General features: G+C 42.7%; 373 protein-coding genes, 2 tRNA genes, 1 other RNA gene, 15 pseudogenes, 2 riboswitches and 2 other annotated features (2 of these 395 running past the window's edge). Of the genes and pseudogenes, 81 read left to right on the forward strand and 310 right to left on the reverse strand.

The window, feature by feature from the left end; genetic code table 11:
* The 9 genes from rexB to HBA50_RS06665 all read right to left on the reverse strand — a co-directional run.
* A protein-coding gene (gene rexB / locus HBA50_RS06625; RefSeq protein ID WP_045499361.1) for an ATP-dependent nuclease subunit B crosses the window boundary here: on the reverse strand, nucleotides 1–597 show its 5' portion. It extends 2691 nt beyond the left edge of the window; only the first 597 of its 3288 coding nucleotides appear in the window; its start codon is at nucleotides 595–597; its stop codon lies off the left edge, out of view.
* A gap of 139 nt (nucleotides 598–736) precedes the next feature.
* Nucleotides 737–1933, reverse strand: a complete 1197-nt coding sequence (tuf, locus tag HBA50_RS06630) for an elongation factor Tu (protein ID WP_005590656.1) — start codon at nucleotides 1931–1933, stop codon at nucleotides 737–739.
* Between the two features lie 122 nt (nucleotides 1934–2055).
* Complete coding sequence (locus HBA50_RS06635) at nucleotides 2056–3054, reverse strand: anti sigma factor C-terminal domain-containing protein (RefSeq protein WP_045499358.1); 999 nt, start codon at nucleotides 3052–3054, stop codon at nucleotides 2056–2058.
* Nucleotides 3041–3511, reverse strand: coding sequence for an RNA polymerase sigma factor (locus tag HBA50_RS06640; protein WP_179856623.1), 471 nt, complete (start codon nucleotides 3509–3511; stop codon nucleotides 3041–3043). The genes HBA50_RS06635 and HBA50_RS06640 overlap by 14 nt, the downstream gene beginning before the upstream one ends.
* Before the next feature lie 293 nt (nucleotides 3512–3804).
* Nucleotides 3805–4740 (reverse strand): DUF805 domain-containing protein, encoded by a 936-nt coding sequence (locus tag HBA50_RS06645; protein ID WP_045499352.1) that lies wholly within the window; start codon nucleotides 4738–4740, stop codon nucleotides 3805–3807.
* Between the two features lie 106 nt (nucleotides 4741–4846).
* A complete protein-coding gene (locus tag HBA50_RS06650; RefSeq protein ID WP_045499349.1) occupies nucleotides 4847–7087 on the reverse strand; it encodes a DNA internalization-related competence protein ComEC/Rec2 in 2241 nt (746 codons plus the stop codon).
* Complete coding sequence (locus HBA50_RS06655) at nucleotides 7068–7763, reverse strand: helix-hairpin-helix domain-containing protein (protein ID WP_045499346.1); 696 nt, start codon at nucleotides 7761–7763, stop codon at nucleotides 7068–7070. The genes HBA50_RS06650 and HBA50_RS06655 overlap by 20 nt, the downstream gene beginning before the upstream one ends.
* Nucleotides 7764–7912: 149 nt before the next feature.
* The gene (locus tag HBA50_RS06660) at nucleotides 7913–8461 is read right to left on the reverse strand and encodes an HXXEE domain-containing protein (RefSeq protein WP_045499343.1); all 549 of its coding nucleotides are present in this window, start codon (nucleotides 8459–8461) and stop codon (nucleotides 7913–7915) included.
* 78 nt (nucleotides 8462–8539) lie between these two features.
* On the reverse strand, nucleotides 8540–9280 hold the full coding sequence (locus HBA50_RS06665) for a lysophospholipid acyltransferase family protein (RefSeq protein WP_045499340.1): 741 nt from the start codon (nucleotides 9278–9280) through the stop codon (nucleotides 8540–8542).
* 157 nt (nucleotides 9281–9437) lie between these two features.
* Between HBA50_RS06665 and HBA50_RS06670 the strand changes: the two genes are divergently transcribed.
* From HBA50_RS06670 to HBA50_RS06680, 3 genes are all read left to right on the forward strand, one after another.
* Nucleotides 9438–11777, forward strand: a complete 2340-nt coding sequence (locus tag HBA50_RS06670; protein WP_045499337.1) for a cation-translocating P-type ATPase — start codon at nucleotides 9438–9440, stop codon at nucleotides 11775–11777.
* A gap of 92 nt (nucleotides 11778–11869) precedes the next feature.
* Nucleotides 11870–12616, forward strand: coding sequence for a tRNA1(Val) (adenine(37)-N6)-methyltransferase (locus tag HBA50_RS06675; protein WP_045499334.1), 747 nt, complete (start codon nucleotides 11870–11872; stop codon nucleotides 12614–12616).
* Complete coding sequence (locus HBA50_RS06680) at nucleotides 12606–12869, forward strand: GIY-YIG nuclease family protein (RefSeq protein WP_045499331.1); 264 nt, start codon at nucleotides 12606–12608, stop codon at nucleotides 12867–12869. The genes HBA50_RS06675 and HBA50_RS06680 overlap by 11 nt, the downstream gene beginning before the upstream one ends.
* Before the next feature lie 34 nt (nucleotides 12870–12903).
* Here HBA50_RS06680 and lacD read toward each other — a convergent pair whose 3' ends face one another.
* From lacD to cshA, 10 genes are all read right to left on the reverse strand, one after another.
* Nucleotides 12904–13884, reverse strand: a complete 981-nt coding sequence (lacD, locus tag HBA50_RS06685) for a tagatose-bisphosphate aldolase (protein WP_045499329.1) — start codon at nucleotides 13882–13884, stop codon at nucleotides 12904–12906.
* Nucleotide 13885: 1 nt separating this feature from the next.
* Nucleotides 13886–14815, reverse strand: a complete 930-nt coding sequence (locus tag HBA50_RS06690) for a tagatose-6-phosphate kinase (RefSeq protein ID WP_045499327.1) — start codon at nucleotides 14813–14815, stop codon at nucleotides 13886–13888.
* A gap of 10 nt (nucleotides 14816–14825) precedes the next feature.
* On the reverse strand, nucleotides 14826–15341 hold the full coding sequence (gene lacB / locus HBA50_RS06695; protein ID WP_045499324.1) for a galactose-6-phosphate isomerase subunit LacB: 516 nt from the start codon (nucleotides 15339–15341) through the stop codon (nucleotides 14826–14828).
* A gap of 30 nt (nucleotides 15342–15371) precedes the next feature.
* A complete protein-coding gene (lacA, locus tag HBA50_RS06700) occupies nucleotides 15372–15797 on the reverse strand; it encodes a galactose-6-phosphate isomerase subunit LacA (RefSeq protein WP_005590669.1) in 426 nt (141 codons plus the stop codon).
* Between the two features lie 145 nt (nucleotides 15798–15942).
* Nucleotides 15943–16839 carry an aldose 1-epimerase family protein gene (locus HBA50_RS06705; RefSeq protein WP_045499321.1) on the reverse strand — a complete coding sequence of 299 codons (897 nt, stop codon included), beginning with the start codon at nucleotides 16837–16839 and terminating at the stop codon, nucleotides 15943–15945.
* A gap of 164 nt (nucleotides 16840–17003) precedes the next feature.
* Entirely contained in the window at nucleotides 17004–18479 is a 1476-nt protein-coding gene (locus HBA50_RS06710; RefSeq protein ID WP_045499318.1) for a PTS galactitol transporter subunit IIC, read from the reverse strand.
* Between the two features lie 52 nt (nucleotides 18480–18531).
* Nucleotides 18532–18837, reverse strand: coding sequence for a PTS sugar transporter subunit IIB (locus HBA50_RS06715; protein ID WP_005590672.1), 306 nt, complete (start codon nucleotides 18835–18837; stop codon nucleotides 18532–18534).
* A gap of 20 nt (nucleotides 18838–18857) precedes the next feature.
* Nucleotides 18858–19334, reverse strand: coding sequence for a PTS sugar transporter subunit IIA (locus HBA50_RS06720; RefSeq protein ID WP_045499315.1), 477 nt, complete (start codon nucleotides 19332–19334; stop codon nucleotides 18858–18860).
* Between the two features lie 327 nt (nucleotides 19335–19661).
* Nucleotides 19662–20408 (reverse strand): DeoR/GlpR family DNA-binding transcription regulator, encoded by a 747-nt coding sequence (locus HBA50_RS06725; protein WP_005590674.1) that lies wholly within the window; start codon nucleotides 20406–20408, stop codon nucleotides 19662–19664.
* Between the two features lie 286 nt (nucleotides 20409–20694).
* The gene (gene cshA, locus HBA50_RS06730) at nucleotides 20695–22269 is read right to left on the reverse strand and encodes a degradosome RNA helicase CshA (RefSeq protein ID WP_045499312.1); all 1575 of its coding nucleotides are present in this window, start codon (nucleotides 22267–22269) and stop codon (nucleotides 20695–20697) included.
* A gap of 357 nt (nucleotides 22270–22626) precedes the next feature.
* Between cshA and HBA50_RS06740 the strand changes: the two genes are divergently transcribed.
* Nucleotides 22627–23013, forward strand: a complete 387-nt coding sequence (locus HBA50_RS06740) for a hypothetical protein (protein WP_045499309.1) — start codon at nucleotides 22627–22629, stop codon at nucleotides 23011–23013.
* A gap of 252 nt (nucleotides 23014–23265) precedes the next feature.
* Here the strand turns inward: HBA50_RS06740 and pyk are convergent, their stop codons facing one another.
* The 6 genes from pyk to ftsW form a co-directional block, all read right to left on the reverse strand.
* On the reverse strand, nucleotides 23266–24771 hold the full coding sequence (pyk, locus tag HBA50_RS06745) for a pyruvate kinase (protein WP_045499306.1): 1506 nt from the start codon (nucleotides 24769–24771) through the stop codon (nucleotides 23266–23268).
* Nucleotides 24772–24823: 52 nt separating this feature from the next.
* Nucleotides 24824–25834 (reverse strand): 6-phosphofructokinase, encoded by a 1011-nt coding sequence (pfkA, locus tag HBA50_RS06750; protein WP_005590682.1) that lies wholly within the window; start codon nucleotides 25832–25834, stop codon nucleotides 24824–24826.
* Nucleotides 25835–25918: 84 nt separating this feature from the next.
* Nucleotides 25919–29029, reverse strand: a complete 3111-nt coding sequence (locus tag HBA50_RS06755) for a DNA polymerase III subunit alpha (RefSeq protein ID WP_045499303.1) — start codon at nucleotides 29027–29029, stop codon at nucleotides 25919–25921.
* A gap of 322 nt (nucleotides 29030–29351) precedes the next feature.
* The gene (gene ccpA / locus HBA50_RS06760) at nucleotides 29352–30356 is read right to left on the reverse strand and encodes a catabolite control protein A (RefSeq protein ID WP_005590686.1); all 1005 of its coding nucleotides are present in this window, start codon (nucleotides 30354–30356) and stop codon (nucleotides 29352–29354) included.
* Between the two features lie 230 nt (nucleotides 30357–30586).
* Nucleotides 30587–33433 (reverse strand): phosphoenolpyruvate carboxylase, encoded by a 2847-nt coding sequence (ppc, locus tag HBA50_RS06765; RefSeq protein ID WP_045499300.1) that lies wholly within the window; start codon nucleotides 33431–33433, stop codon nucleotides 30587–30589.
* A gap of 47 nt (nucleotides 33434–33480) precedes the next feature.
* Nucleotides 33481–34695, reverse strand: a complete 1215-nt coding sequence (ftsW, locus tag HBA50_RS06770; RefSeq protein ID WP_045499297.1) for a cell division peptidoglycan polymerase FtsW — start codon at nucleotides 34693–34695, stop codon at nucleotides 33481–33483.
* Between the two features lie 227 nt (nucleotides 34696–34922).
* On the opposite strand from ftsW, the pseudogene HBA50_RS06775 reads away from it, so the two are divergent.
* The 5 genes and pseudogenes from HBA50_RS06775 (at nucleotide 34923) to lysS (ending at nucleotide 39477) form a co-directional block, all read left to right on the forward strand.
* Nucleotides 34923–35767, forward strand: a pseudogene (locus HBA50_RS06775) (glycoside hydrolase family 25 protein).
* Nucleotides 35768–35900: 133 nt separating this feature from the next.
* On the forward strand, nucleotides 35901–36743 hold the full coding sequence (locus HBA50_RS06780) for a DUF368 domain-containing protein (RefSeq protein ID WP_045499294.1): 843 nt from the start codon (nucleotides 35901–35903) through the stop codon (nucleotides 36741–36743).
* Entirely contained in the window at nucleotides 36743–37219 is a 477-nt protein-coding gene (locus tag HBA50_RS06785) for an aminoacyl-tRNA deacylase (protein WP_045499290.1), read from the forward strand. The genes HBA50_RS06780 and HBA50_RS06785 overlap by 1 nt, the downstream gene beginning before the upstream one ends.
* Nucleotides 37220–37252: 33 nt before the next feature.
* Nucleotides 37253–37894: a histidine phosphatase family protein gene (locus HBA50_RS06790; RefSeq protein ID WP_045499287.1), complete on the forward strand. Its 642-nt coding sequence runs from the start codon at nucleotides 37253–37255 to the stop codon at nucleotides 37892–37894.
* A 92-nt stretch (nucleotides 37895–37986) separates the two neighbouring features.
* Entirely contained in the window at nucleotides 37987–39477 is a 1491-nt protein-coding gene (gene lysS, locus HBA50_RS06795) for a lysine--tRNA ligase (protein WP_045499284.1), read from the forward strand.
* A gap of 252 nt (nucleotides 39478–39729) precedes the next feature.
* Here the strand turns inward: lysS and HBA50_RS06805 are convergent, their stop codons facing one another.
* The 3 genes from HBA50_RS06805 to HBA50_RS06815 are packed head-to-tail and all read right to left on the reverse strand — an operon-like array spanning nucleotide 39730 to nucleotide 42819.
* On the reverse strand, nucleotides 39730–40986 hold the full coding sequence (locus tag HBA50_RS06805; protein ID WP_045499281.1) for an ABC transporter permease: 1257 nt from the start codon (nucleotides 40984–40986) through the stop codon (nucleotides 39730–39732).
* Complete coding sequence (locus HBA50_RS06810) at nucleotides 40986–41684, reverse strand: ABC transporter ATP-binding protein (RefSeq protein ID WP_045499278.1); 699 nt, start codon at nucleotides 41682–41684, stop codon at nucleotides 40986–40988. Before HBA50_RS06810 ends, HBA50_RS06805 begins: the two co-directional genes overlap by 1 nt.
* Nucleotides 41668–42819 (reverse strand): efflux RND transporter periplasmic adaptor subunit, encoded by a 1152-nt coding sequence (locus HBA50_RS06815; protein WP_045499275.1) that lies wholly within the window; start codon nucleotides 42817–42819, stop codon nucleotides 41668–41670. The genes HBA50_RS06810 and HBA50_RS06815 overlap by 17 nt, the downstream gene beginning before the upstream one ends.
* Before the next feature lie 212 nt (nucleotides 42820–43031).
* Between HBA50_RS06815 and gorA the strand changes: the two genes are divergently transcribed.
* Nucleotides 43032–44381 (forward strand): glutathione-disulfide reductase, encoded by a 1350-nt coding sequence (gene gorA, locus HBA50_RS06820; protein ID WP_045499273.1) that lies wholly within the window; start codon nucleotides 43032–43034, stop codon nucleotides 44379–44381.
* Nucleotides 44382–45021: 640 nt separating this feature from the next.
* Complete coding sequence (locus tag HBA50_RS06825; RefSeq protein ID WP_045499270.1) at nucleotides 45022–45576, forward strand: biotin transporter BioY; 555 nt, start codon at nucleotides 45022–45024, stop codon at nucleotides 45574–45576.
* Nucleotides 45577–45585: 9 nt separating this feature from the next.
* On the opposite strand, the gene HBA50_RS06830 is transcribed toward HBA50_RS06825, so the two are convergent.
* Entirely contained in the window at nucleotides 45586–45801 is a 216-nt protein-coding gene (locus HBA50_RS06830; protein WP_005590703.1) for a YdbC family protein, read from the reverse strand.
* 89 nt (nucleotides 45802–45890) lie between these two features.
* Here HBA50_RS06830 and HBA50_RS06835 point away from each other — a divergent pair, with 89 nt between their 5' ends.
* Nucleotides 45891–46247, forward strand: coding sequence for a hypothetical protein (locus HBA50_RS06835; protein WP_045499267.1), 357 nt, complete (start codon nucleotides 45891–45893; stop codon nucleotides 46245–46247).
* Between the two features lie 145 nt (nucleotides 46248–46392).
* Here the strand turns inward: HBA50_RS06835 and HBA50_RS06840 are convergent, their stop codons facing one another.
* From HBA50_RS06840 to HBA50_RS06925, 19 genes and pseudogenes are all read right to left on the reverse strand, one after another.
* Entirely contained in the window at nucleotides 46393–47679 is a 1287-nt protein-coding gene (locus tag HBA50_RS06840) for a peptidase U32 family protein (protein ID WP_045499264.1), read from the reverse strand.
* A gap of 208 nt (nucleotides 47680–47887) precedes the next feature.
* Nucleotides 47888–49594 (reverse strand): C69 family dipeptidase, encoded by a 1707-nt coding sequence (locus HBA50_RS06845; protein ID WP_045499261.1) that lies wholly within the window; start codon nucleotides 49592–49594, stop codon nucleotides 47888–47890.
* A 324-nt stretch (nucleotides 49595–49918) separates the two neighbouring features.
* On the reverse strand, nucleotides 49919–50782 hold the full coding sequence (tehB, locus tag HBA50_RS06850) for an SAM-dependent methyltransferase TehB (RefSeq protein WP_045499258.1): 864 nt from the start codon (nucleotides 50780–50782) through the stop codon (nucleotides 49919–49921).
* Nucleotides 50783–51095: 313 nt separating this feature from the next.
* Nucleotides 51096–52079 carry a hypothetical protein gene (locus HBA50_RS06855; protein ID WP_235285270.1) on the reverse strand — a complete coding sequence of 328 codons (984 nt, stop codon included), beginning with the start codon at nucleotides 52077–52079 and terminating at the stop codon, nucleotides 51096–51098.
* 152 nt (nucleotides 52080–52231) lie between these two features.
* Entirely contained in the window at nucleotides 52232–52699 is a 468-nt protein-coding gene (smpB, locus tag HBA50_RS06860; protein WP_002894882.1) for an SsrA-binding protein SmpB, read from the reverse strand.
* The gene (gene rnr / locus HBA50_RS06865; RefSeq protein WP_045499253.1) at nucleotides 52662–55010 is read right to left on the reverse strand and encodes a ribonuclease R; all 2349 of its coding nucleotides are present in this window, start codon (nucleotides 55008–55010) and stop codon (nucleotides 52662–52664) included. The genes smpB and rnr overlap by 38 nt, the downstream gene beginning before the upstream one ends.
* Before the next feature lie 83 nt (nucleotides 55011–55093).
* On the reverse strand, nucleotides 55094–55327 hold the full coding sequence (gene secG / locus HBA50_RS06870; RefSeq protein WP_005590722.1) for a preprotein translocase subunit SecG: 234 nt from the start codon (nucleotides 55325–55327) through the stop codon (nucleotides 55094–55096).
* Nucleotides 55328–55368: 41 nt separating this feature from the next.
* Nucleotides 55369–55518: a 50S ribosomal protein L33 gene (gene rpmG, locus HBA50_RS06875; RefSeq protein WP_005590723.1), complete on the reverse strand. Its 150-nt coding sequence runs from the start codon at nucleotides 55516–55518 to the stop codon at nucleotides 55369–55371.
* Complete coding sequence (locus HBA50_RS06880) at nucleotides 55518–56714, reverse strand: multidrug efflux MFS transporter (RefSeq protein WP_376739343.1); 1197 nt, start codon at nucleotides 56712–56714, stop codon at nucleotides 55518–55520. Before HBA50_RS06880 ends, rpmG begins: the two co-directional genes overlap by 1 nt.
* 10 nt (nucleotides 56715–56724) lie before the next feature.
* Nucleotides 56725–57321: a dephospho-CoA kinase gene (gene coaE, locus HBA50_RS06885; RefSeq protein ID WP_045499246.1), complete on the reverse strand. Its 597-nt coding sequence runs from the start codon at nucleotides 57319–57321 to the stop codon at nucleotides 56725–56727.
* 5 nt (nucleotides 57322–57326) lie between these two features.
* Nucleotides 57327–58151 carry a DNA-formamidopyrimidine glycosylase gene (mutM, locus tag HBA50_RS06890; RefSeq protein WP_045499243.1) on the reverse strand — a complete coding sequence of 275 codons (825 nt, stop codon included), beginning with the start codon at nucleotides 58149–58151 and terminating at the stop codon, nucleotides 57327–57329.
* Between the two features lie 7 nt (nucleotides 58152–58158).
* Nucleotides 58159–58602, reverse strand: a complete 444-nt coding sequence (locus HBA50_RS06895) for a GNAT family N-acetyltransferase (protein ID WP_045499784.1) — start codon at nucleotides 58600–58602, stop codon at nucleotides 58159–58161.
* 8 nt (nucleotides 58603–58610) lie between these two features.
* Nucleotides 58611–59135 (reverse strand): DinB family protein, encoded by a 525-nt coding sequence (locus HBA50_RS06900; RefSeq protein ID WP_045499240.1) that lies wholly within the window; start codon nucleotides 59133–59135, stop codon nucleotides 58611–58613.
* Between the two features lie 52 nt (nucleotides 59136–59187).
* Nucleotides 59188–59664: an NUDIX hydrolase gene (locus HBA50_RS06905; RefSeq protein ID WP_045499237.1), complete on the reverse strand. Its 477-nt coding sequence runs from the start codon at nucleotides 59662–59664 to the stop codon at nucleotides 59188–59190.
* 56 nt (nucleotides 59665–59720) lie between these two features.
* Entirely contained in the window at nucleotides 59721–60620 is a 900-nt protein-coding gene (gene era, locus HBA50_RS06910; RefSeq protein WP_045499234.1) for a GTPase Era, read from the reverse strand.
* Nucleotides 60621–60635: 15 nt separating this feature from the next.
* Entirely contained in the window at nucleotides 60636–61040 is a 405-nt protein-coding gene (locus HBA50_RS10390) for a diacylglycerol kinase family protein (protein ID WP_045499229.1), read from the reverse strand.
* Nucleotides 61021–61517, reverse strand: a pseudogene (gene ybeY / locus HBA50_RS06915) (rRNA maturation RNase YbeY). Before ybeY ends, HBA50_RS10390 begins: the two are co-directional and overlap by 20 nt.
* 138 nt (nucleotides 61518–61655) lie before the next feature.
* Nucleotides 61656–61728 (reverse strand) — tRNA-Thr (locus tag HBA50_RS06920).
* Nucleotides 61729–61777: 49 nt separating this feature from the next.
* Nucleotides 61778–62347 (reverse strand): GNAT family N-acetyltransferase, encoded by a 570-nt coding sequence (locus HBA50_RS06925; RefSeq protein ID WP_045499225.1) that lies wholly within the window; start codon nucleotides 62345–62347, stop codon nucleotides 61778–61780.
* Nucleotides 62348–62522: 175 nt separating this feature from the next.
* On the opposite strand from HBA50_RS06925, the gene ald reads away from it, so the two are divergent.
* Nucleotides 62523–63635 (forward strand): alanine dehydrogenase, encoded by a 1113-nt coding sequence (gene ald, locus HBA50_RS06930; protein ID WP_045499222.1) that lies wholly within the window; start codon nucleotides 62523–62525, stop codon nucleotides 63633–63635.
* Between the two features lie 189 nt (nucleotides 63636–63824).
* On the opposite strand, the gene HBA50_RS06935 is transcribed toward ald, so the two are convergent.
* The 16 genes from HBA50_RS06935 to HBA50_RS07015 all read right to left on the reverse strand — a co-directional run bounded on the left by HBA50_RS06935 (nucleotide 63825) and on the right by HBA50_RS07015 (nucleotide 79701).
* Nucleotides 63825–64385 (reverse strand): DUF3267 domain-containing protein, encoded by a 561-nt coding sequence (locus HBA50_RS06935; RefSeq protein ID WP_045499219.1) that lies wholly within the window; start codon nucleotides 64383–64385, stop codon nucleotides 63825–63827.
* Nucleotides 64386–64398: 13 nt separating this feature from the next.
* Nucleotides 64399–65091: an ABC transporter permease gene (locus HBA50_RS06940; protein WP_045499216.1), complete on the reverse strand. Its 693-nt coding sequence runs from the start codon at nucleotides 65089–65091 to the stop codon at nucleotides 64399–64401.
* A complete protein-coding gene (locus HBA50_RS06945) occupies nucleotides 65084–65917 on the reverse strand; it encodes an ABC transporter ATP-binding protein (protein ID WP_045499213.1) in 834 nt (277 codons plus the stop codon). Before HBA50_RS06945 ends, HBA50_RS06940 begins: the two co-directional genes overlap by 8 nt.
* A gap of 209 nt (nucleotides 65918–66126) precedes the next feature.
* A complete protein-coding gene (locus HBA50_RS06955; protein WP_045499210.1) occupies nucleotides 66127–66870 on the reverse strand; it encodes a DUF3169 family protein in 744 nt (247 codons plus the stop codon).
* A 15-nt stretch (nucleotides 66871–66885) separates the two neighbouring features.
* Nucleotides 66886–67239 carry a PspC domain-containing protein gene (locus HBA50_RS06960; protein WP_052687628.1) on the reverse strand — a complete coding sequence of 118 codons (354 nt, stop codon included), beginning with the start codon at nucleotides 67237–67239 and terminating at the stop codon, nucleotides 66886–66888.
* Between the two features lie 170 nt (nucleotides 67240–67409).
* Entirely contained in the window at nucleotides 67410–67616 is a 207-nt protein-coding gene (locus tag HBA50_RS06965; RefSeq protein WP_005590740.1) for a helix-turn-helix transcriptional regulator, read from the reverse strand.
* A gap of 11 nt (nucleotides 67617–67627) precedes the next feature.
* Nucleotides 67628–67822, reverse strand: a complete 195-nt coding sequence (locus HBA50_RS10395) for an aspartyl-tRNA synthetase (protein WP_235285268.1) — start codon at nucleotides 67820–67822, stop codon at nucleotides 67628–67630.
* A 296-nt stretch (nucleotides 67823–68118) separates the two neighbouring features.
* Nucleotides 68119–70737 (reverse strand): alanine--tRNA ligase, encoded by a 2619-nt coding sequence (alaS, locus tag HBA50_RS06975; protein WP_045499202.1) that lies wholly within the window; start codon nucleotides 70735–70737, stop codon nucleotides 68119–68121.
* Between the two features lie 33 nt (nucleotides 70738–70770).
* A complete protein-coding gene (locus HBA50_RS06980; protein ID WP_179856632.1) occupies nucleotides 70771–71349 on the reverse strand; it encodes an LURP-one-related/scramblase family protein in 579 nt (192 codons plus the stop codon).
* A 138-nt stretch (nucleotides 71350–71487) separates the two neighbouring features.
* Nucleotides 71488–72564, reverse strand: a complete 1077-nt coding sequence (gene prsA, locus HBA50_RS06985) for a peptidylprolyl isomerase PrsA (protein ID WP_045499200.1) — start codon at nucleotides 72562–72564, stop codon at nucleotides 71488–71490.
* Nucleotides 72565–72674: 110 nt separating this feature from the next.
* A complete protein-coding gene (locus tag HBA50_RS06990) occupies nucleotides 72675–73358 on the reverse strand; it encodes an O-methyltransferase (RefSeq protein WP_045499198.1) in 684 nt (227 codons plus the stop codon).
* Between the two features lies 1 nt (nucleotide 73359).
* The gene (gene pepF / locus HBA50_RS06995) at nucleotides 73360–75162 is read right to left on the reverse strand and encodes an oligoendopeptidase F (RefSeq protein ID WP_045499196.1); all 1803 of its coding nucleotides are present in this window, start codon (nucleotides 75160–75162) and stop codon (nucleotides 73360–73362) included.
* 20 nt (nucleotides 75163–75182) lie between these two features.
* Nucleotides 75183–76142, reverse strand: coding sequence for a competence protein CoiA (locus tag HBA50_RS07000; RefSeq protein WP_045499194.1), 960 nt, complete (start codon nucleotides 76140–76142; stop codon nucleotides 75183–75185).
* A gap of 157 nt (nucleotides 76143–76299) precedes the next feature.
* Complete coding sequence (locus HBA50_RS07005; RefSeq protein WP_045499776.1) at nucleotides 76300–77466, reverse strand: MFS transporter; 1167 nt, start codon at nucleotides 77464–77466, stop codon at nucleotides 76300–76302.
* A gap of 87 nt (nucleotides 77467–77553) precedes the next feature.
* A complete protein-coding gene (locus tag HBA50_RS07010) occupies nucleotides 77554–78888 on the reverse strand; it encodes a D-alanyl-D-alanine carboxypeptidase (RefSeq protein ID WP_045499191.1) in 1335 nt (444 codons plus the stop codon).
* Nucleotides 78889–78993: 105 nt separating this feature from the next.
* Nucleotides 78994–79701 (reverse strand): glucosamine-6-phosphate deaminase, encoded by a 708-nt coding sequence (locus HBA50_RS07015; RefSeq protein WP_045499188.1) that lies wholly within the window; start codon nucleotides 79699–79701, stop codon nucleotides 78994–78996.
* 317 nt (nucleotides 79702–80018) lie between these two features.
* Between HBA50_RS07015 and queA the strand changes: the two genes are divergently transcribed.
* On the forward strand, nucleotides 80019–81047 hold the full coding sequence (gene queA / locus HBA50_RS07020) for a tRNA preQ1(34) S-adenosylmethionine ribosyltransferase-isomerase QueA (protein ID WP_045499185.1): 1029 nt from the start codon (nucleotides 80019–80021) through the stop codon (nucleotides 81045–81047).
* A 13-nt stretch (nucleotides 81048–81060) separates the two neighbouring features.
* Complete coding sequence (locus tag HBA50_RS07025) at nucleotides 81061–81531, forward strand: arginine repressor (RefSeq protein ID WP_005590761.1); 471 nt, start codon at nucleotides 81061–81063, stop codon at nucleotides 81529–81531.
* A gap of 90 nt (nucleotides 81532–81621) precedes the next feature.
* Here HBA50_RS07025 and HBA50_RS07030 read toward each other — a convergent pair whose 3' ends face one another.
* The 25 genes from HBA50_RS07030 to treP form a co-directional block, all read right to left on the reverse strand.
* Nucleotides 81622–82956 (reverse strand): dipeptidase, encoded by a 1335-nt coding sequence (locus HBA50_RS07030; protein WP_045499183.1) that lies wholly within the window; start codon nucleotides 82954–82956, stop codon nucleotides 81622–81624.
* 20 nt (nucleotides 82957–82976) lie between these two features.
* Entirely contained in the window at nucleotides 82977–84491 is a 1515-nt protein-coding gene (locus tag HBA50_RS07035) for a YfcC family protein (RefSeq protein ID WP_045499182.1), read from the reverse strand.
* A gap of 212 nt (nucleotides 84492–84703) precedes the next feature.
* Entirely contained in the window at nucleotides 84704–85651 is a 948-nt protein-coding gene (gene arcC, locus HBA50_RS07040) for a carbamate kinase (protein ID WP_045499180.1), read from the reverse strand.
* 163 nt (nucleotides 85652–85814) lie between these two features.
* Nucleotides 85815–86831, reverse strand: a complete 1017-nt coding sequence (gene argF, locus HBA50_RS07045; protein WP_005590765.1) for an ornithine carbamoyltransferase — start codon at nucleotides 86829–86831, stop codon at nucleotides 85815–85817.
* A gap of 57 nt (nucleotides 86832–86888) precedes the next feature.
* A complete protein-coding gene (gene arcA / locus HBA50_RS07050) occupies nucleotides 86889–88118 on the reverse strand; it encodes an arginine deiminase (protein ID WP_005590767.1) in 1230 nt (409 codons plus the stop codon).
* A gap of 304 nt (nucleotides 88119–88422) precedes the next feature.
* Nucleotides 88423–89109: a Crp/Fnr family transcriptional regulator gene (locus tag HBA50_RS07055; RefSeq protein ID WP_045499178.1), complete on the reverse strand. Its 687-nt coding sequence runs from the start codon at nucleotides 89107–89109 to the stop codon at nucleotides 88423–88425.
* A gap of 297 nt (nucleotides 89110–89406) precedes the next feature.
* Nucleotides 89407–90186 (reverse strand): YhfC family intramembrane metalloprotease, encoded by a 780-nt coding sequence (locus HBA50_RS07060; protein ID WP_045499176.1) that lies wholly within the window; start codon nucleotides 90184–90186, stop codon nucleotides 89407–89409.
* Between the two features lie 196 nt (nucleotides 90187–90382).
* Nucleotides 90383–91435, reverse strand: coding sequence for a serine hydrolase (locus HBA50_RS07065; RefSeq protein WP_045499174.1), 1053 nt, complete (start codon nucleotides 91433–91435; stop codon nucleotides 90383–90385).
* A gap of 113 nt (nucleotides 91436–91548) precedes the next feature.
* The gene (sodA, locus tag HBA50_RS07070; protein WP_045499171.1) at nucleotides 91549–92154 is read right to left on the reverse strand and encodes a superoxide dismutase SodA; all 606 of its coding nucleotides are present in this window, start codon (nucleotides 92152–92154) and stop codon (nucleotides 91549–91551) included.
* Between the two features lie 91 nt (nucleotides 92155–92245).
* Entirely contained in the window at nucleotides 92246–93283 is a 1038-nt protein-coding gene (holA, locus tag HBA50_RS07075; RefSeq protein ID WP_045499168.1) for a DNA polymerase III subunit delta, read from the reverse strand.
* A 106-nt stretch (nucleotides 93284–93389) separates the two neighbouring features.
* The gene (locus HBA50_RS07080) at nucleotides 93390–93566 is read right to left on the reverse strand and encodes a hypothetical protein (protein WP_045499164.1); all 177 of its coding nucleotides are present in this window, start codon (nucleotides 93564–93566) and stop codon (nucleotides 93390–93392) included.
* Nucleotides 93567–93624: 58 nt separating this feature from the next.
* Complete coding sequence (gene gtfB, locus HBA50_RS07085) at nucleotides 93625–94947, reverse strand: accessory Sec system glycosylation chaperone GtfB (RefSeq protein ID WP_166492638.1); 1323 nt, start codon at nucleotides 94945–94947, stop codon at nucleotides 93625–93627.
* A gap of 30 nt (nucleotides 94948–94977) precedes the next feature.
* Nucleotides 94978–96507, reverse strand: a complete 1530-nt coding sequence (gene gtfA / locus HBA50_RS07090; RefSeq protein ID WP_045499158.1) for an accessory Sec system glycosyltransferase GtfA — start codon at nucleotides 96505–96507, stop codon at nucleotides 94978–94980.
* 14 nt (nucleotides 96508–96521) lie between these two features.
* Nucleotides 96522–97370 carry a hypothetical protein gene (locus HBA50_RS07095; protein WP_045499144.1) on the reverse strand — a complete coding sequence of 283 codons (849 nt, stop codon included), beginning with the start codon at nucleotides 97368–97370 and terminating at the stop codon, nucleotides 96522–96524.
* 266 nt (nucleotides 97371–97636) lie between these two features.
* Nucleotides 97637–98812, reverse strand: a complete 1176-nt coding sequence (locus HBA50_RS07100) for a family 1 glycosylhydrolase (RefSeq protein ID WP_045499141.1) — start codon at nucleotides 98810–98812, stop codon at nucleotides 97637–97639.
* A gap of 63 nt (nucleotides 98813–98875) precedes the next feature.
* Nucleotides 98876–101776 carry a hypothetical protein gene (locus HBA50_RS07105; protein WP_045499138.1) on the reverse strand — a complete coding sequence of 967 codons (2901 nt, stop codon included), beginning with the start codon at nucleotides 101774–101776 and terminating at the stop codon, nucleotides 98876–98878.
* Between the two features lie 69 nt (nucleotides 101777–101845).
* On the reverse strand, nucleotides 101846–104233 hold the full coding sequence (gene secA2 / locus HBA50_RS07110) for an accessory Sec system translocase SecA2 (RefSeq protein ID WP_045499135.1): 2388 nt from the start codon (nucleotides 104231–104233) through the stop codon (nucleotides 101846–101848).
* Nucleotides 104223–105257 carry an accessory Sec system protein Asp3 gene (asp3, locus tag HBA50_RS07115; protein WP_045499132.1) on the reverse strand — a complete coding sequence of 345 codons (1035 nt, stop codon included), beginning with the start codon at nucleotides 105255–105257 and terminating at the stop codon, nucleotides 104223–104225. The genes secA2 and asp3 overlap by 11 nt, the downstream gene beginning before the upstream one ends.
* The gene (asp2, locus tag HBA50_RS07120) at nucleotides 105254–106813 is read right to left on the reverse strand and encodes an accessory Sec system protein Asp2 (protein ID WP_005590783.1); all 1560 of its coding nucleotides are present in this window, start codon (nucleotides 106811–106813) and stop codon (nucleotides 105254–105256) included. Before asp2 ends, asp3 begins: the two co-directional genes overlap by 4 nt.
* Nucleotides 106800–108401 carry an accessory Sec system protein Asp1 gene (gene asp1 / locus HBA50_RS07125; RefSeq protein ID WP_045499129.1) on the reverse strand — a complete coding sequence of 534 codons (1602 nt, stop codon included), beginning with the start codon at nucleotides 108399–108401 and terminating at the stop codon, nucleotides 106800–106802. Before asp1 ends, asp2 begins: the two co-directional genes overlap by 14 nt.
* A gap of 6 nt (nucleotides 108402–108407) precedes the next feature.
* Nucleotides 108408–109562: an accessory Sec system protein translocase subunit SecY2 gene (locus HBA50_RS07130; protein ID WP_235285267.1), complete on the reverse strand. Its 1155-nt coding sequence runs from the start codon at nucleotides 109560–109562 to the stop codon at nucleotides 108408–108410.
* 272 nt (nucleotides 109563–109834) lie between these two features.
* Nucleotides 109835–111058 carry a glycosyltransferase gene (locus tag HBA50_RS07135; protein ID WP_005590786.1) on the reverse strand — a complete coding sequence of 408 codons (1224 nt, stop codon included), beginning with the start codon at nucleotides 111056–111058 and terminating at the stop codon, nucleotides 109835–109837.
* A 503-nt stretch (nucleotides 111059–111561) separates the two neighbouring features.
* Nucleotides 111562–112359, reverse strand: coding sequence for a pyruvate formate-lyase-activating protein (gene pflA / locus HBA50_RS07145; protein ID WP_005590787.1), 798 nt, complete (start codon nucleotides 112357–112359; stop codon nucleotides 111562–111564).
* A gap of 371 nt (nucleotides 112360–112730) precedes the next feature.
* A complete protein-coding gene (gene treC, locus HBA50_RS07150; RefSeq protein WP_045499123.1) occupies nucleotides 112731–114362 on the reverse strand; it encodes an alpha,alpha-phosphotrehalase in 1632 nt (543 codons plus the stop codon).
* A gap of 62 nt (nucleotides 114363–114424) precedes the next feature.
* Nucleotides 114425–116392: a PTS system trehalose-specific EIIBC component gene (gene treP, locus HBA50_RS07155; RefSeq protein ID WP_045499120.1), complete on the reverse strand. Its 1968-nt coding sequence runs from the start codon at nucleotides 116390–116392 to the stop codon at nucleotides 114425–114427.
* A 185-nt stretch (nucleotides 116393–116577) separates the two neighbouring features.
* Between treP and treR the strand changes: the two genes are divergently transcribed.
* Nucleotides 116578–117291 (forward strand): trehalose operon repressor, encoded by a 714-nt coding sequence (treR, locus tag HBA50_RS07160; protein WP_045499118.1) that lies wholly within the window; start codon nucleotides 116578–116580, stop codon nucleotides 117289–117291.
* A 354-nt stretch (nucleotides 117292–117645) separates the two neighbouring features.
* Here treR and HBA50_RS07165 read toward each other — a convergent pair whose 3' ends face one another.
* From HBA50_RS07165 to typA, 18 genes and pseudogenes are all read right to left on the reverse strand, one after another.
* Nucleotides 117646–118986 (reverse strand): hemolysin family protein, encoded by a 1341-nt coding sequence (locus HBA50_RS07165; protein WP_045499115.1) that lies wholly within the window; start codon nucleotides 118984–118986, stop codon nucleotides 117646–117648.
* A gap of 90 nt (nucleotides 118987–119076) precedes the next feature.
* On the reverse strand, nucleotides 119077–120723 hold the full coding sequence (locus HBA50_RS07170) for a phosphoenolpyruvate carboxykinase (ATP) (protein WP_045499112.1): 1647 nt from the start codon (nucleotides 120721–120723) through the stop codon (nucleotides 119077–119079).
* A 97-nt stretch (nucleotides 120724–120820) separates the two neighbouring features.
* Complete coding sequence (locus HBA50_RS07175; protein WP_045499109.1) at nucleotides 120821–121945, reverse strand: AI-2E family transporter; 1125 nt, start codon at nucleotides 121943–121945, stop codon at nucleotides 120821–120823.
* A gap of 273 nt (nucleotides 121946–122218) precedes the next feature.
* Complete coding sequence (locus HBA50_RS07180; RefSeq protein ID WP_005590795.1) at nucleotides 122219–122521, reverse strand: DUF1827 family protein; 303 nt, start codon at nucleotides 122519–122521, stop codon at nucleotides 122219–122221.
* 99 nt (nucleotides 122522–122620) lie between these two features.
* Nucleotides 122621–123073 (reverse strand): NUDIX domain-containing protein, encoded by a 453-nt coding sequence (locus tag HBA50_RS07185; RefSeq protein ID WP_045499106.1) that lies wholly within the window; start codon nucleotides 123071–123073, stop codon nucleotides 122621–122623.
* Between the two features lie 193 nt (nucleotides 123074–123266).
* On the reverse strand, nucleotides 123267–126059 hold the full coding sequence (gene ileS / locus HBA50_RS07190; protein ID WP_045499103.1) for an isoleucine--tRNA ligase: 2793 nt from the start codon (nucleotides 126057–126059) through the stop codon (nucleotides 123267–123269).
* Between the two features lie 52 nt (nucleotides 126060–126111).
* Nucleotides 126112–126315, reverse strand: a binding site (T-box leader).
* On the reverse strand, nucleotides 126315–127100 hold the full coding sequence (locus HBA50_RS07195; protein WP_045499100.1) for a DivIVA domain-containing protein: 786 nt from the start codon (nucleotides 127098–127100) through the stop codon (nucleotides 126315–126317). Its footprint overlaps the feature before it by 1 nt.
* Before the next feature lie 9 nt (nucleotides 127101–127109).
* Nucleotides 127110–127895, reverse strand: a complete 786-nt coding sequence (locus HBA50_RS07200) for a YlmH family RNA-binding protein (RefSeq protein ID WP_045499097.1) — start codon at nucleotides 127893–127895, stop codon at nucleotides 127110–127112.
* Nucleotides 127889–128164, reverse strand: a complete 276-nt coding sequence (locus HBA50_RS07205; protein ID WP_061422496.1) for a YggT family protein — start codon at nucleotides 128162–128164, stop codon at nucleotides 127889–127891. The genes HBA50_RS07200 and HBA50_RS07205 overlap by 7 nt, the downstream gene beginning before the upstream one ends.
* A gap of 3 nt (nucleotides 128165–128167) precedes the next feature.
* Nucleotides 128168–128539 (reverse strand): annotated as a pseudogene (locus HBA50_RS07210) (cell division protein SepF); the annotation flags it as partial.
* 204 nt (nucleotides 128540–128743) lie between these two features.
* Entirely contained in the window at nucleotides 128744–129415 is a 672-nt protein-coding gene (locus tag HBA50_RS07215) for a YggS family pyridoxal phosphate-dependent enzyme (protein WP_045499092.1), read from the reverse strand.
* A 4-nt stretch (nucleotides 129416–129419) separates the two neighbouring features.
* Nucleotides 129420–130685 carry a cell division protein FtsZ gene (ftsZ, locus tag HBA50_RS07220; protein ID WP_045499091.1) on the reverse strand — a complete coding sequence of 422 codons (1266 nt, stop codon included), beginning with the start codon at nucleotides 130683–130685 and terminating at the stop codon, nucleotides 129420–129422.
* A gap of 16 nt (nucleotides 130686–130701) precedes the next feature.
* On the reverse strand, nucleotides 130702–132066 hold the full coding sequence (ftsA, locus tag HBA50_RS07225; protein ID WP_045499088.1) for a cell division protein FtsA: 1365 nt from the start codon (nucleotides 132064–132066) through the stop codon (nucleotides 130702–130704).
* 123 nt (nucleotides 132067–132189) lie between these two features.
* On the reverse strand, nucleotides 132190–133386 hold the full coding sequence (locus HBA50_RS07230; protein WP_045499085.1) for a cell division protein FtsQ/DivIB: 1197 nt from the start codon (nucleotides 133384–133386) through the stop codon (nucleotides 132190–132192).
* Nucleotides 133383–134453: a UDP-N-acetylglucosamine--N-acetylmuramyl-(pentapeptide) pyrophosphoryl-undecaprenol N-acetylglucosamine transferase gene (locus tag HBA50_RS07235; protein ID WP_045499082.1), complete on the reverse strand. Its 1071-nt coding sequence runs from the start codon at nucleotides 134451–134453 to the stop codon at nucleotides 133383–133385. Before HBA50_RS07235 ends, HBA50_RS07230 begins: the two co-directional genes overlap by 4 nt.
* A 1-nt stretch (nucleotide 134454) precedes the next feature.
* On the reverse strand, nucleotides 134455–135807 hold the full coding sequence (murD, locus tag HBA50_RS07240) for a UDP-N-acetylmuramoyl-L-alanine--D-glutamate ligase (RefSeq protein ID WP_045499079.1): 1353 nt from the start codon (nucleotides 135805–135807) through the stop codon (nucleotides 134455–134457).
* 388 nt (nucleotides 135808–136195) lie between these two features.
* Complete coding sequence (locus HBA50_RS07245; RefSeq protein WP_045499076.1) at nucleotides 136196–136462, reverse strand: DUF3165 family protein; 267 nt, start codon at nucleotides 136460–136462, stop codon at nucleotides 136196–136198.
* 34 nt (nucleotides 136463–136496) lie between these two features.
* Nucleotides 136497–138344: a translational GTPase TypA gene (typA, locus tag HBA50_RS07250; protein ID WP_005590809.1), complete on the reverse strand. Its 1848-nt coding sequence runs from the start codon at nucleotides 138342–138344 to the stop codon at nucleotides 136497–136499.
* A 195-nt stretch (nucleotides 138345–138539) separates the two neighbouring features.
* On the opposite strand from typA, the gene HBA50_RS07255 reads away from it, so the two are divergent.
* The gene (locus tag HBA50_RS07255; protein WP_045499074.1) at nucleotides 138540–139262 is read left to right on the forward strand and encodes a 16S rRNA pseudouridine(516) synthase; all 723 of its coding nucleotides are present in this window, start codon (nucleotides 138540–138542) and stop codon (nucleotides 139260–139262) included.
* A 38-nt stretch (nucleotides 139263–139300) separates the two neighbouring features.
* Here HBA50_RS07255 and HBA50_RS07260 read toward each other — a convergent pair.
* The 4 genes and pseudogenes from HBA50_RS07260 to HBA50_RS07280 form a co-directional block, all read right to left on the reverse strand.
* Nucleotides 139301–139468 (reverse strand): annotated as a pseudogene (locus HBA50_RS07260) (DUF4190 domain-containing protein); the annotation flags it as partial.
* A gap of 39 nt (nucleotides 139469–139507) precedes the next feature.
* The gene (locus HBA50_RS07265; protein ID WP_045499072.1) at nucleotides 139508–139888 is read right to left on the reverse strand and encodes a rhodanese-like domain-containing protein; all 381 of its coding nucleotides are present in this window, start codon (nucleotides 139886–139888) and stop codon (nucleotides 139508–139510) included.
* Between the two features lies 1 nt (nucleotide 139889).
* Nucleotides 139890–140108 (reverse strand): YqgQ family protein, encoded by a 219-nt coding sequence (locus HBA50_RS07270; RefSeq protein ID WP_045499069.1) that lies wholly within the window; start codon nucleotides 140106–140108, stop codon nucleotides 139890–139892.
* Between the two features lie 380 nt (nucleotides 140109–140488).
* Nucleotides 140489–141004 carry a Dps family protein gene (locus tag HBA50_RS07280; RefSeq protein ID WP_045499066.1) on the reverse strand — a complete coding sequence of 172 codons (516 nt, stop codon included), beginning with the start codon at nucleotides 141002–141004 and terminating at the stop codon, nucleotides 140489–140491.
* Nucleotides 141005–141170: 166 nt separating this feature from the next.
* Between HBA50_RS07280 and HBA50_RS07285 the strand changes: the two genes are divergently transcribed.
* Nucleotides 141171–141833 (forward strand): prepilin peptidase, encoded by a 663-nt coding sequence (locus HBA50_RS07285; protein ID WP_045499063.1) that lies wholly within the window; start codon nucleotides 141171–141173, stop codon nucleotides 141831–141833.
* Here HBA50_RS07285 and trpA read toward each other — a convergent pair.
* From trpA to HBA50_RS07440, 31 genes are all read right to left on the reverse strand, one after another.
* Complete coding sequence (trpA, locus tag HBA50_RS07290; protein ID WP_045499060.1) at nucleotides 141802–142581, reverse strand: tryptophan synthase subunit alpha; 780 nt, start codon at nucleotides 142579–142581, stop codon at nucleotides 141802–141804. The genes HBA50_RS07285 and trpA overlap by 32 nt on opposite strands.
* On the reverse strand, nucleotides 142574–143797 hold the full coding sequence (gene trpB, locus HBA50_RS07295) for a tryptophan synthase subunit beta (RefSeq protein ID WP_045499057.1): 1224 nt from the start codon (nucleotides 143795–143797) through the stop codon (nucleotides 142574–142576). The genes trpA and trpB (HBA50_RS07295) overlap by 8 nt, the downstream gene beginning before the upstream one ends.
* Nucleotides 143787–144374: a phosphoribosylanthranilate isomerase gene (locus tag HBA50_RS07300; RefSeq protein WP_045499054.1), complete on the reverse strand. Its 588-nt coding sequence runs from the start codon at nucleotides 144372–144374 to the stop codon at nucleotides 143787–143789. Before HBA50_RS07300 ends, trpB (HBA50_RS07295) begins: the two co-directional genes overlap by 11 nt.
* A complete protein-coding gene (trpC, locus tag HBA50_RS07305; protein ID WP_045499051.1) occupies nucleotides 144361–145128 on the reverse strand; it encodes an indole-3-glycerol phosphate synthase TrpC in 768 nt (255 codons plus the stop codon). Before trpC ends, HBA50_RS07300 begins: the two co-directional genes overlap by 14 nt.
* Nucleotides 145125–146129 carry an anthranilate phosphoribosyltransferase gene (trpD, locus tag HBA50_RS07310; protein WP_045499049.1) on the reverse strand — a complete coding sequence of 335 codons (1005 nt, stop codon included), beginning with the start codon at nucleotides 146127–146129 and terminating at the stop codon, nucleotides 145125–145127. The genes trpC and trpD overlap by 4 nt, the downstream gene beginning before the upstream one ends.
* Nucleotides 146130–146139: 10 nt before the next feature.
* Nucleotides 146140–146703 carry an aminodeoxychorismate/anthranilate synthase component II gene (locus HBA50_RS07315; protein WP_045499046.1) on the reverse strand — a complete coding sequence of 188 codons (564 nt, stop codon included), beginning with the start codon at nucleotides 146701–146703 and terminating at the stop codon, nucleotides 146140–146142.
* Nucleotides 146700–148058 (reverse strand): anthranilate synthase component I, encoded by a 1359-nt coding sequence (gene trpE, locus HBA50_RS07320; RefSeq protein WP_045499044.1) that lies wholly within the window; start codon nucleotides 148056–148058, stop codon nucleotides 146700–146702. Before trpE ends, HBA50_RS07315 begins: the two co-directional genes overlap by 4 nt.
* Before the next feature lie 380 nt (nucleotides 148059–148438).
* A complete protein-coding gene (gene trpB / locus HBA50_RS07325) occupies nucleotides 148439–149620 on the reverse strand; it encodes a tryptophan synthase subunit beta (protein ID WP_045499042.1) in 1182 nt (393 codons plus the stop codon).
* Nucleotides 149621–149681: 61 nt separating this feature from the next.
* Nucleotides 149682–149912: a binding site (T-box leader), on the reverse strand.
* A 75-nt stretch (nucleotides 149913–149987) separates the two neighbouring features.
* Nucleotides 149988–150527 (reverse strand): VanZ family protein, encoded by a 540-nt coding sequence (locus tag HBA50_RS07330; protein WP_045499040.1) that lies wholly within the window; start codon nucleotides 150525–150527, stop codon nucleotides 149988–149990.
* Nucleotides 150514–151602 (reverse strand): dual-specificity RNA methyltransferase RlmN, encoded by a 1089-nt coding sequence (rlmN, locus tag HBA50_RS07335; protein WP_045499038.1) that lies wholly within the window; start codon nucleotides 151600–151602, stop codon nucleotides 150514–150516. Before rlmN ends, HBA50_RS07330 begins: the two co-directional genes overlap by 14 nt.
* A 9-nt stretch (nucleotides 151603–151611) precedes the next feature.
* Nucleotides 151612–152175, reverse strand: a complete 564-nt coding sequence (locus HBA50_RS07340; RefSeq protein ID WP_045499035.1) for a YutD family protein — start codon at nucleotides 152173–152175, stop codon at nucleotides 151612–151614.
* Between the two features lie 162 nt (nucleotides 152176–152337).
* Complete coding sequence (locus tag HBA50_RS07345) at nucleotides 152338–153405, reverse strand: SepM family pheromone-processing serine protease (protein ID WP_037586341.1); 1068 nt, start codon at nucleotides 153403–153405, stop codon at nucleotides 152338–152340.
* Nucleotides 153406–153427: 22 nt separating this feature from the next.
* Entirely contained in the window at nucleotides 153428–153913 is a 486-nt protein-coding gene (gene coaD, locus HBA50_RS07350; RefSeq protein WP_045499033.1) for a pantetheine-phosphate adenylyltransferase, read from the reverse strand.
* Nucleotides 153903–154442 (reverse strand): 16S rRNA (guanine(966)-N(2))-methyltransferase RsmD, encoded by a 540-nt coding sequence (gene rsmD / locus HBA50_RS07355; protein ID WP_045499030.1) that lies wholly within the window; start codon nucleotides 154440–154442, stop codon nucleotides 153903–153905. Before rsmD ends, coaD begins: the two co-directional genes overlap by 11 nt.
* An 85-nt stretch (nucleotides 154443–154527) precedes the next feature.
* The gene (yidD, locus tag HBA50_RS07360) at nucleotides 154528–154788 is read right to left on the reverse strand and encodes a membrane protein insertion efficiency factor YidD (protein WP_080940875.1); all 261 of its coding nucleotides are present in this window, start codon (nucleotides 154786–154788) and stop codon (nucleotides 154528–154530) included.
* Nucleotides 154785–155516, reverse strand: coding sequence for a pseudouridine synthase (locus HBA50_RS07365; protein ID WP_045499026.1), 732 nt, complete (start codon nucleotides 155514–155516; stop codon nucleotides 154785–154787). The genes yidD and HBA50_RS07365 overlap by 4 nt, the downstream gene beginning before the upstream one ends.
* Before the next feature lie 133 nt (nucleotides 155517–155649).
* Complete coding sequence (gene scpB / locus HBA50_RS07370; RefSeq protein WP_005590827.1) at nucleotides 155650–156195, reverse strand: SMC-Scp complex subunit ScpB; 546 nt, start codon at nucleotides 156193–156195, stop codon at nucleotides 155650–155652.
* Nucleotides 156188–156898 carry a segregation/condensation protein A gene (locus HBA50_RS07375; protein ID WP_045499023.1) on the reverse strand — a complete coding sequence of 237 codons (711 nt, stop codon included), beginning with the start codon at nucleotides 156896–156898 and terminating at the stop codon, nucleotides 156188–156190. The genes scpB and HBA50_RS07375 overlap by 8 nt, the downstream gene beginning before the upstream one ends.
* 2 nt (nucleotides 156899–156900) lie before the next feature.
* Entirely contained in the window at nucleotides 156901–157632 is a 732-nt protein-coding gene (gene xerD / locus HBA50_RS07380; RefSeq protein WP_045499020.1) for a site-specific tyrosine recombinase XerD, read from the reverse strand.
* Nucleotides 157629–158090: a cyclic-di-AMP-binding protein CbpB gene (cbpB, locus tag HBA50_RS07385; RefSeq protein ID WP_045499017.1), complete on the reverse strand. Its 462-nt coding sequence runs from the start codon at nucleotides 158088–158090 to the stop codon at nucleotides 157629–157631. Before cbpB ends, xerD begins: the two co-directional genes overlap by 4 nt.
* Complete coding sequence (locus tag HBA50_RS07390; protein ID WP_045499014.1) at nucleotides 158087–158608, reverse strand: metallophosphoesterase; 522 nt, start codon at nucleotides 158606–158608, stop codon at nucleotides 158087–158089. The genes cbpB and HBA50_RS07390 overlap by 4 nt, the downstream gene beginning before the upstream one ends.
* The gene (locus HBA50_RS07395) at nucleotides 158584–159561 is read right to left on the reverse strand and encodes a nucleoside-triphosphate diphosphatase (protein ID WP_045499011.1); all 978 of its coding nucleotides are present in this window, start codon (nucleotides 159559–159561) and stop codon (nucleotides 158584–158586) included. Before HBA50_RS07395 ends, HBA50_RS07390 begins: the two co-directional genes overlap by 25 nt.
* Complete coding sequence (gene racE / locus HBA50_RS07400; protein WP_045499008.1) at nucleotides 159558–160352, reverse strand: glutamate racemase; 795 nt, start codon at nucleotides 160350–160352, stop codon at nucleotides 159558–159560. The genes HBA50_RS07395 and racE overlap by 4 nt, the downstream gene beginning before the upstream one ends.
* Nucleotides 160353–160451: 99 nt before the next feature.
* On the reverse strand, nucleotides 160452–160700 hold the full coding sequence (locus tag HBA50_RS07405; protein ID WP_015605536.1) for a YneF family protein: 249 nt from the start codon (nucleotides 160698–160700) through the stop codon (nucleotides 160452–160454).
* 57 nt (nucleotides 160701–160757) lie between these two features.
* Nucleotides 160758–162008: a diaminopimelate decarboxylase gene (locus HBA50_RS07410; RefSeq protein WP_045499004.1), complete on the reverse strand. Its 1251-nt coding sequence runs from the start codon at nucleotides 162006–162008 to the stop codon at nucleotides 160758–160760.
* Between the two features lie 131 nt (nucleotides 162009–162139).
* Complete coding sequence (locus HBA50_RS07415) at nucleotides 162140–163237, reverse strand: hypothetical protein (protein ID WP_179856622.1); 1098 nt, start codon at nucleotides 163235–163237, stop codon at nucleotides 162140–162142.
* Nucleotides 163234–165879 carry a valine--tRNA ligase gene (locus tag HBA50_RS07420; RefSeq protein ID WP_045499001.1) on the reverse strand — a complete coding sequence of 882 codons (2646 nt, stop codon included), beginning with the start codon at nucleotides 165877–165879 and terminating at the stop codon, nucleotides 163234–163236. The genes HBA50_RS07415 and HBA50_RS07420 overlap by 4 nt, the downstream gene beginning before the upstream one ends.
* 18 nt (nucleotides 165880–165897) lie before the next feature.
* Nucleotides 165898–166299 (reverse strand): hypothetical protein, encoded by a 402-nt coding sequence (locus HBA50_RS07425; protein ID WP_045498998.1) that lies wholly within the window; start codon nucleotides 166297–166299, stop codon nucleotides 165898–165900.
* A 344-nt stretch (nucleotides 166300–166643) separates the two neighbouring features.
* A complete protein-coding gene (locus HBA50_RS07430; protein WP_002899692.1) occupies nucleotides 166644–166898 on the reverse strand; it encodes a DUF1912 family protein in 255 nt (84 codons plus the stop codon).
* 26 nt (nucleotides 166899–166924) lie between these two features.
* Nucleotides 166925–168286, reverse strand: a complete 1362-nt coding sequence (locus tag HBA50_RS07435) for a DUF438 domain-containing protein (RefSeq protein WP_045498995.1) — start codon at nucleotides 168284–168286, stop codon at nucleotides 166925–166927.
* Between the two features lie 2 nt (nucleotides 168287–168288).
* Nucleotides 168289–168519, reverse strand: coding sequence for a DUF1858 domain-containing protein (locus tag HBA50_RS07440; RefSeq protein ID WP_045498993.1), 231 nt, complete (start codon nucleotides 168517–168519; stop codon nucleotides 168289–168291).
* Nucleotides 168520–168812: 293 nt separating this feature from the next.
* Here HBA50_RS07440 and HBA50_RS07445 point away from each other — a divergent pair, with 293 nt between their 5' ends.
* On the forward strand, nucleotides 168813–169745 hold the full coding sequence (locus tag HBA50_RS07445; protein WP_005590852.1) for a nitronate monooxygenase: 933 nt from the start codon (nucleotides 168813–168815) through the stop codon (nucleotides 169743–169745).
* Nucleotides 169746–169977: 232 nt separating this feature from the next.
* Here HBA50_RS07445 and rlmD read toward each other — a convergent pair whose 3' ends face one another.
* Nucleotides 169978–171336, reverse strand: a complete 1359-nt coding sequence (gene rlmD / locus HBA50_RS07455) for a 23S rRNA (uracil(1939)-C(5))-methyltransferase RlmD (RefSeq protein ID WP_045498991.1) — start codon at nucleotides 171334–171336, stop codon at nucleotides 169978–169980.
* A 55-nt stretch (nucleotides 171337–171391) separates the two neighbouring features.
* Between rlmD and HBA50_RS07460 the strand changes: the two genes are divergently transcribed.
* The 4 genes from HBA50_RS07460 (at nucleotide 171392) to HBA50_RS07475 (ending at nucleotide 174096) form a co-directional block, all read left to right on the forward strand.
* Nucleotides 171392–172168 carry an aminoglycoside 3'-phosphotransferase gene (locus tag HBA50_RS07460; RefSeq protein ID WP_045498990.1) on the forward strand — a complete coding sequence of 259 codons (777 nt, stop codon included), beginning with the start codon at nucleotides 171392–171394 and terminating at the stop codon, nucleotides 172166–172168.
* Between the two features lie 26 nt (nucleotides 172169–172194).
* Complete coding sequence (recX, locus tag HBA50_RS07465) at nucleotides 172195–172971, forward strand: recombination regulator RecX (RefSeq protein WP_045498989.1); 777 nt, start codon at nucleotides 172195–172197, stop codon at nucleotides 172969–172971.
* Between the two features lie 86 nt (nucleotides 172972–173057).
* Entirely contained in the window at nucleotides 173058–173591 is a 534-nt protein-coding gene (ntdP, locus tag HBA50_RS07470; RefSeq protein WP_005590859.1) for a nucleoside tri-diphosphate phosphatase, read from the forward strand.
* A gap of 187 nt (nucleotides 173592–173778) precedes the next feature.
* Nucleotides 173779–174096: a DUF960 domain-containing protein gene (locus tag HBA50_RS07475; protein ID WP_045498988.1), complete on the forward strand. Its 318-nt coding sequence runs from the start codon at nucleotides 173779–173781 to the stop codon at nucleotides 174094–174096.
* A 57-nt stretch (nucleotides 174097–174153) separates the two neighbouring features.
* Here the strand turns inward: HBA50_RS07475 and HBA50_RS07480 are convergent, their stop codons facing one another.
* Nucleotides 174154–174588, reverse strand: coding sequence for a GNAT family N-acetyltransferase (locus tag HBA50_RS07480; protein WP_045498987.1), 435 nt, complete (start codon nucleotides 174586–174588; stop codon nucleotides 174154–174156).
* A gap of 62 nt (nucleotides 174589–174650) precedes the next feature.
* Here HBA50_RS07480 and HBA50_RS07485 point away from each other — a divergent pair, with 62 nt between their 5' ends.
* Nucleotides 174651–175076, forward strand: coding sequence for a MarR family winged helix-turn-helix transcriptional regulator (locus tag HBA50_RS07485; protein ID WP_045498983.1), 426 nt, complete (start codon nucleotides 174651–174653; stop codon nucleotides 175074–175076).
* A 120-nt stretch (nucleotides 175077–175196) separates the two neighbouring features.
* On the opposite strand, the gene HBA50_RS07490 is transcribed toward HBA50_RS07485, so the two are convergent.
* From HBA50_RS07490 to HBA50_RS07510, 4 genes are all read right to left on the reverse strand, one after another.
* A complete protein-coding gene (locus HBA50_RS07490; RefSeq protein WP_045498980.1) occupies nucleotides 175197–176738 on the reverse strand; it encodes an ABC-F family ATP-binding cassette domain-containing protein in 1542 nt (513 codons plus the stop codon).
* 255 nt (nucleotides 176739–176993) lie between these two features.
* Entirely contained in the window at nucleotides 176994–177650 is a 657-nt protein-coding gene (locus tag HBA50_RS07500) for a CBS domain-containing protein (RefSeq protein ID WP_045498977.1), read from the reverse strand.
* A gap of 277 nt (nucleotides 177651–177927) precedes the next feature.
* Nucleotides 177928–178782, reverse strand: coding sequence for a bifunctional methylenetetrahydrofolate dehydrogenase/methenyltetrahydrofolate cyclohydrolase (locus tag HBA50_RS07505; protein WP_045498974.1), 855 nt, complete (start codon nucleotides 178780–178782; stop codon nucleotides 177928–177930).
* 139 nt (nucleotides 178783–178921) lie between these two features.
* Nucleotides 178922–179152 carry a DUF1797 family protein gene (locus HBA50_RS07510; protein ID WP_005592360.1) on the reverse strand — a complete coding sequence of 77 codons (231 nt, stop codon included), beginning with the start codon at nucleotides 179150–179152 and terminating at the stop codon, nucleotides 178922–178924.
* Nucleotides 179153–179393: 241 nt separating this feature from the next.
* On the opposite strand from HBA50_RS07510, the gene HBA50_RS07515 reads away from it, so the two are divergent.
* Both HBA50_RS07515 and HBA50_RS07520 read left to right on the forward strand, forming a co-directional pair.
* Nucleotides 179394–181667, forward strand: coding sequence for an ATP-dependent Clp protease ATP-binding subunit (locus HBA50_RS07515; RefSeq protein WP_045498971.1), 2274 nt, complete (start codon nucleotides 179394–179396; stop codon nucleotides 181665–181667).
* Nucleotides 181668–181752: 85 nt separating this feature from the next.
* Nucleotides 181753–182157, forward strand: a pseudogene (locus HBA50_RS07520) (transposase); the annotation flags it as partial.
* Nucleotides 182158–182484: 327 nt separating this feature from the next.
* Here the strand turns inward: HBA50_RS07520 and HBA50_RS07525 are convergent.
* Together HBA50_RS07525 and HBA50_RS07530 are read right to left on the reverse strand one after the other, a co-directional pair.
* Nucleotides 182485–183795, reverse strand: a complete 1311-nt coding sequence (locus tag HBA50_RS07525) for a sensor histidine kinase (protein WP_045498968.1) — start codon at nucleotides 183793–183795, stop codon at nucleotides 182485–182487.
* Nucleotides 183796–184485 (reverse strand): response regulator transcription factor, encoded by a 690-nt coding sequence (locus tag HBA50_RS07530; RefSeq protein ID WP_045498965.1) that lies wholly within the window; start codon nucleotides 184483–184485, stop codon nucleotides 183796–183798.
* A 171-nt stretch (nucleotides 184486–184656) separates the two neighbouring features.
* Here HBA50_RS07530 and HBA50_RS07535 point away from each other — a divergent pair, with 171 nt between their 5' ends.
* The 3 genes from HBA50_RS07535 to HBA50_RS07545 are packed head-to-tail and all read left to right on the forward strand — an operon-like array spanning nucleotide 184657 to nucleotide 187030.
* A complete protein-coding gene (locus HBA50_RS07535) occupies nucleotides 184657–185565 on the forward strand; it encodes an ABC transporter ATP-binding protein (protein WP_008809655.1) in 909 nt (302 codons plus the stop codon).
* On the forward strand, nucleotides 185565–186305 hold the full coding sequence (locus HBA50_RS07540) for an ABC transporter permease (protein WP_045498958.1): 741 nt from the start codon (nucleotides 185565–185567) through the stop codon (nucleotides 186303–186305). Before HBA50_RS07535 ends, HBA50_RS07540 begins: the two co-directional genes overlap by 1 nt.
* Complete coding sequence (locus HBA50_RS07545; protein ID WP_045498955.1) at nucleotides 186302–187030, forward strand: ABC transporter permease; 729 nt, start codon at nucleotides 186302–186304, stop codon at nucleotides 187028–187030. The genes HBA50_RS07540 and HBA50_RS07545 overlap by 4 nt, the downstream gene beginning before the upstream one ends.
* Nucleotides 187031–187145: 115 nt before the next feature.
* On the opposite strand, the gene HBA50_RS07550 is transcribed toward HBA50_RS07545, so the two are convergent.
* The 9 genes from HBA50_RS07550 to HBA50_RS07590 all read right to left on the reverse strand — a co-directional run bounded on the left by HBA50_RS07550 (nucleotide 187146) and on the right by HBA50_RS07590 (nucleotide 195091).
* Complete coding sequence (locus tag HBA50_RS07550; RefSeq protein WP_045499770.1) at nucleotides 187146–188402, reverse strand: ISL3 family transposase; 1257 nt, start codon at nucleotides 188400–188402, stop codon at nucleotides 187146–187148.
* A gap of 203 nt (nucleotides 188403–188605) precedes the next feature.
* Nucleotides 188606–190660, reverse strand: a complete 2055-nt coding sequence (locus HBA50_RS07555; RefSeq protein ID WP_045498952.1) for a cation:proton antiporter — start codon at nucleotides 190658–190660, stop codon at nucleotides 188606–188608.
* Between the two features lie 12 nt (nucleotides 190661–190672).
* The gene (locus HBA50_RS07560; RefSeq protein ID WP_005590872.1) at nucleotides 190673–190927 is read right to left on the reverse strand and encodes a hypothetical protein; all 255 of its coding nucleotides are present in this window, start codon (nucleotides 190925–190927) and stop codon (nucleotides 190673–190675) included.
* Nucleotides 190928–190974: 47 nt separating this feature from the next.
* A complete protein-coding gene (gene mnmM / locus HBA50_RS07565; RefSeq protein ID WP_045498949.1) occupies nucleotides 190975–191523 on the reverse strand; it encodes a tRNA 5-(aminomethyl)-2-thiouridylate-methyltransferase MnmM in 549 nt (182 codons plus the stop codon).
* Entirely contained in the window at nucleotides 191517–192464 is a 948-nt protein-coding gene (gene mnmL / locus HBA50_RS07570; protein WP_045498946.1) for a tRNA modification radical SAM protein MnmL/YtqA, read from the reverse strand. The genes mnmM and mnmL overlap by 7 nt, the downstream gene beginning before the upstream one ends.
* A gap of 59 nt (nucleotides 192465–192523) precedes the next feature.
* Complete coding sequence (locus tag HBA50_RS07575; protein WP_045498943.1) at nucleotides 192524–192823, reverse strand: MGMT family protein; 300 nt, start codon at nucleotides 192821–192823, stop codon at nucleotides 192524–192526.
* A gap of 101 nt (nucleotides 192824–192924) precedes the next feature.
* Nucleotides 192925–193575 carry a phosphatase PAP2 family protein gene (locus HBA50_RS07580; protein WP_045498940.1) on the reverse strand — a complete coding sequence of 217 codons (651 nt, stop codon included), beginning with the start codon at nucleotides 193573–193575 and terminating at the stop codon, nucleotides 192925–192927.
* Nucleotides 193565–194128 carry an ECF transporter S component gene (locus HBA50_RS07585; protein ID WP_045498937.1) on the reverse strand — a complete coding sequence of 188 codons (564 nt, stop codon included), beginning with the start codon at nucleotides 194126–194128 and terminating at the stop codon, nucleotides 193565–193567. The genes HBA50_RS07580 and HBA50_RS07585 overlap by 11 nt, the downstream gene beginning before the upstream one ends.
* Before the next feature lie 154 nt (nucleotides 194129–194282).
* A riboswitch (FMN riboswitch) is annotated at nucleotides 194283–194501 on the reverse strand.
* An 80-nt stretch (nucleotides 194502–194581) separates the two neighbouring features.
* Nucleotides 194582–195091 carry a tRNA (cytidine(34)-2'-O)-methyltransferase gene (locus HBA50_RS07590; protein WP_045498934.1) on the reverse strand — a complete coding sequence of 170 codons (510 nt, stop codon included), beginning with the start codon at nucleotides 195089–195091 and terminating at the stop codon, nucleotides 194582–194584.
* 305 nt (nucleotides 195092–195396) lie between these two features.
* On the opposite strand from HBA50_RS07590, the gene trkA reads away from it, so the two are divergent.
* Nucleotides 195397–196746, forward strand: coding sequence for a Trk system potassium transporter TrkA (trkA, locus tag HBA50_RS07595; protein ID WP_045498933.1), 1350 nt, complete (start codon nucleotides 195397–195399; stop codon nucleotides 196744–196746).
* Nucleotides 196747–196750: 4 nt separating this feature from the next.
* The gene (locus HBA50_RS07600; protein ID WP_045498930.1) at nucleotides 196751–198190 is read left to right on the forward strand and encodes a TrkH family potassium uptake protein; all 1440 of its coding nucleotides are present in this window, start codon (nucleotides 196751–196753) and stop codon (nucleotides 198188–198190) included.
* A gap of 48 nt (nucleotides 198191–198238) precedes the next feature.
* On the opposite strand, the pseudogene tnpA reads toward HBA50_RS07600, so the two are convergent.
* A pseudogene (gene tnpA, locus HBA50_RS07605) lies at nucleotides 198239–198589 on the reverse strand (IS200/IS605 family transposase).
* 237 nt (nucleotides 198590–198826) lie between these two features.
* Nucleotides 198827–199042, reverse strand: a pseudogene (locus HBA50_RS07610) (AI-2E family transporter); the annotation flags it as partial.
* 125 nt (nucleotides 199043–199167) lie between these two features.
* On the opposite strand from HBA50_RS07610, the gene HBA50_RS07615 reads away from it, so the two are divergent.
* Nucleotides 199168–199962, forward strand: a complete 795-nt coding sequence (locus HBA50_RS07615; protein WP_045498922.1) for an ABC transporter ATP-binding protein — start codon at nucleotides 199168–199170, stop codon at nucleotides 199960–199962.
* Nucleotides 199963–200012: 50 nt separating this feature from the next.
* A pseudogene (locus tag HBA50_RS07620) lies at nucleotides 200013–200218 on the forward strand (beta-carotene 15,15'-monooxygenase); the annotation flags it as partial.
* Between the two features lie 276 nt (nucleotides 200219–200494).
* Here the strand turns inward: HBA50_RS07620 and HBA50_RS07625 are convergent.
* The 5 genes and pseudogenes from HBA50_RS07625 to HBA50_RS07645 form a co-directional block, all read right to left on the reverse strand.
* On the reverse strand, nucleotides 200495–201271 hold the full coding sequence (locus HBA50_RS07625; RefSeq protein WP_045498919.1) for an ABC transporter permease: 777 nt from the start codon (nucleotides 201269–201271) through the stop codon (nucleotides 200495–200497).
* Entirely contained in the window at nucleotides 201258–202211 is a 954-nt protein-coding gene (locus HBA50_RS07630) for an ABC transporter ATP-binding protein (RefSeq protein WP_045498916.1), read from the reverse strand. Before HBA50_RS07630 ends, HBA50_RS07625 begins: the two co-directional genes overlap by 14 nt.
* Entirely contained in the window at nucleotides 202211–202807 is a 597-nt protein-coding gene (locus HBA50_RS07635; RefSeq protein WP_045498913.1) for a TetR/AcrR family transcriptional regulator, read from the reverse strand. Before HBA50_RS07635 ends, HBA50_RS07630 begins: the two co-directional genes overlap by 1 nt.
* A gap of 239 nt (nucleotides 202808–203046) precedes the next feature.
* Nucleotides 203047–203148: pseudogene (locus HBA50_RS07640) on the reverse strand (SAM-dependent methyltransferase); the annotation flags it as partial.
* A gap of 106 nt (nucleotides 203149–203254) precedes the next feature.
* Nucleotides 203255–204868 (reverse strand): ribonuclease Y, encoded by a 1614-nt coding sequence (locus HBA50_RS07645; protein WP_045498910.1) that lies wholly within the window; start codon nucleotides 204866–204868, stop codon nucleotides 203255–203257.
* A gap of 277 nt (nucleotides 204869–205145) precedes the next feature.
* Between HBA50_RS07645 and HBA50_RS07650 the strand changes: the two genes are divergently transcribed.
* Nucleotides 205146–205628 carry an S-ribosylhomocysteine lyase gene (locus tag HBA50_RS07650; RefSeq protein ID WP_005590897.1) on the forward strand — a complete coding sequence of 161 codons (483 nt, stop codon included), beginning with the start codon at nucleotides 205146–205148 and terminating at the stop codon, nucleotides 205626–205628.
* A gap of 96 nt (nucleotides 205629–205724) precedes the next feature.
* On the opposite strand, the gene HBA50_RS07655 is transcribed toward HBA50_RS07650, so the two are convergent.
* The 6 genes from HBA50_RS07655 to HBA50_RS07680 form a co-directional block, all read right to left on the reverse strand.
* Complete coding sequence (locus tag HBA50_RS07655; RefSeq protein WP_045498907.1) at nucleotides 205725–206414, reverse strand: response regulator transcription factor; 690 nt, start codon at nucleotides 206412–206414, stop codon at nucleotides 205725–205727.
* A 9-nt stretch (nucleotides 206415–206423) separates the two neighbouring features.
* The gene (gene gnd / locus HBA50_RS07660; RefSeq protein WP_045498904.1) at nucleotides 206424–207848 is read right to left on the reverse strand and encodes an NADP-dependent phosphogluconate dehydrogenase; all 1425 of its coding nucleotides are present in this window, start codon (nucleotides 207846–207848) and stop codon (nucleotides 206424–206426) included.
* Nucleotides 207849–208010: 162 nt separating this feature from the next.
* On the reverse strand, nucleotides 208011–209474 hold the full coding sequence (locus tag HBA50_RS07665; RefSeq protein WP_045498900.1) for a flotillin family protein: 1464 nt from the start codon (nucleotides 209472–209474) through the stop codon (nucleotides 208011–208013).
* A gap of 181 nt (nucleotides 209475–209655) precedes the next feature.
* Complete coding sequence (locus HBA50_RS07670) at nucleotides 209656–210339, reverse strand: Bax inhibitor-1/YccA family protein (protein ID WP_045498897.1); 684 nt, start codon at nucleotides 210337–210339, stop codon at nucleotides 209656–209658.
* 19 nt (nucleotides 210340–210358) lie between these two features.
* Complete coding sequence (locus HBA50_RS07675) at nucleotides 210359–210850, reverse strand: HDIG domain-containing metalloprotein (RefSeq protein ID WP_045498894.1); 492 nt, start codon at nucleotides 210848–210850, stop codon at nucleotides 210359–210361.
* A 44-nt stretch (nucleotides 210851–210894) separates the two neighbouring features.
* A complete protein-coding gene (locus tag HBA50_RS07680) occupies nucleotides 210895–211635 on the reverse strand; it encodes a TrmH family RNA methyltransferase (RefSeq protein ID WP_045498891.1) in 741 nt (246 codons plus the stop codon).
* 141 nt (nucleotides 211636–211776) lie between these two features.
* Here HBA50_RS07680 and HBA50_RS07685 point away from each other — a divergent pair, with 141 nt between their 5' ends.
* A complete protein-coding gene (locus HBA50_RS07685; protein ID WP_045498888.1) occupies nucleotides 211777–212055 on the forward strand; it encodes an acylphosphatase in 279 nt (92 codons plus the stop codon).
* Nucleotides 212056–212137: 82 nt separating this feature from the next.
* Entirely contained in the window at nucleotides 212138–213058 is a 921-nt protein-coding gene (gene yidC, locus HBA50_RS07690; protein WP_045498885.1) for a membrane protein insertase YidC, read from the forward strand.
* Between the two features lie 269 nt (nucleotides 213059–213327).
* Here yidC and HBA50_RS07695 read toward each other — a convergent pair whose 3' ends face one another.
* Nucleotides 213328–214263 carry a dihydroorotate oxidase gene (locus HBA50_RS07695; protein ID WP_045498882.1) on the reverse strand — a complete coding sequence of 312 codons (936 nt, stop codon included), beginning with the start codon at nucleotides 214261–214263 and terminating at the stop codon, nucleotides 213328–213330.
* Nucleotides 214264–214487: 224 nt separating this feature from the next.
* Here HBA50_RS07695 and gdhA point away from each other — a divergent pair, with 224 nt between their 5' ends.
* Entirely contained in the window at nucleotides 214488–215834 is a 1347-nt protein-coding gene (gene gdhA / locus HBA50_RS07700) for an NADP-specific glutamate dehydrogenase (RefSeq protein ID WP_045498879.1), read from the forward strand.
* A gap of 70 nt (nucleotides 215835–215904) precedes the next feature.
* Here gdhA and HBA50_RS07705 read toward each other — a convergent pair whose 3' ends face one another.
* From HBA50_RS07705 to HBA50_RS07730, 5 genes are all read right to left on the reverse strand, one after another.
* Nucleotides 215905–216645, reverse strand: a complete 741-nt coding sequence (locus tag HBA50_RS07705) for a D-alanyl-D-alanine carboxypeptidase family protein (protein WP_045498876.1) — start codon at nucleotides 216643–216645, stop codon at nucleotides 215905–215907.
* Complete coding sequence (locus HBA50_RS07710; protein WP_045498873.1) at nucleotides 216642–217331, reverse strand: histidine phosphatase family protein; 690 nt, start codon at nucleotides 217329–217331, stop codon at nucleotides 216642–216644. The genes HBA50_RS07705 and HBA50_RS07710 overlap by 4 nt, the downstream gene beginning before the upstream one ends.
* Before the next feature lie 109 nt (nucleotides 217332–217440).
* Complete coding sequence (locus tag HBA50_RS07715; protein ID WP_045498869.1) at nucleotides 217441–218142, reverse strand: histidine phosphatase family protein; 702 nt, start codon at nucleotides 218140–218142, stop codon at nucleotides 217441–217443.
* A 264-nt stretch (nucleotides 218143–218406) separates the two neighbouring features.
* Entirely contained in the window at nucleotides 218407–219744 is a 1338-nt protein-coding gene (locus HBA50_RS07725; RefSeq protein WP_045498866.1) for a PFL family protein, read from the reverse strand.
* A gap of 11 nt (nucleotides 219745–219755) precedes the next feature.
* Nucleotides 219756–220022 (reverse strand): ACT domain-containing protein, encoded by a 267-nt coding sequence (locus tag HBA50_RS07730; RefSeq protein WP_005590918.1) that lies wholly within the window; start codon nucleotides 220020–220022, stop codon nucleotides 219756–219758.
* Between the two features lie 227 nt (nucleotides 220023–220249).
* Between HBA50_RS07730 and HBA50_RS10550 the strand changes: the two are divergent.
* Nucleotides 220250–220627 (forward strand): annotated as a pseudogene (locus HBA50_RS10550) (LPXTG cell wall anchor domain-containing protein); the annotation flags it as partial.
* Nucleotides 220628–220854: 227 nt separating this feature from the next.
* Here HBA50_RS10550 and HBA50_RS07740 read toward each other — a convergent pair.
* From HBA50_RS07740 to HBA50_RS07760, 5 genes are all read right to left on the reverse strand, one after another.
* On the reverse strand, nucleotides 220855–221193 hold the full coding sequence (locus tag HBA50_RS07740) for an inorganic diphosphatase (protein ID WP_045498860.1): 339 nt from the start codon (nucleotides 221191–221193) through the stop codon (nucleotides 220855–220857).
* 199 nt (nucleotides 221194–221392) lie between these two features.
* Entirely contained in the window at nucleotides 221393–221578 is a 186-nt protein-coding gene (locus HBA50_RS07745) for a transposon-encoded TnpW family protein (protein ID WP_045498857.1), read from the reverse strand.
* Between the two features lie 99 nt (nucleotides 221579–221677).
* Complete coding sequence (locus HBA50_RS07750; RefSeq protein WP_045498854.1) at nucleotides 221678–222082, reverse strand: nuclear transport factor 2 family protein; 405 nt, start codon at nucleotides 222080–222082, stop codon at nucleotides 221678–221680.
* Between the two features lie 26 nt (nucleotides 222083–222108).
* Nucleotides 222109–222552 (reverse strand): GNAT family N-acetyltransferase, encoded by a 444-nt coding sequence (locus HBA50_RS07755; protein WP_200893261.1) that lies wholly within the window; start codon nucleotides 222550–222552, stop codon nucleotides 222109–222111.
* Nucleotides 222553–223042: 490 nt separating this feature from the next.
* Nucleotides 223043–223807: a class I SAM-dependent methyltransferase gene (locus tag HBA50_RS07760; protein WP_045498848.1), complete on the reverse strand. Its 765-nt coding sequence runs from the start codon at nucleotides 223805–223807 to the stop codon at nucleotides 223043–223045.
* Between the two features lie 217 nt (nucleotides 223808–224024).
* On the opposite strand from HBA50_RS07760, the gene HBA50_RS07765 reads away from it, so the two are divergent.
* The gene (locus HBA50_RS07765; protein ID WP_436977127.1) at nucleotides 224025–224192 is read left to right on the forward strand and encodes a site-specific integrase; all 168 of its coding nucleotides are present in this window, start codon (nucleotides 224025–224027) and stop codon (nucleotides 224190–224192) included.
* 86 nt (nucleotides 224193–224278) lie between these two features.
* On the opposite strand, the gene HBA50_RS07770 is transcribed toward HBA50_RS07765, so the two are convergent.
* The 25 genes and pseudogenes from HBA50_RS07770 to HBA50_RS07895 all read right to left on the reverse strand — a co-directional run bounded on the left by HBA50_RS07770 (nucleotide 224279) and on the right by HBA50_RS07895 (nucleotide 248796).
* Entirely contained in the window at nucleotides 224279–225160 is an 882-nt protein-coding gene (locus HBA50_RS07770; protein WP_045498845.1) for a class II fructose-bisphosphate aldolase, read from the reverse strand.
* A gap of 181 nt (nucleotides 225161–225341) precedes the next feature.
* Nucleotides 225342–225427 (reverse strand) — tRNA-Leu (locus HBA50_RS07775).
* 131 nt (nucleotides 225428–225558) lie between these two features.
* Nucleotides 225559–225909: a 30S ribosome-binding factor RbfA gene (gene rbfA, locus HBA50_RS07780; RefSeq protein ID WP_005590924.1), complete on the reverse strand. Its 351-nt coding sequence runs from the start codon at nucleotides 225907–225909 to the stop codon at nucleotides 225559–225561.
* 328 nt (nucleotides 225910–226237) lie between these two features.
* A complete protein-coding gene (gene infB / locus HBA50_RS07790) occupies nucleotides 226238–229039 on the reverse strand; it encodes a translation initiation factor IF-2 (protein ID WP_045498842.1) in 2802 nt (933 codons plus the stop codon).
* A 16-nt stretch (nucleotides 229040–229055) separates the two neighbouring features.
* Nucleotides 229056–229355, reverse strand: a complete 300-nt coding sequence (locus tag HBA50_RS07795; RefSeq protein WP_045498840.1) for a YlxQ-related RNA-binding protein — start codon at nucleotides 229353–229355, stop codon at nucleotides 229056–229058.
* Entirely contained in the window at nucleotides 229348–229644 is a 297-nt protein-coding gene (rnpM, locus tag HBA50_RS07800; RefSeq protein ID WP_045498837.1) for an RNase P modulator RnpM, read from the reverse strand. The genes HBA50_RS07795 and rnpM overlap by 8 nt, the downstream gene beginning before the upstream one ends.
* A gap of 11 nt (nucleotides 229645–229655) precedes the next feature.
* Entirely contained in the window at nucleotides 229656–230903 is a 1248-nt protein-coding gene (nusA, locus tag HBA50_RS07805) for a transcription termination factor NusA (RefSeq protein WP_306452453.1), read from the reverse strand.
* Between the two features lie 63 nt (nucleotides 230904–230966).
* On the reverse strand, nucleotides 230967–231455 hold the full coding sequence (rimP, locus tag HBA50_RS07810) for a ribosome maturation factor RimP (RefSeq protein ID WP_045498833.1): 489 nt from the start codon (nucleotides 231453–231455) through the stop codon (nucleotides 230967–230969).
* 146 nt (nucleotides 231456–231601) lie between these two features.
* Nucleotides 231602–233479 (reverse strand): Stk1 family PASTA domain-containing Ser/Thr kinase, encoded by a 1878-nt coding sequence (gene pknB, locus HBA50_RS07815; protein WP_045498830.1) that lies wholly within the window; start codon nucleotides 233477–233479, stop codon nucleotides 231602–231604.
* A complete protein-coding gene (locus tag HBA50_RS07820; protein ID WP_045498827.1) occupies nucleotides 233476–234216 on the reverse strand; it encodes a Stp1/IreP family PP2C-type Ser/Thr phosphatase in 741 nt (246 codons plus the stop codon). The genes pknB and HBA50_RS07820 overlap by 4 nt, the downstream gene beginning before the upstream one ends.
* A gap of 18 nt (nucleotides 234217–234234) precedes the next feature.
* On the reverse strand, nucleotides 234235–235551 hold the full coding sequence (rsmB, locus tag HBA50_RS07825; protein ID WP_179856627.1) for a 16S rRNA (cytosine(967)-C(5))-methyltransferase RsmB: 1317 nt from the start codon (nucleotides 235549–235551) through the stop codon (nucleotides 234235–234237).
* Nucleotides 235541–236479, reverse strand: coding sequence for a methionyl-tRNA formyltransferase (gene fmt, locus HBA50_RS07830; RefSeq protein ID WP_045498821.1), 939 nt, complete (start codon nucleotides 236477–236479; stop codon nucleotides 235541–235543). The genes rsmB and fmt overlap by 11 nt, the downstream gene beginning before the upstream one ends.
* Nucleotides 236480–236579: 100 nt before the next feature.
* Complete coding sequence (locus HBA50_RS07835; protein WP_045498818.1) at nucleotides 236580–238985, reverse strand: primosomal protein N'; 2406 nt, start codon at nucleotides 238983–238985, stop codon at nucleotides 236580–236582.
* 51 nt (nucleotides 238986–239036) lie between these two features.
* Nucleotides 239037–239351, reverse strand: coding sequence for a DNA-directed RNA polymerase subunit omega (gene rpoZ / locus HBA50_RS07840; protein ID WP_005590937.1), 315 nt, complete (start codon nucleotides 239349–239351; stop codon nucleotides 239037–239039).
* Between the two features lie 23 nt (nucleotides 239352–239374).
* A complete protein-coding gene (gmk, locus tag HBA50_RS07845) occupies nucleotides 239375–240010 on the reverse strand; it encodes a guanylate kinase (RefSeq protein WP_142322398.1) in 636 nt (211 codons plus the stop codon).
* 112 nt (nucleotides 240011–240122) lie between these two features.
* Complete coding sequence (locus tag HBA50_RS07850; protein WP_045498812.1) at nucleotides 240123–240656, reverse strand: DUF177 domain-containing protein; 534 nt, start codon at nucleotides 240654–240656, stop codon at nucleotides 240123–240125.
* Between the two features lie 144 nt (nucleotides 240657–240800).
* On the reverse strand, nucleotides 240801–242186 hold the full coding sequence (locus HBA50_RS07855; RefSeq protein ID WP_045498809.1) for an amino acid permease: 1386 nt from the start codon (nucleotides 242184–242186) through the stop codon (nucleotides 240801–240803).
* Nucleotides 242187–242367: 181 nt separating this feature from the next.
* A pseudogene (locus HBA50_RS07860) lies at nucleotides 242368–242589 on the reverse strand (hypothetical protein); the annotation flags it as partial.
* On the reverse strand, nucleotides 242561–243304 hold the full coding sequence (locus HBA50_RS07865; protein ID WP_045498806.1) for a GNAT family N-acetyltransferase: 744 nt from the start codon (nucleotides 243302–243304) through the stop codon (nucleotides 242561–242563). The pseudogene HBA50_RS07860 and the gene HBA50_RS07865, both read right to left, overlap by 29 nt.
* Before the next feature lie 20 nt (nucleotides 243305–243324).
* Nucleotides 243325–244023: a 3-oxoacyl-ACP reductase gene (locus HBA50_RS07870; RefSeq protein WP_045498803.1), complete on the reverse strand. Its 699-nt coding sequence runs from the start codon at nucleotides 244021–244023 to the stop codon at nucleotides 243325–243327.
* Nucleotides 244016–244252, reverse strand: coding sequence for a DUF2829 domain-containing protein (locus HBA50_RS07875; protein ID WP_002899859.1), 237 nt, complete (start codon nucleotides 244250–244252; stop codon nucleotides 244016–244018). Before HBA50_RS07875 ends, HBA50_RS07870 begins: the two co-directional genes overlap by 8 nt.
* A 95-nt stretch (nucleotides 244253–244347) precedes the next feature.
* On the reverse strand, nucleotides 244348–245493 hold the full coding sequence (locus HBA50_RS07880) for a tyrosine-type recombinase/integrase (RefSeq protein WP_045498801.1): 1146 nt from the start codon (nucleotides 245491–245493) through the stop codon (nucleotides 244348–244350).
* 122 nt (nucleotides 245494–245615) lie between these two features.
* Nucleotides 245616–247082: an ATP-binding protein gene (locus HBA50_RS07885; RefSeq protein WP_045498799.1), complete on the reverse strand. Its 1467-nt coding sequence runs from the start codon at nucleotides 247080–247082 to the stop codon at nucleotides 245616–245618.
* A gap of 270 nt (nucleotides 247083–247352) precedes the next feature.
* On the reverse strand, nucleotides 247353–248171 hold the full coding sequence (locus tag HBA50_RS07890) for a hypothetical protein (RefSeq protein ID WP_045498797.1): 819 nt from the start codon (nucleotides 248169–248171) through the stop codon (nucleotides 247353–247355).
* A 46-nt stretch (nucleotides 248172–248217) separates the two neighbouring features.
* Nucleotides 248218–248796 carry a helix-turn-helix domain-containing protein gene (locus HBA50_RS07895; protein WP_045498796.1) on the reverse strand — a complete coding sequence of 193 codons (579 nt, stop codon included), beginning with the start codon at nucleotides 248794–248796 and terminating at the stop codon, nucleotides 248218–248220.
* Between the two features lie 163 nt (nucleotides 248797–248959).
* Between HBA50_RS07895 and HBA50_RS07900 the strand changes: the two genes are divergently transcribed.
* From HBA50_RS07900 to HBA50_RS10405, 10 genes and pseudogenes are all read left to right on the forward strand, one after another.
* Nucleotides 248960–249157, forward strand: a complete 198-nt coding sequence (locus HBA50_RS07900) for a helix-turn-helix domain-containing protein (RefSeq protein ID WP_045498795.1) — start codon at nucleotides 248960–248962, stop codon at nucleotides 249155–249157.
* Between the two features lie 12 nt (nucleotides 249158–249169).
* Nucleotides 249170–249799, forward strand: coding sequence for a Rha family transcriptional regulator (locus tag HBA50_RS07905; RefSeq protein WP_045498793.1), 630 nt, complete (start codon nucleotides 249170–249172; stop codon nucleotides 249797–249799).
* Between the two features lie 321 nt (nucleotides 249800–250120).
* Nucleotides 250121–250610 (forward strand): annotated as a pseudogene (locus tag HBA50_RS07910) (hypothetical protein).
* A 372-nt stretch (nucleotides 250611–250982) separates the two neighbouring features.
* Nucleotides 250983–251315, forward strand: a complete 333-nt coding sequence (locus HBA50_RS07915; RefSeq protein ID WP_045498786.1) for a hypothetical protein — start codon at nucleotides 250983–250985, stop codon at nucleotides 251313–251315.
* Nucleotides 251308–251589, forward strand: coding sequence for a hypothetical protein (locus tag HBA50_RS07920; protein ID WP_045498782.1), 282 nt, complete (start codon nucleotides 251308–251310; stop codon nucleotides 251587–251589). The genes HBA50_RS07915 and HBA50_RS07920 overlap by 8 nt, the downstream gene beginning before the upstream one ends.
* A gap of 134 nt (nucleotides 251590–251723) precedes the next feature.
* Entirely contained in the window at nucleotides 251724–252584 is an 861-nt protein-coding gene (locus tag HBA50_RS07925; protein WP_045498779.1) for a primase alpha helix C-terminal domain-containing protein, read from the forward strand.
* Between the two features lie 19 nt (nucleotides 252585–252603).
* The gene (locus tag HBA50_RS07930; RefSeq protein WP_045498776.1) at nucleotides 252604–254106 is read left to right on the forward strand and encodes a DNA primase family protein; all 1503 of its coding nucleotides are present in this window, start codon (nucleotides 252604–252606) and stop codon (nucleotides 254104–254106) included.
* A gap of 336 nt (nucleotides 254107–254442) precedes the next feature.
* Entirely contained in the window at nucleotides 254443–254619 is a 177-nt protein-coding gene (locus HBA50_RS07935; RefSeq protein WP_166492639.1) for a hypothetical protein, read from the forward strand.
* An 11-nt stretch (nucleotides 254620–254630) separates the two neighbouring features.
* Nucleotides 254631–255089 (forward strand): hypothetical protein, encoded by a 459-nt coding sequence (locus HBA50_RS07940; protein ID WP_045498773.1) that lies wholly within the window; start codon nucleotides 254631–254633, stop codon nucleotides 255087–255089.
* Nucleotides 255090–255185: 96 nt separating this feature from the next.
* On the forward strand, nucleotides 255186–255695 hold the full coding sequence (locus HBA50_RS10405; protein ID WP_045499764.1) for a hypothetical protein: 510 nt from the start codon (nucleotides 255186–255188) through the stop codon (nucleotides 255693–255695).
* A gap of 249 nt (nucleotides 255696–255944) precedes the next feature.
* Here HBA50_RS10405 and HBA50_RS07945 read toward each other — a convergent pair whose 3' ends face one another.
* Nucleotides 255945–256298, reverse strand: a complete 354-nt coding sequence (locus HBA50_RS07945; protein WP_045498769.1) for a type II toxin-antitoxin system PemK/MazF family toxin — start codon at nucleotides 256296–256298, stop codon at nucleotides 255945–255947.
* Nucleotides 256282–256497, reverse strand: a complete 216-nt coding sequence (gene mazE, locus HBA50_RS07950) for a type II toxin-antitoxin system PemI/MazE family antitoxin (protein WP_045498766.1) — start codon at nucleotides 256495–256497, stop codon at nucleotides 256282–256284. The genes HBA50_RS07945 and mazE overlap by 17 nt, the downstream gene beginning before the upstream one ends.
* A gap of 133 nt (nucleotides 256498–256630) precedes the next feature.
* Here mazE and HBA50_RS07955 point away from each other — a divergent pair, with 133 nt between their 5' ends.
* A complete protein-coding gene (locus HBA50_RS07955) occupies nucleotides 256631–257065 on the forward strand; it encodes a DUF1492 domain-containing protein (protein ID WP_045498763.1) in 435 nt (144 codons plus the stop codon).
* A gap of 1076 nt (nucleotides 257066–258141) precedes the next feature.
* Here the strand turns inward: HBA50_RS07955 and HBA50_RS07960 are convergent.
* From HBA50_RS07960 to HBA50_RS08055, 20 genes and pseudogenes are all read right to left on the reverse strand, one after another.
* Entirely contained in the window at nucleotides 258142–258600 is a 459-nt protein-coding gene (locus HBA50_RS07960) for a GNAT family N-acetyltransferase (protein ID WP_045498761.1), read from the reverse strand.
* Nucleotides 258601–259041, reverse strand: a complete 441-nt coding sequence (locus tag HBA50_RS07965; RefSeq protein WP_045498759.1) for a GNAT family N-acetyltransferase — start codon at nucleotides 259039–259041, stop codon at nucleotides 258601–258603. It abuts the gene before it with no gap.
* Nucleotides 259042–259197: 156 nt separating this feature from the next.
* Complete coding sequence (locus HBA50_RS07970; protein WP_045498757.1) at nucleotides 259198–259467, reverse strand: hypothetical protein; 270 nt, start codon at nucleotides 259465–259467, stop codon at nucleotides 259198–259200.
* A gap of 42 nt (nucleotides 259468–259509) precedes the next feature.
* Complete coding sequence (locus HBA50_RS07975; protein WP_045498755.1) at nucleotides 259510–260910, reverse strand: amino acid permease; 1401 nt, start codon at nucleotides 260908–260910, stop codon at nucleotides 259510–259512.
* A 130-nt stretch (nucleotides 260911–261040) separates the two neighbouring features.
* Nucleotides 261041–263029 carry an ABC transporter permease gene (locus HBA50_RS07980; protein ID WP_045498753.1) on the reverse strand — a complete coding sequence of 663 codons (1989 nt, stop codon included), beginning with the start codon at nucleotides 263027–263029 and terminating at the stop codon, nucleotides 261041–261043.
* The gene (locus HBA50_RS07985) at nucleotides 263022–263789 is read right to left on the reverse strand and encodes an ABC transporter ATP-binding protein (RefSeq protein ID WP_005590953.1); all 768 of its coding nucleotides are present in this window, start codon (nucleotides 263787–263789) and stop codon (nucleotides 263022–263024) included. The genes HBA50_RS07980 and HBA50_RS07985 overlap by 8 nt, the downstream gene beginning before the upstream one ends.
* A gap of 528 nt (nucleotides 263790–264317) precedes the next feature.
* On the reverse strand, nucleotides 264318–264449 hold the full coding sequence (locus HBA50_RS10490; RefSeq protein WP_257000845.1) for a hypothetical protein: 132 nt from the start codon (nucleotides 264447–264449) through the stop codon (nucleotides 264318–264320).
* 421 nt (nucleotides 264450–264870) lie between these two features.
* Complete coding sequence (bgaA, locus tag HBA50_RS07995; RefSeq protein ID WP_045498746.1) at nucleotides 264871–271692, reverse strand: LPXTG-anchored adhesin/beta-galactosidase BgaA; 6822 nt, start codon at nucleotides 271690–271692, stop codon at nucleotides 264871–264873.
* A 249-nt stretch (nucleotides 271693–271941) separates the two neighbouring features.
* Nucleotides 271942–272289 (reverse strand): class Ib ribonucleoside-diphosphate reductase assembly flavoprotein NrdI, encoded by a 348-nt coding sequence (locus HBA50_RS08000; RefSeq protein WP_045498743.1) that lies wholly within the window; start codon nucleotides 272287–272289, stop codon nucleotides 271942–271944.
* A gap of 9 nt (nucleotides 272290–272298) precedes the next feature.
* Nucleotides 272299–272646, reverse strand: a complete 348-nt coding sequence (locus HBA50_RS08005) for a hypothetical protein (RefSeq protein ID WP_045498740.1) — start codon at nucleotides 272644–272646, stop codon at nucleotides 272299–272301.
* A gap of 177 nt (nucleotides 272647–272823) precedes the next feature.
* A complete protein-coding gene (locus tag HBA50_RS08010) occupies nucleotides 272824–273390 on the reverse strand; it encodes a TetR/AcrR family transcriptional regulator (protein WP_045498737.1) in 567 nt (188 codons plus the stop codon).
* A 177-nt stretch (nucleotides 273391–273567) separates the two neighbouring features.
* Nucleotides 273568–273969 carry a DUF3021 domain-containing protein gene (locus tag HBA50_RS08015; RefSeq protein WP_045498734.1) on the reverse strand — a complete coding sequence of 134 codons (402 nt, stop codon included), beginning with the start codon at nucleotides 273967–273969 and terminating at the stop codon, nucleotides 273568–273570.
* A gap of 10 nt (nucleotides 273970–273979) precedes the next feature.
* Nucleotides 273980–274435 carry a LytTR family DNA-binding domain-containing protein gene (locus HBA50_RS08020; protein WP_045498731.1) on the reverse strand — a complete coding sequence of 152 codons (456 nt, stop codon included), beginning with the start codon at nucleotides 274433–274435 and terminating at the stop codon, nucleotides 273980–273982.
* 20 nt (nucleotides 274436–274455) lie between these two features.
* Nucleotides 274456–275319: an ABC transporter permease gene (locus HBA50_RS08025; RefSeq protein ID WP_045498727.1), complete on the reverse strand. Its 864-nt coding sequence runs from the start codon at nucleotides 275317–275319 to the stop codon at nucleotides 274456–274458.
* Nucleotides 275320–275537: 218 nt separating this feature from the next.
* Nucleotides 275538–276186 (reverse strand): annotated as a pseudogene (locus HBA50_RS08030) (ABC transporter ATP-binding protein); the annotation flags it as partial.
* A gap of 149 nt (nucleotides 276187–276335) precedes the next feature.
* Nucleotides 276336–278336 (reverse strand): ABC transporter permease, encoded by a 2001-nt coding sequence (locus HBA50_RS08035; protein WP_045498724.1) that lies wholly within the window; start codon nucleotides 278334–278336, stop codon nucleotides 276336–276338.
* Nucleotides 278317–279096, reverse strand: a complete 780-nt coding sequence (locus HBA50_RS08040) for an ABC transporter ATP-binding protein (RefSeq protein WP_045498721.1) — start codon at nucleotides 279094–279096, stop codon at nucleotides 278317–278319. Before HBA50_RS08040 ends, HBA50_RS08035 begins: the two co-directional genes overlap by 20 nt.
* Nucleotides 279097–279179: 83 nt before the next feature.
* Nucleotides 279180–279938 (reverse strand): TraX family protein, encoded by a 759-nt coding sequence (locus tag HBA50_RS08045; protein ID WP_045498717.1) that lies wholly within the window; start codon nucleotides 279936–279938, stop codon nucleotides 279180–279182.
* A 111-nt stretch (nucleotides 279939–280049) separates the two neighbouring features.
* On the reverse strand, nucleotides 280050–281030 hold the full coding sequence (locus tag HBA50_RS08050; protein ID WP_045498714.1) for a sensor histidine kinase: 981 nt from the start codon (nucleotides 281028–281030) through the stop codon (nucleotides 280050–280052).
* Nucleotides 281014–281700 carry a response regulator transcription factor gene (locus HBA50_RS08055; RefSeq protein ID WP_037615348.1) on the reverse strand — a complete coding sequence of 229 codons (687 nt, stop codon included), beginning with the start codon at nucleotides 281698–281700 and terminating at the stop codon, nucleotides 281014–281016. Before HBA50_RS08055 ends, HBA50_RS08050 begins: the two co-directional genes overlap by 17 nt.
* A 205-nt stretch (nucleotides 281701–281905) precedes the next feature.
* Between HBA50_RS08055 and HBA50_RS08060 the strand changes: the two genes are divergently transcribed.
* Nucleotides 281906–283165: an NRAMP family divalent metal transporter gene (locus HBA50_RS08060; RefSeq protein WP_005590976.1), complete on the forward strand. Its 1260-nt coding sequence runs from the start codon at nucleotides 281906–281908 to the stop codon at nucleotides 283163–283165.
* Nucleotides 283166–283285: 120 nt separating this feature from the next.
* Nucleotides 283286–284512 carry a DUF2974 domain-containing protein gene (locus tag HBA50_RS08065; RefSeq protein WP_045498705.1) on the forward strand — a complete coding sequence of 409 codons (1227 nt, stop codon included), beginning with the start codon at nucleotides 283286–283288 and terminating at the stop codon, nucleotides 284510–284512.
* A 105-nt stretch (nucleotides 284513–284617) separates the two neighbouring features.
* Here HBA50_RS08065 and HBA50_RS08070 read toward each other — a convergent pair whose 3' ends face one another.
* Nucleotides 284618–285274 (reverse strand): DUF4230 domain-containing protein, encoded by a 657-nt coding sequence (locus HBA50_RS08070; RefSeq protein WP_045498702.1) that lies wholly within the window; start codon nucleotides 285272–285274, stop codon nucleotides 284618–284620.
* A gap of 316 nt (nucleotides 285275–285590) precedes the next feature.
* Entirely contained in the window at nucleotides 285591–287588 is a 1998-nt protein-coding gene (gene metG, locus HBA50_RS08075; RefSeq protein ID WP_045498699.1) for a methionine--tRNA ligase, read from the reverse strand.
* 189 nt (nucleotides 287589–287777) lie between these two features.
* Between metG and HBA50_RS08080 the strand changes: the two genes are divergently transcribed.
* Nucleotides 287778–288605, forward strand: coding sequence for an exodeoxyribonuclease III (locus HBA50_RS08080; RefSeq protein WP_045498696.1), 828 nt, complete (start codon nucleotides 287778–287780; stop codon nucleotides 288603–288605).
* A gap of 11 nt (nucleotides 288606–288616) precedes the next feature.
* Nucleotides 288617–289003 carry a bleomycin resistance protein gene (locus HBA50_RS08085; RefSeq protein ID WP_045498692.1) on the forward strand — a complete coding sequence of 129 codons (387 nt, stop codon included), beginning with the start codon at nucleotides 288617–288619 and terminating at the stop codon, nucleotides 289001–289003.
* A 349-nt stretch (nucleotides 289004–289352) separates the two neighbouring features.
* Here the strand turns inward: HBA50_RS08085 and HBA50_RS08090 are convergent, their stop codons facing one another.
* From HBA50_RS08090 to HBA50_RS10410, 11 genes are all read right to left on the reverse strand, one after another.
* Nucleotides 289353–290447, reverse strand: coding sequence for a nucleotidyltransferase (locus HBA50_RS08090; protein WP_045498689.1), 1095 nt, complete (start codon nucleotides 290445–290447; stop codon nucleotides 289353–289355).
* A gap of 1 nt (nucleotide 290448) precedes the next feature.
* Entirely contained in the window at nucleotides 290449–291183 is a 735-nt protein-coding gene (locus HBA50_RS08095) for a class I SAM-dependent DNA methyltransferase (protein WP_045499758.1), read from the reverse strand.
* Between the two features lie 74 nt (nucleotides 291184–291257).
* Nucleotides 291258–291623, reverse strand: a complete 366-nt coding sequence (gene rsfS / locus HBA50_RS08100; protein ID WP_045498686.1) for a ribosome silencing factor — start codon at nucleotides 291621–291623, stop codon at nucleotides 291258–291260.
* A 9-nt stretch (nucleotides 291624–291632) separates the two neighbouring features.
* Entirely contained in the window at nucleotides 291633–292136 is a 504-nt protein-coding gene (locus tag HBA50_RS08105; RefSeq protein ID WP_045498683.1) for a cysteine hydrolase family protein, read from the reverse strand.
* Nucleotides 292133–292732: a bis(5'-nucleosyl)-tetraphosphatase (symmetrical) YqeK gene (gene yqeK / locus HBA50_RS08110; protein WP_045498681.1), complete on the reverse strand. Its 600-nt coding sequence runs from the start codon at nucleotides 292730–292732 to the stop codon at nucleotides 292133–292135. The genes HBA50_RS08105 and yqeK overlap by 4 nt, the downstream gene beginning before the upstream one ends.
* Nucleotides 292729–293361: a nicotinate-nucleotide adenylyltransferase gene (locus HBA50_RS08115; RefSeq protein ID WP_045498679.1), complete on the reverse strand. Its 633-nt coding sequence runs from the start codon at nucleotides 293359–293361 to the stop codon at nucleotides 292729–292731. Before HBA50_RS08115 ends, yqeK begins: the two co-directional genes overlap by 4 nt.
* 28 nt (nucleotides 293362–293389) lie before the next feature.
* Nucleotides 293390–293701, reverse strand: a complete 312-nt coding sequence (gene yhbY / locus HBA50_RS08120) for a ribosome assembly RNA-binding protein YhbY (RefSeq protein ID WP_045498677.1) — start codon at nucleotides 293699–293701, stop codon at nucleotides 293390–293392.
* Between the two features lie 48 nt (nucleotides 293702–293749).
* Nucleotides 293750–294133 (reverse strand): MGMT family protein, encoded by a 384-nt coding sequence (locus HBA50_RS08125; RefSeq protein ID WP_005590997.1) that lies wholly within the window; start codon nucleotides 294131–294133, stop codon nucleotides 293750–293752.
* Between the two features lie 14 nt (nucleotides 294134–294147).
* The gene (yqeH, locus tag HBA50_RS08130) at nucleotides 294148–295254 is read right to left on the reverse strand and encodes a ribosome biogenesis GTPase YqeH (RefSeq protein ID WP_045498675.1); all 1107 of its coding nucleotides are present in this window, start codon (nucleotides 295252–295254) and stop codon (nucleotides 294148–294150) included.
* Nucleotides 295255–295256: 2 nt separating this feature from the next.
* Nucleotides 295257–295784, reverse strand: coding sequence for a YqeG family HAD IIIA-type phosphatase (locus tag HBA50_RS08135; protein WP_045498673.1), 528 nt, complete (start codon nucleotides 295782–295784; stop codon nucleotides 295257–295259).
* Between the two features lie 403 nt (nucleotides 295785–296187).
* Nucleotides 296188–296409, reverse strand: a complete 222-nt coding sequence (locus HBA50_RS10410; protein ID WP_235285266.1) for a hypothetical protein — start codon at nucleotides 296407–296409, stop codon at nucleotides 296188–296190.
* 411 nt (nucleotides 296410–296820) lie between these two features.
* Here HBA50_RS10410 and HBA50_RS08145 point away from each other — a divergent pair, with 411 nt between their 5' ends.
* On the forward strand, nucleotides 296821–297447 hold the full coding sequence (locus tag HBA50_RS08145; protein WP_045498670.1) for a TVP38/TMEM64 family protein: 627 nt from the start codon (nucleotides 296821–296823) through the stop codon (nucleotides 297445–297447).
* Nucleotides 297448–297497: 50 nt separating this feature from the next.
* Here HBA50_RS08145 and lytR read toward each other — a convergent pair whose 3' ends face one another.
* The 5 genes from lytR to HBA50_RS08170 all read right to left on the reverse strand — a co-directional run bounded on the left by lytR (nucleotide 297498) and on the right by HBA50_RS08170 (nucleotide 302077).
* Nucleotides 297498–298730 (reverse strand): glycopolymer--peptidoglycan transferase LytR, encoded by a 1233-nt coding sequence (lytR, locus tag HBA50_RS08150; protein ID WP_045498667.1) that lies wholly within the window; start codon nucleotides 298728–298730, stop codon nucleotides 297498–297500.
* Nucleotides 298731–298736: 6 nt separating this feature from the next.
* The gene (locus HBA50_RS08155; protein WP_045498663.1) at nucleotides 298737–299258 is read right to left on the reverse strand and encodes a GNAT family N-acetyltransferase; all 522 of its coding nucleotides are present in this window, start codon (nucleotides 299256–299258) and stop codon (nucleotides 298737–298739) included.
* Nucleotides 299251–299691 carry a tRNA (adenosine(37)-N6)-threonylcarbamoyltransferase complex ATPase subunit type 1 TsaE gene (gene tsaE / locus HBA50_RS08160; protein ID WP_045499755.1) on the reverse strand — a complete coding sequence of 147 codons (441 nt, stop codon included), beginning with the start codon at nucleotides 299689–299691 and terminating at the stop codon, nucleotides 299251–299253. Before tsaE ends, HBA50_RS08155 begins: the two co-directional genes overlap by 8 nt.
* A 197-nt stretch (nucleotides 299692–299888) precedes the next feature.
* The gene (locus HBA50_RS08165) at nucleotides 299889–301310 is read right to left on the reverse strand and encodes an NCS2 family permease (protein ID WP_015605350.1); all 1422 of its coding nucleotides are present in this window, start codon (nucleotides 301308–301310) and stop codon (nucleotides 299889–299891) included.
* A gap of 164 nt (nucleotides 301311–301474) precedes the next feature.
* Nucleotides 301475–302077 (reverse strand): DUF1361 domain-containing protein, encoded by a 603-nt coding sequence (locus tag HBA50_RS08170; protein ID WP_045498659.1) that lies wholly within the window; start codon nucleotides 302075–302077, stop codon nucleotides 301475–301477.
* 162 nt (nucleotides 302078–302239) lie between these two features.
* Between HBA50_RS08170 and HBA50_RS08175 the strand changes: the two genes are divergently transcribed.
* Entirely contained in the window at nucleotides 302240–303052 is an 813-nt protein-coding gene (locus tag HBA50_RS08175) for a Cof-type HAD-IIB family hydrolase (RefSeq protein ID WP_045498657.1), read from the forward strand.
* 119 nt (nucleotides 303053–303171) lie between these two features.
* Here HBA50_RS08175 and HBA50_RS08180 read toward each other — a convergent pair whose 3' ends face one another.
* From HBA50_RS08180 to HBA50_RS08195, 4 genes are read right to left on the reverse strand one after another with little or no spacing between them, the layout of a single operon-like run.
* A complete protein-coding gene (locus HBA50_RS08180; RefSeq protein WP_045498655.1) occupies nucleotides 303172–304038 on the reverse strand; it encodes a cysteine ABC transporter substrate-binding protein in 867 nt (288 codons plus the stop codon).
* Nucleotides 304039–304049: 11 nt separating this feature from the next.
* Entirely contained in the window at nucleotides 304050–304808 is a 759-nt protein-coding gene (locus tag HBA50_RS08185; RefSeq protein WP_005591017.1) for an amino acid ABC transporter ATP-binding protein, read from the reverse strand.
* Nucleotides 304809–305486, reverse strand: a complete 678-nt coding sequence (locus HBA50_RS08190) for an amino acid ABC transporter permease (RefSeq protein ID WP_045498651.1) — start codon at nucleotides 305484–305486, stop codon at nucleotides 304809–304811. It abuts the gene before it with no gap.
* Entirely contained in the window at nucleotides 305446–306126 is a 681-nt protein-coding gene (locus HBA50_RS08195; protein ID WP_045498648.1) for an amino acid ABC transporter permease, read from the reverse strand. The genes HBA50_RS08190 and HBA50_RS08195 overlap by 41 nt, the downstream gene beginning before the upstream one ends.
* A gap of 215 nt (nucleotides 306127–306341) precedes the next feature.
* Between HBA50_RS08195 and lctO the strand changes: the two genes are divergently transcribed.
* A complete protein-coding gene (gene lctO / locus HBA50_RS08200) occupies nucleotides 306342–307478 on the forward strand; it encodes an L-lactate oxidase (RefSeq protein WP_045498645.1) in 1137 nt (378 codons plus the stop codon).
* A gap of 293 nt (nucleotides 307479–307771) precedes the next feature.
* Here the strand turns inward: lctO and HBA50_RS08205 are convergent, their stop codons facing one another.
* The gene (locus HBA50_RS08205; protein WP_045499752.1) at nucleotides 307772–308527 is read right to left on the reverse strand and encodes a hypothetical protein; all 756 of its coding nucleotides are present in this window, start codon (nucleotides 308525–308527) and stop codon (nucleotides 307772–307774) included.
* A 283-nt stretch (nucleotides 308528–308810) separates the two neighbouring features.
* Between HBA50_RS08205 and HBA50_RS08210 the strand changes: the two genes are divergently transcribed.
* Nucleotides 308811–309353, forward strand: a complete 543-nt coding sequence (locus HBA50_RS08210) for a hypothetical protein (protein ID WP_045498643.1) — start codon at nucleotides 308811–308813, stop codon at nucleotides 309351–309353.
* A gap of 91 nt (nucleotides 309354–309444) precedes the next feature.
* Here HBA50_RS08210 and HBA50_RS08215 read toward each other — a convergent pair whose 3' ends face one another.
* The 6 genes from HBA50_RS08215 to HBA50_RS10495 all read right to left on the reverse strand — a co-directional run bounded on the left by HBA50_RS08215 (nucleotide 309445) and on the right by HBA50_RS10495 (nucleotide 316089).
* Nucleotides 309445–310197 (reverse strand): DUF6261 family protein, encoded by a 753-nt coding sequence (locus tag HBA50_RS08215; protein WP_179856640.1) that lies wholly within the window; start codon nucleotides 310195–310197, stop codon nucleotides 309445–309447.
* Between the two features lie 593 nt (nucleotides 310198–310790).
* Nucleotides 310791–311636, reverse strand: a complete 846-nt coding sequence (locus tag HBA50_RS08220; RefSeq protein WP_045498638.1) for an aldo/keto reductase — start codon at nucleotides 311634–311636, stop codon at nucleotides 310791–310793.
* A gap of 11 nt (nucleotides 311637–311647) precedes the next feature.
* On the reverse strand, nucleotides 311648–311836 hold the full coding sequence (locus tag HBA50_RS08225; protein WP_005591029.1) for a hypothetical protein: 189 nt from the start codon (nucleotides 311834–311836) through the stop codon (nucleotides 311648–311650).
* A 216-nt stretch (nucleotides 311837–312052) separates the two neighbouring features.
* A complete protein-coding gene (gene nagA, locus HBA50_RS08230) occupies nucleotides 312053–313219 on the reverse strand; it encodes an N-acetylglucosamine-6-phosphate deacetylase (protein ID WP_045498635.1) in 1167 nt (388 codons plus the stop codon).
* A gap of 301 nt (nucleotides 313220–313520) precedes the next feature.
* On the reverse strand, nucleotides 313521–315152 hold the full coding sequence (locus tag HBA50_RS08240; protein ID WP_045498632.1) for a Na/Pi cotransporter family protein: 1632 nt from the start codon (nucleotides 315150–315152) through the stop codon (nucleotides 313521–313523).
* A gap of 397 nt (nucleotides 315153–315549) precedes the next feature.
* The gene (locus tag HBA50_RS10495; protein ID WP_279539042.1) at nucleotides 315550–316089 is read right to left on the reverse strand and encodes an LPXTG cell wall anchor domain-containing protein; all 540 of its coding nucleotides are present in this window, start codon (nucleotides 316087–316089) and stop codon (nucleotides 315550–315552) included.
* 130 nt (nucleotides 316090–316219) lie between these two features.
* On the opposite strand from HBA50_RS10495, the gene HBA50_RS10500 reads away from it, so the two are divergent.
* The 10 genes from HBA50_RS10500 to HBA50_RS10435 all read left to right on the forward strand — a co-directional run bounded on the left by HBA50_RS10500 (nucleotide 316220) and on the right by HBA50_RS10435 (nucleotide 325939).
* Nucleotides 316220–319762: a coiled-coil domain-containing protein gene (locus tag HBA50_RS10500; RefSeq protein WP_279539030.1), complete on the forward strand. Its 3543-nt coding sequence runs from the start codon at nucleotides 316220–316222 to the stop codon at nucleotides 319760–319762.
* Nucleotides 319763–320263: 501 nt separating this feature from the next.
* Nucleotides 320264–320548, forward strand: coding sequence for a hypothetical protein (locus HBA50_RS10505; protein ID WP_045498629.1), 285 nt, complete (start codon nucleotides 320264–320266; stop codon nucleotides 320546–320548).
* Nucleotides 320549–321493: 945 nt separating this feature from the next.
* On the forward strand, nucleotides 321494–321682 hold the full coding sequence (locus tag HBA50_RS10510; RefSeq protein WP_045498626.1) for a hypothetical protein: 189 nt from the start codon (nucleotides 321494–321496) through the stop codon (nucleotides 321680–321682).
* Nucleotides 321683–321781: 99 nt separating this feature from the next.
* The gene (locus HBA50_RS10515; RefSeq protein ID WP_045498621.1) at nucleotides 321782–322162 is read left to right on the forward strand and encodes a hypothetical protein; all 381 of its coding nucleotides are present in this window, start codon (nucleotides 321782–321784) and stop codon (nucleotides 322160–322162) included.
* A gap of 555 nt (nucleotides 322163–322717) precedes the next feature.
* Nucleotides 322718–323026: a hypothetical protein gene (locus tag HBA50_RS10415; RefSeq protein ID WP_235285265.1), complete on the forward strand. Its 309-nt coding sequence runs from the start codon at nucleotides 322718–322720 to the stop codon at nucleotides 323024–323026.
* Nucleotides 323027–323389: 363 nt separating this feature from the next.
* The gene (locus tag HBA50_RS10420) at nucleotides 323390–323602 is read left to right on the forward strand and encodes a hypothetical protein (protein ID WP_045498615.1); all 213 of its coding nucleotides are present in this window, start codon (nucleotides 323390–323392) and stop codon (nucleotides 323600–323602) included.
* A 219-nt stretch (nucleotides 323603–323821) separates the two neighbouring features.
* Nucleotides 323822–324274 carry a hypothetical protein gene (locus HBA50_RS08250; protein ID WP_200893259.1) on the forward strand — a complete coding sequence of 151 codons (453 nt, stop codon included), beginning with the start codon at nucleotides 323822–323824 and terminating at the stop codon, nucleotides 324272–324274.
* Between the two features lie 51 nt (nucleotides 324275–324325).
* Nucleotides 324326–324802: a hypothetical protein gene (locus HBA50_RS10425; RefSeq protein WP_068981955.1), complete on the forward strand. Its 477-nt coding sequence runs from the start codon at nucleotides 324326–324328 to the stop codon at nucleotides 324800–324802.
* A gap of 651 nt (nucleotides 324803–325453) precedes the next feature.
* The gene (locus HBA50_RS10430) at nucleotides 325454–325621 is read left to right on the forward strand and encodes a hypothetical protein (RefSeq protein ID WP_160290161.1); all 168 of its coding nucleotides are present in this window, start codon (nucleotides 325454–325456) and stop codon (nucleotides 325619–325621) included.
* 93 nt (nucleotides 325622–325714) lie between these two features.
* On the forward strand, nucleotides 325715–325939 hold the full coding sequence (locus HBA50_RS10435; RefSeq protein ID WP_062123150.1) for a hypothetical protein: 225 nt from the start codon (nucleotides 325715–325717) through the stop codon (nucleotides 325937–325939).
* 113 nt (nucleotides 325940–326052) lie between these two features.
* Here HBA50_RS10435 and HBA50_RS10560 read toward each other — a convergent pair.
* Nucleotides 326053–327225, reverse strand: a pseudogene (locus tag HBA50_RS10560) (sialoglycan-binding domain-containing protein); the annotation flags it as partial.
* A gap of 709 nt (nucleotides 327226–327934) precedes the next feature.
* Here HBA50_RS10560 and HBA50_RS08270 point away from each other — a divergent pair.
* Entirely contained in the window at nucleotides 327935–328327 is a 393-nt protein-coding gene (locus tag HBA50_RS08270; protein WP_062123147.1) for a hypothetical protein, read from the forward strand.
* A gap of 416 nt (nucleotides 328328–328743) precedes the next feature.
* Here HBA50_RS08270 and HBA50_RS10565 read toward each other — a convergent pair.
* From HBA50_RS10565 to HBA50_RS08300, 6 genes and pseudogenes are all read right to left on the reverse strand, one after another.
* Nucleotides 328744–328923, reverse strand: a pseudogene (locus tag HBA50_RS10565) (KxYKxGKxW signal peptide domain-containing protein); the annotation flags it as partial.
* A gap of 312 nt (nucleotides 328924–329235) precedes the next feature.
* Nucleotides 329236–330699 (reverse strand): cell division site-positioning protein MapZ family protein, encoded by a 1464-nt coding sequence (locus HBA50_RS08280; protein ID WP_045498606.1) that lies wholly within the window; start codon nucleotides 330697–330699, stop codon nucleotides 329236–329238.
* 12 nt (nucleotides 330700–330711) lie between these two features.
* On the reverse strand, nucleotides 330712–331866 hold the full coding sequence (locus HBA50_RS08285) for a THUMP domain-containing class I SAM-dependent RNA methyltransferase (RefSeq protein ID WP_045498603.1): 1155 nt from the start codon (nucleotides 331864–331866) through the stop codon (nucleotides 330712–330714).
* 198 nt (nucleotides 331867–332064) lie between these two features.
* Nucleotides 332065–332433: RNase P RNA component class B (gene rnpB / locus HBA50_RS08290), an RNA gene on the reverse strand.
* A gap of 14 nt (nucleotides 332434–332447) precedes the next feature.
* Entirely contained in the window at nucleotides 332448–332792 is a 345-nt protein-coding gene (gene gpsB / locus HBA50_RS08295; protein WP_045498600.1) for a cell division regulator GpsB, read from the reverse strand.
* Nucleotides 332793–332863: 71 nt separating this feature from the next.
* Entirely contained in the window at nucleotides 332864–333391 is a 528-nt protein-coding gene (locus HBA50_RS08300) for an SLOG family protein (protein WP_045498597.1), read from the reverse strand.
* 67 nt (nucleotides 333392–333458) lie between these two features.
* On the opposite strand from HBA50_RS08300, the gene recU reads away from it, so the two are divergent.
* Together recU and pbp1a are read left to right on the forward strand one after the other, a co-directional pair.
* Nucleotides 333459–334064, forward strand: a complete 606-nt coding sequence (gene recU, locus HBA50_RS08305; RefSeq protein WP_045498594.1) for a Holliday junction resolvase RecU — start codon at nucleotides 333459–333461, stop codon at nucleotides 334062–334064.
* A complete protein-coding gene (gene pbp1a, locus HBA50_RS08310) occupies nucleotides 334057–336207 on the forward strand; it encodes a penicillin-binding protein PBP1A (RefSeq protein WP_045498591.1) in 2151 nt (716 codons plus the stop codon). Before recU ends, pbp1a begins: the two co-directional genes overlap by 8 nt.
* A gap of 81 nt (nucleotides 336208–336288) precedes the next feature.
* Here the strand turns inward: pbp1a and pepC are convergent, their stop codons facing one another.
* The 11 genes from pepC to secA all read right to left on the reverse strand — a co-directional run bounded on the left by pepC (nucleotide 336289) and on the right by secA (nucleotide 350796).
* Complete coding sequence (gene pepC / locus HBA50_RS08315; RefSeq protein WP_045498588.1) at nucleotides 336289–337635, reverse strand: aminopeptidase C; 1347 nt, start codon at nucleotides 337633–337635, stop codon at nucleotides 336289–336291.
* 128 nt (nucleotides 337636–337763) lie between these two features.
* A complete protein-coding gene (locus tag HBA50_RS08320) occupies nucleotides 337764–339158 on the reverse strand; it encodes an IS1182 family transposase (RefSeq protein WP_045496874.1) in 1395 nt (464 codons plus the stop codon).
* A gap of 120 nt (nucleotides 339159–339278) precedes the next feature.
* Nucleotides 339279–339833 (reverse strand): GNAT family N-acetyltransferase, encoded by a 555-nt coding sequence (locus HBA50_RS08325; protein WP_045498586.1) that lies wholly within the window; start codon nucleotides 339831–339833, stop codon nucleotides 339279–339281.
* A gap of 47 nt (nucleotides 339834–339880) precedes the next feature.
* On the reverse strand, nucleotides 339881–340705 hold the full coding sequence (nadE, locus tag HBA50_RS08330) for an NAD(+) synthase (protein WP_045498584.1): 825 nt from the start codon (nucleotides 340703–340705) through the stop codon (nucleotides 339881–339883).
* Nucleotides 340702–342162 (reverse strand): nicotinate phosphoribosyltransferase, encoded by a 1461-nt coding sequence (locus tag HBA50_RS08335; RefSeq protein ID WP_045498581.1) that lies wholly within the window; start codon nucleotides 342160–342162, stop codon nucleotides 340702–340704. The genes nadE and HBA50_RS08335 overlap by 4 nt, the downstream gene beginning before the upstream one ends.
* Nucleotides 342163–342485: 323 nt before the next feature.
* Nucleotides 342486–344501, reverse strand: a complete 2016-nt coding sequence (gene recG / locus HBA50_RS08340; protein ID WP_045498578.1) for an ATP-dependent DNA helicase RecG — start codon at nucleotides 344499–344501, stop codon at nucleotides 342486–342488.
* A gap of 31 nt (nucleotides 344502–344532) precedes the next feature.
* Nucleotides 344533–345639, reverse strand: a complete 1107-nt coding sequence (gene alr / locus HBA50_RS08345; RefSeq protein ID WP_045498575.1) for an alanine racemase — start codon at nucleotides 345637–345639, stop codon at nucleotides 344533–344535.
* The gene (acpS, locus tag HBA50_RS08350; RefSeq protein WP_045498572.1) at nucleotides 345629–345991 is read right to left on the reverse strand and encodes a holo-ACP synthase; all 363 of its coding nucleotides are present in this window, start codon (nucleotides 345989–345991) and stop codon (nucleotides 345629–345631) included. Before acpS ends, alr begins: the two co-directional genes overlap by 11 nt.
* 198 nt (nucleotides 345992–346189) lie before the next feature.
* Nucleotides 346190–347227: a 3-deoxy-7-phosphoheptulonate synthase gene (locus tag HBA50_RS08355; protein WP_045498569.1), complete on the reverse strand. Its 1038-nt coding sequence runs from the start codon at nucleotides 347225–347227 to the stop codon at nucleotides 346190–346192.
* Nucleotide 347228: 1 nt separating this feature from the next.
* Nucleotides 347229–348260, reverse strand: a complete 1032-nt coding sequence (locus HBA50_RS08360; RefSeq protein WP_045498564.1) for a 3-deoxy-7-phosphoheptulonate synthase — start codon at nucleotides 348258–348260, stop codon at nucleotides 347229–347231.
* 16 nt (nucleotides 348261–348276) lie between these two features.
* A complete protein-coding gene (gene secA / locus HBA50_RS08365; RefSeq protein WP_045498561.1) occupies nucleotides 348277–350796 on the reverse strand; it encodes a preprotein translocase subunit SecA in 2520 nt (839 codons plus the stop codon).
* Nucleotides 350797–351025: 229 nt separating this feature from the next.
* On the opposite strand from secA, the gene queG reads away from it, so the two are divergent.
* Entirely contained in the window at nucleotides 351026–352150 is a 1125-nt protein-coding gene (queG, locus tag HBA50_RS08370; RefSeq protein ID WP_045498559.1) for a tRNA epoxyqueuosine(34) reductase QueG, read from the forward strand.
* Between the two features lie 78 nt (nucleotides 352151–352228).
* On the opposite strand, the gene HBA50_RS08375 is transcribed toward queG, so the two are convergent.
* The 6 genes from HBA50_RS08375 to HBA50_RS08400 all read right to left on the reverse strand — a co-directional run bounded on the left by HBA50_RS08375 (nucleotide 352229) and on the right by HBA50_RS08400 (nucleotide 369673).
* The gene (locus tag HBA50_RS08375; protein ID WP_045498557.1) at nucleotides 352229–352945 is read right to left on the reverse strand and encodes a YebC/PmpR family DNA-binding transcriptional regulator; all 717 of its coding nucleotides are present in this window, start codon (nucleotides 352943–352945) and stop codon (nucleotides 352229–352231) included.
* A 417-nt stretch (nucleotides 352946–353362) separates the two neighbouring features.
* Nucleotides 353363–366028, reverse strand: coding sequence for a mucin-binding protein (locus HBA50_RS08380; RefSeq protein ID WP_166492640.1), 12666 nt, complete (start codon nucleotides 366026–366028; stop codon nucleotides 353363–353365).
* Nucleotides 366029–366418: 390 nt separating this feature from the next.
* On the reverse strand, nucleotides 366419–367057 hold the full coding sequence (gene trmB, locus HBA50_RS08385) for a tRNA (guanosine(46)-N7)-methyltransferase TrmB (RefSeq protein WP_045498545.1): 639 nt from the start codon (nucleotides 367055–367057) through the stop codon (nucleotides 366419–366421).
* Entirely contained in the window at nucleotides 367054–367848 is a 795-nt protein-coding gene (ccrZ, locus tag HBA50_RS08390; protein ID WP_005591081.1) for a cell cycle regulator CcrZ, read from the reverse strand. The genes trmB and ccrZ overlap by 4 nt, the downstream gene beginning before the upstream one ends.
* 50 nt (nucleotides 367849–367898) lie before the next feature.
* On the reverse strand, nucleotides 367899–368945 hold the full coding sequence (locus tag HBA50_RS08395) for an ABC transporter permease (RefSeq protein ID WP_045498541.1): 1047 nt from the start codon (nucleotides 368943–368945) through the stop codon (nucleotides 367899–367901).
* Nucleotides 368942–369673, reverse strand: a complete 732-nt coding sequence (locus HBA50_RS08400; protein WP_005591084.1) for an ABC transporter ATP-binding protein — start codon at nucleotides 369671–369673, stop codon at nucleotides 368942–368944. The genes HBA50_RS08395 and HBA50_RS08400 overlap by 4 nt, the downstream gene beginning before the upstream one ends.
* Nucleotides 369674–369740: 67 nt before the next feature.
* On the opposite strand from HBA50_RS08400, the gene HBA50_RS08405 reads away from it, so the two are divergent.
* Together HBA50_RS08405 and HBA50_RS08410 are read left to right on the forward strand one after the other, a co-directional pair.
* The gene (locus HBA50_RS08405; protein ID WP_005591086.1) at nucleotides 369741–370151 is read left to right on the forward strand and encodes an HIT family protein; all 411 of its coding nucleotides are present in this window, start codon (nucleotides 369741–369743) and stop codon (nucleotides 370149–370151) included.
* Between the two features lie 9 nt (nucleotides 370152–370160).
* Complete coding sequence (locus tag HBA50_RS08410; protein ID WP_005591088.1) at nucleotides 370161–370436, forward strand: hypothetical protein; 276 nt, start codon at nucleotides 370161–370163, stop codon at nucleotides 370434–370436.
* 100 nt (nucleotides 370437–370536) lie between these two features.
* On the opposite strand, the gene HBA50_RS08415 is transcribed toward HBA50_RS08410, so the two are convergent.
* The 4 genes from HBA50_RS08415 to HBA50_RS08430 form a co-directional block, all read right to left on the reverse strand.
* Complete coding sequence (locus tag HBA50_RS08415; protein ID WP_045498538.1) at nucleotides 370537–371892, reverse strand: bacteriocin secretion accessory protein; 1356 nt, start codon at nucleotides 371890–371892, stop codon at nucleotides 370537–370539.
* Nucleotides 371893–371906: 14 nt separating this feature from the next.
* A complete protein-coding gene (gene comA / locus HBA50_RS08420; RefSeq protein ID WP_045498536.1) occupies nucleotides 371907–374060 on the reverse strand; it encodes a peptide cleavage/export ABC transporter ComA in 2154 nt (717 codons plus the stop codon).
* A 351-nt stretch (nucleotides 374061–374411) separates the two neighbouring features.
* Nucleotides 374412–374636: a hypothetical protein gene (locus HBA50_RS08425; RefSeq protein ID WP_235285264.1), complete on the reverse strand. Its 225-nt coding sequence runs from the start codon at nucleotides 374634–374636 to the stop codon at nucleotides 374412–374414.
* 68 nt (nucleotides 374637–374704) lie between these two features.
* The gene (locus HBA50_RS08430; RefSeq protein ID WP_005592399.1) at nucleotides 374705–374878 is read right to left on the reverse strand and encodes a class IIb bacteriocin, lactobin A/cerein 7B family; all 174 of its coding nucleotides are present in this window, start codon (nucleotides 374876–374878) and stop codon (nucleotides 374705–374707) included.
* Nucleotides 374879–375103: 225 nt separating this feature from the next.
* On the opposite strand from HBA50_RS08430, the gene rnhC reads away from it, so the two are divergent.
* The 3 genes from rnhC to recD2 all read left to right on the forward strand — a co-directional run bounded on the left by rnhC (nucleotide 375104) and on the right by recD2 (nucleotide 379060).
* Nucleotides 375104–375988: a ribonuclease HIII gene (gene rnhC, locus HBA50_RS08435; protein WP_045498529.1), complete on the forward strand. Its 885-nt coding sequence runs from the start codon at nucleotides 375104–375106 to the stop codon at nucleotides 375986–375988.
* Between the two features lie 3 nt (nucleotides 375989–375991).
* Entirely contained in the window at nucleotides 375992–376624 is a 633-nt protein-coding gene (gene lepB, locus HBA50_RS08440) for a signal peptidase I (protein WP_045498526.1), read from the forward strand.
* A gap of 75 nt (nucleotides 376625–376699) precedes the next feature.
* Nucleotides 376700–379060, forward strand: a complete 2361-nt coding sequence (gene recD2 / locus HBA50_RS08445) for an SF1B family DNA helicase RecD2 (RefSeq protein ID WP_045498523.1) — start codon at nucleotides 376700–376702, stop codon at nucleotides 379058–379060.
* Between the two features lie 62 nt (nucleotides 379061–379122).
* Here recD2 and HBA50_RS08450 read toward each other — a convergent pair whose 3' ends face one another.
* The 3 genes from HBA50_RS08450 to dinB form a co-directional block, all read right to left on the reverse strand.
* Nucleotides 379123–379767 carry a TetR/AcrR family transcriptional regulator gene (locus tag HBA50_RS08450; RefSeq protein ID WP_045498520.1) on the reverse strand — a complete coding sequence of 215 codons (645 nt, stop codon included), beginning with the start codon at nucleotides 379765–379767 and terminating at the stop codon, nucleotides 379123–379125.
* Between the two features lie 371 nt (nucleotides 379768–380138).
* On the reverse strand, nucleotides 380139–380465 hold the full coding sequence (locus HBA50_RS08455) for a hypothetical protein (protein ID WP_045498519.1): 327 nt from the start codon (nucleotides 380463–380465) through the stop codon (nucleotides 380139–380141).
* Between the two features lie 215 nt (nucleotides 380466–380680).
* A complete protein-coding gene (dinB, locus tag HBA50_RS08460; protein ID WP_045498518.1) occupies nucleotides 380681–381745 on the reverse strand; it encodes a DNA polymerase IV in 1065 nt (354 codons plus the stop codon).
* Between the two features lie 392 nt (nucleotides 381746–382137).
* Between dinB and pflB the strand changes: the two genes are divergently transcribed.
* The 3 genes from pflB (at nucleotide 382138) to HBA50_RS08475 (ending at nucleotide 385808) form a co-directional block, all read left to right on the forward strand.
* Complete coding sequence (gene pflB, locus HBA50_RS08465) at nucleotides 382138–384453, forward strand: formate C-acetyltransferase (RefSeq protein WP_045498517.1); 2316 nt, start codon at nucleotides 382138–382140, stop codon at nucleotides 384451–384453.
* A 118-nt stretch (nucleotides 384454–384571) separates the two neighbouring features.
* Nucleotides 384572–385345 carry a threonine/serine exporter family protein gene (locus HBA50_RS08470; protein ID WP_045498516.1) on the forward strand — a complete coding sequence of 258 codons (774 nt, stop codon included), beginning with the start codon at nucleotides 384572–384574 and terminating at the stop codon, nucleotides 385343–385345.
* 4 nt (nucleotides 385346–385349) lie between these two features.
* A complete protein-coding gene (locus tag HBA50_RS08475) occupies nucleotides 385350–385808 on the forward strand; it encodes a threonine/serine exporter family protein (RefSeq protein WP_045498515.1) in 459 nt (152 codons plus the stop codon).
* 69 nt (nucleotides 385809–385877) lie between these two features.
* Here HBA50_RS08475 and HBA50_RS08480 read toward each other — a convergent pair whose 3' ends face one another.
* The 12 genes from HBA50_RS08480 to HBA50_RS08535 all read right to left on the reverse strand — a co-directional run bounded on the left by HBA50_RS08480 (nucleotide 385878) and on the right by HBA50_RS08535 (nucleotide 398220).
* Nucleotides 385878–387272, reverse strand: coding sequence for an IS1182 family transposase (locus tag HBA50_RS08480; protein WP_045496874.1), 1395 nt, complete (start codon nucleotides 387270–387272; stop codon nucleotides 385878–385880).
* 119 nt (nucleotides 387273–387391) lie between these two features.
* Nucleotides 387392–388672 (reverse strand): hydroxymethylglutaryl-CoA reductase, degradative, encoded by a 1281-nt coding sequence (locus HBA50_RS08485; protein ID WP_045498514.1) that lies wholly within the window; start codon nucleotides 388670–388672, stop codon nucleotides 387392–387394.
* Entirely contained in the window at nucleotides 388669–389847 is a 1179-nt protein-coding gene (locus tag HBA50_RS08490) for a hydroxymethylglutaryl-CoA synthase (protein WP_045499735.1), read from the reverse strand. The genes HBA50_RS08485 and HBA50_RS08490 overlap by 4 nt, the downstream gene beginning before the upstream one ends.
* A 285-nt stretch (nucleotides 389848–390132) precedes the next feature.
* Nucleotides 390133–391443 (reverse strand): ribosome biogenesis GTPase Der, encoded by a 1311-nt coding sequence (der, locus tag HBA50_RS08495; RefSeq protein ID WP_045498513.1) that lies wholly within the window; start codon nucleotides 391441–391443, stop codon nucleotides 390133–390135.
* Between the two features lie 42 nt (nucleotides 391444–391485).
* Nucleotides 391486–392202, reverse strand: a complete 717-nt coding sequence (locus tag HBA50_RS08500) for an NADPH-dependent oxidoreductase (protein WP_045498511.1) — start codon at nucleotides 392200–392202, stop codon at nucleotides 391486–391488.
* Nucleotides 392199–393098, reverse strand: a complete 900-nt coding sequence (gene dnaI / locus HBA50_RS08505) for a primosomal protein DnaI (protein ID WP_045498509.1) — start codon at nucleotides 393096–393098, stop codon at nucleotides 392199–392201. Before dnaI ends, HBA50_RS08500 begins: the two co-directional genes overlap by 4 nt.
* Nucleotides 393099–394253: a replication initiation and membrane attachment family protein gene (locus tag HBA50_RS08510; protein WP_045498507.1), complete on the reverse strand. Its 1155-nt coding sequence runs from the start codon at nucleotides 394251–394253 to the stop codon at nucleotides 393099–393101.
* Between the two features lie 6 nt (nucleotides 394254–394259).
* Nucleotides 394260–394733, reverse strand: a complete 474-nt coding sequence (nrdR, locus tag HBA50_RS08515; protein WP_005591110.1) for a transcriptional regulator NrdR — start codon at nucleotides 394731–394733, stop codon at nucleotides 394260–394262.
* Nucleotides 394734–394881: 148 nt separating this feature from the next.
* Entirely contained in the window at nucleotides 394882–396213 is a 1332-nt protein-coding gene (locus HBA50_RS08520) for an alanine/glycine:cation symporter family protein (protein WP_045498505.1), read from the reverse strand.
* 90 nt (nucleotides 396214–396303) lie between these two features.
* Nucleotides 396304–396393: riboswitch (glycine riboswitch) on the reverse strand.
* 167 nt (nucleotides 396394–396560) lie between these two features.
* Nucleotides 396561–396875 (reverse strand): thioredoxin, encoded by a 315-nt coding sequence (gene trxA / locus HBA50_RS08525; RefSeq protein ID WP_045498501.1) that lies wholly within the window; start codon nucleotides 396873–396875, stop codon nucleotides 396561–396563.
* Nucleotides 396876–396965: 90 nt separating this feature from the next.
* Nucleotides 396966–397373: an SRPBCC family protein gene (locus HBA50_RS08530; protein WP_003074623.1), complete on the reverse strand. Its 408-nt coding sequence runs from the start codon at nucleotides 397371–397373 to the stop codon at nucleotides 396966–396968.
* Nucleotides 397374–397473: 100 nt separating this feature from the next.
* The gene (locus HBA50_RS08535) at nucleotides 397474–398220 is read right to left on the reverse strand and encodes a LysR family transcriptional regulator (RefSeq protein WP_045498498.1); all 747 of its coding nucleotides are present in this window, start codon (nucleotides 398218–398220) and stop codon (nucleotides 397474–397476) included.
* 108 nt (nucleotides 398221–398328) lie between these two features.
* Here HBA50_RS08535 and HBA50_RS08540 point away from each other — a divergent pair, with 108 nt between their 5' ends.
* Nucleotides 398329–398847, forward strand: a complete 519-nt coding sequence (locus HBA50_RS08540) for a DUF4865 family protein (RefSeq protein WP_045498496.1) — start codon at nucleotides 398329–398331, stop codon at nucleotides 398845–398847.
* 161 nt (nucleotides 398848–399008) lie between these two features.
* Here the strand turns inward: HBA50_RS08540 and trxA (HBA50_RS08545) are convergent, their stop codons facing one another.
* The 8 genes from trxA (HBA50_RS08545) to HBA50_RS08580 form a co-directional block, all read right to left on the reverse strand.
* Nucleotides 399009–399323: a thioredoxin gene (gene trxA / locus HBA50_RS08545; protein WP_045498489.1), complete on the reverse strand. Its 315-nt coding sequence runs from the start codon at nucleotides 399321–399323 to the stop codon at nucleotides 399009–399011.
* Between the two features lie 94 nt (nucleotides 399324–399417).
* Nucleotides 399418–401751: an endonuclease MutS2 gene (locus tag HBA50_RS08550; protein WP_045499732.1), complete on the reverse strand. Its 2334-nt coding sequence runs from the start codon at nucleotides 401749–401751 to the stop codon at nucleotides 399418–399420.
* Between the two features lie 69 nt (nucleotides 401752–401820).
* Complete coding sequence (locus tag HBA50_RS08555; protein WP_045498487.1) at nucleotides 401821–402372, reverse strand: CvpA family protein; 552 nt, start codon at nucleotides 402370–402372, stop codon at nucleotides 401821–401823.
* On the reverse strand, nucleotides 402372–402674 hold the full coding sequence (locus tag HBA50_RS08560; protein WP_045498485.1) for a cell division protein ZapA: 303 nt from the start codon (nucleotides 402672–402674) through the stop codon (nucleotides 402372–402374). Before HBA50_RS08560 ends, HBA50_RS08555 begins: the two co-directional genes overlap by 1 nt.
* Before the next feature lie 75 nt (nucleotides 402675–402749).
* The gene (locus HBA50_RS08565; RefSeq protein ID WP_045498482.1) at nucleotides 402750–403160 is read right to left on the reverse strand and encodes a GNAT family N-acetyltransferase; all 411 of its coding nucleotides are present in this window, start codon (nucleotides 403158–403160) and stop codon (nucleotides 402750–402752) included.
* Between the two features lie 209 nt (nucleotides 403161–403369).
* Nucleotides 403370–404155, reverse strand: coding sequence for an ABC transporter permease (locus tag HBA50_RS08570; RefSeq protein WP_045498476.1), 786 nt, complete (start codon nucleotides 404153–404155; stop codon nucleotides 403370–403372).
* Nucleotide 404156: 1 nt separating this feature from the next.
* Nucleotides 404157–404975 carry an ABC transporter permease gene (locus HBA50_RS08575; protein WP_045498470.1) on the reverse strand — a complete coding sequence of 273 codons (819 nt, stop codon included), beginning with the start codon at nucleotides 404973–404975 and terminating at the stop codon, nucleotides 404157–404159.
* 1 nt (nucleotide 404976) lies between these two features.
* Nucleotides 404977–405390: the end of an ABC transporter ATP-binding protein gene (locus tag HBA50_RS08580; RefSeq protein ID WP_045498468.1), read on the reverse strand. Its footprint extends 579 nt past the window's final position; the window shows 414 of its 993 coding nt (coding positions 580–993); its start codon lies beyond the right edge, outside the window — the gene reads right to left on this strand; its stop codon occupies nucleotides 404977–404979.

Raw genomic sequence — 405390 nt, forward strand, 5'->3', positions numbered from 1 at the left:
TGAGAAGCGGGTAAATCCGTCAATAACCAGCGCGAGATTAGCCAATTCCCCATCCAAATCTCCAGCTAGAATATGCTGGGCAAAAATCGTGAGTTTAGAGGTCGCATCATAATTTCCCGCCTGAAGAGCAGCAGAAAAAGCCGTGAAAATCTTGAGCAAATCCTCGCGCTTCTCTGGCTCTTCTAGATGATTCAAATCCGCAAAAGTCATCTGGGCTGTCTGAAGCTCATGATAAAGGTCTAGCAGTTGCTGGATAAATTGTGCATCCTTCTTGATCCGCCCATAAACCTTTAGTTCTCGATCATCCATTTCCGATAATATTCGGTAAAATAGCATACCTAGGCCAATGTCGTCCAAGGACTGTCCTTCCTGAACATCATTGAGGACAAAATAGCGAGCCATCTGGGCAAAACGCGTCACTGTAATGGCAAAGGAAGCCTGATTTTCCAATTCCTCCAAAACTGCTCGCTCCTTTTCAAAAGAAAGGGAGTTGGGAGCTATATAAAAGACCCGCTTGCCGGCTGCTGCTAAGTCCTGAGCTTGCTTAACCAAATGCGCTGTCAAAGGACTGCGGATATCCGTATAAAGTAATTTCATACCGTCTCTTTTCAACAACAAAATATAGAAATATTATATCATGTTTGTGAGAAAAAGGCTTTCTCTAAAAGAAAAAGCCCCGCCGAAGCGAGACTTTTCGTGTCTGATTTTATAATTGTTATCTGGGAACGAAATCGAATTAAGCTTCGATTTCAGTAACCATACCTGAACCAACAGTACGTCCACCTTCACGGATAGAGAAAGTAGTACCTTGTTCAACGGCGATTGGGTGGATCAACTCAACGTCGATAGTTACGTTATCACCAGGCATTACCATTTCAGTACCTGCTGGAAGTTCGATTGAACCTGTAACGTCAGTTGTACGGAAGTAGAACTGTGGACGGTAGTTGTTGAAGAATGGAGTGTGACGTCCACCTTCTTCTTTAGTAAGGATGTAAACTTCACCCTTGAATTTAGTGTGTGGGTTGATTGAACCTGGTTTAGCGATAACTTGACCACGTTCGATTTCATCACGTTGGATACCACGAAGAAGTACACCTACGTTGTCCCCTGCAAGACCTTCGTCAAGCTGTTTACGGAACATTTCAACACCAGTAACAACTGCTTTTTGGATTTCTTCTTTGATACCAACGATTTCGATTTCATCGTTGACACGAACAGTACCACGGTCGATACGTCCTGAAGCAACTGTACCACGACCAGTGATTGAGAATACGTCTTCGACTGGAAGAAGAAGAGGTTTGTCAGTATCACGTTCTGGTTCTGGGATGTACTCATCAACAGTGTTCATCAATTCCATGATGATGTCTTCGTACTTAGTATCACCTTCAAGAGCTTTAAGAGCTGAACCTTGGATAACTGGAAGATCGTCACCTGGGAAGTCGTATTCTGACAAGAGGTCACGGATTTCCATTTCAACCAATTCAAGCAATTCTTCGTCATCAACCAAGTCGATCTTGTTCATGAAGACGATAAGGTGTTTAACACCAACCTGACGTGAAAGAAGGATGTGCTCACGAGTTTGTGGCATTGGTCCGTCAGTTGAAGCTACTACAAGGATAGCTCCGTCCATTTGAGCGGCACCAGTGATCATGTTTTTAACGTAGTCCGCGTGTCCTGGAGCGTCGATGTGAGCGTAGTGACGTTTTTCAGTTTCGTACTCAACGTGCGCAGTGTTGATAGTGATACCACGTTCACGTTCTTCTGGAGCAGCATCGATAGACGCATAGTCTTTTGGTTGGTTAACTGATGAAGGCAAGCGACGTGCCAATACAGTTGTGATAGCTGCTGTCAAAGTAGTTTTACCGTGGTCAACGTGTCCGATAGTACCAATGTTAACGTGTGGTTTACTACGATCGTATTTTTCTTTTGCCATTTGAGTAAAAGCCTCCAATAAAATATATTTTATAGATAGACAGTAGGCAATACAGTCTAACTTTCCTTACTATTTTATCAAATTTTACTGAAAATGCAAGCCTTTTACACATTTTTTGTCAATTATTCCTTATCTAGCTTATAGTAAGGCTGATTGGGAACAGAAGCACCAATACTGGAAGCATAAATCCATTCTTTCTCTTCTAGTTGAGCGAAATTTTCAGCTTTTCCTGTCAAGATGACACCAGAGAAAGTTAATTGATCCCGATTTTCTGCTTCACGAATATCTAGCTGACCAAATTTCTTGAGATAGGACTCCACATCATTGTACGTGTTGTACCCACTAACACTTGGGAAAAGATTTTTATCTGCCTTTTTCAGATAATCCAAGAAAGTCTGCTGCTCTTTCTTAGCCTCTTTTGCCTTCTTTCTAACATCTGAATCATAAGTAAAGAGAAGACCAGCGTTAGCTCCGTAAGTCGTCTTAGGATCAGTGCGCAATGCCCCAGTATTGTCAACATCTTCTGACTGACTGCCAATCCAGTACCAGTTAATCTTGAGATTGTTCGGTATCATCTTCTGGATTTCCTTATAAGTATAAGCTTTATCAAAAGTCAAAGCTACTTCCACCAATTGATTTGGCATTTCTTTGACAGAAGCCAACTCCTTAGGTATAGAATTACTATCCTTTGTCCCTTTGACATTGATATTATAGAAGACCGGATATTTTTGACGCAGGGTTCGCGTATAGGTTCCTGAGAGAGACAAATAAGTCCCTTCCGCAGTCGGATCTCTAAAAGCACCTATGAGTGAATAGTTCCCCTCATAGGAAGGATAAGCCACCTTCACTCCATCTAAATCTTTGAAACGATCAGAATGTAAGGTTCCTGAAAACAAAGAATTTTGAGTGTAGTAAAGACTGTCATAGTCAACATTAGGGTAGGCGATTTCCGACATAACTTCGTACTCTTTCTGCAAATTTCGACCATTACTCGAGGCTAATTCTATCAATCCCTTTCCTAGTAAAAGCAATAAAGCTAAGGAGACAAGACTACTGATGGCAACTGTCTTCCAAAGTCGTTTCCGTTTACTTTTCTTCGCTAAAATTTCAAATGTTTCCATTTTTATATCCTTTCTTTTCCAATTTATGGCGGAGCTTAATTCGGCTACGCATGAGTTGTACTTTCACTTTACTTACAGAATACGACATAATTTGAGCGATTTCCTTTACTGTAAAATTTTGGAAATAATAAAGATCTAAAAGCATTGCTTCCTTAGTTGGGAGCTCTTCTATCGTCAACCTTAACAGCTCATAATGGTCGTTCTCAAATGGTTGAATCACATCTTGTTTGAAAAATTCCTTTTGCAAAATTTCTAGATAATGCTGATCGCGCCTATAGCGATCGATGTAGCGGCGGATGGAAACCCGATACATCCAAGCTCGCATCTTCTCTGCTGGGATGACCAGATCAGTCTCTAACATTTTGACAAAAACATCCTGTACCACATCTTCTGCCTCGGCCTTAGAAGCTCCTGACTTTTGCAAGTAGAAAACAATCTCTCGGGCAAAGCCAATCAAGATGTTTTCGTATTCATCCAGTTTGATAATCTCACCTCCCCACAACTTCTCCTCAAATCTCTCCTTACTTGCATTCCTTAAAAAAGCAGAATAATAGTAAAAAGTCTTTCTAATCCAAAGCTCGCAGCTGCTACTTTTCATTTGATACTACTTTTCTCTATTCAATACTTTTCTATTCTTCCCCCTTTCTACTAGTATAACGAATAGAAAGTCATTTTGGTTACAAAAGTTTAAAAGACGACAAAGAAACCCCAGATAGATTGAAACTATCTAGGGTTGATATCTTATAGATTTTATTGAGAGATTGACTCTGAGTTGTTGATTTGTTCAGAAGCAGTTCCCAGAGCCTGTTCTGCAGTTTCAGCTTGAGACTGATGAGCTTCTACTGAATGAACTGATTCAGCTGGTTCTGAAACTGATGCTGAGAATGCTGATTGAGTTGATTCTTGAGTTTGGGCTTGGCTAGCAGCAAACGGTTGAGTTGGCTGGTTCACTTGATTCTGACCAAAAGGTTGCTGAGGCTGACCAAATCCTTGATTTTGAACTGGTGCTTGTTGCTGAGCAAATGGTTGCTCTTGGTTAACAGGCTGACTAAACTGTTGGTTTTGAGCTGGCTGTTGAACTTGACCAAATTGTTGGTTTTGTGTCGGCTGTTGTTGTCCTTGGAATCCAGGCTGAACAAACTGTTGGTTTTGAACTGGTTGTTGAGCTTGACCAAATTGCTGACCTTGGAATCCTTGTTGACCATAAGGAGCCCCTTTAACTTGCTGAGCTGGTTTGCTAGCTTGGCAAAGCAAGACAATTAAAGCAATACCACATGGCAGAGAAACCAAAGCAGCTAAAATATTCAAAACTGGAATGAAAGAAGCTATTGTTGGCCCTACTCCCAGAAAAATAAATGCCCAGTGGAAGCCAGCGTCGCGAAGACGACGAACTGTGATAGCAAGATGGGGAACGATCGTTGCAAGTCCATAGATGGCAAGCAAGAACATGATGAACGCAGCCAAACCAGCGCCAGCCATAGCTCCAGATAAATCAGGTTCATAATCGTACAATCCCGCATAATAAATTTCACTAAAAAGTGGAATAAGGAAACCGAAAAAGGCAATCAACGAAAATGGTAAGGTAATCAAAAAATTACATAGGACAACCCACCAGTAATCCGAACGGCTTGAACGACCACTAAAGTCTGCATAACGAGTCCAAAATTTTTTATAAGCAGAAAACATAGAAATCTCCTTTAAATTTTTATTAATAAGATTCATTGTATCATAATTTTAGCTCGAAATCAAGGTAAGTTAATCTCGGATTGCTCTTAGAGCAAGGAAACAGGGGTTACTTTACCGTTTCGATTTCCCATGAACCCCAGCCACGGAAGCGAATAGCTCCTTGCTCATCTGTACGGAAAATCTGTGTCTGAATGTTCTTAAATCTGTCCAGAGTTTCCTGATGAGGATGCTTGTAGCGGTTATTCCTACCTGCAGAAATGAGGGCAATTTTGGGCTGAAGCTGATGTAAAAATTCTGGGCTAGAGGATCCTTTAGAACCGTGGTGTCCTGCTTTTAAGACATCCACCTTGAGTTGCGGAAAACGCCGCATCAAGGTAGCTTCGCCTTTCTCCTCTAAATCTCCCGTAAACAAAAAGCTGGTTCCAAAAAATTGTCCATATAAGACGACAGAGTCGTCATTACTGCCGTCGCCCGTCTCCTCAGGATAAAGAACTTGCAATGCTCCATCAAAAATCGGAAAGTTATCTCCTACTTCTACCGCATGAACTCTTGTTTGCATACGCTCCAGTTTCTCCACAAAATCCGACTGGGTCAAACTTCCCTTAGATACATAAATTTCCTTTATAGAAAAATGCTTGGCTACTTCCAGCATATCTCCCATATGGTCCGTATCGGTGTGGGTCAAAACCAGCACATCCAAGCGGCTCACTCCCCGACTTTTCAGATAGGGAATCAAGGTCTTTTCTGCATTTGTCGAAAAAATCCGCTTCTGCCATGCTTCTTTCTTGCCAATCTCCACTCGACCACCTACATCAATCAGAACAGATTTTCCCCGCCAATCGCGCAAGAAAATGCTATCCCCCTGCCCAATATCAATAACTGTAATTTCATTTTGTAGAGGATGCTTTGTGAGAAAAAATAGCAGAGCAAGAACCAAGCTAAGTAAGGTCACAACTTTCTTCTGTCTGCGAAAATCATAGAGCAAGCCAAGAGTGATAAGCAGGCCTAGCATCATCCAGATAGATGGCTGACCGAAAATCACTGGTCGAGAAGAAATAGAGGCTGTCCAACGGATTAGCCCTTCCAGCAGTTCAAATAAGACATTGACCTGAGTGATTTTCAAAAGAGGTGATAGGACAAAAATAAAGGTCAGGGCTGGAAGCATAAAAAGATCAAAAACAACTGAGAATAGAAAGGTCAGCAGAATAGACCAAGGCTGAAACTCTGAAAAATAGAAAATCAGAATCGGCAAAATTCCCAGTGAAATGGTCAAACTTTCTGCCAGCACCTTTCTCATAGAAGGTAAATGCTCAAAATCCATGACAGAGATGACAAAAGCATAGGCACAGGAAAGAACGCCACCCGTCGTCAAGAGAAAATTGGGCATGAACATGGCTAAGAGCATGATTGTCAAAGCAAAGTTGTCCAGCTTAGTCACACCAAACTGCGAGAGCAGCTTTTGTACTAAACTCCTCACGACCGATACTGAAAAGCCCGTCAAACCCGCATAGAGGAAGGAAAAGGGCAGCTGTATCCAATCAACGGTCTCTCTTTTCAAACCAGATTTGAGGAGAATTCTGCGAAAACCATCCATGAAATAGCCGACCTGCATGCCCGATAGGGCAAAGAGATGGATAATCCCCAGACTAGAATAAAGTTCATTCATCTCAGCAAAATCTGTGTCCAAATCACCAAACAAAAGTCCAGTCATATAGTGGCTCATGGGGCTAGGAAAATTTTCCTTGATATAAACCAAGGCTTTTCTGCGCCAGACCGACAGCCAGTCCCAAGGATTAAGACTGCTAAAATGCTGACTGGACTTGATTTGATTGATTTTCAAAATCCTGTAAATCCCCTGCGTTTTTAGATAAGCCCGATAGTCAAAGCCTGAAAAATTGCGCTGGTCTTCTGCTAAACTAAGATCTCCATCAATCTCCAAAAGCAGTTGATCGCTCAGCTTTTGAAAAGCGATTTTTCCCTTTTCTGACTGGATTTTATAAAAGGCCTGATAAGTTCGACCATTAGAATGACCGCGAAAAGAAAGCGAGTCGCCATTGACTTTGATTGTATCTGGCTTGATCACAATGGCAGAGATGGTTTTCGGCTCATCTTGAAAGGCTTGATTAGCCATTTCTCTCCGAAATAGGAAAAATCCTGTAAAGAGACTCAAAAGCACCAAAACAAGCAGACTATTTCTAGTCGAATAAAGCCAAAAGAGCCGAACAAGGAGGACTGCTAAACCTAGATAGGCTAGTAGACTACTAGTGTAAATCGCAAAGTAGGTCAGCACCAGCAAAAGACAAAAATAGATGGGTTTGATGGGAAGTTTATTTATCCACTGTGACATAGTCTTTTAACTTTTCTAAGGTTTTTGCACCGATTCCTGAAACATTTTTCAGCTCGTCTACTGACTTAAATTTACCATTTGCTTCTCGATAAGCAATGATGTCTTGCGCCTTCTTTTGACCGATGCCTGAAACTGTCTGAAGTTCAGCTTCGGTCGCCGTATTGAGATTGACCAAGCCAGACTTCCCTTTTGCCTTTTCTCCATTTCCAGCGGGCGTCTGACTAGCTTGCGTCACATCTGCCCCTTCCTCACCGACTTTAGCTACATAGACAACTGCCTCATCTGTTAATTTTTGTGCTTGGTTGATGGATTTTGACTCGGCATCTGGCAATAGGCCACCTGCTTTTTGTAGGGCATCATGCACACGCGCTCCTGCCTGCAACTGATAAACTCCTGGATTTTTGACAGCCCCTTTGACATCAACTGTTACTTCTTTCTCAGATTCCTCTGGATCCATATCTTTTTCTGAATCGATTTTTTCTTGATTCGCACTTCTTTTTTCTGCATTGGTTTCAGATGAAGCTGATGTAACCACTTCCTGAGCCAGTGCGCTGACCTGATTCTGTGGCTGAGCATTGCCCTTCAGCAAGAAAAAGCCAGCCAAGACGACTCCTATCAAAGAAAGTCCAATAAATATCTTGTATTCCTTTAATTTTTCAACTATTTCTTCAAACATATTTTTTTCTCCTTTATCTTTATATTCGTAAAAAATTCAAAAAAATATGACAAACCGAGAGAATTTTCAGCTTGTCATATTTTAAAATCTTTATTTTGCAAGAAGTCGTATAGATAGAAAGGCCATTGACAAAAATAGAAGCTGCAATATCAGTCTGCTTTGCTTATCCTGTATATCCAAGCTTCTATCTTTTGAGATCTGCTATGTAAAAAAGCCAGATTTGCCAAAAGAAAAGCCATGACCAGTGCGCTTAGAATCAGAAGCAGCGACCAAGAAACCGACTGCTGACTCAGATAAAGGACAAAGACTAAGATGAGTATAGGAAAAGTTGTCAAAGCTGTGAAGCCGCCCGGTACCCAGCGACGAAAGCGAAACACTTGCATAATATGGCCCAGCAGATGGAGAGTGTGACAGAAACCAATAGCCAAAGCTAGCTCAGGAATGCGAAATAGAATGGCAAGCAACAAAAGGATAAAAGCCAGTAGAAATTCCTCTGCAATCATCAGAGCAATACTTTCAGCAGAAAGATAACTTCCTCTTCTGGCAATGAACATCTCCTTTTGATAGCCTTGATGGTTTTGATTCTGAGAAATCCAAGGCCGAATCAGGATAATCTCATCAAACTCGTGCAGCATAAACAGTGATAAGGTTACAAAAGATAAAAAAGCAAGAGCCACAGCATCCTCCTTATAAAACATACCTACATTATAACTCACTCACATACAAAAATCAGCTCCCAAGCAAGATTGCTCAGGAAACTGAAGCTGATTAGTTTCTTATTTCCTATGCTTATCTGGATCCCAGACAAAGCTTGCAAGGAAACTAAAAATGAAGGTCAGAATACCAATCAAAGCTGCTGGAATAAAGGCAATTGCTCGTAAAATCCGCCAGAAGATATTTGGTTTTTTACCTGTCTGGTAAGGCGCTACTTCTGCATCCAAGCGGTCAAACTCTGCCTGAATCCGACGAGCCACTTCCTCAACTCCTTCATCGTTCATCTTTTTGATATCAGAAATATCAATTGGATTGCCGAAGTTCATATCCACGCGCTCCCCAGCTGCCAAACCTTTGAGGCTCATGGGACCAGCATAGACAACTGGCATGATCCGAACCTTAGCCATCTTAGCAATCACTGCCACTCCTCCCTTGACATCCGTAGAATGACGGCTGCCGCTCGGGAACATAATAAGGGAACGATTACTCTTTTTCAGCATATTGACAGGGTATTTGATAGCTGACGGGCCAGGATTTTCTCGGTCGATAGGAAAGGCACCACACATGCGAATCCACCAGCCGAACACCCGATTTTCAAAAAGCTGTTTCTTGGCCATGAAAATGAACTGCTTGGGCTTGGTCGCAAAAGCCATGTAAACTGGATCCCACCATGTCCGGTGAGGGGCAACCAAGATATAGTTTTCATCTTGTGAAGGAATCTTCTCTTTATTATGGTAATGGGCATTGCCATTCAAGGTCCACAGGATAAAAATCACTAAACCTCGCAAATAGGTATAAAACATAAACTCTCCTTATTTCAAATTGTGATTGTACTTGAAATTTATTACATCCTTTCCCATTATACCCTATACCCTTATAGTCTGCAATATTTTTCCAAACTTTGGCTGTAACAGCTGATTCTGATAGCCATTTCCATAAAAAAATGGTATCATTAATCTCATGAACAAGAAAGAATTAATCGGTTTAAACCAAATCCAAGTAGATGAAAAGATTTCGCAGGGCTTGACCAACGATTTTACAAGTGACACCAGTACTAGTAACTGGCAAATCGTTAAGCGGAATGTTTTCACCCTTTTTAATGCCCTAAACTTTGTAATCGCTCTGGCCTTGGTCTCTGTCCAAGCCTGGAGTAATCTAGTCTTCTTCGCAGTAATCAGCTTTAACGCCGTCACTGGTATTATTACGGAACTGCGAGCCAAACACATGATTGACAAGCTCAATCTGGTCAGCCGAGAGCTGGTCACAGTTATCCGAGACGGCCAGGAAGTCAAGATTCAGCCAGAAGAAATTGTACTGGGCGATCTGATCAAGCTGTCAGCCGGCGAGCAAATTCCCAGTGACGCCCATGTAATAGAGGGGGTTGCCGAGGCCAATGAAGCCATGCTGACAGGTGAGAGTGATTTGGTTCTCAAGGAAGAAGGCGCCGAGCTGCTGTCTGGTAGCTTTTTGGCTAGTGGGCAGATTTATGCTGAGGTGCACCATGTCGGCGCAGACAACTATGCCAACAAGCTCATGACTGAGGCCAAAACTCTCAAGCCTATCAACTCGCGCATTCTATACAATCTTGCGAAAATTTCTCGCTTTACTGGAAAAATCATTATTCCTTTCGGATTGGCTCTCTTCTTTGAAGCCCTGATGATAAAGGGATTGCCTGTCAAAAACTCTGTCATTACCAGCTCGACAGCTCTTTTGGGTATGCTGCCTAAGGGAATCGCCCTGCTGACAGTCACGTCACTCCTGACAGCTGTCATCAAGCTAGGTATGCGCAAGGTTCTTGTTCAGGAAATGTATTCTGTTGAAACTCTGGCCCGGGTGGATACTCTCTGCCTGGACAAGACCGGAACAATTACCCAAGGTAAGATGACCGTTGAAGCCTTGCATAGTCTGTCAGGTAAGTTTTCTGATGAGACAGTCGGTCAAATCTTAGCAGCCTACATCCAAACAAGCGAGGATAATAACCCAACTGCTCAGGCTATCCGCAAGGGATACGGCCATTTAGAACACACCTATACTAGCGACAATGTCATCCCATTTTCTAGTGACCGAAAATGGGGCGCTATGCATTTATCCAGTGTCGGAACTATCTTTCTGGGAGCGCCTGAAATGCTGCTGGACAGCAATCCTGCAGCGGTTGGAGAGGCTCAAAAACGCGGATCGCGGGTTTTGGTACTGGCTCACAGCGACCAAGTGCTAGACAAACACAGTATCCAACTGCCTGAAGATATGACCGCTTTAGCTGTTCTGGAAATCACTGATCCTATCCGTGAGGGAGCGGCTGAGACGCTGGACTACCTGCGCTCTCAGGATGTTGATCTGAAAATCATCTCTGGTGACAATCCCGTGACTGTTTCCCATATAGCGAGCCAGGCTGGATTTGCCAACTACGACAGCTACATCGACTGCTCGAAAATCAGCGATCAAGAACTGGTTGAGCAAGCAGAAGAAACTGCCATCTTCGGCCGTGTTTCTCCTCATCAGAAAAAACTGCTCATCCAGACTCTTAAGGCCGCTGGTCGGACAACAGCCATGACAGGAGATGGTGTTAATGATATCTTGGCCTTGCGTGAAGCAGACTGTTCCATCGTCATGGCCGAGGGAGACCCCGCAACTCGGCAAATTGCCAACTTGGTCCTTCTTAACTCTGACTTTAACGATGTCCCTGAGATTCTTTTTGAAGGCCGCCGAGTCGTTAACAATATCGGCCGGATTGCTCCGATTTTCTTCATCAAGACCATATACTCCTTTATCCTGGCTATCATCTGTATCGCCAGTATCCTGCTAGGAAAATCTGAATACCTCTTGATTTTCCCATTCATTCCGATTCAAATCACCTTGATTGACCAGTTTGTCGAAGGCTTTCCACCCTTTGTCCTCACCTTTGAGCGCAATATTAAGCCGGTTGAAAAGCACTTCCTCAAACGCTCCCTGCAGCTGGCTCTGCCAAGCTCCCTCATGATTGTCTTCAGCGTCCTATTTGTTCGCATCTGGGGTAGCAACCATGGCTGGAGCGACATAGAAATGGCCACCCTGACCTACTACTTACTAGGCAGCATCAGCTTCTTGTCAGTCATCCGGGCCTGTCTGCCACTCAACCTCTGGCGCGCTCTTCTGATCATTTTTTCAGTCGCAGGCTTCTATCTATCCGCCTTTGTCCTGCAACACCTTTTGGAAATTGCGACGCTGACAGCCGCAACCTTGCCAGTCTATCTGATTCTCATGGTTTTCTTTATCGGAATTTTCATAGCTTGTACTATCAAGCAAAAATATGAATTCAACTAAAATTCGCACCTGACTGTTTCTGTCAGGTGTTTTTTCCTATAAAATTTCTCTTTCTTCTTTGGAATAGCACTTAATCATGCTATAATGTTGGTATGACAGAAGCAAAATTAAAAGACGGAGAAAGAGTCAACCAACTCTTTTCCACTGATATAAAAATCATTCAAAATAGCGAGGTTTTTAGCTATTCAGTCGATAGTGTCCTGCTTTCTCGCTTTCCAAAATTACCCAAACGAGGACTCATCGTTGATCTCTGCGCTGGAAACGGGGCTGTTGGTCTCTTTGCTAGCACACGGACTCAGGCCCAGATTCTAGCGGTAGAAATTCAGGAGCGTCTAGCAGATATGGCCCAGCGTTCCATTGAATTAAATAACCTTGCTCAACAGATGCAGGTCATCCATGACGACCTAAAAAATCTAGGAGCTCATATATCTGGCAGTAAGGTTGACATCATTCTCTGCAATCCCCCCTATTTCAAGGTAGATGAACATTCCAATCTTAACGGCAGTGAGCATTATCTGCTAGCGCGTCACGAAGTTGCTACCAATTTAGAAGAAATTTGCACGATTGCCCAGCGAGTTCTCAAGTCCAATGGCCGCTTAGCAATGGTTCACCGTCCTGACCGATTTTTGGATATTTTAGAAACCATGAAAAACCATAATCTAGCGCCCAAGCGCATCCAGTTTGTCTATCCCAAGCAGGGGAGGGAAGCAAATATGCTCTTAATCGAGGCTATCAAAGATGGTTCACCAGACGGCCTGAAAATCCTCCCGCCCCTCTTTATCCACGAGCAAGACGGCAGCTATACACCAGAAATTCAAGAGATTTACTATGGAAAATAAAGCCTATATGTACGTCCTTGAATGCGGAGACGGCACCCTCTATACAGGCTATACCACTGATGTAGAAGCTCGTCTCAAAACACATCAGGCTGGAAAAGGAGCCAAGTACACCCGTGCCCGATTACCTGTCACGCTTATCTATCAAGAAGAATACCCCGACAAATCTGCAGCCATGTCGGCTGAAGCCCTCTTCAAAAAGAAGAAACGAGCTGAAAAACTAGCTTATATAGAAGAAAAACGTAGTAAGTCCTAAAACTTACTACGTTTTTTGAATTCTAAAATCAAGATTAGAGGCGTTCCTTCCAAGAAGTCGCAGTCTGTTGAAGAACCTTGTTGAGCTCATCAATGTTTTCAAAACCAGTTGTACGAAGCCATTTACGAGCTGCTTCTTCACCGTCTTTAATGTAGGCTTCAACTGACCCTGCCCAGGTTGCACGGCCGCAAAGAACGCCGTTGAAGTTTGCGCCTGATTCGTGGGCAAAGACAAGGGTTTCTTGGAAGAGTCTAGCTGATACACCTGCACTCAAGTAGATATATGGCAAGTTAGTCGCTTCGTCTTGCGCTTTGAAGAAGGCTGCCGCTTCTTCGCGTGTATGCACGATTTCACCATCGCCAAAGCCTTCAACATATTTGACGTTGACTGGAACTTCCACTTTTAAGACATCGATGTTGAAGCGTGGGTCTGAGAAGACCTTCATAGCACCGATAACCTTGTGTGGTTTTACTTTGGCGTATTCTGCAGAACCTGCATCAGCTATTTTTTCATCGTAAGCGAGGATTTCAAGGAAGAACGGAATGTCTTCCGCCACACACTCAGAACCGATGCGTTCGATGTAGGCTTGTTTTTGTTGGTTGAGTTCGTCAGAACTGTCTACATCATAGTAAAGCAAGAATTTGACAGCGTCTGCACCTTGTTCTTTGATGCGTTTGGCAGACCAAATATCCAAGCAGTCTGGCAAGCGTTTGGTGCTTGTTGTGTCGTAGCCAGTTTTCTCATAAGCAAGGAGAAGACCAGCATTTGGAGCAAGTGCTTTTGTAGCTGGAAGTCCGTACTCAGGGTCAAGAAGCATAGAGGATGCGTATTTGGTCAATTCATCTGCAACCAAGACTTTGAGTTCTTCCATTTGAGCAACTGTTGGCTCTTCTGTTTGGTATTGAGCCATGAGGCGTTTCAAAGCACCACGTTGGTCAAAGGCAAGAGCTGAGATGATGCCGTTCTCGTCAGAAAGTTTTTCCAAATATTTGCGTTTTTGTTCTGTTAAAGCCATTTTATACCTCTTTTACTATTAATTGATCATATAGAGCTTGATAGTTGGCCATATTGACATGACCTGTCATTTTTTCTTGAGCATTAAGCATACCAAGGACATTTGCCTTGATGAGGAGTTCTTGATCAGTTTCCTTATGAAGAAGTCCTGATGAAATCCCTGCAACAGTAGAATCTCCAGATCCGACAGGATTGACTACCTGAATTCTTGGAATATCTACCTTGTAGAAAGTACCACCATGTTTAGCAAAAGCACCATTTGCTCCAAGTGAAACGATAATCCACTCAATCCCTGCAAACAAAGGCTCTTGAAGAACTTCTTTTAATTCATCCAAATCCTCAGAAACTTCCTTTCCAAGAAGCTGAGACAATTCTTCGTTATTTGGTTTGATTACTGTTGGTTTGTGGGGTGATTCAAGAACTGCCTGAAGAGCTGCACCTGAGCAGTCCAGAACAACTGGTTTTCCTGCTCGATTAGAAAGTTCTACCAAGCTTGCATAGTAGTCAACTGGAAGACCTGCTGGCAGACTACCAGAGATAGCCACTACTTCCACAGTGTCAAGGAGATCCTCGAAATGAGCCAAAAAATCTTGACCTTCTTGTTCCAGAACTTCAGGCCCTTTCTCAAGGATTTCTGTTTGGTTGTCTCCGTGTAGGATAGCGATACAGTTACGTGTTTCTCCTTGAATTGTGAAGAAATGTTTACTGACCTTATCATCGATATGTTCTACCAAAAACTCACCAAGTTTACCACCGACCAAACCAGTAGCAGCAACAGAATCACCAAATTCTGAAAGAACTCGTGTAACATTGAGACCTTTACCACCAGCTGTCTTGGTCACGTCCACCACACGGTTGACAGTGTCAATTTTTAATTCATCCAAAGGATAAGAAATATCAATGGATGGATTCATTGTGACTGTTAAAATCATGCGTCACCTCTTAGTCGTGGTACTCACCGCGATCCCATTTTTCAAGGAATTCTGTAAAGAAGTTTGCATCTGCTTGATGAGCATTGTGAGTTTCAACGTGCTCGATTTTAGCAATCAATTTTTTATTTTCTTCTGATGGTTTGTATTCAGCATTGATGAAAGCTTCAATGATATCGCACATAAGCAATTCACCAGTAATCTTACCACCAAAACCAATAACGTTGGCATTCAACTGTTCTTTAGCGTAAAGAGCTGTTGTCATATCACGAACCAAGGCAGAGCGTACACCTGGAACTTTGTTGACAGCGTTATTGATACCAACACCGGTACCACAGATACAAACACCAAGATCAGCCTGTCCGCTAACAACTGCTTCCCCCACTTTTTTACCAAAAATTGGGTAGTGTGTACGAGCATGATCGTAAGTACCAAAGTCAATGACTTCATGTCCTTTTGATTTCAAAAATTCTGAAACCGCCATTTTTTCATCTGTTACGATGTGGTCACATCCAATTGCAATTCTCATTTTTATCTTACCTTTCTTACTCTCTACCAATTAGCACATTTTGTTCAACATATCGACCCTGATTTGGTGACGTCCACCGTCGTATTTACCATTAACAAAACCTTTAGCAATGTTTTTCGCCAATTCATCACCAACAGTTTCTGCTCCCATAGTAATCATACGTGAGTTGTTGTGTCCACGAGTCATATAAGCTGAACGTTCATCAGATACTTCTGCGGCAACCATTCCTTTGATTTTAGTTGCGACCATGAATGGGCCAGCACCATAAGCATCAATCACGATACCAAGGTTTTGTTCTTCTTTGTTTACTTCTGCAGCAACAGCAAGAGTCACATCAACAAAATCTTGTCCTTCAGCTGTAACATCCACAACGTGGAAGTTTTCTTTTTCCAAGAAGTCTTTCACAACTTCTTTCAATCTCAAACCTGCAGCATCTGCACCAATGATAATAGACATATTAAGTCCTCCTTTAATTTTCTATATAATGAACTAAAATATTTTAAAACATTAAACGTTATTTGATTCACAAGTTTATAATACAACATTTAGTGTTCGTTGTCAACATTATATGTTTGTTTTTAAACATTTTTAAAATTTTTCTTTAAAAAATAGTAATATCAAATCCAATTTCTTCTTTTTCTCCTGCTGGGAGTAGACGGACATTTTTCTTGCTTTCTAAATAATCTCCCTCTTCTAACGAGGTCGACAAGCCTGACCAAGGTTCCAAGGCTATAAATGGTCCTTTGTTGATAGTTGACCAGATAATCAGATTTGGAAATTCTTGAAAATCCAAACGCAATCCTTTATCATGATTCCGAGAACGAAGGGCAACGGTTCGTGATTTTAGCTCATCAAGAGTCACTGCATCTTGAGCAAAGAGAGCATAGTCCAAAGCCAGTTCTTTTTGATGGTCTAGAAAGCTCGTGCGTTCCAGAAAGTTCAACATTCCAGTTTCAGGATAGGAGAGAGGAACGCTGCAAGTTTCTTCCTTTTCGAACTCCAAATAGTAATCCTCGTAATTTTCATCATCAAGTAAAGGACAGTTAAAGCCGGGATGGCCTCCGATGAAGTACGGCATAGCGCCACTATCTCCACGATTTTCTACGATATACTGGGTACGAAGCTTCTTACCAGTCAAGCTATAGCGAATTGATAAGCGAAAATGATAGGGATAGTTCTGAAACATTTCCTCTGTGTCCTCAATAGCAAAAGTCACACTCGTATCCGTTTGTTCAACCAATTCAAATTCTTTCTTGCGAACGAGACCATGCCGTGGAATGACTCCACTCGCTTCTTGACTATCTTCTAATACATAGTGAGCGGTGTCATTACGCAAACTCCCACAAATGGGGAAAAGAACTGGAGCTTGACCACTCCAATAGGTCGCATCACCCTGCCAGAGGTATTCCACGCCATCCTTATCCTTGATTGAAGAAAGCGCTCCTCCCAATTGCTTAAACTGCACTGTCAATTCATCATTTTCTAGCGTAATCACCATCCAAATCTCCTCTCTACTTCAGAGAAAAAGGCAGGCTTCTGACTTCTCTCTGCTTAGCCTTTTCTATTTATTACATAGGAAAAGCTAGATTATCAACATTCCCATTTGGAAATGGACAATCTAGCTTCCCTAGTCTTACAATATTTAACAATAGTTAACGGATATTATTTTGCTTTTGCTGCATATTCTGCATTCCGTTTGATCATTTGCTTTCTGTACCAAGCAAAGATTCCAATATAAGCACCAAGGAAGACAATAGCACCAATGATAGCTTTAATATCACCTGTAGTAGTATTACCAATAGTCCAGCCCAAGAGTTTTTCGATCGGTCCTTCAAGTGTTGAGTGAGTGATCAATTGAGACTGGCTAACTCCTTCAGGGAAGGCACCTACGCCTTTAGCAAGTTCTGTTGCAAACGGTGCAATCAGGGTACCTGAAAGAAGGAAGAGTGGTAACAAGAGTGTTCCAAAGACAATCATACGAAGCAATTTACCACGAGTAACAACCAGAAGGGCAGGTGTCACACCCATTGCGATGATACCAGCCAATGGCAAGATACCGTTCCCTACATTAGAAAGCAGAACTGCTTCAATCAACATGATTGGGGCAAGTACGTTAGCGCAGGCCCAGATTTCTGCACGACCAGCGATAAATGGCCAGTCAAGACCGATGTTGAATTTACGTCCTTGAAGACGCTTTGTTGCTACATTAGTAATACCTTGTGAAAGTGGTTCCACGGCTGCGATAAACCATGATCCGATAAGTGAGAAGAGCTCCAAGCAGACACCGGCAGTCAAACCGAGAGACAACCATCCTTTAATAACTAATTGCCATGTGTTGCCATCTTCTACACCTGCTACTGGGTGCGGAGTTCCCATGATGCCGATAACTACACCGAGAAGGAAACCGATGAAGAATTTAGATCCCCAGAAACCGATTTTCTTATTCAAAGCGGCAGCATCGAAGTCATATTTGTCCAACCCAGGGAAGAACTTGTCAAAAATCTTATCCAAAACCATGATAACAGGGTTCATCATGTAGTTCATATGAGTTGAAGTCATTGGAGATGAACTTGGTGCATTCAACAAATCATCAAAGGTTGGTTTCATCAAGTCAGAGTTGATAATCTTCAAGACACCAACCAAGACAACTGCTAAAGTTGCAATCAAGAGTGATACAGCAGGACTTACATGGCTCTTATCTGCATACCATTTGATAAGCAAGCCAGTAATTGACAAGTGCCAAATATCAAAGATATCCACATCCAATGTATCTGTTTTCTTCATAGCTAACATCACAACATTGACAATGAGCATGATGAGCAAGAAGTACAGGGTCCATGGAGAACCCCAAGTGATGGTTGCAAGCGGTGCCCAACCAACGTCAGTGATGTTCAACTGGATACCAGTGTTTTCAACGAATTTAGCAAGTGAAGCTGAGAAAGCTCCGTTAAGCATACCGATGATGGCACCGATACCAGTAAGAGCGATGGCAAGTTTGATACCACCTTCAAGCGCTTTGGAGAATTTCACTCCAAAAAGTAAAGCCAATACTGTCAAGATGATCAGCATGATGATAGGACCACCCATATCTAAGATGGGTTTAAAAATCTTATTGGCTAGGTCAATAATGACATCCATAATAATTCCTCCCTTTTTTTGTTATATGAATGTTAGCAAGATAAAGAATAGATTAACTTAGTCCGTGCTCTTTAATAGCTGCTTCAATATTATCAAACACTGGAGCGCTCATTGCAGGAATACGGAACAAGATTGGTCCAGCTTCGATAACTGGGATTCCTGGTTCAAAACCAAGATCTGTTGCAGCGATTGGCGTGAAGATATCATAACCTTGCATTAGATCTTCATTGACATCCTTAACCATCACGGCATCACAATGTACATCATAACCGCGGTTTGACAACTCTTCCTCAAGAGCACTCTTGATTTGGTGACTTGAGTTTACCCCTGCTCCGCAGGCTGCTAAAATTTTAATCATAATAAAATCCTCCGATTTATTTATTTAATAACTTTTGAAATATATTGGAACAACTCTTCTTTTGAGTTCAAAGAAGCTAAACCAGCTAGATTTCCTTCGCTAGTGAAGAAATCCATTAACTGTGCTAAGATATTGGTCTGGCTTGAGCTAGAGTTGTTGATAATAAAGAACAAGAGAGACACTTCAACGGTTTGCGTAGGAGAAATCATATTGTGGAAGGTTACAGGCTGATCTAGCTTAACAACTACCACGTTTTCAGACAAATTATGCGCAATATCCGTATGAGGTATGGCAACATTCGGCAAGTCCTTGCCTAAAAATTCCATATCCAATCCAGTTGGAAACGCCTTTTCTCTTTCAAGTAAAGCGTTTCGATAAGAAGAAGTTACAATTTCTCTTTCTTCTAACAAATCAGCTACTTGATGAAAAAGATCTTCTTGATTTTCTGCATGTAAACAAAACACTAGATTTTCATCAAATAATTGGGCAAGCGCCATTTTATCATCTCTCCTTTTGTTTCTTTTTGTTCGTTTAATTAATTATATCATTATGTGATAGCGCTGTCAATAGTTTGTTTTGTTATTTTTTGTTTATTTGTCTAATAACTTAAATTTTTAATGTTCATATGAAGATGGGACATTTCGTCATTCTGCATGGCTGAAGAACAACACGAGTCATAAGAATATCCTTAGCAAGTCTAAGTTGATATACAGGAACTTTTCGTCCGCTGTTAAATGCAATTATTCATTTGTAATAAGAAATAAAAGCTACGAAATTCGCAGCTTTCAGAGTCTAAAATCAACGTTCATGACAACGCGATCAAATCAGAGGACCTTGGTGTAAGAACTATATTTTGCTCTCACTTTCGGAGAGATATGGTCATCCGTTACAATCGCGTCAATATTGTCCAAACGGTAAAAACTATAGAAAGAATAGCTATCAAATTTGCTATTATCTGCAACAATGTATTTTTCAATTGCATTGTTGAGAATAATGGCATTTCCATTCCCCTCTTCTTCATTGGCAGTCGTCACATTGTGGCCGTCAATTCCGTTCACTCCAATAAAAGCCTTTGATACCTTGATTTCTCGTAAAAGTTTATTGGCAAACTGCCCCACAAAAGTCTGGGTCTTGACCCGATAGCGTCCTCCAATCAAAATCAAATCAAAATTAGGGTAATCCTTCAACTTTTCGAAAATAGGGAGTGAATTGGTTACAATACTGATATTTTTCCCCTCTAAATAATCGCCGATAAAATCCGTTGTAGTACCTGATCCGATAAAAACAGTGTCTCCTTCAGCAATCAAATCAGCACATTTCTTAGCAATCAGCTTCTTTTCTTCTATATTTAACATCGTTTTTTCAGAATGCGAAGCTTCATTCAAGCTATCTTTCACCTTTTTATGAGCTCCACCATGCACCCGAATCAAAAGTCCTTGCTTCTCAAGATCAATCAAATCCCGCCGAATGGTCATATCTGTTACATTCAGCAATTCCTTCAGGTTCTTTACAGACACAACTCCCGTCTGGTCCAGCTCTTGTAAGATCACTTTATGACGACTTTCCTTCATGTACAATCCTCCTTGTTGTTGATGTCTAGAGACGTCTCATCAAAGTTTCCCCTTTGATTCTTAGGTTCCTTGGACACCTCAAATCACTTTAATGTCCATGCACCATTGCTTATATCATTATACTACAATTTTTTCATATAAACAAAAAAATGTATACTTTTTTTCAAAAAAATAGATTATTGTTTGTTTATGCGTTTTCATTGTGCTGTTTTCAAACAAATCTTGAAAGATATTCAAATTATTTTCAATAGAAAAATCCGATGTCAACTGACATCGGATTTTTTGTTTATTTATCGCCTTTATTACGGATAACAAAGCCGGTTTTCTTTTCGCTGGAAGTGCGTTGTGGGCGTTTATTTCCTCTGCTTTCGAAGTCGCGACTGTTCTTGTTTGACTTGCGTTTAAAGTCACGGCGGCCACCCTCTCGATCTTCACGTCCGCCACGGCGATCACGGCCTTGGTCGCCTCGACGACCGTTTCCACGACCACTCTTACCTTTTCCACCAAAACCTCCACCAGATGCTTTAAATGGCAATGGTTTTTCACGGGCGATTTCTACTTCAGGAAGGGTATCTGGATCCTGTACCGTCAAGCTGAGGATATACATAGCCAGCTCTTCTGGGCTGAATTCTGCTGCTAGCTTGCGGGCATCCTTACTGAATTTCTCAAAGTTAGAACGGATGCTTTCGTCTGCAAAATCGCGTTCAATCTTCTTAAGGGCAACTCTTTTCTTAGCTTGGAAAGCTTCCTCTGCAGTCGCTGGCTTAAGGCCTTTCATACGCTTCTTGGTCAGATTTTCGATAATCTGAAGATAGCCCATTTCATTTGGCGCTACGAAAGTGATAGACTGACCTGACTTACCAGCACGACCAGTCCGCCCAATCCGGTGAACATAGCTTTCTGGATCCTGAGGAATATCATAGTTGTAGACGTGGGTCACACCAGAAATGTCCAATCCACGCGCGGCTACATCTGTCGCCACCAAGACATCCAAATTGCCGTTTTTAAAGTCACGGAGGACGCGGAGGCGCTTGCCTTGGTCCAAATCACCATGGATACCCTCTGCTCGGAAACCGCGGATTTTCAGACCACGAGTCAGCTCATCCACCCGGCGCTTGGTCCGACCAAAGACGATTGATAGCTCAGGCTGCTCCACATCCATCAGGCGGGTCATGGTATCAAATTTTTCATGTTCTTTGACACGGATATAATACTGGTCTACAAGCTCCGTCGTCAGCTCTTTAGCAGCAATCTTGACATGCTCAGGCTCCTTCATGAACTTGACACCGATGCGCTTGATAGCATCAGGCATGGTCGCTGAAAAGAGCAAGGTCTGACGTTCTTCTGGCACACGGGAAATGATAGACTCAATATCTTCCAAAAAGCCCATATTAAGCATTTCATCCGCTTCGTCCAAGATTAAGGTTTCAATCTGATTCAGCTTAAGCGCCTTGCGTTTGATCAAATCCAAAAGACGACCAGGTGTTCCTACGACGATATGAGCACCAGACTTGAGGGCCTTGATTTGCTTTTCGATGCTGGAGCCACCGTAGACAGAACGCACCTTGACACCCTTGCTGCGGCCAAAACGGAAAAGCTCTTCCTGACTCTGAACAGCCAATTCACGGGTTGGAGCGATAATCAAAGCCTGCACAGCAGGATTATCTGTATCAATCTTCTCCAGAGTTGGGAAGCCAAAGGCCGCTGTCTTTCCTGTCCCTGTCTGGGCCTGACCAATAACATCCTTACCTGCCATAGCAAGTGGAATTGTCTGCTCTTGAATAGGGCTTGCTTCTACAAAGCCAGCTTTTTCAATCTCTGCTAGTAATTCAGCAGATAAATGTAATTCATTAAATTTCAATGTTCTTCTTCTTTCTAAAGGCGGTGCGAAGCCACCTTATAAGGCTTTTGATACTCAACTATCGAAACATACCAAGTTCTTTTCCCTTGCTAAATCTCGATTTTTTGAGAGTATTCGCTCTTCTCTTCATAAATATGGTCTCTCAAGTCTAGGCACTAAAAAAGCGCCGACTCGGTCGCTAGTTCCCACTGAATAGAAAAACTGTATTTCTGCAACTAACCTAGTATACCACAAAAACACCTAAAAAGATAGGACTTGCTTGTAAAATATTTTATTATATATTTCTTTTGTAAAAAATGAAAACTTGAAAATCATTTTCAAAAATAATATAATCTATAAAGAAGAAAGGAGACAGGTATGAATAAATTTTTACGAGTGACTTTCATTTTACTGATCTTAGCTATGTTGGGCGCGGCTATAATCCAGATTTTCCAGCCCCAGCTCTTGGGCAATGAGTCCATCTACGGCCTAGCTCCCTACTGGCAGCGGGAAATTGGTTTCTGGAATCTGGCTATTCTGCCTTTAGTCATTGCCACCAACATGAAGTATGATTGGTTTTATCTACGTATGACCTTGTTAGCACTGATTCTGGGCGGGCTGGGCTTTGGCACCAATCATCTGCTAGGCTATCTGGAAAAAGCGAATCAAGCGAATCTACTAGGCTGGATTGAAAATTATCTGCTCGTCTGCTGCTGGATCATCGGTTGGGTATTAGAATCTAGAAAAGAAAAAATTGATATATAGAGTATCTACTAACCAATAGTGTAACGATAATCCATATTTATCATAGTTACACTATTGTTTTTTTCCTTATAAATTGTGGTCAATTGAAGAAAATATAAAATCTGGAGAAGATCATAGGGTTCTTCTCCTTTTTGATATGCAAAATGTTAATATTCTTATTTTGAAGTTTTCATAATTGCAAAATAAAAAAATCTAGAACAAAAAATAAACCGATAGAATGGATCTATCGGTTTTTGCATACTATGAAATAAATTAACGTACTGTACGGATACGCATTGTGTTTGTACGAACAGCTTCGCCAAGTGGTACACCTGCAACGATAACGATATCGTCACCAGACTCAACAAGACCTGCTTCAACTGCTTTACGTTCAGCAATTTCGAACATATCATCAGTTGATGAAGGTGCTTCTGTCAACATTGGGATAACACCCCAGTTCAACATCAAGCCACGTTCTGTCAATTCATCGAATGTCAATGCCAAGATATCAGCATTTGGACGGTATTTAGAGATTAAACGAGCAGTGTGACCAGTCTTAGTCAAAGTAACAATCAATTTGATATTCATTGAGTTTGTAGCATCTTTAACAGCTGAAGCCATAACTTCTGTCTTAGAGTTACGTTCGAAAGTATCTGAGTTCAAACGTCCGTATTCGTTAAGAAGAGTTTGAGCGTTCTTATCGATTGTAGCCATTGTAGTTACTGACTCAAGTGGGTATTTACCGTTTGCAGACTCACCTGAAAGCATTGTAGCGTCAGTTCCATCGATAACAGCGTTAAATACGTCTGATACTTCTGAACGAGTTGCACGTGGTTTTTCAGTCATTGTTTCAAGCATGTTTGTTGCTGTGATAACAACTTTACCAGCTGCATTGACTTTAGTAATGATCATTTTTTGGTAAACTGGAACCATTTCGAATGGTACTTCGATACCCATGTCACCACGAGCGATCATGATACCGTCAGCAGCTTCAATGATTTCATCCAAGTTGTCGATACCTTGTTGGTTTTCGATTTTAGCGAACAATTGAACATGTCCGTTACCAGTTTCTTCACAGATTGCACGTACTTCGTTGACGTCTTTTGCAGTGCGTACGAACGAAATCGCGATGAAGTTGATACCTTGTTCCAAACCGAAGCGGATATCGTCGTTATCGCGCTCAGCAAGAGCTGGGAAAGGAATTTTAGTGTTAGGGATGTTTACACCTTTTTGTTTAGCGATAACACCGTCATTTTCAACTTCAACTACAAATTCACGGCTTGCATCGTCTTTTTCTACAACGCGAAGACCAAGTTTACCATCGTCAACCAATACTTGGCGACCTACTTCAACATCGTCGTAGATATCAAGTCCACCAGCAACGTTCAAAGCAATCACATCGCGAGTTGATTTGATTCCTTGTTTTGTCGCAACGCGAATTTTTTCACCAGTTTTGTATGAGTACTCTTTTGCGTCACCTTCGAACAATTCTGTACGGATTTCCGGACCTTTAGTGTCAAGAAGGAAACCAACTTTTTTACCAGCGATTTCTTCCGCACGTTTAACAGTTGCCATACGCTCACCTTGTTCTTGGTGGTCACCGTGTGAGAAGTTGAAACGGAAAGTGTTTGCTCCTGCTTCAATTAATTTTGCAATATTTTGAGCTGAAGCTTCAACGTCCAGTTTTTCACCCCAGTATCCGTCTTCACCGAATTTTTTACCGCCACGGATTTCTACCGCAGGACCTAAAGTTGCAACGATTTTTACGCGTTTGTTCATGATATTAAGAAACTCCTTCTACTATTTGGGGATTTCACCCCTGATTGACCAATTAAATATTAATGCTGCGATTGAGCTCTGCTAAGCCGATATCAGCTTTATGTGGATTGTTGACAACGATTTTGCCGTCTGCAGTCAGGCTAAAGAGTGCGCCTTCTTCAGCAGTTCCCAAGATTGGGCTTTCCACCATTTTTTCATTACGGATACCTACGGCAACACCACCGATACCTTCTTTAAGTAGTTTAACGGCATGCGCTCCCATACGAGAAGCCAATACACGGTCGCGAGCAGTTGGTGAACCACCACGTTGGATGTGACCAAGTTCAGTCACACGGAGATCGCTAGTATCACCAGCTTCTTTCAGCTTTTTACCAAACTCATCTGCTGACATAACACCTTCAGCAAGAACAATGATATTATGCTTCTTACCTTTTTCATAGCCACGTTTGATGCTGGCAACGATATCTTCAATCTTGAAGCCTTCTTCAGGAATGATAATTTCATCTGCACCTGTAGCAATACCTGCCCAAAGTGCGATATCACCAGCGTTACGTCCCATTACTTCAACAACGAAAGTACGACGGTGACTGGATGATGTATCACGGATCTTGTCGATCGCATCCATTGCAGTTGTAACAGCAGTATCAAAACCGATAGTGAAATCTGTTCCGACAATGTCATTGTCAATAGTTCCAGGTACACCAACAGCTGGGAAGCCATGCTCTGTTAAGCGCATCGCACCATGGTAAGAACCATCTCCACCGATAACAACTACACCTTCAATGCCGTGTTTCTTCAGTTGTTCGATTCCCTTTAATTGCCCTTCAAGTTTTGCAAACTCAGGGTAGCGCGCTGAATGAAGGAAAGTTCCTCCACGAGAAATAATGTCTCCAACTGAAGTCGCATCAAGTGGATAAATATCACCAGCAACCATTCCAGCGTAGCCGCCATAAATCCCATAAACTTCCATTCCTTCGGAAATTGCTTTACGAACGACTGCCCGAATAGCAGCATTCATACCAGGGGCATCTCCACCACTGGTCAAAACAGCAATACGTTTCATTTCGTAATGTGCTCCTTTATCTTTTTAACATTCTTATAGATTATACCACAATCAGAATAAAAATTCTCTTATTTTCCTGATTTTTTACCGAAAAACCGTTTTCATGCTGTAATTTTCTAGTTCAGCTTGAAGTTGGTCTGATTTTTGAACTTGAAAACCTGATGCAGGAACCGTTTTCTTGTCATTCTCATAGCGTAGCACCACAGGAATATCCCCAGGGTATCGCTGCAGGATCTCCGCAATCTGCCTGTCGCGACTAGTATCAGCTAATTGGATCCAAAAGCGTTCTGAGCTTGCTTTCTCCACCTCTGTTAGAACCATTTGTAACCGGCCATCTCTCTCCTGAATTTTTCCAGTCAGATAGTAATAGCCTTTTTCTTGGATTTGCTTGGCAAAACGACGGTAAACCTCTGGAAATAAAGTGACATCCAACTTTTTCTTCGTATCTGTCACTTGCATAAAGGCCATGTTTTCACCATTTTTTGTGCGAATAACCTTGATAGACTGGACTTCTACTAGAATGGTCGCCTTGCTATTTTCCGCCAACTCTTCAATCCAGACAAAAGGATGGTGGGCTTTCTTAGCTAGACTAATAAGTGGATGGTCACTAAGCCCAATTCCAATCAGGGCTTGCTCCTGCTCAAACTTTTCTGCAGCAGTAAAATCCTCGGCATCCGTCCATGAATAGCTAGTATCAGCAAATAAACTCCCCAACTCATCTGCAAAGACAAAAAGATTCGGTAGATTGTGCAAAATCTTCTGGCGATTGGGCTCAAAAACATCAAAGAGTCCCAATTGCACCAATGGGCTTAAAAGTGGCAATTTATGATAACTCTGCGGCAGGCGTAAAATGAAATCTTCCACACTGCTGAAGGGATTCTTTTGACGCTCTTCTATGATCCAGAAAGCAAAATCCCTTGGCAAGCCCTTAATGTTTTTCAAACCAAGATAGATTTTCCGCTCCTGAAACTTATCTTTATAGGGAATGTTATGGATATTCAAGGGAGCTAGCTCAAAGCCAAATCCGAGTGCATCTGTGATATAGTCCGAGCTCGAGTAATTGAGCATGACATCAAAGAAGATGTCTGGATAATGAGCCTTGAAATAGGCCAACTGAAAAGCTAGGGCTGAGTAAGCATAGGCATGGCTACGGTTGAAGCCATAACCAGCAAATTTCTCCATGACCGCAAAGACTTCCTTGGCTTTAGTCTCTGAGTGTCCCAATTTGACAGCTCCCCTGACAAATTCTTCCTCCATTTTATGCATTTCAGCAGCATTTTTCTTGCCCATCGCCCGTCGTAAAATATCGGCCTTCCCTAGACTAAAACCACCAAAACGCTGGGCGACCTGCATGACCTGCTCTTGGTAAAGCATGATACCATAGGTTGGAGCCAAGATATCCTCCAAGCTCGGATCAATCATCTCCACGCGCTCGCGACCATGCTTGCGCTTGACAAAATTATCAATATAGTCACTAGCTCCGGGACGATTGAGAGAGGTGGTAGCTACTACTTCTTCAAACTTTACAGGTTGGACTCTTTTCAAAAGACTGATAGCACCCGCTTGTTCAAACTGGAAAATACCCTTGGTATTACCCGCTGCAAAGAGGCGCAGAGTTGACTCGTCCTCCAGGTCAATACCAGCAATATCAATATTAACTCCGTATTTGTCTAGAGCTGCTTCCTTCATCCGCTGGACAAAGGTTAAATTACGCAGGCCCAGAAAGTCCATCTTAAGCAGTCCATTGCTTTCGACACCGTGGGCATCGTACTGGGTGATATACATGTCTTCCCCGTATTTTAAGGGAATCTGATTGGTCAAGTCATCGTCGCTCATGACGACACCTGCCGCATGGATTGAGGTCTGGCGTGGATTGCCTTCGATTTTCTTAGCAATTTCAAAGGCCTTCTGGTATTCTAGCTTGCTATTGATAATCTGACGAAAGGCTATATTTCGCTCATAAGCAGTGGTTAAGTTGTCTCGAAAGCCGATTTTTTTGGTCACATTGGTCAGCTCGTACTCTGGCAAACCAAAGCGCTTAAAGACATCTCGGATAGCCTGCTTAGCCCCAAAGGTTGAGTAGGTCACAATCTGGGCTGCATGCATGCTACCGTAGCGATCTCGGACATAGCGGATAAACTCTGGTCGGTACACATCGGGAATATCAATATCAATATCGGGCATGGTATAGCGCTCTAGATTTAGGAAACGTTCAAAAAGCAGGTTCTTTTCTACTGGGTCAATACCTGTAATTTCCAGAGCATAGGCCACCAGACTGCCAACTGCAGAGCCACGCCCCATCCCCATGTAATAACCTTGACTACGGCCAAAGCGCAGCAAATCCCAGACGATGAGGAAATAATCATCAAAATCCATCTGATGAATGACATCCAGTTCCTGATCCAGCCTTGCTTGATAGGCTGTTCCCGTAAGCCCCCGCTTGGCCAATCCCGCCTCAGCTAACTCTCGCAGCTCCTCCACAGCAGGACGCTCAGGATTGAAGCGTGGAAGTTTCAAGTCGGTATTAATTTCATAATGAACACCAGCCACCAATTTCTCCAAGTTGGTCAAACTCTCTGGAAAGTTTTCAGCGAAAGCTTCCAGTAAAGAGGCTGGCGCTAATAAAAATTCATGGTTTGACAGATGGCCGACCTCTCGCAAGCTGATATTGTCCCGAATCGCCCTCAACATCTGCAAAGTCTCCAAGTCTCCTTGCTCAAAATAACGAACCGTATGTAAGGGCAGGACTGGCCTAGTCAATTCCTGCCTAGGCGTATCTGGAAAGACCCCAACATAAAAGTCCAAGCCCAAATCAAGCTGATCCACACCTTCAAAGATTGGTACAATCAGAGCCAGCCCCTTAAAAAGATGTTGAAAGTCTTCCCAATTTTGACGATTCATCATTTTCAGAGTCGAAATCTTCATCAAATTGCGATAGCCCTGACTATCTAAGGCTAGCAATCTCAGATTGAGAGGATTTCCATCTTTATAAATTTCCATTTCTAGACCTAGCAAGGGCTGAAGTCCTGCCGCTTTTACCTCCTCTAGAAAATGATAAGCCCCATAAAGATTGTCCACATCCATCATTCCTAGACTTTTGTAGCCCAAGTCCTTGGCCCGTTGAACATATTTTTTGATAGAGACTAAACTATCCATAAAACTATAAACAGTCTTGGTATCTAGTTGTGTAATCACAAAATTCTCCTTGATACAGCTACGATAAATGATGCCTACTAGTAAAAAGAAGACAGAAAAAATGCATTTCCACTTCTTAATTTTTTCGTTTTACTGAAAATCTATCCCAAGCTCTAACTAGCCTATTTCTTCTTAACCTTCGTCAGTCAAGTAAGTAGAACAAGAACTAATTTCAGCATTCCTGCTTCTATTATACCTAAATTTCTACAAAGAAGAAACTCAGAGTCTTTTATATTCGGCGACTGTGTTTAACTAAAATAAAAAACGAGACAGAACTAAATTCTTTCAAAATTTAATTCCGTCCCATCCCGTATCAATTTTATTATTTACGAGTTGATTTACGTTCATTGATCGTATGAGCTAGGAGAACTTCACGCTCTTCCAACTCTTCTTTATGCATAATCTTCGTCAGCATCCGCATACTAATCGCACCGATGTCATACAGAGGTTGTCCGATAGTGGACAGATTAGGGCGAGTAAAGCGAGCGATTTGCGAATCATCGCTAGTAATGATTTCAAAGTCTTCAGGAATACGAACACCTCGATCAGCCAAACCATTAAGCAAACCTGCTGCCAACTCATCTCCGGTCACAAAGGCCGCCGTAGCCTTTGAAGCAATCAGACGTTCAGCTAGATGATAACCGTCATCGTAGCTATACTTAGACTCGAAGACCAAGCCTTCGCTATATGAAATTTTCTTGCCCTTCAGAGCTTCTTTGTAGCCAGACAAGCGGATTTTACCATTGATATCATCTACCAAAGGACCACTGACAAAAGCAATTTTCTTGTTGCGTTTAGCCAATAGTTCCACAGCATCAACGGTTGCCTGTTTATAATCAATATTGACACTTGGTAACTGATGTTCTACATCCACCGTGCCCGCTAGAACCACTGGTGTCCGTGAACGTGAAAATTCTGAACGAATTTTCTCTGTCAGATGGTAGCCCATAAAAATAATACCATCTACTTGCTTAGAGAAAAGGGTATTAACAACCGAAACTTCCTTGTCATCATCTTCATCGCTGTTTGCCAGGACGATATTGTACTTATACATTTCGGCAATATCATCAATCCCTTTGGCTAAAGTAGAGAAGTAACTATTCGTGATATTGGGAATTACAACACCAACAGTGGTCGTCTTTTTGCTGGCCAAACCACGGGCAACTGCATTAGGACGATAGTCAAGACGTTCAATTACTTCTAGTACTTTCTTTCGTGTATTTTCTTTTACATTCTTGTTACCATTTACAACTCGGCTGACTGTCGCCATTGAAACTCCCGCTTCACGGGCGACATCATAAATGGTTACTGTGTCGTCTGTGTTCATATAGTTTCCTTTCTTTTGTTGAAAATATCGTTTTCATTTTTCTACACTTATCATTGTATCACTAATTGTAAACACTTTCAAGTATTTTAGCGCACAGATATGAAAACTTTTTCATTTTTTATTTACACAAATCGCAGGAAATAAGTTATGGACTCAAAATAGTTTAGACTCAATAAAAAATCGGCTTCTAAGCCGATTTTTTATTGAGTTCTTTTAAAGCTCCTTGTGCATCAACCAGAATTTCGTAGTCCTGTCGCAATTCCATTGATGGTAATGTGGATCAAACGTTCTTGTTCTGGTGAAAGTTCTCCTCGGCGCTGACGCTTGATCAGCTCAAGCTGAATATAGTTCAAAACATTGAAATAAGGCATCCGATAGTTCAAGCTATCCTTGAGATAGGCATTTTCTGCTAAGAGCTCGTCATGGCCTTCAATCGCCAAGATAATATCCTTGGTCAGCTGCCATTCATCTAGGATTGTATTGAAAATATCTCGTACATTTTGGTCTTCACAAAGTTGCGCATATTCAAAAGCGATATTCATATTGGACTTGGACAGCACCATATCAACATTTGACAAGAGGGACTGGAAGAATGGCCATCTCTGATACATAAATTGAAGGAAGGCAAGATTCTTTTCAGGATCTTCATCGATAAATTCTTTGAAGCTAGAGCCAACACCATACCAACCAGGGAACATAACCCGACTTTGAGACCATGAGAAGACCCAAGGAATGGCTCTTAGACCGCCAATTTCAGTGATCGTTTTACGGGCCGCTGGACGAGAACCGATATTAAAGCTAGAAATGGCCTTAATAGGACTAGACTCAAAGAAGTAATCGTAGAAACGTTCGTCGCCAAAGACTAGATCGCGATAGATTTGGTAGCTTCGATCGACCACTCGATCCATCACTCTCTCGTATTCATTGCTCGTATTACTATCACTCTTCTTATAGCTTATCATACGGTTAATAGCTGCCGATACGAGCATTTCCAGATTGTAGTAAGCAGCATCCTTATTACCGTATTTATTGCCGATGACCTCACCCTGCTCTGTCAGGCGGATACGATCATTGATACTCCGCAATGGTTGCGAAGTGATTGCCTCATAGGTTGGGCCACCGCCACGACCGACAGTTCCTCCACGACCATGGAAGAAGGTAATCTTGACGCCAAACTTATCACCAATAGCTGTCAGTTGTTGCTGAGCCTTGTAAAGTGTCCAGCATGATGATAAATAGCCACCATCCTTGTTACTGTCTGAGTAGCCCAGCATGATTTCTTGGTAGTTGTTTTTAGAAGCGATCCATTTTTGAGCAATTGGCAGAGACAGATATTTCTCCATAGTATCGCAAGAGTTATCCAAGTCCTCAATCGTTTCAAACAGAGGAACAATCTGCACACGCGCACCTTCCTCATCGATCAAGCCGACTTCCTTGAGCATAATCGCCAACTCTAGCAGATCTGATACGCTAGTCGAATGAGAAATAATATTTTGCTTGATAACATCTTCGCCAATCGCATCCTTAAGCTGACGAGCCGTCTTGAAAATCTCCAATTCTTTTTGTAGAAGTTCAGATTTAGGTGCATGAGTGGCTGACAGGATCCGTGGATCCTCCAGAAGCTGCTTGAGGAGAACTTGGCATTTTTCTTCCTCTGACAAGCTGCTGTAATCTTTCACAATATTAGCAGAAGCCAAGAGCTCCGCCACACAAGCCTCATGGACACTGGAATCCTGACGCATATCAATGCTGGCCAAGAAGAAACCAAAAATGTCAACTGCTTGTAGCAATTCAGTAAGTTCTCCAGTCACCAGAGCTTGTCCATTGTGCTCCAGCAAAGAATCACGAATAACAAGAAGATCTTCCTTAAACTCTTGCGCATCTTTGTAAGATGGAAGTTGTTCTTTTCGTAATTCATCTAAACTACCACTAAGTTTAGACTGGATATAATTTGGAATGATTTCTCTACCGTTATAGCTGACCGAGGTAGCAGCATTTGCATGCAGGACTGCTTCAGCTTTATCAGCCAAACGATGCCCTTCACCGGAGAAATTACCTTCTTTCAGATAAAGTAAGGTCTGAATCAACTTGGACTGAATGTAATGAAAAGCACGGCGATAAGGCTCATTTTCCCGATAAACAGACTTGTCGCTGGACAAAGCTGCCATCTTGGCTACAGCTTCACTTGTTTTTGAAAGATTAGTAGACAGGGAGAAGTTACGATAGAGCGTATAAACCTTGTCAATGTAGTAATTCAGAATAACTTCGCTCTGTACTGTTGCAGACAATTTCAGAGTTTCAGCGGTTACAAATGGATTTCCATCACGGTCACCACCAATCCACATTCCCATGGTGATGGGTTTAGGATTTTCCAAATGGATTCCTTTTTCTTCTGCCAAGCGTTTATACTCTAGCATCAGGTTCGTAATTGCTTGAAGAAAAGAACTGTTATAGTACTCCATAACGTTAGTGATTTCATTGGTAACCTTAAGTTTCTTTTCCCGAATCATATCGGTCTGCATCATCAGCTCGATATAGCGACGGAGATTGGCTAACCATTTCTTTTCGTTCACCAGACCAGCTTTAACATCACGATGCTGACGCAAAAGTGTATGGATATGATTGGTCAAATCCAACATGGTCTTGCGCTGAACCTGAGTCGGATGAGCAGTCAAAACAGGAACAACATTTAGATTTTCCAGGATTTCTTGTGCATTTTCTCGTGTGGAAACCAAATCAATCGTCGTCGAAAGCTTACCAAGGTAGTCTTGGTCAATATTATTTTGATGATTGATCTCATAAGCCAAGTCAACATCTTCAGAAATATTGATGAGCAGAGGTAAAATAGCAAAATAGCGTGAGATATAGACCATATCATCCGTGGATAATTCTTCTACTACTGCTTTCAGCTCTTGGTATTTAGATTGAACTGCCAGTTCTTCAATCATGGAGATTTTAGCAAAAGTGTCAGGACTGAGAATATCTCGGGTAATATCTACCAACAAGTCCGTTAAAATAGAAACTTCTTCTCGAATCATTTCTTTATTGCTATAATTTTCTAATTTTGTAAATGACATTATTTACACCTTTCTATTGTTGAAGAGCTAACATACAAGAAGATTTTTTAGGATTGACTCACTTCTAGTTCCTGATACATGGCGTTTCGTCGCTCATTGGCATCAATATTTAAAACAAAGGCAATGGCAACTGATAGAACCAATAAACTGTTTCCTCCCTGAGATAAGAATGGGAAGGTTACACCGGTTGAAGGAATCAAGCCCGAAATACCACCAATATTGACAAAGGTTTGCATCAGAATCATACCGCCAATTCCCAAAGCCATCATAGAATTAAATGGATCCTTGGCCCTTGTACCTACGAGAATAATCCGTAAAATCAAGAAAAAGAGCAGGGCTAAAATTAAAGTTGCTCCAAAGAATCCGACTTCCTCAATAACAATCGAGAAAACAAAGTCTGTATGAGCCTCTGGTAGGTAACCTCGTTTTTCGATAGAGTTTCCTAAGCCTAAGCCAAACCAACCACCATTACTCATGGCATAGTAAGAATTGGCCAGCTGGTGGCCTGAGCCAGACAAATCGTCGAAAGGGTTGAAAAAAGCACTAAAACGCTTTGCAACATATCCAAAAACAGGAACTTGCTCAACACGCTTGACACCTATCAACCAAATACTCGCTAAAACCGCTGCCGACCCTCCTACAACAGCACCAAGCATGGTTGAGAACCATCTGTAAGCAATTCCGCTGGTGGAAATTACAATCAAAACTGTTAAGAGCAAAATGGTCGCATTTCCTAAGTCGGGCATGATAACCACCAGGCCTATCAAGAAAGCAACAATAACCCGCCAATCAGTAACGGCACGCGGGATCAACTGATTAAAGGTGATTGCTTGATAATCATATACTTCTATTTGCTCTTGTTTCTTAGAAAACTGTAGGGCCAAATACCAGACCAAAATAATCTTCAGATATTCTGCCGGCTGAGCAGTAACTGGACCGATTTTGAGCCAACCGTGTGCCCCATTGATCGTTCCTGTGATAAAGCGTGAGAGTAAAAGCAGAATAATTTCAGCTATGATAACAAACGTAATCACTCCTGGCCTCTTCAGAAAATCCAGCTTCATTCGGTAAATAATCCCAATCATCACCAAGCTGAAGAGCCAAAAACCTGCTTGAGTGGCGACCATTCGAAAACTATTGAGCCCATTTTGAATGAGGATGGGGCTCGTCGTGGAATAAACGACAATCAAGCCAATGCCAGATAACAGCATGTACGGAATCAAAATTGAGTAATTCAATAAATGCTTTTTGTCAATTTTCATATTTCACCAATTTATTCTAAAAATTCAAACTTCATTATACCACTTTTTGATTCGAAAAAAAAGCATTAGGATGGCCTCAATAGATATTTACTTATTTATCGCCTCAAAAATCCAATTATTTCAAATTGTTTTATCTTCTATTGCAATCAGATTACATTTTCGTATTTCGCTGGAAATATAGATAAATACTTTGCTTTTCTATTTATTTTACGTTACAATGAAACAGTATGAGAAAAAGGATTAAACCGCTTGCACTCTTGCTATTCTTTGCTTGCTTTATTCTATATATTGTCATAAGTAAGCACCATCTTGATGTGCAAATTAAACAAGCCCAAACAAAAAAATCTCAAGTCAGTCAGGTGACAACCAAGAAAAAAAGGAGGAAGCTCCTTCAGACGAACCTGAGGAAGAATTGCTTAATAAGCCTATCGTTGACCTTTCCGGTTGGCAATTGCCCAGCGAAATAGACTATGATACCTTATCAACAAATATTTCTGGTGCTATCATTCGCGTGCATAGTGGAGCTCAAGCAAAAAAAGAAAATGTTGCCACTCATTTAAATGGACTTGACAAATCATTTGCCACCCATATCCAAGAGTTTCAAAAACGGGGGATTCCTGTAGCTGTCTATGCTTATATAGCAGCAGGCAATATCAAAGAAATGGAAAAAGAAGCTGAAAGCTTCTACAAGGCATCTTCGAAATATAAACCTACCTTTTACTGGCTTGATGTTGAAGAAAAGACCATGGGCGACATGAACGCAGGAATTGAGGCTTTTCGTGCCAAACTTGAAAGTCTTGGAGCTCAAAATATTGGTATCTACATCGGTACCTATTTCATGGAAGAGCACAGTATCTCAACTGAGAAATTTACTGCCGTTTGGATTCCGACTTATGGCTATAATGACGGCTACTATAACGCTGCTCCAAATACTGAACAGCCCTATGACCTACATCAATACACCTCAGAAGGTAAATTGGAAGGTTTCCCACATAACTTAGACCTCAATCAGCTCTCTCCTGTACAGGATAAAAAAGAGACTTATAAGAAATTATTTTCAACACCAAAATAAAAAAGATGCAAGATAATTGTTAGGAAATCTTGTATCTTTTTTTCTCTGTACAAGATATTTTTCTTGCTTTTTTCAGAAAAGTATGTAGCTTTATGGTACAATAGTCTAATGAAAAAACTTGTAGGGAGATATTATGATTTCATGGATTGCTAGAGTTTTAAAAGGAATGATTATCGCGCTTGGTTTCATTCTGCCCGGTGTGTCTGGCGGTGTATTAGCTGCTATTTTGGGGATTTATGAGCGAATGATTCGCTTTTTAGCCCATATCAAAGAAAATTTTGTCGAGAATGTTCTCTACTTTACTCCTGTAGCTATTGGGATGGTTTTAGGGATTGCAGCCTTCTCCTATCCAGTCAATCTCTTGCTGGATAATTATAAGGTTATCGTTCTCTGGGGCTTTGCTGGAGCCATCATCGGCACCATTCCCAGCCTGATCAAAGAATCCGTCAAGGAATCCGACAGAGATCGAGCTGATACTATTACCTTCTGGCTTAGCTTTATCTTGTCGGGGGTCCTCCTCTATTCACTGAATGGAATGGTGGGAACACTCCCAGCTAACTTCTTATCCTTTGTTTTAGCAGGTGCTCTTATCGCTTTAGGAGTTCTGGTTCCCGGTCTCAGCCCATCAAATCTTCTGCTGATTTTAGGGCTCTATACTCCCATGCTGACAGGATTTAAACGCCTGGATTTATTTGGCACTTTCCTGCCAATCGGCATCGGCGGCGCTCTGGCTCTAATTCTCTTTTCAAAAGCCATGGACTACATTTTGAAACATTATCATTCCCGCGTTTACCATTTTATCATTGGTATTGTATTGTCCAGCACCTTGCTCATTGTCCTCCCTCAAAGCGGCAACAATGAGAGCATTAGTTATGCAGGCGTATCCATTTTCACACTTGTTCTTGCTGCCTTTTTCTTTGGATTAGGTATCTGGCTAGGAATTTGGATGTCCCAATTAGAAGAGAAATATAAATAATGGCTAAAAAAACAAAACTCAAAAAAACACTGGTCGAGCAAATTTTAAACAAGGCAAAGATTGAGCACCAAGGTTTGCAAATTAATGCTTTAGATGATAGCCTGACAGAGGAATTTGACCGCTCGCAAATTTATAAAACACTGGCTTTAAACGGGGATAAAACAGGAACAGTCATTGGCATCCTGCCTATCACCGAACATCTGTCGGAAAAGAAATTAGCAAAAATTTCAGGCAATAAAAAAGTTAGCATGATTCCGCAGAAAGATTTAGAAAAAACGACTGGTTACGTCCATGGCGCTAATAATCCTGTAGGTATTCGCCAAAAGCACTCCTTCCCCATTTTCATCGACCAAACGGCTCTGAGTCGCGAAAGCATCATTGTTTCTGCTGGTGAAGTCGGCCGTAGCATCCAGATCAAGGCTCAGGATTTGGCTGACTTTGTTCAAGCACAGTTCGCGGACTTGAAAGAGGACTAAGTTTTTAGCTTCAAAAGGAAAAAGGATCTTGATATGAAATTGTATTTTATCCGACATGGAAAAACCGAATGGAATCTAGAAATGCGTTTCCAAGGGGCAAGCGGAGATTCTCCACTGCTGGCGACATCCATTGATGAGCTCAAGCGCTTGGGCAAGCATTTATCAAACGTTCAATTCGATAAAATCTACTCTAGCGATTTGCCTCGCGCTTACCGTTCTGCAGAGATTATCCAAAGTGAAAACCAGTATCAAACCGACATTGTTTCGACTCCTGAACTAAGAGAGTGGGCTCTTGGAAAACTAGAAGGAGCCAAAATTGCTACTGTAGAAGCCACTTATCCTCAGCAGATGTGGGCTTTTCGCCACGATCTATCCCAGTTTGATCACCAACTATTTGAAGCTGAATCTGTCAATCAAACTACCCAGCGGACAATTTCCTTCGTGAAGTCTCTCAAAGGGAAAGATTTTCAAAATGTCCTAATTGTCGGTCATGGGGCTAACCTAACTGCCAGTATTCGACGCCTGCTCGGTTACGAAACATCTTTGCTCCGTAAGGACGGAGGCTTGGCCAACGCTAGTGTCACCATTTTGGAAACAGAGGACTTTGACTCTTTCAAGTTACTTGCTTGGAACAACCTAGATTACATGCTAACAGATGAAACTGCGAATCTTTAAACATCGCAGTTTTTCTATTTTTATATCTAATTATTGCTGAATTTCCTTTTATTTTGTGATAGAATAGAAGGGAAAGCCTTAGGAGGAAGAAAATGACTACTGAACATATTGAAGAACTAAATGACCAGCAGATTATTCGCCGTGAAAAAATGGCTGCGCTGGCTGAGCAAGGAATTGATCCTTTCGGAAAACGTTTTGAACGTACTGCGAATTCTGCTCAACTTAAAGAAAAATACAGCGACAAATCCAAAGAAGAATTACATGAATTGAACGAAAAAGCAACTATTGCTGGTCGTTTGATGACTAAACGTGGAAAAGGGAAAGTCGGCTTCGCCCACATCCAAGACCGTGAAGGCCAAATCCAGATTTACGTTCGTAAGGACGAAGTTGGTGAAGAAAACTATGAGATTTTCAAAAAGGCTGACTTGGGTGACTTCTTGGGAATTGAAGGTGATGTGATGCGCACAGATATGGGAGAACTCTCTATCAAAGCAACGCATATTACTCACCTTTCAAAAGCTCTGCGTCCCCTGCCAGAGAAATTCCACGGTTTGACTGATGTGGAAACCATCTACCGCAAACGTTATTTGGACTTGATTTCCAACCGTGAGAGCTTTGAGCGCTTTGTCACTCGCTCAAAAATCATCTCAGAAATTCGTCGCTATCTTGATGGACAAGGATTCCTTGAAGTTGAAACTCCTGTTCTCCACAACGAAGCAGGCGGCGCTGCTGCTCGTCCATTCATTACGCACCACAATGCCCAAAACATTGACATGGTGCTGCGGATTGCGACTGAGCTTCACTTGAAACGCCTTATCGTCGGTGGTATGGAACGCGTCTATGAAATTGGTCGTATTTTCCGTAACGAAGGTATGGACGCCACTCATAATCCTGAGTTCACTTCTATCGAAGTATACCAAGCCTATGCGGACTTCCAAGATATCATGGACTTGACAGAAGGTATTATCCAACATGCTGCCATTTCTGTAAAAGGAGATGGACCAGTCAACTACCAAGGCACTGAGATCAAGATCAACGAGCCATTCAAACGTGTTCACATGGTGGATGCTATTAAAGAGATCACTGGCGTAGACTTCTGGCAAGATATGACCTTCGAAGAGGCTGCTGCCTTGGCTAAAGAAAAGAAAGTACCAGTTGAAAAACATTATACTGAAGTTGGACACATCATCAATGCTTTCTTTGAAGAATTTGTTGAAGAAACCTTGATTCAGCCAACCTTTGTCTATGGTCACCCTGTCGCTGTGTCACCTCTGGCTAAGAAAAACCCAGAAGACCCACGCTTCACGGACCGCTTCGAGCTCTTCATCATGACCAAAGAATATGCCAACGCCTTCACTGAGTTGAACGATCCAATCGATCAATTATCTCGTTTTGAAGCACAGGCAAAAGCTAAAGAACTGGGTGATGACGAAGCAACTGGCATCGACTATGATTACGTTGAAGCCTTGGAATACGGTATGCCACCAACTGGAGGCCTCGGAATCGGTATCGACCGTCTCGTAATGTTGCTCACAGATGTGACTACGATTCGCGATGTATTGCTCTTCCCTACGATGAAGTAATCTAAAACTTACATAATTTTAAGTAAGCAAATCCCGCTGGACTTCCAGCGGGATTTTTCACATGACAAAGAGAGTGGGACAGAAATCGGTAATTCGTTAGAATTCTATTTCGTCGTCCCACCTCCGCACAGTTGAGTAGGGCTGTAAAAGCTGATGAAATCAGCGTAGTAGAGCCCACTCAACCACTGCGTCTTGCTCTACAATCCAAAGAAAAAATGAGGCTAGGACTTCTGTCCCAGCCTCTTGATGACATTATTCATATCTCAGCGCTTCAATCGGATCTAGTTTAGAGGCTTTATTAGCCGGCAAGATACCAAAGACAATACCAACCATGGCTGAGAAGACAAGGCTTCCAACTGCTGCAGTGACAGAGACAACTGGTGGGCCTCCAAATACGTTTTCAGGCACGACTGCAGCTAGCAAAGCATTGATTCCATAGGCAAGGCTAAGACCAAGCAGGCCACCGATAAGGGTCAATACCATGGATTCAATCAAGAACTGCGTGAGAATATTTCCACGCGTTGCTCCAAGAGCTTTTCGCAAACCAATTTCCCGTGTTCGCTCTGTAACGGATACCAACATGATATTCATCACACCGATACCACCAACAAAGAGGGAAATTCCTGCAATAGCTCCGATAACACCGGTCATAGTTCCTGTGATTTGATTGTACTGCTCCAGCAAGGTATCCATATTCAGGATTTGATATTCTCCTTGACGAGTCCCTGATAGAGCCGTCAATTCTTTGGCTGCTTCTACACCGACTTCGTTGATGCGTTCCACTTCTGGTACATAGATATAGACAGTTGCAATTTCATCTGTCTGAAATTCAGAGGCCACCTGTGTATTAGCCATCAAGGCGCTACCTGAGCTCATACTCCTGCTCTGACCAGCATTGGGATCCTTATAGATACCAACAACTCGGTAGTTGCTGTCACCGACTGAAACTACTTTATTCAGGGCTTCTGCACTACTTCCAAACAGGCTGTTCGCCACTGTTTCATCGATCATCATCACATTAGAAAAACTTTGATAGTCACTAGGCAGGAGAGTCCGTCCAGCTAAAATCTCATATTTTCTAATTTTAAAGAATGTAGCATTCACACCCGTAATGTTGACCTTATCAGACTTCTTGTTTTGATAAGAAAAATCAGCTGTCGAACCATTGGTCACATAATAACCCTTGACTCCATCAATCTTCAGTAGTTCCTTGACCCAAGACTCTTGAACAACAGGTGGTTCTTCTAGTATCTCACTATCTGCATCTGGACCACCACCGGTATCCATCAAGTTGACTCCCATCGTATAATTACTTTTAGTAGGAGAATAAAGCAAGCTTACATACTGTTGTTCTTTGGTGATGCTCTTGGTGACTCCCTGTTGCATTCCATTTCCCAGTGCCAAGATGACGACAACAGACGCAACCCCGATGATAATCCCAATCATGGTCAGAAAAGCCCGCATCTTGTGCCCAAGAATGGAACTAATGGCAAATTTAAAATTTTGCATTAATCACGTTCCTCCTTCTCAGCACTATCTGAAGAGATAACTCCATCACGAATGACAATCTGACGCTTAGCATAGGCAGCAATTTCAGGTTCATGAGTAACCATAATAATCGTTTTTCCTTCAGCGTTCAACTCCGTCAAGAGTTCCATAATTTGCTCTCCAGTTTTGGTATCAAGGGCTCCTGTCGGCTCGTCGGCAAGAATAATCGAAGGATTATTTACCAAGGCACGCGCGATAGCAACACGTTGCTTCTGCCCCCCAGACAATTCTGAGGGCAAGTGAGTCATACGAGTACCCAAATCTACTTTTTCCAAATACTGCTTAGCTAGATTTCTGCGACTTCCTTGTGACGCCCCTGCATAAATCAGCGGGAGTTCTACATTTTGAAGGGCATTTAATTTAGATAAGAGGAAAAATTGCTGAAAAACGAAGCCGATTTGATTATTTCGAACCTTGGCTAATTTTTTATCACCCAGGTTTGCAACATCTTCATTTCCTAAAAAATACTCACCAGTAGAAGGACGATCCAACATCCCGATAATATTCATCAGGGTTGACTTTCCGGAACCAGACGGCCCCATGATAGCCACAAACTCGCCCTCTTCAACTGTCAAATTGATATTTTTTAAGACTTTAAGTTCTTGATCACCATTCCGATAGGTCTTATTAATATTTCGTAGATCAATGAGTTTTTTCATCCGCTTTCACCTCTTGACCATCTTTCAAGCTATCTGTTGGATTGGTGATAACTTTACTATCTTTTGTCAAACCAGATGAGATTTCTTGATTTTCAGCATCAGCATTTCCTAAGGTCACTTCCACTTTCTTTGCTTTACCTTTTTCGACAGTCCAAACGTAGTTCTTGTCTCCGTCTGAGATAATACTGCTTGCTGGTACAAGAATCCCTTTTGTATTGTTTTTCACTTCAACGCTGACAGAGAAACCTTGCTTCAAATCACCAATTTCACTTGTAATATCGACTGTAAATGGATATTTTGCAGAGGAAGCTGCGCCACCTGTATTGGTTGATGAAGTTTGCTGTCCGTCCTTAGGATAGTTGGAAATATAGCTAATTTTACCTGTCCATTTTTTGTCAGGATATACTTTAGAAGTAATGCTTACTTCTTGTCCAACTGACAAATTAGCCAGATTATATTCAGAGAGTTCTCCCTTGATTTGAAGGCTGCCGTTGCTGACAATGTGCACCAAGGTTTGGTTGGTTCCTGTTGTTGATTTGGATACATCGCGGTTTACTTCTACTACTGTTCCCTCAACAGTGCTCGTAACAGTCGCTGCATTTAACAAAGCTTGCGCCTTATTCATATTGTCCACAGCGTCTGAACGTGCATCGCGCAAATCAGCAAGTTGAGAATCGACAGTCCGTTGAGCAGAGGCAAGGGATTTATTATCCGTTTCTTCATCGCCAGTTTTTTCTACTGTCGCTCCATTGGTCTGTAAGTCATAAATCTGACGGTCAGCCTTATTGACAGCACGAACTGCTGCATCATAATTGGCTTGTGCTTCTGCACTCTTATATTGAACAAGCGCTTGGCCTACCGTTACTTGGTCGCCAACATTTACTAGGACAGATTCCAAGTCTCCCTTGGTAGCATCATAATAAACATACTGCTCTGAGTTAGCAGTTACGGTTCCCGTCAACAGGACAGATGAGGCTATGCTACCTTCTTTTGCCTGCTGCACAATTGGTGCAACTTCCTTAGGTTCTGTTGTAGAACTAAGATTGCTCAGGACTATTGCAGAAATTGCTCCCAATACAACTACAACAGCAACTCCGATAATACTAAATAGCTGCCATTTTTTCAGCTTTTTCATCTATTTTCCTCCTCTTGATGAAAACCATTTTTCTTTTATACTACATTATATCATAACCTATCATATTGTGATAGGAAAAGGGACAAAATCCCTAAAAGACCATTTTTCCTCTAAAAAAGCTGCAGGATCTCTAAATCATAGCAGATTTTTGCATTCATTTTCTAAAAAAGGTACAATTACCTCATATTGATTAAAGGAGCTTCTATCTAACTATGAAAGAATTCGATATTATTGCAATTGGCGGTGGCAGTGGGGGCATTGCTACCATGAATCGCGCTGGTGAGCATGGCGCTAAAGCAGCTGTCATTGAAGAAAAGAAATTAGGGGGAACCTGTGTCAATGTCGGTTGTGTCCCTAAAAAAATCATGTGGTACGGTGCTCAGATTGCCGAAGCCATCCAGCACTATGGACCAGACTATGGCTTTACTTCAGATAATCAGCACTTTGACTTTGCTACCTTACGAAAGAATCGGGAAGCCTACATTGACCGCGCTCGCTCATCCTATGATGGTAGCTTCAAACGTAACGGCGTTGAACTGATCGAAGGTCGCGCTCATTTCGTTGATAAGCATACAGTGGAAGTCAATGGAGAATTGATTCGCGCCAAACACATCGTTATCGCAACAGGTGCTCATGCAGCCATTCCTCAGATTCCTGGTGCCGAATACGGCGAGACTTCTGACGATGTTTTTGCTTGGGAAGAGCTGCCCAAGTCTGTTGCCGTTGTCGGAGCAGGCTATATCGCTGTGGAGCTTGCTGGTGTCCTCCATACTCTAGGTGTCAAGACGGATCTCTTTGTCCGCCGCGACCGTCCCCTCCGCAATTTTGATAGCTATCTGATTGACGGATTGGTGGCTGAGATGGAAAAATCTGGCCCTAGTCTTCATGCTCACAAGATACCCGAACGAGTGGAAAAACTTCCTGATGGTCAGCTACACCTCTACTTCCAAGACGGTAGTAGCCATATTGCCGAACGGATTATTTGGACTATTGGCCGTAAGCCAAATGTCCAAGGGCTCAATCTTGATGCTGCAGGGGTTACCCTAAATGACCGCGGCTTCATCGCTGTGGATGAATACCAAAATACTGTCATACCTGGTATCTATGCCTTGGGCGATGTGACGGGCGAAAAAGAGCTGACGCCCGTAGCAATCAAGGCTGGCCGCACCCTATCTGAGCGCCTCTTTAACGACAAGACAGATGCCAAGATGGATTACTCCACTATTCCAACTGTCGTCTTCTCCCATCCCGCTATTGGAACAGTGGGGCTGACAGAGGAAGAAGCTATTCGAGATTATGGTGTTGAGCAAATTCATGTCTACACCTCTAGCTTTACCTCTATGTACTCAGCTGTTACCCAACACCGCCAACAGGCCAAGTTTAAACTTATCACTGCTGGTCACGATGAAAAAGTTGTCGGCCTCCATGGCATTGGCTATGGCGTAGATGAAATGATTCAAGGCTTCGCCGTTGCTATTAAGATGGGAGCTACCAAAGCCGATTTCGACGCCACCGTTGCCATCCACCCAACTGGCTCCGAAGAATTTGTCACCATGCGCTAAAAGTTTCTTCTTTGGCCTTTCTAAAGCTCATTATTATCATAAAATAAAGAAGAGAAGGCAACCATAACTTATCCTTTCATTTTTGATTTTTATCTTACATTTTTGTAAGAAAGAAGTCTTATACGATTTGATAGAGCTAGTCACACTATCTGGCTTTGTTCTTTGGCTTCTTACTTTATTTTAAAGCATAAGATTCAATTATCATTCAAGAAATTCTAAATTAATTCTAAAATTAGGGGAGATTTATGTAAAGAATCTTCCTCTTTTTTATTCAGCATGCTTACTTGTTCTAAACAAGCTTATAAGTTGTAATTTTTCAAGACAGTCTTATTTTCTTGCTGTATTTACTTGCCAGCCATCTTTTACCCTTTCTGCTATTCAAGAAGAGGAATTTTTGATATGATAAGAAGAAATACTAAGAGAAAGGGGATTGGAAATGAGCAAAACGAAAAAATTATTAGCAGCTCTAGGAATTATTTTCTTTAATATTTTTGGCTTAATCGCCTTTATCTTACTCCTCATTCGGAGTCGCAAAAAGCGGAAATAAGCAAACAACTGTCTAGTCTGATGTAAAAAGACTTGACTTTTTTTTATTTTGATTTAGAATAGTTACCATAATTCAAAAAAGAGGTTTACTATTATGAACAAAAACAAAGCATTTCTTCTTGCCCTTCCAGCTATTGGTGCTGCTTTCCTAGCTGTGCTCTCCCAGCTTAGTTTCTCCATTGGGACCATTCCCATTACGCTACAGACCTTTGCTGTTGGTTTGATTGCAACCATTTTTAGAACCCGCGAAGCTGTCTTGTCTGTTCTGCTCTATCTGCTGCTGGGTGCTATTGGCCTGCCGGTCTTCGCTGGAGGAAGCGGTGGTTTTCAAGCCCTCTTCGGACCAAGCGCGGGCTATCTTTGGGCTTATCTGCTCTTTGCATTGGTCACTTCTAGTTTGACAAGTAAGGATAGCAAGTTTTACACGATCTTTTTGGCTAACCTGCTCGGAGATGCACTGGTTTTTGTCGGTGGCGTAATCGGACTTCATTTTCTGGCTAACATGGGATTTTCCAAGGCCATTGCTGTTGGTGTCACACCTTTCATTCTTCCTGATCTTTTAAAAATTGTCGCCATCACTCTCATCAGCATTCCTATGTTTAGGAGTCTGGCTTTTCATTCCTATTTTTCAGACAATAAAAACGGATAGACTTTCAGTCTACCCGTTTTTAAATGCATCTAAAAGAACTTGAAATTCTTCATTGGAAAGGGTAATTCCCTTGCCCATCTTGCTGTGGTCAGGACTCCAAGTTCGGATATCGTACTTGGCTGGCGCACCGTTAAAACTTACGCGGTTGAGTTCTTTGGTCCATCCTTTTTCATTTTCCGATAAAACGAGCAATTTTTCCTCGATTTCAAATTTAAAATCTGCCATACTTTACCTCTTTTCTACTTTCTATCTCATTATTCGTAAAAGATTTTACTTTTTTAATTAATTTATTATATAATATATTGTAACAAGTTATGGAGATTTTATCTATGAAAAAATATCTCGAAATGATTTTACAAAAGACGAATGAGTTTATTAACTATAAAAAGACGGATAAGGAAGAGGACGACAACAGTCATATCCTACATACGATTGACTTGGCTCTGCGAAAAAATTCTGGTGTCCATGTTATTTTTCTGGATAAGAATTTTACTGGAGATATTGTCAAATATGACCGTGACCGCCAGCAGTTGATTGTCAAAAATTTCAAAAAAAACATGACGACCATCATACGTGTGCCTGATATCCATCGCATCAGTCTAGTCCCCAATAACATCCGTGAGGCCCAGAGAAAAGATATTCGACTCGAAAACCGCAAATTCAAAAAATAACTCTTCAAATCAAAAGCGATTTGAAGAGTTTTATTTTTAAAGCCAATGGCCGAATTTTTAGAACAAGGACTTCCGCTATCTATTCGTATCCACCATGTAGGCAAGGCCTACTTGATGAGCGCATTTCTCTAACTTTCGTGCCTGATTAAGCCCGAACAGTCACACTAGTGCCATCTTCTTTATACAAATTGATTAAACCTTCCTTGCGGGCACGGACCATATCACCAGGTTGGACTGGCTGCGGAACTGTAATCGTCAGTAATTCCATTGGGTTTGGCGCACGGTCAATCTTATTCCCTTTTTCATCATGGAGGTCAGTAATATAGGTTTCAAAATGGCGGAAACCAGGTCCATAGAATTCCACCTGATCGCCTTCATGGATAACATTCCTCTGGCGAATAGTCGCAGTTTGTGTCACTTCATCATAAGCAACTACTTCTGCTACAAATTTGTATTCTGGAATCTTACGGCGGGCTCCGAAAAGCTGCTCATTCTCAGTTGGCGTATGGTAGTAAAAACCAGTTGCCAGCTCACGTTGAGCTACTTTCCACATTTCATCTACTAGATCTTGCTTAATAGCTTCAAACTTTTCTGGGCTTTCCAAATAGGCGTCCACAGCTGCTTTGTAGCAGTTAGTTACTGTTGAAACGTAGTGAATGGATTTCATCCGACCTTCGATTTTCAAACTATCAACACCATTTTCAATCATATCAGGAATGCGGTCAATCATGGACATATCAACAGCTGACATAGAAAATTCTTCTGGAATTTCACCTTTCAAGCTCTTGCGTTCTTGTCCGAAAGGCATGTCGTACAAATCATATTTCCAACGACAAGATTGCGAACAACCGCCACGGTTGGCGTCACGCATACTCATATGATTGGAAAGGGTACAACGACCAGAGTAAGAAATACACATAGCCCCATGAACGAAAGCTTCGATTTCTACATCGGTACGCTTGCGAATCTCGGCCAGCTCAGCCATGGAAACCTCACGCGCCAAAACGACCCGTGTCAAACCAAGATTTTTCCAAAACTCAAGCGTTTCATAATTGGTCGCACTAGCCTGAGTTGACAGGTGGATTTCCAGACCAGGTGCTTCAGAAGCTGCAATCGCAATCAAGGCTGGGTCAGAAACAATAACAGCCGCAATCCCGATGTCTCGCAAACGACGGAACCATTCTCCAGCACCTGCTTCGTTTCCTTCGTGCATGACCATATTGGCCGCTACATAGACCTTGGCACCATGCTCAGCCGCAAATTGGACACCTTCTTCCATTTGCTCAAAAGTGAAGTTCCCCGCACGACTACGCAAACCATAGGCTTGACCACCAATAAAAACAGCATCTGCTCCATAGCGAACAGCTACTTTCAACTTTTCTAACGTACCAGCTGGTGACAGCACCTCTGGACGTTTTAATTTTTTTGTCATCTTTTCTCCTATTTGCAATATAAAAGTATTGATGTTTAACCCTATCTATTTTATAGCAATTTACCGCTAAAAGCAAGATAGAGCCTAGTTTTTTGACAATTCTAATCTTTTATCCTCATCTCCTTACTAAGTATTTTAGGATATAGGTTTATTATTCGAGAGAGGAAAAAAGCCAGAAGTCTTAAACTTCTAGCTTTTCTTTCAAAATTTATTCTTCCTCCTTCTTCTTATTAATTTGTTTGTATCCGAAGAATCCACCAACTAGCACAACCAATACGCCGATGACAATCCAAGTAGTTTGACTTGAGCTATCTTTCTTCGTATCGCTAGCTTTGTTCTCTGATTTTCCTTTTTCTGCTTCTGCTAGGAGGTTCGCTTTGTTATAGCCTGTATAGACAAGATCTGCATCTTTACCTTTTTCCTTCTTAATCTTTTCTTCCATCTCTGCTTCGACTGCTTTGATTTCCTTAAAGATTTTTTCTGAGCGTTCCAAGGCTTCCTTAGTCACTTCTGGTCCAGCGGCTTTGGCTTGTTCATCTGTGTAGTTTGCATATTTGGCGTCACGTTCGGTTTGTTCTTTATCCCATTCAGCTTCTTTTTCTTTCCATTTTTCTTGGATGCTGTTACCAAAGATTTCTGGATATTTCATAACCATTTGGTCAATATGCCAAACAGTCCAATACCAAGATTTTCCGTCATATTTAGTAGAACGGTTCTTGAAAGCTTCGTAAGTATCTTCTACATTACCATAGAACGGTACATATGGTGTGTTGCGACTTTGTGCCAGACCCAGCCACATAACACCGCCAAAGGCATTTGGTAGGTTTGGTTTGATTTGATAAACGTGGGCGTCAATTACGTTTTCGTTACCTAGCGCATATTTGTAGACATTGCCATCGATCTTCTTACCGACTTCAACTAAGTCATCTGCTTTATATTCTGGCAAGTGTTCAAAACGATTTCTTTGTTCAGCGATCACATCATGAACCGTGTATTTCTTATTTGGATCAGTTGGTTCGCGCAAGAGATCAAAAGCTTCATCGTCATAATTTACTTTTGCTTGTGGATCCATCCACTTGATACCTGCGTAGGTCCGAGAACGGTTACGTTCCATATATTTATCAGGTCCGTATGATTTAGCAATCATAAAGTTGCCATCTTTGTCGGTCTTATAGTTGTCTGCTTTTTTAGCTACTTCTTCCACATCTTTAGAAGCAATGACATTTTCCTTATCGTTCAAGTCAACGTGACCAAGATAGTAAGTATTCGCAAAGACAGCATACTTATTCGTTGGGAATTTGATGGCTACATATTGGTGACCAGACAGGATTTCCATGTACCATAGCTCATTCTTATCTGCTGCAACGATGATATTTCCTTCTGCTGACCCTTTTTCGTCCAGAACTTTCGCGACTGTCTCAATAACTTCACGTGCTGTTTTCGCACGAGGCAAAGCAAGGTCAACTAATGATGCTTCTGGAAGACCATCTTTTACAAGTGGGTCTTCTTTTAACACTTTGTCATTTGGTGTTGCTGAAACGGTCGCTGTCATAGCTACACCAAGTTCATTAAATCCATGCGCAGCAAAGTTTCCGTTACTTCCGTTGTCACGATCAGAGTCGTAGACAGCTGTGTATTTCATTTCATTCGCCAAATGCGGATAGGTAAAGCCATTTGACTCATCTTCTATCTTATCGCCATCTTTATAGGTCTTAGCTGGCACAACTACATAGTTTTGATTGTGCCGACCACCGTCAGGGGCGTATGGGTAGTCCTCTGTCCGACCAAATAGAGTAGAGCCATCTGCTGTCAGATCTTTACCGACAATAAAAGCAGAACACGCTTGTGCCACATGAACAGGCAAAAGAGCAACTAACATTGCAAGGAACATTAGTCTGAGCAGTATTTTCTTCATAGTCTATCTCCTTTTGACTATCTGCGGGGCTGGAATCAACTCCCAGTCTAAACAACATAAACCGTAATACCTTAACATTCCTACTTTAGTATACTCTCTTTCTAATCTTTTTGCAAGCGTTTACACAGAATTGTGTATATTTTTTATCTAATCTATATTTCCTCTACTTTTTTCTCAAATTAAAGCAAATAAACTAAAAAATAGCCCCATCTTATTTAGAGGAAAGGCTATTATTTTTTATCTTATCAGAAAGTATCCTGCTATAAAATCTTTATAAACAATTCACTAGAGATTTGGGCAGAGCCGACTTGAGCTTCAAAAAATTTATCTCACTTTTTTAGCCAGCATAGTCGCAAAGCGCAGCTGAATTCGATTGCCGTTTTCATCACGGCGATGGAGGTGCCCAGGATTTTCATTGTACTTAACCAGCTCCCAGTCTTTATAATACTCAGCCAGCTCGCCTTCCTTAAAAGTAAATGGGAAGGGAACAGAGCAGGGGAAGTCCTCTGTATCCATAGCACAGACGATGAGATTGTAGCCTCCAAACGCTGTATGTTCTTGCATATTACGGATAATATCTGGAATCCGCTCCGCCTGCAAGAACATCAGAACAACGGTAGAGACGATCAAATCATAAGTCTGAGTCAGACTAGCTGAGTTGATATCGTAGCTACCCACTGGCAGATCCAAATCTTCCTGCTCGACAATGCTACGTAGGATTTCCAAGGCTAGCTCATTCTGATCTACGGCCGTTACTTCAAAGCCCTGCTTGGCTAGAAAGAGAGCATTGCGACCTTGACCGCAGCCTAGATCTAAGGCTCGCCCTGGGCCAACCGTCTGCATAGCTTCCAAAACCTCTGAGTGCACTGGATTGCTGCCGTATTTCTTAGGGAAATAATCCTCAGGCCGACAGTAAAACTCCAAATACCACTCCAAATCATCTGTCAAGGCTTCGACCCGATGCCAAGCTTGGGGCTGGGCAAAAGGATTGTCCTGACCAGCTTCAAAGATGTGCTCAGCCAGCTCCTCACCTTCCTCTGACATCTCGACAAACTTAAGACGTCCCTTGAGAACAGTAATTTTGCCCCAAGTTCCTTCTTTGGTATTGTGCTTGTTCTTGACCAATTCGGGCATGGTCTCAGCTGTCCACACTGGCATACGTTTATAAGCTAGCAATCTTTCTGTCATAAAAAATCCTTTCTCTGAAAGCCAAATTTCAAAATTTTAACTGTCTTTATCATACTCGAAAAGGACAGACTTGACAAGTACCAGATCAATCAAGGTCTCGCTAGCAAAAAAGCAAGAAATGATTCAGTAGTCAATTCTTGCTCATATCATACATTAAGTTTTATTTTATAAATTATATCCCTGTATCTTATACGACAGCTTGTCCTGAAGATCTCTCATCTTGTATTAAAGTTCTTCATTTGTCTTGCCATGTTGCGGTTTTGCTCGCGGAGTTTGGTGAACTCGCGCTTTTATACTCTTTATTCTCTCAGGATCAATTCGTTTCATTTATATTCCTTTCTGATCGTTGTTTTTCAACCCAGGCTTGATATTCTGCATAAGTCGTAAGTGGGGTATCAGAAACCTGACCCTTACTATCTATACCATAAATCGTCAGTTTCTCTTCTCCCTTAGGCGCCATCCAGTACAAAACTTTGTCATACCATTCCTCTAGGGTCACGTATTCTACTTGAGGATAAAGACTCCAATCTCCTTCAGTTATTTTTTTCTCAATTTCAGGATATTCCTCAAAGAGATTGATGTTGGTATCAATAACCTTGCCCTCCTCTTTAAAAGGCAAAGAACTGTTAATGAGCCGACCTACTACATACCCCTTATCTTCTGCATACTGATCCAGTGTCGTATAATCAAAGTAAGGACCCGCTTCATACATATCTGAACGCAGTTGATTCACTACTCCTACTTTTCCACTATCAATGTTTAAAATTAAGATTTTCCTATCACCTTGATTATCTTTGACTTCTATATTGATGGTGTTTTTAGGATTATCACGATAGGTAAAAATCTTGAAATCAATTGGAAAAAAATTACTATCATAGTCTGCGACTACTTTGTTTAGATCCACTTCTTTAACGACTAAGTCTTCTGTTCTATAGTCATAAAGACGAATCTTCCAATAATCTGATTTGGGCATGTTTTTTCTTTTGGTTAAATCAACTCCATATTTATTTGTCATCACTTTCCGCTCGGTTGTATAGAGATAAAATTCGCCCCCAAAATTCACATTAGAACCTCTTCTCAATAAGACGAATTTTCGTTGATTCCCGAAAAAATATACGTTTTCCTTTACAGAATGGTATTTCTCAATAGAATATTCGACTTTTTCAGAATATTCGACTTTTTCAGGTTCTTTAAATAATTGTTGTAACCCAACAGTACCTACTATAATAAAAGGGATAAGAATTAGGCTAGCAAACACAAATTGAAAAACACGCTTATTTTTTAATATCTTCCTCATCGTATCAGTTTCCTCCTGCACCAACTCCAGTTACGTATTTCTTGCTTCTTCATTTTATTCTCCTTTTCTCAATCATCCTCAAACCTTATCTCCATTATAGCATAAATCCAAAATCATAGTTGAATGTTAAAAAAGACCGGTCGCCCAGTCTTTTATCTTGTATTAAAGTTCTTCATTTGTCTTGCAATGTCACGGTTTTGCTCGCGGCGTTTGATGGACTCGCGCTTGTCGTAGTCGTGCTTCCCTTTGGCTAGACCCAGTAGGAGCTTGGCATAACCGTCCTTGAGATAGACCTTGAGCGGCACCAGTGTCATCCCAGTGCCCTTGGTCTCCTGCTCCAGCTTTTGGATCTGCTTCTTGTGCAGCAGCAGCTTTCTGCGGCGCTCAGGCTCTTGGTTCCAGATATTGCCCTCTTCATAAGGAGCGATATGGACATTGCTGAGCCAGGCCTCACCGTTCTTGATCTGGGCAAAGCCGTCTTTGAGATTGATGCGGGCAGCACGGACACTCTTGATTTCTGTCCCCGTCAGCACCATGCCAGCTTCGATGGTATCCACGATAGTGTAATCGTGTCTGGCCTTTTTATTTTGCGCGACGACCTTTCCTTCTCCCTTTGCCATGCTTGGCTCCTTTCTTGACTAATTCCTTGTAAAATGCCTTCTGACTCTTGCCTTTTTTGGACTTCTTATCTTTCTGATCTCTATAGCCTTTTTCTTTGGAAGAATGGCTGCGCTTGTCATCCTCACGGCGTCTCTTTCTACCTGACTTGCCTCTGCCACTCTTGCTAGTCTTTTCTACCAGGTCAAATTCACTAGGCAGGTATTCAAAGTCAATCTCGCCCGTAGCCTTATCCGCTCGAACCAGCTTGATGCGAATCTGCTGACCGACCTTGAAGACCACACCAGACTTTTCTCCTTGCAGGCTCATCGTCCGCTCATTGTAGCTGTAAAACTCTGGCAAGTTTGTGACATGAATCAAGCCTTCGACCGTATTGGGCAGTTCGACGAAGAGTCCAAACTTAACCACACATGAGACCACACCGTCAAACTCTTCTCCGACAAATTCTTCCATATACTCAGCCTTCTTCATGGCTTCGACTTCACGCTCAGCCTCAATAGCCCGACGCTCTCGACTGGAAGACTGACTGGCAATCTCTGGAATCACTTGCTCAAAATGCTCTGCTATTTCTTTAGACTTGCCATAATCCCGCACCATCCGGTGAACCAGAAGGTCCGGATAGCGGCGAATCGGACTGGTGAAATGCGTATAAAACTCCGCTGCTAGACCATAGTGGCCGTGATTGTGCTCAGAGTAGCGAGCCTGCTGCATAGAGCGCAGAAGCATCATGGACAAAACATCCTCATAAGGCTGGTCTTTGACCGCCTCCATAATATCTTGCAGAGCCTGCTGACTCATAGAGCTAGCCGTCCCGTATATCCGAATCCCAAAGCTAGAGGCGTAGTCGATAAACTTCTGCACCTTCTCCGCTTTTGGTTCCTCGTGAATCCGATAGATGAAGGGCAGATTTAGCTTAGCAAAATGCTCAGCCACCGTCTCATTAGCCACTAGCATAAAGGATTCAATCATGCGCTCGGCAATTCCCCGCTGACGCAGGACAATATCCACTGGCCGGCCTTCCTTGTTGACGATGATTTTAGCTTCATTGGTGTCAAAGTTAAGCGCACCGCGTTTAAAGCGCATGCTTTCCAGAATCTCATGCAGACGAACCATACTGTCAATACTAGGCACAATGGCCTTGAACTGCGCAGCCTTTTCCTGATCTCCTGCGATGATGTCGTTGACATCGCTGTAGGTCATGCGGAAGGTCGTTTTAATGACAGACTGGGTGATGGTATGCTTGACCACGCGCCCCTTGGCATCAATCTCCATGATAGCTGACTGGGTCAGCCGGTCCACATTGGGATTGAGAGAGCAGATACCGTTGGACAGGCGCTCCGGCAGCATAGGCACCACGCGGTCTGTCACATAGACTGAAGTCGCCCGATTGAGGGCTTCCTTGTCCAGCTCAGAGCCTTCTTTGACATAGTAGGATACATCTGCGATGTGGACGCCCAGCTCAAAATTACCATTTTTCAAGCGCTTGATATGGACCGCATCGTCCAAGTCCTTGGCATCCGCTCCATCAATGGTAAAGGTAATCTCTTCGCGTAGGTCCAAACGGCCTTCCAAATCACTCTCTGAAGGTGCATCCGGAACGCGTTCAGCCTCTTCCAAGACCTTTTCTGGAAACTCGGAGACAATATCCATGGACTCCAGCACTTCCAGTACATCAATACCTGGATCATTAACATGACCAACTACATCAAGGAGGCTAGCCACAAAGAAATCATGTTTCTTGGTTGGGTATTTGTCAATAGCGACCTTGAGTACCTCTGTGCCATCTAAAACCATGGCTGGTTTTTTAACATAAATAGGCTGGCGGATTTTCTGATTTTTCGAGCGGATATAGCCGGCATACTTGGGCTTTTCCTCATCCAACACCAACTGGCCAACAGCTGATGTCAGGCTATGCTCCAAAATATCAATAATCTTAGCTTCAGCTGACGTTCCCTTGATACGATCTGCCACCTTGGTAATGACTACTTCCACCGTATCGCCATCAATGGCATGATTGACATCATTACGGCTGATAAAAAGATCATCCTCTTCTTCATTCAAGGTGACAAAGCCAAAGCCATTTTTGTGGGCATGAAAAACACCCTTGAGCGTCAGACGCTCCTGCTTTTTCTTCTCATAAAGCTCAATCCGCCCCTCATCATCAAAGCGAATCTGATGCTTTCTTTCCATTTGGGAGATCATCTTGACCAAGGCACTAAAGTCCTTGGAAGACTCTTTCCCCAAAGCAGCCGCCAGCTCATTCACGCTAGCCTGCTGCTTTTTTTTAAAATATTCTATAATTTCTTCTTTCATACTTTCTTTCTATACTATGAGGGACTCTTGTTATTGCCCCTTTTAAACTTTAAAAAAAGGCCAAGACAAAGTCAGAGCCCATTTTATTTACTAGATAATACTGCCAATATCAAGGCAATCAGCAACCAGACAAAGATCAAAAATCCTGTCAGACGCTGCATCACAGCTTCAAATCCCCGTGCTTTTGACCGCTCAAAAAGGTCGTTGGCACTCGAATCAAACACGTTACTAGATTGGTTTTTAGTTGGTTGCATGAAAATAGCAATGACAATAAAACCTGATAAAATGACTAAAATCGTTAATAATAGGCTATACATAAATAAAACTCCTTAAGATCCTTTCTATTTTACCATAAAATCTACTTAGATTCAAGATGTAAGGTTACTTTTCTTTCCTTGGGGCAGTACTTCAATACCTCAATCTTATCAGGATGAGTCTTACTATTCTTACTGGTCAGATAATTCTGACTGCCGCAACTGGAGCATTTCAAATGAATTTTAACGCGCACTAGATTTCCTTCTTTTTCAATAAATTTCCAAAACAAAAAAGGTTGATAAGGAGACTCAGTCCCACTAAGCCTGCTGTAGCATAAAAGACTGAATGATAGCCTGCTGTCGCTGCAATAGCCGATCCTGACATGGGACCAATGACACCACCCAGATAAAAGAAAATCTGGTTGTAGCTAAAGATTCGGGAAATCCCAAACTTAGGCGTGATTTTGCTCAATAGAGCATTGACCCCCGGCACCAAGGCTCCAGTCCCTAAACCAAACAAGAAGCGGTAAAAACCGAGTTGGAGCGAAGAGCCTGCATGAGCACAGAGCAGGTAAATGATAATGGAATAAAACTGAGCTAAAACGAGCAAACGATGATTGCCCATCCGATCCCCCATCCGACCTAAAATACTTGAGCTCAGCATACTAGACAGTCCCATACTCGAAACAATCAGGCCAGATACAAAAATTAAATTGTCCGTTTGGCCTAACTCCCGAATATAAAGGGAAAGAATCGGACCAATAGACTGGGCTGCAAACTGGATAACAAAGCTAGTCAGAAAAAGAGTTAGCAAGAGCTTGGGATATCTAATCTGACGAATTAGTTCTCCAAATCCAATCTCCTCTTCCTTGGTGATTGGCCTAAAATCTTCTCGGATAAAAGCAGCCGTCATCAGGGTCGCAATCAGAAAGAAAAAGCCAATCAGTAGAAAGACATTGCGGATACCAAAAACTTCAGCAATCACTCCACCAATTAAGGGCCCCATGAGATTGCCAGCGACGACACCAGTTGCCAAAGTTCCCAGCGCATAACCCGTCTTTTCCTTAGGAACCTGACTGGCAATCAAGGCTGTGCTGTTGGGCACATAGCCCGCAAAAACACCGTTGAGAAAGCGTAAGACCAAGAGCCAAAAAATATTAGGCACAAAGGCAATGCCACCCATGGTAAAGACCATAGCCGTAGCTGCCCGAATCATCATAGGTTTACGACCATAGCGGTCAGCCAGACTGCCCCAGACAGGGGATAAAAAGGCTGCCGAAACAGCCGAAAGAGCAATGCCAAGACCAGCATAATACTCCACCTCATGACCACGCGCTCCTAGCTGCTCCACAAAAAGGGGCATAAAAGGAGTGACTAGAGAAATGCTGGCACCTGTCAGGAAGTTCCCAAACCAGGCGATTTTCAGATTATGTTTCCAATTTACTTGTATCGTGATAGAATCATCTTCTTTCTAATTTCTGCAAAGCATCGCGAATCTGCTGTCGAGTTCCCTCAAGCGATCCATTATTATCAATCAGCACATCTGCCCTCTTTCGCTTTTCTTGGAGAGATAGCTGAGCTGCTATGCGTTTTTCTGCCTCTTCCTGACTGAGAGCATTTCGAGCCATAAGGCGGCTGAGCTGAGTTTCCTCCGTCACGTCCACCAGCCATATCTGGTCAAACCAGTCTTCATATTGTAACTCAAACAGCAAGGGAAGATCCATAAAAAAGAAATCTTCCGTCTCCGCCAGCAAATCCCGCCGGCCAGCCAGTTCCTCGCGGATAATCTGGTTTTGTATTTGACTGGACTGGGCCAAGAGTTCGGGATCTCCAAAAAGCATAGCTCCCAGCTTGGGGCGGTCCAAGCGACCATCTTCCTGTAAGATAGCTGAGCCAAAAGTAGATAAAAGAGCTTGATAAAGTTGGCCACCTGGCTCCTGCAGCTCATGCACCACTTGATCCGCATCGATGACTTGGTAGCCCTGCTGCCGCAAAAAGTCTGTTACCGTTGACTTACCCGAAGCAATGCCGCCGGTGATACCAATAATTCTTACCACAACAGCTACCTCGCTTTCTGACAGTGAGGACAGAGATGAGTACCTCGTCCGCCTAGCTTAATCTTTTCAATTGGACTGCCACATCGAGCACAAGGCTGACCAGTCTTTCCATAGACCTGCAGAAAATCCTGCATCGTGCCATCTTCACCCAAAGCATTGCGATAAGTCCGGATGGTCGAGCCCCTCTTTTCAATCCCCAGCTGCAAAACTTCAATAATCTGCTCACGCAGGCGCTTGACTTCAGCAGGCTTTAGACTGTCTGCCGGCCTTGCCGGATGAATCCGCGCCCGCCAAAGGGCCTCATCTACATAGATATTGCCTAGCCCAACGACCAAGGTCTGCTCCAGCAAATAGGGTTTGATGGGCTTCTTGGAACGACTCAAAGCTGCTGTAAAAGGTGCCAAAAGAAAGGCCGCCTCTGTTGGCTCAGGACCAAGCTTTCTGGCAGCAAAATAAGCCTCCAGCTGGTCCTTTCTCAATAGCTCCATGGTCCCAAACTTGCGGACATCTTCATAAACAAGGGTCCCACCATCCGTCATCTGGAAAAAGACATGGGCATGCTTACGCTCAGGCACCATATCAGGATAAAAAAGATACTTGCCTTCCATTCGCAGATGGGAAACCAGCACTCCACCCGTCAAGTAAAAGAGCAAATACTTGCCCCGACGACCAATCTTTTCAATGGTTTGACCCGGCAAGTCATGAACAAAAGCATCCACTCCCGTGCCAATCATCTTGGTATAGCGGACCCGCACCTGCTCAATCGTCTTGCCAACAACCAGACACTCCAAACCGCGCCGAACCGTTTCCACTTCAGGTAATTCAGGCATGAAATCTTTATCCTTTCTTATCCAAATGTAACATGTAATGCACCGTTCGACTTATTTCTTCAAATCCCGCACTCTTGTGAAAAGCTTGACTGACTGCATTGTCCATATCACAATCTGAAGCTAGCTGAGATACTCCTTTTTCTGTTGCCCACGACTGTGCAAACTCTAGAAGCTGAGTAGCAATACCATTTCTTTGAAAAGCAGGTGCTACCGCTATGCCTTCAATATATGCGATAGGAAGTTGCTCTGCTCCTTCCACATACTCCGAACGCATAGATAAGCTGATCCAAGCAACGGCTTCTCCTTCTATGTAGTACAAAAATTCATTAGGAAATTTGCCTTCAGAAAATGCTGCTAGTAATTTCTTTTTCTCTGTCTTCCAAGCTAAATGAGCAAAGTAAGCCCAGTCAGCTAGATGAGATTTTTCGACCGCTCGAATTTCCCCTACCATTACCTTTTTCAATCTTCTCTTCCTAGCAGGCGGCGAGCATAGATTGCCTGACCTGAATGCATAGCAGCATCGTCAATGATCGATACTAAGCGATTCCCACGCTTAACAGCTGGAGTCCAATTCTCATCAATAACGTCGTCCAGACTGTCTTCATTCACCTCTGATAAATAAGCAATTGTTGCCGCAACCGCATCAGACAGATAACCTTTAAGAAAATCAATATCTGTCACCACAACTTTATGCGCTTCTTGAGGAGTGTGATGCCAATCTTCCGTATCATCTGGTAAATCCAAAGCAAATTTTTTCTTCCAACCTTTAGAAAACCAGACTGGATTAGTCTTTGCTAAATCAGCAATCTGAAAATCCAGCTCCCGCGCCGTATGCCAAGTCAACCAAGTCACAGACTTAATGGACGGAACTGTATCCGCAACCGGAAAAGCATTCGCTTCTTCCACAGATAAATTATCCAGCACCGATAAAAAACGCTCCTCGACTCGTTCCACGTTTTCTACTAAAAGATTTACAAATTCCATTGCCCTGCCTCCTTAAAAAATCAAACTAATCACTGATTATGGCAATCTCAACTCAAAGCCCCATAGCAAAGCTGTCTGAAAAATACTCGTCTAACATCAGGCGGTGTTTATCCGATACATTTTCCAGCTCTGCTATTTCTTCTTTAGAAAAAAAGCCTAAACGCAGTGTTTCCTCATTATGAAAATTGGAAATATCAACATTCTCCAGTGCCTGCAACTCATACAGAAAGACAACCGTCTGCACTTTGTCTCCATTAGGATAAGATTCATCAAAATTAGTGTAAACATTCAGCAAGCGCTTGGCTTCAACAGCAATGCCTGTCTCTTCGTGAAATTCGCGCACGGCTGCTTGCAAAGAAGTCTCCCCGAGCTCCATAGCTCCACCAGGAATCGCCCATGTTTTTTTATCGCCTCGCAACTGCAGAAGCACACGACCACCCTCGTCTGCTAGAATTCCTCCAGCAAAATTCAGAATAACCTTATCATGCCCCACCTTGGAGCGAATATAGGAAATGTAGTCTTTGTTCATTCAATTTTCCTATCTACGATTCAATCGATAACCAGAAATGAAAAATTCTTGCTCTTTTAATATTCCTTCTCATTATAGCCAAAGTCTGCCAAATCCAGCTTCTTGTCCCGCCAGTTTTTCTTGACCTTGACCCAGGTTTCGAGGAAGACCTTGTCTCCAAGCATGAGCTCGATATCGCGGCGAGCCATGGATCCGATTTTCTTGAGCATGGAGCCGCCTTTACCGATGATAATGCCCTTTTGGCTGTCACGCTCGACCATGATCGTCGCTCGGATATGGACCTTGTCCGTCTCCTCGTCTCGCTTCATGCTGTCAACAACCACTGCGACTGAGTGGGGGATTTCTTCACGAGTCAGGTGTAGAACCTTCTCGCGAATCATTTCTGAAACCAAGAAACGCTCTGGATGGTCGGTAATCTGATCTTCTGGGAAATATTGGAAGCCTTCCTCCAGATTTTCACTAAGGATATCAATCAGATGCGAAACATTGTTGCCCTGCAGAGCCGAAATCGGAACGATTTCTTTGAAGTCCATCTGCTGACGGAAATCATCAATTTGCGCCAAAAGCTGATCTGGATGAACTTTATCAATCTTATTAACCACCAAAATAACTGGCACCTTAGCCGCTTTCAGACGTTCGATAATCATATCATCGCCCTTGCCACGTGGCTCATCTGCCGGTACCATGAAGAGAACCGTATCCACCTCACGCAAGGTGCTGTAGGCTGCTTCCACCATGAAATCGCCTAAAGCCGTCTTAGGCTTGTGGATTCCCGGCGTGTCGATAAAGACAATCTGCTCCTTATCCGTCGTATAAATGCCCATAATCTTATTGCGGGTCGTCTGAGCCTTGTCACTCATGATGGCAATTTTTTGCCCCATGACATGATTCAAAAAAGTTGATTTGCCGACATTTGGTCGACCTAAAATGGCTACAAAGCCTGATTTAAAAGTCATTGTTCTATTCCTTCTCTAAAAAATAATATCCCACAGTTTCGGCAGAAAGATAATCAAACCTGTGATAACTGCAAAACCAGAAACCACCAAAACTGCACCAGCTGCCATATCCTTGGCATTCTTTGCCCGCATAGAAAAGTGATAATCACTAGCCAGATCCACAACATTTTCAACGGCTGAATTCATGATTTCAAAAGCGATCACCAAAAAAATACTCAGCAGCAAGAACAGCCACTCCGTCGCTGAAATCCGAAAAATCAAACCTGCAATGATGGCAGCTACAGCTGAAAGAACATGGCTCCGCATATTCTTTTCTTCTTTGAAAGCCGTGAAAATACCCGTCAGAGCGAACTCCAAACTCGATATGACATCTCGATTTTTCCACTTGCGCTTGTTATTTTTATTGTCTTGTAAGTCCATAAGCTGTCAAAATTTCTTCCTGTAAGCCAAACATTTCTGCTTCTTCTTCCGGCGTATAATGATCATAGCCGTTGATATGCAGAAAACCATGCACCGCCAAAAAGCCCATCTCCCGTTCAAAGCTGTGCCCGTATTCTTCTGCTTGCTCCCGCGCCTTGTCCACCGAAATGAAGAGCTCGCCGATATAAGCATCAAAATCCTCCAGCATCTCAGCCAGCTCAGGATTGTCCGCCAAATCTTCCTCATCAAAAGCAATATCCAACTCTGGCTTGTATTCCAAGCTGATGACATCCGTCGGCCGATCCGTGTCTCGGTATTCCAAGTTGAGCTCATGGCTGCGCTCATTGGTAACAAAGTCACGGCCATTTCCTTATTTTCTTTGCCCGTTTTCTGAGCCGCAAACTCCAAGATTTCCTGAGTCTGCTTGATGATTTCTTGAGAAACCTGACCAGTTTCATCCACCATTTCGATATACATATTTTACCTGCCTTGCTAATATTACTTTTATTATATCATATTTGGGCGCCTATGAGGACGCAAGCATACATTTTGAACTAGGAGAAATCCGGTTTTAAAACCAAAAAAGGCTGAGAAAATCTCAACCTCTTTATCTAGTGCTAATTGCCGGGATCGAACCGGCGACCTCATCCTTACCATGGATGCGCTCTGCCTACTGAGCTAAATCAGCATTACCTATCTACTATATCATGTAGATAGGTACTTGTCAATATTCTTTCTCATTTTTTTGCGAAATATTGCTCCCTAGTCAGATAGTAATGCACCCGTGTCACTATGCGCCCTTCCTCATGCTTGTCTAGTGATGCGTAAGGCTCTTCGTGGGAAAAGATCATGCCTGACTTTTGCATGACACGACCAGAGGCAGGATTGTCGATATCATGCAGGGCCACCAATTTGTTCATGCCGATTTCCTCAAAAGCCAGCTCAAGCACCGCTCGATTGGCCTCCGTCGTATAGCCCTGATTCCAGTATTTTTTATGGATCACATAGCCGATAGCTGCCGTTTTCAAGTCCAAGCGGATCTTATGCAGGTCAATCGTCCCGATAAAGTCGCCAGTTTCCTTCAGCTCAATGCCCCAGCGCCCCAAAGGATTAGCTAGGTAAAACAAGGCAATATTATTACGGGTTTCTTCTAGATTTTTGTTAGCCTCAAAGGTATAGCGAACATTCTCCTCGTCCGAAGCATATTCAAACATGGCTGGTGCGTCATCCAAGGTCACTGGGCGCAAGATTAATCGTTCCGTCTCAATTCTGGAATGTTGGCTCAGTTTAACATAGATATTTTCCATCTCTTCCTCCTAATTTTTCTTATCAGAATAGCATAATTCCCTGCCTAAAACAATCCTTTTTTTCTTGCTTTTTGCGCCAGTTTCCTTTAAAATGAAAACATCACAATAATTGACCTAGGTTCCTTTGTAGTCCTGTATTCGGAGATCCTAGCGTTAGAAAAAGGAGTAAAGCTCTATGTTAATCGGAATTCCAAGAGAAATTAAAAATAATGAAAATCGCGTTGCCCTGACGCCAGCTGGTGTGCACAGTCTTGTAGGAAAAGGCCATCAGGTTCTGATCGAGACAAATGCTGGACTTGGATCTGGCTTTGCAGATGCAGACTATGAAAAGCAAGGTGCAAAAATCGTTGCCACTGCTGCTGAAGCTTGGGCAGCTGAGTTGGTTGTTAAGGTTAAAGAACCGCTGGAAACTGAATACCAGTACTTACGTGACGACCTCCTACTCTTCACTTACCTGCACATGGCCGCTGCTCCCGAATTAGCCCAAGCTATGGTAACTGCTAAAACTACCGGGGTAGCCTACGAGACTGTACGTGACGGACAAGGACAACTACCACTATTAGTACCTATGAGTGAGGTTGCTGGTCGTATGGCGGTTCAAATCGGAGCTCATTTCCTGACCAAGCAGGCAGGTGGTTCTGGTGTTCTCCTTGGTGGTGTACCAGGTGTGCCAAAAGGTAAAGTCACCATCATCGGAGGCGGTGTTGTAGGAACTCATGCAGCCCGTATCGCTCTGGGACTAGGCGCTCAAGTTACTATTCTCGATATTAGCGCCAAACGTCTATCCGTACTGGAAGAAGTCTTTGGCAACCAAATCCAAACCCTCATGTCCAATCCATTTAACATTGAGGCAAGCGTCCGTGAAGCAGATGTCGTGATTGGAGCCGTGCTTATTCCTGGCGCTAAGGCACCAAAACTGGTAACTGACGATATGGTTAAGCAAATGCGCCCTGGTTCTGTTATTGTTGACGTGGCCGTTGACCAAGGTGGCGTTATCGAGACTGCTGACCGCGTGACAACCCATGATGAGCCAGTTTATGAGAAACACGGTGTTCTCCACTATGCGGTAGCCAATATCCCTGGTGCCGTGGCTCGCACTTCTACTATCGCCCTGACCAATGTCACCCTTCCTTATATCGAAGCACTGGCTGGCAAAGGCTTCAAACAAGCTATTGCAGACGACGCTGGATTGCGTGAAGGTGTCACAACCTATCATGGCCACATCACTAGCCAACCTGTTGCAGAAGGCTTAAACCTCGACTACACTTCTATTGACGAACTTGTCTAATCTTTTTTCCTCTTATATACAAAACCCGAAGGAACTTCTAGTCCTTCGGGTTTCATTTGTCTTAAATTTAAACTTAATATCACGCTGCCATCCATTTAGGCAGGATCAACATTGCTCTGGGTCTTTAAATTATCAAATATGTTACTCTTTAATAGACATTTTATAAGAAGTATCTAATGCCAGTGATCCCTATTCCTGACTAGGCTCTTCTTTCTCGTAAAAGTTCATCCCAACCTCCGTATCCTCGACCAGAATATCATCAGTCTGCCCCAACAGCAGCAAAGCGATGTAAAAGTCACCAACACAGCCCGCTGCATGAATACTAGCTAGAGGCATGTAGAGAGTTGAACTGAGCAAGCCCAGCATGGCCAATAAGGTCAGAAGCAAGCTAATCAAAACAAAGGGAGCCAAACCAATGACCAAGAAGTCCTTACGATTGTAAAAAGTTCCTGGACTAGTCGCGTAGGCCATCCCATTTTTAAAACCAAACTTGACCTTGGCCTTCCCTTTACCAAAAAACTTGAAGAAGAAACCGTGGATGTACTCATGGATGACGACAAGGATAAAGGCAAAAACTAAAAAATAGGCAAGATCTAGACCCGAAAAATCATAATGGTCTGCACGAAAAATTAGCTGAGTCAATTTCGCAAAAAGCATTGAGAAAGGAAAAATCAGTAAGAGCCCCGCTACATTTAGACCGATTACATATTTCTTTTCTTCCATAAAGTTGATTTTTTTAATGAGTTTCATAAAATCTCCTCCATCATTTTCGACCTTTACTCAAGACATAGGCGCTTGCACTGATAAAAATAAGAAGCCAAATCACCAAATTAGAGAAATCTTCAATTTTAAAAGAATAGTCTCCTGTTTCAAAGAAGTTGATAAAAGGATTCATAAAAGTAAACCGCAGAATATGCTGTATTGTTTTATCAAAACTAGCAAATAAGGGTACGAAACTAATCAGCAACAGCGGAAATAAACTATAAACCTGAGCTTGTGATTGTGTCTTGGAAATTCCACCAATAAAAAGATTGATTAAAAGGATAATAACAATAATTAAGAGATTGATCAAAAGATAGATAGGCCATTTGCCAGAGAGATCTACATGCAAATAATATGGGAAAAAAAGCAAGGCAAAGACTGTAAATAGGAAGGGATAAACCAACATGGATAAGAGGTATTCAGTAGAACGAACCCCGCTCAACATCAAGGTCTTTAGATTGCGCTTCTCCTTGTCCTCTGCCATCATAATAGACACCATGTAGCCGCCACTCATGGCAAAGGTCATAGGCAGGATCATCTTCAATAGTCCTTGACCTGCATTGCCATTCTTATTTAAAATCATATTGTACAAAAAGAGGAGGCCGAAGGGCAGCAAGACGGACATAAGCAAAGAAGAGTTTGTCAATAAAATCTGAGTACGCAGCCATGTGAGAGCTTTAATTTTTTTATACATCTAATTTTTCTCCTGTTAATTGAATAAAGATTTCTTCTAATGTAGGTTCGCAAGAATGTACTGTAATAGCCAATTTTAGGTCTTTTGTAGCCAATTCTGAGAACGAAATTTGCTCGGTTTGTCCATTTTCATAGCTAATTTTAACTTTCTTGGCTGCGTTATATTTTTGAATAATAGCTTTCGGCTTGCCATATTCTACTAATACTCCCTTATTTAGCAAGGCCAGTCGATCACAAAGGGCACTAGCTTCATACATATCATGTGTCGTCAGAAAAATGGTTGTTCCCTTTTTCTTCAGCTCAAGCAAAAGTTCATGAATCACCTTGGAAGTACGAGGATCAAGCCCACTCGTTGGTTCATCCAAGAATAAGACCTCAGGATCATTTAAAAGAGCCCTAGCTAGAAACATCCGCTGCTTCATACCTGTCGAAAGTTTCTCTGCTACAATATTTTTGCTCTCTAACAAACCAACCTGCTCTAAAACTTCATCTATCCGCTCATTTTTTAAATCGTATAATTTCGCATATATCTGCAGGTTTTTATAGAGAGTCATTTTTTCATAAAAGCCACTTGTATCAGATACTAGGCCAATTTTCACCAAATCCTGAGCATTAATAGTATTTGAAGCCTTACCAAGGATTTTACTTTGACCATTGTCGGCATCAAGCTGGCCTGTCAGGATATTAATTAACGTTGTTTTTCCCGATCCAGATGGTCCTAAAAATCCGAAAATTTCTCCTTGATCGATATGAAAATTAATTTGTTCTAAAGCTTTTTTATCTCCAAAACTTTTAGAAATATTCTCTACTTGAATCACTTGTGACATAAGGCCTCTTCTCACTTTCTTACTTATAATAACGTTTAACGATTTTGTACTGGCTGACAGTAACATAAAGATAGATGACCGATACCGCAATCCAAGCCAAAATCGTATCCAATTGGAATAGGAGATTTAGCAGTATCAGTCCAATATAGATACTAGGAAAGATAAAGCTCACTAATTTCAGATGAACTCCTTTTGGACCGACAAACAGCTTATTTGAAATATCTTTTAACTGCTTGATAGGAGTCCACATTGATATAGACAAAAATAATGGTTAAGACAATCATGCCAGATACGACCTGCATTGGTGTCCCAGCTCCGACAAGAAAGAGAAGGATATAGAGACCTGGAATGAGGCGCTGATTGAGGTTGAAGAGGGTCAAAAAGCTTTGTTCATAATGAGCCTGCAACTCCCCTTCATCATAAGACAGAGCATAGTCCTTCATCTCCTCAATGGTTGGCATAGCAGATAATTTATATTGACGAACCTTCTGAGTGGTTTTCAATACAAGAATTTGACCTAAAATCAAAGCAAGAAACAGTGCAATATCATAAAATGGAATGTGAATCGTTGTTTCTGACCTTAGTATCGGACCTAGGTAGCTCACTCCTCCAAAGAGGGTGAATAGAGTCAGAGCATACGAGATATTATATAAAATCGTCGCATATTCTAGTGTTTTGAAAGTTTGACGATAGAGCTTATAGCTTTTGTCATCATCTTCTTCTCTCTGGTAAGCCCTGTGAAATTTATGCGTCTGATAGAGCAAGAAAAAGGTTACGGGATAGAGAATAAACAAACTCGCTCGACCAATGTTCTTCAGCAGTTCAACATTTAAGAAAGTCGGCCAAGAAATATGCTCAAAATGAGCCATTATAAAACCAACTACCCCTCCTCCTAATATAGCAGCAAGAATGAAGATGCCGATATTTCTCAATATTCTTTTCTTTGTTGACATTGTTTTCTCCTATTCTTAAATAAGCGCAGTCAGCCAAGCCATGACTTGGCTAATAAAGTCAGAGGCAATTTCCAGTATTTCACGGCCAAATAAAGGTAAAATAATCAGCACTGTCATCAGAAAAATAAAGTGATTTCTGACTTTTTTGTTCATTTTATTCCACAAATAATCCCTTTGTAACCATCCTGCCAGATAGGCATAGCCCAAGGCTACAAAAATCCCTAACTCAGTTGATGCTAGCACTATAACTGCGAAGATCAGACGAATATAAGCTACCTTTATCCCAAAATAATCCGCCAAGCCTGCACAGACACCAGCAATTTTTGCTTGTTCTTCGTTAACTTTAAAGTTTTCCATAAATTCTTGCATTGTTTTTCTCCTTGTTTTACTTTCCGTCACTTGCGGAAAAGCACTAATATACTTACACAGCTAATTAGGATCAGATCAAGTAATCGCTATGATATGAAAGCTTGCTTGCTAGTCTTCATGACAAGATGGCTAGCATAAACTATCTCCAGTAACTGATTTTTCCTGACTACCTACTCTTCCTCCACTAGGCGAAAGACATTTTCGACACTTTCGTTGAAAATCTGAGCAATTTTGAGAGCAATGACCACGGAGGGCGTGTATTCATCCCGCTCCAGCAAGCTAATCGTCTGCCGCGACACGCCGGCTTTCTTGGCCAAGTCAGTTTGATTCAGCCCGTCTCTAGCCCTCAGCTCTTTGAGTCGATTTTTCAGCTTCATGACAACACCTCTCAGTCTTCTTTCAGTTCAACAGACTTGATATCGTCAATGCGCATCAATTTCATTCTTGTTTGACCTTTTTTATTGGTCTTACTCAACTTAACCCAATCGTCATCAGCATCAACTACCTCCCAGCAATCTGTCCCGAAAACTTCACCAATGATGATCGGTTTTTTCCCAATCATTTCTTTAAAAAAACGTGACATTTCTCCACTCCTTTCTTTATTTCTCTCTAAACGTTTCAACTTCCTTTTTACATTTTTCAATTCACTGGATGACGTCAGCCACAAACCAGAAAATATCGGAAGTAGACACCAAAACAGTATCTCCATCAGTCCCTCCTTTTATCTTTTCTTCTTAACTTAAATACATTGTAACAGATTCTTTTCTTTTTGACAAGTATATTTGTCAAAAAAATAAATATTTTTGTCAGAAAGACTTGGATCCTTTACAAAAAAGAAGTAAAAAAGACCAAGACTGAATCCTGATCTTAAAAAATATACTATAATTTACCAGCTACTGCATCCAAGAGTTCTTGGATTTTCGCTTGATTGCTTCCTCCTGCCATGGCCATGTCTGGTTTACCACCACCACGTCCATCGACGATTGGTGCCAATTCTTTGACAAGGTTCCCTGCATGAAGGTCTTTAGTCTTGCTAGCCACGAGGACATTGACTTTGTCACCAATAGCTGCGACTAGGACAAGAAGATCAGAGTAGTCTTTTTGTTTCCAGTTATCTGCAAAGGTACGAAGGGCACCTGCATCTGATACAGAAACTTGGCTCGCAATATAACGGTGGCCATTGACTTCCTTCACGTCCTTGAAGACATCACCTGCAGCTGCGGCTGCGGCTTTTTCTTTCAATTCTGCATTTTCTTTTTGCAATTGACGAAGTTGCTCTTGAAGGCCTTCAACTTTATGAGGTACTTCCTTGAGTTGAGGTGCTTTCAAAGTCGCTGCGACTGCTTTCAGAGCGTCTTCTTGTTCACGGTAGGCTTCAAAGGCTTCTTTACCAGTCACTGCCAAGATACGGCGAGTTCCTGATCCGATCCCTTCTTCTTTGACAATCTTGAAGAGGCCAATTTCAGAAGTGTTGCCAACATGGGTACCACCACAAAGCTCAACAGAGTAATCACCGATTGTAACGACACGAACTTCTTTACCGTATTTCTCACCAAAGAGGGCCATAGCTCCCATTTCTTTAGCTGTCTCAATATCAGTCTCAACTGTCTTGACTGCGATCGCTTCCCAGATTTTCTCATTGACTTCTTGTTCAATGGCACGGAGCTCCTCTGCTGTCACCGCTTGGAAGTGCGTAAAGTCAAAGCGGAGGAATTCTACTTCGTTAAGTGAACCTGCTTGAGTTGCGTGGTTACCAAGGATATTGTGAAGAGCTGCATGGAGCAAGTGAGTCGCTGTGTGGTTTTTCATGACACGAAGACGACGATTGGTGTCGATGCTAAGTGTGTATTCTTGGTTCAAGGCAAGCGGAGCATGGACTTCAACTGTATGTAGCGGTTGGCCATTTGGTGCTTTTTGAACATCTTTCACAGTGGCCACGATGTTTCCAGCAGCGTCCAAGATTTGACCATGGTCAGCTACTTGTCCACCCATTTCAGCATAGAATGGAGTCTCTGCAAAGATAAGCGATGCAGTTCCTTCTGAAACAGCTTCTACTTCAGCATTGTCCGCTACGATAGCCACCAGTTTAGAAGGCAATCGACTAGCATTGTAGTTGAAGACACTTTCCACTGTTATGTTTTGAAGGGTTTCATTTTGCATACCCATTGAGCCACCCTTAACAGCTGATGCACGCGCACGTTCTTGCTGCTCTTTCATGGCCGCTTCAAAACCTTCACGGTCCACAGTCATGCCTGCTTCTTCTGCGATTTCTTCTGTCAATTCCACTGGGAAGCCATATGTATCGTAGAGTTTAAAGACATCTGAACCAGCGATAACGCTTTGACCTTTTTCTTTCAAGTCAGCTACGATGGTTTCTGCAAAGTGTTGGCCTGAGTGAAGAGTACGAGCGAATGACTCTTCCTCGCTCTTAACGATTTTCTCGATAAAGTCACGCTTTTCAAGGACTTCTGGGTAGTAGCTTTCCATGATTTTTCCAACTGTTGGAACTAGTTTGTAAAGGAAAGGCTCGTTGATACCCAATTTTTGGCCATGCATAGAAGCACGACGGAGAAGACGACGAAGGACATAACCACGACCTTCATTTCCTGGAAGGGCACCATCACCAATAGCGAATGAAAGAGAACGAATATGGTCTGCAATAACCTTAAAGCTCATGTTGTCGCCATCTTGGTCGTAGACCTTACCAGACAATTTCTCTACTTCACGAATGATTGGCATGAAGAGGTCTGTTTCAAAGTTTGTCTTAGCCCCTTGGATAACTGCCACCAAACGCTCCAAACCAGCGCCCGTATCAATGTTCTTGTGTGGCAATTCCTTGTACTCGCTACGAGGAACAGCAGGGTCTGCGTTAAATTGTGACAAAACAATGTTCCAGATTTCAATATAACGGTCGTTTTCGATATCTTCTGCAAGTAGGCGAATACCAATATTTTCTGGGTCAAATGCCTCTCCACGGTCAAAGAAAATCTCTGTATCAGGTCCAGAAGGTCCCGCACCGATTTCCCAGAAGTTATCCTCAATTGGAATCAAGTGACTTGGGTCCACTCCTACTTCAATCCAGCGGTTGTAAGAATCTTTATCGTCTGGATAATAAGTCATGTAGAGTTTTTCAGCTGGGAAGTCAAACCACTCAGGGCTTGTCAAGAGTTCATAAGCCCAAGTAATAGCTTCATCACGGAAGTAATCCCCGATAGAGAAGTTCCCCAACATTTCAAACATGGTATGGTGACGAGCTGTTTTTCCGACATTTTCGATATCGTTGGTACGGATGGCTTTTTGCGCATTGGTAATACGTGGATTTTCAGGGATAATGGTCCCGTCAAAGTATTTCTTAAGAGTGGCTACCCCAGAGTTAATCCACAAAAGAGTCGGGTCGTTTACTGGAACCAAGCTAACTGATGGTTCTACAGAGTGACCTTTGCTTGCCCAGAAATCCAGCCACATTTGGCGAATTTGAGCACTTGACATTTGTTTCATTTTATTTTTCTCCTTAAATCTTTTTAATGTTTTTTATGATGAACTTTCCAGCATTTCCACATAGTCAATGGCGACACAGAGGGAAATAACCAAATCTGAGTAAGCATCATCATAGACAGTCACCTGATAAGTAGATGTTAGATGGAAAAGTTCCTTGGTAATCTCTGCCACGACTTGATCTCGATCATCCAGCAATTTAAAATTTAAATCCCAGATATTGCCCTCAATCCTTAGGCCTAAATTGTCAAACTCATATTTATCACGGAAGAAGGTCAGTTTCTTGCGAATATAAAAGCTAGTCCCGTCACTGAGCTTGATTTCAAACTGGGGCATGAAGGTTAGAAAGGTTTTGCTGATCTGGCTAACTGTCTGTCCTTGAGCATCATAGATGGTGAAACTCTTAGGAATCTGGAAAAATGATCCCTCTACTTGGTAATCTATGTTACCTCGATCGTCCTTGATATCAAAGCGTTCGCCACCTAGACGCAATTTTTGTTTGACAAGATAGGTCTTCATCGCTTTACCTCCAGAGTCAAGATAAAAGACAAGTTCCTTGTCTGAAGGGCGAAAAACCGCGGTACCACCTTCATTCAATGAACTTGTCATTCTCATTAGCTATTTAGTTTGAAACATGAGTAGCATGATTTTTCCTCTCACATGGCTCGCAGCACCGCCAATTCTCTGAGCTGAGATCTAGAAAATCAATTCTCAATAGTTTTATTATACTGACTTCTTGACTTTTCGTCAAGCTTATTCTGCTGCAGGAGCTGGTTTTTCTTCAGTATGAGCAGCTTCTGACTTGCTTTCTTCTGAGCTTGAAGCCTCAGATTTTGCTTCTTCCGAGCTAGAAGATTGTGATTTCTTTTCTTCTGAACTAGAAGACTGAGACTTGCTTTCTTCTTTAGACGATGAGCTAGAAGTATCTCCTTCTACATATTGGGCAAAGACATTTTGGAAAGCTGCATCCTTCACTTTCAGATTCGCTTCCTTCAATTCTTTAGAAATGACTGAACGAATAAAGCTTGCATCGTTTTGTTTTTGAGTCAGGATTCCCTCTTTTAGTTGCTTCTTGTAATCGGTCCATTTTGCAGATTTTTGAGTCTTCTTCACCAATTTAACAATGTAGTAACTTGCTGAATAATTCTGTCTACCTCTTACAGTGATCACATCAGAGACACCATTTTCTTCTAAGGCAAAAGTAGCTTTTTTTACGGCATCTGGAATCGTTGTAGAGGTTGAGTCGAATTTCACCTCGCCGCCCTTATCTTTGGTGTCCTTGTCGGTTGAGTTTTCCTTGGCCAACTGACCAAAGTCTGCTCCCTCAGCCTTAGCTTTTTCAAGCACTTCCTTAGCCTTTTCTTCACTGTCCACCTTGATAATCTGAGCCGTTACTTCTGGTGTGTACGTTTCAAAGAAAGCCTTGTAGTTGTCATCTGTCAGCTCTTTTTCAGCTGCTTTCTTAACAGCGTATTCGACCAATTTATTTGCGCGGATCTGATCTCTGTATGCATCTTCTGTCATTCCGCTTTGAGCAAGAACATTTTGGAAGGCAGAACCATAAGCGGATTTCATTTTTTCAAAGGCTTCTTCAACTTCTTTATCCGTTACCTTTTTGCCATACTTTTCTTCAAAAACTTGCTTAATTGCCATTTGAAGCAAAACTTGCTGAGAGGCACCATTATTTTTTACTTGATCGTAAAATTCATTAACGGTGATTGTCTCGCCCTTCATTGTCACAATATCTTTATCTTTTGCTGTTTGTGAACATGCTGCTAAAGCCACCACAGAAAAGAGAGTTACTGCTCCTGTAAGGATTTTTTTCTTCATTATTTCATCTACTCCTTCAATAAATTCACTTTGTCTATTGTACCACAAATCCAACTTGATATCTTAATTTTTCCTAAAAATTTTTGGAAATTAAGAAAAAATCAAAGATATCATTTTTTTCTAATCATAAGTAGTCCATCTCCCAAGGGAAGCAGACTCGCAGTCAAATCTGGACTGTCCAAAGTTGCGTCAAAAAGACTATGCAATCCTCGGTAAATAGCTCGTTGACCACGCTTAATTTCCTCAAAAGGCTTGGCAACATCGCCACCTTGGAAGACATCATCGATGAGGATCAGCCCACCAGGATTGAGGCGCTTGAGGACCTGAGGCAGAAAGACTACATACTTGGACTTGGCAGAGTCCATAAAGACAAAGTCGTAGGAATCCTCTAATGTCTCAAGTAAATCCACCGCATCGCCTTCCAGCAGGGTAATCTGCTGACGGCTGTCATACTTGGCAAAATTAGCCTTGGCAAACTCAATCATCTCTGGATTGCGGTCAATAGTCGTAATCTGAGCCAGAGGCGCATGTTCCGCCATCAAAAGGGCCGAAAAACCGATAGCCGTCCCGATTTCTAAAATCTTCTCAGGCTGCAGGCTTTCGAGCAGCAGGCGGAAGTAAGCTACTGTCTCATGGGGAATCACGGGTACATTTTCAGCTCTGGCAAAATCCTCCAGCTCCTTAAGTCCGCCAGAAACTGGCTGGAGTCGCTGTCTCATAAAGTCTACAATCTCTTCCTTGACCACTGGCCGAAGCATATTGGGATTAGAGTTTTGATTATAAGTCTCGACCATCTTATGCCAGTCCCAACTTCTCGACCAAGGCTTCGAATTCGTCCAAGCGACGCTCAAAAACAGCAAAAGCAGCATTTAAGTAGTCTTCTTTCTCCATATCCACACCTGCTTTTTTGATGACATTGAGTGGGTAGTCAGAGTTCCCAGCTTTGAGATAGTCCAGATACTTATCCTTGTCTTCCTGACTGCCATGGACAATCTTTTCAGCCAAGGCAGAAGCAGCTGCAAAGCCTGTAGAGTATTGGAAAACATAGTAATCATAGTAGAAATGCGGAATCCGAGCCCATTCGTACTGAATCTGCGGATTGTCTTCTTTTTTCAAGCCGTAGTATTTCTCATTCAAGTCAGCATAGAGTTCATTTAGAAACTCGCTGGTCAAAACTTGACCTTCTTGGTCAGCCTTGTGGATAGCATGCTCAAACTCAGCAAACTGGGTTTGACGGAAGACCGTACCTCGGAAACCATCCAAGAAGTGATTGAGGATAGCAAAGCGGGTAGCATCGTCTTCTACTTCTTCCAAGAGCTTTTCTGTCAGGATATTTTCATTGGTCGTTGAAGCAATCTCAGCTAGGAAGATAGAGTAGTCTCCATAGACATAAGGCTGGGTCTCACGGGTGTAGCTGGAGTGCATACTGTGGCCTGTCTCATGCACCAAGGTAAAGAGATTATCCAGTGTATCCTGCCAGTTGAGCAGCATAAAGGCGTTTGTGTCGTAAGAACCGCCAGAGTATGCCCCTGAGCGCTTGCCTTGATTTTCATGAACATCAATCCAGCGCTCTGAGAAGGCTGTCTTCACTCGGCTCAAATAATCCTCACCCAGAATAGCCAGAACTTCCTCAGACTTAGCCAAGGCTTCCTCATAAGTGAACTTGTAGTCTGTCTCTGACAAAGGTGTGTACATATCATACATCTTCAAATCAGAAATGCCTAAAATCTTTGCTCGTAAAGCGATATAACGCTGCAAAAGAGGCAAATGCTTATTAACAGCTGAAACTAAGCTATCGTATACACTTTCTGGAATAAAGTCCGCTGACAAGGCTGCTTCACGGGCAGATGAAAACTTGCGGACTTTCGCATTGTAATTGTGAACCTTGACATTGGTCTGCAGAGTCTTAGCGTAGGTATGCTGATACTGCTCGTAGACGCTGTAGAGAGCCTCGTAAGCTTCTTTACGAACTTCTCGATTCTTAGACTCGACCAGGGTGATATAGTTACCGTGGCTGAGCTGAACTTCATTTCCATCTTCGTCACGCACCATCGGAAAGACAATATCCGCATTATCCAAAATAGCAAAGGTTTCGCCCGCTGCACCAAAAATTTCACCAGCACCAGCCAGTAGCTCCTCTTCACGCTGGGTCAGGATGTGGGCTTTCTTTTCCAAAAGCTTGTCAAAATAATGCTGATACAGCTGCAAGGCTGGCTGCTCAGCCAAGAAGGCTTGGTATTGCTCTTCTGTAATCGCCATAAATTCAGGCTCATAAAAGGCAAAGCTTTGACCAAATTCGCTGTAAAGAGTCATCCCCTTAGCCTGATATTCTTGATACTTGGCCACGCGAGTATCCTGGTCGTTCTTCATGTGAGCATAAGAATAAAGCTTTTCAATCCGGCGCATCAAGTCCAACTGCACTTCAGTCGTTTTTAAGAGACTGTCAGCCGAATCCAGCAAATGTCCAGCCAGACTAGCTGCCTTCTTCACTTCTTCTGAAACCTGCGCCAATTCTGCTTCAAAGGCTTCATCTGTTGGGAAAATTGTTGTCAAATCCCAAGTATATTTTTCTTCAATTTCATTTCTTTGTTTTGCCATAGAAATTTCCTCCATCTTTTCTATTCTATCATAAAAGTGGGGGAAATCCTCGCATAAAATATCGGAGGATAGATAATTTGAAGCTGCTTATTTTTTTCAGCATGATAATAGCGATGAAAGTGCTGGTAATAAGGAGTCAAATCTCTTGTTATTTGGCAAAAGGAGCTGGCTTGAACAGGCCGAACCTGCGGATAAAAATCCTCGGCTGACTTGGTCAGAAGATTGTCTCCTTTTTGATAGAGCTGGGCTTGGAGCTTCATCCAACGAGGCTGCCGGTAATAAAGCTGCTGACGAACATAGCGACAAATCTCCGGATCTTGCTTAGCCAGATAGCTCTCTAACCCCTGCTTTTGAAAGGGACTGCGCAAGACGGATAAAAGACAGCCTTGGCCAAAAGGAAAGGATTTGACCTTGTACTGAGCTCGCCCATGCAAGTCCTCGTGAATGAGATATTTAAGCCGAAGCTCCTGCTTTCTCTCATCCAATTCCCAAAGATGAAAGCCCATATTTTGACTGAAATAAAGAAAGTCCTTTTGCAGTTTCGTCAGTGACTGTTTTAACCATAATTTCTTGCCTAAGAGCCAGAGAACTTGATAGCCATGCTGTCGATAAGACAGCGTCCGTTCCTCAAGTCTTTCCTGACTGAGTGGACTACACTGGACCTCCAGCGCTATGCTACCATCTATCAAAAGGTCAGCAATCTGCCTTATCTCAGGTAAAAAAGCCTCCACCTGAATCTCTTGACTTTGCTTCCCCCAGCTATAAAGGCCAGCTTTCAAGTTCAAATGCTCCGCACTTTCATTTTCCACATAAAATGAGCAATTTTCAAGAGAAATATGAGCAAAATGCGGTCGCATGACTCTTCCTTTTTTGAAGCGGACCGTCCCCGAACAGGCTGGACAAAAGGTTTGTTCGCCTAGGGACGGCTGCTTTTCCATGGCATTCAGCAAAATCCCCTCTTCATTTTTCGCAAGCAACATGAGTATTTCCCTTTCAAAACAATGTCTTTTATATCTTTATTCGTAATTAAAAAGCCAAAGTGAGAGCTTGTGAAATGGGGCAAAGAAATCACTTTCTCCTTTCTTGCTGATTTCCCAAAACAAAAACGAGCTGAAAAATTTCCAGACTCGTTTTTCCTTATCCAAATAAATTCTGATTCTTTTTTTCAGGAACTTTCAAAAAGAGGGCAAGCAAGAGCACTAGACCTATAATTGCTGCCAACATGAGATTCATACTACCATAGCCAAAACGATCTAAGATAGACCCTGACATATTCTGAATGAAAATCGTTCCTAGATTTCTCCCTGTCTGTAGTAATGCAAATGCGGTCACCAAATATTTTTCATCTACTAAATTTGCCACGATGCGCAGACTAAGCATGGTCAGTACCATACCAGAAGCATGTTTAGAAATCAGTGTAACTGCTATTTTAAAACCTAAGCCAAAGTTCACAGCATAAACCGCATACTGAAGGAGCATCATGCCCAAGCAAATATAGAGCAACTTTTTGACAGCTATCTTATCCATGAAAAGATAAGAATAAAAGATCAAGGGAGCCTCGCACAGTACAGAGACAGCCACAACAGTCGTTGCCCAATCAACACTCAAGCCGCTGGATTCTAGCATGGAGGGAATATAAGTGTGACCTGTATTGCCCACACCTGAGTAAAGGGCGACAAGAATGAGATAAAAAAGATAGGTTCTGTTTTTTAGAATGGCTGAAAAGAGCGAATGGCCTCTTTTTTCAGTTTTTTTAGCCAACCTATCCCGCTTGGGATTCATGCCAAGAACCCCTATAATACTCAGCAGCATAGTCCCGATAAAGACCAGATAGATGGCCTGGGGAGAAATATTCTTATAAATCAAACCTGCCAGCTGTGAACCGACGGCATAACCAATTGTTCCCCAAATTCGGATTTTTCCATATTTATAAGGACTTTGGGTTGCCAGTACATCCATCACGGTACCCACCCCATTGATGAGCATCAAGACAAAACTATACCAGATGGCTAAGAGCCATAGATTATCAGCCTCCATGAAAAAGATGTCTCCCAAGATAATCAGGAAAAAACTGATAAGCGAAACTCTCTTGATGCCAAGAGTATCATTTAACAGCCCCATGATTGGCTGAGCCAGCATGGAAGAAAAGAAAGAAGCTGATACGACGATAGATACTTGGCCAGCTGTGTAGCCCTTATCCAGCATATAAACGGATATCAAGGTCGAAAACAATGAATTGGACAGAAAATAAAAATTATACATCAAAAAATAAGCCAAATAGCTATTAGAAAACTTTTTTCCCATCATCAAAACCTCTCTAAAAATAGAATAAAACCCAGTTTTTAGAAACTGAGCTTTATTTCAGCTTGCAAGCCAAATGCAATCATTTATTTATTTTTTTCTAGCTCTTGCTTTAGCTTTTCTCGATTTCCGATTCTCGATATAGAAAATCAGGATAATAATGACAATTGGTAAGGCAATTAACCAGCGGTTGCTTAGCAAGTCACTATACCAAGTTTTATTATTTTCTTTCTTAGTGACTTCTTCTTTGGCAGACTGGGTAACAGAAGCATCTACTTCCTCCACTTTCATCTCATCAGAGATCTTTGGAGAGAGCGTGTATAGATCATTTCCAGCCTTCAAGACACCATTCTCAACTACAGGCTTTGCCTTCGCATCTTTTTTTATTGTCGCATAAAAATCCTCGGGCAGATTGTAAGTTTTTCCATCAATCTCTTGCTTTCCTTTAGAGAATAATTTCTTGTACTCATAGTCAGCATAAGATTTTTCGATCAAGGCATTTCCATATGGATGGCGGTAATATTCACCGTCTTGGTCAGACCAGTCGCCAACGCCCATGATAACGCCAATCACGCGCTGATTTCCACGCTTGACAGTTGCAATGTAGTTGAAGGCACCGTTCGGACTTGAGCCCGTCTTCAGACCATCTACTCCCTCCAAAGCGTAGCGAGCACCCGGCAATGAGTAATTATAAGTCTCAAATGTTTCTTCATAAGGCGTACCAGCCTTGACGGTCACTTTGGCCTGATTGGTATAGTTTAAAATATCTGGATAGTTTTTTACAAAATTGTAGGCTAAAATCCCTAAATCACGCGCAGTCGTTTGGTTGCTAGCATAGTTATTATATCTCTGAGGAGTATAGTAACCTTTAAAGGAAACTGCTGCTGCACCACTAGCATTAAACCATTTGGTGTTGGTCATACCTAGTTCTTGCGCTTTCGCGTTCATCTTATCCAAGAAAGCATCGGGATCATTATCTGACAGGTAATTTGCCAGCATCACTGTTGTTGCGTTAGAAGAAGGCACAACTGTCATGGTAATCAGCTCAGAAACAGTGTAATTGACCCCAGCCACGATTTTATTATTGGAAATTTCATAAATTCCCGCAACGGCCTGATCTTGCGGCGTCGCCTTAATCACCGTATCTAAACTGAGTTTTCCCTCTTTAATGGCTTCAAAAACCAAGTACAAGGTCATGATCTTACTCATGCTGGCTGGATCTCGAACCTCATCAATATTATCCTGCCACAGGATATCTCCCGTATTGCCGTCAATCATCAAAGATGATTTAGGACGATTGATAGCTTGCACATGATCATTAGGATACATTTTTTGTGCCATATCCACCAATTCATCTGCTGCAGCAGAAAACGGTGACAGAAAGGCAGATAAAATCAATCCAAACACCAAAAACTTCTTCTTCACATTTATCCTCCAAAAAAATCATTCCTAATTAGTATACCATATTTTTAATCATGTTTTTGATAAATATAAAAAATCCTACCTAAAAATTAGATAGGAATTAGATTGTTAGGCTTCTAATGAACTCAAAGCTTCCTTGTCAGCAATAATCACGACATCTTCATGGCCTTGAAGGGCGCTAGCTGGCACAACTTCTGTCACCTCACCTCGGACTGTTCCTGCGATGGCTTGAGCTTTAGAAGCGCCATAGGCAAATAGAATGATTGATTTTGCATCTAAGATATTCTGAATTCCCATTGAGATGGCTTGAGTCGGTACGTCCTCTATCTTCTCAAAGAAGCGAGCGTTCGCTTCGATAGTTGACTGCTGCAAATCGACGATATGGACAGTGCTATCAAAACTAGTTCCTGGCTCATTAAAGCCAATATGACCATTGGTGCCAATTCCCAAAATTTGCAAATCTACTGGGTGGTCAGCCAAGACTTGGTTGTAGCGTTTCACTTCTGCTTCCGCATCTTCTGCTGCACCATTTGGCAAAAAGCTTTCTTTAAAAGGCTTTTTATTAAATAGCTGCTCGTTCATAAAGTAACGGTAAGACTGGGGATTATCTGCTGAAAGTCCCACATATTCATCTAGATTTACACTGGTCAGCTCTGATAAATCCAAGTCGCTGGCAATGATTTGCTGATAAAACTCAATCGGGCTGCTTCCTGTCGCTAAGCCCAGTGTTTTAGCCCCTTGAGCCAACTTCTCCTTCAAGATTTCTAAAGCTACCTTTGCGCCTTCTACTTGATTCTCAACACGAATAACTTTCATTCTGTTCTCCTATTTTTCTTGATTAATTCCTTATTTTATTATATGGTATAGACCAATTTTTGTCAAGTAGATTCTACTTAATTTTTTCATATTTTACTGAGAGACTTAGCGTCAAATCATGGTATAATAAAAGAATGCTATTACCAATGACTATAATCTTTTTACTAGGAATTGCCCTTTTTACCTCTGGGCTTTTCCTGAAAAAACATCTAGGTTGGCAACTAGTCTTTTTAGCCTTGGGAACTTTCTTCATCAGTATTCCCTTTTTACTTGCTGCCTACTATATTTGGATCATGAGAACTATTTAAGGAGATAGAATGAATACTGCTGATTTTGATTTTCACTTGCCGGAAGAACTGATTGCTCAGACCCCTCTGGAGAAGCGAGACTCTTCTCGCCTACTCATTGTAGATCGGGAAACTGGCGAGTTTAGTGACCAACATTTTGACAATATTATTGACCAACTTGAGCCAGGTGATGCCTTGGTTATGAATAATACCCGTGTCCTACCAGCCCGCCTTTATGGAACCAAACCTGAAACTGGCGGTCATGTAGAACTCCTACTCTTGAAAAATACCCAAGGAGACTTCTGGGAAGTCCTAGCTAAGCCTGCCAAACGACTCAGAGTCGGAACGCGTGTTTCTTTCGGTGATGGCCGTTTGACTGCCACCGTTACAGAAGAGCTAGAACACGGCGGACGGATCGTTCGCTTTGATTATCAGGGCATTTTCTTAGAAGTCCTAGAAAGTTTGGGTGAAATGCCCCTACCGCCCTATATCCACGAGAAGCTAGAAGACCGTGAACGCTACCAGACAGTCTATGCTAAAGAAAACGGCTCCGCCGCTGCTCCAACCGCTGGCCTCCATTTCACAGAGGAATTGCTGGATAAAATTGCGGCAAAAGGCGTTAAACTCGTCTACCTGACGCTGCATGTCGGGCTCGGAACCTTCCGTCCCGTATCAGTTGACAATCTGGAAGAGCATGAGATGCATTCCGAATTTTATAGCTTGTCTGAAGAAGCAGCCGAGACCCTGCGACAAGTCAAGGCAAGCGGCCACCGCATCATTGCTGTCGGCACCACTTCTATCCGAACACTGGAAACAATCGGCAGCAAATTCGAAGGTCAAATCCAAGCGGACTCCGGCTGGACCAATATCTTTATTAAACCAGGCTATCAATGGAAGATTGTTGATGCTTTTTCAACCAACTTCCACTTGCCGAAATCAACCCTTGTCATGCTGGTATCAGCTTTTGCTGGACGCCAACTGACACTGCAAGCCTATGAGTATGCTATCGCTGAGCGCTACCGCTTCTTTAGCTTTGGCGACGCTATGTTTATCAAATAATACAGGTGAATCTATGAATAAAATCGAAAGTAGGCATCGCCTCATTCGCTCCCTCATCATGGAAAAAAGAGTCCATACCCAGCAGGAACTCCAAGAACTACTGGAAGCAAACGGCGTCATTGTCACCCAGTCTACTCTCTCTCGTGACATGAAAACTCTCAATCTAGTCAAGGTGACCGAAAACGACAAATCCTATTATGTCATTAACAGTATCGCCCCTTCTCGTTGGGAGAAAAGACTACGCTTCTATATGGAAGATGCCCTCGTCATGCTCCGCCCCGTTCAGCATCAAGTCGTCATGAAAACCTTACCCGGACTAGCCCAATCTTTTGGTGCCATTTTAGACGCTCTGGAATTACCCCAGATTGTTGCTACCGTCTGTGGAGACGATGTCTGCCTGATCATCTGCGAAGATAATCAAGCTGCTATCGAATGCTTTGATAAACTCAAAGAATTTGCTCCCCCATTTTTCTTTAGTAAATGACAAAAGAGTTGGAAAACCCAACTCTTTTTCGTGTTGATTTACAGTTTTTACTTGGAAAAATCCGCAACACTGATATCTATCCTAGTAATTTTACTCTCCTGCCAAGCGAAAAATAGTCTCAGCATAGATATCCATCGCACGATAGAGATCATCTAAAGATGCTCTTTCATTGGCTTGATGCTCCGTCTGCTCAGCCCCTGGGAATAGAGCGCCGAAGGCCACACAGTTTGGCATGGTCCGAGCAAAGGTAGCCCCACCAGAGGACATAGCTGGACTGGTATCGCCCGTCTTTTCTCGATAGATGGCCATCAGGGTGCTGACCAGTTCGCTGTCCTTAGGTACATAAAGTGGAGCCAGATAGTCAAATTCTTCATAGCTCAGCTGGTAGCGCCCAGCAATCTCTGCTAGTTTTGCCACTAGCTGATCTTTATCCGCCAAAACAGGAATCCGAATATCAATACGGATTTCAGACTTTTCTGAGTTCAGCGTCAGACCTGCAATATTAAAGGAAAGTCTACCAGAGGGTTCATCTGAAATGTCGCCAAATAAACAGCCGCCAGTCGCATCTTCTCCCACTGCTTCCGCAATAAAGGCCAAGGCAGGATGGCCTTGTAAAGGCTGCAAAACTGTCGCCAGTCGAACAATAGCATTGATACCTTCAGCTGCATCCTTGGCATGCTTAGGCAGGCCAAGGACAGTGACTTGATGATCTGTTTGCTCATAGTCAAAAGAAGCTACTTGCAAACCTGCCACGATCTGGCCCAAAAGCTCTCCTTGATAGCTAGCCTTGCCAGGTACAACATTAAAGGCCTCTCCTGCTTCTAGCTCTAGCTGTTCTGAACCAGGACCATGCAGCTTGACCTGTAAGAGGCCTTTCTCAGCATAGGTCAGAGGGAAGGAAGAATCTGGTGCAAAGCCAAGCGTCGCTGTTTCTTCAAGTTCATTATACCGCCCCATACAGCGCCAAAGGGTCTCTTCGTCCGTACCAAAGATAAACCGAACCCGCTTTTTAAATTTTACTCCGCTATCTAGCAGAGCCTTGACCGCGTAAAGAGCAGCCATTGATGGTCCCTTATCATCTTGGACACCACGTCCGAAGATCCAACCGTCTTTGATAGTTGCCTCGAATGGCGGTGTCCGCCAATCCGCTTCATCACCTGATGGAACAACATCCAAATGACAGAGAACGGCCAGGAGCTCTGCTCCCTGACCGATTTCTGCATATCCGTAATAACCTTTAGGATCAAGATAGGTAGTGAAACCTAAACTTCGACAAATCTCTAAAGTTTTTTCTAGGACATTTTGGATTGCTTGTCCAAAAGGTGTTCCATTTTCTCCCTCGTTAAGTACCGAAGGATAGGAAATCAAGGTTTTTAATGATGTAAGAAATTCATCTTTAACTTGATTTGTTATATCTATTTTCATGGAATCACCTCACTCACTCTTTATAGGAATGGAATGAACGTTCCAAGAAGAAGGAGAGCAATAGTCACTACAATGATAGCGACAACGAGTTTGCCCATGAATTTCCACCAAGTACCGATGTTGATACGTCCAAGTGCAAGAGCTCCCATCACAATACCAGATGTTGGTGCAATCAAGTTCAAGACACCTGAAGCAGATTGGTAAGCAGTGATGATCAAGCTAGGACGTACATTGACAAATTCTCCGAGCGGAGCCATGATACCCATAGTCGCGCTGGCAAGACCAGATGAAGATGGGATCAAGAATGACATAGGCAGATAGAAGATATAAGTCAAAACGATAAAGACTTGTGAAGACAGACCGCTCAGGCCTTCTTTACCCCAGTTGAGGATAGTATCAGTAATCATACCATCGTTCATGATAACTTGGATACCACGGGCAATTGCCACGATCAAGGCTACACTGAGCAAGTCAGCAGCACCATTCATGAAGGCAGAGATAATCTTGTCTTCTTTAAGACCATAAACAACACCGATAAGGATACCCATAAAGGCGAAGAGCATTGCGCCCTCTGGGAAGTACCAAGTACCCAAAGCAGCTGTAGATGAGCCAACAATCTTACCGATAACTGGAAGACCAGTCAACCAAGTATTTAAGTCTCCAAAGAGAGTAATACCTAAGTCACTCCATGGAATGAAACTCAAGACCATCAAGACAAAGGTCAATACAAAGAGAACAAAGACATGTTTTTGTTTCTTAGTAAGAGTTGAATTAACGTTTTCTTCGTCTTCACCAACATTGAAGAATTTCATATCTTCATCACGTGTTGCATAAGTAAGAGACTTAGTTGGATCTTTTTGGATCTTATCAGCATACTTGTAAACGAACCAAGTGCTAAGACCAGTTAAAGCAAACCAGAAAATCAAACGAAGGATAATCCCTTCACCAAGACCTACACCTGCAGTTGATGAAGCAATACCTGTCGCAAATGGGTTCAAGGTAGATGCCAAACATCCTATTTGTGAACCGAGCAAGATAATGGCAACCCCAGTCAAGCTATCAAATCCAACAGCCATCATAACTGGCACAAGAAGAGGATAGAAGGCCATGGTTTCTTCACCCATACCATAAGTTGTACCACCGAGGGCAAACAAAGGCATGAGAACCAAAATCAACATCTTTTCGCGGCCCTTGTACTTCTTCACAATAGAAGCAATACCAGTGTCTAGCATACCAGTTTCATTGACAACACCAAGGAAACCACCAACCATGAGGATGAAGAAGGCTACATCGATCGCTGCACTTGTTTCCTTAATCAGCGAACCTTCCTCTGGATGAGTACCTAGCATAGCCCGAATCGGTGCCATGAGAACATCCCAAATCCCTTGCGGATTTTGGGGTTGAGCTTTGTAAACACCATCCACAAAGGCACCTGCAGGGATGATCCAAGTCAACACTGCCATAATAGCAATGATTATCAACAAGACGGTGTAAGATGAAGGCATCTTAAACCCTTTTTTAGCTTTTTCACTCATTTGTTTTTCCTCCTAATGTCTAACAAAGTGCAAAAAACCAACCACTTTCTTAAATAAATATTTAAGAAAAACGCTTTCTATTTATATTTATTTTACCACATTAAGGTCTAAAAAACTAGTATTTTTTGAAAATATCGCATTTATTTTCAAGAAATATTCCTAACTTGATATAAAGACGTTAGAAACACTATATATTTTACTAGTAAAATAGCTTATTCTTTTTCAATAATTGTTCCGCTTTCAGATTCGATCAAAGCGCCAAGATTTTCAAGGGAAGTAATAACTGCTTTTCCTTCTGGACGACCGTTGACAAAAGCGATAGCTGCTTCTACTTTTGGAAGCATGCTGCCTGGGGCAAATTGGTCTTGTTTGATATATTCTTCCAGCTGAGCAACATTCACATGTTCCAACTTTTCTTGGTCTGGTTTATTGTAGTTGACAAAGACGTAATCTACACCAGTCAAGACGATGAAGAGGTCAGCTTCGACTAATTCCGCCAAGCGTTGAGAAGCAAAGTCCTTATCAATAACAGCTTCAACACCAGCCAAATGACCGTTGTCTTCCTTGATGACTGGAATTCCGCCACCACCAGCAGCAACGACCACTTGACCAGCATTCAAGAGGGTACGAATTGTTTCGATTTCCTTGATATCAACAGGTTTTGGTGAAGCAACAACCTTGCGCCAACCGCGGCCAGCATCCTCTTTGAAAGTTGCTCCGCTCTTTTCAGCTTCTGCTTTTGCTTCTTCTTCTGAATAGAAAGGACCAATTGGTTTGCTCAAGTTAACAAAAGCTGGGTCATTTTTATCGACAACAACTTGTGTCACAACTGAAGCAACATCTTTTTCGATGCCTTCATCCAAGAGAGCATTTTGCAAGGCATTTTGTAGCCAGAAACCGATGCTACCTTCTGTCATAGCAACAAGTGAATCAAGTGGGAAAGCAGGGTTCTTCTCAGAATCAGCCGCCAAGTGTTGGAGCAAGAGATTTCCAACTTGAGGACCATTACCGTGAGTGATGATCAAATCATCCCCATTTTTAATCAGTTTTACAAGGTGCTTAGCTGTTTCCACCAAAGCTTCCTGTTGAGCTTTTGCTGATGGATCAGAAGAAAGAATCGCATTTCCTCCCAAAGCCACTACTATTTTACGATTTGCCATAAATTCTCCTTTATCACATTCAATTGAATGCCTTTAGATTTCGGTTTAATATTTTTTCAAATTTTTATAAGAAATAACAGATTTCCATCATATAAAAGAGGACTGGACTAAAGCTATTAGTCGCAGCCCTCATAGCTGTTGGTAGACGGTTTCTTATGTAAGATTATACTTTTGGAATGTAAAGGTTGCCGAGTGTAGCAGCCATAACAGCTTTGATTGTGTGCATACGGTTTTCTGCTTGGTCAAAGTGGCGAGCGTATTTGCTACGGAATACTTCGTCTGTTACTTCCATTTCTTCTACGCCAAATTTTTCAGCGACATCTTTACCGTAAACAGTATTTGTATCGTGGAATGCTGGCAAGCAGTGCAAGAAGATCAAGTCTTCATTATCAGCTTTCTTCACCAATTCCATGTTAACTTGGTAAGGTTTCAAAAGTGCAACGCGTTCTGCGAATTTATCTTCTTCACCCATAGATACCCAAACGTCTGTGTAAAGTACGTCTGCACCTTTAACAGCTTCGTCTGCATCTTCCGTGATGAGGATGTGTGCGCCACTTTCTTTCGCAAAGCCTTCTGCCAATTCAACAATTTCTTTTTCTGGGAAGAGTTCTTTTGGTGAGAAGATGTGAACGTTAACGCCAAGGATAGCTCCTGTTACGAGCAAACTATTAGCAACGTTGTTACGTCCATCACCACAGTAAACCAATGTCAAGCCTTCCAAACGACCAAAGTTTTCTTGGACTGTCAAATAGTCAGCAAGCATTTGAGTTGGGTGCCATTCGTCAGTCAAACCATTCCATACTGGAACACCTGAGAATTCTGCCAATTCTTCTACCATGCGTTGGCTGAAGCCGCGGAATTCAATCCCGTCAAACATACGTCCCAATACTTTAGCAGTATCTTCTGTAGATTCTTTCTTACCAAGCTGAATATCATTAGCACCAAGGTATTCTGGATGTGCACCAAGGTCAATAGCTGCTGTAGTAAAGGCTGCACGCGTACGAGTAGATGTTTTTTCAAACAAGAGAGCGATATTCTTACCAGCAAGATAGTGGTGTTGAATATTGCGTTTCTTTAAGTCTTTCAAGTGAGCTGAAAGTCCGATTAGGTATTCTAATTCTGCACGAGTAAAGTCTTTTTCTGCAAGGAAGCTACGTCCTTGGAATACTGAATGTGTCATTCTGTTATTTCCTCTTTCTAGTTATTAAATTTCTATTGATAAATTGTCGAACACGAATTAAACTTCTTCACGTTCAAATGGCATAGACATACAACGAGGTCCACCACGGCCCCGAACCAATTCACTTCCGCGAATCTTGATCAAGCGAAGCCCGTATTCTTCCAAAATCTTGTTGGTTACGGTATTGCGGTCATACACTACTACCACACCAGGAGCGATAGTCAAGGTGTTAGAACCGTCATTCCATTGTTCACGTCCAGCTGCTACGATATTGCCGCCACCGCAACGAATCAAATGAACTTTTTCTACGCCAAGGTTTTGAGCCAGAAGCTCAGCCAAGTCACCTTTTTCTTCAACGATCTTCAGTTTTTCGTTTTCATAAGTAACGGAGTAAACGCGAAGGTCGCCTTCGATTTCTGGGTGAATGGTGAACTTGTCATAGTCAACCATAGTGAAGACAGTATCTAAGTGCATGAATTTACGGTTGTTAGCAAATTCAAAGGCCAATACTTTCTTGAAGCCAACATTCTTCTTGAAGATATTCACCAAAAGTTTTTCGATAGATGCTGCGTCTGTACGTTGAGAAATACCAACTGCCAATACATCTTTAGAAAGAACTAACTCATCTCCACCTTCGATACGAGTATCTTCTTCACGGTTGTAAACCAATTCCACTTTTCCAGCGTATTCTGGGTGATATTTGAAGATGTATTTACCGTAGAGGGTTTCACGGTTACGAGTATCTGCAAACATGTGGTTGAGCGATACAGCATTACCAATGGTAGCAAATGGATCGCGTGTGAAGTAAAGGTTTGGCATTGGATCAATCGCAAATGGATAATCTGATTCTACCAAGTCAGTCAGACCTTTCGCTTCGTCAGGAATTTCTGGCAATTCAGCTTTTTGAACCCCTGCCATTGTTTTTTCAACCAATTCTTGGTTGTCCTTGATACCATGCAGCAATTCACGAATAGCTTTCTTCGTTTCGCGTCCACGAATATTTGCTTCTTCCAAATATTCTTCGATGAACTGTTCACGAATTTCTGGAGAAATCAAGGATTCAGCAGCCAATTTTTCGAGATAAAGAACTTCAATTCCTTCATCACGAAGAGCTTGAGCGAATGCATCGTGTTCTTTTTGAGCATCTTCCAAGAAAGGAATGTCATCAAAAAGAAGACGTTCTAGGTAGTCCGGTAGTAAGTTTTCCAGCTCTTTGCCCGGACGGTGCAACATAACTTTTTTCAGTTTCCCAATTTCTGAGAAAACATGAATTGGATGTGTAGACATCTATTGTCCTCCTTTTCGTTGAGGTTTGGTTTCCCAATCCCTTTTATGCTATTATTCTATCATGGATTAGAAAGGCTTACACCTAAAATCTTACATTACAAATGCCAAATCCTTTGCGTTTTTTATAAAACATTATGATATTTATTTATTTTAAAGCGTTTTCTTTGCATATTTTGATTGTTCTATTATTTTTAGGAATATATATTTTTTTGTAAAAAATATATGTTCAATTAATATTAGAATATGATTAGAAAAAGCTTTTAAATGTGTAAAAATGTTTGAAAAAAGCCAATCAAATGATTGATTAGCTTCCTTCAAAATATCTCATAAAGTAATCCTTATTCTTAAATGTCAATTTTTTATGCTCGTAGTCAATCACTCCTTCTTCTCTTAGTTTTTTTAAAACCTGATTGACTGTTTCACGTGTAGTGGCTCCTAACTTGGCCAACTCTTTCATACTCATTGGAAATGGAAGTGTATCCTGCTCTTTGCACAGATCCATGCATAAAATAGATAAAGACTGGGTTACACGGTCCGTCGCACTGGCTGAGACGACATTCCGTAAGCGCAATTCCTGAAATTCTAAAATCTGCGATAAACGCTTGGTGATAAACAACAGCTGATCCACATTCTTTTTTGAATAGTCCTCAAATAAGTCCATCGGAATGCTGAAGTACTCGACATTGGTAACCGCGCTAGCCGTATAATGATAACGCTCATCGAAAAACATACCTCCATATGGAAACACACTATTCATTTTAATATAATCCATATAAGAAAAAGTATCAGTTGAATCATACTGTTCGATACGAACATAGCCTCGATGCAGGAGGAAAAGACGATCCCTACGGTCCCCTGAAAAGAAGATAATCTGTCCCTTGGGAATCTTCCGGAATTGAATCTCAATAGCAATCTTATCAAAAATTTCCACAGGAAAATGTGCAAATGCTGGATGCTGTCTAATAATCTGATAATGTTCCTTATTGATCATAATAACCCTTCTTACTTGCTATTAGTATTATAGCATAAATCCGCTTCCAAAAACAGAAATTATTATCCTAGTTTATTTTGGTGAAAAAGAATAATATGAAAGTAAATCAGTAGCAATTTAGCTTTACTCGCTTACTTCGAAAATTCGTTTTAAAAGTTCTATCAGACCGTTTAAATACTCCTGCTAAGTACATTAAGAATCCTTTTCTAACAAAAAGAGAGGCTAGGAATCTTTTGTCCTAACCTTTCCTTACTATCCAAACTCGTTTAGGCTCTTACCTACTTTACTTGAGCCTTATTAAGCATTTTTACTCTTGGTATTAAAAATTGATAAGGATAGAAACTTCTTAGTCAGAAATACCAGAGCAAGAAATTCTACCAAAATAATCACTTCAACCAGAATCGGCTGAGTCAGCCAACCAACTTGAACCAGAGCAGGGGCCAAATCAATCAAAGCATGAAAGCCCAGAGCTGCAAGAAAATAGCTCATTTTTTTGTCTTTGACAGCCGTCCAAACCCAGAAAGTCAAGAATACTTGGATCGCAAGTGCTAAAATCCGCTCGAAAGCCAGTAGATAAATCTGCCCTACTTGTAGTTTTTGCACATGAGAAATCGTCGTTTGGGGTAATTGCGCTAGCAAGGTGCTGTCCCCTTGGCTGACTAGTTGAGCGAGGACAAACAGACTCAAGAGACCTGAAATACCTATGAAAAGAGCTTCGATCCCGCCGTGTCCTAAACCATAGGCCAGACCATCACCGATAGTCAGTGGACGCTTCTTTTGTAGATATCGAAAAATCACATAGCGCGCTGTCTCCTCAAAGATAGCTGCCGTTGCAATGCCATACAAAACATAAAGCAAGGGAGCATTTTTCATTAGAGCAATCGTTCCATCAGCCTGAGGCTGAAGAACCAATCGATGTAGGAGATTTTCGAAAATCTGACTAGACAGATAAAATCCAACCCCTCCCAAGAGGAAAACAAGCAAGGAAATCTGCTTGGTCTTTTTAAAATAAATTACTGGAATGACTACAGCGGCTAAAATCAGCACCATAGCAATCAAAATATGCATTTGAAGCATGAAATCGTCTCCTCAACTATTAAAAGTTTTACTAGAATTATACCTTTTTCCTCCCAGATGTCAATCCTCTAAAAAAGCTGGTCAGAAAACTCACATTCAGAACAAAATACGAGGATCGACTCGCATTCTACAACTATTTTCAATAAAGCAGCCTCATTCAGCAGTTTCATTGCAGATCCTAGTTGCTGGGCCGATTTTAATTCATGTTGACCCGGTGCCACTCATTGATAATATAGGCAATTTGACCGACCTGATCAATACCAACTCCACTAATCTCCTCACTGGCTTCTGTACTTCCACCTAGATAGGCTGTATAAAGTGCCACAATATAGGGCTTCTCCTCCATAACAATAGCATCAACATTAAGAGCCTCTCTAACATACCCAGGCTTTTGGTAAATTGTCAAATCGTATAAATAACGTTTGTAATATTCACCAGGGAAGGAAACACCGATAAAATAAAGAATATCCTTGTATTTTTCTTGGTTATTCCACAGATACTCCAGAACTTGAATATAGTAGTCCGTTGTTGTTTTATTTTCTCTGCTGATCGTCTTGACTTTAGCTTTTGACTGGCCATACCTTCCAAACATGCTGTAGGCCTTATCCATACCGCCTAGTCGCTCTGCTAGCGCATAAGCGGGCGTATTTTCAGAGTAGACTAGGGAATACTCCTGCATATCAGGAATAGACATGGCGCCATTGAAGGCCGCTACATAGTTATCGTGTTCTCCCTTGTATTCATAGCTGGTGTTGGTAATATCAAACCGCTCTTCCAGCGATAATTTTCCTGCTGCTACCTCATCAACAACCAACATATTAAGGGGGAGTTTATAAGTAGAGCCTGCTGTCATAGACTGGGTATCATTCATGGCATAGGTTTGCCCAGTCGTCAGGTCTTTATAAGAAAAAGCAAGCTGCGAAGATTCAATTCCCATGTCATCCATGTAAGCCTGAATAACTTGTGGCAAGGTCATATTCGCATAATCGTAAGATAAGCCCAAGGCTTCCATGGTCGGAAAATCCTGCTCTATCACCTCTTGCTTCTCTTCCATTGTCTTGCTAGCACGCGCAGTCCCCTCAGACTTCGTTTCCTCTCCTTCTGTAGACTGTGAAGAAGCGATTGATTGACCTGCTTCTGCTATCTTTTTATCAGCTCGCTGTGGCTCCACCAAAAGACCCAAATAACAAATAAATAAGAAAACACCACCGAACCAGCAAGCCAGTTTCTTTATGTCATTTTTAATCAAAGTTTTTCTCCTAATATTTTAGTATTATAAAAGATTCTCATTAAAATAACAAGTAGAAAGGTCAATTTAAGGGCATTTAAAAACGAATCATTGCGATCCGTTTTATAATTCTATTATTTAGCTGCTGCGTAAAGCTCATCTACTTTATTCCAGTTGATCACTGAGAAGAAAGCCTTGATATAGTCAGGACGCACGTTGCGGTATTTCACGTAGTAAGCATGTTCCCAAACATCCAAGCCCAAGATTGGTTTCTTACCTTCTGAGATTGGTGTATCTTGGTTCGCTGTTGAAGTTACTTCAAGTTTCCCTTCTTTGTTGACAACCAACCATGCCCAACCTGATCCGAAACGAGTTGTTGCTGCTGCAGTGAAGGCTGCTTGGAATTCTTCAAATGAACCAAATGTCGCATCGATCGCTGCTGCAAGTTCTGCTGAAGGAGCTGTCTTCTCAGGAGTCATCAATTCCCAGAAAAGAGCGTGGTTCAAGTGTCCACCACCGTTGTTGATCACTGCTTGGCGAATATCAGCCGGAATAGACTCAACATCTGCCAACAGTTTTTCTAAATCTTCACCAATTTCAGGGTGTTTTTCAAGCGCCGCATTTACGTTATTCACGTAAGTTTGATGGTGCTTGTCATGGTGAAGGTGCATTGTTTCCTCATCGATGTAAGGTTCCAAAGCGTCGTATGCATAAGGTAGATCTGGTAAAATAATTGCCATTTACTTGTCCTCATTTTCTTTATTATTATACAAATTATAACGCAAAAACGCACATTTTTCAACTATTTTGCTTATAAATTTTGCTAAGCTTTTAGAAGTTTCCTGTTGCGATTTTTAACAAGGCAAGGTCAAAAAGGTAGTCCTTGTCATAAAGGCCAGACTTGATCTGGTAGTCCGTTTCAATCAAACAGGTCAGGGTTCTTTTCAGAAAGTTGAGGCTGAGCCCACGCGCATCCTTGAGTGCAAACTTGACTTGGAAGGGATTGATCTTGCGTCCAAGATAGTCTGATAAATCCGACACGATTTGGCTCTCAGATCGGCCATTATCCGCCAAAATTTTAACCTGAGTAAACATCCGAAATTGACCTAACATGATAGCAATCAACTTGATTTCATCTTCACCCTGCAAGGTCAGATCGCGCACCAAACTCCGCGCCGCATCAATTTGTTTCTGTAAAATAAGCTGGGTCAAATCAAAAATATTATCTTGCAAGGTTTTAGGAATGGCCTCAGCAATATCCTCTAAGCTAACTTGCCCCGACTCTTTATAAGACTTCAGAAAAGCCAAGTTTTTACTGATTTCGCTGAAATGAAAGCCTGATTTGATGAGCAAGTGGTCAAAAGCCTTCGGAACAAAATCCAAACCTTCAAGCTGGGCTTGTTTGGTAAAATACTGACGTAAGTCTGCTTCCTTAATCTCAGCTGCTTCAAAAATCTGTCCATCTCGCTTGAGTATCTTGACTAGTCGGCGTTTGCTGTCTAGCTTGCCTTCCGCGAAAATGACCAATTTGGTCGTGCTATTAGGATTTTCCAAATACTGCTCAAAGGACTTGACCTCTTCATCCGATAAATAGCGCTTTTTCGCTGTTGTTAGATCCGCAAAATGATCTAAAATAATAATCTTTTCATCCGCAAAAAAAGGCAGACTGACTAAATCTAACTCCACATCTGCATAAGACGTTTCTTTCATATCAAACAAGGTGACATTCAAATCCGCTGGATCGTAGTGAATCTGCTTCAGAAACTCGTCTTTTAACAGCTCAAATTGCCCCAAGTCGTCTCCCGTCAAAATCGTTAAGGTCGACAGATTTTCGGGAGTGATTTTTCTAATTTTTTCAATTGCTAACATAGTGGCACTCCCTTCTATTTTCTCGATTCTTAGTCATGTATAAATTGTAACAAAAAACAGCAGGAAAGTCTGCTGTTTTTTATCATTCTGACTAGAATATCAGAGACTAAAAGAATTGTCCCAACTGCATGATGATTGTGACCAAAAGAGTTACGAGAAAGAGAACTCCGCCCAGCACGGCAATCATGCTAAAATCTTGCTTCTCTCTTTTCAACGGTTTTCTACGATTATCTAGCTGCTCGTTGATATGTTCCTGCAGAATTCCCTTTTTCTTCTCTGGCATGATTGTCCTCCCTTACTAAATCTGCATAAAGGAACTTGCCCTCATTGAAAGTAAGTTCTCATGCCTTATATTGCTCCAAACTAGCCTGATTAGCAACCTGTTTCTGTCTAGCAAGTGCTGCTTCCATCTCTGATGAGTAAGCAAGGACAGCTTGAATCTTATCCACCATGATTGAGACATTTTCTGGTGTATAAATGTGATCATCCGCAATAAATCGACGACTATGGCAAGTATTTTTGAAGCTGAGAATCAACATGTTGTTCTCAAAGGCTGTGCGACATGCATTGAGGATTTCATCACTGATATTGATATCTAGATACAAGTCACATCTCTCAAAAAGCTCTGCAACCTTTGCCGGACGAATATTTGGATAAAGCGAAACATTCGGATAACGATTGAGCCCCATTAAATGGCCAGACATTTCTGTGATGGCTCCAATATGGAAATGTACATTTGGCAGCTGAGTCAAGAGCTGCTCTATTTGCTCTAGCTGATCACTATTGGTCAAAATCAAGGCTTCTGGATTCATATTATTAAGGCGCTGGTAATCATAAATATAACCAATATTGTGGAAATAGACTTTTTCTTCCGGTGTTGCCAAGCTTTGAATTTTCTCATATACCTGCCTGTCCTGAACAGCGATGCGGATATTGCGATGAGGCATTTTCATAGCTACTTTCATATTTCCAGGTAAGGCTTCTCCGATAGGCTCCTGCCAGAAAAGAACATCTTCTGCACGACCATTTTTAGGACGAAGAGCGTAGGCCACTAAGAAGGGGGTTGCTAGAGAATTATAAATAATACGATCTGTATCATATCCACGATATTGCAGATAAAAGACGACAAATTCTTGTTTGGATTTAAAGATGTGACGCTTTCCTTCAAGTGTCAAGATGATATCACCAGTCAGATGATTTTCCATAATCACCACGACATTGTTCTGGTCAAAATAGCGAGTATGGGTCGGACGTTGTGTCTGGTCGTAGGTTATTTGTGCGAAAAGGCGTCCTTTGCGATTGTAGATATCTGCCGCTCGAACCTTCCCCTCTGTATCCAGCCATTCGACAGCCCGCACACGTCTTTCATGCGTTGGTTGGCGATAAAAAATATTGGCACGCTTCTTGCCCATATCCAAGATTTCGCCATTTACATTGCTAGAGCGAATCTCCCATAGGTGCGGTTTGGGGACAAGATTAAAATAAATTGGACGGCCCTCTGGTGTATCCAAATCTCCTGTAAAATAACTGTAAGGAGACTCGACATCTGGTGAAAGATAGCCATCGTCTTGTACAACAACAACAGGACAATCAAGTCCTGTTGCTTTTAATGAACGTAACAAATCAAAACTTGCTTGATCATAGCGGTCAAACAAACAAATCATAGTGGTTATGCCTTTCTTTCTGAATCCTTCTTAGTTGGTCTGAGCCGATCGAACAAGATCAGACCAGCGCTGGGCAATATGCTCATCAAGGTAAGGCTCAGCTATCTCGTAGGATACACGGGACAAATCTTCTTGAGAATGTTGAGTTAATAGCTGAACAATCTTTTCCGCATACTCTGTCGTCATGGCATCTAAATCATCTGGACGAGCCTTGGGAATCAGGTAGCCATTTTCTCCATCGCGGATAAAGGTCGGATTGCCATAACGAACATCAAAGCCAATGATGGGCAGGCCAGAACCTACTGCTTCCAACAGAGTCAGACCAAAACCTTCACTCGTCGATGCAGCTAGATAAGCGGAATAATTCTTGTAAATATCCGCCATATGATGATGCCCCATCAGTCGAATATACTCTTCTGCTTGCAGATCCGCAATCAACTTCCGCAGCATAGCTTCCTCACCACCTGTACCATAAATATCAAAGGTGATTTCCGGTAGTTGCTCATGCGCCTTCACTACAGAGTGAATTAGCCAATCAATATGCTTTTCACTGGCCAAACGAGAAGCTGTCATCAAACCAAAAGGTTTCCGCTGACCTTCTGGTCGGCGCAGCTGATCCAAGCTACCCACAGGAATAGTTAAAATATTCTTCGGCTTGATGTCGGTATATTGAGCAAACTGCTCTTTCAGCAGCTCTGTTTGAGCATCCGTCGAGTTGATGATGTAGTCCACTTCTTCTGCGTATTCAAATTGATACTCGTAGTAATTATTCCACAAGATATACTCTTTTTCTGCGGGATTTTCACTAAAGTGGTCTGCGTGAACGATAACAGCTAGTTTGGCAGCCCCCTTATTGGCGAAGATTGGCTGGCCAATATCTGTCTCTCGGTCTAGAATAAGTAAATCCTTGTCTGTCAACTTCAAACTTCTCATGAAATGAGCAACAAACTCCTGCTTGGAGTAGAAGACCTGATCTGGAAAACGATAAACTTGCGTTTCTGGCTTACTGTCTACTTCATCGATAATCTCTTCGTAAGCCACACTACCGTCTTCATTGAGCCAAGTCCGTTGGTAGAGACGAGCCCGACCATCTACAGGACTATAGTATTCAATAAAGTTTTTGGTATACGTATAGTATTCTTTCTGAATGAGACAGCCACGCGAAACAATCTCTGCCCGCTCAATCAGTTCATTATCCATATCGCAAGCATAGCACGTTACGAAATCATTATCTCCAAACAAGATCCGAAAGGTCTTATTCTCAGAATTACGGACGATTTCTAGAGGTTTTCTATCAAAACTAGCTAAGACTTGTGCTAGAGTGTAGGTTGTTGGAGCAATCTTAACATCTGTAAAATACTGATAGAGCCAAATGACCTCAGAGTCTTCAAAACCGATATTCTTCGTCAAATGTTCAATATTATCGGCTGAAATAAAATCCATAAAGATGAATTTTGCCTCTAAGCCCACACTGCGAAGCAATTTTGCACGATAAATTTGTGCGTACTCAACCCCGCTGCTTGCCCAACCAATTCCTAGGTTGATGTTATAAATTGTCATAAAACATGTTCCTCTTACAAAAGATTATCTTTTTTAATTCTTGAAAGGCGTTTGATGATTTTTCCTTTCTTCTTTTTCCCTTTTTCTTTATCTTCGTCTTTAGACTTTTTGACAGGAGAAGTGAAGTAAGTAACGGGAACAGAGCTATCTGTACCTGTCTTAGCAAATGTTTGCTCAATATTCACAACTTCTTTTTGTGGAGCAGAGATTTCTACTGGGACTTCTTCCTCACCAAAAATATCTGATTTGTTTACTTCTTCTTCGTGCGCTTCAAGAGAAGCTTCATCAAATAAACTTTCAGCTTCAGCTTGCTCATTTGAAGTCTCGTCTTCTTCCAAAGGCGTATCAAACAAACGCGTAGCTTCATCTTCCTCTAAAGGAGTATCAAATATGCTTGCAAATTCGTCGTCTTCCGAAGCTTCCTCAATTAGACTTGCGATGTCAATTTGACCCTCTAAAGTTTCTTCGTCTAGAATCTGACCAATTTGACTAAGAAGCTCTTTGATTTTTTCCTTTTGCGCCTTATAGAGTTGTTCCGTTTCAAGACGTTTCTTCGTCAATTCATCGATCTCTTCAAGGATAGACGATCTTACTTGTAAGAAGTCTTTCTGAGCTTTTTCTAGAACCTCTTGAGCCTCTTTTTCTGCCTTTTCATGTGCTTCAATAATCAGCGATTTAGCATAAACGACGGCTTCACCGATTTCTCTTTCTTGGTTCTTTAGAGCATCAATTTTTTTACGTAAAGATTCAATTTTCTCATTCTTTTTACGAATTTCACTATCAAATCCTTCTTCTAACGATTCAATGTATTCTTCAACTTCCTTGGCACGATAGTTACCAAATAGGGTCTTTTTAAGTCTCATTCTGCTCCCTCTATTCTTCATTTATTCTAATTATATACTATCTTATCAATTGTAGCATAAAATGACGCTTATTACCATTGTTTTATAAGTCTCCGAGCAAAAAAATCCAACACCACAGAAGCAAATAAGATTCGATTTACCCACTAGCTCTATGCTTTTCTTAGTTTTGTAACCTTATTCTTTTATAAACAAAAACACCTGAATAGATGATGTATGATCCATTCAGGTATTTTCTTAAAAGGTAACTAAATGTAAAAGCGTCTATTTTAGAAATTGAGATCTACCCAGCTAAGAGGTGCATAGCCAAGAAGCTCAACGCCATCATATTCTACTGTTTTAACGATCTCTTGAATATTCGTTTTTAACTCTTCTATTGATCGGCTGTCTGACTCATCTAATATTAGATCATCTTCCACAATAAATAGTGGCTTTTGATAGCGGTCATAAAGATTATTCATAGCTAGGCGAAGACCTACAGGATCAATTGGATTCTTATTGGTATTGTTATAGCCATATTTATTGATAAAGACTTCTTGAGAATTACTAGATGCATGGTAACTAAAGCTAACAAAATCAACCTTTCCAACTCGTAAGTCAAAGAAGTCATCATTTTCAATATCTAAAGCAATCTGCTCACGTTCTAAACGGCGCAAGAAATGGTTTGGATAAGAACCACGAACTTGTACATCTGTAAAGACATAGTTTTCACGGTTCTTGACTTCTGCTTCCATCGCATCAATCGCACTATCCAGATTTTGACTATAGTTACGACTAACTACCAACATGCCACCAAATTGAAATTCTGGATTGATTGATTTTCCAAGCTTAACAGCACGTGCCGAAGCGACCAATTGATAATGAGCTGCCTGCCAGATCCGTTGGTTCCGATTTTCTCCATCTTCAAAAGACAGACCGCCACCAAGATATGGCAAATGGTGTAAAATATTAAATTCATTAAAGGTAATCCAATATCTTACCTTGTCTTTAAAATGTCTAAAAACAGCTTCTGTATAATGCTCATAAAGTTCAATCATCTTGCGGCTCTTCCACGCGCCGTATTTTTCATACAGATGAAGGGGAAGATCGAAATGACTTAATGTTACAATCGGTTCAATGTCCTTTTGCAACACTTGATCAATGATAGCTTCATAATATTTCAAACCTTCTTCACTTGGCTGCGCTTCTTCACCAGTTGGGAAAATTCGCGCCCAAGAGATAGAAATTCTATAAACATTGAAGCCCATCGATTGAATCATATTCAAATCACTAACATAATCCGGTTGACTCGCTAAAGTAATTTGTCCCAGAAGATCATAGGCGCCTATTGGTACTTTTTTGTAGTTGACTTCCCCTGTCAGTACTCCTATACGTGGTTCACTAAGCGGTAATACATCCGTCGTTCCCAAACCTTTATTGCTGTTGGGCATCGTATTTCTAATCATAATGACTCCTTTTGATTTTGTGAATATATGTGGATACTATTGCATCCTCTAGTATCTTTAAAATTATCGCTGGTCTTTCTTATTCTGAGCGATAGAAGCCAATCCAGATAATGTACTAGCAACATTTTTTAAGTCAGGAGAAATTGGCTGTAAACCTGGTCTTACCATCTGATATGCCTCTTGATCTGTTACGCTCAAGTTTGGAGTTGTAGACACTTGAACAGACAAGCTTTCTTGAGATAGTGCAACCGCCTCTGAAAGTTCCTGAGATGCAAGGCTCATACTTTCAAGCGATTCTTGTCGATAGGCAAGAAGCATTGACTCTGTTCGAGACAAGCTAAGTGAAAGAGATTCTGAGACTTGTAAACTATGTGATACTGACTTAGACTCTGAAACACTCTGTCTGTAAGAAAGCAACTCTGAGACTGAAACGCTATAAAACTCAGATAAGGAAACTCTCACAATACTTTGACTGATTTGCTCTGATTCACTCAGGGAAATCGACTCACTCAAACTAAAGGAAGTGGAGATGCTGACACTATGACTAAGAGATTCTGAAAGACTAATAGAGACTGATGTGCTCTGACTAGCCGACTCTGAAACTGAAATTAACTTACTTTCATATGCAGATTGGGCAACAGAAGCACTAACTGAGAGTGACGAACTGAGCCAATTATACTCTGAAATTGATTGACTCAAACTTAAAGAAGTTGAAAGGCTCGCACTTTCACTTAATGATTCAGAGATACTGAGACTCTGGCTAAGGCTTTCGGACTCACTCAAACTCAAGGAGCTTGAAACACTCAGGCTTTGACTCAAGGATTCCGAAACACTGAGGCTCTGACTAAGGCTTTCAGACTCACTCAAGGAAACTGATTCACTTAAACTAAAGGCAGTTGAAAGGCTTGCACTCTGACTGAGAGATTCTGAAACACTCAGAGAGATTGAAGCACTCTGACTAATAGAGTCGGAAATCGATGTTAACTTGCTTTCCAATTCAGATTGGGCAACAGAAGCACTAACTGAGAGTGACGAACTAAGCCAAGTATATTCGGAAAGTGATTCGCTCAAACTAAAGGAAGTCGAAAGGCTCGCACTCTGACTCAAGGATTCAGACACACTAAGGCTCTGGCTTTCTTGTTCAGATTGACTGACTGAAATTGACTCACTGAGGCTCAAAGAGTGTGAAGCGCTGACACTTTGGCTCAAGGATTCTGAAAGGCTGAGACTCTGACTAAGGCTTTCAGATTCACTCAAAGAAGCGGACTCACTCAAACTGAAGGAGCTTGACGCACTGAGGCTTTCGGATTCACTCAAGGAAATTGACTCACTCAAGCTGAAAGAAGTGAAGACGCTCACACTCTGACTGAGAGATTCTGAGACACTAATAGACTCGGAAATTGATGTCAATTGGCTTTCCAATTCGGATTGAGCAAGAGAGGCACTAACCGACAATGAAGAACTTAACCAAGTATACTCGGCAATGGACTCACTCAGGGAAATTGACTCGCTCAAAGAGATTGACTCGCTGAGGCTAAGAGAAGTTACTGTCCATTCACTCAAAGATTCTGAAAGAGAAAGGGACTGGCTATGGCTAAGTGATTCTGATAGCCGCTGACTCTCCTTGGCTGATTCAGATTCGAAAAGAAGTTGAGAAAATGCTTCACTCAAGGATAGAGACTGACTGAGGCTCAAAGATTCAGATGCCGAAAGGCTAAGTGAAGTAAATTCAGACTGAGCCAACCATTCAGAAGTAGAGAGGCTCAGGCTAGTACTAAGAGAAATCAAGAAAGTATCTGGCTTATTCTCGTTTACTGAAAGTGAATCAGCTTCCTCCTCATAAACTGAATCTGAAAGACTCATAGAAGTCTCTTCTAAGGCACTGAGAGACTCAGATTCTGAAAGGCTCAGACTAGCACTAATGGATTCTGACAGAGAAACTGACTGACTATCCGCTACCGAAGTTGAAACGAATTCGCTAAGAAGGATAGAAGCTGACTCGGAAAGACTCTCACTTGCACTGATAGAAGCGGATAACCATTCACTCTCATAAAGTGAATCTAATTCTGATATGCTGAGAGATTCAGATTCAAAGATACTCCAGTATTCAGACTCGGAAAGACTCTCACTTGCACTGATAGAAGCAGATAGCCATTCACTCTCATAGAGTGAATCTGATTCTGATATGCTGAGAGATTCAGATTCAAAGATACTCCAGTACTCAGACTCAGAAAGGCTCTCACTTGCACTGATAGAAACAGATAGCCATTCACTCTCATAAAGCGAATCTGATTCTGATATGCTGAGAGATTCAGATTCGAAAATACTCCAGTATTCAGACTCAGAAAGACTCTCACTTGCACTGATAGAAACAGATAGCCATTCACTCTCATAAAGTGAATCTGACTCTGAGATACTGAGGGATTCAGATTCGAAAATACTCCAGTATTCAGACTCGGAAAGACTCTCGCTGGCGCTGATAGAAGAGGATAAGGATTCATCCTCAAGAACCAGCTCAGATTCTGAATCTGACTGATCGATAATGTGAGAAGAAGAGTCTAAAGAATAAGTCTCTAATGAATCATTCTCCCACAGCGAATCTTGAAGAGAACTCTCGCTTGTTGAAACAGAGTGACTATCGAAATGTTCAGCAGACAAACTCATTGAGTTCGAAACGCTCATTGATAAGCTTTGGCTGACATTTTTTATCAGATCATCTACTACCAAGCTATTGTTGGCTTGAAAATCCTCAAAGTCTTCCATAATAGAAATTGGCTCTGTCTGTGGTTTTAATTCTTCATCAATACCTAACACAACCTGATTCTGCTCTTGGGGTTTTCGGCTAATCGGTTTTAAGATGGCTGCATCCGGATCATAATAATTATCATCCTCCGTCACCAATCGTTTAAACTTCGATATAACGCGCTTAAACCCCTTTGCTTTTGCTTTATTATTCTTACCCATAAATATACATTTTCTCCCAAATGCAGTTATATCCTTATTATAAAGTCTATAGCACAATCTGTCAAAACTTTAGCCAAAGAAAACCTCTAATTTCCCTGTAGGCTGAACATTGACATAACTAAGCGCCATATTTTTTATAATTTTAAGATTCATGTCTGCATTCATTCTCTGATATGACTCAAAAGCCTCTTTATGAAACTCATATACAGGATTCTTTTGCGCATAACCTTGACTAACCACTAAAGTTTGAAATTGTTGGAGATAGTCAACTTGCTCCACCCAGCAATCATCCACTGCTCTTAACACTGCGATGCGCTGAAGCTGCCCAAACAGTTCTGAATCCTCAATTCTATCGCGTTTTCGCTGATATTCTTCAATGAAAAGCTTAGATAGGAACTTCTTAACTTGACGAATGTTTGTCACATCTAAATCTCTTGGAATGCCTTGACAATAGTAGCTAATATTATCCAAAACAAATCGATACAAATCGGCCTGCTCTTTAAATGGATGCTTCTTCATATAGGCGTCCATAGCATCTGATAAAACAGATAAAAAATATTCTAGTTTAAAGTCAGGACGAGCAATAATGTCATTACGCTTGTTATAAATGATTTGCCGTTGAATTCGGATACTTTCGTCATACTGCTCCGTTGATCGTCTTGAAGCAGCTGCCGCATTATCGCTGTTTCTCTGAGCTTCTGTCACCTCATATTTAATACGAACAGATTTTAGATGAACCTTCTGTTTTTCCTCTGGCTTGGCGACTTCTTTCTGATAAAAATCATTGATCCACTTACTGCCAGTCTTTGTAATAATATCATCTTCAAGTGAAACAAAGAATTTACTTAGTCCAGGTGCGCCTTGACGGCCTGCACGACCACGAAGCTGCAAGTCCACTCGTTCACTGGACATTCTCTCTGTTCCAATAACCGCCAGTCCGCCTAATTTAGCAACACCTTCTTCTAGGATAATATCCGTTCCACGACCAGCCATAGAAGTTGCGACGGTTACCGCAGAACGCCGGCCAGCCTGTGCAATCATCTCTGCTTCTTTTGCTGCATTGTAGGCATTTAGCACATTATGAGCAATTCCTTCCTGCAGCAGGAGCATGGAGTAAATTTCTGACATTCTTACCGATCCTGTCGCAATCAGAACTGGCTGCCCTTTTTTATGTAGTTTTTTAATATAATCCAAAGAAGCATAAAGTTTTTGAGGGATAGTTAGATAGATCTCATCTGGATAATCAATCCGTTGATTGGGCTTTCTAGTTGGTACAACGACCACTCCCAAGTCATACACCTCACGAAATTCATCTTCACAGACCTTCCCTGTACCCGTCATCCCCGCCAATTTAGGAAACATCTTGAACAAATTTTGATAGGTAATAGAGGCCATAGAACGTGTTTCTAAGGAAATCTTCACGCGTTCTCTCGCTTCCAAGGCTTGGTGCAAACCAGATTGGAGTTTATTCCCTTCTAAAACTCGCCCTGTTGCCTCATCCATCAGCTTAACTTCGCCATTTTCTACAGTATACTGACGATCTTTTTCAAATAAATGATTGGCCCTTAAGGCCAAATTAATTTGGCGGATCAGTTGGTAGTTATTTGGATCGTAGGCATTTTGTACACGGAAGTATACTTCTGCTTCCTTAACACCTTTTCTCGTCAACCAGACTGAAGTCCGAGTCGAATCTAGCTTAAAATCTTCCTCTTCTTTCAAGGTCTTAACAAATTCATCGCAGGAAAGAAACAGATTAGACTGGACCCGAGGAGAACCTGATATAATCAGAGGCATCTGAGCACTATCCAAGAGAGCTGCATCAACCTCATCCACTAAACAGAAATAGAACCTAGGCAAGAATTTCTTTGCTTGAGAGGTCGCTAAATTTTCTTCAAGGTAATCAAATCCCAGCGCACTATGTGTTGTATACACAATATCACTTTGATAAATCCGCTGCTTTTGCGCAACCTTCAATCTTTTAGCTGGATTTTCTGAAACACCAATCCCAACTGTCATTCCTAAGTAATGAAAAACAGGAGCCATTTGTTTAGCATCGCGTATCGCCAAATATTCATTGGCCGTAACCAAGATGGTGCTGTTTCCAGTTAAAGCATTTAAGTACAAGGGCAGAATTGCTGTTAGTGTTTTTCCCTCTCCCGTCCTCATCTCGGCAATCTGATTGTCTTGCATGACTAAGGCACCTAGGATTTGTACATCGTAAGGGTAGAGCCCCAAGACGCGCTTAGCCGCTTCACGAATGGTGGCATAGGCTTCTGGTAAAATTTCCTGCAGCCTTTCTCCCTTAGAAAGACGGCTTTTAAACCATTGAGTTTTAGCCTGCAATTCTTCATCTGACATGGCTGCATAATCGTCAGAAAGCTGATTAATCTTTTCTAAGATTTTTTTATAACGCCTTAGTTTAAAGGAATTAGCTAAATGTAATTTTTTAGGCTTCATTCTTTCTCATCCACTCTTCCGTTTTCTCCAAGTCTATTTTTTGAAGCAAAAAGGACTGATCCAACAAATAATCAATTTTGGTTAGTACCCGTGGCCTATTTTTCAGATGGGCATACTCTTTTACTCTAGCTGAATTGAAGCGTTCCAGTAGCAAATCTCTAAATAAAGGATAATTTACCCTATTTTGATAGCGAACAAGAACATGCTGATAATCCAATTCTGGCATGAAATCATCAGTCACTAAAGCATAGGCATTTTCAAATTGCTGTGAGTAAAGCAAGGCTGCGATATTTGAAATCGGCCCATAGCCAGCAAAAGCGACCTTTTCAAAAGAATATTCTCGAGACAGCTTTTCAATTGTTCCAAGTAAGATTTCGAAGAACTCTTTTTCCATATACAAAAGAGCGTCTTTATAGGAAGAATTGACTACCAACAAATTTGGAAAATGCTCCCGAACAATTTCTGGAATGTAACCCGTCCGATTAAAATCAGGCTCCGTAAAGCAAACGTAAATCGTCTCTTGATTGACGTCCTTATGCAACAATTTCGAAATCCAATAGCGATCGACAGTATAATCTGCCACACCTTCTTCAGCAATATAGATGCTTTCAAACAAGAAACGATGGCAACCTGAACTCACTAATTGAATTTTATAATGATGGGTATTGTTAGGAACACGAACGCTCATTGTCTCACCCTGCTTAATGATTTGATTAAAAATCTCCTCATCACGTGCATTCATAAATTCAATCTTCAAGTAGGTCGAATTTTCAGGAAGAGTCTCCAGATGGCTGCCAAAGATATATTTTTCTCCTCGCTTCAATTCAGGAAGCTGACTTGTATTTCGTAAAGCCTGATAGTTTGCCTGCGAATGCCATTCATGAATGACTGTACCAGACGGCATGAACTGATTCTCATATAAGACATGCCCATCTGCTAGCAGCTTCACAGACGATCCATATAGATACTGTGATACACTTTGCATATCCCAATAAGCAAAATAGATTTCTTCCTTGTATATCACGAATCAAACTTCCTTTCAAAACTATTCACTAATAAAGTTTTATATTGATTAAAGAACCATTCGACAATTCCTTGCGTATCATCATTGTGTCGTCCAGTTAATCCTTTACTAATGACATTAACGCGATAAGCTCGCTTTCCTAGCTCTTCTAGCATATCAGGGTAGGCCGTACCATCGTAGTCATCATGATACATATAAGACACAATAAATTTCGTCCTTGAAAAATTAGCTTCTTTGAACGATGTCCAGAAGTGCTCATTAAGTTGAGCTGTTCCTTCCTCTGATAATTCTCCTGTTGTACGAAGCACCAAATCTAAAGAAGTAGGAAAACCTCCAGGACGAATCGTGGATTCATTCTCTGCAATATCGCCTAAATTTACTAAGGGCTTACCGACAATCACTGCATGAGGCTCTAACTTGGAAGCATAATACAGGGCTCCAAAAGTCCCCATTGATAGTCCGGATAGGGTCAACTGGTCTCTTGTAAAGCCCAATTCATCTAAACAGTGATGAATGACCTGAACAAGCTTTTGCTCTAGCTCTTCTGAACCGAGATAGAAAGCACCACCCTCAGAACGTGGATCTCCAATCAACAAGAAAGGCGCTCCCAAATTGTTCATCATCCAGTATCCCTCAAATCCTTCAGCTGGACGATAACCAGAAAAATAAATATTGAGAGGTGGCTTCAAATCACCAGGATGGAAGTAGTAAATCAATTCCTCCCGATTTTTATCCACAACACGATTTCCACCAATCAACAAGTCCCCATAACCCAAATGAGACTGGCGATGGTGGAATGGTCCAATTTTCACAATTCCTTGCCCCTTTACTTGAACACTGACGCTTAGGTAATAAGAATCGCTGGTATCCAAAACGAGAGGCTTATCAAAAGATTCTTCATCATAAATCCATTCTTGCATGGGAGAATTGCCAACTGGATAACCCTTGATGACATAACGAATTGCGCAATCTTCAGAATTTCTGAACTCTGGCCATAAATCCAAAGGGGCGTCTGCGCTCAGAAAGATATTGTACTGATAGGTTGCTACAGTTTGGTAATCCTCACCATATTGGCCACACAGACGGAGATAGTTAGTTCCTTCATAGTTAATCTGACCTGAGAAGGAGGGATTGACAGCTAGATGATTAACACTGAGCTTGGTACCACTTTGCTTGGAAGAAAAGCCCCGTGAAAATAGATACAGCATCTGAGCTGGATCTTCAAAAGTAGACTGAACGGCCCTTTTGCGTAAAAGGAATCTTTCCAAAGTTTTTGTAGTGATCTGACAGCGCTCATGATAAAACAAGCGATAAACCTGAATTAAGCTATCCAATACTGTAATGTACTCAAAATGCTCAACAGTATCGACCAATACAACATCATAGGGCTTAGCAGCCTTCGGTTTCTTCCCATCCTTTTTTAAAATACCAATATCTTCGGGCAAGAGAGACATGATATCTTCTGGCTTAACAAATGTCCATGCGATATTACTAGGAATCTCATATTGGTGCTGCCAATTCTCATTGGCAATCTGTAGGACACTAATTCTGTTCATTTAGCTTTAATTCCTTTATCGTATTTTTCCACATTTCGACAATTTCTCCCCTTGTATACAGCTCAATCCTCTTAACCGAATGCACCAAAGATTGATTCCAGTGTTCCAAATCTGTGAGGTAATACAAGAGTGCCTCTCTCAGGTTAGAAATATCAGCCATGATCCAACCATTTTCGCCATGCTTCACATAGGAAGAATTATACAAATTCACTTGAGGAATCCCTCCGCTGATACCTGCAATTTGAGTTCGGATATCTGCTGGGCTTCCCAAATCCAAGATGACGCGAACATACTTCAGAGCCTTTGCTAAATCGGTATCACTATGAATCACCACAGTATCAATTCGCTCTCTGAGGCTATCATCATCTTCTAAGCGTGGATCACCACTCTTAGCAGCCTTATCCTTGTCAACAAGGAGCAATTTTGCTGCATACTTTGTTGATGATAAAGATTCCTCAAGAAACTGTCGAATAGAAGCTTCTCGACCAAAATCTTGACTCTGCGTCCCGACCAATAAGTCAATCCACTCATGTTGCAACATCATATCAAACAAGGAAGTAAAGACATATTGAAGATGATGTTCTGGTAAAGTATCGAAATTGACATAGATAATCAACTCTTTTTTCCGCTGACTATGCCCAAGATTCAACTGTGTATCATAGGGTGGAATCTCATAATAAGCAGGAAGTTGCTCTTCTTCTACTTCTCCCACTTGTTCTGCAATCTTCACGATTTTATCTAAGCTATCTACCACAAAAAATGGAGTATCTTTTAAATCAGAGAATAATTGTTCTGTATTCGTAATTGGATAACGATTGCCAAAGAAGGACAAAACAACAAGATGATCCTTCTTAATCTGTTGGAAAAAATGATTATGCTGCACATCTGCTGAAACAATAATCGAATCATCCTTGGTTAAAACAGAAGCCAAATGCTGCTCTAGCTTTTCTTTAACAAGCTCTTCAATATTCTGATAGACATCCTTAGCAAATGTGCCCTGTGCCTCAGGATTGATAATGACCTGCTGGTTATCAGCTGTCAAAAATTCTCTGAATTGCCATATTCCTTGTGCATTCAGATAGTCCTGATAATATGGCTGATTATGCTCAAAATAGATAATACTGGAGACAAAGCCACGGTCATCAAAAACAAGCTGATAATCTATCTGATTATTTTCAAAATAGGTAATATCAAAAATATTACCTATTTGTGAAAAATTAATCTGAGCATGAGGTAGGTGATCAACGTGAACATCTACAATAAAAGGAGTATAAAAGATTTCTGCTCCCTGAGGCCATTTCAAATCATCCAAACGAATTTTTCGTGCAGGCACGTCTGTCAGACCTTGTATGCTATCAAATAGATTCCACATTTCATCTGATGAAAGTCTTTGTTGATAAAAGAAAGTCCGAATATGAGGTGAATAATTCAAAATCAGGACAGAGTTGGCTTCTCCTGATTGTTGAAACATCCGCAATAAATTTACGGCATCATCAAACATCATATTTTTTGGTTGCAGATAGAAAGGTAGGGCAGTAGAATACCATTTTCGATCTTGTTTATACCAAGAAGGTACAAAGTAAAACATATCCCTCTATTCTCCTTTTACTTCTAGTTCTTTATGATAATAAGTCCCGATTCTTAAGATTCGTATTTCTTCACGCAAGGGCAAGAGCATGCTAATCAAAATGACTAGTGTGCTTGGCAAGGTCAAAAAGAAACTTGGTAAAGGCAAGAAGAAATTAATAAAATAGGGCAGGCCGACATACATGATGAGATAGATAGCACCTATATTTGATTGCAAAGAAATATAGTGTTTTAACACTTTTAAGGTTTCTTTCCCAGGCTGAATATAGTCAAAATATTCTCCCTGACGCTGCAAGCGTTTCGCTGTCTCTTCCGGTTCCAAATTGATATAGGCAAACAAAATACCCAACAAGTAAATCGCAACTAGATAAACAAGGAGACCCAAGGGCTTTGTAAAGTCAAACAAATTCCCAAATTTTAGTGAAAATCCTTTCCCCGTCCAGTCTAGTAATAATTGGAACAACATCAAGACACTTGTTGCATACATAATGGGCATTCCACCAGAAGGAATGAACTTAATTGGCAAATAAGATTTATCATAGTAGCGACTGCTTAACATGATCCGATTGAGAGGCAGACGTATCTCGGCTTTCTCACACACAACAGCAACAAAGGTCAAGAGAAGATAGGCCAATAGAGCCACAACTAACATCATTCCTCCTCGGACAGAAGACAAGGATTTCCCAAGCAAGACTATTAATTGGTCAGCAAACTGGAGTAAAATCCCTGAAATGATAATAATGGTTGACCCTCCCACTCCTTTACGAGTATTAAGGCTTGACAACCAAATAATAATAAAACTGCCTGTCACAACTGTGAGTAAAACTGCTAGATTATAGAGCCAATCATCCACTAGAAGTAGAAAGCGACCATTTCCTCTATAAGCGGTGTACATAATGGCCAGTCCCTGCACAATCGCAAAGAACAAGGTTAAGATTTTTTGAAAGAAATCCGTTTTTTTAAGGGACCAAGATTGTATATTCCAGCTTTTCTTTAGGTTCATGACTTGCCATACGATCATCGTCGTAATCCAAGGTCCTAAGCCCAAAGAAAATACTGAAATCTGAGAAACATCAATTCCTGCCAGCAAATACAAAGCGGCCAAGGGATTGTCTTCCTTTATCCGAAAAGCTTCCATACTGCCATTGTAGCCCGGAAGCAAGATATGTCTTCCTAATATATAAATAGCTATAATGAACAGGGTAAAGAGGATTCTCTTTCTAAAAATATTCTGATGCTTCTTTTTCTTAAGACCAAAGTGCTCCATTTATTATCCTTTATTTGTATTTTGGACTTGCCCAGAGTCCTCTTTTCATACATAAACTTGTCTTTTAAGCCAAAGACTTAAGAAAGCAAGCCCATTCCATAGAATTATAGATAAGGAATCAACTTGCTTTCTCTATTTCGATTACAAAATGTGGGGCAGTTCGTCATTTAATTAAAATCTGATCGAATTTTTTCCACCATTTCCTGATAATTCTCATGTGAGAATACTTGCTCTGAAACCCCTTCTGTTTGAACATTATCAAAGGCATAAACAGGCTTACCAGACTCTTGAAACTCCCTAATTACAGTATCGAATTTCTGATCGTGATTGATATCAAGATAAATGTCGCTGCTCGCAAGTAAATCTCTCAAAGGATATGGCAAAATTGCAGGGTGCAAACGAACATTTTCATAAGCCATCAGTTTGAGTAACTTATCAGACATCTGTGTATAGGCAGCAATATGAAATAGACAGTTTGGTAATGCATTCACCAAATCTTCAATTCCCTCTAGCCTATCTGAGTTTGTCAAGGTTACACAGTGGAGAGCAAAGCCTTCATCCCTCTGTTTAATAGCTTTCTCGACATCAAATTCATCTGTCTCAATAATTGTAGACCAATCAAGAGAATTGTAAAACCACCATACTTCACGCAGACGCATGTTGGAAACAGTGTTCCATGGTTTTTGACCAGAAATATAATGCAAAACAGCAGGTAGTGGAGAAAGTGGAATTTCGAAAATCCAGTCATGCTTATCTAGCGCAGCTCCCATGTCAAAACCGATTTGAAAATTGTAAGTATCTTCCAAATCAAGTTTTTTGCCCTCAAACATCAAATTCAAGATAGACTGATCACCTTCAGTAAAATTGGCTAATTCTCTATCTGTCAACTCTACCAATTGCTGAGCCATGTTTTCTTCACGCCAACGCTTATTATTGATGAGCATCATTCCAGAATTAAAGCCAAAGCCTACTCCATATGTCGCGCGAGTCGTTGCTACATAATAATCCTCCAGATCTATCTCAAAAAGATGGTCCAGATTTCGTGTCACAACAATATCACAATCTAAATATAAAACTTTATCTGCTGCAACGTAATTCGGTATAAAATAGCGCCCATAAGCCATGTAGTTGATGTGAGCATAGGTTCCAGCTTCCCATTTTGATTTCACCTGATCGTCAATCTGATCATTAAACAATTTCACATCGTTCAACTGACTGCCAGCTGCTTCCACCTTCCGACGCGTATAATAGAACCATTCTTGAGGAATATCCTGATTGAAAACATAAATATCTAGATTTTTATGATGACAGCAAAGAGATTTTATGGTCGTTTCAATCTGTCTGATATACCCATAATCTCCCGAAACCACAATGGCTTTTTTCTTTTCCAAAACACTACTCCTTCTACGCTTATTCTATTCTCTAAAAAAATCGCTATTAAGTTTAATTATACCATAAATTCCGCCTTTATTCAAACACCTTCTTGAAAGCTAGACCTAACTTTTCTAGCCTTAAAATAGAGGTGAAAGCTAATCAGGCAAAAAGAAGAAAGTTTGCTATAAGCTCTTCTAGTATATCTATCCTTTTAAAATCAGACAGCCACTAGCTGCAATGTACTTAAATGTGTGCTCTCATGCTATCAAATCTTATAAAATTAGGGCATCCCAAAGAATTAGCAGGTATTTTATTGAGAAAAATGAGAGTGGGACAGAAATCGGTAATTCGTTAGAATTCGATTTCGTCGTTCCACCTCCGCACAGTTGAGTAGGGCTGTAAAAGCTGATGAAATCAGCGTAATAGAGCCCACTCAACCACTGCGTCTTGCTCGACAATCCAAAGACAATTGAGAGGCTAGGACTTTTGTCCCAGCCTCATCTTACCCTACTTACATCACTTAGTTATTATGCACCCGATTCATGTATTCGGTATAGGATTCCGTTTGCATCAGTTCCTTAGCATTTTTGACCCGATCAGCAGTCGGTGGCTTCACGCCTTCCAGTGAATAAGGAATGCCCAGCTCCCGCCACTTGAACTCTCCCATAGTATGGTAAGGTAAGATTTCAAACTTATCAACGTTCTTGAGTGTTTTGACAAACTTACCTAGCTCAATCAAGTCCTCATCACGGTCGGTTAAGCCTGGCACCAGAACGTGACGAATCCACACTGGCTTTCCAATATCTGAGAGATATTTTGCACAGGCCAAGATGTTTTTATTGGTCTGGGTAGTCACGATCCTATGCTGCGCTTCATTAATTTCCTTGATATCCAGCAAGACCAAATCCGTCACCGCCATCAGTTTATTAAACTTTTCTAGATAACGAGGCGTATTTCTAAAAGGCAGAGCACAAGTATCCAGCGTACAATGAATCCCCAGCTCTTTGGCCTTGGTAAAGAAGGCAATCAAAAAGTCGATTTGCAGAAGTGCTTCTCCCCCGCTGACGGTAATGCCACCTTTATTGCCCCAGAAACCTTTGTAACGAAGGGCTTCTTGTAAGATATCATCCACAGTCCGCAGTTGAGACTTGTTAGTCTCCATCTCCCAAGTATCTGGATTGTGGCAATATTGACAACGCATATGACAGCCCTGCAGAAAGACGATGAAGCGGATACCTGGTCCATCCACTGCCCCAAAACTCTCTGTAGAGTGCACCATTCCTGTTACTTTCCCATAATCAATCGCTTCTTCAACCATAATAATCCTCTTGTACCTGAAAACGTTTTACTATAACTACATTATACCACGATTCGAGTGAAAATAGATAGATTCTGCCTATTTTTTAGAAAATAAACTGTTTTTCAGTTTCATTTTCATTGTGTTACAACAGATAAAGTCTCCCATTTTTCTTAAAATTGCCTCTCTACGTTTCCAGCTTTCTCCATAAAAAAAGCCGCCCTAGAGGGCGACCTTTTCGGAGATTGTTATGAAAAAAAGGTGCGGAACTATAGCTATAACAGCTGCTCATCTGTTAAACTAAAGGACTCCTTCTATCAAATAAAGTTAAGAGGTCTTCATTTGATGCTTCTAGTATACTGCACCATACTTAAAAGAAGCTTAAGCTGGTTTTAGTCATTATTTACTAAAATAGCTAACGTTTCATAGGGTTTCAAGGTCATGGTCGCTGCTACTGCTGTCTCCTCGTAATTCGAAATCAGCACCTGGCCATTTTGATAGTCTGGTAGGATGTCCAAGGTAATCGGGTCAGCATAGAAGTTGTTAAGGACTAAAAGTTTTTGTCCTTGCCACTCCCGCTCAAAGGCATAGACCTGAGGACTGTCCTCATAGGCTGGCTGATAGCTGCCCTCTGCGATGATAGGTAGTTCCTTACGCAGGGCAATCAATTTCTGATAAAAGGTAAAGATCGGGCCCTTGATTTCATTTTCCACATTGATGAGAGGATAGGATTTGCCCGCCTTCAGCCATGGAGTTCCTGTTGTAAAACCTGCATTGACTGAATCATCCCACTGCATAGGCGTCCGAGAATTGTCACGAGACTTAACCTTGATGATCCTGAAGGCTGCTTCTGGCGATTGACCTTCAGCAAGCAGACTCTGGTAAGCATTGAGAGACTCGACATCCATATAATCTTCCATGGAGTCATAGTCAGGGTCCACCATGCCAATCTCCTCACCCATGTAGATATAAGGCGTCCCGCGCGACAGATGAATACTGGCTGCCAGCATGGTTGCCCCTTCATTGCGGAAATTCTGTACATCAACAAAGCGGTTGAGAGCTCGCGGCTGATCATGGTTGTTCCAAAAGAGAGCCGACCAGCCATCATGATCACTCATTTCCTTGCCCCAAGTATGGAAGAGGCGTTTTAACTCTTCAAAGTCAAAGGCCTTAAGAGTCCACTTCTGTCCAGCTTCATAGTCCACCTTGAGATGATGGAAATTAAAGGCCATAGATAGCTCCTGCCGGTCTGGTGCGGTGTAAAGAATGCAATTTTCGATCGTCGTAGCGCTCATTTCGCCAACCGTCATAAAGGAATCGTCCTGCCCAAAGGTCGCTTCATTCATCATACGCAGATAGTCATGCACAATTGGCTTATCGGTATAGGCCGGCTTGCCCTCCTGCTCTGGACAGTCCAACAGCACCTCATCTTTTCCGATGACATTGATGACATCAAAGCGGAAGCCTTTGACGCCCTTGTCCCGCCAAAAATTCACCACTTTAAACAGCTCTTGACGAACATTGAGATTGCGCCAGTTAAGATCAGCTTGAGTCACATCATAAAGATGCATATAATATTTACCCGTATCGCCAAATGGCGCCCAGGCACTGCCGCCAAACTTGGACAGCCAATCCGTCGGCTCATCTCGCAGGATAAAGAAGTCCTGATAGTAGGAATCCCCAGCCAGTGCCTTTTGAAACCACTCATGTTCAATCGAGCAATGATTGAGAACCATGTCCAGCATGAAGTCAATACCATGCTGCTGGCCGACCTTGATCATCTCTTCAAAATCTGCCATATCTCCAAAGATAGGATCAACTGCAGTGTAGTCAGAAATATCGTAACCGTTGTCCCTCTGCGGACTCGGATAGAAAGGATTGAGCCAGATCATGTCCACTCCCAGCTCTTTCAGGTAAGGGATTTTTTCAATGATACCGCGGAAGTCTCCCAAACCATTGCCAGTCGTGTCTTTAAAAGATTTTGGATAAATTTGGTAGACAACCTTTGTTTTATCAAGTGTCATATCTTCTCCTTTTTTGATAAAAGGGAGGGGCTCGGAGCCGCCATCCCATGAGTTAACTATTCCTAAATGCGTTTTGCTGTCATCAATTTATCACCGCGTTTGATATGGCTAGGATATTCTCCACTTATATCTGCTACAAAAGCATCCTGATTGGTGATAATGACAGGTGTTTCTGTCACGAGACCTGCAGCCTTGATGACATCCATATCGAAGCTAATCAGTTTTTGTCCAATAGCCACATGATCGCCTTGCGCAATATGGGCCTCAAAGCCCTTGCCATCTAGACCGACCGTATCCATCCCGATATGCATAAGCATTTCCACACCTTCGTCCGATACAATGCAGACGGCATGTTTGGTTGGGAAGAGAACAGTCACCGTACCGTTCACAGGTGACACTAACTCACCTTCACTTGGCTCAATCACTAAGCCCTGTCCCATCACACCTGATGAAAATACTGGATCCGTTGCCTGACTGAGTTCTTTTACTTTACCAGCAAGAGGACTAACGATTTCTACTGGTGCGACAATCTTTGTTTCCTGATGAGCGAATTCTGCTTCTTCTTGAGCTGCAAATTCTGCTTGCAGTTCTGTATCGTCTTCCATTTTTGTGAAAAATCCTGCTTTGCGGAAGAAAAAGGTCAAAGCCATTGGTACAACGATTGCGACAAGCATCACCCCTGCAAATGGAAGCATATATTTTGCTTGGATAGAAAGAATACCTGGTAAGCCACCAATCCCGATAGCATTGGCCGTGATATTAAAGGTTACAGAGAGTAGACCAGCAATAGACGAACCGATCATTCCCGCAACGAACGGATAGATGTACTTGACATTGACCCCGAAAAGGGCTGGTTCCGTAACACCAAGGTAAGCCGAAATAGTAGCTGGCAAGGAAATTTGTGCTTCCCGCTCATCGTGACGATTCATAAGGTAATAAGCAAAAACAGCTGAACCTTGAGCAATATTTGACAGAGCAATCATGGGCCACAGACCAGTACCACCGGCATCCGCTACCAACTGAGTATCAATGGCATTGGTCATGTGGTGAAGACCTGTGATAACAAACGGAGCATAAAGGGCACCAAAGACAGCACCAAAGAGCCATTTAACAGGACCAGTTAAACCTGCCAGAACAACTGTTGAAAGTCCCTGACCAATTGCCCAACCGATAGGACCCAAGACTGTATGAGCCAAGATCAAGGCTGGAATCAATGATAAGAAAGGCACAAAAATCATAGAAACCACTTCTGGAATATGTTTCCGCCAGAAGATTTCTAGATAAGACAAGGAAAGTCCTGCCAGCAAAGCTGGAATAACCTGCGCTTGATAGCCGATACGATTAACAGTGAAGAAACCGAAATCCCAAACCCAATTCTTAGCGATTTCAGCTGCTGGTGTCGATGCCACGGCGTAAGCATTGAGTAGCTGCGGTGACACCAAACAGATCCCCAAGACAATACCCAGAATCTGGCTAGTTCCCATCTTACGAGAAACAGACCAAGTGATTCCTACTGGTAAGAATTGGAAAATCGCTTCACCTGGAAGCCACAAGAAATGGTTGATCCCAGCCCAGAATTGAGACACTTCTGTGATGGTTTTCCCATCCAACATAGACCAATGAACGCCTTCAAGAACATTCCGAAAGCCGAGGATCAATCCACCGACAATCAGGGCTGGAATGATTGGAGTGAAGATTTCAGCTAGAGTCGTCATGACCCGCTGAACTGGATTTTGATTACTCTTAGCTGCTGACTTGGCTGCTTCTTTGGAAACGCCCTCAATACCTGATACAGCTGTGAAATCATTATAAAAAATCGGTACGTCATTTCCAATAATGACTTGGAACTGCCCAGCATTGGTAAAGGTTCCTTTTACGACTGGAATGGCTTCAATGGCCTTAACATTGGCTTTCTTTTCGTCACCAAGTACGAAACGCATCCGAGTCGCACAGTGAGTGACCGCTGTAACATTCTCTTTGCCGCCAATTGCCTTCAGCAAATCCTTAGCTTCCTTTTCAAATTTTCCCATTTGACTTGTGGCTGGAAATCATCCAGCACTCTCCTTATATTTTGATACCGCTAGTTTCCTGACTAGCTTACAAACTCAATTGTAATCGATAACAATCCTGTATGCAACTTGTTTGTTTTAAAAATAGAAGATTTCTGCTAAAATTTTGATAGTTGTATGGTAAAAATAATACAAGAGAGGGATTTATGAAGAAATACAAACAATTATTCAAACAACTTGAAAGAGATATTCTAGGCGAAAAATACCAGCTCGGTGACTTTCTTCCTAGTGAACATCAGCTGATGGAAATCTACCAAGTCAGTCGGGATACAGTTCGCAAGGCTTTAGCGCTCTTGCAAGAAGAGGGACTGATTAAGAAAGTGCGGGGGCAGGGCTCCAAAGTCGTCAAACAGAAACAACTAGACTTCCCTGTTTCTAACTTAACCAGTTATCAAGAATTAGTGGCACAGCATCAGCTTCAATCCAAGACCAATGTCATCAGCCTTGATAAGATCACTGTAGATAAAAAGCTCTCAAAAACAACTGGATTTCCAGAGTACCGCTTGGTTTGGCGTATTGTCCGGCAGCGAGTGGTCGACAATATCGCTTCTGTCTTGGATATTGACTATCTAGATAAAAGCTTGGTGCCAGATCTAACCAGAGAAATCGGAGAGCATTCTATCTATGCCTACTTAGAAGAAACCTTAAAGCTTAACATTGCCTATGCTAGAAAAGAAATTACAATCGATCATGTTAGTGACCAAGATCAGATCCTTCTGGACATTGGCCGAGACCAGCATGTCGTTTCTATCAAATCTCAGGTCTATCTAGCTGATGGCCGCCAGTTTCAATACACAGAGAGTCGGCACAAACTAGATAAATTTCGCTTTGTGGACTTTGCTACTCGGCAGAAAGAATGAAATCTTGATTCAGCAAACATAAAAAATCTCCTCTGTCAGCTAAAATCTAGCGAGCAGAGGAGTTTTCCTGTTCTTTGGTTTGTTGTTTAGTTTTATACGTTTTTTATATTTAGGAGATGATATGAAAAATTTATGAAATGTTGATACGAGAATCTATTTCTTGCTTCTATTGCTATTACTGGTTAGGCTGCTTCGTTTAACTTGGAGCGAATGAATGATTTCTGATAGGTTACTTTTACTTTATATGTCATTGGACTGTCCTCATTTCTTATTTGTTGAGACTAGTATAAGACTTTCAGCTTAAGCATTCCTTATAAAAATCTTGCGGAAAACTTAAAACAAAAGAAGCTGAATTTATTTTTCAGCTTCTTCATCTTCTTCAATCATTTCAGATATTTCCACTTTCACCTTAGTGACACGGCCATTTTTGACCTTGTCATTGGTCAAAATCAGTTTTTTATTCTGGCTTTCCACTTCATAGCTGAGCCGCTCTGTTGGATTTGGAATGGTTCCAACACCAGTCAGATAATAACCAGCAATAGTATCCACATCATCACTATCGATTTCAACTTCAAAATATTCATTAAAGTCATTGAGGGTCATCGTTCCTAAAACAATATAGGTATTCTCACCGATTTCATGAACCTCGATAGCAACCTTGTCTGTCTCGTCTTCGATTTCACCGACGATTTCTTCCAGCAAGTCTTCAAGCGTCACGAGACCTGCCATACCACCATACTCATCCAGCAGAATCGCCATTTGATTTTGAGTATTCCGGAGAGATTTGAGCAAATCATCCACGAAAATCGTTTCAGGGACAAAGAGTGGCTCTTGCAGAATCTTGCGGAGGTTTAGATTGTCGAATCCATTGGCGAAGGCTTCATTTAGCAAGCGCTTGGTATGAATCAAACCGATCACATTGTCCTTATCACCATCATAGACAGGAATTCGTGAGAAATTTTGCTTGAGGATACTTTCGATGATTTCCTTGGTATCATCCTGAATATCAACCATAAAGGCATCTGTCCGTGGCACCATGAGTTCACGCGCCACCATTTCATCCAGCGAGAAAATCCCCTGCAGCATTTCGATTTCATCTGCATCCAGCGTCTCCTCACTATTGGTCAGCATGTACTCAATCTCATCTCGGGTCATTTTTTCATCCGCATCATCAAACTTCATCGGCGTCATCTGACTGAGAAGATTGGTAGAGGCTGAAAGCAACCAGACAAACGGACTGACAATTTTCCCGAGGAAGATAATCACTGGTGCAGTCCGAATAGCCAAACTATCCTTAAGATTCATAGCGATTCTCTTAGGATAAAGCTCCCCCAAAACAATGGAAATATAAGTCAAGAGAGCAAGGGCCAAGAAACTAGCAACTGCATGTGCCGTCTTGGAATCACCCATCCAAGAAGCAAAGATTTTCCCTAGATTATCCGCAAAGCTTGCCCCCGACAGGATATTGATGACAGTGATACCGACCTGAATCGTTGACAGAAAATTATTGGGACTTTCGAGGACTTTTAATAAACGAACGTATTTGGCATCGCCTTCTTCGGCTTTCTGCTCGACGCGAGCTCGATTGAGCGACACCATCGCCATCTCAGAAGCTGAGAAAAAGGCATTTAGTAAGGTTAAAACAAATAGCAGTATTGCTTGCAATAAAATACTCTGACTGCCAGGGTCTTCCATGGATTCTTCTCCTAAAAATTATAATCAGCTTTGATTATAACATATTTTTGGGATTCGTGCACAAGGATTTATGGGAAAGCGTTTTGCAGACTAATCCTCTAAGTCCTGCAAGACTTTTTCTAGCCGAGAAATAGCTCCAACAGGCAGGGCTGTCTTGGGATATTTCTGATTAAAGGCCAATAGAAAGTTTAAACGGACCTGCATTCTTTCACGAATGAGCTGTCTGTACTTGTCATCAAAGTTTGGAACAGCATAGCCCTTATAATCCAAGTATTCAAAACCTTCCAAAGGACCAAAGGGCTTAAATTGAGCCCTTCCCTCTACAATCTGCTCAATAATATCTAAAGATACTTCCTTTGATATCCCCTTGCCCATATAAAAACCAGTATTGATAATGTAGCAAGCAACTCCTGACTCAAATAAACGACGGAATTTCCGATAATCTTCCACCAGTGGATAAACGCGGAAAGGATTGGCATAAGGCTCAATAACCAAGTCTTCGTGCAAGCCAGTGACATTCTCAGCATTTGAGCGCTTGGTCATCAGGGTGCAGCCCATTGTGGAAGCCATCAGCGGATCATTGATCTTAACCAGTGGCGGCAGAGAATCATCTTTCATGATCCAGAAGATAGCATTGATGGGCTCATCAATTCTGTCTACTCGATTTGGGGTCGCAAAACGCGATTTGACAGTCCGTCCATTCCCGTTACGGATGTCCTCAGTCACTAGCTTTTTCCGCCCGTTTTCATCCAGCGTCACTCCACAATTCTGCACGGTGACAAAGAAATCCTGCTCACTATGGCCTGTAGGATAGTCATTAGTCTTGTCAAAATAAGACGGTTCGAGGGCAATAGAGGAGCCATCCTTGACTGAGATAATGAAGGCATCGTCATGGAGAACCTTGATATCATATTTATGGCCATGTTTGGCATGCGTCAATGTGGATTTTCCTGAACCGGATAGACCAAAGAAAGATGCAACATAGTCTTCTTTTTCCGTCTTCTGCTTGAAGATTTTCAGACCTCCGTGGCAGGCAACATAGCCATTTCTGGCAGCCGTCCCCCAGGCTAAAGTCAAGGTCGCCTTTTTCAGTTCTCCGAAATAATTTAAGCCCAGAATAACGGCACAATTATGATTGGTATCAAAGTAAACCAAACCTTCAGGATAGTCTGGATGCGTCCACTTGGGATCAAAAAAGACAAAGATATCATTTTCCTCGTACTTTTTAGAAGCTCGTAGGCGGTTCTTAAATTCCTCGTCCAAAATCTGGAAATTCAAGAGCCAAGAATAAAGATTATTGATTTCTTCCTGAGGAACCATCAGATGGGCGCAAACCATGAAGTCCTCATCCAGCCCCACGACTGCATCTGCCTTATAAAAGGTCCTCTGATGTGCCTGATAAACAGCACTACGAACCAGAAACAGCAAGTGCTCATCTTCCTGACGATCTCTGCCATAAATTCGTCTAGCCTTAGCAGTTCGACCGACAACAGCCCCCGAGTTAGTTAATAAAACGCGGGCATAAGAAGGAAGTCCCAGCTCCTTAGTATGAATCACCGGCATGTCCAGCACAACCGTTCCAGCAGCTACTGAGGCCAGCTGATAGGCCTCTTCTACGGTCTTGATTGCCTGAACCTGATTCTCATAAAAGGCTGTCTCTACAATGGTCTTCAAGGGCGAAAAATACAAAGAATCTTTTCTTATTTCTTGCGGAGAAAATTTACGACGTGTTACCATAACGATACCTCCTTTATGCTATTACTATTATTTTAGCATAAATATCCAATGATAGACCATAAAAAATGCAGTAAAAAAGAGAAAGGCGAGCTTTCTCCTATTTTTTTATAATACCAAATTCTTCATTCTTCTTTTGCTGCTGAGCTTCTTTGTGATTATCATAAAGATTGGCGAGGAATTTCACAATTTCCTTGAGGATAGAGTAGGTCGGAATCGCTACAATCATGCCCATAATACCATAAATATTACTAGATAGAAGCAAGAGAACCATAATCGTAATGGGATGCACCTTCATAACGCTCCCAACAATACGAGGATAGAGGATATTCCCATCAATCTGCTGGATGATCAACATATAGATCAAGGCTGCCAGCATTTTATGAGGGTCGGTAAAAAAGTAGGTGATCAACATGGGAATCAAGCCGATACTAGGGCCCACATAAGGGATCAAGTTAGCCAAAGCTGAGAAAATAGCAAAGACTAAGGCATACTTGAGTCCAATGACACTGTAACCAATATAAGCTAAGGTCCCAATCAGCAAGGCATCAATTGAAATACCGCTGATATAACGGGCAACCGTCGCATTGAGATTGGTCAAGAGACCGGATATATTGAGCTTATCGCGCTTGAGAACGGTCCGCTCCAGCATAGGCAAAAGCTTGTGCCCATCCATCAGGAAGTAGACCAAAAAAATCGGCGTCATGATGAGAATCATGAGGGTATTGATGACAGCAGACACTACGCTACCCAGACTATTGGTAACACTATTTAAAATATTTTGCAGAATATCTACATAGGACAGATTGAGCTGCTGGATAGTAGACTGAATATTCAAACTCTTAAATAAAGGATTTTTGGATAATTGATTAACAAAACTCTGAATTTCCCAATAGAGATTTTGTGTCGAGTTGATTAAGCTGGACAGCTGGTTAATCAAAATTGGCAAGAGGTAGATTACTCCGACTGTCACTAGGCCAAAGAGTAGGAAAAGCGTGATTAAAATCCCAAAAATTCGATTGATTTTCAACTTTTTTTCGAGCAGTGTCACCAAAGGATTTGTGATATAGTAGAGAAATCCTCCCATAACAAAAGGAATTAAAATCGTATTGATAACGCTCACCACTGGCGTAATCATATCTCCCATCTGGCGCCAGATGAAAAAGATGATCGTCAGCAGCAAGACTTCACTGGTCCAAAACATTAACTTACTTTTATGAAACATCTTTACTCTCCTCCAAGTTATTTTACCATAATTTATCATAAAATAAAGGTGATTTCATAAAATCAAGTAGAAAAACGAAAACATTATTAAGTTCAAAGAATTTGGCTAGTCAGAAAAGATCACACAATTCAAAATCTAAATCAGACAAATAAAAAAACACCTGAAAGCAAGAGCTGAAAAGCGGAGTCTTTCAAGTGATTTTGCTATTACTTCCATCAGGAAGCAAAGAATACAATTGAGAATGTAAAACTGTTTAAACCCGTAAACAAGTCATTATCCTTTAATCGGGATTGAAATCTCAATCAAACTATTGGCATAGATTGTCCGAATGGCAGAGGCGTCAATATTCTTTTGGTCAATTTTTCGTTTCAAAAAGAATTCTCTAATTTTTTCAATTTCTTGCTCTCTGATTGCGCGATGCTTATTTGAAATGAGAATTTCGTAATGGCTAGGAGCCTCTGTGAAAATAACATCACTATTGCCCGCAGAATAAACTTCTACCAGCGTTGCATCTGTACTTTCCAACTGATTTTTTACTAATTCTGCGTGGGTATTCGTCGTATTTATAAGCTTCATTCATTTGCCTCCTACCTTAAATCGTCGCTATTATTATAACACGTTTTTCAGGAATTGTGAACGATTACCTGTAATTTATATCATTTTACATATAGCAGGTTAGTTATTCTGATATTTGCGCTTCCACTGCTCAATCCCCCATTTATGGCTGCCACGTTTCAATTTTTCTATTGCAAGATCTACAGGAAACCATGCTAGATTATTAAAATCTTCCAGTGGATTTTCTACTTCTTGATAAGAAAGGGCTTCGTAAATATAGGCGGGATTATAAAAATGCGTGTCCCGGTGGCGAGAATAAAAATACTCGTCCGCTTGACCAAAGTAATCTCCTACTTGAATGCTAAAACCAAGCTCTTCCAGCAATTCCCGCTCGAGAGTAGCCAGCTGGGCCTCTCCTTCTTCCATTTGTCCTCCAGGAAGAAACCAAGCGCCATTAGGAGCTTGTACTAAAATAATATTTTCTTTCTTTTCATCCGGAATCACTGCGTAAACTCCATATCGTGTCACATACTCGACATTTTCCTCATGAACTCCAAAAACTGGATGGGTCATTATCTTTCCTCATTCCTTCTAATCTTTACTACTATCATAAATAACTTATACTAGCCTGTCAAGAGTTTGAACTTATTTTTTCAGCTTTCAAAAGGAAGCTTAGCCCCTTAGTTCTCAAGTAAAAAAGCCCGCCTCAGTTGAGGCGGGACTTCTTCTACTAGCTATCAGTCAAACTTAGTCATATTAGACTGGATTATTTTTCTTCAAAGCCTTCTGCAACTGCATCCGCAAAGTTTTCTTCTACGATGCTTGCACAGTGGTCACAGATAACTGCATGATAGCTACGGTCTGCAGTAGTTGGATCGATACGACGGCAACGGTCACACACTTCACCTGCAGCACGTTCAACTGTAAAGGCAACATCCTCAAAGCTAACGGCAGCTTCTGGAGCTGGTCCATCTGCAATAGTCAAGTCTGACACGATCAAAAGTTGAGCTACATTGCTGTTTACTGCTTCGAGTAGAGTTTTCACGATTTCATTAGGATAAACAGTCAAGTGAGCTTCAAGTGATTTACCGATCACTTTGGCATTACGAGCTTCTTCCAGAGCTTTTTGAGCTTGTCCACGGAAGTCCATGAAAGCTGCCCAGGTATCCAAGATTTCTTCTTGATTAGCAAATGTTTGAGCTTCTGGTAATTCTGACAATTGAACGAATTCTTCAGCTTCAAACTCAAGATATGACCAGATTTCTTCCGCTGTGTGAGGAAGGATTGGTGTCAAGAGTTTGGTGATTTTGACAAGAATGTCATAGAAGACAGTCTGCATTTGGCGACGTTCAAGTGATTTGGCACCTTCGATGTAGACAACGTCTTTAGCGAAGTCAAGATAGAAGGCTGACAAGTCAACGTTGATAAAGTTCACCAAGGCCTTGTAGATTGTCAAAAATTCAAAATCAGCATAAGCATCACGAATCGTCTTGACAAGCTGGTTAAAGCGGATAGTCATGTACTTATCAACAGAACGAAGCTCATCGTAAGCGACTGCGTCCTGCGCTGGGTTAAAGTCAGATGTATTAGCAATCAAGAAACGAAGGGTGTTGCGAATCTTACGGTAAGTTTCAGAGACTTGGCTCAAGATATCCATAGAGATACGCACGTCGTTGCTTGAGTCAACACTTGTTACCCAGAGACGCAAGATTTCCGCACCAAATTGTTTCTCAACATCGCTTGGAGCAATGGTATTTCCAAGAGATTTAGACATCTTCTCACCTTTACCGTCAAGGGCAAATCCTTGTGATAAGATTTGTTTGTAAGGAGCCACGCCATGGTTGGCAACTGATGTGATGAGTGATGAGTTGAACCAACCACGGTATTGGTCAGAACCTTCTAGGTAAAGGTCTGCTGGGTATTTGAGTTCTGGGCGGTTTACTACAACTCCATTCCATGATGAGCCTGAGTCGAACCAAACATCCATAATGTCCGTTTCTTTCTTGAACTCGCCATTTGGTGAACCTGGATGGGTAAATCCTTCTGGCAAAAGGTCTTTAGCATCACGTTCCCACCAGACAATAGAGCCGTGCTCTTCAAAGAGTTGAGCCACATGTTCGATGGTCTCAGCTGTCATGATTGGTGTGCCGTCTTCTGCGTAGAAGATAGGAAGGGGAACTCCCCAAGCACGTTGGCGAGAGATGACCCAGTCGCCACGGTCACGAATCATGTTGTAAAGACGAACTTTCCCCCATTCTGAGTGAAATTTCACTTTTTCAATTTCATCCAAGATTTCTTGGCGGAATTTAGATACAGAAGCAAACCACTGTGGCACTGCACGCCAGATGATTGGTTTTTTCGTACGCCAGTCAAATGGATATGAGTGAGAGATTTCTTCTTGCGCAAGGAGTAGATTGCCAAGTTTTTCGATAACAGTTGGTACCACCTTGTCGTAGAACTGACCTGCAAAGTCAGGACCAGCATTTTCCATCATGATCCCGCGTTCGTTTACAGTTACAGCAACTTCTAGTCCATTAGCAACACCGACATTGTAGTCATCCTCACCAAAACCAGGGGCTGTATGGACAATACCTGTACCAGAGTCAGTCGTAACGTGGTCACCAAGGATCACCAACTCATCTACAGCTGTATCCCATGGGTGGACTGTCACAATGTGGTTCAATTCTTGACCACGGTAGGTCGCCAAGACTTGCACATCAGCCCAACCAAATTTCTCAGACAAACTATTCAACAACTCTGCAGCAACCACAAACTTACGAGCTTCACCAGCAGGTTGGACCAAAACGTAATCAATATCTGCTCCAACTGTCAATCCACGAGAAGCTGTGATGGTAAATGGCGTGGTTGTCCATACAACGATATAGGTATCCGTATCTAGCACACCTTTTCCGTCTTTGACGCGGTTAGCATAGTAAAGGGAAGTTGAAAGCAAATCATGGTACTCAATTTCCGCTTCAGCAAGGGCTGACTCAGAAGACCATGACCAGTAAACTGGCTTGGCACCACGATAGATATAGCCTTTCTTAGCCATTTCACCGAAGACACGGATTTGAGCCGCTTCATAGTCTGGAGTCAAGGTCACATAAGGGTTTTCCCAGTCACCAGAAACACCCAAACGTTTAAAGTCTTCTCGCTGTTTGTCAACTTGAGAGAGAGCATACTCACGGCAAAGTTTCAAGTACTCAACCAAGTCCATTTCTTTGCGTTTGACACCTTGTTTTGCCAAGACTTGCTCGATTGGGAGACCATGAGTATCCCAACCTGGGATGTAAGGCGCATAAAATCCTGACATCGATTTTGAACGAACAATAATATCTTTAGAAATCTTGTTCATAGCGTGTCCAACGTGGATATTTCCGTTTGCATATGGAGGTCCATCATGCAAAGTGAAATGCGGTTTTCCTTGGTTCAATTCTTGACGACGTTGGTAAAGTTTTGCTTCTTCCCATTCTTTTTGCCAAACTGGTTCTTTGGTTGGAAGGCCAGCACGCATTGGAAATGCAGTTTTCCCAAGATTCAGGGTTTCTTTGAGTTTCATTTAGTCTCCTTATTCCATCATAATTTTCAAAATAAAAAACCACAAACTTCTCCGAAAGGACGAAAATTCGTGGTACCACCTTTGTTTAGACAGGAAAAAACCTGTCCCTCTTAGCCTGTAACGTAGGCCGACGTCGTTTCTTACTCGCTTCAGAAACGATGAAGCAGAATGATAAGTCAAACAAAAGGGATTACAGGTCTTTCACCACCACCTGCTCGCTGAAAATATTTTATTTGCCTTGTGTTTCTGCACTTATTATAAAAGATCTACTGGAACTTTAGAATCTTCATCCGATTCTGAACGTTTTACTGATTCTAAAATTTCTTTCTGTTGTGCTTGAATCAACTCTTCATCTATGGTCTGAAGGGTCTGTGTTTCTGCCAATTCTCGATTTGCTTGCTCAATTCGTTCTTGCAATTCAGCTAATTCTTCAGGTGAGAATTGGCGCGTAACATCCACTTCTTCCTCTAGCTCGACTTTTTCTCCAAGCGCTTCTTCAACTACCATTTTAAAGGCTTCATCACTGGTTTGGAGATAGGTAGCAGTCGGGCGAAGGATATCTTCCCAATCTGGAGAGTCAACAATACTTAGTTGACTTTCAATCGTCGATTTGAGGCGCTGATGGAAGACACGCGTTTTATTTTTTAATTCTTCTGTCTCAACAGCTACTCTTTTAGCATTATCTGTAGCCTGACGAAGAATGTCATTTGCCTTATACTTAGCTCTATCTAATAAACGTTGCGCATCTTGCTCTGCTTGCTGCACAATATTTCCTGAACGCTCTTGTGCTGCCTGTTTGACCCGCTCTGCTGTATCTTGTGCAATCAAAACAGATTGGCTGAGCGAGTCTTTCATTTCATCAAAATAAATTAGGCGCTCTTCAAGATTGCGGATTTTTGCTTCTTTCTCATGATTCTCGCGGATTAGTTCCTCATAATCATTGACAATGATATCAAGAAATTCTTCAACTTCATCAATATCATACCCTCTAAATTTGGTCGAAAAAGCTTTATCTCTAATATCTAATGATGTTAGTGCCATATTTCCTCCTTATTTGCTAGGTAATAATTCAACTGTTAGTTTATGCTTCCCATTTTTGGAAAAACCATTTTCTGTTAAAATCTTAAATCTTCCATATTTCCTAACGCTAATCAAATCTCCCAGAGAGAGCTGGTGACTAGGATTATCAATGGTTCTGTAGTTCTGCTTTACCTGCTTCCCCATGATTAGTTCCACAGCTTGACTGCGTGATAACTTAAACACTATCGCTACCAGCTTATCCAATCTGAGACTAGAGACCAGAACATCTGTTGTTTTAGTCGCCGGTGACTCTTGTAGCTGCTCTCTGAAATCAACTCTTCTTAGCCGAACTGGAACTTTAGCTATTTTAGAAACATTCGTAATGAAATATTCTTCTAATCTTCTATCCACAAATACCTGTGCACGGTCATCCACGACGATAATATCGCCAAACGTCCGCCTCTCAATCCCTAGCTGATGCAAAAGGGTTCCCATAATTTGTGAATGAGTCACCTTATAGAACTTACTTGCATAGGTAATCTCTAGCAAGACCACATCGAAATCTTCGAGTTCTAATTGGTAATAGCTAGGTGCAATCAACACTTTAGCAAACTCGCTTGGAAAATAATCTGAACTAGCAAATACTTGCACATCATATTGCTTACTCAAATTTTTGAGAATATTGACCTGATGAGGATTCAAAAAAGCAGTCGTCTCATAGCTATATTGATTTTCTACTCTTTGAAGCAATTCCATGCTTTTATCCAGAAAATCTTGATCATCCTGAGAATAATGCTGATAGATATTGTTTACCATAGCAATAACAAGGAAGCGAGGAAGTGTAGAAATAAGGTATCAAGCACTCTCAAGGCAAAAAGTGCCGCCAGAACAGTAAAGTCTAATCTACCAAACTGCAAGGGTAACCTGCGGAACAAACGCAAAAATGGTTCAACCAGAGAACCGACAAGCCTTCCTAGGGCTGTTTGGTAAGCTCCAGGGAACCAAGACAAGAGTGCATAGACGAAGACGAGAAGGGAGTAAAGATCAATTAGATTAGAAACTAATTTTAAAATAAAGTAAATCATTAATTATCTGCTGCGTTTCATATCAAAATCGTATTCACTCAGATCCACATCGTTTGGAAGGCGAATATCTTCTACATTGACAACAACATTGATTGGAGTGAGTAAGTACATGGTACTAGCAACTTTTCTCAAGTTCCCAGCCAAAACATAGCGCGCCCCATCAAGATAATCCAAGCAACGTCTTGCTTGTACCTCTGTCATATATTGAAAATCAATTAAGATACTCTCATTCGCCACAAGTAAATCAACAACCTCTGTTGCTTCCTCATATTTTTTCGGATAGCGAACATCAATCGTAACCTTCTCACTAGATTTCACTCGATGCTGAGCCAGTTCTTGTTGGCGAGCATGCAATCTAGTAATATTTTCCGTTGCAGGCTTTTGTTGGACTTGTGAAGAAGCTGAACGAGTACGTGCGTTTTCCTTTGCCGATGCAGCCGGAACTGGCTCGATCTCTGCAGGCTTCAAAACAGAATCAGATTCATCTGAAGGCTGTACTGGTAAGTCAGACTTCTCCCCATCTTCTGTAAAGTATTCTATAAATTTATCAAATTTATCTTTAAATGACATAGTTCTTTCCTATTTAAAAAATGCTGTTCCGATTCTGACATAGGTTGAGCCGTTGGCAATCGCTTCTGGATAATCACGGCTCATTCCCATACTCAAATCAGAAAAGGGCATGTTTTTTAACTGTTTGCTTTGTAAGTTTTGTTGAAGCTGATGTGCCTCTGAAAAAATCTGATTCAGCTCTTGATGATCAGCTTCGAGTGGAGCCATGGTCATCAGGCCAACAATGCAAATATTTTCTAAGGCTACAAGCTCTGGTAAAACACTATCTAGTTCTTCAACTAAAAAACCGTGCTTGCTTTCTTCTTTTGAAATATTCACTTGCAAGAAACAATTAATCACATGATCTGCTCGCTTGTTGATTTCTTGAGCCAATTTGACAGAGTCTAAAGCATGGAAATAATCAACATAGTTGATCACATCTTTCACTTTTCTTCTCTGCAAACTACCAATCAAATGCCAGGTAAGGTTTTCTTCCTTTAAAGCATGATATTTTTCAAGAAACTTATTTACTCGATTTTCTCCAATATGTTTGATTCCTGTATCCACGAGTTTTTTCGCTGTTTCACAGTCAACATATTTGGTAACCGCAATAATGTTTACGGAGTCCTTTAATCGATTTTCTTTTTCAACTATTTGAGCAACATTTTGAAAAATTAAATCTTTATTTGCTTGAAAATCCATTTAATTAGCGATTTCTAAAGAATGGCGGTGTTTCAAGTTCGTCATCTTCTTCCTTAATATCTGTAAAGCGCTCTACACGGCTAGAAGGCACAGGTTCTGCTTGACGAACGATTGATTCACGACGTAAATCCCAGTCTCCAAAGGCTGAAGCTCTAGAAGTTTCTACAGTTGAGCGATGAGAAGGAGCTGGCATTTCTCTTGTTTCTGCCATATCGAAGTTTCGATCATAATGAGCAGATGATTGTGCTGAGCGTACTTGCTCAGCTCGGCTCGCAGGTTTAACGCCTTGCAATCCACTTACCTTATCAACCTTATCCTCTTTAACACCTGTTGCAACAACAGTCACACGGATTTCATCCTTCATAGACTCATCAATAGAAGTACCAAGCCAGATGTTGACACCATGACCAGCTGCCTGATTAACGATTTCAGAAGCTTCTTCCGCTTCAATCAAAGTCATATCTAGGCCACCAGTAACGTTGACGATCACGTCTTCTGCACCGTCAATAGTTGTCTCAAGAAGTGGAGAGTAGATAGCTTTGCGAGCTGCTTCGATCACACGTTCTTCACCGCTTCCAATACCGATACCCATCAAAGCATTACCTTTGTTTTCCATAACAGTCTTCACGTCTGCAAAGTCAAGGTTAATCAAGCCAGGGCTGGTAATCAAGTCAGTAATACCCTGAACCCCTTGGCGCAATACGTTATCCGCTTCACTCAAGGCTTCGAGAAGCGGAGTTTTCTTATCAACAATTTCCAAAAGATTGTTGTTTGAAATAATCAAAAGAGTATCTACATGTTCACGCAGTTCATTGATTCCTTCAACGGCAAAATTACCACGCTTGCTTCCTTCAAAGCCAAATGGACGTGTCACAACTGCTACAGTTAGGGCGCCTACTGATTTAGCAATGCGAGCAATAACTGGTGCTGCTCCTGTACCAGAGCCACCACCCATACCAGCAGTGATAAAGACCATGTCTGCTCCTTGAAGGGCTTCTGTCAAGACTTCTTCGCTTTCTTCAGCTGCTTTACGACCAACCTCAGGTTGACCTCCAGCACCCAGACCACGAGTCAACTTAGGACCAAGCTGGATAACTGTTTCTGCTTTTGCACTGCTAAGTGCTTGCACATCTGTATTTGCTGCGATAAATTCTACACCAGCAAGACCTTCATCGATCATTCGGTTAATAGCGTTTCCGCCGCCACCGCCGACACCAATTACTTTAATGACTGCGCCTTGTGCTGCAGCCGCATCAAATGAAAATGTCATAATCTATTTATTCTCCTTACTCAAACATATTACCAATTAAATTGCGCATCTTATCTGTAAGACTAGCTTTTGGTTCCTCTTGTGGTTCTTCATTTCTAAGCGGTGCAATTTCTGGTTCCACCTCTTGAACTGGTTGAACTGGTTCAACTGACTGATGATCAAAGCGAGGTACTCTATAACTTGGACGTTCAAAGCTAGTTGCTTGATGACGCAACTGCTCGTCTCCACGAACAGCAGCTTGTGCAATTCGATCCACTTCGGTCAGATTGCCAGCATACTCTGAAAGACTAATCACGTGGGCAAAAGCTGGATTACGGATACCGATTTGATTTGGTACATATAATTTAGCGTGAACGCCAAATACTTCCTGAGCTAATTCTACAACGCCAGGCAAGATTGCTCCACCACCAACGATGACAATACCACCAGGAAGATCTAACACGTGTCTTCTATCTAAATCTTGCTTGATTTGTTCAAAAACATGTTTGATACGAGCAGAGATGATTTCAGCTAGATAGGTTTCTGTGATTTCAACTGGATTAACTTCCCCGATAACTTCAACTGGGAAAGATTCTGTGCCTGCAAATGGTACATAAGCTACACCATAGTTAAACTTCAAGCTTTCTGCCAATTTCTGAGAAGTTTTCAAGACTTTTGAAATGTCTTTTGTGACATAGTCGCCGCCTTCTTGATAGATATTGGTAAATTGTAATTCTTGATTTTTTACAGAAGCAACTGTAGTTTGTCCGCCACCCATATCAATGACTGTCGCGCCAAACTCCCGTTCTCCTTCGTTCAAGATGGATTTTGTCATCGCTAAAGGAGAAATAATGATATTCTCCAATTTCACTCCTGCACGCTCTACTGTCTTACGGAGATTATGCAGGATTGTACGAGGACCAGTGTAGAGTAGGCCGCGCATTTCTAGGCGAATCCCCATCATACCACGAGGATCACGGATTCCTTGGAAGCCATCAACAACAAACTCTTCTGGGATGAAGGTAATTACTTCACGGTCAGGAGTCATGCTCTTGGTCAAGGCAGATCTTACAACGCTCTCGACATCTTCATCGGTAATTTCTTTGGAGTCACTAGTCACAGGAATCATTCCTTGAGTTGGCTCAATCTGCAGTAAATTTGCAGGCAAGCCAACATTCACTAGTCCAATTGAAATCCCCGCTTTTTCCTCTGCTTGAGAAATTGCTGACTTAATAGCCGCTGCTGCTGCTTCAATATCGACAATAATCCCATCTTTAACGCCAGCACTCTTTGCATTGCTGACTCCAATAACATTCATTTCACCATTGATGTGCTCTGCCACCAACACTTTAATTGTGCTACTTCCTATATCTAATCCAGTAAAAAAGCCATCTCTAGCCATTACATCAGTCCTCTCTGTCTTCCACGTTTCCATTCTAATACAAATAACTCTAGAAAATAGGGTTATCCAAACCTTATTATATCATAAAAATACGAAATTGGCGCAGTTTTTTATCTATAATAATTAGTTATTTTCAGAAATCTCTGGCTTTTCTGCCTGAGATTGAGCAGAATGCTCGGTAGATTGCTCTGCATGTTGAGTTGAAGATTCTGTATCTTGCGCATCGTTACTAGCTTCATGGATAGCTTCATTTTCTGTGCCTTGCGCGTAGCTAAAAATACCAGCCTCCATATCAACCACGCTTGGCACTTCCAACTGAGGATGAATTCCTTCATAGTAGGGAAGTTTCTTAGCAATATGAGAAATTGGAACTAAAATTTGGTGCTCATCAGACATGGTGATAGTCACTAAATCCTCTGTCACCTTGCTAGGAGTTAAATCAACTTTTCTAATGCTCTTTTTGACTGAATCGGGAACATTCTTCAGTTGTTGAACGAATTCCTTGATCAAACCTGCATCCGAAAAGGTCACATCCATCCGCTCCTCCGGCAAGGCATCAGCCGCAACCTCATTTTTTACGTATTCTCCACTCGTTAAAATAGGATAATACTTAGAATCTTTCTGCAAATAACCTAAAATGCCATATTCCTGAACATCGATTTTGAAAGTCAGCGGAAATTGATAGGTCATCTCTACATTTTCAATCCAAGGGCTGGAAGCTTTCAGATTTTTCTCGTAATGATGGCGATTTTTGTAAACAGTGACAGTGTAATCGCGCTGATCGATTTTGCTACTGCTTCTTAGCTCCTCCTGACTCACTACCTTGTTTCCTGTAAATTCAATGGTCTTCATAGTTGCAAGCGGTGTGAGGAAATAAAGGGAAACTAAGAAGATTAGAGAACTTGTCACTAAAACTGGCAAAGCTCGATACCAATGGATTTTCTCAATTGGAACTTTCGGAGGCTCAAGCTGCTCTATTTCTTCTTCATCTAGCTCTTGATCCTGAGCTTCAGCTTCATCTTGCTCCTCAACTTCAGACTCACTTTCAGAATCTTGAACTGCATCTTCTTCCTCACTTGTAGGAGAGTCTGTGTCAATTTCTTCGGAGACAGTATCTTCTTCGTTAGAAGGCTCCTGATTTTCCAGTTCCGCCTTCATTTCTTCTTTTTTCTGCTCTAGTTCAGCTCTCTTTTTCTCTAACTCAGCTTGCTTTTTTGCCTTTTCTTGAGCTTTTTTCTCAAGGTACTCTTTGTTTCTGACTTGCCATTCAGAAAGAGAAAGTTGAGCAGTTTCTTGCTTATCTTCCTTGCTTTTTTTCATTTTTTCCCTTTGTTAATATCTTGCTTCAAAATTTCATAAAAATCATCTACCGATTTTAATTCAGGTGCTTTTCCCATTCGTTGATAGTAAGCATCCTTTTCTCTTAGTAAATCATCCACTGCTACTTGGAGATTAACCCGATTCAAGTTTTCTTCATTGATTTTAAGCGCATAGCCTTTTTCCAAGAAGTAGTTGGCATTTTCAATCTGATCTCCTCGACTTGCCCCAAGCCCCAAAGGTACAATCACTTGCAACTTCTTCATCGCCAGTAATTCAAAGATGGTATTGGAACCGCCTCGTGTCACGACGACATCTGCCATAGCCATCAGTGGCTGATACAGATCTGTCACATAGGATACCCGATAGATACGGTGGGAAAGTTCATCCAAGCTAGCATCGCCCGTCAGATTGATAATATTATATTTTTCAATCAAGCGATCCTTGTTTTTTGTAATAAAATCATTGAAGACTTTCGCTCCTCCTGAGCCACCGACAAAGAGCAAGGTAGGTTTTCCTTCTGTGAAATGAGCCTTAATTTTCTCAATCTCAGCTGGTTCTGTTTGAGGGAGGGCCGCAATCTTGGTCACCGCTCCAACATGTTCAGCCTTGCTCAGTCCTTCTGCCTGCTCAAAAGTCGTGAACATCTTTGTCGCGCATTTATAACCAATTTTATTAGCCAAACCAAGCGACAAATCAGACTCATGGATAAAGACTGGAACGCCCGTCACCTTCGCAGCAATCACTGGCGGAACAGATACAAAGCCTCCTTTTGAAAATAGGGCTTTGGGACGGACTTTTAACATGATGCCCAGCGACTGGAGAATGCCACCTGCCACTTTAAAAACATCCCAGAGATTCTGCCAAGAAAAATAGCGACGGAGCTTCCCAGTTGCAATCGAGTGGAAAACAACAGGTAGACCTGATTTTTGAATTTCCTTGTACTCAATCCCATGGCGGTCACCGATATAATGGACTTCCCAGCCCTCCTCGATAAATTTAGGCATCAGCAAAAGATTGAGGGTCACATGGCCAACCGTCCCTCCGCCTGTAAATACTATTTTTTTCATTTTATCCCTTTAATTCTTTAAACACGGCAAGGAACTCATCGCCCCGCACTTCAAAATTCTTATACATATCCCAACTAGCATTGGCTGGACTAAGAAGGACAATATCCCCAGGCTCCGCCACAGAAAAGGCTTTACGAGTAGCATCTCTGATATCTGAAGCATCCAGATAGCTTACTTCTGCCTGATCCGCAGCCCGCTTAACACGCGCAGCCGATTCTCCCAAAATTACCATCTTTTTCAGGTCCTTGATATCTGGCACCAATTCATCAAATTCATTGCCACGATCCAGACCACCAGCAATCAGAATGACCTTGCTATTGTCAAAGCCTGACAAAGCCTTTTGAGTCGCTAAAATATTAGTCGATTTACTGTCATTGTAAAATTTGACTTGATTGATTTCGCCCACATACTGGAGACGATGCTTGACACCACCAAAATGAGCCAGAGTTTCTCTAATAACTTGATTGTCAATCCCGCGCAGTTTGGCTACTGCAATGGTTGCTAGAGCATTTTCTACATTGTGGCTACCAGGCACGCCTAGTTCAGAAGCTTTCATAATGGCTTCCCCACGGAAAGTCAGCACATCGCCGTCCAAGTAAGCTCCATCGACCTGTTCTTGGCTTGAAAAAGGAATCACCTGGGCTGCCGTTTTCTTAGCTAATTCTTTGGCCAAATCTTGATTGTAATTTAAAATGACATAGTCAGAAGCTGTCATATTTTTTTGGATATTCCACTTGGCTGCCACATATTCCTCAAAAGAGCCGTGATAGTCCAGATGCGTCGGCATCAGATTTGTAATCACTGCTATTTCTGGATGGAAGGCTTCGATTCCCATCAGTTGGAAAGAAGAAAGTTCCATGACCAGAGTATCTGTTTCACCCGCATCTTGAGCAACTTGACTAGCTGGAAATCCGATATTTCCTGACAAGAGGCCATTTTGTCCGCCTGCTGTTAGCACTTCCGCAATCATGGTTGTCGTAGTCGTTTTTCCATTTGAGCCAGTAATCCCAATAATCGGTGCATCCGAAATCAGATAGGCCAGCTCGACTTCAGTAATAACAGGAATCTTCTTTTCCAAAGCCCTCATGACCATAGGATTATTGTAAGGAATGCCCGGATTTTTCACCATCCATTCAAAATCTTCATCCAACAGTTCCAGAGGATGACCACCTGTCACGACTTTAATTCCTTCTTCTAGCAAAGATTGGGCTGCTGGATTTTCTTCGAAAGGTTTCCCATCATTGACCGTCACAATCGCTCCCAGTTTATCCAAAAGACGGGCAGCTGACTCCCCTGATTTAGCTAAACCCAACACCAAAACTTTCTTATTGGCAAATTTTGAAATAGTCTTCATCATGTACCTCTTCATTCATACTACCTTCTATTTTACCTTTTTTTGCGAAAATAAAAAAGTCATATCAGGCTTTTATTTTAACTGTTATCAGCTTTTAATAAATAAGAAGAAATATTATTCTATTTGAAACCTTTGAAAAACCTATTTATACAAGCAGTGACTATTCAAAACATTTAATTGCCAGTGACTTATCAAACCTGACCTACTCACTGATGGTGAACAGAATTCAAAAGAATTAGGCTCTCGCTAAACGAAAAAACATCGGTATCTGTATTATCTTTCTACTCAATCAAAACCATCATCGAAGAATCTCGCTTTAGATAAACAAAAGGAATTAGGCTACCGAAAGTCTACACGACCTTTGAAATCCTAATTCCTTCCTTATAGTTTATGAGTTTAAAGTTTCTTTTGATTTCTGAGATGGTACTAGACGCTCGATGTCCATCAAGGCCCACACTGTAATAATAATCAAAAAGATACTCACAAATAATTCTCCAGGTAATTTAAAAATTTGAAAAATTGCCAAAGCAAGCAAAATGATCAAGGCAACCAGCAAAAGTACAAATGTCAAGACATTCAGCGTTCCCTTAATACTAGTTGGAATGGCAAATACATAGAAAAGCAGGATTAATATTCCAATAATCAGGTAAATCATGCTGCTCCTTTCTACCACCAGTCAACTCAATGATTTATTCTGCTGCTTGTTTTTTCTTGTTTTTATTAGCTTTTTCACGTTCTTGCTTGTTCAAGATTTGTTTACGCAAACGGATAGACTCTGGTGTTACTTCCATGTACTCATCGTCGTTCAAGAACTCAAGTGACTCTTCAAGGGTTAAGATACGAGGTGTCTTGATAACTGCTGTCTGGTCCTTGGTAGCTGAACGAACGTTGGTCATTTGTTTGGCCTTGGTGATGTTCACTGTTAAGTCGTTTTCACGAGAGTTTTCACCAATGATCATCCCTTCGTAAACCTCAGTACCTGGGTTAACAAAGATAGTACCACGTTCTTCGATAGACATGATAGAGTATGTTGTAGCCTTACCAGCGTCAATAGAAACAAGGGCACCACGGTGACGTCCACCAATTTCCCCTGGGATCAATGGCAAGTATTGGTCAAAGGTATGGTTCATGATACCGTAACCACGAGTCATTGACAAGAACTCAGTTGAGTATCCGATCAAACCACGCGCTGGAACAAGGAAGACCAAACGAGTTTGACCATTACCAGTTGAAATCATATCCAACATTTCACCCTTACGTTCAGAAAGGCTTTGGATAACAGATCCTTGGTATTCTTCTGGAGTATCGATTTGAACACGTTCAAATGGCTCGCATTTAACACCATCAATCTCTTTTACAATAACCTCTGGACGAGATACTTGAAGCTCATAACCCTCACGACGCATGGTTTCGATCAGGATTGACAAGTGCAATTCTCCACGACCTGAAACGGTCCACTTATCTGGTGAATCTGTTGGATCCACACGAAGGGAAACGTCTGTTTGCAATTCTGCTTGCAAGCGTTCTTCAACCTTACGAGACGTTACCCATTTTCCTTCGCGACCAGCAAATGGTGAGTTGTTGACCAAGAAAGTCATTTGAAGAGTTGGCTCATCGATGTGTAGGATTGGAAGAGCTTCAACTGCGTCTGTCGGAGTAATGGTTTCACCGACAAAGATGTCTTCCATACCAGAAACGGCAATCAAGTCACCTGCTTTAGCTTCTTGGATTTCACGACGTTCCAAACCAAAGAAACCGAAAAGTTTTGTAACACGGAAGTTCTTCGTTGTACCATCTAGTTTAGAAAGGGTAACTTGGTCTCCAACTTTCACACTACCACGGAAGACACGTCCGATACCGATACGACCTACGAAGTCATTGTAGTCCAAAAGTGACACTTGGAACTGCAAAGGCTCATCTGAATTGTCGACTGGAGCTGGAATATGGTCAATGATGGTATCAAAGATTGGTGCCATTGTTTTTTCTTGATCAGCAGGATCGTCAGAAAGTGAAGAAGTTCCGTTGATAGCTGAAGCATAAACAACTGGGAAATCAAGCTGATCATCATCTGCACCAAGCTCGATGAAGAGTTCCAAAACTTCATCCACTACTTCTGCTGGACGAGCTGATGGTTTGTCGATTTTGTTGACAACCACGATTGGGACAAGGTCTTGTTCCAAGGCTTTTTTCAATACGAAACGAGTTTGTGGCATGGTTCCTTCGTAGGCATCTACGACCAAAACAACACCGTCAACCATTTTCATGATACGCTCAACTTCTCCACCGAAGTCCGCGTGTCCTGGTGTGTCCATGATATTGATACGAGTTCCATTGTAAGCAACAGCTGTATTTTTAGCAAGGATGGTAATTCCACGCTCTTTTTCGATATCGTTTGAGTCCATAGCACGCTCTGCCAATTCAGTACGAGCATCAAGAGTTTCAGACTGCTTCAATAATTCGTCAACGAGGGTTGTTTTACCGTGGTCAACGTGGGCGATAATCGCAATGTTACGGATATCTTCTCTTAATTTTGTCATGATTTCCTCTAATATTTAAATTTTTATTTCTAACTAAAAATTATAACACAGTTTTTTCCAAAAAACACGGGCTAACCAAGTGTAAATGTTTTCATAGGTAAATCGTAAACTGTAGTCATTTTTGCAATTTTACTTCCGAAAGTGTATGATAAAAAGAAAAAAAAGAATCGATCCAAACCTTTGAAAGGAAAACTCATGCGCCTTGATAAATTCTTAGCCCTAGCTAAGATTAGCCGGAAAGAGATGAAACAAAAACTGCGACTAAGGCAGATTATAATTGACGGCCAAGCAGCTCGCTCTCTCAGTCAAAATGTCGATAGTGGCCTCCAATCCATTAGCCTGGCTGGTAAAACTTTAAACCACCTAGCCCATCGTTATTTTCTGATGAACAAGCCCGCTGGTGCTGTCACTGCCAATTCTGACGCAGACAAGCTGACTGTCCTAGAGCTAATTGCCCCAGAAGATTTTAATGACCAACTTTACGCCATCGGCCGTTTGGATCGCGACACACGTGGCCTTCTCCTTATTACAGATAATGGACCACTGGGATTTCAACTCCTCCATCCACAATACCATATTGCAAAGACCTACTATGTCGAAGTCAACGGTCCTCTTGACCAAGAAGCCACAATCGCTTTTCAGCAAGGAATTGTTTTTCTGGATGGCACCCGTTGCAAACCCGCCCAACTTCAGATTCACTCGACTAGCCTCGAGCACTCCACCGCCTCAGTTACCATTTCTGAAGGAAAATTTCATCAGGTCAAGAAAATGTTTCTAGCAGTTGGTGTCAAGGTTACCTATCTCAAACGCACTCATTTCGGTGATTTTCAGCTGGATCCCAATCTAGCAGAGGGCAGTTATCGACCACTGAATCCTTCCGAACTCGAGATTATCAAAGGCTATTTGAAACAAACCTGATAAAATAAAAAGGCTTATTCAAGCCTTTTTATTATTTATTACATAAATCCATTCATAGTCAGAAGAATTCCTGCATTCCAGTTGATGACAGAGATGACAATACCGATGATATTAAGAATTCTTTCTATTTTATAATCTAATTGAGTTTCTTTTTGATGAGAATTGCCCAAAACCAGACCGATAATACCTAAAACAAGGCCAATTAAATTATAAGTAGTCAGCTTTGTATATATTTTTACAAAGAATCAGCTTGTCTTTACCTTGCCGCTCCAAGAATCAAGACCGTAAGACAGGATATAAATATCATTAAAGCCTTGCTTCTTCAAGTAGATTGCCGCATTGGTCACACGTTGCCCACGGCTATTTTCATAAAGAAGAACTGGTTTGTCTTTGCGAAGCGCATTGATACTAGACTTGAGCTGTTGGGACGGAATATTGCGCGCCCCCAAGATATGCTTGCGATGGAAATCCGATGGATCACGCAAGTCAATCAATTGTCCCTGACGAATCAAAGCTTCAAACTCACTATTATCTACTACTTTAGCTGCACGACGAATACGGAAATAATTGAAGCCCATCCAAGCCAACATTCCCAGCAAAATTGCCCATAAAGTCCAAATTCCCATTCTAGTTTCTCCCTTTATCTTCTAAATACTTCAACTCTACTTGATGTTCTCTGCGAAGAACCGCCTCAGCCGCCAGATAATCAAGCTTATCCATCAGGCCAGCATCGTAAATCCGCTCCAGCTCAATTTTCATCATCTCAATATCATAAAGACGCTTGCCCATATAGATAATGATCCCGAAATTTTTAAGAAATTGCTGCACATCATAGAGTGTTTTCATGAGCTATATTTTATCAGATTTTAGCAAAGTTTTCAAGATGACAAAACAGAAAAGACAGCCACATAGGCTGCCTTTTCCGGAGATTATTATGAAAAAGAAAAGTTTAGGAGTTCTATCAAACAAAGTTAGGAGGTCTTCATTTGATAATCTTAGTATAAAGGAAGAAGCTTAAACAATCCTTAAGAAAAAACAGAGAGTGGGACAGAAATCGGTAATTCGTTAGAATTCGATTTCGTCGTCCCACCTCCGCACAGTTGAGTAGGGCTGTAAAAGCTGATGAAATCAGCGTAGTAGAGCCCACTCAACCACTGCGTCTTGCTCGACAATCCAAAGACAATTGAGAGGCTAGGACTTTTGTCCCAGCCTCTTTAAACATCATTTTACAAACCTGGTGCTTGGCCAAGCTCAGCTGTCAACATCCAGATCGTCTTTTCAAGGTCTGCCTTAGCTCCAACGAAGATATCGTTGGTCACATCGTCGTCTTCTTCATCCGTCACATCCAGAGCTTCTTGATAAAGATCTGTCAGATAACGGAAGATTTCAATCACGCGCTCCAAGCTTTCTTCAACATTCTTGCTGAATTCGCCAGCCCTTTCTTCAATTTTGCTGTGTTGGATAAACTCTGTCAGAGTTGAATAAGGCTTGCCACCTAGAGTAATCAAGCGTTCGCTGACTTCATCCAATGTTCCATCAATTGTATCCATGTATTCGTCCATTTTTGGATGCCATACCATGAAGCCTGCACCACGCATATACCAGTGAACTTGGTGAAGAGCGATACGAGCTGTATAAAGATCTGAAACCACTTGGTTAAGAACTGCTTTGGTTTTTGGTAAAGAATTTTGGTTAGTGAAAGTTGCTACGTCTGCTGCAGCGCCATGTTTTACTTGAGTCATAATGATACCTCTCTTTTTATTTATAATTATTCTAATCTTTATTGATTATGTTTTAATTATAATGCTTCTAATTAAGAAAGTCAAGCCTTAAAACTCAAAATTTCACTTTATTAGAAAAGTTGTAAAATTTCAAAATTTTTCTGCTCAAAATCACGAATAAATAAGTATGATACATCTATACTTTTTTCTGGTCGGAACGATTTTAGCCTCATTTCTAGGCTTGGTCATTGACCGCTTCCCTGCACAGTCCATCATCTCTCCAAGCAGTCACTGTGACAACTGCAAGCAGATGCTCAAAGCACGGGATTTGATTCCTATCCTTTCTCAGCTTCTTAATGGCTTCCGTTGCCGTTTCTGCAAGATCCGCCTTCCTATCTGGTATGCTGCTTTTGAGTTAGTGCTGGGCTTACTTTTTCTAAGCTGGAGTTTAGGCTATCTTCCGCTAGCCCAGCTCTTACTGCTAACTATGGGCTTGACCTTGGCCATCTACGATCAGCGCGAGCAAGAATACCCCCTTCTGGTCTGGCTAATCTTTCAGTTTTTGCTGATGGCGACAGCGGGCATCAATCCGCTCATGCTCTTCTTTTTAACCTTGGGACTTCTAGCCTTCTTTTTTAATCTTCGTATTGGAGCTGGCGACTTTCTCTTTCTAGCTTCCTGCTCTGCTATTTTCAGCCTAACAGAGATTCTCATTCTTATCCAAATAGCTAGCTTCTCTGGCCTCGCCTGTTTCTGCTTTAAAAAGAAAAAAGACAGGCTAGCATTTGTACCCTGTCTTTTGTTTGGTGTGGTGGTGATTATTTCTTATAAGCTGCTGCTTCTTGGATAAAGGCTGCTATGCTGGCATCCTTTTCATGAAGAGCTTTGACAATCTTAGATCCGACAATGACTCCATCTGAGACTTGATTGAAGCGGTCAACATCCTCTAAAGTCGAAACTCCAAAGCCCGTCAGCACTGGAATCTCTGCAATATCACGGAGTTTGCTCAAATGCTGGTCCAAATCATTGCGGTAGCTGCCGCTCTTACCTGTCACACCATTGATGGCTACAGCGTAGATAAAACCCTCAGCTTCCTTGATCAGCTCCTGCTGACGTTCTAGTCCAGTCGTCAGGCTCACTAAAGGAATCAGAGCAAGATCTGAATCTTCCAGTAAAGGCAATATGAAATTTCTGTGCTCGTAGGGCAAATCCGGAATAATCAATCCTTTAACCGGTGTCGTAGCTAGGTCCTTGACGAAATCTTTGAGGCCGTACTGGAAAATGGGATTGAAGTAGGTCATGATGATAAGAGGCAGCTGAGTGTCCAACTTCTGCAAGCTTGCGATTAAAGACTTGGCCGAAGTATGGTGACCCAGACTTCTCAGACCGGCTTCTTCAATCACTGGCCCATCTGCAACAGGATCTGAAAATGGCAGACCGATTTCAATGGCTGACACACCCAAGTTTTCCAAAAATACGATAGTTTCTGCTAATCCGGCTAAACCTTTCTCGTGATCACCAGCCATGATATATGGAAGGAAAATCCCCTTTCCTGCTTTTTTGATGGCTTCTAAATGCTGAGTGAGTGTTTTAGTCATGGGCACCTCCTTTTTGAGCCGCTTCTTTTTCCAAGCGTTCCTTTACCTGAACGACATCCTTGTCACCACGGCCGGATAGGCAGACAATCATTGATTTATCTGGCCCCAACTCCTTAGCCAGCTTAACTGCGTAAGCAATAGCGTGACTAGACTCTAGAGCAGGGATAATTCCTTCAATGCGAGACAGGAGCTGGAAGGCTTCCAAGGCTTCTTCGTCTGTGACTGGCACATAAGTGGCACGTTTGATAGCATTAAAATGAGAATGTTCAGGACCGATGCCCGGATAGTCTAGCCCGGCAGAGATAGAGAAAGCTTCCAGAATCTGCCCTTGCTCATCCTGCAGGACATCCATCAAGGCACCGTGTAAAACACCTGGCCGGCCCTTGGTTAAGGTCGCAGCGTGTTCATCTGTATCGATGCCTCGCCCAGCCGCTTCTGTTCCATACATGGCAACTGTGCTATCGTCTACAAAGGGATAAAAGAGTCCAATAGCATTGGAGCCACCGCCAACACAGGCCACTAAAGCATCTGGCAAGGCACCTGCATTTTGCTCAGCAAACTGGCGCTTGGCCTCACGCCCAATCACGCTCTGGTAGTCACGGACAATCTCTGGGAAAGGATGGGGTCCCAAAGCTGAACCCATAATATAGTGAGTATCATCAACCTGAGCCACCCAAGCTCGCAAGGCAGCATTGACTGCATCCTTGAGGACTCTAGAACCATCGGTCACTGACTCCACCTTAGCTCCCAGAAGTTCCATCCGAAAGACATTGAGGGCTTGGCGCTTGACATCTTCTTCGCCCATGTAAATGGTACAGTCCATGTTGAAAAGGGCTGCAGCGGTGGCTGTAGCTACCCCGTGCTGACCTGCACCAGTCTCGGCAATAATTTTCTTCTTGCCCATTCTCTTAGCTAGCAGGACCTGGCCTAGAGCATTATTGATTTTGTGGGCCCCGGTATGGTTGAGGTCTTCCCGCTTCAGATAAATCTTAGCACCGCCAGCATAGGCTGTCAGATTTTTTGCAAAATAGAGAGGATTTTCTCGCCCTACATACTGCTTCAGCAACTCATCCAGCTCTGCCTGAAAGGTTGGGTCTTTTTTACTCTCACGGTAGGCTTTATCCAGCTCCAAAACTGCTGTCATCAGCGTTTCGGGAACAAAGCGTCCGCCAAACTCACCGTAAAATCCTTCTTGATTGGGTTGATTATATGCCATCTTTCACTCTTTCTATAAATTCTTTTATCTTCTCTAAGTCCTTCTTGCCGTCAGTCTCGACCCCGCTTGAGACATCAACTGCGTAAGGGGCGAAGTGCTGAATAGCTTCTCGGACATTTCCTGCATTCAAACCACCGGCGATAAAGAAGGGCTGGTGGATTTGATTCTTGTCAAAAACTTGCCAGTCAAAGGTCTGACCACTACCAGCAAGTGGTGCATCAAAGAGCAGGTAGTCCGCTTGTTGGCTGACTCCTTTTAATGCTCCTTTGACCTGATAAGCTCGAATAACCGGCCGGCCAATCTGAGGCAGAAGCTCCTCATCAAAATCGCCATGAATCTGCACCAAATCCAGATTTGTCACCGAAATAGCTTCCCGCAGCTCTGCCAAGCTCGGAGAGACAAAAACTCCTACCTTCCGGACAGCAGGCGGCACCAAGGCAGCTAGCTTCTGAGCTTGCTCCAAACTAACTCTCCGACGGCTTTCAGCAAAGACAAAGCCAATATAATCCGCACCAGCCCGGCATGCCGTCTCCACAGCACTGGCCGTTGATAAGCCGCAAATCTTAACCTTTGTCAATTTTCAGCTCCTTGATTTTTTCTGCCACATTCTCAGCCTGCATCAGGGCTGTTCCGACTAAAATCGCATGGAAATAAGGAGCTACTAGTTCAGCATCTTCCTTGCTGAAAATAGCGGACTCAGATACGTAAACCCTGTCATCTTTGAAATGGGCAGATAGCTGAAGACTTGTATTGATATCTGTCTCAAAAGTAACTAGATTGCGGTTATTAACACCGATTATCTGTGCTCCTATTCTATGGGCAATTTCCAGCTCCGCCAGATTATGGGTTTCGACCAAAATTTCCAAACCTAAACCTGTAGCAAAATCATAGAGTTCTTGCAGCCGCTTTTCAGACAAGGCAGCCACAATCAGAAGAATAACTGTCGCTCCTGCATTACGAGCGCGAACAATCTGCTTCTCATCAATGATAAAGTCCTTATTGAGGGTTGGAATGGTCACTTGAGTGGAAATCTCTCTCAGGTAATCCAGATGTCCTTTGAAGAAAATCTCATCTGTCAGAACCGAAATCATGGCTGCACCGCATCGTTCATAGGTGCGAGCCTGCTCCACAATATCCACAGCAAGATTTATATCTCCCAGACTGGGGCTGGCTTTTTTGACCTCAGCAATCAGCTGCAGCTCTTTGGACTGGCTTTTGAGATACTCATAGAGGGAATAGGTCGAGCGCAGTGGTTGCAGCTCTTCATAGGACATAGCTGCGACTTCCTGCTCTTTTTGCTTTAGAATGGTCGGGAGAAATTCTTTACTCATTTCTGATACTCCTGTAGTTGCTTGAGTTTTTCATAGGCTGCTCCACTGGCAATCACTTGGCGAGCCAAAGCTATTCCTTCTTCTATGCTGTCTGATTTCCCATTAGCATAGAAGCCTATACCTGCGTTCAGAACTGTCATTTCCAGATAAGGGCTGGCTTGATTTTGCAGGACAGATACCAGAATATCTGCATTTTCTTTGGCATTACCTCCACGAATTGCTTCAAGAGGAATTTCTTCCATGCCAATATCTGACGGTAGAAAGCTATGCAGGCTGATCTCCCCATCTGCCAGCAAAGCGTACTGGGTACGACCATGAAGACCGGCCTCATCCAGACCATCTGGCCCCGACACGACCACTGCACGCTTGCGGCCCATATTTTTCAAAACTTCTGCCGTGCTCTCCAGCATATCCGGTCGACTGGTGCCCAAAAGCTGGGTTTCTAGAACCATCGGATGAATGAGCGGCCCAGTCAGGTTCATGATAGTGGGAACACCTAGACTGAGACGAGCTGGCATGATATATTTCATAGCTGGATGAAGGTTTTTAGCAAAAAGAAAGACTATTCCCGTCTGATCAAAGACCTTACCCAAGCTGGCTGTATCCATGTTTAGGTTAATCCCTAAAGCTTCTAAAACATCAGCCGATCCTGATTTAGAGGTAATGGATCGATTGCCGTGCTTAGCCATCTTGATCCCACCACCTGCTAATACGAAGGCCGCTGTGGTCGAAACATTAAAACTAAATGATTTGTCACCACCAGTTCCACAATTGTCCATGGCTGTGCGGATTGTAGTAGGGATCTGCGGAGTATGGCCTCGCATAGCCTGAGCCAAGGCTGTCCGTTCCTCTACTGTTTCCCCTTTCATCTTGAGAGCCAGCAAAAAGGCTGCAATTTGTGTTTCTGTTACTCTTCTAGTAACGATGCGCTCTAGCACATCTGACACTTCGGAGCTGCTTAAATCCTTAAAATCTGCTAGTTTTGCAATAATTTCTTTCATAATTCTTCCCCTATTTTACTAAGTCGATGAAATTTTTGATGGACGACAAGCCGTCCGGCGTGCCAATACTTTCTGGATGATACTGAAAACCATAAATAGGCAGACTCTTGTGCTGGATAGCCATGATCGAATTGTCATCAACTGCCCGAGCCGTCACTTCAAAGTCCCCTGGCATCTCCTCAATCAAAATCGAATGATAACGCATAACTGGCTGTCCATCCTCTATCCCTTGATAGATAGAAGATTTGCCCTCAAAGCGCAGAATACTTTGCTTGCCGTGCATGACTTTGGGAGCCAAACCTAACTTTCCGCCAAATACTTCTGCAATGGCTTGGTGCCCTAAGCAAATCCCCAAAATCGGCTTCTTACCAGCAAAATCGCGAATAAGTTCTTCCATCCGTCCTGCATCTGCTGGCCAGCCTGGACCTGGAGACAGCACCAAGGCATCCGCTTCTTCTGCCGCTTGATAAAGGCCTGCATCATCATTTCGCAAGACTTTAACTTCTGCGAAATTGCCGATATACTGGGCTAGATTGTAAGTAAAAGAATCATAATTATCAATCAATAAAATCATTGCATCTCTCCTATCTTGGTCATTGATTTGGCCTTGTTGATGGTTTCTTGGTATTCATTAGTAGGGATCGAATCATAAACAATACCCGCTCCAGCTTGAACATAAGCTCTGCCATTTTTCAAAACCATGGTCCGAATAGCAATGGCAAAATCCATATCCCCTGTCGCAGACAGATAGCCAATAGCCCCCGCATAAACGCCACGTTTTTCCTGCTCTAGCTCATAAATGCGTTTCATAGCTCGAATCTTAGGCGCACCCGAAACGGTGCCGGCCGGCAGGGTGGACTTGAGCGCATCCATGGCTGTCAGTTGGGGCAAAAGCTGACCACGGACTACACTGGTCAGATGCATGACATAGCGGAAATACTCCACTTCCATGTACTTAGTGACTTCCACGCTATTATTCTGAGCAATTTTACCAATATCATTACGCCCCAAATCAACTAACATACGGTGCTCCGCCACTTCCTTCTCGTCAGCCAGTAACTCATCTGCCAAGGCTTTATCCTCTCTCTCATCCTTCCCACGCGGTCTGGTCCCAGCAATAGGATTGGTCGTAACCTGCCCCTGCTTGACTGACACCAGACTTTCCGGGCTGGCTCCGATAATCTGATAATCTCCAAAATCATAAAAGTAGAGATAATTGGAAGGATTGGTCACGCGCAGATTGCGATAGTAATCCAGTGGTTTACCAGAATACTCTGCTGAAAAGCGCTGACTAAGCACACATTGGAACATGTCTCCCTGCCGAATCAAGCTGCGCGCTTCTTCCACCATTTTTTCAAAAGCGGGCTGCTCGATATGGCTCTGGAAATTCAAACTGGACAGTTCCAGCGGTGAAAATTCATCTGCCGCCGGCTGCGCTAGCTCAGTCATGATACTCTCCAGACTAGCAGCCAATTCTGCTTCGCTTCTATCACTGTAGAGTGCCTCCTCAAGTATATAGACCTTGTCTTTTTTATGGTCAAAAACCATGTAACTCTCATAGACGAAAAAATGCATATCCGGCGTCCCAATCACATCAGCTGGAATCTGGCCAATCTCCTCATAGAGGGAAATCATATCATAGCCGACAAAACCGATGGCTCCACCGCCAAAAGGCAGTTCTGAATGATGATCTTTTTTTACGGCTAACTCGTGCAGATAGTCTAAGGGATCTGCCTCGATTACTTGCCCATTCTTCGTTAACCGGCCATTTTCATAGCGGACTTCAAAGACTGGATTATAGGCTAGGATAGAAAAGCGGGCTGTCTCACTATCTCTCGGAATACTTTCCAAAATCACCTTGTGGTCGCCCTGAATCCGCATGTAAGCCAGAATCGGCGATAAAATATCAGCTGGTAAAATCTTTTGCATAATCTTTCTTTCTATTTAATCAGAAGGGTATAGGTAGGAGCAATTCGCTAGCTATGACTGCTTTTCACAAGAACAGATAGCTCCAGGACTACAGAAAAACGCCCACACAGTTCATCCTGTGAGGGCGTGTCATCGCGGTGCCACCTCAGTTATGGAGTTTTCATGCTCCACATCTCATTTATCTATTTGCTGTCATTTAGATCCCTTTTAGCACGAGGAAGCATACTGGCTCATGGCAAAGTAAGCTAACAAAGTAATAAAAGTTCAACTAAAGGACAAAATGTTGACTCCAACAGCCCATTTCATAACTTCTCCTGCCTGTTTACAGCAACCACAGACTCTCTGAAAGGAGAGATATTACTACTCTTCTGCTGGGTAATTTATTTTCGTTTTTCTAGATAGTCGGCAATGGCTGCCACATCCTTGTCTCCACGACCAGATACATTGATAATGATGATTTGGTCAGATGACAATTGCGGAGCCCGCTTGATGGCTTCAGCAATGGCATGAGAACTTTCGATTGCCGGTAAAACGCCTTCCTTTTGTGTCAAGAGAAGCAAGGCATCCACAGCTTCATCATCTGTCGCTGCTACGTATTCTACTCGACCAGAATCTTTAAAGAAAGCATGTTCAGGACCAACTCCAGGATAGTCCAAGCCTGCTGAAATGGAGTAAACCGGTGCCACCTGACCATCTTCAGCAAAGACAGCGTAAGTCTTCATACCGTCCACTACTCCGACGCTTCCCTTGGTCATGGTCGCTGCATGCTGGTCTGTATCAAGGCCCCGCCCGGCTGCTTCAACCCCCACTAACTTAACTTCTTCATCTGCCACATACTGAGAGAAAGCACCGATAGCATTAGAGCCACCACCTACACAGGCAATGACATAGTCCGGCAAGCGGCCTTCCTTGTCCAAAATCTGACGGCGAGATTCTTCACTGATCACCTTTTGGAACTCATGGACAATCGTCGGATAAGGGTGAGGTCCGACAGCCGAACCCAAAACATAGAAGGCTTCCAAATCACTCATCCAAGCTCCAAAGGCTGCATCAACCGCATCCTTGAGGGTTTTGGTTCCTGTTTCCACAGCGTGAACAGTCGCCCCCATCATTTCCATTCGAAAGACATTGAGGCGCTGGCGTTCTACATCCTCTGCACCCATGTAAACATCGCACTTCATACCAAACTTAGCCGCGGCTGCCGCAGTTGCCACACCATGCTGACCAGCTCCAGTTTCAGCAATGACTCGGGTCTTGCCCATGCGCTTAGCTAGAAGAATCTGTCCCAAAACATTATTAAGCTTATGGGAGCCCAGATGATTGAGATCTTCCCGCTTCAGATAAATCTTAGCTCCGCCCAGGTGCTGGGTCAGACTTTCTGCATAGTAGAGCGGAGTCTCCCGGCCTGAATAATCTGCCAAATAATGCCGGTATTCATTTAAAAATTCTGGATCATCCTTATACTTCTCAAAAGTAGCTTCTAATTCATCCAGCAAGGTCTGGATAGGCTCCGGTACAAAGGAGCCGCCAAATTGTCCAAAATATCCTTTAGTTTCTGTCATCTTAATTGCCTCATTTCTTTATTTTCAAACAAAACAAAAGCCCACACACAGAAAAAATCTGTGTGAGGGCGTAAAATCGCGGTGCCACCTCAATTATGGAGAAAAGTATAGACTGCCTCCATATCTCTGTCTTGTCTAACAACAAGCTGCACTGTAAGGTGTGCTCACCGAATTTTTATTGCTTCAAATTCATTTTTTTGCATCAGCCCACTTCATAACCTTCCACTACCTGTTTCCACCAACCACAGGCTCCCTGAAAGTAGAAAAAATTATTACTTTTCTGATGATTTATTTCATTATAGGCCTTTCCCTTTTTCTTGTCAAGAAAAAATTTTATTTTTTCTTCTAAATCCAAACTTTTTCTTCACTAATCTGCCTTGAAAGCGTCGCCTTGGCGATTTTTCCAGATTTTCTGACCAAGCTGAAATGCCCGCCAAGCCAGATAACCACCCAAAGTATTGGTCCAGAGGTCATCAATCTCAAAGACTCGATTGGCATTGATAAGAAGGTCCAGCAGAATCTGAGTCACTTCGATAGACAGACTCATCCCAAAGCTCAGCCAGACAACCTTTTTTGTCTTCCGCAATTTCGGAAAGAGCCAAAGCAATTGGAAGATTAAGGGCGACAGCAAGAAGATATTGGCTAGATTTTGGATAAAGACCTTGACCAGCTGGATCCAAGAAGTAATCTCGCCAATGTTAACAACGGAATTAAAAGGGATTAACAAAACCACTATTCGACCAAAGTACTGGATACCTGGCGTCTCCATTCCCGGCTCTGGAACCTGAGGAATAAAGCACAGGATGCAAAGCATCAAGAAATAGAGTCCGCATCCTCCTACCAGCAATTTCCGCCCCTTAGCTGTCAGCTCACCGTCTGAAGTCAGATAAATTTTAAGGCTGAACATTTTCAACCAATGCTTTCTCACGATCTCGCTTCATAGTATTGGAACGCAGCTGGCCGCAGGCTGCATCAATATCTGTACCATGCTCCTGACGAACCACGCAGTTGACGCCGTTTTTCTTGAGGGTGTCATAGAAGGCCATCACGCGCTCTTTGGGACTGCGGCTGTATTGATCGTGCTCGCTAACGGGGTTGTAAGGAATGAGATTGACATAAGACAGCTTCTTAATGTTCTTAAGCAGCTCAGCCAGTTCCTTGGCCTGCTCTACACCGTCATTGACTTCATTGAGCATGATATATTCAAAGGTCACCCGACGGTTGGTGGTTTCGATATAATATTCAATGGCCGCAAAGAGCTTCTCAATCGGAAAGGCACGGTTGATTTTCATGATACTAGAACGTAGTTCATTGTTGGGTGCGTGCAGTGAAACAGCCAGATTGACCTGCACGCCTTCATTAGCAAAGTCACGGATCTTATGAGCCAGCCCTGAAGTTGAAACCGTGATATGGCGGGCACCGATGGCCAAACCTTTATCATCATTGACCGTCCGGACAAACTTCAAGACATTCTTATAGTTATCGAAAGGCTCGCCAATCCCCATAACGACGATGTGGCTAACCCGCTCGTCCTGACCACGCTCGTCAAAATACTTTTGAACCAGCATAATCTGCGCAACAATCTCACCATTATTAAGGTCGCGTTGCTTTTTTATCAAGCCAGAAGCACAGAAAGTACAGCCGATATTGCAGCCAACTTGGGTGGTCACACAGACAGAAAGTCCGTAGTGCTGGCGCATGAGCACCGTCTCAATCAGCATACCGTCCGGCAACTCAAAAAGGTACTTGACCGTACCGTCAGCAGACTCTTGGACAATACGCTGTTTAAGCGGATTGACAACAAACTGATCATTGAGCTTAGCAATCAAGTCCTTGGACAGGTTGGTCATTTCCTCAAATGACTGGACACGCTTGCGATAGAGCCACTCCCAAATCTGGCTAGCACGGAATTTCTTTTCTCCCTGAGCTTCCGCCCATTCAATCATTTCTTCTCGCGTTAAGCTATAAATCGATGGTTTCATGTTTCTCCTTTATTTCTGACGAATGACAAAATGGCGCTGCGATTGGCTAGATGCCGCTTGCTTTGTCTGTTTGCCTTGTTTCTGTTGTTTGTTCTTGTTTGCCTTTGGACGATTCTTTTTCTGCTCATCCTTCGTTTTTTTAGAGCCACGTTCCCTAGAAATTTCTGGATGTTTTTTGCCATCCGATTTTCTCTTATGGTGGGATTTTTTGTCAAAGGCGGCCCGTCTTGGCTGAGCATTTTCCAAAACAAAATAGGCGCAGCCATAATTACAATATTCTAGCAGATAGTCTTGCAAACGGCTGATTTTCTCTGCATTTTCCTTGGCTTTCTCATCCCGATAAAAACCGCGCAACCGCAACTGCTCATTGCCCCAGTCGCCGACAATATAGTCGAACTTGTTCAAAATTTCTGAAAAGCGCTGGTGAAAGGCCGTCAAGTCAAAGGCTTCTTTATAATTCTCCACTAATTCAAACTCAAATTTTTCTGCAATTATCTTGCTGCCCATTTGCTTAAATTCTGGGCCGGGGAATTTATTGTAATTATACAACTCAGGTGAAATCTCTTTACGCATACCTATCCTTTGTCATTCATCTATCTTACTTCATATTATTTTATCACAAAACAAGGGGAATTTATATTTTTTCAGAAGAAAAAGATCTTTCTGTAAAAAGTCAGACGATTTAATAAAAAACACCCTTCGTTCGTCTCTAAAAGACAAAAATCTTAGCCGAAACTAAGATTTTTTGGTTTTTTCTAAATAATCAATCGCATCCTGAAGGGTTTTGACAGGCACGATTTTCATATCCGTTTTGATTTCCTTGGCTGCTTCAAGCGCCGTTTCATAGTTGGTCTTGGCTTTGGGATTAGCCTTTTTTTCTTCCTCGCTGACAGGATTATCTGGAGCAAAAAAGATTGTCGCTCCGATCTTGGCAGCAGAGACGACTTTTTTGTCAATCCCACCAATATCACCGACCTTGCCTTCTCTGTCAATGCTGCCCGTTCCCGCAATCACGCGGCCGTCTCGCAGGTCTGGATTGGCTAGCTGAGTATAAATGGCTAGGCTAAACATGAGGCCAGCACTGGGACCACCGATACCTTCAGTTGAAAATTCAATCGGAACACTACTGTTGACTTCCGTGCGGTCAATCAAACTAATGCCAATTCCGTTTTTGCCATTTTCCAGCTTGATGATTTTTCCCGTCGCCGTCTTGGTTTTTCCATCTTCCTCGTAGGTCACTTTGACACTATCGCCCAGAGCCTGAGAATTGACATATTTGACCAGGTCTTCCGAGCTTTCAAAGGTCTTATCATTGACTCCCGTAACTGTATCCGCAATATTCAAAATTCCTTTAAAGGTCGAATTCGGAGCTACTTTTAAAACATAGACACCCAGATAGTTCATCTTGATGTCTTTTCCTGCAGCTTTGAGGCCTTGGTATTTGGCCATATTCTGCGACGTTTCCATATAAAATTGGTTGATGCGCATATACTCAGCATCACTCGAGCCACCTGTCATGTCCTGAGCCGAATAAATATCTGTAAAAGGGGTCAACCAAGCGTAGACCAGATGGGCAAAGGTTGCATGCTGGATCCCAACAGTTACAAAGTTATAGGAACCTGCTGCCTGGTCCTCTTTTCCATCCACAGTCAGAACCTTTCGAATGTCTTCTGCTCCCCCAGGCACCTCAATATAGTATGGCAATGGAACAATGAAAGAGAATAGGAAGAGCACAAGCACGATAATAGAGGCTACTCCAGCACAACCAACTACTGTTAAACCACGTTTATTTTCCTTCGTCATCTTTTCCGGATTTGTCATGTCATTATTCATCTTTTTTCTCTAACTCCTCAATCACACTCGCTGGTACATAGGCAGAAAGATCCTGCTGAAAAGCAATCAATTCCCGCATCGCCGAAGAACTGATATATCGGTAGGTCGGCTGACTCAGCAGAAATATGGTCTCCAAATCAGGTGCCAATTCCTTATTAAAAAAATGCAGGCCAGCTTCATAGTCCAAGTCCTGACCGTTACGTAGGCCACGGACAAGAGCAGTCACACCTAGTCTTTTTGCCACATCGACCGCCAATTCATCATGCGACGTGATGACTTCCACATTTTCCAAATGCGCCAAAGCCGCTAGAACCATTCTTTTTTTCGCATGGATGCTAAAAAATCCTTCTTTGTGAGGATTGTAGAAGATTCCCACATACAAGCGATCAAACAGCCGACTAGCCCGCTCAATCAAGTCCACATGTCCATTGGTAATGGGATCAAATGACCCAGTAAAGAGCCCGATTTTATCTGACATAGACCGTCACCTTTGAAATTCCATATATTTTTTGCTTCCAAATACCCAAGTCTGCGATTTCTTCTGGCAAATCAACCGACTTATCCGTCTCGCAAACAACCATAATATCCTCGCTCAAGAGCTTGCGCTCCGCCATTTTCTCAATATCCGCAATAATCTGCTCCTTGGCATAGGGCGGATCCAGCAGAACCAGATCAAACTGGCCAGTCAACCGCTCCAGCGCTCGACTCGACTCCATCTTAAATAGCTCAAAGCGCGCTGCTTCCTTGGTCATGGCAATATTTTCCGCCACGATAGCTTGCGCCCGCCGATCTTTTTCAACTAAAACAGCCGACTCCATACCGCGAGATACTGCCTCAATCGCCAGACTACCGCTACCTGCATACAAATCCAGCACCCGACCGCCATCAAAATAAGGCCCAATCATATTAAAAATCGCGCCCTTGACCTTATCTGTCGTAGGTCGCGTTGTCTTGCCATCTAATGTCTTGAGGGGTCTGCCCCCGTACTTTCCTGAAACAACTCTCATAAAAAACATTATAACAAAAATATTGAAAAGCTGATAGTAATTGCTAAAGCTGGACTTTATTCTCTAGCAAAAAACGGAAACAAGGCTATTTCCGTTCTAAGTTTGTTTTAGAATTATTTCGTCGGAGGCTAAAATGATCCGGCACTGGACCATCCCCTTCCTCGGACCAGGGATGGCAGCGACCAATTCTTGCAAATCCCATCAGCACCCCCTTGGCTCCGTGTTTTTCAATGGCTTCAATCATGTAATTGGAACAAGTCGGCCGAAAGCGGCAGGAAGGCGGAAAGGCAGGGGAAATAAAGCGCTGGTAAAATCGAACCGGCGCTATCAATATTTTCTTAATCATTTTTTCTTAGTTTTGGTCACAGCCAAGTTATGCAACTGGCTGACTTCCTTTTTACTCAATCGACGTGCTTCACCTGGCTTGAGCCCAGTTAAATCCAAATGTCCAAACTGAGTCCGTGAAAGCTTGTCCACTGGCAACCCCACCGCTTCAAACATCTTCTTGACCTGATGATTACGCCCTTCGTGGATGGTCAGTTGAACCACCGAGCGATTCTTCACTAGATCGACTTTCAGAATCTCATAGACAGCTGGCTTGGTTTTCTTACCCTCAATGACTAGACCGCGGGTCAGCGGACGCAGAACTTCCTTATTGGCTACACCCTTGACACGCGCCACATAGACCTTGTCAATTTCATTTCGCGGGTGAATCATTTCATCCGTGAAATCACCATCATTGGTCAAAATCAAGGCACCAGAAGTGTCCCAGTCCAGTCGGCCAACAGGATAAATCCGCTCCTTGACCTGTGGCAGTAAATCAACGACTGTCTTACGCCCCTTGTCGTCGGTCACACTGGAAATCACCCCGCGCGGTTTATTGAGCAAGTAGTAGACCTTTTCTTCATTGTAGATAGGCTGGCCTTCCACTTCCACTCGGTCACCAGACTTAATGGTGGTCGCTAGCTCACGCACCACCTGACCATTCACGGTCACTAGCCCCTGCTTGATCAATTCCTCAGCCTTTCTCCGGCTGGCAATTCCCGCATGGGCAATGTATTTATTGATTCTCATCGATATTGTCCTTTCACAAGATACAAAGACCATTTTCACAACTTTAACAGCTAGAAAAATGGCAAATAGGGAAAGCAGTTCCTCCCTCAAAGCTTGGTAATATTCAAAAAACGGTCCCTTTAGGATGAACTCATCACTCTCCGAAAAGCTGACTTTCCTCAGCAATGAGCTCCGCTTCGTCCACAATCGGCAATTCGTCCAAATGATTGATGCCCATATAGTCCAGAAAATAATCCGTCGTCACATAGAGATTGGGACGGCCAATGACTTCCTTCTTGCCATCTTCCCGAATCAGCTCAAAGGCTAGTAACTTCGAAATCGCCCCGCTGGAATTGACCCCGCGAATATCATCAATCTCCACCCTTGTAATGGGCTGCTTGTAAGCAATGATCGACAAGGTTTCCAGTGCCGCTCGGGATAAGCTCTGGTTAATCGGTGCCCGCGAATACTCTCGTAAAATCTCAGCAAATTCAGGCTTGGTGACCAACTTATAGGTCTTTGACGTTTCCAGCAAGGTCAAGCTGGAGTCAGGATTTGCCTGATAGTTCTCCGCCAATTTTTCCAAACTCTGGATAACACCAGTCGGCGGCAAGGAAAGGATTTCTGATAGCTGATGAACTTTCAAACCATCTTCCCCCGCCACAAAAAGCAGGGCTTCAATCTCTGCTAATTTACTCATTCTTTCTTCCTACTAAATAAATATTTCCAAAGTTTTCCTCCTGAATGACCTGCACCTCCTGCACCTTGACTAACTCCAAGGTTGCCAAAAAGAGCGTAATCACTTCATTCATGTCTTTGGTTTCTGCGAAAATATCCTGCAGGGCAAGGCGTTTGTGAGCCTGACAGCGCTGGCGCACCACTTCCATCATGTCCTCGATCTTATACTCATCTCGCACAATGGTCGTATGACTCTTAGAAAACTCCTCCTGCTTCTTGGTCATCACCTTGGAAAAAGCTAAAAAGAGATCAACGGCTGTCTTGTCGTGCAGGAGTTCAGCATCTTCATAGACCAATTCCAGCTTGGGCTTGGAGTAGTAAAGAGCCCGGTCCTCATGCTGGAGGGACATTTTCTGCCCCAGCAACTTGAACTTCCGATATTCCTCAATCTGACTCAGCAAGTCCTGCTCCAGATCATCTTCCAGATCCACCTGATCTACCACTTTGGGCAAGAGCTTGCGACTCTTGATTAGCATGAGCTGGCTGGCCATGACCATGTATTCTCCCGTTACTTCCAGCCGCATGGCCTGCAAGGTGGCCACATAAGCCAGATATTGCTCGATGACCTCGGTAATGGGCACATCGTAAATATCCATCTGATACTTGGATACGAGGTGGAGCAACAGATCCAGCGGTCCCTCAAAATCTTTTAACTTGATATCCATTCTTATCTGTATTTTTCTAATGTAATCACTGTCTTCAATCCCAGATCACGAGCAATGTCATAGATGCCGACACCTTTTTCCCGCTGACGCAGGATAAATTGCTCCCGCAGGCTTTGAGCCGACAAGCTGGCCTGCCCCTGCTCGATCAAGAAAGCTTCTAGCTGACGAAAACCCCACTGGCGTGAATAGGACTTGCCATTCTTTTCAAATAAATAAGTCCCTGTCAAATAATCGCCCAATTCGCTCGTCAGACTTTCAGGAATTTTAATAATCCGCTTCTGCCCAGCCTTCTCAATCCGTAAAACCTGAAAATCAAGATTGACATCTTCAACCTTGACCTGCAGGATTTCACTTGGCAAGAGACCCATTTCCAAAATCAAGAGCGCTATCAACCGACCTTGCGGTACCGCAGAAGTTTCCCAAAAGGCTGACAAGTCCATCAGCTCGCTTTCCAGTTCCTTGGAAATATAGACTTTTGGCAGGGTCAAGCGGTGAAATTCCCCAATCATCTTATTCTCATAAAGATAGTAAAGAAATTGATTGACCGCTGAGAGCTTCCGCTTCTGGACAGCTGCCTTGAAATCCTTGATAGAGGCTTGATAAATCCGCAAATTGGTTTCTGTCACCTTGCTGTGGATTTCATTGACAAATTGCTCCAAATCGTAGGAATAGGCTAATTTTGAATTTTCTGAGATATTTTTTTGTTCTAAAAAAGGAGTGATATGTTCTTTCATTTTTTGGAAATCTCATACTGACTCGTGAAGGTATGCATCAACGAGTTAACAGCTTTTAAAATCGACTTTCTAGTAATGATGCCATAAAAATGTTGTTCTTTATCCACAACAGGCAGGAACGACTCATCCACCAACTTGTGTAAAACGTCCGCAATCTTGTAATCTGGCTCGACAGTCAGACCATCCTTTCGTGTCATGTGGACAATGTCCATAGACATAAACTCTTCCTCTTCCAGCTCATGCTGCATCCGATAAGCCATGATATCCGTCAGAGAAATGGTGCCAACGAACTTTTTCTCCGCAGTCACCACTGGAATGCGTGAATAGGTCATCTGGCTAAGCAAGAGAATGGCATGATCCACATTGTGCGTGTCAATCATGACCGCCAGATTCTCCCCCGGCGTCAAAAAAGTGTCTTCCAAATCCAGAAGGTAGGCTTCAAATTCCTTAGCAATCATCGGGCAAACTCCTTGGACAAGCTTGGATAGAGTTCATGATTTCGCGTATAGAAATCAATTTTAAAGCGATCATCGTCAATCTCTACTTTAGCATAGAGACGCTCATTGATTGAGCCACGAGGTTGGCTAATGGAGCCCGGATTGAGAAAGAGAGTCTTGCCTTGCATCCAAGCATCTGGAATATGCAAATGGCCATAGAGACAGATATCTGCACCCACTTCCTGAGCCCAGAGATCCAACTTTTGGAAGCTAAAGTTGATATTGAAAAGGTGCCCGTGGGTCTGGGCAATAATGGTCCCATCCAAATCTGTCACTAGCCGCTCTGGATAACCAGGATAAAAGTCCATATTCCCCGCTACGACATGAATTCCTTCCCAGACTTCATCCTCAAAAGGTAATTCTGAGTCTCCATCATGGAAAATAGCATCGACTTTTCCTAGATAATGATCTTTCATTTCTTCGACAATGGCACGGTCCCCATGGGAATCGCTCATTACGATGATTGTTTGCTTTGCCATGCTGGAAATACCTCCATTAATTTTTGCACTGCTTGCGCACGATGGGACTGAGCATTTTTCTCTTCGATTGTCAGCTCAGCTGATGTTTTTCCTGTCTCTCCGACCAAGAACAAAGGATCATAGCCAAAGCCATTTTCACCCTTTGGCTCATGGGCAATGTAGCCCGGCCAATCCGCTTCGACCACCAAGGATTCCTTATCTGGACTTGCGACCACCAGAGTCGTGTGGAAATGAGCAGAGCGGTCTTTAATATCAAAAACCATGGCCAGCTCATGCAGGAGCTTGATATTGTTTTCGTCATCTGTTGCACCAACACCAGCAAAGCGAGCTGACCAGACGCCTGGTAGACCTCCCAAGACATCCACTTGCAGACCTGAATCATCTGCTAACACCATTTTGCCAGTCAACTGGCTAATCGTTTCAGCCTTGAGGCGGGCATTTTCTTCAAAGGTCATGCCTGTTTCAGCCACCTCTGGCAAATCAGGATAGTCATTCAGATTTTCCACCTCATAGCCCAACTTCCCGAAAAGCTTGCGAAACTCTGCTGTCTTGCCCTCATTGCGCGTCGCAATCAAGAGGGTGTCTTTGACATCTTTTGCTCCCAGAAAGGCTTGTAAATCCACACCAGTTTGTGGCAGATGGACATAGAGCAATTTGCCCCCTTCAACCAAGAGAAGGGCTCCCTGTCGCTGCAACAATTCCAACTTTCGATCCGTTTCTTGGTTTAAAATATCCAGCAAGAAGGTCAAAAAGCGAAAGGCTGAGCCATAGCGAATGACCGTGATATTTAAGGGCAGGCTTAGCTCTTCTTCCGCAAAAATACTCTCTAAGCGGTCTAAAATATCAGAAGCTTCGGCTGGCACTCGCTCAAATTCACTATAAGAGGCACTTTGCCCCCACTCAGCTACATACCAGTCAGAGGCATCTTTGTATTCATAAATATTTTTTGTCATAAGGTCACATGCTCCACATTGACTTTCAGATTCAGCCAGTTTTCTGCGATTTCCGCAAATCTCTTAGCATTGGCTGTAGTATAAAAACGATGATTCAGTTCGTGCTTTTCACGGCTACGATTGATTTCAAAATAATTGAGCAGGACAGAAATATCCCGGACACATTCAGCCCCGCTGTCAATCAGCTTGACGCTCGGCCCCATCATATTTTGAATAATCGGCCGGAGTAAAGGATAATGAGTACAGCCCAAGACAAGGGTGTCCACCTTGCTCGCCAGAGGATGAAGTGTCTCATAGACCACCTTTTTAGTCAGGCTGGACTGGAGCTCATTTGACTCCACCAGCGGGACAAACTTAGGACAAGCCAAGCTCTGCACCTCCATCTCAGGAGATAGGGCCTCAATCTTTTTTCGGTAAATGTCGGACTGAACCGTCATAGGAGTCCCGATGACCCCAATCTTGCCACCAGTCGTAGACTTGATAGCAGCGCTGGCTCCGGGCAAAATCACACCGAGGACAGGAATGTCCAACTTAGCCTTGACTTCCTCCCAGACAACAGCTGTGGCAGTATTGCAAGCAATGACAATCATCTTGACATCTTTGGTCAAGAGAAAATTGACCAACTGCCAAGTATAGTCTCGAATCTGCTCCGCCGGCCTAGGACCATATGGAGCCCGAGCCGAATCACCTATATAAACCACTTCCTCATGGGGGAGTTGCCGCATCAATTCACGGACAACAGTCAGACCGCCCACCCCAGAGTCTAAAAATCCAATCGGTCGGTTATCCATATAGTCTTCTTTCTAAAACAAGGGATTGGAAGCCTAGCCCAAATCCCCATTTTTTATATAGAAATCTCCGTCTGCCACCAAAGGGCGGCTGAGAGAAGCTTATTTTTTGTTTTTATTTTTAGCAACTGCTGCTTTTTGTTGGTTGATAATTTGACGGTAAACTTGTTGAACGCGTGCTTCACTTGGTTTTTGACCATTGGCACTGAGCAACATCCGCACCGCTTCTACATTAAGACGTGGATTTTCCGCAAATTCCTTCTCAACCTGACGGCGAAGTAAGTACATACCAAGCAAAATCCCACCAAAGAAAGCCAGCATAATCAATAAAATTGCTAACAATGTATTCATAATAATCCGAACTCCTGTTTCATTTTTTACATTACTCTTAATTATACCAAATTATCTCTATTTTTCAAAATCAAAGCCGTAGAGAGTCGCGAAATAATCTTCTGGCCTTTCTGCCCGACGAATCATACGAGCCTGCCCATTTTCCTCTAGGAGAATCTCGCTAGAGCGCAGTTTGGCATTGTATTGGTAGCCCATGGAGAAGCCGTGGGCACCAGTGTCGTGAATGACCAGCGTATCGCCAATCTGACTGACAGGCAACTCCCGCTGGATGGCAAATTTATCGTTGTTTTCGCAGAGGCTGCCGACCACATCGACAATCTCCGTCGCTCCTTCTGGCCGATCCATATTGGTAATATGGTGATAAGCTCCATACATAGCGGGACGCAGGAGATTGACCGCAGAAGCATCCACTCCCAGATAAGTCCGATAAGTTTGCTTTTTGTGCGTCACCTTGGTCACCAAGAGACCAAAAGGCGCTAGCATAAAACGCCCCAACTCTGTGAAAATTTTGACCTGACCCAGACCAGCTGGTGTCAAGATTTCCTCATAGGCCTGACGAACTCCTTGACCGATGACCGCAATGTCATTTTCCTCGCCATCAGGCTGATAGTTGACCCCGACACCGCCAGACAGATTGATAAAGTCTAGCTTAATTCCTGTTGCTTCTAAAATCTCAACAGCCAGCTCAAAAAGCTGCCGAGCCAGTGCTGGATAGTAGTCATTGCTGACAGTATTGGAGGCTAAGAGGGCATGGATGCCGAATGTCTCTGCTCCCAGCTCCTTAAGCTCTTTGAAAGCCTGAATCAGCTGCGCCTTGGTCATACCAAACTTGGCTTCCTCTGGATGATCCATGATACTAGTCCCAAGCTCAAAGACACCACCGGGATTGTAGCGGCAAGAGATCACCCTGGGAATTCCAGCCACTTCCTTCAAGAAAGCCACGTCTTCGTAAGCATCTAGATTGATGGTCGCTCCCAACTCCCGCGCCAGACGAAACTCCTCGGCTGGCGTATTATTGGACGAAAACATGATCTCATCCCCAGCAAAGCCCAGCTTTTGGCTCATGAGCAGCTCCACATAGCTGGCACAGTCCACACCACAGCCCTCTTCCTTGAGGATTTTTAAAATAGCAGGATTCGGTGTCGCCTTGACGGCAAAATATTCCTTAAAACCAGGATTCCAAGCAAAAGCCTCGTGCAAAGCCCGCGCTCTCGCTCGAATCCCCTTCTCATCGTAAAGATGGAAAGGCGTTGGGAATTGCGCGGTCAGCTCCGCCAAGCGATCACGACTGATAAATGGAGTTTTCATACACGCTCCTACTTTCTCTTTTACTGACAATATTATATCACAAGTGTGGGTTTGGGAGGAGAAAAAATAGGCTCCAGAATTTCTACAATGGTTTTATCCATCACAGAAACCCGAGAGCCTTTAAATGAATCCTATTTTTGCAAATTATATTCCTCTTTAGTTTTATCAATATTATTTACTAATTTTGGTTGTCGAAACTTCACCTCGCTAATATTACTCTCATTTAGTCTATTAATTTTCATATAATAATAAATATCATCTTTATAAGGAGATAAAAGTTTGTATTGAGGAAATCTTATCTGAATAGGATTCTTTTGTTTTGTTCTTACTATAGTCTTTCCTTTATCATCAATCAAAGCAATATCATAAGTTATTAAACTTGCTTTGTCGACTAAAATGTTAAATTTGAAATAATTTTTTCCTTCCACTAGTTTTTGATCAATAATAAAGTTATAATCCTGTTTATATGGCTTAACTAATTCAAGCACTGGGACAATAGGTTTATCGAGCGGTCCTCCATTAAATCCAAGATTTCTACTGAATTTTCCCTCTGAACTTAAATATGGTATGACTATCTGACTTTCTTCATGATCAGAGCGTATAGTAATTTTAATATCTTGTTTATAATCAGGAATTTTATCATCAAAATGTTTTTTTATTTTAGAATCGGATAAGTCGATTTTAAATATTGATTCAATATCACCTCCCATTAATGGTTTACCAGCTATTGATCCACTCCTAATGATACTGGTACTATTATCTATTGAATTATGGTATATAATATCAACTTTATATTCTTTTGCGTTACTCTGTTGAGTTCCATTATTAAATCTGTAAAAATCTACAATCTGAGTATCATTATTAAAACCATTCTGAATAACTAAATCAACATATTGATAAGGTTCGACAGATACATTCGTTAAAATAAACTTGTGAATTGTACTCTCAAATTTATTATTTTCGATAATAAATTTAGCTTGAACATAATTTTCTAAAACATTTGTATCATCACTTCGTAATTCCTCACCATTAACAATTTTGGGAACATTTATAAAGTTCTTGTTTGTTATTTTAACGTTTCCAAAATATTTTCTAACGTTACTAAAAATAATAGGAAGAACAATTAAAATCAATCCAACTATTATAGGAGCAATTATCCAGTTAATTAGTTTCTCGTGTTGATTAATCCATTGCCTCAAATTAGCAATCATATTAGAAATTGCAGTCATATTTTCCTCATCTCATCAATCCGCGCTACGGTCGCGTCGTACTTAGCTTGGTAGTCGGCTTGTTTGTCGCGTTCTTTTTGGACAACTTCTGGCTTGGCATTGGCTACGAAGCGTTCGTTAGAGAGCTTCTTACCGACCATATCCAGTTCTTTTTGCCATTTAGCGAGTTCCTTATCGAGACGAGCCAGTTCTTCTTCGACATTGAGGAGATCTGCGAGTGGCAGGTAGATTTCTGCTCCTGTGATGACGCTTGACATTGCGAGTTCAGGTGCAGAGATGGTTGATGCAATTTCTAAGTGCTCTGGATTTGTGAAGCGTTTGATGTAGTTGACATTGCTGTTAAAGAAGGCTTCCAAGTCACTATCGCTAGTCTTAACAAGGATTGTGATTGGCTTACTTGGGGCTACGTTTACTTCCGCACGCGCATTCCGAACGGCACGGATCAAGTCTTTGAGGCTTTCGACACCTGTGTGGGCAACAAGGTCTTCAAAGGCTGGATTTACAGTTGGATATTCTGCTGTCACGATCGAACCTTCTGAGATTTGTCCAAAGATTTCCTCTGTCACGAATGGCATGATTGGGTGGAGAAGACGAAGGATCTTGTCCAAGGTGTAAAGGAGAACAGAGCGTGTGATGACTTTCTCTTCTTCATTATCGCTGTAAAGGACTTCCTTAGTCAACTCAACGTACCAGTCCGCAAACTCATCCCAGATGAAGTTGTAGAGGATGTGACCAGCCACACCAAACTCAAACTTGTCAAAGTTGGCAGTTGCTTTTCCGATGGTTTCATTGAGGTTGTGGAGAATCCAGCGGTCTGTGACATTACCAGCTTCCTTGTTGACAACTTTTTCCACATTGGCAGTTGCTTGCTCGAGAGTCAAGCCTTCATTGTTCATGAGGATGTAGCGAGAGATGTTCCAGATCTTGTTAATGAAGTTCCATGAAGCATCCATTTTCTCGTAAGAGAAGCGGACGTCTTGACCTGGTGCAGAACCGTTTGAAAGGAACCAACGCAGGCTATCTGTTCCGTACTTATCAATAACATCCATCGGATCAATCCCATTGCCCAGTGATTTAGACATCTTACGGCCTTCCTCGTCACGAATCAGACCATGAATCAATGCATTTTTGAATGGCGATTTGCCAGTAAATTCCAAACCTTGGAAAATCATTCGAGATACCCAGAACGGGATAATATCATAACCAGTCACCAAAGTTGATGTTGGATAATAACGTTTGAAGTCTTCTGAGTCGACATCCGGCCAGCCCATGGTAGAGAATGGCCAAAGAGCCGAACTGAACCACGTATCCAAGACATCTTCGTCCTGAGTCCAACCTTCACCTTCTGGAGCTTCTTCGCCGACATATATTTCACCCTCGGCATTGTACCAAGCAGGGATTTGGTGACCCCACCAGAGCTGACGAGAGATTACCCAGTCGTGAACATTTTCCATCCATTGAAGGAAGGTATCGTTGAAACGAGGTGGGTAGAATTCTACCTTGTTCTCTGTATCTTGGTTGGCAATAGTATTCTTAGCCAATTGGTCCATCTTAACGAACCATTGAGTAGACAAGCGTGGTTCAACCACAACACCTGTACGCTCTGAGTGACCAACACTGTGGACACGTTTTTCGATTTTAACGAAGGCACCAATTTCTTCCAACTTGGCAACGACTGCCTTACGAGCTTCAAAACGGTCCATACCTGCAAACTCGAAGGCAAGCTCATTCATAGTTCCGTCGTCGTTCATGACGTTGACTTGCGGCAAGTTGTGACGTTGACCAACCAAGAAGTCGTTTGGATCGTGGGCAGGCGTGATTTTCACGACACCAGTACCAAATTCAGGATCTGCGTGCTCATCCCCAACGATTGGAATCAATTTATTAGCAATTGGAAGGATGACATTTTTACCAATCAAGTCCTTGTAGCGTGGGTCTTCTGGATTGACCGCAACGGCAACGTCCCCAAACATGGTCTCAGGACGAGTTGTCGCCACTTCAAGGGCGCGTGAGCCGTCTTCTAGCATGTAATTCATGTGGTAGAAGGCACCTTCAACATCCTTGTGAATTACTTCGATATCAGAAAGGGCTGTGCGAGCCGCTGGGTCCCAGTTGATGATAAACTCACCACGGTAGATCCAACCTTTCTTGTATAGATCCACAAAGACCTTACGAACGGCTTTTGACAAACCTTCGTCAAGAGTGAAACGCTCACGAGAGTAGTCTACAGAGAGCCCCATCTTACCCCATTGTTCCTTGATTGTAGTGGCATATTCGTCTTTCCATTCCCAAACCTTATCGAGGAATTTTTCTCGACCGAGGTCGTAACGTGTAATGCCCTCACCACGCAAGCGCTCCTCAACCTTAGCCTGAGTCGCAATCCCCGCGTGGTCCATACCAGGAAGCCAAAGCGTATCGAAACCTTGCATACGTTTTTGACGGATAATGATATCCTGAAGAGTCGTATCCCAAGCGTGACCAAGGTGAAGTTTCCCAGTTACGTTTGGTGGTGGAATGACGATCGAATAAGGCTTAGCCTTTTGATCGCCTGAAGGCTTGAAAACATCAGCATCAAGCCATTTTTGATAACGACCAGCCTCAACCTCGGCTGGATTGTATTTAGGTGAAAGTTCTTTAGACATGTTTTTGTCCTTTCTATTCTATTTTTTTAAATCATGAAGTAATTTTTCTTTTATTAAATATTGAGCTGATGTTTTATCCGTATTTGGATTTCCTTTTGGTTTTAAATTACGATTTGTACTAAGGTAAATCGTACGTCCATTAACAACTAAAGTTTTTATTTCATTTTTTCTCCAACTAACATTGCTAGAAAATGACAACCATGAATATTCGTGTAATTTAGATAAATCATATTTAGAATCCGATTCTAACTGACTAAAAACTCTAGCAAAGTAACTTTTCACACTTTCGTCTTTTCTTGCATTATAATCAAACGAGTTATTTTCTGACTCACCTTTTTGTCTTGATATTGCCCAAGAAATATAAACTCCAATCGCAGTTACTATCACACCTGATAGCGAAATTATGTCACTTGTACTCATTTTCTATTTCCTTTCAATTATACAAATATCCCCATCCAGCTCAAGCTAGACAGGGACGAATGTGTTTATCCGCGGTACCACCCAATTTCGGGCAAGCGCCCGCAACTTTTCTCTTATTCTTTCTCTTTTATGACGGCGTTAAGTCGCTTTGGCATACGCTAGTATAGCCTGCAGCTCCTTGCCTAGTCCTAAAAGGAAACAAAAAGACACTTGTATTTCAATTTTTCATCCATCAGCAACCAGTTTTGACACATTTGTGGACTTCTCAGCACCGCCACTTTCTGTAAAATGCTTGACTCAAAACACCTCTGATGAACCTATTCTATCACCTTTCCAGCGAAAAATCAATAATTTCTCTCACCCAAAAGTCCATCTGGCAGGTCGTGAAATCCTTTGCCCGCCTGATAGTTGGCGAATTTTCCTAAAAGGAACTGGTAAGCATCTAGACGACTTTCATAGCGAATAGCCGCTTCCTTGGCCCTCTCGTCCTGGTCCGCCTCGTAGACTGCCTGACTCTCCTTGAGGGCCATCTCATTAATCATGACCTGGGTCTTGACCCAAGCTTCAAACTCCTGTAAAAATTCCTGTTCGTAACTCATTTTTCTCACTTTCTAACTGCAAATACCTAGTCCAAATCTCGGTAAAAATCACTGTCAATATCACGGAAGGGCTGAATGTCCTGTACATACTCCAGCACCCCTTGAAATTCACCGGCCTCATCCCGCACCGCCGCATAGGTCACATGGACAAACTTGCCCCGCGATTCCGACTTGAACCACATCTCAAACTTGTCCCGCTCTCCCTCGCGCAGAGCTTTGAAAATCCGCCGGACCTTATCCAAAAACTTGGGCGGGTGACAGAGCTCGACATCGCGCCCTATCTGGGACGGCGTCCGCTTGAAAATCATCTCGTCCGCCGGCACACTGTCATTATAATACTGGAAAATATCGTCCTTATTGACAAAGGTAATCTCCATGGGCAGATGGTCCAAAATCAGATTGGCCTCCGTCACCGACAGATAGCCATGGCCAAAAGGCTGCTGGGACTCCCGATTAAAGGCTTGCTCCTTCTTTTCCTTAGGCTTAAAGGAAATGGTGACCTGACCATCTGGCGTATCAATGACCTGCTCAAATCTGCCATCACTAGTCTGCTCTGTGCTTGCTGGCGCTTCGCTTCCTTCATCAGCAGCATTCCCAGCTTCCTCCTCCGAGAATGAGCGCCGCGCAGGAATCCATTTCTCCGTCGGCTTAATGATAGCATAGCCATAAGCATCACTCTCCTCAGCAATCTTGAGCCAGTCATCCTGATGAAAGGACTCAAGGAGTATCATGAGAAGGATGGATTCTTCCTTGAAAATCATAGCTTCAAACTCAGCAGCAAAAACCTCAAACTTGTCCTTGACCTCTTGAATCGAAGTATCCGGCAGTTGCTCTGCAGCAATCTTAGCCTCTTGGAAAAGTTCGCGAATCTGGTCATCTACTCCCCACATGACCTTGGGCGGCGAATCGTGGCCGTAGCTCTCCATGATAGGAAACATGAGCTCTTCCTTGCGCTGATAGTGGATATCAAACTGTCCCACCAAACCCAGCTGGCGTTGGAGACCCTTGCGGATTTCAGGAAGAAGCTCCTCATCTTCTGTACTTTCATAGGTGGATAGGAGCCTGCGAACCCGCATAAGGGCAGCCCGCAGCGCTAAATTTTCCTGCTTGAAGATCTGAACAGGATGGCCTGGATGGTCGGTATCAGCCACCTCCACATCCTGAATGGCACCTTTAAAGAGGTTGGCATGGACATTGCAGAGGGACATGACATCTTCGAAAGTCACTCCCGTATCCGAGTTCATCAGCTCATGCTCCATCAGGCTGATTTCGATAGCGGACACACCAGCAAAATGCTCATTGAAAAGCTCCTGAACGGACTCTGCAGAAGCTCCATTATGTAGGTCCAGCAAGATTGACTTGAGGACTTCAATGCGTTCAGTAGCCATTTCTAAATCCCCACCACTTCATAGCCGTTTAATTCCAGCGTTTGCTTGATTTTATCCAGGTCAATGCCATTCATGCTGGCTCCTTTTTTGATAGAAACCATGCGCCCGACTGTATTGCGCATGACAGGATTGGCCAGAGGCTTAAAGCCCAACTCGACCAAGACATCTAAAACTTCAGGCTGCTTCTCAATCACTTCTGCCACTGGAATAGACAAATCAATCACATTATCCATATGCCCTACCTCCGTGTATTTTTTATTATTATATCACAAAAGATGCGTCCAATAAAAATCCTTTCCATCACTTGCTCAAATCCAAGCTTGGAGTATATAACAAATTCTAATAGGCTATAAGTTATTGTTATAAGGACACTGATAAATTTAATTTCACAAGGAAAGGCTATTCTTATCAACCATTTCTGAGATTTCTTTCACAAACTCCTGGCTTTTGCCAGATTACAGCTTCATTGAAAACGCTTTACTATAGTGATATAATGATTTTAAATACAGAATAAAGGAGTTGCCCTATGTCTATTACAAAATTGTTGAATATCAAGTACCCTATTTTCCAAGGAGCTATGGCTCAGATTTCCCACTACCAACTGGCGGCAGCTGTTTCAGAAGCTGGCGGACTGGGAATCATTGCTTCAGGTGGAATGACGGGTGAGCAGTTGCGCGAAGAAATCCGTGAACTGCGTAAATTGACTGACAAGCCATTTGCCGTCAATGTCATGCTCATGATGAAAAATATCAAGGAGATTGTGACGGTCATCATTGAAGAAAAAGTTCCTGTCGTAACGACTGGGGCTGGTACACCAAAATTCATCATGCCTTATCTGAAAGAGGCAGGTATCAAGGTAATCCCTGTTATTGCCAGTGTCAAACACGCACAAAAAATGCAAGAGCTCGGAGTTGATGCCGTGATTGCTGAAGGTTCTGAAGCTGGTGGCCACATCGGTGAAACCAATACTATGGCTCTCATTCCTCAGATTGTTGACTCCGTTGATATTCCAGTCATCGCTGCAGGTGGCGTTGCCGATGGTCGTGGTCTCGCTGCCGCTTTTGTCCTCGGTGCACAAGGGGTTCAGATGGGAACTATCTTCCTAGCTTCTGAAGAATGCCCAATTTCAGCAGGCTACAAGGATGCCATTGTCGCAGCCAATGACACTGCTACTGCCGTTACTGGTCGTATTGCTGGTGCACCGGTTCGTTGTATCCGCAATGAAATGACCGACCACTATATCGAACTAGAAAACAAGGGCACCAATCGTGATGAACTCGAAGAAATCACCATCGGTTCTCTTTCTAAAGCTGTTTATGAAGGAGATACCGTGCATGGCTCTATGATGAGTGGCCAAATCGCAGGCTTAGTCAAGGAAATTCGTCCATGTAAAGAAATCCTCGACACAATCGTTGCCGATGCCCAAAAGGTTCTCCAAAACACTGAAATCAAGCTATAATCCTCTAACTCAAAAGAGAGTGGGACAGAAATCGGTAATTCGTTAGAATTCGATTTCGTCGTCCCACCTCCGCACAGTTGAGTAGGGCTATAAAAGCTGATGAAATCAGCGTAGTAGAGCCCACTCAACCACTGCGTCTTGCTCGATAATCCAAAGACAATTGAGAGGCTAGGACTTTTGTCCCAGCCTCTTTTGCTGTTCATTTAGGCTTGTTTCTAAATAAATCGCTCTTTTACTTGTCTTTTTTGACCAATTTCACGACTGCTTCGGTTCGAGCGGTATGGGGAAACATGTCAACTGACTGGATGTAGTGGACATCGTATACCTGACATAGCTTGACCAAATCGCGCGCCAAGGTTGAGACATTGCAGGAAACATAGACCATCTTTTCAGGTGCATAGCGAACAATCATCTCCAGCAGCTTATCGTCCAGACCCGTTCGCGGCGGATCGACAATCAAGGCATTCGCTCGATAGCCCTCAGCATACCAGCGAGGAATGATCTCCTCTGCCGTTCCAGCCTCGTAGAGCGTATTGTCAAAGCCCATCCGTTTCGCATTGCGCTTAGCGTCTTCAATGGCCTCAGGGATGATGTCCATGCCCCGCAGAGACTTGACCCTTTTAGCAAAGGCAAAGCCGATGGTCCCTACCCCGCAATAGGCATCAATCAAATGGTCTTCTTCCGTCACATCCAAAGCCCTGACCGCCTCCCCATAGAGCACCTCTGTCTGCTCAGGATTGAGCTGATAAAAAGCACGAGGCGACAGGGAAAACTCATAGTCCAGCACACCCTCTTGAATGGCTTCCTCGCCCCAGATAATCTCTGTCTTATCCCCGTAAATCTCACTGGACTTGCTCGTATGATAATTGACCGCTACTGTCTCCAACTCAGGAAATTCAGCCACTAGGTCTCGAACGACTGGAGAAAAGTCCAGCTTGCGCCCTGTCACAAAAATCATCTGCACCTGACCCGTCTTTCTGGCTCTGCGAATCATGACAGTGCGTACCCCAGCAGTCTTTCTCTCATCATAGATGGGCAGCCTGTATTTACCTAAAAGCCGAGCCACCTTATTGACAATAGCCTGCGTTACCTTGTCCTGAACCAGACAGTTTTTCAGCGAGACCAGATAGTGGGAATTCTGGGCATAAAGCCCCGCCTTAACCTCATCCTTAAATTTCCGAGTCTGAAACTGCAGCTTGGCCCGGTAATAGAGTGGCTCCTGCATGCCAATGGTTGGACGAATTTCATAGTTTTCATAGCCAGCTGGTGCAAACTTTTTCAGAGCCTGACGCAGCAAATCTTCCTTAAATTCCAATTGCTTGTCATAGTGGAGGTGCATGATTTGACAGCCCCCGCAGCTTTCATAAATTTCACAAGGCGCTTCCACCCGAAATTTCGACCGCTTGTTGATGGTCAAGAGCTTGGCCTCGATAAAATTCCGCTGCACCTTGGTCACCTGACAGTAGACTTCTTCACCTTTCAAAGCACCGGGCACAAAGACCAGCGTTTTCTTATAAAATCCAATTCCTTCCCCATTGATTCCCATTTTCTTGATTTTTAGGGGAATTCTTTGCTTCACTTTTACATTCATGCCTCTATTATACCACGCTAGAGTCGATTCGTTGAGAATATGTTACAATAAAAGTATGAAAGCAGAAAAAATATCCCTTCCACTAGCCCAATTCCCTGAGCAAATCCGAACTTATCTAGAGGGAGCCAATTTTTACGACAGCTCCTCACATTCAAGCGCCCGTGTTTTCTATGCCGATACGGGCTATTATTTGAAAATTGACCAAAAAGGCAAGTTATCCCAAGAAGCCACACTTGCCAAATGGTTTGAGAAGCAAGAACTCGGTGTGCCTGTCATTCACTACCTATCAGCAGATCATGACTACCTGCTGACTAGAGAAGCCGAGGGCAAGGATGCCCTAGCCTTTCTTCAACAGCCAGAAGAGCTTTGCCAAACAATAGCTGCCGCACTCAAAAAACTTCACAGCATCCAACCCCAGCATTTCCCAATCCAGCATCGCCTCCAACACTATAAAGAGCAGGCAGAGGAAAATTATCAGAAAGGTTGCTTTTATCAAAAAGCCTTGCTGCCTCAATTTCACATCCAAAGTCGTGAGGAAGCCTACCAGCTTATCCAAGAACAGGGACACCTATTGACGACGGACGCCCTGATTCATGGAGATGCCTGCTTGCCTAATTTCATTCTGAAAGACGCTTCCACCTTCTCCTGCTTTATCGACGTTGGTCTCGCTGGCCTCAGCGATCACCACATTGATCTTTACTGGGCGATCTGGTCTCTTACTTATAATTTATCTGACCCACAATACGCAGAGCTCTTTCTTGACTACTATGGCCGGAAGGATGTTGATACAGACAAACTTCGCTTGATAGCTGCCTTTGAAGCATTTGGCTAAAAGAAAGGATTTTACCAAAATCTCTTATGAAAATCACAAAAATCGAAAAGAAAAAAAGACTCTACCTCTTGGAGTTGGACGACAGTGAAAAGCTCTATATTACAGAAGACACTATCGTCCGCTTCATGCTGTCTAAAGGGATGGAAATCACGGAGCAGGAGTTAAAAGAGATTCAAACTTATGCCCAATTTTCCTATGGAAAAAATCTAGCCCTCTACCATCTCTCCTTCAAGCAAAGGACTGCCAAGGAAGTTAATGACTACCTGACCCAGCACGATATCCAACCAGACGTCATCAGCCAAGTCTTGGACGCTTTGAAAAAAGATAATTGGATCAACGACAGAAAATATGCCAATTCTTATATCCAATCCAACCTTCTCACTGGTGACAAGGGCGCTTTTGTTCTCAAGCAAAAACTCAGTCAAAAAGGGATTTCTAGCACTATTATCGAAGAAGAGCTAAGACAATTTGATTTCCCTGAAGTAGCTGAGCGAGTTGCTGGGAAACTTTTAAAGAAATACCAAGGAAAGCTTCCTAGTAAAGCTTTGCAAGATAAAATCCTCCAAGCTCTGATAAACAAAGGTTTTTCCTATGGACAAGCCAAAAACGCCTATCAGCATTTGGAAATTGAAGAAGACCAGGAAAACCAGCAAGAGCTACTCTATAAAGAGCTAGACAAACAATACCGCAAGTACTCCAAAAAGTACGAGGGCTACGACTTAAAACAGCGTCTGACCCAAGCTCTGGCCCGCAAAGGCTATGATTTTTCGGACATTGCCAGCGCTCTAAGAGAATATCTTTAAGATTTTCTATGAAAACTTAGGCATTTTTATGAAAATATGTTACAATAAAGAGGATAAACTTATAAATTGTAGAAAGTTGGTAGGTTATGAAACTTCCCAAAGAAGGCGACTTTATTACAATTCAAAGTTATAAGCATGATGGGAATCTTCACCGCACTTGGCGAGATACCATGGTACTAAAGACAACAGAAAATGCCATTATTGGCGTTAATGACCACACACTGGTAACAGAAAGTGATGGCCGGCGCTGGGTAACACGAGAGCCTGCCATTGTCTATTTTCATAAGAAATATTGGTTTAATATCATTGCCATGATTCGTGATAATGGTACTTCATACTACTGCAACCTTGCCAGCCCCTACTATCTGGACAATGAAGCCCTTAAGTATATCGACTATGATTTAGATGTCAAGGTCTTCACAGACGGAGAAAAACGGCTGCTTGATGTGGAAGAGTATGAGCGTCATAAAAGGCAAATGAACTATTCGGATGATTTGGATTTCATTCTCAAGGAAAACGTCAAGATTCTGGTTGACTGGATCAACAACGAACGCGGTCCCTTCTCCGATGCTTATGTGAAAATTTGGTACAAACGTTATGTTGAACTAAAGAATCGATAAAGTTGTCAAAGAGCGCAAGCTCTTTTTTCTTGCTTTCTTTCTCAAAAATCCTTTGTCTAGCAAGGAAGCAATTTCTTGCAATTCCTACTTATTTCTTGTATGATAGAACCATCAATGCTGCTAGTAAAGCACTAGAGGACCAATTTCTGCTCCTCCATAGCAAAATTTCCAGAAAGGAGTGAGTCTCATGGCTTTTACCAATACTCGTGGTCGCTATGCCAGCTTTGGCGCTATCACTAGCCTCCCAGATGATGTGATTGACACTTTCTGGTACATCATCGACAACTTCCTTAAAGATGTTTTCCCTTTGAATAATCTGATTCGCTTCGAATTGATCAATAACGAAGGGAAGCTGACTTTTCGTTTTTCAGAGGACCATCTCGATACACTCATCTCCTTTGATTTCACCTATAAATTTGACCCGTTCTATCCTCGCATGATCTACGTTGTGGATAATAACGGCAGAGAGACGGTCATGTTAGCCGATGAATACTCCATGTTTTAAGAAAGCAAAATCCAGTTGAGACACCGTCACTATGAGCGGTTTTTCAACTGGATTTTTTTATTTTTTGTAAATCATTTTGATATGAGGCGTCGATTCAAAGATAAAGGGTTCTCCTTGACTTACAAAGCCGAATTTTTCATAAAGCCCCATGACTTGTTCCTGAGCTTCAATCTCAATCATTTTTCCCGGCCACTTTTTCTCACAAAGAAGCAAGATTTCCTCTACCAATCTATTCCCTAGGCCCTTTCCCCGGGCTGACGGGGCCGTCACAAGTCGACCAAAAACGACTTTTTCATCTTCCTCAAACACGCGAGCATAGGCCTCTACTTCCTCTTGTTTATTAACATGAAAAATGTGAACAGCTTTTAAGTCTTTTTCATCCAATTCATGGTAGATTCGCTCTTGCTCGACGACAAAGATATCGATTCGCAGTTTTAAAAGCTTGTAAAACTCTAGCGTGTCCAACTCTTGCAAATATTTTTTATACCACATACTTGTTTCCGTCCTTGCTTTATTATATAATCATTGTAAATGCAACTATCAAAGGAGTTCTTATGGATTATCGTCAGTTATTTCGTCAAATGGGATTCATCTCTCGTCAAGCCATGATGAGAATGAACCAAGAAGCTAGCCAATACGGGCTTGATAATAATCTCTTTCTCATTCTTACTCGCATTGTTGAACATCCTGCCATCCATCAATCCCAGCTGGCAGAGCTGGTTCAGATTGACAAGACTACCCTAAGCCGGTCTCTAAGAAAGCTGGAGGAAAGAGGCTTGATTGTCAAAAAGACCAAAGCTCAAAACAAGAAGTTCAAGGAGCTCTATCCACTGACTCCTGCACTAAAAGTATATGATAAGCTGATTGGCTACGAGGACAGATATATTCAGGCTAGTCTGCATAAACTGACTTCATCTGAACTCTTTCAGTTGGATCATATCTTACAGAAAATTCAGAGCTCCCAACAAGAAGAAGTATAACACAATATAGTTGCATTTGCAACTATTTGACACTAAAAACTAAAGCTATTAAAAGCGGCTGCTTGCAAGTAACTGAGAAGACACCCTCGTCTCTGCATGCAAAACCGCCTTAATAGCTTTTTAAGTTAGTTGATTGAAATCCCAGATCTGATCCATCCAGCCTTCATAGAAATCAGGCTCGTGGCAAACCATGAGAATGCTGCCCTTGTATTCTTTCAGAGCGCGTTTGAGCTCTTCCTTAGCATCTACATCCAGGTGGTTGGTCGGCTCGTCCAGAACCAGAACATTATTTTCTCGGTTCATGAGAAGACAAAGGCGGACCTTGGCCTGCTCGCCACCTGAAAGAACCTGAATCTGACTCTCAATATGCTTGGAAGTCAAGCCACATCTAGCCAGAGCCGCTCGGACTTCTGCTTGATTTAGAGCTGGAAAGGCATTCCAAACTGCTTCGAGCGGTGTCTGACGATTGCCGCCTTCCACTTCCTGCTCGAAATAGCCCAGTTCTAAATAGTCTCCGCGCTCGACTTCCCCAGCGATTGGTGGGATAATACCTAGTAGACTCTTAAGAAGAGTGGTTTTTCCGATCCCATTTGCCCCGATGATAGCCACCTTCTGATTGCGCTCAAAAGTCAGGTTAAGAGGCTGAGTTAGAGGCCGGTCGTAGCCAATCTGCAAATCCTTGGCTTGGAAGATAAAGCGGCCAGGTGTACGGGCAGGCTTGAAATTGAAGGATGGTTTTGGTTTCTCACTTTGCAGCTCAATAATGTCCATCTTATCGAGTTTCTTTTGGCGAGACATGGCCATATTACGGGTCGCCACACGAGCTTTATTACGAGCTACAAAGTCCTTGAGGTCTGCAATTTCCTTCTGCTGACGCTCATAAGCTGCTTCCAGCTGAGATTTTTTCATCTCATAGACTTCTAAGAATTGGTAATAATCCCCAGAATAGCGGGTCAACTGCTGATTTTCCACATGGTAGACGATATTGATCACATCGTTCAAGAAAGGAATATCATGGGAGATCAGGACAAAGGCATTTTCATAGTTTTGGAGGTAACGCTTGAGCCAATCAATGTGCTCCGCATCCAGATAGTTGGTTGGCTCGTCCAAGAGCAGGATATCCGGTTTTTCCAGAAGCAATTTGGCCAAGAGAACCTTAGTACGCTGTCCGCCAGATAGCTCTGTCACATCGCTTTCCATACCGTAGTCCATGACGCCCAGAGCCCGTGCGACCTCGTCAATCTTGGCATCTAGCGTATAGAAATCCCGGCTCTCCAAGCGGTCCTGCAGTTCGCCTACTTCTTCCATCAGGGCATCCACATCCGCTCCATCCTCAGCCATGCTCATATAGATTTCATTGATACGGGCCTCAGTCTTGAACAGCTCGTCAAAAGCTGTCCGCAGCACATCGCGGACAGTTTGGCCCTGCTCCAATACAGCATGCTGGTCCAAATAGCCAGCCGTCACATACTTGGACCACTCGACCTTACCTTCGTCCGGCAACATTTTGCCCGTCACAATGCTCATAAAGGTCGACTTCCCTTCACCGTTGGCACCAACCAGACCGATATGCTCTCCCTTGAGCAGACGGAAGGATACATCCTCCAAAATAGCCCGGTCCCCAAAACCGTGGCTGAGATTTTTTACTTCTAAAATACTCATCTTTTCTCCTCTATCATTGATTGCAGTTCCTTGATTATACCATCTTAGGAAGCCAATTGGCAAGAAAATAAAAGAGGCTGGGACAAAAGTCCTAGCCTCTCAATTGTCTTTGGATTGTCGAGCAAGACGCAATGGTTGAGTGGGCTCTACTACGCTGATTTCATCAGCTTTTACAGCCCTACTCAACTGTGCGGAGGTGGGACGACGAAATCGAATTCTAACGAATTACCGATTTCTGTCCCACTCTCTCTAACTTTATAAAACTTTTGCGCTAGTGCGGGTAATATCTTCTACTTTTATATTGTGTGCTTCAAACTTGGACTTCAAGGAAACCAAGTCAATGTCTCCGTCAATTTGTACCTCAATGACAACTTTACCGTCCTTACGAGGAATATTAACAGTGTTTGAAATATTGAGGTTTTCTTCGACAAGTAAGGCGATAATATGCGATAGGACACCAACCTCGTCTTCTGTGACAAAGCGCATTCGAACGCCCTTTTCGCCATAACCAGAAACTTCTAGAAAAGCTTTGAAAATGTCGCGATCCGTAATGATTCCATAGACCTGCTCATTGTCAACAACTGGTAAGATTCCAATTTTATTTTTCAGCATCAAATAAGTCGCATCTTCCAGACTAGCATACTGGGAAATCGTAACGACATTGTGAATCATCACATCTTTTACCTTGGTTTTATTCAGAAGATAGTTCATTTCATAAATAGATAGGCTCGTTGCCTTTGATGGACTTGCTTCTGCGATTGTTCCTTCTGTCACAAGGCCCACCAGCTTATCATTTTCAATCACGGGCAAGCGGTGCAATTTTTGGTCGCGCATAATATCTGCCGCATGCGCAATCGTTGTGTCTGGGCTAATGTATACAACCTTGCGTGTCATAAAATCTTTTACTGCCATGAGAAGCCTCCTCTAGTTTCTTTTTCTAATCTTATTATACTGTATTTTCCAACTAATTTCAAACGCTTTCACGGTTTTCTCTTATGTTTTCAAAATTTAGAAAAATCAGGCAGGCTACCTATAAAAAAGTTAGATTCGCCTATGAGAAAACGAGGGGGAATATTTGACCCAACCTCGCTTTAGCCTATCTCTATAGTTTCTTGTCTAATACCACTAGCGACAAGATGACCAAAAACAATTGAAAGAAGAAATAGATCAGCCAAATGCTATTTTTCTATTATTTCTCTAAACTTCTAACAAAGGCCTGATAAGTCTGTTCCATTAGCATGGTAATGGTCATCGGCCCGACCCCTTTTGGAACCGGCGTAATGAGACTAGCCACTTCTGCCACTTCGTCAAATTTAACATCACCAATCAGCTTGCCATTTTCGTCCCGATTCATACCGACATCAATCACGACAGCTCCCTCCTTGACAAAGTCCTTGGTTACAAAGTGTCCTCGTCCGATAGCCACCACCAAAATATCAGCTTTCTTTGCAATTTTCGCTAAATGATGGGTCCTTGAGTGCGTCAAAGTAACGGTCGCATTTTTAGACAACAGAAGCTGAGCCATAGGTTTACCGACAATATTACTACGACCAATCACCACCGCATTCTTGCCTTCCAAGTCCACCTTATATTCGCGGAACATTTCCATGATTCCTGCTGGTGTAGAAGGAATCATCAAGGGATGTCCTGACCAAAGTCGCCCCATATTGGTTGGATGAAAGCCATCTACATCCTTGTCTGGATCAATGGCTAATAAAACCGCTTCATCATCAATATGGGCTGGCAAAGGAAGCTGGACTAGGATTCCGTGCCAAGCTGGATCCTGATTATATTTAGCAATCAAGGTCAGTAATTCTTCCTGACTTGTTGACTCAGACAGACGCACAACTTCACTGCGGAAGCCTGCAGCTAGTGCAGACCGCTCTTTATTTCTCACATAAACCTGACTGGCTGGATTGTCGCCCACCAAAATCACCACTAAACCAGGTTCCTGACCTGTCTCTGATTTTAACTTTGCTGTTTTTTCTGCAAGTTTCGCTTGAAGCTTTTCTGCTAAAGCTTTCCCGTCAATAATGTTTGCCATTCTTTTCTCATTTCTTTTTCACTATATTTATTCATTATATCAGAAATCCTTCTGTCCCACTTATACATTTTTCTTATATAAAGTTATAAGATTAAAGACTGAGCTTGACGAGCAAAATAAAAAAGCAGAAGCCTGCTTTTTAGTATAATAATTCATAAATTTCCATGGCAATCAAGTCAATACTATCGAAAGTATAAGTCTCACGCGCTGCCACATCACGCAGAGTAAAAATTGGTCCATTTTCTTCGTCGTAGCTGTACGCCACTTCGGCAACAACTACTCCTTCACGTTCAAAATTACGTTTTAAATTTCCACCATCTTTGGCCATAGCTTCCAAACGATTGATGATTCTAACTAAATGTGATTCCATTTTATTTCTCCTATTTACTTGCTTCTCTCCTATTTTACCATAAAAAGAAACTGAAATACCAGTAAAAGACCATTTTTTTATCTTTTTCGCGCTATAATTTCTCAAAAAATCAGTCTCAGGGAGGATTTTGTAGTAAATTCTTGCATTGTGCAAGAATACTGATATAATGAAACTATAATACTTTGACTATTTTTGACCATTTAAAAATAGGTGGATCTACGGCCAAAGAAAGAGGTAGAATATGCTTTGTCAAAATTGTAAAATCAATGAATCAACCATCCATCTCTATACAAATGTAAACGGAAACAAGCAGCAGATTGACCTTTGTCAAAACTGCTATCAAATTATGAAAACTGACCCTAACAATAGCCTTTTTCGAGGGCTGACTCAGGCTAACAATCAAGGAATTGATCCTATTGACGATTTCTTTAACAGTCTTGGTAATTTTCAACAACCCCAAGAACCAAATCCAAATATCCCGCCAACTCAATCTGGAGGAGGCTACGGTGGCGGTGGCTATGGTGGCAATTCCAATCATGGAGGCGGAGCACGCCAACAGGCTCCGCAAAAGCCAAAAGGTCTCCTAGAAGAGTTTGGTATCAATGTGACTGAGATCGCCCGTAAAGGAGAAATTGACCCTGTCATCGGTCGGGACGAAGAGATTACTCGTGTCATTGAAATCCTCAACCGCCGCACCAAAAACAATCCTGTCCTTATTGGAGAGCCCGGTGTCGGAAAAACGGCTGTGGTCGAAGGCCTAGCCCAGAAGATTGTGGATGGGGATGTACCTCATAAACTCCAAGGCAAGGAAGTTATCCGCCTGGACGTTGTCAGCCTAGTACAAGGGACTGGTATCCGAGGTCAATTTGAAGAGCGGATGCAGAAGCTCATGGACGAGATTCGCTCTCGTCAAGATGTCATTCTCTTCATTGATGAAATCCATGAAATTGTCGGAGCGGGTTCTGCTGGCGATGGTAATATGGACGCCGGAAATATCCTCAAACCAGCTCTGGCTCGCGGAGAACTCCAAATGGTTGGGGCTACTACCCTCAATGAATACCGTATCATTGAGAAGGATGCAGCCCTCGAGCGCCGCATGCAGCCAGTCAAGGTCGACGAGCCAACAGTAGAGGAAACCATTACCATCCTCAAAGGAATTCAGAAAAAATACGAAGACTACCATCACGTCAAGTACACAGATGCGGCTATTGAAGCTGCGGCACTTCTCTCCAACCGCTACATCCAAGACCGCTTCCTGCCAGACAAGGCTATTGACCTCTTGGACGAGGCTGGCTCTAAGATGAATCTGACCCTCAACTTTGTTGATCCCAAGGTTATTGACCAGCGTCTGATTGAGGCCGAAAACCTCAAGGCTCAGGCGACTCGTGACGAAGACTTTGAAAAAGCGGCTTACTTCCGCGATCAGATTGCCAAATACAAGGAACTCCAAAAGACGAGCGTGCTGGATAACGATATCCCAATTATCAGTGAGAAAACCATTGAGCATATCGTGGAGCAAAAGACCAATATCCCAGTTGGCGATCTCAAAGAAAAGGAACAGTCTCAACTGGTCAATCTCGCCAGCGACTTAAAAGCCCACGTCATCGGCCAAGATGATGCTGTGGATAAGATTGCCAAGGCCATCCGCCGCAACCGGGTCGGACTAGGAAGTCCTAATCGCCCAATCGGAAGCTTCCTCTTTGTCGGACCAACTGGTGTCGGTAAGACTGAGCTTTCTAAGCAACTGGCCATTGAGCTCTTTGGCTCTGCTGACAGCATGATTCGCTTTGATATGAGTGAATACATGGAAAAACACAGCGTGGCCAAACTGGTCGGTGCCCCTCCAGGCTACGTCGGCTATGAGGAAGCTGGCCAGTTGACTGAGCGAGTCCGCCGCAATCCATACTCGCTCATTCTGTTGGATGAGGTGGAAAAGGCCCATCCTGATGTTATGCACATGTTCCTACAAGTTCTGGATGATGGCCGCTTGACCGATGGTCAAGGTCGGACTGTCAGCTTCAAAGACACCATTATCATCATGACATCCAATGCCGGAACGGGCAAGGCTGAAGCCAGCGTTGGCTTTGGAGCGGCGCGTGAAGGCCGCACCAATTCCGTCTTGGGTGAGCTGGGCAACTTCTTCAGTCCTGAGTTTATGAACCGCTTCGACGGCATTATCGAATTCAAGCCACTCAGCAAGGACAATCTGCTGCAGATCGTCAACCTCATGCTGGACGATGTCAACCAGCGCTTGGCAACCAACGACATTCATCTGGATGTTACTGAGAAGGTCAAGGAAAAATTGGTTGACCTAGGCTACGATCCAAAAATGGGCGCTCGCCCACTGCGCCGTACCATTCAAGACCATATCGAAGATGCTATTACTGACTTCTATCTGGAAAATCCAAGCGAAAAAGAGCTCAAAGCTATCATGACCAGCAATGGCAAGATTCTCATCAAGTCAGCCAAAAAGGCTGAAGCAGAAAAAACCAAGCCCGATGAAAGCCAAAGCTAACTGACTTTAACTCTGCGTCTTGATAAACTTTTTAAAACAAAGCAAAAAGGAGCTCTTTGTCAACTGTAGTGGGTTGATGAAAAGGGCTAGTAAGGTGAAACGATCTAATCGAGTGGTTATTCTAGGGTAATTAAAAACGATTTATCGTGCTGAAAATTTAGAAATGGCAGTACAAGCTTTAGAGAACTTTATCGCTGAATGGAAGCCAAAGTATAGGAAAGTCATAGAAAGTCTGGAGAATACGGATAATCTTTTAACTTTTTTCTAGTTTCCCTACCAAATTTGGCACAGCATTTATTCGACAAAGCTCATTGAGTCTCTCAACAAAGAAATTAAACGTCAAACGAAAAAGAAGGTTCTTTTTCCTAACGAAGAAGCCCTGGACCGTTACTTAGTTACTTTGTTTGAAGATTATAATTTCAAGCAAAGTCAACGAATCCATAAAGGGTTTGGTCAATGTTCTGACACACTTGAAAGCTTATTTGATTAGCACTCCATAACTCTACTTGAGTGTTTACACATAATTATTGACAGTATCTAAAGCGTTTTTAGTGTAATTCGTATATAGTTGTTGACAAAACATTTTAACAGTAAAAGAGTGCAACTTTATTTGTTCACTCTTTTTTTGCGTATAACAGAAAAATTTTTGATAAATAGAATAGTATTGCTACTTATTTATCAAAAATTTACGATGATTAGACGAAAGAATACTTTGCCCCAAAAATAGCATTTAGAAATATTTAGAAGATAAATAATGTGTCGCAATGCTCTAAATGGTTAGTGTTCTAAGTGTAAGCTTGTTCTTAGGGGCAGGTCATTATTCCTTTACTAAAGGTAAAGAAATGGTGACTTTTAAGCCTGGATGATTGTCTAAAAAAACAATTTCACCTTGATGTAATTTAATAATTTGTTTGGTGATAACTGTTCCCATACCATGTGATTCATAATTAGTTGATTTTTGATTTAGCTCAGTAATTTTTTGAGCTGTAATATCTCCTTGATCCGCAATGACGATGAGCACTTTATTATCAGATAATTGATAAGTCAGATCAATCTGGTTAGAGCCGCTGTGCATAATACTATTAAGTAAGAGATTTCTAAAAGCTCTTGCTAATAAAGTTACCTCTCCTTTTACCAACACTGTCTCGGCAGGCAAATCAAAATGAAGTGTAATTGTTTCATAATTATTCAATATATCGGCAATTACTGTTCGTAGGACAGTAACCAAATCAAGATTGGAAAATTCGGAGTGACGCTTTTGGTTATCCAATAAGTAGCTCATATTGAGATTAGAAATCATTTCTTTCATAGTTTGAATCTGATTTTCAATTTCCTCTGTCTGCTTTCCTTTGCCATATTGCTGCTCTAACTGACTGTTATAACCTGATATGAGCATAAGAGGATTGCGTAAATCATGACTGACCCCTCTAATCCATTGCTCTTTCATCGTGTTGCTTTCTTCCAAAATATGAGATGTCTCATTGAGAGCCGTCTTAATTTCAGAGAAATTTCCCTTTTCTTTAAGAACGATATTTTGACCTTGAGATAAAGAAGTGACAGCAGTAATAATCGGCTCCATCTCCTTTTTAATACGCAACTTTGATCGGCTCAAAAGAATAAAAATAAGTAAAAGAATAATACCCAAGAAAACAAGTCCCAAACTGAGAAAATTCCTAATAAATTGCGTATTAGCATAGAAATTAAATTTTGCTAAGGAATGCTTTTTAGGATAGCCCAAAACTAAAATTTGCTGACCACGTACATAGGAGAAAACAGGGTAATCTTCTAAATACCAACGTGAAAATTTAACCATATCAGCATTCGTATAATGCTTTTTGAGTCCTTTAGGTAAATGATAAGATTGGACAATATTGCCATCTTGATTCAGTACCATAGCCCAAGTATTTTGTTTATCCATTTCAATTTTGCTGCTTTTATCAAAATTGAAATTATTCTCTTGACTCGATTGAGCGATTTTAGTGTAAAGTAGTTCCGGTTTTTCCTTTCCATAGAAACTAAAATAGGCTGAGAAAACCAAACCATAAACAAAAACAAGTCCTATGATTAAAGCCAAGATTAATAGAACATACCTGGTTAATAACTTAGTAAAAAATTTAACGGTATCCATTTAATTCACCTTTAGTTTGTAACCCAAACCTTTAACCGTTATTAAGCTTTCTGGTTTAGAAGGATTGGCTTCAATCTTTTGTCGAATCTTACGAATATGAGCCATTAGGGTATTATCATAGCCTTGGTATTGTAATCCCCAGACCTTTTCTAAGAGTTGGTCAAAAGTGACAATGCGATTCTTATTATCATATAGGATCTTAAGAATACTGTATTCCTTAGCTGTCAGCTGAATCTCTAGTTTTCCTTTGGTAATCAAGGCTTGGCTAAAATGCACCTGGCAAGCAGGCAAAACAAGGGTATCTTCCTTTTCGGGATAGGCTCTTTTTAAGATGGAAAGAATACGCAGCTCCAAATCTCTTGGGCGGAAAGGCTTGATAATATAGTCATCTGCCCCTAGCTCAAAGCCCTGATATTGTTTTTCTATATCGGAGATTGCCGACAAAAACAAAACAGGAACCGTTGAAGTCTTACGGATACCTTTTAAAACTTCAAATCCTGATCCTTCAGGCAGCATAATGTCTAAAATAACTAAATCAAAAGATTTTTCTTCAAATTGCTCCAAAGCTTCTTTTTGTGATTGTACACTTGTTAGATTGCTAAACCCAGCAATGATCAATGATTCTTGCACCATTTCTAAAATTTCTGGGTTATCGTCTAAAATTAAAATCTTCTTTTCTTTATAATTCATACTATTACCTCAACAAGACTAGTATAACACATTGCTTCCTTAGTCAAGGACTTTAAAGTAAAAATTAAGGAAGAATTAAAGTAATGAACAGGTTAAAATAAAGGAGTTTCATTATAATAAAAATAGCGAAAGGATATAACATCACTCTAAGATTTTTAAAGGAGAAAACAAATGAACAATTATATCGTTGAAACCAACCAATTAAGTAAGGATTTTTCAGGTGAAGTAGCCGTTAATCAGCTCTCTATTCATATTAGAAAAAATGAAATTTATGGTTTTTTAGGACCAAATGGTGCTGGTAAGAGTACTGCTATGAAAATGCTTTTAGGATTGTTGCAACCAAGCCATGGTTCCATTAAGCTCTTTGGCAAAACCTTTAATAGCAATCAAATATCACTCCTCTCAAATGTAGGTTCCCTCATTGAAGAGCCCTCTTACTATGCTAATTTGACCGGTTATGAAAATCTTGAAATTATCCAAAAATTGCTTAAATTACCAAAAAGAAATATTGATGAAGTCTTAAAGATTGTCAGGCTTTTCGATCAAAAAGACAAGCTAGTTAAAAACTATTCACTAGGCATGAAACAACGTTTAGGAATTGCGTTAGCTATTGTTAAATTTCCTAAATTACTGATTTTGGATGAGCCAACTAATGGTTTAGACCCTGCCGGTATTCAAGAAATTCGTGAGCTTATCAAGTCTTTACCACAAAAATACGATATGACTATCATCGTTTCTAGCCATATTCTTTCAGAAATTGAACAGATGGCTACAACTGTTGGCATTATCAATCATGGTCAATTACTTTTTGAAGGCCACCTATCTGACCTTGAAGAAGATGAAAAATATCTGTTTGAGACCAGTGATGATGTAACTGCTAAAAGAATACTAATGTTCAATGGTTTTAATTTGGATGATGACCCAAAATTGATTATCAACGATAACAATAAAGTTAATATAGCCACTGCTATTCGACTCTTAGTTGAAAATAATGTTGATATTTATCAAGTTCGTATGATTCGTCGATCGCTGGAAGATGTTTTCCTTGATATGACAGGACGGGAAGGAAGTGTCTTGTAATGCTGAATTTACAATTAGAATTTATCAAACTAAAAAGACGGTCTTTCTTGTTATCTTTGATTGCTATTGTAGCAGTGGGCTTGATTTGGAGTAGCGTTGTTATCAAATATGAATTACCTAAAACACATGAGGCCTATAATGCCATTTATACCATGACTTACTTGAATGATTTTATTTTGCCACTTTTCATTGCAGTTTTAGCGTCTAGACTACTGGAATTGGAACATCTAGGCAAAACTTTTAAACTCTTGCAAACCAGTAACGAAAGTCCTTGGCAACTTTTTAAAGCTAAATTGACTGTGATGGCTATTTTTGCCTTTGTTGTCAGTTTGATTCAAACGCTTTTTCTGAAATTTATTATTCAAGGCATGCAGGTCAGTGTGACACCTGTTTCATTGAGTCTCTTTTTGTTCACAACTTTTTTGGTTTGTCTCTTTCTGTCTTGTTTACATCTTTGCTTAGCTTTTATCTATCCAAAGCCAAGTGTGACAGTAGTAACAGGCTTAATTGGTTCCTTCCTGTCATTTGTAGGTATCGGTGCGTTACCAGTTCCTATTCGTATTTTCATTCCTTGGCAATATTTCTCTATGATGGGAATCGCTAAACGGGTGGCTGGAACTAACACTTATCTTTTTCAATACGATAATGCTTATCCCTTTAAATTAGTCGTATTATTGCTTATCATTTTTTTAAGCATCTTTGCCAGTAAAAAACTCATTGGAAAGGCGGATCTATTATGATTACTTTTGAATTTAAAAAAATCAAAAAAAGTGCTATTCCGATAACGCTAATCTTCTTTAACCTTGTTGGGTCCTTATTGGGAGCAATGATTTACGCTCTCAATCAAAAGGTGCTCCTAGATGGTACACAAGCTCGCGTCCTTTGGGGACAAACAGTTTTCTATTCCTCGCAGGTATTTACTCCTATTCTGATCGGGATTATCTGTTCCATCAGTTGTCAATTCGAGGAAAGTAATAAAAACTGGCAGCGCTTATTAAGTATTCCGGTTAAGGCCAATCGTATCATTTTATCAAAAATCACCAGCTTATCACTAGTCATGGCTATTAGTCAACTGATAGTTCTTCTCTTATATATTATCAGCGCTTTGGTTTTGAAGGTACCTTTTGCAAATTATCTACTGGACTTTTTGCTTTGGTCTATCACAGGTTGGCTAGCAACCATTACTATTGTCACCATTCAAATTTTTCTTAGTATTCGCTTAAAAAATTTCGCAGTGCCTATTCTTATATCAGCTATTTTGGCTATGGCAGGACTTATGACCCTCTTTATTGGACAAGGTCTTTTTAGAATTTTCCCTTATGCTCAGATTGCTGTTGGTGATCGAGCTCGTTCCTTAGTCCCTTTTACCTTATCTGAATTTATCCTTTTCTTAGTTGTCAATAGTGCTTATATTTTTGTCTTCTATACCTTAGCAGTTAGACAGCTTAAAAAGAGATTTATTTAATCTCATTTATAGTGAAAAACATGAAGAAAGCGAAGATTTATCGTAATTATTATACAATTAATGATCAGCAAATAAAAAGTGAGCTCTTTGTCAACTGTAGTGGGTTCCCAAAAAGTCATACCCTGGAGAGGACCGAATTGGTTCTCTCCTTTTTAATATTCAAAGCGATGAGAATTCTAGTTTTAAAGTTGTCAAAGTTTCGGAAGCCAAAAGCGTTGCGCTTGATGACCTTGATGAGATTATTCGTAGCTTCTAGTTTTGCGTTTGAGTATGGCAGTTCTAAAGCGTTTATAATTTTATCTTTGTCCTTAAGAAAGGTCTTAAAAACAGTCTGAAAGATAGGATTTATACAAGCAATTCTTTCTTCAATGAGACCAAAGAAATGTTCAGCTTGTCTCTCTTGAAAATGAAAGAGTAAGAGTTGGTAGAGCTCATAATGTTCCCTTAGTTCTTGAGAGTACGAGAGCAACTTTTCCAGAATCTCTCTGTTGGTCAAGTGCATGCGAAAAGTCGGGCGATAAAAGCGTTTATGACTTAGTTTCCGACTATCTTGTTGGATCAGTTTCCAGTAGCGTTTGATTGCCTTGTACTCGTGTGATTTTCGATCCAATTGATTCATGATTTGAACACGAACACGGCTCATAGCCCGGATGAGATGTTGTACAATATGAAAGCGATCGAGGACGATTTTAGCGTTTGGAAAAAGTTGTTTAGCCAAGTCGTAGTAGGGGCTAAACATGTCCATGGTAATGACTTTCACGCGACTTCTCACCTGTCTAGAATAACGAAGGAAATGATTGCTAATGGTCACTTGTGTCCGCCCATCTAAGATAGCTAGGATCCTTCTTGAATCAAAATCCTGTGCAATGAAGCTTATTTTACCTTTCTTGAAGCTGTATTCATCCCAGCTCATGTGTTCTGGAAGGTAGTTGAGGTCAGTTGTGAACTCGAATTCTTTCAACTTACGAATGACTGTTGACGTGGAAACTGCTAAGCTTTCAGCGATGGCCGTCATAGAGACTTTCTCGATCAATTTTTGGGCGATTTTCTGCTTGACAATGGTTGCGATTTGGTGGTTTTTCTTGACTAAAGAAGTTTCTGCGACAGCCATTTTTCCGCAATCCTGACAGCGGAAGCGCTGTTTTCTCAACCGAATCAATGTCTTATATCCCGCACACTCTAGGTAGGGAATTTTTGATTCTTTCTGGAAATCATATTTAGCCATTTGTCCTTGGCAGTGAGGGCATTTAGGTGCGGGGTAATCTAGCTTAGCGATGATTTCTTTATGTGTACCAGCATCTACATAATCTAAAATAGTGATGTTAGGGTCTTTTATTCCGAGTAAGTTTGTGATAAAATTTAATTGCTCCATAAGAGTCTTTCTAATGATGGTTTGGTCGCTTTTCATTATAAGTCTTATGGGACTTTTTTCTACAACAAATAGGCTCCATAATTCCTACAGTGGTGTTACCCACTACAGAAATTATAGAGCCCAAAAAGAGAACGGATAAAGTATTCTGTTCTCTTTTTGAATTCTATTAATTTTTAGTGGAGCTCACTGGATAGCCTTATCTTCTAGCGCTCTCTAGCGTAATTAACCATGTCATAAGGTAGAGTATTGGCTCTTTCTTTCAGTGAGTAATTTTCTAAATTATTGACATTTTGGCGCAGGCGTTTAGCATAGCTACTTGAGATCAATTTCTTTTTCTCGTATTCAAAGATAATTTTTCTCTCCAAATAATAGCCCCAGATTATTTCTGAGATGTTATTGGGCTTGAATCGCGCAATAACACGCTCGACGAAGGCACCACTACCGATGATCTCCGTTTCCCTTAGTCGAGATTCCTGCAGAAAAGTAATTAGAGAAGGCTTATAAATACCTTTTAGATGTTCCAAACTTTCGATAATGACTTCGGTATTGGACAGATAAAGCTCTGCTATATCCTCCATATTCTCAGCAGTTAGATGCTTAGCTCCACCTTGCCTCCAAGAGCGCCATCTGGCACCAAGAGTGACGATTTCATGGAGCAACATGCGCAATACGCGCAGTGTAACGAGAAACATATAGGTAAATCGAGAAACTAAGTTTCGATTGATGTCCTGCTCAATATTATGTAGGTAACGCTGATAAAGATGATAGCTACGATCGCTGATTTTTCCTTCCTCAAAAGCTTGCTCCAAACCATCATTTTCGATACTCAAAATCAATAATTTCAGAGCTGCCAAGTCTCGCTGAGTGGCCTTATCTTCCTGTTCAAGGATTAGGTTTTCGATACGACCATGGTAATTGTCAATAGCCGCATAGAGAGGTGCCTTAGCCTTGGTTTGCTTAAGGCCTGCTTCCAGCTCACTCACCACTTCATTTAAAATAGCAATGTGCATGAGGTGCTCGTTTTCCTCTTCTCTTTCCTCAGACAGATGAGGAAGAGTGAGCAAACCTGTCAGAAAGCTAAGAAAGGTCACACCTGCTACCAAGAAAAGCAACAAAGGATGATCTTGCTCCAATTGGCTCGGAATCAAAAGAATAGTCGCAATGGAGACAGTTCCTTTGACACCTGAAAAGGTCAGCAGCAGCATTTCCTTTAGGTAGTTTCCAACATTCTTGTGCAATCTTCTGATTCGAATGAAGTAAAAACTGAACAGCATAAGAAACCGAAGGGCAAAGAGTAAGAAAGTCAGAAGGACAATGCTCACGAGTAGCAAGAGATTATCGTAAATTGGGCTCTTTAAGATTGGCTCTGCAATCATCTTCAGTTCGATCCCTAAAATGATAAAGACAGAACCATTGAGCATAAAGTTCACTGTATTCCAGATGGTTTCTGTAACCGAATCCACCTGGGCTTCCAGAAGTGTTATCCGCTTGAAGCGGCTAGCCTTAAAGATACCTGCGACGACCACTGCGATAATCCCTGAAACATGGATTTCCTCCGCTAAAAAGAAGGTAACCAAGGGTAGGCTCAGCTCCAGCAAGAGCTCACTAGCAATATCTGATACTTGGGCACTCATCAGCAGTTTATGCAACCAGCGATTAAGAGCTGCGCTGGCCATCCCGATGGCAAAACCACCGATAATGGAAAGAACTAAGGATATACTAGCTTTTCCTAGGGAAAAACTTCCTGTAGTCCAGGCCAAAAGAGCCACACGAAAAGCAACCAGACCAGAAGCATCATTAAGCAATCCCTCTCCTTTTAGGATATTTTCCACCCGCTTGGGGAAGGAAAAACGCTCTGATAGGGAAGCAAAGGCAACCAAGTCTGTCGGACCCAAAGCAGCTCCTACGGCAATGCAGGCCGCCAAGGGCAAAGCAGCCCAGAGAAGATGAGCCAGATAGCCCAAACCAAGCGTTGAAATAAAGATAACTGGAAAAATCAAATACAAAATGATTCGCCAGTGCTTGAGAATACTGGTAATATTGCTTTCCTCAGCCTCCCGAAAGAGCAATGGCCCAATTACCAAGGCCAAAAATAGCTCTGTATCTAAATGAAATTTCCCCTGAGGAAGGAGAAAACCAAGCGAAATTCCCAGCACAATTTGCACTAGAGGTAAAGGAAGCTGGGGCAGCAAGCGATTAGTCACATTCGATACAACCAATAAGAGCAAAAAAACAATCGTGTAGAGAAGGATTTCCACTTTGAACCTCCTTTATCTTTGCTGGCAGCACTCTTTAAACAATTCTTTTTGCGCTGAAATCTTTTGATCAATTTTGGATAGGTCGCGGTGCTCAATCATCTTTTGGCAACGCTCCATTTCTAAATTCACCAATTTTTTCTTGATTCGCAGCATTTTTTTATTCATTTTGGCCTCGTCCAAAAGGCCAACAGTCATTTCTTCATTGGCAGACTCGACGTATTTGTTTCGTAAACCAGCCAATTTTTCATGCAAATATTGTTTGTCCATTTTTCTCCAAATGATTCCTTAGAAAGTTTTTAGCAAGCTTGGAATCCTTATTTTCCTTTTAATTTCTCAATCATAACCAAAAAAGGCGGGTTGTTAATCTGATTGATGGTCTTGTAAAGGGCGACAGTAAAGTCCTGCTGGGGCAGCTGACTGACGAAGTCTAGCACCGCATCTTTTTCAACTTCACCACCTTCATGCCCGTAGTAAATCATGATAGCTGCACGGCCACCTTTTTCTAAGCCTCGGCAGACCTTTTCCAAAGCTTCCAGCGTCGTATCTGGTCGGGTAATGACAGACTTGTCCGCCGAAGGCAGGTAGCCCAGATTAAAAATCGCTGCCTTGAAATGGTCTGTGTATTGGTCCAGAGTCTCATGGCCAGCCAAGATTAGCTGAGCATTGTCCATGCCAGCTTCTGCTAAGCGCTGGCGAGTCTTGTCCACAGCCTGCTCCTGAATGTCAAAAGCATAGACTTGCTTGGCCAACTTAGCCAGAAAAAGGGTATCATGTCCATTGCCCATAGTAGCGTCCACTACAACATCTTCCTTGGTCACGACTTCTGCCAAAAATTCATGAGCCATCTGTAAGGGTCTTAACATACGAATTTCTGCTCCTTTGCTTTACAGCCTTGCTTGCTGCCACGACGGCGCATTTCTGCCTCAATGGCATTGAGAACTTCCCATTTATTGAGGCTCCACATAGGGCCAATCAACATGTCTCGCGGAGCATCGCCTGTGATACGGTGGATGACGATATGTTCGGGGATAATCTCCAACTGGTCGCAGATGATGGAGACATATTCCTCCTGACTGAGTAGCTGCAGCCGTCCCTCATGGTAATCCCGTTGCATACGGGTATTGGTCATCAGGTGAAGCAGGTGAAGCTTGATTCCTTGAATGTCATTGTCCGTCACACAGCGGCGGACATTCTCTAGCATCATCTCATGGGTCTCTCCCGGCAAGCCGTTAATCAAGTGAGAGACAATCTCCGTCTTGGGAGCCAGCTTACGAACCTGCTGGACTGTTTCCACATAAAGCTCATAAGAATGGGCACGATTGATGAGGTCCGAGGTCTCCTCATAGGTAGTCTGAAGCCCCAGCTCTACAGTCACATGCATACGCTCAGACAGATCAGCCAAGTAGGCGATGGTCTCGTCAGGCAAGCAGTCAGGCCGAGTCCCGATATTGAGACCAACGACGCCAGGCTCGTTAATGGCCTGTTCATAGCGCTCACGGATCACCTCAAGCTTCTCATGGGTATTGGTGAAGTTCTGGAAATAAACCAGATACTTGCGAACATCCGGCCACTTGCGGTGCATAAAGTCAATTTCCTTATAGAACTGCTCGCGAATGGGCGCATCCGGCGCCACAATGGCATCACCAGAACCCGAAACGGTACAGAAAGTGCAGCCTCCATGCGCCACGGTGCCATCCCGATTGGGACAGTCAAAGCCCGCATCAATGGGCACCTTAAAGGTCTTTTCTCCAAAAAGTTTTCGATAATAATCATTCAAAGCATTGTAAGATTTCATACCTTCCATTCTACCACAAAAAGGAGCCTAGAAACAAAAATTTCCCCCTTCACTAAGAAAGAAGAAAATCATGCCTCCCACTGATAACGCTTGAGGTCCACACAGCCATTGACCTTCAAGTCTACTCCCTCCGCCCAGAGCAAGTGTGCTTGGTCTTCCCAGCCTGGTGCGAGGCGCCCTGCCGCATTGACCACCCGATGGCAAGGATGCTTGCCATCATAAAGCTCCGACTGGCTGAGAATCTTCCCGACTAAACGGGCGTTTTTAGGCCGCTCAATCAAACGAGCAATCTGACCATAGGTCGCCACGCGCCCAGAGGGAATCTCATCCACAAGAGCTAAAACCGACTTGATGGCTTCTGGATTCAAAACGGATACCACCTCCTGATCTTACTTGCTCCTATCTTAAAGAAAGAGACTTTCTTTGTCAAGACAAAAAGGCTGGCAAAGCCAACCTTCCTCATCTCTGTTTATTTCTGTTTTCCCCTGAAACGCCATTGAAAGCGCAGCTTGTCATAAAAGGGAAACTCGATATTGAGAATGGCAAAGCCCATCAAGGCTCCTCCAATCACATCTGTCGGATAGTGCACCCCCAGATAGACTCTGGATGCCATAATGGTCAAGATAAAGAGCAGGAGCAAGCCCTGTACCAGACGCTTAATTTGTTGATTTTGCATCCGTTGCTGGACAATGATAATCAAGGTCCCAACAACAATGGCTGTCGCCATGGCATGCCCACTTGGGAAAGAATAGCCTCCCTCTTCGACCAAATGTGAAATACTGGGCCGACTTCTTTGGTAGACGAGTTTAATCAGCTTAATCAAAATCCCATGTAAGACCAGATTTCCTGCCAGCAAGGCAGCTTCCAGCTTCCATTTTTTATAAAGGAAAAATAGGACAAGGGCAGAAACCCAGATAATAATTCCTAGTGGGTCAATCACACTGGTCACTAGTTTGAAAAATGTCGTCAAAGCTGCAGGCAAGTCTCCTCGCAGCCAAGTTTGAATCGGGCTATCAAAGGCAACTAGCTGCTCTGGATAAAACTTGACCATGTAGCCTAATATGACGAAAAGTAAAAGGGCAAAACTGCCCTTCATTAAAAATGTTTGTTTATCTCTCATAATGTTTTAAGGTTGGTTTCAAGAGGACGTATAACAACCAGAATGAAACAGCAAAGATTACACCCTCAATCAAGTTGAAAGGTAATACCATAGTCATGAGGTAGTTGGAAAGTCCCATAATTTTTCCAATATCAAAGTTGGCAAACTTCGCGTACAAAGGAACAGCGTAAACATAGTTGAGAACCAACATAGCCACGGTTAAACCAATAGTCCCAGCTAGAGAGCCTAGTAGGAAACGAAGGGTTGTCCGTTCCTTTTTCCAAATCAAAGCAAAGACGATGACAAAAACTCCCAAAGCTACAATATTCATTGGCAAACCAATGTAAGTATTCACTCCCTGGCTGTTAAGAAGCAGTTTCAAGAGTGAGCGAAGCAAGAGAACTCCTAGAGCAGCAGGCAAATCCATGACCACCAAGCCCACAAGGACTGGCAAGATACTAAATTCGATCTTGAGGAAGGATGCCGCTGGTAAAAGCGGGAAGTCAAAGTACATCAGCACAAATGAGATGGCTGATAGAATTGCAATGGTCGAAAGTCGACGTGCGTTTGTCATAACAGGTTCCTCCAATTTTCTATAAAATCAGAAGAAGTTAGAAAGGATTCCTCTATCTATTCTCACTTTTTATATCCCAAAAGTTCCCTCTCACTCCATCAAAGCAAGCGGTTACAGTTTAGCTATAAATCTATCAGAACAGACAAAGCTATTCTTTCGTCTTCTCCCATCCAGACTATACTGTCGGTTGTGGAATCGCACCACATCAGCTTTCGCTCGCGGACTTATTTGGCTAAGATATTTTAGATTTATCTAGGCGTCGCAGTCGAAGATAATACTTAAAGTATATCGCGACAAGACAACGACGAGAAAGCTAAAATAGCTAGTCAAAATTACCGCCGGTCGGGAATTTCACCCTGCCCTGAAGACCCTTTAATCATAACAAAAAACGCTTGCAAGTGCAAGCTTTTTGATTGATGTAATCAATATTATTTTAACTTAAGTATTTTTCATTTATTTCAACTTATCCGCTTCGTACTCATGTACCAAGTCTAGTCCTGCAAAGTTCTGTTGCCGTAGGGCTTCGTAGACAATCATGCAGACCGTATTAGAGACATTTAAGCTGCGGACATGCTGGTCATTCATAGGAATGCGCAAGGCCTTTTCTGGATGCTGACGCATAAATTCCTCAGGCAAGCCTTTGTCCTCGCGGCCAAACATAAAATAATGCGACCCTTCTGCAGCAAAATTCTCTTCCGAGTAGACCTTCTCGGCAAACTTGGATATCAGATAGAGTTGTCCGTCCATCTGCTTCATAAAGTCATCTAGACCCTCATAGAAGCTAATATCCAGCTTATCCCAATAGTCCAGCCCTGCTCGCTTCATCTTACGGTCGTCAATGGGAAAGCCCATGGGCTTGATGATATGGAGGGGAGAATTGGTCGCTGCGCAAGTACGAGCGATATTGCCTGTATTCTGTGGAATTTGTGGTTCAAAAAGGACAATATGATTTTGCTGAGACATGATTTTTCCCTGATTTTCATTAGAATAAAAAAATAGCCACACTGCCCGGAGTCAAGCTCAGCAAACAGCGTGGTTAAGGCATCATTAACTTACATCACAACAGGTTTGATGTAAATCAATGAGGGTACTTTCCTAGTATATCATTTTCTTCCGACAAGTCAATAAAAATGACCTCAAAAAGTGAGAGTTTTGTAGGATTTCTTTTGAAACAGCTTACTATTCTGTAAAAAACGACTTTATTGAGATTTATAGATGAAATTTTATATAAAAAAAGGTATGATAGATACATATTCGGGAGGAATAATATGAAAATTATCGTCGTCGGAAGCGGTAAGGTCGGAGCCGCCCTTTGTCGCTCGCTCGTTGCTGAAAAGCATGATGTTGTTTTAATTGAGCAAAATGAAGCTGTTCTAAATCATATTACAAAACGTTACGATATTATGGGCATCGTTGGAAATGGTGCGAATTTTAAAATCTTGGAGCAGGCAGATGTTGCCCACTGTGATATCTTTATTGCCATGACTGAGCAGGATGAGGTCAACATGGTTTCAGCCGTTCTCGCAAAGAAAATGGGAGCTAAAGAAACCATTGTCCGTGTCAGAAATCCTGAATACTCTAATGCTTATTTTAAAGAAAAAAATATTCTAGGCTTCTCTCTGATGGTCAATCCTGAACTCTTAGCTGCTCGTTATATTGCCAATATTATTGATTTTCCTAATGCTCTGTCATTGGAGCATTTTGCCAATGGCCGAGTGACCTTGATGGAGTTTAAAATCAAGCCAGAAAGCTATCTCTGCCAAATGAATCTCTCGCAATTCAGGAAGCATTTCCCTCACGTTATTATCTGTGCTATTGAGAGAGAAGGAAAACTCAGCATTCCAGATGGTGATTTCACCTTGCAGCCATCTGATAAAATCTTCCTGACTGGAAATCGTTCAGAAATTGTCCGCTTCCACAATAAAATCCGGCCAAGAGTCATCAAGAGCCTCATGATTATCGGGGCAGGTAAGATTGCCTATTATTTATTAAATATTCTCAAAAATAGCAAGATTGAGCTCAAGGTCGTCGAGATCAATCGCCAGCGGGCAGAGTTCTTTAGCCAAGAATTTCCTGAGCTCTACGTGGTCAATGGAGACGGTACAGCCAAAGATATTCTACTCGAGGAAAGAGCTGCGCATTACGATGCAATAGCTACTCTGACAGGCGTCGATGAAGAAAATATCATCACCTCCATGTTCCTCAATAATCTTGGCGTTCAAAAAAACATTACCAAGATCAACCGGACAAGTCTCCTCGAGATTATTGACAATCAAGACTTCGCAAGTATTGTCACGCCAAAAGGGATTGCTGTTGATACCATTATGCACTTTATCCGCGGACGGAATAACGCGCAATTCTCCAGCCTAGAAGCCTTGCACCATGTAGCAAATGGTCAGATTGAAACGCTCCAATTCCAGATCAATGAAGGAAATAAAATGATCGAACAGCCTCTTTCTCAGCTCAAATTGAGGAGCGGGGTGCTGATTGCTGCTATCATTCGTCAAGGTGTAGCCATCTTCCCAAGTGGAGATGACTATTTGGAAGTCGGAGATAAGATCATCGTGACAACCTTGATTCAAAACATCGACAAGATTTACGATTTGTTAGAGAGGTAGCCCCATGAATAGACCTATGATTCGCTTTCTCCTCTCTAAACTCCTGCTCATCGAAGCGGCTCTCTTGTTGGTTCCAACAATCGTTGCCCTGATCTACCGTGAAGATCTTGAAGTCTTCCTTTCGATCGGCGCGACAATGATTATTTTAGTGATTTTGGGTGGATTAGGTTCAGCCTTTAAGCCTAAGGATGCCCACATTTACACCAAGGAAGGGGTACTGATTGTTGCCCTTTGCTGGATTCTCTGGTCCTTCTTTGGCGCTCTGCCTTTTGTCTTTTCTGGCCAGATTCCTAATCTAATTGATGCTTTCTTTGAAGTTAGCTCTGGCTTTACCACTACTGGTGCTACGATTTTAAATGATGTATCTGTCCTTTCCCACTCCCTCCTCTTTTGGCGTAGTTTTACCCACTTGATTGGAGGAATGGGGGTGCTGGTCTTTGCCTTAGCTATCATGGACAATGCTAAAAATGGCCACTTAGAGGTCATGAAAGCAGAAGTTCCTGGACCAGTCTTTGGTAAGGTTGTGTCGAAATTAAGAAACACCGCCCAGATTCTTTATATTATCTATCTAGCGCTCTTTGCCCTTTTTACTTTTCTTTATTTCCTTGCTGGCATGCCACTCTTTGATAGTATCGTCATCGCAATGGGAACGGCTGGTACAGGAGGCTTCACTGTCTTTAACGACGGAATCGCCCACTACAACAGTTCTCTAATCACCTACCTTGTCAGCTTTGGCGTTCTGACCTTTGGGGTGAACTTCAATCTCTACTATTATCTCTTGATTCGAAGATTTAAAGCCTGTTTTCATGACGAGGAGTTGAAAGGCTATCTCTGGATTGTCCTCACTGCCACTATTTTGATTAGCTTCAATGTTCTCCATGTTTACGGGGAATTTGCTAAAAGCTTAGAAATTTCATTTTTCCAAGTTTCCAACATCATTACTACGACAGGATTCGGCTATGGAGATACCGTACAGTGGCCCCTCTTCTCACAAGTCATTCTGCTGCTGCTCATGTGTCTAGGAGGTTCTGCTGGCTCCACCGCTGGCGGTTTCAAAGTGATTCGTGCCATTATCATCGGTCGCATCGCTAAAAACCAAATCCTTTCCACACTTTCGCCAAACCGCGTTCTAACCATGCATATCAACGGTGCTGTTTTGGATAAAGATACCCAACACAAGGTTCTCAAATATTTAGCTGTTTATATTTTGATTATCGCAGCTTTGATTTTCATCATCAGTCTGGACAATAACAATCTAATGACTGTTACCAGTGCTGTCATCAGCTGTTTCAATAATATCGGACCAATGATTGGAACCACCGAGACCTTCTCTATCTATAGCCCATTTTCTAAATTCCTACTCTCTCTTGCCATGATTGCAGGACGTTTAGAAATCTATCCTATCCTGCTTCTATTCCTACCAAGAACCTGGTCTAATAGATAGCAGGAAAATAGCTATTGTTACTTAACTAATGCCCGTAAAAACGGGCTTTTATCTTGTTCTAAAACTACCATCTGAGAACGGATCCTCGTACGCTTTGACACTTAACTTTTCAAGGACAATGTTATTTTTTCCCAATCCCGAATATATTTGACAGCTGCCTTTCCGTTTAGGCAAACGGTACTTACATATTTATCAAATATCCCGTGAAATCAAAACTCGAAAGTTTTGGAGGGATCAAGACAAGTATATGAACATGATCTGGCACATCTGTCCCTCAATAATTTCCACACTTTTGTATTGACATAGATGACGAAAATTCTCAATGAGATCTCGTCTTATTTTGTAGTGAATGATTTTTCTACGATACTTGGGGGTAAAGATGATAGGATATTTGCGCATCCATTTGGTATGTGATAAACTGTAACTGATTTTAGCCAATTCTTTTCCTCCTTTGTCTTACCTGAACAAGTAGATTCTACCAGGAAAAAGAAATGAAAGCTCAAAGCCTTGGCAGCCACTAGCTTAGCTGTGGTAGTTTTCTTGTTTTTCTCTACGAGAAAAACTGACTTGAAGACATAATGAAATAAGACGGAAGGCCCTTCTTCCGTCTTATTTTCTGGTATCGAGACTCTAGAATCAATCGATTCCAAGCTCTTCGTTCTTCTGCTGCTGGGCTTCCTTGTGATTGTCATAGCGATTGGCCAAGAACTTGGCGATTTCCTTGAGGATAGAATAGGTCGGGATTGCCACAATCATCCCCAGCACGCCATGGATATTGCTGGATAAGAGCAAGAGCACCATGATGGTAATAGGATGGATCTTCATCACACCGTCAATAATACGGGGATAAAGGAAGATTATTGTTAGCAAAAGGACCTACATCAGCTGACTTTTATAAAACATCTGACTCCTCCTATCGGTTATTTTATCCTAAATTTTGTTATAATAAAGGAGTTTTAACGAAAGAGAGAGTAAAAATGGAAAAAATTATCAAACTGGAAAATGTAAGCTTGACTAAGCAAGGCCGAACCATCTTAAAAGATCTCAACTGGCAGGTGAAAAAGGGGGAGCATTGGGCCATTCTCGGTCTCAACGGCTCAGGAAAGTCCACTCTCCTGCGCTTGCTCATGGCTGAACATTGGAAGACCGAAGGCAAGGTGACGGTTCTCGGTACGGAATTTGGTGCTGGAGACATTCCTCAGCTGCGAACTAAGATTGGAGTAGTTGGCTCCTTCATTGCTGAGCGCCTGCCCAGCCATCTCACTGCTGAAGAAATCGTCCTGACAGGAAAGTATAAAAGCAGTATTCTCTATGCTCCTTACGGACAAGAAGAACTGGACCAAGCTAGGGAAATGCTGGCTTCCATTGGCGGGCAAGATTTGATTGGCCGGAGCTACATCAGTCTGTCTCAAGGAGAAAAGCAGCTCTTGCTGATTGCGCGCAGTCTCATGGAAAAGCCAGAATTGCTTATCTTAGATGAAGCGACCAGCGGTCTGGATATCTTTGCCCGCGAGAACCTGCTGGATCAGATTGGTAAGATTACGCAGATGGAGCAGGCCCCAACCATTCTCTATGTCACCCACCATGTAGAGGAAATCACTGCTGCTATGGATCATGTCCTGCTCCTGAAAGAAGGAGAGATTATTGCCCAAGGTCCCAAAGAGGACATTTTTCACAAAGAGGTCATGGATCGCTTCTATCCTCAGCCAGTCGAGCTGATCGATCTGGGAGAAGACCGTTATTTCATCAGGATGGAGAACAGGCCCTTATGAAGTAATTTTCTAACGTCATCTTCAAACTGGGCTAGGTTCTGATTCTGACCATGACTGCGATTGTCTTGCTTTTCCTGTCTGGGCAGATTCTGCTGTCCCATACTTATATCCCTTTAAGGATTGCTGAGGAGTCCCAATTCGTCAGTAATCCTTGGTATTTCTACCCTATCCTCCTGTTCTCTCTCCTCAGCCTCTTTTTAATCCAGCCCCTGTTGGAAAAGTTCAGACCAAGCATCTTTTTTGGATTTTGTCCCTCACCTGACTAATACTATGACAACGGGATTTTACCTTGTGCTAAAACTACCATCTGAGAACACTTTAACTCTTAACTTATCAAAGACAAGGTCATTTTTTCCCAATCGCATATATATTAGAAACTATCTTTTCATTTAGACCAACGATACTCACATAGTCTCCTCTCGCCCAAAACTCTCAATTATCATAATATAACCCCTCTTGTTCTTCAATCTGAACAGGAGGGGTTGTTTTGAATAGCTTAGTTTTGTGTTATTAGCATTTTCATCACTTCATTTTAATCGTAATCAGCGTACCTCCACCAAGCTATTGTTGCGATAAGACCTAGAATACTGACCCCAAATAAACTGACAATGCTCCCAAAATTCAATAGTGCTTTTCCTGCAATACCACTTGCGAGTGCAGGAATCGCCCATGGAATGTATTTCCCAAAGTTAAGAGCAGAACCAAGCTGAGAAAAAATAATAGTAAAAATAATAAATGCCAATGGTGACAAATATCCCCGGCCTAAACAAGCAAAAAAAGCCACTGGAGTAGATAGTACAATCGTAAGAGTAGTGCACAAAACAAAAGTAAGTATACCTTTGAAAATCACCGCTAAGCTCCCACCCTCAAGTCCAATCAGATTGCCAGCTAATAATCCCAATAAAAGTGCAAAAATTGATAGAATATAGCTCCATAGAGCGACAACGATAAACTTGGATAATACGATTGTATCCCTTCTTATCGGGAGTGCTAATAGGTCTATCATCGTTTTATCAGAATATTCTCTACCAAAAATCCAAGATGCTGTAAATCCAAAAATGAGCAATCCCCCAACAGAAATGACTTGTGATACGGTCATTAAGTACGACGACCAGTCTGTTATCCTCATCATTTCCATTTTTGCAGAAATCAAACCAAGATTTTTGAAATTCTCTGGATATTTCATCATAGTTGCAAACAACCCAACAATAAAAGGAACTAAACAGATAGAACAAGCAGTTACGATGGAAAGTTTTGATTTTATTAACTTTCTCCATTCAATTAAAATACAGGAACTAAGCTTTTTCATTCGAAACACCTCCATTATAGTCATTCAGTATTCTTAAGAAATAATGCTCTAAATCTTCTTTTTCAACAATCAGTGTTTTAGGTGGATAACCTGCATGGACTAGCAATGTAGCAACATCTTCCGGGCATTCCACAGATTTTGTATCAATTAGTTCTAAAAAATTGATATTATTTTCTGTGTCTGATCGAATGTTTACCTGATAGCCATGGTTAGATAATACTTCTTTCATGGCCTTATTATTAGATCCAGTTACTAGTAACCTCTTTTCTAAGTACTGTTCTAATTCATTGCTTTCAACTTCTCTTATAAGTCTGCCCTCATGTATAATGACTATTCTAGTAGCAATTTTAGATATTTCTTCCAGATTATGACTTGAAATAAGAACAGTTGTACCCAGATTATTCGCCAATTCCTTTAATAGTTCTCTCACTTCAATAACTCCAAAAGGGTCTAATCCATTTGTTGGCTCATCAAGAATTAGAATTTTAGGTTTATGAATAATCGCTTTTGCAATTCCTAAACGCGCAACATTTCCTAAAGAAAGATGCTTCTCCTGTTTATGTTCATATTGCTTTAGTTTTAATTTTTCAATTACCCAGTCAATATTATCTTTATTAACCCCTCTTAATTTACTAACGATTTCTAAATTTTCTCTCACAGTTAAGTCTGGATAAGAATAAGGCGTCTCAATAATATAACCTATTTCGTTTCGAAGTTCTAAATTATTCAGATCTAACTTTTTTTCTTGAATATAACATTCTCCTGATGTAGATTTTATCAATCCTAGCATCATTCTCATCGTCGTTGTTTTCCCTGCACCATTTAGTCCTAAAAAACCTACTATTTCACCAGGTTTTATCGATAGATTCAAGTTGTTGACAACATTTTTTGTTCCATATCTTTTAGAAAGGTTTACGGTTCTAATTGCTTCTTGCACCATTACCTATCCTCCTTAGTAATTTGTTCCACAACTCCTTGTATGACTAACTTCAATGTAGTATCAAATTGTTTTTCACCTATTTCCTCAATGTGTAATATAGTCATAGCAATCGTTCTAAATAAAGCAGAGACGATTTCTACCGATATATTTTCTCTAATGTTGATTCGGGATACAATTTTTTTAACCATCCTATCATCTATCAGATGATGATTTGTTACCACCTCTTTTGGCAATCTTCTTATGAGTAATTCCATTTCATGATTTTTAAATATGGTATACATAAATGAATAGCGAAAATCTTGATAAAAATCATAAAGTAACTGTACCAGACGATTTGTATCTATCGTTGTTTCCATACCTAATTGTTCTGTCAGGCGATTCATAACATCTATTTGATATTCTTCTAAGACTGTAAAAAATAATATTTCCTTTGAAGAATAAAAATTATAAAAAGAGCCTTTGGAAATATCAGCCAAGGCCGCCATTTGGTCAACTGTTGTTTTCTTAACCCCATATCTTTGAAGGCATTCCTTTGCAACTTTATGTAATTTCTTTCTAATTACTTCTTTTTCTTCAGTAGTAAAAGCAGTAGCCATAACTTCCTCCTAAAAACGCTATGACGTTTTTTGATTTTTTAGTCATAGATTATCATATAAACTGAAAAATGTCAAAAGCCTTATATCTTCTATGTAAGAAAATATAAGATTTTAAATTTACATACACCTTAATTCTCTTCTTTTAGAGCTATTTATTTGATTTTCACGATTTTAAAAATAAGGATACAGTACTGAAAGCTCCTATTATCTGGCTTTTCTCTCTGTATCCTTATTGTATCTCAAGTTCCTTCTCTCAATTTCTCAATCATGATCAAGAAAGGCGGGTTGTTAATCTGATTGATGGTCTTGTAGAGAGCAACAGTGAAGTCCTGCTGAGGCAGGTAACCAAGATTAGCTGAGCATTGTTCAAACAGCTTCTGCCAAGCACTGGCAGTTTACTACTTCATTTAAAACAAACAAAAAGGTCGAGATATTGTCTCAACCTTTTTATTTAGCATAATCAACTGCTCGCATTTCGCGAATGACTGTGACCTTAATATTTCCTGGATATTCCAAGGTGTTTTCAATCTTTTCACGCACATCATGTGCCAAGATTGTAATCTTGTCATCCTTGATTTTCTCTGGACTAACCATAATTCGGATTTCACGACCTGCCTGAAGGGCAAAGCTTGTCTTAACCCCTTCAAAGCTATTTGCAATTTCTTCCAAATCTTGCAATCGCTTGATATAGCTTTCCAGCGACTCACTACGAGCTCCCGGACGAGCTGCGCTCAAGGCATCCGCTGCTGCAACGATGACTGCAATGACGCTCTCAGGTTCCACATCTCCGTGGTGGCTAGCAATGGTATTGATAACAACTGGATGTTCCTTATACTTGCGAGCCAACTCTGTTCCGATTTCCACGTGGCTGCCTTCTACTTCTCGGTCGATAGCCTTACCAATATCATGGAGGAAACCAGCACGGCGAGCCAAGTTCGCATTTTCACCCAATTCTCCAGCGATAACTCCAGCCAATTTGGCAACCTCAATCGAGTGACGGAGAACATTTTGCCCGTAAGAAGTACGGAACTGCAAGCGACCCATAATCTTCATCAAATCAGGATGCAAGTTTGGTGCTCCAATTTCATAAGCTGCGGCTTCACCATACTCTCGAATACGATTGTCAATCTCTAAGCGATTCTTTTCGACCAATTCCTCAATACGAGCCGGATGGATCCGACCATCCTTAAGAAGAGCTTCCATAGTCATCCGAGCAATCTCACGGCGAACTGGATCGAAACCTGAAAGAGTAACCACTTCAGGCGTATCATCAATGATAACATCAATCCCTGTCAAGCTTTCAAAGGTTCGAATATTGCGACCTTCACGTCCGATAATCCGTCCCTTCATGCTGTCATCAGGAAGATGAACCGTTGAATTGGTCTGTTCAGCCACATAGTCACCAGCAATCCGCTGCATAGCTTGAACCAAGATATCCTTGGCCACCTTGTCCGAACGCTCTTTGATATCCTGCTCTGCTTCCCGAATACGAGTTGCAATTTCCTTGGACAGCTTGTCCTCGGTCTTGGTCAAGATAATCTCACGCGCTTCCGTCTGAGTCAGGGATGCTACCCGCTCAAGCTCAGCTTCTTTTTGCTGCTCTAGCTCAGCTACTTGTGCTTCACGCGCATCAATGTGTTTAGCTTTATCAGTAAGACTTTGTTCTTTGTGCTCCAAAGTCTTTTCCTTGTTGGTTAAATTATCATCTTTGCGGTCAAGACTACTTGCGCGCTCTGTCAAGCGGCTTTCAATTTGTTTTAACTCTTGACGCTCAGACTTAAATTCTGCATCAACCTCTTCACGATATTTTCTGGCTTCTTCTTTTGCCTCCAAAAGTGCTTCTTTTTTAAGCGAACTGGTTTCGCGCATCGCTTCTTTGACAATCAAATCCGCTTCGCGTTCTGCCTGACCGCGTAAATTGGTTGCTTCTTGTTCAGCATTTAAAAGAGTAAGTTCCGCAGCTTCTTTAGATGCTTTCATCTTAACCGCGATTCCTACATACCCAATCACTAAACCAATGATGGCAGCAAAAACAAAAGCAGCTATCGTATATAAGCCCATGTTTTTACTCCAAATCTATTTAATTATTGAATTCAAAATTCCTTTTTATTCTATCATAAATAGTAGAAATTCACAAATCAATTTTTTGAAAAAGAAGGCCGTTTTTTGCCTATTATTGGGCGAAAAGGCGCTAAATCAAAGAATTTAATATATAAAATTTTTTTATTTCCTAACTCTTATTTTTTTATGCTATAATCAAAAGGAAGTGTTTGAAATGTCGCTTTTGAAACCTGATCTCATTTTCAGGTTCCAATTTTAAAATTTTAAAGGAGAAATCATGTCTAAAGAAGTTATCGTTGAAAGTTTTGAGCTTGACCATACAATCGTAAAAGCACCCTATGTTCGCCTCATTGGCGAGGAAACTGGTCCCAAGGGAGATATTATCTCTAACTTTGATATTCGTTTGGTGCAGCCAAATGAAGACTCTATTCCGACGGCTGGCCTGCATACCATCGAGCATTTGCTGGCTATGCTTATTCGCAAGCGAATTGACGGTATGATTGACTGCTCACCTTTTGGTTGCCGCACAGGCTTCCATATGATTATGTGGGGACAGCACTCAGCAACCGAAATTGCTCAAGTCATCAAATCTTGCTTAGAAGAAATCGCTGAAACGACTACTTGGGAAGATGTCCCTGGTACTACTATCGAATCCTGTGGCAATTACAAGGATCACAGCCTTTTTTCTGCCAAAGAATGGGCGAAACTCATTCTCAGCCAAGGAATCTCTGACAATGCTTTCGAGCGCCATGTCCTCTAAGCAGAGGGATTTTAATCTTCTAGAATTTTATTATTTGCGCTAAAAATGAAAAAAATCAACCCGCCCTTCTGGAAACAGAGGGCGGGTTTGTTCTTATTATTCCTGCATAGCATAGCCGATACCACGGACAGTTTTGATATAGCTGGTCTGTCCAGCAACATCAATCTTACTACGTAGGTAGCGAATATAGACATCTACTACATTAGTTTCAGTGGCACCTTCATACTTCCAGACACGTTCTAGAAGTTGCTCGCGACTCATGACTTTTGGACTACTCATCAGCGTCACTAATAGATCATATTCTCGTCGTGTCAAGGCAATCACTTCCTCTCCACGATAGACGATATGATTTTTCAAATCAACTCGTAGATTGCGGTAAGCAGTCGGTGTTTTTAGCTTGCTACAATGCTGGTCAATAAAGTCCCGACCTCGAAAGATATCGGATACTTTCTCAACCAAATCGCTGATAATAAAAGGTTTGACGGTATAGGAAACAGCAAAGCGCTGAATCTCATCTGCATGTTCTTTGATCTCTTCACGGCTGGCTAAGACGATAATGACTGAGGCCGGCTTGAATAAACTCAGTTGCCTAGCAAACTCACTAGCAGTCATATCCTGCAGGTCATAATTAAGCAAAAATAGATCATAGTCATTTTCTCTAGCTAGTGCCAAACCTTGACTTCCTGTCTCAATTACATCCAAAAGAAATGCTTCCTTTTGCAGTTCCAAAGTCACAAATCGTGCAAGATTCTTTTCATTTTCTACTAATAAAATTCGCTTTGCCATAGGCCTATCCTATTTTTCGTCATACCAAGAGTAGTGGAAGGTTCCTTCTTTGTCTTTACGTTGGTAAGTGTGGGCACCAAAGTAGTCACGTTGTGCTTGGATCAAGTTAGCAGGAAGGTCTGCTGAACGATAGCTATCAAAGTAAGTAATAGCTGCTGAGAAGGTTGGTACTGGTACACCAGCTTGAACAGCAAGAGCTACGATATCACGCACTGCTTGTTGGTATTTAGCAGTAACATCCAAGAAGTACTCATCCAAGAGAAGGTTTGCAAGGTCTGCATCACGGTTGTAGGCATCTGTGATCTTTTGCAAGAAACGAGAACGGATGATACAGCCATCACGCCAGATAGATGCGATATCCGCAAATGGCAAGTTCCAGTTGTTTTCTTTAGAAGCCACACGTAATTGGGCAAAACCTTGTGCGTATGAAATGATTTTTGAGAAGTAAAGGGCTTGACGAATCTTTTCGATCAACTCAGCCTTGTCTCCTTCAAACTTGAAGGCAGCTGGTTTTGGAAGCACCTTGCTAGCATGTACACGCTCTTCTTTGTAAGTAGAGATATAACGGGCAAATACGGACTCAGTGATCAGTGACAATGGCACACCAAGGTCAAGTGATGATTGGCTGGTCCATTTACCAGTTCCCTTGTTACCTGCAGCATCAAGGATGTAGTCTACGATTGGTCCATCTTGCCCTTCATCGTCTTTACGGCTCAAGATATCAGCTGTGATTTCGATCAAGTAGCTATCAAGCTCGCCTTTATTCCACTCAGTGAAGATTTCAGCCATGTCTTCTGCAGAAAGACCAAGCAAGTGTTGCATGAGGTCATAGCTTTCTGCAATCAATTGCATATCACCATACTCGATACCGTTGTGGACCATTTTCACATAGTGACCAGCTCCGTCAGGACCGATGTAAGTCACACATGGTTTACCATCTTCAGGTGCTTTAGCTGAGATTTCTTCGAGAACATCAGCAACCAATTCGTAGGCTTCTTTTTGTCCACCAGGCATGATAGAAGGACCTTCAAGGGCACCTTTTTCACCACCAGAAACACCAGTTCCGATAAAGTTAATGCCTGAGTTTGCCAATTCTTCATTACGACGGATTGTATCTTTATAGAAAGTGTTTCCGCCGTCGATCAAGATATCGCCCTTGTCAAGGTGTGGAAGAAGGGCTTGGATAGTTGCGTCTGTACCAGGTCCAGCTTGAACCATGAGCATGATACGGCGAGGTTTTTCAATGGATTGAACGAAAGACTCTACATCGTAGCTTGGAACAAATTTCTTTTCAGGATGGCAAGCGATTACGTCTTCTGTTTTTTCTTTACTACGGTTGTAAATGGCAACTGTATAACCACGAGATTCGATATTTAGGGCAAGGTTACGACCCATTACGGCCATACCTACGACACCAAAATTAGCTTTTGTCATTTTCTACTCCTATAGACTTAGTTGTTTAATCTGTTATATTTTAACATTTTTACATGGTAATGAAAAGTATTTAGCTGATAGAAATGCTTTTCTGTGGGAGGATACGCAAACAGCCAGAAGTTGCAACTCCCAGCTGTTTGGATATCATAGATACATTTGGATTTATTTCTCATCAACTTCGATGATCGCTTGTTCATCTTGTTTGAGCTTGTTGACAGTCATATTGACACCAAGTGCTCCAGCTAACAGTTGACGAATGTCAAAGCCTGCTCCTTGGGAAACTTGGTCAATGCTCTGCATGATGTCGCCGACCATTTTAGAAGCGTTGCCTTCACCATACATAGTAATCTTGTCTACCTTGGTCAATGGCTCTGCTACCGCACGAGCGATTTCTGGCAGTTTATCGACAATCATCTCCGTAATCGCAGCTTCCTGCATCTTCTTCATGGCTTCGGCTTTCTTGTCCAAACCTTGGGCTTCCGCTTCTAGTTTAAGACGAATGGCTTCCGCTTCTGCACGTCCTTTGGCTTCAATAGCTTCTGCTTCTTGCAGTTGCGCAAATTTCTCAGCCTCGGCTTGAGCCTTGCGGGCTTCGGCTTCTTTTTGTGTTTCAAAGAGTTCCGCTTCGGCCTGACGCTGACGTTCAATCAATTGCGCTTCAGCAGCCTGTTGACGGGCATATTTTTCAGCTTCGGCTTGCTTGCGGATATTGGCATCCAATTCCTGCTCACGGACCTTAACTTCCCGTTCTTTGACTTCCGCTTCCTTTTCCTGCTTCATGATGTTGGCTTCTGCTGCCACACGTTCTTGTTCACGACGCTGGATTTCAGCCTCAATCCCTTTAGCCGCGTCAGCTTTAGCTTGTGCGATATCTGCTTCCTGCTTAAGGGCTGCTTGTTTCAGTTTGAGTTCATTTTGCTTTTGAGCAATTTCCAAGTCAGCAGCCACGCGCTTGTCGTTAGCCAACTTGTCCTGCTCAGCTTCAACTTCCTTACGCTCACGTTCAGCCTTCGCCTTGGCAATCAAAGCGTCTTTCTTGATCGTTTCGACATTTTCGATACCGAGATTGTCAATCACGCCACCTTCGTCAGAGAAGGATTGAACGGTAAAGGCAATGACTTCCAGACCCATCTTAGCCAAATCTGGCGCCACGTTATCTTGCACTTTAGAGGCAAATTCCTGACGGTCATTGACCATCTTGCGCAGTTCCATCTGTCCGATTACCTCACGAAGGTTCCCTTCGAGAACATCTTGGACAGAGTTGGAAATATCTGTTGTGTTCCAATTAAGGAAGTTTTCTGCCGCACGCTCAATCATTTCATCCGTAGTACCAATCTTCAGCTTAACAGCTGCATCGGCACGAACGTTGATAAAATCAAGCGTTGGCACAGACTCAGAAGTACGGACGTCTGTAGAAAACTGCTCAATATCCAGATAAGAGCGCTGCTCTACAAAAGGAATCATGAAGCCAGCCTTACCTCTTAAATGACGCTGCTTACGCAGACCAGTAATAACGACTACTTCATTTGGCTTAGCATTGACATAGCCCTTAGCCAAAAGAATAATAAGCACAATGGCTGCAACGATTGCAAAAATCAACCAGCCTGGGATAAATAACATATCCATAGAAACTTCCTTTCTTTTCCAGAGCAATAGACGAATGCATTGCCCAAATATATTTTTAGTTAGTATATCAAAAAATTAACAGTTTGCAAAACTTTTACTGCTACTCCTATCCAACTTCCAAAATTCCCCCTCAAACAAAAAAAGATAGCCCCCATTCATTGAGGAAACTATCCATCTTTTATTAGTCATTTCTTCCAAAGATGCGAAGGATGCTGAGGAAGAGGTTGATAAAGTCAAGGTAGAGGCTCAAAGCTAGAGAAATAGCCCAGCCAAGACCTGCCTGTCCACCCGTTTGCTCATAAACGTAGCGAATTTTTTGATTGTCCCAAGCAATCAACCCTGCGAAAATGACGACGCTGACGTAGCTGACAATATAGTCTATCATGTCGCTACCGAGGAAAATATTGACAAAACTTGCGATCACAATCCCAATCAAACCTGCAATCATAGCTCGGCCCATGCCAGATAAATCTTTTTTAATGATGACGCCCATGGCTGCCATGACAAGGAAAACAGCCGCACTAACTGCAAATGCTTTGAAGACCACGCCTCCTGTGTACATGGCCACAATGAAACTCATGGTAAATCCGTTTAGGGCTGAGTAGCTCAAAAAGAGAGGAAGAGCAGCTGGACTATTACGAAGTCCTCTGCTGGAAGCTGACCAAACCAAGGCCAGCTCAATAAAGATAGCTCCATAGTAAATCCAGCTATAATGGAGCAAAATCTCAACTAGAGCTGTCTGGAAGGTCGTCAGCATTAAGCCTGAAACCAGAGCAGAGATGGCAATTCCCATCCCAACAAATCCGTAGACCTTAGAATAAAAACTAGAAAGTCCACTGTTTTCTTGAATAATTGTATTGTTCATAATGCCTCCTTTTTACATTTTAACTTTTCATCATCTTTCGATGATACTTTTTACGCCCACTTAGCTTTTTTCGCCAAGGTGCCGTCGCTTCTTTGATCGCCCAATACTTGTCCACCATGGTCACAACGAAGGACTCCTTGTAGCGGGGTGGTGCTAAGGTCGCTCCCCACATGTGCTTGATGATAATATCTTCCTCAACTCGATTGAGCTTGGTAATCTTGCGGGCATTTCGGACTGCTAGGCGGGGATGTACCCAAGCATGACTCTTTTTAAACTTGGTTTCGCGCCAGTCATAATAAAATAGATCATGCAGAAGAGCACCTCGTGCCGTACTGCGGGCGTTCCAGCCAAATTTTTTAGCAATTTTATAACTAGTAAAACTGACATTGATTGAATGTTCAAGCCGATTGGAATGAATATGATGCGTAATTCCTTTTAAGCGTTGGACGCTAGGCTTCTCAATCAAATGCCCCACATAAGCCATAAATTCATCATCTTCTCTGTAAGGCATATCATCACCTCCATTTAGTTTTATTATAGAGAGATTTCTAAAAGCTAGCTTAAAGCAAACATCAGAATGCCAGCTGCCACAGCAACGTTAAGACTTTCAGCCTGCCCCTTCATGGAAATGTGAACCAGAACATCAGCCGCATCCGTTATTTCTTGGCTGATTCCTTGCCCTTCATTACCCATGACTAGAAGGAAATCCTCATGTTTTTCGACCTTTTGATAATCCACAGAATCTTCTGATAAGGTCGAAGCCAGAATTTGCAGGTCACTTTGACGAGCTAGGGCCAGCATATCCTCTCTGCTCACGCGATAAATGGGCAGATGAAAGTGGCTCCCCTGCATAGAACGCAAGGTTTTGAGATTGTAAATGTCAGCGGAGTGACTAGAGATGAAAACTCCTTGATAACCCGCCGCATCCGCTGTTCGGATGATGGTTCCGACATTGCCAGGATCCTGCACATCTTCTAAAAAGAGATAGGCACCTTCCAACTTTTCTGGAATCGTTTGCTCCTCAAAGGCTAATTCTGCAACGATTCCCTGAGGGGTCTTGCTATCTGCCAAATCACTGAGAATCTCTGGACTGACAAAAATCGTCTGGGAAAATGCTGCCAAGCGCTCTTCGTACTCTGCCAAGGCAAAAATTCGCAGAATCCGTGCCTGACTGGCCAGAGCCTCCTCAAAAAGATGCCAGCCCTCAATCAAATACGACTCGCTACGATATTTTTTTTGATGCAGCTTTTTAGCTTTTTTTACCACATTATTGGCTTTTGAGGTTATAATATTCATAAATACATTATAACACAATCTAGCGGTTTTGAACTCATCCTCTAGACTTAGCTTCAGAGAAAATATTGTCTCCAGCAAGCAACTGCTCGCTACGCTATGGGCTGAGAAGCGAGTTTCAAACCGCTACAAAAGGAGGTAACGATGCAAAAAGTAAGAATGATTGCGCAAGGACGAGTCCAAGGCGTCGGCTTTCGTTGGGGCGTTTACTCCCTTGCTTTGCAGATTGGCGGGATTACCGGTCGTGTCTGGAATAATGACGACGGTACAGTCGAAATTTTGGCTCAAGCTGAAAGCTCTGCCCTCATGGCCAAGTTCATTCAAGAAATCCGCAAGGGACCAACTCCTTTTTCAAGAGTCAGCTATTTAGATGTCACCATGGCCAATTTTGATTCCTATACTGACTTTAAAATTGCAAATTAGGTCTGGAGAACTATTGTATATTTCCTTAAAAAACAGTAGAATAGATAGGTATTATTTTTTTAGAAACAAAGGAAATGAACTCGTGAAAACATTTAAACGTATTTTATTCTCTGGAATGAGCTTGTCCCTCCTACTATTATTGACAGGGTGTGTCGGACGAGACAAGGCCGGTAATCCTTCTGGTATTATTTGGGACGTGCTTGGTCGGCCTATGGCAGATAGCATCCAGTTCTTTGCTAAGAATTCAGGTCTCGGTTATGGTCTAGCGATTATTATCGTTACACTCATCGTGCGGCTGATTATTTTCCCACTGGGAATCTATCAGTCTTGGAAGGCTACTCTTCAGTCAGAAAAGATGAACTACTTCAAGCCCATCTTTGCCCCTATCCAAGAACGGATCAATAATGCCGAAACTCAAGAAGAAAAACTAGAAGCGCAGCAAGAACTTATGGCTGCCCAAAGAGAAAATGGTCTGAGTATGTTTGGCGGTATCGGCTGCCTCCCACTACTCATTCAAATGCCTTTCTTCTCTGCCCTCTTCTTCGCTGCCCAATACACAAACGGCGTAGCTAGCAGTACATTCCTTGGTATCAATCTAGGGAAACCTAGTCTAGCCTTGACACTCATTGTCGGTGTACTCTACTACATCCAGTCACTTCTCTCCCTACATGGTATCGAAGATGAAACCCAAAAAGCGCAGATGAAGAGTGCAACTTACATGAGCCCGATTATGATCGTAGTCTTCTCTTTCATGTCACCAGCAGCTGTGACGCTCTACTGGGTAGTCGGTGGTTTCGTTCAAATTATTCAACAATTCATCATTAACTACTTAATGCGTCCGCGGATCAGAAAGCAAGTAGCAGAAGAATACAAAAAGAATCCTCCTAAAGCCATGAGCAATGCAGGCCGCATCAAAGATGTGACACCAAAAGCGAGCCAAGCAATCACTCATGGAAATAAAAAGAAGAAGAATCGCAACGCTGGTAAACAACGTTCTAGATAAATAATTATCCATGTCCCTCCAAGATTTCCTATCTAATCTTGGAGGGATTTTTTTCTACTCGCCCTAATAATACTAAAAGAGAGGCTGGGACAAAAGTCCTAGCCTCTCTTTTGTATTTGGATTGTCGAGCAAGACGCAGTGGTTGAGTGGGCTCTACTACGCTGATTTCATCAGCTTTTACAGCCCTACTCAACTGTGCGGAGGTGGGACGACGAAATCGAATTCTAACGAATTAACGATTTCTGTCCCACTCTCTCTTTCTTAAACTTTTAATCAATATACTTCAACTTTCCACGGAAATCTTCCAAGCTTTCATAGCCTTTTTCTGCCATAATCTCCTTGAGTTCTGCGGTAATGCGCTCGAAGGCTGCCACTCCTTCTTTATGAAGGGTTGTTCCTACCTGCACCATACTGGCTCCACAGAGGATATGCTCAAAAGCATCGCGCCCTGTCAGGACGCCACCAGTACCAATGATTTGGATTTCTGGTTTCAGGCGTTGGTAAAAGGCATGGACATTAGCCAGAGCAGTCGGCTTGATGTACTGGCCGCCAATACCGCCAAAACCATTTTTAGGACGAATGACCACTGACTCATCTTCTATATAAAGACCGTTTCCGATAGAGTTTACACAATTGACAAACTTGAGCGGATAGTTGTTGAAAATCTCAGCAGCCTGGTCAAAATGCACGATATCAAAATAAGGCGGCAGCTTGATGCCTAGGGGCTTGGTGAAATAAGCAAAAACCTCTGACAAGATCTTTTCCGTCGTTTCAAAATCATAAGCAATCTGTGGCTTACCAGGGACATTTGGACAGGAGAGATTGAGCTCAGTAATCCCTTTAAAGTCACTTGCCTGCACTTTCTTAAGAATGGTGTGGGTTTCTTCTGGCGACATACCAACCAAAGAAAGGAAAAAAGTGCGATTTGGCTCGCTTTCTTGCAGCTCCAGCAAGTAGTCAAGATAATAATCTAAACCATTATTGGGCAGGCCCATGGAGTTGATAGAGCCCAATGGCACATCCTGATAGCGAGGCTCTGGATTGCCCTGACGAAAGTCCAACGTCGCTGTCTTGGTCACAAAGGTTCCTGCAGCAGAGTTTTTGACTTCTTCTAACTCTTCCACTGTCATACAAGCCACTCCTGCAGCATTCATCAGACAGTTGTCAAATTCAAAACCTGCAATTTTTGTCTTGGTTGTCGTCATTATTTTGACCTCTTATTCCTTAATTTTCTCTATTATATCATTAAAATTCTTCCTATAAAGGATTTATCCTAATTTTCTAGCAAAAGGTTCGGCATTTCCACCTAGAATCTTCAAAAAAAATATTATGGAAATTTTCAGAAAATTCAACTTTTTTCTTTACACCCTAAAAAAATTCTGCTATAATGGCTCATGTAATAAAATATAACAACAAAAAGGAGAACGATATGACATCTGCTAAAGAATATATCCAAAGCGTGTTTGCAACTGTGAAAGCTCGTAACGGGCATGAGGCTGAATTTCTCCAGGCGGTTGAAGAATTCTTCAGCACTTTGGAACCTGTATTTGAAAAACACCCTGAGTATATCGAAGAAAACATCTTGGCACGTATCACCGAGCCTGAGCGCGTGATTTCTTTCCGTGTTCCTTGGGTCGACCGTGATGGAAAAGTGCAAGTCAACCGTGGTTACCGTGTTCAATTCAACTCAGCTGTTGGACCATATAAAGGCGGACTTCGTTTCCACCCAACTGTAAACCAAGGGATCTTGAAATTCCTCGGATTTGAACAAATCTTTAAAAACGTCTTGACTGGACTTCCAATCGGTGGAGGTAAAGGGGGATCAGACTTCGATCCTAAAGGGAAGACTGATGCTGAAGTGATGCGCTTCTGCCAAAGCTTCATGACTGAATTGCAAAAATACATCGGACCATCACTTGACGTCCCAGCTGGTGATATCGGTGTTGGTGGACGTGAAATCGGCTACCTTTACGGTCAATACAAACGCCTGAACCAATTTGATGCTGGAGTCTTGACTGGTAAACCTCTTGGATTTGGTGGTAGCCTGATTCGTCCAGAAGCTACTGGTTACGGTTTGGTTTACTATACTGAAGAAATGCTCAAAGCAAATAGTAACAGTTTTGCTGGTAAGAAAGTGGTGATTTCAGGTTCTGGTAACGTAGCTCAATACGCTCTTCAAAAAGCTACTGAACTCGGTGCTACTGTCATCTCTGTATCTGACTCAAATGGTTATGTCATCGATGAAAATGGTATTGACTTTGACCTTCTTACAGATGTCAAAGAAAAACGTCGTGCTCGTTTGACTGAGTATGCTGCTGAAAAAGCAACTGCTACTTACCATGAAGGTTCTGTATGGACTTACGCTGGGAACTACGACATTGCTCTTCCATGTGCGACTCAAAACGAAATCAACGGCGAAGCAGCTAAACGTTTGGTGGCTCAAGGAGTTATCTGCGTATCAGAAGGTGCTAATATGCCTAGTGACCTTGATGCGATTAAAGTCTACAAAGAAAACGGAATCCTTTACGGACCTGCCAAAGCTGCCAACGCTGGTGGTGTAGCTGTATCGGCGCTTGAAATGAGCCAAAACAGCCTTCGCCTCTCATGGACTCGTGAAGAAGTTGACGGCCGTCTCAAAGACATCATGACAAACATCTTTAACACAGCTAAAACAACTGCTGAAACATACGGTCTTGGTACTGACTACCTTGCAGGAGCAAATATCGCTGCCTTCGAAAACGTAGCAAACGCTATGATTGCACAGGGTATTGTTTAAACCCTAAATTTAAAAATCAGCTTGCTCATTTGAGCAGCTGATTTTTTGTCTATCAATGGATTGTAACGATTTACCGAGCTGACTCTTTCAAAAGGGTCAGATATTCCTCCAAGACCAGTTGATGTTTTTGCATATATTGGGCCGACTCTACGCCAACATAACGATAGTGCCAATTTTCAAAATTCACACCAGTAATATCGCTTTTCCCTTCAGGATAGCGCAGAATAAAGCCGTATTTAGGGGCAATTTCTGCAATCTTATTTGCCACGCCATCTTCCTGACCTTCTGGCTCGCTCATATCAATCGCCAAGCCTGTCTGATGCTCACTGGCACCTGGCAGCTGGATCCGCTTTTGCACTTCTTGCTCCGCTTCTTGCCGAGACAAGCCTTCTTCTTCGGCCAGAGCTAGGGCTTCTTCATAGAGCTCTGTCTGCTCCGCTCGGCTACGATAGCCCGAAATCAAAGTTTCCTCTGGCGCAATGGCCCGAGCTGCAGCCAAAAATTGTCTAGTATTTTCAGCAATCCGACTATCTACCTGAATATCATCGATTTGGGTCAACCTAGGATGAGACTCTTCCTGTAAATGGCTACGATTGATTAAAGTCAACTCCCAATCATCAACTGACACTTTGGGCAAGTCAGAACTCTGGGCTTTAAGAGCATGATTCATAAAAGTTGGCAAGTCTTCATCCATATCTTGCACTCGCAATAGAGCAAACAGCAAACTGATCCCAATTCCTAGAAATAAGAGCCTATTTATTAGTCGAAACAGAGAGAGTTTTCTCTTTCTTTCATGGCGACCTCGTCTCAAGACTTGTCCTCCAGCTCTTTCGCTCCAACTTCACGATAGGACATATCACCGATAGAAACAACTGAAAATTGTCCATCTTCATAGTCTACGATGGTCACACTACCATTGCCTAGGCCATGAGGTTGCATGCGATTAATCAGGTAGACAAAGGTTCCGATGGTCATGCCATGACTAACAACCAAAGCATTGCCACCGCCCGCAGCCTCCAGCTCCTCAGCAATCTCTGAGAAGCCTTGCCAAATTCGGCCGCTGAGTTTTTCCCAATTCTCAGCCCAGCCAGCCGTGTCGACTTCTACTAAGCCTTCTGCCAGCTCGGCATAGCTGAGTTGATGGACATGGTCGATATTAAAGACCCTAGGCATAACTCCCATAAAAAGCTCACCATCATAGCCACCATCAAAGCTGCCAAAACACCACTCTCGAATGCGCTTGTCAAACCGATAAGGAATCTTTCCAGTCAAGCCCAGCTCTTCCAGAATAATTCCCATGGTCTGAATGGTTCGACCTGAATCACTGGATCTAGCTAGTTTAAAATCAATACCCGCTTTTCGCAAACCAATCCCTAATTCATGGATGCCACGTTCGCCTTCTGCCGTCAATGGACTATCACTCCAGCCCTGAGCTCGTCCGATTGTATTAAACATCGTTTTGCCATGCCGGATGAGGTATAATCTTGTTTTTGCCATACACTTCCCCCCTTATTCTCCTCTCATTATATCACGTTTCTGAAAAAAAGCAGTTTCTAAGATTGAGAGAAAACAGCTCAATAAGGCTCAATTATTGCCACGCTTTCTTTTAACTGTTTATTTCAGAATCTAAAATTTTAGCGCCAACTTCACGGTAGGACACATCTCCCAAGATCTGAATCGTAAATTGCCCTTTTCCATATTCGACGACTGTCACACTGCCGTTGTCAACCTCAGGATTTTTGCTAATGGCTTTATCAATCAGATAAGCAAAAGTCCCGATGGTCATACTATGGCTGACAACCAAAGCATTGCCTCCACCAGCACCCTCCACTTCTTGGGCAATAGCTGTAAATCCAGCTAAAATCCGTCCGCTGAGTTGCTCCCAGGACTCAGCCCAGCCGGCCGTATCTACTTCAACCAAGCCGTCTGCCAATTCTGGGAAAGTCAGCTCTTTATAATTGTCAGTGTCACGTACCCTCGGAATCACTCCACGGAAAAGATCGCCACCATAAGCCCCGTCAAAGCTCCCGAAGCACCACTCTCGGATGCGCTTGTCAAACTTATAAGGAATCTTCCCTACCAAATCCAGCTCTTCTAGGATAATCCCCATGGTCTGAATGGTTCGGCCAGAGTCGCTCGAGAAAGCCTTGGTAAATTCCAAGCCAGACTCTCTTAGCCCAATCCCTAGCTCACGGATACCACGTTCGCCTTCTTCAGTTAAGGGAGTGTCCGACCAACCTTGAGCCCGACCAATGGTATTAAACATAGTCTTACCATGCCGGATGACGTATAATTTTGTTTTTGCCATGAATATCTCCTTTTTAATCAAGGCCACTCGTCTAAGAGTGGCTTATTTGTCTCACACTTGACTGAGCAAGGCAGAGGGAAAGAGAGTGGGACAGAAATTGGTAATTCGTTAGAATTCGATTTCGTCATCCCACCTCCGCACAGTTGAGTAGGGCTGTAAAAGCTGATGAAATCAGCGTAGTAGAGCCCACTCAACCACTGCGTCTTGCTCGACAATCCAAAGACAATTAAGAGGCTAGGACTTTTGTCCCAGCCCCCTATATACTTAGTTTTTAAAACTGTGAATCGGCGCAGGAATCTGACCGCCACGTGCGATAAAGGCAGCTGACGAAGCCTGATTGACCTTCATAACTGGCGCTGTTCCCAAGAGTCCACCAAATTCGATCATATCGCCTTCCTTGCCCTTTGGAATAATCCGCACAGCTGTTGTCTTCTGATTGATGACACCAATAGCTGCCTCATCCGCAATCATGGCTGCGATAGTTTCAGCCGGTGTCGCCTCTGGGATGGCAATCATATCCAAACCGACCGAGCAGATAGCAGTCATAGCTTCTAGCTTTTCTAGATTGAGCGAGCCATTTTGGACAGCTGCAATCATGCCCTCATCTTCAGAAACAGGAATGAAAGCACCAGACAGTCCGCCAACCTGATTGCAGGCCATAACACCGCCTTTTTTAACTTGATCATTGAGCAGGGCAAGCGCCGCTGTCGTACCATGAGTGCCAACTGTTTCCAAGCCCATTTCTTCCAAGACACGGGCCACTGAGTCCCCGACTGCTGGCGTCGGCGCCAGACTCAAGTCAACAATCCCGAACTTGACACCCAGACGCTCGCTGGCCATCTGACCGACCAACTGGCCGATACGGGTGATTTTGAAGGCCGTTTTCTTGACCGTTTCAGCCACCACATCAAAACTTTCACCACGGACCTTTTCCAAAGCCCGCTTTACAACACCAGGCCCAGAAACACCGACATTGATGACCACATCTGCTTCACCGACACCATGAAAGGCGCCCGCCATGAAAGGATTGTCTTCGACCGCATTGCCAAAGACGACCAACTTGGCGGCCCCCATGTCAGAAAGCTGGGCCGTTTCCTTGATAATCCGCCCCATATCCGCAACTGCCGACATATTGATGCCAGTCTTGGTTGAGCCGATATTGACAGAGGAGCAGACCTTATCTGTCTCAGCCAAAGCCCGCGGAATGGAATTAATAAGGATTTCGTCCCCTTTTTGATAGCCCTTTTGAACCAAAGCGGAGAAGCCACCGATAAAGTCCACACCGATTTCTTTTGCTGCCCGATCCAGAGCATGAGCCAGAGGCAGATAGTCCGTAGCATCCGTCGCTGCCCCAATCAGAGAAATTGGAGTCACTGAGACCCGCTTGTTGACGATAGGAATCCCCAGCTCGGCTGCAATCTCATTCCCGACTGAAACTAAATCTTTAGCCTTGGTCGTGATTTTTTTGTAAACCTTATCCGCCGCCCTCTCAATATTTGAGTCAATACAATCTAAGAGTGAAATGCCCATGGTGATGGTCCGAATATCAAAATTCTGCTCCTCAATCATGGCAATGGTTTCTGTAACTTGTCTAATATCCATGCGCCCTCTCCTTAGATATTGTACATCGCGTCAAAAATGGCTGCGCTTTGAATATTGATTTTGACATTGAGGGTCTGACCAAAGGCCTCAAATTCACTACGAAGCGCTGCAAAATCCTGCTTTTCATCGCTAGAAACGACAGCCATCATAGTAAAAAATTCATCCAAAACAGTTTGTGAAATATCGTCAATATTGAGCCCCAGCTCGGCAATTTTACTAGCTACACCAGCCACAATCCCTGCCTTATCTTTTCCAACAACCGTAATAATCGCTTTCATCGTTTGCTCCAATCATCTTTATTGCTAATATTGTAGCATAAATGCCTGGTTTTTGCATGAATTTGCAGAAATCCAAACTGCGAATCTTGCGGGCTGTTTAAATATCAGACTCAAATACTCTTCAGAAATTACACATATCTCTTCCTTTTGTTAGAAGTTTGTTTTTTATCTATGTTTTCGTTTGTAAACGATTTCAATATTTATTATACTAAATTTAAGAACATATTAAAATCGTTGCTATTTCTGGTAATTACAAGGAACATCCTCTCTTCGTTTATGCTGGAAATCCAACCAATCGTCTGCATACCATTCACTTCTACCGTTGGGTATCGAACGCTGTCTTTGGCGATCAATTGGCTGAGCTGAAAGATATGCCTGTCACTCATAAACCAAGTGTCGAAATTGTTGAAATTTTGAACCAAAAACCTCAAGCAGGTCAAGCAACCATAACAACCTACAAACCTACACCTCAACTAGTAAGCGTAACACAGCAAGACCAACTGCCAGAAACAGGAAGCAAGGAAAACTCTGCTCTCTTTACAGTTGCAACGATTCTTCTGGCTACAAGCGGTGGTCTCATCTTGCTCAAAAAGAAAGAAGCGTAAGCATTTCTATTCTGCTAGATAGAACTTTGCTCATGATAGCTCCTTAAATATAAAAATCGCATGGACAAATCATTTCAGATTCATCCATGCGATTTTTTCCGTGACTTATGATCTTGCAATTTGATCCGATATTGAGGAAAGCTAAATCGAATATAGACTTTCATTATTAACCTAAATCAGTTAAAATAGCGCTCACAAGAGCCGTTTTCTGGTCTTTATCATGGATTTTAGGGCCTTGAATCATTGCTCTCTTCCACCATCTCAATCCAAGAATCAAAATACTGCTCCATAAATTGAGTCTGCTCCGCTATCAAAATTTTGTCAATCTCCTCATTAGCAGGAGCCAAGATCCACTTGTCTTCTATATCATCACGCCGATGGATGATAGCAACCAACTTTCCTGTAAAATTTTCCAGAGGCTGCTGCTGGTCACGGGAAATAATATACACATCCTGCTCTTCGCCATCTCCACCCATCAGCTCAGGGATATAGCCATAGTTAATCAGATAGACATTCCCAAAAGAATCTTTAAAACCGACCGGCCGATCAATGACAGCACTAAACATTGTTTCCTTGTATTTCACCCTTTCTTTACCTCCATCAGCTACTTTCTAGCTTCATTATACAAGAAAAATCCCGCCGGAGCGAGATTTTCTATCTATAGCCTGATTATTCGTTTATATTTCCTATATTATGTAAGCCTTGCACCACATGAAATTAGAATAGACTTCGCTGTTTTTCCTGTTGCCACTTGTCAAGGACTTTTTAATCAAAATCATCTTTTTTTTCATTCGATTTTCTCCTAAGCTCCCTCAGCATTATTCTTGTAAGTTTATCTTGCATTGTTTCAGTTGCATTTTCATCGAAATGGACAACAACCTCATAGGTGGTCTTTCCGATCTTTCTTTTTGTTCTAATGCCTTTTTTATCTGTGTTTTTCAGTTCTTCCATAAATTCTCCTTTCCTCGTTGAAATAAAAAAAGCGATTAGATTTTTTATTTTCTAATCGCTCTTACCAATATTTTGAAATTAGTTCTAAAACCAAGAAGCTCAATCATCTCTAAATTGAGGTTTCTCACTATTTTCATATGGATTATAATGATTGATGTTGCAGCCAAATTCTTTTAGTTTCTTGATTTTATTCTCCTTTGTCCACTCAACCAACGATATACCATCAAAATCTTCTATTCTTCCATCATTCATCTTACTTTTGAAGTACCATTCAACAACTGTTTGATGTTCACTATGGAAAAACTGCTTTATATCCCACGCAAGCACTTTTCCTCTTGTATTCCACTCATTAAACCAATGCTTTACAGTTGCTCGATTTTCATATTTAGGACACCAACTTTCAGTATAAACAACATCTTCCGCAAATATATCGTCTATTCCTAAATCTTGTTGTTTGAGCCACATATCAAACCATAAGCTAATGATCTTCTCTCGGTTTTTCATATTTATCACGCTCCTAATGCTCGGACTTATAAATCCATTTTTAGATAAATCATATCTACTAATTGGACACCTTCTTCGTAAATCGGATGTTCATAATTATCTATAAAAAAATTCTTGATGATATGAGAACGAATAAAGCCACATTTTTCATAAAAAAGGATGGTAGTCTGACTTTCTCCCGTTCCAACTTGCAATACGGAATATTCCCCTTTGTATTTCTCTATAATAAAATCAATGAAAGCCTGTCCGTATCCTTTTCTTTGATAATCCGGATGAATGGCAATACTTTTGATTTCAAGAGTATTATTCCCCACATTTAGGACAACACACTCGCCCTTTACTCCGTTATCGTCTAAAACATACATTGTGCCATCTGCTATATATCTGTCGATCATATCTTCTTGTTCATCTGCCAATAATAAAAGTGATAAAAACTGCTTCTTATTTTCTACAACTTCTCTTATTTCTATTAATGTGAACACCTCTCAAATCAATGATGTTTTATTTCTCTTAAATTTTATTATACCATTAATTTCCAAGCCTTTCCATTTCCAAATACCATAAAGGAATATTTTTAGTAAACCCACTACAAAACGATGGTAATCGTTTTATCAAACAATAAAAAAAGAATTAAGCAAAACATCTTTCACTCAAATAGTGATGAAGTGTTCTTCTTAATTCTATAACTCCTGTTGCTACTTGTCATGGATAAGAACCTCATAGCTGCTCTTTCCAATCATTCTCTTTGCACTAATGACTTTTTATCTATGTTTTTCAGTTCTGCCTTAAATTCTCCTTTCCGTTTTTGAATTTTTGACAATAAAAAGGAAGTATCGGCTATTTGCTTTTACTTCCTCTCTATAATTTTATTTAATTGTTTTACTTCGACAAACTGGGATTTAGATTTTAACCCTTACGTAAAATAAAACGGGCTATTCTCCTGAAGTATGTTCTATAACATTATAGTTTAATGCAAAGCGTAGCTATATAGTCATTTCCATAACGTGATAATCGATTTCTTTTGTCACACGATTCATAAAAATCTATCATAGCGAGACCATTTTTAAGTTGCCCTCTAATCTGAGTTTCTAAGGTATGGCTAAATTCATATCCATATTCTGGATTTATGGTTATCTTGCCTTCCTCTTCAAGCTCTTTTGAATTAAAAGGTAGTGAAAACTTTAAAAGTAATTCCTCATCGGGTTTGTCCCATACAATGTCAGCATCATACATGTATATCCAAGGGTTCATAAATCCGACCATTAACAATCCACCCTTTTTCAATACTCGAGAGGCTTCTTTATACATGTTTTCTAAATCTTCTATATATACATTTGAAACCGGATTAAAAATAATATCAAACGTTTCATTTTCAAATGGAAATGGTTTTGTCAGATCACCTTGAACGGTAGTGATTTTTAAGCCTTCTCTTTCAGCAACCATCTCATCTCTTTGTAATTGTGATGTAGAAAAATCCATGATGGTGACATCATAACCTTTTGCAGCGAAAACTGGACCCTGCTGTCCGCCACCACAAGCTAAACCTAACATCTTTTTTCCGTTTGCTTTTTCAAACCATTCTTTCGGAACTTTTTTCCCAACAGTTAATGCAACAGAAATGGGATGTTTTCTAACTTCTTCTAATTCTTCATGTGTCAAGGGCTCAGTATAATCATTTTTGACATTATTCCATCTATCTTCATTTAATTTTATATAATTTGTCATCTTATAATCTCCTCGTAATTTTATACTATTTCGATTTAAGTTAGATGTGTTGCCATCACTTAATTTCATTTTATTATACCATATGTTCAATTACTATTTTTCATGCCATCTTTAAAATATTTGAAGCTTTTGTGCTAGCTATTCCTGCCATTCTAATTCAAATATTAAACGTCGTCGCTCAAACTCTCGTACTAATGATGATTCTATTTCAACTCACATTTTTCGTCACACACATATCAGTTTTTTAGCTGAGCAAGGAATTCCAGTCGAAGCAATTCAAGATCGTGTTGGGCATACACGAGGAAGTCGTGGCACAGATATCTATTTGTACCTTACACAAAAAAACAAAAGATCTCATCATTCCTGTATTAGATTCGTTAACTAAATAAGTGTGGCAAATTTGTGGCAAAACAAAGAAAAAGGTTTATCCAAATTGGATAAACCCTGTTATATCAAGCTTTTACAAGCTTCTTATGCTTTACCTTCTGAACCGAAGACGTCAATACGTTCTTCAACAGAGGCTTGGATAGCTTTTACACCGTCAGCCAAGAATTTACGTGGGTCGAAGAGTTTCTTCTTGTCGTATTCTGCTTCGTTTGCTTCGTAATCGCGAGCAAATTTACGAGTTGCGTTAGCGAATGCGATTTGGCATTCAGTGTTAACGTTAACTTTGGCAACACCAAGTTTGATCGCTGCTTGGATTTGGTCATCAGGAATACCTGAACCACCGTGCAATACGATTGGGAAACCTGGAACTGCTTCTGTCAATTTTTGCAAGTGATCAAGGTGAAGACCTTTCCAGTTTTCTGGGTAAGGACCGTGGATGTTGCCGATACCAGCTGCCAAGAAGTCAATACCAGTTTCAACCATTGCTTTAGCGTCTTCGATTGGAGCCAATTCACCATCACCGATGATTCCATCTTCTTCACCACCGATAGTACCAACTTCAGCTTCTACTGACACGCCGTTTGCATGAGCAAATTCTACAACTTTACGTGCTTTTTCAAGGTTTTCTTCAACTGGAAGGTGTGAACCATCAAACATAACTGAAGTATAGCCAACTCGGATACACTCAAGTGCATCTTCGTAGTGACCATGGTCAAGGTGGATCGCTACTGGTACAGTGATACCCATTGATTCAACAAGGTTAGCGATCAAGTTGCGAGCAACTTTGTAACCACCCATATATTTAGCAGCACCCATTGAAGTTTGGATCAAAACTGGTGCTTTTTTAGCTTCTGCTGCGCGCAAGATAGCTTGAGTCCACTCAAGGTTATTTGTGTTAAATCCACCAACTGCATAACCATTGTCACGAGCTGCTTGGACAAATTTTTCTGCTGAAACGATTGCCATTTGTAATAGGCCTCCTCTTATTTTTTGTGGAATGAACCACTTACATTGTTTATTTTATCACTTTTTCACTGAAATTGCTAGTTTTTCCTGAAATTTTAAGTAATTCCCAAGCAATTTTTGAATTCAGGCATCTTCAGTTCTTTGAGAAAACAAAAAAACTGACCGAAGTCAGCTAATCCTATGCGGAGAGAGGGACTTGAACCCTCACGACCTAAAGCGGTCACAGGATCCTTAGTCCTGCGCGTCTGCCAATTCCGCCATCCCCGCGATTGAGTACTTTACTAGTATAACAGGATAATCTCCCCTTGTCAACACCTTTTTTTCAAAACTTTTAAAAAGTCTTTTCAAAAATAGAAATGAGACAGGCTTAAAAACAAAAGCCTATCTCACTCTTTTCATTAATGTTTTTCCAAATTGCGCAACATCTGATCAATCTTATTACCGTACTCAATAGACTCATCTTTGACGAAAGTCAAATCTGGAATCTTATACATCTTGAGGTTTCGGCCCAGTTCACGCTTAATGGTGCCGGTTGCCTTTTCCAAGCCCAGCTGTGCCTTTTGATTATCCGAAGCCAAGTCACTCATGATGCTATAGTAGACCTTGGCCATAGACAGATCGCCCAGCATTTGGACATCGGTAATGGTCACACCTTGGACACGTGGATCACGGACCTTCTTTTGCAAAATCTCATTGACTTCGCGCTTGATTTCCATTCCTACACGGTCGGTACGAAAATGATTTGCCATAGGATTTCCTTTCTAATTTTTCTTCTGCAATATGAGGCTGGGACAAAAGTCCTAGCCTCTCAATTGTCTTTGGATTGTCGAGCAAGACGCAGTGGTTGAGTGGGCTCTACTAGGCTGATTTCATCAGCTTTTACAGCCCTACTCAACTGTGCGGAGGTGGGACGACGAAATCGAATTCTAACGAATTACCGATTTCTGTCCCAGTCTCATATGTTTAGTTTTAGTTGAATGAAATTCGCTCTAAGCTCTTTGCGAAAAAGGAACTTGGACTAGAAGTATCGACTTCCATCAAATATGCTTTTCACTGAGAGTTTTCGACGGATTTCTCTTACTTCTTAATTTCTTCCATGATGTAGGCTTCAATCGTATCATCCACTTGGATATCGTTGTAGCCATCAATCATGAGACCACCTTCGCGGCCGTTAGTGATTTCTTTGACATCATCCTTGAAGTGCTTCAAGCTAGCCAACTGACCATCGTAAATTACGACGCCGTCACGGATGACACGAACCTTGGAATCACGCGTAACTTTACCGTTGATAACCATGAATCCACCGATAGTACCAACCTTGGAAACCTTGAAAGTTTCGCGGATAAGGGCTTCCCCGATGATTTTTTCTTGGTATTCTGGGTCCAGCATTCCTTTCATGGCATCTTCCATTTCTTCGATAACCTTATAGATAATGCTGTGAAGACGGATTTCTACATCATCAGCTTCTGCTTGCTGGCGAGCTTGCGGTGTAGGGCGAACGTTAAATCCAATGATAAAGGCATTTGAAGCTTCTGCCAAAGTTACATCGGATTCATTGATAGCACCAACTGCTGAGTGGACAATGGTAATCTTAACGCCTTCCACTTCAATCTTCTGCAAGGAAGCAGTCAAGGCTTCTACAGAACCTTGTACATCGGCTTTGATAATGACGTTAACAGACTTAACTTCACCGGCTTTGAGGGTATCAAAGAGATTTTCCAGACTGACACGATGAGTAGCTTGACGTTGCTTGAGAAGGGCACGTTTAGCACGTTCTTCACCAGCTGCACGCGCAGCTTTTTCATCTTCATAGACGGCAAAGTGGTCACCTGCCATCGGAGTTTCATTCAAACCTGTGATAGAAACCGGCGTAGATGGACCTGCTACTTTGACACGACGGCCCAGGTCATTGGTCATAGCACGGACACGTCCGAAGGTATTTCCGACAACGATTGGATCTTGAACATTCAGCGTACCTTGTTGGACAAGAAGAGTTGCAACTGCACCTTTTCCTTTATCCAAACGGGCTTCGATAACAGTACCGATAGCACGAACAGTCGGATCTGCCTTGAGTTCTTGAATTTCTGCTACAAGCAGAACTGTTTCCAAAAGCTCATCGATGTTTTGGTTGAATTTCGCAGAGATTTCAACAAACTCAGAATCTCCACCCCAAGCAGTTGACATAACACCATGCTCAGCCAATTCACCAATTACGCGCTCAGGATTGGCACCTGGCTTATCGATCTTGTTGATGGCCACAATAATTGGCACATTAGCGGCTTTAGAGTGGTTGATCGCTTCAATAGTCTGAGGCATAACACCGTCATCAGCTGCTACGACCAAGATGGTAATATCGGTAACAGAAGCACCACGCGCACGCATAGAAGTAAAGGCCGCGTGTCCAGGCGTATCCAAGAAAGTAATCTTCTTGCCATTTTCCTCAATCTGGTAGGCACCGATATGCTGAGTGATACCACCCGCTTCACCTGTCGCAACGCGAGAGTTACGTAGAGTATCCAAGAGGGTTGTTTTACCATGGTCAACGTGTCCCATGATAGTTACAACCGGCGGACGCTCTACCAATTCATCTGGATTGATATAGCCTTCTTCGACAAAGAAGCGCTCAATATCAGCTGTATCCACTTCTACCTTCTTCTTAGCTTCGATACCGTAGTCCACCATGAGGAGCTCAATAGTATCACCGTCAAGAGATTGGTTTTGCGTTGCCATCACGCCCATCATAAAGAGCTTCTTAACGATTTCAGCTGGCTCGCGCTTGATCCGTTTTGCGATTTCCGCAACGGTCATACCATCTGTGTATTCGAATTCGCTTGGCAACTCATGGAACTTGCGTTCTGTAACAGGTTTTGGAACCTGATTCTGGTTACCTTTTCCTTTTTTATTTTTCTTATTGTTATTCCAGTTACTGTTTCTTTGATTTCTCACTTGATTTTGACTATTTCGATTCTTTTGTTGTTTTCTTGGACCTTCTTCTTCGCGATCAAAATCATCGCGCTTCTTATCTGGTCGAGCTTGCTTTTTACGACGTGTATCTACTGCAGCTTGTGCTGGTGCAGGAGCAGCCGGTTGGACTGTTTCAGCCGGAGTAGCTTTAAATACTTCAGCAGTTGTTGTCTCTGCTTGGACTGGCTCTTTTCGTCTATTCTGGCGTTCCTGCGCTTCTTTAGCTGCTTGAGCCTGTTTAAAACGCTCCTCACTAGAACGGGCATACTCCGCATTTTGCTCTGCTTTCAGAGCTGCTGCCCGAGCCTTAAAGTCAATTTTTGGCCCTTGAGGCTGTTGGCGGTTCTGACCGTTAAATCCTTGATGATTCTGACCATTCCGACGGCCATCTTGACCACGATTATCACGACGGTCATTGCGGCGCTCTTGGCGATCATTGTTGACCTTGCGGTCATGACGATCACGCTCATTACTTTCCTTCTGATCAGAATTTTGTGGTTTCCGATTTTGTTGCTGCTTACGACGCTCTGCTTGTTCCTTGGCACGCGCTTCACGCTCTGCCTTAAAATTTCGACTTTGTGGCCGAGCTGGAGCCGGTTTAGCAGGAGCTTCAGTTGTCACTGCTTCGGTAACTTTTGTCTCTTCTTTTTTAGCTGGAGCCACTTCCTTTTGGACTGAAGCAGCTGGTTTTTCAACTACTTTTTTTGGTGCGGGCTGAGAATTCACCTCTTTTTCCGGAAGAGGCTTAACAACTTCTTTAGTCGCGAAGCTAGCCTTGATGCGCTGGCTTGCTTCTTCTTCTACGCTGGAAGAATGGCTTTTGACTTCTAGGCCTAATTCCTTAGCCCAAGCTACTACCTCTTTACTTTCCTTCCCCAATTCTTTTGCGATTTCGTACAATCTAATTCTAGACAATTCTTGTCCTCCTCTTCTATTGCATAAGAGACCTCATTTTCTTTGTAAAACCAGCATCTGTGATGGCGGCTACTTTACGAGCCTTGCCAATCGCAGTGCTTAATTCCAGTGTTGAAAACACGGTTGACACTTCTATCTTGTAATAATGGCTTTTATCAGTAATCTTTTTTGTCAGATTTGGTCCCGCATCTTCAGCTAGAAAGATCAGATGAACCTTTCCTTCTTGGATGGCTTTGATGACCAATTCTTCTCCTGAAATGACGCGGCCAGCCCGCTGGGCCAAACCCAGCAAGTTTGCTAGTTTTTCTTTATTCAAGACCCAACTCTCTTCTCTTGACTTTGTGATCGACATAGGCAATCAGCTCGTCGTAGAAGCTTTCTTCTACTTCCATACTGAAACTACGGTTAAAGACCCGTTTTTTCTTGGCCTGCTGAGCTTCTTCGTTATCTAGCTTGATATAAGCACCTCGCCCATTAGCCTTGCCTGTCGGATCAATGAAGACCTGACCTTCTTTATTCTTGACGATGCGCAACAGATCACGCTTGTCAATCACTTCATTTGACACAACTGATTTTCTTAAAGGGATTTTTCTTGTTTTTGCCATATCTGCCTCCCTTATTCTGCGGCTACTGCTTCACTTTCTTCAAGTTCGATTTCAGTTGCCACTTCTGTATCACTCAGCTCTTCTGCTTCAAATCCTGCTGAAAGGGCATCGACTTCGGCTGGTACTTCTTCTGCTACGTAATCTTGGCCAAATCCACCAAGCTCGTTGGCTACTTCCATTGCTTCAAATTCGCTGGCTGACTTGATATCAATTCTAAAGCCAGTCAAATGAGCTGCCAAGCGAACGTTTTGACCACGACGACCGATAGCCAGAGAAAGTTTATTATCTGGCACAACAACCAAAGCTCGCTTATTGTCTTCAGCATGGAAAATAACTTGATCGACCTCAGCTGGAGCAATGGCATTGTAGATGTACTCTGCTGGATCGGCAACCCATTCGATGACATCGATATTTTCCTCAGTCGGAATCATACGGCCACTTTTGGCATCATACTTGGCTGGGTGGAATTTGCTGGTAATCTTCTTGATATTGGCACCACCACGTCCGACGATGGTTCCGATAGCATCCACGTTTGGATTGTGGCTGCGAACCGCTACCTTGGTCCGATCGCCCGCTTCACGAGACACGCTCATGATTTCAACAGTTCCGTCGTAAACCTCAGGAATTTCCTGCTCCATCAAGCGCTTGATCATCTCTGGATGGCTACGGCTAACGAAGACATTGACACCACGCGGATTGTCTTCTACCTTGTAGACAAAAACTTCGATGCGGTCATGAGAGGCAAAGACCTCACCAGGAATCTGGTCTTGTTTAGATAATTGTGCTTCAATGGTTCCCAGATTGACATAGATAAAGCGATTATCAAAGCGCTCTACTGTTCCTGACATGATTTCATTTTCATGTTCTTTGTAGGTATTGTAAGTGATAGCACGGGTTTGCTTGCGCATCTTTTCCATGATGGTCTGCTTAGCAGATTGAGCTGCTACGCGGCCAAATTCAGCTGGCGCTTCTTCAAACTTGATCTTGTCTCCTAGCTCATAGGCAGAGCTGATAGCCAAGGCATCCTTGAGGCTGATTTCCAAGCGGCTATCAAAGACCTCATCCACGACTTCACGGACAGTATAGACATGGAAATCACCTGTTTTTTCATTAAACTCAATGGCTGCGCTGTCTGCCTGACCGTAGCGACGACGATAAGCAGAGCGAAGGGATTCTGTCACTGCTTCGATAATATCTTCTTTTTTAATACCTTTGTCCTCTTCCAAAATACGGAAGGCCTCTAGCATTTCTTTACTCATCTTCATGTAACTTTTGCTGAAGCAAAAGTATTCCTTTCTTCATTATATTATTGCGATTTTTCACTAAAATTTAACGGCCAGTCTTGCTTTTGACACTAGATTATATGGAATTTCAACTTCTTTTTTGCGTGTTTTATCCATATATTCCATGAGCAAGACATCGTCTTCAAATCCAAGTAACGTTCCTTCGAAAACCTTATTTTTATCCAGTGCCTTATAAAGACTGACATGGATATAGCTTCCAACTGCAGCTGCCACAGCTTCCTTGGTCTTCAGCGGACGCTCCAAGCCTGGGCTAGTCACTTCCAGAAAATACTGGTCAGGAAAAGGATCGGGCTTGATAGAGTCCAACAGAGGACTGATAATATCAGTCAAATCTGCTGTATCATTGACCGTAATCCCCTCGGGCTTGTCTACAAAAACACTGAGAACATAGTCACCGCCCATCTTGCCGTACTCAATATCTACTAATTCATAGGGGTCTTGGATGGCTGGCTCAATGACTTCTCTTACTAATTCAACAATTGTTGCGATAAGACTGCACCTCCTCACAGACAAGAGGCGAAGATACTTCCTCGCCTCTCTTTTATATTCACTAAAACGATTATAGCATAGTCTGCCTTGAAAATCAAGGGATATACTTCTATTTCTCTACAAAGTCTAAAATAGACTAGATGGGATAACTGTAGCTAGGCGCCTTATTGATGGTCCGTCGATGCTGTTGTAGAGCTGCTAGAAGAGCTAGAGTGACTTTCACTCTCACTCGTGGTGCTGCTGGAAGGCGATGACGACGATGAACGTTCGCTTGTACTAGAAGAACTTGTTACCGTACCGTCTGTCACGTAGAAAGTAATCTTGGTATTTGATTTCAATTTAATACCTTGACCAGCTGCTGGAGACTGGGATGTCACCAAATCAGCTTGACTGGACTCCACGGAGCGATCAATCACTCGCTCAATACGAGACGAAGCGATTCCCATCTCCATCAGATAGGACCGTGCATAGGCATACGAAACTTGGAGATGACCAAAGTCCGGCATTGGAACAGTAGTCACTGTTTTAGCAACTGTCAGAGTAATCTGTTTATTGGACGTCACATCATAAGAAGAGCCTGCAGCTGGGGTTTGACTGATGACCACTCCTTCTTCAGCATCAGAACTTTCTTCTTCTACGATCTTGATCAGCTTCTCAGGAATATTGTAAGTGCTTTTCAGATCTTCAATCGCCTCTGAGGACTTCTTACCAACGTAATTTTCTACTGTAAAGGTTTTTGCTCCTTTGGAGACAATCAAATCCACTTTACTGTTTTCACGGCGTTGACTATTAGCTGGTGGATCTGTCTTGATGATCTTACCTTCCGCCACTTTATCACTGTAGTCCTCCTTGATTTCTCCTACCTCAAGACCCTTAGCAGTGATGGTCGAACGAGCTTCTGCTACTGTTTGTCCTGCTACATCTGGAACCGTAGTATTGGCAGGACTCTTGTAGATCAGAAAGAAGAAGGCCGCAAAAACTAAGAGAATAGCTAAGAACAGAACTTTGTATCTAGCTCTTAAATGACGTTTTTTCGGCTTTTTGACTGGAGCTTTTAAAACAGGGGCCTCTCTCTTCACATCAGCCGCAACTTTAGGAGCCACTGCTTCTGCGACAGGACTTGGAGCTGACTGAGGAACTGGAGGAACTTTTGGCAAAGTTTTAGTATCTGCCTTGGCCCCATCATCAAAGACCAGTTTCTTTTCATTTCGACGGTCATAAGATAAGCTACTGGACAAATCAACATACATCTCTGCAACGGATTGATAGCGATCGCTCAGCTTTTTAGCTGTTGCCTTAATGACCACATTTTCCAAGGCCTGAGGTACATTCGGATTTTCTGCGATGATTGAAGGCAGGGGCTTTTGGAAATGCTGCAAAGCAATCGTCACAGCACTATCTCCGTCATAAGGGATATGCCCTGTCAGCATCTCGTAGAAAATAATCCCCATGGCATAAATATCGCTCTGAACAGTGGCTTTGGAACCCCGTGCCTGCTCTGGCGAAAGATAATGCACCGACCCCAGCATCGAATTGGTCTGGGTCAGACTGGTCTCAGCGAAAGCCACGGCAATCCCAAAGTCTGTTACCTTAGCATCGCCATCTGGTGTCAAGAGGACATTTTGTGGTTTTAGATCACGGTGGACAATCCCACGTGTATGCGCTAGGCGCATAGCCAGTAGGATTTGCCCCATGATTCTAACTGCTTCTTCGTTTGAAAGTGGAGAATTTTCTTTGATATAGCGCTTAAGGTCAAGCCCAGACACATATTCCATGGCCAGATATTGCTGACCATCTTCTTCTCCAATATCGGAAATCCGGACAATGTAAGGATGATCCAAGTCCGCCATTGCTTTGGCTTCTCTTTGGAAGCGGGCAACTGCAATAGGATCTGTCTGATAATTGGTTCTAAGAACCTTTACAGCAACCTCCTCACCATCAAGTATCAGATCTCGCGCCAGATAGACATCTGCCATGCCTCCACGGCCAATCTGTTTGATGATTTTATATCGCCCGGCAAAGATCTTGCCGATTTGAATCATTCCTGTTCCTCCTTGTCAAAACGAACCAGAGCAACTGTGATATTATCCAGCCCTCCAGCATTGTTGGCAAAGCGAATTAAGGTTTCAGTTTTTTCAGATAGGCTGATATCGCTAGTGACAATATCATAAATTTCGCTGTCTGAAATCATATTGGTCAGACCGTCACTGTTGAGCAGAAGGTAATCACCATCTTCTAACGTGATCATGCCGTAGTCAGGCTGCACTTCGTCTTTTTGACCGATAGACTGAGTGATAATATTTTTCTGCGGATGGCGTTCCGCCTCTTCTTGTGTAATCTGTCCAGCCTTGAGCAAAGCATTAACAAGTGAATGGTCACTAGTTAATTGGCTATATTCCTCACCGCGAATCAAGCCAATGCGAGAATCACCAATATGAGCATAGATAGCTTGATTATCAATAATAGCCAAGGCTTCTAGCGTCGTGCCCATGCCCTTGTATTCTTCGTCCTGACCAAATTGGTGGATCCGCTGATTTTCTTGTTCCAAATGCTCTGCAAACCATTCACGGACTTGGTTCACTGAGTCAATCTGAGTATCAACCCATGCGGCACCCAGGTCTGTTACTGCCATTTCACTGGCAATGTTACCAGCTCTGTGACCACCCATACCATCAGCCAAGATAATCATAGTCTTGCCAGCCCGATTTACAAAAAGATTGGCATAATCCTGATTATTTGTCCGCTTTTGACCAACATCTGTTAATATTGAAATTTCCATACTGTCAGTTTCCTCCTCTTAGTCCGATATCTTCCTAAATTGACTGATAAAAAATCCATCGCTTCCGTATAATTCCGGCGTAATCAAAATACAACCGTCTTTCACGATATCTTCTCTTTCATGTTCTAGTCTAACTTGCTCAAAATTTGGGTGTCTTTCTAGAAATTTCTTGACTACTTCAAAATTCTCTGCAGACACAATCGTGCAAGTACTATAAGTTATTATACCACCTTTACGTAGACTTTGACAAACGCTGTCTAGTATATCCAGCTGAATTTTTTGTAAATTTTCAAAATCAGCGTTTTCTTTATTGTACTTAATGTCTGGCTTGCGGCGAATTAAGCCGATGCCAGAGCAAGGAGCGTCTACTAGGATTTTATCAAATGCATTTGGTCCAAAAGTCTCAAACACCTTGGTCGCATCCAGCTTTTTAGTGGTGATTTTATCTGTCAAGCCTAGACGTTCTGCATTTTGACGAATCAAGTTCAGCTTGTGATCGTAAAGATCTAAGGCTGTAATCTGGCCGCTTGTCAGATAGGAAGCCATGTGCACAGCTTTACCACCTGGCGCACTGCAGGCATCCAGAATCTGCTCATTCCCTTCAATATGCAAGGTTGGAGCAACCAGCTGACTAGACTCGTCTTGAATAGTGATCAAGCCTTTTTCAAAGAACTCATGACCAGCAAAATGACCTTGCTTCTTGACCAAGGCTGAAGGGGCCAAGAGCGAATCGTCCGCACTCAAAACTGCTTTAATTTCTTCCTTTCGAGCCACATCCGTCACTCGAATGCTGGCCTTGTTGCGCTCAAAGAGACTAGCAAAGATAGCTTCCGCGCGTTCCTCCCCGTATTCGTCAATCAACACCTTGACCAACCAGACCGGCAGAGAATACTGGACTGAGTAGCGCTTGTTCTTGCGTTTGATAGTAGTTGGATCAGCTGCGCCTTCCCGCTCGATCTTCCGCAGGATTGCATTGATATATTTTTCACTGCCACGCTTGCGTCCTTTTGCAATCTCAACAGCTTCACTGACAACAGCATGCTGGGGGATTTTATCCAGATAGAGCATCTGGTAGAGGCTGAGCTCAAGCAGGATATAAAGCCAAGCATCCAGCTTGTCTCTATCCTCCACCCAATGAGCTAGCTGCCATTCTAGAGTAATTTTGCGAGCGACCGTTCCATAGACCAGCTCCGTGACCAAGCTTTTATCAGCTGAACTGAGGCTACTTTGTTTCAGAGCCTTGTTGAGGGCAATATTGGAATAAGCTCCCTCTTCAAAGACTTCTTCTAGAATTTCAAGAGCAAGCTCTCGGGCTCTTTTTTGCTTACTTTCCAAATTCATCACCTACCGCTAAGTTCCGACCCAGACCGTTGAGAAAGTCCTTGATGTCCATTTTGGGCTTGCCGAATGGCTGTACCGTCTTTAGAGAAAGGGCTCCCTGACCCGCCGCGACCACCAATTCTTTCTTGCTGATCGTCAGGATTTCACCCGGACGACCACTGCCTTCTACTTGGCTAACCTCGTAAATCTTGAAGCGCTGGCCAGCTAGCAGGGTATGGGCCACCGGCCAAGGATTCATGCCCCGAACCTGATTGAAAATCTGGCGACTGGTCTTTGTCCAATCAATCCGCTCTTGCTCTGGGCTGATATTCGGTGAAAAAGTCACCAGCTCTGGATCCTGAGGCTGAGCTTGAATCTCTCCCGCCACATAGGCTGGCAAAACTTCTAAAAGAAGGTCGCGGCCAATCACTGCTAGTTTTTCAAAGAGAGTTCCTACATTATCAGACTCTTCAATAGCTGTCGCTCGACTGGCAATCATATCACCAGCATCCATCTCCTTGACCATCTCCATAATGGTCACACCCGCTTCTTGATCACCATTTATCAAAGCATAATGAATGGGCGCTCCGCCACGGTATTTAGGCAAGAGAGAGGCATGGACATTCACCGCGAAGTTAACGCTGTCCAGTAAGCGGCTCGGCAGAAATTGACCAAAGGCTGCTGTCACGATGCCGTCAGCTCCCAAATTCATAATCTCTTCCAAGTCCGCGCTTTTAGCCAACTTTTCTGGTTGGTAAACTGGCAAGCCGTTAGCTAAAGCCACTTCCTTAACCGGTGTCATGCGGATTTCCTTCTTGCGGCCCACCGCTCGGTCTGGTTGAGTGACCACTGCTAAAATTTCATATTGTTCACTCTCCAGCAGGCCTTTTAAGACCGTTGCCGAAAAGTCAGGCGTTCCCATAAAAATTAATTTCACTGTCATTTCCTCAAATCTGTCGCAAAATCCCGTCACCTGCGACTGTTTTTCTTTCTATTATATCAAAAAAGCGAGCAAAGCTGACAGCTCTCGCTCACTTTCGCCATCAGATAAAATTCTGGGGTTCATTATCAATACTGAGCCTCAGGTTCTTGTTTTCTGCTTGCTGCGTTAGTTCCAAAACCCGATTGAGCGTAGCTTGCAGATCATCCTCAAAGCGATACTTCAGTAAAATCTGATAGTGGTAGAGATTGTGGGTTCGAGCAATGGGCTTGGGTGTGGGGCCCAAAATTTGCACCTTGTCCGACAGGCCACCCCGTAAAATATCCATAACTTGATAAGATTTCTTGACTACCGTTTCCTCATCCTTGTGGGATAGGGTCAGCCCGACTGTATAGTAATAAGGCGGATAGCCCAACTGCCGTCGAATTCCCATTTCATAGGCGTAGAAGCCTTCGTAATCCTGTTTTCTGGCAAAGTCAATGGCATAGTGCTGAGGATTGTAAGACTGGATAAAGACTTGCCCAGCTTTCTCAGCCCGACCTGCCCGACCTGCTACCTGAGTCAGCAGCTGAAATGTCCGTTCTGAAGAACGAAAATCTGGCAAATTCAGAGCCGTATCCGCATTGAGGACACCGACCAAGGTCACATTAGGAAAATCCAGTCCCTTGGCAATCATCTGAGTTCCCAGCAGAATGTCTGCCTGCCCCTGACCAAAAGCCTCTAGGATTTCTTCGTGGCTCCCTTTCTTACGGGTCGTGTCCACATCCATCCGCAGAATGCGAGCCTCTGGAAAGAGAGTCGTCAGCTCATCATAGGCCTTCTGCGTCCCCGTACCATAGTAGCGAATGCTGCGACTGGCACAATTAGGACAGGTTTGTGGAATGTCCTTGGTGAAGCCGCAGTAGTGGCAGTTCATGGTCTTGGTATCCATATGTAAGGTCAGAGAAATATCACAGTTGGGACAGGTGTCCACCGTGCCGCATTCCCGACACATGACAAAGCTAGAATAGCCTCGCCTGTTGAGCATGAGAACCGTCTGCTCACCCTTATTCAGACGATCCTGAATAGCTTCTAGCAAGACTGGAGTAAAATTACTGGCTTCATTTTGCCCGATATAATCTCGGAAGTCCACCACCTGAACCTGAGGAATCTGCGCCAGCGGATTAGCCCGCTTGGTCAGCTGCAAAAAGTCATAGACGCCACGGCTGGCTCTGGCCCTGCTTTCCAAACTCGGAGTCGCCGAACCCAGCACCAAGACAGCTTGATTGTAACGAGCTCTCAGAAGAGCCACCTCTCTGGCATGGTAGCGAGGATTGGAATCCTGCTTGTAGGAGGACTCATGCTCCTCGTCAATGATGATGGCTCCGATATTTGTCAGCGGAGCAAAGATGGCCGAACGCGCACCGACAACGACCTGAGCCTCTCCCCGCTCCACCTTGCGCCACTCATCGTACTTCTCACCGTCAGATAGGCCTGAATGCAAAATAGCCACCTTGTCACCAAAGCGCGAAATAAAGCGATCGGTCACCTGAGGAGTCAGAGAAATTTCCGGCACCAGCATAATCGAAGTCTTTCCTTGACCTAGAGCCTCCTCAATCACCTTGAGATAAACCTCGGTCTTGCCACTCCCCGTCACTCCTTCTAGCAAAACGGGTTGAGCCTTTTCTTTACCGATTTTCTCACAAATCGCAGCGACCGCGATTGCCTGCTCCTCATTGAGAACCAGCTTTTTATCCTGTCGCTCCTTTTGGAAATACGCCGCAGACCGGCTGATCTCTCTCTCCTCTGTGTGAAGAAGCTCCTTTTCTAAGAAAATATTGACCACTGCAGGTGAAAAGAGCTCGCGTAAGTCTTTGAGGCGACCTGATTGCGGATTTTCCAGCAGATAAGTCTGAAGCTCCTGCTGCTTTTTCGCTCGGGTAGAAGGCAGAAACTGAGCCAATTGCTCTCTATCAACTTGATACCAGGTTTCTGTCTTGATATGCTTACGGTCCGTCGCTTGGTATTCCAAGCGAATCTTACCAGCCTGAGTCAACCGCATGAGCTTGGACTGACTTTTCTTGTCCAAATCAGAAAAACGAAGACTAGCTTCCTGACCAAAAATGGCCTGCCGCTCCTCAGCTGAAAGCTGCTCCGTTGGATAAAGCAACTTGTCATAGCTGGAATTAAGAAGACTCGGCAACATGGCCTTCAGAATGGAAATTTTATAGGAAAAGACAGACTGGCGCAATTGGTCAGCTAACCAGAGCTGCTCGGCATTGAGAACCGGCCTAAAGTCAAGAACTTCAGCAATATCTTTCAATTCTCCGATATGCCCCGCCAGATCTTTAGCCTCCTCATCAGCCAAGCCAACAATCAGCCCCTGAATCAACCGACCGCCCTTACCAAAAGGCACATGCACCCGCATCCCAGCTTCTAGCATCCCAGAAAACTCCTCTGGAACCGCATAGCTGTATGGTTTATCCGTCTGCATCAGAGGAACATCGACAATAATCTTGGCAACTTTCACACTCTCACCCCGCTTTCCCTAAACGAAAAATAAGATTGAGTAACCCCAACCTTAAATTTTCTCACCCTCTTCTTTTTCTTTGGCAATTTGTTCTTTGATCTTGCGTTCTTCTTCTTCTTTACGCAAACGTTCTTCTTCCGCACGTCGGCGAACTGCTTCGCGTTTTCCTTCTGGATCGGGGTGAATCACGACATTACCAGATTCAATTTCTTCCAAAGCGCGTAGCGTTGACTTCACTGATTTGAAATCTTGAGTTGGCTTAGCACCAGCTTCTAGCTCATGGGCACGCTTAGCTTCTAAGATAACCAAAGAATATTTTGACGGCACCTTGTCCAACAAGGTGTCAATAGACGGTTTTAACATCATAACTATTTACCTAATTTCTAACTTTATTGACGGACGACTGCTTCATCCTTAGGAAGCATGTCTTGATAGTGACCGATGACTCGGTCCACACGAAAATGCTCGGCTTCAATCACACGTTTCACACGTTCAGCTGCCAAAGGTACTTGGTCATTGACAATAGCATAGTCATACTCACGCATCAAGGCAATTTCTTCTTTTGCTTTCTCAATCCGCTGAGCAATAACGTCTGCACTGTCTGTACCACGGCCAACCAAACGGTCTTTCAGCTCTTCCAAGTCTGGCGGAGTCAGAAAGATAAACACAGCATCGGGCACTTTTTTCTTGACTTGGAGTGCTCCTTGGACTTCGATTTCCAAGAAAACATCTATACCCTTATCTAAGGTCTCGTTGACATAAGTGAGTGGAGTCCCGTAATAATTGCCGACATACTCTGCATACTCGAGCATCTGCCCTTGACGGATCAACTCCTCAAACTCTTCACGAGTGCGAAAGAAATAATCAACACCATCAACTTCTCCAGGACGCTGCGGACGAGTCGTCATAGATACAGAATACTGAAACTGATTGTCCGTACTCTCAAAAATTTCCCGTCTTACTGTCCCTTTTCCAACGCCTGAGGGGCCAGAAAAGACAATTAACAAGCCTCGTTCTGTCATCATATCTCCTTCACAGTCTTTCTATCTAGTGTAACAAAATTGCGCTCATATTTCAAGAAGATTCAAAGAGATTTCCTTGATAATCCTCCCGAATCCTGCTAGATTTCAGACGCTTTTATTCATCAAATAAACCTTGAAGGCTGGCGAAAGGACTATTGGCTTCTTTCTTCTCCATTTGCTGCTTTTGATAGTCTTCCTCCGTCAGCACCTGCCAGTCATTTCCCGTAGGCATACTCGCACCAGCCTCCTCTTCAGGAGTCAAAACTTTCAGCGGAATATGAAGCAAAATATTGTCCGCCACACTGGCTGCCAGATCGATCGAATCCCCCTCAAATGGTAGAACCAAATCATCTTCCAGCAAATCTTTTTGCACAGAGCCATCTTCGACAGAAGCAAAGACTTCATGAACCGTGTAAGCTTCCTCCCTATCAACTGGAGCCATACTGCGACTAGAAGCGAGGGTAATCTTGTAGGTCAAGGTGTAATCCAAAAAATAAAGCCCATTTTCATACTGAGCCTGACCTCTGGCCACGATGTTCTGGATATCTAACACTTCACGATTACGCTCTTGTAGCTCTTGCGCCAAATCAAATTCTTGGTCAAACTGCAAGCCGCCAGCATTCTTCTTAATTTCTTGAATATTCAACATTTCAGCCTCATTTTACATTATTTTTTCTTCATTATATCATTTTCTCGACCAAATACCTACACCCTAAAAAGTGAATAAAGCAACTAAAAACAAAATCTCTCAGCCACTTAGACTGAGAGACAACACGTTTTTCCTAAGAAGGGATTATTTTCGGAATTTGAACTGGCTGTAAAGACCAAAAACGATGATCCAGACAGCTGAACCGATCGCTCCCACTACCGTTGACTCTTGTAAGAAAAGAGTGACAAAGACAAAGGCAAAGAAGAGCATGGTCAAAGGATTGAGAAACTTGTAAGCTGGCATGAGATAACCATCTGCCATAAAATCTGGTGACTTACGATATTTGAGGTGGGCCAGCATAGTCAGACCATAGATAGCGATGTAGACACCAGATGAGGAGGCCGTAATCAGAGCAAAGGAGTCCGATACTCCCGGAAGAATCTTGATAAAGGCCGCAAAGGCAATGGTAGCCGCCGAAGCCAAAATCGCATTCTGCGGAACATTTTGCCTAGATAGTTTCCCAGCTCCTATTTTCTCAAGAAAAGGATTGGGCGTATCGTGGGCAATCTGATACAAATGGCGGCCTGTTGAGTAAAGGGTCGAGTTCAGTGCGGAGGCCGCTGAGGTCAGAACCACGAAGTTAATCAAGGCTGCCGCCCATTTGAGACCCGCTAACTTAAAAACGATAACAAAGGGAGAGTCAGCCGTTGCCAGTTTTTCCCAAGGAATGATGGCCATAATGGCAAGGAGAGACCCCCCGTAAAACAAGACAATCCGCAAAGGAATTTCTTTGATGGCCTTTGGCAAGACCGCCCGTGGATTAGCCGTTTCAGAAGTGGTAATCCCGATAAATTCAATGGCCTGATAGGCAAAGAAGACCATCTGGAAAGCCATGACAAAACTTACAAAGCCATTAGGAAAAAGCTGAAAACCTCGACCAATATTCCCAAGACTAGCTACTCCGTGAGGCGTTTTAAAGCCTGTCAATACCATAAAAACAGCCGTTGCAATCAAAGCAATGATGGCTACAATCTTTATCATCGCAAACCAAAATTCGACCTCGCCGAAGACTCGAACCGCTATCAGATTGACCAAGCTAAGAAGAGCTAGAAAGACAAGCTGAATCATCCAAGCTGGCCAGTCAGGAAACCAGTACTGCACATACTGGGCAACAGCCGTAATCTCAGCCATTCCGATAAAAATCAGAGAAATCCAGTAGGACCAACCAGAAAAATATCCCCAGCCAGTTCCCAAATATTTGGTAATAAAGTTGATGAAGGTATGCTGGTCAGGGTCGTAGTAAAGCATTTCCCCAATCGCCCGCATCATCAGATACATGAAAAGGCCTGTCAGCATGTAAATCAAGATAATGGATGGACCCGTCAGGCTAATCGAGCGTCCCGCCCCCAAGAAAAGTCCCGTGCCGATGGTTCCAGCAATGGCTATAATCTGAACATGCCGATTCTGTAAGCCGCGTTTCATCCCGTTCTTTTCTGTTTTCTCGTTGTTTTTCAACTCATTTTCACTCATTCAATCATTTCCTTTCACAAATCGCTTTATTGTATCACAATTCAAGCAATTCTGCTAGATTTTTTCATTTTATATAAACATTTACTCTAGAAAATTTATGCAAAAAGACAGACTCATAGTTCGTAGAATCATTATAACAGACAGGATAAGGCATTGTATGCTGTTCTTATGAAGAGGCTCTATCTAGCCCTAACTCCCTTACTTGTCTAGGATAAACATCCCTATTATCCACCACTTGATGATAATCTGCAAGCAAGTAGCAGTCCTGAAAATTCAGTTCTTCATTTTCCTTAGCATACAAACAGAAATCATCTTCTAGCTCTTCCGATTTTACAGCCTCCATGATATCTTTTAAAAAATAGGTTTGGTTTTCTTCATTGGTCAAAAGTCCCTTTCCATTCATAGGCCGGATAAGCTCCTAGACATTGATAGTCCAAGCTTTCTGCAACCTTCTTGGAAGCTTCGTTGTGCGCATCCCATAGTGGAAAGAGTGAGCGTTTTTGAGCTTCTAAAATCATCCGGGCTCCCAAGATTTTGGCCAAGCCCTGCCTTTGGTAGGCTGGCTTGGTAGCAATTTCAATCTCAAGAGCTCCATGATAGACCAATCCTGTCGATACAGCAGCGATGATTTCCTTATCTGAATAGAGTAAAAAACCAAAGCCACCCGACGCTTTAAAATGGTCAAAATCAGAAAAATCACCCCGCAAATCCTGAGACCAGACTTCCTCAGCCAAACGCTCATAACTCTCCTCAACAATCGGACAAAGGTGGTAGTTTACTGGTAGACTGCTCTGACATTTCTCCAAGGCCTCTGTGTCAAAGTCTGCCCTGTCAGCAAAAGCGTAGCGAGTAAACCGTTGCAACTCACTCTGACTATCCAGAAACTCTTGCCAACTGGGCTCCTCAGAGATAATGACCTTGTCAGCCAAGCTGTATTTTGTGCTATAGTCCTGCCACAAATCTGGATCCACCTGACCAGCTGGAAAAAGAAAGTTCCCTAGTTGGTAAAGACAGGATGTCTCAGGAGCATTCATAAAGAACTGCCCTAGACCAGCATCCAAACCGTAAATTACCATATTTTTGGTCCAGGATTGGAAAAGGTTCTTAGCTTTTTTCATTGTTCGCATCCTTCATTCACTTACTTCAAACTCCAGCCGCCGTCAATTTTGATAATCTCGCCCTGCATAGCAGCTGCCTTACCGCTTGCCAGAAAGAGACTGACATCAGCTACTTCTTGAGGATCCAGCCAGCGCTTGATCGGCGTTTCCTCAGCAACCCAGTCTGCCAGCCCGCCTGGCTCAAAATCTGCGGCAGTCATGGCTGTCTTGACAGCGCCTGGCGCCAAGCCAAAGACTTGGATATTTTGATCCGCATAGTCCAGGGCTATCTGCTTGGTCAAACCAGCTAGAGCATGCTTAGAGGCTGTATAGGCAGCACCGCCGCCGCCAGCCAAAAAACTAGCAATCGAGCACATATTAATGATGATACCAGACTTTTTCTTCAGCATCTTCTGCAGGTAAAAGCGAGTGATTTTCATGGTTGCGGTCAGATTCAGCGCAAAAATCTGCTCCCAATCCTCGTCACTTGTCTCGTGCAAGGGACGATAATCGTCCAAAATACCGGCCGTATTGCAGAGAATGTCCACCTCAGGCAAGCTAGTGAAGAGCGGTGTCAAATCCTCTGTCAAATCCATTTTAAAAAAACGTAATTCATTTAGAATCCCCGGATTTTCACCCTTATCTACCCCATAAACACGGTAGCCATTTTCCAAAAAGGTCAGAGCCTGAGCTCGGCCGATGCCCGAGCTAGCTCCCGTCACCAGCACTGTCTTAGTCATCCACTTCCACCCAATCTGTCGCGAGGACATCACAAGGAGTCGGACTCCACATAGAGAATCCCTCCCCTTCGCCTGAAACATTGATGAGGAAATAAGGTGTCACCTCGAGAGCCACCCCATTCTGCTCAATCGTGTCAAAGAGCTGGACGTAGTTCTCTGCCCCACCCCAGCCTGTACGCACATATTTTTTCTTGGCCTTAAGGCCTGGTAAAATTTCTTCAAATGTCATGGTTTTCTCCTTTGTTATCTATAAACCTTGATTTGATAAGGTTTATGAACCTCTGAAATAAGGTGGTTTTTAAATTTGTTCACCTTTTTGTGGACTTACAGACCATTTATGGCTTTTTCGTAGTATGAAACAGCCTCTTTTTCTTTGTCCTTGGATAGGTGACTGTAGATGTCCATGGTCATAGCCAAGGTAGCATGGCCTAACCGGTATTGTAATTCTTTATAGCTGATACCAGCATTGAGCAATAAACTAGCGTGAGTATGGCGGAAGGCGTGAAAGGTAAAGCGGGGTATTCTAATTTCTTTGCAGCGCCGATCCAGAGAATCTTGCCTTGTGGCCATATTCTGATATGCTTTGGTCGGGATAGCAAATACTACAGACGGAACACGCGCCCCATCTTCTACGAATAGTTGCCGCTGCCTATTTTTGTAGAGCTTCAGCATATTGACTGTTTTCCGGTCAATACTAATCACTCTAACTCCTGCTTTACTTTTAGGCGGGCCTACTAGATCCACCAGCCTATTATAATTCTTTGATATGCTGATGGTCGCATTCTCCAAGTCGATATCAGACCACTCCAGAGCCACTGCTTCACCAAAGCGACAGCCAGTCGCAAGCAGTAGGCTATACAGCACATAATCAAAATAATGACTGTATTTTTTGAATGCCAGCTTCTCCATATAGCCTAAAAGAGACTTCAAGTCCTCCGGAGCGATAAACTTGATTGCTTTACTCTCACGCTTTGGCTTCCTGGGCAGGATAATATCTCTCGCTGGGTTGAATGGTAAGAGCTGCAGTGAAACGCCATATTTTAAGATACGGCTATTTATCGAGTGAACCACGCCAAAGTGAACCAAGCGACTTGATAAGTCATTGATGAAACTCTGGATATAACTAGCGGCCAGCTTATCCAGTCTCATCTTTCCAAAAACTGGGATTAAGTGGCTATTCACCATTCTTTCTGTCGCTATGAAGGTTTGTGGTTTGACAGTCAGCCGGTAACTTTCCAGCCACAGTTCAGCCAATTCTTGATAATTCTTCACCCGCACAGTTTTATGAACCGTTGACCCGTTCGCTTTAAAGTCAAGCTGCGCGTGCTGAGCTTTGCTCTTGACCTCTTTTCTTGTTCGTCCAGTGATACTGGTCTTTACTTTCTTCCCTGTTACCTGATCCACTCCCAGATAGACACTTGCGCGGTACACGTTGCTACCGTCTTTCTTTTTGACTTCTGTTATTTTCATGATATACCTTTCCATCAGCAGGCAAGCTGTTATTAAAAAGATTTTAGATTGAATTAGGTTTATATCATGCTAGGAGGCACGAGAGGTTCTCTATTGCATTTGTTTTCAGAGGTTAGATTAGCTTATTCATTATAACCAATTCCCCAATAGGGAATATACTGCATATTCTTTTTGCCAGCATTTTCGTCATAAATTTTTATTTTATTATTTTCTAATGCAAGAGCAATGAGTTTGGATGCGACGGATGATTGTTTATTTGTCAATCCAAATCTTTCTCTAAGTGTGCTATTGGTCATATAATCATCTTCAATGTAGAGTATAGCGGAATGGTAATAAATAGCATTTATTTTTTCTCTGTTACCCATTTCCTGGATTGTTCGTCGTTGATGTAAAGTAACAACAGTATAATTATCTTTTGAAGCGATATCGGGAGCAGGTAAGTGATTTAATTCAAGGGTCAATATAATCTTGTCTATACCGCTACCACGCGATTCTACCAAATGCATCTTTCGAAATAGATTAGCTAAATCTTCATTTCGAGAGTATGGAGGCATGTCAAGTAATCTTTCTGGACGATTAAGAGGGGAACCAGGATTTGTAAATACTACTCTATTATCAAAGATTTCAATTGTTGGCGAGCTCCCTTTTACAGAAAAATCCTGATGCACTATTTGATTTGCAACAATCTCACGTATAACAAGGGGGGGATAATCTGTATCAGAGGTTATTTGTCCATTTTCTTTTAATGTCTCAGGTTTTCTAGGTAAATGACTATTGATAAATTTTAGCAAACCGTTAAAACCAACAGCAGCTCCTTTACTTGCTGTATTATCGGCTACTGCACTAAGTTTATTGTTGCCGTCATACCTGATTACTCGTAAAGCATGCGATGAAAGATTTTCAAAATTTCTAAGATTTTTTGCGAAAGTAAATGCTCCCATATTGGTCAAATTAAAAGTTTTCCCAGAAGGTTCTACAATACCATCGTTTATCATATGAGTAATAATTTCTTCGTCAGTCGAACCAACAAAATGGCCTAACATTTTCAAATAAGAATTAACATCAAGCAATTCTTTGATCTCATCAAATGTACATGCAGTTTTTGCATATTCTTTTTCAAATGATCGTGCCTCAAAGGATTTCCATAACTCTCTTTCTTTTTCAGGATAATCCTTTAAATTTTTTAAAGATGATCCGCTTCTGATATATCGTTCACCTCTAAAAGCAACAGGTCTACCAGCATTCATATGGATAACTAGAACGACAACATGATTTTGGTCAATATCATATTCTTCAAACCGAATTGTAATGCGAGGGTCAAGCATTCTTTCTAACCAAGTAATAAATGGTTCTCCACCATGTTTTTCAGTTTTTGGGTAGAACTTTGTGCCTATAATTTCTTTTGAGATATCATCAATCCCCCAAATTAGGTACGAAAATTGTCGGTTTAGAGTTGCTGACGAGTTAGCTAAAGCTGATATATATTTACCTATACGCTCATGATCTTTATTATTCACTTTGTATTCAATAATTTCATCTTCATTTTTAGTCAATAATTTTAATAATTTCTCTGAATCTCTATTTTCCATAATTTTTATTTTCCAAGTAAATTCTAAACAGGCTAGAAAGATTGTTAAATCAACGTTTCTTTATTTTCCAAGTAAATTCCACGCGCCCCTAAGTTGAGTTCACAAATTTTTATGTTAACAAAATTGGTAGGTATATCTTAATATGGCGTTGAACTCCGAGCGAACGCCGAGAAAGCACGCGCATTGGCGATAAAATCGGCACTTTCGGCAGCCCTAAAAGAGTAAAAGGTTGATATTTTGAAAGTACTAAAAAAGGTTTTGTGGGATGCGTTATTTTATTTCAATCAGCTTTTGATAAACTTTTTCAGTTAGAGCCGTTTGCTGGCTAGCTGTTAGATGGCGGGAGGTACGGATAACAGTAGTCCCGTAAACGTAGTGAGAACCTGAATTTAAGATCCCGTTGCCATCAAATGCTGATAAGTAGGTGTTACGCTTTTCAGCTTCCTCTTTGGTCTTATAGACTTCCACGTTACCGCCACCGTCTGTTCCTTTGCCCACAATATCCGAGCCGTCCACTGCTTCCGTGACTTGACTATCAACAAAATAGACTGAAGCGGTATAGCCGCCCTGCTTGTTCAAGCTTCCATTAGGATCATTAGCTTCCGTTACTGATTGAACGCCTGTAATTGTATCAATTTCTTTTAGCCGTGTTTCTACAAACTCGCTTGATGGGTTGGTGATCTGCTGAAGCTGGGTCACACTCTTTTGATAGCCGGCCATCTTGTCGGTCAGTTCTTTCTGAGTATTTGAGTGGTCCACAGGCTGGGCTAGTTCTTCAGCCTGTTTTTCAATATCTGCCGTATTACTTCCCATTTTCGGAACTTTGCGAATCGCTTTTTTTGTATCGGCTACAGTTGTTTTCAACTCCTCTAAAGTCGCCGCTTCCAATGGTTCAGCATTTTCTTTTACCAGTTTTTCAGCGTCTGACACCAACTTTTCAATCTCCTTGTTTTCGTCATCGAGTACTGCCGCTGCTTTTTCAAATCTGCTTACGGCTACTTGATGTGGAGCGTAGGAAAGAAAATAATATCCCGCCCCTGCTAATCCGATGGCGAGAGTTGCGACAGTTGCAATGAGGGCTTTTTTCATTGTGTTTTTCTCCTTTGGTGTGTTTTATGCAGTTGTGGCGCGTGGGTTAGAAAGTAGGAGATAAAAGAGTACCTAAATGAATTGTTTCCTCCAAGGAACTAGGTTCGATATCAAAAGTACTTTGAATATACTCACGAACAATTTCTGCGAAATCATTTTGAAACTGTATTGGCCAGTTGAATATTGTGTCACTAACTCCATCATTATCTTTGGAAATTTTAAATTGTATATTTGAGCACTTGAAAAAGTTTCGAGTGTTGACAAAACAACTTCCTTGATATTCAATGGTCAACTTTTTTCCTAAATGAAAAATGTTGATTATTAAAAAAACAGGCTCCTCCCAACCTTCAAAAGCAAATTGCATTTCTTCTGCTAACTCAGATAAGGAGTCGTAATTATCAAATCCCGCTTTCATAGAAATTTCGAACGGAATATAATCGAAAAAATCAGCAGGAGATACCATTAGGTAGTTACATAACTTGTCAACGGTCGAGATATTTATTTTATCGGTTTTATTGTTTGAAATCTTTGATATTGTTGAGCGTGCAATCCCTGTATCATTGAATAATTGTGTAGCGGTTATTCCTCTATCTATCATTAATTTAGCAAGATTATTTCTAAGCATATTTCTTTCCTCCTTGAAAATATTTTAGCTTATACGCTAAATTTTTTCAAGTTTTTTTGTTATTTTACTTGACACGATAAAAATATAGTGTATAATAAGAGACATAATTTTAGCGCTAACGCTTCAATTTTTCCAAAAAGAAACAAAAAGGAGGGCTAAAGACATGCAAAATAATTTTCGGGTTCTTTTGGCAAAGCAACGAAAAAAAGTTTCAGACGTCTATAAGGCTACAGGTATTTCAAAAAGCACACTCACAGCTTTATACTACGAGCGTACCAAAAACCCTGAAGCAGAAACTTTGCTGAAAATCGCTGATTATCTGGGCGTAACCTTAGATGAGCTACTGACACCAGAAGAATAGAAAGGAGTCCCAATGAACCTAGTCTACATGGACGGCAAGAAAGAGCCGTATACCACAAGCGAGATCATCGCTGAATGTGCTGAGGTTACTCATCACACAATACAAGAGCTTTTAAGAAAGCATAAAGCTGATTTTGAAAGCTATGGAATTATCGCATTTAAAATGCGTAAATTAGACGGCAGAGGACGACCAATGAAAATCTATCGCCTGAACGAACAACAGGCAACCTTGCTGATCACTTACCTAAAAAATACCGAACCCGTTAGAGCTTTTAAGAAAGCTCTAGTCAAAGCATTCTTTGAAATGCGGGATGAGCTAACTCAGTTTAAGCTGCAGCGTGCTTTAGAAAAGCCAAAGCGTAAGACTTTGCATGACAGCATAGAAAGCTGGAGAGAGGCTCCAAAGCACCCGCATAGCACCATTACAAATCTTTTGCTAAAGGGCACTAGCGGCATGAATAAAAAGCAACTGATGGCAGCGCGTGGTGGTCTGACAGGTATCGATAGCTTGACCAGTACCGAGCTTGTCAGATACCAAGCCTTGGAAGATATGGCTATCGCTATGATTAACCTGGGTATGACCTATCAGGATATTAAGTCCATGATCTTCAGACCAAAAGAAAACGCACCACAAGGCGCGTGAGAGCAACAAAAAAGGCTTACCGAGACCAATCAGCAAAGCCTTTCGCACTATCACTAAAACATAATAAACAAGCAGGCAAGCTGTTATTAAAAGGGTTTTAGTAAAGATTTATACTTAGATTATAGCATATCTAGGACACTTTGACCATACGGAGAGCGCTAACTCTTAAAACTGGTACTTTCTCACGCTTTCAAACTTTGGCGACTCTGGGCGTGGGAATTAACTAGTATAGTAAAAGGCAAGAAAGACATTAAAAAGCTGTCGAAACAGGAACAAGCCTATCAAGGCAATTACACAAACACAGAAAAAGGAGTAAACACCATGGCAGAAACATCATACGAGAATTTAACTAGACGTATAGACAGAATTAGCGCAGAAATGCAAGAAATTAGCGAAAAAAAACGGCCTAAGAAGACTTTCTCTATTGGCAAATCAGACAAAGTCCATCAAAGAAGATTTGTCCCGTTTACTTTGGATTGAATTTCCAGAATTGAATGAAAGTCATAAAATCGAGGCAGTCTCTAAAAGCACTACGGGAATGTTTTTCCACCCTGGTATTTTTGAAATGGATGCTATGCGACAGGCCTTTTTCAAAAGACAAGCCAAAACATTCTTCTTGACAGAGGCAGAACAACAATCTTATATCACTTATACAGAGAATCTATATCTAGAATCAACTAAAACTCTCAAAGAAATCATAAAAGATACTGACCAAAATTTACCCAATTCTAGTTATCAAGAAAAACGGGTTCGAAATATCGAACTATTTACAGCAGCTATCAGTAGCAATGTACAACACGAGGAGTTATAAAAAATGAGCGAACTACTAGGCGCAATTTTAACACTACTACTTTTCTTTCTAGCTGGCGTATGTGCTGAGCTGTTTCACTCCTGGGCTATTGCTTACAGACGCCGAGGGTATATCACCAAACGGCAACTCAGAAAGATGGAAAAATGGCTTGAAACAATGGAGGGCAGAGGATGACAAATAAAACAAATGATATTCTAGTCGACTATGAAGGGCTTTGCGGACAGTTAAAGGACATTCTAGAGGTCTTAGAGTTAGCTAGTGCAGAGGAGGGGCAGAGAACTTTTCCCCTACTCCACACAGCTAACCACGCTCTAAAACAACTTATTTCAGAACATGACGCTCTAGCCGAGACATACCGGAAGGAGGGCAGCCATGACCGAACTTGAAGAAAGAATTTTAAGACTGATACCCGTAGGGGCAGACGAGCCACGCGCAGGGCGGGATATAGCCAATGTGCTAGGGCTAGAGATGAGAGCCTTACGAGATCATATTCTCCGGCTTATCGTTCGCTATGGTATTCCCATTGTGGCCAAACGTGGGGCAAGTAACGGCTACTACATCCCTGCTAATGATACCGAACGCTTAGCAGGCATCAGAGAGCTAAAGGCTCAGTACGACACAGAGGGAAAGCGTCTAGATGTGCTAATTAAAGCTGATTTAGAAAGCTATAAAGAGCTGCTGAAGGGAGCTGATCAGAATGTTTAGTCTCAGCAAAGAAAGTGAATATGAGCTAACTCAGGGCGTTCTGGAGCTTGTGGAGAACTATCTAGAAGCGCGTGAGAAGAGCAAACCACGCTTGACGGGGTTAATTTCAGCCCAGCAAGCCATGGACGAACTGGATATAAAATATAAGACACTACAACGGTGGGAAAAGGCGGGACTAAGACGATACAAGCCACCGTTAGAGGACGCTAGAAAAGTGTATTACAGGGTTAGCGAACTTTTAAAATTTTTGGGGGTGGAAAATGGCAAGGTATAACGTACACCCCGCACAAGGTGGCGGCAAATATCATGATATGAAAATCTATAAGGATCGGCAGCCTAAACCTCTTACACACGAGGAACAAAAACGCTTAAAACGCCTGAAAAAGAAACGGAGAAAGGGGCGATAGGATGGCCATCTATGAAAGCCGAGGGTTTGGATCACTGGTCCGGCCATATAAAGGCAAACTAGAGCCGTTTGATTATGTTGCACAGTTTAAACCTATGGTAGTCTCAGAAAGTGCAGACATCGAGGAATACAAACGAACTGCAGCGCCCTACTGCTTAAGCGGAAAAGTAATCGCAGAAAAAAATGGCAGCTATCGCAGAAGTAATCAAAGTTTAGTGTATCGTGATTTGATTTTCCTTGATTATGATGAGATTGAGGGAACGACTGAGAGCTTCATAGAAGCTGTTTCTGGTGCTTTGTTTGGCTACTCCTATATCTTATACCCCACCATCAAACACACCCCAAAAAGCCCCCGTTTTCGCCTTGTGGTGAAGCCTAACAACGTGATGAATGAGGCAACCTATAAGCAGGTAGTCAAAGAGATTGCTGACAAAATAGGACTACCCTTTGATATGGCCAGTCTGACCTGGTCACAACTCCAAGGGCTACCAGTAACCACTGGAGAACCATCCGAATATCAGAAAATTGTCGAGCATGGCCTAGATTATCCAGTCCCCAAGGTTGAACCAAGAGCGAAGCAAGAAACTACGGAGCGTTACAAGCCTAGAGCAAGTGGCCAGAGGTCAATGACTATGAGGATCATTGACACGCTTTTTAATGGCTTTGGAGACGAGGGAGGGCGTAACGTGGCAGTGACACGATTTGTAGGCTTACTCTTTAACAAGTGGGTTGATTGTGACCTAGAGACCGCCTACGAGCTAACAAAGATAGCTAATAGCGTGACTGCTGAACCGTTACCGATTGAGGAACTAGACCGTACTTTCAGCAGCATAGCACGGGCAGAATACAGAAAGAGAGGGTAGAACCATAGAACTAGAAGAATTGGAAAACCTAAAAAGTGAAATCTTAGAGGTGAGAGAGCAAGAGCAACCCCCTAGGACGATGAAGGAGCTTGAAAATCGTATCTTTCAGGCTGGTGAAGAATGGCGGGCAGAACATACTGAAACAAAGGTAAACGAGTCCACAGGGGACGTTACCGAGAAGGTAGCTATGCCCCAAACCTTCACCGTTGCTAAAATACTAAGTGATATTGTCACGTTTACTTTTATCAGTAAAAGCAACATAGCAGACTTTAGCCTACTCTATATCTATGATTTAGACGAGGGTATCTATACCGCTAGTAATGACCTGTTTAACCTTTTCTGTAAGACTTTTGACGTGAGAATTAAGCCCAGAGAGTGGCCACAGATTAAGTTAATGGTTAGGACATTGACCAAGATAAAGAAACCTTTAGAAAGTGCTAACCTTGTCCCCGTCAAGAATGGCATTATTGACCTAAGAACTAAGAAGCTACTCCCTTTTAGCCCTGACTATGTCATTACAAGCAAGATCAGTACAGCCTACCACGCGCCTACACGAGTTCCAACCGATAGGGAAGGAAAGACATTTGACGATTGGCTAAACTCAATCGCTTGTAATGATAGTGAACTGGTAACATTGTTTTGGCAGATTATCCTAGAGGCTATCAATCCTAACCACACCCGAAACAAGTTTGCGATCTTCTACGGGGACGGTAACAATGGTAAAGGGACATTTCAGCGCTTCCTTATCAATCTGATAGGAGAAAGCAATGTATCAGCATTGAAGCCCGCCCAGTTTGCTGAAAAGCATAACCTTGAAACCTTGGTAGGCAAAGTTTGCAATATTGGGGATGAAGCGCCTAACGAATACTTAAAAAATCCGTCTGATTTAATGAGTATCACTAGCGGGGACACCGTGCTAGTCAATCCAAAAGGGCGGCCAGCTTTTGAGGCTACTTTTAAGCTCTTTAATATTTTTTCGGGCAACTATATCCCCAACGGAGGCAACAAGACTAAAGGCTGGTATCGTCGAATTATGATCGTCCCTTTTAACGCTGACTTTAACGGGGAAAAGGAAAAGCCTTGGATAAAAAACGAGTTTTTAGCAAATAAGGAAGTCCTAGAATATGCCTTATACAAAGCTATCAATCAAGAGCCATTTACTCACTTTATCGAACCTCAAGCAGTCAAAGACCTGTTAGAAGAATACCAAGAGGATAATGACTACTTACTTTCATGGGTTAAGCATGAATACATGGAAAAAGGTTGGCATGAGCTGGACGTGGTGCCTGTTTTTATAATGACCAGATCGCTGAAACATTATGCTGAAGATATGGGAATACCTAAGCCCAATGTTTACGGGGCAGGAAAAGAGACGATAAGACACTTACAACAGTTAACACCTAATAAGTATCAACTTAAAAAAGCTCGTGTTAGGATTGAAGATTTTGACAAACTAGATCCGTTGGAGTTTGAGAGACCGAAACTGGGGCGAGTAAATCACGCTATAACTAAAAAAGAATAATGTTGACCTTCCCATAATGCTCTAAACCATTGATACGACTGGTTTTTCACAAAATTTGTTGACTTTCTTGTTGACCTTGTTTTGAAGAAGGTCAACATCTTAAAGCCTTGATACTACTAATTTTATATCCTTTATGTTGACCTTGTTACCTTCTTTTTAACTCTCTATATAGAGAAAAAAGCAGTATTTATATATAAGGGATAAGGACTTCAAAAGAAGGTCAACATGGTAACAAAACGACCTAAAGCCTTGTGGCAGTAAGGCTGAAGCATGTTACCCAGAAGGTAACAAAATCACTAAAGAAGGTAACAAATTGAAGAAAAGGAGCTAAAAAAAATGAAAATCAAGATATTTTATCAGCAACAGAATCAAAGCCTGCAGGAATTCGAAGCTCAAATCAACAACTTTATGGCAAGCGTTGAAGTTGTGGATGTAAAATGCACTGAAGCAACTGAGGGTGACTATGAGAATTTGAGTGCAACATTGGGGCTACTGGTCCTATATAAAGAATAAGGAGGAAGCCCATGACAGAACCAACATACTTTAAACAGGCAGATCAGGAACTGGAGGAACTCAACCGTAAGCGTGACGATTTTATGGCGGATGCAACACCAGTATGTCTTGAAGATACGCCTAAACTGATTGAACTAGGTGAGAAGCTCCGAACGGAAGACACCAGCATAAACGCCTATGAGTTATACAGACACCCTGAAGCGCGTGCAAAGTTATTCGCCCAAATCGCGGAAGCCTGCTTCTTGCTGATTGCAGATAGTTTACCAATAACAGTGCAGCCAACACAAGCACAGCGGATCCATTTTTGCGAGTACCTAGAAGGGCAGTTCCAGAATATCATTAAGAAGTTAGTCGCAGGCACAGACAAGCAAGCCCTGGAGTCTTTACTTGAAGCCCTGCAACTGCCCAAAGAAAAACAAGCTCAGTTTGTCCGTGATGTGGTAGTAAGTGGCTTACTCAGTGAAGAATAGTAGCAAAGGGGCATTGCCTCTTTTTGTGGCTTAATTGCTACTTATCCCAATAGATTTGGGTTTTCTATATATAGGTATTTGGAGCAGATGGAAACTATAAAATCAATAGCTATAGAGACGTTTATAAAACCTATGAAAATCAATAATATCTCTCATGGTATAGCTGAGATAGACGGCAGGAAACTAGAAATAGACTTAGATGATTTATGGATAATCCTTGGCAAATACTACTTTGATTTGGATAGAATACCAGGGACTAAGGGAGGCTATCGCTACTTCTTTCTATGCCCTGTTTGTGGTCGGCGGTGTAGAATACTTTATAAACGATATTTGCTCTATGGCTGCGGATCATGCCAGAAAATACACAAGTCAACCCTGAACCGCAGTAAGACAGATTGTCAATACTATTGGGAGAGAGCACTGAGAGAGGCTAGAAAGGTAGAGCCGGGTTGGAGTCCTAAACGTAGCGGATATATGTTTGACGCTTTTCCTGAACGACCTAAGTATATGAAACGGGAACGGTACTACAAGCATTATCAGAAATTTGTTAATTACACCAGAAAAGGGGATAGATTTTGGCTGACTGGCTTGGGTAGATTGAGGTAGCTTCTTGGCCACTGAACGGAATAGCTAAAGCCCTAAAAAAGTACCAAGTTTTGGGTTAGGCTGCGCGTGCTCACAGCTCGGGCAAAGCTGGAGAAAATGCAAAATATCCCCTACCATTTATCCAGAGAAGGAACAAATAACTTGCCTTATCTGCCTACAACATGTTAGCAGGTATGGACAATTATGGACATATTCCGCCAGTCATTGAAAATACAAAAAGCCAAGGCGCTCAGCCTCAGCTTGATCGATTCATGCTTCAAAGATGAAGTTATAGAGTTGAACAACCTTCTGAAAGCTCGGTGTGTCCATGATGGTGATTTTTTGCGCCTGGCGTTCTCGAAAGTCGAAGGTGTAGAGCTGGAGCGGATTCACTGAGCCGTCTACCTCAGAGGATAGGACAGGAACCAGCAAGCCTAGCTTTTCTAGTTTCTTCTGGCCATGCGTGACAGGGCAGACGGCAACGAAGCCAGTGCGTTCTGAGTATTCCTTGCGAGATACCACCACGGCAGGGCGGCGCTTCTGGATCTCACGCCCGACAGATGGATCAAAGTCTATCCAGATGATATCCTGCTTTTCTGGGATATAGTTAGATTTCGCTGTCAAGTAGTTTCACCCCTTCAAAGTCATTTTCCATACGGAGATCAGCCACTTCAGAGAATGGATCTGCAATCTTTGGAGCTAGGACAATCACATTATCAGCGCCCTTGTAAACGACCATTTCTTGACCTTCCGGGACATCTAGCGCCTTGGGAATGGTCACAGTCAGAGAATTCCCAACTTTACGGGTTTTTACTGTATTCATTTCTTTTCTCCTTTGTTTGTATATATCAAGTATATACCTAAAAAGAGAGAAAAACAAGCAAAAAGCCAGCCTTGCGACTGACTCCTTGGTATAGATTTGATAGATTTATTATACCACAAGAGGAGGCCAAAGCGTGACACCAGAGCAAATAAAAGCAAAGTTAGAAGGTATTAGATGGTTAGATAAAGAGATTCAGAGTTTGCAGTTAGAACTTCAATATCTAGAACAAGGTCTATTTAAAAAATCAACTCTGACACAAACCAAAGTCCAGACTAGTAGAGTGAACAATACAGAGAATGAACTTGTCTATGTTTTGAAGTTGGAAGAAGATATACAAGAGAGACTTTCCAGTCTAATCAAAGAACGTTCAGAAACTTCGAAACTCATTGACAAGCTGAGTGATCCTCTTGAAAGGTCAGTGTTGCGGATGTTCTATGTCAATCACTTGGAAATATGGAATATCGAAGACAAGATAGAAAAGTCAAAAACTACAATTTACAGGATAAAGAGTTCAGGAATAAAGAAACTTGCTAAGCTCATGGATGATAGAGCTTCTAAACTTACTTAGCAAAGCAGCTTCTTCCGCTGCTTGCCTTTTGGCCAAATGCTCCAGGCTATCACTTATACTGTTCAACATTCGGAAAATACCCCTATTTTTTTGAACGGGGCTATATTGTTTCGGTTTTAAAGGACGCGGCCTTTTCTGTGCGAAAAATTCCCTTTTTGAAAATTTTAAAGCAGAAAGAAATGCGGTATTATTAAGCTTTTAAGTTGATTTTTTAGCTATAAGGCTACCCATTGACTAAGGATATTTTTAAAAACAACCTAGTACTAACAAGTTCTTACACATTCCACCAGTTATCGTGAGGACGAAGCTACGCATGATCGATCCGAGAGTGAACCAAGAAAAATTTTCATTTTTTAATTGAACAAGGAGCGAACAAAGAGGACTGCAAATATCGAGAGTAATAAAAGATTAATAATATCAAAGGCAGGGACTATGGGCCTACCCTCTACTCTTTACGGCCTTCACACCATCACTATACATTTTTTCACGGAACAATTAAGAAAAGGAGTGTGCTTTTTACGGCCGATATGGACATAAGGATAAGAATAATTCTTCACAGATTTAGATTAAGAGGAAATATGATATAATCAAGATATAAAGGATAGAGGTTGAAAAGTATCCGCCTCCAACGCGCCACTTAGCTAGTGGGTCGAGAAATGCGGGCGACATTCGGCTCCCGCCTATCCTTTCTTATAGCTAGCCCTTAGAAACTATTCTAGGGGCTTTTGTGAGGTTATAACTCTACAAAGCATGCACCTCATGATATAATATATCTATCAGCAACTCCACAAGTAATTAAAAAAGCACCTTGTGGGGTGCTAGTTCTTGCCTGCTGAACTCAGCAAATTTCACGCCCTTTTTGAGGGCTTTTTTGTTCACCTTTTTGTGGACTCCTGAAGAATATCAAAGATGAACTAATATTGGTATTCTTGCTATAAACCGCTATAAATCACTGTAAAGAGACACTAAAGAATATCTAAAATCATGGTTTTTCTAAATTTCTTCAAATGTCATGGTTTTCTCCTTTTGTTTATTAATACTCTTATCCAAATTTGCTACTAGTAGCCATAGGTAAGTTAAAGCTTCTTCTCCATCTCCACAAAGAGGTGAATATCGCCATTGCTTTCCTGCGGAATGCGCCTCACCACTTCAAAGCCCATGTTGAGATAAAGCTGCTGGGCTCGGTGATTGAAGTCAGCCACGGATAGGCTTATGACTTGGGGCGCAAAATTTTCCATGATAAAGTCCAGAATTTCTTGCAAAAATACAGCGCCTTGACCTTTTCCACAGTGCTCCGGCTTCATCCCCAAACCAAGCTCCAAAGTGCGCTCTCCTTTCTGCTCCAAGCAGAAAAATCCATAGAGTTCCCCATCGCGCATAACTTGATAATAACGGTCCCCACGCGCTTCAGGAGAAACCATTTCTTCATAATCCTCCAGGTCATTTTTCATATCATAAAAATCATAAGGCGCCTCATAATGCCAAGTATTGGCAATTTCTAAAGCATACTGCTGGGTTAGTGGTTCAATCATCATCTACTCCTCCTTTCTATAAAATCCCCAATAAAATCGTTTCTGGTCTGCTTTTTCGCTGCAGCCAAGACTGCGATAGAATTCATGAGCTGTGGAGCGGGAAATGCCTGAATTAATCCGAATCCCTGTATAGCCTGCGGCTTTTGCCTCCTCACGCAAAGCTTGCATCAGCGCTCTGCCATGTCCCTGCCCTTGAAAATCCTGAGCGACGGCCAAGGCCAAGAGATTGAGCAAGGACGGGAAATAGAGACAGTCATAGCTTGCCGCATGAGCGTAACCTATGACCTGACCATCTTCTTCAACTACCAAAATCAAATGCTGGTCATTCTCTAGTAACTTTTTCAGTTGAGCCTCCGTCGCTTCCCTATCAAAGTCATAGCCCAGACACTCAGCATTCAGCCGCTGAATGGCTGCGGCGTCTCTTAGTTTTACTTTACGAATCATTTGTCACCTCGTTCTTCTCTTTATTATAGCAGAAAAGCAGTCTCTTTGACTGCTTTCGATGAACTATTCTCCCATCTGTTCCTTCAACTAAGACTCCGCCTCTTCTAAAGGCTGGTCTGTTGGGATATCGGGCTGAATGGTCTTATTTTCAAAAGCTTATTTCCATCTCTCACTCTTGGAAAATGCAATCATGATACCAGAACCAGCTAGAACTGCCAGAATAAGAAGACAAATATTTTTCAGAGGATAGAGCCAATCTTTATTTTCCTCATGCCATCTTGACTTCCAAAGCCCAACATAGTCAGAGCTCATATGTTCAGGTTGATTCAGTTGGATATTGATTACAATGGCTAGTAAGATAAGAGCAAGCAAAGCAAGCGCAAACAGCCAAACTTTCTTCTTTTTCGTTAAGTTAAAACTCTTCATTCTTTTCTCTTTCTACGTTCTGTTCAGAACAACTTTTTTACACTACTTTTCTTGCACTTCTATTTCTGAATGGTGGTAACCATAGCCAAAGTAAATCAAAATTCCTAAAAGTAGAGCGATGCCAAAGGCCAACCAAGTGTCCCACGTGTACTGAGTCATAAAGGAAAGGCAGATGATAATAGATAAAATAGGAGTTAGAGGCACTAGCGGAGTTTTAAACTCTCCTGCCTTGGGCTGCCCCTTTTCCTTCCGCAACTTCAAAATGGCAAAGGCCAGCATAATCAGATAAGTCAAGGTACAGATATTGAGGAAAGAGGCGATGCTAGCAAGAGGAAAGATACCCGCACAAATAGCTGAGGCAATCCCCACTAAGATGGTAGCATTTTGAGGCACACGGCTAGTAGCAGTTAATTCCTTGAAAGACCGCGGTAAAAGTCCGTCACGCGCTATACTGTAAATCATCCGAGACAAGGCATAGGTCATGGAGATGCAGACAGTGATCAGGGTCAAAATCGCTACGATAGAAACATAATTGGCAGCCCAATCTAGTCCAATACTGCGAAGTGAAAAGGCTACTGCATCTGGAACATTTAGCTTGGTATAGTGGACCAACCCCGTCAAGACCAAGGTTACCAAGATATAGAGGATGGTTACAATCCCAAGGGAAAGAACAATGCCGCGCGGCACATTTTTTTGAGGCTCTTTGATCTCATCCACAGACATAGAAATCGACTCAAAGCCCAGAAAAGCAAAGAACATCAGAGAAGCTCCAGCCATAATCCCCGTCTGACCGCCATAGATCTGACCAAAACCGAAAGGTGCAAAGTTGGACCAATTCTCAGGCCGAAGATGGAAAAGCCCAACGAGAATAAAGAGAGCCAAGGCCGAAAATTTGAGGACAACTAAGGCTGAGTTAAAGCGCAGGGCTGCTTTTGAGTTTAGAAGTACCACGCCTGTCACAAAGACCAAAACCAGAATAGGCAACAAATCCACATAAGTTCCTGCTTTTGGATTGAAGGTACCATTCAGAGCTGTCGGTAGCTGGATATGAAAGCCGCTCAAAAGTCCTTTCAAGTAAGAGCCCCATCCAGAAGCTACACCTGATATAGCTGTCATAAATTCCATGATGGTCAGCCAACCAGCCAGCCAAGCCGGAAATTCTCCCAAAACAGCATAAATATAGCTGTAAGCTCCGCCATTAGCCGGAACTCGAGAGGCAAACTCTGCATAAAATAGGGCAGAGATGCTGACACATAGGGCAGAAATCACGATCGACACAATCAGAGCTGGACCTGCATAAGTCGCCGCCCCAATTCCTGTAACCGTGAAAATCCCTGTACCAACCATGGCACCAATCCCTAAAAGAATCAAATCCATCAGTTTCAGGTGCCGCCGCATTCCCGTCCTGTTTTTACTGGCATCTTTTTTTCGAAAAATATTCATAAAATCTCCCTCCAAAGCATAGATGGTTTATTATATCATAGATTATTGGATTTACCAAAGTCTCTTTTAAAATGCCACTTTATCGTTTGGCAAAGAAATGCAAAATAAGAAGCTGGGAAATCCCAACTTCTTACATAGAGACAATTTTACGATAACTGCGGGAAGTAATCATGAAGACAATCACATAGCTGATAAAGAAGATTGCACAGACACCCAGTGTCACAGCCAGCATGAGAGCTGAGTTAAGGACACCAAGAGCAGACAAGATCAAGCTCAGCATATGATAGGCAAAGGTCAGATGGATAAAGGCAAAGGCCAGTGGTAGGAAGAAAACAATCAAAATCTGTTTCCGAATGGTTTGTCTGATTTGCTTCTCATCCAGACCGACCTTTTGTAGAATCACAAAGCGATCCCGATCCTCGTACCCTTCTGAAATCTGTTTGTAGTAGATGATGAGGATGGTTCCTAACATAAAGACGATCGACAGGAAGATACCGATGAAGAACATGCCACCCAGCATGCCTTTGATTTCTTGCTTATCAAAAGCTGTTACCGAACCATAGACCGCTTGATTTTCAGGCAAGGTCTGATTAAACTGCTGCAATTTTTCTTGGTAAGCATCCCTCAGATTACGCTGTTCTTCCGTTGACAGCTTTGTATCAAGCCAGCCATAATAATTAAGGTTTACAGCATATTTATCTGTCATTGCAGAGAATATTTGGTCAGGATTTTTAAGAACCATGTAGATTTTCTCTGGGACGATCATGTTCATCTGATCGGGTAAATGACCAAAGATAAAGTCTTCTTTGAGTTCTTCTTTTATTTTAAAGGTCTGACCAGCCAGCTGCAAGTCTTGTTTGGAATCTAACTTCACGCCTTGCTGGTAGAGTGCCACCTCGTCATCCCCAAGATTCAGAGTTTTCCCTGTCATACTTTGATAATCCGCTTCTGAAATAGCCAAAATATACGTTTTCGGTGTGACAAATTTTTGAGCGGCAGCGTTGATATCGAGCTGGTTGCCAGCACGGCTCGTCACTCCCATCGTATAGTATGGATAGACACCTTTCTTTGTGACTGGTAACTGCTGCTCATTCACAAACTCTGTCAGCACTTGGTCCATCTGCTCACCTGTGGTTCCTTTTCCTTGAATGCTAAAGTCATGAGGAAACATAGCCTTTTGCATGTAGTCACCGCCAGCATAGATATTAGCTCCGCCAGATAAGGTTACCAAGACCATGGTTGATAGGATAGCAATTGTTGCCAAGCCCACTGCATTTTTCTTCATGCGGAAAATCAGGTTGGAAACGGAAATCATGTTATTGGGTTGGTAATAATAGGACTTCCTCTTTTTCAAAAATTGCAGAAAGACTGTAATTCCAGCATTAAAGAGCAGGTAGGTGCCTAGAATCACAAAGAGCACTGCGACAAAGAAGGTAACGACTGCTGATAAGGGATTGGTCACTCCTAGTGCAAGAAAATAACCATATGCCAAGGCTGCAAGTCCAAGTAGCGTTTGTAGAAATAAAAAGCGACTTTTCTTTTCTCCACTATTCTTTTCTTTGACCAATTGCAGCGCATCAAGCTTTCTCAAGCGCAAACCATTGCTAATCATCAAGCAGAAAAAGACAAAGGCATAGAAAATAGCAACTGCGATAACTACCGCAGGCTGAAAAGTTGACACCAAGACGACCTTTATCGCTATGATTTTTAGCAAGAGAGCATAGATCAACTGGTCAAATAAGAGTCCAATCCCTAGTCCAAGGATAAGAGTGACCAGACCAAATACCAGTAATTCAATTACCACCATGACAAAGAGGTGGAATTTATTGAGCCCTAGCACACTGTAGAGACCCAGCTCTTTGGAGCGATTCTTGAAAACAAAGCTATTAGCATAAAAGACGATAATGCTGGTCGTGATACTGACAATCACCATTCCAAAAGATAGCACCATAGAAACGGCGCTTGCCCCCGTCATTTTTACTAAATTGGGATTAAAAGTCAGGGAGAAAAAGATGTAGGAGATGGCGATAGCCAGACAGGTCGCCAGAGCGAAAGGATAATAAAGCTTACGATTTTTGATTAAGTTAGAAAGCGCAAGCTTACTAGTTAATCTAAGCATGAGCTTCCACCTCACTTGCCATAACTGTCAGAGTATCGGAAATTTCTTGGAACATCTGCCGCTCGGTCTTGTTGCCACGGAAGATTTGATTGTAGAGAATCCCGTCCTTGATAAAGAGCACCCGCTTTGCCCGACTAGCTGCCGAGGTCGAGTGAGTTACCATGAGAATGGTTTGGCCGCGATCATTAATGTCATCAAAGACATCTAAGAGAGCTGCCGAAGACTTGGAATCCAAGGCTCCTGTTGGCTCATCCGCCAGCAAAATCTCAGGCTCTGTGATAATGGCGCGAGCTACTGCCACCCGTTGCTTTTGACCACCAGAAATTTCATATGGAAACTTCTCTTGGAGTTTATTTATCCCCAGCTCGTTACAGGTCGTGACCAGCTTTTGCATCATCTCGGTAATAGGACGGCGAGAAAGGACCAGAGGCAGGAGGATATTATCCTTGACTGACAGGGTATCCAGCAGGTTGAAATCCTGAAAGACAAAGCCTAATTTCTCTCGGCGGAAGCTGGAAGCCTGGCTATTTTTGATAGTTGCCGTGTCAGTTCCGTTGAGAAAGACGCGGCCCTCTGTCGGCTTGTCCAACATGGCTAGAATATTGAGCAGAGTGGACTTCCCAGAGCCAGACTCCCCCATGATGGCGACATATTCGCCTTTTTCTACTGTAAAGTGAATATCCTTTAGTGCCTCTACTTGGCTGCCCTGAAAGCGAGTTTTATAAATCTTTTTCACGTGTTGTACGTCTAATAATGTCATACTTGAACCTCTTTTTTTTATTTATATGTAAAATGGTTATTTAGCTTAGCTTTCAATGCTTTATTAGCTAGCTCTGCTCTACTATTGCCTGAGCCACTGCCCCTACTGAAAGCAAACTAAAAACGATACTATTATCATACCGAAAAGCCCGATAAGTTTCCATAAGCTAATCTTTCATTTTGGACGCTAATCTTACATTTTTGTCACTTAGCGATCTTCCAGTGCTGGAAAAAACTGATGTTCATTAGATAGAGCAGGCTGTATGGTTTGGGTTGCTTTCCCAGTTTGTCTCTCTAAACTTTCAGTTCTATTTGAGCAAAAAGGTGGTGGGACTGGGAAAAAAAGTCCTAGCCTCTCAATTGTCTTTGGATTGTCGAGCAAGACGCAGTGGTTGAGTGGGCTCTACTACGCTGATTTCATCAGCTTTTACAGCCCTACTCAACTGTGCGGAGGTGGGACGACAAAATCGAATTCTAACGAATGACCGATTTCTGTCCCACTCTCCAGCCTCTTCACTGCATCTGCTTCTTAATGACTATACTGTAGCCAGAAATAATACTGGCTTGATGCACAGCCCAGTCTGGTTTTTTCGATTTCTTCCTTAGAAATCTTTTGCGCCATTTGCATTTTTTGTTTATGGTTGAAGAGATTTGTTTTCATAGTGGGCCTCCTTTTATTTGGATATTATTTGTGATTTGTTTTTCCTTACACCTATATGATATAAAATTCCCCGTCCCGCTACCATCGAATAACCTTTCATTTTAAGCTTTAAACTTACATTTTTGTCATCTTAAATAGAAAGTTTGACGATTGATAGTTCAGTTGCTCTATTTTCTACAATTCCCTAGAAAAAACAGCAAAAGAGGCTGGGACAAAAGTCCTAGCCTCTCAATTGTCTTTGGATTGTCGAGCAAGACGCAGTGGTTGAGTGGGCTCTACTACGCTGATTTCATCAGCTTTTACAGCCCTACTTAACTGTGCGGAGGTGGGACGACGAAATCGAATTCTAACGAATTACCGATTTCTGTCCCACTCTCTTCATTTGACAGGTTTAATTGTCAAGATTAATTCTCTACGAGACTTAATCTTCTTTTTTCTTTAGTTTTGCTACTAGACTAGCTACTAAGCCTAACAATCCCATTCCTGCCAGTGCTGCTAGCTGTGCAGAACGGTTTCCTGTGTTTGGCAAACGACCACTGTCTGTTTGACTTACTTTTCTAGCTTCCGATTTTGTTTCTTCAGTCTTTTGTTTTGCTTCTTCAGCCTTTGGTTCTTCTTCGGATTTTTCCGGTGCTTGAGCAGGTCTTTCTGCAGCTGACTGAGTCGGACTTTGACCTTTCTTAACTTCTACAATCCGAGTTTCGCCCTTACCAGTCTCCTCCGGTTTTTGAGGAGTCACATGATGATGTTCAGGTGATGACTGTGTAGTTTCTTTCTTCGTTCCGACGAGTACGATTCGATCTGTCGGAGCTTGAAGAACTTCTCTTAGCTTCTCTTCTCGCTTACCATCTGGATAAACTTCTGTGAGAACTCGTTCCTGACCATTTTGGCCTTCTTGAGCCACACGCTTTTCTCCTAGTTTGAGCGTCGGATCCTCTTTTTCAACTGTTTGGAAGTTGAGCTCTTGTTCGAGGACTTCTAAACTTGGAAGTTCCTCTTGGACAGCAGCTGCAGTTTTCCCAGTCACTGGTTTTTCCTTGGTCAATTGGATGCGGTATTCCTTAACCTGCTTACCATTTTCTGAAACAAGGCGCACCAAGACTGGCAAATAATCATCTCCACTATCCACAACCGTTGAAGCTACTTGGTCGCTTTCTGCTACTGTGATCTTCGGACGTTGACCGATATAAGTCACTTGGTAATTCTGACGCTCATGAGAGAAGTCTGGCAGTTCTTTTCCATCTACCAAAATCTTAGAATTTGTACTTTCCTTAGCCAATTCACTTGGTGCCAAGAAGGTCATCTCCGTCAGAGCAACTCCATTCTTGTCATCTTTTCTTTCCATCCGCCATCTCATCGCTTTCGACTTGACAGCCTTAAAGCTTGCTGTAAGTTCCGTGCCTGCCTGGATTTCTTGGTTGATGTTATATGGAACAGCTTCCCAGTTGTCAGGGTTGTTAAACGGATGATTCGGCTCGTAGGCTTGGTAGTTTGAGTAATAGACAGGAGCATCAAAATCCGGTCCAACATAGCGCTCTAAAACAAGCTTAGATGGTGCATCTGTTCCGCTATCGGCAAAGAAGCGCAGTTTGGCTTGAACGACCGTCCGCTTGACAATCTTGCCTTGATTCTTGAAGATGACACCTGCTGAGACTTCTGGATTCGCTGATGGAGTAGCAGACCAATTACTCCAACGACGACTGTCATCATGATCCCCATCATTGATATAGTCCACACGGTCATGAGAACCTGGGTCAATATCATTGGTTGCTGAAGCAAAGGCTTGATTGCTATTTTCATCATAATATGGATTGTCTGACACAGACGCGCCTTGCTTATCGGTCACTCGAACAGAGAGCTCGACAGGCAGGCCACTACCTAGCAGGCGACCTCGAACAGTAAATTCACCAGCTTTTGCCAAATTTTCAACTGGAACTGGCTCCCACTCGACAGTCAGGTCTTTGACTTCATAGTCTGATTTACCAGTGAAGTAAACAGGAACTTTGTTTGGCAAGTCTAGACTTTGACCTAGGTGAAGCAAGCGAGACTGTTTCACCGCTGCTACTGGCCTACGAGCCAGCAAGTCTTTATCATTTGTAAAGTGGAGGCGGTATTCTCCAAGGATATCTCCATTTTCTGCCTTCACGACAACACGAACAGGATCTCCCTCATGGACACTTGGCACGACTGTTGCCAGACCGTTATTGCTGACACTAGCAGTTACTGCTGGTACTTTTCCGTCATTAGCTGGGAGATAATAGTCAGTCAAGCTTGGGTTAAAGTTTGGCAAGTCTTGACCAGCTACTTGGATACGAGTTGCTGCCTCTTTCTCTGCAGCCACTTGTTTAGAGAAGATTTGGACTTCTGTGATAGAGGTTCCCCACTTGTCATCCGCTCTCACCATACGAATCCGAAGGGCATAAGTATCGACTTTATCAAAGTTAAAGTGATTCATTTCCCCAGCTTTGAGCTGATCTGGAGCTTTGAGGTTAGTCACCGGTTTCCAGTTGGCATTATCGTTGAAGACATGCTCTTCACTTTCGACAAAGCTAGGATTTTTAGGCGCAGTCGGCACGGTCTTGCCAGCATAATACTCGATCACGTAGGATTTCGGAGCACCAACCCCGTGATCTTCGTGGAAGGCTACATTCAGATTGTCAACCGCCCGCTTGGTCATAATGCCAGAATCTCCAAAGAGAACGCCAACTGAAGCCTCATCTTGACGGTTCCAGTTTGTCCAACGATTCGCTGGTTGGTCATTGTAAGAAATCACCTTATCATTGACATAAGATACTGGGTCACTTGGATTAGAGTCTGAAGCAAAGGCCAGTGGCAACTCTGAACCTGTCCATTGGTCCGAAATATTGGCTCCATTTTCAGTCTTAGCAGAGACACGGACATGGAGTTTGGTTGGCAACTGAGTGCCTTCTACCTGTCCAGTGACCGTGAAAACGCCTTCTTTTTGATATTGACTTGGCGAAATAGCGTCCCAAGTAACTTTTGCTGAGGAAACTTGGCCATTTGAATGATAAGTCCGGACACTCTCTGGCAGGTGTGGCACTTCCGCAAGTGGGGTTGTCACGCTGACTTCCTCTACTGCGACAATGCCTTCCACAGACACCTTAGCACGCGCTTCCTGCTCAATACCTTCAACTTTTCCGACCACTTCAAAAGTATGATAGCGATCAAGGTTTTCTTTTTCGACAACCTGCCAAGTAACCTTGTGAACTTTAGGGAAGCCTTTATCGTACTCAACCGTCACAGTTGTTGGCAGTTTTGGTTCCTGATGCAAGTCTGTTACCACATGAACTGGGCGGACTGCTTGAACCACTTTCTTCTCCGTATTGGCTTGAATAGTTAACTCCACTTGCCCTTCAGCACCGTCATACTCTGCTTTCAAAGTCACATTTCCTGGCTTGTGTAGTTCCAAGCTTCCTTTATGAACGGCAACGTCTCCTTCACCTTTCGTAGAGAAGGCCACCTTATCAGCCTGTAAAACTGCCTGAGTGCCATCTTGATAGTGCGCCAAAACAGTTAATTGGACAGTCTGGTCTTCTTTGAGACCGTCAGCTTGCTCAACTTGGAGGCTCAAATGGTCAATTTTAGGAGCTTCTTCAATGAATTGCACAGCATAAGTTTGCAGGGCTCCGCCATCTTTTGGCTGGACATAAATATTTGCGCGCATACCGTTTGAAGCACTGGCTTGAACCACAGTCACATCCGCATTTTCAGCTGTAGCTGTCACTGAAGGGAGCTGCGCTCCATAGGCAAGGCTATGATAATGGACTGGTTTTTGACTGGCCAGGTCCGATACCGCCTCACCACCCACAGTCACTAGTGGCGTCACAGGTCCAGCTGCTTCCCCTTCTTCCACGAGCAAGGTAGCAGTAATGGTATCGCCTGCTAGATGGCCGGTCATTGGAATACGAGAACCTGCCACAGACAATTTAGCTTGATCTTCTGGCGCGATTTCCCATTTATCTACATCATAATGTTCGACACTGCCGTCAGTTAGAGCAAGAGGGATCGACTTGTCTACACTGCTCAAGTCCGTTCCAGGAGCTACTCGTTTGATAACTGGCAATTCTCTTTCAACAGCTAAAACTTCCACACGTGCTTCTACTTGGCGACCGTCTGCTTCTCCTTTGACAGTTACAATACCTGAATGGCTAACGTCTGCTTGTGACCAAGTCACAGGGCGTTCCGCACGACTACCGTCACTGTAAACAAAAGGAACTGTCGCTGGCAAGCTTGGGGCTTGTCCCAAAACTGTACGAACGTTTGGCACTTCTGTACCCAAAACAGTCTTTTCTTTCTGCTCGTCCTTGCCAGTAAAGACTGTCACTTGGTCTGATTTTAATAAACCAGAATGGGCAGTCAGCGTGAATTTACCTGCTTGGTCTGTTGATTTGACAATGGCAACTCCCTTACCGTTAAAGGCTTTGCGGATCCAAGAACCGTCTGCTTGTTCCTTATAACGTTCACGACTAGCTTGCTCACCATTATCCACACCGACAAGCTGGCCTTGTCCATGCAACTGGAAGCGAACCAGGTTATTGGCCGTTGGCACGACATTGCCGTCACGGTCGACGATTTCATAGTAGATATAGGTCAAGTCTTTTCCATCTGCTGCGATAGCGTGCTCTTCCTTGACCAAGCGTACACCTGCAGGCTGACCTGCTGTGACAATCTTGTCGCGAGCAATTTCTTTACCTTGCTCATCACGAGCTACAGCTTCCAAAGTGCCTGGCTGATAAGCCACTTTCCACTCAAGGTAGAGTTCTTGAGGATTTGCTCCTTCTTGATAGCTGCGGCCATCGCTGGTTTCTTTTTTATTAAATTTCTTGACTCCCAAAGATTGGTTGTTCAAGTACAATTCAACGCTAGTAGCATTGGAGTATGCACGAACTGGTATTTTATTTTCAGCATCTGCAACATTGTCTGCCAAGTCTTGATCTTCCCAGTTCCAGTGAGGAAGCAGGTGAACCATCGGTTTCTTCTTAGCTGAAACCCACTGACTTTGGTAAAGGTAATAGTCATTTTTCGGAATACCCGCCGTGTCCACTATTCCAAAATAAGAGCTTTTCACAGGTGTGTTGTTTTGGTTGTGCCAAGGAGTTGGCTCACCGATATAGTCTGTACCTGTCCAGATAAATTGTCCTGCATAGCCCGCATTGTCTCGGTCAAAGGTCCAAGAAGCGGTTGCCGTTTTACCCCAGCCAACACGGTCATTCCCATAGTCAGACTGCTCATAGTTGCGCCAAGACTGATTGCTTCCAACCCATTCTTGCTCTGGATGGAAATAGCTGCCACGTGTACGGGTTGCCGAAGACGTTTCAGAACCATAAATCAACCAGTTTGGATGTTTGGCACGTAAGGCCTTGTAATTATCTTCTGAGTAGTTAAAGCCAACTGCATCCAGTTCATCTGCGATCTTTTCATGACCACCGCTACCATCACCAAAGCGGAATTTGTCAGCCCCCATCGTAACATAGCGAGTCTTATCAACTGACTTGATGACCTTGACCAGACGTTTAACCGTCGCTAACGAATGAGCATCGCCGTTTGCTTCACCGATTTCATTTCCGATTGACCACATAACGATGGCTGGATTATTTTTGCCTCTTTCAACCATGGTCCGCAGATCATAGTCAGACCATTTTTCGCCCTTTTTAGCCTCTGGGTGAGTGGCGTCTTTTTCAAAGAAACGACCGTAATCGTACGGCTTCTTGCCTCCATACCAAGTGTCAAAAGCCTCTTCTTGAACCATCAGACCAAGCTCCGCCGCAATCTGCAAAGTCTGTTCGCTTGCAGGATTGTGGGTCGTACGAATAGAGTTGACACCCATTTCCTTCATTTGCTTGAGGCGACGATACTCAGCCTTATAGTTTTCTTCTGCTCCTAGAGCCCCGTGGTCATGGTGCAAGGATACTCCGTGGAACTTGACCTTCTGGCCATTGAGGGAGAAACCTTCGTTTGGAGTCCAGTTGTAATAACGATAGCCAAACAAGTCTTTCTTAGCATCGACTAGCTGACCATCACGATAGACCCGTGTTACCAGCTCATACAAGGCAGGCTTGTCATTAAACACAGCCCACAGTTCCGGCTTTTCTACTTCTAAACTTGCCTGAATGGCACTGCTCTCGTGGGCTTTTATTTTTTGGCTAGCAGTGCGGATGAGGTCTGTGACTGCCTCACCTCCACGTCTGACAATCTGATATTCTGCTGTGATTTCATGGTCTTTATCGTCTGTATTGACAATCTTACTCGTCACATGAGTAGCGACCTTACCGTTTTGTTGTTTCTCAAGTTCTGGCGTTAAGATAGTTGTACCATTTTTCTCAACATGAACCTTATCTGTTACTTGCAAACTCACATCACGGTAGATCCCGCTTCCTGAATACCAACGGCTGCTTGGTTGCTTGTTGACAACATGCACAGCGATGACATTTTCTCGACCATCTTTGTGGAGGTATTGAGTAATATCGTATGAAAATTGGTTGTAGCCATTTGGATAATGCCCGACCAGCTGGCCATTGACAAAGACTTGCGAATCCATGTAGACACCATCAAATGTGAGGCGAACATTTTTATCAAGGTCTTTTTCGTCTAATTTCAGAGGCTTACGATACCAAGCATCTCCACCGTTGAGCTGGCCACCTTCATTCTGTGCAGGCGACTCATGGTCAAAATCAAAGTGGATACTCCAGTCATGAGGCAGATCCAATTTTTTCCACGATGTGACATCCGTCTCAGCTTGGACAGCTTCCTTAGCATTAGCATTTAATTTAAAGTGCCAATTCTGATTAAAATTCACTTTTCTGTCTTCGATCATTTGGCTCACTTCTTCCTTGGTCGCAGATTTTATCTCAGGCTGCGCAGCTTTTTCTTTAGTAGCTTCTTGTGCATTCTCTTTTACTCCATTTTGAGATGCTGTTGAAACTTCCTCCACCGCTTTAGAAAGCTGAGGACTTTCTTCTTTTTTCTCCTCCTGAGAATGCACAACAGGCTCAGCTGCCTGACTTGTCACTGGTTCGGCACTCACTTCTTCCTCAACGGTTTTTTCCTCCACAGGCTTTTCTGTAGCAACCAACGCAGTTGTCTCCTCTGCATAAACTGGACTTGCTCCCGCAACACTCGCTCCAAATAAGAGGAAGCAAGTTCCAATAACTATCGAGCAAACGCCAATAGAAAACTTCCTTATGCTATAAACTCTCCTTCGATTCCAATGATCCTTTCCCATAGGATCCTCCTTCTTTTTCTTTAGTAACCGCTTCCATTTTTAAAGAAAACGCTTTACTTTTATAATCGTTTCCCTCCTATTTTATAAAACAGGATCGTTTATCTCAATAAGCCAAGAACCTTTTTTATATTTTTGAGCGTTTTTTCTAAAATTAGGAGAAAAACAAACTTTATCAAACATTTCTATAAAAAGGATGAGTGATTATCACCCATCCTTTTCCCATATATTTATCATATAAATAATCTGTTCTTAGAGTTTAGCCAGGTATTCCTGCACAAGTTTGATGTCTTCTTTCTTGCCACCTCGGTCAATATCGCAGATGTGCGGCAGCCCATATTTTTCGATAATCAAAGCTGTCGCCCCGCAGAAGGTCCGTCCATGCTTCACCGAATCTCCATTATTGACAAACCCCTTAATCAAGCTTGAATGTTTCTTAATAAAGCGCTTAGTGGACCAGGGAATTTTCCCAGCCCCAGCATTTCGCGTAATGAGAATGCAGGGTTCCTCCAACTTTTCCTTTATGCTTTGTGTCGGATAACCCAGCGATTCTGCAAATTTCTTCCCAACACCCGTTACCGAATCATAAACTATAATCATTTCCTCTCCCTACTTTCTCAAAAGAAGCACTGCTAGAAAAGTAGCAAAGCCTATAACAGCCACATCCGATATCAGTTGTAAGAGAATTTCCAAATCAGGCATACTGTGAATATAGAGCAAGATACTGATCGCCGTCAAGGCCAAGACCACCAGCTTGACAGCTACTGCTACACCTGGCATCACAAGCAATCCAAGCAAGATACAAATAAGACCACCAATCAGAAATGACTGAAAGCCCAAACTTAGTCCAAAGCCAAATTCCACCCCACCATAACCAAGGGTCAAAAAACCAATCGCAACTAGGCAAAGCCCCAAAATAGTCCTTCCACTCAATAGATTTCCACCTTGTTTCATCATCATTTTCCTCACTTTCTGACTTGAATGAATATTATCAAGACTTCATTCAAGTTTTCTCAAAAAAATATTTTCCTCTAATTTGCTTTCTCCATCGTCTATATCACACAAATCTACCCCCTTATCTGAATGAATATTCTAATAAATTCATTCACCTCATCTTCCAAGAAAAGAAAATTCTTATTTAGCAAAAACTCCCTTTAAAAAATATTTCACCAATGTCTCGATACTCTCAAAATAACCTGGAAAATCCTGCTCTGTCACATGCATGTCAATGTAGTAGAGCAAATCATAAGCCTTCATGATTTGGGCGACTTCCTCTTGTGAAAAGCCCTTCTCCTGCAAGCGCTGGCTGAAAGTCCGAATCAGAAACTGGTGAAAGGCATTGGCCGCGCGGCCAGCATCCTGATTATAGTAGTCGTGCAAGATCTGAGAAATGCCTGGCTTGGTCCACTCAGCCAAAATTTTATTAGGCGAAATCAACTCAAAAGTGACGGCAAAAAGCTGTTCAACGACTGCCTCTGGCTCACCCAGCCAATCCACGCGCTGCATGGTTTCCTCACGTATGCGGTTATTCTCAGCTACATAAACCTCTAAAAAAATAGCTTCCTTGGACTCATAATACTTATAAAAGGAACCAACAGCTATGCCAGCGCGCTTAGTAATATCTGAAATATTCGTCTTTTTATAGCCCTTCTCAGCAAAAACCTGCCTAGCCTCAGCCAATAATTCAGCTTTTTTGTCCATGACTTTCTCCTGTTATGAATGAATTTAATTTTCTATTCATTCAAATTATAACACTTTAAAAATCTTTGTCAAGAAAATCGTACTTTGGAAAGAAGATGGCAGTTTGAGAAAATAGCTCCTTTGTTAAATAAAAAAACAAACAAGTTCTTGATAAAACTTGCTTGCATCTTGGATACATTAGTGTTTTCTACGATTTTTCAAGGCCTCGTTGATTTTCTTGGTTTTGATCATCGAATCAACGGAGATAAGAAACCAAACCAAGAGGTAAATCAAAACAAAGTTTAGCCAGAAGAACCAGCCGAAAAGCATGGTCCCCCAGCCGTTGCAGATCACAGCTAGACAAACGATGGTCGCTGTCACTACAAAGTGGCAGAAAAGTAGGAAAGGAAATGGAAAGCGATCTGTCGCATCAAAGATATAGCTTGCTACTCCAATCAAGGCGCTGACAAGGAGGACACTGAGAATAGAGCTAGAAGTCAACGAAAATGTTTTTCCTGAGAACAGGCCTACCAGCAGAAAGACCAAGCTACCTGTTCTCAGACCATCCTGCATACCGATAAGAATTTTTTTAAAGGTCATGATTTTCCTCCTAAATTCCCAAATAGTCCATAAGCAGCTTGACATAGCGGCGACTGACATCGGTTTTGATCTGATTGGTCAGCTTGGCAGTCATATTGCCAGAAAAGCTATCCGACAAGGATTCCAGATGATCGATGTTAATGACTGCATGCCGCGACACCTGAATGAAATTGCGACTATTGAGACGATTTTGAAAACGAGTCAGCGTTTCTGTCGTTGTATAAACGCCCTCGGTGCTATAAATCATCAAGGTTGTCTGATTGATATCGGCCAAGATAATATCCTCTATCTTGAGCATGACCAGCTTATCATCCGACTTAATAGGCAGGACACCACTTGGTCCAGCCTTGAAGTTTTCCAAATAATCTAGGACAGCCTTGGCCTCACCAACCAGCTGATCCGCTTTCACGACGACCAGCGGGTCTTGGGAAGAAATCTGAGCATCTTCTTCAAATCTTGTCTGCAAACCTAGGCCTCCTACTTTCTTTACTTGAAGCTCATCCGTCGATTCAGCAGCCAATTTTGACCTAGCCAGAACAGGGCTGCTACCGTGAGCACTACTCCAACTATATAGTATGTTTCTTGGCTTGTCAAGAGCTTTTGCCATTCGATACGAATACCTAGGAGCTTCTCAAAGTCTTGCTGGAGCTGACCCTGACCAGCAAAAACTTCTGTCAGAGAATCCTTCATCAGGACTTGTCTGAAGAGGGAGGCCATGTAGGTTGAGGGAGTCAGTTTCATGAGATTTTGGGCAAGGCTGGGCAGAGTCCCAATCGGAATATAGGTTCCCACTAGAAAACCAGAAGCTGCACCAATGACTGTCGCGTATTGTCCCAAGGAATTCACCGATTTGAAACAAGGAACAACTAGCGCATTGAGGAGACTTGCCAGCAAGCTATTGAGCATCATGAGGCCGACCAGCTGGGGAAGAAGCGCCCAGTCAAAGGAGATCTTGTCCGCTAGGATAAAGTAGGTCAGCATGACAGCAAACATGAAGACTTGCATGACAAAACCAATCACAAGGGCACTGATTAAGTAGCTAAACCGCAAGCCCCATTGCCCTAAATCTGTGATAAAGAGGTCGGCAGTCACCTTTCTTTCTCGGTCTTCAGTTTGTTGTGAAAAAGCTGATAGGGTAGTTGTCAAGGCGGTGACAGCCAGCGTTCCGCTAATCAACCAAAAGTCGAGCAGTTCCGTCGCATGGCTACTGTATGACCAAGAGCCTTTCATGTTGTTCTTTAGAAAAACCAGATATAAAACAAAGGGAATAATGGCTCCAAAGAGAGATAGGATCACCCCACTATGATTGCGAAAATAGAGTAAAAAATTTCGTTTGATCAACATTAACATTTAACGTACCTCTCTTCCTGTCAGAGCCATAAAGGCATCATCCATCGTCCCTGCTTGAAATTCAAATTGTTCAATATAGGAGCTAAGCTGGCTCAGCAACGTCAGCGCTTCTTGGGTCGCCTCTGGATAAAAGAAAAACTCATTTTCCTTGCCTTGCTCCCATTCGCAACTAGTCGGTAAAGCGGCCTTCAAGCCCTCTGAATCTGAGGTCAGAATCCGCAAAACATTGCGGGCATAGCGCTCCTTGATCTGGTCGGCAGAGCCCTGAGCGATGACTTGACCATGGTCTACGATATAGATCTTATCCGCATCATCAGCTTCATTGAGATAGTGGGTAGTCAAAACTACGGTCATCTTTTCCTTCTGCTGCAAGCCTTTGAGCAGCTTCCAGATGCTTTCTCTAGTCTGGATATCCAAGCCTGTTGTTGGCTCATCTAGAAAAAGTAAATCAGGACTATTGAGCAACGCACGGGCAATGTCTACCCGTCGCTTTTGTCCGCCAGAAAGTGTCCCATAGCGCTGTTTGGCAAAGCTAGTCAGCCCCAGTTGCTCGATCAACTGTTCAATCTTACCAGTCGCCACCTGCTTGTACTGCTTAGCACGAATTCGCAGATTTTCAACTACCGTTAAATTAGCATCCAGCACACTATTTTGAAAGACTACGCCCAGCTTGGTTTGTTCTGCATAAATGATTTGTCCTGATGTCGGCTGCAAAAGTCCAATCAGCATCTGAATGGTTGTCGATTTTCCTGCTCCATTTGGCCCTAGAATGGCTGTGAAACTGCCTGACTCAATTTCTAAATTCAGGCCATTAACTGCTACCTTGTCTCCATAAACTTTGGTCAGATTTTTTACTTGGACTAACATGATCTTTTCTCCTGTCTTAACTTCTGAGACTATGATAGCAAGTCTTTTTTGAAAAATCTCGGCTTTTTGGACAAGCGGTAAAATGAGGGAGATGAGAGGTAAAAATCCAGACATCAAAAAATCCCCGACCATTCGGTCAGGGAAGTTTATTAGCGGGCGACAATCTTGCGGTAGCTGCGTGAAGTCAGCAGAAAGACCAGAATATAGGTCAGGAGGAAGACGCCGCAAGTTGCAAGTGTTGTCTGGATTAAGAGAGGAAGATTGGTCACTCCCAATAGAGCAACAATCAAGCGCAGCATATGAAAGACAGCCGCTATATGTAGAAAAGCAAAGATGAGAGGTAGGAAGAAAACAGTCAAAATCTGCTTGCGAATGGTACTTCTAGTCTGCTTTTCATCTAAACCAACTTTTTGTAAGATAATAAAGCCATCGCGGTCTTCATAACCTTCAGAGATTTGCTTGTAGTAAATCACAAGAACAGCTCCTAGAAGGAAGATAACGGATAAGAAGACACCGATGAAGAGCAAGGTTCCAGTAAGTTCCTGATAGCTCTTCTCTGCGCTATGACGGTCACTAGCCATTGCGTAGCTACCATCTTGGGTCTGTTCCTGATCCAAAGTGTCCCTCAGTCCCAGCTGGACTTGCTCGACAAATTTCTTACTGCCCTTAGTCTCTGAAGCAACTCCAATGTAGTAATAATGTGCAACATTTAGTCCTACTTCTTTACTATCATTGACCACCATATAGAGACCCTGTTCCATGGCCACGTCGTTTGGATTAGGGATTTCCCCATGCGTGAAATTCGACGGTAAAATCTGCTTAATCTTCCAGTCTTTACCATTTACTCGGAGAGGTTTATCCTTATTTAAGGAAACATTTTTTCCATAGATAAGAGTTTCATCATCTGCCAAGTCTATCTTTTTCCCTGTCATTTTTTCATAATCCTGGCGATTGATAACTGTAATCGTGCCGGCAGACTTGGTCAAGATACTTGGATCCGAATCCAGCTCGCTTTGCATTGGAACCGTCACATCATTACCAGCTAATTTCATGATGAAGGCTGATTGATAGAGATAGGTAGTAAATCTTGGCTTCTTCAGGCCTGTGTCCTGAGCGACTTGCTGAACCTTATCCAACAGAGCCTCCTTCTGCTCGGTTGATTTCGGCAGGACGACGCTGACATTGTAATCCTTTGGATGCAAGGTAGTAATATAATCCTGACCTCCAACATAGATATTGATTGTACCAACCAGAGTCACAAGGAGCATGGTAGATAGAATGGAGATGGTTGCCAATCCTGCCGCATTCTTACGCATCCGCGAGATAAGATTGGAAACAGAAATGAAATTCTGCGTTTTATAGTAGTAGCCTTTGCGCTTTTTAAGAAATTGCAATAGTGTAATTGAACCTGCATTAAAAAGCAGATAGGTTGCTAGGATAACCATGATCACGGCTATAAAGAAATTGCCGATAGCAGCGACAGGTTTGGTGACAGTTAAAGCTATGTAATAAGCCACTCCCATGAGCAAGAGCCCCAGCAAGGTTTGCAGCAAAAGGAAGCGTCCCTTCTTCTCGCCAGCTTTCTTTTCTTTCATCAGATTAAGAGAGCTATAGCGTAGAAGTCGGGTAGAGTTGAGCAACAAAATCACCGCAAAAGCGACACCCAGACTGGCCAGAGTCATCCAAACATTCTGCCATTGGAAAGTTGAGGCAAGAACGGCCGGCATTCCCATCAATTTCAAAAGAACGGCGTAGAGCATCTTATCTAAAGCTAGGCCAGACAAGATACCCAGACCAACTGTAGCCAGATAAAAGACACAGAGTTCAAAGAAGGTCATAAGTAGCAGGTGACGCTTTTCCATCCCCAACACACTATAAACGCCAAGCTCCCGCGAACGGTTCTTCATGACAAAGCTATTGGCATAGGTGATAAGGATGAGCACCGCAATCTGAATGACCTGGATACCAAACTGCAAGGTCATCCGAGCTGCTGTACCACCATAAGAGGTCTCCATATTTGGACTGTGAGCCAGTGAGACAAAACTATACAAAATCGCTGTTGCCAGTACTGTCGCCAAAGCAAATGGATAATACAAACTGCGATTTTTAACCAGATTGGACAAAGCAAGTTTACTCGTTAGTTTGAACATAGTTGCCCACCTCACTTGCCATAACTGTCAGAGTATCGGAAATCTCTTGGAACATCTGCCGCTCGGTCTTGTCACCGCGGAAGATTTGATTGTAGAGGATACCGTCCTTGATAAAAAGTACCCGTTTAGCGCGACTAGCCGCTGAAGTCGAGTGGGTCACCATGAGAATGGTTTGGCCGCGGTCATTAATGTCATCAAAGACATCCAACAAGGCTGCTGAAGACTTGGAATCCAAGGCTCCCGTCGGCTCGTCCGCCAGCAGAATCTCAGGATCTGTGATAATGGCCCGAGCTACTGCTACCCGCTGCTTCTGGCCACCGGAAATCTCATAAGGAAACTTCTCTTGTAGCTTGTTAATCCCCAACTCATTGCAGGTGGTAACCAGCTTTTGCATCATCTCGGTAATGGGACGGCGAGAGAGGACCAAAGGCAGTAGAATATTATCCTTGACCGACAGAGTATCCAACAGATTGAAATCCTGAAAGACAAAGCCTAATTTTTCTCGGCGGAAGCTGGAAGCCTGGCTGTTTTTGATGGTTGCTGTGTCAGTTCCGTTTAGAAAGACGCGGCCTTCGGTCGGCTTGTCCAACATGGCTAGGATGTTGAGCAAGGTGGACTTCCCAGAGCCAGACTCACCCATGATGGCGACATATTCGCCATTTTCTACTGTAAAGTGTATATCTTTCAACGCCTCTACTTGGCTACCCTGAAAGCGAGTCTTATAAATCTTTTTCACGTGTTGTACATCTAATAAGGTCATCATGATCTCCTTTTCTATAATTCCATTTTAATACAGAAACAGCTTTATTTCCATATTTTACTAATTTTTAAATGCCAATATTTTTATCTCTGCACTAGATATGCAATCAGTGCGATGATCCAGAGATGGGCTGGGTAAAAGATATAGAAGAAATACTTGCCCCACTGGCCATTATAGCCTCGCTCGCCATTGTAGAGATGGAGGAAGGGCAAGACGGTAATAAAGGCCCAATCTGAATTGTAGAGCATCATCGAAAGGGTCGCTCCCATGGTTGGGTAGATTTCAATGCTCAGACAGAAGAGTAGAAAAGCCAAGACCATGTAAGAGAAAGTTCTAAGAGCAGGCTGATTGCGGAAGATATAGCTAATCAGCATCAAAGGAATAATGGTCATGCCGCCTTCTGTCAGAAAAACTCCTGCCAAACCAATTAAGACTGCCGCTCCAATCCGCAAATAGCGCTTCTCATCCATAATCTTTTCACTATTTTTGGAAAGACCAAATACAAGATTAAGCACCAGAACGCCACAGGCTAAGCTGAGAAAGATATTATTCTCAAGATGAATCCCCTTGCTATGAAAGAGCATGGTCAAGATAGTATTGCCCAGCTGCATGATAGCCGCCCAGATAAACAAGCGTGCATTGTAGGCCAAGCGATTGCGCGTATGCAGAAAGCCTTCTACTGCGCTAAAAGCAAACCAAGCAGCTACACAGCGAGTCAGCAGGTGAAAAATCCCGTCCCAGCCTGTCGGCAAAAGCCCTGGAATCTTACCAATATGATCAAAAACCATTAAAAAGGCCATGAAAAGCTTGAGTTGGAAAGCATTGAATCCTCTTGTCTTCATTTCATATCTCCTTGTCTTCTTTATACATCTATCTTACAAAAAAAGAAAGGTTGGTACCATAACCTAACCTTTCAATTTCACTGGCCAACCTTACAAATTTGTAAGAATGCCTTATTCAAATATCATCTTCTTCTCTGAAAAACTAATCATGACAGTTGTTCCCTGTCCGACCTGCGAAGCGATGCTAATCTGATGCCCCAGCTCATCTGCAATTTTCTTGGACAAATAAAGTCCCAAGCCAGACGATTGCTGAGTTAAACGACCATTATAGCCCGAAAAACCTCGCTCGAAAACCCTTAGCAAATCCGCATCTTGAATACCCAGACCGCTATCCTTGATATAAAGCGTATCCTCCTGAAAATAAATCTCAATCCCGCCTTGACTGGTGTATTTCAGACTGTTCGACAGCACTTGCTCCAAAATAACAACGAACCACTTTCTATCTGTGATGATGGTTCGGTCCAGATCATGCAGATGGAGGCCCAAGCCCTTTTGGATAAAGAAGATCGCATACTTCTTGACAATCTCCTTAACCAAATCTTCAAGATTTTCCTTTTTCAAGACCAAATCCTCGTGGAAACTCTCCAAACGAAGATACTGCAAGACGATATTGACATAGGACTCGATCTTAAAGAGCTCTTGCTCCAGCTGGTTCTTGACCTTCTTGTCCTCAATCTCTCCTACCAGCAATGAACTAGCCGCAATAGGCGTCTTGATCTGATGAGCCCAGAGCGTATAATAATCCATCAGGTCATTTAACTTCTCCCTCTCCTCAATCGCACGGTTCTTCTTGTCCATTTCCAAAAGAGCCAGTTTCTCAAAAAGGAGAGCCTCTAAGGCTGTCTGAGGCCGACCTGAAGCATAGAAGAGTTGGTTGCGGTATTCCTTATAGGCACTAGCGAGATCCATTCCCAAGAAAAAGCTAGCAAGAAGAAAAGCTAAGAGCAGCTGATACTCTAGCAGACTGCGCCCATCCTCGAAAATAAAGGCAAACATCCCCATAATTGAAAATACAATCAGCAAGAGCAACAAGATGAAGCGACGGGAATACAAATGATGCTTCAAAAAGAAAAATTTATCCTGCATGTCCATTGGTTAAACCGTATCCTATCCCTTTTTTCGTCTCAATAAAATGCTTCAGACCGTGCTCTTCCAGCTTCTTGCGCAGGCGGGCAACATTGACGGACAAGGTATTATCGTCAATAAAGAAATCGCTGTTCCAGAGCTCCTTCATCAAGTCATCACGCGCCACGATGCTGCCAGAATGCTCAAAGAGCACCCGCAAGATCTGAAATTCATTCTTGGTCAGCGTCACAAGCTCGCCCTCATAAACCAAATCCATGGATTTAAGATTTAAAATCACACCCTGATATTCCAAAAGGCTTTGATCCGTCCCAAACTCATACGAACGCCGCAGCAGGCCTTGAACCTTGGCCAGAAAGACATTATTGTCAAAAGGCTTGGTCACATAGTCATCTGCCCCCATATTGATGGCCATGACGATATCCATGGACTGGTCGCGCGAAGACAGAAACATAATCGGCACCGTCGAAATCTTCCGAATTTCCTGGCACCAATGGTAGCCGTTAAAGAGGGGCAGGCCAATATCCATCAGCACCAGCTGGGGCTCCTCCTTGACAAAGGTCGTCAAAACCTGCATGAAATCCTCAATCGCCACAACCTGATAGCCCCATTGCTCCAGCATTTTTTTGATCATTTGACGGATGACCGCATCATCCTCGACCAGTAAAATCTTGTGCATTCCATTTCCTCACTCATTTTTCTTACTGCTATTATATCAAATTCTCCCTTAAATCACAGAGACTTTTTTCGTTTAAAACTCACCTAATTTTCAGAAAGTTTCAAGAAATCATTCAAGGAGTATTGACAAAAGTAGAGTAAAAAGATAAAATAACACTACATTCAGAATTGTCTGAAAATTCATTTTTTATAATAAGGAGATTATTATGCTAGAACAAACTCAGACATCTACCTGGCAGTCTAAACTGAAAGCCCTAGGTCCTGGGATCCTCATGGCCTCTGCTGCTGTTGGTGGCTCTCACATTGTTTCCTCTGCTCAAGCAGGCGCCAAGTATGGCTGGGCTTTGATGGGACTGGTCATCTTGGCCAACCTCTTCAAATATCCCTTCTTTCGCTTCGGTGCTGAGTACACCTTAGAAACTGGTCACAGCTTGGTTGAAGGCTATGCCCAAAAAGGAAAAGTCTACTTGGGCATCTTCTTCGTTTTAAATGTCTTCTCCGCTTTGGTCAATACAGCAGGGGTTGGGATTCTCTGTGCTGCCATTATCGCCAGCGCCTTTCCAAATGCCCTTGGACTAAGCATTACTCAATGGTCTCTGATTCTCATCATCCTGATCTGGGCAATGCTACTCTTTGGTGGCTACAAGTTCCTCGATGGCCTTGCCAAATGGATCATGTCCGCTCTAACCTTTGCAACCGTTATTGCGGTCATCGTTGCCATTATCAAGCATCCTGAGTACGGAGCAGACTTCGTTGAAAAGACCCCTTGGCAAATGGCTGCCTTGCCTTTCATCGTTTCTCTAATGGGCTGGATGCCAGCTCCAATCGAGATTTCAGCAATCAACTCCCTCTGGACTGCTGAGAAAGGAAAATCTGTCAATATCTCTGTCACGGACGGACTCTTTGACTTTAACGTTGGCTATATCGGTACGGCCATTCTGGCCATCTTCTTCGTCGCTATGGGCGCTCTTATCCAGTATCCAACTGGTCAAGCAGTTCAGGATGCTGGTGCTGCCTACATCCAGCAATTCGTTGGGATGTACGCATCCGTTCTTGGCGACTGGTCACGGATTCTGATTACTTTCATCGCCTTTCTCTGTATCTTCGGTACCGTTATTACCGTTATCGATGGCTATTCCCGTGTAAATGCTGAATCCTTACGCCTCCTTCTCAATGAAGAGAAGACTTCTCAAAAAACTCTGCATATCTGGATGACCGCTACAGCTATTATCGGTGGCGTTATCATCTACTTCTTCCAAGGTAGTGTGGCTCTCATGCTTCGTTTTGCCATGATTGCTTCCTTCCTGACTACTCCATTTTTTGCCCTTCTAAACTATCTCCTCGTTACGAGCGAGAATAAACATCTGAGCAAATGGCTAAAAGGTCTTTCCATCCTTGGTTTGATCTTCCTCTTTGGCTTTGCATTATTCTTTATCTACGCCATCCTCATCGGTAAGGCTTACTAGATTAAAAGAGCTGGAAATTCTGAAGGTTATCTTCAGGTTTCCACTCTTTTATTTTTTCCTTCCTAACAATCTTCGTCCACTTATGCTATACTGGAAGAAGATAGAATATTGGAGATAAATATGGGAATAATTTTTGATTACCTAGACCAAGTAGCTTACGACAGTATCTACGACACCCCCTTTAATGAACTGGATATGCTGATGCTGACCGAGATAACTTATCTGCCTTTTGACCAGATCGTGTCTGATCAGATGTCCCCTGATTGTACTTGCCGCTTGTTTGAAGCTGCTGAAAAAGTGCCCCAGGATTTGTCCATGTTGGTGACTAAAAATCGGCTGAAACTTTTAGAAAAGGTAGCTAGCTCAACCCGCTTCAAAAATATCAAACTCATGGGCTATGTCAATGATATTGATCCTGATGTCCAAAAGCAATTTGCAGCTATGATTTTCAAAATCAAGCCTGATAGTTATGTTCTGACCTTCCGCGGGACCGATGATTCCATTATCGGCTGGAAAGAGGACTTCCACATGACCTATATGGATCAGGTCCCAGCTCAAAAAACGGCGGTCAATTATCTGCGAAAAGCCATGGATGCTCTGCCTGGTCAGTTCATCCTGACAGGTCACTCAAAGGGCGGCAACTTAGCTTCCTACGCTGCTAGTCAGATCGAGCCAGAATATCAAGAGCGGATTCAGAGTATTTACAGCTATGATGCTCCTGGACTGAATCACTCGGTCATCACCAATCAAGGCTACCAGACTATTTCAGACAAGATAAAGCGCTACATTCCGCAGGGCTCTATCGTCGGAATGATGCTCGAAACGCCCAAGCAGGCTCAGATTGTCAAAAGTACGGCTATCGGCGGTCTGGCCCAGCACGATACCTTCACTTGGCAGATCAGCGGCCAGACTTTTGTCCTACTAGATAATCTCAATCCAGAAAGCCTTCAAGTAGATAAAACGCTGAAAAACTGGGTAGATAGCGTTTCTGATGAGGAATTAAAAGACTTTTTCGATCTCTTTTTCGGACTCATCTTGGATGCCGGCATCAGCTCCATTAATGACCTCACCAAGCTGGAAAATTTCAACAAAATCCTAGCTGTTTTTGAAAATGCCAACGCTCTCACTGACCAGGAGCGGGAAATGCTGACGCGCCTCGCCAAACTACTGGTAGACATGCGCTACCAGTCTTGGAAAGACGACATGAATCTGCTGAAGCCTGCAGAAATCCAAAAAGAAATCCGAGAAAATATCTCTCAGTTTGTCAATCAACTACCTTTTGTCAATACTGATAAGCCAAAAGAAAACAACTCTGAGACTACTGAAGAGGATACTTTACCCTCTTAAATATGGGTGCGTCAAACCCTAGCCAACCAAGAAAAATCAGGAACAGTATGAATACTGTTCCTGATTTTTGGGTATTAGAAATAATTATCCGATTTTGAAATTGACTTATTCATTCACATTTTTAAAGGTCACTTTAGCTTCTGGGTCAATACCAGTTACAATCGCTCTATAATATTTCTCGGCTGATTCTGTGATAAGATTTTTATATTGTTTAAGATATTCTTCTTGTTCTTTATTGCTGAGCTCCCTACTAACATGCTCTCCCGTATCAATATTTTCTGTTGCTCCGCTTAACAACTCTCCGCTTGTATTATATAGTTTATATCGATCTTTGGGATTATCTGGAACCTCAACTCCTATAACTTCATATTTAGGGATAATCAACTCATACTCATGCTCAGCGATTTTCTTAACCTTGACTCCCTCTTTAATTCCAAATTTAGCCGTATAATTAAAAATGATGATTGCTTTCTTGACAGATAATGGAATACTGATATTGGTACCAGGTATTTTTTTATCTTTCTCAATCGTTTCAACTTTTTGAATTCCAACATTTAAAAAGACAATATCGTTAACTTGTTCCAAGTGAGTGATTCGAGTATAGACTTGGGTCTGTTCATTTGAAGCATTTTTCCCTTGGAAGTACCCAATAATATTATACGTTTTTACAACAACAAAAAAGATAGCGAGAACGGCTACCACAATCCAAACGTAAATCTTAGCTCCCAAAACTTTTCTTATGAAATTCTTAACTATTTTCATTATCCTATTTCCTCCGAATCAAAAATGCTGTTCCAAGACTAATTATAGCGAGGATAGCTGATAAATAGGGATTCAGCGGAAAAAGAACGACAATTAAAAGCAACAACAAAACAAGTGATGCAATTTTTACTATTTTCATAATATAACTCCTAAAACCTTTTCAATAAAAATTATATAAATATATATACCTTTTGTCAAGCGGTTCCAAAGAGAATAATACATCAAAAATCCCCCAGCAGTCTCCTGCTAGGGGAAAATTATATAGAACAAAGCTAAAAATCTTTCTTTGTAGACCCTATCAGTCTATTAAAGCTTGTTACCCAATCAAACTTCCATTTGGGACTTTCTCGTCCACAGTTAGGAGAGTTAGTTGGTCGCCGTGCTCGGCTGATAGAATCATACCTTGGCTGATGCGGCCCATCATTTTGCGAGGTTTGAGGTTGGCTACGATTTGGACTTTCTTGCCGACCAATTCTTGCTCGTTTGGATAGTATTTAGCAATACCAGAGAGGATTTGGCGGTCCTCATCGTCTCCTGCATCCAAGCGGAACTGAAGGAGCTTATCTGAGCCTTCAACTTTAGACACCTCCTTGACTTCTGCGACACGGATTTCCACCTTATCGAAGTCGTCAAACTTGATCGCTTCACGGTTAAGTTTAAGCTCGACTTCTTCTGGATTCCATTCTTTTTCAACCGCAGGTTTGTTTCCTTCCATTTGTTCTTTGATATAGGCAATTTCTTCTTCCATATCCAGACGTGGGAAGATTGGTGTCCCTTTCTCTACAACTGTCAGACCTGCTGGGAGCTGGTCAATTGCTAGGTTTTCTAGCGAAACTGATTGAGGCAAGCCTAGTTGACCGAGGACAGCCTTGCTAGTTTCCATCATGAAAGGTGCGATCAAGTGCGCCACAACACGAAGACTCGCTGCCAAGTGGCTCATGACTGCTGCCAGTTCTTTGACCTTGGCTTCATCTTTTGCCAGAACCCAAGGAGCGGTTTCATCAATGTATTTATTGGTGCGAGAAATGAGCGTCCAGACTGCTTCCAGCGCGCGTGGATAGTCCACCGCATCCATGTGTTTGTAGTAGTCAGCGATGGATTCAGCTGCTACCTGAGCCAAAGCCCCATCAAAGTCTGTTACATTTTCTTCATAGGCCGGCACTTGACCGTCAAAGTACTTGTTAATCATGGAAACAGTACGGTTGAGGAGGTTTCCAAGGTCATTGGCTAGCTCGTAGTTGATGCGGCCAACATAATCTTCTGGCGTGAAAGTTCCGTCTGAGCCGACCGGAAGGCTGCGCATGAGGTAATAGCGCAGGGCATCCAATCCATAGCGTTCTACCAGCATTTCAGGATAGACCACGTTTCCTTTAGACTTAGACATCTTACCATCCTTCATGACAAACCAACCATGGCCAATCAAACGTTCTGGTAATTTCACATCCAACATCATAAGGAGAACTGGCCAGTAGATGGAATGGAAACGAAGGATGTCTTTCCCAACCATGTGGAAGACTGTTCCGTTCCAGAACTTATCAAAGTTACCGTGCTCATCTTGACCGTAACCAAGAGCAGTCACATAGTTGAGCAGGGCATCGAACCAAACATAGACTACGTGTTTAGGATTAGATGGCACAGGCACGCCCCAAGTAAAGGTTGTCCGAGATACAGCCAAGTCTTCCAAGCCTGGCTCGATGAAGTTTCTCAGCATTTCATTGAGACGGCCGTCTGGCGTAATAAAGTCAGGTTGTGATTTGAAAAATTCTACCAAGCGGTCTTGGTACTTGCTGAGGCGGAGGAAGTAAGACTCTTCAGAAACCCACTCCACTTCATGTCCAGATGGCGCAATTCCACCGGTTACATTTCCAGCTTCGTCACGGAAAACTTCAGCCAGCTGGCTTTCAGTAAAGAATTCCTCATCAGATACAGAATACCAGCCTGAATATTCACCCAAGTAGATATCGTCTTGAGCTAGGAGACGCTCAAAGACATCAGCCACAACTTTTTCATGGTAGTCATCGGTCGTCCGGATAAATTTATCATACGAAATGTCCAGCAGTTTCCAGAGTTCCTTGACTCCAACTGCCATACCATCGACGTAAGCTTGAGGACTGATACCAGCTTCCTCAGCTTTTTGCTGGATTTTTTGACCGTGCTCATCAAGACCAGTCAGATAGAAAACATCGTAGCCCATGAGACGCTTGTAGCGAGCCAAGACGTCGCAGGCAATAGTCGTATAGGCAGACCCGATATGGAGCTTACCAGACGGGTAATAAATAGGTGTCGTAATATAAAACGATTGTTTTGTAGTCATTTTTTAATCCTTTCAAGGCTAATGAAACCTTTTTTGATAACACTTCATTATATCATATTTCCTAGCGATTGAAAGAGGGGACTCCTCCTTCTTCTAGCCTTTTTATAGCTTTACAATCACTTTGCTATAAATCAACTCTATCTTTTGGTATAATAAATTCAGGAAATTTCTACTAGAAAAGGACATTTTATGAAACTCATCTCTTGGAACATTGACTCTCTCAACGCTGCCTTGACCAGTGATTCTGCCCGCGCTCAGCTCTCTCAGGCTGTCCTTCGGACCTTGCAAGCAGAAAATGCGGATATCATCGCTATTCAGGAAACGAAGCTATCTGCTAAAGGCCCGACTAAAAAACACCTTGAAATTTTAGAAGAGCTCTTCCCAGGCTATGAAAATACTTGGCGCTCGTCTCAAGAGCCAGCTCGCAAAGGCTATGCTGGGACCATGTTCCTCTACAAAAAAGAGCTGACACCCATCGTAAGCTTCCCAGAAATCGGTGCACCATCAACCATGGATGCTGAAGGCCGCATCATTACGCTGGAATTTGACGACTTCTTCGTCACTCAGGTCTACACACCCAATGCTGGCGATGGCCTCAAACGCTTGGAAGAACGTCAGGTCTGGGATGTCAAATACGCTGAATACTTGGCATCACTGGATGAACAAAAACCAGTCCTCGCAACTGGAGACTACAATGTAGCTCACAAGGAAATCGACTTGGCCAATCCAGCCAGCAACCGCCGTTCACCAGGCTTTACCGATGAAGAGCGTGCCGGCTTCACCAACCTGCTGGATAAAGGCTTTACCGATACCTTCCGCCACTTGCACGGCGATATCCCTAACCAATACACATGGTGGGCGCAACGCAGCAAGACTTCTAAAATAAACAACACAGGCTGGAGAATCGACTACTGGCTGACAAGCAACCGAGTGGCAGACAAGGTAACCAAGTCTGATATGATTGACTCCGGTGCACGGCAAGACCACACTCCGATTGTCATGGAAATTGAACTTTAAGGAGGAATCCGATGGACTATCAGGCTGTTATCCCCGAATTTATGGTATCTGACATCGAACAGTCGCGCCACTTCTACTGCGACTTACTGGGATTCTCTGTCGAATACGAGCGTCCCGAGGAGAAATTTCTCTTCCTCTCGCTTGAAGACTGCCAGCTCATGTTAGAAGAAGGCAGCGCAGAAGAATTAGCCCAACTGACCTATCCTTTCGGGCGCGGTGTCAATATTTCCTTTGGCATCGAAGATGTCCCTCAGCTCCACCAAAAACTGCTGGAAGCTGACTATCCCATCCATCGTCCGCTGACAAAAAGAGAATTTCGCGTAGGAGATAGCTTTATCTACCCACATGAATTTGCGGTTTTGGATCCAGATGGATATTTCCTACGATTTAGTGAATAAGAAGAGGCTGGGACAAAAGGCCGACCTCAAATATAAAAAGCGAACAAAACTAGTTTTCTGGTAATCAGAATTCTGCTTTGTTCGCTTTTCGCATTTAATTATAGATTTGAAGGACTTAATAATTAAGATTTTTAAAAACTGAAATCTTTTTATCCCAAACTCTCTCAATTGTCTTTGGATTGTCGAGCAAGACGCAGTGGTTAAGTGGGCTCTACTACGCTGATTTCATCAGCTTTTACAGCCCTACTCAACTGTGCGGAGGTGGGACGACGAAATCGAATTCTAACGAATTACCGATTTCTGTCCCACTCTCTATTTACAAGTAAATTTCTCAAATCTATCTATACTATCAGAGAGTATTTTGTAGTGGAAAGCGTCCAAAATTCTGCTCAGTCAGTGCAAGATTGCCCAGCTGATAAACCTTGTCAGCCTTCTGGGTCAGACTATCCCATGGCTCCTTGCCAATACGGCTGACCAATTCAACTTTTCCCTTAAGCTTGGACAAATGCTGGCGTCCCTGCTCAGAAAAGCCTAAGATATGGATGTCAGACGGAATCTCTTCTTGTCTAGCTCCGACCAGAATATAGGTCAACAGACGACGAATCCGGGCCTTGGTATAGCGCTTAGTCGCCACCTTCTCGACCAGCTCTTCTATGGTCTCACTGCTTTTCAAGGCCTCTCTAATCCTAACGGCCAATTCCTGATTTACCTGATAAAAGTCTGTCAAATCCGAACAAGTCACTATCTGGTAACGGAGATAAGGAAAGAGGTTCGACCATGTCACCTTGGGAGCCGTTTCAAGCAAGTGATGGGCTGGAGTGAATTTTTTGAGAAAGTCTGGCTGATCCAGATTCTGACGAAGGGCAGTTGCCGAAGCAAATTCCTGATCCGCTGATAAGGAATGGTAGCCAGCACCCTGACGTTGAATCGGACACAGCTTTATAGTTTTTCCCGCCACAGCCTTGGCATAGGCCAAGCCCAAGATATGGTTGGGAGTAGACCCTGAGAAGTTGAGCCCTGCAAACTCCTGCCACATAGCCTGAGTCTTCTGAGGATAGGATAGGGAATCAGGCAAGCTAGCCAGATAAGCCTCCATCTGCTCTGCCTTTTCACCATAGACCTTGGAAATTCTCTCATAATCCAGCACTTCCTCAGTTCCAAAAGTCAGCTGTTCGATGCCCAGTCTCTCTAAAATATCTACTGCCCCCTTAGCGAAAAAGTCCGCCGCCTGAACGCTGACCAAGAAAGGCAGCTCAAGGACCAAATCCGCTCCAGCTTCTAAAGCCATCTGGGCCCGAGTCCACTTGTCCACGATAGCCGGCTCCCCTCGCTGAACAAAGTTGCCACTCATGGCGATAATTTTCAGACCAGAAGCCTGCTCCAGCAGATATTTGTGCCCATTATGAAAAGGATTAAACTCTGCGATAATACCGGTGACTGTCATCTCATTTCTCCGCTACAAAGAACCAGCGAGCGCTCTTATCAGTCGGCTCCTTGTCCTCAAAGTCCGCGTAAACCTTGACATTCTTAAAGCCAGCCTGCTCCAGCAAGATATCGTAGGTCAGAATCTCATAGGTCCGCTCCTCATGCACCTCATCATGGCGCGTGAAGCGCCCATCCTCATCTTGGACAAAGAAAGTCAGCTCATGCACGATGGAATGAGGCGGTTCGTCCGCATAAGAATCCCAGACCATGGCAAAGGTTTCAGCATTTTCATGATAGGAATAACCTGGAAAAACCTCGTCAATCTGGTAAATCGAGTGCACATCAAAGATGAAGCGACCACCCTCATTTAGATGCTGGTAAACCTCAGTAAATACCTGACCGACATCGACTTCGTCCTCCATGTAGCAAATCGAGTCTGAGTAACAAGTCACCAAGTCAAACTGACCGACGCCACTCAAATCCAGCATATTGCCCTGAATAAAGGGAATGTCCAAACCGGCCTCTCTGCTACGCTTCTCTGCCAAATCCAGCATTTCCTGACTCAGGTCCAGCCCCGTCACATCAAAACCAGCCTGCTTAAAATAAATGGACTGAATGCCCGTACCACAGGCCAGTTCCAGCAGCCTTTTCTTATCCTTGGGAAAATGACGCAGACTGAAATCCGTCCACTTCTCATACAAAGAATCATCCATAATCGCATCGTAAACCGACGCGAAGGTTTCATAAGTTGCCATACTTTTCCTTTCAAAAATAGCCCAGCCAGCAGGCTGACTGAGCCGAATTTTGCTTTCTGCCCAAGGACAAAAAATCACTTATTCTTTTCTTCCAATAAGGCCGCAACATCCACACCAGTTGCTTCGTGCCATAACTTTTCCAGATTGTAATGCGCCCGCATTTCCTCAGAAAAGACATGGACAACGATGCCGCCCAAGTCTAATAGCACCCAGCCACCTGCTGCGTCACCCTCAACATGACCAGCAAAAACACCAGCCGCAGCAGCTTTCTCACGAATATTTTCAGCGACTGCATCCAGCTGACGGCTGTTCATCGAGCTGACGATGACAAAATAATCTGTCACGGTTGTCAAACCTTGCAAGTCCAAAGCCACAATATCTTCTGCACGCTTTTCATCGGCCGCTTTCACGACCAGTTCCAATAATTCTTGTTCTTTCATAGTTCCTCTTTAATTAAAAATGTTTTTGTAATCTAGAACATCCGCAAAACGTCCGTCCCAAATTTTTTGGTAAAAAGTATTTATTTTTTCTGCCGAAGCGTCTTCTCCATCAAAAGTTGTAAAAGCACCTTCTGGAATGACAAGTCTATAATCAAATTCAAATCCAACTTTAACTGATGCATCTACACAATATTCCGTCTGCATTCCACATAAAACTAGACGACCAATATCTTCTTTATCCAAGTAATCCTTCAAACCTGTCTCTTTAAATATACTATTATACTTCTTCTGAAAGACCTTTTCGTCTGACTTTCTATTCAAGAGAGGAGACAACTGCCAATCTTCCAATGCACTATCTTCTGGATTTTCCACATGCTGAATATAGATAATTTCGACACCGTTACTCCTAGCCTGATGCTGCAGAAAGGAAATTTTATCCATCATTTTATCAGACTGAAAACCTGTCTCCACTAAGATATTTTGTACATCTATAATGATTAGAGCTGTTTTCATTCTTCTATTTCCTTCAAATATCCTACAAAGGCATTGTAGGTCTCCAAGGTCTGCGGATAGATAGGGATTCCTTTATGGGCTAGATGCTCCACTGTCCTTGCTGTTTCATAGGCCACAGCCTGATTGAGCGACTGCTGAGCCAACTCTCTGGCCTTGTCCACTCCTGGAAAGTCCCGGTTGTGCTCAATGTAGTCGGCGACATAGACCACCTTGTCCAGCTCAGACATGGTGCTACTGCCCACTGTATGAATCTCGATGGCCCGCAGGATCTCAGCATCTTTGATGCCTAGATCTTCCTGAATCTTGTAAATTCCCACCATGCCATGCCAGACATTGTTGCCCCAGTTTTTCAGGTCAGGGTCCAGCTGGTATTTGTCAATCAAGGCCAGAAATTCCTCATCCGAGACCTTTTTCGCATAGTCGTGTAGAAGCCCTGCCAGACCCGCTTTTTCGACATCAAGACCGAAGCGCTCCGCTAATTCTCGGGCAGCCTTTTCCACACCTAGACAATGCTGCAAGCGTTTCTCGGGCATGACTGTTTCCATCTTAGCCAGCAAGGCCTCTCGGCTCATGCGGATATAGCTTTCATAGGTCATAGGTAAAGCCCTTCTTTCTCGATATAGTCTAAGACTGACTGAGGCAGCAGGAAATTAGGAGTCCGTCCCTGAGCTAGAAAATCCCGCACCATACTGGAGGAAATATCCATAAGGGGCACATCCACCCAGATGACAGGGTAAGAAGTCCCTGTCTTGTAGCGCGGCCGCTGAACACCGACAAACTGAACCAGCTCAACCAGCTCATCAATCCGGTACCACTTGGGCAAGTAGTCCACCATATCCGCACCGATGATAAAGTAATAGTCCGTATCTGGATGCTGCTCCGTCAGGAGCTTCATAGTGTCGTAGGTGTAGGAAATTCCCTTGCGCTCCAGCTCAATGGTTTCAATCCCTAGGCCTTCAATACCCTCGATAGCCAGCTCCAGCATTTTCAGCCGATGCTGTTCATCAATGGTCTCTTTCTTATCCACATGGGGCGGCTCGTACTCTGGCATAAGCAGGACCTGATCCAAGCCCAACTGTTGCCGGACCTGGTCCGCCACGACCAAATGAGCATGGTGGACAGGGTTGAAATTCCCACCTAAAATGCCAATCTGCTTGCGTTTCTTATCTTTAACTTCTGGTTCTAATTCCACCTTGGTAAAGGGGGTCAGTAATTCAATAGCCATAGGCTGATATCTCCACAGAAATTTTTTCTTAAATTTGCTTGACTTTAACAGAGAGTTTGCGATTTTCCTTCTTGCTGGACTGCTTGAAGAGAATCAAGATCCGGCCGATCTTCTGCACCGTATCCACTCCGATTTCTTCTTCCAAAATCTCAGCAACTTCATGGATATTCTCATCTGTATTCTGCAAGAGCGTAACCTTGATCAGTTCTCGCGCATCCAGCGCCTGACGAATGCTGGTTTTAATCTGGTCATTGAGTCCGTTTTTGCCAATCTGAACGATGGGCTTGAGTGAGTGGGCCTGACTGTTGAGAAAGGCCCTTTGTTTACTTGTTAATGCCATAGTTTTCCTTATTCTTTTAAAAATAGCAGAGCTTATACTCAAAGAGTATTAGTCTTGCCCGCACATGAGATTTCTTTCCAAATCAAATGAATACCGTTTCTTTTGAAAATCTTGGACATAGTACCTCATCTTTGTTTTCCCTTTTTGAATAATGCTATGTCCTTCCGCTTCCAGCAGCCCTCTTTGTACTTCAAGGCCTCCAGGATACTTCGCATTGACTTCCCCGCCTGACTTGAGCACTCGCCAATAGGGGATTTTGGCATCTTCCTCAGACCAAGCGACAATCAAAGCAGCAATACCTGAAAAAAATGGAGCACTATTATCCTGTCCAAAGTGAGTACGCAAATCAGCCAAGGTAACCACTTTGCCGTATGGTATTTGCTGAATAGCTTCCACATATTTTTCTGGTGTGATAAAAGTTGACTGGGTCATACATCCTACCTTTCTTAGATAATCGCCTTGCGCAAGACCACGTCCACTCCTTTTGGAGCCCAAGCCGCAACCTTGGCTCTGTCATTGACGCGAATCCAGCCCAGACCAGAGAAGACGATATCCGTCTTGTCCTTGATGGTAAATTCATGCTTGACCAAGGCTGGAAATTCTTCCTTTTCCTTGCCAACTGGCGGCACTAAGAGACTGCCGACATGCTTGTCATAAAAGTCGCTAGCACCTTCCAACTTAGTCCGGTGGAGCTTGAGCTCATTGTCAAAATAAGCCGTAAAGCCCTGCTTATCGCCTGCCACAAAGTCAAAACGACCTAAACCACCCAAAAAGAGGGTTTGCTCAGGATTGAGCTGGTAGGTTTTGGGTTTGATTTCCTTTTTGGGGCTGACATATTTGAGATTCTTAGCAGAAAGATAATGAGCCATCTGGTGACGATGGATAATGCCCGGCGTATCATAGATATGACTACCATCCGCCAAAGGAATCTCGATTTTATCCAGAGTCGTGCCAGGGAAGCGCGAAGTCGTAATGACATCCTTATCACCCGTGATTTCCTGAATGATGGCGTTAATCAAAGTAGACTTTCCGACATTGGTCACACCAACCACATACACATCACGTCCCTTGCGGCAATGCTCAATCTTGTCAATCAAGTCCTTAATGGCCTGCTTGTTTTGAGCAGAGGTCAGAATGACATCAACTGGACGCAGACCTTCTTCGTGAGCCCGCTCTGTCAGCCATTGGGTCACCTTGCTGTCCTTGACTGACTTAGGCAGAATGTCCTTTTTATTCCCGACCAAGAGAACATCATTTCCTGCGACAAAGCGAGGCAGGCCAGGGATGACCGAGCCATTAAAGTCGAAAATATCGACAACATTGACGACCAAGGCGTCGCTATCTCCAACCTCATGCAGAAGCCGCAGAAAGTCATCATCCGTCAGCTGGACGTCGCTGATTTCATTATAATGGCGCAGGCGGAAACAGCGCTGGCAATAGAGTTCGCCTGTCTCCAAGCCTTTTTCTAGAGCTGACTGGGGCGTGTAGCCTAGCTGGCTCTTGTCTTCTGTCTGAATAGTGGCTCCGCAGCCGATACAGAGAAGTTCTTCCATGCTTAAATTCCTTTTTTGTATTGAATTGGGCCGTATTTTTCAGTAATTTTATTGAGCACGCGGCGTTCACGCGCCCGATTGATCTGAGTTTTGATAGAGTCGTGCTCGACCAGCGGTTTGACCAAAATCGAACGAATCCCAGCCCGATGCGCTGCCCGAATATCCGTCATGAGCTGGTCGCCCACCATGACCACTTCATTTTTTTCAAAATGAAAAAGCTTGAGCGCTCGGTCAATGCCCCAAGTGAAGGGTTTCATGGCCCAGTAGACATAGTCAATATCAAACTTTTCAACAGCCCGCTTGACCCGTTTTTGGTTGTTATTGGACACCACGATAATCCGAATGCCCGCATCCCGCAAATCATGGAGCCACTTCTTCATCTCTGGGGTTCCGTCAGGATTATTCCAAGCAATCAGGGTGTTATCCAAATCCACCAAAACTGCTTTGATGCCCTGTCTTTTCAAACTCTCTACTGTCAAATCGTAAACCGCCTCGACCGCAAAGTCGGGCATATAATCTTCAATCGCCACATCTCTCTCCAAAAATCGTATTCGCACTATTATAGCATAAAATAGGCTTTTTGGCACCTATAACCCCATTTCTTCCAAGAGCCATTGGGAGATTCCCACTTCCTATTTCCCAAACAAATGAAAACAGCTCCCCAAGCGGGAAGCTTCATTTTAAAATGGGCAATATTCATGCTCATAAGACCACTATCTATTTTTTCGCTCTCTAACTTTTTTTCATAAAGTTTTTGAAGTTTAGAAATAATACCGGTAGCACCCTCTGCTTCATCTTTTTTTATGTGAAGAACCTTAGAAAATTTCTGAAAATCCTTCTCCTTAATACCTGGTGCAATGCGAATGTCAACAGATTCCCATTAACCATTTTTCTCTTCATATCCTACTAAAGTAACTAGAAATAATTTCCCCTCTATATGACCACCTGAAAAAAATCCGCTGTAGCACTAAAAAGACCATCGTGATATTGAGGATTAGCTTCTGCAAACAGTATAACATCTTCTTTCTTAAGTTCTCCATCAACACTAGATAAGGGTTGCTCATCTTCAATCTGTAAGCTCATTTCTGCTGGAAATAACCAAAAGAATGTGCTGTATCTTGAATCTGGACTCATAATTTTGTCATAGCTATTCACAAACTCTGCGACTCCTCCCACAAGGAACAAGGAGAAATAACTAACTATAAATAGTAAAGTACATTTTTTTCGAAATATACGTAACAGATTAAAGAAGAAATAATTAAAAATAATACAAAGAAAATAATTGTATGAGGGTGGAAAAATGTTCTTATGAGATTCTCATATACAATCTCCCACAATTTTTGATGATATAAGTTTAGAAATTCTTCCACTATAACTCTCCTAACTCATAGAATTTTTAGTTCGAGCACAAGCACTCTCCCTGATTTTTGAATGCTCATAGATTATTGCTCACCAGTCATATCATTATATCATCTTTCATACTTTTTAGCACCTATAGCTTCAAAGCTTACAAAAATGGCAAAAGATGCTATAGTAGATATAAGAATAATTCTCTTGGAGGTGCCTATGGCAAGCAAGGATCGAGAAATGAAAGCTGTTTCTCCCTTTTTGCAAAAAATCATCAACTGGTCGTCCATCATCGGGGCTGTAGGGACAGTGGCCTTTTGCATCTGGGCCTACTATGCAGGGATTCTCCAGTCCAAGGAAACCTTGTCTGCCTTTATCAAACAAGCAGGCATCTGGGGACCACCTCTGTTTATCTTCCTGCAAATCTTGCAGACTGTCGTGCCCATTATCCCTGGTGCCTTGACCTCTGTAGCAGGCATCTTTATCTACGGGCATATCGTCGGCACCATCTACAACTATGTCGGCATCGTCATCGGCTGCGCCATCATCTTCTATCTGGCTCGCACCTACGGACCAGCCTTTGTCCAGTCCGTCGTCAGCAAGCGGACCTATGACAAGTATGTGGGCTGGCTGGATGAGGGCAATCGCTTTGAGCGTTTCTTTATCTTTATGATGATTTGGCCCATCAGTCCCGCTGATTTTCTCTGTATGCTAGCCGCCTTGACCAAGATGACCTTCAAAAAGTACATGCTGATTATCGTACTTTGTAAACCCATCACCCTCATCATCTACACTTACGGACTGACCTATATTATTGATTTCTTCTGGAAATGGCTCGCAAAATAAGAACCACGGGCATTAAAAATCGCTCAAGCTAGTAAGCTTGGGCGATTTGTTTATTCTGAAGATGCTGATGTTGCTGGGTGATCGGCAGATGATGCTGACGGTGTCGGAGCTGGCGTAGATGCAGGCGCAGAACTTGCTGGCGGTTCACTGCTAACGCTCGGCTCAGGAGGGGTCGGTGTCGAACTACTATAGTTGGCACCACCATAATTGCTCTCCGTTGGTTGATTGTAAATCGTCTGCTCATCATGCTGATAAGTTGCTGAAGAGCTAGAATTAGAAGAGCGCAAGCTTCGGCCTCCCATCAGATCTTCATACAGTACGGCATTGGTTTTCAGAGTCTTAACTGAAGACAAGCCCAACGTTTTCCGAATCAAATTTTGCATTTCCAGCAAATGATCAGACGTAACCAGCTGATAGCTACCGCCATCAGCCAAGGTAGCATCTTCCCCACGTAATTGTTCAGACTGAATGCTTCTAAAGGCGTCTTTGTAACCCAATAACTGAGGGATACTTCCCGCATCCAGCGCTACATTGGTCTGCATATTCTTGCTGACTGCTCGCAAAATAGCTTGATAATGGCTAATACTGTTAAGACTGAGCACCTTCTCAACGACCTTTCGGATTACCTCACGCTGACGTTTCTGACGACCGTAGTCACCCTCTGGATCCTGGTAACGCATGCGGGCATAGACCAAAGCTTGGTCTCCGTTGATCAAATGCTTACCTGGCTCGACAGTTGCAGTGTATTCTGGTTCATTTTCTTCGATGGAAATTGGGAAATCAAAAGTATTGTTGACTTCAATACCTCCAACTGCATCGACTAGCTGAACCAGTCCTTGCATATTGATCATCACATAACGGTCAATATGGATGTTCATCAATTTCTCAATGGTCGCGATGGCCAATTCTGCACCACCATAGGCATAGGCTGCATTTAGCTTGGCTTCTGTCGTTTCGCCTTTTTCATCGATTTGAGTCAGAATATCCCGCTCCAAACTCATCATGACCGTCTTTTTAGTCTGAGGATTGACGGACAGGAGGAGCATGGAGTCGCTATTTCCCTTCCAGGTATCAGACCGCGAGCCGCTTCCTGTATCTACCCCCATCAGTAAAACCGTCAAGGGTTTGGTTTCCGCAATAACGTTCGTCTCATTCCCAAAACCCTTGTAAGTATGGGACAAAGCGTCCGTTGACTGATTGTAAATAGTCCAAGCATAGCCTCCTACCCCAATAGCTGTTACAAGCAACAGGCTCAAAAACATTCGTACAATTTTTTTTAACATATTTCATCAATCTATCAGTTTTCCCATCAGGTAAACATCTAGAAATACCCCTTCTCTTAAATAGGCCCCTCTTTTTTGCAGGCCTTCGATTTCAAATCCTAATTCTTTATAGAGATGAACAGCTCGCTCATTTCTGACCTGAACAGTCAGTTCCAAACGGCGAAGACTGCTTCCATTTTCTGCCCAGTCCACAGCTTCTTCTAGCAAGATACGACCGAGGCCTTGATTCCAAAAGGCTTTTTTGACAACGATAAAGACTTGCCCAATGTGGCGAATCCGCTCATGAAAATCCGCTGTGATACTGACAATCCCAGCGATTTCATTATCAAGCAAGGCCAAAAGATAAAGCTGATTATCCGACTCAGCTTGGCGCTGAATGAACTGAGCCATCTGCTCTTCATCCATCAAAATCCCCGCCTCATCCAAGGTCATGTAGTCTGACTCGGATCCGACTTGATTTAAGAAGCGAATCAAGTCAGCGGCATCTGTCTTTTCTGCCTCCTGCAAGGCCAATTCAAACTCAGCCATGCAGCAATTCCTCCAGCAATTCCTGAGAACGGCGTCCCTGACTTTCAAAGACTAGCTCGCGACCGTCGTCTTTCTTCACAAGGGTCAGCTTCAGATAATCATCTGGTAAACTCTCACCTAGCAATTCTCCCCACTCGATGACCGTAACTCCCTCACCAAAGAGAAAATCATCCAAGTCAATCGAGTCCGGATCTTCACCAATCCGATAAACATCTAAGTGATACAGTGGCAAACGTCCTTCATACTCGCGAACAATGGTATAGGTCGGACTTTTGATCATCTGCTTGATGCCCAGACCTTGGGCCAAGCCCTTGGTAAAAGTCGTCTTGCCCGCACCCAAGTCTCCTGTCAAAACCAAAACATCTTGCTCCTGAAGGAGGCTTCCGAGACGCTGGCCCCAGTCGATTAATTCTTCTTCATTATGACTAAACATTCTTTTATTATACCAGAAGATTTGCATTTGCGCTCAATTTTCTAATAGAGGAAGCAAAATGTTTGAAAAAAATTAGATAAGCTTTCGAAATCTTCTAATCAAAGCAGGTTACTCGCTTTTATTTAGAAGTAAACTAGAACATTTCCTAAATTTTTCCTACAAAAAAGAAGCTGGAAGATTCCAACTCCTTAGTGTTCTTAAGATAAAGCTAGGCTGATAAAATTAAGGATGAAAAGCAGATTTAAAATCCAAATCATTGGATGCACATCCTTAGCTTGACCTTTAATAACTTTCACAAGAGCATACATGATAAATCCTGCTGCAATCCCGTTCGTGATACTGTAAGTGAAGCCCATGAAGATAGAAGTAAAGAAAGCTGGGACAGCTTCTGCCATATCATCCCACTGGATATTTTTCAGACTGCCAAGCATCATGATCCCTACGACAATCAAAATTGGCGCAGTTGCTGCTGTTGGAACGATGGCCAACAGCGGGCTAAAGAAGCTAGATACCGCAAAGCAGACCGCTACAACCAAGGCTGTCAAACCAGTCCGTCCGCCAGCTCCGATACCAGCTGCAGACTCTACATAAGTAGTAACGTTAGATGTTCCGGCGATTGCACCGATAGTCGTACCGATTAAGTCTGAGTACAAAGCCTTGTCCAAACCTTCTGACTCATGGTTTTCACCAGAGCTTGCGACGATACCCACTTTTTCACCAGTTCCGATCAAGGTACCGATAGTATCAAAAATATCAGTCAGAGAGAAGGCTAGGATGGCCATAAATGTTTGAGGCAGACGAGCCGTATCAGCAAAGAGAGCTCCCAAACCTTCTGGACCAACTGCCACCCCGAACACTTGTCCAAGTTCTTTCAGAGCTGTTGACAGATTGTGCTGACCGAAGTCAATCGCAGACAGGTTTACTAAGCCAACAGCAATCGCTACGACTGTCGTTGTAAAGATAGATAAGATAATGCCGCCTTTGATACCCTTGATAACAAAGAAAACTGTAATCGCTAGGCCAAGCAAGGCAAGTAAAACTGCCGGATTATTGAAATCAACCAGTCCCGGAGTCGCAGCTGAGTTTGCTGTAATAGCAGCTTTGGCTTGGTCAGCTCCCTTACCGGCTACTACATAGTTGCCAGGATCGATCGAAAACTTCAACAGTCCGGCATTTTTAATCCCTACATAAGCTAGGAAGACACCGATACCAGCGGAAATAGCTGAACGAAGTGCTGATGGAATAGACTCGATAATAGCCTTCCGAATCTTAGTCAGGGTAATAAAGAGCGAGATCAGACCACAGATGAAGACCATGCCCAGAGCTTCTTGCCAAGTATAGCCCAGACTAAAGACAACCGTGAACGTAAAGAAAGCATTGAGACCCATCCCCGGCGCCTGTGCGTAAGGGAGGTTGGCATAAAAGGCCATCATAAGTGTTCCAGCAACGGAACCGATGATCGTAGCCAGAAAGACACCTTGAGCTGGCATACCCGTTTGCGACAGCATGGCTGGATTGACAAAGAGGATATAGCTCATAGCAAAGAAAGTTGTTAACCCAGCGAGAACTTCCGTACGAACATCCGTACCGTGCTCTTTGAGTTTAAATAATTTATCCATTATAGATAATCTCCTAAATTGTTTTATGGCAACTGATTAAAAGAGAACTCCTGATTTTCTTTAAAACAGTGCTGCTTATTCGTTATTTACGAACAATACTATGATTATACTCAAAAACATTCACTTTTTCAAGTCCATTGCTCCAAAAATTACTTTAAAGTGTCTTATTTTTTATTCTCTCTGCTTAAAAAGAGCAAAGTCATGATTTGGATAAAGGTAAATCCAAGGATAAATACCAGACGATCCTTCTGAAAGGTCTCCAGTAGCTTTTGGAAAACTAGCTGGGGCCGCGTCACCAGATCCCAGGAGTTGAGGCGGTCATAACGGCCGATATAAATGGCTAGACTCGACAGATAAGACAGAGCCGCAACTGCAAGCATATCCAACCACCAAGTCCACTTCCAGCGCTCACGCAAAATATTCCAGCTTTCAATCCCGCAGTAAATGCCAAATAAAATGCTCGGCACAAAAGCCATAAATAGGCGCATGCTAACAGGGTTCCACAGAGTATCTCCCACCCAAGTCATGTGCACCAAGTCTGTCAGCATATAAAAAGTATTAGGATAAAAGGCCAGCCAAACCACCAACAAAAGTGGATAAAGCCATTTCTGCTTCTTAGATATCGTCGTTAAGACAGCAGCGTCATAGGCAATTAAGGCCAGAATCATATTCCAGATCAGGTCTGGTCCCTGAACCGTAATCCCCTGAATATACACAACAAATGCAATTAGTATGAAAAAAATGTGAATGAAAATTGGTTTACGCATACAAGATCCTCCCCTTACTTTAACTCTCTTCGCTCATAGACTGTTAGCAGACATCTTTCGTCTTAGCTATTGAGGAAACATTATACCACAACTTGTGTCATTTTTTCTTAATTCTGTTATAATAGATTTACTATACTGATTGATACTGTACGAGGAATAAGAATGACGAATAAAGTAATTGCTGTAGATTTGGATGGAACCTTGCTCAATTCTGAGAGTAAGATTTCTGATTTTACCAAAGAAACTATCCAAAAAATATCGGCTAAAGGACACAAGGTCATCATCACTACTGGCCGCCCTTACCGCATGGCTCTGAACTTCTATAAGGAATTAGAGCTGAATACCCCCATGATAAACTTCAACGGATCTTTGACCCATATCCCTGAGCAAAAGTGGGAATTTGAACAATCCTTGACCGTAGACAAGTCTTTCTTGCTGGATATGGTCCAACGAAAAGAAGAAATCGAAGCCGACTTCATCGCTGGAGAATACCGCAAGAAATTCTATATCACAAATACGAACGAAGAAATCGCAGATCCCAAGCTCTTTGGCATTGATAATTTTAAGCCAGAAAATCAATTTCAAGCGCAGCTGGTCACCAAAAATCCAAATGCCATTTTGCTGCAAACCCATGCTACGGACAAATATGCTCTGGCTGAAGAGATGAATGCCTTTTACCAGCACGAACTCTCTATCAATACCTGGGGCGGTCCTCTCAATATCCTTGAGTGCGGCCCTAAAGGTGTTAACAAAGCCTTTGCCCTCCAGTACCTGCTCAACATCCTCAATGTCGATCGCAAGGACCTGATTGCTTTTGGTGACGAGCACAATGATACCGAAATGCTAGAATTTGCGGGAACAGGCTATGCCATGAAGAATGCCAGCGAAACCCTGCTGCCTTATGCTGACCAACAGCTTGAACTCACTAATGACCAAGATGGTGTAGCTCACAAGCTAACTGAGCTCTACTTATAGAAATCAAAACAAATCAAACAAACATAATTTGAACCGCACCTCAACTGCCAGACTCTTTCTGTCTAACTGTTGAGATGCGGTTCATTTTTTTAGGCAAATTTTCTACTAGACCAAAGATTCTATTCTACTTTTCCACCTTCAACGACGAGGTCATCTGCTTTTGCAGCATCACCGTAGGTTGGGTGAAGAGTCTTTTCATAAGCCTTGTGGAAGAAGTTTTCCTTGCCCAATTTTTCAATGTCTTTATTGATGAAATCAAGCAACTCTTTGTTTCCTTTTTGGACTGCTGGTGCGATAGTATCTGGGTCGCCAAGCGAAGTAATTCCTACTTCATATCCTTTATTTTCAAGAGCCCAAGCTAGAACTTCAGTATTGTCAGTCGAGAAGGCATCTCCACGTCCATCCAAAAGAGCTTGATAAGCGTCACTGTATTGGTCATATTTTTGAAGTTTGACTTCTGGGTGATTTTTCTCAAAATAAGTTTCAGCAGTGGTTCCTTTGGTTACAATCAAGGTCTTGCCTTCAAGCTGCTTGACATCTGTAATGACACCTTTCTTAGGAGACACAACACCCAGTGAAACCTTCATGTAGGGAAGGGCAAAGTCAACTTGTTTCTTACGTTCGTCTGTAACTGTAAAGTTGGCAAGGGTGATGTCCACCTTGTTAGAAATCAAGTATTCCGCACGGTTAGCAGCATCGACAGAAACGTATTTCACCTTAACACCGAGGTCTTTGGCCAGCTGATTTCCCAGTTCGATGTCATAACCTTGGTAAGAACCGTCGTTGTCTACATAACCAAAAGGTTTCTTGTCTCCAAATACAGCAATTCGAAGTTCACCACTTTTTTTGATTTCCTCAATAGTGCGAGCTTTAGCAGTAGTTTTGCCAGATGAAGAAGTAGCATTTCCGCCTGAGCTACAAGCTGTGACAAAGATAAGGGCAAAGGCAAGTGCCAAAACAGTTAAGAGTGATTTGAGTAGTTTCATAAGAATCTCCTTTATAAATATGAGCCAAATTGGCTGAAGTCAAAAACGTTTAAAAATTCTTGTGCTCGTTTGGTTTGTGGATTGGTAAAGAAGGACTGAGCCGTTCCTTCTTCAGCAATCTTCCCTTGATCAAGGAAGATAATCCGATCTGCAATAGCTTGAGCAAACTGCATTTCGTGGGTCACCAAGATCATGGTACGACCTTCTTGAGCTAGGTCGTTGATGAGTTCGAGGACCTCACGCACCATTTCTGGATCAAGCGAAGCCGTCACCTCGTCAAAAAGGATAATTTCTGGATGCATGAGCAGGGCACGAACAATGGCAACCCGTTGCTTTTGTCCACCAGATAATTGGCGAGCGAAACTGTGTTTTTTATCGAGCAGTCCGACACGTTCCAGTAATTGCAGGGCTTCTTCCGTCACCTCTTTCTTATCTCGACCCTGTGCCTTGATAGGACCTAAGATAAGGTTCTGCAAAACGTCCAGATGGGGAAAGAGTTCATAACTTTGAAAGACCATGCCAATCTTTTGACGAACCAAGTGAAAGTCTTTCTGGTTTCCAATAATGGACTGGCCATCCAGAAGAATATCTCCACCCTGAATGGTTTCTAAGCCATTGAGGCAGCGAAGGAGGGTGCTTTTCCCACAACCAGATGGTCCTAGAATAACCACTACTTCCCCTTTCTTGATTTCTAGGGAAAGTCCTTGGAGGATAGGATTGTCTCCAAAGGATTTTTTTAGATCCTTGATTTCTAATATGGTATCAGACATTTAGTTCCTCCAGTGTTTTTCTAAGTGAGTGGATAGTTTAGAGATAGGGAAGCAAACTGCGAAGTACAAGACCAGTATGGTTCCATAAATCCAAAAGGATGCGGTTGGAATGGTCAAACGATTGCTATCGATGATTTGCTGTCCCACCTTTGTAACTTCAACGACTCCAATCAAAACAACCAGAGAAGTCGTTTTGATCATCCGAGTAATGAGATTGATGGCCTGCGGAAGCAGTCTTCTCAAGACCTGCGGGATGATGATGTGGTAGTAAAGTTGGAAATTCGTTAAGCCCAGCGCCTGTCCGCTTTCAAACTGATGTTTAGGAAGGGAAGTGATAGCTCCACGCACCAAGTCCCCCATTTCAGCCGTTCCCCAGAGGGTAAAAACGATAACGGCAGAAGTTTCTCCAGAAATGTTGATATTGAAATTTCGGGCTAAACCGAAATAAACAATGAAGAGTAGCACTAATTGGGGCATGATGCGGATAAATTCTAGATAAAAACGTGTCAAGAAGCGAACGACTCTAGAATGAGAGGTCATGATGATTCCCATAACCGTTCCGAAAATCATGGATAAGAGGACAGAGAGAATGGAAATACCAATCGTGACTCCCAATCCTTGTAAGATCCGCAAGAGATTATTTCCCTGAAAGAGTACTTGTATTCCCGAATCCTGCATGGCGGAGCCTCCTTTCTATCCAACTAAAAAGCAATGATATAGGCAGGAGCATAATAAGATAGGCTACTACCAACATAGCCAGCGCAATATCTGTCTCATAGTAAAGCCCGATCAAGTCCTTAGCAACATACATGAGATCGGCTAGAGCAACCGCAGAGAAGACAGAGGTCTCCTTAATCAGGAAAATCACATTGGCGCTGAAGGACGGCAGAGCCACTGCTGTGGCTTGTGGCAAGACCACGTAGCGAAAAACCTGAATGGGTGTTAGACCGATCGCTAAGCCAATCTCATGCTGGGTTTGACTAACTGCTTCTAGCCCGCTTCGGAAGGATTCTGCCATATAGGAGCCTCCCAAAAAGATGAGACCAAGGGTGGCGCAGACCTCTGAGGAAAGGACAATCCCAATCCGAGGAAGCCCGAAGTAGAGAAAGAAGAGTTGGATCAAAAGGGGCGTATTTCGCGATAATTCAATATAAGCTGTGGCTAGCTGTGCCAAAACAGGGATGCGATAATGTCGGATGATACTAACAAGTAAACCAACTAGAAAAGCTCCCAAAATACCCCAAACTGCGATATGCAGGGTTAAAAAAAATGCCTTTTGATATAATGGTAGATATTGTTCAACAATGGACCAATCCAAAAGAGAACCTCCCATCTAGGAATAATACAGCTATTGTAGCACTAAAAGGCATGTTTGGATAATATGTATTTTCTATCACAATGATAAAAAATATTTATCGTCTCTATTGCAATCTGAAACTTCCAGACAAAATTTTTGAAAATGACATGAAAAAGAGTTAAGATGTTCCTGTAAACCAAAAAGTAAACGTTTACTTTTATCAAGGAGGACATTTTATGTCATACAAAACAAGCAATGCCGAAGGCCCTGTGAATTTTATCAATACCTATGATCTGGAGCCTATGGCGCAGCAAGTCATTCCTAAAGCTGCTTTTGGCTACATCGCGAGTGGTGCTGAGGACACGTTCACTTTACGCGAGAACATTCGAGCTTTTAACCATAAACTCATTGTTCCTCATACACTCTGTGATGTGGAAAACCCAAGCACTGAGATTGAATTTGCTGGAGAAAAACTATCTTCACCAATCATCATGGCGCCTGTTGCAGCCCATAAATTAGCAAATGAACAAGGAGAAGTCGCCACTGCGCGTGGTGTACATGAGTTTGGCTCTCTTTATACAACCAGCTCCTACTCCACTGTTGACCTTCCAGAAATTTCTCAAGCCCTCCAAGGGACACCTCATTGGTTCCAATTTTACTTCAGCAAAGATGATGGCATTAACCGCCATATCATGGATCGTGTCAAGGCAGAAGGCTACACAGCCATTGTCTTAACTGCGGATGCGACTGTAGGAGGCAATCGTGAAGTTGATAAGCGCAACGGTTTTGTTTTCCCAGTTGGCATGCCTATCGTTGAAGAATACTTACCCGAAGGTGCTGGTAAGTCCATGGACTTTGTCTACAAATCAGCTAAACAACGCCTATCGCCACGAGATGTCGAGTTTATCGCTGAATACTCAGGACTTCCTGTCTATGTCAAAGGTCCTCAATGCCGTGAAGATGTCGAACGTTCGCTTGCCGCAGGTGCTTCTGGAATCTGGGTAACCAACCACGGTGGCCGCCAAATTGACGGTGGACCAGCTGCCTTTGACTCACTTCAAGAAGTTGCTGAAGCAGTTGATAAACGTGTGCCGATTGTCTTTGACTCTGGTATCCGTCGTGGCCAACATATCTTTAAGGCCTTGGCTTCAGGAGCAGACTTGGTAGCCATTGGACGTCCTGTCATTTATGGTTTGGCTCTTGGTGGTAGCGTCGGTGTTCGCCAAGTCTTTGAACACCTAAATGCTGAACTAAAAACCGTTATGCAACTATCTGGAACTCAGACCATCGAAGATGTCAAACACTTCAAACTCCGTCACAATCCATACAACCCAACTTTCCCAGTTGACCCTCGTGATTTGAAATTGTATTGATAAATAAAGCAATTTATAATGAAAAAACACACCCCAAATGTTAGACATAAAATCTAACGTTTGGGGTGTTTTTAATAAGAAATTAACTTATATGGTCATAGTTCATAACTATCATCTATGGAATAATGGGTAACTTGAAGTGAGAAAACTAACGAGAAAGTACTATACAGAGGAACAAACCAGTGCCCTGTCCAATACAGAACTAAATCTTTTTCTTAAATTATTTGTGTAGTTTTTGTAGGACAAGTATACATTGTCTAAGTTTTCTCCAATTTCTATTAAAAGTTTCAAATCTAATCTTCAGTTGCCCCTTTCATATTCTCCTTTCTTACAACTTTAAATCGAATATTCAAATCCCCTTTTGTTTGGTTTAGTATCTTTTCGGCCATTTTCTCAGGTGAAACTAATCTAAACGTACTATCCATAATATATTTAGTTAAATGGATTTTTAATTTATCACATTTTTCAATCAACTTCGTTTTAGCTAAAAATTCATCAGTAATTTTTGTATATTCTACGAAATCTATAACCTTAGAAATGTTTTCAAAAGAACTATTAAATAATTCAATTTCGTCATTAACTTCTGTTTTTAACTGGGAAAGTTTAACATCATCTTGAATAACTATACTTAACAACAACTCATCTCTCAAATCTATATAGTGATAATATTTAGGAATCAAGTGTTTATAATAAAATTTAACGAACTCCGTTTTGAAATCCAATTCCTCTGAAAAATTTTCGATAAACCATATTCCTTCATCTCGAAACATTGCTTCAGCTTTTTTTAGCTCATTCAAAATTTGATAAGACCTCTCAGCCCGTTCTATCGTAAATTGTAAAAAAATACGTTCCCTTTCGTTCTCTTCTTGTTTTTCAAAAAATTCTCGTTGTAGCTTATGTTCATATTTCAACTGTTTAAGTTGTTGTTTATTTTGAAGCTTTGCAATATACACCGCTACCCCAGCGCCCAAAAGAGCACCTAGCATTGAACTGATAAACTGTGAATTTAAAAATTCACCCAATATTTGAAAAATAGCTAACTTATCCATAACAATTTTCATCTCCTATACTCGAAGTTATGTCTAATAACATTGAAATCCCTTATTCAATCTCTATTTATAATTTTATTGCTTATCTTCGAACTATTTTATCAGTTTCTCAACGAATCATAAAGTATTTTTATACTAAAATAACACTATTTTGATATTGCTATATTTAATTTCTTCAGCTTATGCTTTCAGCATAATAGGAGATGTACAACTATCTAAAAAATATTGATTCCTTAATCCTAATGCTGTAAAATAAAGGTATCTTTAATTTAAAGGAGCCATAATGGAAAAAATTTCATATCGTATTGGTCAAATTATTGCAATTGCTATTCTCATTTTTAGCCTTTGGGCACTAGTAAAAGCAATACTATTCTCAATCACATTTTTTAATAACCTACCAACACTGGATACTGTTATTATTGTAGCTCTAGTGTCTGGTACAATCTCAATTGCGTCTACTATTGCCAAATTTATTTGGGAACGACAACAACAAAAAAGAGAGTATTTAACACAAAAACGAGAAGAACCATATGAACAATTTGTAGCGATAATCTATAAAATAGTAAAAAATAAAGATCAAAATTACCCTGAATTAGAAAATGATATACTAACTCTTAATAAAAGTCTTTCTTTATGGGGATCTAAAAACGTTGTAAAATCATGGTCTGAGTTTATATTGCTTTCTTTCGAAAATACTGATAGACAAAAACTACTTGATAAATCAGAAGAAATATTGAACCATATGAGGAATGATTTAGGAGTTAAAAAAACAGAGAATACAATATTACGCTCACTTTTCATCAGTGATATTAACAATTTGAAATAAGTTAATTTTTAATTCACTGTCTCTACTTACTAAAGACCTATCACAAATCCACAAAAATCCCCCTCAGAATCTTCCTTCTAAGGGGGCTTCTTTATGCTGATTTCTCTCCTGCTTCTTCCGTTTTTGTTTTCTTATTTGTGCCAACTAAACGGCGCTTGCTGTCTCGGATCGTATTGAGGTCTTTGAGGAGTTTGGTCAAGTTAGTTCTCTCTGGATAGGCTTCTGCGACGGCTGCTGTATAGCGCACAAAGAGGTCGTAGGTACGGGAGATTTCGTTGCGTAGCTGTTTGGTTTTACCGACTTCCTTGGCTGACTTGGCTGCACGCGCTTCTGCTTCTCCTTTATCATAGTCCGCTTGAGCCGCTATCACAGCCGTCAGCATAGGGAGAAGGCCTAGACTCGTCACAGCCCCCTGATAGGGCTCTTCCTGCAATGTTTTGAGCAGGCTCTTAATCTCAGCCGTTGCGACGGCATTGGTATGCTTGGTGATATCCTTATATTTTTTAAAGACTGGCAGCAAGACTTCATAGGCTTCTTTCAAGTCTCTGTCTTTGATTTTGGCAAAGCCCTTATGCAAGGTAAACAGACCAACCAGAGCGTTATCTCGCTCCTTGTCTAGTTCTACGAGACTCATAGAGTCTTTCTTTTCCACATTGGCCAATTGAGCCTGAAACTGCTCTAGCTTGCTATGAAAGCCCTCTAGGTGCTTGCTGTACATATCCTCATCTCTATAGGAGCTCGTAAAAATCGTGAGTAGCTGATAAGAATCAACCATTAGACTCTCAAACTCACGGTGGGTCAGATTGCTATAAGACAAGGGGCGAATGGTGTAAGTAGTGTTCATCATAAAACCTCTCCAATATTTTTGATAAAGCAAGTATAGCATGTAGAGATGAAACTTGGGGTCTCTTGCCCTAAAATGTCATTTTTTATCCCTGAAAGGGGCATTTTTTCAAAAAACGGAGTCTCTTTCCAACTTTTCCTCTAGTCTTTCAAAAGAAAAAGACACAAAATCGCCCCTCATCTGGCACTTGTTTTTGACGACAAATGACCGAGGGGCGACGGATCTTATAAATAGAAATGAAAAGAGCCTTCTAGGCCTAGATTACCATGAATTTATAGGGAAAGTGACCAGCCGAGGCCTAGATTGCTATGAATCTATAGGAAAAATGACTAGCCGAGACCTAGATTGCTATGATTCTATAGAAAAAGTAGCCGGCCGAAGCCTAGGTTACCATGAATCTATAGGAAAAGTGACCGGCCGAGGTCTAGATTACCACGATTCTATAGGAAAAATAACCAGCCGAGGCCTAGATTGCCATGAAACTATAGGAAAAGTGACCAGCCGAGGCCTAGGTCACTATAAAACTTTCTTAAATACTAATAACTAAGATATCGAGTAGGTTGATTTCAACTAAAAAGATGTTCGTCTATCGCTTAAAAATCCATTCCATCTGGATTAGGTGCTCCGCCTTCCAAACCGCTGATATTTTTGAGAATCTCTAGGTCAGCTGGACTCAATTCGATGTCAAAGCAGTCTAGATTGCTAGCAATCCGACTCGGAGTGACCGACTTAGGCAGGGGCAGGAAGCCTTCTTGTAGGCTCCAAGCTAGAGCGATTTGGGCAATAGTCTTGCCATACTTATCTGCTATCGCCTGCACAGCTGAATTTTGGAAGAGTTCGCCTTGGCCAAATGGTCCCCAAGCTTCAAGTAGGATATCATGGGCACGGCAGAAGTCCACTGCCTCTGTCTGATAGACACCTGGCGCTAGGCGGATTTGGTTGACGGCTGGAGTGACACGCGCTGTTTCTAGGAGAACCTCTAGGTGATGAGGCAGGAAATTGCTGACGCCGATCGCTCGGATCTTACCAGCTTGATAGAGGTCTTCCATGGCCCGCCAAACTTCTGCATTGCGCTTTTGCCAAGCCCCGTCTTCTCGTAAAGGCTTAGGATTTGGCCAGTGGATGAGGTAGAGATCCAGATAATCCAGCCCCAATCGCTCCATAGAGCTGTCAAAGGCTTCTAAAGCCTCTTCATAAGTATGCTTGCTATTCCAGAGCTTGGTGGTGATGAAAAGCTCTTCACGCGGAATGCCGCTGTCTTTAATTGCTCGACCAACACTCTCCTCATTCTTATAGATAGCTGCCGTATCAATGTGGCGATAGCCAGCCTTAAGGGCGGCCAAGACTGCCTGATAAGCCTCTTCTCCGTCCTGAGCCTTCCAAGTACCAAAGCCCAAGACTGGAATCTTGACGCCATTGTTAAGGGTATAATTTTGCATATCTGTTCTCCTTATTTTTTCTTTCTTTTGGCCAATTTTGGCTTAAAGATATTTTCCTTGGTTGGAGCCATACCTCGGCTGAAAAAGCTGTAAATGATAAAGGCCAGCCCAGCAATAAATATCAAGAAACGATGCAGTAGCAATCCAAAGAAGAGGAACACCAAGCCCATTCCCATAAATTTATAATCAATCTTTTTCATCCTGTCCTCCTCGTTTGTGATAACCCTATTATAACATCTTCTCTTTCATTGAGAAAGCCCTACCATCTGTTAAGAAAAATATCTCAGAGACTTTCTAGTTGCGCCAACCATTCTAGCTTTGCCCAAGTCCCTCAAGAAAATCCTAGAGAAAAGCAGCAACCCTACATTAAAAAGGACAGGTTACCCCATCCTTTCTAAAAATATAAGGAGACTCAATTAAAGAATACTGGAGGCAGCTTCAAAGCGCTTTTCACCATCCAGATAAGTAGCAACCAGCTCCAAATCCTTGTCCAGCACGATAAAATCGGCATCATAGCCTTCCTTGATCTGGCCACAGACATCGTCAATGTGGACGGATTTTGCTGGGATGAGACTGGCCATCATGACTGCTTGGTGAGGATTTGCGATGCCCCACTCAACCACATTTTTCAGGCCGTCTTTGAGCTGCAGGATTGATCCTGCCAAGTTGCCAGTCGATTTGAGACGAGCTGTGCCATTGGCTACCACCACTGGAAATTCTCCCAGCATATAGTCACCATCTTCCAGCCCACCTGCAGTCATACAGTCTGTGATGAGGGCTACATGTTCATGGCCCTTTTGCTTGAGCAAAATATCACAGGCCTTGGGATCTACGTGGTGCCCATCACAAATCAACTCTGCGTAAGTGTGAGGCAGCTCGTACATAGCCCCAACCATACCTAGTTCACGGTGGGTCAAGCCCCGCATACCATTGTAGGCATGTACCCAAACACTGGCTCCTGCTTCCACTGCTGCCTTAGCTTCGTCATAGGTCGCATTAGAGTGCCCCAAAGCGACTGTCACACCTTCATCAGTGATGGTGCGGACAAATTCTTCCACGCCCTCACGCTCAGGTGCCAAAGCAATCTTATTTAGCAGGCCATTGGCTGCCTTTTGCCAAGCACGAAATTCATCCATACGAGGGTCCTTCATGTAGGCTGGGTTTTGGGCACCCTTGTACTTTTCAGTGAAGTAAGGCCCTTCAAAGTAGAGACCGCGAATCTTGGCACCACTTGCTTCTTGATAGCGCGCACCAATATTCTCCGTCACAGCTAGAAGTTGCTCGTAAGATGATGTCAGCGTAGTCGGCAGGAAACTAGTCACCCCAGTCGTCAAAAGCCCTTCACTCATGGTATGGAGGGTACCTTCGATGTTATTGTCCATGACATCGACCCCACCAAAACCATGGACATGGGTATCCACCAGACCCGGTGCGACAGAGTAGCCTGTGTAATCCACCACTTCCGCATCCGCAGGGACTTCCTGTACTAATTTTCCAAATTTTCCATCAATCACTTCTAAAAATCCACCCTTGCGAATCCCTTGAGGATAGAAGAACTGATCGGCTTTTATATATTTAGGCATCTGACTGCCTCCTCTTGTTCTATTTCTATTGACTCTATTATAACGCTTTCTATTTTATTTGTAAATGGTCTATACCTCTTTTTTAGAAAAATTTATTATATTATTTAAATCAAGAAAAGAGAGTGGGACAGAAATCGGTAATTCGTTAGAATTCGATTTCGTCGTCCCACCTCCGCACAGTTGAGTAGGGCTGTAAAAGCTGATGAAATCAGCGTAGTAGAGCCCACTCAACCACTGCGTCTTGCTCGACAATCCAAAGACAATTGAGAGGCTAGGACTTTTGTCCCAGCCTCTTTCTGTCTTAAATTTGTTCCATCTGTACTTTCTCAGCCAAATTCATGGCGTGGTCAGCAACTCTGGTATAGTGGGAAATAATATCGATGAAGTTGACCCCAGCCTGAGGCGTACATTCTCCCTTGTTGAGACGGGCAATGTGAGTCTTGCGCAAGCTGCGTTCTAGCTTGTCAATAGCTGTATGCTTAGCTTCTAAAGTGTTGGCCAATTCCACATCATTTGTTTCCACAGAAGTCAAAGCTTCTTTGATAAAGTCCAAGGTCAGTTGATAAATGTTTTCCAACTCTGCTAAGGCAGCTGGTGAAAATTCCACTTTCTTACGGTGCAAGTAGTCTGTCAAATTCAACAAAGCTTCTGAGTGGTCACCGATTCTCTCCAAATCACGGCTAGAGTCCAGAATGCTGGTCAAGACTTCACTCTCTTTTGGATTGAGCTGCTGACCAGATAGGACAATCAGATAGCGAGTTAATTCATCATCAATGGCATTGATGGCTTCCTCTGTCTTATGGCCCTTCTCAGCGGATTTCTCTTCGTAATTAATAATATAATCATAGGCCAATTCGAAAGATTTAGCCGCGTAGCCACCCAAGTGAAGGAGTTCCTTTTTAGCATTTCCCAGAGCCAATGATGGCGCTTGGTCGATCAAAATCATATCTAGGTAGAGAGATTCGTATTTAACGGTTTCATCCTCACCCGGAATCAGCTTGGTAACCAAATAAGCTAGAAGGCCGATAAAAGGAAACTGGATAATAGTATTGGTAATATTAAAGGTTCCGTGGGCAAAGGCAATAGTCATTTCTGGTGACAAATGCAAGGCTGTCTCAAACCACTGAATCAGTGATGTGAAAGGCAGCAGGAAGAGCATACAGATGACTGTTCCCACAACGTTAAAGGCTACATGGGCTCCAGCGACACGCTTGGCTGCGATATTAGCCCCCAAGGAAGCAATAATCGCTGTAATCGTCGTTCCGATATTGTCACCAAAGAGAACTGGTAAAGCTCCTTGCAGGTCAATGAGATTGCTGGCATAGAGATTTTGCAGAATCCCGATGGTCGCCGAAGATGCTTGAATGAGCAGGGTCAAGCCCGTTCCGACAAAGACACCCAAGACTGGATTTTTACTCAGCTGAACCATGTAATCTCGGAAGACTTGCAAGTCTTTGAGAGGCTCCATGGCTCCACTCATGAGATTGAGGGCGAAAAAGATGCCACCGACACCAAAGAGGATACGCCCGACATTGTTCACTGAGCGATTCTTGGTGAAAAAGAGGCAAACCGCACCGACAAAGAGCAAGGGCAGGGCGTAATCACCCAGCTTAAAACCAATGATGAAAGAGGTCACGGTCGTACCAATATTGGCCCCCATGACAATCCCGATAGCCTGACGCAGGGTCAACAGCCCCGCACTCACCAGACCAACTGTGATCACTGTCACACCTGAACTAGACTGGATCAGGGCTGTCATCCCGATCCCAACTAGCACACCTAAAAAAGGATTGCTCGTGTATTTATCAATGAAATAGCGCAGGCGGTCTCCCGCTGCCTGCTGCAAGCCGTCTCCCATCATACGAATACTGTATAGGAACAGCCCCAAGCCTCCTAAAAAGCTAAATATAATTTCTTGCCAATTAATGGACATTTCTTTTCCTCCGAAAAATAAATAGCGGATAATCTCCTATACTATTTTAAAACATCCAGCCTAATCTCACAAGCCTTTTCTAAAAAAGAATCAAATTATTTTTTGCTAATTTTGAAACTTTTATTTTCATCACACTCAAGACCAAACCAGAGCAAGCGACAAGGCTCTCTCACTACAAGAAAAGACAAGTAGACAGAACTAAATTTCAATATTTTTAGCTTGGTTCATCGCTTTCTAGTCTCAGGCTCAAAACATCTAAATTGCCCAGTTTATCTTTTATCTCAGCATAACTCACATTCTATACATGCAAAAAGCAAAAATCCCAGATAGCTATAGGCTATCTGGGATTTGCGTTCCATCGCTAAAGTGCTGGTATCATTTTAGCTAGGTCTTAAGATTAGTCTTCCAAGTTCACATCAGATGTTGATTCTTTCTTCTTTTTGTTCTTAAGAAAGGCTGATGCCAACGTTGCTATTCCTAATCCAAGCGCTGCTAATGGATTATTGGCAGTTCCTGTATTTGGCAAAGCTTTAGTGTTTGGAGTAACCTTGACTTTTTCTGGTTGTGCAGGCTGTGGCTTAGGTGCTTGAGAGTGATTTGTCGCACTAGATACAGATGCACTTTCAGACAGACTAGTAGAGATACTTGCGCTATCACTCAGTGACACACTTGCGGATGTGCTCAATGAAGCAGAAACACTCATGCTCAAGTAGGCACTTGCTGAAAGTGAATCGTCGGCGATGGCATGACTGGCACTGATTGAACCTGAAATGCTTGCACTTGTACTCAATGAAGTAGAGATAGACTGACTATCACTTACAGAAGCTGAAGTACTTGCACTTACAGACGCGAGGTAGCTTGGCAGGTTAAACTCTGGCTTAGACTCGCTGGTTGGATCACCCTTACTATAGCTGAATGAGTTTGACTCTTGTGACACACTTGTACTCAAGCTGCTTGAAAGGCTATCGCTAAGTGATGTAGAGGTACTTACGCTTGCTGACTCTGACGCACTGACTGAAGCCGATACGCTGGTGCTTAAGCTTGCTCTTGCTGATATAGATTCGCTTATGCTCAGTGATGCCAAATCATTTTCACTTGCAAGAGCAGATGCGCTAGCGCTCAATAACACTGAAGTGCTCTCGCTTGTTGAGACTGATTGGCTACTGCTTACAGAAGACGATGCACTCTCGCTTACTGAGATTGAAGCACTGAGACTTGTGCTTATGCTTGTACTTGTTGAATCTGACGCGCTGAGTGAGGCACTGAGGCTGGTGCTCAAACTTGTGCTTGCTGAATCTGAGGCACTAATTGAGGCACTGAGGCTTGTACTCAAGCTGGTGCTTGATGAATCTGAGGCACTGAGTGAGGCACTGAGACTTGTGCTCAGGCTCGTGCTTGATGAATCTGAAGCGCTAATTGAGGCACTGAGGCTTGTACTCAAGCTGGTGCTTGATGAATCTGAAGCGCTAATTGAGGCACTGAGGCTGGTGCTCAGACTAGTACTTGTTGAATCTGAGGCACTGATTGAGGCACTTAGACTTGTGCTCAAGCTGGTGCTTGCTGAATCTGAGGCACTGAGTGATGCACTTAGACTTGTACTCAAGCTGGTGCTTGCTGAATCTGAGGCACTGAGTGATGCACTGAGACTTGTGCTCAAACTTGTGCTTGTTGAATCTGAGGCACTGAGTGAAGCACTTAGACTTGTGCTCAAACTTGTACTTACTGAATCTGAGGCACTGAGTGAAGCACTTAGACTTGTGCTCAAACTTGTACTTGCTGAGTCTGAGGCACTGATTGATGCACTGAGGCTGGTGCTCAAGCTGGTGCTGGCTGAATCTGAGGCGCTGATTGATGCACTGAGGCTTGTGCTCAAGCTGGTGCTTGATGAATCTGAAGCGCTAATTGAGGCACTGAGGCTGGTACTCAAGCTGGTGCTTGATGAATCTGAAGCGCTAATTGAGGCACTGAGACTTGTACTCAAGCTGGTGCTTGATGAATCTGAGGCACTGATTGATGCACTGAGACTTGTGCTCAAGCTGGTGCTTGATGAATCTGAAGCGCTGAGTGAGGCACTGAGGCTGGTACTCAAACTTGTGCTGGCTGAATCTGAAGCGCTAATTGAGGCACTGAGGCTGGTACTCAAGCTGGTGCTTGATGAATCTGAAGCGCTAATTGAGGCACTGAGGCTGGTACTCAAGCTGGTGCTTGATGAATCTGAGGCACTGATTGAGGCACTGAGGCTGGTGCTCAAACTTGTACTTGCTGAGTCGCTTGCACTAATTGAGGCACTGAGGCTCGTGCTCAAACTTGTACTTGCTGAGTCGCTTGCACTAATTGAGGCACTGAGACTTGTGCTCAAGCTGGTGCTTGCTGAATCTGAAGCGCTAATTGAAGCACTGAGGCTGGTACTCAAGCTGGTGCTTGATGAATCTGAAGCGCTAATTGAGGCACTGAGGCTGGTACTCAAGCTGGTGCTTGATGAATCTGAAGCGCTAATTGAGGCACTGAGGCTGGTACTCAAGCTGGTGCTTGCTGAATCTGAAGCGCTGAGTGAGGCACTGAGGCTGGTGCTCAGACTAGTACTTGCTGAATCTGAAGCGCTAATTGAGGCACTGAGACTTGTACTCAAGCTGGTGCTTGCTGAATCTGAAGCGCTAATTGAGGCACTGAGACTTGTACTCAAGCTGGTGCTTGCTGAATCTGAAGCGCTGAGTGAGGCACTGAGGCTTGTACTCAAGCTGGTGCTTGCTGAATCTGAAGCGCTAATTGAGGCACTGAGGCTGGTGCTCAAGCTTGCATTTGATGACTCTGATGCACTAATTGAGGCACTGAGACTTGTGCTCAAGCTGGTGCTTGCTGAATCTGAAGCGCTAATTGAGGCACTGAGGCTAGTGCTCAGACTAGTACTTGCTGAATCTGAAGCGCTAATTGAGGCACTGAGGCTTGTACTCAAGCTGGTGCTTGCTGAATCTGAAGCACTGATTGATGCACTTAGACTAGTACTCAAACTTGTACTTGCTGAGTCGCTTGCACTAAGTGACGCACTGAGGCTGGTGCTCAAGCTGGTGCTTGCTGAATCTGAAGCACTAATTGAGGCACTGAGGCTAGTACTCAAGCTGGTGCTTACTGAATCTGAAGCACTGAGTGAAGCACTTAGACTTGTGCTCAAACTTGTACTTGCTGAATCTGAAGCACTGATTGATGCACTGAGGCTTGTACTCAAGCTGGTGCTTGCTGAATCTGAAGCACTAATTGAGGCACTGAGGCTAGTACTCAAGCTGGTGCTTGCTGAATCTGAAGCACTAATTGAGGCACTGAGGCTTGTACTCAAGCTGGTGCTTGCTGAATCTGATGCGCTAATTGAAGCACTGAGACTTGTGCTCAAACTTGTGCTGGCTGAATCTGAGGCGCTAATTGAGGCACTGAGGCTCGTGCTCAAACTTGTACTTGCTGAATCTGAAGCACTGAGTGAGACACTGAGACTTGTGCTCAGGCTCGTGCTGGCTGAATCTGAGGCGCTAATTGAGGCACTGAGGCTGGTGCTCAAGCTTGCACTTGATGACTCTGATGCACTAATTGAGGCACTGAGACTTGTGCTCAAGCTGGTGCTTGATGAATCTGAAGCGCTAATTGAGGCACTGAGGCTGGTGCTCAGACTAGTACTTGTTGAATCTGAGGCACTGATTGATGCACTGAGACTTGTGCTCAAGCTGGTGCTTGCTGAATCTGAGGCACTGAGTGATGCACTTAGACTTGTACTCAAGCTGGTGCTTGCTGAATCTGAGGCACTGAGTGATGCACTTAGACTTGTACTCAAGCTGGTGCTTGATGAATCTGAGGCACTGATTGATGCACTGAGACTTGTGCTCAAACTTGTGCTTGTTGAATCTGAGGCACTGAGTGATGCACTTAGACTTGTGCTCAAACTTGTACTTACTGAATCTGAGGCACTGAGTGATGCACTTAGACTTGTGCTCAAACTTGTACTTGCTGAGTCTGAGGCACTGATTGATGCACTGAGGCTGGTGCTCAAGCTGGTGCTTGATGAATCTGAGGTACTGATTGATGCACTGAGGCTGGTGCTCAAGCTGGTGCTGGCTGAATCTGAGGCGCTGATTGATGCACTGAGGCTGGTACTCAAGCTGGTGCTTGATGAATCTGAAGCGCTAATTGAGGCACTGAGGCTTGTACTCAAGCTGGTGCTTGATGAATCTGAAGCGCTAATTGAGGCACTGAGGCTGGTGCTCAGACTAGTACTTGTTGAATCTGAGGCACTGATTGAGGCACTGAGACTTGTGCTCAAGCTGGTGCTTGATGAATCTGAAGCGCTGAGTGAGGCACTGAGGCTGGTACTCAAACTTGTGCTGGCTGAATCTGAAGCGCTAATTGAGGCACTGAGGCTTGTACTCAAGCTGGTGCTTGATGAATCTGAAGCGCTAATTGAGGCACTGAGGCTTGTACTCAAGCTGGTGCTTGATGAATCTGAGGCACTGATTGAGGCACTGAGGCTGGTGCTCAAACTTGTACTTGCTGAGTCGCTTGCACTTACTGAGACAGACTGGCTTGCGCTCAATGACGTTGAAGCTGATTCACTTGTTGAAACTGATTGACTCAGGCTTACTGATGCTGAAGCACTTGTGCTTTCTGAAACGGATTGACTCAGGCTCACTGATGCTGAAGCACTTGCACTTACTGAGACAGACTGGCTTGTTGAGACAGACTGGCTTGCGCTCAATGATGCTGAGGCACTTGCACTTGCTGAGACAGACTGGCTCAAGCTCAGTGACGCTGAAGCAGACTCGCTTGCTGAAACGGATTGACTTAAGCTCAACGAAGATGAGGCACTTGCACTTACTGAGACAGACTGACTTGTGCTCAATGAAGTTGAAGCTGATTCACTTGTTGAAACTGATTGACTCAAGCTCAACGAAGCGGAGGCACTTGCACTTGTTGAAACTGACTGACTCAAGCTTACTGATGCTAAAGCACTTGCACTTACTGAGACAGACTGGCTTGCGCTCAATGACGTTGAAGCTGATTCACTTGTTGAAACTGATTGACTCAGGCTCATTGACGCTGAAGCAGATTCGCTTGTTGAGACTGACTGGCTGGTGCTCATTGACGTTGAAGCTGATTCACTTGTTGAAACTGACTGGCTGGTGCTCAATGATGCTGAAGCAGACTCACTTGCTGAAACTGACTGGCTTGCGCTCAATGACGCTGAAGCAGACTCGCTTGCTGAGACAGACTGGCTGGTGCTCATTGACGTTGAAGCTGATTCACTTGCTGAGACAGACTGGCTCAAGCTCAATGACGCTGAAGCTGATTCACTTGTTGAAACTGACTGGCTCAAGCTTAACGAAGCTGAAGCACTATTACTCAATGAGACTGACTGACTCAAGCTCAATGACGCTGAAGCACTTGCACTTACTGAGACAGACTGGCTACCGCTCAATGAAGTTGAAGCACTCTTACTTAGTGAAACCGATTGACTCAAGCTCAACGAAGCTGAAGCGCTTGTGCTTGTTGAAACTGATTGGCTCAAGCTTACTGATGCTGAAGCACTTGCGCTTGTTGAGACAGACTGGCTGGTGCTCAATGAGGTTGAAGCACTGGCACTTGCTGAAACGGATTGACTTAAGCTCAATGAAGTTGAAGCTGATTCACTTGTTGAAACTGACTGGCTCAGGCTTACTGATGCTGAAGCACTGGCACTTGTTGAAACGGGTTGGCTCAAGCTCAATGACGCTGAGGCACTTGTGCTTACTGATACAGACTGGCTTGCGCTCATTGAGCTTGAAGCTGATTCACTTGTTGAAACTGATTGACTCAAGCTTACTGATGCTGAATTGCTTGCACTTGTTGATACAGACTGATTCAAGCTCAACGAAGCTGAAACACTTGCGCTTGTTGAGACAGACTGGCTTGCGCTCAATGAAGCTGAGGCACTTGCACTTGCTGAGACAGATTGACTCAAACTCAATGACGCTGAAGCTGACTCGCTTGTTGAAACGGATTGGCTCAGGCTTACTGATGCTGAAGCACTTGCACTTACTGAGACTGACTGGCTCAAGCTCAACGAAGCTGAAGTACTTACACTTGCTGAAACTGACTGACTCAAGCTTACTGATGCTGAAGTGCTTGTGCTTGCTGATACAGACTGGCTCAGACTTACTGATGCTGAAGCACTTGCACTTGTTGAAACGGATTGACTCAAGCTTACTGATGCTGAAGCACTTGCGCTTGTTGAGACAGATTGGCTGCCACTCAACGAAGCTGAGGCTGACTGGCTCAAGCTCATTGACGCTGAAGCAGACTCGCTTGCTGAGACTGACTGGCTGGTGCTCAGTGACGCTGAAGCACTGGCACTTACTGAGACTGACTGGCTGGTGCTCAACGAAGCTGAAGCACTTGTACTTACTGAGACTGACTGGCTCAAGCTCATTGACGCTGAAGCACTGGCACTTGTTGAGACTGACTGGCTTGCGCTCAATGACGTTGAAGCTGATTCACTTGTTGAAACTGACTGACTCAAGCTCATTGACGCTGAAGCACTTGCACTTGCTGAGACTGACTGGCTCAAGCTCAGTGACGCTGAAGCACTGGCACTTACTGAGACTGACTGGCTGGTGCTCAATGAAGTTGAAGCTGATTCACTTGTTGAAACTGACTGGCTCAGGCTCAATGATGCTGAGGCACTTGCACTTGCTGATACAGACTGGCTAGTGCTCAATGAAGTTGAAGCAGATTCGCTTGTTGAAACTGACTGGCTCAGGCTCAATGATGCTGAAGCATACTCGCTTGTTGAAACTGACTGGCTCAAGCTCAATGACGCTGAAGCACTTGCGCTTGTTGAGACAGATTGGCTGCCACTCAACGAAGCTGAGGCTGATTCACTTGCTGAAACTGATTGGCTCAGGCTCAATGATGCTGAAGCATACTCGCTTGTTGAAACTGACTGGCTCAGGCTTACTGACGCTGAAGCACTTGCACTTACTGAGACTGACTGACTCAAGCTCAATGAGGCTGAAGCAGACTCGCTTGTCGAAACTGACTGGCTCAGGCTTTCTGATGCTGAAGCACTTGCACTTGCTGAGACTGACTGGCTCAAGCTCAATGACGCTGAAGCACTCGTACTTGTTGAAACTGATTGGCTACCACTCAATGAAGTTGAAGCACTATTACTTAGTGAGATGGATTGGCTCAAGCTCAACGAAGCTGAGGCACTTGCACTTGTTGAAACGGATTGACTCAAGCTTACTGATGCTGAAGCACTTGCACTTACTGAGACTGACTGGCTGGTGCTCAATGACGTTGAAGCTGATTCACTTACTGAGACAGATTGGCTCAAGCTCATTGACGCTGAAGCACTTGCACTTACTGAGACTGACTGACTCAAGCTCAATGACGCTGAAGCAGACTCGCTTGTCGAAACTGACTGGCTCAGGCTTTCTGATGCTGAAGCACTTGCACTTGCTGAGACTGACTGGCTCAAGCTCAATGACGCTGAAGCACTCGTACTTGTTGAAACTGATTGGCTCAGGCTCAATGATGCTGAAGTGCTTGTGCTTGCTGAAACTGACTGGCTGGTGCTCAATGAGCTTGAAACAGATTCACTTGCTGAAACTGACTGGCTCAAGCTCAATGAGGTTGAAGCAGATTCACTTGTTGAGACTGACTGGCTTGCGCTCAATGACGCTGAAGCAGATTCACTTGTTGAGACTGACTGGCTTGCGCTTAATGAGGCTGAAGCACTTGCACTTACTGAGACTGACTGGCTGGTGCTCAATGAGCTTGAAACAGATTCACTTGTTGAAACTGACTGGCTCAAGCTCAATGACGCTGAAGCACTTGCACTTGTTGAAACTGATTGACTCAAGCTTACTGATGCTGAAGCAGACTCGCTTGCTGAAACAGACTGGCTTGCGCTCATTGAGGTTGAAGCTGATTCACTTGTTGAAACTGACTCGCTCAGGCTTACTGATGCTGAAGTGCTTGTGCTTGCTGAGACAGACTGGCTGGTGCTCAATGAGGTTGAAGCTGACTCGCTTGTTGAAACTGACTGGCTTAGGCTTACTGATGCTGAAGTGCTTGCACTTACTGAGACAGACTGACTCAAGCTCAATGATGCTGAGGCACTTGTGCTTACTGAGACAGACTGACTTGCGCTCATTGAGGTTGAGGCACTTGCACTTGCTGAGACTGACTGGCTCAAGCTCATTGACGCTGAGGCACTTGTGCTTACTGAGACTGACTGGCTTGCGCTCATTGAGGTTGAGGCACTTGCACTTGCTGAGACTGACTGGCTCAAGCTCATTGACGCTGAGGCACTTGTGCTTACTGAGACAGACTGGCTTGCGCTCATTGAGGTTGAAGCTGATTCACTTGTTGATACAGACTGGCTCAAGCTTACTGACGCTGAAGCTGATTCACTTGCTGATACAGACTGACTCGTGCTCAACGATGCTGAGGCACTGGCACTTACTGAGACTGACTGGCTGGTGCTCAATGAAGTTGAAGCTGATTCACTTGCTGAAACTGATTGACTCAAGCTCAACGATGCTGAGGCACTCGCGCTTGCTGAAACAGACTGGCTCAAGCTTACTGACGCTGAAGCACTTGCACTTGCTGAGACTGACTGGCTCAAGCTCAATGAGGCTGAGGCGCTTGTGCTTGTTGAAACTGACTGGCTCAGGCTTACTGACGCTGAAGCACTGGCACTTGCTGAAACGGATTGGCTCAAGCTCAATGAGGCTGAGGCACTTGCACTTGCTGAGACAGACTGGCTGGTGCTCAATGAGCTTGAAGCTGATTCACTTGTTGAAACTGACTGGCTACCACTCAATGAAGTTGAAGCTGACTCGCTTGTTGAAACTGACTGGCTCAAGCTTACTGATGCTGAAGTGCTTGTGCTTGCTGAGACAGACTGGCTTGCGCTCAATGAAGCTGAGGCACTTGCACTTGCTGAGACAGACTGGCTCAAGCTCAATGACGCTGAAGCAGACTCGCTTGTTGAAACGGACTGGCTTGCGCTCAATGACGCTGAAGCTGATTCGCTTGCTGAAACTGATTGGCTCAGGCTCAATGATGCTGAAGCTGACTCGCTTGTTGAAACTGATTGACTCAAGCTTACTGATGCTGAAGCACTTGCACTTACTGAGACAGACTGGCTGGTGCTCAATGAGGTCGAGGCACTTGCACTTGCTGAAACTGACTGGCTCAGGCTTACTGATGCTGAAGCACTGGCACTTGCTGAGACAGACTGGCTCAAGCTCAACGAAGCTGAGGCACTTGTGCTTACTGAGACAGACTGGCTCAAGCTCAACGAAGCTGAGGCACTTGTGCTTACTGAGACAGACTGGCTTGCGCTCAATGACGCTGAAGCACTGGCACTTGCTGAGACAGACTGGCTGGTGCTCAATGACGTTGAAGCTGATTCACTTGCTGAAACTGACTGGCTTGCGTTCAATGAAGCTGAGGCACTTGCACTTGCTGAAACTGATTGGCTCAAGCTCAATGACGCTGAAGCACTGGCACTTACTGAGACAGACTGGCTGGTTCTCAATGAAGTTGAAGCAGATTCACTTGTTGAAACTGACTGGCTCAAGCTCAATGACGCTGAAGCACTTGCACTTGTTGAAACAGATTGACTCAAGTTTACTGATGCTGAAGCACTTGCACTTGTTGAGACTGACTGACTCAAGCTCAATGAGGCTGAAGCAGACTCGCTTGTTGAAACTGACTGGCTCAGACTTACTGATGCTGAAGTACTTGCGCTTGCTGAGACAGACTGGCTCAGACTTACTGATGCTGAAGCGCTCTTACTTAATGAAACGGATTGACTCAAGCTCAACGAAGCTGAAGCACTTGCACTTGTTGAAACTGATTGACTCAAGCTCAACGAAGCTGAAGCACTTGCACTTGTTGAAACTGATTGACTCAAGCTCAACGAAGCTGAAGCACTATTGCTCAATGAGGCAGATTGACTACCACTCAACGAAGCTGAGGCACTTGCACTTGTTGAAACTGATTGGCTCAAGCTCAATGATGCTGAGACACTCTTGCTTAGTGAGACTGACTGGCTACCACTCAATGAAGCGGAGGCGCTCTTACTTAATGAAACTGACTGACTCAAGCTCAATGATGCTGAGGCACTATTACTCAATGAAATTGACTGGCTCAAGCTCAACGAAGCCGAGGCACTATTACTTAGTGAGACTGACTGACTCAAGCTCAACGAAGCTGAAGCAGACTCACTTACTGAGACAGACTGGCTCAGGCTTACTGATGCTGAAGCACTTTTGCTCAATGAGACTGACTGGCTACCGCTAACCGATCCAGAAATACTATTGCTCGCTGAAACCGAACGACTGACGCTCATCGATACCGATTGGCTATTGCGCAAGGAAGTAGACAAGCTCTGGCTAGCAGAAACTGAACGGCTGGCGCTCAATGAAGCAGCGCTCTGACTCGCTGAGACAGACTGACTACCGCTTACTGAGGCCGAAACACTATTTCTCGCTGAAACCGAGCGGCTGGCGCTCATCGATGCCGATTGGCTATTGCGCAAGGAAGTAGACAAGCTCTGGCTAGCAGAAACTGAACGGCTGGCGCTCGTTGAAGCCGACGCACTCGCTGATGTACTAGCACTTACTGAGGCACTGGTTGAGGCAGACGCACTTGCTGACATTCTTGCAGAAACGGATGCTCTCGTTGAGGCAGATGCGCTCGCTGAAGTGCTGGCGCTTACCGATGCACTCGCTGATGCACTGGTTGACTGTCTTTGACTTAGACTAGTTGAAGCACTGCTACTCTTATACTCACTATCAGAAAGTTTTACAGTGAACGTATCCGTAGTCTTATCTTTATAGATAATGGTAACTGTTCCATTGTTACTAATAGTAAAGGAATCAATACGTTTTTCCTGCTTATTGTTTAGTTTCTCAACAGCCGCCAATATACGAGTTTTTTCTTGAGGTTTTAATTGAGAAACACTCTCTACCTGGAAGGTTTCAGTCGGTGCTACCCCTTCCATAATATCTGTCAGCCTACCTTGCACAATACGGACATTGCCCGGTGAATCATTTCCTGCACTATTACTATTACCAGCCTTATCCGTTGCTACTGCATTGCGTTGCCAACTATTTCTACCATTTTTATCATACTCTAGATTATCATTCAAATGAGCTCTTACAGTAATACGGGCTGGACTAGCAGTAGTCGCTGTGATATTCCCCGTTAAATGCTCTACAGTCCCCGTCCCATATTTATTATCTTCAAAGAAATTATTTTTAATTGGCGAACCATTTGCATCTGCATTTGAAACGATCTTAAATTCTGATAATTGCCCGCTATTATCTGTAGCAGTGAAATTAATTTGAATATCATCTCCTGCGTACACAATATAGTTGCCGTTTACAGGTGTTAGAGTTTGACCGTTACGAGTCACCGTCGCACTTGGAACTGGAACAGCATCCACATTAGCTGGGATAACAGTTGTAGTATTATCACGGTAGGTAATGGTAATATTCCCATTTTCAGCTACCGAAATCGTTCCGGTTACACCATCTTTCGTAAAATCACTACCAGATAAAAGCGACTGGTTTTTTTCTTTAAATTTTTCAAGTACTTGATCGCGTTCACTTACAGTCAAAGAAGAGGGATTCTTAACAATAACAGTATCCCCACTAACTGGGTTGTGGCGTTCGTTGAAGCCTTTGATATGGAAATTCGTACGTGCTGTAGCAGTCAAGCCATGAATATCTGTTACTGTGTACTCCAGAACATAGGTACCAGGCTTATAGGGTTTCCAAGTCCCGTTTTCACGACCCACCGTCCCTATTATGTTAATAGTGTATGTTCTTTGACCACCTGTTTTATTCCCCCTTTGATCATAGATATATAGATCTCCAAATTCCCCTTTCTTGTTAGTTGGATAGTTCGGTGCTTTTAAACCTGTAATAATAGCATTGGATGGGGAGGCCGTGATTTTAGCCATCCCTTGATCATCATTCAGTCTTATCTGAAAATTATTGATTGCTTCATCATTATAAATTGTGATAGTAGATGGCATAGAAATCGTAGGCGGATTAGAGGCTGCACGTGAGTGTGCCCCTCTAGCAATTTCTGTCCCATTTCGTGGATCACGCACACCAGAATTAGCCGCCAACACAGCATTGACAATCGAATTACGCGCTGAAGTAGCTTTTTGCAATACTGTTGTTAAATCACTAGTTGGATCAGTCAGGGCTTTTTCAATTTCTGTTACTGCAGCATTGGCCTTAGCAAGAGCTGAATCCGTATTTGGTAAATCAACCGCTTTTGCTAGATAGTCACCTATTTCAGCTGAAAGATTGGTCAACTTCCTACGGTTTTCTTCTTGTTGTTTAGCAGTGACTTCTGAAGATGCTAATGCAACCGCAGCAGCTTCAATTAAGCTAGTTGTGACAGAAGTTGATTGAACTCCACTAACACTATTCTTACCAGTAATTTCAGTTATTTTTAATTCAGCTGAGTCAATTTCAAGGTTCTTTGCTTCTTTTGAAGTAGAAGGTTGCTGGTCAATTGCTGTCGTCGATCCACTCTGTTCAATAGACAAACTTGACACTACAGAAACATTCGATCCACTTGTTGATTGACTGACATTAACCCTAATATTTTTATTGACAGCTCTGAATCCTGAGTAGCCCGCACTACGGAAGCCTGACCGACCAGACTCTTTTGGTGAAGTTGCTACAGTCTTATCTACCGTTTGACTCTTCTCAGCTTGCTTAAGCTCATCCTTGCCTTGGGCTTGGTTCTTATCAGCTACCACACCAGCGGCTAAGTTGTTGCTGGTTGCTAGGGCTTGGCTATTGCTCAAAGTAGCACTAGCTACACTTTGTCCGGCAGCAGATGAGACAAAGCTATCAGCAACATTGACTCTGATATCCAGTGAAACAGAATTAGAAGCTGAGACAGAAGCATCAGCTACTGATGCGCTAGTTAGCACTTTATCCTGTTCTAGAGAAGTTGTAGTGTTAGCACTTTCTAGCTTAGCTGGCGCTTTGCTTTCTGATACCTTTGTAGCAGGCTCAGTACTCGCTGATTTGCCAGTCAAGACCGAACTGCTAGCAGATACAGACTGGCTGACAGAAACTGAACTACTAGCCGAAACTGATTGGCTGAGCGATTGACTAACAGACTGGCTAGTCGAGATGCTAAGAGAGACTGACTCACTTGTAGAGACAGAAGCGCTGGCTGACTGAGCAACTGAAACAGAGGCCAACTCAGAAGCTTGTTCTGCTTTTGCTTTTCGCATTTCTGCTTGCGCTTGTGCAATAATCGAATTAGTACTTGCTTCTGTCGCTTCCTCATTGTCCTTGACTTCAGCTGAGATAACTGCTTTATCAGTATATTCAGATGTTTCATCTGCATATACAGACTGCTCCTGAGTCACCATTAGCCCCGCTGCCCCAGCGGCTAATATCCCTCCCAGACCTGCAAGAGTATTGAGGCTCAGATGGTCGTGATCAAGCTCTTCTGTATCTGACAAGCTGCTTGAGACAACTTCTCCCATTCCACCAATACGAAAAAGATCGAGTTGAGAATTTGAAGCTTTTACCCAATTTTTCCCAGACTTATAGAGCTTATATCGCTTCTTTTCGTCAATAATCTCGAAATCTTTGTTATATTTCTTACTTCGAAACATCCTTTTCCTTTCCTTTTCCAACATGCCAGTTTTTGTTAATCTCATGACCATTAGCAAAGAAGCTGGCTTATTGCATACCATAGTTTATAAGCAAAAATACACACTTTTTTACATTTTTATTCTAGGTGTCCTAATGCTCCAGATAGTATTTTAACAAAAATAAGACAAGAATTCAATCTATTGAAATCTTTATTTATTGACAATAAGCTTGATAAATCAAGCTATTTTGAGATATCCATATTAACCTAGAGATTTAAATTATAGGTTATTATAGGGATTAACAATAAGTAACTATTTATACAAAAAAAGCTAGACGGCTGACCCGAGATACTTGGCTCAGATCCGTCTAACTTTTTCTTTATCATATTTTGAATGGATTAGTGAGAAAGATGATTAATAATCCAAATCTTCTGCATACCCAGCTCCATTTCCTACAAAGTAGCCTGTTTTACAGTTCATACTAAATAGGTATGTACCGTCTGGTTTATAGAGATTGTAGTAGCCATTTCCCTTGACAATGTTAACTTTTTCAAGGATAAACTGGTCTCCTGTGATGTAGCCGCGCTCGCGAGACACCTTGAGGATCGTTTCCAAGACACCTGGATTAAAAGTCCAAGCAGGATTGTTCACATCATCAATCGCTGCTTGATTGTAAGGCACACGGCTAAGGTGGCGCTGGAGGTTAACTCCTGCACTTGGCAATCCGATACCAGTTTCTGCATTTCTAATGCCACTAGGATCACTAGGCGCTGGATTTACAGCTGGCGGCGTTGATGGTGCGACTGGTGCTGTAGAAGGCGCTGACGGTTCCACTGTTGGACTAGGCGCCGGTGCTGGTAGCTGCTGACTGCGTCCTTGAGCAATAGCCGCCTTCAAGACCTCGTCCAACTTGCTATTACCTGTCGATACATCTGGAAGATTAGCGTTTCCTTTCACTTGGGCATCCGTCTTCAATAGACCATCAACGATAACACCTGTGTTGAATTGTGAATTGACACTTTGGATAGCAGAAATTTGCTTGACAAGGTCATCATATTTCTTCTTAGCAGCCGTATATTCTGAGCTGCCAGTTAAGACATCTAACTTAGTTTTCAGCTTATCCAAATCGCCAAACTTGTCATTTTTGATGGCTGTCTGACTACTATCCGTAAAGAAGCTAGCATAAAGGTCTTCAAATTCTTTAGCAGCCTCTTTCTTAGCTTCGCTAGAGCTTGTAGATTTCTTTTTGCTAGAAGAAACTGTCGAACTGGAACCAGTTGTCGACTTGTGGCTCCCCCACCCTTGATGAAAATACCAAGTCGTTCCAGCGGCAAGCGCTACAAGACCTAAGGCCGAGTATAGGAAGCCTTTCTTCTTGTAGAAAGGTTTTGTCTCAGGCTCGTCCTCATCTTCAAACACTGTCGGAACTGGATTTGATACCGGCTTTGTTGCCGGGATGATTGGTGCTTCAGCTGCAACTGTTAGCGCTGGTTGTGCGGCCTTTGTAGCCTCTACATTTGCCGAGTTTGCAGCTTCTGCTTTCACTGGCTGCGCCGAAGGTGATACCACATTGGCAGTATTTTCCTTCGCCTGAGACTGACTCTTAAGCTGTTTGATAGTCTCTTGTATCAAAGCTTCTTTTTGTTGTGCCAGCTCTTCCATGATTCTCAGCTTTTGGGTTTCAAATTTTCCAGCCTCGATTTCATCTCGGTGTTGCTTGATGTACTTATCAAGGATATTGTCTCCTTCAGTCACACCAGCTTCGACTTCCTCGTTTTTCCGAGCAGCCTGACCAACTGTCATCTCTTTCGCATCTTCTAAGTCGAGAACGGTTTCTTTTGATTCTTGCTCTGTTGGCATCTTTTCTTCTTTGCTCACAGCATTTCCTTTCTAATCTAGTTGTCTTTTGACCCTTTGGCCAAAATATTGATATAAATCAACTTTTAAAGTACCATTGTAAAGTTTTCGCTTTTTATCCGCCTGACTGCCATATTTGGCTTCAAAGGCCTCATCACTGGTCAAGATAAATTTACTCCATGTCTTCAAGGGAGCAAAGGTTTCTCCCATTTCTTGATAAAGCTTGGTTACTGCATCATCGTCTAACAAACGCTCACCATAAGGCGGATTGGAAATAATGACGCCATTGATCTTGTCCGTATGAAGGTCTTGCAGACGCATTTGCTTAAAGTGAATCTGGTCAGCAACACCCGCTTCTTCTGCATTTTTCTTAGCAATCTCTACCAGACGAGCATCCAAATCGGAACCTGAAATATCCAGCTGAATATCTTGGTCAATCTGAGCTAGGGCTTCTGCCCGAAGTCGACGTACCAAGTCCTTGTCTACCCAATTCCAGTCTTCAAAAGCAAAGGAACGGTGTAAACCTGGGGCCATCTTCATTCCAATCATGGCCGCTTCGATACAGAAGGTTCCTGATCCGCAAGTCGGGTCAATCAAGGGTTTATCTGGGTACCAGTTTGACAAAAGTAAAATCGCAGCTGCCATATTTTCCTTGATTGGTGCTCCGCCTTTTTCTGTCCGATAGCCACGTTTGAACAAGCTAGAGCCACTGGTATCAATCATGACTGTCACCAAATCTTTCAAAATGGAAACTTCAATCTTAAACTCTGCTCCATTTTCCTGCAAGGGGACACCTTCTGGACGAGCATAATGCTTTTGCAGTTTTTTTACAACTGCTTTTTTTGAAATAGCTTGAACACTAGGCTCATTATGCAGTTTTGACTTGACGCATTTGGCTTTAGAAATGGGAAATTTGGCACCTAAGGGTAGATAATTTTCCCAATCCAAGGCAAAGACACCTTGAAAAAGCTCTTCAAATGTTTTAGCTGGAAATGTTCCCACAACAATCTTAATCCGATCTGCTGAGCGCAGCCAGAGATTGGTTTGAATGATGGTAGCCATGTCGCCACTAAAGCGAACACGGCCATTTTCAACCTGACAGTCTATACCCAAATCCCGAATCTCACGGCCGACCACAGCTTCCAGACCTGCTGCTGCAGTAGCAATTAAATTAAATTTTTCTTTCATTCTTTCTTACTCTATCACTATCCGCTGAGCCACACCGTTAAAAACTGGCATCAGCTAGAAATCAGAATGTTCTTGCTTGGCTCCTCTTTTTGAGAAAAACCTTGCTTTCCTACTTTGTCCCTTACAGCAATCTTCTGTCTAAGGGGCTCTATATCTTAATCAAAAAGCTAGCATACGCTAGCTAACCTATGTGCAATTTTCTATAAGCCATGTTTTGTTCCAGAAATGACTAGGTACCATCTCCTTCGATAATCATCTGTCTACTGTTTCCAGTCAGAATGCTATGTTCGTTTCCACGCATTCCGTGCCCCGACCAAAGTTTGGGTTGCTAGCTTGAGGGGTTTACCGCGTTCCACTTCTTCTGTTTCCAGAAGAACTACGTCACTGTGGCACTTTCAGACCTATTCAGGCCTATCTAAAAGACTTAGCCTTTTCAGTCGCCGTAACGGATTACTCCGTCCCTAGGCTTATTGTTTCGCCTAGCACAAACACTACCAGCATCACAGCCGGTGCTAGCATGGACTTTCCTCATGAAAATATTAAATCTTCACGCGATTATCCAAAAATTGCACTCTGCAACATTATTGCTCTTCGCTGTCCAGAATTTGTTTGCCAAAAACTTCCTTTTCCAAACGGCTTAAGCGTTTCAAAATATCGAAGTTAGTCGCTGTTCCCATCTGTGGCATCTCAATTGTTGGTTGAGCTGGCTGACTATGCGTCGAAGGAGTAGCAGTTTCTTGATTATATACTTGTTCCTTAAGAAGGGCAATCTCCTCACGTAACTCCTTTACCAAAGCGGCATAAGTTTCATAATCCTTGATTACATCATCTAAAAATTCATCCACTTCAGCCTTGCTATATCCTCGCACTTCACGCTTAAAGTCTTGATCAAAAATATCTTTTGCTGTATAAATAATACTCGCCATGCTCTCACTCCAATCTAGTTTATCATATCCAATTATATACGAAATCACCTATAAAAAGCAAGATTTATACCCTACTTTTCCGAAAAAATTTCTGCAACCTCATTCAAATCATCAAATGTTAATTTTTTGATAAAATACTGTTCTTGATTCTTCATCTCCCTGTAAAGATACTTAAGATTGGTTTCATTTTCCTCATCGTAAAACAGGTAAGCTCCATCCGTATTCTGAAGCAAAAATTGGTTGTACTCACGAAACTGACTCGGATTTTGGTAGCTAGGATAAGCATATTTGACAAAATCTACTTGTTTAAAATCTGCTAGTTTAGCCTGATTTCCTTTGTTCCAATTTTTTCCCTGATCCTCAAAAAGAAAAATTGTCGCAATCTTGAAATTATAATCTTCTCTCAATTCCTGAGCAACTTCCAAAACCCAAGTTTCAAAACCTAGATTTCCCGTAAAGATGAGCCACTCCAATCCTTCATCCAGCAGGCGCCGCAAATCCCGTCTGACCGCCTCTTTGATGATCTTGATCCGCATGTCTTTTTCATTCATAATGCCAAGTTCAAAAGCCTTGTAACCTACAATTAATAGACTTGTCATTTATTCTCCCTCAAAAAATATTTTTATGATATAATAGAGTGATGTTATTGTACCAATAAGGAGTTTTATGGTCAACTACCCTCACAAGCTAAAGATAAAAAGTAAACTAGCCCATCCAGGTTCAAAGACGACTGTTAACTTTGCCAATCGTGGGATGTCTTTTGAGAAGATGATCAACGAATCCAACAACTACTATTTGAGTAGGGGGCTCGCTGTCATTCATAAGAAGCCGACACCCATTCAGATTGTCAAAGTGGATTATCCTCAACGCAGTCGTGCAAAGATTGTGGAGGCCTACTTCCGACAGGCATCCACGACTGATTATTCTGGTGTCTTTAAGGGACATTATATTGATTTTGAAGCCAAGGAAACACGGCAAAAAACAGCCATGCCTCTGAAGAATTTCCATCTACACCAGATTGAACATATGGAGGCTGTCCTTCAGCAAAAAGGAATCTGCTTTGTCTTACTGCACTTCTCTAGCTTGCGGGAGACTTATCTACTTCCGGCATCTTATTTGATTACATTTTATAAGATGGATAAAGGCGGAAAATCCCTCCCTTTATCTTACATTCAAGAACATGGATTTTTAATCGAAACAAAGCAATTTCCAAGCATCCCTTACCTTGAAATTATCGAACAAAAACTACTAGGTGGTATCACAAATGAATAAACAAACCCTTTTGCAGGCCTTAAAATATCTTGCAAGTGTCCTCTTATCTCTCTTTATCATTGGAGTTGTGAGTGGCGTTCTTGTCTTCACATACTATGTCGCCAAGTCTCCTACCCTTTCTGAGAAGGATCTTGTCGCAACAACTTCAAGTAAGATTTACGATAGCGATAACAATCTGATTGCGGACCTCGGTTCTGAAAAGCGGGTCAATGCGTCAACAGACCAGATCCCTACACAGCTAGTAGATGCTATCGTTGCGATTGAGGACCACCGCTTCTTTAATCACCGTGGGGTTGATTTCATTCGGATAGGAGGAGCCTTCCTAAGCAACCTGAAAGGAGGCGGACGTCAAGGGGGATCTACCTTAACCCAGCAGTTGATTAAGTTGACTTATTTCTCCACTTCCTCAGCGGATGCTACCCTTTCTCGGAAAATCCAAGAAGCATGGCTGGCAACTCAACTTGAGCGAAAGGCTACCAAGCAAGAAATCCTGACATACTATGTCAATAAAGTCTATATGTCCAATGGAAATTACGGGATGCAAACAGCTTCTCAAAGTTACTATGGCAAAGATTTGAAAGATTTGACCCTTCCTCAAATTGCCCTGCTTGCAGGAATGCCTCAGGCTCCTAACCAATATGACCCTTACACAAACCCAGAAGCTGCCACTCAGCGTCGTAATCTCGTATTATCTGAAATGTATGAACTCAAGTACATCTCACCAGAACAATACGAACAAGCTATCAATACACCAGTGACCGACGGCTTACAGAGCTTGAAAAATTCAGCTAGCTATCCTGCCTATATGGATAACTACTTAAAAGAAGTTATTGAGCAAGTCGAAGAAGAAACTGGCTACAATGTCCTTACGACTGGTATGGAAGTTTATACCAACGTTAATACCGAAGCCCAGAAAAAATTGTGGGATATTTACAACACAGAAGAATATGTTGCTTATCCAGATGATGAACTGCAAGTGGCATCAACCGTTATGGATGTTACCAACGGGAAAGTCATTGCCCAACTGGGTGCTCGCCATCAGTCTTCCAACGTTTCTTTTGGTACCAACCAAGCAGTCGAAACAAATCGCGACTGGGGCTCTACCATGAAACCAATCACTGATTATGCCCCAGCCTTGGAATACAATGTTTTCACTTCCACTGCTGCCTCAATCCAAGATGCTCCTTACTATTTCCCTGGAACCTCTACTCCTGTCTATAACTGGGATAAACGCTATTATGGCTGGATTACTATCCAATACGCCATCCAAGAATCCCGTAACGTACCAGCCGTCAAATCGCTGGAAGCAGTCGGATTAGATAATTCATTGAAGTTCCTCAATGGCCTTGGTATTAACTATCCTGAGATGCATTATTCTAATGCGATTTCAAGTAATACAAGCGAATCTGGTAACCAATACGGAGCAAGCAGCGAAAAAATGGCTGCCGCTTACGCTGCCTTTGCTAATGGCGGTACATATTACAAACCACAATATGTAAACCGGGTTGTCTTTAGTGACGGTACAGAAAAAGTCTTTTCAAATGGCGGATCAAAAGCCATGAAAGAAACGACAGCCTACATGATGACAGACATGATGAAGACCGTTCTTCAGTCTGGAACTGGTACTAATGCTGCAATTCCAGGGGTCTATCAAGCAGGTAAAACTGGTACTTCTAACTATGCAGATGATGAACTAGAGAAGTTGACAAAACCTTATTATAGTTCTAGCATTGTCACACCAGACGAGCTATTTGTTGGCTACACTCCACAATACTCTATGGCTGTTTGGACCGGTTACTCAAACCGCCTCACTCCTGTTTTAGACGATGGAGTTAAGGTGGCAACGGATGTTTACCGCTCTATGATGCTCTATCTGACAGGCTATAGCAATGAAGACTGGACACCACCAAGCGGACTTTTCCGTAGCGGATCCTATCTCTATCTCAATGGTACTTCTACTTACAGCCGCGCTTATACCCAATCATCTTCAAGCTCTACTTCTGAGTCAAGCTCAGAATCTTCAAGTCAAAGTACGAGTGAATCTAGCGAAGAACATAGTAGTACCAACTCTAGTTCCCAAACAAGTTCTGCTGGAACAACCAGCAGCTCAACTAGTTCTAACCAAGGAGCTGAACATCGTTAAACATAAAAAAGATTGGATTTTAGAAATCCAATCTTTTTTATGTTTAAATAAATCAATAGCTTTCTGCAATTGCTCATCCTATCAAATCATTTCGCCATTAGCAAGAGCTCCCATTGGATCCCACGGTGCTAGGACAATTGGCTCAGCATTGTAGGCTGCCAACTCTTCTGGAGTCAAGAATTCTTTTCTGACTACGATTTGGTAAGTGTACTCATCCATCCAAGCGTCGCTAGCGACAAAATAGCCCTTATCTCCAACCTTTTCACCCCAAGAATTTTCTACCTTCCATTTTTTAGCTTGGCCATTTTCATCCAAGTCTACTCCAGCCAATACCATAGCATGGGTCATAAGACTCTCGCTGTAATCAAGACGACCTGCCTTATCTTGGGTCAACTGGATATCCATACTAGAGGTTAAATCATGCATACCTGCTTCCATGATTCCTGCCTTGCGATTGCTGGACTGACCCACATCAGAGCCAAACCAAACAGTCTCGCCAGCCTGCATCTGAGCGATAGCTAATTCCTTAAGACGTTTCATTTCTACATTCAAATAGCGAACAGGTTTACTACCGACTACATTGCCCAACATCTCGACTGTGTAAGACTTGCCGTAAGGTTTATCCGCTGTTGGCGCATTGATAATTGACACATAGTCATCCAGCTTGAAGTCGACATATTTTTGGTAAAAGGCCTGCGGAGTCAAATCAGCTTCCCTATGGTAATTACCGTCCTTGTCCCGATAAGCAAAGTCAAACTTCCGAGGTGGCAAGCCCAACGACATCGCTAAGAAGTTGAAAATTTCCTGTAGCAAAGCTTCTTTCTTAGCTTGTAGACTAGCTTCATCCGCACCATTCAGGGCCAATTCACGCAAGATTTGCGCATCCTGACGCAAGAGTTTATTGAGCAACCGATTGAGCTCACGGCTATTGCTGGAAGAAATTGACTCTGGATAGACTGACTTAGGCACGACGCCGTATTTCTCAAAAAGTGCCACGACCATATCCCACTGACCGCCATCCTGCTGAGGCGTATCTAGGAGAAACTTGACCTTGCGACTAGTCAATTCTTGGTCAGCCGTTGCCAAAACCTGCTCCAAAAACCAGTTAGATTTTTCATACTTATCCCAAAAGAAGGTATGAGCCTGAGACAACTCAAAATCCTCCAATTGGAAACCTGCAATCATCTTGTGGCGGAAAGTATTGAGAGCCGCAAACATCCAGCAGCGGCCAGATGCTTTTTGGTCACTGACCTTGTCTTTGGTGAGATCTAGTGAGAAAACAGGGGCATTTTCTACAGCAGCAGTCCGTTTTTCCAAAGAAGTCAATAGACCATTGTGGCTAATAGCATTTTCCATTGCCGCATACTTGGGGTTAGCCTCATAAGCAGCGTATAACTTATCTGTAAAATCTTGTTTTAATGAATTCATAGAATCCTCCTTGTCATTATACATCTATTATAGAACTTTAAAAAAAGAGCGCAAGTAAAAAAGTTAGGCAAGCCTAACTTTCAGATTGAAGACAAACATTCCAAATGGTGTTTGTCTTTTTCTGTTTGTCAGGCTAATATTTCATCTTTTGATAGAATAATGGTCATTTGAACAAAATAAAAAGGCTTGTCCACCCTCATTTTTACTAGTTTTTTAAGATTCAAACACGCCAAAGTAAGCCCAACCTTATCTTCCATTTTGGACTTTCCTTTCTCTCTGGTGTATCTCAAGTTATGATATTCCTTAGCAGTCCCAAAGAGTCGCTCAATTGTTTCCTTGCGCTTCTTATAAAGCTCCTTCATCCCTCTTTTGTGGCGAATCTCTTCACAAAATTCAAGGTCATCTTTCCATACATGTCTTGTGATGACTTTCTGCTGATTCTGGCTCTGGGTACAAACTGATGATAGGGGACAGGCGACACATACTTTTGGATCACTCTTATACTCACGGTAGCCTGCTCGGGTCGTCGTGCGATAGGTTAACACTTGGTTCTCTGGGCAGAGGTAACAGTCATAGAAGGCATCATAAACAAAATCACCGGGCCTTAAGTTCCCTTTTACACCCTTGGGGCGGGTATAGGGAAAGACAGGGATGATGTTTCGCTCTAATAAATAATGAGCAATAGCTGGGGTCTTATAGCCTGAGTCCGCAATAATGTAGCGTGGGGAGAAAGCTTCTATCTTTGAAAAAAGGGCAGGGAAAGCCTGACTATCGTGTACATTTCCTGCTTCAACACTATAAGCTAGTGCCCAACCATGCTTGTCACAAGCTACCTGGGCAGAATAGGCAAATACTTCCTTGTGTTGACCCTTGTGGAACCAGCCACTCTCTGGGTCTGTCCTTGAGATTTTCTTTTCTTTAGCCTCGCTTTCTTTTGCGGGCTTTAAGGACTTTTTTTCATGTTTCCTCCTATCTAAATCAATCTCAACTTCCAATTGCTCACTCATAAATTTAGCTTGTTGGGCAACCATTTTCTTACGATATTTGTGACTGTTAGCTGCCGCTTTGATGTGAGTACCATCCACAAATAGTTCCGAAGGATCAATTAAGCCAGCACATAAAGCTTGATGGAGCACTCGCGAAAATATCTCTGAAATTAATTCTTTATCTTGAAAACGACGACTGTAATTCTTTCCATAGGTGGTAAAATGAGGGACCTTGTCATCCAAGCTTAGTCCAAGAAACCAACGATAAGCTACATTTACTTCAATATCTTTAATGGTTTGGCGCATGGAGCGAATGCCATAAAAACATTGAATCAAAGGGATTTTGACTAACATGACAGGATCGAGACTAGGACGACCATTATCTGGACTATAGGTGTCTTCTACCAAGTCATAGATAAAATCAAAATCAAGCTTTGAATCCACTTGGCGAAGAAAGTGATCCTCTGGGACCAATTCGTCGATCGTATAGAAGCCATATTGGCAGCGATGATAATCAGGTTTTTCTTTGTGAAACATAGAGAATACCTCACAATTCTTCTCACCTCTATTATACGACTTTACAAAAAGAAAAGCCCTTAGAAAAGTGTCTTCTAAGGACTTTGTCTTCAATCTGAAAGTTAGGCAAGCCTAACTTTTTTATTTTAAATCTGATTTTAGGATCCCATAGACGGAAAAATCTTTGACTTGTCCTTTATGAAATACAGCCTGCCGAAAAGTACCTTCGTAGCTCATGCCAGCTTTAGTCATAACACGCCCCGAAGCTGGATTGGCTGTTACAAATCTTGCTGTGACACGATTGAATCCTGCGTCTTGCAAGAGGTAGTTCAAAACAGCTTTCAAAGCTTCTGTCATCAGCCCCTGCCCCCAATAGTCTTTACTTAGAATATAACCGACCTCGCAAGCATTAACCGTGTCATCTCTATCCACCACGCTGATGTCTCCAATGACAGAATCAGGATTTTCTTTTAGGCAGATGGCCCACTTGTAAAAATCCAAGTTTTGATAATTCTCAACCCAGAGAGCAATAGACTGTTGGGTAACATCAGGACTCTCATGAGCATCCCAAGTCACATGCAGCAAATTATCCGGACGAGAAGCCCAATTGTCATACATAGCTTGAGCATCCGATTCCAGAAAAGGTCTTAGCAAAAGACGTTTGGTTTCAATAGACTGTGTACCTACCTTTTTCATAGCTTCCTCGTTTCTTGGCTCAGACTAAAAAGTTTCGAGAGAAATTTTCACTTCCAAAATTCATCAAAAATTGTAATCGGCAAATGCCGTTTGTGTTGGCCTTTATGCCACCAAGACTCTATCGTTTCTTGGGCTTGGGCTGAAACGGACTTGCCTTCGAGATAGTCGTCAATTTCATTATAGGTCACGCCCAGAGCGACTTCATCCGCAATCCCAGGTTTTTCCTCTTCCAGGTCAGCCGTCGGCACCTTTTCATAGAGAGCCGGATCCGCTCCTAAGGCAGCTAAAAGCTGCTTGCCTTGACGCTTATTGAGACGGTAAAGCGGTAAGATATCTGCTCCGCCATCCCCAAACTTGGTGAAAAAGGCCGTGACATTTTCGGCTGCATGATCGGTCCCAATGACAGCCCCACTGTATGAACCAGCCAAAGCATACTGGGCGATCATACGGCTGCGGGCCTTGATATTGCCCTTGTTAAAGTCAGAGACTTTGGCACCTGTTGCCTCTACGGCAGCTGTCATGGCATCAGCGGATTCCTTGATATTGACTGTCAGGCTGACATCAGGCTGGATGAAGGCCAGAGCCTTTTGCGCATCATCTTCATCCGCCTGAACACCGTAAGGCAGGCGGACAGCGATAAAACGATAGCCATCATCGCCTGTCTCAGCCCGCATTTCCTCTACAGCCAGCTGAGCCAAGCGGCCAGCCAAGGTTGAGTCCTGACCACCAGAAATTCCCAGAACATAGCTTTTCAAAAAGGGATGTTTTCTCAGATAGACCTTGAGAAAGTCCACTGATTTGCGGATTTCTTCCTCTGGATCAATGACGGGCTTGACGCCTAGTTGGCGGATGATTTCTTCTTGTAGGCTCATTTTTCTGCTCCTGTCTGGTAGGCTTTCTTGCGCATCTGGTCAATCAAGTCCATTTTGTCCTGCCAAATATCACGCGCCAAATCGACCGGATAATCTTGCGGATTGAGAACCCGTTTGTACTCGTCCCAGAGTTTGTCAAATTCTTGGCGGGCATAGTCCTGAATTTCAGACAGGCTCGGCAAATCGTAGACAAGCTGACCTTCTTTATAAATATCCACCAAGAGCGGCACCGCAGCAAAATTCTTGACTGTTTTATTGATATAAGTATAAGTCGGATGGAACATTTCGAGCTCTTCCTGATGATTGACATCCACACCATCATAAGTGATGTAGTCGCCCTCGGACTTGCCTTTTTCACGGCTGGTAATCCGCCAAACCTGCTTCTTGCCCGGAGTCGAAACCTTTTCAGCATTGTTAGAGAGCTTGATGGTGTTGCGCAAGTGCCCATTCTCATCTTCAATCGCTACAATTTTGTAAACGGCACCCAGCGCTGGCTGATCGTAGGCGGTAATCAGCTTGGTTCCTACGCCCCAGACGTCAATCTTAGCCTTTTGCATTTTCAAGTTGAGAATGGTATTCTCATCCAAGTCATTGGAAGCATAGATTTTAGCATTTGGGAAGCCCGCTTCATCTAACTGCTGGCGAACTTTTTTAGAAATATAGGCCAAGTCTCCAGAGTCGATCCGCACACCTAAGAAATTGATTTTATCCCCAAATTCACGCGCTACACGAATGGCCGTAGGAACCCCGATCCGAAGGGTATCGTAGGTGTCTACCAAGAATACACAGTCCCGATGAGTGCTTGCATAAGCCTTGAAAGCCTCGTAATCATTGCCATAAACCTGCACAAGTGCATGGGCATGCGTTCCCAGAACGGGAATATCAAAGAGCTTGCCTGCCCGAACATTGCTGGTACCGTTGGCTCCACCGATAACAGCTGCCCGCGTACCCCAAATCGCCGCATCCATTTCCTGAGCACGACGAGTACCAAACTCCATCAACGGCTCATCTTCGATCACAGAGCGGATGCGAGCTGCCTTGGTCGCAATCAAGGTTTGGAAATTCACGATATTTAAAATCGCAGTTTCTACCAACTGACATTGTGCCAGCGGCCCTTCGACCTGAACAATCGGTTCATTAGCAAAAACCAAATCTCCTTCTTTAGCAGAACGCACGGTCAGCTGCATCTTGAAATCACGTAAATACTCTAAGAAAGCTCCGTTATAGCCTAAGGACGCTAAATAGTCCAAATCCGTCTGACTGAATGTCAAATCATTCAGATAAGCCACAATCCTCTCTAAGCCCGCAAAAACGGCATAGCCATTATTAAAAGGATTCTTGCGGAAATAGACTTCAAAAACAGCACGCTTATTGTGGATACCCTCGTTGAAATAAACCTGCATCATATTGATTTGATATAAGTCTGTATGTAAAGTCAAACTGTCATCTGGAAACATAATTGAACTCCTTTTATCATAGTTATTATATATTATAACATAAATTGCAAGAAAGCCTTGATTCAATAGCAAAATACCTCCAGAATTTCTTCTGGAGGTACCTTCTTTTATCTTTCACTTGGAATATTAGATTCCATAAGTCTTGTTCACGCGGCGCATCTGTTTAAATTCTTTTTTATAGGTTACTTTAACTGCTACTTTCATTTTTTCCACCTCGTTTCTTTTGATGCTTTTATTATAGGCCTCAAAGCTTAAGGAAGGCTTAGAATTTTCTTGCAGAAAGCTTAAACGTATAAGGCAAAATCTAATCGAATGTTATCTCGCTAGTCCAGATAATCGCGTTTTTCAAGATGCAGGGATACTAGGTGCCAATTGGCATCCTGCCGCCAGCTAGGATTGGCGACGATTTGGCTGGCGACCTTGCGCGCTTCTTCCAAAATGGGATAGTCCTCCACGATGTCCGCCACCTGAAACTCTGGGATACCAGACTGACGGGTCCCAAAAATTTCACCAGAGCCACGCATCTTGAGGTCTTCCTCAGCCAGAACAAAGCCATCTGTTGTCTCGGTCATGATTTTCATACGTTTCTTGCCAGACTCTGTCTTGGGATTGGCAACCAGCACAGCATAAGACTGCTTATTTCCTCGACCCACTCGTCCCCGCAGCTGATGAAGCTGGCTGAGTCCGAAGCGGTCAGCATCCATGATAACCATGATGGTCGCATTCGGAACATTGACGCCGACTTCAATAACTGTAGTTGACACTAGAATATCTGTTTTCCCATCCTTGAAGTCCTGCATAATGGCCTCTTTTTCGTCATTTTTCATACGACCGTGAAGGAGAGCCACCTGAGCCTGATTGGCAAAGTAGGCCTTGAGCTCTTCCTCTAGAGCAATCGCATTTTTTAAATCCAAAGCCTCCGATTCCTCAATCAAGGGAGAAATGAAGTAGACTTGGGCACCCTTGGCCAGCTCTTTTTTCATCCAGTCCAAAACCACTTCCAATTGCTCGTGCTTGACCCAGCGAGTAATGATAGGCTTGCGGCCAGCCGGCATCTGGTCGATGATAGAGACATCCATGTCACCAAAAGCGGTAATGGCCAAAGTACGAGGAATAGGCGTGGCTGTCATCATGAGAACGTCTGGATTATTTCCCTTTTCCCGCAAAATCCGACGCTGGTCCACCCCAAAACGATGTTGCTCATCAATAATGACCAAGCCAAGTCGATGATAGACCACCCCTTCCTGAATCAAGGCATGGGTGCCGACCACCATATCTACTTGCCCCGACTCTATGGCAGCTAAAGTCTCTCTGCGTTCAGCGGCTTTCATACCACCAGTTAGGAGGGCTAAATTCAGTTCAGGAAAGAGCTGAGTCAGGCTATCCAGATGCTGCTCAGCCAAGATTTCTGTCGGAACCATCAAAGCTGACTGATAGCCTGCCGTATAGGCGGCATACATGGCCAAACCGGCCACAACAGTCTTACCACTACCAACATCTCCTTGCAGGAGACGGTTCATATGAGCAGGCGATTGCAAATCACTGAGAATTTCTTCCAGACTCCTCTCCTGAGCTTCCGTCAGAGAAAATGGCAATGCAGCTTTTTTTTGAGCCAGCATTTTTTCCTGCCAAGGAATAGCGAGTCCCTGACTGATATCCTTGTTCTCATGCTTCAGAACCTGCAGCTGCATCTGAAAATAAAAAAGTTCTTCAAACTTGACCCGACGCAGGGCCTGCTTATATTCCGCCAAATCCCTAGGAAAGTGCATGGCACGCACAGCTTGAGTGCGCCCCAAAAGCTGGTAGCGCTCCAGAAGGACAGGAGGAAGATTCTCCTCTAACAACTGATCCAAACCTTGGTCAAAGGCTGCCTTAATCAGTTTGACAAGACTGGCCTGACTAATCCCTTGGGCAACTCGATAAACTGGCTGCAAGTCGTCTTCAACCTGAGCTAACACCTTCATCCCCGTCAGACTAGCCTTGGCTTTATCCCATTTACCAAAAATAGCCACCGTTGCTCCCAGCTCGATCTTATCTGCTAGATACGGCTGGTTGAAAAAGTTGACTGCAATCGCGACTTCTCCCTGCTTGATTGTGAAACGCAGGCGATTGCGCTTGTAGCCATAATACTGAACATTAGCTGGAGTCGCGACGATCCCAGAAATGACCGCCTTTTCTCCATCTTCTAAATCAAGGACATTCTTACTCTTAAAATCTTCATAGCGAAAAGGAAAATAGAGCAGGAGATCCTGCAGGCTCTCAAGGCCTAGTTTTTTAAATTTTTCAGCCGATTTTGGCCCCACTCCTGGCAGAGCCGTCAAAGCCTGGTGCAGATTCATCTTGTCTCCTTTCCTTCTTCTTGATTGTCTTTTACTTTTTATACTCTCTCGGTACCCTATCGCTGATTAAGCAGACCACTTCATAATTGATCGTACCACGTTTGTCTGCCACATCCGTTGCTGTAATAAGCTCGGCTCCACTCTGACCAATCAAGACTACCTGCGTTCCCAAAGGGTAGACTTGAGGTAGACGCACTGTGATCTGATCCATAGAAACCCGACCGACAATTGGACAGCGCTGACCATCGATCAAGACATCAAAGCCCTGCATGTCGCGGGTCCAGCCATCAGCATAACCCAGAGGAATGGTTCCAATGATTTGCTGGCTATCACTGGTATAGGTTGCCCCATAACCGACATGGGCGCCCGCTTGAATTTCTTTGACGTGAACCAGAGCAGATTCTAAGCTAAGAGCTGGTTTGACCTCATAAGGTAAGTCCAGCACTCGTCCGCTAGGATTCAATCCGTAAATAATATCGCCCAGCCGAACAGCATTCATAATCGTGTCACTGTGCCAAAGAGTTGTTGCAGAGTTACTAGCATGCACAACTGGCGGCAAGAAAGCTAACTCACTCAAAATCTCTTTGAAGCGATTTAATTGAGCTACAAAATGACTTGTATCTAATTCGTCAGCTGTTGCAAAATGAGTGAAAATTCCTTCTACCACAGCTCCTGCTGCTTGCAGGCGGCTAATTGCTTGCTGGGCTTCTTGACTATCACGGAAGCCAATGCGTCCCATGCCTGAATCAATCTTGATATGAACAGTCAAGCCCGTCAGATTAGCTTGCTGGCTCAAGAGCTCCTCCAGCCAAGCTAGGCTGGCCACCGTCAAGGTAATCTGCTGCTGGATAGCTAAAGGTACAGCCTCCAATGAAGAAACACCCAAAATAAGAATGGATTTAGCAATGCCAGCTTCTCGTAGTTCGAGGGCTTCATCAATATTGGACACGCAAAAACCATCTACAAGCGGCTGAATATACTGAGAGACAGGAACCGCACCATGTCCATAAGCATTGGCCTTGACTACTGCCCACTTCTGGACCGACTGGGGAATATGAGCCGCAATTTGCTCAATATTAAATGCAATAGCAGACAGGTCTATGACTGCTTTAGTGGGTCTATGTAGACTAGCTTTCATTGTCTTCCTCCAAAATCACACTGGCGGTCACCAGATTTCCAGCATGACTGATTGATAGCCATACCGAACCAGCAAAGGGAGACTTACTAAAATAGGGAGCCCCCTTATCATCATTTAAAATTTCCAAATCCTGAAAAGTCACAGGGCCAATACCGGTCCCCCAAGCCTTGGCAAAGGCTTCTTTAGCTGACCAGCGACCGGCCAAATATTCCAGCTTGCGCTTGCCCTTTAAGGAGCCAAACCGAGCCAACTCCTGAGCTGTCAAGATTTTCTCAGCAAAGCGCTCATTCTTCTCGTAGGCCCGACCAATGCTGGAAATCTCTTCTATATCTATTCCGTGTCCTCTTATCATACTTCTATTAGGAATACGAAGCAACGCCCTTCTCCCAAGGAGATTGAAAGAAAATCTAATTTCGACAAGGCAAACCGATGAGAATGACACTGAAATGCATCAAAGAGGTTTAACATCATCAAAATTAGATTTTCGTAGAGTATGAGCTTGCCTATATTCATTAGTAGACTTCTAGCAAAGCCTCCTAATCCTTTCTATTTAAGCTTCTTTTTCTAAGGTATCATAGATTTCCTGAATGAGCTCTTCTGTCTTGTCCCAGCCCAAGCAAGGATCGGTAATGGACTTACCAAAGACTTCTGGCTCATTCTGGCGGCCATCCTCCAAGTAGGACTCAATCATGAATCCACGCACAGCCTTTTTGATTTGCTCATTCCAAGCACAGTTGATCAGAGTCTGACGGATAATACGGATCTGCTCCAAATACTGCTTGCCAGAATTATCATGATTGGTATCAATCAGGATAAAAGGATTGGACAGCTTCATTTCTTCATAGCGTTTGATCACATCCAGAAGATTTTCGTAATAGAAGTTAGGCTTGTTCTTACCGTACTCATCTAACGCACCACGCAAAATCACATGCGCAAGAGGATTTCCTAACGTTTCTACTTCCTGACCATGATAGAGGAAGATTTGCTTATTTTGAGCAGCATAGACAGCATTAAACATGACTCCAAGATTGCCAGATGTTGGATTTTTCATACCAACCGGAGCGTCAATGCCAGACGCTACGAAGCGGTGTTCTTGATCTTCGACCGAACGAGCACCTACGGCATGGTAACTGACCAAATCATCTACCAGCACTAGATTAGAAGGATAGAGCATTTCATCAGCAGTGGTCAAGCCCGTCTCAGTAATGACTCGGTAATGAAGCTGGCGCACCGCCTTTAACCCATTGATCAAGCTTGGACTTTTTGAAGTATCTGGCTGGTGAACGAGCCCTTTATAGCCGTCCCCATTGGTCCGAGGCTTGGCAGTATAGACCCGCATGACGATAAAAATCTTATCCGCCACCTTCTGCTGCAGTTCAGCCAATCGACGAGCATACTCCAGCACCGCCTCCTCATTGTCAGATGAGCAGGGACCGATAACCAAGAGCAAGCGTTGATCTTCTCCCTTGATGATGGCAGCCAATTCCTGATCACGCTGATATTTCTTTTTCAGAGCTTGGTCTGACAAAATTGTTGCAGACTTGATCTGCTCGATGTCAATTTCCTGACCTTTTTCTATAAATGCCATATTATTTACCTAGTGTGTCGTATATCTCATGGACGAGTTCGACCGTCTTGTCCCAGCCTAGGCATGGATCTGTGATAGATTTGCCAAAGACTTCTGGTTCATTTTGTCGGCCATCCTCCAAGTAAGATTCAATCATAAAGCCACGAACCACCTTCTTGATTTTATCATTCCAGTCGCGGTTGATCAAAGTCTGACGAACAATACGGACTTGCTCCAAATACTGCTTGCCAGAGTTGTCATGGTTAGTATCAATGATGATAAATGGATTTTCTAGTCCCATAGCTTCATACTGGGCGATTGTATCCAGCAGATTATCATAATAGTAGTTCGGAATATTTTTGCCATATTCATTGATGGCACCGCGCAGAATCGCATGAACCAAGGGATTTCCGCTCGTCTCTACTTCTCTATTTGCAAAGAGGAAGCTCTGCTTGTTCTGAGCCGCATAAATACCGTTAAACATGACATTCAGATTGCCAGATGTTGGATTTTTCAAACCAGTCGGAAAATCCGCTCCACTGGCTACAAAGCGGTGCTGCTGATCTTCAACAGAACGAGCACCGATCGCCATATAGGAAATCAAATCATCTACTAAGGGGAGATTTTCTGGGTAAAGCATCTCGTCAGCCGTCGTCATTCCAGTTTCTGAAATCACGCGGTAATGCAGGTTACGCACCGCTTTAATTCCGTTGATTAGGCTAGGTGCCGCTGTCGCATTAGGCTGATGAATCAAACCCTTGTAGCCATCACCATTGGTCCGTGGCTTGGCTGTGTAGACCCGCATGACCATAAAGATCCGATCTTTAACCTCTTCCTGAAGAGCTGCCAAACGCTTGGCGTATTCCAAGACAGCTTCTTCATTGTCTGAGGAGCAAGGACCGATGACCAAAAGGATACGATCATCCTCACCGCGGATAATAGCTTCTAGTTGACGATCTCGTTCTTGCTTACGAGCCAAAATAGAACCTTCTAACTTAGCAAGCTGACGCACTTCTGCTACATTGATTGGTTGACTAGTTGCTTTAAAGGTCATCTTCTCTCCTTATAAACTACTTCTTGCGGCCATGACAGTTTTTAAATTTCTTACCTGAACCACATGGACATAAATCATTTCTTTTTACAGAGGATAAATCAACATTTTTTGGAAGATTTGGGTTTTGAGCAGCAATGTTTCGAGTAGCTGTCGTGCTGATACTGTGCTCTGTACGTGGACGTTCTTGCTCATGGATCTGTGCTTTCATCATGAGACGAGTCACATCAAACTCGATAGAGCCGATCATATCATTAAACATCCGGAAACCTTCTGCCTGATACTCAACAACTGGGTTGTTCTGAGCATAGCCGCGAAGCCCCACAGCCTGACGCAATTGATCCAAGGCGTCGATATGATCTGTCCATTTATTATCTACAACACGTAGGATCAGCACTTTTTGGAACTCTTGAACTGCTTCTTCATCACGAAGTTTAGAAACCTGATTGGCATAAACTTCAGAAGCTCGTTCCATCAAGTAATCTTTGATCTCTTGATTCGATTTACCTTCTAAATCGTCAGCTGAGATAGAATCCTCAGCTACAAGGTTATATTTAGCAAAATTCAGAATCGCTTCAATTCTTTCATCGTGGTCTGAATGGCTGCTGCCATCTACGATCCGATTAATGGTACGACGGATCATGGCATGAATTTCTGGAGCCAAATCACGGTCTGCTGTGATGACGTCATAGCGCTGAGAATAGATAATTTCACGTTGTTCGCGCATGACATCGTCATATTGAAGGACTTGCTTACGCGTATCGTAGTTATTTCCTTCAACCCGTTTTTGAGCCCCTTCAACCTGACGCGTGAGCATCCGAGACTTGATGACGGACTCTTCTTCGCTCAGATTCATCCGGTCTAGCACAGCCTTAATGCGCTCTGAACCGAAACGTTTCATCAAATCGTCTTCGAGAGATAGGTAGAATTGTGATTCGCCTGGATCACCCTGACGTCCTGAACGTCCACGAAGCTGATTGTCAATCCGGCGGCTTTCATGACGCTCTGTACCAATGACACAAAGTCCACCCAATTCACGTACACCTTCACCTAACTTAATATCGGTACCACGTCCAGCCATGTTGGTCGCAATGGTAATAGCACCACGCTGACCAGCATTCATGATAATCTGTGCTTCTTTATAATGGTTCTTAGCATTCAGAACTTCATGAGGAATTCCTGCAGCCACTAATTTTTGAGAAAGATAGTCACTCGTGTCAACCGATACTGTACCGACCAAGACAGGCTGGCCTGTTTTGTAGCGTTCCTTGACGTCTTCCACGACTGCTTTAAACTTCGCTTCCAAGCTAGGATACAGCAAATCTGGATGGTCGATACGTTGGACCGGACGGTTAGTTGGAATTGGAATTACACGGATATTATAAATTTCGCGGAATTCTTCTTCTTCTGTTTTACCAGTCCCTGTCATCCCTGACAGCTTTTTATACATACGGAAAAGGTTCTGGTAAGTAATCGAAGCAGATGTCTTTGATTCTTCTTGGATAGGCACAGCTTCTTTTGCTTCAATCGCTTGGTGGAGTCCATCAGAGAAACGACGACCTTCCATTGTACGCCCTGTAAATTGGTCAACGATGAGGATTTCCTGCTTTTCGCTCACGACATAATCCACATCTAAGGTCATAATATAGTTAGCACGCAAGGCATTGTCGATAAAGTGAGTCAAAGCAACATTCTCAAGATCGTATAGATTTTCTAAATTAAAGTAACTTTCAGCCTTGTCAATACCAGAATCTGACAAACCAATCGTCTTAGATGGAATATCAATGATATAGTCATCTTTTTGAAGTGTTTTCACAAAGCTATCCGCTCTGTAATAAAGCTGATTCGTATCAGAAGCTGTCGGTCCTGACACGATCAATGGCGTACGCGCTTCGTCAATCAAGATAGAATCCACCTCGTCAACCAAGGCATAGTTAAGCGGGCGCTGCACCATATTTTCAGCCCGAACCACCATGTTATCGCGCAGGTAGTCAAAACCAATTTCAGAGTTGGTTGAGTAGGTGATGTCACAAGCATAAGCTTCTCTTTTTTCCATTGGTGACTTAGATGCTAGGTTGATACCAACAGAAAGTCCCAACCAAGAATAAAGTTCACCCATCTCAGTCGCATCACGCTCTGACAAGTATTCATTGACTGTAACAACGTGAACTCCTTGGCCAGATAAGGCATTCAGGTAAACAGGCATAGTCGCTGTCAGGGTTTTTCCTTCCCCCGTACGCATTTCTGGCACATCACCATGGTGAAGGACAATCCCCCCCATAATCTGAACCTTATATGGGAAAAGACCTAAGACACGCTTAGCTCCTTCACGGACAACTGCAAATGCTTCAAACAAAAGTTGATCTAAAGTTTCACCATTAGCATAACGTTCCTTAAATTCAACCGTTTTTGCTTGCAGTTCCTCATCGGTCAAGGCTGCCATTTCGTCCTCATAGGACATGACCTTGTCCGCCATCTTTTCTAATTTTCTTATTTCACCTTTATCATTTTCGATGATTTTTTTTAAAATATTAGCCATTTTATTCCTTACTCGCTATGTTCTGTTTATAAATGTTTCCTCTCATTATAGCATGTTTCCCCATATCTTTCAAGAAATAATCCATTTAGCAATTGGCTTGAAAGGCTGTCATTTCTCAATTTACACGCTTATCTGCCTAACTCTTCTTGCACTCAAATTTGCTAAATAATCATGGTTTTCACGAAGTAGTTTCTCGCATAATTATCATAATTTCGATATAATAATAGCAATGAATATCAAAGAAGAAATTATCAAATTATCAAAAGACATTGGCATTTCTAAAATTGGCTTTACGACAGCAGATGACTTTGACTATCTGGAAAAGTCGCTGCGTTTGGCTGTAGAAGAAGGCCGAAATTCAGGTTTTGAACATAAGAATATTGAGGAACGAATTAAACCTAAGCTAAGTTTGGCTTCGGCCAAGACCATCATCTCTATCGCAGTCGCCTATCCCCACAAGCTCAAGCAGCAGCCACAAAAAACAGCCTACAAACGAGGAAAATTCACTCCCAACAGCTGGGGGCTAGACTATCACTATGTCCTACAGGACAAGCTAGATCGGCTTGCAAAGGGAATTGAGGAGTTAACTGCCGACTTTGAATATAAAGGCATGGTAGATACAGGAGCCTTGGTCGACACCGCTGTAGCCCGGCGAGCAGGAATAGGCTTTATCGGCAAGAACGGCTTGGTTATCTCCAAGGAATTTGGCTCCTACATGTTTTTGGGCGAGCTCATTACCAATCTGGACATCGAACCTGACCAGCCTGTCGACTATGACTGCGGAGACTGTAATCGCTGCGTGACAGCCTGCCCTACCTCCTGCCTCATTGGCGATGGGACTATGAACGCCAAGCGCTGCCTATCTTTTCAAACCCAAGATAAGGGCATCATGGACCTAGAATTTCGCAAAAAAATCAAGACAGTCATCTATGGTTGCGATATCTGCCAAATTTGCTGCCCCTATAATAAAGGTTTAGACAATCCACTCGCAACTGAGATTGATCCCGATCTAGCTCATCCAGAGCTCCTTCCTTTCTTGGAGCTTTCTAATGGTCAATTTAAGGAAAAATTTGGCCATATAGCAGGTAGCTGGCGGGGTAAAAACATCCTGCAGCGCAATGCTATCATCGCTCTAGCCAATGCTAATGACCGCTCTGCCATTCCCAAACTGCTAGAAATTATCGATAAAGGACAAAATCCTATCCATATCGCTACGGCCATCTGGGCTCTCAGTCAGCTAGTACGCGAAGCCAATCCTGAAATGATTGAGATGATTCTTGCTGTGAAAAATCCCACAGAAGCTATCAAAGAGGAACAGGAACAATTCCTAAAAAAATTTCACTTAACTAACTAAAAATAAATACAGTCTGATTTAGAAACTGCCTTAGAACGCAGCTTATACTAAATCAGACTGTATTTTTATGTTATTCAATTAGAATCCATCTACGTTGGTGTAGATTTTTTGGACATCTTCATCGTCTTCAAGGACGCTATACAATTTTTCGAAGGTTTCTAAATCTTCTCCTGTTAATTCCACTTCAGACTGAGGAATCATTTCAAGCTCTGTCACTTGGAATTCTTGGATACCAGATTCACGCAAAGCTACAATTGCTTTATGTAGGTCAGTTGGCGCTGTATAAACAGTGATACTTCCTTCTTCAGCCTCTACATCGTCCACATCTACATCTGCTTCTAAAAGCAATTCAAAGATGCTATCTGCATCATCACCAGCAAAAACGATAACACCTTTATTATCAAAAAGATAAGACACAGAGCCACTAGCACCCATGTTTCCGCCATTTTTCCCAAAGGCTGCACGGACATTGGCCGCAGTTCGATTAACATTCGAAGTCAATGTATCAACGATCAGCATAGAACCATTTGGTCCAAAGCCTTCATAACGGCCTTCTGTAAAGGTCTCGTCTGTATTTCCCTTAGCCTTGTCAATCGCCTTATCAATAACATGCTTTGGCACTTGCGCTTGCTTAGCGCGATCAATAACGAACTTAAGGGCTGTGTTCAACTCAGGATCTGGTTCACCTTTTTTCGCTGCTACATAGATCTCTACACCGAATTTAGCATAAACTTTTGAGTTTGCGCCGTCTTTAGCTGTTTTCTTAGCTACAATATTGGCCCACTTACGTCCCATTGGAATTTCTCCTTTAACTATTCTACAATTTTAATCTTTCTTATTATAACACAGGAAAGACGAAAAATCATCCAACAAAAACAGGAAAGTCCCCAATTCCCTAAAATTATCTGCTGAAGTACAAACTAAAGATAGAAAAAATTAGAGTACTAGTTCCTTATACATTTTAGAATACCGAGATAAGTCATTACATTCTCTCGATAGTAAAATGAATGATGCTACTAAATTCAAGGTGATGCTCCTTCATTCTCCAGTAAATCTCCTATTTTACTAGAATCTTCTCTCATTTATTATTACCAAAGTTAGCTAATCAAATAAATAAAAAATCGATAACTTCGTAAAGAAGTTATCGATTTTTGCGAGCTGTTAACTAATCGTCCACAACTCTTCAGTGATTACTATCCAAGCTAGAAAGAATTAATCTTCTTCTTTCAATCTTGGTTTAATCAAGCTGACACCTGCGAGTGTTGCAACAATTCCTAAACCAAGTACTGCTGCTGAGGATGATTTCTCACCTGTATTTGGCAGAGCAGTAGTTCCAGGAACTTTCGGTTCCACCGGCTTGTTCGGTACTTGTTTATTTGGTACCGGAGCTGGAGTTGGTGGAACAGGTTTCGGTTCTGGTTTTGGTTCTGGTTTTGGCTCCGGAGTAGGAGTTGGTTTTGGTTCCGGAGTTGGTGTAGGTGTAGGTGGAACTTCTACCTTCTTGTAAGTTACGACTTCATCTGCTGGTTTAGCTGAGTCTGCTGTAACCTTCACATCTGCTACGCTTGCTTTATCTGCTACGTAACCCTTGATGTCTGGTGAAGTTTGTCCCTTGATCACGTCATCTTGTGATGTCCATGGGCCTTTTTCTACGATCGCTTTCGTTACGACGTTGATCTTCAGAATACGCGTGAATTTAGCGCTATCTGTGAAGCTTGGTGCTGCTTCTTTACCATCTTCGTATACGTACTTGATCGTACGGCTCAATTCTTTCACAGCTTCTTGTTGAGCTGACTTGATCTTATCATCTGTCCACTTAGGTCCATCCGGATTCTTAGGATCCATTGGATCGTTTGGTTTCGGCGGATTATTCGGATCGAATGGTACTACGCCTTCTTCCAATTGAACAGTGAAGTTTTGGTCCTTGCTTGCATCATCATCAAAGTTTTGTGGATCCTTGAACTCATCGTTCACAACCTTGTAACCTTGGTTAGTCAATTCTTTCAACTTCGCAAGGTATTGGTCACGGCTAATTGGTTCACCTGACTTACCGCCTTCTGAGATCTTCGCCAATTCTTTCTTAGCTTGGTCTACGAAGGTGATGGTTGCTTTTTGATCAGCCTTCTTGTAAGTTACGACTTCATCAGCTGGTTTCGCTGAGTCTGCTGTAACCTTCACATCTGCTACGCTTGCTTTATCTGCTACGTAACCCTTGATGTTTGGTGAAGTTTGTCCCTTGATCACGTCGTCTTGTGATGTCCATGGGCCTTTTTCTACGATCGCTTTCGTTACGACGTTGATCTTCAGAATACGCGTGAATTTAGCGCTGTCTGTGAAGCTTGGTGCTGCTTCTTTACCATCTTCGTATACGTACTTGATCGTACGGCTCAATTCTTTCACAGCTTCTTGTTGAGCTGACTTGATCTTATCATCTGTCCACTTAGGTCCATCCGGATTCTTAGGATCCATTGGATCGTTTGGTTTCGGCGGATTATTCGGATCGAATGGTACTACGCCTTCTTCCAATTGAACAGTGAAGTTTTGGTCCTTGCTTGCATCATCATCAAAGTTTTGTGGATCCTTGAACTCATCGTTCACAACCTTGTAACCTTGGTTAGTCAATTCTTTCAACTTCGCAAGGTATTGGTCACGGCTAATTGGTTCACCTGACTTACCGCCTTCTGAGATCTTCGCCAATTCTTTCTTAGCTTGATCTACGAAGGTGATGGTTGCTTTTTGATCAGCCTTCTTGTAAGTTACGACTTCATCAGCTGGTTTCGCTGAGTCTGCTGTAACCTTCACATCTGCTACGCTTGCTTTATCCGCTACGTAACCCTTGATGTTTGGTGAAGTTTGTCCCTTGATCACGTCGTCTTGTGATGTCCATGGGCCTTTTTCTACGATCGCTTTCGTTACGACGTTGATCTTCAGAATACGCGTGAATTTAGCGCTGTCTGTGAAGCTTGGTGCTGCTTCTTTACCATCTTCGTATACGTACTTGATCGTACGGCTCAATTCTTTCACAGCTTCTTGTTGAGCTGACTTGATCTTATCATCTGTCCACTTAGGTCCATCCGGATTCTTAGGATCCATTGGATCGTTTGGTTTCGGCGGATTATTCGGATCGAATGGTACTACGCCTTCTTCCAATTGAACAGTAAAGTTTTGGTCCTTGCTTGCATCATCATCAAAGTTTTGTGGATCCTTGAACTCATCGTTCACAACCTTGTAACCTTGGTTAGTCAATTCTTTCAACTTCGCAAGGTATTGGTCACGGCTAATTGGTTCACCTGACTTACCGCCTTCTGAGATCTTCGCCAATTCTTTCTTAGCTTGGTCTACGAAGGTGATGGTTGCTTTTTGATCAGCCTTCTTGTAAGTTACGACTTCATCTGCTGGTTTAGCTGAATCTGCTGTAACCTTCACATCTGCTACGCTTGCTTTATCCGCTACGTAACCCTTGATGTTTGGTGAAGTTTGTCCCTTGATCACGTCGTCTTGTGATGTCCATGGGCCTTTTTCTACGATCGCTTTCGTTACGACGTTGATCTTCAGAATACGCGTGAATTTAGCGCTGTCTGTGAAGCTTGGTGCTGCTTCTTTACCATCTTCGTATACGTACTTGATCGTACGGCTCAATTCTTTCACAGCTTCTTGTTGAGCTGACTTGATCTTATCATCTGTCCACTTAGGTCCATCCGGATTCTTAGGATCCATTGGATCGTTTGGTTTCGGCGGATTATTCGGATCGAATGGTACTACGCCTTCTTCCAATTGAACAGTAAAGTTTTGGTCCTTGCTTGCATCATCATCAAAGTTTTGTGGATCCTTGAACTCATCGTTCACAACCTTGTAACCTTGGTTAGTCAATTCTTTCAACTTCGCAAGGTATTGGTCACGGCTAATTGGTTCGCCTGACTTACCGCCTTCTGAGATCTTCGCCAATTCTTTCTTAGCTTGGTCTACGAAGGTGATGGTTGCTTTTTGATCAGCCTTCTTGTAAGTTACGACTTCATCTGCTGGTTTAGCTGAATCTGCTGTAACCTTCACATCTGCTACGCTTGCTTTATCTGCTACGTAACCCTTGATGTCTGGTGAAGTTTGTCCCTTGATCACGTCATCTTGTGATGTCCATGGGCCTTTTTCTACGATCGCTTTCGTTACGACGTTGATCTTCAGAATACGCGTGAATTTAGCGCTGTCTGTGAAGCTTGGTGCTGCTTCTTTACCATCTTCGTATACGTACTTGATCGTACGGCTCAATTCTTTCACAGCTTCTTGTTGAGCTGACTTGATCTTATCATCTGTCCACTTAGGTCCATCCGGATTCTTAGGATCCATTGGATCGTTTGGTTTCGGCGGATTATTCGGATCGAATGGTACTACGCCTTCTTCCAATTGAACAGTAAAGTTTTGGTCCTTGCTTGCATCATCATCAAAGTTTTGTGGATCCTTGAACTCATCGTTCACAACCTTGTAACCTTGGTTAGTCAATTCTTTCAACTTCGCAAGGTATTGGTCACGGCTAATTGGTTCGCCTGACTTACCGCCTTCTGAGATCTTCGCCAATTCTTTCTTAGCTTGGTCTACGAAGGTGATGGTTGCTTTTTGATCAGCCTTCTTGTAAGTTACGACTTCATCAGCTGGTTTAGCTGAGTCTGCTGTAACCTTCACATCTGCTACGCTTGGTTTGTCCGCTACGTAACCCTTGATGTCTGGTGAAGTTTGTCCCTTGATCACGTCATCTTGTGATGTCCATGGGCCTTTTTCTACGATCGCTTTCGTTACGACGTTGATCTTCAGAATACGCGTGAATTTAGCGCTGTCTGTGAAGCTTGGTGCTGCTTCTTTACCATCTTCGTATACGTACTTGATCGTACGGCTCAATTCTTTCACAGCTTCTTGTTGAGCTGACTTGATCTTATCATCTGTCCACTTAGGTCCATCCGGATTCTTAGGATCCATTGGATCGTTTGGTCTCGGCGGATTATTCGGATTGAATGGTACTACAACCTGACGCATAGTAACGGTGAAGGTTTGATCCTTCTTATCGTCATTATCGAAGGTCTTAGGTCCTGAGAACTCATCGTTCACAACTTCATAGCCCTTGTCTGTCAATTCTTTCAGACGAGCTGCGTAGTTGGTTGTACCGATTGGCTCACCTGACTTACCGCTTTCAACGATCTTGGTCAATTCCTTGTTACCGTCAGTTTGGTCTACGAAGCTGATAATCGCTTTTTGACCATCCTTCACGAAGTTGATTGGTGTATCCTTCGTTGGATCACTTGGAATTGGTGGTGGGTTGTAACCCTTGCTTGGATCGCTCGGATCTTTCGGTGTCAATGGTGTTGTGCCATCTGGACCTACTGGTGTAGTGCCTGGTACATGTGGAATCACTGGAAGATCAGTACCTGGTTTGCTTGGATCTGTTGGATCGTTTGGATATGGAAGATTTGGAACTTTTGGAAGTCCGTCTGGTACATTTGGTACGTATGAACCAAGTTTGCTGTACTTAACTGTTTCTTCGCTATCCTTATCATCAGGAGTCACTGTCTTGGCTGCTACATTGGCCTTATCTGCCACGAATCCAGTTACGACTGGTGTAGCTTCTTGGGCCAATTCTTTCGTAGCTGGTGTCCATGGAGTGAAGGTTTCAACGTTCGTTACACGGTTACGTTCACCTGTACGTGTGAAGGCTGCTTCTTGAGTCACTGGAGCTTTCAGAGCTGGACGACCCGCTGTTTGACCATCTGCGTATTCGTACTTGATGGTACGTGATACTTTCTTGTTGAGCTTAGCTGGGTCTGTAATCTTCTCTGTACCTTGACGAAGAGTAACGGTGAAGGTTTGATCCTTCTTATCGTCATTATCGAAGGTCTTAGGTCCTGCGAACTCATCCGTTACAACTTCGTAACCCTTGTCTGTCAATTCTTTCAGACGAGCTGCGTAGTTGGTTGTACCGATTGGCTCACCTGACTTACCGCTTTCAACAACCTTGGTCAATTCCTTGTTACCGTCAGTTTGGTCTACGAAGCTGATAATCGCTTTTTGACCATCCTTCACGAAGTTGATTGGTGTATCCTTCGTTGGATCACTTGGAACTGGTGGTGGGTTGTAACCCTTGCTTGGATCGCTCGGATCTTTCGGTGTCAATGGTGTTGTGCCATCTGGGCCTACTGGTGTAGTGCCTGGTACACGTGGAATCACTGGAAGATCAGTTCCTGGTTTCGTTGGATCTGTTGGATCGTTTGGATATGGAAGATTTGGAACTTTTGGAAGTCCATCTGGTACATTTGGTACGTATGAACCAAGTTTCTTGTATTGTACAACTTCTTCGCTATCCTTATCATCAGGAGTCACTGTCTTGGCTGCGACATTGGCCTTATCTGCCACGAATCCAGTTACGACTGGTGTAGCTTCTTGAGCCAATTCTTTCGTAGCTGGTGTCCATGGAGTGAAGGTTTCAACGCCAGTTACACGGTTACGTTCACCTGTACGTGTGAAGGCTGCTTCTTGAGTCACTGGAGCTTTCAGAGCTGGACGACCCGCTGTTTGACCATCTGCGTATTCGTACTTGATGGTACGTGATACTTTCTTGTTGAGCTTAGCTGGGTCTGTAATCTTCTCTGTACCTTGACGAAGAGTAACGGTGAAGGTTTGATCCTTCTTATCGTCATTATCGAAGGTCTTAGGTCCTGCGAACTCATCCGTTACAACTTCGTAACCCTTGTCTGTCAATTCTTTCAGACGAGCTGCGTAGTTGGTTGTACCGATTGGCTCACCTGACTTACCGCTTTCAACAACCTTGGTCAATTCCTTGTTACCGTCAGTTTGGTCTACGAAGCTGATAATCGCTTTTTGACCATCCTTCACGAAGTTGATTGGTGTATCCTTCGTTGGATCACTTGGAACTGGTGGTGGGTTGTAACCCTTGCTTGGATCGCTCGGATCTTTCGGTGTCAATGGTGTAGTACCATCTGGGCCTACTGGTGTAGTGCCTGGTACATGTGGAATCACTGGAAGATCAGTGCCTGGTTTCGTTGGATCTGTTGGATCGTTTGGATATGGAAGGTTTGGTACTTTTGGAAGTCCGTCTGGTACATTTGGTACATATGAACCAAGTTTGCTGTACTTAACTGTTTCTTCGCTATCCTTATCATCAGGAGTCACTGTCTTGGCTGCGACATTGGCCTTATCTGCCACGAATCCAGTTACGACTGGTGTAGCTTCTTGAGCCAATTCTTTCGTAGCTGGTGTCCATGCACCGTAAGTCTTCTTGTCAGTTACACGGTCGCGCTCACCTGTACGTGTGAAGGCTGCTTCTTGTGTTACAGGAGCTTTCAGAGCTGGACGGCCTGCTGTTTGACCATCTGCATATTGATACTTGATGGTACGTGTAACCTTCTTGTTGAGTTCTGCTGGATCCTTGATTGCTTCTTTACCATGACGAAGAGTAACAACAAATTGTTGATCCTTCTTATCGTCATTATCGAAGGTCTTAGGTCCTGCGAACTCATCCGTTACAACTTCGTAACCCTTGTCTGTCAATTCTTTCAGACGAGCTGCGTAGTTGGTTGTACCGATTGGCTCACCTGACTTACCGCTTTCAACAACCTTGGTCAATTCCTTGTTACCGTCAGTTTGGTCTACGAAGCTGATAATCGCTTTTTGACCATCCTTCACGAAGTTGATTGGTGTATCCTTCGTTGGATCACTTGGAACTGGTGGTGGGTTGTAACCCTTGCTTGGATCGCTCGGATCTTTCGGTGTCAATGGTGTAGTACCATCTGGGCCTACTGGTGTAGTGCCTGGTACATGTGGAATCACTGGAAGATCAGTGCCTGGTTTCGTTGGATCTGTTGGATCGTTTGGATATGGAAGGTTTGGTACTTTTGGAAGTCCGTCTGGTACATTTGGTACATATGAACCAAGTTTGCTGTACTTAACTGTTTCTTCGCTATCCTTATCATCAGGAGTCACTGTCTTGGCTGCGACATTGGCCTTATCTGCCACGAATCCAGTTACGACTGGTGTAGCTTCTTGAGCCAATTCTTTCGTAGCTGGTGTCCATGCACCGTAAGTCTTCTTGTCAGTTACACGGTCGCGCTCACCTGTACGTGTGAAGGCTGCTTCTTGTGTTACAGGAGCTTTCAGAGCTGGACGGCCTGCTGTTTGACCATCTGCATATTGATACTTGATGGTACGTGTAACCTTCTTGTTGAGTTCTGCTGGATCCTTGATTGCTTCTTTACCATGACGAAGAGTAACAACAAATTGTTGATCCTTCTTATCGTCATTATCGAAGGTCTTAGGTCCCTTGAACTCATCGTTCACCACTTCGTAGCCCTTGTCTGTCAATTCTTTCAGACGAGTTGCGTAGTTAGTAGTTCCGATTGGCTCACCTGACTTACCGCTTTCAACGACCTTACCAACTTCCTTGTTGTTATCGTCTTGGTCTACGAAGGTAATAATCGCTTTTTGACCATCTTTAACATAATTGATTGGTGTATCCTGTGTTGGATCACTTGGAATTGGTGGTGGGTTGTAACCCTTGCTTGGATCGCTCGGATCTTTCGGTGTCAATGGTGTAGTACCATCTGGACCTACTGGTGTAGTGCCTGGTACATCTGGAACTACTGGAAGATCAGTTCCTGGTTTCGTTGGATCTGTTGGATCGTTTGGATATGGAAGATTTGGTACTTTTGGAAGTCCGTCTGGTACATTTGGTACGTATGAACCGAGCTTCTTGTATTGTACAACTTCTTCGCTGTTAGCGTCGCCAGCTTTCACTGTCTTCGCTGCTACATTGGCCTTATCTGCCACAAATCCAGTCACAACTGGTGTGCCTTCTTGTGCCAATTCTTTTGTAGCTGGTGTCCATGCGCCGAAGGTTTCAACGCCAGTTACACGGTTGCGTTCACCTGTACGTGTGAAGGCTGCTTCTTGAGTCACAGGAGCTTTCAGAGCTGGACGTCCCGCTGTTTGACCATCTGCGTATTGGTACTTGATCGTACGAGTAACCTTGCTATTCAATTTAGCTGGGTCTGTAATTGGCTCTTTACCTTGACGAAGAGTAACAACAAATTGTTGATCTTTCTTATCATCGTTATCGAAGGTCTTAGGTCCCTTGAACTCATCGTTCACTACTTCGTAGCCCTTGTCTGTCAATTCTTTCAGACGGGTTGCGTAGTTAGTTGTTCCGATTGGCTCACCTGACTTACCGCTTTCAACGACCTTACCAACTTCCTTGTTGTTATCATCTTGGTCTACGAATGTAATAATCGCTTTTTGACCATCTTTAACATAATTGATTGGTGTATCCTGTGTTGGATCACTTGGAATTGGTGGTGGGTTGTAACCCTTGCTTGGATCGCTCGGATCTTTCGGTGTCAATGGTGTAGTACCATCTGGACCTACTGGTGTAGTGCCTGGTACATCTGGAACTACTGGAAGATCAGTTCCTGGTTTCGTTGGATCTGTTGGATCGTTTGGATATGGAAGATTTGGTACTTTTGGAAGTCCGTCTGGTACATTTGGTACGTATGAACCGAGCTTCTTGTATTGTACAACTTCTTCGCTGTTAGCGTCGCCAGCTTTCACTGTCTTCGCTGCTACATTGGCCTTATCTGCCACAAATCCAGTCACAACTGGTATGCCTTCTTGTGCCAATTCTTTTGTAGCTGGTGTCCATGCGCCGAAGGTTTCAACGCCAGTTACACGGTTGCGTTCACCTGTACGTGTGAAGGCTGCTTCTTGAGTCACAGGAGCTTTCAGAGCTGGACGTCCCGCTGTTTGACCATCTGCGTATTGGTACTTGATCGTACGAGTAACCTTGCTATTCAATTTAGCTGGGTCTGTAATTGGCTCTTTACCTTGACGAAGAGTAACAACAAATTGTTGATCTTTCTTATCATCGTTATCGAACTTCTGACCATTTGGTTGCGTGAAACCATCACTTACAAGAGTGTAACCAGCTTGTTTCAATTGTTCGATACGAGATGCTGTTGAGTAAGCTACTGGCTCACCTGACTTACCAGCCACAGAATCTGTGTAAAGAGTCTTAGCTTCAACACCATTCTTACCATCTGTTACGTACTTGATAGAACCACGTTGCTCATCCAAGTTATACTTGACAACTTCTACTGGATTTTCAGAAGTAGGGTCAACAGTCACACCTGGAACTTTTGGTTTGTCCGGACTGTAGCCTGTGATCGCTGGAGATGTCACTTCTGGAAGATTAGCATTTGGTTTATCCCAAGCACCAGGAGTTTTCTCACCTGTCACCTTGTTAACAGAAACTGGACGAGTAAACGTTACTGGTTGAGTAACTGTTGGAGGAAGCGCTGGGCGACCTTCTGTTACACCATCACCATATTGGTATTGAATAGTCCGAGTAACATTTTTCGTTTCTTGTGTTGTTTCAACAACTGGAGTAACGACAACTTTCCAAACTTGGTCTTTTGTCTTATCGTTATCAAACTTCTGACCACTTGGTTGAGTGAAGCCATCACTTACAAGTTTGTAACCTGCTTGTTGAAGTTGAGCGATACGGCTAGCAGTTGAATAAACAACATCTTCACCTGATTTACCTGTAACACCGTCTGTGTAAAGAGTCTTAGCTGGAACACCGTTTTGTCCATCTGTTACATACTCAATGATACCACGTTGATCATCTTGGCTGTAGCTTACTACTTCATCTTCGTTAGGAGATGTAGGAGTAACAGTTGAGGCTGGAACACTTGGTTTGTCTGGAGTGAAACCAGTAACTGCTGGAGAATCAACTTTTGGAAGTTCTTCACTTGGCTTGTTCCATTGTCCAGGAGTTTCAACACCTGTCACCTTGTTCACAGAAACTGGGCGAGTAAATGTTGTTGTTTGAGTAACTGGACGAGGAAGTGCTGGACGACCTGCGGTCACTCCATCCTTGTATTGGTAACGAACGTTACGAGTAACATCTTTTGTTTCTTGTTTTGTCTCAATACGTGGAGTAAGAACAACTTCCCATGTTTGATCTACATTGTTATTACTGTCAAATCTTTGACCGCCAGCTTTAGTAAAGCCGTCGCTAACAAGATCATAACCCAACTGTTTAAATTCGTTGATTTTCGCAGTTGTTGTATAGTTTACAGGTGTATCTGACTTACCAGTTACGTTGTCTGTGTGAAGGGTCTTAGCTGGAACACCATTTTTACCATCTGTACGGTAAACGATGCTTCCCTTTTGATCTGCAGCTGAATAGCTTACAATTTCACGCCAACTTGGATCTGTTGGAGCAACAGAGGCTGAATTTACACGTGGTTTGTTTGGTGTAAAGCCTGCTACTTCTGGGCTATCAACCGCAGCAACATTTTGACGGCTAGGTGTCCAGTTGCCGTATGTCTTCTTACCAGTTACTGGATCTTCTGATACTTGACGAGTAAATTGAACTGTTTGTTCAACTGGTTGTGGAAGAGCTGGACGATTTCTAGTCACACCATCTTCATATTCGTAAGCGATTGTACGAGTAACGTCTTTTGTTTCAGTTGTTACTTTTGGATTATTCTTACGGTATGAAACAATTTCACGCCAGCTTGGATCTGTTGGTGAAACAGTAGCTGAATTTACACGAGTTTTATTTGGTGTAAAGCCTTGAATTGCTGGTGTATCAACCGCATCTACAGTTCGAGTGCTTGGAGTCCAGTTGCCGTATGTCTTCTTACCAGTTCTTGCATCTTCTGACACTTGTCGTGTAAATCGTACATTTTGTTGTACTTCACGTGGAAGGGCTGGACGACCTGAAGTCACACCATCTTCGTATTCATAAGCAATTGTACGAGTAACATCTTTGGTTTCAGTTGTTACTTTTGGAGCATTCTTGTCGTAGTAAACCGTTACATCACTTGGAGTAGAATTTGGATTTACTGTAACTCCGGGAACAGTTGCTGTATCTGGAGTATATCCTGGGACATCTAGAGAATCTACAGGTGCAAAATTCTTAGATGCAGGACTCCATGGACCTGGTCTACCACCTGTCACAGTCCGAGTGAACTCAGCTGTTTGAGTGTAAGCTGGCGGAAGTGTCGGTCCTGTCACACCTGGTTTATATTTATAATAAATAGTACGAGAGACTGTCTTCTTTTCTGTCTTCGTATCAGTTGCACCTCTACGGTAAACGTAGGTTACTGTACCGTTGGTACCCCAGTCAGCCAGAGTTCCTGAAGGTGGCAAGCTACCTCTCTTCATTCCAATGAAACCATAGCCAGGAATCGTCTTCTGTTCAGTGGTATAAGGCTTAGCCTTGAAGGCACCTTGTGGATAAGTTACTGAGCCTTCAGCGATTTCTCGACCTTGCTCATCTTCATAACGTACGTCAACAGAGGCACTTTGATAGAAGTCGAAGCGTTTGATTTGGAACTGTTGCAAGTTCTTGTAGTTACCAGTCGTCGCCGTAACCACCATGGACATCAGTTGTTCTGGAGTAGAAACTTTCTTCTTCCATTGCTTAATCCCAAGATTACTTTCGTAAGAGACAGTTAATTCCTTGGTTACACCGTCATACTGGATAGCAAATCTGTGGAAACGACCATCCAAGTCACTTGAGTCTAGACGTTGAGCACTACCAGCATCTGTCTCAGCCCACCAGCGGTCATACTCACCACCAGTGAAGATACCTCCACCACGAACTTTTTTATGAGTAGTATTTACCCAGGCACCAAATTGTCCCAGACGAGGGTCTTCCGCCCAACCATATTGGAATGAGTCCGTATTGCTAGTATCAAAACGGTTCCCTTTCGGTGGTGTGTGGACGTTCCAGAAAGTATCCAGCTTGAAACCATTCGCGTTACGCAAACCACCAATACCAAGGTTACCACCATCGGCACCTAGGTCTGTTGTATTCCCTGTATGGAAGGCAAAACCAATACCATCGGCACCATAGCGTTCCTGAGTCTTATCACCAAGGTTAACTCCACCAGTCAGCTTGAAGCTTTGGTTCATATTGATCTTACTCTTCAGACTGAAGTTACCTGTCTTAGAGGTTTCATCTGGAGTAAGGGTCACGATACCATCGTATGAATTATAGGTAGCTGAACCATTCAATCTGAAGTAGTCAAGGAAGTTTTCTTTTGTTACAGTTGTCTTCCCTGTTTGTGGGTCAAACGAACGGAAGCCACTTTCTCCTGATTTACGGAAATCAGCGTAACCTTTATTTACTTCGCTTTGAGCAGCTGCTAATGTTGAATTAGCTTCACTTTTGGCTACTGCATTTGCTGCTTGGCTAGCTGTTGCCAAACTAGCTGCTTGGCTAGCTGCCTTTTCAACTGATACCTTAGCAGGTTCTACAGCAGCAGTTGATTCTGTAGCTGCTTCAGATGAAACCGCAGTTGACTCTGCAGTAGCTGAAGTAGCTGGGCTAACTCGAGCCTCAGACTGAATTGCAGCGGTTGATTGGCTAGTCGCTACTGAAGCTTTAGACACTTGTGAAGTAGCTTCTTTTAAAGCTGCTTCACTTTTTGAAGTAACTTCTGATTTAACAGTTTTTTCTTCCACTTTGCTTGATAGGTCTTCAGCAGAGGTAGAAGATGCTGTAGATGCTGCACTTGAAACTGCGTTGCTTTCAGCAACAGTTGCTACGGTAGAATTCTTTTCTATGGCCGACTCGGAGTCAGAATCATTCGCTCCCGAATCTTCTCCTGAATCTGGCACAGAGGTCGTTTTCTCCGTAGAGGTGCTTGAAGAATCCGTCTTAGCTAACGTATCGGCTGAAACGACATTCCCCCCAAAGAACATGAAAGCTGCGACTGCTACAGAAGCCACGCCCACATTAAACTTACGAACTGAGTATCGAAGCCGTTTCTCAGCACTCGCACGGTTTAATCTGCGTCTCGCATTTTTATCCATGAACATCTCTCCTTTTTAAAATATAGTTCAACCACCTATTACTCAACACCTTAACGCCTGAGCAGCAAAGTATTTTATAACATATGATTGGTGGTTTTAATGTCAAAGTTTAGACACTAAACCATACCAATAATTATACCGTTTTTTTCCTATTATATCAAGGATTTTGCCGTCTAATTTTTTTCTGTAACAAAAGTGTAATATCATATTATAGGGATAACAAAAAGCTTTAACCAAGCCGTTTCAAGAGGATGAGAACAACAAAAAACGACCTTGATAATTTGATGATCAAAACAAAATAAAAGAGCCCCTGCAGGGCTCTATCCAACAAAAGTCAGTCATAAAATCCGACACTTGAGATAGAAAACCTGTTTAGGACTCTCTGTGTTTTTATTGAAACTCTGCTTCGACTCGGTAAATAACCTGACCCTTGCTAGAAAATTTTTGTTCATACTCAGTTAGGACATTGCCTTCAAAGTCACTGGCATGAAGATCCAGCCAAACACCTTTGAGAACCATGCCATACTGCGAAAAGCTGACCAGGCTGTATTCGAACAAGCCACGATTGTCCGTTTTGAAGTGGATTTCACCTTTTTCTGGCAAAATTTGCTTGAAGGTATCCAAGAAGGACTTATAGGTCAAGCGACGTTTTTCATGCCGTTTCTTAGGCCATGGATCAGAGAAGTTCAAGTAAAGTCGGTCAATTTCTCCGTCTGCAAAATAGTTGGTCAATTCCGAACCATCCACCCAGAGCAGCTTAATATTGGGTACATCAGCCTCCAAAACCTTATCCAAGGCGTAACTAAGGACAGACTTCTGAATGTCAATCCCGATGTAATTGATGTCTGGATTAGCCTTGGCCATCCCTGTGATAAAAGCTCCTTTACCACTCCCAACTTCAACATGGATCGGATGGTCGTTTCCAAAAATTTCTCGCCACTTTCCCTTGGCATCAACTGGATTTAGAACCACATAGTGGGGGTTCGCTTCTAATAGTTCAGTCGCCCCCTTACGATTTCTTACTCTCATCTTACCTTTCCATACTTAGAACGGAAGTTGCGTAGAGCGTAAATCTCCCGGTTCACATTTTCTAAATCATTATTTTCGTAATATTTAGCAATCTGCATCAAATAAGAGTATTGACCAAACCAATACAGTTTTTTGATAACCTTGTCATTGTACTTATAACCGTAGTAGGTCAACCACTCCTGCCAATTGGTATCTGGGATATAATGACTCAATATATGAGCAACATCCAACATTCTGTCCGTCAGCCGAACCGAATCCCAATCCACCAAATAAATCAAGCCACTATCCGTCTGAAACCAGTTGCTATGTCGTACATCACCGTGGACAATCGTTGCATAGTCTTCACGAAAAGCAGGGACCGTTTGCCGCAAATCCCGAATAATAGATTGCAGGTACTGATTGTTCCTTAAAACGACTGGTGCTTGATTAAGCCAGCTATTGATTAGATCGATTGGCGTTTCCAAAATATAACCCAATTTGGCCAACTGAGTCATCAGAGGCTTCGACCGATGCAAACGCGTTAAAATATTGATCACTTGCTTTTTAGACATATCATTAGGCGTTAAAATGGCACCTGAAAGCCACTCTTGTCCACTCATGACATTGCCATCTGGCAAGCGTCGACTCCACAGAAGTTGCGGAGCAATTTGTTCTCTGGCTAAGCCTGCCAGAATCGGGGTCGTATTCATCTTGACGAAAACTCGCCCCCCGTCTGGATAAGTTCCCATATAGGCCTTTCCGCTCTTACCAGCTATTGGTGTCAGGGCTAGCTCGTTATCAACCAAGACCATGATTCCCCTCCTTAAAAAGTTTCCTCACTATTTTACTAATTTTCATTCTTTTAGTCAACCAATCTTTTTAGTTTATATGGCAAATAGACTAGATACAAAAAGATTGTCACTCCAAGCATTGCTAACACTGCCATTCTATCTTGGAAAAAGAGCACTGCCACTAGCGTTTCAAAAAGCAAAACACTATGCCCAACCCCTATGATGACCTGTCTTGCGCCTTTGATTTTAGACTTACTATTCAGCGGGAAAAGCTGGGTTAAATACTGATAATCAAAGGCTTCATACAAGGCCAGCAACTGAAAGAGCAGAAGATAGTTAAAAAGGACGACAAAACCTGCAGCAATCCAAGACTGGCTGACGAAGACAATCGTTAAGAGGGCTAAAAGTAGAAGACGCAAGGTCAGAGGTAATAAATCGCCATTGCGAAGATAGGAGCGTAAAAACATGTTTTGCCAAGTCTTAGCATGGGTCTTAGGCAAAAGTCTCGTCAGCCCGTCCAAATAAGCTCTTCTTTTGACACTATTAGAAATGCCTTTCACATTTGTAAAGAGGGCAAAGAAACGAAGAACTTTCTGCTTGCGGCCTTCCTCAGCTGCAATTGCATATTGCCAATTGAGACGATCAAACAAGAAAAAGCGACGCCCTTTGAACTGAAAGACTAGCCATTTTAGCAATAACATAAGGAGACAGTACAGCCCAAAATCCCAGAATGGCAAACCTAGAGCCAAAAACAGGGGGGCTAGCAAGATCAGCAACAAGGTTTGCAGCAGACCAAAGAGAATATACGAACGCTGGATTTGTCCCTTGACAAACTCAATAACTGCCCGCTCCTGCACTAGCAAGAAGAGCTTATCCGGCTTCTCAAGATAGGTTGCAATATTACCAAAAGGAAGAATGACCACAGAAAACAAGACTAATCCTACTATGATCGGCCAAGACTGACTAGGAAAATTCCGCAGCAATTGATTGTACTGAACCGCCAGAAATCCGAGAAAAATCAATAGAAACAAGACAAAGTGATCATTGAGAACATAGCGCAGATACTTCAGACACCGCTGACGGAAATCTTGCTTGCGTTTAGAAAATACTTCTTTCATAGCGCAGCCTCTTCCGTCAAGGCCAGATAGATGTCATTGAGACTAGCGTCCGGCATCTGAAATTCTCCTCGCAACTCAGCTAGATTGCCTTTGGCGCGCACCTGCCCTTTATGCAAAATCACAAAGCTATCACACATCTTCTCAGCTGAGTCCAAAACATGGGTACTCATGAGGATGGACTTACCTTTTTTCTTTTCCTCATCCAAGAGCTGGATAAGGTCTGCAATAGCTACCGGATCCAGCCCCAGAAAAGGCTCATCCACGATAAAAAGACTAGGATCTACCACGAAAGCACAGATAATCATGACCTTCTGCTTCATCCCCTTAGAGAAATGCACTGGAAACCAGTCCAACTTATCCTTGAGTCGGAAGATAGTTAAGAGGCGCTCCACGCGCTCAAAAGCGACTTCCTGCTCAATATCGTAAGCCATGGCAACCGTTTCAATATGCTCACGCAGGGTCAACTCCTCATAAAGGCTCGGTGTCTCTGGGATAAAGCCAATCTTCTTACGGTAAGCGCTAGGATTTTTTCCCAGCTGCAAACCATCAATCCGAATTTCTCCCTTGTAAGGTGTCAATAAACCGATAATTTCATTGATGGTAGTGGATTTACCAGCACCATTGAGACCAATTAAACCGACCAGCTGACCATCGCCCACTTCAAAGCTGACATCCTTTAAAACCGGGATATTTACATAGCCGCCCGTAAGCTCTTTGATTTCTAACATATTTTCTCCAAATCTGGTATAATAGTTCTTATATTATAACAAAATCTAGCGAATAGAGGTATCATTTATGGCTGATTGTATTTTTTGTAAGATTATTGCAGGGGAGATCCCGTCTTCTAAAGTTTATGAAGATGACCAGGTAGTTGCCTTTCTAGACATTTCTCAGGTCACTCCAGGCCATACTTTGGTCGTTCCCAAGCAGCATTTCAGAAACCTCCTAGAAATGGATGCAGACAGTTCTAGTCAGCTCTTCGCTCGTGTCCCAGACATCGCCCGCAAGGTCATGAAAGCAACAGGCGCCAAGGGCATGAACATCCTTAACAACAACGAAGAAATCGCCGGCCAGACCGTCTTTCATACCCATGTCCACCTAGCTCCTCGCTATGAAGAGACAGACGGTTTACAAATCAGCTTTGAAACCCACGAACCAGATTTTCCAGCCTTAGCTCAATTGGCTGAAAAGATTGCTCAAGCTTAAGGAGGAACTATGAAATTTTCAAATCTTATGCTGTTCACAGGTGCCGCCTGGACCAGCTACCGATTGGTCAAAAACCGGAAGACAATTAGCCAAGAAGTCGTCGAAACATCTGATATCCTAGATAAAATTCAGGATAATTTAGCTAACATCCAGCACAATCTCGCCATTATCCAAGAACAGCGAGACAATATCAAGGAAATGGCTCAGGACTTGACTTACAAATACAAGATTTTTGAGAAACAAGCCCAAGCTCAAATCACGCAAATACAGGACATCTGGCAATAGAATTCCCCTCTCATAACAAGAAAAACCATGGACACAGCCATGGTTTTTTTCATATTTGAGAGATAAAAACTTCAATCAAAACTTATCAACTATTCTTCCTTTAGTCCTTTCTCAAGAATTGATCCAAGTAATAGTCAAAGTAAGTTTTGCTTCCTGTGATGACTACTGCACGACCTTCAATACCATAACGTATCTTCTTGGCTTGGGCATCCGTTAAGCTTATTTCAGCTTCAACCTTAAAGAAGTTGCCTTTTTCCGTTTTCGTCGCATTGTTGTCAATGTTTGAAATTTTAGATTTGAGAACAAATTCTTTATTATTTCCATCCATTGCAGTGAAACGCAGAGTCTCACCTTTTTTCAGACTAGCAACATCTTTTGAGGTCACATAGGTTGTGATAACGACCTTTTTTTCCTTGGTCAAAACAGGATACAATTGAGCAAGCAACTTCCCTTCAGGAACCAGATTCGCTCCTGCTGTTTCAGGATTTAGGTGGAGAATACCATCTTCAGTTGCTGTGATCACGCCCTTTTGAGTAATACCACCTTGCACCTTGAGATTGTTTTCAACTTCTAAAATCTTTTGATTCAAGGCCGTCAATTCTTGACCAACTTTAGTCAACTGCTGAGCTTTCAAAGACTCAAGCTGGCTATCCAAGCTACCAGAATAGGCTTGCTGAGCACCGGAACCTGCATACTGCACTCGATAGCCCGAAAGAGCTGATTCAAACTGGGAAATCTGATTGTCAATCTGCGACAGAACTTGACTCTTTAGCTGACCTTGACTATCAGCAGCAGCTTGCGCCTCATAAGCCTGATAAATGCTATAACCAGCATTAGTCGAAGGGACACTTGTCCCATTTTGGATAGCATTTCTAAGGGTCTGATAATCTGCTAATTTGGCATTTGTTTCATTGATCAGATTCCCCAGCTCTGCTTGTGAATTGCTAGCTGCTGAATTTTGAGAAGCAATGGTCGAATTTTGCTGTTCGGTATTACTACGGATACTCGCAGCTTGGTTCTTATAATCATTAAATGCTTGCTCATAGCCGAAGCGATCCTCTCCTGAAAACTGGCTAGTCCCCGTCTTCAGACTTTCTTGCAGCAGCTCCAACTGACGTTTTTGCTCCTTCAAGCTTTCTACTTGAGAGGAGAAGGTTTCTTTTTGAGTATTTTCGCTATCAGACTTATACTGAACTAAAAGATCCCCTTTTTTAACAACCTTGTTTTCCTTCAAATTATTAGTGACAATGGCATTGTTACTGGTTGATTGGATGTTAGCCAGAATCTTGCTAGGTTCAATAGAAGCACCTGAAGTAATAGTGATTTCTTTTTTAGCAAAGAGGGAGAATAAGACCACAAAAATCAACAAGAAGAAAGTCGGTAAAATCACGCGCACAGAAAAGCTAGAATATCTACGGTTATAAAATTCGGCACTCTCTAAGTAATGTTCTTCCATCTTCTTTCTCCTTTCTAACTATTCACCAGATGAGCATAGAAGCCATCCTGAGCAACCAACTCTTCATGTGTTCCTTGCTCCACGATTTCACCCTTGTCCAGAACAACCACTTTTTCAGATCGCTCCGCAATGGTCAATCGATGGGCAATGAAAATAATGGTCTTGTCCAACTCCAAAAGGTTGTCAATAATCTTTTTCTCTGTCAAGATATCCAGATTGCTGGTCGCCTCATCAAGGATCAAAACAGGAGCATCTGTCAAAAGAGCCCGAGCCAAGGCCAAGCGCTGACGCTGACCACCTGAAATTCCTGAACCATCCGATGTCAATTCTGTTTGGTAATTCAAAGGCATCCGTTCAATATCTTCACGAATTTCTGCAATTTCCAACGCCCGAATGATTTCTTTCTGAGTCGTTCCGGGCTTGGCACCTAGGAGAACATTCTCCAAGATGGTACCATTAAAAACATAAGGCTGTTGCGGCAAGTAATTGATATGACGGCGCAAGACATGCTTGTCAATCTGATTGAGGTTGATATTATTAACCAGAATTTCTCCCTCGTTTGGATCGTAAAAGTTCACGATCATCTTGGCAAGAGTCGTCTTTCCAGAACCAGAAATTCCTACAAAGGCCACCTTGCTGCCTCTTTCAATGGTCAAATTAATATCCGACAGAACGTTTCGTCCATAGCCATACTTGTAGCTGACATTTCTCAACTCAATGTCGCCCTTGGTCATGCTCAAATCACGGATCGCTTTTTTATCCATAAATTCAGAGTCAACCAGATAAACCTCGTTCAAGCGATTATTGGCAACTTGTGCAGTCTGAAGCTTGGTCTGTAAATTGATAATATTTTCCAGCGGATTTGTGAAATAAACCAACAAAGTATTATAAGTAATCAACTGCCCCAAGGTCATTTTATTGTCCATTACCAAAAGAGCTCCCATCCAAAGGATTGCAACATTCAGCAAGAGCTGAGCCGTCTTCTTCAAACCGATTTGGATATTCTCCATTCGACTATAAGTAAATGATTTCTTTAGATAGTCAACAAATTCTCTATCAATTTTTTGATAGCGGAAATCTTCACTTGTCAAGGATTTGATCGTCTCAATACCATTGATATCTTCGATAATGGAAGAAGACAGGATGGCATTGGATTCCATCGTATCGCGATTCATTTTTTCAAATGGCTTCATGAAGGCAAAAATCACGACGATATAGATTGGCAGCGAGAGCAAACTGATAAAGAACAAATAGAAGTTTTGTGAGAACAAAACAATTGCCATAACGACAACGATAGAGACATCCAAAAAGATGGACAGAATGGTGCTGGCCAAGGCATCAATGATACTATTGGCATCGTTGAAGCGCGATACGATTTCCCCTGTCCTTCTCGTCGCAAAAAAAGACATCGGTAGATGAAAGACATGCTTAATATAGGACAAAATCACATCAATCGAAAGGCGTTGGCCTAAAATAAGAAGCAGATAGCTCTGAGCATAAGTTAGGACCTGTTGCAAAATGTAGACAACTATTAGACCGAGAGAAATAATTCCTAAGGTATTCCTCATCTGATTCGGTACGTAAGTATCAATAATCCCCTGCATGTAGTAAGAGCCCACGATATTGATAATCGTCACCAGCATCGTTGCAATAACGATATTGGCAATCAGTCCCTTTTGTTTCATTAAAATCGGAACAAAAGACCAGAGACCGTTTTTCTTTTCCTTGTGTGGTCTATATTCTGGCGCTGGGGCGATGAAAATAGAGACACCTGTCCACTCTTGCGCAAACTGTTCCTTAGAAAGCTTGGTCATTTTAACAGCCGGATCTGGATCCGCAATATAAACCGAATGTTTATCGTGCCCAGTCACAACATAATAGTGAAGCAATTTCTTGTCTTTGATAACATGGGCGATAAAAGGATAAACGATGCCCTTCATGTCAAATAAAGACATATCCGCTTTAAAGGCTCGTGTTTCAAAACCTAACTCTTCCGAAACCTTCACTAGCCCAAAAGCAGTTGTTCCTCTTAAAGTTGTCTTGGCCATTTCACGCAAACTAGCCAAAGAATAATAGGAACCATAATAGCCATATATCATGGCCAGCGCTGCTACACCACAATCTCTCGCGTCAACTTGAGCCCTATAATGACGCTTTGTAAATCTCATACAAACTCCTTTATTCACAAAAGTGTAAATTTGCTTTTTATGGAGAGCGACCCTCACATAAAAACTCCTAATTAGTAAACATACTATTCAACACAAACTGCTTGTCAACTTTATCCATAGCGGTTCTCTCTAATAAAAACAAGTATAAATTAGGGAAAGAACTTTCATAACAAGCAAAAAATAGATATCTCTATCATACACTAATGTGGCGTATTTTTCCAATGGTATCAGTCGTTTTACTCTATATAAGCACAAAATTACTTAAAAAACAGACATAATGTAACTTTTACACTAAAAAGCCTCTTGTCCAAATCAAGACGAACAAGAGGCTCTATGTCGAAACAAAAAATATTAGTTAAAAACGTCTGGGCTTGCAGCACCACCGTTGTTAGCGCCACCACGATTGCTAGAGCCAGAACGTGATCCAAATCTAGAACGAATACGACCATATGCACGAATAGCAAGTCCACGTACAGTGCGACCAACTTCACGACCGATATCAAATACGGCACGTACAAGGTCACCACCGACCCATCCACCTTCTACTTCAACCAATTCAGCTTCAGTAAGAGGCATAAATTTTTGATCTAATGATTTAAAATCTTTGTTCATAAAATTCACCTTCTTCTATTTAAAATATTAAATTAGCTGAAAAGTCCTACTAAGAAGCCTGAAACCAATGAGCCACCCAAAATAGCCAATGATACTGTGAAAATGTCAACAGGGATACCATAGAATGCCCATCCACCGTCGATCATCATCATTTCTTCTTCAGTCAACGCAGCAAATTGGTTGTCCATCATAGCAAAGTTTTCCATATGTGTTCTCCTTTTTTTACAAGGTTTCCTTAACCTTGTTAATATATTGTTTGCGGTCAGTTTTTTCAAACATTGACTCAACACCTATATTATACAACAACCATATGTGGTTCAACATGACATTGATGTCATGTTGAGAAGAAAAATGTGTAATTTTTTTATAATATTTGAAATATCCTCTTTTTCCCATTTTCCCTAGTTTCATTTTGTGGTACAATAGGGGCTATGGAAAGTATAACTTTAAGTCCTAAACGAGCAGAAATTGAGGCTTTTGTCCAGAAATATCAAGACAAGCTTGTGCCTAGTAAAAATCAGTATATCCAATATCTACTGAAATTGAACCAGGCAACTGTCAGTATCTATACTTCTGGCAAGGTTCTTTTCCAAGGAGAAAAAGCTGGTCACTATGCTGCTTTTTTCGGCCATCAAGCCGAGGAAGCCAGCAAGACTTCTCAGAAGATCTCCCTTATAGGTACGGATGAGGTCGGAAATGGCTCTTACTTTGGTGGTTTAGCAGTTGTTGCTTCCTTTGTCAGTCCAGAACAGCACGCTTTCTTGTGTAAGTTGGGCGTGGGCGATTCGAAGGCCTTGACCGACCTTAAGATTCGGCAACTGGCACCGATTTTGAAAAAGGAAATCCAACATCAGGCTCTGCTCCTGTCTCCAGAAAAATATAACGAAGTGATTGCCTCTGGTTACAATGCTGTGTCTGTCAAGGTGGCTCTTCACAATCAAGCCATTTATCTGCTATTGCAAAAAGGTTTAACACCAGAAAAAATCGTCATTGACGCCTTTACCAGTCAGCAGAATTATGACAAATACCTACAAAATGAAAAGAATCATTTTCCAAATCCCGTTAGCCTCATCGAGAAAGCGGAAGGAAAGTTTCTAGCTGTCGCTGTTAGCTCCATTATCGCTCGCGACCTCTTCCTGGAAAATCTGGAAAATCTGAGCCAAGAGCTTGGCTATACCCTTCCGAGTGGAGCTGGAAGCAAGAGCGACCAGGTTGCTAGCCAAATACTCCAAGCCTATGGAATGGCTGGCCTCCAGCATACCGCTAAACTTCATTTTAAAAATACAGAAAAAGCTAAAAAGCTCTTAGAAAGGTAGACTATGAAAAACAAACGCTTTGACTTCCGTGCCTTCCTCAAGGAGTGGGGAGTCTTTACCCTGATTATCTCTGTTATCTTACTCACTCGCTGGCTACTCTGGGCACCTGTCAAGGTAGACGGCCACTCTATGGACCCAACCTTAGCAAATGGGGAGTATCTGATGGTTTTGAAACACCAGTCCATTGATCGTTTCGATATTGTCGTAGCCTCTGAACAGGATGACGATGGCAAAAAGAAAGAAGTCGTCAAGCGAGTCATTGGCCTTCCGGGCGATACCATTCAGTACGAAAACGACACCCTTTATATCAATGGTAAAAAAACTGACGAATCTTACTTAACAGAATACATCAAGAAATTCAAAAAGGACAAGCTCCAATCTACTTATGTAGGCAAGGATTATACGGACAACGGAACTTTCTTCCGCAAGCTTGCCTCTCAAGCCCAGGCCTTTACCGTGGACAAGGAAGGTAGCCCCGTCTTTACCATCAAACTCCTAGATGATGAGTACCTGCTTTTAGGTGACGATCGCATTGTATCCAAGGATAGCCGGCAGGTCGGTGCCTTTAAATCCAGTCAGATTCAAGGCGAAGCTAAATTCCGTATCTGGCCAATCCTACCTTTCAAGACTTACTAATACTTAAGAGTATACCCCCTCCAAACTCAGTTGACTACTCAGCTGGGTTTGCTTTTTAAAGAGCATATATAAATAATGACAGAATTTTATTTTTCAGGCACAATTGAGCGCATCATTTTTGAAAATCCCAGCAATTTCTTTCGAATCCTCCTCTTGGATATCCAAGACACAGATTGTGAAGATTTTGATGATTTTGAGATTATCGTGACCGGAACCATGGCCGATATTATCGAAGGCGAGGATTATACATTTTGGGGCAATCTAGTTCAGCATCCCAAGTACGGACAGCAGCTAAAAATTTCCCGCTATGAGAGGGCAAAACCGACTAGTAAGGGGCTGGTTAAATATTTTTCCAGTGACCACTTTAAGGGTATCGGTGTCAAGACAGCCCAAAAAATTGTGGATCTTTATGGGGACGAAACCATTGATAAGATTTTAGCTGAGCCAGAAAAACTCAAAGAAATCACTGGCCTTTCCGCCAAAAATCGAGAAGCCTTTGTTGCCAAACTGCAACTCAACTATGGAACAGAGCTGGTCTTAGCTAAGCTGGCTGCCTACGGCATTCCCAACAAACTAGCCTTTCAGATTCAGGAAACCTACAAGGAAGAAACGCTTGAAATCGTCAAGCAGTATCCCTACCGGCTAGTTGAAGATATCCAAGGTATCGGTTTTAAAATTGCTGACCAGCTGGCTCAGCAGTTGGGAATTGAAAGTGATGCCCCTGAGCGTTTTCGGGCTGGCTTGATTCATACCCTCCTGACCCAGTCCATGGAAACCGGAGATACCTATTTGGAAGCTAGAGACCTATTGGCTCATACGATTGATCTTCTGGAGAGTTCGCGTCAAGTAGAGCTAGACCCTAGTCTGGTAGCCGATGAATTGGCTCACCTGATTGAAGAAGACAAAGTCCAAAATGTTGAGACTAAGATTTTTGAAAACAGTCTCTTCTTTGCCGAGGAAGGCATCTGCAGCAATCTAATTCGCCTTTTGGAAAAAGGCCATCAGGATCGCTTTGAAGAAGAGAAAATCCTCGATGCCATAAGCCAGGCTGAAGATGACCTAGGCATCCACTATGATCAGATTCAGAAGCAGGCCATTTTCGACGCTATCACACAAAAAGTCTTTATCCTGACGGGTGGACCAGGAACAGGAAAAACAACCGTCATCAATGGTATCATTTCCGTCTATAGCCAGCTTCGAGAGTTGGATTTGAAAAAGAAGGCAGATTTGCCCATTCTCCTTGCTGCTCCGACTGGTCGAGCTGCTCGCCGTATGAACGAACTGACTGGACTACCCAGCGCTACGATCCACCGACATCTCGGTATGACTGGAGATGATGATACCAGTCATTTGGATGATTATCTGGATGCTGATTTTATCATTGTTGATGAGTTCTCCATGGTGGACACTTGGCTGGCCAATCAGCTCCTCAGTAATATCTCCTCCAATACCAAACTGCTTTTGGTGGGCGATGCAGAGCAGTTACCCTCTGTCAGTCCTGGGCAGGTATTAGCTGACCTACTGCAAATACCGAGTATCCCCCAAACCAAGCTGGAAAAAATTTACCGTCAGAGCCAAGATTCGACTATTGTTACTCTGGCTAGTCAAATCCAAAAGGGACTACTGCCAGAAGATTTTACTGAAAAAAAAGCGGATCGATCTTATTTTGAAGCTCGAAATGAACACATCCCGCCCATGATTGAACGAATTGCCAGCGCAGCTATTCGCAGTGGCATCCCAGCTCAAGATGTGCAAGTGCTGGCTCCCATGTACCGCGGACAGGCCGGTATTGACCAGATAAACAACCTCATGCAAAATCTGATCAATCCTGTGGAAAAAGATCAGCTGACCTTTGAGGCACCTGACTGCCAATATCGACAAGGAGACCGGGTCATCCACTTGGTCAATGATGCAGAAAGCAATGTCTTTAACGGTGACTTAGGCTACATCGTAGACCTGCTCCCAGCTAAGTACACCGAGTCCAAGCAGGACGAATTAACCATCAACTTTGACGGCAATGAAATTAGCTACCAGCGCAGCGAATGGTACAAAATTCGCCTAGCCTATGCCATGAGCATCCACAAGTCTCAAGGTAGCGAGTTTCCCGTGGTTATCCTTCCCATTACCCGAAGCAGCCACCGCATGCTCCAGCGCAATCTGGTCTACACAGCTATTACCCGAGCCAAGAGCAAACTGATCCTACTTGGGGAAAAGTCAGCCTTTGACTACGCTGTAAAGAATACTGGAACGGCCCGCAAAACCTATCTGATTGAACGTTTTGGGGATGTAGAATCCCCTCAAGAAATTATCCACAATCCTGTGGATAACAGCAAATCGCCTGTGGAAAACTATGCCCTAACAGAGGAAAACTTCCAGAAAATTGATCCTATGATTGGGATAACAGAAGAAGATATTCACAGTATTTTTGGAGAATAAACACAAAAAGGAGTTGAGATTTACTCTCAACTCCTTTTTACTTTACGCAACCAACAATATATCTAGCAGCCCCTCTTTAAATAAGTCAGAGTCTGCTCCATCAGCTCGTCACTAAGAATATCAATGCCAATGGATTCCAGCATAAAGCGGATAAAGCGGAGACGTTCAGCCTGCTTTTCAAAACTTTTCTCTGAGAATTGACCCACTAACCAAAAATTAAGCAAGAGAAGGAAAACTTCAGCTCCTTCATCTGGAAACTGGGTCTGAAAGGAGCCATCCGCCATCCCCTTCTTGATAATCGAAGCAATAATAGGGGCGCTGATTTTCAGATTATCCTGCAAGATAGCCAGTCCAAAACCCGCATCCTTATCGTACTCATCCATAACCGAATCCATGGAATGAATGGTCTGGCTCTCCAGATTGGCCTTAACGAGCGCCTGTAACTGTTCCTTTCCGCTCAGCTGCTCGGTCGCTTGCAAAGTCCTGGCGATTTCTTCCACCATCAGTTCCTTCAGATGCTGCATCACCTTTAGGATAATCTCATCCTTTGACTGAAAATGATGATAAATAGCTCCTTTTGAAATACCTGCTGTCCGTGCGATATCCTGCATGCTGGTTTTTTCATAGCCTTTTTGAACGAAAAGTTGAGAAGCTGTCGCCAAAATTTTTTCGATCATTGCCTGAGATTTATCTGCCCTCGCTGCCATTCTTCTTCCCTTCATTTCTAGTCTAGTCCTATTCTATCAAAAAATCTGGGAAATACAAAAAAACTACATACTCACAACTATATTTCACTTCTGGTGCTATCCCGTCCTACCTCCTTTTGATGGACTTGGTACCAAAGACAGATACTATAGAAAACCAGTAAACATTAACCAAGGCTATTTATCAAACCATGAAAGAGAATGCTGTAAGGGATAAACTGTCTTTTTTGTAAGAAGTAATCAGGCAAATGGCAACAAAGACAAAAAATGAACTGCCAAACTGTCTGGACTATACTCAGTAGCTAGTAGAAAAAGCCGCATCTTTTATTTCCAAACTGTTCTAGATCTCCCAATTTATCTAGACTTTCTATCTACTACTTCTTCCTTTCTTGATTTTGCAATCGCCGAATTTGCCAGAGATTGGAGGCAAGGCTCAGACCCCCTACTGCCATAATACCCAGTCCTCGCCAAGGGCTAAAGACAGAAGTCAGCAAGCCACCAGCAAGGACAGCATATCCAGCTTTGACTCCCCACTTAGAATAGCGTATGAGATTCTCACCCTGTGTTATCTTTTCTAGCAACACCTTACATTTTTCTGCCTGCTGCTGCAAAAACTCTTTCTGACCTTCCCGCTGCCGATCCAGCTCCTGATTAAACTTGAGGATGTGCTCGCTTGTTTTTTCTACTACAGATTTCTTCATTTCTGCTCCTTTCTTTCAAAAAAACCGACTAGACGGTTTTTAATTTTATAAACTCAGTATAACAGACACAGAAAACTTTGTCCAGTATTTTTTCAAAAAAGATTATTTTCGCTTAATGAAAATCATCAGCCAACTTAGAAACTCGTCACAAGCAACTCTCTCATACTAAAAACTATATCTAAAAAAGCTCGGTAATGAACCAAGCCTTTATCTTTTTATCCAAACCCCGTCACTGTCAGTCCCAACAAGCGAACGCCTCGCGGCTGCTCTTCCAAGCTATCGTAAATCTCATGAGCCGTTCGCTCGATTTGCTCCTTGTCTTGAGTGGCTAGATTCAAACTTTTCCTTTTTGTCAAGGTAGAGAAATCGGCATAGCGGATTTTTAGGACAACCGTCTTGCCAGCTTTCTGGTGTTTCTCTAAGCTGAGAGCGACCTTAGCTGCCAAGCGAGATAGTTCTTTTTTTATATCCTCCTCGCCATGGAGCAATTTAGCATAGGTTCGCTCCTTACCGATAGACTTGCGAATACGATTGGACTTGACCGGACTATTGCTGATACCACGCGCTTTCCGGTAGAGATCAAAGCCAAAGCGACCAAACTTATCAATCAAGGTCATTTCTGGTATTTTGAGTAGATCTGCACCAGTATAAACACCCATTTCATACAGTTTTTCAACGCTCTTCTTACCAACTCCGTGAAACTTAGCAATGTCCATGGACGCCAGAAAGGCCTCTGCCTCCTCGGGTAAAATAACCGTCAGACCGTGCGGCTTCTCATAATCACTGGCAATCTTGGCCAGAAATTTATTATAAGAAACGCCTGCCGAAGCCGTCAGTTGCAGCTCATTCCAGATATCGTGCTGGATCAGCTTGGCAATTTTGACTGCAGATTTGATACCCAACTTATTTTCCGTCACATCCAGATAAGCCTCGTCGATACTCATGGGCTCAATTTTATCCGTGTAGCGCTTGAAAATCTCTCGAATCTGCAAACCAACTGTTTGATATTTTTCATAATTTCCCGAAATAAAAATTCCCTGCGGGCAACGCTCGTAGGCTTCCTTGGAGCTCATAGCCGAATGAACTCCGAACTTTCTGGCTTCATAATTACAAGTCGAAACCACACCACGTCCACCCGTCTGACGCGGATCACTACCGATAATCACAGGCTTTCCCTTGAGCTTAGGATTGTCCCGCTCTTCGACCGAAGCAAAAAAAGCATCCATATCAATATGAATGATCTTTCGCGATGTGTCATTGATTAGCGGAAAAATTAGCATGCCGTCTCCTATAAGTTAGAATAGCTCTTTAGCAAATTTTATCATTTTTAAAGCAAGTTTCAAAGGATTTTTGCTCAAAAGCAAGACCGGAAAATGTGAGACACTTTCTGAGGTGAATAGACAAAGTATTAAAATAGGAATTTCAGTATTGGACAAATTTCTACATAGTAACGTTCAAAGCAAGTACAAAATAATTCAACTTATCAGCTTCTTTCTACTATTTTCATTTACCATTTTCAAAATTATAAAACAGTTTACGATAAAATATCAATCTGTATTATAAAAGAAAGCCTCTTTTAGCACCGAAATTCGTTTGTGAAACCGATTACCTTATGATATACTTTAATTATAAATGTAACAGTTTATGTTGCTAGAATAAAGAGGAAAATCTAATGGTTGTTAAAACAGTTGTGGAAGCTCAAGATATTTTTGACAAAGCTTGGGAAGGCTTCAAAGGTGAAGATTGGAAAGAGAAAGCAAGTGTTTCTCGCTTCGTTCAAGCCAACTACACACCTTATGATGGAGATGAAAGCTTCTTGGCGGGTCCTACTGAGCGCTCACTCCACATCAAGAAAATCGTAGAAGAAACAAAAGCTCACTACGAAGAAACTCGTTTCCCAATGGACACTCGTCCAACATCTATTGCAGATATCCCTGCTGGTTATATCGACAGAGATAACGAACTAATTTACGGTATTCAAAACGATGAACTCTTCAAATTGAACTTCATGCCAAAAGGTGGTATCCGTATGGCTGAAACAACTTTGAAGGAAAATGGTTATGAACCTGATCCAGCTGTTCACGAAATTTTCACAAAATATGTGACAACTGTTAACGACGGTATTTTCCGTGCTTATACTTCTAACATCCGCCGTGCTCGTCACGCCCACACTGTAACAGGTCTTCCAGATGCCTACTCACGTGGACGTATCATCGGTGTTTACGCACGTCTTGCTCTTTACGGTGCAGACTACTTGATGCAAGAAAAAGTCAACGACTGGAATGCAATCAAAGAAATCGACGAAGAAACAATCCGCCTTCGTGAAGAAGTAAACCTTCAATACCAAGCATTGCAACAAGTTGTTCGCTTGGGTGATCTTTACGGAGTTGATGTTCGTAAACCAGCGATGAACGTTAAAGAAGCGATCCAATGGGTTAACATCGCCTTCATGGCTGTCTGCCGTGTTATCAACGGCGCTGCAACATCTCTAGGACGTGTGCCAATCGTATTAGATATCTTTGCAGAACGTGACCTTGCTCGTGGTACATTTACTGAATCAGAAATCCAAGAATTTGTTGATGATTTCGTTATGAAACTTCGTACAGTGAAGTTTGCTCGTACAAAAGCTTATGACCAATTGTACTCAGGCGACCCAACTTTCATCACCACTTCTATGGCTGGTATGGGTAACGACGGTCGTCACCGTGTTACTAAGATGGACTACCGTTTCTTGAACACTCTTGACAATATCGGTAACTCTCCAGAGCCAAACTTGACAGTTCTCTGGACTGACAAACTTCCATACTCATTCCGTCGCTACTGTATGCATATGAGCCACAAACACTCTTCTATCCAATACGAAGGTGTAACAACAATGGCTAAAGACGGATACGGAGAAATGAGCTGTATCTCATGCTGTGTGTCACCACTTGACCCAGAAAACGAAGATCAACGTCACAACATCCAGTACTTCGGTGCTCGTGTGAACGTTCTTAAAGCCCTTCTTACTGGTTTGAACGGTGGTTACGACGATGTTCACAAAGACTACAAAGTATTTGACATCGATCCTATCCGTGACGAAGTTCTTGAATTTGAATCAGTTAAAGCGAACTTTGAAAAATCTCTTGACTGGTTGACTGACACTTACGTAGATGCTTTGAACATCATCCACTACATGACTGACAAGTACAACTACGAAGCTGTTCAAATGGCCTTCTTGCCAACTAAACAACGTGCTAACATGGGATTCGGTATCTGCGGATTCGCTAACACTGTTGACACATTGTCAGCTATCAAGTACGCTACAGTTAAACCACTCCGTGACGAAAATGGCTACATCTACGATTACGAAACAATCGGTGAATACCCACGTTGGGGTGAAGATGACCCACGTTCAAACGAATTGGCAGAATGGTTGATCGAAGCTTATACAACTCGTCTACGTAGCCACAAACTTTACAAAGACGCGGAAGCTACTGTATCACTTTTGACCATCACATCTAATGTTGCTTACTCTAAACAAACTGGTAACTCACCAGTCCACAAAGGTGTATACCTCAACGAAGATGGTTCTGTGAACTTGTCTAAACTTGAATTCTTCTCACCAGGTGCTAACCCATCTAACAAAGCTAAAGGTGGCTGGTTGCAAAACTTGAACTCACTTGCTAGCCTAGACTTTGGTTACGCAGCTGACGGTATCTCATTGACAACTCAAGTTTCTCCACGTGCTCTTGGTAAGACTCGTGACGAACAAGTTGATAACTTGGTAACAATCCTTGATGGTTACTTTGAAAACGGTGGACAACACGTTAACTTGAACGTTATGGACTTGCAAGATGTTTACGACAAGATCATGTCTGGCGAAGACGTTATCGTACGTATCTCTGGATACTGTGTAAACACTAAATACCTCACTCCAGAACAAAAAACTGAATTGACACAACGTGTCTTCCACGAAGTTCTTTCAATGGATGACGCACTTAGCTAAGCCTCTTTCCTAATTGTAAAACCAGCTGAAAATCAGCTGGTTTTCTTTTACTTTGGAGAGATAGCTTTAAGCATTTGTGTTATAATAGAGTTATTGTAAAATGAAAAAGGGGGATATAATGGCTGAGAAAATGTCTACAGATGAAAAAAATCTTAATCTGGCCGTCGATGTTATCATGCTAGCTGGGACCTTGCTATTACAAAGCGGCTCAGAGATTTATCGGGTCGAAGACACTATGATCCGGATTGCCCATTCGCAAGGCATCCTGGACTGCAATGCCTTAGCCATGCCCGTTGCCATATTCTTTTCAATTGAAAACACTAATATTTCTCGAATGAAGCGAAATATCCATATGAACTACAATATCGAGAAAGTCTGCGATGTCAATCAAGTCTCTCGGCAATTAGTCAGTGGAGCAATCAATTTGGAAGAAGCTCTTGAACAACTAAGGGCACTTAAAACAAAAGGGGTTCCCTATAGCAAAAGAGAACTCATTACAGCAGCCACACTCAGTGCTCCTTTCTTTTCTATCATGTTCGGTGGAAATTTTTACGATGCTCTTGGAGCCGGTATCGCAACTCTATTTGGCTTCTCTTTCTCCCTTTATGTCGATAAATATATTCGAATTCCTTTTGTTTCAGCCTTTGCTGGAGCTTTTGTCTTCGGATTATTAGCCCAGATTTGGGCTTACTATTCGGGATTCGATTCAACAGCAGACTTGATCATCGCAGGAGCTGTTATGCCCTTCGTCCCAGGAATCGCTCTGACTAACTCAGTTAGAGATATTATGACCAACCACATCAACTCTGGAATGAGCAAACTCTTTGAATCGCTCCTCATTACCCTTGCTCTCGGTGCCGGTACCTCTGTCGCCCTCATTCTTATGAAATAAGCCTATGACAATCTTGACTTTCTTACTGCAAGCCCTTGCCAGCCTACTGGCTATCATCACTTTTCTAATCGTTCTAAATGTCCAGCGTAGTATGCTGATTCCCGGCGGAGTTTTAGGAATGGCTACTTGGCTACTTTATCTCCTACTAAAGGGACCCACCAATGTTATCATTGCAACCTTTGTGGCTGCTATCATTGGTTCCTGTGCCAGCCAAATCCTCAGCATCATCTACAGAACGCCTGCTGTCGTCTTTATTTTGGCTATTCTAGCGCCTCTAGTACCTGGATATATTTCCTATCGGACAACTGCCTTCTTTGTGACAGGTGATTACAGTCATGCTATGGTCAATGCTACCTTGGTCGTTATCCTAGCCTTGGTCATCTCTATCGGCATGGCTAGCGGGACGGTTGTATTAAAGATTTACAGCTACCTGAAGAAACATCCTCTTCACTATAAAAAATGAGTCAATACATATTGACTCATTTCAGATTGAAGACAAACATTCCAAATGGTGTTTGTCTTTTTCTGTTTGTCAGGCTAATATTTCATCTTTTGATAGAATAATGGTCATTTGAACAAAATAAAAAGGCTTGTCCACCCTCATTTTTACTAGTTTTTTAAGATTCAAACACGCCAAAGTAAGCCCAACCTTATCTTCCATTTTGGACTTTCCTTTCTCTCTGGTGTATCTCAAGTTATGATATTCCTTAGCAGTCCCAAAGAGTCGCTCAATTGTTTCCTTGCGCTTCTTATAAAGCTCCTTCATCCCTCTTTTGTGGCGAATCTCTTCACAAAATTCAAGGTCATCTTTCCATACATGTCTTGTGATGACTTTCTGCTGATTCTGGCTCTGGGTACAAACTGATGATAGGGGACAGGCGACACATACTTTTGGATCACTCTTATACTCACGGTAGCCTGCTCGGGTCGTCGTGCGATAGGTTAACACTTGGTTCTCTGGGCAGAGGTAACAGTCATAGAAGGCATCATAAACAAAATCACCGGGCCTTAAGTTCCCTTTTACACCCTTGGGGCGGGTATAGGGAAAGACAGGGATGATGTTTCGCTCTAATAAATAATGAGCAATAGCTGGGGTCTTATAGCCTGAGTCCGCAATAATGTAGCGTGGGGAGAAAGCTTCTATCTTTGAAAAAAGGGCAGGGAAAGCCTGACTATCGTGTACATTTCCTGCTTCAACACTATAAGCTAGTGCCCAACCATGCTTGTCACAAGCTACCTGGGCAGAATAGGCAAATACTTCCTTGTGTTGACCCTTGTGGAACCAGCCACTCTCTGGGTCTGTCCTTGAGATTTTCTTTTCTTTAGCCTCGCTTTCTTTTGCGGGCTTTAAGGACTTTTTTTCATGTTTCCTCCTATCTAAATCAATCTCAACTTCCAATTGCTCACTCATAAATTTAGCTTGTTGGGCAACCATTTTCTTACGATATTTGTGACTGTTAGCTGCCGCTTTGATGTGAGTACCATCCACAAATAGTTCCGAAGGATCAATTAAGCCAGCACATAAAGCTTGATGGAGCACTCGCGAAAATATCTCTGAAATTAATTCTTTATCTTGAAAACGACGACTGTAATTCTTTCCATAGGTGGTAAAATGAGGGACCTTGTCATCCAAGCTTAGTCCAAGAAACCAACGATAAGCTACATTTACTTCAATATCTTTAATGGTTTGGCGCATGGAGCGAATGCCATAAAAACATTGAATCAAAGGGATTTTGACTAACATGACAGGATCGAGACTAGGACGACCATTATCTGGACTATAGGTGTCTTCTACCAAGTCATAGATAAAATCAAAATCAAGCTTTGAATCCACTTGGCGAAGAAAGTGATCCTCTGGGACCAATTCGTCAATCGTATAGAAGCCATATTGGCAGCGATGATAATCAGGTTTTTCTTTGTGAAACATAGAGAATACCTCACAATTCTTCTCACCTCTATTATACGACTTTACAAAAAGAAAAGCCCTTAGAAAAGTGTCTTCTAAGGACTTTGTCTTCAATCTGAAATGAGTCAATACATATTGACTCATTTTTCTTTACGCATTTTGGTTAGAATTTCCTTAGCTTTTGCCTGATTAAATTGCTTCTCTTTGAGAAGCTCTGCAACAACAGCAGCAATCTCATCTTCCTGAGCACCGGCCAATAAAGCTAGGGATTTAGCTTGGAGCTTCATGTGGCCAGCCTGAATTCCCGTAGTCACCAGCGCTCTTAAAGCCGCAAAATTTTGCGCTAAGCCGACAGAAGCGATAATCGAAGCTAATTCTTTGGCTGTCGGTTGCCCCAATAAATCAAAACTAGCGACAACCATTGGATTAAGCCCAATGGAACCTCCCTTGGCCGCAACCGGCATGGGTAAAGTCAACTGGCCATAGAGTTTTCTTTCCTCTAGATTTGCCTTCCAATTACTCAATCCTTGATAACGGCCATCGCGAGCAGCATAGGCATGGGCCCCTGCTTCAATAGCGCGCCAGTCGTTACCTGTCGCCAAAAGAACTGCATCAATGCCGTTGAAAATGCCTTTATTATGCGTGCTGGCTCGATAAGGATCCTGTTTTGCAAATTGACTGGCTAGAGCAATTCTTTGAGCAGTGCGTTCAGCTTCTGCCTTGTCTCGACTGAGTGAGTGGAAATCAATTTCACAAGAGGCTGTTACGAGCGCCTCAGTCGCATAGTTAGACAGGATGGCCATCAAGCTCTGTCCACCTGTTAGCTCCTCTAATCGTTCTTTTAGGGCTTCTAGCATTGTATTAAGGATATTGGCACCCATGGCTTCCTGAGTGTCCACGACAAGGTAGACAACTAGAAAATCTGTCTCTCCCTCCAGGAAATCCGTTCGCAAGTCACGCGCCCCACCTCCTCGCTTGACGATGGAAGGATGGGCTTGATTTGCCAATTCTAATAAAGCTGACTTCTCATTTTGGATCTGCTCCAGGGCTTTAGCTACATCGGGCACATCATAGAGTGCGACCTGCCCAACCATCTGCCGATTATGAATCTTGGTCTTGAAACCGCCGTTGCGCTGAATGATTTTTGCTGCAAAACTAGCAGCAGCAACGACAGAGGGCTCCTCTGTTGCAAAAGGTACCTGATAAACCTGCCCATCTATAAGAAAGTCCGGTGCAATCGAATAAGGCAAAGCCAGAATAGAAAGCACATTTTCACTCATTTGATTGGCTGTCTCCAGCGGTAAATGGCTTTGATTAGCAAGGTTTTGCCAATTCTCATCCTGGAGTAGCTCATAGGCTTTCAGAAACTCTAGCCGCTCTGCAGGTGTCTTTTTAGAAAATCCGGTCCAATTTATTTTCATGATGATTTCTCAACTTTGATATACTTGCGCTGATGCTGGTCGATTTGAACTAAGGCGTAAACTTGGTCATCGTAGTCAGAAAAAACAGCTGATCCGTTTTCATCTAGCTGGGCTTCTGCAAAGAAAAGCTCTTCATAAGCAGCAACTGTCAGTTCTTGACGTTGATTTAATTTCTCCAAACGATTAGTCGTCAGCTGTTTTTCATAACCTTCTACCAGATTTGCACTGAAAATCTCAGCGACAGCACCGCTACCATAACTAAAGAGAGCAATCTTGTCACCAGCCTTAAGATTTTCAGAGTTTTCTAAGAGAGACAAGAGCCCCAAAAAGAGCGAGCCTGTGTAGATGTTTCCGACCTTTTGGCTATAGAGAATAGACTTATCAAAGTTTTCTTGCAGTTTTCTCTGCTCTTCCTGAGACAAGCTCTGATCCATAATTTTATTTAGACCCTTGAGTGCCAATTTAGGATAAGGAAGATGGAAACAGACCGCTGCAAAGTCAGCTAAAGCTAAGCCATGACGCTTTTGATATTCCGTCCAAGTCGTCTCAAGGCAATCCAAATACTGCTGGGTTGAGTAGACACCATTGACATAAGGAGTCGTAGAGTAATTTGGTCGCCAGAAATCCATAATATCACGAGTCTGAGCCACATTATCTTCATTGAATTCAAGGATTCGTGGATTTTGACTGATCAGCATAGCGATAGCTCCTGCACCTTGAGTCGGCTCGCCTGGCGCCTCTATCCCGTATTTTGCAATATCACTAGCGATAACCAAAACCTTGCTTTCTGGATACTGTTTGATATGCAGCTTGGCATAGTCTAGAGCAGCAGTTCCAGCGTAGCAGGCTTCCTTCATTTCAAAGCTACGAGCAAAGGGCTGGATGCCCAGAAGACCATGAATAAAGACTGAAGCCGCCTTACTTTGGTCGATGCTAGACTCCGTTGCAACAATAATCATATCAATGACCTTCTTATCCTCTACGGTCAAGATTTGCTCAGCCGCTGCTGCGCCCAAAGTGACAATATCCTCAGTTAAAGGAGCAATGCTAATCTCCTTCATCAACAATCCCTTACTAAGCTTGTTGGGATCAATTCCCCGCTTCTCAGCCAGATGATCTAATTTTAAAACATAATTGCTGGTCGCAAAACCGATTTGATCGATTCCGATTTTCATCATAAAGACCTCATTCATTTGATAGCTAATAGTATTCAGACACTATTTTACCATAATTAAGGCTAAAACTCTTTTAAAAACCATTTTTTAAGCCCAAATCCGACTTGAGACGGAGAAAGCTCATCATCAAAAAATGAGAGAAACTCAATTTTTCCAATTCAGTTTCCCTCATTAATCTATTCCAAATTTTGAGCTAGCAAGTTTAGGGATTTAAGGATAAGCTTCCGCCCATAAATTCCCTGAAATCGCTCTTGTTTTTTCTTTATAAACAGTCCGAAGCAAGTCCTACTTCCGCTTCCTTGCAATCAGGTGAATCGGTGTTCCTTCAAAGACAAAGGCCTTGCGGATTTGATTTTCTAAGAAACGCAGGTAAGAGAAGTGCATGAGCTCTTCTTCGTTGACAAAGATGACAAAGGTTGGCGGTTTTGTCGCTACCTGAGTCGCATAAAAAATCTTGAGACGCTTGCCCTTGTCAGTCGGCGTCGGATTAATCGCGATAGCATCCATGATGACATCATTGAGTACCGCTGATGGAATTCGGGTAGTCTGACTCTGACTGATTTGCTTAATCATGTCCGGCAGCTTATGGAGACGCTGCTTGGTTAGGGCAGAGACGAAGATAATCGGGGCATAAGACAAGTACTGGAACTGGTCGCGGATATCTTCTTCCCAGTCTTTCATGGTATGGTTGTCTTTTTCCAGCGTATCCCACTTATTGACGACGATGATCATCCCTTTTCCTGCTTCATGGGCAAAGCCAGCGATTCGCTTGTCGTACTCACGAATTCCTTCTTCAGCATTCAGCACCATCAGAACGACATCTGAGCGGTCAATCGCCCGCATGGCCCGCATGACAGAGTATTTCTCCGTATTTTCATAGACCTTGCCTGACTTGCGCATACCAGCCGTATCGATCATTGTAAACTCCTGACCTTCACTATCCGTAAAGACCGTATCAATAGCATCGCGCGTGGTACCAGCCACTGGACTGGCAATGACCCGATCCTCACCCAAGATAGCATTGATCAAACTGGACTTGCCGACATTGGGACGGCCAATCAAGCTAAACTTAATCATATCAGGATTTTCAACCACTTCCTCATGTGGAAGATTTTCAATGATAGCATCCAGAACATCCCCTGTACCAATCCCATGGACAGAAGATACTGGGAATGGATCGCCTAAGCCCAGTGCATAGAAATCATAGATTTCATTGCGCATTTCGGGATTATCCACTTTATTAACCGCTAAAATAATCGGTTTATGGGTCTTGTAGAGCATGCGAGCGACATACTCGTCCGCATCCGTGATACCTTCCTTGCCAGACACGACAAAAACGATAACATCAGCCTCGTCCATAGCGATCTCCGCTTGGTGCTTGATTTGCTCCATAAAAGGCGCATCAACATCGTCAATTCCGCCTGTATCAATGATACTAAACTTACGATTAAGCCAATCAGCCGTCGCATAGATGCGGTCACGGGTAACCCCTTCTACGTCTTCCACAATGGAAATCCGCTCACCCGCAATCCGGTTAAATAGCGTTGACTTGCCGACATTGGGACGGCCGACAATGGCAATAGTTGGTAAAGCCATGTTTTTCCTCTTTCATTCTTTGGGACAGAGCTGAGCTCCGTCTTATTTTTCTAATTTCTTTTCTTTAAACAGTTGGGCAATTGCTTGATTCGGCTCTTGACCAAATTGGACTGCCAAACGCTGGCTCCAAGTATCCTGTGCCCGATCACCAGCATACTCAGTCTGCACACGGTCATAAGCCTCGATGACTGAACTTCCTTGCTCACAGTATTCTTCCTCGAAGACCACCGCTTTATACGGCAGACGTGGTTTGACAGCATGGTTTTGATTAGGCTTTCCTAAAGCCATGCCGAAAATTGGATAAGTATAGTCTGGCAGATTAAAGAGCTGGGCAATTTTTGAAGCTTCATAGCGGACTAAACCAATAATAACGCCGCCATAACCCAGACTTTCAGCTGCTAAGAGGGTATTTTGCCCCGCCAAAGCAGCATCTACCGAGCTAATGAGAATATTTTCGGTTCCTTCAGGGTAAAAACCATCCGTGTGCAATTGAACACCCTTTTGAGCACGATTGAGGTCTCCTACAAAGAGCAAAAATGCTGAAGCCTGAAGAATTGCTTTCTGCGGAACTAAATCAAAGAGGGCTTCTTTTTTCTCCTGACTGCGCACCACAATGATAGAGTAGGACTGGAAGTTTTTCCAGCTGGAAGCAGCGCGTCCAGCATCGATAATCGCGCGTAGTTCTTCATCTGAAATCTGCTCTTCCGTAAAGCGCCGAACAGACGTATGAGCCTTCATCAAGTTAATTGTTTCATTCATCGACGGTTCTCTCCTTCTAGATGCACTTCTTGAGCCAGAAACTTAATCCGCTCCATAACCCGCTTGGCTTGCCAGGTCTCATCGCCATTCTTAGAATTAGCAAAGTGACGCTCCAAATCTGCAAAACTAAAGTTAGAAGTAAAGAAAGTTGGCAGATTTTCCTGCATGCGGTGCTGGAGAATGACCTGCAAAATCTCATCCCGCATCCATGGGCTAGACTGCTCTGCACCGATATCGTCCAAAATCAGCACTTGAGCTGTCTTGACCTGGTCAATCTTGTCCTTAACCAAACCAGAACTGATAGCATTCTTAACATCCAAAACAAAGCTCGGATAGTGAAGCAGAGTCGTTGAGACACTACGTTTTTCTGACAAATCATGTGCCAGCGCAGCCATCATGTAGCTCTTACCTACGCCGAAATCTCCGTAGAGATAAACAGCCTTTTTATAATTAGGAAAGTCCGCAACAAAACTGGTCAAGAGCTCAAAAGCCTTGTAACGACCAATATCGTCTAAGTCCACTTTGGCCAAACTAGCTTCTTTTAGACTAGTTGGTAGATTGATGAGGTTGAGACGGTTTCTAATGGCCTCCTGTCTCTCCTGCTCGATCAACTCAGGTGTTTCCTCATAGGCAACATCCGCATAGCCTTCATTTCTCACCAAAATTGGCTTATATCCCTTAGCAATATAGTTCTGATCTTCTAGCAGGAAACGATCTCGTTCGGTAATGTATTGATTGAACTTAGAAATGCTACGCTGAATTTCGGTTGGAGACAATTGTTCTCGACTGATAAAGGCAGCGATATCTGGATCTGCTAAAATCTGCTGGACCAATTTTTGATAATCAAACTGCTTCACCTTATTCATATGAGGCATTGCCTGTCCTATTTTTTCCATTTAATCGCCTCCTTCTTCCAGTCTTGCTAAAAGTCTTCTTTTTTGCTCTTCTAGTTCAGCTTGCTTTTCTAAGCTAGTTTCATTTTTGTAATCCGGCTGACTCCAGTTCGGCACATTGCTTTTAGCAGCAGCTGGGCTGACTTGCGCAGGACGACTATTCGTCTGCTGATTACGCTCACGGATTTTCAGGACTGCCTCTTCAGCCGAGGTCACCTTTTGATAAGAAAAGTCATTGGCCACCTTGAGGGCATACTTTTCATTGATATTGGCCGAATCAACCTTATTAAAAGTCAATAGCAGGATGATATTGATAACTTCATCCAACAGTCCCATCTCTGCCAAATCCTGAATCAGCTTCCGTTCACTACGCGTAATGGCCGCCTGACGGGTTTTCTTGATTTCGGCCAAAAAGAGTAGTGGCTGCTTGCTTTTAGCCTCACGGATAATAGACTGCTCTTGCTGAGAAAAATCTCCCGAAACTGGTTTTTGCAGAATCTTTTGCTGCATCCGTTTCGTCGAAATCACATGTGACACAGCTGTTTCACGCGCTAAGACATAGGTCTCATACCACGTCCATTTCTTCTGCTCCGCAATAGCAAACAAGTCCAAGAGATCCGATTTTTCATCCGCAAAACGCAAGCCATCCTGAGCCATTCTCTGTTTAAAATGTGTCAAGTCAAAATCATTCTGGCGACTGGTTCTCGTCGGACCGACCTCTTCCATGCCATAAATCTGGCTAAAAGAAGCACCGATTTTTTGTCCAGCTGGATTTTCTGGTCGTAGCTTGTCTACTGCCGCCTGACCAATCTTTTTCTCCAAAAGACTACTGTACACATGATGAGCAAAGAAGTCCTCAGCGGACAAGGTTGGATAGAGTCGGATGAAAAATCCCGTTTCCGTCTGGAAAAGCTCTAGCAAGCCAATAGCTGATAGGCGTTCCAAGCTCCTCTCCAACACTTCCATACCAAAATCAAGATGATTCAGAATATGACTGAAAAGTCGCTGCTGAGTTCCATTATCCCAAAAAGAAACTAGATAAAGATAAAGCGCGACTGCATCCTTGCCCACAATGGGTAGGTAATAACGGGTCAGTCCGCTCATATCTTGACTGACCTGGTTATTAGACAAGAAAGAAAAATGATCATTTGGTTTCATAAGCCATTATTTTTCCTTTTTCTTCTTAGAACCCTTGGTAATCTGCTTCAAAAGGCTTTCCAGCTCGCCAACATCTTTGAAACTCCGATAAACACTGGCAAAACGGACATAGGTAATTTCATCCAGTTCGGCCAGCTCATCCATGACCAGAGAGCCAATATATTCGCTGGCAATTTCATTTTCACTCTGACTGCGAAGTTTTTGCTCAATCCGATTGACCAATTCTTCAATCTCGTCACTTGATACCGGACGCTTTTGAGCGGAGCGGATGATTCCGTTAAAGATCTTATCCCGAGAAAACTGCTCACGCGTTCCATCTTTTTTGACAACGACTAGGGTTCTTTCTTCCACGCGCTCATAAGTTGTAAAACGATGCTGGCATTCCTCGCATTCACGGCGACGACGGATTGTATTTCCATCTTCTGCCTGCCGGCTGTCAACCACACTTGATTTGCTTCCGCCACATTTGGGACAACGCATGTCATTTCCTCCTAGAATCTTAATACTTCATTATACCATGTTTTGACCAATAACAAAAGACGAGAGATTTCTCGCCCATAAAAAAACTAAAGCTGGCAAAGCAGCTTTAGCAAGAAAATCTTCTTTCAAAAATCCAGCAAATGGAAACTCAGCCCTTCTTGTCAAAATACTTTTTGGTCTCAGCAATAATAACAGGAGATAAGGCCAAAAGAGCAATCAGATTTGGCAAGGCCATCAAGGCATTGACAATATCGGCAATGACCCAAACTGCTTCTAACTCGATAAAGCCACCTAAGAGCACCATAGCGACAAAGATGATTCGGTACAAGCGAATATATTTAACACCAAACAGGAACTCAAAGCAACGTTCACCGTAATAGTTCCAGCCTAAAATAGTGGTAAAAGCAAACAGAACTAGAAAAACGGATAGAAGAATTGGACCAAAATTAGCAAAAACACTCGCAAAGGCTGCCTGAGTCAAGGACACGCCGTTAAGATTGCCATCCCAGACCCCTGTGATTAAAATCGTCAATCCTGTCAAACTACAGATAATCAAGGTATCGATAAAGGTTCCGGTCATGGAAATCAAGCCTTGTTCTACCGGTTCCTTAGTCCGAGCTGCCGCCGCTGCAATAGGTGCAGACCCCAAACCAGATTCATTGGAGAATACCCCGCGCGCGACCCCATTTTGAATCGCCATCTGGATGGTTGCACCAGTAAAGCCACCGACAGCAGCCGTCTGACTAAATGCAGAACTAAAGACTAGCTGGAGAGTGGGCAGCAGACGATCTAGATTGACTGCTAACACAGTCACAGTCCCCAAGATATAAATAGCTGCCATAAAAGGCACAACCTTGGTCGACACTCGAGCAATCGACTGGATACCGCTAAAAATAACCAGAGCCACCAAAATAGCCAAGATAGAGGCAGTCACAGCTGGAGGCAACTGAATGGTATTCTGCATAGCTTCTGTAATGGAATTCACCTGTGTGAAGGTCCCAATCCCTAAAAGAGCCACCAAGACACCTGCTACAGCAAAGAAGATAGCCAGTGGACGCCATTTTTCGCCCATCCCCAAAAGAATATAATGCATAGGACCACCAGCAACTGCTCCGTGAGCATCCTTAGAACGATACTTGATTGCTAATAAACCTTCGGCATACTTGGTTGCCATTCCAAAGAAAGCTGCTAGCCACATCCAAAATAAGGCGCCCGGTCCACCAACTTTTATGGCAGTCGCTACACCGATAATATTCCCCGTTCCAACCGTGGCTGCCAATGCTGTACAAAGAGCTGCAAAACTTGACACGTCTCCATGATGATCCTCACCGGAAACAAAAATTAAGCGAAAGGCGCGAGAAAGGCGTGAAATCTGTAGCAACCTCAGACGAAGTGTCAGATAGAGCCCTGTGCCAACTAATAAAATCAAGAGGGGAGGCCCCCAGACCAGAGAATCAATTTGATTCAACAATTTCAACATAAATCTTCTGCTCCTTTTCCACACCGAGAAAAAGAAAAGTACATGTGTAAACATGTACTCTGGATGCCTGAGAACGACCGTTTCTTGTCCTTCCCTTGCTCTGTCCTTTTACCTGAGAGTTTGAGCAGTTGCCTGCCTTGCCCCTTCGGTGCCAATCATGGTCTCTCCAGAGTTCCGTCCATTTCACAGTCATAAGGCTCAAACGCTTATTTCTGAAAAACTTCATTCGGTGTTTATTCTAAATTTTCTATTATTTTAAAATAATATTCGGTTTTTGTCAATGTTTTATAACAGACTTTAAACATGTAAACGTTTTTTAACACAAAAAGAAGCCTAAGGCTTCTTTCTTAACTTAATTCTGCCAAAATAGCCTTCAGTTGCTCCTTCGTATGAACACCAGCTACTTGCTTAACGACTTGACCGTCTTTCTTGAACAAAAGGGTCGGAATGGACATAATGCCAAATTCGCGGGCAGTATTTGGATTTTCATCCACATCCATTTTGAGGATTTTCAGTTCGTCCTCATGAACTTCTCCTGCCAACTGCTCCAAGATAGGCGCCTGCATACGGCATGGACCACACCATGTTGCCCAAAAATCAATCAAAACCAGTCCATCTTTTGTCTCTTCAGCGAATGTTGCATCTGTAACTGCTGCTACCATAAATCTTCTCCTTTGAATAGCTTACTTTTGATAATATTTTACAACAAAAGCAAGAGAAAGAAAAAAATTCTCTAGCTAAGTAAAGAATTCTTATTTTTCCAAACAATTTTTTAAAATAAAAATAGATTGAGGAACATCTGAGAAAACTTGGCTCAAAAATTCCAAATGTTGCTGATCTTTGCTATCTAAAGCTACGGTGTGCTTGACATTTACAGTGCCATCATCGTTCTCAATGATCTGATGACCAAAAAGGATATCTCCAAACGGGGTCGCTGTTTTATCCCAAAATTCCTCAAAGGGCTTGACAAGTGTCAGCTGATATTCCATTGGGGGCATTCCTTCGAGTTCCATTATCCCACAAGATCCTGTCTTAAATCCACCATTTAATGTAATATTTTTTAAATCTTCTTCCCAGTCATACCACTTTTCAATATTTTCATAGTAGGACCATACATCTTCTTTTGCTGCTTTCATGCTTAAACTAAAACTAAATTCCATTACAATAACTCCTTTATAATATGTACACTTATTATAAGTATATTTATAATATTTGTCAAATGTTTTTTCTTTCTAGCACTAATATTTCTTCTAAAATAGTCTACTTAATTTGATTCTGCTTTTCATACTGATAAAATGGGATAAGAATGATGTCTTGGTCGTATGGCTTGATATTCGCTCTCTTATTTAGCCATTTAGGCAATAGTGCGATTCCTTTCCCGTTTTCAACTAAGCTGATAATGTTCTCAAAAGAATCAATTTCTACAACTGATTTTAAATGAGCAAACTTCATTAAGCTTTGTTTTCTAAAAGGGCAATTTTTATCTTTATTAACGAATATGGGCATTTCCTCAGTAGCCTTTATGATGCTCGAACAAGCATAAACTGACTCAATATGTCCAATAGTCTCATCATAATGTTTCAAATTTTCAATTTTTTGAAAACAAAAAATTCTATCAAAGTCTTCCTGATGAGCAATGGTGGGTATATCCGAAGTTTTTTGGATATTAATTTCGCTTTTATCCAAATCAATTGTTTGCGAATTATTAATATCGTGATTGAATAATAATTCTGAAATTAAGATGGATATTTTCGAGGTTTCACATTTCTTTTTTAATTTCTCTAAATTGTTAGAAGTTTCCTTACAAAATTGATAAAATAAGTCTCCACTTTTTGTCGGAACTAAACCATTATATTTTCTGTAAAATAATTTCGTATCTAATTCAGTTTCAAGCACTTTCAATCTAGCGCTGAGATTAGATTGCGCATATTGTAAGATCTTTGAACTTTTGTTTATTGACCTTGTCTCATAGATTGTCACAAAAATGCTTATATCATTAAAATTCATTTAAAACACCCTATCACTTTTTATGATAATTATATCATTTTTAAGTATTATTCAACATGATATAAATTATTTATACTATCAATAGTTAATTAGAAAAGGGGTGCTGAAATGCAAGCAATGCAATATACTATAAAATTACCATCAGATTATGATATGGATATCATTAGACAACGTGTCCGAAATACAGGTCGTTTGATGGATGGATTCGACGATTTATTTTTCAAGGTTTATTTAATCTCTGAAAAGTCTGAAGGCCAATTATTTAATAGTTATTGTCCACTATATATCTGGAAAAATACCAAAGGAATGACAAAATTCATATTTGATGGTTACTTTGATCATATTTTAAATTCTTTTGGCTGGCAGAATATTGAAATCGGAGTGACTTCATCAGTCGAAATATCTGATCATTTTGACTCAAGTAAATATGCTACATTGGAAATCATTGATATAGAAGCGTCGGAAAGTTTAAAATCCTTTACCATTCACGAGCAAATGCAAAACAACGAAAGTGGCAAAGTCGTTATTTTCAATCCTGATAAATGGAAAAAATGTATTTTTGCTTTTTATACCAATAAACCCGATACACAACTACCAACATTTGAAATTTTGCATATTTCACAATAAGTAGCATATGATAAGTAATAGGGAAATGCCTGAGCAAACAATTTTTCATTTTTTTGCACACTATGATAGTATACTTGCTTTTCCCAAAATTGTATGACCTTTACTGTCATCGGCCAAATGAAAAAATCGTTACGACATGTAACGATTTTTTGGCTATGATATTAACTCAATTCCGCGATAATAGCCTTGAGCTGGTCTTTGGTGTGAACACCAGCTACTTGCTTAACGACTTGACCGTCTTTCTTGAACAAAAGGGTCGGAATGGACATAATGCCAAATTCGCGGGCAGTATTTGGATTTTCATCCACATCCATTTTGAGGATTTTCAGTTCGTCCTTATGAACTTCCTCTGCCAACTGCTCCAAGATAGGCGCCTGCATACGGCATGGACCACACCATGTTGCCCAAAAATCAATCAGAACCAGTCCATCTTTTGTCTCTTCAGCGAATGTTGCATCTGTAACTGCTGCTACCATAAATCTTCTCCTTTGAATAGCTTACTTTTGATAATATTGTACACCAAACCCAGAGGAAAAGAAAATATTTGCTACGGCAAGATCCGATGCTTCCCTACTTAAATATCACAATCGTTGCACCGCTACCACCAGCATTTTGCGGAGCATAGCCGAAGGACTTGGCCTGCTTGTTCCGACGGAGGTATTTGGTTACTCCTTCACGGATGACACCTGTTCCAATACCGTGGATAATGTCCACCTGAGCCATGTTGTTGAGAAGGGCCTGATCGATAAAGGCATCGAGCTCCTCCATAGCCTCTTCATAGCGTTTGCCACGCAGATCTAGTCTGGCTCTTGGACCTTTGGTATTGGTTCGCTTGACCACATTGACCTGCTTGCGCTTAGGTTGCTGCTCCTTTTCAGTCTTGAGTAAGTTGAACTCCTGCTCTTCTAGTGTCATCTTGATAAGACCGACCTGAGCTTCCCAGCGTCCGTCCTTGAGCTGCTTGACCAAGGTTCCCCGCTGACCATAGCTGGTGACTAGGATATCATCTCCCACCTTGGGCGCCCGATTTTTCTTGGCCTGCTTGAGCACCTTATTCTTTGATAAATCAACGGTTGCTGGCGCCAACTTTTTAAGCTGAGCCTTGGCTTCAATAATCTCATGCGGTTTAAGACTGGACTTGTCATGGAGATTTTTGAGAATGCTCTCGCTTTCTGACAAAGCCAAATCAACGATTTCCTGAGCCTCCAATCGCGCCTTATTGAGCTCGGTTTCCTTTTCTCGGTTAAACTCATTGTAAAGTTTTTTGAGGGCTCTGTTAAATTTGAGATTTTCCTGCTCCACCTCACGGATATTATCCAAGCGCTTACGGCTTTCCAGCGTCTGCTCCTCTAGGCGCTCAATGATCCGATTGACATCACTGTCTGTGTCGGTCTGCTCTTGGGCGTGGCCAACGATAACTTCCGACAAGCCCAAACGCCGAGCAATTTCAAAGGCATTGGAGCGGCCAGGCACTCCCTGCATAAAGCGATAGGTCGGCCGCAAACTATCTGTATCAAATTCCATGCTGGCATTTTCCACCCAGTCCGTCTCAATCCCATAAGCTTTGAGCTCAGGATAGTGGGTCGTCGCCATGGTTTTAATCTGCCTTAGCCGTAAATCTTCCAAGATGGCAATAGCCAGAGCTGCTCCTTCTTGCGGGTCAGTCCCAGCTCCCAGCTCATCCAGCAGAACCAGGCTCTCACTATCAACTTGCTCCAAAATAGAGACGATATTAGTCATGTGACTGGAGAAAGTCGATAGGCTCTGCTCAATGGACTGCTCATCACCAATGTCTGCAAAAATCTGACTGAAAATCCCGACGCGACTCCCCTTGTCCGCCAAAATCGGCAGACCTGATTGGGCCATGATCTGAGCTAGCCCCAAGGTCTTCAGCATGATGGTCTTACCACCGGTATTTGGCCCGGTAATGACAATCTCTGTCAAGTCTGATCCGAAATGCAGGTCATTAGCCACTGCATTTTCAATCAGGGGATGGCGGACACTGAGTAGTTGGATATCCTGCTCTTCTGACAGGTCTGGCACCACCGCTCCCGTCTCCTGCATGAAGCGGACCTTGGCACGCACCAGATCTAGATGACCGATAATCCAAGCATTGTTGGCAATTTCAGCCGCATGTGGCCGTATCATATCCGACATAGCCTGCAAAATCCGCTGAATTTCATAGCGCTCGTCTGCCCGACTGCTAGCAATCTCTTCATTGAGATTGACCACCGCCCGCGGCTCAATGTAAACCGTACTTCCGCTGGCCGAAATATCGTGAACGACACCCGCAACACGGTTACGGTAGGTATTTTTCACAGGCAGTACATTGCGGCCGTTCCGGCTGGCCACCACTTGGTCCGCCAGCATGTCTCCCTTAGTTTTGAGAATTTCTTGCAGAATATCCCGAACCTGAACTTCATTTTCTTGGATTCTCCGGCGAATACGACTCAACTCTTCACTAGCAAAACTTTCGAGAAAGCCTCCATCATTGATAGCTTGCAGGCTTCCCTGAATACTAGGAAACTCTACTAGATTGTTAAAAAGGCGATCCAAACGCTCCAATTGGACATTTTCCAGATCCTCGTAGAAGGACACCAGCTCGTGTGTCACAGCTAAAACCCGCTTGAGAGCTAAAAACTCCTCAATATTCAAGTCGCTCTCCAGCTCCAAGCGCTTGGTCAAGCCCCTAATATCCTGAATGGCTCCCAAACTAAAGTGCGGGTGTTGCACAAAAATCTGCCGCATATCAGACATTTCCAAAAAAGCAGCAGCAATTGATTCTTTTTTACTGTTTGGCTGGAGCTGCTTCAACTCCAACTCTCCCAGCTCAGTCAGTAGATAGGGAGAAAAAAGCTCCTTAATTTTATCAAATTCCAAAGTTTCTAAAATTTTATGATTCATCATGTTCATTCTATTTCTATATGATTTAAACTGAAAAAGAAACTCAGCTACAGAGCAACTGAGTCTTAATTATCCGATAATTTTTGTGACCCAAAGGTCATGTAAAATGGATGAAGTTACAGGCGTATGATTAATAATAAATCGAATCAGCAAACTAGAATTTAAGCGTTCTTGGATAAAGGACATAGGCACAGTAGCTAAAATAGTCAGTCCCATCTCGATAACAAAGAGTGCGATGAAGACCGCAATAGCCCCACTAACCATATTGAAAATTTTGGTATCCCACTTATTCGGATAGGGAATTAAATTTGCAAAAATCCCCAAAAAGCGGCCTACTATATAAACAAGACTGAAAACAAGAAGATAAGCCAGCCCCGCATAAAAAACCTTATCCAAATGGAAAAGTTGAGAACTTGCAAAGAAATAAGTCGAGCTGCCTTTAACAGCGCTAGCATAGGGCACCCACAAGCTAATAGACTTAGCCAAGTCCTGATATAGAGCTCCAGCCACTAGCATGGATACAATCGTCATAGCAGCATAATAGCCCTGCAGAACAATCCCACGCGAGTAGCCAATATAAAAGCTCCAAGCTAATATTAGTAAAATAATAATCGCAAACACTATCTTTCCCCTGTATTAGCTGACTTTTCCTTTAGTTCACTAAGCATTTTGTGACGAAGGCCTTCCAATTCTTTTTCCTTATCATCAAACTCAATCTCGCGGCTGAGCTGGGTAGATAAACTATTAATCGCCAACAAAATAGCCAAGACTTCATCATCTGCCGCAGGCATCTGCTCTTTAATAGCCTTATATTTTTCCTTGGCAACCCGCTCCACTTCTTCCATAAAAAGATTATCATGTTCTGTTGTTAAAGTTAAGGTTTTGTTTCCAAATGTAAACTTATATCTATTCAAATTTGCCATAAAATCACCTCATGATATTATACCAAAAATCGCTACATTTGTCAGGTAGAAATCTGCTATCTATCCTTTGATAAATTATAACTCTTTCGTATAATAATATCGCTCACCTGTATAGGGATATTCTTTTAATCTAAACACTTCCTCATAGCCATGCTTTTTATAAAAATCTGGCGCTTGGAAATGAAAAGTATCCACAAATGAATACTTACACTTCCTGTCACGAGCTTCCTCTTCTGCCCTTTGCAAAATATCCGAGCCAAGCCCTTGCCCTCGTAAAGCCTCACTCACATATAAATACTCAATTTCCAGCCAATATCCAAACGTTTCGGCTACTAGGCCGCCCATTAAATTTCCGTCCTCATCTTCGACAAAGATATTGAGAGGCTCACTTGTTGAAGCTTCCCGTTTAGAGCGGTTATAAGCCCGGATTAAATTCCCAAGTTCCTGGACACGTTCAGATTCTTTATTTTCCAATCTCAATTTCATTAAGCTCTCCTTCTTATCAAATCTTAAATCTATTCTACCATTTTAGCAAGATAAGTAGAATTTATTCATTTCAAAAGTAAAAATTTAAAAGATAGATACCTTAAAATATATTAGAAAAGACAAGGCAGCAAACCTTGTCCTTATACTGTATCTAATAGTTCTCTTATTCATAGACTTTCTATATAAATCTCACACTTTATATATTCCCATTACGAACCCGCACTTTCGTAGGCGTCCAACCCCCTATCCCAAAGTTTGAGGGAAATGAAAAAGAAAACAAGGGAAATCAGAATCAAACCACCAATGTTAAAGAGCCCATCCTTGTCCTGCAAGAAATAGCTAGCAGGATAGTAGGCCGTAAAGGCGAAAGGCACGATAAAGCTAATCAACCAACGAAGAAGCGAATTGTAGATAGAAATCGGGTACTTAGCAAAATCATTAAACATATAGAAAATGTAAATCATAGCGCCTGATTGCTTGGTCCAAAAAGCAATGCTGGCTGTGGCTATTTTCAAGGAGGTATAAATCAAGGTCGCAAAAGGAATGCAGACTAGGAAAAGCAAGAATTTCGGTAGAGTCCAAGCAATGCTAGTCACCGTAGTCCCTAGCAAAATTCCGCCGACCAACAACTCACCCAAGGCATCAATCTGAAAGGTCTCAACGAGGATATGGAAGAGAGGATTGATAGGACGAGTCAGGTACTTGTCAAACTCTCCTTTTCTCACCAAGCGTTGCCCCAGTGCCCAGAGATTGTCAAAAAAGAGGTGGTCCAGTCCCTTGGGAATCAAGGAAAATCCATAGATAAAGGCGATTTCTTGAAAAGTCCAACCTTCTAGGGAAGGAATGTGTTGAAAGATGACATTGAGAAACAAGAGGTTCAAGCCTTGGGTCAGGAAAACACCTAAAACACCAACCACAAAATCCACCTTGTATTCCATGATTTGCTTGATATATTGTCTGATAAAAATCAGATGCATGCGTTGATATTTTTTCATACTAACCTCCCTGAATGGTGATAAATGACTGGACTCGTTTCCAAATCAACTGAGACAAGCCCACCATCACTATGAGCCAGAAGAACTGTAGCAAAAGCGCTTGAAGAATCTGACTGGCATCGTATTTCCCAACAATGATCATAACTGGAGTATAAATCAAGGATGAAAAAGGCAAGAAGGACAGAATATCTGAAACAATCTTAGGGAAGAAAGCCAAGGGAATCAAACTCCCCGACATAAAGTCAATCAGAGAATTCTTGAGCAGATTAGAGCCCCATAGATTTTTAAAAACAAAGGCTGAAAACCCAAAGCAGATATTAAAGAAAAAATTGATCAGGTAGGCTAGCGTTAAGCTAAAAAGATAAATGACAGTTAGTCCCAGCACTTCTACAATACCTTGCCCAGAAAAGATCTTCATCAGAACAATGACACTTAAAAATGGAAGGCCAACACTGATAAAAATCAACCACTTGGAACCAAGCTCGGTGAAGAGATATGAGGCCGCAAAATGCACTGGTCGCAGCAAGCGCATGATAATGGAGCCATCCTTGACCTCCTCCCCAATCATAAAAGAAGAATCCGACCTAGTCAAAAGATTGGTCACAAAACTCATGATGATGTAGAGGGTGATATCCGCCATACTGAAACCCTGGATCAAAGACTCCTGCGAGGAATCAAAGACTGCCTTCCAGAGATAAAACTCAACAAAGGCCCCCATGACATCGCCAATCCGATAGAGAAGAAAGTTGACTCGATAGGTAATCAACTCCTGAATCCCCGCATTGATAAAGGGTTTATAACGTCTCCACAATTTGACCATCTTAGAGCTCCTTTCGGTAGAAGCGACGGATAATATCCTCAATATCCGTATCCACCATTTTCAAATCACGGATTTCAAAATCAGACAAGGTTTGCTTGATAATATCAGCCGACTGGTAGCGGGAACTATCAAATTCAATATTGAGGCTATTTCCTTGTCTATCAATGGTCATATCAGGCAGGCCTTCATAGTGAGAAGCGAGATGACTTTGACCCGGTACCAGTTCAAAGGAAAGAGTCTTCATCTTGCCAAAGGTCTCCTTGAGCTGGCTCACCGTTCCATCAAAAATCTCCTGTCCCTTGTCAATCATAAAAATCCGATCACAAAGTTGCTCAATGTCGCTCAAGTCGTGAGTTGTCAAGAGAATAGTGGTCTCTTCCTCCTGATTGATTTGGGTGATGGCCCGACGAATGTT

The sequence above is a fragment of the Streptococcus cristatus ATCC 51100 genome, assembly GCF_011612585.1.
GTDB lineage: Bacteria > Bacillota > Bacilli > Lactobacillales > Streptococcaceae > Streptococcus > Streptococcus cristatus_H.

Bases quoted from the DNA above. Each gene is read 5' to 3' on its own strand.
- tuf (WP_005590656.1), bottom strand. From the start codon at position 1,933: ATGGCAAAAGAAAAATACGATCGTAGTAAACCACACGTTAACATTGGT.
- HBA50_RS06635 (WP_045499358.1), bottom strand. From the start codon at position 3,054: ATGGAAACATTTGAAATTTTAGCGAAGAAAAGTAAACGGAAACGACTT.
- HBA50_RS06645 (WP_045499352.1), bottom strand. From the start codon at position 4,740: ATGTTTTCTGCTTATAAAAAATTTTGGACTCGTTATGCAGACTTTAGT.
- HBA50_RS06650 (WP_045499349.1), bottom strand. From the start codon at position 7,087: ATGTCACAGTGGATAAATAAACTTCCCATCAAACCCATCTATTTTTGT.
- HBA50_RS06655 (WP_045499346.1), bottom strand. From the start codon at position 7,763: ATGTTTGAAGAAATAGTTGAAAAATTAAAGGAATACAAGATATTTATT.
- HBA50_RS06660 (WP_045499343.1), bottom strand. From the start codon at position 8,461: ATGTTTTATAAGGAGGATGCTGTGGCTCTTGCTTTTTTATCTTTTGTA.
- HBA50_RS06665 (WP_045499340.1), bottom strand. From the start codon at position 9,280: ATGTTTTATACCTATTTGCGAGGTTTAGTGATTTTTATCCTGTGGACC.
- HBA50_RS06670 (WP_045499337.1), top strand. From the start codon at position 9,438: ATGAACAAGAAAGAATTAATCGGTTTAAACCAAATCCAAGTAGATGAA.
- HBA50_RS06675 (WP_045499334.1), top strand. From the start codon at position 11,870: ATGACAGAAGCAAAATTAAAAGACGGAGAAAGAGTCAACCAACTCTTT.
- HBA50_RS06680 (WP_045499331.1), top strand. From the start codon at position 12,606: ATGGAAAATAAAGCCTATATGTACGTCCTTGAATGCGGAGACGGCACC.
- lacD (WP_045499329.1), bottom strand. From the start codon at position 13,884: ATGGCTTTAACAGAACAAAAACGCAAATATTTGGAAAAACTTTCTGAC.
- HBA50_RS06690 (WP_045499327.1), bottom strand. From the start codon at position 14,815: ATGATTTTAACAGTCACAATGAATCCATCCATTGATATTTCTTATCCT.
- lacB (WP_045499324.1), bottom strand. From the start codon at position 15,341: ATGAGAATTGCAATTGGATGTGACCACATCGTAACAGATGAAAAAATG.
- lacA (WP_005590669.1), bottom strand. From the start codon at position 15,797: ATGTCTATTATCATTGGTGCAGATGCTGCAGGTTTGAGATTGAAAGAA.
- HBA50_RS06705 (WP_045499321.1), bottom strand. From the start codon at position 16,839: ATGGTGATTACGCTAGAAAATGATGAATTGACAGTGCAGTTTAAGCAA.
- HBA50_RS06710 (WP_045499318.1), bottom strand. From the start codon at position 18,479: ATGGATGTCATTATTGACCTAGCCAATAAGATTTTTAAACCCATCTTA.
- HBA50_RS06715 (WP_005590672.1), bottom strand. From the start codon at position 18,837: ATGATTAAAATTTTAGCAGCCTGCGGAGCAGGGGTAAACTCAAGTCAC.
- HBA50_RS06720 (WP_045499315.1), bottom strand. From the start codon at position 19,334: ATGGCGCTTGCCCAATTATTTGATGAAAATCTAGTGTTTTGTTTACAT.
- HBA50_RS06725 (WP_005590674.1), bottom strand. From the start codon at position 20,408: ATGAAGGAAAGTCGTCATAAAGTGATCTTACAAGAGCTGGACCAGACG.
- HBA50_RS06740 (WP_045499309.1), top strand. From the start codon at position 22,627: ATGAATAAATTTTTACGAGTGACTTTCATTTTACTGATCTTAGCTATG.
- pyk (WP_045499306.1), bottom strand. From the start codon at position 24,771: ATGAACAAACGCGTAAAAATCGTTGCAACTTTAGGTCCTGCGGTAGAA.
- pfkA (WP_005590682.1), bottom strand. From the start codon at position 25,834: ATGAAACGTATTGCTGTTTTGACCAGTGGTGGAGATGCCCCTGGTATG.
- ccpA (WP_005590686.1), bottom strand. From the start codon at position 30,356: ATGAACACAGACGACACAGTAACCATTTATGATGTCGCCCGTGAAGCG.
- ppc (WP_045499300.1), bottom strand. From the start codon at position 33,433: ATGTCATTTACAAAATTAGAAAATTATAGCAATAAAGAAATGATTCGA.
- ftsW (WP_045499297.1), bottom strand. From the start codon at position 34,695: ATGAAAATTGACAAAAAGCATTTATTGAATTACTCAATTTTGATTCCG.
- HBA50_RS06780 (WP_045499294.1), top strand. From the start codon at position 35,901: ATGATTTCATGGATTGCTAGAGTTTTAAAAGGAATGATTATCGCGCTT.
- HBA50_RS06785 (WP_045499290.1), top strand. From the start codon at position 36,743: ATGGCTAAAAAAACAAAACTCAAAAAAACACTGGTCGAGCAAATTTTA.
- HBA50_RS06790 (WP_045499287.1), top strand. From the start codon at position 37,253: ATGAAATTGTATTTTATCCGACATGGAAAAACCGAATGGAATCTAGAA.
- lysS (WP_045499284.1), top strand. From the start codon at position 37,987: ATGACTACTGAACATATTGAAGAACTAAATGACCAGCAGATTATTCGC.
- HBA50_RS06805 (WP_045499281.1), bottom strand. From the start codon at position 40,986: ATGCAAAATTTTAAATTTGCCATTAGTTCCATTCTTGGGCACAAGATG.
- HBA50_RS06810 (WP_045499278.1), bottom strand. From the start codon at position 41,684: ATGAAAAAACTCATTGATCTACGAAATATTAATAAGACCTATCGGAAT.
- HBA50_RS06815 (WP_045499275.1), bottom strand. From the start codon at position 42,819: ATGAAAAAGCTGAAAAAATGGCAGCTATTTAGTATTATCGGAGTTGCT.
- gorA (WP_045499273.1), top strand. From the start codon at position 43,032: ATGAAAGAATTCGATATTATTGCAATTGGCGGTGGCAGTGGGGGCATT.
- HBA50_RS06825 (WP_045499270.1), top strand. From the start codon at position 45,022: ATGAACAAAAACAAAGCATTTCTTCTTGCCCTTCCAGCTATTGGTGCT.
- HBA50_RS06830 (WP_005590703.1), bottom strand. From the start codon at position 45,801: ATGGCAGATTTTAAATTTGAAATCGAGGAAAAATTGCTCGTTTTATCG.
- HBA50_RS06835 (WP_045499267.1), top strand. From the start codon at position 45,891: ATGGAGATTTTATCTATGAAAAAATATCTCGAAATGATTTTACAAAAG.
- HBA50_RS06840 (WP_045499264.1), bottom strand. From the start codon at position 47,679: ATGACAAAAAAATTAAAACGTCCAGAGGTGCTGTCACCAGCTGGTACG.
- HBA50_RS06845 (WP_045499261.1), bottom strand. From the start codon at position 49,594: ATGAAGAAAATACTGCTCAGACTAATGTTCCTTGCAATGTTAGTTGCT.
- tehB (WP_045499258.1), bottom strand. From the start codon at position 50,782: ATGACAGAAAGATTGCTAGCTTATAAACGTATGCCAGTGTGGACAGCT.
- HBA50_RS06855 (WP_235285270.1), bottom strand. From the start codon at position 52,079: ATGAGGAAGATATTAAAAAATAAGCGTGTTTTTCAATTTGTGTTTGCT.
- smpB (WP_002894882.1), bottom strand. From the start codon at position 52,699: ATGGCAAAGGGAGAAGGAAAGGTCGTCGCGCAAAATAAAAAGGCCAGA.
- rnr (WP_045499253.1), bottom strand. From the start codon at position 55,010: ATGAAAGAAGAAATTATAGAATATTTTAAAAAAAAGCAGCAGGCTAGC.
- secG (WP_005590722.1), bottom strand. From the start codon at position 55,327: ATGTATAGCCTATTATTAACGATTTTAGTCATTTTATCAGGTTTTATT.
- mutM (WP_045499243.1), bottom strand. From the start codon at position 58,151: ATGCCTGAATTACCTGAAGTGGAAACGGTTCGGCGCGGTTTGGAGTGT.
- HBA50_RS06895 (WP_045499784.1), bottom strand. From the start codon at position 58,602: ATGGTAGGGGAAATTCGAGCGGTCGAAAAATCTCATCTAGCTGACTGG.
- HBA50_RS06900 (WP_045499240.1), bottom strand. From the start codon at position 59,135: ATGGAATTTGTAAATCTTTTAGTAGAAAACGTGGAACGAGTCGAGGAG.
- HBA50_RS06905 (WP_045499237.1), bottom strand. From the start codon at position 59,664: ATGAACAAAGACTACATTTCCTATATTCGCTCCAAGGTGGGGCATGAT.
- era (WP_045499234.1), bottom strand. From the start codon at position 60,620: ATGACTTTTAAATCAGGCTTTGTAGCCATTTTAGGTCGACCAAATGTC.
- HBA50_RS10390 (WP_045499229.1), bottom strand. From the start codon at position 61,040: ATGGACTTACAAGACAATAAAAATAACAAGCGCAAGTGGAAAAATCGA.
- HBA50_RS06925 (WP_045499225.1), bottom strand. From the start codon at position 62,347: ATGGAAAATATCTATGTTAAACTGAGCCAACATTCCAGAATTGAGACG.
- ald (WP_045499222.1), top strand. From the start codon at position 62,523: ATGTTAATCGGAATTCCAAGAGAAATTAAAAATAATGAAAATCGCGTT.
- HBA50_RS06935 (WP_045499219.1), bottom strand. From the start codon at position 64,385: ATGAAACTCATTAAAAAAATCAACTTTATGGAAGAAAAGAAATATGTA.
- HBA50_RS06940 (WP_045499216.1), bottom strand. From the start codon at position 65,091: ATGTATAAAAAAATTAAAGCTCTCACATGGCTGCGTACTCAGATTTTA.
- HBA50_RS06945 (WP_045499213.1), bottom strand. From the start codon at position 65,917: ATGTCACAAGTGATTCAAGTAGAGAATATTTCTAAAAGTTTTGGAGAT.
- HBA50_RS06955 (WP_045499210.1), bottom strand. From the start codon at position 66,870: ATGTCAACAAAGAAAAGAATATTGAGAAATATCGGCATCTTCATTCTT.
- HBA50_RS06960 (WP_052687628.1), bottom strand. From the start codon at position 67,239: ATGCAAGAATTTATGGAAAACTTTAAAGTTAACGAAGAACAAGCAAAA.
- HBA50_RS06965 (WP_005590740.1), bottom strand. From the start codon at position 67,616: ATGAAGCTGAAAAATCGACTCAAAGAGCTGAGGGCTAGAGACGGGCTG.
- HBA50_RS10395 (WP_235285268.1), bottom strand. From the start codon at position 67,822: ATGTCACGTTTTTTTAAAGAAATGATTGGGAAAAAACCGATCATCATT.
- alaS (WP_045499202.1), bottom strand. From the start codon at position 70,737: ATGAAACAAATGTCAAGTGCTCAAATTCGCCAAATGTGGCTGGATTTC.
- HBA50_RS06980 (WP_179856632.1), bottom strand. From the start codon at position 71,349: ATGAGAATGACAAGTTCATTGAATGAAGGTGGTACCGCGGTTTTTCGC.
- prsA (WP_045499200.1), bottom strand. From the start codon at position 72,564: ATGAAGAAAAAAATCCTTACAGGAGCAGTAACTCTCTTTTCTGTGGTG.
- HBA50_RS06990 (WP_045499198.1), bottom strand. From the start codon at position 73,358: ATGGTCGAGACTTATAATCAAAACTCTAATCCCAATATGCTTCGGCCA.
- pepF (WP_045499196.1), bottom strand. From the start codon at position 75,162: ATGGCAAAACAAAGAAATGAAATTGAAGAAAAATATACTTGGGATTTG.
- HBA50_RS07000 (WP_045499194.1), bottom strand. From the start codon at position 76,142: ATGTTGCTTGCGAAAAATGAAGAGGGGATTTTGCTGAATGCCATGGAA.
- HBA50_RS07005 (WP_045499776.1), bottom strand. From the start codon at position 77,466: ATGGGAAAAAAGTTTTCTAATAGCTATTTGGCTTATTTTTTGATGTAT.
- HBA50_RS07015 (WP_045499188.1), bottom strand. From the start codon at position 79,701: ATGAAAGTTATTCGTGTTGAGAATCAAGTAGAAGGCGCAAAGGTAGCT.
- queA (WP_045499185.1), top strand. From the start codon at position 80,019: ATGAATACTGCTGATTTTGATTTTCACTTGCCGGAAGAACTGATTGCT.
- HBA50_RS07025 (WP_005590761.1), top strand. From the start codon at position 81,061: ATGAATAAAATCGAAAGTAGGCATCGCCTCATTCGCTCCCTCATCATG.
- HBA50_RS07030 (WP_045499183.1), bottom strand. From the start codon at position 82,956: ATGAAAATAGATATAACAAATCAAGTTAAAGATGAATTTCTTACATCA.
- HBA50_RS07035 (WP_045499182.1), bottom strand. From the start codon at position 84,491: ATGAGTGAAAAAGCTAAAAAAGGGTTTAAGATGCCTTCATCTTACACC.
- arcC (WP_045499180.1), bottom strand. From the start codon at position 85,651: ATGGCAAATCGTAAAATAGTAGTGGCTTTGGGAGGAAATGCGATTCTT.
- argF (WP_005590765.1), bottom strand. From the start codon at position 86,831: ATGACACATTCAGTATTCCAAGGACGTAGCTTCCTTGCAGAAAAAGAC.
- arcA (WP_005590767.1), bottom strand. From the start codon at position 88,118: ATGTCTACACATCCAATTCATGTTTTCTCAGAAATTGGGAAACTGAAA.
- HBA50_RS07055 (WP_045499178.1), bottom strand. From the start codon at position 89,109: ATGATCAATAAGGAACATTATCAGATTATTAGACAGCATCCAGCATTT.
- HBA50_RS07060 (WP_045499176.1), bottom strand. From the start codon at position 90,186: ATGCTTCAAATGCATATTTTGATTGCTATGGTGCTGATTTTAGCCGCT.
- sodA (WP_045499171.1), bottom strand. From the start codon at position 92,154: ATGGCAATTATTTTACCAGATCTACCTTATGCATACGACGCTTTGGAA.
- holA (WP_045499168.1), bottom strand. From the start codon at position 93,283: ATGTTAGCAATTGAAAAAATTAGAAAAATCACTCCCGAAAATCTGTCG.
- HBA50_RS07080 (WP_045499164.1), bottom strand. From the start codon at position 93,566: ATGCCAGAGAAGAAAAAGGGAATTCTGCAGGAACATATCAACGAGCAG.
- gtfB (WP_166492638.1), bottom strand. From the start codon at position 94,947: ATGATTTGTTTGTTTGACCGCTATGATCAAGCAAGTTTTGATTTGTTA.
- gtfA (WP_045499158.1), bottom strand. From the start codon at position 96,507: ATGACAATTTATAACATCAACCTAGGAATTGGTTGGGCAAGCAGCGGG.
- HBA50_RS07095 (WP_045499144.1), bottom strand. From the start codon at position 97,370: ATGAGACTTAAAAAGACCCTATTTGGTAACTATCGTGCCAAGGAAGTT.
- HBA50_RS07100 (WP_045499141.1), bottom strand. From the start codon at position 98,812: ATGATTAGAAATACGATGCCCAACAGCAATAAAGGTTTGGGAACGACG.
- HBA50_RS07105 (WP_045499138.1), bottom strand. From the start codon at position 101,776: ATGGGTAAGAATAATAAAGCAAAAGCAAAGGGGTTTAAGCGCGTTATA.
- secA2 (WP_045499135.1), bottom strand. From the start codon at position 104,233: ATGAAGCCTAAAAAATTACATTTAGCTAATTCCTTTAAACTAAGGCGT.
- asp2 (WP_005590783.1), bottom strand. From the start codon at position 106,813: ATGAACAGAATTAGTGTCCTACAGATTGCCAATGAGAATTGGCAGCAC.
- asp1 (WP_045499129.1), bottom strand. From the start codon at position 108,401: ATGTTTTACTTTGTACCTTCTTGGTATAAACAAGATCGAAAATGGTAT.
- pflA (WP_005590787.1), bottom strand. From the start codon at position 112,359: ATGGTTGAAGAAGCGATTGATTATGGGAAAGTAACAGGAATGGTGCAC.
- treC (WP_045499123.1), bottom strand. From the start codon at position 114,362: ATGACACTTGATAAAACAAAGGTTGTCTACCAAATTTATCCAAAATCT.
- treP (WP_045499120.1), bottom strand. From the start codon at position 116,392: ATGGGAAAATTTGAAAAGGAAGCTAAGGATTTGCTGAAGGCAATTGGC.
- treR (WP_045499118.1), top strand. From the start codon at position 116,578: ATGAAGAAATACAAACAATTATTCAAACAACTTGAAAGAGATATTCTA.
- HBA50_RS07165 (WP_045499115.1), bottom strand. From the start codon at position 118,986: ATGGAAGACCCTGGCAGTCAGAGTATTTTATTGCAAGCAATACTGCTA.
- HBA50_RS07170 (WP_045499112.1), bottom strand. From the start codon at position 120,723: ATGGTAACACGTCGTAAATTTTCTCCGCAAGAAATAAGAAAAGATTCT.
- HBA50_RS07175 (WP_045499109.1), bottom strand. From the start codon at position 121,945: ATGTTTCATAAAAGTAAGTTAATGTTTTGGACCAGTGAAGTCTTGCTG.
- HBA50_RS07180 (WP_005590795.1), bottom strand. From the start codon at position 122,521: ATGAAGCTTATAAATACGACGAATACCCACGCAGAATTAGTAAAAAAT.
- HBA50_RS07185 (WP_045499106.1), bottom strand. From the start codon at position 123,073: ATGACCCATCCAGTTTTTGGAGTTCATGAGGAAAATGTCGAGTATGTG.
- ileS (WP_045499103.1), bottom strand. From the start codon at position 126,059: ATGAAACTCAAAGAAACCCTGAATCTTGGGAAAACTGCATTTCCAATG.
- HBA50_RS07195 (WP_045499100.1), bottom strand. From the start codon at position 127,100: ATGGCACTAACATCATTAGATATTAGAGATAAAGCTTTTTCGACCAAA.
- HBA50_RS07200 (WP_045499097.1), bottom strand. From the start codon at position 127,895: ATGGTAAACAATATCTATCAGCATTATTCTCAGGATGATCAAGATTTT.
- HBA50_RS07205 (WP_061422496.1), bottom strand. From the start codon at position 128,164: ATGATTTACTTTATTTTAAAATTAGTTTCTAATCTAATTGATCTTTAC.
- HBA50_RS07215 (WP_045499092.1), bottom strand. From the start codon at position 129,415: ATGGATTTTCAAGCAAATAAAGATTTAATTTTTCAAAATGTTGCTCAA.
- ftsZ (WP_045499091.1), bottom strand. From the start codon at position 130,685: ATGACATTTTCATTTGATGCGGCTGCAGCACAAGGCGCAGTCATTAAA.
- ftsA (WP_045499088.1), bottom strand. From the start codon at position 132,066: ATGGCTAGAGATGGCTTTTTTACTGGATTAGATATAGGAAGTAGCACA.
- HBA50_RS07230 (WP_045499085.1), bottom strand. From the start codon at position 133,386: ATGAAAAAAAGCAAGGAAGATAAGCAAGAAACTGCTCAACTTTCTCTT.
- HBA50_RS07235 (WP_045499082.1), bottom strand. From the start codon at position 134,453: ATGAAAAAAATAGTATTTACAGGCGGAGGGACGGTTGGCCATGTGACC.
- murD (WP_045499079.1), bottom strand. From the start codon at position 135,807: ATGAAGACTATTTCAAAATTTGCCAATAAGAAAGTTTTGGTGTTGGGT.
- HBA50_RS07245 (WP_045499076.1), bottom strand. From the start codon at position 136,462: ATGATTTACCTGATTATTGGAATATTAATCCTGCTTTTCTATGTATTT.
- typA (WP_005590809.1), bottom strand. From the start codon at position 138,344: ATGACAAAATTAAGAGAAGATATCCGTAACATTGCGATTATCGCCCAC.
- HBA50_RS07255 (WP_045499074.1), top strand. From the start codon at position 138,540: ATGCGCCTTGATAAATTCTTAGCCCTAGCTAAGATTAGCCGGAAAGAG.
- HBA50_RS07265 (WP_045499072.1), bottom strand. From the start codon at position 139,888: ATGGGAATTTGGACTTTATGGGCAATTTTGCTGGGAATGTTGGCTTGG.
- HBA50_RS07270 (WP_045499069.1), bottom strand. From the start codon at position 140,108: ATGAAAACACTCTATGATGTGCAGCAATTTCTTAAAAATTTCGGGATC.
- HBA50_RS07280 (WP_045499066.1), bottom strand. From the start codon at position 141,004: ATGACTCAAGTAAAACATGGCGCTGCAGCAGACGTAGCAACTTTCACT.
- HBA50_RS07285 (WP_045499063.1), top strand. From the start codon at position 141,171: ATGATACATCTATACTTTTTTCTGGTCGGAACGATTTTAGCCTCATTT.
- trpA (WP_045499060.1), bottom strand. From the start codon at position 142,581: ATGACTAAAACACTCACTCAGCATTTAGAAGCCATCAAAAAAGCAGGA.
- trpB (WP_045499057.1), bottom strand. From the start codon at position 143,797: ATGGCATATAATCAACCCAATCAAGAAGGATTTTACGGTGAGTTTGGC.
- trpC (WP_045499051.1), bottom strand. From the start codon at position 145,128: ATGAGTAAAGAATTTCTCCCGACCATTCTAAAGCAAAAAGAGCAGGAA.
- trpD (WP_045499049.1), bottom strand. From the start codon at position 146,129: ATGAAAGAAATTATTGCAAAACTAGCAGATTTTAAGGATTTAAGCAGC.
- HBA50_RS07315 (WP_045499046.1), bottom strand. From the start codon at position 146,703: ATGATTTTATTGATTGATAATTATGATTCTTTTACTTACAATCTAGCC.
- trpE (WP_045499044.1), bottom strand. From the start codon at position 148,058: ATGCAAAAGATTTTACCAGCTGATATTTTATCGCCGATTCTGGCTTAC.
- trpB (WP_045499042.1), bottom strand. From the start codon at position 149,620: ATGACAGAAACTAAAGGATATTTTGGACAATTTGGCGGCTCCTTTGTA.
- HBA50_RS07330 (WP_045499040.1), bottom strand. From the start codon at position 150,527: ATGTTCAGCCTTAAAATTTATCTGACTTCAGACGGTGAGCTGACAGCT.
- rlmN (WP_045499038.1), bottom strand. From the start codon at position 151,602: ATGAAACCATCGATTTATAGCTTAACGCGAGAAGAAATGATTGAATGG.
- HBA50_RS07340 (WP_045499035.1), bottom strand. From the start codon at position 152,175: ATGCGTAAAGAGATTTCACCTGAGTTGTATAATTACAATAAATTCCCC.
- HBA50_RS07345 (WP_037586341.1), bottom strand. From the start codon at position 153,405: ATGACGAAGGAAAATAAACGTGGTTTAACAGTAGTTGGTTGTGCTGGA.
- coaD (WP_045499033.1), bottom strand. From the start codon at position 153,913: ATGTCAGATAAAATCGGGCTCTTTACTGGGTCATTTGATCCCATTACC.
- rsmD (WP_045499030.1), bottom strand. From the start codon at position 154,442: ATGAGAGTTGTTTCAGGAAAGTACGGGGGCAGACCCCTCAAGACATTA.
- yidD (WP_080940875.1), bottom strand. From the start codon at position 154,788: ATGATTAAGAAAATATTGATAGCGCCGGTTCGATTTTACCAGCGCTTT.
- HBA50_RS07365 (WP_045499026.1), bottom strand. From the start codon at position 155,516: ATGAGAATCAATAAATACATTGCCCATGCGGGAATTGCCAGCCGGAGA.
- scpB (WP_005590827.1), bottom strand. From the start codon at position 156,195: ATGAGTAAATTAGCAGAGATTGAAGCCCTGCTTTTTGTGGCGGGGGAA.
- HBA50_RS07375 (WP_045499023.1), bottom strand. From the start codon at position 156,898: ATGGATATCAAGTTAAAAGATTTTGAGGGACCGCTGGATCTGTTGCTC.
- xerD (WP_045499020.1), bottom strand. From the start codon at position 157,632: ATGAAAGAACATATCACTCCTTTTTTAGAACAAAAAAATATCTCAGAA.
- cbpB (WP_045499017.1), bottom strand. From the start codon at position 158,090: ATGATTGCTAAGGAATTTGAAGCCTACCTTCTGGATTTGGAAGACACT.
- HBA50_RS07390 (WP_045499014.1), bottom strand. From the start codon at position 158,608: ATGGCAAAGCAAACAATCATCGTAATGAGCGATTCCCATGGGGACCGT.
- HBA50_RS07395 (WP_045499011.1), bottom strand. From the start codon at position 159,561: ATGACAAAAAATATTTATGAATACAAAGATGCCTCTGACTGGTATGTA.
- racE (WP_045499008.1), bottom strand. From the start codon at position 160,352: ATGGATAACCGACCGATTGGATTTTTAGACTCTGGGGTGGGCGGTCTG.
- HBA50_RS07405 (WP_015605536.1), bottom strand. From the start codon at position 160,700: ATGAATACATTGTTAGCAATTTTATTGATTATGCTGGCTTTCTTTGGT.
- HBA50_RS07410 (WP_045499004.1), bottom strand. From the start codon at position 162,008: ATGAAAACTCCATTTATCAGTCGTGATCGCTTGGCGGAGCTGACCGCG.
- HBA50_RS07415 (WP_179856622.1), bottom strand. From the start codon at position 163,237: ATGACTGCAATTTCTAATATGATTGCTAATTTGAGGCAATGGATTAAT.
- HBA50_RS07420 (WP_045499001.1), bottom strand. From the start codon at position 165,879: ATGTCTAAAGAACTTTCACCTAAATACAATCCAGCCGAGGTTGAGGCT.
- HBA50_RS07425 (WP_045498998.1), bottom strand. From the start codon at position 166,299: ATGAGTACAAGTGACATAATTTCGCTATCAGGTGTGATAGTAACTGCG.
- HBA50_RS07430 (WP_002899692.1), bottom strand. From the start codon at position 166,898: ATGAGTTACGAACAGGAATTTTTACAGGAGTTTGAAGCTTGGGTCAAG.
- HBA50_RS07435 (WP_045498995.1), bottom strand. From the start codon at position 168,286: ATGGCTACTGAACGCATTGAAGTCCTCAAGTCAATCTTGCTGGACCTA.
- HBA50_RS07440 (WP_045498993.1), bottom strand. From the start codon at position 168,519: ATGGATAATGTGATTGATTTGTCTATTCCAGTGGCAGAAGTGATTGAG.
- HBA50_RS07445 (WP_005590852.1), top strand. From the start codon at position 168,813: ATGTCTATTACAAAATTGTTGAATATCAAGTACCCTATTTTCCAAGGA.
- rlmD (WP_045498991.1), bottom strand. From the start codon at position 171,336: ATGAATGTAAAAGTGAAGCAAAGAATTCCCCTAAAAATCAAGAAAATG.
- HBA50_RS07460 (WP_045498990.1), top strand. From the start codon at position 171,392: ATGAAAGCAGAAAAAATATCCCTTCCACTAGCCCAATTCCCTGAGCAA.
- recX (WP_045498989.1), top strand. From the start codon at position 172,195: ATGAAAATCACAAAAATCGAAAAGAAAAAAAGACTCTACCTCTTGGAG.
- ntdP (WP_005590859.1), top strand. From the start codon at position 173,058: ATGAAACTTCCCAAAGAAGGCGACTTTATTACAATTCAAAGTTATAAG.
- HBA50_RS07475 (WP_045498988.1), top strand. From the start codon at position 173,779: ATGGCTTTTACCAATACTCGTGGTCGCTATGCCAGCTTTGGCGCTATC.
- HBA50_RS07480 (WP_045498987.1), bottom strand. From the start codon at position 174,588: ATGTGGTATAAAAAATATTTGCAAGAGTTGGACACGCTAGAGTTTTAC.
- HBA50_RS07485 (WP_045498983.1), top strand. From the start codon at position 174,651: ATGGATTATCGTCAGTTATTTCGTCAAATGGGATTCATCTCTCGTCAA.
- HBA50_RS07490 (WP_045498980.1), bottom strand. From the start codon at position 176,738: ATGAGTATTTTAGAAGTAAAAAATCTCAGCCACGGTTTTGGGGACCGG.
- HBA50_RS07500 (WP_045498977.1), bottom strand. From the start codon at position 177,650: ATGGCAGTAAAAGATTTTATGACACGCAAGGTTGTATACATTAGCCCA.
- HBA50_RS07505 (WP_045498974.1), bottom strand. From the start codon at position 178,782: ATGGCAAACATTATTGACGGGAAAGCTTTAGCAGAAAAGCTTCAAGCG.
- HBA50_RS07510 (WP_005592360.1), bottom strand. From the start codon at position 179,152: ATGGAATCACATTTAGTTAGAATCATCAATCGTTTGGAAGCTATGGCC.
- HBA50_RS07515 (WP_045498971.1), top strand. From the start codon at position 179,394: ATGCTTTGTCAAAATTGTAAAATCAATGAATCAACCATCCATCTCTAT.
- HBA50_RS07525 (WP_045498968.1), bottom strand. From the start codon at position 183,795: ATGGATACCGTTAAATTTTTTACTAAGTTATTAACCAGGTATGTTCTA.
- HBA50_RS07530 (WP_045498965.1), bottom strand. From the start codon at position 184,485: ATGAATTATAAAGAAAAGAAGATTTTAATTTTAGACGATAACCCAGAA.
- HBA50_RS07535 (WP_008809655.1), top strand. From the start codon at position 184,657: ATGAACAATTATATCGTTGAAACCAACCAATTAAGTAAGGATTTTTCA.
- HBA50_RS07540 (WP_045498958.1), top strand. From the start codon at position 185,565: ATGCTGAATTTACAATTAGAATTTATCAAACTAAAAAGACGGTCTTTC.
- HBA50_RS07545 (WP_045498955.1), top strand. From the start codon at position 186,302: ATGATTACTTTTGAATTTAAAAAAATCAAAAAAAGTGCTATTCCGATA.
- HBA50_RS07550 (WP_045499770.1), bottom strand. From the start codon at position 188,402: ATGGAGCAATTAAATTTTATCACAAACTTACTCGGAATAAAAGACCCT.
- HBA50_RS07560 (WP_005590872.1), bottom strand. From the start codon at position 190,927: ATGGACAAACAATATTTGCATGAAAAATTGGCTGGTTTACGAAACAAA.
- mnmM (WP_045498949.1), bottom strand. From the start codon at position 191,523: ATGTTAAGACCCTTACAGATGGCTCATGAATTTTTGGCAGAAGTCGTG.
- mnmL (WP_045498946.1), bottom strand. From the start codon at position 192,464: ATGGAAGGTATGAAATCTTACAATGCTTTGAATGATTATTATCGAAAA.
- HBA50_RS07580 (WP_045498940.1), bottom strand. From the start codon at position 193,575: ATGAGAGATAAACAAACATTTTTAATGAAGGGCAGTTTTGCCCTTTTA.
- HBA50_RS07585 (WP_045498937.1), bottom strand. From the start codon at position 194,128: ATGACAAACGCACGTCGACTTTCGACCATTGCAATTCTATCAGCCATC.
- HBA50_RS07590 (WP_045498934.1), bottom strand. From the start codon at position 195,091: ATGTCTCAGCAAAATCATATTGTCCTTTTTGAACCACAAATTCCACAG.
- trkA (WP_045498933.1), top strand. From the start codon at position 195,397: ATGAAAATTATCGTCGTCGGAAGCGGTAAGGTCGGAGCCGCCCTTTGT.
- HBA50_RS07600 (WP_045498930.1), top strand. From the start codon at position 196,751: ATGAATAGACCTATGATTCGCTTTCTCCTCTCTAAACTCCTGCTCATC.
- HBA50_RS07615 (WP_045498922.1), top strand. From the start codon at position 199,168: ATGGAAAAAATTATCAAACTGGAAAATGTAAGCTTGACTAAGCAAGGC.
- HBA50_RS07625 (WP_045498919.1), bottom strand. From the start codon at position 201,271: ATGAAAAAGCTTAGTTCCTGTATTTTAATTGAATGGAGAAAGTTAATA.
- HBA50_RS07630 (WP_045498916.1), bottom strand. From the start codon at position 202,211: ATGGTGCAAGAAGCAATTAGAACCGTAAACCTTTCTAAAAGATATGGA.
- HBA50_RS07635 (WP_045498913.1), bottom strand. From the start codon at position 202,807: ATGGCTACTGCTTTTACTACTGAAGAAAAAGAAGTAATTAGAAAGAAA.
- HBA50_RS07645 (WP_045498910.1), bottom strand. From the start codon at position 204,868: ATGGGCTTATATACGATAGCTGCTTTTGTTTTTGCTGCCATCATTGGT.
- HBA50_RS07650 (WP_005590897.1), top strand. From the start codon at position 205,146: ATGTCTAAAGAAGTTATCGTTGAAAGTTTTGAGCTTGACCATACAATC.
- HBA50_RS07655 (WP_045498907.1), bottom strand. From the start codon at position 206,414: ATGGCAAAGCGAATTTTATTAGTAGAAAATGAAAAGAATCTTGCACGA.
- gnd (WP_045498904.1), bottom strand. From the start codon at position 207,848: ATGACAAAAGCTAATTTTGGTGTCGTAGGTATGGCCGTAATGGGTCGT.
- HBA50_RS07665 (WP_045498900.1), bottom strand. From the start codon at position 209,474: ATGGATATGTTATTTATCCCAGGCTGGTTGATTTTTGCAATCGTTGCA.
- HBA50_RS07670 (WP_045498897.1), bottom strand. From the start codon at position 210,339: ATGAACAATACAATTATTCAAGAAAACAGTGGACTTTCTAGTTTTTAT.
- HBA50_RS07675 (WP_045498894.1), bottom strand. From the start codon at position 210,850: ATGCCTTACAGAGAAGATGATGAATTTATGGCTTATGTGGGGCATTTG.
- HBA50_RS07680 (WP_045498891.1), bottom strand. From the start codon at position 211,635: ATGAATATTATAACCTCAAAAGCCAATAATGTGGTAAAAAAAGCTAAA.
- HBA50_RS07685 (WP_045498888.1), top strand. From the start codon at position 211,777: ATGCAAAAAGTAAGAATGATTGCGCAAGGACGAGTCCAAGGCGTCGGC.
- HBA50_RS07695 (WP_045498882.1), bottom strand. From the start codon at position 214,263: ATGACGACAACCAAGACAAAAATTGCAGGTTTTGAATTTGACAACTGT.
- gdhA (WP_045498879.1), top strand. From the start codon at position 214,488: ATGACATCTGCTAAAGAATATATCCAAAGCGTGTTTGCAACTGTGAAA.
- HBA50_RS07710 (WP_045498873.1), bottom strand. From the start codon at position 217,331: ATGGCAAAAACAAGATTATACCTCATCCGGCATGGCAAAACGATGTTT.
- HBA50_RS07715 (WP_045498869.1), bottom strand. From the start codon at position 218,142: ATGGCAAAAACAAAATTATACGTCATCCGGCATGGTAAGACTATGTTT.
- HBA50_RS07725 (WP_045498866.1), bottom strand. From the start codon at position 219,744: ATGGATATTAGACAAGTTACAGAAACCATTGCCATGATTGAGGAGCAG.
- HBA50_RS07730 (WP_005590918.1), bottom strand. From the start codon at position 220,022: ATGAAAGCGATTATTACGGTTGTTGGAAAAGATAAGGCAGGGATTGTG.
- HBA50_RS07740 (WP_045498860.1), bottom strand. From the start codon at position 221,193: ATGTTTAGTGCTGTCATTGATCGGCCGGTCGGTTTTAAAGATTCTTTT.
- HBA50_RS07745 (WP_045498857.1), bottom strand. From the start codon at position 221,578: ATGGAAGAACTGAAAAACACAGATAAAAAAGGCATTAGAACAAAAAGA.
- HBA50_RS07750 (WP_045498854.1), bottom strand. From the start codon at position 222,082: ATGAAAAACCGAGAGAAGATCATTAGCTTATGGTTTGATATGTGGCTC.
- HBA50_RS07760 (WP_045498848.1), bottom strand. From the start codon at position 223,807: ATGACAAATTATATAAAATTAAATGAAGATAGATGGAATAATGTCAAA.
- HBA50_RS07770 (WP_045498845.1), bottom strand. From the start codon at position 225,160: ATGGCAATCGTTTCAGCAGAAAAATTTGTCCAAGCAGCTCGTGACAAT.
- rbfA (WP_005590924.1), bottom strand. From the start codon at position 225,909: ATGGCAAATCATTTTCGTACCGACCGTGTAGGAATGGAAATCAAGCGC.
- rnpM (WP_045498837.1), bottom strand. From the start codon at position 229,644: ATGGCAAAAACAAGAAAAATCCCTTTAAGAAAATCAGTTGTGTCAAAT.
- nusA (WP_306452453.1), bottom strand. From the start codon at position 230,903: ATGAGTAAAGAAATGCTAGAGGCCTTCCGTATTTTGGAAGAGGACAAA.
- pknB (WP_045498830.1), bottom strand. From the start codon at position 233,479: ATGATTCAAATCGGCAAGATCTTTGCCGGGCGATATAAAATCATCAAA.
- HBA50_RS07820 (WP_045498827.1), bottom strand. From the start codon at position 234,216: ATGGAAATTTCAATATTAACAGATGTTGGTCAAAAGCGGACAAATAAT.
- fmt (WP_045498821.1), bottom strand. From the start codon at position 236,479: ATGACAGTGAAATTAATTTTTATGGGAACGCCTGACTTTTCGGCAACG.
- rpoZ (WP_005590937.1), bottom strand. From the start codon at position 239,351: ATGATGTTAAAACCGTCTATTGACACCTTGTTGGACAAGGTGCCGTCA.
- gmk (WP_142322398.1), bottom strand. From the start codon at position 240,010: ATGATGACAGAACGAGGCTTGTTAATTGTCTTTTCTGGCCCCTCAGGC.
- HBA50_RS07850 (WP_045498812.1), bottom strand. From the start codon at position 240,656: ATGTTGAATATTCAAGAAATTAAGAAGAATGCTGGCGGCTTGCAGTTT.
- HBA50_RS07855 (WP_045498809.1), bottom strand. From the start codon at position 242,186: ATGAGTGAAAATGAGTTGAAAAACAACGAGAAAACAGAAAAGAACGGG.
- HBA50_RS07865 (WP_045498806.1), bottom strand. From the start codon at position 243,304: ATGAAAAAAGCTAAGAACCTTTTCCAATCCTGGACCAAAAATATGGTA.
- HBA50_RS07870 (WP_045498803.1), bottom strand. From the start codon at position 244,023: ATGACTAAGACAGTGCTGGTGACGGGAGCTAGCTCGGGCATCGGCCGA.
- HBA50_RS07875 (WP_002899859.1), bottom strand. From the start codon at position 244,252: ATGACATTTGAAGAAATTTTACCAGGCCTTAAGGCCAAGAAAAAATAT.
- HBA50_RS07880 (WP_045498801.1), bottom strand. From the start codon at position 245,493: ATGAAAATAACAGAAGTCAAAAAGAAAGACGGTAGCAACGTGTACCGC.
- HBA50_RS07885 (WP_045498799.1), bottom strand. From the start codon at position 247,082: ATGGAAAATAGAGATTCAGAGAAATTATTAAAATTATTGACTAAAAAT.
- HBA50_RS07890 (WP_045498797.1), bottom strand. From the start codon at position 248,171: ATGAAAAAAGCCCTCATTGCAACTGTCGCAACTCTCGCCATCGGATTA.
- HBA50_RS07895 (WP_045498796.1), bottom strand. From the start codon at position 248,796: ATGCTTAGAAATAATCTTGCTAAATTAATGATAGATAGAGGAATAACC.
- HBA50_RS07900 (WP_045498795.1), top strand. From the start codon at position 248,960: ATGCAAAATAATTTTCGGGTTCTTTTGGCAAAGCAACGAAAAAAAGTT.
- HBA50_RS07905 (WP_045498793.1), top strand. From the start codon at position 249,170: ATGAACCTAGTCTACATGGACGGCAAGAAAGAGCCGTATACCACAAGC.
- HBA50_RS07915 (WP_045498786.1), top strand. From the start codon at position 250,983: ATGACCGAACTTGAAGAAAGAATTTTAAGACTGATACCCGTAGGGGCA.
- HBA50_RS07920 (WP_045498782.1), top strand. From the start codon at position 251,308: ATGTTTAGTCTCAGCAAAGAAAGTGAATATGAGCTAACTCAGGGCGTT.
- HBA50_RS07925 (WP_045498779.1), top strand. From the start codon at position 251,724: ATGGCCATCTATGAAAGCCGAGGGTTTGGATCACTGGTCCGGCCATAT.
- HBA50_RS07935 (WP_166492639.1), top strand. From the start codon at position 254,443: ATGAAAATCAAGATATTTTATCAGCAACAGAATCAAAGCCTGCAGGAA.
- HBA50_RS07940 (WP_045498773.1), top strand. From the start codon at position 254,631: ATGACAGAACCAACATACTTTAAACAGGCAGATCAGGAACTGGAGGAA.
- mazE (WP_045498766.1), bottom strand. From the start codon at position 256,497: ATGAATACAGTAAAAACCCGTAAAGTTGGGAATTCTCTGACTGTGACC.
- HBA50_RS07960 (WP_045498761.1), bottom strand. From the start codon at position 258,600: ATGATGATTGAACCACTAACCCAGCAGTATGCTTTAGAAATTGCCAAT.
- HBA50_RS07965 (WP_045498759.1), bottom strand. From the start codon at position 259,041: ATGATTCGTAAAGTAAAACTAAGAGACGCCGCAGCCATTCAGCGGCTG.
- HBA50_RS07970 (WP_045498757.1), bottom strand. From the start codon at position 259,467: ATGAAGAGTTTTAACTTAACGAAAAAGAAGAAAGTTTGGCTGTTTGCG.
- HBA50_RS07975 (WP_045498755.1), bottom strand. From the start codon at position 260,910: ATGAATATTTTTCGAAAAAAAGATGCCAGTAAAAACAGGACGGGAATG.
- HBA50_RS07980 (WP_045498753.1), bottom strand. From the start codon at position 263,029: ATGCTTAGATTAACTAGTAAGCTTGCGCTTTCTAACTTAATCAAAAAT.
- HBA50_RS07985 (WP_005590953.1), bottom strand. From the start codon at position 263,789: ATGACATTATTAGACGTACAACACGTGAAAAAGATTTATAAAACTCGC.
- HBA50_RS10490 (WP_257000845.1), bottom strand. From the start codon at position 264,449: ATGAAAACAAATCTCTTCAACCATAAACAAAAAATGCAAATGGCGCAA.
- bgaA (WP_045498746.1), bottom strand. From the start codon at position 271,692: ATGGGAAAGGATCATTGGAATCGAAGGAGAGTTTATAGCATAAGGAAG.
- HBA50_RS08000 (WP_045498743.1), bottom strand. From the start codon at position 272,289: ATGATTATAGTTTATGATTCGGTAACGGGTGTTGGGAAGAAATTTGCA.
- HBA50_RS08005 (WP_045498740.1), bottom strand. From the start codon at position 272,646: ATGATGAAACAAGGTGGAAATCTATTGAGTGGAAGGACTATTTTGGGG.
- HBA50_RS08010 (WP_045498737.1), bottom strand. From the start codon at position 273,390: ATGGACAAAAAAGCTGAATTATTGGCTGAGGCTAGGCAGGTTTTTGCT.
- HBA50_RS08015 (WP_045498734.1), bottom strand. From the start codon at position 273,969: ATGACCTTTAAAAAAATTCTTATCGGTATGCAGGATGGTCTGAGAACA.
- HBA50_RS08025 (WP_045498727.1), bottom strand. From the start codon at position 275,319: ATGTTAATGTTGATCAAACGAAATTTTTTACTCTATTTTCGCAATCAT.
- HBA50_RS08035 (WP_045498724.1), bottom strand. From the start codon at position 278,336: ATGTTCAAACTAACGAGTAAACTTGCTTTGTCCAATCTGGTTAAAAAT.
- HBA50_RS08040 (WP_045498721.1), bottom strand. From the start codon at position 279,096: ATGACCTTATTAGATGTACAACACGTGAAAAAGATTTATAAGACTCGC.
- HBA50_RS08045 (WP_045498717.1), bottom strand. From the start codon at position 279,938: ATGAAGACAAGAGGATTCAATGCTTTCCAACTCAAGCTTTTCATGGCC.
- HBA50_RS08050 (WP_045498714.1), bottom strand. From the start codon at position 281,030: ATGGACATGCAGGATAAATTTTTCTTTTTGAAGCATCATTTGTATTCC.
- HBA50_RS08055 (WP_037615348.1), bottom strand. From the start codon at position 281,700: ATGCACAAGATTTTACTGGTCGAGGATGATGCGGTCATCCGTCAAATG.
- HBA50_RS08060 (WP_005590976.1), top strand. From the start codon at position 281,906: ATGCTAGAACAAACTCAGACATCTACCTGGCAGTCTAAACTGAAAGCC.
- HBA50_RS08065 (WP_045498705.1), top strand. From the start codon at position 283,286: ATGGGAATAATTTTTGATTACCTAGACCAAGTAGCTTACGACAGTATC.
- HBA50_RS08070 (WP_045498702.1), bottom strand. From the start codon at position 285,274: ATGAAAATAGTTAAGAATTTCATAAGAAAAGTTTTGGGAGCTAAGATT.
- metG (WP_045498699.1), bottom strand. From the start codon at position 287,588: ATGACTACAAAACAATCGTTTTATATTACGACACCTATTTATTACCCG.
- HBA50_RS08080 (WP_045498696.1), top strand. From the start codon at position 287,778: ATGAAACTCATCTCTTGGAACATTGACTCTCTCAACGCTGCCTTGACC.
- HBA50_RS08085 (WP_045498692.1), top strand. From the start codon at position 288,617: ATGGACTATCAGGCTGTTATCCCCGAATTTATGGTATCTGACATCGAA.
- HBA50_RS08090 (WP_045498689.1), bottom strand. From the start codon at position 290,447: ATGACAGTCACCGGTATTATCGCAGAGTTTAATCCTTTTCATAATGGG.
- HBA50_RS08095 (WP_045499758.1), bottom strand. From the start codon at position 291,183: ATGGCAACTTATGAAACCTTCGCGTCGGTTTACGATGCGATTATGGAT.
- rsfS (WP_045498686.1), bottom strand. From the start codon at position 291,623: ATGAAAGAACAAGAATTATTGGAACTGGTCGTGAAAGCGGCCGATGAA.
- HBA50_RS08105 (WP_045498683.1), bottom strand. From the start codon at position 292,136: ATGAAAACAGCTCTAATCATTATAGATGTACAAAATATCTTAGTGGAG.
- yqeK (WP_045498681.1), bottom strand. From the start codon at position 292,732: ATGACCTATGAAAGCTATATCCGCATGAGCCGAGAGGCCTTGCTGGCT.
- HBA50_RS08115 (WP_045498679.1), bottom strand. From the start codon at position 293,361: ATGGCTATTGAATTACTGACCCCCTTTACCAAGGTGGAATTAGAACCA.
- yhbY (WP_045498677.1), bottom strand. From the start codon at position 293,701: ATGGCATTAACAAGTAAACAAAGGGCCTTTCTCAACAGTCAGGCCCAC.
- HBA50_RS08125 (WP_005590997.1), bottom strand. From the start codon at position 294,133: ATGACCCAGTCAACTTTTATCACACCAGAAAAATATGTGGAAGCTATT.
- yqeH (WP_045498675.1), bottom strand. From the start codon at position 295,254: ATGGAAGAACTTCTCTGTATCGGCTGCGGAGCCACTATTCAGACAGAA.
- HBA50_RS08145 (WP_045498670.1), top strand. From the start codon at position 296,821: ATGGCAAGCAAGGATCGAGAAATGAAAGCTGTTTCTCCCTTTTTGCAA.
- lytR (WP_045498667.1), bottom strand. From the start codon at position 298,730: ATGTTAAAAAAAATTGTACGAATGTTTTTGAGCCTGTTGCTTGTAACA.
- HBA50_RS08155 (WP_045498663.1), bottom strand. From the start codon at position 299,258: ATGGCTGAGTTTGAATTGGCCTTGCAGGAGGCAGAAAAGACAGATGCC.
- tsaE (WP_045499755.1), bottom strand. From the start codon at position 299,691: ATGTTTAGTCATAATGAAGAAGAATTAATCGACTGGGGCCAGCGTCTC.
- HBA50_RS08165 (WP_015605350.1), bottom strand. From the start codon at position 301,310: ATGGATAAATTATTTAAACTCAAAGAGCACGGTACGGATGTTCGTACG.
- HBA50_RS08170 (WP_045498659.1), bottom strand. From the start codon at position 302,077: ATGCGTAAACCAATTTTCATTCACATTTTTTTCATACTAATTGCATTT.
- HBA50_RS08175 (WP_045498657.1), top strand. From the start codon at position 302,240: ATGACGAATAAAGTAATTGCTGTAGATTTGGATGGAACCTTGCTCAAT.
- HBA50_RS08180 (WP_045498655.1), bottom strand. From the start codon at position 304,038: ATGAAACTACTCAAATCACTCTTAACTGTTTTGGCACTTGCCTTTGCC.
- HBA50_RS08185 (WP_005591017.1), bottom strand. From the start codon at position 304,808: ATGTCTGATACCATATTAGAAATCAAGGATCTAAAAAAATCCTTTGGA.
- HBA50_RS08190 (WP_045498651.1), bottom strand. From the start codon at position 305,486: ATGCAGGATTCGGGAATACAAGTACTCTTTCAGGGAAATAATCTCTTG.
- lctO (WP_045498645.1), top strand. From the start codon at position 306,342: ATGTCATACAAAACAAGCAATGCCGAAGGCCCTGTGAATTTTATCAAT.
- HBA50_RS08205 (WP_045499752.1), bottom strand. From the start codon at position 308,527: ATGGATAAGTTAGCTATTTTTCAAATATTGGGTGAATTTTTAAATTCA.
- HBA50_RS08210 (WP_045498643.1), top strand. From the start codon at position 308,811: ATGGAAAAAATTTCATATCGTATTGGTCAAATTATTGCAATTGCTATT.
- HBA50_RS08215 (WP_179856640.1), bottom strand. From the start codon at position 310,197: ATGAACACTACTTACACCATTCGCCCCTTGTCTTATAGCAATCTGACC.
- HBA50_RS08220 (WP_045498638.1), bottom strand. From the start codon at position 311,636: ATGCAAAATTATACCCTTAACAATGGCGTCAAGATTCCAGTCTTGGGC.
- HBA50_RS08225 (WP_005591029.1), bottom strand. From the start codon at position 311,836: ATGAAAAAGATTGATTATAAATTTATGGGAATGGGCTTGGTGTTCCTC.
- nagA (WP_045498635.1), bottom strand. From the start codon at position 313,219: ATGCCTAAATATATAAAAGCCGATCAGTTCTTCTATCCTCAAGGGATT.
- HBA50_RS08240 (WP_045498632.1), bottom strand. From the start codon at position 315,152: ATGTCCATTAATTGGCAAGAAATTATATTTAGCTTTTTAGGAGGCTTG.
- HBA50_RS10500 (WP_279539030.1), top strand. From the start codon at position 316,220: ATGCTCAGTGATGCCAAATCATTTTCACTTGCAAGAGCAGATGCGCTA.
- HBA50_RS08285 (WP_045498603.1), bottom strand. From the start codon at position 331,866: ATGAAAGAAAAATTTAATTTAATTGCTACTGCAGCAGCAGGTCTGGAA.
- gpsB (WP_045498600.1), bottom strand. From the start codon at position 332,792: ATGGCGAGTATTATTTATACAGCAAAAGATATTTTTGATCAAGACTTT.
- HBA50_RS08300 (WP_045498597.1), bottom strand. From the start codon at position 333,391: ATGACAAGTCTATTAATTGTAGGTTACAAGGCTTTTGAACTTGGCATT.
- recU (WP_045498594.1), top strand. From the start codon at position 333,459: ATGGTCAACTACCCTCACAAGCTAAAGATAAAAAGTAAACTAGCCCAT.
- pbp1a (WP_045498591.1), top strand. From the start codon at position 334,057: ATGAATAAACAAACCCTTTTGCAGGCCTTAAAATATCTTGCAAGTGTC.
- pepC (WP_045498588.1), bottom strand. From the start codon at position 337,635: ATGAATTCATTAAAACAAGATTTTACAGATAAGTTATACGCTGCTTAT.
- HBA50_RS08320 (WP_045496874.1), bottom strand. From the start codon at position 339,158: ATGTTTCACAAAGAAAAACCTGATTATCATCGCTGCCAATATGGCTTC.
- HBA50_RS08325 (WP_045498586.1), bottom strand. From the start codon at position 339,833: ATGAAAAAGGTAGGTACACAGTCTATTGAAACCAAACGTCTTTTGCTA.
- nadE (WP_045498584.1), bottom strand. From the start codon at position 340,705: ATGAGCCTACAAGAAGAAATCATCCGCCAACTAGGCGTCAAGCCCGTC.
- HBA50_RS08335 (WP_045498581.1), bottom strand. From the start codon at position 342,162: ATGTTTCCAGATGACAGTTTGACTTTACATACAGACTTATATCAAATC.
- recG (WP_045498578.1), bottom strand. From the start codon at position 344,501: ATGAATCTGCACCAGGCTTTGACGGCTCTGCCAGGAGTGGGGCCAAAA.
- alr (WP_045498575.1), bottom strand. From the start codon at position 345,639: ATGAAAGCTAGTCTACATAGACCCACTAAAGCAGTCATAGACCTGTCT.
- acpS (WP_045498572.1), bottom strand. From the start codon at position 345,991: ATGATAAGAGGACACGGAATAGATATAGAAGAGATTTCCAGCATTGGT.
- HBA50_RS08355 (WP_045498569.1), bottom strand. From the start codon at position 347,227: ATGGCATTTATAGAAAAAGGTCAGGAAATTGACATCGAGCAGATCAAG.
- HBA50_RS08360 (WP_045498564.1), bottom strand. From the start codon at position 348,260: ATGACCTTTAAAGCAACTAGTCAACCAATCAATGTAGCAGAAGTGCGT.
- secA (WP_045498561.1), bottom strand. From the start codon at position 350,796: ATGGCTAATATTTTAAAAAAAATCATCGAAAATGATAAAGGTGAAATA.
- queG (WP_045498559.1), top strand. From the start codon at position 351,026: ATGAATATCAAAGAAGAAATTATCAAATTATCAAAAGACATTGGCATT.
- HBA50_RS08375 (WP_045498557.1), bottom strand. From the start codon at position 352,945: ATGGGACGTAAGTGGGCCAATATTGTAGCTAAGAAAACAGCTAAAGAC.
- HBA50_RS08380 (WP_166492640.1), bottom strand. From the start codon at position 366,028: ATGGATAAAAATGCGAGACGCAGATTAAACCGTGCGAGTGCTGAGAAA.
- trmB (WP_045498545.1), bottom strand. From the start codon at position 367,057: ATGAGAGTAAGAAATCGTAAGGGGGCGACTGAACTATTAGAAGCGAAC.
- ccrZ (WP_005591081.1), bottom strand. From the start codon at position 367,848: ATGGTCTTGGTTGATAACGAGCTAGCCCTGACACCAATAGCTGGTAAG.
- HBA50_RS08395 (WP_045498541.1), bottom strand. From the start codon at position 368,945: ATGAAAGAAGTATTTTCTAAACGCAAGCAAGATTTCCGTCAGCGGTGT.
- HBA50_RS08400 (WP_005591084.1), bottom strand. From the start codon at position 369,673: ATGTTAGAAATCAAAGAGCTTACGGGCGGCTATGTAAATATCCCGGTT.
- HBA50_RS08405 (WP_005591086.1), top strand. From the start codon at position 369,741: ATGGCTGATTGTATTTTTTGTAAGATTATTGCAGGGGAGATCCCGTCT.
- HBA50_RS08410 (WP_005591088.1), top strand. From the start codon at position 370,161: ATGAAATTTTCAAATCTTATGCTGTTCACAGGTGCCGCCTGGACCAGC.
- HBA50_RS08415 (WP_045498538.1), bottom strand. From the start codon at position 371,892: ATGGAAGAACATTACTTAGAGAGTGCCGAATTTTATAACCGTAGATAT.
- comA (WP_045498536.1), bottom strand. From the start codon at position 374,060: ATGAGATTTACAAAGCGTCATTATAGGGCTCAAGTTGACGCGAGAGAT.
- HBA50_RS08425 (WP_235285264.1), bottom strand. From the start codon at position 374,636: ATGCCTCTTACTGAAGCTGAATTGGTTGAAGTAGAAGGTGGATGGGTC.
- HBA50_RS08430 (WP_005592399.1), bottom strand. From the start codon at position 374,878: ATGGAAAACTTTGCTATGATGGACAACCAATTTGCTGCGTTGACTGAA.
- rnhC (WP_045498529.1), top strand. From the start codon at position 375,104: ATGGAAAGTATAACTTTAAGTCCTAAACGAGCAGAAATTGAGGCTTTT.
- lepB (WP_045498526.1), top strand. From the start codon at position 375,992: ATGAAAAACAAACGCTTTGACTTCCGTGCCTTCCTCAAGGAGTGGGGA.
- recD2 (WP_045498523.1), top strand. From the start codon at position 376,700: ATGACAGAATTTTATTTTTCAGGCACAATTGAGCGCATCATTTTTGAA.
- HBA50_RS08450 (WP_045498520.1), bottom strand. From the start codon at position 379,767: ATGGCAGCGAGGGCAGATAAATCTCAGGCAATGATCGAAAAAATTTTG.
- HBA50_RS08455 (WP_045498519.1), bottom strand. From the start codon at position 380,465: ATGAAGAAATCTGTAGTAGAAAAAACAAGCGAGCACATCCTCAAGTTT.
- dinB (WP_045498518.1), bottom strand. From the start codon at position 381,745: ATGCTAATTTTTCCGCTAATCAATGACACATCGCGAAAGATCATTCAT.
- pflB (WP_045498517.1), top strand. From the start codon at position 382,138: ATGGTTGTTAAAACAGTTGTGGAAGCTCAAGATATTTTTGACAAAGCT.
- HBA50_RS08470 (WP_045498516.1), top strand. From the start codon at position 384,572: ATGGCTGAGAAAATGTCTACAGATGAAAAAAATCTTAATCTGGCCGTC.
- HBA50_RS08475 (WP_045498515.1), top strand. From the start codon at position 385,350: ATGACAATCTTGACTTTCTTACTGCAAGCCCTTGCCAGCCTACTGGCT.
- HBA50_RS08480 (WP_045496874.1), bottom strand. From the start codon at position 387,272: ATGTTTCACAAAGAAAAACCTGATTATCATCGCTGCCAATATGGCTTC.
- HBA50_RS08485 (WP_045498514.1), bottom strand. From the start codon at position 388,672: ATGAAAATAAATTGGACCGGATTTTCTAAAAAGACACCTGCAGAGCGG.
- HBA50_RS08490 (WP_045499735.1), bottom strand. From the start codon at position 389,847: ATGAAAATCGGAATCGATCAAATCGGTTTTGCGACCAGCAATTATGTT.
- der (WP_045498513.1), bottom strand. From the start codon at position 391,443: ATGGCTTTACCAACTATTGCCATTGTCGGCCGTCCCAATGTCGGCAAG.
- HBA50_RS08500 (WP_045498511.1), bottom strand. From the start codon at position 392,202: ATGAATGAAACAATTAACTTGATGAAGGCTCATACGTCTGTTCGGCGC.
- dnaI (WP_045498509.1), bottom strand. From the start codon at position 393,098: ATGGAAAAAATAGGACAGGCAATGCCTCATATGAATAAGGTGAAGCAG.
- HBA50_RS08510 (WP_045498507.1), bottom strand. From the start codon at position 394,253: ATGAAACCAAATGATCATTTTTCTTTCTTGTCTAATAACCAGGTCAGT.
- nrdR (WP_005591110.1), bottom strand. From the start codon at position 394,733: ATGCGTTGTCCCAAATGTGGCGGAAGCAAATCAAGTGTGGTTGACAGC.
- HBA50_RS08520 (WP_045498505.1), bottom strand. From the start codon at position 396,213: ATGTTGAAATTGTTGAATCAAATTGATTCTCTGGTCTGGGGGCCTCCC.
- trxA (WP_045498501.1), bottom strand. From the start codon at position 396,875: ATGGTAGCAGCAGTTACAGATGCAACATTCGCTGAAGAGACAAAAGAT.
- HBA50_RS08530 (WP_003074623.1), bottom strand. From the start codon at position 397,373: ATGGAATTTAGTTTTAGTTTAAGCATGAAAGCAGCAAAAGAAGATGTA.
- HBA50_RS08535 (WP_045498498.1), bottom strand. From the start codon at position 398,220: ATGAATTTTAATGATATAAGCATTTTTGTGACAATCTATGAGACAAGG.
- HBA50_RS08540 (WP_045498496.1), top strand. From the start codon at position 398,329: ATGCAAGCAATGCAATATACTATAAAATTACCATCAGATTATGATATG.
- trxA (WP_045498489.1), bottom strand. From the start codon at position 399,323: ATGGTAGCAGCAGTTACAGATGCAACATTCGCTGAAGAGACAAAAGAT.
- HBA50_RS08550 (WP_045499732.1), bottom strand. From the start codon at position 401,751: ATGAATCATAAAATTTTAGAAACTTTGGAATTTGATAAAATTAAGGAG.
- HBA50_RS08560 (WP_045498485.1), bottom strand. From the start codon at position 402,674: ATGGCAAATTTGAATAGATATAAGTTTACATTTGGAAACAAAACCTTA.
- HBA50_RS08565 (WP_045498482.1), bottom strand. From the start codon at position 403,160: ATGAAATTGAGATTGGAAAATAAAGAATCTGAACGTGTCCAGGAACTT.
- HBA50_RS08570 (WP_045498476.1), bottom strand. From the start codon at position 404,155: ATGAAAAAATATCAACGCATGCATCTGATTTTTATCAGACAATATATC.
- HBA50_RS08575 (WP_045498470.1), bottom strand. From the start codon at position 404,975: ATGGTCAAATTGTGGAGACGTTATAAACCCTTTATCAATGCGGGGATT.